At 57.0% G+C, this 461,373-nt stretch carries 294 protein-coding genes, 2 tRNA genes, 1 pseudogene, 1 CRISPR repeat array and 1 riboswitch (2 of these 299 running past the window's edge); of the genes and pseudogenes, 168 read left to right on the top strand and 129 right to left on the bottom strand.

Features of this window, described 5'->3' with window-relative positions:
* The 3 genes from UH5x_RS08350 to csrA form a co-directional block, all read left to right on the top strand.
* Window positions 1-1,492, top strand: the 3' portion of a protein-coding gene (locus tag UH5x_RS08350; RefSeq protein ID WP_047812835.1) for a flagellin N-terminal helical domain-containing protein. It extends 464 nt beyond the left edge of the window; 1,492 of the gene's 1,956 nt are visible here — the last part of the coding sequence; its start codon lies off the left edge, out of view; the stop codon is at window positions 1,490-1,492.
* A 228-nt stretch (window positions 1,493-1,720) separates the two neighbouring features.
* Window positions 1,721-2,185, top strand: a complete 465-nt coding sequence (fliW, locus tag UH5x_RS08345; RefSeq protein WP_047812836.1) for a flagellar assembly protein FliW — start codon at window positions 1,721-1,723, stop codon at window positions 2,183-2,185.
* Window positions 2,186-2,898: 713 nt separating this feature from the next.
* A complete protein-coding gene (gene csrA, locus UH5x_RS08340; protein ID WP_007325270.1) occupies window positions 2,899-3,123 on the top strand; it encodes a carbon storage regulator CsrA in 225 nt (74 codons plus the stop codon).
* Between the two features lie 55 nt (window positions 3,124-3,178).
* On the opposite strand, the gene UH5x_RS08335 is transcribed toward csrA, so the two are convergent.
* The 5 genes from UH5x_RS08335 to UH5x_RS08315 are packed head-to-tail and all read right to left on the bottom strand — an operon-like array spanning window position 3,179 to window position 9,195.
* The gene (locus UH5x_RS08335; protein ID WP_482635387.1) at window positions 3,179-3,685 is read right to left on the bottom strand and encodes a molybdenum cofactor biosynthesis protein MoaE; all 507 of its coding nucleotides are present in this window, start codon (window positions 3,683-3,685) and stop codon (window positions 3,179-3,181) included.
* Window positions 3,686-3,688: 3 nt separating this feature from the next.
* The gene (locus tag UH5x_RS08330; protein WP_047812839.1) at window positions 3,689-3,949 is read right to left on the bottom strand and encodes a MoaD/ThiS family protein; all 261 of its coding nucleotides are present in this window, start codon (window positions 3,947-3,949) and stop codon (window positions 3,689-3,691) included.
* Entirely contained in the window at window positions 3,946-7,161 is a 3,216-nt protein-coding gene (locus UH5x_RS08325; RefSeq protein ID WP_482635386.1) for an FAD-linked oxidase C-terminal domain-containing protein, read from the bottom strand. The genes UH5x_RS08330 and UH5x_RS08325 overlap by 4 nt, the downstream gene beginning before the upstream one ends.
* Before the next feature lie 46 nt (window positions 7,162-7,207).
* Complete coding sequence (locus UH5x_RS08320; protein ID WP_482635385.1) at window positions 7,208-7,843, bottom strand: DUF2238 domain-containing protein; 636 nt, start codon at window positions 7,841-7,843, stop codon at window positions 7,208-7,210.
* A gap of 5 nt (window positions 7,844-7,848) precedes the next feature.
* The gene (locus UH5x_RS08315; protein ID WP_482635384.1) at window positions 7,849-9,195 is read right to left on the bottom strand and encodes a TlpA disulfide reductase family protein; all 1,347 of its coding nucleotides are present in this window, start codon (window positions 9,193-9,195) and stop codon (window positions 7,849-7,851) included.
* Between the two features lie 100 nt (window positions 9,196-9,295).
* Between UH5x_RS08315 and UH5x_RS08310 the strand changes: the two genes are divergently transcribed.
* A complete protein-coding gene (locus UH5x_RS08310; RefSeq protein WP_482635383.1) occupies window positions 9,296-10,138 on the top strand; it encodes an inositol monophosphatase family protein in 843 nt (280 codons plus the stop codon).
* Between the two features lie 546 nt (window positions 10,139-10,684).
* Here the strand turns inward: UH5x_RS08310 and UH5x_RS08305 are convergent.
* Window positions 10,685-11,551, bottom strand: coding sequence for a carbon-nitrogen hydrolase (locus UH5x_RS08305; protein WP_482635382.1), 867 nt, complete (start codon window positions 11,549-11,551; stop codon window positions 10,685-10,687).
* Here UH5x_RS08305 and bioD point away from each other — a divergent pair.
* Window positions 11,550-12,320 carry a dethiobiotin synthase gene (gene bioD / locus UH5x_RS08300; protein WP_047812844.1) on the top strand — a complete coding sequence of 257 codons (771 nt, stop codon included), beginning with the start codon at window positions 11,550-11,552 and terminating at the stop codon, window positions 12,318-12,320. The two genes, UH5x_RS08305 and bioD, sit on opposite strands and share 2 nt — an antisense overlap.
* Window positions 12,321-12,587: 267 nt before the next feature.
* Entirely contained in the window at window positions 12,588-13,643 is a 1,056-nt protein-coding gene (locus UH5x_RS08295; RefSeq protein ID WP_482635381.1) for an adenylate cyclase, read from the top strand.
* 56 nt (window positions 13,644-13,699) lie between these two features.
* Here the strand turns inward: UH5x_RS08295 and UH5x_RS08290 are convergent, their stop codons facing one another.
* Entirely contained in the window at window positions 13,700-14,938 is a 1,239-nt protein-coding gene (locus UH5x_RS08290) for a ribonuclease D (protein WP_482635380.1), read from the bottom strand.
* Between the two features lie 70 nt (window positions 14,939-15,008).
* Here UH5x_RS08290 and UH5x_RS08285 point away from each other — a divergent pair, with 70 nt between their 5' ends.
* Window positions 15,009-15,908, top strand: coding sequence for a (5-formylfuran-3-yl)methyl phosphate synthase (locus UH5x_RS08285; protein WP_482635379.1), 900 nt, complete (start codon window positions 15,009-15,011; stop codon window positions 15,906-15,908).
* A gap of 132 nt (window positions 15,909-16,040) precedes the next feature.
* On the opposite strand, the gene tig is transcribed toward UH5x_RS08285, so the two are convergent.
* The gene (gene tig, locus UH5x_RS08280; RefSeq protein ID WP_047812846.1) at window positions 16,041-17,561 is read right to left on the bottom strand and encodes a trigger factor; all 1,521 of its coding nucleotides are present in this window, start codon (window positions 17,559-17,561) and stop codon (window positions 16,041-16,043) included.
* Window positions 17,562-17,813: 252 nt separating this feature from the next.
* Here tig and UH5x_RS08275 point away from each other — a divergent pair.
* The 8 genes from UH5x_RS08275 to UH5x_RS08240 all read left to right on the top strand — a co-directional run bounded on the left by UH5x_RS08275 (window position 17,814) and on the right by UH5x_RS08240 (window position 25,974).
* Window positions 17,814-17,886 (top strand) — tRNA-Gly (locus UH5x_RS08275).
* A 206-nt stretch (window positions 17,887-18,092) separates the two neighbouring features.
* Window positions 18,093-19,103, top strand: a complete 1,011-nt coding sequence (locus UH5x_RS08270) for a ketoacyl-ACP synthase III (RefSeq protein WP_047812847.1) — start codon at window positions 18,093-18,095, stop codon at window positions 19,101-19,103.
* Window positions 19,104-19,144: 41 nt separating this feature from the next.
* On the top strand, window positions 19,145-19,915 hold the full coding sequence (locus UH5x_RS08265) for a YqgE/AlgH family protein (protein WP_482635378.1): 771 nt from the start codon (window positions 19,145-19,147) through the stop codon (window positions 19,913-19,915).
* Complete coding sequence (locus UH5x_RS08260) at window positions 19,916-20,629, top strand: metallophosphoesterase family protein (protein WP_047812848.1); 714 nt, start codon at window positions 19,916-19,918, stop codon at window positions 20,627-20,629.
* Between the two features lie 183 nt (window positions 20,630-20,812).
* Window positions 20,813-22,906 carry an NAD(+) synthase gene (locus UH5x_RS08255; protein ID WP_482635377.1) on the top strand — a complete coding sequence of 698 codons (2,094 nt, stop codon included), beginning with the start codon at window positions 20,813-20,815 and terminating at the stop codon, window positions 22,904-22,906.
* A 110-nt stretch (window positions 22,907-23,016) separates the two neighbouring features.
* Window positions 23,017-23,361, top strand: coding sequence for a rhodanese-like domain-containing protein (locus UH5x_RS08250; protein WP_047812850.1), 345 nt, complete (start codon window positions 23,017-23,019; stop codon window positions 23,359-23,361).
* Window positions 23,362-23,557: 196 nt separating this feature from the next.
* The gene (locus UH5x_RS08245) at window positions 23,558-24,619 is read left to right on the top strand and encodes a crotonobetainyl-CoA--carnitine CoA-transferase (RefSeq protein WP_482635376.1); all 1,062 of its coding nucleotides are present in this window, start codon (window positions 23,558-23,560) and stop codon (window positions 24,617-24,619) included.
* Between the two features lie 230 nt (window positions 24,620-24,849).
* The gene (locus UH5x_RS08240; RefSeq protein WP_482635375.1) at window positions 24,850-25,974 is read left to right on the top strand and encodes a DUF1570 domain-containing protein; all 1,125 of its coding nucleotides are present in this window, start codon (window positions 24,850-24,852) and stop codon (window positions 25,972-25,974) included.
* Window positions 25,975-26,349: 375 nt separating this feature from the next.
* On the opposite strand, the gene UH5x_RS08235 is transcribed toward UH5x_RS08240, so the two are convergent.
* Complete coding sequence (locus UH5x_RS08235) at window positions 26,350-27,588, bottom strand: DUF1559 domain-containing protein (RefSeq protein ID WP_047813021.1); 1,239 nt, start codon at window positions 27,586-27,588, stop codon at window positions 26,350-26,352.
* Between the two features lie 295 nt (window positions 27,589-27,883).
* Between UH5x_RS08235 and UH5x_RS08230 the strand changes: the two genes are divergently transcribed.
* The 4 genes from UH5x_RS08230 to UH5x_RS08215 all read left to right on the top strand — a co-directional run bounded on the left by UH5x_RS08230 (window position 27,884) and on the right by UH5x_RS08215 (window position 35,824).
* A complete protein-coding gene (locus UH5x_RS08230) occupies window positions 27,884-28,279 on the top strand; it encodes a Dabb family protein (RefSeq protein WP_482635374.1) in 396 nt (131 codons plus the stop codon).
* A gap of 293 nt (window positions 28,280-28,572) precedes the next feature.
* On the top strand, window positions 28,573-29,544 hold the full coding sequence (locus tag UH5x_RS08225; protein WP_047813022.1) for a LysR family transcriptional regulator: 972 nt from the start codon (window positions 28,573-28,575) through the stop codon (window positions 29,542-29,544).
* A gap of 67 nt (window positions 29,545-29,611) precedes the next feature.
* Complete coding sequence (gltB, locus tag UH5x_RS08220; RefSeq protein ID WP_047812852.1) at window positions 29,612-34,177, top strand: glutamate synthase large subunit; 4,566 nt, start codon at window positions 29,612-29,614, stop codon at window positions 34,175-34,177.
* A 144-nt stretch (window positions 34,178-34,321) separates the two neighbouring features.
* On the top strand, window positions 34,322-35,824 hold the full coding sequence (locus UH5x_RS08215; RefSeq protein ID WP_482635373.1) for a glutamate synthase subunit beta: 1,503 nt from the start codon (window positions 34,322-34,324) through the stop codon (window positions 35,822-35,824).
* 455 nt (window positions 35,825-36,279) lie between these two features.
* On the opposite strand, the gene UH5x_RS08210 is transcribed toward UH5x_RS08215, so the two are convergent.
* On the bottom strand, window positions 36,280-36,669 hold the full coding sequence (locus UH5x_RS08210; protein WP_482635372.1) for a hypothetical protein: 390 nt from the start codon (window positions 36,667-36,669) through the stop codon (window positions 36,280-36,282).
* A gap of 316 nt (window positions 36,670-36,985) precedes the next feature.
* Between UH5x_RS08210 and UH5x_RS08205 the strand changes: the two genes are divergently transcribed.
* From UH5x_RS08205 to UH5x_RS08180, 6 genes are all read left to right on the top strand, one after another.
* Window positions 36,986-38,689, top strand: a complete 1,704-nt coding sequence (locus UH5x_RS08205; protein ID WP_482635371.1) for a B12-binding domain-containing radical SAM protein — start codon at window positions 36,986-36,988, stop codon at window positions 38,687-38,689.
* Between the two features lie 343 nt (window positions 38,690-39,032).
* Complete coding sequence (locus UH5x_RS08200; RefSeq protein WP_482635370.1) at window positions 39,033-40,562, top strand: PA14 domain-containing protein; 1,530 nt, start codon at window positions 39,033-39,035, stop codon at window positions 40,560-40,562.
* A gap of 86 nt (window positions 40,563-40,648) precedes the next feature.
* Entirely contained in the window at window positions 40,649-41,350 is a 702-nt protein-coding gene (locus tag UH5x_RS08195) for a 3-keto-disaccharide hydrolase (RefSeq protein WP_482635369.1), read from the top strand.
* A gap of 603 nt (window positions 41,351-41,953) precedes the next feature.
* Window positions 41,954-42,601, top strand: a complete 648-nt coding sequence (locus UH5x_RS08190; protein WP_482635368.1) for a S1 family peptidase — start codon at window positions 41,954-41,956, stop codon at window positions 42,599-42,601.
* Between the two features lie 13 nt (window positions 42,602-42,614).
* Window positions 42,615-43,055, top strand: coding sequence for a hypothetical protein (locus UH5x_RS08185; protein ID WP_482635367.1), 441 nt, complete (start codon window positions 42,615-42,617; stop codon window positions 43,053-43,055).
* A gap of 126 nt (window positions 43,056-43,181) precedes the next feature.
* Window positions 43,182-43,763: a hypothetical protein gene (locus UH5x_RS08180; RefSeq protein ID WP_482635366.1), complete on the top strand. Its 582-nt coding sequence runs from the start codon at window positions 43,182-43,184 to the stop codon at window positions 43,761-43,763.
* A gap of 1,109 nt (window positions 43,764-44,872) precedes the next feature.
* On the opposite strand, the gene UH5x_RS08175 is transcribed toward UH5x_RS08180, so the two are convergent.
* A complete protein-coding gene (locus tag UH5x_RS08175; protein ID WP_482635365.1) occupies window positions 44,873-46,021 on the bottom strand; it encodes an IS91 family transposase in 1,149 nt (382 codons plus the stop codon).
* 14 nt (window positions 46,022-46,035) lie between these two features.
* On the bottom strand, window positions 46,036-47,076 hold the full coding sequence (locus UH5x_RS08170) for a tyrosine-type recombinase/integrase (RefSeq protein ID WP_482635364.1): 1,041 nt from the start codon (window positions 47,074-47,076) through the stop codon (window positions 46,036-46,038).
* Window positions 47,077-47,309: 233 nt separating this feature from the next.
* Between UH5x_RS08170 and UH5x_RS08165 the strand changes: the two genes are divergently transcribed.
* The 13 genes from UH5x_RS08165 (at window position 47,310) to UH5x_RS08105 (ending at window position 57,564) form a co-directional block, all read left to right on the top strand.
* The gene (locus UH5x_RS08165) at window positions 47,310-47,702 is read left to right on the top strand and encodes a hypothetical protein (protein WP_482635363.1); all 393 of its coding nucleotides are present in this window, start codon (window positions 47,310-47,312) and stop codon (window positions 47,700-47,702) included.
* Between the two features lie 118 nt (window positions 47,703-47,820).
* Window positions 47,821-48,213: a hypothetical protein gene (locus UH5x_RS08160; RefSeq protein ID WP_482635362.1), complete on the top strand. Its 393-nt coding sequence runs from the start codon at window positions 47,821-47,823 to the stop codon at window positions 48,211-48,213.
* A 490-nt stretch (window positions 48,214-48,703) separates the two neighbouring features.
* Window positions 48,704-49,198 carry a hypothetical protein gene (locus UH5x_RS08155; protein ID WP_482635361.1) on the top strand — a complete coding sequence of 165 codons (495 nt, stop codon included), beginning with the start codon at window positions 48,704-48,706 and terminating at the stop codon, window positions 49,196-49,198.
* Between the two features lie 140 nt (window positions 49,199-49,338).
* Entirely contained in the window at window positions 49,339-49,923 is a 585-nt protein-coding gene (locus tag UH5x_RS08150; protein ID WP_482635360.1) for a tetratricopeptide repeat protein, read from the top strand.
* Window positions 49,924-50,029: 106 nt separating this feature from the next.
* Complete coding sequence (locus tag UH5x_RS08145) at window positions 50,030-50,683, top strand: hypothetical protein (protein ID WP_150122628.1); 654 nt, start codon at window positions 50,030-50,032, stop codon at window positions 50,681-50,683.
* Between the two features lie 536 nt (window positions 50,684-51,219).
* Window positions 51,220-52,635 (top strand): group II intron reverse transcriptase/maturase, encoded by a 1,416-nt coding sequence (gene ltrA, locus UH5x_RS08140; RefSeq protein ID WP_482635359.1) that lies wholly within the window; start codon window positions 51,220-51,222, stop codon window positions 52,633-52,635.
* An 826-nt stretch (window positions 52,636-53,461) separates the two neighbouring features.
* Window positions 53,462-53,800 (top strand): hypothetical protein, encoded by a 339-nt coding sequence (locus UH5x_RS08135; RefSeq protein WP_482635358.1) that lies wholly within the window; start codon window positions 53,462-53,464, stop codon window positions 53,798-53,800.
* A 683-nt stretch (window positions 53,801-54,483) separates the two neighbouring features.
* Window positions 54,484-54,720, top strand: coding sequence for a hypothetical protein (locus UH5x_RS08130; RefSeq protein WP_482635357.1), 237 nt, complete (start codon window positions 54,484-54,486; stop codon window positions 54,718-54,720).
* A gap of 224 nt (window positions 54,721-54,944) precedes the next feature.
* Window positions 54,945-55,496 carry a hypothetical protein gene (locus tag UH5x_RS08125; RefSeq protein WP_482635356.1) on the top strand — a complete coding sequence of 184 codons (552 nt, stop codon included), beginning with the start codon at window positions 54,945-54,947 and terminating at the stop codon, window positions 55,494-55,496.
* 118 nt (window positions 55,497-55,614) lie between these two features.
* Window positions 55,615-56,010 carry a hypothetical protein gene (locus tag UH5x_RS08120; RefSeq protein ID WP_482635355.1) on the top strand — a complete coding sequence of 132 codons (396 nt, stop codon included), beginning with the start codon at window positions 55,615-55,617 and terminating at the stop codon, window positions 56,008-56,010.
* 94 nt (window positions 56,011-56,104) lie between these two features.
* Entirely contained in the window at window positions 56,105-56,569 is a 465-nt protein-coding gene (locus UH5x_RS08115) for a DUF6896 domain-containing protein (RefSeq protein ID WP_482635354.1), read from the top strand.
* A 93-nt stretch (window positions 56,570-56,662) separates the two neighbouring features.
* Entirely contained in the window at window positions 56,663-57,157 is a 495-nt protein-coding gene (locus tag UH5x_RS08110) for an SMI1/KNR4 family protein (protein WP_482635353.1), read from the top strand.
* A 101-nt stretch (window positions 57,158-57,258) separates the two neighbouring features.
* Window positions 57,259-57,564, top strand: coding sequence for a hypothetical protein (locus UH5x_RS08105; RefSeq protein ID WP_218933915.1), 306 nt, complete (start codon window positions 57,259-57,261; stop codon window positions 57,562-57,564).
* A gap of 1,013 nt (window positions 57,565-58,577) precedes the next feature.
* Here the strand turns inward: UH5x_RS08105 and UH5x_RS08100 are convergent.
* Window positions 58,578-58,829 carry a hypothetical protein gene (locus tag UH5x_RS08100; RefSeq protein WP_482635352.1) on the bottom strand — a complete coding sequence of 84 codons (252 nt, stop codon included), beginning with the start codon at window positions 58,827-58,829 and terminating at the stop codon, window positions 58,578-58,580.
* Between the two features lie 98 nt (window positions 58,830-58,927).
* Between UH5x_RS08100 and UH5x_RS08095 the strand changes: the two genes are divergently transcribed.
* The 8 genes from UH5x_RS08095 (at window position 58,928) to UH5x_RS08060 (ending at window position 67,932) form a co-directional block, all read left to right on the top strand.
* Entirely contained in the window at window positions 58,928-59,272 is a 345-nt protein-coding gene (locus UH5x_RS08095) for a hypothetical protein (RefSeq protein ID WP_482635351.1), read from the top strand.
* 1,219 nt (window positions 59,273-60,491) lie between these two features.
* Complete coding sequence (locus UH5x_RS08090; protein ID WP_482635350.1) at window positions 60,492-61,076, top strand: hypothetical protein; 585 nt, start codon at window positions 60,492-60,494, stop codon at window positions 61,074-61,076.
* A 106-nt stretch (window positions 61,077-61,182) separates the two neighbouring features.
* Window positions 61,183-61,617: an MlaD family protein gene (locus tag UH5x_RS08085; protein ID WP_482635349.1), complete on the top strand. Its 435-nt coding sequence runs from the start codon at window positions 61,183-61,185 to the stop codon at window positions 61,615-61,617.
* A 133-nt stretch (window positions 61,618-61,750) separates the two neighbouring features.
* Window positions 61,751-62,131, top strand: a complete 381-nt coding sequence (locus tag UH5x_RS08080) for a hypothetical protein (RefSeq protein WP_482635348.1) — start codon at window positions 61,751-61,753, stop codon at window positions 62,129-62,131.
* 913 nt (window positions 62,132-63,044) lie between these two features.
* Complete coding sequence (locus UH5x_RS08075; protein WP_482635347.1) at window positions 63,045-64,121, top strand: transposase; 1,077 nt, start codon at window positions 63,045-63,047, stop codon at window positions 64,119-64,121.
* Window positions 64,122-64,781: 660 nt separating this feature from the next.
* The gene (locus UH5x_RS08070; RefSeq protein WP_482635346.1) at window positions 64,782-65,558 is read left to right on the top strand and encodes an SIMPL domain-containing protein; all 777 of its coding nucleotides are present in this window, start codon (window positions 64,782-64,784) and stop codon (window positions 65,556-65,558) included.
* Between the two features lie 756 nt (window positions 65,559-66,314).
* Window positions 66,315-67,073, top strand: coding sequence for an LssY C-terminal domain-containing protein (locus UH5x_RS08065; protein ID WP_482635345.1), 759 nt, complete (start codon window positions 66,315-66,317; stop codon window positions 67,071-67,073).
* A gap of 76 nt (window positions 67,074-67,149) precedes the next feature.
* Window positions 67,150-67,932, top strand: a complete 783-nt coding sequence (locus tag UH5x_RS08060) for a tetratricopeptide repeat protein (protein ID WP_482635344.1) — start codon at window positions 67,150-67,152, stop codon at window positions 67,930-67,932.
* A 566-nt stretch (window positions 67,933-68,498) separates the two neighbouring features.
* Here the strand turns inward: UH5x_RS08060 and fliG are convergent.
* The 4 genes from fliG to UH5x_RS08040 form a co-directional block, all read right to left on the bottom strand.
* A complete protein-coding gene (fliG, locus tag UH5x_RS08055; protein WP_047816909.1) occupies window positions 68,499-69,524 on the bottom strand; it encodes a flagellar motor switch protein FliG in 1,026 nt (341 codons plus the stop codon).
* Window positions 69,525-69,685: 161 nt separating this feature from the next.
* Window positions 69,686-71,332 (bottom strand): Na+/H+ antiporter NhaC family protein, encoded by a 1,647-nt coding sequence (locus UH5x_RS08050; RefSeq protein WP_482635343.1) that lies wholly within the window; start codon window positions 71,330-71,332, stop codon window positions 69,686-69,688.
* Between the two features lie 61 nt (window positions 71,333-71,393).
* The gene (locus UH5x_RS08045) at window positions 71,394-73,745 is read right to left on the bottom strand and encodes an SANT/Myb-like DNA-binding domain-containing protein (protein WP_482635342.1); all 2,352 of its coding nucleotides are present in this window, start codon (window positions 73,743-73,745) and stop codon (window positions 71,394-71,396) included.
* A gap of 58 nt (window positions 73,746-73,803) precedes the next feature.
* Window positions 73,804-74,682: a TIM barrel protein gene (locus tag UH5x_RS08040; RefSeq protein WP_482635341.1), complete on the bottom strand. Its 879-nt coding sequence runs from the start codon at window positions 74,680-74,682 to the stop codon at window positions 73,804-73,806.
* Between the two features lie 375 nt (window positions 74,683-75,057).
* Between UH5x_RS08040 and UH5x_RS08035 the strand changes: the two genes are divergently transcribed.
* A complete protein-coding gene (locus UH5x_RS08035) occupies window positions 75,058-75,333 on the top strand; it encodes a hypothetical protein (RefSeq protein WP_047816906.1) in 276 nt (91 codons plus the stop codon).
* A gap of 74 nt (window positions 75,334-75,407) precedes the next feature.
* Entirely contained in the window at window positions 75,408-76,271 is an 864-nt protein-coding gene (locus tag UH5x_RS08030) for a ParA family protein (RefSeq protein ID WP_047816905.1), read from the top strand.
* A gap of 18 nt (window positions 76,272-76,289) precedes the next feature.
* Here UH5x_RS08030 and UH5x_RS08025 read toward each other — a convergent pair whose 3' ends face one another.
* Both UH5x_RS08025 and UH5x_RS08020 read right to left on the bottom strand, forming a co-directional pair.
* Complete coding sequence (locus UH5x_RS08025; RefSeq protein WP_482635340.1) at window positions 76,290-76,913, bottom strand: DUF6702 family protein; 624 nt, start codon at window positions 76,911-76,913, stop codon at window positions 76,290-76,292.
* Window positions 76,910-79,525 (bottom strand): M1 family metallopeptidase, encoded by a 2,616-nt coding sequence (locus tag UH5x_RS08020; RefSeq protein ID WP_482635339.1) that lies wholly within the window; start codon window positions 79,523-79,525, stop codon window positions 76,910-76,912. The genes UH5x_RS08025 and UH5x_RS08020 overlap by 4 nt, the downstream gene beginning before the upstream one ends.
* A gap of 368 nt (window positions 79,526-79,893) precedes the next feature.
* Here UH5x_RS08020 and UH5x_RS08015 point away from each other — a divergent pair, with 368 nt between their 5' ends.
* Both UH5x_RS08015 and UH5x_RS08010 read left to right on the top strand, forming a co-directional pair.
* A complete protein-coding gene (locus UH5x_RS08015) occupies window positions 79,894-80,076 on the top strand; it encodes a Flp family type IVb pilin (RefSeq protein ID WP_102017663.1) in 183 nt (60 codons plus the stop codon).
* Between the two features lie 15 nt (window positions 80,077-80,091).
* Complete coding sequence (locus UH5x_RS08010; RefSeq protein ID WP_482635338.1) at window positions 80,092-80,625, top strand: hypothetical protein; 534 nt, start codon at window positions 80,092-80,094, stop codon at window positions 80,623-80,625.
* Between the two features lie 94 nt (window positions 80,626-80,719).
* Here the strand turns inward: UH5x_RS08010 and UH5x_RS08005 are convergent, their stop codons facing one another.
* On the bottom strand, window positions 80,720-81,694 hold the full coding sequence (locus UH5x_RS08005; RefSeq protein WP_482635337.1) for a uracil-DNA glycosylase: 975 nt from the start codon (window positions 81,692-81,694) through the stop codon (window positions 80,720-80,722).
* Between the two features lie 90 nt (window positions 81,695-81,784).
* Between UH5x_RS08005 and der the strand changes: the two genes are divergently transcribed.
* The 4 genes from der to UH5x_RS07985 all read left to right on the top strand — a co-directional run bounded on the left by der (window position 81,785) and on the right by UH5x_RS07985 (window position 87,541).
* On the top strand, window positions 81,785-83,149 hold the full coding sequence (gene der, locus UH5x_RS08000; protein ID WP_047816900.1) for a ribosome biogenesis GTPase Der: 1,365 nt from the start codon (window positions 81,785-81,787) through the stop codon (window positions 83,147-83,149).
* A 444-nt stretch (window positions 83,150-83,593) separates the two neighbouring features.
* A complete protein-coding gene (locus tag UH5x_RS07995) occupies window positions 83,594-84,055 on the top strand; it encodes an NINE protein (RefSeq protein ID WP_063838449.1) in 462 nt (153 codons plus the stop codon).
* A gap of 184 nt (window positions 84,056-84,239) precedes the next feature.
* Complete coding sequence (locus UH5x_RS07990) at window positions 84,240-86,339, top strand: acetylxylan esterase (protein WP_482635336.1); 2,100 nt, start codon at window positions 84,240-84,242, stop codon at window positions 86,337-86,339.
* Between the two features lie 83 nt (window positions 86,340-86,422).
* Window positions 86,423-87,541 (top strand): hypothetical protein, encoded by a 1,119-nt coding sequence (locus UH5x_RS07985; protein WP_482635335.1) that lies wholly within the window; start codon window positions 86,423-86,425, stop codon window positions 87,539-87,541.
* On the opposite strand, the gene UH5x_RS07980 is transcribed toward UH5x_RS07985, so the two are convergent.
* Both UH5x_RS07980 and UH5x_RS07975 read right to left on the bottom strand, forming a co-directional pair.
* Complete coding sequence (locus UH5x_RS07980) at window positions 87,530-88,612, bottom strand: DNA glycosylase AlkZ-like family protein (RefSeq protein WP_482635334.1); 1,083 nt, start codon at window positions 88,610-88,612, stop codon at window positions 87,530-87,532. The two genes, UH5x_RS07985 and UH5x_RS07980, sit on opposite strands and share 12 nt — an antisense overlap.
* Before the next feature lie 995 nt (window positions 88,613-89,607).
* The gene (locus UH5x_RS07975; RefSeq protein ID WP_482635333.1) at window positions 89,608-91,017 is read right to left on the bottom strand and encodes a 3-keto-disaccharide hydrolase; all 1,410 of its coding nucleotides are present in this window, start codon (window positions 91,015-91,017) and stop codon (window positions 89,608-89,610) included.
* Between the two features lie 83 nt (window positions 91,018-91,100).
* Here UH5x_RS07975 and uvrA point away from each other — a divergent pair, with 83 nt between their 5' ends.
* Window positions 91,101-94,106 carry an excinuclease ABC subunit UvrA gene (gene uvrA, locus UH5x_RS07970; protein ID WP_482635332.1) on the top strand — a complete coding sequence of 1,002 codons (3,006 nt, stop codon included), beginning with the start codon at window positions 91,101-91,103 and terminating at the stop codon, window positions 94,104-94,106.
* Window positions 94,107-95,382: 1,276 nt separating this feature from the next.
* Here uvrA and hisG read toward each other — a convergent pair.
* The 3 genes from hisG to UH5x_RS07955 form a co-directional block, all read right to left on the bottom strand.
* Window positions 95,383-96,273 (bottom strand): ATP phosphoribosyltransferase, encoded by an 891-nt coding sequence (gene hisG / locus UH5x_RS07965; RefSeq protein ID WP_047817165.1) that lies wholly within the window; start codon window positions 96,271-96,273, stop codon window positions 95,383-95,385.
* 104 nt (window positions 96,274-96,377) lie between these two features.
* The gene (gene hisE / locus UH5x_RS07960; RefSeq protein ID WP_047817166.1) at window positions 96,378-96,740 is read right to left on the bottom strand and encodes a phosphoribosyl-ATP diphosphatase; all 363 of its coding nucleotides are present in this window, start codon (window positions 96,738-96,740) and stop codon (window positions 96,378-96,380) included.
* 146 nt (window positions 96,741-96,886) lie between these two features.
* Entirely contained in the window at window positions 96,887-97,399 is a 513-nt protein-coding gene (locus UH5x_RS07955; protein WP_047817170.1) for a hypothetical protein, read from the bottom strand.
* Window positions 97,400-97,646: 247 nt separating this feature from the next.
* On the opposite strand from UH5x_RS07955, the gene UH5x_RS07950 reads away from it, so the two are divergent.
* From UH5x_RS07950 to UH5x_RS07935, 4 genes are all read left to right on the top strand, one after another.
* A complete protein-coding gene (locus UH5x_RS07950) occupies window positions 97,647-101,483 on the top strand; it encodes a protein kinase domain-containing protein (RefSeq protein WP_482635331.1) in 3,837 nt (1,278 codons plus the stop codon).
* A 143-nt stretch (window positions 101,484-101,626) separates the two neighbouring features.
* Complete coding sequence (locus UH5x_RS07945) at window positions 101,627-102,133, top strand: hypothetical protein (RefSeq protein WP_482635330.1); 507 nt, start codon at window positions 101,627-101,629, stop codon at window positions 102,131-102,133.
* Between the two features lie 960 nt (window positions 102,134-103,093).
* Window positions 103,094-103,753 (top strand): hypothetical protein, encoded by a 660-nt coding sequence (locus UH5x_RS07940; RefSeq protein ID WP_482635329.1) that lies wholly within the window; start codon window positions 103,094-103,096, stop codon window positions 103,751-103,753.
* Between the two features lie 106 nt (window positions 103,754-103,859).
* Window positions 103,860-104,438, top strand: coding sequence for an ECF-type sigma factor (locus tag UH5x_RS07935; protein WP_047815910.1), 579 nt, complete (start codon window positions 103,860-103,862; stop codon window positions 104,436-104,438).
* A gap of 57 nt (window positions 104,439-104,495) precedes the next feature.
* On the opposite strand, the gene UH5x_RS07930 is transcribed toward UH5x_RS07935, so the two are convergent.
* A complete protein-coding gene (locus UH5x_RS07930) occupies window positions 104,496-104,999 on the bottom strand; it encodes a hypothetical protein (protein ID WP_047815911.1) in 504 nt (167 codons plus the stop codon).
* A gap of 376 nt (window positions 105,000-105,375) precedes the next feature.
* Here UH5x_RS07930 and UH5x_RS07925 point away from each other — a divergent pair, with 376 nt between their 5' ends.
* Entirely contained in the window at window positions 105,376-106,413 is a 1,038-nt protein-coding gene (locus UH5x_RS07925; protein ID WP_482635328.1) for an SMP-30/gluconolactonase/LRE family protein, read from the top strand.
* A 144-nt stretch (window positions 106,414-106,557) separates the two neighbouring features.
* Here the strand turns inward: UH5x_RS07925 and UH5x_RS07920 are convergent, their stop codons facing one another.
* The 4 genes from UH5x_RS07920 to dxr all read right to left on the bottom strand — a co-directional run bounded on the left by UH5x_RS07920 (window position 106,558) and on the right by dxr (window position 112,359).
* Window positions 106,558-107,493, bottom strand: coding sequence for an alpha/beta hydrolase (locus UH5x_RS07920; protein WP_047815912.1), 936 nt, complete (start codon window positions 107,491-107,493; stop codon window positions 106,558-106,560).
* Window positions 107,494-107,571: 78 nt separating this feature from the next.
* Complete coding sequence (locus UH5x_RS07915; protein WP_482635327.1) at window positions 107,572-108,474, bottom strand: DMT family transporter; 903 nt, start codon at window positions 108,472-108,474, stop codon at window positions 107,572-107,574.
* 226 nt (window positions 108,475-108,700) lie between these two features.
* The gene (locus UH5x_RS07910) at window positions 108,701-110,953 is read right to left on the bottom strand and encodes a site-2 protease family protein (protein WP_083435048.1); all 2,253 of its coding nucleotides are present in this window, start codon (window positions 110,951-110,953) and stop codon (window positions 108,701-108,703) included.
* A gap of 38 nt (window positions 110,954-110,991) precedes the next feature.
* Window positions 110,992-112,359: a 1-deoxy-D-xylulose-5-phosphate reductoisomerase gene (gene dxr, locus UH5x_RS07905; protein ID WP_482635326.1), complete on the bottom strand. Its 1,368-nt coding sequence runs from the start codon at window positions 112,357-112,359 to the stop codon at window positions 110,992-110,994.
* Window positions 112,360-112,607: 248 nt separating this feature from the next.
* Between dxr and ftsH the strand changes: the two genes are divergently transcribed.
* Window positions 112,608-114,836, top strand: a complete 2,229-nt coding sequence (gene ftsH, locus UH5x_RS07900) for an ATP-dependent zinc metalloprotease FtsH (RefSeq protein WP_482635325.1) — start codon at window positions 112,608-112,610, stop codon at window positions 114,834-114,836.
* A gap of 195 nt (window positions 114,837-115,031) precedes the next feature.
* The gene (locus tag UH5x_RS07895; RefSeq protein WP_482635324.1) at window positions 115,032-115,895 is read left to right on the top strand and encodes a hypothetical protein; all 864 of its coding nucleotides are present in this window, start codon (window positions 115,032-115,034) and stop codon (window positions 115,893-115,895) included.
* Window positions 115,896-119,148: 3,253 nt separating this feature from the next.
* Here UH5x_RS07895 and trpA read toward each other — a convergent pair.
* The 4 genes from trpA to UH5x_RS07875 form a co-directional block, all read right to left on the bottom strand.
* Complete coding sequence (gene trpA, locus UH5x_RS07890) at window positions 119,149-119,985, bottom strand: tryptophan synthase subunit alpha (RefSeq protein WP_047815920.1); 837 nt, start codon at window positions 119,983-119,985, stop codon at window positions 119,149-119,151.
* Window positions 119,986-120,048: 63 nt separating this feature from the next.
* Window positions 120,049-120,522: a hypothetical protein gene (locus tag UH5x_RS07885; protein ID WP_482635323.1), complete on the bottom strand. Its 474-nt coding sequence runs from the start codon at window positions 120,520-120,522 to the stop codon at window positions 120,049-120,051.
* Between the two features lie 114 nt (window positions 120,523-120,636).
* The gene (locus UH5x_RS07880) at window positions 120,637-121,968 is read right to left on the bottom strand and encodes an outer membrane protein assembly factor BamB family protein (protein ID WP_482635322.1); all 1,332 of its coding nucleotides are present in this window, start codon (window positions 121,966-121,968) and stop codon (window positions 120,637-120,639) included.
* Between the two features lie 394 nt (window positions 121,969-122,362).
* On the bottom strand, window positions 122,363-124,042 hold the full coding sequence (locus tag UH5x_RS07875) for a hypothetical protein (RefSeq protein ID WP_482635321.1): 1,680 nt from the start codon (window positions 124,040-124,042) through the stop codon (window positions 122,363-122,365).
* 836 nt (window positions 124,043-124,878) lie between these two features.
* On the opposite strand from UH5x_RS07875, the gene UH5x_RS07870 reads away from it, so the two are divergent.
* On the top strand, window positions 124,879-126,054 hold the full coding sequence (locus UH5x_RS07870; RefSeq protein WP_047815922.1) for a hypothetical protein: 1,176 nt from the start codon (window positions 124,879-124,881) through the stop codon (window positions 126,052-126,054).
* A gap of 5 nt (window positions 126,055-126,059) precedes the next feature.
* On the opposite strand, the gene UH5x_RS07865 is transcribed toward UH5x_RS07870, so the two are convergent.
* The 4 genes from UH5x_RS07865 to UH5x_RS07850 form a co-directional block, all read right to left on the bottom strand.
* Window positions 126,060-127,592 carry a glycosyltransferase family protein gene (locus UH5x_RS07865; RefSeq protein ID WP_482635320.1) on the bottom strand — a complete coding sequence of 511 codons (1,533 nt, stop codon included), beginning with the start codon at window positions 127,590-127,592 and terminating at the stop codon, window positions 126,060-126,062.
* Between the two features lie 370 nt (window positions 127,593-127,962).
* Window positions 127,963-130,002, bottom strand: coding sequence for a methionine--tRNA ligase (metG, locus tag UH5x_RS07860; protein ID WP_482635319.1), 2,040 nt, complete (start codon window positions 130,000-130,002; stop codon window positions 127,963-127,965).
* Window positions 130,003-130,155: 153 nt separating this feature from the next.
* On the bottom strand, window positions 130,156-130,923 hold the full coding sequence (locus UH5x_RS07855; RefSeq protein WP_047815925.1) for a PIG-L family deacetylase: 768 nt from the start codon (window positions 130,921-130,923) through the stop codon (window positions 130,156-130,158).
* Window positions 130,924-131,107: 184 nt separating this feature from the next.
* The gene (locus UH5x_RS07850; protein ID WP_482635318.1) at window positions 131,108-154,246 is read right to left on the bottom strand and encodes a tandem-95 repeat protein; all 23,139 of its coding nucleotides are present in this window, start codon (window positions 154,244-154,246) and stop codon (window positions 131,108-131,110) included.
* Between the two features lie 556 nt (window positions 154,247-154,802).
* Here UH5x_RS07850 and UH5x_RS07845 point away from each other — a divergent pair.
* The 20 genes from UH5x_RS07845 to UH5x_RS07750 all read left to right on the top strand — a co-directional run bounded on the left by UH5x_RS07845 (window position 154,803) and on the right by UH5x_RS07750 (window position 180,467).
* Window positions 154,803-155,282 (top strand): type II secretion system protein GspG, encoded by a 480-nt coding sequence (locus UH5x_RS07845; protein WP_047814274.1) that lies wholly within the window; start codon window positions 154,803-154,805, stop codon window positions 155,280-155,282.
* Between the two features lie 5 nt (window positions 155,283-155,287).
* The gene (locus tag UH5x_RS07840; protein WP_482635317.1) at window positions 155,288-156,019 is read left to right on the top strand and encodes a prepilin-type N-terminal cleavage/methylation domain-containing protein; all 732 of its coding nucleotides are present in this window, start codon (window positions 155,288-155,290) and stop codon (window positions 156,017-156,019) included.
* 74 nt (window positions 156,020-156,093) lie between these two features.
* On the top strand, window positions 156,094-156,534 hold the full coding sequence (locus tag UH5x_RS07835) for a hypothetical protein (protein WP_047814296.1): 441 nt from the start codon (window positions 156,094-156,096) through the stop codon (window positions 156,532-156,534).
* A gap of 64 nt (window positions 156,535-156,598) precedes the next feature.
* Window positions 156,599-157,633, top strand: a complete 1,035-nt coding sequence (locus UH5x_RS07830) for a prepilin-type N-terminal cleavage/methylation domain-containing protein (protein WP_102017560.1) — start codon at window positions 156,599-156,601, stop codon at window positions 157,631-157,633.
* Window positions 157,617-159,467, top strand: coding sequence for a type II secretion system minor pseudopilin (locus tag UH5x_RS07825; protein WP_482635316.1), 1,851 nt, complete (start codon window positions 157,617-157,619; stop codon window positions 159,465-159,467). The genes UH5x_RS07830 and UH5x_RS07825 overlap by 17 nt, the downstream gene beginning before the upstream one ends.
* A 15-nt stretch (window positions 159,468-159,482) precedes the next feature.
* Window positions 159,483-161,099, top strand: a complete 1,617-nt coding sequence (locus UH5x_RS07820) for a hypothetical protein (protein ID WP_482635315.1) — start codon at window positions 159,483-159,485, stop codon at window positions 161,097-161,099.
* On the top strand, window positions 161,096-162,559 hold the full coding sequence (locus UH5x_RS07815) for a hypothetical protein (protein ID WP_482635314.1): 1,464 nt from the start codon (window positions 161,096-161,098) through the stop codon (window positions 162,557-162,559). Before UH5x_RS07820 ends, UH5x_RS07815 begins: the two co-directional genes overlap by 4 nt.
* Window positions 162,560-162,686: 127 nt before the next feature.
* Window positions 162,687-164,240, top strand: a complete 1,554-nt coding sequence (gene nusA / locus UH5x_RS07810) for a transcription termination factor NusA (protein ID WP_482635313.1) — start codon at window positions 162,687-162,689, stop codon at window positions 164,238-164,240.
* A gap of 260 nt (window positions 164,241-164,500) precedes the next feature.
* Entirely contained in the window at window positions 164,501-167,602 is a 3,102-nt protein-coding gene (infB, locus tag UH5x_RS07805) for a translation initiation factor IF-2 (RefSeq protein WP_482635312.1), read from the top strand.
* 154 nt (window positions 167,603-167,756) lie between these two features.
* On the top strand, window positions 167,757-168,170 hold the full coding sequence (rbfA, locus tag UH5x_RS07800) for a 30S ribosome-binding factor RbfA (RefSeq protein ID WP_047814266.1): 414 nt from the start codon (window positions 167,757-167,759) through the stop codon (window positions 168,168-168,170).
* Between the two features lie 13 nt (window positions 168,171-168,183).
* Window positions 168,184-169,461: a hypothetical protein gene (locus UH5x_RS07795; RefSeq protein WP_047814265.1), complete on the top strand. Its 1,278-nt coding sequence runs from the start codon at window positions 168,184-168,186 to the stop codon at window positions 169,459-169,461.
* Between the two features lie 85 nt (window positions 169,462-169,546).
* The gene (locus tag UH5x_RS07790; RefSeq protein ID WP_482635311.1) at window positions 169,547-170,287 is read left to right on the top strand and encodes a YebC/PmpR family DNA-binding transcriptional regulator; all 741 of its coding nucleotides are present in this window, start codon (window positions 169,547-169,549) and stop codon (window positions 170,285-170,287) included.
* A 557-nt stretch (window positions 170,288-170,844) separates the two neighbouring features.
* Window positions 170,845-172,284: an efflux RND transporter periplasmic adaptor subunit gene (locus UH5x_RS07785; RefSeq protein ID WP_390173929.1), complete on the top strand. Its 1,440-nt coding sequence runs from the start codon at window positions 170,845-170,847 to the stop codon at window positions 172,282-172,284.
* Entirely contained in the window at window positions 172,281-175,565 is a 3,285-nt protein-coding gene (locus UH5x_RS07780; RefSeq protein WP_482635310.1) for an efflux RND transporter permease subunit, read from the top strand. The genes UH5x_RS07785 and UH5x_RS07780 overlap by 4 nt, the downstream gene beginning before the upstream one ends.
* Window positions 175,566-175,993: 428 nt before the next feature.
* A complete protein-coding gene (locus UH5x_RS07775) occupies window positions 175,994-176,590 on the top strand; it encodes a response regulator (RefSeq protein WP_482635309.1) in 597 nt (198 codons plus the stop codon).
* A 7-nt stretch (window positions 176,591-176,597) separates the two neighbouring features.
* Window positions 176,598-178,262, top strand: a complete 1,665-nt coding sequence (locus UH5x_RS07770) for an ATP-binding response regulator (protein WP_236696199.1) — start codon at window positions 176,598-176,600, stop codon at window positions 178,260-178,262.
* A gap of 18 nt (window positions 178,263-178,280) precedes the next feature.
* Window positions 178,281-178,676: a response regulator gene (locus UH5x_RS07765; protein ID WP_047814260.1), complete on the top strand. Its 396-nt coding sequence runs from the start codon at window positions 178,281-178,283 to the stop codon at window positions 178,674-178,676.
* A gap of 8 nt (window positions 178,677-178,684) precedes the next feature.
* Complete coding sequence (locus UH5x_RS07760; RefSeq protein WP_083434901.1) at window positions 178,685-179,191, top strand: response regulator; 507 nt, start codon at window positions 178,685-178,687, stop codon at window positions 179,189-179,191.
* A 512-nt stretch (window positions 179,192-179,703) separates the two neighbouring features.
* The gene (locus UH5x_RS07755) at window positions 179,704-180,105 is read left to right on the top strand and encodes a response regulator (RefSeq protein WP_047814259.1); all 402 of its coding nucleotides are present in this window, start codon (window positions 179,704-179,706) and stop codon (window positions 180,103-180,105) included.
* Window positions 180,102-180,467, top strand: coding sequence for a response regulator (locus UH5x_RS07750; protein WP_482635308.1), 366 nt, complete (start codon window positions 180,102-180,104; stop codon window positions 180,465-180,467). Before UH5x_RS07755 ends, UH5x_RS07750 begins: the two co-directional genes overlap by 4 nt.
* A gap of 531 nt (window positions 180,468-180,998) precedes the next feature.
* Here the strand turns inward: UH5x_RS07750 and UH5x_RS07745 are convergent.
* The 3 genes from UH5x_RS07745 to UH5x_RS07735 form a co-directional block, all read right to left on the bottom strand.
* Window positions 180,999-182,570 carry a porin gene (locus tag UH5x_RS07745; RefSeq protein WP_482635307.1) on the bottom strand — a complete coding sequence of 524 codons (1,572 nt, stop codon included), beginning with the start codon at window positions 182,568-182,570 and terminating at the stop codon, window positions 180,999-181,001.
* Window positions 182,571-182,614: 44 nt separating this feature from the next.
* Complete coding sequence (locus UH5x_RS07740) at window positions 182,615-183,100, bottom strand: MarR family winged helix-turn-helix transcriptional regulator (protein ID WP_482635306.1); 486 nt, start codon at window positions 183,098-183,100, stop codon at window positions 182,615-182,617.
* Between the two features lie 79 nt (window positions 183,101-183,179).
* A complete protein-coding gene (locus UH5x_RS07735; RefSeq protein ID WP_482635305.1) occupies window positions 183,180-185,669 on the bottom strand; it encodes an outer membrane protein assembly factor BamB family protein in 2,490 nt (829 codons plus the stop codon).
* Between the two features lie 382 nt (window positions 185,670-186,051).
* Between UH5x_RS07735 and UH5x_RS07730 the strand changes: the two genes are divergently transcribed.
* Window positions 186,052-186,888: an alpha/beta fold hydrolase gene (locus UH5x_RS07730; RefSeq protein WP_482635304.1), complete on the top strand. Its 837-nt coding sequence runs from the start codon at window positions 186,052-186,054 to the stop codon at window positions 186,886-186,888.
* 187 nt (window positions 186,889-187,075) lie between these two features.
* Here the strand turns inward: UH5x_RS07730 and UH5x_RS07725 are convergent, their stop codons facing one another.
* Window positions 187,076-188,194: a DUF1559 domain-containing protein gene (locus UH5x_RS07725; RefSeq protein ID WP_047814291.1), complete on the bottom strand. Its 1,119-nt coding sequence runs from the start codon at window positions 188,192-188,194 to the stop codon at window positions 187,076-187,078.
* A gap of 1,129 nt (window positions 188,195-189,323) precedes the next feature.
* Window positions 189,324-189,929, bottom strand: a complete 606-nt coding sequence (locus UH5x_RS07720; protein ID WP_482635303.1) for a class I SAM-dependent methyltransferase — start codon at window positions 189,927-189,929, stop codon at window positions 189,324-189,326.
* Window positions 189,930-190,017: 88 nt separating this feature from the next.
* Between UH5x_RS07720 and UH5x_RS07715 the strand changes: the two genes are divergently transcribed.
* From UH5x_RS07715 to UH5x_RS07645, 15 genes are all read left to right on the top strand, one after another.
* Window positions 190,018-190,491 carry an Rrf2 family transcriptional regulator gene (locus UH5x_RS07715; RefSeq protein WP_482635302.1) on the top strand — a complete coding sequence of 158 codons (474 nt, stop codon included), beginning with the start codon at window positions 190,018-190,020 and terminating at the stop codon, window positions 190,489-190,491.
* The gene (locus tag UH5x_RS07710) at window positions 190,475-191,170 is read left to right on the top strand and encodes a class I SAM-dependent methyltransferase (protein WP_482635301.1); all 696 of its coding nucleotides are present in this window, start codon (window positions 190,475-190,477) and stop codon (window positions 191,168-191,170) included. The genes UH5x_RS07715 and UH5x_RS07710 overlap by 17 nt, the downstream gene beginning before the upstream one ends.
* A 291-nt stretch (window positions 191,171-191,461) precedes the next feature.
* Window positions 191,462-192,838 carry a hypothetical protein gene (locus tag UH5x_RS07705; protein WP_482635300.1) on the top strand — a complete coding sequence of 459 codons (1,377 nt, stop codon included), beginning with the start codon at window positions 191,462-191,464 and terminating at the stop codon, window positions 192,836-192,838.
* Window positions 192,839-193,825: 987 nt separating this feature from the next.
* The gene (locus UH5x_RS07700; protein WP_482635299.1) at window positions 193,826-194,086 is read left to right on the top strand and encodes an excisionase family DNA-binding protein; all 261 of its coding nucleotides are present in this window, start codon (window positions 193,826-193,828) and stop codon (window positions 194,084-194,086) included.
* 66 nt (window positions 194,087-194,152) lie between these two features.
* A complete protein-coding gene (locus tag UH5x_RS07695; RefSeq protein ID WP_482635298.1) occupies window positions 194,153-195,325 on the top strand; it encodes a tyrosine-type recombinase/integrase in 1,173 nt (390 codons plus the stop codon).
* Window positions 195,326-195,815: 490 nt separating this feature from the next.
* A complete protein-coding gene (locus UH5x_RS07690; RefSeq protein WP_482635297.1) occupies window positions 195,816-198,287 on the top strand; it encodes a recombinase family protein in 2,472 nt (823 codons plus the stop codon).
* A gap of 299 nt (window positions 198,288-198,586) precedes the next feature.
* Window positions 198,587-202,642 (top strand): type II CRISPR RNA-guided endonuclease Cas9, encoded by a 4,056-nt coding sequence (gene cas9 / locus UH5x_RS07685; protein ID WP_482635296.1) that lies wholly within the window; start codon window positions 198,587-198,589, stop codon window positions 202,640-202,642.
* 205 nt (window positions 202,643-202,847) lie between these two features.
* Window positions 202,848-203,759: a type II CRISPR-associated endonuclease Cas1 gene (gene cas1, locus UH5x_RS07680; protein ID WP_482635295.1), complete on the top strand. Its 912-nt coding sequence runs from the start codon at window positions 202,848-202,850 to the stop codon at window positions 203,757-203,759.
* A gap of 29 nt (window positions 203,760-203,788) precedes the next feature.
* Window positions 203,789-204,079 (top strand): CRISPR-associated endonuclease Cas2, encoded by a 291-nt coding sequence (cas2, locus tag UH5x_RS07675; RefSeq protein ID WP_482635294.1) that lies wholly within the window; start codon window positions 203,789-203,791, stop codon window positions 204,077-204,079.
* 50 nt (window positions 204,080-204,129) lie between these two features.
* Window positions 204,130-206,144: direct repeats of the CRISPR family, unit length 36 nt; unit sequence AGTGTACCTGACCTCGGCCTGCGACCAATCCGCAAC.
* Between the two features lie 975 nt (window positions 206,145-207,119).
* Window positions 207,120-207,899, top strand: a complete 780-nt coding sequence (locus UH5x_RS07670) for a hypothetical protein (RefSeq protein ID WP_482635293.1) — start codon at window positions 207,120-207,122, stop codon at window positions 207,897-207,899.
* Complete coding sequence (locus UH5x_RS07665) at window positions 207,896-208,588, top strand: hypothetical protein (RefSeq protein ID WP_482635292.1); 693 nt, start codon at window positions 207,896-207,898, stop codon at window positions 208,586-208,588. The genes UH5x_RS07670 and UH5x_RS07665 overlap by 4 nt, the downstream gene beginning before the upstream one ends.
* Before the next feature lie 1,229 nt (window positions 208,589-209,817).
* Window positions 209,818-210,342, top strand: a complete 525-nt coding sequence (locus UH5x_RS07660) for a hypothetical protein (RefSeq protein ID WP_482635291.1) — start codon at window positions 209,818-209,820, stop codon at window positions 210,340-210,342.
* Between the two features lie 301 nt (window positions 210,343-210,643).
* Window positions 210,644-210,811, top strand: a complete 168-nt coding sequence (locus UH5x_RS07655) for a hypothetical protein (protein WP_482635290.1) — start codon at window positions 210,644-210,646, stop codon at window positions 210,809-210,811.
* A gap of 295 nt (window positions 210,812-211,106) precedes the next feature.
* Window positions 211,107-211,631, top strand: coding sequence for a hypothetical protein (locus tag UH5x_RS07650; protein ID WP_482635289.1), 525 nt, complete (start codon window positions 211,107-211,109; stop codon window positions 211,629-211,631).
* Window positions 211,632-211,761: 130 nt separating this feature from the next.
* Window positions 211,762-211,962 carry a hypothetical protein gene (locus UH5x_RS07645; RefSeq protein ID WP_482635288.1) on the top strand — a complete coding sequence of 67 codons (201 nt, stop codon included), beginning with the start codon at window positions 211,762-211,764 and terminating at the stop codon, window positions 211,960-211,962.
* Between the two features lie 310 nt (window positions 211,963-212,272).
* Here the strand turns inward: UH5x_RS07645 and UH5x_RS07640 are convergent.
* From UH5x_RS07640 to metK, 3 genes are all read right to left on the bottom strand, one after another.
* Window positions 212,273-212,346, bottom strand: a tRNA-Arg gene (locus UH5x_RS07640).
* A 90-nt stretch (window positions 212,347-212,436) separates the two neighbouring features.
* Window positions 212,437-213,291, bottom strand: coding sequence for a metallophosphoesterase family protein (locus UH5x_RS07635; RefSeq protein WP_482635287.1), 855 nt, complete (start codon window positions 213,289-213,291; stop codon window positions 212,437-212,439).
* A gap of 34 nt (window positions 213,292-213,325) precedes the next feature.
* Entirely contained in the window at window positions 213,326-214,513 is a 1,188-nt protein-coding gene (gene metK / locus UH5x_RS07630) for a methionine adenosyltransferase (RefSeq protein ID WP_047814248.1), read from the bottom strand.
* A gap of 141 nt (window positions 214,514-214,654) precedes the next feature.
* Here metK and UH5x_RS07625 point away from each other — a divergent pair, with 141 nt between their 5' ends.
* Window positions 214,655-215,824, top strand: a complete 1,170-nt coding sequence (locus UH5x_RS07625; RefSeq protein ID WP_047814247.1) for a vWA domain-containing protein — start codon at window positions 214,655-214,657, stop codon at window positions 215,822-215,824.
* A gap of 740 nt (window positions 215,825-216,564) precedes the next feature.
* Here UH5x_RS07625 and UH5x_RS07620 read toward each other — a convergent pair.
* Together UH5x_RS07620 and UH5x_RS07615 are read right to left on the bottom strand one after the other, a co-directional pair.
* On the bottom strand, window positions 216,565-217,296 hold the full coding sequence (locus UH5x_RS07620) for a tributyrin esterase (protein ID WP_482635286.1): 732 nt from the start codon (window positions 217,294-217,296) through the stop codon (window positions 216,565-216,567).
* 1 nt (window position 217,297) lies between these two features.
* On the bottom strand, window positions 217,298-218,197 hold the full coding sequence (locus tag UH5x_RS07615; protein ID WP_482635285.1) for a purine-nucleoside phosphorylase: 900 nt from the start codon (window positions 218,195-218,197) through the stop codon (window positions 217,298-217,300).
* Window positions 218,198-218,498: 301 nt separating this feature from the next.
* Between UH5x_RS07615 and fusA the strand changes: the two genes are divergently transcribed.
* Entirely contained in the window at window positions 218,499-220,586 is a 2,088-nt protein-coding gene (gene fusA, locus UH5x_RS07610; protein WP_047814245.1) for an elongation factor G, read from the top strand.
* A 116-nt stretch (window positions 220,587-220,702) separates the two neighbouring features.
* On the opposite strand, the gene UH5x_RS07605 is transcribed toward fusA, so the two are convergent.
* Entirely contained in the window at window positions 220,703-221,137 is a 435-nt protein-coding gene (locus UH5x_RS07605; protein ID WP_482635284.1) for a secondary thiamine-phosphate synthase enzyme YjbQ, read from the bottom strand.
* A 210-nt stretch (window positions 221,138-221,347) separates the two neighbouring features.
* On the opposite strand from UH5x_RS07605, the gene UH5x_RS07600 reads away from it, so the two are divergent.
* The 3 genes from UH5x_RS07600 to hflC all read left to right on the top strand — a co-directional run bounded on the left by UH5x_RS07600 (window position 221,348) and on the right by hflC (window position 225,058).
* Window positions 221,348-222,778: a PhoPQ-activated pathogenicity-related family protein gene (locus tag UH5x_RS07600; protein WP_482635283.1), complete on the top strand. Its 1,431-nt coding sequence runs from the start codon at window positions 221,348-221,350 to the stop codon at window positions 222,776-222,778.
* A 298-nt stretch (window positions 222,779-223,076) separates the two neighbouring features.
* On the top strand, window positions 223,077-224,081 hold the full coding sequence (gene hflK / locus UH5x_RS07595) for an FtsH protease activity modulator HflK (RefSeq protein WP_482635282.1): 1,005 nt from the start codon (window positions 223,077-223,079) through the stop codon (window positions 224,079-224,081).
* Entirely contained in the window at window positions 224,078-225,058 is a 981-nt protein-coding gene (gene hflC / locus UH5x_RS07590) for a protease modulator HflC (protein WP_482635281.1), read from the top strand. The genes hflK and hflC overlap by 4 nt, the downstream gene beginning before the upstream one ends.
* A gap of 337 nt (window positions 225,059-225,395) precedes the next feature.
* Here the strand turns inward: hflC and UH5x_RS07585 are convergent, their stop codons facing one another.
* The 8 genes from UH5x_RS07585 to rpoB all read right to left on the bottom strand — a co-directional run bounded on the left by UH5x_RS07585 (window position 225,396) and on the right by rpoB (window position 243,790).
* A complete protein-coding gene (locus UH5x_RS07585; protein ID WP_482635280.1) occupies window positions 225,396-226,898 on the bottom strand; it encodes a DUF1501 domain-containing protein in 1,503 nt (500 codons plus the stop codon).
* A gap of 17 nt (window positions 226,899-226,915) precedes the next feature.
* Window positions 226,916-229,735, bottom strand: coding sequence for a PSD1 and planctomycete cytochrome C domain-containing protein (locus tag UH5x_RS07580; RefSeq protein ID WP_482635279.1), 2,820 nt, complete (start codon window positions 229,733-229,735; stop codon window positions 226,916-226,918).
* Entirely contained in the window at window positions 229,717-231,321 is a 1,605-nt protein-coding gene (locus UH5x_RS07575) for a sulfatase (RefSeq protein WP_482635278.1), read from the bottom strand. Before UH5x_RS07575 ends, UH5x_RS07580 begins: the two co-directional genes overlap by 19 nt.
* Before the next feature lie 146 nt (window positions 231,322-231,467).
* Window positions 231,468-233,138, bottom strand: a complete 1,671-nt coding sequence (locus UH5x_RS07570) for a LamG-like jellyroll fold domain-containing protein (protein ID WP_482635277.1) — start codon at window positions 233,136-233,138, stop codon at window positions 231,468-231,470.
* Window positions 233,131-233,715: a sigma-70 family RNA polymerase sigma factor gene (locus UH5x_RS07565; RefSeq protein WP_047813049.1), complete on the bottom strand. Its 585-nt coding sequence runs from the start codon at window positions 233,713-233,715 to the stop codon at window positions 233,131-233,133. Before UH5x_RS07565 ends, UH5x_RS07570 begins: the two co-directional genes overlap by 8 nt.
* Window positions 233,716-233,822: 107 nt before the next feature.
* Window positions 233,823-235,265 (bottom strand): sulfatase-like hydrolase/transferase, encoded by a 1,443-nt coding sequence (locus tag UH5x_RS07560; protein WP_482635276.1) that lies wholly within the window; start codon window positions 235,263-235,265, stop codon window positions 233,823-233,825.
* Between the two features lie 284 nt (window positions 235,266-235,549).
* Window positions 235,550-239,839, bottom strand: coding sequence for a DNA-directed RNA polymerase subunit beta' (gene rpoC, locus UH5x_RS07555; protein ID WP_047812935.1), 4,290 nt, complete (start codon window positions 239,837-239,839; stop codon window positions 235,550-235,552).
* 228 nt (window positions 239,840-240,067) lie between these two features.
* A complete protein-coding gene (rpoB, locus tag UH5x_RS07550) occupies window positions 240,068-243,790 on the bottom strand; it encodes a DNA-directed RNA polymerase subunit beta (RefSeq protein ID WP_047813050.1) in 3,723 nt (1,240 codons plus the stop codon).
* A gap of 1,410 nt (window positions 243,791-245,200) precedes the next feature.
* On the opposite strand from rpoB, the gene UH5x_RS07545 reads away from it, so the two are divergent.
* The 3 genes from UH5x_RS07545 (at window position 245,201) to UH5x_RS07535 (ending at window position 249,025) form a co-directional block, all read left to right on the top strand.
* Window positions 245,201-246,742 (top strand): rhamnulokinase, encoded by a 1,542-nt coding sequence (locus UH5x_RS07545; protein WP_482635275.1) that lies wholly within the window; start codon window positions 245,201-245,203, stop codon window positions 246,740-246,742.
* Window positions 246,743-246,749: 7 nt separating this feature from the next.
* Complete coding sequence (locus UH5x_RS07540) at window positions 246,750-247,400, top strand: 5-formyltetrahydrofolate cyclo-ligase (RefSeq protein ID WP_482635274.1); 651 nt, start codon at window positions 246,750-246,752, stop codon at window positions 247,398-247,400.
* Between the two features lie 449 nt (window positions 247,401-247,849).
* Complete coding sequence (locus UH5x_RS07535) at window positions 247,850-249,025, top strand: hypothetical protein (RefSeq protein WP_047812937.1); 1,176 nt, start codon at window positions 247,850-247,852, stop codon at window positions 249,023-249,025.
* 15 nt (window positions 249,026-249,040) lie between these two features.
* On the opposite strand, the gene UH5x_RS07530 is transcribed toward UH5x_RS07535, so the two are convergent.
* The 3 genes from UH5x_RS07530 to UH5x_RS07520 form a co-directional block, all read right to left on the bottom strand.
* The gene (locus tag UH5x_RS07530; protein ID WP_482635273.1) at window positions 249,041-250,057 is read right to left on the bottom strand and encodes a DUF1559 family PulG-like putative transporter; all 1,017 of its coding nucleotides are present in this window, start codon (window positions 250,055-250,057) and stop codon (window positions 249,041-249,043) included.
* Window positions 250,058-250,782: 725 nt separating this feature from the next.
* The gene (purL, locus tag UH5x_RS07525; RefSeq protein ID WP_482635272.1) at window positions 250,783-253,812 is read right to left on the bottom strand and encodes a phosphoribosylformylglycinamidine synthase subunit PurL; all 3,030 of its coding nucleotides are present in this window, start codon (window positions 253,810-253,812) and stop codon (window positions 250,783-250,785) included.
* A gap of 69 nt (window positions 253,813-253,881) precedes the next feature.
* Window positions 253,882-254,727 carry a prephenate dehydrogenase gene (locus UH5x_RS07520; protein ID WP_236696008.1) on the bottom strand — a complete coding sequence of 282 codons (846 nt, stop codon included), beginning with the start codon at window positions 254,725-254,727 and terminating at the stop codon, window positions 253,882-253,884.
* Between the two features lie 606 nt (window positions 254,728-255,333).
* On the opposite strand from UH5x_RS07520, the gene UH5x_RS07515 reads away from it, so the two are divergent.
* The 5 genes from UH5x_RS07515 (at window position 255,334) to UH5x_RS07495 (ending at window position 261,292) form a co-directional block, all read left to right on the top strand.
* Window positions 255,334-257,010 (top strand): sulfatase family protein, encoded by a 1,677-nt coding sequence (locus UH5x_RS07515; RefSeq protein ID WP_482635271.1) that lies wholly within the window; start codon window positions 255,334-255,336, stop codon window positions 257,008-257,010.
* A gap of 19 nt (window positions 257,011-257,029) precedes the next feature.
* On the top strand, window positions 257,030-258,367 hold the full coding sequence (locus UH5x_RS07510; protein ID WP_482635270.1) for an outer membrane protein assembly factor BamB family protein: 1,338 nt from the start codon (window positions 257,030-257,032) through the stop codon (window positions 258,365-258,367).
* Between the two features lie 159 nt (window positions 258,368-258,526).
* On the top strand, window positions 258,527-259,999 hold the full coding sequence (locus tag UH5x_RS07505) for a sulfatase (RefSeq protein WP_482635269.1): 1,473 nt from the start codon (window positions 258,527-258,529) through the stop codon (window positions 259,997-259,999).
* Window positions 260,000-260,298: 299 nt separating this feature from the next.
* Complete coding sequence (locus tag UH5x_RS07500; RefSeq protein ID WP_236696009.1) at window positions 260,299-260,637, top strand: hypothetical protein; 339 nt, start codon at window positions 260,299-260,301, stop codon at window positions 260,635-260,637.
* A 64-nt stretch (window positions 260,638-260,701) separates the two neighbouring features.
* Window positions 260,702-261,292 (top strand): tetratricopeptide repeat protein, encoded by a 591-nt coding sequence (locus UH5x_RS07495; protein WP_236696010.1) that lies wholly within the window; start codon window positions 260,702-260,704, stop codon window positions 261,290-261,292.
* A 525-nt stretch (window positions 261,293-261,817) separates the two neighbouring features.
* Here the strand turns inward: UH5x_RS07495 and UH5x_RS07490 are convergent.
* From UH5x_RS07490 to nirD, 11 genes are all read right to left on the bottom strand, one after another.
* Complete coding sequence (locus tag UH5x_RS07490) at window positions 261,818-263,188, bottom strand: Gfo/Idh/MocA family oxidoreductase (protein ID WP_482635268.1); 1,371 nt, start codon at window positions 263,186-263,188, stop codon at window positions 261,818-261,820.
* A gap of 88 nt (window positions 263,189-263,276) precedes the next feature.
* A complete protein-coding gene (locus UH5x_RS07485) occupies window positions 263,277-263,840 on the bottom strand; it encodes a flavodoxin family protein (RefSeq protein ID WP_047812945.1) in 564 nt (187 codons plus the stop codon).
* Window positions 263,841-264,226: 386 nt separating this feature from the next.
* Window positions 264,227-265,036: a DUF4198 domain-containing protein gene (locus tag UH5x_RS07480; protein ID WP_482635267.1), complete on the bottom strand. Its 810-nt coding sequence runs from the start codon at window positions 265,034-265,036 to the stop codon at window positions 264,227-264,229.
* A 49-nt stretch (window positions 265,037-265,085) separates the two neighbouring features.
* Window positions 265,086-266,351, bottom strand: a complete 1,266-nt coding sequence (locus UH5x_RS07475; RefSeq protein ID WP_482635266.1) for a hypothetical protein — start codon at window positions 266,349-266,351, stop codon at window positions 265,086-265,088.
* Complete coding sequence (locus UH5x_RS07470; RefSeq protein WP_482635265.1) at window positions 266,348-267,940, bottom strand: PQQ-binding-like beta-propeller repeat protein; 1,593 nt, start codon at window positions 267,938-267,940, stop codon at window positions 266,348-266,350. Before UH5x_RS07470 ends, UH5x_RS07475 begins: the two co-directional genes overlap by 4 nt.
* A gap of 1 nt (window position 267,941) precedes the next feature.
* Window positions 267,942-269,021, bottom strand: a complete 1,080-nt coding sequence (locus UH5x_RS07465; protein ID WP_482635264.1) for a DUF1559 family PulG-like putative transporter — start codon at window positions 269,019-269,021, stop codon at window positions 267,942-267,944.
* 418 nt (window positions 269,022-269,439) lie between these two features.
* Window positions 269,440-270,141 carry a hypothetical protein gene (locus UH5x_RS07460; protein WP_482635263.1) on the bottom strand — a complete coding sequence of 234 codons (702 nt, stop codon included), beginning with the start codon at window positions 270,139-270,141 and terminating at the stop codon, window positions 269,440-269,442.
* A gap of 492 nt (window positions 270,142-270,633) precedes the next feature.
* On the bottom strand, window positions 270,634-271,080 hold the full coding sequence (gene tnpA / locus UH5x_RS07455; protein ID WP_482635262.1) for an IS200/IS605 family transposase: 447 nt from the start codon (window positions 271,078-271,080) through the stop codon (window positions 270,634-270,636).
* Window positions 271,081-271,674: 594 nt separating this feature from the next.
* Entirely contained in the window at window positions 271,675-274,449 is a 2,775-nt protein-coding gene (locus UH5x_RS07450; protein ID WP_482635261.1) for a UvrD-helicase domain-containing protein, read from the bottom strand.
* Window positions 274,446-277,358, bottom strand: a complete 2,913-nt coding sequence (locus tag UH5x_RS07445) for a PD-(D/E)XK nuclease family protein (RefSeq protein WP_482635260.1) — start codon at window positions 277,356-277,358, stop codon at window positions 274,446-274,448. The genes UH5x_RS07450 and UH5x_RS07445 overlap by 4 nt, the downstream gene beginning before the upstream one ends.
* 72 nt (window positions 277,359-277,430) lie before the next feature.
* Window positions 277,431-277,751 carry a nitrite reductase small subunit NirD gene (gene nirD / locus UH5x_RS07440; protein ID WP_047812951.1) on the bottom strand — a complete coding sequence of 107 codons (321 nt, stop codon included), beginning with the start codon at window positions 277,749-277,751 and terminating at the stop codon, window positions 277,431-277,433.
* Window positions 277,752-277,930: 179 nt separating this feature from the next.
* On the opposite strand from nirD, the gene UH5x_RS07435 reads away from it, so the two are divergent.
* Window positions 277,931-279,769, top strand: coding sequence for a TIGR03960 family B12-binding radical SAM protein (locus UH5x_RS07435; RefSeq protein ID WP_482635259.1), 1,839 nt, complete (start codon window positions 277,931-277,933; stop codon window positions 279,767-279,769).
* Between the two features lie 184 nt (window positions 279,770-279,953).
* Window positions 279,954-280,577 carry a metallophosphoesterase family protein gene (locus UH5x_RS07430; protein ID WP_482635946.1) on the top strand — a complete coding sequence of 208 codons (624 nt, stop codon included), beginning with the start codon at window positions 279,954-279,956 and terminating at the stop codon, window positions 280,575-280,577.
* A gap of 474 nt (window positions 280,578-281,051) precedes the next feature.
* Here UH5x_RS07430 and UH5x_RS07425 read toward each other — a convergent pair whose 3' ends face one another.
* From UH5x_RS07425 to UH5x_RS07385, 9 genes are all read right to left on the bottom strand, one after another.
* Window positions 281,052-282,185: an IS110 family RNA-guided transposase gene (locus UH5x_RS07425; protein ID WP_482633045.1), complete on the bottom strand. Its 1,134-nt coding sequence runs from the start codon at window positions 282,183-282,185 to the stop codon at window positions 281,052-281,054.
* Window positions 282,186-282,271: 86 nt separating this feature from the next.
* Window positions 282,272-282,544 carry a hypothetical protein gene (locus UH5x_RS07420; protein WP_482635258.1) on the bottom strand — a complete coding sequence of 91 codons (273 nt, stop codon included), beginning with the start codon at window positions 282,542-282,544 and terminating at the stop codon, window positions 282,272-282,274.
* Window positions 282,545-282,581: 37 nt separating this feature from the next.
* Window positions 282,582-282,818: a hypothetical protein gene (locus UH5x_RS07415; protein WP_482635257.1), complete on the bottom strand. Its 237-nt coding sequence runs from the start codon at window positions 282,816-282,818 to the stop codon at window positions 282,582-282,584.
* A gap of 29 nt (window positions 282,819-282,847) precedes the next feature.
* Window positions 282,848-283,810: an SGNH/GDSL hydrolase family protein gene (locus UH5x_RS07410; protein WP_482635256.1), complete on the bottom strand. Its 963-nt coding sequence runs from the start codon at window positions 283,808-283,810 to the stop codon at window positions 282,848-282,850.
* A gap of 48 nt (window positions 283,811-283,858) precedes the next feature.
* Window positions 283,859-284,752, bottom strand: a complete 894-nt coding sequence (locus UH5x_RS07405) for a sugar phosphate isomerase/epimerase family protein (protein WP_482635255.1) — start codon at window positions 284,750-284,752, stop codon at window positions 283,859-283,861.
* 92 nt (window positions 284,753-284,844) lie between these two features.
* Entirely contained in the window at window positions 284,845-285,873 is a 1,029-nt protein-coding gene (locus UH5x_RS07400) for a zinc-binding dehydrogenase (RefSeq protein ID WP_482635254.1), read from the bottom strand.
* A 249-nt stretch (window positions 285,874-286,122) separates the two neighbouring features.
* Complete coding sequence (locus UH5x_RS07395; RefSeq protein WP_482635253.1) at window positions 286,123-286,995, bottom strand: orotidine 5'-phosphate decarboxylase / HUMPS family protein; 873 nt, start codon at window positions 286,993-286,995, stop codon at window positions 286,123-286,125.
* Between the two features lie 455 nt (window positions 286,996-287,450).
* Window positions 287,451-288,839 (bottom strand): sulfatase family protein, encoded by a 1,389-nt coding sequence (locus tag UH5x_RS07390; RefSeq protein ID WP_482635252.1) that lies wholly within the window; start codon window positions 288,837-288,839, stop codon window positions 287,451-287,453.
* Between the two features lie 58 nt (window positions 288,840-288,897).
* Complete coding sequence (locus UH5x_RS07385) at window positions 288,898-289,950, bottom strand: lipid-binding SYLF domain-containing protein (protein WP_236696012.1); 1,053 nt, start codon at window positions 289,948-289,950, stop codon at window positions 288,898-288,900.
* Window positions 289,951-290,356: 406 nt separating this feature from the next.
* On the opposite strand from UH5x_RS07385, the gene UH5x_RS07380 reads away from it, so the two are divergent.
* Both UH5x_RS07380 and UH5x_RS07375 read left to right on the top strand, forming a co-directional pair.
* Window positions 290,357-290,950, top strand: coding sequence for an HdeD family acid-resistance protein (locus UH5x_RS07380; protein ID WP_047812960.1), 594 nt, complete (start codon window positions 290,357-290,359; stop codon window positions 290,948-290,950).
* A 189-nt stretch (window positions 290,951-291,139) separates the two neighbouring features.
* Window positions 291,140-292,288, top strand: a complete 1,149-nt coding sequence (locus UH5x_RS07375; RefSeq protein WP_482635251.1) for an SGNH/GDSL hydrolase family protein — start codon at window positions 291,140-291,142, stop codon at window positions 292,286-292,288.
* Window positions 292,289-292,337: 49 nt separating this feature from the next.
* On the opposite strand, the gene UH5x_RS07370 is transcribed toward UH5x_RS07375, so the two are convergent.
* A complete protein-coding gene (locus UH5x_RS07370) occupies window positions 292,338-293,618 on the bottom strand; it encodes an Lpg1974 family pore-forming outer membrane protein (RefSeq protein WP_482635250.1) in 1,281 nt (426 codons plus the stop codon).
* Between the two features lie 276 nt (window positions 293,619-293,894).
* On the opposite strand from UH5x_RS07370, the gene UH5x_RS07365 reads away from it, so the two are divergent.
* From UH5x_RS07365 to UH5x_RS07330, 8 genes are all read left to right on the top strand, one after another.
* On the top strand, window positions 293,895-313,961 hold the full coding sequence (locus UH5x_RS07365) for a hypothetical protein (RefSeq protein ID WP_482635249.1): 20,067 nt from the start codon (window positions 293,895-293,897) through the stop codon (window positions 313,959-313,961).
* Window positions 313,962-314,293: 332 nt separating this feature from the next.
* Window positions 314,294-315,775: a sulfatase family protein gene (locus tag UH5x_RS07360; protein WP_482635248.1), complete on the top strand. Its 1,482-nt coding sequence runs from the start codon at window positions 314,294-314,296 to the stop codon at window positions 315,773-315,775.
* Between the two features lie 64 nt (window positions 315,776-315,839).
* Window positions 315,840-317,390: a sulfatase family protein gene (locus UH5x_RS07355; RefSeq protein WP_482635247.1), complete on the top strand. Its 1,551-nt coding sequence runs from the start codon at window positions 315,840-315,842 to the stop codon at window positions 317,388-317,390.
* Between the two features lie 92 nt (window positions 317,391-317,482).
* Window positions 317,483-318,856 (top strand): Gfo/Idh/MocA family protein, encoded by a 1,374-nt coding sequence (locus UH5x_RS07350; protein WP_482635246.1) that lies wholly within the window; start codon window positions 317,483-317,485, stop codon window positions 318,854-318,856.
* Window positions 318,857-319,005: 149 nt separating this feature from the next.
* Window positions 319,006-319,941, top strand: a complete 936-nt coding sequence (locus UH5x_RS07345; RefSeq protein ID WP_482635945.1) for a 3-keto-disaccharide hydrolase — start codon at window positions 319,006-319,008, stop codon at window positions 319,939-319,941.
* A 73-nt stretch (window positions 319,942-320,014) separates the two neighbouring features.
* Window positions 320,015-320,734 (top strand): 3-keto-alpha-glucoside-1,2-lyase-like domain-containing protein, encoded by a 720-nt coding sequence (locus UH5x_RS07340; RefSeq protein WP_482635245.1) that lies wholly within the window; start codon window positions 320,015-320,017, stop codon window positions 320,732-320,734.
* Between the two features lie 61 nt (window positions 320,735-320,795).
* Window positions 320,796-322,469: a sulfatase family protein gene (locus UH5x_RS07335; protein WP_482635244.1), complete on the top strand. Its 1,674-nt coding sequence runs from the start codon at window positions 320,796-320,798 to the stop codon at window positions 322,467-322,469.
* A 47-nt stretch (window positions 322,470-322,516) separates the two neighbouring features.
* The gene (locus tag UH5x_RS07330; protein WP_482635243.1) at window positions 322,517-323,941 is read left to right on the top strand and encodes a sulfatase; all 1,425 of its coding nucleotides are present in this window, start codon (window positions 322,517-322,519) and stop codon (window positions 323,939-323,941) included.
* 286 nt (window positions 323,942-324,227) lie between these two features.
* Here UH5x_RS07330 and UH5x_RS07325 read toward each other — a convergent pair whose 3' ends face one another.
* The 6 genes from UH5x_RS07325 to UH5x_RS07300 all read right to left on the bottom strand — a co-directional run bounded on the left by UH5x_RS07325 (window position 324,228) and on the right by UH5x_RS07300 (window position 335,105).
* Window positions 324,228-325,646: a DUF1501 domain-containing protein gene (locus UH5x_RS07325; RefSeq protein ID WP_482635242.1), complete on the bottom strand. Its 1,419-nt coding sequence runs from the start codon at window positions 325,644-325,646 to the stop codon at window positions 324,228-324,230.
* The gene (locus UH5x_RS07320; protein WP_482635241.1) at window positions 325,636-329,757 is read right to left on the bottom strand and encodes a PSD1 and planctomycete cytochrome C domain-containing protein; all 4,122 of its coding nucleotides are present in this window, start codon (window positions 329,755-329,757) and stop codon (window positions 325,636-325,638) included. The genes UH5x_RS07325 and UH5x_RS07320 overlap by 11 nt, the downstream gene beginning before the upstream one ends.
* A gap of 422 nt (window positions 329,758-330,179) precedes the next feature.
* Window positions 330,180-331,463 (bottom strand): glycosyltransferase family 25 protein, encoded by a 1,284-nt coding sequence (locus UH5x_RS07315; RefSeq protein WP_482635240.1) that lies wholly within the window; start codon window positions 331,461-331,463, stop codon window positions 330,180-330,182.
* A 373-nt stretch (window positions 331,464-331,836) separates the two neighbouring features.
* On the bottom strand, window positions 331,837-332,763 hold the full coding sequence (locus UH5x_RS07310) for an alpha/beta hydrolase family protein (protein WP_482635239.1): 927 nt from the start codon (window positions 332,761-332,763) through the stop codon (window positions 331,837-331,839).
* A 100-nt stretch (window positions 332,764-332,863) separates the two neighbouring features.
* Complete coding sequence (locus tag UH5x_RS07305) at window positions 332,864-334,123, bottom strand: NAD(P)/FAD-dependent oxidoreductase (protein ID WP_482635238.1); 1,260 nt, start codon at window positions 334,121-334,123, stop codon at window positions 332,864-332,866.
* 10 nt (window positions 334,124-334,133) lie between these two features.
* Complete coding sequence (locus UH5x_RS07300) at window positions 334,134-335,105, bottom strand: dihydrodipicolinate synthase family protein (protein ID WP_047812974.1); 972 nt, start codon at window positions 335,103-335,105, stop codon at window positions 334,134-334,136.
* A 120-nt stretch (window positions 335,106-335,225) separates the two neighbouring features.
* Between UH5x_RS07300 and UH5x_RS07295 the strand changes: the two genes are divergently transcribed.
* The gene (locus UH5x_RS07295; protein ID WP_047812975.1) at window positions 335,226-335,978 is read left to right on the top strand and encodes an AraC family transcriptional regulator; all 753 of its coding nucleotides are present in this window, start codon (window positions 335,226-335,228) and stop codon (window positions 335,976-335,978) included.
* Window positions 335,979-336,105: 127 nt separating this feature from the next.
* Window positions 336,106-337,665, top strand: coding sequence for a hypothetical protein (locus tag UH5x_RS07290; protein ID WP_047812976.1), 1,560 nt, complete (start codon window positions 336,106-336,108; stop codon window positions 337,663-337,665).
* 135 nt (window positions 337,666-337,800) lie between these two features.
* On the opposite strand, the gene UH5x_RS07285 is transcribed toward UH5x_RS07290, so the two are convergent.
* Entirely contained in the window at window positions 337,801-338,751 is a 951-nt protein-coding gene (locus UH5x_RS07285; RefSeq protein ID WP_482635237.1) for a serine/threonine-protein phosphatase CPPED1, read from the bottom strand.
* A 25-nt stretch (window positions 338,752-338,776) separates the two neighbouring features.
* The gene (locus tag UH5x_RS07280) at window positions 338,777-339,064 is read right to left on the bottom strand and encodes a hypothetical protein (RefSeq protein WP_482635236.1); all 288 of its coding nucleotides are present in this window, start codon (window positions 339,062-339,064) and stop codon (window positions 338,777-338,779) included.
* 204 nt (window positions 339,065-339,268) lie between these two features.
* On the opposite strand from UH5x_RS07280, the gene UH5x_RS07275 reads away from it, so the two are divergent.
* Both UH5x_RS07275 and UH5x_RS07270 read left to right on the top strand, forming a co-directional pair.
* Window positions 339,269-342,022 (top strand): DEAD/DEAH box helicase, encoded by a 2,754-nt coding sequence (locus tag UH5x_RS07275; protein WP_482635235.1) that lies wholly within the window; start codon window positions 339,269-339,271, stop codon window positions 342,020-342,022.
* 638 nt (window positions 342,023-342,660) lie between these two features.
* Entirely contained in the window at window positions 342,661-344,034 is a 1,374-nt protein-coding gene (locus UH5x_RS07270; protein WP_482635234.1) for an IS4 family transposase, read from the top strand.
* Window positions 344,035-344,224: 190 nt separating this feature from the next.
* On the opposite strand, the gene UH5x_RS07265 is transcribed toward UH5x_RS07270, so the two are convergent.
* Complete coding sequence (locus UH5x_RS07265) at window positions 344,225-345,787, bottom strand: glycoside hydrolase family 5 protein (protein WP_482635233.1); 1,563 nt, start codon at window positions 345,785-345,787, stop codon at window positions 344,225-344,227.
* A 234-nt stretch (window positions 345,788-346,021) separates the two neighbouring features.
* Here UH5x_RS07265 and UH5x_RS07260 point away from each other — a divergent pair, with 234 nt between their 5' ends.
* The 4 genes from UH5x_RS07260 (at window position 346,022) to UH5x_RS07245 (ending at window position 353,801) form a co-directional block, all read left to right on the top strand.
* The gene (locus tag UH5x_RS07260) at window positions 346,022-347,398 is read left to right on the top strand and encodes a DUF1501 domain-containing protein (RefSeq protein ID WP_482635232.1); all 1,377 of its coding nucleotides are present in this window, start codon (window positions 346,022-346,024) and stop codon (window positions 347,396-347,398) included.
* 47 nt (window positions 347,399-347,445) lie between these two features.
* Window positions 347,446-349,902 (top strand): DUF1553 domain-containing protein, encoded by a 2,457-nt coding sequence (locus tag UH5x_RS07255; RefSeq protein WP_482635944.1) that lies wholly within the window; start codon window positions 347,446-347,448, stop codon window positions 349,900-349,902.
* 69 nt (window positions 349,903-349,971) lie between these two features.
* Entirely contained in the window at window positions 349,972-352,692 is a 2,721-nt protein-coding gene (locus UH5x_RS07250; RefSeq protein ID WP_482635231.1) for a c-type cytochrome domain-containing protein, read from the top strand.
* 122 nt (window positions 352,693-352,814) lie between these two features.
* Window positions 352,815-353,801 (top strand): PEP-CTERM sorting domain-containing protein, encoded by a 987-nt coding sequence (locus UH5x_RS07245; RefSeq protein WP_482635230.1) that lies wholly within the window; start codon window positions 352,815-352,817, stop codon window positions 353,799-353,801.
* Here the strand turns inward: UH5x_RS07245 and trhA are convergent.
* From trhA to UH5x_RS07220, 5 genes and pseudogenes are all read right to left on the bottom strand, one after another.
* Window positions 353,767-354,264 (bottom strand): annotated as a pseudogene (gene trhA, locus UH5x_RS07240) (PAQR family membrane homeostasis protein TrhA); the annotation flags it as partial. The gene UH5x_RS07245 and the pseudogene trhA sit on opposite strands and share 35 nt — an antisense overlap.
* Window positions 354,265-354,337: 73 nt before the next feature.
* Entirely contained in the window at window positions 354,338-355,321 is a 984-nt protein-coding gene (locus UH5x_RS07235; protein ID WP_482635229.1) for an alpha/beta hydrolase, read from the bottom strand.
* A 7-nt stretch (window positions 355,322-355,328) separates the two neighbouring features.
* Complete coding sequence (locus UH5x_RS07230) at window positions 355,329-355,898, bottom strand: cell division protein FtsH (protein WP_482635228.1); 570 nt, start codon at window positions 355,896-355,898, stop codon at window positions 355,329-355,331.
* Window positions 355,899-356,049: 151 nt separating this feature from the next.
* The gene (locus UH5x_RS07225; RefSeq protein ID WP_083434766.1) at window positions 356,050-356,601 is read right to left on the bottom strand and encodes a hypothetical protein; all 552 of its coding nucleotides are present in this window, start codon (window positions 356,599-356,601) and stop codon (window positions 356,050-356,052) included.
* A 319-nt stretch (window positions 356,602-356,920) separates the two neighbouring features.
* Window positions 356,921-357,253: a hypothetical protein gene (locus tag UH5x_RS07220; RefSeq protein ID WP_482635227.1), complete on the bottom strand. Its 333-nt coding sequence runs from the start codon at window positions 357,251-357,253 to the stop codon at window positions 356,921-356,923.
* Between the two features lie 185 nt (window positions 357,254-357,438).
* On the opposite strand from UH5x_RS07220, the gene UH5x_RS07215 reads away from it, so the two are divergent.
* Window positions 357,439-357,774 carry a DUF952 domain-containing protein gene (locus tag UH5x_RS07215; protein WP_482635226.1) on the top strand — a complete coding sequence of 112 codons (336 nt, stop codon included), beginning with the start codon at window positions 357,439-357,441 and terminating at the stop codon, window positions 357,772-357,774.
* Here the strand turns inward: UH5x_RS07215 and UH5x_RS07210 are convergent.
* From UH5x_RS07210 to UH5x_RS07200, 3 genes are all read right to left on the bottom strand, one after another.
* Window positions 357,720-358,769 (bottom strand): hypothetical protein, encoded by a 1,050-nt coding sequence (locus tag UH5x_RS07210; RefSeq protein WP_482635225.1) that lies wholly within the window; start codon window positions 358,767-358,769, stop codon window positions 357,720-357,722. The two genes, UH5x_RS07215 and UH5x_RS07210, sit on opposite strands and share 55 nt — an antisense overlap.
* Window positions 358,770-358,798: 29 nt before the next feature.
* Window positions 358,799-359,392, bottom strand: coding sequence for a DNA-3-methyladenine glycosylase I (locus UH5x_RS07205; protein ID WP_482635224.1), 594 nt, complete (start codon window positions 359,390-359,392; stop codon window positions 358,799-358,801).
* Window positions 359,393-359,927: 535 nt separating this feature from the next.
* Window positions 359,928-361,169 (bottom strand): cell surface protein, encoded by a 1,242-nt coding sequence (locus tag UH5x_RS07200; protein WP_482635223.1) that lies wholly within the window; start codon window positions 361,167-361,169, stop codon window positions 359,928-359,930.
* 424 nt (window positions 361,170-361,593) lie between these two features.
* Between UH5x_RS07200 and UH5x_RS07195 the strand changes: the two genes are divergently transcribed.
* Both UH5x_RS07195 and UH5x_RS07190 read left to right on the top strand, forming a co-directional pair.
* Entirely contained in the window at window positions 361,594-362,010 is a 417-nt protein-coding gene (locus UH5x_RS07195) for a DUF6384 family protein (RefSeq protein WP_482635222.1), read from the top strand.
* Window positions 362,011-362,088: 78 nt separating this feature from the next.
* Complete coding sequence (locus UH5x_RS07190) at window positions 362,089-363,507, top strand: hypothetical protein (RefSeq protein WP_482635221.1); 1,419 nt, start codon at window positions 362,089-362,091, stop codon at window positions 363,505-363,507.
* Window positions 363,508-364,197: 690 nt separating this feature from the next.
* On the opposite strand, the gene UH5x_RS07185 is transcribed toward UH5x_RS07190, so the two are convergent.
* Window positions 364,198-366,006 (bottom strand): peptidylprolyl isomerase, encoded by a 1,809-nt coding sequence (locus tag UH5x_RS07185; protein WP_482635220.1) that lies wholly within the window; start codon window positions 366,004-366,006, stop codon window positions 364,198-364,200.
* A gap of 160 nt (window positions 366,007-366,166) precedes the next feature.
* Window positions 366,167-368,983: an HAD-IIB family hydrolase gene (locus UH5x_RS07180; RefSeq protein ID WP_482635219.1), complete on the bottom strand. Its 2,817-nt coding sequence runs from the start codon at window positions 368,981-368,983 to the stop codon at window positions 366,167-366,169.
* 79 nt (window positions 368,984-369,062) lie between these two features.
* On the opposite strand from UH5x_RS07180, the gene UH5x_RS07175 reads away from it, so the two are divergent.
* From UH5x_RS07175 to UH5x_RS07165, 3 genes are read left to right on the top strand one after another with little or no spacing between them, the layout of a single operon-like run.
* Window positions 369,063-370,091 (top strand): carbohydrate kinase family protein, encoded by a 1,029-nt coding sequence (locus UH5x_RS07175; RefSeq protein WP_482635218.1) that lies wholly within the window; start codon window positions 369,063-369,065, stop codon window positions 370,089-370,091.
* A 41-nt stretch (window positions 370,092-370,132) separates the two neighbouring features.
* On the top strand, window positions 370,133-372,448 hold the full coding sequence (locus tag UH5x_RS07170; protein ID WP_482635217.1) for an HAD family hydrolase: 2,316 nt from the start codon (window positions 370,133-370,135) through the stop codon (window positions 372,446-372,448).
* A gap of 25 nt (window positions 372,449-372,473) precedes the next feature.
* Window positions 372,474-374,456, top strand: coding sequence for an alpha-amylase family glycosyl hydrolase (locus UH5x_RS07165; protein ID WP_047813545.1), 1,983 nt, complete (start codon window positions 372,474-372,476; stop codon window positions 374,454-374,456).
* On the opposite strand, the gene queA is transcribed toward UH5x_RS07165, so the two are convergent.
* Window positions 374,457-375,566, bottom strand: coding sequence for a tRNA preQ1(34) S-adenosylmethionine ribosyltransferase-isomerase QueA (queA, locus tag UH5x_RS07160; protein ID WP_482635216.1), 1,110 nt, complete (start codon window positions 375,564-375,566; stop codon window positions 374,457-374,459). It abuts the gene before it with no gap.
* 1,076 nt (window positions 375,567-376,642) lie between these two features.
* Between queA and UH5x_RS07155 the strand changes: the two genes are divergently transcribed.
* From UH5x_RS07155 to proS, 6 genes are all read left to right on the top strand, one after another.
* Entirely contained in the window at window positions 376,643-378,103 is a 1,461-nt protein-coding gene (locus tag UH5x_RS07155) for a porin (RefSeq protein WP_047813598.1), read from the top strand.
* 159 nt (window positions 378,104-378,262) lie between these two features.
* Entirely contained in the window at window positions 378,263-379,354 is a 1,092-nt protein-coding gene (gene ychF, locus UH5x_RS07150) for a redox-regulated ATPase YchF (RefSeq protein ID WP_482635215.1), read from the top strand.
* Window positions 379,355-379,442: 88 nt separating this feature from the next.
* Window positions 379,443-380,024 carry a hypothetical protein gene (locus UH5x_RS07145; RefSeq protein WP_047813543.1) on the top strand — a complete coding sequence of 194 codons (582 nt, stop codon included), beginning with the start codon at window positions 379,443-379,445 and terminating at the stop codon, window positions 380,022-380,024.
* Between the two features lie 44 nt (window positions 380,025-380,068).
* Window positions 380,069-380,428: a hypothetical protein gene (locus tag UH5x_RS07140; protein WP_047813542.1), complete on the top strand. Its 360-nt coding sequence runs from the start codon at window positions 380,069-380,071 to the stop codon at window positions 380,426-380,428.
* A 256-nt stretch (window positions 380,429-380,684) separates the two neighbouring features.
* The gene (gene carA / locus UH5x_RS07135) at window positions 380,685-381,851 is read left to right on the top strand and encodes a glutamine-hydrolyzing carbamoyl-phosphate synthase small subunit (protein ID WP_047813541.1); all 1,167 of its coding nucleotides are present in this window, start codon (window positions 380,685-380,687) and stop codon (window positions 381,849-381,851) included.
* A complete protein-coding gene (gene proS / locus UH5x_RS07130; RefSeq protein ID WP_482635214.1) occupies window positions 381,848-383,353 on the top strand; it encodes a proline--tRNA ligase in 1,506 nt (501 codons plus the stop codon). The genes carA and proS overlap by 4 nt, the downstream gene beginning before the upstream one ends.
* Window positions 383,354-383,423: 70 nt before the next feature.
* On the opposite strand, the gene lnt is transcribed toward proS, so the two are convergent.
* The 8 genes from lnt to UH5x_RS07090 form a co-directional block, all read right to left on the bottom strand.
* Entirely contained in the window at window positions 383,424-385,154 is a 1,731-nt protein-coding gene (gene lnt, locus UH5x_RS07125; RefSeq protein ID WP_482635943.1) for an apolipoprotein N-acyltransferase, read from the bottom strand.
* Between the two features lie 169 nt (window positions 385,155-385,323).
* Window positions 385,324-386,553 carry an AAA family ATPase gene (locus tag UH5x_RS07120; RefSeq protein ID WP_047813539.1) on the bottom strand — a complete coding sequence of 410 codons (1,230 nt, stop codon included), beginning with the start codon at window positions 386,551-386,553 and terminating at the stop codon, window positions 385,324-385,326.
* Window positions 386,554-386,648: 95 nt separating this feature from the next.
* The gene (locus UH5x_RS07115; RefSeq protein ID WP_236696104.1) at window positions 386,649-388,412 is read right to left on the bottom strand and encodes a type II and III secretion system protein family protein; all 1,764 of its coding nucleotides are present in this window, start codon (window positions 388,410-388,412) and stop codon (window positions 386,649-386,651) included.
* A gap of 174 nt (window positions 388,413-388,586) precedes the next feature.
* The gene (cpaB, locus tag UH5x_RS07110) at window positions 388,587-389,711 is read right to left on the bottom strand and encodes a Flp pilus assembly protein CpaB (RefSeq protein ID WP_047813596.1); all 1,125 of its coding nucleotides are present in this window, start codon (window positions 389,709-389,711) and stop codon (window positions 388,587-388,589) included.
* A gap of 280 nt (window positions 389,712-389,991) precedes the next feature.
* Window positions 389,992-390,549, bottom strand: a complete 558-nt coding sequence (locus UH5x_RS07105; RefSeq protein ID WP_047813537.1) for an A24 family peptidase — start codon at window positions 390,547-390,549, stop codon at window positions 389,992-389,994.
* A gap of 448 nt (window positions 390,550-390,997) precedes the next feature.
* Window positions 390,998-391,177, bottom strand: a complete 180-nt coding sequence (locus tag UH5x_RS07100) for a Flp family type IVb pilin (RefSeq protein ID WP_007326629.1) — start codon at window positions 391,175-391,177, stop codon at window positions 390,998-391,000.
* Between the two features lie 179 nt (window positions 391,178-391,356).
* A riboswitch (cyclic di-GMP riboswitch) is annotated at window positions 391,357-391,467 on the bottom strand.
* A 293-nt stretch (window positions 391,468-391,760) separates the two neighbouring features.
* Window positions 391,761-392,969, bottom strand: coding sequence for a DinB family protein (locus UH5x_RS07095; RefSeq protein WP_482635213.1), 1,209 nt, complete (start codon window positions 392,967-392,969; stop codon window positions 391,761-391,763).
* A gap of 69 nt (window positions 392,970-393,038) precedes the next feature.
* Complete coding sequence (locus UH5x_RS07090) at window positions 393,039-394,364, bottom strand: hypothetical protein (RefSeq protein ID WP_482635212.1); 1,326 nt, start codon at window positions 394,362-394,364, stop codon at window positions 393,039-393,041.
* A 216-nt stretch (window positions 394,365-394,580) separates the two neighbouring features.
* Here UH5x_RS07090 and lepB point away from each other — a divergent pair, with 216 nt between their 5' ends.
* From lepB to ilvA, 3 genes are read left to right on the top strand one after another with little or no spacing between them, the layout of a single operon-like run.
* On the top strand, window positions 394,581-396,608 hold the full coding sequence (gene lepB / locus UH5x_RS07085) for a signal peptidase I (RefSeq protein WP_482635211.1): 2,028 nt from the start codon (window positions 394,581-394,583) through the stop codon (window positions 396,606-396,608).
* Window positions 396,609-396,629: 21 nt separating this feature from the next.
* Window positions 396,630-397,577, top strand: coding sequence for an LPS export ABC transporter ATP-binding protein (gene lptB, locus UH5x_RS07080; RefSeq protein WP_482635210.1), 948 nt, complete (start codon window positions 396,630-396,632; stop codon window positions 397,575-397,577).
* Window positions 397,578-397,596: 19 nt separating this feature from the next.
* Window positions 397,597-398,844: a threonine ammonia-lyase gene (gene ilvA / locus UH5x_RS07075; RefSeq protein ID WP_482635209.1), complete on the top strand. Its 1,248-nt coding sequence runs from the start codon at window positions 397,597-397,599 to the stop codon at window positions 398,842-398,844.
* 11 nt (window positions 398,845-398,855) lie between these two features.
* On the opposite strand, the gene UH5x_RS07070 is transcribed toward ilvA, so the two are convergent.
* From UH5x_RS07070 to UH5x_RS07050, 5 genes are all read right to left on the bottom strand, one after another.
* Window positions 398,856-400,424 (bottom strand): sulfatase family protein, encoded by a 1,569-nt coding sequence (locus UH5x_RS07070; RefSeq protein ID WP_482635208.1) that lies wholly within the window; start codon window positions 400,422-400,424, stop codon window positions 398,856-398,858.
* A gap of 237 nt (window positions 400,425-400,661) precedes the next feature.
* Window positions 400,662-401,792 (bottom strand): sialidase family protein, encoded by a 1,131-nt coding sequence (locus tag UH5x_RS07065; RefSeq protein WP_482635207.1) that lies wholly within the window; start codon window positions 401,790-401,792, stop codon window positions 400,662-400,664.
* 613 nt (window positions 401,793-402,405) lie between these two features.
* Window positions 402,406-403,539 (bottom strand): IS110 family RNA-guided transposase, encoded by a 1,134-nt coding sequence (locus UH5x_RS07060; protein WP_482633045.1) that lies wholly within the window; start codon window positions 403,537-403,539, stop codon window positions 402,406-402,408.
* Window positions 403,540-404,370: 831 nt separating this feature from the next.
* Window positions 404,371-406,212: a Gfo/Idh/MocA family protein gene (locus tag UH5x_RS07055; RefSeq protein ID WP_047813528.1), complete on the bottom strand. Its 1,842-nt coding sequence runs from the start codon at window positions 406,210-406,212 to the stop codon at window positions 404,371-404,373.
* Between the two features lie 16 nt (window positions 406,213-406,228).
* Complete coding sequence (locus tag UH5x_RS07050; RefSeq protein ID WP_482635206.1) at window positions 406,229-407,179, bottom strand: DoxX family protein; 951 nt, start codon at window positions 407,177-407,179, stop codon at window positions 406,229-406,231.
* 434 nt (window positions 407,180-407,613) lie between these two features.
* Between UH5x_RS07050 and queD the strand changes: the two genes are divergently transcribed.
* Complete coding sequence (gene queD / locus UH5x_RS07045; RefSeq protein WP_047813594.1) at window positions 407,614-408,027, top strand: 6-carboxytetrahydropterin synthase QueD; 414 nt, start codon at window positions 407,614-407,616, stop codon at window positions 408,025-408,027.
* Here queD and rdgB read toward each other — a convergent pair.
* From rdgB to UH5x_RS07030, 3 genes are all read right to left on the bottom strand, one after another.
* Window positions 408,003-408,620: an RdgB/HAM1 family non-canonical purine NTP pyrophosphatase gene (gene rdgB, locus UH5x_RS07040; RefSeq protein WP_482635205.1), complete on the bottom strand. Its 618-nt coding sequence runs from the start codon at window positions 408,618-408,620 to the stop codon at window positions 408,003-408,005. The genes queD and rdgB overlap by 25 nt on opposite strands.
* Before the next feature lie 5 nt (window positions 408,621-408,625).
* Complete coding sequence (locus UH5x_RS07035; protein WP_482635204.1) at window positions 408,626-409,807, bottom strand: hypothetical protein; 1,182 nt, start codon at window positions 409,805-409,807, stop codon at window positions 408,626-408,628.
* A gap of 83 nt (window positions 409,808-409,890) precedes the next feature.
* The gene (locus tag UH5x_RS07030; RefSeq protein ID WP_482635203.1) at window positions 409,891-411,309 is read right to left on the bottom strand and encodes a c-type cytochrome; all 1,419 of its coding nucleotides are present in this window, start codon (window positions 411,307-411,309) and stop codon (window positions 409,891-409,893) included.
* A gap of 518 nt (window positions 411,310-411,827) precedes the next feature.
* Here UH5x_RS07030 and UH5x_RS07025 point away from each other — a divergent pair.
* Entirely contained in the window at window positions 411,828-413,570 is a 1,743-nt protein-coding gene (locus UH5x_RS07025; RefSeq protein WP_173442623.1) for a flagellar basal body P-ring protein FlgI, read from the top strand.
* Here UH5x_RS07025 and UH5x_RS07020 read toward each other — a convergent pair.
* Window positions 413,468-414,178: a hypothetical protein gene (locus UH5x_RS07020; RefSeq protein ID WP_482635202.1), complete on the bottom strand. Its 711-nt coding sequence runs from the start codon at window positions 414,176-414,178 to the stop codon at window positions 413,468-413,470. The two genes, UH5x_RS07025 and UH5x_RS07020, sit on opposite strands and share 103 nt — an antisense overlap.
* A gap of 112 nt (window positions 414,179-414,290) precedes the next feature.
* On the opposite strand from UH5x_RS07020, the gene UH5x_RS07015 reads away from it, so the two are divergent.
* Both UH5x_RS07015 and UH5x_RS07010 read left to right on the top strand, forming a co-directional pair.
* Window positions 414,291-417,410, top strand: a complete 3,120-nt coding sequence (locus tag UH5x_RS07015; RefSeq protein WP_482635201.1) for a hypothetical protein — start codon at window positions 414,291-414,293, stop codon at window positions 417,408-417,410.
* A 263-nt stretch (window positions 417,411-417,673) separates the two neighbouring features.
* Window positions 417,674-417,874 carry a hypothetical protein gene (locus UH5x_RS07010; protein ID WP_482635200.1) on the top strand — a complete coding sequence of 67 codons (201 nt, stop codon included), beginning with the start codon at window positions 417,674-417,676 and terminating at the stop codon, window positions 417,872-417,874.
* 5 nt (window positions 417,875-417,879) lie between these two features.
* Here the strand turns inward: UH5x_RS07010 and UH5x_RS07005 are convergent, their stop codons facing one another.
* Window positions 417,880-421,176 (bottom strand): efflux RND transporter permease subunit, encoded by a 3,297-nt coding sequence (locus UH5x_RS07005; protein WP_482635199.1) that lies wholly within the window; start codon window positions 421,174-421,176, stop codon window positions 417,880-417,882.
* Window positions 421,173-422,768, bottom strand: a complete 1,596-nt coding sequence (locus UH5x_RS07000; protein ID WP_482635942.1) for an HlyD family secretion protein — start codon at window positions 422,766-422,768, stop codon at window positions 421,173-421,175. Before UH5x_RS07000 ends, UH5x_RS07005 begins: the two co-directional genes overlap by 4 nt.
* Before the next feature lie 398 nt (window positions 422,769-423,166).
* On the opposite strand from UH5x_RS07000, the gene UH5x_RS06995 reads away from it, so the two are divergent.
* Window positions 423,167-423,802 carry a TetR/AcrR family transcriptional regulator C-terminal domain-containing protein gene (locus UH5x_RS06995; RefSeq protein ID WP_482635198.1) on the top strand — a complete coding sequence of 212 codons (636 nt, stop codon included), beginning with the start codon at window positions 423,167-423,169 and terminating at the stop codon, window positions 423,800-423,802.
* 1,501 nt (window positions 423,803-425,303) lie between these two features.
* On the opposite strand, the gene UH5x_RS06990 is transcribed toward UH5x_RS06995, so the two are convergent.
* On the bottom strand, window positions 425,304-426,194 hold the full coding sequence (locus UH5x_RS06990) for a hypothetical protein (protein WP_482635197.1): 891 nt from the start codon (window positions 426,192-426,194) through the stop codon (window positions 425,304-425,306).
* Between the two features lie 403 nt (window positions 426,195-426,597).
* On the opposite strand from UH5x_RS06990, the gene UH5x_RS06985 reads away from it, so the two are divergent.
* The 3 genes from UH5x_RS06985 to nth all read left to right on the top strand — a co-directional run bounded on the left by UH5x_RS06985 (window position 426,598) and on the right by nth (window position 428,841).
* The gene (locus tag UH5x_RS06985) at window positions 426,598-427,059 is read left to right on the top strand and encodes a hypothetical protein (RefSeq protein ID WP_236696098.1); all 462 of its coding nucleotides are present in this window, start codon (window positions 426,598-426,600) and stop codon (window positions 427,057-427,059) included.
* A gap of 115 nt (window positions 427,060-427,174) precedes the next feature.
* Window positions 427,175-428,149: a serine O-acetyltransferase gene (locus UH5x_RS06980; protein WP_047813517.1), complete on the top strand. Its 975-nt coding sequence runs from the start codon at window positions 427,175-427,177 to the stop codon at window positions 428,147-428,149.
* A gap of 32 nt (window positions 428,150-428,181) precedes the next feature.
* Complete coding sequence (gene nth, locus UH5x_RS06975; RefSeq protein ID WP_201778932.1) at window positions 428,182-428,841, top strand: endonuclease III; 660 nt, start codon at window positions 428,182-428,184, stop codon at window positions 428,839-428,841.
* A 6-nt stretch (window positions 428,842-428,847) separates the two neighbouring features.
* On the opposite strand, the gene UH5x_RS06970 is transcribed toward nth, so the two are convergent.
* Complete coding sequence (locus UH5x_RS06970) at window positions 428,848-428,997, bottom strand: hypothetical protein (RefSeq protein ID WP_482635196.1); 150 nt, start codon at window positions 428,995-428,997, stop codon at window positions 428,848-428,850.
* A gap of 663 nt (window positions 428,998-429,660) precedes the next feature.
* Between UH5x_RS06970 and UH5x_RS06965 the strand changes: the two genes are divergently transcribed.
* The 4 genes from UH5x_RS06965 (at window position 429,661) to UH5x_RS06950 (ending at window position 435,311) form a co-directional block, all read left to right on the top strand.
* A complete protein-coding gene (locus UH5x_RS06965; protein ID WP_482635195.1) occupies window positions 429,661-430,911 on the top strand; it encodes a hypothetical protein in 1,251 nt (416 codons plus the stop codon).
* A gap of 354 nt (window positions 430,912-431,265) precedes the next feature.
* Window positions 431,266-432,366, top strand: coding sequence for a hypothetical protein (locus UH5x_RS06960; protein WP_482635194.1), 1,101 nt, complete (start codon window positions 431,266-431,268; stop codon window positions 432,364-432,366).
* A gap of 729 nt (window positions 432,367-433,095) precedes the next feature.
* Entirely contained in the window at window positions 433,096-434,373 is a 1,278-nt protein-coding gene (locus UH5x_RS06955; protein WP_482635193.1) for an ArnT family glycosyltransferase, read from the top strand.
* 29 nt (window positions 434,374-434,402) lie between these two features.
* Window positions 434,403-435,311, top strand: a complete 909-nt coding sequence (locus tag UH5x_RS06950) for a DUF1559 family PulG-like putative transporter (protein ID WP_482635192.1) — start codon at window positions 434,403-434,405, stop codon at window positions 435,309-435,311.
* A 133-nt stretch (window positions 435,312-435,444) separates the two neighbouring features.
* On the opposite strand, the gene UH5x_RS06945 is transcribed toward UH5x_RS06950, so the two are convergent.
* From UH5x_RS06945 to UH5x_RS06935, 3 genes are all read right to left on the bottom strand, one after another.
* On the bottom strand, window positions 435,445-436,065 hold the full coding sequence (locus tag UH5x_RS06945; protein WP_482635191.1) for a DUF1589 domain-containing protein: 621 nt from the start codon (window positions 436,063-436,065) through the stop codon (window positions 435,445-435,447).
* Between the two features lie 312 nt (window positions 436,066-436,377).
* Window positions 436,378-437,772, bottom strand: coding sequence for a DUF1552 domain-containing protein (locus UH5x_RS06940; protein WP_482635190.1), 1,395 nt, complete (start codon window positions 437,770-437,772; stop codon window positions 436,378-436,380).
* Between the two features lie 17 nt (window positions 437,773-437,789).
* Window positions 437,790-439,736: a DUF1588 domain-containing protein gene (locus tag UH5x_RS06935; RefSeq protein WP_482635189.1), complete on the bottom strand. Its 1,947-nt coding sequence runs from the start codon at window positions 439,734-439,736 to the stop codon at window positions 437,790-437,792.
* A 219-nt stretch (window positions 439,737-439,955) separates the two neighbouring features.
* On the opposite strand from UH5x_RS06935, the gene UH5x_RS06930 reads away from it, so the two are divergent.
* The 4 genes from UH5x_RS06930 (at window position 439,956) to UH5x_RS06915 (ending at window position 445,235) form a co-directional block, all read left to right on the top strand.
* Entirely contained in the window at window positions 439,956-440,585 is a 630-nt protein-coding gene (locus UH5x_RS06930) for a PH domain-containing protein (protein WP_482635188.1), read from the top strand.
* Window positions 440,582-442,210, top strand: a complete 1,629-nt coding sequence (locus UH5x_RS06925) for a PH domain-containing protein (protein ID WP_482635187.1) — start codon at window positions 440,582-440,584, stop codon at window positions 442,208-442,210. The genes UH5x_RS06930 and UH5x_RS06925 overlap by 4 nt, the downstream gene beginning before the upstream one ends.
* Before the next feature lie 131 nt (window positions 442,211-442,341).
* Complete coding sequence (locus UH5x_RS06920) at window positions 442,342-443,361, top strand: ABC transporter ATP-binding protein (RefSeq protein ID WP_482635186.1); 1,020 nt, start codon at window positions 442,342-442,344, stop codon at window positions 443,359-443,361.
* Complete coding sequence (locus UH5x_RS06915; RefSeq protein WP_482635185.1) at window positions 443,358-445,235, top strand: ATP-binding cassette domain-containing protein; 1,878 nt, start codon at window positions 443,358-443,360, stop codon at window positions 445,233-445,235. The genes UH5x_RS06920 and UH5x_RS06915 overlap by 4 nt, the downstream gene beginning before the upstream one ends.
* Window positions 445,236-446,335: 1,100 nt before the next feature.
* Here the strand turns inward: UH5x_RS06915 and UH5x_RS06910 are convergent.
* Window positions 446,336-447,256 carry a sugar phosphate isomerase/epimerase family protein gene (locus UH5x_RS06910; RefSeq protein ID WP_047813590.1) on the bottom strand — a complete coding sequence of 307 codons (921 nt, stop codon included), beginning with the start codon at window positions 447,254-447,256 and terminating at the stop codon, window positions 446,336-446,338.
* Window positions 447,257-447,466: 210 nt separating this feature from the next.
* Between UH5x_RS06910 and UH5x_RS06905 the strand changes: the two genes are divergently transcribed.
* Entirely contained in the window at window positions 447,467-448,615 is a 1,149-nt protein-coding gene (locus UH5x_RS06905) for an NAD(P)-binding domain-containing protein (RefSeq protein ID WP_482635184.1), read from the top strand.
* Between the two features lie 81 nt (window positions 448,616-448,696).
* On the opposite strand, the gene UH5x_RS06900 is transcribed toward UH5x_RS06905, so the two are convergent.
* Window positions 448,697-450,310 (bottom strand): amidophosphoribosyltransferase, encoded by a 1,614-nt coding sequence (locus UH5x_RS06900; RefSeq protein ID WP_047813502.1) that lies wholly within the window; start codon window positions 450,308-450,310, stop codon window positions 448,697-448,699.
* A 135-nt stretch (window positions 450,311-450,445) separates the two neighbouring features.
* Window positions 450,446-451,948, bottom strand: coding sequence for a sodium/glutamate symporter (locus UH5x_RS06895; protein WP_482635183.1), 1,503 nt, complete (start codon window positions 451,946-451,948; stop codon window positions 450,446-450,448).
* Window positions 451,949-452,208: 260 nt separating this feature from the next.
* Here UH5x_RS06895 and UH5x_RS06890 point away from each other — a divergent pair, with 260 nt between their 5' ends.
* Both UH5x_RS06890 and UH5x_RS06885 read left to right on the top strand, forming a co-directional pair.
* The gene (locus tag UH5x_RS06890; RefSeq protein WP_047813588.1) at window positions 452,209-453,012 is read left to right on the top strand and encodes an MBL fold metallo-hydrolase; all 804 of its coding nucleotides are present in this window, start codon (window positions 452,209-452,211) and stop codon (window positions 453,010-453,012) included.
* Between the two features lie 51 nt (window positions 453,013-453,063).
* A complete protein-coding gene (locus UH5x_RS06885; RefSeq protein ID WP_482635182.1) occupies window positions 453,064-454,611 on the top strand; it encodes a GMC family oxidoreductase in 1,548 nt (515 codons plus the stop codon).
* Window positions 454,612-454,651: 40 nt separating this feature from the next.
* On the opposite strand, the gene UH5x_RS06880 is transcribed toward UH5x_RS06885, so the two are convergent.
* Window positions 454,652-455,218, bottom strand: a complete 567-nt coding sequence (locus tag UH5x_RS06880; RefSeq protein ID WP_047813501.1) for a MaoC family dehydratase — start codon at window positions 455,216-455,218, stop codon at window positions 454,652-454,654.
* 507 nt (window positions 455,219-455,725) lie between these two features.
* Here UH5x_RS06880 and UH5x_RS06875 point away from each other — a divergent pair.
* Together UH5x_RS06875 and UH5x_RS06870 are read left to right on the top strand one after the other, a co-directional pair.
* Complete coding sequence (locus UH5x_RS06875; protein ID WP_482635181.1) at window positions 455,726-456,502, top strand: 3-keto-disaccharide hydrolase; 777 nt, start codon at window positions 455,726-455,728, stop codon at window positions 456,500-456,502.
* A gap of 208 nt (window positions 456,503-456,710) precedes the next feature.
* Window positions 456,711-461,373, top strand: partial view of a bifunctional serine/threonine-protein kinase/formylglycine-generating enzyme family protein gene (locus tag UH5x_RS06870; protein WP_482635180.1) — the 5' portion only. 797 nt of this gene lie beyond the right edge of the window; the window shows 4,663 of its 5,460 coding nt (coding positions 1-4,663); it begins with the start codon at window positions 456,711-456,713; the stop codon falls past the right edge of the window.

Raw genomic sequence — 461,373 nt, 5'->3', positions numbered from 1 at the left:
CGTCAGCGGAACGGTGCGATTCAATGGCAATCAGGCGATTGGATTGACCAAGGTGGGGGATGGGACTCAGGCCGAATTCACTGTCAGCGCTGCGACGGCGATCGGAGTGGGCGAGCCATTCATCGAGGGCGAATCGCTGGACGCGGCGCTGAATGCAGACACCCGGTTGATCGACATGAAACAAGGGGAAGGTGTCCAAGCTGGCGTCTTGACCGTTTCAGATGGCGACCATTTCGTGGAGTTGGACCTTCGACAGGCAGCGACGATTGGCGACGTGGCGGATGTCTTGCGGACCGTTGATTTGGACGGTCGATCCTTGTCTGTCACGCTGGGAGCCGATTCCATCACGGTCCAGTACGCTGACGGATTGCCTGGGACATTGGCAATCAAAGACGCGGCGGGCAGTCGTTTGGCGTCGGATCTGTTGATCTCCAATCCTGACGGATTTCGGGCTCCACCGTTGGTCGGAGATCGCCTGGCACCTCAGGTCACTTTGGCAACCTCGATTTCAGATTTGAACGACGGTGCCGGGTTGGATTTGACCGACGGGTTGGTCATTGATCGTGGCGACCAACGCTACGAAATTGATTTTTCGAATGCCGAAACCGTGGGCGACGTGATCATCGCGATCAATCGGAGCGATGCGGAAGTCAAAGCGGTTCTCAATGAAACGGCGGGCCGGATCGAATTGCATGCACTTCGGTCAGGCGTGGATTACAGCGTTGGCGAAAATGGTGGTTCTGCCGCGACCGAGCTGGGCATTCGCACCGCAGATGAGGACACGTTGGTCAGTGAATTGGCCCGAGAACGCGGCTTGAACTACAACCCCGAAGGCCCCGATTTGGTGATCACTCGCCCGGACGGTGTCGAGCTGGAATTCGAGCTCGAAGACGCCGAGACCGTGGGCGAGATCATCGATCTGATTCGGAACCATCCCGACAATCAAGACACCCAACGAGTTTTGGTGTCGCTGAACGAAGTGGGCAATGGGTTGAGGTTAACGGCGCCTCCGGGAGCCGATCCGATCCGGGTGACACAGCCTGGTTTGAGCGACGCCGGAACGTATCTGGGCTGGATTCCTGAGGACGCCTCGGAAGGCGTTGGGGAATTGGACGGAAGTGTCGCGGTGTTGAACGGCAGCGATTACCAACCGCGTGACGCCGGTGGCGCGATCGACACGCTGTTGCGTCTCGAATCCGCCATCCGCGACGGGGATATCTCCGAAATCGGCCGTTTGCAGGCTCGTTTGGACGATGACCTGGACGCCAGCACGCGGACTCGCGGGCGGGTGGGAGTGTGGCACTCTTCCTTGCAGGACTCCCGAACGGCGGTGGAGAACGAGAATGTTCTCCTGCAGTCGCAGTTGTCCGATGCCATGGACGCGGACCTGGCCTCGGTGATCAGTGAATTGCAGGCCCGTCAGGTGGCGCTGGAAGCTTCCATGCGTTTCGTCGGGCAAACCTCGGGCATCACGGTCCTGAATTACCTTTGATCCCAGCGGCTGTTGGTCCGCTGGATCATTTGTCCGCTGGATCAACAGTGCCACCGTGTCAGGGGATTCCGATTGTGATGGCTGCAGCGAATTTTCGTCCTTTTTCGATTGTTCGGTGGACTGGCGGGATTCGATGGTCGATGAGAAGTAGCGACGGAGAACCCGAAGGAACCGTTTGGGACAGGACCGGTCCCGAACACCCAAAAATTCGACGAGTGGAATCAAGTCATGCGGATCGACAGTCATCGCTTCGGCACGTTGGAACTCAACGCCGACCAGTTGTTTTTGTTCCCGCAGGGTCTGATTGGAATGGAATCGCTTCATCAGTGGGCGTTGATTCCTGACACAGACAACGCGTCGGTGGCCTGGCTGCAAAGTGCGGCCCGCGGTGACCGAGCACTGGCTGTGATCAGTCCACGAGCGTTTTTCCCAGACTATCGAGTCCACATCGGGCGGCGTGATCTGTCGAGCTTGCACCTGACGTCGGGCTCGGAAGTCTATGTGATGACCACCGTCGCCGGGCACGTTGGCAAGTTGACGACGAACCTGCGAGCACCTTTGATGCTGAACCTGGATCGTCGCTTGGGTTGCCAGGTGATCACCAACGACGATCGCCCCATGCGTCAGCCATTGCCGACCGTGGCAGCCGAATCGGCCAAGCCATTGCCCACCTCACAGGTGCGTGCCGCCTGATTCGAGGCGACGAACTCAGACCAAACCAACGGAATGGCGAGCATTGGATGACAATGCTCGCCATTTTTCGTTGGCAAGCGCGGGACGGCAGGCTTTGAGGGGCCGTTGGGAGAAGACGGCCTGGGGAGCGCATTCCGCGCCGCTTTCCTATGCCCGGCCCTCACCCTCGCGTACGCCTGAACGGCGTCGCTCGACCTAGTATATCGCTGTTGCTCTCCCCAAACTTCGTTTCAGGAGAGGTTCTCAAATGCAGAAAACTGCACGACCCCTGCGCGGGCGGGGTTCTCAATGCGTTACTGGCACAGCACTTCAAAATTGCAAGCCCTCAGGGACCGCAGCACCGGGTGGATGGCGCCGCTCTGCAAACCGAGGAAGGTGTTTCGAGCAGCTCCTTCGCGAACCCGATCCAGTCAATCGGTGTCCGGCTTGCAGGATGGAAATTGGTGGGCGTTGCAAACGGGGTACCAAGTCGAATCGGCACGACCGGCACGTGCCGACCTTCTGACCGATGCGTGAACTATTCCATCCGGTGGGTCGATGAGTGGTGTACGCGAGGCGAAGCAACGGGTGTTGTTTCATCAGGTGAACCTCGTCCGAACATTGCGATGGAATGCAACAACTCTCGGCAATGGAATGCCGCCGTGAACACATTGAAATTCCTGACGAATTGATTCGAAAGCTCTCCCACTCCGACAACTTAAGCCGAGGACACCATGCTCGTCCTTTCCCGACACCGCGACGAAAGCATCATGATTGGTGACGATGTGGTCGTAACCATCGTTGATATCCGAGGCGACAAAGTGCGTCTTGGTATCGAAGCTCCCCAAGCGATACCGGTGCACCGCCAAGAGGTCTATGACGCGATTCAGCGAGAAAATCGCCGCGCGTCCCAGACAGGTGCAGGAGCGACAAAAGACGTTCGTCCACCTCGTGACTGAACGCCGTCAGAAGTGATGTTTCGCGAAAGTGTCCGGTGGGCATTCTCGTGAAACATCAATGAGTCCTTGGATCGTCCGTCGTGGGTGACGGATGAATCCAGTGGCACTCGCCAGATTCAAAGTGTTCCTGTTTCCAAATCGGAACGTCTTGTTTCAGCCGGTCCATGATGGCGGCAACCGCATCGAGCGCAGCGACTCGGTGAGCACTGCTGCATCCCACGATCACGCTGGCTTGTCCAATCGGGACAGTCCCCAGGCGATGCCAAATCACAACGCGATGCAAACCGAATTCGTGCACTGCGTTGTTCGCCAATTCATTCAATTGCTTGACTGCCATTTCACGATGGGCCGTGTACGAAAGTTCTTTCGTGATGGTCACGTGATCGCCCTTCTTCGTCTGGCGGCGAGTCACGCCATGGAACCAGAGGATCGCACCCGCGTCGGGGTGCGATAGCCAAGGTTCCTCGCAGGAAGTCGCCTGAACCATTGGTTCCAACGGTCCGTCGGTCAAGCGAATGTTGACGGCACCGAAATTCTCGTCCGTGGATGGGAGGTTCGACATCGATCAACCACCACTGACCGGCGGGATCAACGCGACCTCGGCGTCCGTTTCAATCACATGATCGGGCGAGACGTACCTTTGGTCGACGGCCAATCGAGATCGCTGGACCATCGCTGCCAATTCTGTGTGTTGTTCGGCCAGTTGCGTCATCAGTTCGTTGGCTGTGGGGCGTGGGTGCGTCTGCACCGTGACTCGGTCGGCACCACCGGCCGATTCGCTGGCACCGGCAAAGAGCAACACGTCGATGGAACAGGGGGGAGTCATGCTGGGCTGTCTTCGTTGAGGGGCGTTTTTCCACGCAGATTCAGTGCTGGCAGGCGGCCGTAGGAATGCGCCAGCAACTTCAGGGGGTGGATCGCTTCGTAGTCACCACCATGTTCCATTTGCAACTTGCATGCACTGCATTCGGTCGTCGGGGCACTGGACGTTGCTTTGCGAACGGTGGAAACCATCGGCCAACCGATTCTTAAACTGTTGCGGTAATTCTTTCGCTGCAATCCCCAAGTGCCGGCCATCCCGCTGCATCCCTTGGCGACGATGTCGACTTCCAGTTGAGGAATCAGTTGCATCAGGTTGGCCGCGGAGGTGTCACTGTGCAGAACGCGGCTGTGACAAGGTTGGTGATACAGCATCCGGTGTTGGATGGGTTCAAACTCCAGCGTCAATCGATTTTCTTGATGCAAAGACCAAAGGTAGTGGCACGCTTCGAAGCTGTGCTCGGCAACCAAGTGAGCGTCTTCGGTATCGAGCAGGTTCGGGTACTCGTGCTTCAAGCAGAGTGCGGCGGCGGGTTCGGTTGCGAGCACGGTGTAGCCTTGCCGAACCGCGTCCGCCAACAAGCGAACATTGCGTTTGGCAACTCGGCGGGCACCCTTCAGATCGCCGGCGGTGATGCGGCCCATTCCGCTGAGGCTTTGCCCCGTTGGAACATAGAACCCAATCCGATTGTGTTGCAGGATTTCCGCCAGAGCGCGACCAATCTCAGGATCGTGGTAGTTCGCGAAATGGTCGACAAAGTAAACCACTTTCAATCCGCCGGCGGGTGAGGCTCGGTGCCAACGTCGTCGCACGGCGTACCGGACGAAGGACTCACTGGCCAACAACGGAATTTCCCGAGAGGCGGACAGCCCCAGGGTTCGTTCCGCCAACCAGCGCAGAGAACGTCGCCGCAGCATCCAGTTCGAGAGCCAAGCCACGCGTGAGCCGAGCGCGGCCAGCATGTCAATTCGGCCAATCAGCCAATCCGACAAAGTCAGCCCGTTGGTTGCAACGTACTGGGCTTTGATTTCACCGACCACTTTGGGAATGTTGACCGAGGCGGGGCATTCGACTCGGCAGGAGTGGCAGTTGAAACACAGGTCGGCGACGGCTTTGGCTCGTTCACCCGTGAGTTCCGAAACCGGCAACTGGCCACTCAAAACCCCACGCAACAGATTGGCTTTGGCGCGGGGGGACGCTTCTTCGATGGAGGTGATGCGGAACATCGGGCACTGACGTTCGTCCGAAGCGTCGGCGCGGCATCGCGCGCACCCATTGCAGGCTCGCGTGGTGGTTGTGATCGGTGCTCCGCCCGGCCAATGCTGAAGGACTTCCAGTTGCGGGGCGGGTTGGTGCGGCATCAACGAAGAAACCCATTTGGCGGGCTCGGGTTCCGTCGATGACTCGTCGTCCGCGATTTCGTTTTCTTTCGCTGGCTGGTCGGGATCAACGATCTCTGCCGAAGTCGCCGACGCCTCGTTTTCGCTGGCGGGATCTTCGGATGTCATCGTGAGTGACGAAGGAATCACGCTGCGGCCCGAGGCGACAATTTCAATGGTTTGGTCGAGCGGGCGGAGGTTCTCATCCGGCTTTTGCAGCACTGCACCAAACAGCTTGCCTGGATTGAAACGGTGGTAGGGATCAAACAATCGTTTGACCTGGCCCATCGCTTGCCAGAGTTCACCAGCTTGCTTGGGCATCAAGTAAGAACGACTCAGGCCTGCGGCGTGTTCGACGCCGATCTGTCCGCCGCGGTCCCAAACGACACTGGCGATTTCTTCACTGAGTGGGCGGATTTTTCGGCGGTCTTCGTCTTTTTGCAAATCCAACATCGGTCGCACATGCAATTGACCGTGGCCCGCGTGAGCAAAGATCGTGGCGGTGGTTTGATGGCGTTTGAGAACGTTTTGCACGGCCACCACCATTTCAGGCAGTTGTTCAGGTGGTGAGTGAATGTCCTCCACAAACGGTTGCGGCATTTGTGTGCCACGAACCCGGTATTGTCGTGGAATCACTCTTCGAAACAGCATCCAGTAAAGATCGCGAATCTCATCTCGGATGGTGTCCACGGATTCGAACGCCGCGTCGTGGCCGCTGGAAATGGACTGACGCAAAATGGCGAGTCGGTCGTAGAGGTCGCCCAGCGACTCGCCTTGGATTTCGACCAACATCGCCGCTTCGGCTTCGCGAGGCACCACGTCGGTGAATCGTTTCTCGCCCTCCCGAGCAATTTGCAACAACCGTCGATCCATCACGTCGCACGCGATGGGGCCGTGTTGCAGGGCGGCAACGGCGGCCCGTGTGGCTGAGTCGAGCCGATGGAAAAAGAACAGCACCACCCCGCGATGCGCCGGGATCGCTTCGGTGCGAAGGGTGGCGTCGATCATCACGCCCAGCGTGCCTTGCGAGCCGCTGAAGAATTTTGCCAAATCGACTCGATGATTGGCGTCGTAAAGATCGTCCAGGCGATAACCACCGCTGGCGGGCGACTGGATCACATTGGAATCGAGTTGGGAGTGAAAGCGATTCCGGATCTCAACCAATCCTCGCGAAACGCGGTTCACAAACCCTGCTTCGCCAGCTTGATCCAAGAGCGAGGCGTTGAGATCTTGGGGGGGATCGAGGTTGCCATGCTCGGGCGTTGCTTCGTCATCCTCGATGGGCAATGGGTCGTGTTGCGACAGCTCAACCAGACGACCGTCGGCCGCAATCATACGGAGCGATAGCACGGTGTCCCGTGCCGAACCGCTGCGCAGGTAGTGGCTGCCTGACGCGTTGGTGGCAATCACCCCGCCCATGGTCGTGATCGAACGTGTGGCTGGATCCGGGCCAAACCAACGTCGATGCCCTTTCAGGAACCGGTTGACGCTCGCCAAGGTCGCACCGCTTTGGACGGTGACCTGCATCCCATCATCCGACGGTGAAATCCGCTTCATGTGGGCGGACATGTCCACGACGATCCCTGGTCCGACTGATTCGCCAGAAACGCCGCTGCCGCTGCCCCGTGCGTGAATGGGCAAGTCGTTTTCGCAGGCGTACTGCACCGTCGTGGAGACATCGGCGGCGGACCGGGGCCGCACCACGGCCAGCGGGCGGATTTGATAAATGCTGGCGTCCGAGGCGTACAACTGAGTCGACACGGGATCACACAGGACGTCTCCGGAAACCAATCCGCGGAGGTCATCGTGAAGTCGCTGGCTATCAATGTCTCTTTGCATTGTCCCATTACGACGCCCAGTGACCGGTTCCGTCAAGACGACCGAATCAGCCTCGTCGCAATTCAGCCCCAATCCCGTGGATTCCGACGGCCAGCAGACTGCCCATTCCCGCTAAACAGAGGTCTTTTTGAGCGTCCCAGACATCTCCTTGCTGGCCGTTGTAGGCTTCGGCTTGAGCGGGTGAAAAGAACATGGCGATTTGCCATTCCAGCACTTCGTACGCGGCTCCCACTGCCATCACGATGCAAATTGACAGGAACCATCCCCATCGCCTGGGCAGCGGCGACGGAGAGTGAGCGGTTCCCCACATTTGCTGGAGCCAATCGAAGGCGACCGGGACGCCCAGGCACCCCGACGCAAAATGGACCAGCCGATCGTAGTGGTTGCGTTGCCAGGCAAATTGGTCCGATAGATTCCGCCCAAAAAGTGATTCGCACCAAGCGTCGTAGGGCACGTTGGAATAGGTCCAACGTGCCCCGATGATGTGCAACACGATGAACGAGATCGCGCAGGCAAAGGCGATGGATGACAGCCTCGCATTGCTGGTCGACCAAAGCAGGCCCAGCAACATGGCAACGGTCGGGATGTGTTGCAGCCATTGCTCCGCCGGAAACGGAGCTTTGTAAAGCGAAACAACCATCAGCAGGAATGTCGCCAGGATCGCGAGCTTCTGTCGATCCATCCGTGTCACGGCTGAGGGACGCTGGTTTCCGTGTCGGCGTCGTCTGCTTTCTCGGGTGACGTGACGGCGGTGCCCGTCAGTTCGCTCAGGTACTGCTGAAGTCTTTCCTTTTCATCTTCCGGGGCTGATTCAATCGCACGCGATTGCCACTCCACGGCGGACTCCTTGTCACCCGCAATGGACTTCAAGTGAGCCATGGTGTCGTAGGCTGGCCACATCGCATCGTTGTCTTCGTTCTCTTCGCTCGCCAAGGCCGATTCGAGAGCCGTCATGGTGGTGCTTAAGATTTCTTCGTTGCCCTCCAGTCCTGGTTCCACGGCTTCGTAGACTTCCCACGCCCAGCGGTTGATGGAAACGGCGTCTTCCGGGGCCGCGGCAATTCTCTCGCGAATGATTTCCAGGGCGATGTCACTTTGCTGAGTGGCTAAGGCGGTCGGAAACCAAATGGTTTTCAGGGCGGATTCATAACGCGTGCCCACGAACAGGTCGGCGTGTTCCTTCAAGAGTTTCAACGTGGTTTCGTGGTGCCCGGTGCGGTGAGCCATGATGATTTCGCGAACGGCCAGAGCAATCTTTTGTTCGCGTTCAAATTTCTCTTTTGCCGCTTCGCGATCCCACTCGTTGTCGATGACGGCTTCCAAAGGTTCGTCCATCGACATGGGGTGACCGATCCATTCGACGTGTCCATCGGTGCCGACGATGAACGCGGTCGGAATGCCGTTTTGATTGGCGGCTTTCATGTAGTCTGCATTGACCGATCCGTCTGGATCCGTGGTCAGGCTGTACGCCGATGTCAGCTCGCCAAACGTGATGGGCTTGGTCTCTTCGGTGGCTTCGTCTGCTTCGTCGGATTCCGCCTCGTCTTTGTTGGGAGCTGGTTCTTTGATTCCGAGAATGCTTGGGCTGACCGGACGCTTCAAGAAAGTGGTGACTGTTTCCAGGTCTTCCGTGCTGACGCTGACGACTCGGACACCTTGGTCAGCGTACTTGCTCTGCAATTCGGCCAGGTGAGGCATGCTGTAAAGGCACGGTCCGCACCACGTGGCCCAGAACTCAACCACATACACCTTGCCGGGTTCAAATTTTGACATTGGCGAGGGTGACTCACCCACCCAGTGTTCAATGTCCAGCGATGGGGCGGGCGACCCAATGGTCAACACCTTGGGGGACTCCTGGGCGGTTTCTTTCGGAGGCTGTTTCGCCGGTTTTTCGTCGTCGGGACTCGCTTTGGCCGCGACCAGTTTCTTGGCTTCCACGGGCGGGGGCGTTGTGCGGTCGTCCCCCTTGGCAATCCCGCCGGTACCAATCACAAAGCAACAAACAAACACACGAGCGGTCGAAGAGATTTTCACGACGAAATCCTCGTTGGGCAAATCGGATGAAGAGTCAGTGGGATGACTCCCTCACAATAACAGACTGCCGCCACCTCCAAATGCCGAATGAGACTCAAAAATGTCCGAGAACGACCCGAGGCGGGCTGACCTGCTCGAGACAGCGATCAAGGCTGCGAAAGTCGGCGGTGAGATTCTCCGTCGCTACTTTGAAAATGGCGTGATGATCCGCGACAAGTCCGTGGATGGGGGCAAGGCTTACGACCTGGTCAGCGACGCGGACTTGGAGAGCGAGCAGGCCGTGGCGACGCTGATCCGAGAGGCCTACCCCGATCATGAATTGCTGGGGGAAGAAGATCTCCAGGACGGCGATTCCAGTGCGGAGCATTTGTGGGTGATTGACCCGCTCGACGGAACCAATAACTTCGCCCATCACCTGCCTCATTTCGCTGTTTCGATCGCGTACTACGAGTCCGGCGTTCCGATTGTAGGTGTCGTCTACAATCCGATTCGCAATGATTTGTTCACCACCGTTCAAGGGCAAGGTGCGTTTCGAAACGGTGAGCGAGTGCATGTCAGCGAGTTCTCTTCGCTGAACCAATCCATGATCGGTTGTGGGTTTTACTACGACCGTGGTGACATGATGCGTGCCACCTTGGATGCGATCGCGGAATGTTTCCAAAACGAAATTCATGGCATCCGCCGGTTCGGCGCCGCTTCGTTGGACCTGTGCGAAGTCGGCTGCGGCGGTTTCGATGCATTCTTTGAATACAAGTTGTCCCCGTGGGACTTTGCCGCAGGAGCCCTCTTCATCATTGAAGCGGGAGGCCAGATCACCACCGCGACCGGTGACGCTCTGCCACTGGAAACAACCAGCGTTCTGGCCAGCAACGGGAAGGTCCACTCGGCAATGCTTGAGATCACCACGCGGCATGCTTTGCCGGACAACCAGCAACCAATGTAGCGTTGCGGCGCAAGCCTGGACTGCTGAATGTTTGGGCTTGTGGCGGCCATGCGTTTGCGCAAGTTTTCATCCCGGTAGGGATGTCAGATGGTAGCCGTCGGTAAGCGATAGCGCCACCGATGGACACGCCCCCCACGCCGCCACACTCCATCCCGCCGTGGCCTTTGGCCACGGCGGGATGGAGTGTTTTTCTGGGGCTCGCTTTCCGGGGGGACGCTGCTACGCAGCAACCCCCGGCTACCATCTGAAATCCCTACCGGGATGAAGAAAGACAGACGCCGGAAGAAAAATTGCATTCGCGATCAGAACGCCAAGAGCAAACATTTCGCAGCCCAGCGCAAGCCCAATCCCGCCCAATCGAAAACAAATTTTAGCGGAATGTCGCAAGCCATCCGGTTTTCCGGTGGTGGAGTTTCCTGCGAATCACCGGGCGGCTCGCGCCGCTCCGCTAACAACGCGAAATTCGATTGAGTGGAATTTGTCGTACGCCCTTCCTCTATGTCACTTGTGCTTCCCGCGATGCATCACATTGATTGACTCAATCGCTCAGTCGATCCACCGTTTGGTGAGATCGCCGTAAGCATCGATACGACGATCGCGAAGGAATGGCCAGTGGGTTCGGACGACGTCCATGTCGGCAAGCTGGCAATCCGCGGAAACGATTTGGTCGCTGGAACAATCACCTTGCGAGAGGAGCTCTCCCCGGGGTGACGCGATGAAGGACGAGCCCCAGAATTCGACTCGGCCTTCGATCCCGACACGATTGGGGGCTCCCAGGTAGATGCCGTTGGCGATCGCGTGGGCTCGCATCGCCGTCATCCAGGCATCGCGTTGGCCCTCGCCAAATTCTTCTTTCTCTTCATCGATCCAGCCGATCGCGGTCGGGTAAAGTAGGATCTCGGCGCCCGCCAGAGCAAACAGTCGCGCGGCTTCGGGGAACCACTGGTCCCAGCAGATTCCCACGCCCAGTTTGGCGAAGCGGGTGGGGATGACTTTGAATCCCAGGTCGCCGGGTATGAAATAGAACTTCTCGTAGTACAACGGGTCATCGGGGATGTGCATCTTTCGATACACGCCCGCGACGCTGCCGTCGGCATCGATCACCACGGCACTGTTGTGGTACACGCCCGGTGCGCGACGTTCAAAGAGGGGAGCCACAATCACGACGCCCAGTCGTTCGGCCACGGGTTGCAGGGCAGTGGTCGTTGGCCCCGGAATGGACTCTGCCAAATCAAAGTTGCCGTGGTCTTCGCTTTGACACGGGTAACATGTGGCAAACAACTCTTGCAAGCAGATCACCTGGGCACCCTCTGCGGCAGCCTTCTCAATCCATTCAATCGATGCTTCGATCGACTTGTCTTTCGACCCCGCATCACGCATCTGAATCAACGACAATTTGACCGAAGAACTCATGGCAAGTCTCTACTTTGTTACAGGAACCGGTACCGAGGTTGGCAAAACTTACTGCACCGCGAGGGCGGTGGAACGCATGCGCGAGTGTGGGCAGCGAGTGGGGATCTACAAGCCGGTGGCCAGTGGGTGTGAAGTGCGGGCTGACGGTGAACGGTATAGTGTCGATGCTGAAACACTCTGGCAAGCGGCGGGGCGTCCCAAATCTTTGCAGGCGGTTTGCCCGCAGCTTTTCATGGCTCCGTTGTCGCCACCTCGGGCCGCTGCTGAAGAAGGAACCCAGGTCGATTCGCAGCGATTGCGGGACGGGTTGGCGATTTGGTGCCAAGGTGATTTCGACGTCGTCATGATTGAAGGTGCCGGCGGCCTGTTCAGCCCGATCTGTGACGATTGGTTGAACATCGATTTGGCGATGGAAATGAAGCGTTGGGGGCAGCGAGAGGGGCACTCGCTTCATCTGCTGTTGGTGGCTCCGGATCAGCTTGGTGTGTTGCATCAGGTGATCTCAACTTCGCGGGCGGCCGAATCCGCTGGCTTACCGATCGGGGGCCTGATTTTGAATCGCTTGGACGACACCGCGGATGCTTCGGCCCAAACCAACACGAAAGATTTGTTGCAATGGTGCGGTGTGCCGCTGGTGGCGTCGGTGGAGCAATCCGGTGGTCCTTTGTGCGTCTTTTCCGGTGTCAACGCGAGGGAAGCCGGGGGGGAAACATCCCGTGAAACCGAAGCGAGTGTGGAATTTTTGGCGCAAACGTCGTTTCGGCGTTGACTTTGATTTGCCCCCATTGGTACCCCACTCTCACCGGCTTGGGGATTCCTCACGCCCTCCCACCTGTTACCCATCCAAACTTAGGTTTCGTTGACAAGAAATCGTTTGCGGGAATGATTTCTTCGCGGGTTCCGACCTGCGGAAGCTTTGCACTCGTTGCGACGGTTACTGGGTCAATCGTCTCAGCGTTTTGCTTCTCAACGAAACTTAACTGCGCACCGGAGCGTCGTTTATCGGCGCTCCGGTGCCAGGATACAACTCTTCTTCATGTCATCGATCAAACCATCGGACGACGACCGAGAAGGCAAAGGCGACTCGATCGCTGACTCGCCGCTCCAGGGCGAGGAAGACGAACTGGGCGATGTCGTTGGAACCGACGACGAGGACCAGTTGGTCGAGCGAGCCAGCCTGAAAGAGCGGCTGGCAGTGTTTCTCACGCCCGTCAAACTTGGCATCGGAATCGCCGTGCTGGCGATGATCGTGCTCGGATGGTGGGCCACTCGTCCGATCGAGGTTCCCAAACCACCGCCCAAGCCACCGGAGCCGGAAGAGCTTTTCGCTTTGCAGATCGAGCAGATTCTCGGCGGGGTCTCCACTCAGTTGCACACGCCTTCGTACCCGATTGACGATTCCAGTTTGCTGCTCATCCCGTTCGAGGAATTGGAAGCTGCCGCTGAGCAACGTCGCTCGGACCTGGTGGTGGATCAGAGCAGTCCGGCGTCGGACGATGCGAGCTCATCGGAGTCCGCGCCTCTGCCACCCAGCAATCGGTTCGTTGGGGGAGGAGAGGCAGCCGGCGAACCACTGGTGACCGAACTTCCCAAGCTGGACACGGTCTTGATCGATGAGGGAGTGATCACGGACGAGGGCATGAAGACGATCGCCAAGATTCCGGAGCTTCGGCATTTGCGATTGAGGCTTTCGCCCATCACGGACGAGGGTCTGAAGCCATTGCTTGAATGCGAAACGCTTTGGTTTCTCAATTTGCCGCACAGCAGGTTGACGGAAAAGGGAATTCGATCGTTGGCTGCCCTGCCAAAACTACGCCAGCTTCGGGTGGGATCCACGTTGCTAGGAAACGACTTGGGGCGAGCGCTGTTGGAAGTGGAATCGCTTCGAGGGCTTCATCTGATCGGTGTTCCGCTCGGGGATGAAGGTTTGAAAGTGATTGTTGAGTTGCCGCATTTGGAATCGCTGTACTTGGACGATTCGGCGGTCACCGAGTCGGGGTGGGAGTGGTTGTTTCTAAACCACCCTCAACTGCACGTGCACATCAACCAGCGTCACCACGATCGAGACCCACACCATCACAAGCATGAGTGACGGTGCCGTGGCGGGGGTGTGAATTGCCTGCGGCGTCGGCTCAGGAGTTGGCCGGCTCAGGCGTTGCCCGAATCGGGCTCGCTTTCTTCCCGCTGAGGTGACCCTTCGCACTCGACGAATTCAAGCGGTTGTTGTTCGCTTGTGTCGGCGACTCGGATGGCGAGTTCACCACGAAGAATTTTGCGAAAGGCGGTTCCGACGATGTCACCGCGCCATCCTTTGAGCAGCGATGGGGTGGGCGTTCCACGTCGCGGATCCAGCTCGTAAGAAAGCAGTTCTTTGACATCATCGGAATTGCCAACGATGGCGGGTGCCAACTTTTGTTGTCGACTGATGCAAGCGATCGACGTGGAAAGGAATTGGCTCAACATCGGCGAAGCACTGCGTGAACGGCCGCGATTGCGACGCGGCAGTTGCTCGTCCGGGACTTCCAGGGCAGCGGCAATGGCGTCGCCGATTTCTTCGTATTGGTCGTTGTAACCACGGCGTTCCATCCCGCGAATGTTGCGGATTTTTTTGACGTCGGGTGAGCCACGTTTCGCGAGCTCCACCATCAGATCGTCACGCATCACCCGCCGGGGCAATCGATCTTTGCTGCGGGCGATCTCTTCGCGCCACCGCCAAAGGTGACGGATGATCTCGAGTTGGCGAGGTTTCAGTCCTGAACTGCCGCTGACGCGTTGCCAGTTCTCGCTTTCTTCCGCGTCGATGACTTTCTGTTGAAGTCGATCGGTTTCTTCGTCCAGCCAAGCAACCCGATCCAGGGCTTTGACATCCGCGATCAATTTGGTGTGCATTTGTGCCAGCGTGGTCACGTCGTGCAAGGCGTAGGTCAGCTGGTCTTTTGTCAGCGGACGATGCCGCCAGTTCGTTCGTGTTTCGCCTTTGGGGAGCGTTTGCCCCACCAGTTTCTGAACCAGCGTGGCGAGCGAAGCCGGGTACTCAATGCCGACAAATCCAGCGGCCAACTGGGTGTCAAACAATCCCGCGATCGGACGGCCTGCGAATCGATAGGCAAACCGAATCTCTTCGCGAGCGGCGTGCGCGATCACGACTCGTTTGCCTGGTTCGACTGTGTCGTCGGTCAGGATGTCCCAGAATGGCTTGGTGTCGCCAACGGTGTAGGGGTCGATCACCGCCAGGTGTTTGCCTGCCGCAACCTGGAGCAAGCAGAGCTCGGGGCGATAGCAGTCTTCAGAGACAAATTCGGTGTCAAAGCCGATCACGGGTTCGTCCGCAATGGCCTCGCAAAAGTCACTGAACTGCGAAGGCGTTTCGATGGAGTCGTAGTTCACCGCGGCAGATCCGGTGTCTTGTTGGGTGACATTGATTTCACGTAAGTTGCATCCCTGCAACGCTGATTGGATGAAGACTGTAACTTGCCAGCCGCTTCGGGTCGATCCGATGGAACGGCAACCTGGATCAGAATGCCCCGGAGAAAATCAAATGGAGTCGTTGTCACCCCGCCAGCGATTGGTGTCGGATTGCTGCAAAGACCACCTTCCCGAGGCCGGTGACGCTGAATTGCTGGTCAGTGTGCGGGATTTGGAGGAGGCTCAAGTGGTTGTCTCCCGTGGTGTTCAGATTGTGGACTTCAAAGAACCCTCGCGGGGTGCACTGGCGGCTTGCGACCCCAGCGTTTGGCGAGCCGCCGCCTTGCAATTGGCTGCGTCTCTGGTTGTTACTGGGGGGAGCGTTCAGTTGTCGGCGGCGTTGGGGGAATCCGACACCGGGCGGGAGTTGGCGGGGCAGGTTCCCCGCGAATTCTCTTTTGCGAAAATCGGCCCCAGCGGGTGTCAGACCGCACAAAAACTGGCTTCGGTTTGGGAGGCGATTTGTTTGCCACAATCGGTGGAACTGGTGCCGGTTGCCTACGCCGATCATGTCGCGGCGGAAACGATCTGTCCGGAACAGGTTCTGGAGTTGGTGATCGACTCGGGGCGGCGGCGGATGCTGATTGACACGTTCAGGAAGAATGGACGAACGTTGACCGATCATCTGTCTGTGGAGCAGTTGCGATCGTTGCTGAGAACGGCCGCGAACGCTGGCGTTTGGATGGCGCTCGCAGGGTCGGTTCGACTCCCGGAAAAGCAATCGCTGGTCGTGGAGGGCGTGCGTCCCAACTGCTGGGGCGTTCGCGGCGACGTTTGCGATCATCGAGATCGCCGCGGTCGGTTGGATCCAAAGAAAGTCACCGCCTGGCTGGATTCATGCGGGCAGCCCTGCGTTGCGGGGGCTCGAGAGGATGACCGCGAGAATTCGTGAGTTAGCGACTCCTCCTGTCGGTGGGTTTTTGGCTCGGAAGATCTGCTGCAGCAAGCAGCTCTGCAGCGCAAAAAAAACGCCCGGGCGCTGTTGGCGACCGGGCGTTGATTCGTTCGGGGAACTGACTCAGGATCAGTCCTTGTCTTTTTCCTGCTTGTCTTCGGTTTCGGCACCCTTGGGGGTGTTGTCGTCGTACTTGGCTGCTGGGATCGCTTCGTGATCCTTGGTCGGCAGCACTTCGTGGTCGACAGCGAACTCTTCGTTCTTTTCTTCGGCTTCCTTTTCGACAGGTTCCTCGGCAACCGTTGCCGCTTCGGTGATCATTTCGATGACCTTGCGTTCGACGATTTGGTTGCGAAGAGCATCCATTTGACCGGTTTTTTCCAATCGAGCACGCACGCGACGTGGTGAGGAATCGCTTTGTTCGGCGATCAACTGGATTTCGGTTTCGTATTCTTGAGGCTCGGCGTCGACTTTTTCTTCGTCGGCGATTTGCTCCAGGATGAAGTGTTCACGCAGCGAGGATTCGGTGCCTTGTTGCATGTTTTGCTTGCTGGCGTTGACGAAGCGACGGATCATGTCGTCGTCGAAACCGCTGCGACGGAACTCGAGCACTTTGCGATCGAGTTCTCGCTTCATTTGGCGACGAACCAAGGTCGGTGGCAATTCGAAGTCCGCTGAATCCAGCAGTTTTTCGATGATGCTGCCACGCATCGCTTGTTCGGTGCGGAAGTTGGCTTGTCGTTCGAGCGACGAACGCACGAAATCGCGAAGTTCAGATTCGGACTCGAACTCGCCCAATTCATCCAAGAATTCAGCGGTCAGTTCAGGCAGTTGTTCTTTCAAGACTTCGACGACCGTGAAGGTGGCGTCGATTTCTTTGCCTTGCATTTCTTCGTTGGGGTGACCGTCGCCGAGTTTGACCTTGGTGGTCAGCGAGTCACCTTCTTTGCAGTCCTTCATCAGTTCGCCGAAGTTTTCGCAAACGGCATCGGACAGGCTGAGGCGATTGGCCAAGGTGACGCTTTCTTCGTCCATTTCAGAGATGACTTTGTCGCCGTCTTTGAATTTCGCTGTGATCAGCAAGCGGTCGCCCAATTCGGCGGGCGCGTCGCAGGCTTCCAGGGAAGCGTAGCGAGAGAGAACGCGTTGCAGAGCGGCGTCGACGTCTTCTTCCGAGATCGTTTCGACGGGCTTTTTCAGATCCAGTTTCTTCCAGTCCGGCGTGTCGAATTCGGGACGGACTTCGATGCTGAACTGGTACTTGAATTCACCTTTTTCAGGCAATTCAATCGACTCGTAATCGAAATCGGGTTCGCCGATCGCGGAAAATTCAGCTTCTTCGGTGACTTTGGCCAAGCTGTCCATTAACAGCGAGCCTTTGACGCGATCTTCGATTCGGTCCTTGAATTGCTTTTCAACCAACTTGCGTGGTGCGCGCCCGGCACGGAATCCGGGAACCTGAGCTTCCGGGACGAGTTCGTCGTACGCGTCCTTCATGTAGCGATCCACTTCGCCACGAGGGATGGTGACAATGACCTCCCGCAAACAGGCATGAGGTTTGGTAACCTCCATGTTCAACTGCAGCGGGTCTTTGACGGGAGCAGCCGCGTCTTCGGCGGGCGTGGAATCGGTGTCGAAAGACGTGGACATCCTGATTTTGAACCTTGTGTTAGAAGAATGAATCGATCGAACCGGAGTTGGCTACCGAACATTCAGAAAGCGAAATCGAAAAGGCCGGGGTGATCGGACGCTTCGACCGGGGGGCACCTGCTTCAGGGGCCGTTTCATGCAGCGGCAAAGTGTAGTGTTTTCCGGCGATGATCGACAAGCGGTTAAAAAACCTTTCAAGTCGACTTGCGACAAATCCGATGGTTCTTATACTGTGCCCCACACAACTGAAACGCGGCTGTAGCTCAGTTGGCAGAGCATCACGTTGCCAACGTGATTGTCGTCGGTTCGAATCCGATCAGCCGCTCTTGAAAACCACGCCTGGATCAAAACAGGCGTGGTTTTTTTTTGTCCGTCGGGTGGGTTTTTTTGCCCCGCAAAAGGGCGATTTTTTCATCCCCACCGGGTCGGAGTCTCGTTTGCGAGTTGCCGTTGATGCGGAATCGCTGGTACGCTTCTGCCTTCTTTGAATGATCCACGTCAGTTTTCATTAGCCTCTTCGCCGAGTCGAACGTGCCCCACGCCCAGATTGGTCCCATCTCGGTGCATCTTCCGGAACATGTGGAAGACAATGCGACGCTGAAGGAACAGTTCCCCTCCTGGGATCTCGATTTGATCGCGGAGAAAACGGGGATCCATCAGCGGCACATCGCTCGGCCAGGTGAGACTTCTGCCGACCTCGCGGTTCAGGCCTGCGAGCAATTGTTCGAACGTGAGAATTTGGATCGGTCGACGATTGATTTTGTGCTGCTGTGCACGCAAACCCCCGATTACCCGCTGCCGACCACCGCTTGTTTGTTGCAGGACCGACTGGGACTCCGAACACAGTGCGGCGCGATCGATTTTAACCTTGGTTGCAGCGGTTTCGTTTATGGCACTGCGATGGCCGATGGCCTGATCCGCACCGGCGTCGCCAAAAAAATCTTGCTGGTGACGGCGGAAACGTACAGCAAATACATCGATGCCAATGACCGTAGTCTGCGAACCATTTTTGGGGACGCGGCCGCCGCGACCCTGATCACCGCCGAAGCGGAGCCCTCTTTGTGGGGTTACCAGTTCGGCAGCGACGGAAGTGGTGCCGACATGCTGATCGTTGGCAACGGCGGTGGCCGGCCCGCGGAAGATGCGATTCCGCCTCGACACCGCAAACGCTGGAAAAGTCGCCTGTACATGGATGGCCCCAGCCTGATCAATTTCACGGTGGATGCGATCCCGCGTTTGGTGGATGAAATCCTGGAAGAAAACCATTTGTCCGATGACCAAATCGGCCACTATTTGTTTCACCAGGCCACCTGGAAGATGCTGGATCAACTCCGGAAACGAATGGACATCGCTCCCGAGCGGTTGCCGATCGATCTGGCGGATGTTGGCAACACCGTTTCCTGCACCCTGCCGATTCTGATCGACCGCATGCGACGGCGTGACGAGTTGGGTCAGGGCTCGACCAATGTCTTGGTTGGCTTTGGCGTGGGGTTGTCGTGGGGCGGATGTCTCTGGCGCGACCAGTACCGAGACCAATCCTAAATTTACGCACGCAGTTGCCGGTTCTCGAACCCGGGCTTGAGATGAACACGTCCACGAATTGCACCGGTCGCTTCTTGATCGCGTCGCCGTATTTGCACGATGGCAATTTCTTTCGTTCCGTGGTGCTGATCGTTCGGCACACAGAGGAAGGTGCCTTTGGTGTGGTGATCAATCGCGTGGGGCCACAGAGGTTTGGTGACGTCATTGAAATGAGTGACCCGTCTTGGCAGCCCGGGACCAAGCCGGAAATTGACTTGGCCTCCGCTGCGTCGAGCGACTCCTCCGGCGGTTCTGCCGACAACCCCGTCGAGTTGGACCAGCAGATACACCCGGACCAGATTTATTTGGGGGGACCAGTCAACGGTCCGATGTTGGCTCTGCATAACATCGCCGGCATCGGTGATCCGTGTGGTGTGGATGGAACCGAGGCGGGCGGGAACGATCCGGCTGGATCAACCACTCAACTGCATGATCATCCTGCCGAACCTTGGGGATCCATGTCGATCCAATGGGCGGATGTTCCCGCGTGGGTCACTGCCGATGAGGATCACTTGCGGTTGCTCGCCCGGCGTGACGATGCGAAGTTGCGTTACATCGTTGGCTATTCAGGCTGGGGGCCGATGCAATTGGAAAACGAATTGGAAGAAGGTGGTTGGTTGGTCACGCCAGCCGACACGGAATCCATTTTTGCTCCTTGCGAAGGGATTTGGGAAAAGTTGGTGCATCGTTGCGGTCAAGCCATTTTGAAGGATCTGACGCCCGATGTGTCTTTTCCAAGTGAGCAGCAGGGTTTCGACCCAGGTGTGAATTGAATGGCCCGGTATGTGATCGGCGACATCCACGGATGCGCAAAAGCACTGCGGTCGATGATTCAAGAATTGGCGCCGACAAAAGAGGACGAGCTGATCTTCCTGGGTGACTACGTCGATCGCGGCCCGGACTCTCGCGACGTCGTGGAGCAGTTGATTGATCTGCAGTCCGTTTGCAAGGTGATTCCACTGCGTGGGAATCATGAATGGATGTTGCAAAGCGTGGTGTCACGAGGGATGGACGACTCCATGTGGCTGCGCAGTGGTGGTCGGGCGACGGTGACCAGTTATGGTGGCTCGGTCCGCAAGATCCCAGAGGAGCACATGGCTTTCTTTGAGTCCTTGCTGGCGTGCTATCAAACCGAAAGCGAGATCTTTGTGCATGCGATGTACGACCCCAGTTGTGAGGTCGCAACGCAGGATGATGAGTTGACCTACTGGACTCATTTGCCGCCCAGCCTGCCGGCACCGCATCACAGTGGGAAGCGTGTTTTTGTGGGGCACACTCCTCAGCCCGATGGCGAGGTTCTTCGTCAAAGCCATCTGGTCTGCATGGACACGTATTGTTTTGGCGGCGGCTATTTGTCAGCGATGGATCTCGAAACGGAAACGGTGCTTCAGGTGGACCGCCACGGCCATGTTCGTCGGGTTCCGGTCGAGCGATTTGCGATGTTGCTGAAGGGGTGCGTTCACTGGTTTCGGTCCCGGGATTCGTGAACCTCTGCGTGATTTCCTCCCCCTGGTATAATGTTCGATGAGTGCATGCTGTTTCGGCACGGGGTGTTGTTGAGCACGGTTGATAGCTTGAACAGGCTGTCGGTTGGCTGTCTCTCGCCGGTGCGGATGGCGGCTCTTATTTCTGCTGTTGTTGTGTCCTTGGATTGGTGAGACCCACGCGTTTTGAATGCTTCGAACGAACTGACGTTTCCAACGCAGCGACGGCAGCACGGCTTTTACCGGGTTTCAGCCGTCTCGCCGAAAGTTTTGGTGGCCGATCCTGCAGCAAACGCCGCCGAAACAATTGCCTGCATTGAAGCGACGGAACGAGAATCTGGCTCGGATCTGATTCTGTTTCCGGAGCTCGGGCTGTCTGCCTACACCTGCGGTGATCTGTTTGCGACCCACACCTTGCTGGACGCAAGCCTGGACGCACTGGAATCCATCGTGCTTCACAGTCGCTCTTGCCAGGCCACGGTGATTGTTGGTTTGCCACTTCGAGTGGGCACCAGTGTGATGAACGTTTCCGCGGTGGTCCGAGGGGGGCGTCTCCATGGTTTGGTCCCCAAGACGTTTCTGCCGAACTATCGCGAATTTTATGAGGCGCGGCACTTTCGCGCCGCGTCCAAAACAGATCCACCCACCGTCCGAATCGGTTCGAGCGACGTCCCCTTTGGGACCGACCTGCTGTTTCGAGATGGCGCGGCGACCCTTGCTGTTGAGATCTGCGAAGACCTTTGGGTGCCGGTTCCGCCGAGCAGTCACGCGGCGTTGGCCGGTGCCAATGTGGTGCTGAATTTGTCGGCCAGCAATGAGCTGATTGGCAAGGCCAAGTGGCGTCGTGATTTGGTGGTCAGCCAATCCGGGCGTTTGATGGCAGCGTACGCGTATGCGTCGGCTGGCGGTGGGGAATCGACCAGCGATTTGGTCTTTGGTGGCCACTGTTTGATCGCTGAGAATGGCGCTCTGATCGGTGAGTCTCGCAGGATCGGTGACACCGATGACGAAGACTTGCCCGTGCAAACCGCAGTGACACGCGACGTGGATCTCCAGCGGCTTGACCACGACCGACGCGTGGTTGGTTCGTTCGATGACTTTCAGGCCTCGCTGCCTCGGCCCTATCGAACGATCGAATTGGGTTGCCGTGAACAGGAGCAAACCGAAGCGGCGGCGGAGAGGTTGGAGTCGGGTTCAGCAACCCTTGGTGGTGCTGGCAAGGATCGATTGATGCGCCGCGTCGACCCACATCCATTTGTCCCGGATGATGTGTCCCAACGCGAGGAGCGATGTGCCGAGATTCTCGCGATTCAAACAGCGGGATTGGTCAAACGATTGCGGCAGTTGCCCGCCGATTTGCCGCTGACGATTGGCATTTCCGGTGGGTTGGATAGCACGTTGGCGCTGTTGGTGGCGGTCTCGGCGGTCGATCAATTGAAGCGAGATCGCAAGGTCATTGATGCGATCATCATGCCTGGTTTTGGGACCACGCAGCACACCAACGACAGCGCGAATCAGCTTGTCCAGGGATTGGGAGTGGCGTCCGAAAGCATCGATATCCGGCCGCTCGCATTGCGAACGTTTTTGGACATCGGGCATGCGCCCTTGGGGCTGGCAATTGATTCCTCCACTGAGGTGGAGGCGCTTCAGCAGCGGCTTCAAAAGGTCGATGCCAGCGCCGGGGATTTGAGGTTCGAAAACGTGCAGGCTCGGATCCGCACGATGCTGTTGATGAGTCGCGGGTTCGTGCTCGGTACCGGTGACTTGTCCGAGCAAGCGTTGGGGTGGAGCACTTACAACGGCGATCACATGTCGATGTACAACGTCAATGCATCTGTGCCCAAGACGTTGGTTCGCTACTTGGTGCAATTCGCCGCGGATCACCGCTATCGCAAGGCGCTGCATGAGACGTTGCATCGGATCGCTGACACACCGATTTCGCCGGAGTTGATGCCGCCCACCGAAGAGGGCGAGATTCGCCAAAACACGGAGGCCTCGATCGGCCCCTATGAATTGCACGATTTCTTTCTCTATCACTTTGTGCGAGGTGGTTGCGATGTCGCGAAGATGTGTTTCTTGGCGAAGCAAGCCAAGTTCCGCGAGGCGCATTCGGAGGACGTGATCGAAGCGACTGCCCAGACGTTTGTACGGCGATTCTTTCAGAATCAGTTCAAACGCAATTGTGTTCCCGACGGACCCAAGATTGGTTCAGTCAGTTTGTCGCCACGTGGCGATTGGCGGATGCCAGCGGATGCCTCCAGTGCCGCCTTCCGGGATTGAGTTCCGTCCCACCCATTCGCATCGGCGCGGTGGCGTGCACAATGGGCCCTCGCGGTCTGTTTTGGAGACCGCCTTTCTGACGCGTGCTTTGTTCCCTGGGACCCTGATTGATGTCAAACGATTCCGCCCTTCCCATCGAAATCACGGTGGCCGATTTGGACGCGATGCGTGCTCGCGGCGACAACTTTGTGTTGCTAGATGTCCGTGAAGCGAGCGAGTATGAAACCGCTCGCATCGAGGGTTCCAAGCTGTTGCCGATGAGCGAAATTCAGCAGCGACTGTCTGAACTAGACGAGCATCAGCAGGACCACATCGTCGTGCAGTGTCATCACGGTGGCCGAAGCATGCAGGTGACTCAGTTTTTGCGTTCCAAGGGGTTCGGCAAGGTGCAGAACTTGGCCGGTGGAATTGACCAGTGGTCGTTGCAAATCGACGCTTCCGTGCCCCGCTATTGAGCCGGTGGATTCGGGCTTGGTGGGTGCCGTTGGGGGGATTTGACGTCTTGGCAAGATGCGCAGCCTGAGGGTTCTTTGCATGTCGTTCGGATTGTTTTGGTCCTGACGATCATGCTTCGTCGATAAGCGATGTCAGTCATCCAAAATTCGACGGAGAAAGAAGCTGATGTCTTGGACCCTTTCAAAGAAACGACCAGTGTCTGATTTGTGCCTCGCACCCCGTTTGCAGCTCGGTCGATGGAGTGTTGTCGTCCGTGTCATGGCAGCGTGGGCCATGATCGCTGGGATCGTTTGCGTCGGTTTGAGTCACGCGTCGGCCCAGTCCTGCGGATGCGGTGAACCCGCCTGCGGATTGGAACCCGCTTGTGGCTGCGAAGCCCCGCTGGCGTTTCCTGCTCTTCGGGCTCGGATGGGCGTGTCCTGTGGTTGTGAAACCAAGTGTTCGTCCGCCGTGGAGCCCGTTTGCGGCGCGGAACCGGTGTGCGGTGTCGAGCCGTTCTTCGCCAGCGAACCAAGCTGCGGCTTGGATGTGACCTGCGGATGCGAGACCGCCGGGTGTTCGAGTTGTCGCAAAGCAGACAGCGGAGGATTCCTAGGGCGTCACAAAGTTCAAAAGTGCAATCCGATCTACCAAACGTTGGATCTGGCTGCGTGCAGCGTGGAGCGAGTGTTGGAGGTTGGGGCGAACTTGGTGTGCGGTCCTCACCGCCATCGTGGTTGTGAATCGGGATGCAAAACGTGCAGTCACTGTGAATCTTCCATGGCAGGAATCGGGGCTCACGAGACGCATTCCTATGGGCATCACACCGTGATCGAAGCACCCGTCGTGATCGATTCACATTCGATGCCGCACGCTTCGAATTCGACGGTGACGGAGGTGATGCCCTACGCTCAGCATCAACCCAGCGTGCAAGCGATCCCAACCCCCGCACCCCAACTGCAGAACACCCCTCTGACAGACGGAACTAAAACGACCATCCGTAAATCAGCCAATGGTTTGCCAGCGATTCCTAAGCCTGTGCCAACGCAGTCAGCACCCACCCGAGGGTCCAAGGAACGCGCCGGATCGCTGTTTGATGAAATGCGGAATCCGTTCGAGGACGATTCCGCCCGAGTGAGCCGGCGTCGCGTCAACGTTCGGCAGACCTCCTTCGAAGGTGGCGAGCCTGAATCGGTGCGTCAGATTTCCCGTCCGGTCCGCAAGGCAGCAACGCAACCCTCCGAAGCAGATGACTTTGCTGATTACTTCCGAAAGTAGCCGGCAGGCTGCCGGGATGGACCGAAAACCAAGATCGGCAATCCTGGCTGACTGACTGGCGGAGTCTCTGGCTGGCAGCGTTTCGGGCTGCGAATTACGAGGCGACGGATTCGTTGACATGATTTGGATGGTCTACAATGGTGACGAGCGGCAAGCTCGTCGCCATTTTTTTTGGGTGGACTCGCACGCGAGGTTTCTCGTGGCAAGTTCGCTACCGATCGTCGTCCCCCTTGGATTTGTTTGTTGTGGCAAGACGCACTGTATCAATCTTCTTTGCCACGCTGATTGCTTGGGCCGTGCTGATTGATTGGGGAGGTACCGTCGGTTCGCTCGCGTTCGCGGATATCATCACCTTTGAAGACGGAGCGGACGAGTCAACCAAGAGCGAGCGAACCATCGACGCGGAGATTTTGGTGGAGGCTGCTGATGGTGGGGTCCTGGCTCGATGCGATGCCGGTCGGTTGTGGACGATTCAGCCGGACATGATTGTCAAGCGAACGGAGCAACCTGCCGGGCCGCCGGTCGATCAGGAGACCATGGCTCGGCGGATGCTGAAGGAATTGCCAGCGGGGTTCCAGGTTTACCGAACGGTGAACTACTTGATTCTTCACCAGGGCAACGAAGCCTACGCTCGAGATTGCGGCGTTCTGTTTGAACAACTGCACCGAGGCTTCTTCACTTACTGGAAAAACCAGCACGTTGACCTGGAAGAGCCTCGGTATCCCCTGGTCGCTTTGGTGTTGGCCAACCACGACGAATTCTTGAAGTACGCCGGCCAGGAAATTGGTGACACGGCGAAGAGCGTCATCGGTTACTACCACTTGGAAAGCAACCGGATGACAACGTTTCGGGTGCCTAATATTGAACGCAACATTGCGACCATCATCCATGAGGCGACCCACCAGTTGGCTTACAACTGTGGTCTGCAAACTCGGTTCGCCGACAATCCGATGTGGGTCAGCGAAGGGATGGCGATGTTCTTCGAGTCGCCCGATTTCAGCAACCCTCGGGGATGGCGAGGGATTGGCCGAGTCAACGTGGTCAATCTAGGACGCTTTCGGCGATACCTCCCGTTGCGACCGGAGGATTCTCTGGTGACGCTGTTGTCAGACGATTCGCGTTTCCGTTCCGCATCGACTGCGGAAGACGCCTACGGAGAATCGTGGGCACTGACCTACTTTCTATTGAAGACTCAGCGAAAAGAGTTTGTGGCTTACCTGCAAAAGCTCAGCGAATCCAAGCCGCTCGACGAACGAACGCCACGGGAGCGAATCGAGGACTTTGAGAGTTCCATGGGCATGGCGTTGGACGAACTGGATCGCAAGTTCCTGACTTACATGCGACGCGTTCGTTAGCGTTCTGTGGAAAGAGACGAGTTCGCTGCGTCGAGGTTCCGCGTGAGCCTTCTGTCATCGCGGCACCGGGCGGCTTGCGCCGCGCCGCTAAGCAGGTACGCAAAAATGATTGGGTCTAAATTAGTGAGCCGTTTGGGCGTTAAGCAGGTCGGCAGGAATGACCACGCACAACCATGTGAGCCGTTTGGGCGTTAGCCCCGGTTGCGCGTGAAAACCGTGGCTAACGCCAGCGGCTCACATACCCGATGGCACATGCGTACCTGCTTAGCCCCGGTTGCGCGTGGGAACCGTGGCTAACGCCAAGCGGCTCACATACCCGATGACACATGCCTACCTGCTTAACAGAGGAGGTTCTTCCCGGACGGTTCCTTTTCCTTAGAACTCGCCGTCGATGACTTCGCGAGACGCACGCGTGCCGAGTGATCCCCACAATCCGTAGGGGCTTTCGGATCCTGCGGGTGTGGCGCTGTTGGTTTGCCCTGAGAGGGCCTTGCAGTACACGCAAGCGACACGCGAGTTGCCGGCTTCAATCGAGTCCGTGATGAACTTGACTGCGCCATCGGACATCGCAACATGCACCCCGCCGACGTGATAGCTGCTCGGTGGAGCAATGCCATAGGTGTCGGAGTGACCGACCAGGCACAGTTCCGAGTTGGGGCCAAGGATGGTGTTGAATTGGGACTGAAGCGTGTGAAAGTCGGCCCATCGCAATCCGCGTTGAGAGATCGGGGCATACACGTTCGCGGCGTCGGTCCAGAAATTGGGACGCTCTGGGTCGATGAATCCAAGATCAAAGCAGCGTTTCGGATTGTTCGCGATTTGAAAGAAGCCGCCTTTCGCATTCGTGAATCCGATCGTTCGGTTGTCTCGGTCGTTGAGTCCCGTAGCGATTTCGCCGACTGCGATGGTGTTGCTCAGTCCGTCGGTGAAATCGCGAAACCGCATCGCTTTGCGAGGTACGAAAGCGCCGCGAAGGCCACAGCGGGCTCGTTGAGTCGCCAGCGATTGGTCGTACTCCCAGCGATTCGAACTGGAATTCCAGACCGTCACCCCGTGTTCGGCTTCGTAAAACCCGTCCCCCGAGCAAGCCGCATAATTGGTGCGGCCTAGTCCGGGCAGTCCATAACCTGGATCACTTGGGCATCGGTAGGTGGGGATCTCGGTCGCCCAGGGCGGATACTGGATCGTCCAAGGTCGCGGGCCAAAGGCGGGCCAGATGTCGCCATCGGCTTCCTGCAAGGGGTTGCTCACCATGGACCAGATGGATTGCTGTTCCACAAAGGGCAACAGGCCGACCAAGAAGGTCAATTCCATTCGTGTGAAGCCTGTTCCATCGTTGGCACTGCCGCGGGCCGCGGTGTTGTCGTTTTCGTCCGTGGGGCCGACGCCATGGATGGGCAACTGGTTGAACGCGGCGTGGTAGTTGTGTAGCCCCAATCCAATCTGCTTCATGTTGTTGCCACAACTCATTCGCCGCGCCGCTTCGCGGGCGGATTGGACGGCAGGCAATAGCAAGGCGACCAAGATGCCGATGATCGCGATCACCACCAGCAACTCCACCAGCGTGAATGCGTGCGGCTGGTGTGGGCTGCGAAGCGAACGATTGAGATGCATGACGAATCCACCGTGAAGCGTGGGATGTGATGTCAATGCTTCCTTGCAAGTGCCGAAATGGTTGTACGCACTGCCCAAGTTGGGGGCAAGTAAAAATTTGCAGCCGTCCGGTGGATCCTCGACGACACACCGGTGCCTGAGCGTCTCGCGACGGTTGGCTGCTGTTCCCAGAGCGTTCTGTCTCAGTGCCACTCTGACTCGGGTTGGTCATCTAGTTGACTGTCATCTAGCTGACCGACCTCGAAGACGCGACAATGGGGGTTTCGCCCGTTACCGCCTCCACCGAGAGATTGTCATGCGTTTGTTGTCAGGTTTAGGACTTTGTTTGGCTGTCGCCGCGATCATGCAGTTGTCAGCCACGGGAGCTGAAAAGGAAACGCCCAAAAAACTGCTGCGGCACGTCGTGATGTTTGGGTTCAAAGAAGCCAGCTCGGAAGCAGAAGTGCAGGTCGTCGTGGACGCCTTTCGAAATTTGCCCAACGAAATTCCCGAAATCTCGGGCTTTGAGTTCGGAACGAACAACTCACCCGAAGGTCTCAACGATGGTTTGACGCATTGCTTCCTCGTGACTTTCGAAAGCGAAGCCGACCGTGAAGCTTATCTGCCTCACCCAGCCCACAAGGCCTTCGTGGAAGTCCTCAAGCCACACCTCGAAAAAGTGGTCGTGATCGACTACTGGGCCGATAAGTAGTCCGGGTGATGGCGCTCCGGATTGGTCGCTTCCGACTGGTCGATGAGCGGCCGCCAGCTCGAAATGGCGGATCGAAAGCTGCCCACAGGGCATCCCGCTCTGCTGGGCCTTGTTTCATAAAAAGCCCGGCATTTGCGGTCTCAAACCGCTGCTGGGCTTTTTCGTTGACGCTGGGAAAGCGGCGGCAGCAGCAGAACGCTTGACCAAATTTGCTTCCGTGGCTATCCTCCGTCATCAATCCGGCTGAAAGTGGCCGGGCGCATCATAAGGAAATTTAATACAGCAGGTTGTCGTTGCAGTTTCGTACGCTTGAATTGTTCTGTCGTGTCGCCGATCTCCGCAGTTTTTCGAAAGCTGCGGCTGATTGCGGTTTAACTCAAAGCGCGGTCAGTCAAGCCATCAGCGGGTTGGAAGAATCCGTTGGGGCCAGTCTGATCGATCGCTCCAGTCGGCCGTTGGGTTTGACGGAAGCGGGCGAGATTTACTTGTGTGGCGTCCGCGACGTGATTCGCCAGTACAACGAACTGGAACAACGGGTCCGCTTCCGGGGCGAACGCCTGACCGGCAGCGTGAACGTCGGTGCGATTTACTCTGTCGGGCTGAGCTACATGCCCGAGGCCACCAAGGTCTTCGAGACTCAGCACCCCGACGTCAAAGTCCGAACGGAATTTGGCAGCAGCCAACGCGTCGTGCAGATGGTGCTCGACGGCGGTGTCGAATTTGGGCTGGTCAGTTTCCCTCGGACCACCAAGGCATTGGGAACGATCCCTTGGCAATCTGAACCGATGCGTCTGGTTTGTTCCGCCGACCACCCTTTCGCAAAGCGAACGGAAGTCTCGGCATCGGAACTCAGCGGCATGGAAATGGTTGGGTTCGAACGCGGGTTGGTGCTCCGTCAGGCGATCGACCAATGTCTGAAACGCGCCGGCATCTCGGTGGTCACTCAGATGGAATTTGACAACGCCGACTCAATGGTTCGTGCGATTCAGGCGAACCGTGGGTTGGGGATTGTCCCCGAGGCGGCGGTCCGCCGCGAAACGGCCAACGGAACCCTGCGGGTGGTCGCTTGCCCCGAAATTCAGATGGTCCGTCCGCTCGGAATCATCTTTCGTCGCAGCGGCAAACTCAGCCGTGCTGCGATTGAACTGGGATCGCTTCTCTTGGGCCGGGAAATGGAACCTGAACTGAGAACAAAGTCCGAAGCCGCCAAGGCGGACCGGAAGAAAAACCAAACCAAAGATCGGGCGGTCTCTGTCGTCGCATGAAGCACGACCCAGACTCCAACGCCCTTTGCCTGTCCACACATCCCCTCATCCCCAAGTTGTTTTATTTATGACCAAGCAACCTTTGTATCACCTGCCACCGGCCCAAGGACTGTACAACCCTGAGCACGAAAAGGATGCGTGTGGCGTCGGATTCGTTGCCCATATCAAGGGGGCTCCCAGTCATCAAATCGTGATCGATGCCGACACGATTCTGCAAAACATGGATCACCGCGGAGCATGCGGTTGCGAACCGAACACCGGTGACGGATCGGGGATCATGTGTGGCTTGCCTCATAAGTTTCTGCAAAAGGTTGCCAAGGCTGATCTCGGTGTGGAACTGCCCGAAGAAGGCAAATTCGCCGCCGGATTGATCTTCTTGCCAACCGATGATGCGGAGCGGAAAACCTGCAAGGAAACCATCGCGCGTCTCATCGAAGAGACTGGGCAAAATTTGATCGGTTGGCGGGATGTGCCTCAAGAAACCGATGCCGCTGACGTCGGGCCAACCGCTCGTCAAAGCGAACCTCGCATTGAGCAGTTGTTCGTCGGTGCGGCGGATGGACTTTCCAACGAAGAGTTTGAACGTCAGCTCTACTTGATCCGCAAGCAAGCCAGTCACGAACTGCGCGGCGGCACCAAGATCGAACAAGCGTTGATGTTCTACGTCTGTTCGTTGTCGACCAAGGTCATCATCTACAAGGGGATGCTCACGCCTGCCCAGGTGATGCCGTATTTCCCCGATTTGCGTGACGAGGATTTCGAAACGCACTTGGCGATGGTCCACAGCCGTTTCTCGACGAACACGTTCCCCAGTTGGGACCGTGCTCAGCCCCTGCGATTCATGAGCCACAACGGCGAAATCAACACGCTCCGCGGCAACGCCAACTGGATGCGTGCTCGCGAAGGCACGGCCGCCAGTGAAATTTACGGCGATGAACTGAAGAAGTTGTTCCCCGTTGTCGAGCCTCACTTGAGCGACTCGGGTACCTTCGACAATGTGCTTGAGTTCTTGTTGATGAACGGCCGCACGCTGCAAGAAGCCATCATGATGATGGTGCCCGAAGCTTGGCAAAAGCACGAAACCATGCCCGAAGAAAAGCGTGCTTTCTATGAGTACTTCAGCTGCCTGATGGAGCCTTGGGACGGCCCCGCGTCGATTGCCTTCACCGACGGGAAGTGCATCGGTGCGACGCTGGACCGAAACGGTTTGCGTCCCAGTCGTTACTACATCACGCACGACGATCGCGTGATCATGGCCAGCGAAGTGGGCGTGTTGCCGGTTGACCCCTCGATCGTTCGTGAAAAAGGTCGCCTGCAGCCGGGCAAGATGTTCTTGATTGACTTCGAAGCGGGACGCCTGATCCCCGATGAAGAACTCAAGGCCGACTTCGCTCGCAAAAAGCCTTATGGCAAATGGCTCAAGCAACAACGCATTCGGTTGGCAGACCTGCACCCTGAAGCCGAGGGGCACGGGTTCGACGGCGAGACGTTGCTGCCACGCATGCAAGCGTTTGGCTACACCGCCGAAACGATGAACTTCATGCTCCGTCCGTTGGTGGAGCAACTGCGTGACCCCGTCGGTTCGATGGGCAATGACTCGGCGCTGGCCTGTTTGTCCGACAAACCGCGGATGATCTACGATTACTTCAAGCAATTGTTCGCCCAGGTGACCAACCCCGCGATCGATTCGATTCGCGAAGAAGTCATCATGTCGCTGGAATGCTACATCGGCCCCGAGCAGAACTTGCTGGCAGCGACGCCGGAGCACTGTCACCGGTTGTTGATCGATCATCCGATTCTGACCAACGAAGAAGTCGCGGCTCTCAAGCACGTGGACCACGAGCGTTGGCATAGCCGCGTGATTGACACCACGTTTGATCGCGCCGACGGCAAAGCTGGTCTGACACAGACGCTCGACCGAATTTGTGCCGAAGCTGAAGCCGCTGTCGACGAAGGTTTGCAGATCATCGTCCTGAGCGATCGCAACGTGTCGCACGATCGTGTGCCCGTCAGCATGCTGTTGGCAACCGGTGCGGTTCACCATCACTTGGTCGCCAAGGCCAAGCGAACTCGAGTGGGCATCGCCGTTGAAACCGGTGAAGCTCGCGAGGTGCACCATCACTGCTTGTTGATTGGCTACGGTGCTGATGCGATCAACCCCTACCTGGCGTTCGAAGCCCTGTGGCAAGCCCACCGCGACGGATTGATGTCCTCGACATTGGACGACGACAAAATCGTCGCCGCGTATCGCAAGGCTGTCGCCAAGGGCATGCTGAAAGTCATGGCCAAGATGGGCATCAGCACCCTGCAGAGTTACAAGGGGGCTCAGATTTTCGAAGCCTTGGGCATCCGTGATGAAGTCATCAAACGCTGCTTCGTCGGCACCGCCAGTCGCATTCAAGGGGTGACCTTCGACGTCATCGCAGAAGAAACGCTGCGTCGTCACAAACTGGGCTTCCCGGACAAGAATTCGGATCGTCTGACTCAATTGCCAAACCTAGGTGAATTCCACTGGCGCGCCGAAGGTGAAAAGCACGCTTGGAGTCCTCAGGCAATCAGCACCTTGCAAAATGCCGCTCGCAACAACAACGAAGACGCGTACTGGAAGTTCTCGCACGAAATCAACGAGGACAACCGAACCCGCTGCACGTTGCGTGGTTTGTTGGACTTCAAAGAAGGCGTCGGCGGCCCCGCGTTGCCTCTGGATGAAGTCCAATCCGCTCAGGACATCGTCAAGCGGTTCTGCACCGGTGCGATGAGCCTCGGCAGCATCAGTGCGGAATCGCACGAGACGCTCGCCATCGCGATGAACCGCTTGGGTGGCAAGAGCAACACGGGCGAAGGTGGCGAAGACCCCAAACGCTTCCAACCGCTTCCCAACGGCGACACCAAGCGATCTGCCATCAAGCAAATTGCATCGGGACGCTTTGGTGTCACGATTGAATACTTGACCAACGCGGACGAGTTGCAAATCAAGGTTTCGCAAGGTGCCAAGCCTGGCGAAGGTGGTGAGTTGCCCGGCAAAAAGGTCGACAACTACATCGCCAACATTCGCTACAGCACACCCGGCGTGGGGCTGATCAGTCCTCCGCCTCACCACGACATTTATTCGATCGAGGATTTGGCTCAGCTGATCCATGATTTGAAGAACAGCAACCCATCGGCACGCGTCAGCGTGAAGTTGGTTAGCGAAGTGGGGGTGGGTGTGATTGCATCCGGCGTTGCCAAGGCACACGCCGACCACATCCTGATCTCCGGTGACACCGGCGGAACCGGGGCATCGCCACTGACCAGCATCAAGCACGCTGGATTGCCATGGGAACTCGGGATCGCTGAAACGCACCAGGTCTTGGTGCTCAACGACCTGCGCAGCCGCGTGGTGTTGCAAACCGACGGTGGCTTGAAAACCGGACGTGACGTTGTCATCGCAGCGTTGCTGGGTGCCGAAGAGTTCGGTTTCTCAACCGCACCGTTGATCACGCTCGGTTGCATCATGATGCGGAAGTGTCACTTGAACACTTGCCCCGTTGGCATCGCGACTCAGGACCCTGAGCTCCGCAAAATGTTCTCGGGCAAACCTGAGCACGTGGTGAACTACCTGTTCTTGGTTGCCGAGGAAGCTCGCCGCATCATGGCACGACTCGGTTTCCGCACGATCGATGAAATGGTTGGCCGCAGCGATGTGTTGTCGACCGATGACGCGATCAAACACTGGAAGAGCGATGGGTTGGATCTGACCTCCGTGCTCAGTCCCGCGCAGCGTCCTCACGACAAGGTCGAAGTGATCTGCACGCGTGGCCAAGATCACGGTTTGGAAAAATCGCTCGACATGACCAAGTTGGTCGCCGAAGCGATGCCAGCCATCGAAAACGGCGAATCCGTCCGCATCACGTCGCCGATCATCAATATTAACCGGACCGTCGGAACGATTCTGTCGCACGAGATTGCCAAGCGGCACGGACAAACCGGTTTGCCCGATGACACCATCCACATCGATCTGACTGGTTCAGCAGGGCAAAGCCTCGGTGCTTTCCTTGCTCACGGTGTCACGATTGAACTGGAAGGTGACGCGAACGATTACGTCGGCAAGGGATTGTCGGGCGGACGCATCATGGTCTACCCGCCTCGCGAAAGCACCTTCGACGCGGCCAACGAAATCATCGTTGGCAACGTGTGCTTGTACGGTGCGACCAGCGGCGAAGCGTACTTCAGCGGCCGCGCCGCAGAGCGTTTCTGCGTTCGAAACAGTGGTGCACGCACCGTTGTCGAAGGCGTGGGGGACCACGGGTGCGAATACATGACCGGTGGACGAGTGGTCTGCCTCGGCGAGACCGGACGCAACTTTGCGGCTGGGATGTCGGGCGGCATCGCTTACATCTGGGACCGCAAGGGTGACTTCAATCTTCACTGCAATCTGGCCACCGTTGAGTTGGAAAAGATCGAAGACGAAGCGGAGCTCGCGGATGTCAAAGGCATGATCCAGAAGCACCACGACTACACCAAGAGTGCGTTGGCTGCGGAAGCTTTGGCGGACTTTGACACGTTTGTGTCGCAGTGCGTCAAAGTCATGCCCACGGACTACAAACGCGTGCTGGCCGAAATGGCTGCGGAGAAAGACGCGGTCAGCGTCTGAGAGTGACGGCAAACATCGCTTGATTGAGAAGCGATTGAAAACGATCGGGCGAAGCAATTCGCTTCGCCCGGCACGCGTGGCCATCGCCGCGAAAACCCCATCCCACATCCACCGAACACATCACCCCATTTTGAGGACTCTGCCATGGGCAAGCCCACTGGATTCAAGGAATACGATCGCGAAAAAGTGGCTTGGCGTCTGCCTGTCATCCGGATCAACGATTACGACGAGATCTACACCGAACCCAAGACCGAGCACCTGCAACGTCAGGGCGCTCGCTGCATGGACTGTGGCGTTCCGTTTTGTCAGTCGGCCACTGGTTGCCCGATCGACAACTTGATTCCCGAGTGGAACGACCTGGTCTACAACAATCGCTGGAAAGAAGCGATCGAGCGTCTGCACAAGACCAACAACTTCCCCGAGTTCACCGGCCGCGTTTGCCCGGCGCCTTGTGAGGGCTCGTGCGTCCTGGGAATCACCAACCCGCCTGTGACGATCAAGAACATCGAAAACGCGATTGTCGATCGTGCCTGGGAAGAAGGTTGGATCGTTGCGGAACCGCCCGAAGAACGAACGGGCAAAAAGGTCGCTGTCATCGGCAGTGGTCCCGCCGGTTTGACCGCCGCGGATCAGCTGAACAAAGCCGGCCACTTAGTCACTGTCTTCGAACGAGCCGATCGCATCGGTGGTTTGTTGCAGTACGGCATTCCCAACATGAAGTTGTCGAAGAAAGCGATCCAGCGTCGCGTCGACAAAATGACCGAGGAAGGCGTGACCTTCAAAACCGGCGTGAATGTTGGCAAAGATATCTCGCCCAAGGATTTGCAGAGCGAGTTCGATGCTGTGCTGCTGGCCTGTGGTGCCACCAAGCCACGTGACCTGCCCATCTCGGGGCGCGAAGCCAAGGGCGTGCATTTCGCGATGGACTTCCTGACCTCCAACACCAAGCAACGTGTGCATGGTGACAATCTGGCGGCCGAGTTCATCAGTGCCGAAGGCAAGGATGTGATCGTCATCGGCGGTGGTGACACCGGGACCGACTGCATCGGAACCAGCCTCCGTCACGGTTGCCGCAGCATGGTCAACTTCGAGTTGCTGCCCCAGCCACCCGCCGAGCGTGCCGCCGACAACCCGTGGCCAGAATGGCCTCGTGTCTTCCGTGTCGATTACGGTCACGAAGAAGCTGAAGCGAAGTTCGGCAAGGACCCTCGCGAATATCAGATCCTCAGCAAAGAGTACCTGGTCGACGACGAAGGCAAGCTGAAAGGCATCAAGACCGTCAACGTCGAATGGACGAAGAACGACGAAGGCGGCTGGCAAATGGCCGAAGTCGAAGGCAGCGAGAAAGAGTGGCCAGCCCAACTGATCTTGTTGGCGATGGGCTTCTTGGGACCAGAGCAAACCGTCGCGGAAGCGATCGGACTCCAAACCGATGCTCGCAGCAACTTCCAAGCGGAACATGGCAACTACGCGACGAACATCGACGGCGTCTTCGCCGCAGGTGACTGCCGCCGTGGCCAAAGCTTGGTTGTCTGGGCAATCAACGAAGGGCGTGGCGCCGCCCGTGCCATCGACATCTTCTTGGAAGGTTCCAGCAACCTGCCCGCACCCGGCCAAACGATGGGCACCTCCATGTCCGCCGTCTGAGCCTAGTGGTCCGTCAAAGTTAAAAGTGAGGGTTGATCGTAGTGGACGAGGCCACGAGTCCTTGGATTTGACGCCGGTTCAGGACTCGTGGCCTCGTCCACTACCCTAAAAACAAGTCCTGCCGACCTGCTTAGCAAGTTCCAAACAAGACTCCGTCAAAGCGACCTTCATTCAATGAGGGTCGCTTTTTTCGTGCCTGTCATCAAACGCATCTGTCGCACATCGCCATCACGCTACATCGCCCCGGAAGGGGCCGTCGTGGAGATTTCTGCGTTGTCCACTTTACCACGACTTGGCGAGCAACGCCGTTCAGGCGTCCTTGACGCAGTCCCATCATCACCGCCCCGGATGGGGCCGTCGTGGAGATGCTGCGTCGTTCCTATCTTTTCACTGGGTGTGGTCGACGGGCTTGGCTACCCGTCTTCGAAGCTCATCGTATGGAAACGTGAAGACGCTCAAGTCCACTTCCAAACCGTCCAGAAGTGCACCGTCATCGCGACGATCGACGCGACAATCGAGATCGCAGTCGGAATCTCGTAGTGGTACTGCAAACGTTTGTGATTGCCCCAGTACCAGCGGAAATGAATGAACAGGCTCACGCAGATCAGCAGCACTCCAAACGTGATTGCGGGCGTGCCGTTGTATTCCTTCCAGAACATGGGGGACATTTGCCCTCGGTGGGCAAGGTTGATCGTGGTTGCTCGCTGAACGAGGCAGCATCGCAGTCCGTGGAGACAAACCACTGCTGCGACGCCCACTCCCACGACCCGCCGTGTGATCGGCCCACCGTCGGGGCCGTCTGACAAGCGGTCAGCCAAATCGAGGATCCAATCGTGTTGATACATGGTCGTGGCGTGGTCGTGAGGAAGGCTCGGTGAACGTCCTTCCTTTCCCAGGTTCCATCTCGGGGCGATCGGGGCGCAACAATCGGCGTGCGGAGCTCGATTCCATGACGAGGCTCCGTTCTCGCTTGCCGTGCGAGCGCATTTTGGGTGACGGGATTGCCAGGTTGTGGTCGGCGTCATCCAGCGACGGGGGACGCCTGCGAAGGACCCCTGTGCACCTGGAATCCCGGAAGGATGCTACGGGACCCCCTGGCGGGGTGTGCGCGGTATGATGAGCGCCGGACGACCACTCATTTGGAAACTCAAAGGTGCGAACATGTCACGGATCGCGATCATCAACCCTGCCTTTGAAGTCTCCTATTGGGGGCTGGAGTATTCGCAGCCACTGTTTGGCAAAAAGGCCAACATGCCAGTTGCCAGTCTGCCATTGTTGGCCGCTCTGACACCGCCTGAACATGAAGTCGTCTTGTTCGATGAGAATGTCGAAACGCTGGATTTTGAAGAATTGGAAACCTTCGACATCGTCGCGCTCACGGGCATGAGCGTGCAGCGATTTCGGATGGATTCGATCGTCTCTGAATTGAAGGACCGGGGGTGTTTCGTTGTCATCGGTGGACCCTGGGTGACGGTCGAAGAAGATTACTTCGGCGATCGCGCCGATGTCATTTTCATAGGCGAAGCCGAAGACACTTGGCCTCGGTTCCTGAAGGAATGGCAAGATGACGAGCATCAGCACCGGTACGAGCAAACTGAGAAGACGGAGATGGCGACCGTCCCCACGCCGCGTCACGATCTTCTGAAAAACAAACACTACCTGGTCGGCAGCCTGCAGATTTCGCGGGGCTGTCCGTTTCAGTGCGAGTTCTGCGACATCATTGTCACCTTTGGTCGTCGCCCCCGCATCAAACAGGCGTCGCAAGTGACCGCCGAGCTGGACAGCTTGCTTGGACAGGGGATGCACATCGTTTTCATCGTCGATGACAACCTCATTGGCAACAAGGCTGCGATCAAACCCGTCCTTCGCGAAGTCGCAGCGTGGCAGCAAAAACACGGCTACCCCATCGTGTTCAGCACCGAAGCGTCCTTGGATTTGTGCGAAGACGATGAACTGATGGAGCTGATGGCCGAGGCCAACATTCAGTCCGTGTTCATCGGACTGGAAAGCCCTGACGAGGAGTCACTCAAAGAAACCAAGAAGTACCAAAACGTCCGCAGTCGCGGAGGCACGATGCTGGACAAGGTCCACCGGATCCAGGACTTTGGGTTGGAGGTGTGGTGTGGATTGATCGTTGGTTTTGACAATGACACGTCCGCGATCTTTGCCACTCAGCAAAAGTTTCTGAAGGATTCCCGGATCGCGCATGCCATGGTCGGTCTCCTGCATGCCATCCCAAAAACCCCCTTGCACGCCCGGTTGTTGGAAGAGGGAAGGTTGGACTTGGCCGACGAACATCACTTTGGCACCAACGTCATCCCCAAAGGCATGACACGTGACGAATTGCTGCAGGGGTACTTGGAGACGATGCGAAACGCGTATGAGCCAGACGTCTACTTCGATCGCTTGGATCAGCTGTTCGTGCGAGACCGATTTGAGTTTCGTGCTCTGAACACGGACTACTTCCAGCAGCACCCATGGCAGCGTCGCAAGCAGTTCGCCATCTTCACGGCGGGATTTGTGGCCATGTTCATCCGGTTGATGTGGAAGATCCCCGATGCTGACCTGCGTCGAACCTACCGACGTCAGATCTGGGGGGCGGTCCGGAAGAGGTTCACGTCCCCGGATATCTATTTCTTCTATGTGCTGAAATGCGCGATGCACTACCACCACCACCGAATGACGACGGAGATGATTGACGATCCCTCCAAGTTTGTCTCCAGCTATGGCAAGGCGATGCGTTCCGACCAACCTGCCGCAGAGAAGGCGAGCTGCCATCCCGTTCCAGACCTGCAACCGGCGGGAAACGTTGGCGTCGTTGCGTCGCCCGGTTTGCCGGTGGTCGAGGTCGGTTCATCCAGCTGAGCAACTGCTCGCCTTGAGCGGTGAGGCAGGAATGTTTGGGGTGATTCCCGCGAGCCGTTTGGGAATTGGTGCCGACTCGTTTCGGTCGTCTCCCTGCTCAAGTAGGCCGGATCAAGCCGCTTCGGCGCCGCTCCGGCAGATGAGCCGACCTTTTCAGATGAGTCATTGCCGGATGTGCGTCGCAAAGCCTCCTTCGTCCGGCCTACGGTGGTCGCGCAGTCTTCTGCCGCGGGCGGGGTTCGCAAGACGTAGCGAGCCAGGTATCCACCGAGCATGGTCAACTTGTTCCGGTGGCAGTAGGTTGTGGGTTTTCACGCTTCTGACCTTCTCCTCGACCATGCTCATGCGACTTTCCTGGATCGTTCTATCTGCGTTGGTGACTTTGCCACTGCCCGGACAACTGGTTTCGGCCGATGAGCCGGTGCGACTCGACCCACGATCCCCACGTTGGTCTCCGTTGGTGGATGTCATCGCCAAGGTGGAACCTGCGGTCGTCGGTCTGTTTTTGGAAGGCGAAGAACCAGGGCACTTCAACACGGGCAGTGGAACCATCATCCACTCCTCGGGCTACGTCCTGACCAACGACCATGTCCTGTCGAGCGACGAAGGCTATGTCGTGCTCGGCAAGATGGCGGGACGCTTTGAGGTCGTGGCGAGACTGCCTGAAAAGGACATTGCCATCGTCCGAATCCTTCACGTCAAAGGACGCTTGCCCGTCGTACCTCTCGGACACAGCAATGACGTGCACAACGGCGAGGCGGTCGTCGTCGCGGGCAACCCCGGTGGTCGCGGGATCACAATCACGTCCGGCATCATCAGCTCCAAGAAAACCTACTTGGACATGCCCAACGCCTTGGTCGCGACGAAGTACAACTTGCTCGCACGAGACGATTACTTGCGATTCGACGCAGCCAGCAACCGCGGCAACTCAGGCGGTCCCTTAGTCAACATGGAAGGCAAGATCATCGGGATCGTTTCGCGTGTGAATCCCGACGAGCAGAACGCAAGCTTTGCGATTCCGATCGATCGAGTTCGCAAGTTGATCGGACGGATTGTCGAGCCGGAACTGCGTCACGATCGCTGGGTGGGCATGACGCTCAATCCACTTGCCGAAGCTGCCCTCGTCGCATCCGTCGAAAAGGAGTCCCCCGCCGAAGTCGCCGGAATCCTCGCGGGGGACGTGATCGAGTCCGTCGGTGGTGCTCGAGTCCGCAACGCGGCCCAGTGGACGTTGGCACTGGATCAGGTGCTGAGAGAATCCGAGGAAGTGGAGGTGCTCGCAAGCCGAAATGGTTCCGCGTTGCCGATTTCGATTCAAACGGTTCCTGTACCGCGCCACGAAGGCGTCCCACCGGACGGCCATGAACCAGGTCTCGACTACCGAATGTACTTGGGCAAGTTTAAACAACTGCCTGAGTTCGAAACCATGGAAGTGGCCCGAACGGGAACAGTTGACACTCTGGATTTAGAAACGATTCAAGGGGACCAGCGAGACGACTTCGCGTTGATCATGGATGCGATGATCCATGTTCCCGAGGACGGGCTGTATCGCTTTGAAATCACCTCGGATGATGGCAGCCGAGTCTTTCTGCATGACCAGCTCTTCCTGGACCACGATGGCAATCATCCGCCCATGACCGTCAGTCGCTTGGTTCGAGCCAATGCTGGTCTGCACCCCATTCGAATCGAATATTTCGAGGGAGGAGGAGACCAAACCTTGACGGCAGGATTGACCCGAGTGGATGCCTCCGAAGGTGATTCGTCCGAGGAATTGGACTCTCAGGCGGAAGCAATGCCTCTTGATTTGCAGTTCTATCGCGTGCCTGTCCCTGAGCCAACCGCGGAACCAACATCCGACGCTGCGAGCGAGTAAAATCTTTGCGAGCTGCTCTGTTTGAGCAGCCAAGCGGTTTTTCCTGCCCCTTGTTCCCGTCACACTTTCCCACCCCCGAATTGCCGATGAAAACCTTGCTCTTCGCTTCCGCGATCCTGTCTCTCTCCACCCTTGTTCTCGCACCCCAAACCGCTCGTGCAGAGGATGCCACGGCGAAAGCCGGGGAGTGGGAAACGCTTTTTGATGGCAGCAACTTGGACGCCTGGCGCGAATACAATCGCGATTCGGTGACGACCGGCTGGAAGGTCGACGGCGACGCGTTGACCTGCATTTCACGCAAGGACCAAGGCGACGCCGCCCGTGGTGAAAACATCATCACGAAAGAAAAGTTCGCGGCCTTTGAGTTGGAGCTCGACTTCAAGGTCACCCCTGCTGCGAACAGCGGCGTCATGTTTCATGTCGTCGAAACCAAAAAACCACCCTACTACACCGGCCCCGAAATTCAGATCCAAGACCACAAGGGCGGCCACGATCCACAGAAATGTGGTTGGTTGTATCAACTGTATTCCTCCGACACGGATGCCACGAAACCGGTTGGCGAGTGGAATCATTTGCGAGTGTTGATCACCCCTGAGAAATGCGAGATTGCGGTCAATGGAGTGCTCTACTGTGAGTTCGTCAAAGGCAGTGATGACTGGAACGAACGTGTCGCCAAATCCAAGTTCGGCAAGTGGGAAGGCTTTGGTGAGCCCACTGAAGGTCACATTTGTTTGCAGGATCACAACGACGAAGTTTCGTATCGGAACATCCGCATTCGCCGACTGTAGGCCAACCCACTCCTCGCCACCGGTATCATTGCGGTGCCCTGCGACGATCATCCTGAAAGGACTCACAACCACAGCAGCCGTCGGTAACCGCACGAGTTACCGACGGCTGTTTCTTGCATCTCTCTCCCCCCCTTCCTCTTCCCTCCTCCTACCGCTTCCCCCACCGTACAAACGCGTTCTCCGTGGCCAGGGAGCAATGCAGGACGCGAAAGTCGCCCCAACCTCCATGAAGGACGCGAAAATCGCAGGACCGTCTCGCGATTCACGGGCAGTTCCTTCGTCAGCCCCTTGGGATGCGTGAGTGCGTACCGCCGAAGCCATTTCAGAAACCGTATTCGGTCACTTTTGCTGACATCGTCCGCCGATGCCACGTCCACCTCAAAGCCCGCTGGTGTCGTCAGAACGACTTCCAGGAGTGGCAACATTGCCGCAGCAACACGCAGCAGGTAAGATTTTGAGCACGGGAGTGAGTTGAGTGATATTGGTCAAACACCCCAACTCACTTACCCCGTATCATGCAATTTCCCGAATACGACCCTACTGAGTAGGGTTGAATCTATTGTTATGCCAAGACCTCGATCCTCTTATATAGACAGAATTAGTATGAGCATTTTCACGCAACTGGTTCTGCCTGTCGGACGCATCACGCCGCAGCATGTGCAACTTCTTGGTACCGCATTTTTTGTATCTAAAGATGGAAGACTCGCAACGACTCGTCACGTAATCGGTGATGATGGATCAAACCTCTGTGTACTCTATCCCAAGATTACTGACTTGAATGAGTATCAAGACACCACGGACGCGAGTTGTAAACCAATTCCAGTTTCCGTCGAAGAAATTGACCCGGTTCTTGACATAGCCATTCTGAAGTCGCCGTTAGAACTAAACGCGTTCCCACCTAGTTTGGGATCATTCGACGACGTGAATGTATCAGACGATGTCGGAATCCTTGGATACCCGCACGCACCTGAAGGCAGGATGGTTCTTACGCTTCAGACGACCATTGTCGGAGCCAAAATCTTTTTGAAGAACTCCGCTTCGAAAGCAAAACATGCAATTGTGAACACTCAAGCAAGGCCTGGGCAGTCGGGCTCGCTAGTGTACGCTCCGCAAAAACAGAAGATTGTTGGGATTTTGATCGGTGCATTCGCGAATGGTGCAGGAGGCATAAGCCTCGGTGGTATTGACCCCCGCGAATTGCATCAAACAACTCACTGCCTCTCGGCGGAATACATTAAAGAAATGCTTTAGGGCTGTAATTCTCATGTGCATCATTGTACCTAATACGGATATTGCCGATTGGCTAGCAACGCTGAAGCCTTACCAAAGTAAACACGTAAAAGAGTTGCTAGAAAATTTGGATCCCGAGCACGCCGCAGAAGCATGGATTTCTGCAGATGGCTCGGCTTCAACTGTCGGATTCGGATTAAAACCGGAATCCAGGCCGTTTTTTGATCGCCTCAAGGCTGAGTTGCAAAAGTTTGTTTGTGGCCATCCAGATTACGCTGAAGACCGAAAGAAATTGGGCAGTGAAGCCCCGATCGGAAACGCGATACTCGTAACGATTGTAAGTGGCGCTGTCGCTGTTAAACTCGGTATTCTGACATCCTTGATTGTACCTGCAATTGCACTCCTTCTTTACTCTGTGGGCAAGATGGGTGTAAACGCCTATTGCGCTGACAGTGAAGGCGATGCTAAAGCGTAGGGTGTGGCATAACAAAGCCATGCACACCGAGCACGCGATCGGCTGTTTTCAACACGGAAGCCTTGCTCGCGCGTGCCGGGTGATGGCCGCCGTTCTGCCTACTACTAACACAGAGTGAGGTCCAAAATGTGGCGTCCTGGTTTCGTTGGTCTACTGGTCTTCAGCATGTTCGCAGACATTGCTGCCGAGTTACCCGCTCAGGACCCGACGCCGGAGTCGATCGAGCGGCGACAGTTCAACCAGGTGTTCGTCAAAGTTATCGTGCCCGTCACGAAACACACTCCAAAGCAGAAGGGCCCTGTTGTTGAGTCGTGGGTTGCGGAGCAGCTCAAACAGCTGAAAGTGCCCGAATACTTTGCTGTCACCGACTGGGTGCCTGTTTGTGATGGGCTGCTTGCGGACGATATCGTAGACAATGACGTCTGGGATGGTTGTCTTGACGGCAAACACCGCTATTGCCCTGTTTGCGGAGACATTTCTCAACGGGAAAACGGTCGCGTACTGGTTTGGTTAAATGGCTGGACGCCGGGCGGTGGCGACGTGAATATCACGCTGCCGGATGAACCTGGTAGTCGAGCTGTTGAACCCGTGCAGTTTGGTGCCGGCAAAGAAAGAAAGCCGGTCAGGTATGAAGGGTTCCCGTATGTGGCAGCCATCATATCGCCGCCACCTCACAACCGTGTCACGCTAAATGGCGATGCCGAATAGGCAGAACAAAGCGGTGAACCGGAGCCGCCGATCACGCGAATTTTGAAATCATAGTTTTTTGGCGGCGGCCCGGTTACCGCCTACGTTATCCGAACAAATGATGCCTAACGTTGACCCTGACGCACCATGCCACTGCGAAGAGTGCGGAAGCTCGTTCCCGCAATCAAGGCATACAATGTCGAGCCTGTGTCGCGAGTGTGCATATTGGATCTACGGCAAGACAAGATGCGACCACACAATGCGGGATGGGGTTTGTCATCAATGCGGCTGGGACGGGTCTGTATCGGAGTATGTTCTACAACTCAAGCTTCATGGCGACCCTCACCGCGACCCATCGTTTTCCGCACAAAAACCGACGCCGTCAGTCGCCGACCTCTTTGATCCTGAGCCGGAACAATGGGGCCTTCGAGGCGATCCATTTCTTTGGCGAGAAATGAAGGCGATGCTTTCGTACACACCGCTCCCTGAGACCGGAACGGATTTCGGTGATTTGATAGCCGGTGCTTTCCAGGACCTAGTTGGAATACCGATTACTGATGACCATGACATACACTACGTAGAACGCTATGCTCAAGGCGGTGTGTCCAGTGGCCATGTTTCAACCGAATTCTGGACCAAGCGTGGCCTCACCATCCTGGGGCTGAGGTTTGCCAATGCCCGTGGGCGTCTGCGACTTTCGGACGATGACTGGCCTCAATCCGGCGGATAACCAATAAGGATTTGACTTCGCGTGGATGCGACGGTTGAGTCACTTTCTCTTTCAGCTCTCTTCGTTCGTCGCGGTTCAAAACGCGTCGCCTAGCCGAAGCTCAAGTCCTCTGTTCAAGATGCCCGGTGTTGAACGCCGAGTCGCTCGCCCATTCGTCCTTGAGCTTTGCTTCTGAGCTTAACTCTCCGGTGCAGACTTTGGTTCGCGTCAAGTGCAGTGCTTCGATGCTTGGACACGTGCTCCGACCCTGGTTGTGCTGAATCGGCAGTGAATGGCACTGATTGAGGTTCACTGCCCGGTGGGTTTGACGCGTGAAATTGCCGTCGAGACAGATCGTCCTCCTTCGCCCTCCTGAAGACGTTCGAATTCGACCGGTCATTTCACTTCGCTGGTTCATGCGTTACCCACTGTCGTAGTAAGTCAGCCCGTGCTCGGGGCGGATGCCCTGCGAAGACAACGAGGTGTAGCTGACCTCGATCACTCGCATGACACCGCCACACAGGCGGCATTTCATCGGAACGGTCAACGGTTCCGCTTGCGGCGCGTAGCCGCTGCCCAACCAGAACGTCCAGCCAAGGGCGAGCCAGACCAACCACTTCACCTCCTCGACCTTCACCTTGCTGTTCCCGCTCATCCAACCGTAGTGGCGGATCTTCATGAAGTTCGTCGGCAGAACGTGCTGCAAGAAGTCACCCACGAAGTCGTCGCCGGCAACGGTCTTGTTCTGCATCACGTTCCCTTTGCGACGAATTTTGTACGTCACCGTTTCCGAATTGACATCCGTGATGCGACTGTCGTTGATCGCGACTCGGTGAACGTACGGTGCCAAGTATTTCAGCGTTGGAACTCCGTGCCCAACTGGCTGGATGTCGACGACGAAGTCTTTCGACCAAGCCTCGCGATCGACTTGGGCATAAAGACCTGCGGCACGAAGCTCATCGGCGAGCTTTGCCTTGTAGGTGCTGATCAACGTGCCGTGGTGGAACAAGAAGTTCTTTGGCGTACTCTGCCATGACAAGGCATTGCCATGCTCATCCAGTTTCACTCCGCCGCCAGGAACGACATAGTGAACGTGCGGATGATAGACGGCCGGGTCACGCCCCCAAGTATGAAGCACACCGAAGAACCCAAGTTGGCACCCTTTCAGGCTCTTGGTTGCCGATCCCACATCGCGAATGCTCTGGCTGCTGGCATCGAACAAGCATCGGTAGCCGTCACGTTGGTGAACGCGCAGCACCAAGCCGATCTCCCGGGGCACCGTGAAAGTGACCAAGAAGTGATGAACCGGCATCAGCTTGGCAGACTGCGTTTCGATCCAAGCCTGCGTCTTCTCGTGACCGCAGTTCGGGCAGTGCCGATTGCCACACGAACGTCCGACCCAGTGATCGCTTCCGCAACCGCCGCACTGGTAGTGAACACCACCCAGTGCACCGGTGCGACAACGAGTGATCGCGCCAAGAACTTTGTCTTCGGCGACCGAGATCGAATCGGCGTGTTGCTGTAGGTATGCCGGTGCGAATTGGCGAAGAGCCTCCGCAACCGTGGGCATTTGCGAGAGCGGGTTTACTCGCCGCTGCCAGGTAGACTACCGAACAGCCTTTCGATTTCTTCGCGAGCGTTGGCTTCGGCCGTATCAGTCAGATGCAGATAGACCATCGTGGTCTGCAGCGACGAATGCCCCAAGTACTTTTGAATCACCTTCAGCCCCACGCCCGCTTCGAGCAAGTGCGTCGCATAAGAATGACGCAGCGTATGAATGCTGACCTTCTTGCCAAAGCGGAGATTTTTCGTGATCTGCATCATTGCTCCTTGAACGGCCGTTTCGCTCATCGGATTTTTGGCTTGGCTGATGCCGTCTTTGGCGAGGTCATGCTTTCGTCCATCTGCCGGAAACAGAAAGCTTGGATGTCGATGACTGGCCCAGTAGTTTCGCAGAAGTCGAACGGTCGTCGTCGGCAGCGGCACATACCGGTCCTTGGCTCCCTTGCCACGATGAACATGAACCCAGCCTCGCTGGGCGTCGATGTCACTGACCTGCAGATGCAACGCTTCATTGAGTCGGAGTCCCAGCGAATAGACAGTCCAGAAATAGACGAACATTCGCTGCGTGGTCGCTGAGCCGATCAATTCATGAACCTGCTCGATCGTCAGCACCTCCGGCAAGGTGGTGATATTCTGGAGCTTGAGCATCTTGATGATTTTCCAGTCACGCTTGCAGGTGTGCGTGAAGAAGAACTTGATGCCCGAGAATGCCACGCGGAGTGATCCATAAGCAAAGTTGCGATCGTTTTTCAGGTGCAAGAAGAACTGCCGCACATGCTGCTCGTTCACCTGGTCGGGACTGCAACCGGCGAAATCAGAGAGCTGCCTGACCGCTCGGATGTAGCCATCGTGAGTTCGCTTGGCCTTGCCGGTCAGGTGCAAGTCTTCGGAGAGTCTCAGGCGAAGACTTTCCGGGAAGTGGGCTCCAGGTGCATTTTGCGGACATTTTGAGCTAGAATTGGACATGTTGTGTTCCTTTTCAGGAGGAGTTGCTGAGCTGTTCCCAGCGAACAGCTCCTCCTGAAAGGTTGCTTCCAACAATCCGTCACGCGCCCGTTCCACCACCAAACCGAAACCGCCGCGCTAGCGGCTTACTTGAACCATCGCATGCAACGGAGCGGCGGTGGAGAGGTTTCACAAATGGTGGCCAAACTCCCGCCGCCCGCTGATGCGTACCGTTATCCGACTGAAATCCACGACAACACCTTCGCATGCGTTTCTCGCTACGTCGACTTCTCCTCTTCACCGCCCTTATTGCTTGCGCGATTTGGTTTGTTCGCTCGGCATACCTTGGCTTGACCCAAATTGACACCGCTGAGTCCGTTGACTCTGTTGACTGGCTGCCTGACTCCGCAACAAACGTCTCTTACTACCGTTCCTACATGAACACAGCTTACGAGTTCGACATTGACGAGGCCGGTTTTCGTGACTGGTCTCGCTGGGACGTTGCCGAAATCACAGCCCCCGTTGGACTATCCCGATACTTAGCGTTCTCAACACCACCTCCGCCAGAACCGCTGAACGCAACCGAAGAGGAACAGACCGCGTTTTTGAATGCGTACTACAAACGTAGCGTCAAGATTAGCAAGGGCTTATACTACGAACACACCCAAAGCAACGGCGGTGGTGTTTGGGTTGGATACGACCGTCAAACAGGACGTGCGTACTACCAATCCGCACCTCGGTGACATCTGCAACGCCAGACGGCGGAAAACCATGCCGTACACCGGAGCGGCGTCAGCGCGTTTTCTGATGGTTGGTTTTACTCTCGCCGCCCGGTGACGGCTGACGTTATCCGACTGACCCATGAAATCCAAGCACTGGTTCTTCGCTGCACTTGCGGCAATGATTTTTGCAGGCGTCGTCGTGGCAGTCCGCATTACAACCCCCTACGTCCTCACTGGTTCCTACGAGAACGGAACTCGTGCTTGGGAGCAATGGGAACGCCGTACCCTCACGGGCAAGTTAGAACATTTTCGCACGCGTCGGTATTATCCCACGGGCGAACTTATGTTCTCCAATGAAAACCCGGGCGACGGCAAGAACGAGTTGTATTACCGTCCCGACGGGACGCTTTACAAAGATCGCGAGGATTGGCTGAAGGACCACAAAGACATAATCCTGCACACCGTTGACGATGACGGTGTCGTACGTCCCGACTTTCCATTGCTCGACTGGATTCACTCGCATTTTCCTTAACCCGAATCCGCTAGCGGCCAAACCGGCGGATAACCATCCCGTGCACGTGCGGACTGGCAAGGTCTGATTGATTAGCGGGTGGGAATCCCGCCTGGGTAAGCGTTAGCCGCGCGCCCAGTATCGAGTGTTGCAGGCTTCGTATAAGCACCATGAGCCGAAGTCGAAGTTTGAAGCGTACACAGAAAGGTAGTGAGGATGAAGCGCTCGTAGGTGGCCCTGCGACGTTGAATGGATTTTAGCCCCGAAATTTGGTAACTGTTGGCCCGTCAACAATGAGCTCAGGGCCCAAGGTTTGTGCATCCCTGAAGGCAACATCGCTTGCAGCATCACTTGGCGAGCAGCAAGCGGAGACCCGGGGTCGGCGGCCCATTCGCATTACACATCAAGCCAATCAGGCAACCAGTGAGACCCTGAAGTTCTTGACCGAACCCAAGCCTTCCAACTTGGCCGATCGAGTATGTCGTAGAAGTGGAATAAGCGACGAAGACAAATGACATTCAGGGAGTCGGATGACCGAATAGTACCGCAGAAGCTTGAAGTCCAATCAGGTGGAATGAAGCCGGGTAATGCTGGCGAAGGGAAGGCGGTCAGGCCAACACGCGTCCAAGACGCCGAGTCGCCCACACTCAGTGGCGGGAGTACGGTTCTGGATCGTCTTGAACGCATCACCGAAAGAGCGAAGACGCATCCCGAAGAGGTTTTCAATAACCTCTTTTCGCTGCTCAATTACGAGTTGCTGTGGTATGCGTTTCGCCGACTGAAGCGAGGGAAAGTGCCGGGGGTCGATGGCGTGGCGGTGGAAGATTACGAGGAGGATCTGGAGGGCAACCTTCGTGGCCTACTCGACTTCGTTGACCAAACTGGTTCGGTGGCAGACCGATTCCGGGCACTACCGCTCTTTGGCGATTCGTTTGGCTTCGCTGGTGGAATGCTAACGATTTGGGCGATACACTTACTTTCTGTGGTGCGTAAATGCAGCCGCTGACTGCCAAGTTGATTTTGCACTCGGCCAGTCGTAAGCGAATAACCATGCCGTGAACAGTAGAACGGCTTGCAAAGTTTTACAAATGGAAAGTCAACTGTCCGTTCCCGGTTACGGCAACCGTTCTGCAACGAAGTCGCCGCATGAATGACTTTCAACTCGGAAACCGTTTCTTCGTCGCAAAGGACTACGAGGCTGCAATTTCGCATTTTATTCGCCACGCGAAATCTTTGCCCTGCGATGCAGCGGATGCGTATGCGTCCGTCGCGGAATGCTACCGTCGCTGCAATGTGCTGATAGCGCCGATGGAAACGATGCAGGGATTTACTTTGGTTTCCAAGGGCGACCTGAAGTCCGCCGAATGCTATTACCGCCTCGCGTTACAGGCCGATCCGACCAACATCAAATCTCTCCGCGGATTGGCTGACATCCTCCCCGATAAATCTGATAATCGGCTTGCTCTGCTTGAGCGTGCAGTCGACCTTCAGCCCGGCACGCTTGCGCTAATCGATCTTGGTGACTTTTATCGTACGCACCGCAAGGACTACAATCGTGCTTATGAATTGTATTGCCAGGCTCAAAAGCACGCACCACGCGATGAGACAGCATACCGACGCTTAAATGACATCTGCCGTAGGCTTGAACGGCCTGACGAAGCAAAAGAATGGAGCGAACGTTGGAAACACGCCAGAAACACAAGGCGAAACGTTGGTCCTCACTCGAGGTAAGTGGTGCAGAACAATCGCGTGAACCGGAGTACGCGAGTCGCGGTTTTTGAAGTTAGAAATCTATCGCGCGTGCCCGGTTACGCGTGACGTTCTGCCAATAAAAGCCATGACGCAATTACCACTCATCCCAGACTCAGATGGCGGCATTGTGCTTGAAGGCTTGGACGCGAACGGAGAGTCATACGAGCAGTTTGTATTTCCCACCTCTCAAGAACGAGTGACAATTCGCAACTGCTCATTTGTCAATTGCTGCACAACCATTGGAACTTGCCAAATTGATTTTGGCACACGAATTGAAAACGTCGTCTTCGAGAACTTCGCGTGCGGAGATGCCATTCACATTGATCGCAGTGTACACCTGAGCAATTTGATCATTCGCGGAAAGAAGCCGAGTAAGGTATTCGTGAAACCGACTGGTAACGAGGGGCAGGCAGTCGCCAATCACGGCCCTGATGCAATTGCACTCGACATCTCGGGCTATCAAGGTGATGTTGAGGTACTGGGCCTGCCAGCAACCACTGTGCTTCACAATCCAGAGAGACATATTTGTGTTCATGGCAACTGGAACGAACGGTCAGGTGAATGGAGAGCTGCTGGCGTAGGCCCCTTGAGTTATTTGGGCATTTGCCTGAAGAAGGTCACGCTCGGCGGTCACGAATGTGGCTTCTTTGGATTGCCCAAGCGTCGGAGCAAACTGTACGAAGAAGTGACGACAGAGATCCAAATACTCACCGACGAACTAGGCCTATCCTTCGGCTGACCGACCTAAGGCAGAACAAAGCGATGAACGTGCGGACTGGCAAGGTCTGATTGACTAGCGGGTGGGAATCCCGCCTGGGTAAGCGTTAGCCGCGCGCCCAGTATCGAGTGTTGCAGGCTTCGTATAGGCACCATGAGCTGAAGTCGAAGTTTGAAGCGTACACAGAAAGGTAGTGAGGATGAAGCGATCGTAGGTGGCCCTGCGACGCTGAATGGATGTTAGCCCCGAAATTTTGTACCTGTTGGCCCGTCAACAATGAGCTCAGGGCCCAAGGTTTGTGCATCCCTGAAGGCAACATCGCTTGCAGCGTCACTTGGCGAGCTGCAAGCGGAGACCCGGGGTCGGCGGCCCATTCGCATTACACATCAAGCCAATCAGGCAACCAGTGAGACCCTGAAGTTCTTGACCGAACCCAAGCCTTCCAACTTGGCCGATCGAGTATGTCCTAGAAGTGGAATAAGCGACGAAGACAAATGACATTCAGGGAGTCGGGTGACCGAATAGTACCGCAGAAACTTGAAGCCCAATCAGGTGGAATGAAGCCGGGTAATGCTGGCGAAGGGAAGGCGGTCAGGCCAACACGCGTCCAAGACGCCGAGTCGCCCACACTCAGTGGCGGGAGTACGGTTCTGGATCGTCTTGAACGCATCACCGAAAGAGCGAAGACGCATCCCGAAGAGGTTTTCAATAACCTCTTTTCGCTGCTCAATTACGAGTTGCTGTGGTATGCGTTTCGCCGACTGAAGCGAGGGAAAGTGCCGGGGGTCGATGGCGTGGCGGTGGAAGATTACGAGGAGGATCTGGTGGGCAACCTTCGTGGCCTGCTCGATCGACTTCATCGTGGCAGCTATCGTCCGAACCCAATCTTGCGAAAGAACATCCCGAAAGGGAATGGGAAAACGCGACCTCTGGGGATCGCTTGCGTGGAAGACAAGCTCGTTCAGCGAGCGATGGTGATGGTCCTCGAGCGGATCTACGAAGTCGACTTTTACGACTTCTCGTATGGATTCCGTCCGCAGCGATCATGCCACCAAGCGTTGTCGGCACTCGGTCAAAGCATCGCGACCGAGAAAGTGAACTGGATCAGTGACGCGGACATCGAAGGCTTCTTCGACAACGTGTGTCACGAGAGCCTCTTGGAACTGTTGCAAGTTCGCATCAGCGACCCCAAGCTGCTCGCTCTGATCACGCGGTTTCTCAAAGCAGGTGTGATGATCGAAGGCAAACTGGAAGCAACCGACGAGGGCGTTCCACAAGGTTCGAGCCTCTCTCCGCTGCTTGCGAATGTGTACCTGCATCACGTGTTGGACGTTTGGTTCGAACGTGAAGTGAAGCCACGACTGCAAGGACAAGCGACTCTGATTCGGTATGCGGATGACTTCATCTGCTGTTTTGAATTGGAATCGGATGCGCGGAGATACCAAGCGGTCCTGCCGAAACGACTTGCACGGTATTCGTTGTCAGTCGCCCAGGAGAAGACGAAGTTGCTCCGATTCGGTCGTTTTGCCCAGCGTGATTCCAAACGCTGGGGCGAAGGGCCTCCGGGAACTTTTGACTTCCTGGGATTCACTCATTACTGCGGGCGCAGCCGCGCTGGAAAGTTCAAGTTGAAACGGAAGACGTCGGGGAAGAAGTATCGGCAGAAGGTCGTGGAACTGCGTCGCTGGTTCAAGAGTCAGTTGGACGTTCCGATCGGCGAGATGTGGCAGACCCTTAACGCGAAGCTTCGCGGTCACTACCAGTACTACGGTATCAATGACAATTGGTCGATGCTGATGGCGTACCTCAACAAGGCCCGCGTGCTGGTCAAGCGTCACCTCAGTCGTCGGAGCCAAAGCAGCTACGTGAACTGGACGCACCTGGCCCGTCTGTGCGAGCGACATCCCTTGTCGAATCCGCGGCAGCTCACGGACCTGATCGCGATGTCGCGTGCGTCGATGAGTGCTGTGTGAGAGGTGTTGGTTGGGAGCCGGATGCTAGAAAGTGGCACGTCCGGATCTGAGAGGGGCCGAGGGTCAATGCGGCATGGTTAGAATATTGTGACACCACCACAGGAAACCGGTGGCAAACAGGGAACACAAACCCTAACCTAAACCAAAGAGACCTCGGTCTACTCGCCCGGAGCGTGGCTTGCGGCCGTTTTTCAAATGGAACACTTTACACTCCCCGCCCGGTGATCGCGGACGTTACCCGACTGAAATCTTTCATAGTGAACTGTGCCAATCCGTGACTTTGCCAGCGCTAATTTCGCTATCCATATGCTGTCTGTGGGCACTCTCTTACCTGCTACTTTGTTTTTACACGAAGCATCGAATTTTGTTTGTTGCGATTACTGTGATTGGTCTCGTAGTAACTTGGTTCGTCTGCATGGGGACATTAATTCTGTATTTCGATTTAACCATTGCGTGGGCTACGACGGAAGCGGAGGTTGACGGTGTAGTTGGCGGTGACGGTGCAAAGCTAGTATTTACAGGCCTATTCTTCGGACCTGCGGCTAGCGTGCTGCTTGCGTTCGTGGGAACTGTGGTACACTTCCTACAACGTTTCGGCGTTTTGTTCCGCGTCCAATCAGAAGCTGAGATGCCCTCGCCGATACCGACACACTCGAAACAATTAGACAATCCTTATTGCCCGCCGAGTACTCCGATCCGTGGCGGGTAACCATCGCATGCACCGGAGTCGCGGGTCGGGCGTTTTTTCAATGGATCATCTCTCGCCGCGACCGCGGTGATGCGTAGCGTTCGCCGACGAAGAGCATCATCCACGGAAAGCATCGCAATGACTATCGTTGATCCCACCGTCATTTATCGCGGATTCGACTTCCCGACAGTTGAGCGTCTGGCTGAATACCTCCGCGAGAACGGCGTTGATGCTCGCGTCTCTGTACCGGACCCCCAGTGCGCGCAGGTGATCCCAATGTTCGAGACGCATCACGAAGTACTTGCCACTAACTTTGACACTGAAAACGTTCGCGAACTGATTGAGAAGTGGCAGACGGGTGCCAGAGGCGCAGCGGTGCCACAGTCGTGCGGAACTGAACTGTACTGTTACCACTGCGGTGAATCACTTGCATCTCAACTGCCGGTCTGTCCTGCATGTAACGCTTCCCTCGACTGATGCAATGTTTGCCGGTTGCTGGAACGACGCGTACAATTTTGATGGACGTCAATCGTAGCAATCCGCTGATAAATGCGGCGAACCATGACATGCACGGGAGAACGGCTTGCGTGGTTTTTGAAGTGGAATATCTTTCGTCCGTTCCCCGTGATGTCTACCGTTCCCCGACTGAAGTTCGCAATTTGCTTGCATCAACCGCACTCTTCATTTGCGTTCTCACGACGCCTGCTTTTGCGTACTTGATCCGTCGCCATCTGCTTCGACCGGGTTCTGAGCCCTTGGTCTTCATGCTCGCCTGCATCTTCGCTTACTTCACACTTCTCTTTTCGATTCCGATACGACGTGCCGAAATCGAACAAGCGGCCGCAACTTATGGTGTCGCCGATACATCCCCGCAAGCTGAAACCGCTCGACGTCGCATAAGCAATGACACTGGATTGACCCTCGCACCAATTACCGGATTGGCGATCATTCCATTCTGGTGCGTGATCGTTTACGCTTTTATGGGTACGGTTCACTGGTTAGGTGCCTTGGTTGTCCGCAAACCAAGAAACGGGGAACCATCGGATGCACCCGAGTCGGCGAGTCGGGCGTTTTGACAATGGGAGATCACTCGCGCCGACCGGGTGATCCGCAACGTTATCCGACTGAAACCCTCTCTCCCCCAACAGACTGGAAGAATCATGCCCAAAGCATACGACCGTCGCTACTTTGCGTTTTTTGCATTTTTGTTCTTTCTTGCGTTTCTTGGCTTCCTCGGCACAGCTCATTACCGTCACCTTGCTTGGCTTGCATCACCAGCCTGTTTTGCATCGCTCTTTTTTCTCATTTTCGTTCCGCGTTCGGCGGATCGTATTCCTGATCGCTTTCGTCTCCATGATCAACGCGACATCTACCGTGCGTTAACGGGACGAATTTAAAACTGCGGATCTCCAGGAACAACACCCACTCTCCACCCATGAGCGGGGCGGATCGCGGCAAACTAGGGGGAGTGGCGAGGGCGGGCAAGCGTTCCTTCCCGGCCCCCCCGAAGCGCAGCGTTGTAAGTCTGATAACCATCGCATGCAACGGAGCCGGGCTTGCGCGTTTTCACAAATGGAGCATCAACCTTCCCGGCCCGCTGATGCGTAACGTTACGCCAAGAATGGAAGTTGCAGAAATGTTCAAACCGAACCGATTCTCTTTGTTGTTGCTCTTGTTGCTGCCCACCTTGGCTATCGAAGCCCAAGAAACCAGGGCTGTAGAAACGGCAGAACAAGAGGTCACAATTGTTGTGGACGAGCTTGAAAATGCAATCCAGGGTAAGTCCCATCGCCCACTTGAAGAGATCGTTACCGAGGACGCAACTTTTCAAGGCATGCGTCCTCTGAGGAAAATGCTACGTGATGCCAAACCTATCAAGTTTGCTCCAGATAGCCGACGGTATTGGTTGAAACTGTCAGAGATCGAACCGAACTCGAAACTTAGCCAGTACATTCCCGAAGGGGTGGATGCAGACGAGTCCGTGCTCGTCTTCCGAAACACGGACCAGCGAGACGACCGTCGATTCCGCGTGTTTTACTGGCTCACTAAGACTGAAGGGAAATGGATGGTTGTTTACAATGCAGATGGTTGGGACTCGGCGGATCCTCTCGCCTCTGCTGCCCAGGAGTTGTCCGCCGACATGGTGAAACGAAATGGCGTAACCAAGCCATGAACCGAAGTGGCGGAATCCGTGTTTTTTGAAGTGGCAAATCGATCGCCGCCACTCGGTTATGGCGGGCGTTATTCGATTGACGTGACTCGCATCCAAAACACTTCCAACGGTGTCCTCAATGGAAAGCAAATCATCACTCACGTTGCTCGCGATCGTCATCGCGTTCACGCTGGCCCTGGTTGGTCTCTGCGCAAACTGGGACCGTATTGGCCTCATCGCTCCATTCGGCGACGCGGACCTTGCGCCGTTCATCTTTATCCCACTGCTGTTGGCGTCTCTCTACGCGGCGGCTCGCTGGTTCGGATTTAGGCCGTCTATGCCAACCGTCGCGATTCGGTTTGCCTCATTACTTGCGCTCTCCACCTGCATGCTTGTTGTCACACTACTCCCCGCGGAACCGCCGACCAAACTAATTGTCTCTTCGATGCTGGTTGCAATCACCATCGTTTTGCAAATCACGATCTCACGCGATTGGTTTCCAAGTGCACCTAGAAAACGGGAAAGCGGCGAATAACAATGCGATGCACGACGAGTCGCCGAGCCATGGTTTTCGAAGTGGTTGATCGATCGCGGCGACCGCGTGATCGCCGCCGTTATCCGACTGAACGATGCGTGAATCGCTCGCACGAATGATTTCCGACTTTCGCGACTCGCAGGATCTCGCGCTCGACTACTTACACCGCCACCTTGGCATTCCGGTTCCTAAGTCAAACGTGAACTGGGCTGCAACCGCTCGGCGTGTGATCGAATCCAAACACGAAATCGTGGCGCGGGATCGTGTCATTCTGCGTAAGCACGGCTTCGGGATCGAGGTCACGCATCCGGATTTTCGCATTGACTTCGACTATGGACCACACGGTGAATGCGATTGCTTCGATTCATGGCGATTATCGCTGCACGCACATCAGCGGCGTTCACTTTCTGGGCATGTCAAAATGCAGTCGCAGGTTTCACAATGGATTTCCGACGCGCATGATGATGGCGACCTGATTAGAGTGCACGACGACTATTCGCACTACGTTGACCCGAGCCTGCGGTCGCGGTGGTCATTCCCTATTCCAGGCGGCGGATAACCAAGCGATGATGACGGAGCGGCGGTGGTTACCGTTTTCGCAGTGGTTGATTCACTCGCCGCCGCCCGCATATCGCAATCGTTACCCGACTGAATGATGGTTGAACCGTCACTGACTCCATTCCGTCGCTTTGTTGCTGAACACAGCATCTGGTTCGCGGGTCGCCTACCCGAAACGCCTTCATCGATCTCTGCCGCTGAAGAATCGCTCGGTGTGCGACTCCCCGTCGATGTTGTTTGGCTACTCACAACCCACGGATATTGGCACGCGACTGGTATTTGCTCACTTACCGATACTGTGTCGGACACATTGACCGCTCGCGAGACGCTCGATCTTCCGCAAAATATCGTCGTTCTCTATGACCATCACGATGGCGGCGTGGTGCTTCTCGACACAACGGCTTGCCCTGAAACCAAACAACATTCCGTTTACATCACAGGCTGGGAGTTCGTGCCTGACGACATTGCAGGGGACATCGTGTTCGCTTCGTTTCTTGACTACGTTCAGTATGTTCTCGACAATGAACGTGACTTGATCGACGCCGCTGACGTTCCGTGTCCCGATCACCCCCGACAAGAAGGCGGGTAACCATCGGTTGCAACGGAGGCCGCGAGTTGGCGTTTTTTTTAAGTGGTGAGTCGCTCGCGCGGCCCCGCTGAACCGTGCCGTTATCCGACTGAATTAAACCCATGACTCGGTACTCAGCTGCTCTAACGCTGCTTGCGGTTACCATGTTGCTCGTGACGATTGGATGCGTCTACGCACAACTGCTTTCCGGCTACAGCGGAATAGGCGTTGACGGCGTCACTGTGCGCAATGATCCATCCCTGCGTTCAATGCTCAGCCTGGTTGCCATTGTCACGTGGGTGACGTCGGTTCTGTCTTCGCTATTGGCGATTCGGATATCGACCGGCTTCGGTCGTGCTCTGCCGGCTGGACCGCTGCTCATCTCGCTCGGGCTGCTCACGTTCGCTATACTTGGCGCGATCTTTTGATACCCTCGAATGCCAATCGCCGTCCCAAAATTGCAAGTATCCAACGGATGCACCGGAGCTTTCGACAACGCGTTTTGGCAATGGTTGATGCACACGCGACGGCCGGAAATTCTGGACGTTACCCGACTGAAATCACTTGTTGAACGACACACATCCTAACGAATCGTGAGCTCGAAGGAACCAGTGAAAATGCGATGCACATTGACCGTTGTCTGTCTCCTGCTCCTTTCATCTTGCTGCCTTGGGCAAGGTGCGAACAACACACCGACCAACGAGACTCCTGATATTGCCGAATTGCAAACTCGGCTCGAGAAGCTTGAGCAACGCGTAAAAGAACTTGAATCTGATGGAAACGTCGGTCCGCAATCCGAAGGTCAGGGAAACCTACAGAAGAATTCCGATGTTCATCCCGACTGGACGCATCCAGCCACGAGCCCTGTCGGAAGGCCTACACGTATGCGTTCGATTTACTGGTTTCCGCCCCAGGTATTATGGTCATCTGCTTCTCCCGGTCAAAAACCGCTCCCAGAACCACCGCCTCGTGGCGAAGTACCGGACAACTGGCAAGAAATCAACTATTTTGGTCAGTGGTATTACCTTGTTCCGATGAACAAACCGACAAGCTCTCCTGCCGCCGGAGAACAAGAATAGCGGATAACGATCGCATGCAACGGAGCCGGCGGTCGGGTCGGTTTTGAAATCAACGCGTATTGCGCCGGCCCGCTGATGCGTAGCGTTCTGGCATTGGAAGACTTGCCCTAATTAATGGCTGACAACGTCAATCCGTACGAACCATCAGATGCTCAAGGCGGGACAGTTCCCGCTGTTCGGCGAGGCTCCATTTTCGCGACGTGGGTCGGCTTCTATTTGATCGCTACCACGCTGTTACTGCTGACGATGCCCGCAACCAGTCACTCGCCCGGCGGAAACGGAATCCTGATCGCTTTCCTCGTACTAATGTTCGGAGCATTCCGGATGGCACGTATCGGAGCGAGAACTTCAACCGCCTTCGTCTACGGATGCAGTACGACTCCGCTTTTCCTTTTTCTTTCGATGGGGCGTTTTTCACTTTGGCTAGAGTACCAAGCACCTCCTGTGCCGGTGATCGTCGTGGCGTGGGTTGTCATCTGTTTGCTACTTGGGTTTCTTGCGATGGTCGCCGCGATCATGGCGAACGAAAGTTCAAAGCCGATGGACAATTCGACTGCGTGACACAGTTGCAGTAAAACATTGATTGCCAGACCAAAAGCAGAAGCCAGAACCATGCCGTGCACACGGAGCACGGCTTGCGCGGTTTTACAAATGGAAAGTCGTCTCTCCGTGCCCGGTGACGGCTGCCGTTCCCCGACTGAAATCTCACTCCTTGAACGCCCCGTCCAGACCAATTCGAATTGCTGACCTCTTATTACTGGCAACGATCGCTGCGACAATGATGGGCGTTGTGATTCCCGGCTACCGCTTCGCGTTCAACGCGACCTCATTCGCTTCCGGGCTCGATCTCGGACTGCTCGGCCCCGTTTGCGTATTCGCCACCATTGCTGTTGTCGTTATTCCGGCGTTGCATCTGCTCTTGGGCGTATTGATTCTGAGATCGAACGGATCAATCATCACTCGAATTGTTGGGGCACTCGTTTTGTTTGGTGCTATTCCGTCGGGATTTGCTTCCGCAAGTGTGGCTCGAGCGTGCGATTGGCAGATGGCTGGGTAGATCCATACTCGGTTTCTCTTGCTACTACGCCTTTCATCTCCAAACGCCTATTCCGCCGGCGTGAATGCGGGGAACCATCGGTTGCAACGGAGGCCGCGAGTTGAGTTTATTGACGTGGTAAGTCGCTCGCGCGGCCCCGCTGAACCGTACCGTTACGTGAGTTGAATTGAACACACTTCATAAATCTAGCCAATTGTTCGCTCTCCTGCTGTTTGCCGTTGCGGGTTGCGGCGAATCGTATGACGTCCCGCCAGTCGACCAGCTTGCGGTCGAACTGCGAAATCCTGAATATCGCTGGAAGGGACCATGCAGTCGTGAGGACCGGATACCGGTACTTCACGCAGCCCGCGCTCTCGCGTGCATCGGAGATGATGCTGTGCCAACACTCTTGGACGCCGCGAAGGATCCCGAGGTCGACATCATTTCGGTCCACGATGCTCTGTCTGAGATTGGACTACCCGTCTCCCTTTTCTACGATGACTTAATGGCTCGCGACGTGTCGCAACTCGAACAATGGTGGCATGAGAACATGGAACGGACACGCGGTGCGAGAAACGAACACCGGTCAATAATCGGACTCCCACCCGTTCGTGTACAATAGGCTAACTCGCGGCAAGGTTTGCGGGCGGAAGAAAGAATCACGTAACCATCACATGCAACGGAGTGGCGGCGTCAATTTTTTTGGTGGTGGTGAATCGTTCTCCGCCACCCGCTGATGTGTACCGTTATTCGATTGACCTGATCCACTGGATTCGATTCCACAACCAATGGCCGATAGCAGAACGCCCAGCGACTCACCAAGCAACTCCCTGGCAAATTCAAAGATGCTGTTCGGCTTCACGACGCTCAACCTTGTGGTCGTCCCCCTTGTTCTCATACTTACTTTCCGAATTGCCGGCGGCGGTCACGGCACGATTTTGCCTTTCTTCGCTGCTCTCGCCTACGCTTTAACTGCGTACGCGCTGGCAGCGATTGGTGTTGCGTCAGGGTTTTCGAGATCCACAGATCATCAATCTCGTCCTGGATGGCTATACTTGTTTGTGACATACCTGTTCTCCCCAATCGTTTACGGACTCGCGACGTGGGCGACGTTCAAAGTGCTCGCGAGTTGACAGCGAATAACCATGGGTTGTTACAGAGCCGGGCTTGCGAATGTTTCGGCAATGGAGAATCAGTTCTCCCGGCCTGCAAAACCCTACCGTTCCCCGACTCAATGCCAATGATTGCACTCGGCTACATGGCGAAACGCATCGTGGAGCGTCCCGATTGGTTGGACGTTCCATCGGTTCGCGACGTCTACGCCGTATCCGACTGTATCTCGCCAGACTTCACGGACTACATCACCTTTTGGGCGCACAACGGATTCTGGTTTTTCGACAAGCCTTCACGGATTACGAGTCTGTGTTCGCAGCACGGCATCGCGTTGGATGATCTCACGTTCGTTTACTACGAAGCTCATCCACAACAATTCAAGACTGACGATCACACTTGGCATGGCTTCGGTCCGGATTCGGACGTCAAGACCGATGTTTCGCCGCCAATCAATCCGCGGTTGCTTGGGTTCGACATCGTCTGCTACTCGATGCAAAACGCACCTGAGTGCTCGCCCCTCTCTTGTAACCACGTTGCGGTGGACGTCCGGGTAAACTCGCACTGCCTGATCGACACGCTTGACTACGCTATTGAATGCCTCGAAACTGGTGTCTTTGACAACACCGAACCCGGTCCGATGCGGGTCATTGCGGTTCACGCGCTCGGACCGAAAACGGGCGGGGAACCATCCGATGCAACCGAGTCGCGGTAGCGGGACGTTTCGCAATGGAAGATCAACCGCCGCGACCGGCTGATCGGTACCGTTACCCGACAGGAAGATTGACTCTTCGCTCGCGACTACACCAAAACCCATTCCAATGACCCAACACGCTTCACGTTTTGCATCAATCCTACCCGTCGTGGTTGCTTGCATGGCGGTGTTGGCCGGTTGCTCTTCTCGACATGACGGTGTCACTTTGGTCGTCGCTTTCCCAGACTTCGCTGCAATAGAACCTGGTTCGCCCGTCGAGTTCAACGGTACCAACGTCGGCGTCGTTGGAGACATCACACTCGGTGACGGGGAAATGGTGGTTGAATTACTACTGAATCGCGATGCGAAAATTCCTCACGCAATGGCGCCGGTTGCGAATCACCAACGTTCTGCAAATGCCCAAGGTTCCGCCGTCGTTTTTGCGCCGATCTCAGATGGCGATTTGGCGTTGCTTTACGCGGACGACAGCTCGATGGTAGACTCCACTTACGCCGATGGAGAATACATGGCATTTGGTCGCGTTTACGATCCACAACCGTAGCACGTTATCGCTACTACGGCGGGTAACCATCGCGTGAACCGGAGAACGCGAGCTGAGCGATTTGGCCGTTAGAAACTTTCCCGCGCGTTCCCGGTTACGCGTGCCGTTCGTCGGCAGAGGCACTGATCTACTCATGGCAATTGAATGGCGTCCGACGCTCAAAGCGATCGCGCTTTCCTTCGTCCTGGGCATGGTTCTTGGGATGGCTTTTGGCGTTTCAATTGCGATTGCCTACCTCATTGGTGGCGAACGTGGCACCGCAATATATGATACTCCTTTCGGCATGATCGCTGGGTTCCTCGTTGGCGTTGTCCCGATTGTGGTCGGCGCACGGTATCTTGTTCGTGAGGTTGCGACTCGACCGTACTTGCACTGTCTGGTTTTCGGTATCGCGAATCTCGCAATCTCGCTTGCATTTTCGCTGTTACCCTCGGAAACCCCTGCCAGTTTAACGGACTACCTTTACATGGCTGGCTTGATCCCAGTTGCTTTAATAACTTGCCGCATGATGTAAAATTGCATCTGATACTGATTGCAATTCCAAGAGGAGCGACGAACCAAAAATTGCACGGGAGAACGCGATCCGCTATTTTGGTTACGGAGAATTCCCCGCGCGTTCCCCGTGAATTTAGCCGTTACCCGACTGAAATCGGTACATGACCTATCGGACAATCGACCTGTTGCTTCTTGTCGTCGCTTTTGCGGGTGTGTTTGCCGCACAGCCACTTGCGACAGCACCGGCGATATGCGTCTCGGTCGCGATTTGCACGTTCTGCGCCGCTTTTAGGTCGGCACGTGCAACCAGGACTTCTCCACGCATTGCGACAACCGTCGTCTCGGTTTTAGCCTACTGGCTTCTGGTCCTAATTCGGGGTGTCGTTTACCCGTTGGTTTCAGACGGTGGCCTTGACGGGCTATCGTCATCGACTCGGTTCATTGACCCTCCACTGCTCTTCCTGCTTGTCGTAGGATCGACTATTTTGGTCGCATTGTTCGGGCTAATTGTCGGGCACTATTTCGCAATGTGGCGAGACCACGGCTGGATGCACATATTCGATGAACCCGGCGGGTAACCAACGCGTGAACCGGAGAACGCGAGCTAAGCGACTTGGCCGTTAGAATCTATCCCGCGCGTTCCCGGTTACGCGTGACGTTATTCGACTGAAATGAAGTCAGAACCCAGGTCGTACATGTTCGGAATTCGTGACGACCGTCCGTCGCTCTACGTTGGCGGTATATCAACGGCGGACGGCCTTCGCCTATTCGACAATTTCTCGGCATGTCGCATCAGGCACTGCTACACTGATGGCTTGCAAACGGTTCCACCTGACTTTGGGCGGTGAGACGGGGCCACCCACTTTTTGACTCGCCTATCGCGGTGTCGTGCGTAGGATTGTGGTATCGCTTCCCCTGGTTGGAGACACCTCATGGTTCGCAAACCTCGTTACGAAGTTGCTGACCCCGCAGAAATCCAAGTCTTTCATGCTGTTCAGCGGTGTGTCCGGCGAGCATTCTTGTGCGGCGATGACCCGTTCACGGGGCAATCGTTTGAACATCGGCGGCAGTGGATTCGTGATCGACTGGAGTTCCTCGCAAGTGTCTTTGGAATCGATTGCTTGACCTACACGGTGCTCAGCAATCATTTGCACATCGTGCTGCGTAGTCGTCCGGACGTGGTGGCGGCTTGGACGGACGAAGAAGTTGCTCGTCGTTGGTTGCGTTTGTTTCCCCATCGTCGCAAGCCTGACGGTTCACCGGAGATTCCGTCCAAGCCAGAGATTGACATGATCGTCAATCAACCTGAGGTGCTAGCCGAACGGCGTCAGCGGCTATCCGATGTCAGTTGGTGGATGCGGTGCACGGCGGAGAATATTGCTCGGCGAGCCAACCGTGAAGATGAGTGCACCGGCCGATTCTGGGAGGGCAGATACAAGCTGCAAAATCTTCTTGATGAGGCGAGTTTGCTGGCTTGTGCGGCGTACGTGGACCTCAATCCGATCCGCGCCGCCATCGCTGAAACGCCGGAAACCAGTGATTACACCGGAGCGAAGGATCGGATCGACGACCTGGCGGAGCGGGAAGATCGCACTCGGCCCAACACTCACGACTGGGAACGCAGTCGGCGGCGTCGTAAGAGTGGTTGGATGAGCCCGATTGAGATCAACGAACAGGATGATCCGGTGGGGCCGTGCCTGGAGAGCTCTGGTCGCAGGGCGAGCTCCAAGGGATTCTTAAGCGTTTCAATGGCTCAGTATTTGGAATTGCTCGACTGGACCGGGCGGCAGTTGCGAGACGGGAAGGTGGGAGTGATCCCGGAACACTTGTCTCCGATCTTGAGCCGAATCGGGTTGGATGCGACGGGCTGGTGCGATGTCGTGTGCAAGTTTGGGCGAGTCTTCAAGCGTGCAGCGGGAACCCCTGAGAGCCTCGCGAAAGAGGCAATACGGTGTGGCCAGCATTGGCTTTGCGCCCACCAAAACCCGCTTGGATTGTCATCGGACTGATCCAGCCGTTTTCCAAAGCTGACGATTGCCCCTGAATTCCGTCTGAGTTGACGGCTGCGCGCTGCCGGCCAATACCGAGGTTCTTTCGTGTGCAAGCTCGCAATTCGTTGCTCATGAGCATCCGAGGTGTCCTCCTGTGGCAACAGCGGGTCACTGCCGCTGCTAAAGTTTGTGGGTGGCCCCAGGTTTCGCGATCAATTTCCTGACCTGAGCGTGGTAAGCGGATAACGAAGCCGTGAACGTGCGGACTGGCAAGGTCTGATTGACTAGCGGGTGTGACTCCCGCCTGGGTAACTGCTAGCCACAGGCCCGGTATCGAGTGTTGCAGCGGCTGTATAAGACCGATTGGTCGAAGTCAGTCGTTGAAGCGTACACAGAAAGGTATCAGCTCGCGATCTCGACGCTCTGGCTCGCGACTGCTTCTCAACAGTTGGTACACTGATCGACGACTTTGAACCGGGGATGCGTTGTCCCAACTGCAATGATGTGCTTCCTCGCCTAATTGCCGAGTGGATGACGCATCCGAAATCGTCGAGACGGAGGGGAACCTTCGGTTTCAACGGAGTGGCAGTGGTCGGTGTTTCCGTTTGCTTGCAAGGGCATTCCCGCCACCCGCCGAATCGCTCTGCGAATTAGGCATCACACATTTCTGGATCCCACATGAGATTGCTGACTTTTCTCCTCTGCTGTGTAGGATGCACTCTTCTGGCCGCTGATGAGCAGCGATTCATCACGGTCACTGCGACTGGCGAAGTAAACGTAACACCTGACGAAGTAGTGCTTGAGCTTGCCGTTCGCTCGCGTGAGACGAAGCTTCTGGATGCCAAGCGAAAGAATGACTCCGTATTACTTTCCCTCCTACAACGGCTAAGCGAACATCAAGTTCCCAAGGCCGACATAAAGTTGGATGCCCTAGAAGTTTCACCGTACTACGGAGAGTATGGGGAACGCCAAGAAACCCCGATTGCGTACAACTATTCGCGATCAATCTTGGTTCGGCTGACGGACTTCGACAAAATCGAATCGCTTTTGGCTGACGCGTTCGATGTCGGACTTGCGAATGTATCACGCATGCAATTTCGCGTCAGCAGCCAACGCAAGCACCAGTTTGAAGCGAGGCGATTGGCGGTAGCGCATGCGAAAGAGAAGGCTGAGCACTTAACTGAACTTGCAGGCATGAAACTGGGGTCTGCCCTGCAGATTGAGGAGCACGTCGAGTACAACGAAGCCGCAACTGACTTCTTTGCGATTGCAGATACGCCTCGATCGGTCATCGCGATTGTCACAGCACATCAGGGCCACGAGTATACTTTCGTTGTGCAACGTGATGACGCCAAGGCAGAGTCCCTGGAGCTCAACACCCCTGGTCAAGTTTCCATTTCTGCCGACGTGACCATCAAGTTTGAGATGCTCCCCGTAAAAGACGCGGAACCATGAATGCACGGGCGGACGTCTTGCGGGGTTATTAAAAGGGACAACCAACTCTCCGTCCCCCGAGATGTCTGAGGTTCCCCAACGGAAATTCATGGCTGACGTCGAACCGTATCAACCGCCAAACAACATCGCGACTGGGATCGAACCGTCAGTAGCCACCGCATCTCGCTCCACCGATTTCGCGCCGGTCCTATTTGTTCTGCTTCCGATCCTGCTCGGAGAAGGCTCACGAATTGGTGGTCCGATGGGGTAATCGAACTGAAAATCGATCAGCAATCACGTGACAGCTACCACTTGGCCGGCGTCACTTGGATCGGAAGCGACGGACTTGCCCCGTTCGACATTGATGTAAAATTGAATCCGAAGACCGACAAATGTTTTGCAAACTGCATTTTCCGCTTGGGGCTCCTCGACCAGTTCGGGCTTCCCTCGCTTTGCGAGCCTGGTCGTCCCGTCGAGATCCGGACGCGGGAAAACCGCGATTGGGCAATGGCGCTCGAGTTGACGCCGCCGGAAGAGGCTGAACCATGACATGCACGGGCGAACGGGTTTCCGGTTTTCTCGTCTGCTTGCAAGTCGTTCGTCATCGAGTGGTCTCAGGCGTCCTCCCCGAGACCGTTGGTGGCGATTCGGAATGTGGCTGGCACCTGACGGGCCTTGCCACGGAGTTGGACTTGTGAAGTGGACGGTCAATCGCCCAACGCTGATCACGTGTCACGCGGAACCTCTTTATGCCCATCGCATTGGAAGACATCGAAATTGAACGAAGAATCTGCTCCGGCTCAGTCGTCTCTGTCTCGCCGCCGCCGAGTCATTCACTTGCTCATTGGCCTGGGATTGATTTGGGGCATTTTGGCGTACCTGGTCGCCCCTCTTGTCTGGCAGAGTGTCGCGCGGGTGGATCCTGCGTTGGACGACGTGCCGCGGATCACAGAAACGGGGGATCATCACCCAGGTGATCCGCTGAACGTGGAGTTGATCGGCACCGACCTGCAACTTGAATCGATCATGAATGCTGCGGGCTGGTATGCGGCGTCCGCCTTGGGAATCAAGAGCGACCTCAAGATTGCGGCCGACACGGTTCTCTCCAGGCCCGATGATGCGGCGCCGGTCAGCAGTTTGTACCTCGATGGACGCAAGGAAGATTTTGCTTTTGAGCAACCGGTTGGCGATAGCCCACGGCATCGACATCACGTGCGTTTTTGGAAGAGCAACGAGTTGAGCGACGATGGACGCCCCCAATGGATCGGGTCGGCCGTCTATGACGAGCACGTGGGCCTCAGCCGAACGACGGGGCAAATCACTCACGTCACTGCCGCGGATGTTGATACCGAGCGGGACTACCTGTTCGAGTGCTTGGAGAAAACGGGGCAACTTGAATCGAAGTTCATCGTGCGTGGATTTCATCTGCGCCGCTCCGGGCGAAACGGAGGCGGGGATCCCTGGCAAACGGATGGTGATCTTTACCGCGGGGTGATTCGAGCGACAATGGAACCCGTCGCGACCGCTCAAGATTGAGGAAGGACGGAGGAACCGTCGGGACAGATGTGTGAGGTCGTCCAGTGTTTGATCCCTCTTAAAAAAGAGAACGTCGATGCGTTTTGTTTTGGTGCTAGTCGCCTGTCTGGTTGGCACCGCGGCTTTCGGGCAAGCGGATGCCGCGAAGGAACGATGCAATCAGGGGGTGGAATTCTACAATCAAGGTGAGCTGGACAAGGCGATTGCTGAGTTCACCGCTGCCATTGCTCTGAGTCCCAACAACGCGTTTGCGTTCAAGTGCCGAAGCTTTGTGTTGACCGCTCGGGGAGATCACGACCGAGCCTTGGCGGATCTCAATGAAGCCATTGCCCTCGAGCCGAAGGATGGGGACGCACACTTCAGCAGGGGGAATCTGTGGCGACTCAAGGGCGAGCTCGAGAAGGCCTTGGCAGACTACGACAAAGCAATCGCGATCGATCCCGGAAGTGCGTCGGCCTATGTCAACCGAGGCACGCTGTTAGTGGAACAGGGCGACAACGAGAGAGCCTTGGCGGACTACAACGAAGCGATTTTGATCGCCCCAGAACTTGCAGCAGCGTACAGTGGTCGGGCATGGATCCTGGCGACCTCCCCAATTGGCGCATTCCGGGATGGACCGAAAGCGATCGAGGACGCAAAGAGAGCCAATCAGCTGAGCCACTGGAAGCAGGCAGACCAACTCGACACACTTGCAGCTGCCTACGCCGAGGTGGGGAAGTTTGATGAGGCTGTCAAATATCAAGAGCAGGCAATCCGGCTGTCCACCGATGAAAAGTTGACCAAAGAGTTTCGTTCTCGACTGAGCCTCTACCGAGCTGAGAAGCCTTTTCGATCAGAGGCCCCCAAGCAAACGACCTGAGTTCCGCGTCTGGGCCGTGCGAATTGACTGACGCCATGAGTCAGCCAGCCGTTGCCGTTCCTGCGGTGAGGTCTCTCAAGTTGGCCCGCGTCGGACCGTCTTGTCGAGAGTTGAGAGACCGCCGATTGAAGATGTCGATCCGAACAGGCCAAGCGATCTCGCGAACCATGGTTGGACGATGCTTTTCGCGTTGAGATCCGCGCACAGCACTGCGATCAGAAGGCCAGAAGTGCCCTGCTTTCCTTCGGGAAACTGGCGGTTGCCAATCGCAGCGGGAGGTGTCAGCGCAAGGGAAGGGCCATGGTGAAGCCCTCCCTGCCTCACCATGGCCCTATCATTGCTGGAACGATATGGCACCGATCGTTCCACCCTCCCAATCCATGGTACAAGGAGTATCGGATCGCACCGGTCAAATGCTTCAATCGAATTGGTGAGCTGAACCGGTTTTTTCTGACAGGGCAGCGGTGTCTCGGGGCAATGCAACCGTTTGGGATCAAGTCAAAGCGGTTGGCGGCGATGAAAGGCGTGGTGTTGGGGGAGCCTTTCGTGCGTGAGAGCGTGAGAACTCAGGTCACGTATTCTTCTTCGGCTTCGCCGGTCGGGCGTGAGATTTCGCCCGTGTCTTCGAGGTGGCGGACGATGTCGACGATCTTTTGTTGAACCGATTCGACTTCGCTGATCCGCACGCTGCCCAGGTACCCCATTTCTTCTTGCAGGTTCTCGGCGGCTCGCGAACTCATGTTTCGCAGGACCTTTTGCTGGAGCGTTTCGCTGGCACCCTTGAGTGCCATCGCCCACTGCGCGGTTTCGACATTCTTGAGCAACGCTTGGATATCGCGGTCGCCGAGTTTGGAGATGTCTTCGAAGACAAACATCAGGCGCCGAATGTCTTCTGACAATTCTGGATCCTCGCGCCCCAGGGATTCCATGATTGTCCGCTCGATGGCACGTTCGACCACGTTGAGGATTTCGGCAACGCTTTCCACACCACCGGTGTTGCTGTGTTGCTGGTTGACCATGTTGCTGAGCCGCAGCTCCAGGCCCCGTTCCAGTTCGGAGACCGCCGTGGGGCTGGTTCTTCCGATGGCGGCGATTCGGCGGATCACCTCGAGCTGTTTCACGCTGTCGAGTCCGCCCAACACTTCGGCGGCGTAGGAAGAGGGGACGTGCGAGAGCAGCAGCGCAATCGTTTGGGGGTGTTCCTCTCCAATGAACTGCAGCAACGTTTGCGTGTCGACTTTTTTGACGAAGCCGAAAGGCATCGCCTCGATCGTTTGTTGCAGATTGCCGATCAGTTCGCTGGCATCGCGGCCCAGGGCTTCTTTGATCAGTTCCTTGGCGCGTTCCAAGCCGCCGGGGCTGGCGTAGATGGAGCTCGCTTTGCTGGTCAAGAACTCGGCGATCACCACTTCTTGTTCGTCGCCACCGACCGAGTCAATCTGAGCGATTTTGATGCTGATCGTTTCGATCAATCGCGGCGGCAATTGTCCCAGAACCTTGGCTGCGACCTTCGTGGGCAGGCTCATCAGCAAGATGGCTGCTTTGGTCAGTCCGCGATCGTCGACAGGATTGGTGGTCACAGAGTTTTGCATTTCGATTGGAAACCTGCCACGCAAACTGATTGGTGTGACGAACGACGGGGACTTCACTCCTCTTTCATCGGCAATTCAGGATGGCAGCTCAATCGAAGGAAGCCCTGGATGGCTTCGACTTCATTTTGAATCGGAATAGGTGACAGAACCCGCAAACTCGGCTAGGTGGATGCCGATTGGGGGTGTTTGCCGAGCATTCGAACGATCACCCAAAGCACGGCGGCCGAGATCAGCAAGCTGATCCATGGGGAGACGCCCCAGGATGCGGGCAGGGTTCCGAAGAGAATGCAAGTGACGCCAACGACCAAGGCGTAAGGCATTTGTGTGCGAACGTGAAGCACGTGATTGCAGTCACACGCGCGACTGGACAGCACCGTCGTGTCAGACAACGGGGAGCAATGGTCGCCAAAGATTGCACCAGCGAGAACACTGCTGAAGGTAGCCAAGCAAATGGGTGACATCGCCAATGAGGCGGCCGTGCCGGAGGGGGATCCGCCCGACAAGCCCATGTCAGACGCGGCCAGCAGTGTTTCCGACGCCAGCAGTGACTGTTGAAGATTGATTGACAAGGCGACAGCGAGGGGCGTCAGGATCGCCATCGTCCCCCAGCTGGTTCCGGTTGCGAACGCGATGAATGCCGCGAGCAGAAAAACACAGGTCGGCAACCATTCAACGGGAAGACGTTCGTTCAGGATCGAGGCAAGGTACCCACCGGTGTTCAGTTGGTCTTCGCCGGTCAGCGAAGACAACGCCCACGCCAGCCACAGCACTGCCATGGCAGGCAGCATCTGGAGCATGCCTTTCGCAGATCCCATGATGACCAATTCCCAGGAGACTCCACTGAGAGCGATCGCAAGCGTGCCCGCTGCGATCAAGCCTGCGCCTCCTCCGGCGACCAATGCGAGGTAGGAATTGCCGGAACCGATCACGTGACCGAAGTATTGCCACCGAGACATTTCGGATTCGGCTGGTTCCTGCAGTCCGGTGTAGACGAGCACGCCGCTGATCACGATCAGGCAGATCCCGACGGGCATGACAGCCGCGAAAATGTCGGCCCAGGATCCGGCGGGCGATTGTTTGTGGTGTGACCTGGGCTTTTGGGCGGCTGCGTTTTCTTCGGCCCACATGGGGCCAAAGTCGCGGCCCGAGGTGGCGATGACAAACACAAACCACAATGCCAACAACGGGTAGAAGCGATAGGGAAGGCTCTGCAGAAACACGGAGAACGTCATGTTGGTGGCTTCGATGCCGGCGTCAGCGAGTCCTTCTTGCAAGTAGCTCAGTTCGGTTGCAACCCAAGTGCTCACGAGCGTCAGTCCCGCGACGGGGGCGGCGGTGGAATCAACCAGGTAGGCCAGCTTGGCCCGGGAGATTCCATAGCGATCGGCGGTGGTTCTCATCGTTCCGCCCACCAACAAAGTGTTGGCGTAGTCGTCGAAGAAGATCAGCAGCCCAGTGAACCCGATCAGGGATTGTCCACCGCGACGGGTGGAGACGCGGCGAGTCCAACCGGAGATCATCCGAGCCATGCTGCCGGAGGATTCGAGCACACCAACCATGGCTCCGAGTAACAGCGTGAACGCCAAGACGTGCAGGTGATCCCAGTCACGGACCGATTGGTCAATCGTTTGAATGAAGCGAGAAGCGGTCCCTGTGAGAACGCTGAGCGGGCCGCTGGATTCTTGCGAGGCCAAGGTTGCGGCGCCGACCAGGATGCCGATCGACAACGGCACCAGGACACGACGGGTGATCAACGCCAGGATGATCGCGACGGCGGGCGGCAACAGGGATTCGATGCCGTCAGTCATAGCGGTCTCCGTCGATGGGCTGCGAGGCGTCTGAGCGAAAGGGGTTCGTTGAGGGGGGCGGCTATCGCAACCGCGACAAGCGAACCGGAGCGGACAGACTTTGGGTTGCAGACGCTTTGGACAGGCTGGCGGTCATGTAACGCGGGAGCAAGTCAAGGATCTCAGCGCGTTGATCCGCATACGCTTCCAGTCCTTCGAGCAATTCCAAGGCATGCAATCGGATGGAGGCCGCGTCTCGACCACCGTAGTGGCTGGCAATCTTTGACCATCGAACCCCCAGTTCGGCTCGCGTTTGGTTGACGTCTTCTGCTGCGGGCTGATTGTTTGCTTCTCGCCACTGCATTTCGGCTTTTGAAACCGATGCCAGACGCGAATCGGAAGCGTTGCACATCAACGGCACGCCTTTGTCCCAGCGGCGAAGATGCAGGCACAGTGTTCGTCCCAGCACGCCGGCCGATGCGTCGGATTGCTGCATGCGTTCCAGTTCGGCGCCCGTCGGTAGCGTTTTGACGGATGCCAGCAAGTCTTCCAGTTCCGTCCGGGACTGTTCATCGGTCGTGAAGGCGATCAGTCGTTCCGCGTCGAATCCAAACGAAGAGCACCATTGATTTTGATTGTTCAAAATCAATTGGTCCAACAGTTCATTGGAACGCAACAGCAGATGATTGAGGTGTTCGGTGGTGGAAATGGTCAAGCGACAGGCACGCCAGCTCTCGATCAACTGGCGGACCATTGGTTCGGACCAAGTGAACGGAGTGTCCGTTGCCGATTCGGATGGTTCTGGCGTTGCTGATCCCGTCACCGCGGCGGTCAACGCGGCCAAGTCCTGGGCACGTTGGCATGTCGTTTCAAACGGCTCAGCCAGCCAACTGGCTCGCAAGCTGAGGTGCATCGCAGCGAGGTGTTCAAGCGATCCCGTGCCGGCCAGTTCCGCGATCAGTTCCCACTGGTCGATCAGTCCAGCGGCTTCCGTCAACTGGAAACGTCGTGAGGCTCGTTCGGTCTCGTCCCACAGTTCCTGCGTCGCTTCGCTGATCTGCGCGTCAGTCCAGCGTGGTTCGCGACGTGGGGGAACAACTTCACTCGGGGGCCGTGATTCCACGGGCGACGGTGACTTGATCTCAGGGGAAGTGTCGGTGGTTGAGCTGGAAGCGAGAGCGTCGGAGTCCGGGGCATCCGACACGGGGGACATTTCCATGGAAGCCTCCGATGTTTCAGTGCCGGGGGCTGCTGGATCCGTCTCGACGAGGGCGGCCACATCGACGCTGGCCACGATGTCGGATTCCACCTTGGCCGGTTGGGGATCCGGCAGGGGAACATTGGATTGGGTGGTGGATGATTCGTTTCCGGACTCCGCTGCGAGTTCTGCCACGGCTGGGCCACTGGGAGTCATCGCCACGGAGGTTGGGGCGGGGGCAATTTCCGGGGTGAAGGCTTCATTGTTGAGTTGCGATTCCGCCGCGGGCAACTCAGGCGTCAGGGACGCGGGTGCGTCCGCTTCGACTCTCGCAATCCGATCTGTGGGATTGATGGCGGTGGACGATTGGTTCGCCTGGCGAGCGCCAAGCCAGTAGGCCAAGTAGAACGTCGCAGCAAGGCAAAGCACGGAGAGCCCAATCAGTGTGCGGACCTCCGACATCCAGCGTTTCAAACGTCCTCGATGAGCACGCATCTCTTCGAGAACCTGTTCGCCTTCGTTTCGAGGCGGCAGGTCGTCCAACAGGGATTGTTCGACCGTTTGAACCCAATTGGTCGGCGGCGTTGTCGCTTCGGCAATCTTCTGTGGATCGCTGGCCTCAATGGCCAGGTCAATCAATTGACCACGCGGGGTGGTGGGCAAGGCAGCGGGAGGGTGGGGGATCAGAACATTGTTTGGAAGCGATGAGTCTTGGCCGGTCGTCGCGAAGAACGTTTCTTGCGAAAACGACTTGCAGGAAACACTTTCCAGTTCGAACGGGAGGATCCGCCCCAGTTGGACTTGTTGATGCCGGTCGATCCGATACCGCGGATCCATCACTCGATAGGCGGACGTGATCACACGGGCCAAGTGGCATTCATTGATCGTCGAAGGCTTGCTGACCTGAACCGACGCGAGCGCACCAGCGCTGCGTTTGGTGGCGGTTCGGATGATGTGCAGGCGGCTTTCGTTGGTTCGCAAACCCAAGGTGGCGAAATGCAGGTCATCGAGCAGTTCGGTCGCCGCTTGGGGATTCGGATGGCAATGACGAATTTGGTCAAAGATCGAATCGCCAGAATCGCCTGCCCGTTCGTCACTCGAATCGTCGGACTCGGCGGTTGGCAAACCTGGCCGCGTCAACGCATTCCCCTCCGCCGCATCACGATCCGAATTCGGATTCGCGTCGTCGATCGAAGCGTCGATCGGTCGGTGATTGGGGTGGTTTTTTTCGGACATGTTCGAAAATGCGAACCGAAGTTCAGGTGCCAACGTTCGGTGGCGGGGGTCCAAGAAATCAGACGTTACACAACCTGAATGCTTGGCGAAGGGAGGCGATCGGATCCGGGTTGGTGGGAATGAATTCTTGGGCGAGGTATCCAGTATAGCCGGTCTCTCGAATGGCCTGGATGATAGGTGGATAGTTGATTTCTTGGTTAAAATCCAGCTCTCCGCGGCCCGGATTGCCGGCGGTGTGATAATGCCCCGCAAATTCGTGATAACGGCGGATATGACGGGTCACGTCACCGTGCATGATTTGCACGTGGTAGATGTCAAACAGCAATTTCATGGCTGGCGAATCGACGGCACGGATCAGGTCCACGCACCGATGGATGTCGTCGCCCCAGTATCCCGGGTGCCCTTTCATGGGATGGGAGTCATCGACGCTGTTGAGATGTTCCAGGACGATTTGGATGCCGTGCTGCTCCGCGTAGGGAGTCACCCGCTTCCAACACGCGACACAGTTTCGAAAGGCGGCTTCCTCGGTGATCCCGGGGGTTTTCATTCCAGTGAACGTGATGACCGAGGGCGAACCGTACTCCACTGCCAAATCGATTCCAGTCCGGAGTGCTCGTTCGACGGCTGGGTGATTGGCGGGATCCAGGGGGCCTTTTTGGAAGCCGTGACTGCCGACCAACGAAATGTCGAGTCCCAGTTCCTTGATCGCGGGGTAGTGTTCTGCGCCGACACCTTCCAGAGCGGTGTAGCCGATTTTCTTGGCTTCGGTGGCCAACGTCATCACGGGCATGGGTTTGAAACACCAGCCCATGATCGATTGTTTCAGTCCGGTCACGGTTTCGTTTGGCTGGGTGGATTCGGTGGCAAGTTGTGTTTGAGCGGGCCGATTGGACACGCTGGGCTGCCCGGATACCGGAGGTGGATTTGAGATTGGCATTGGTAGGCCTCTGGGAGGGGGGCGTGGCGACGAAAGGGCGGGGCGTCTGGGGCATCTATCATGATCGCTTCGGAGGGGGGCATTCAACAGGTCGTCCGAGCTGGAACACCTTGCCGCCAGGAATCTGTCCCGAAAACGCCGGTGGACGCCGATGGTCGTGCGAGACCAAGAAGATCTTGGCCGCTTTTTGGGATCCGATTCAAGCGGAATTCATTGCCCGCAAAATTCCCTCAAGTTGCCCAGTCGGCACAGTCGATACTTCTTTCACGCGACGCCCTGGCGTCGAACCCGCTCGGCTTGTTACATCCTGGTCCACGGGTTGCCAATCTTCGCGGCCATGCCAACCGAAAACACTCGTCAATGGAATGACTCTCTGTGACATCCCTCACTGCCCGTCATCAATCGAAATCGGATTCCACCGACCTGAAACAAGCTCGTCGCGAGATGGAACTGGATCGCATGGCGGGATTGGAAACGCCCAAAACTGTTTCGCTTCCGCTGGCTCAAGTGGCTCGATTGTTGATCGAAGCGGGCCAGAGCAACCGAACTTGGCTGATGGATTTCGCAGATGATGTGGTGCGAATCGACTCGGATTTGTATGACGTTCTTTTGGCATACCAAGATCTCAGCAACGATCTGCGGACCGCTTGATCGGTTGCCCGATTTGGATCGGATCCCTCTCAACGCACGCCCTTAACCATTTGTAACTCAGGAGCATTGCCATCATGCGATCAATCGCTGTCATCAATCAAAAAGGTGGTGTGGGCAAAACGACCAGCAGCGTCAATTTGGCCGCCGCTCTCGCTCGATCCGGTCGTCGCGTCTGTGTGATGGATTTGGATCCACAAGCTCACGCGTCATTGCACCTTGGAATCACTGCCATCGATGGAAGTGTTCCCTCGATGTACGAAGTTTTGTGCAGCGATGTTTCGCTTTCTGAAGCACGCCAACAAGTCGGTGAAAACCTGTTTGTGGTCCCGTCCAACCTGGACTTGGCTGCCGCTGAAATGGAGTTGGCGGGTGAAGTCGGTCGCGAAATGATTTTGAGCGACAAACTGGCGGACGATGAGGAAGACTTCGACTACTTGGTCTTGGACTGCCCTCCGAGTCTGGGTGTGCTGACGCTCAACGCGTTGGTCGCGGTCGAGGAAGTCTTCTTGCCACTGCAACCACACTTTTTGGCGTTGCACGGTTTGTCCAAGCTGTTGCGAACAATCGAAGTCGTTTCGCGACGGATGAACAACAAACTGCGGCTCAGCGGAGTGGTGTTGTGCATGTACGACGCGAACACGCGTTTGGCCGCCGAAGTCAGCACTGACATCGATGAGTTCTTCGCTGCTTCCAAGGACGGACGCGAGTTCTTCTCGGGAGCCAAGTTCTTTGACACTCGGATTCGCCGCAACATTCGATTGGCGGAAGCTCCCAGCTTTGGGCAATCGATCTTTGATTACTCCAGCGAAAGCAATGGAGCGATCGATTATCAATCGCTCGCTGAAGAAGTGCTGGCTCAGGAAGCGTCCCACGCTGGCAAGCACTCGAACGCTCAGCGTCGAAGTGCAGTGACGCAAAACGCTCGCATGGCAGCCTAAGCTGGGCGGCCGGAGGAATCAGTCCGGCCATTGTAGTTCTGCGACCGGGTCCCGCGGTGTGATCACGGCGGAGACCGGAACGGGGTGCCCCAGAATCACGAAGGTGTTTTGAAACGCATCGTGCGGACCGTGTCCACTGGGATGAGCAGTGTTTCGGGCCCTGTCGACGAACAAATCACACCGCACGTGGCTGGGCGGTTTGATTTCGGAGGCGTCCCTGGACGCAACTGAGTACTCCGCGAACCACCACACGTGGATGCCTTCTTCTCGGCGTCCCACCCAGCGATACTTCGCGGCATTGGCGACGGTCGGTGCCGGCAGGCACGCGTCGTCATTGGCGAATGTCATGTGGCGGCCGAACGCTAGTTGCTGAGATTTCAACTGGATCGCCGACTTGCCGTCCGCGACGGAGAGAGGATCCACCTCGGAGTTTGAATCGGAGTCCACTTGTTTCGCTCGCAATTTTGTAAGCGTTGACTCCGCTTCTTTCAGCAAACGTTCTTCGTCCCCGAGGGTCAAACGAAACGCAATTTCGATTCGCTCGGTGTCCGGGTTCCATTGAAGTTCACACAGCGTTTCCTGGGTGGGATGCAATAGCATCCCGCCCAGAAGAATCCAGCTGCAAGTGACCAGGGCGATCATTCTTCAGAGGCCTCTGAAGACTTGTCTTCAGGCTTCTTTTCGACCGGTTCCTTGCCTTCAGGCTTCTTGTCGGCCGGTTTCTTGTCCTCGGGCTTTTTACTTTTGGACTCGGCGGACTTGTCTGCATCCGGCTTGGCCGCGGGTTTGTTGGAGTCATCTGCTTTGGGATCGGACTCTTTCTTTTCCTGCTCCGCTTTCTTTTTCTGCTCGGCCTTTTCCTTTTCAGCAGCCTTCCGCATTGGATTGCTGGATTTTCCGGATTGGTAGAGCTTGAAGCGGCTTGGTTCCAACTTTGGTGGCCAGTGGTTGTTGCTGCCATCCGTGTCGGCGATCTCTCGTTTGGGATCGATTTCCAGACGAACGATTTCCTTTTCGGTCAGGAACAACCGTTTCACGGTCTGACTGTTCACACGCCAGATTTCAGGTGGCAGTTGAACGTCCTCGGACGTGTTGTCGGCGTAGTGAATGCGCAATGGAACCGGCATCACCAGTCCACCTTGGTTGGCAAACTGAATGACGTAGAACCGAGTGGTCCGACGAAGCATGGCACGTTGTTCGTCGCTCAGTTTGTCGAGGAACTTTTGGTAGTTCTTGCGATCATTTTCTTCGACTTTGTCTTCGTCGTAGTCCGCCGCGTTGTAGAAGTCTTTCAATCCGGGACGCCAATCGATTCGTCGTCGAAGTGGCAGAGCTTGGTTGCGTTCATCGGTCACGTTGTCTTCGCGAGCGTCCTTCTGCTTGCGTTTGCGTTCGGCGGTTTCGTCTGGATCGCCACTGTCGATCAGATACAGTTCGACGCCTTCGATGGAGACGTCCACGTGATCGGTGCTGTAGAACCAACCTCGCCAAAACCAATCCAGGTCGGTCCCGGAGGCGTCTTCGATCGTGCGGAAAAAGTCACTGGGTGTGGGGCGTTTGAACTTCCAACGTTTCGCGTACTGCGAGAACGCATAGTCAAACCGTTCGCGTCCCAGCACCGTTTCCCGCAGGATGTTCAGTGCGGTGGCAGGCTTGCCATAGGCGTTGGAACCAAATTGCAGGATCTCGTCGCTGCTGGTCATGATCGGCCGTTGGTTGCTGCCTCGCATGTAGGGAACGATCTTTTCGGGCGGGCCACGTCGCGAGGGGTAGTTGTCTTCCCATTCTTGCTCGGTCAGGTATTGCAGGAACGTGTTGAGCCCTTCGTCCATCCACGTCCACTGGCGTTCGTCGCTGTTGACGATCATCGGGAAGAAGTTGTGGCCAACTTCGTGGATGATGACACTGATCAATCCATACTTGGTGGCTTTGCTGTACGTGCCGTCCTTTTCCGGGCGCGGGCCGTTGAAGCAGATCATGGGGTATTCCATTCCGTAGACCGGCCCGTTGACGCTGATCGCGACCTCGTAGGGATACTCAAACGAATAGCGTCCGTAGACTTCCAACGTGTGAGCGATGGATTCAGTGCTGTACTGGCTCCACAGCGGTTCGGCTTCGTTGGGATAGTACGACATGGCCAACACGGTTTGGTCGCCCACTTTGACCGGCATCGCGTCCCAGATGAATTTACGGCTGGCAGCGAAGGCAAAGTCGCGAACATTTTTGGCGGTGAAGTTCCAAGTCGCACGTTCTTTGGACTTCGACTTTTCGTTTTCCTTCGCTTCTTCGGGGGTGATGATGAATTCCGGGTCCTCGCCCTTTTTCATCTTGGCCAAACGAGTCTTCCATTCAGGTTTCAGGACTTCGTTGGTGTTCTTCAGGGTTCCCGTTGATGCGACCACCATGTCGGCGGGAACATCGATCCGAACGTCATAGTCGCCCAGTTCCAAGGTGAATTCACCGGAGCCTAAGAATTGGTGGTGTTGCCAGCCGGTGTAGTCGGTGTAGGCCGCCATCCGAGGGAACCACTGAGCGACTTCGTAGATGTAGTTTTTGTCGTCTTCGAAGAACTCGTAGCCGCCCCGAGCGCGAATCATTTTCGCGTCGACAATGTTGTAGCTGTATTCAATGTTCAGTTGAGTTGATTTGCCCGGTGGAAGTGGTGCGCCCAGGTCCACTCGCATCATCGTGTCGACGATCAGGTAGTCAATCGCATCGCCCTTGGCATCGGTCACGGAGCTGATCTTGTAGCCTCCGTCAAACGCTTGTTGAGCGAGCATGGTTTCGACGAACTTGAAGGTCGCCTGAGAGCTGATTCCGGGGGCCGCTTGACTGGTGATTGCGACGGAATCGTTTTTGAATCGGTTTTGATCCAGTTGCACCCACAGGTAATCCAGCGTGTCGGGGGATTGGTTGTGGTAGGTGATTTCGCAGGTGCCGCTGAGCGATTGATTTTCGTCGTCCAACGCGATGTCGATGGCGTAGTCGGCGCGTTGTTGCCAGTACTGAGGTCCCGGCGCCCCGGATGCCGTGCGGTAAACGTTGGGCGTCGGCAACCAGGGTTCCAGCGGGTGGAACTTGTCCGTCGGGTCACCATGCTTGGGATTGGGCAGCGGTTGTGCGGAGGCAGGGTTGCAAGCGAACGTGGTCAATATCCATGCCAATCCGACGGTCAGGCAGACCATCACGGACGAGAGACCTGAATTCGACATGGGGGCAGCAAGAGATGAAGGCAGGATCGATCGAAATCGCATCACAATGAAGACCTGAGGCGGTGAGTTACCAAACTGGGATCAAACTGGTGTTTCTACAGGATACTTCGTCTGCAATCACGATTTGTCCCCGTGCCAGGTTCAATCTGGTTAGGGAGTTCATTTTCTCTGCAGATTTGTATTGCTGGGATGTCAAGTCCCATGGATTCCTCCTTTGAGGGGCTCCCACGGTGCTTCTGTTCGAGAGAAAACGATTCAAACGTTACAGACCGAATGACCGGCACGAATTCACGGTTCGGCGACAATCCCATTCGATAAGCCCCGCCCATCTGGCAAAGCCGGGCTAGGTTTTCGTCAGAGTAGGAGCGTGATCCTGCCACATTGATTCACAACCGAATGAAACCCGTTCCATGTCCCAGCGACCCTTCTTGCGATCGATCAAGCGATTTCTGCTCGAAGAAGATGGCCCAACTGCCGTTGAGTACGCCGTGATGCTGTCACTGATCATTGTGACTGCCGCAGCCGGCATCAGCGTCTTGGTGGCCGAGACAAGCAATAGCTTGAGCAATTCGTCAGACGCCATTGCCAATTGAATTGGATTTGCTCCCATGAAAGCCAAACGTCCCACCCGTCCACTCCGGCAGCAATTGCTGATTGACAGTGATGTCCAGGTGGCGTTGATTTTGTGCGCCGTTCTCTATGGGACCGCGTGTGTGACGTACTTCGTGGTGATTCAGTTCTTCACTCAGTCGATGATTCACCCGGGTGTCGCGACAGCGGATTTGTTCCTGTCGCTCACTGACGAGGCCATCTATTGGGTTCCTGGATTGTTGGTGCTCGGACCGCTGATGATCTACGACGTCTTGAAGGTCAGCAACCGATTTGCCGGACCGATCTTCAGCATGCGTCGCGAGATGCAAAACTTGATCGACGGCAAAGAAGGACGCAACATTTCCTTCCGCAACGATGACCATTGGTCAGCAATGGCAATGCAGTTCAACACCATCCGTGAGGAAGTGCTGGAGTTGCGAGCCAAGCTGGGGGAAGAAGCCGGAGCCGCGGAAGACGAGGACATCGACGACGAGGACGACAGTTGGATGGAAGCCACGCCGGAAGAGGAAGCAGCCATTCCGGTCAGCTGAATCGGCGTGACTGAATTTCTGTCGACGGACTGCACGTGACGGAATTCGCGAGCAACACCACACGCCCGTCGCCGCGACGACATTGCCGTCGATTTCACGCCAAACCTGCGTCCCGCATCAGCAGCTGAAGGTCAGCCCAGGCCGCCTTCTTGGCCTCTGGATTTCTCAACAAGTAGGCGGGGTGATAGATCACCAGCACCTTGCTTTCGTGGTACTGATGGAACTGTTGTCGAAGTCGACCGACGGACAGTTTGGTCTTCAGCAACGAATGAGCGCTGATTGCACCGAGGCACACGATGTATTCAGGTCGCAAAATCTGAAGCTGTTGCTCATAGTACGAGCGACAATTGTCGAGTTCGGTGGGTTCTGGATTTCTGTTTTCCGGCGGTCGGCATTTGACCGTGTTGAGCAAGTAGATGTCTTCTCGTTGAAGTTTGCAGGCTTGGACCATTTTGTCGAGCAACTGCCCCGCACGCCCAATGAACGGACGCCCGAGTCGATCCTCGTCTGCACCGGGGGCTTCTCCCAGGAACGCAAACCGGGCGGCCGAATTGCCTTCGCCAAAGACCGTTTGAGTTCGGCACTTGGCCAACATATCGCACTTGGTGCAACCCGCGACGACCGACGCCAGATTGGCCAGCTCCGTTTCGCGGTCAGCAATCGGCAGGTTCTTCCCGGGGTAGGGATCGTCAGAGACCGAGAATGACTCGACGGGTTGCAAGCGATGTTGCGGGGCTCGGGGCGGGGTTTTGACATCCGCGGCGATCGTCGATGGATCAGCCGCTGTCGTGCTGCTCCCTGGTCGGGGGGTGGGCTGCGTGCCTTCGGTCGGCGGCCCCGCTTCGGTTGGCGTGACGACCGTCTGTTGCCAGCGTGATTGCCACGATTCGACCGATTCCGCATTCGGTTGGGGGATGAATCGGATGCCGACCCGTTGCAGGTGAGCCAGCAGTTCTCCCGTGGCTTCGTGCGTTTCGCCGGGATCGAGGTCGTTTTCTAGGGAGGTCATGAGCAACCGAGGAAGCGATTTCGCGTCAAAAAAACGGTCATTGCGGGGAAGTTCGAGCAAGGAAGGGATTCTTGAAATGCTCGACGCAGCTTACCATTGGCAGGTTACCACCGATTCGTCGTTCCTTTTACCCTCTGTTCGATTTTTGTCATGCCAGTCCCTCAAGTCGCCATCGTCGGTCGTCCCAATGTCGGCAAGAGCAGTGTGTTCAATTGGCTCGCACGCCGACGTCTCGCAATCGTTGATAACTTCGAAGGCGTGACGCGGGATCGAATGACCACCTTGATCGAGTCTGACGATCAGTTTTTTGAACTGGTCGACACAGGCGGAATGGGGGTCGAAGACGCCGACGATCTGACCAGCGATGTGCGCCGGCAAATTGACATGGCGATCGCCTCGGCGGACGTGATCCTGCTGGTCGTCGACGTTCAAACCGGATTGATGCCGCTGGATGAAGAAGTCGTCGAGCGTCTGCGGGGAGTGGAGCGACCCGTGATCCTGGTTGCCAACAAAGCGGACCAAGAGCACCAAGACATTCACGCCGATGAATTTCGAAAGCTCGGACGCGGGCACCTGATCACCGTCAGCACGACTCAGAATCGACACCGTGATGATCTGATCCAAGTCATCGTGGATCGGCTGCCTGAGAAAGACGAGGACTTGGTTGCTCCGCAGTCCTCCATGAAGGTGGCGATCGTGGGGCGTCGCAACGTTGGCAAGAGCACCTTCGTCAACACACTGGCGGAATCCGATCGGATGATTGTCAGCGAAGTCGCTGGGACAACCCGAGACAGTGTCGACGTGCGATTCGAAGTCGACGGGCAGACGTTCCTGGCCATCGACACACCGGGGCTTCGCAAACGCAAATCGATTCGTACGGACTTGGATTTTTACGGTAGCCACCGGGCACAGCGCAGCGTCCGTCGGGCAGACGTGGTGCTGATGTTCTTTGATGCCTTGGAAAAAGTCAGCAAGGTCGACAAGCAGCTGGTCGGCTACATCATGGAGCACCACAAACCGGTGCTCTTCGTGGTCAACAAGTGGGACAAGGTCGACAAAGAAGTGCCCACGGAACGTTGGGTCAAATACCTGCGTCACCAATTCACCACGTTGTCCTACGCTCCGATCGCCTTCATCACCGGGCAAACTGGACGCAACGTCAAAGCGGTGATGAACCACGCCGCGATGCTTTACAAGCAGGCTCAAAGTCGAGTGTCCACGGGGGAGCTCAACCGGATCCTTCGCGCCGCGATCGACCAGCATCCACCGGCGATGTACCAAGGCCGTCGTCCAAAAATTTTCTACGCCACTCAGGTTTCGACCGAGCCGCCCACGGTGGTGGTGATGTGCACCGACCCCAAAGCCTTCACCCACGATTACCAACGGTATCTGATTGCTTGGATGCGTGACCACCTGCCGTTTGGTGAAGTTCCGATCAAGCTGTACCTGCAACAACGCAGCCGATCCGAAGCCAAAGCGGAACGCGCTGGACAAGGCCGGTCATTCGATTCGTAAATCACACTGCAAAATTGAAACCGTTGCCCCAGCGGTTCTCACACAACGGGTGGAATGCCAGTCGCGATCACTGCTGCTGAAACTGGCTCGCCAGATGCAGCCGGCAAAGGTGCCTAAGCAGGTCGGCAGGAATGATCGGGCATCACCATGTGAGCCGTTTGGGCGTTCGCCCCGGTTGTACGTGGAAACAACCACGCTTGCCACGATATTTCAAATGCCGAAAGACTCCTGCCGACCTGCTTAGAAGGACCAAAGTCCAATGCTGCTCAATCGGCAGCAGGCACAATCCCATGTGCCGTCCACCTCTTCACTGAAATCCCGGGATTGGAAGCGGACGGCACACGGAGTGAGCCTGCTACACTCCTTGATTCAGCGGTCTTGGGCAAAAGCCCCCACCATCGCAGATTCTGTGCGATGCTACGCGTTCCACTGCAGCAAAGTGCCATGTCGACACCCCATCAACCCGCCCAGCCATCCGAGCCACTCGCCCAAGGCTACCTGCCTCCGCCCGAAACCCATTCGATTGTGATCGGGTACATCGTTTGGATCTTCGGTTTCTTTGGTGCACACCGTTTCTACTACGGGAAACAAATCACGGGCACCATTTGGTTCTTCACGCTTGGACTGGCCGGGATCGGTTGGTTGGTCGATTTGTTTTTGATTCCCGGAATGGATCGTCGGGCTCAAATGCGTTTCACCACGGGGCCAGTGGACTACACGATTGCGTGGATCCTGCTGACGTTCCTGGGGCTGTTTGGGATCCATCGCTTCTACCTCGAAAAGTGGTTCACCGGAGTCATTTATCTTCTGACCGGTGGGTTGTTTGGCGTGGGATGGCTGTATGACCTTTGGACGCTGAACGAACAAGTCGACCAGTACAATCGCCAGGCGGCGTACACGAATTGACGGGTGCGGGACGTTGGTGGACCGCGGGTGAACCGTGAAGTGGCGGCACCTTGCGTGGGCAAACCACTGGCGGGAGCAAACCATCTACAATGAGGCGAAGCGATCGCTTGGTTCCCAGAATCGAGCCAACTCGTCGCTCCCCACCTGCCCCACTCCCCACCTCTTTCGCGATTGAGATTCACTCATGCGCCGGCCCGCTTTGGTTGCTCTGTCGACCTTCTGCCTTTTTTTGAACTGCCTCCTTGGCTCAGGCTGCTTCGCGGCGGAGCCTCCCGCAGGGGAATCGTCCGATGGCGATCAATTGGTAGCGGAGTACTTCGAACAACAGACCCAGCAACTGAGTGAGCAATCTCTGGCCGATATTGAAACGCTGGAGGATTGGACGAGCCGTCGCGAAATTTATCGACAGCAGTTGCTGGACATGCTTGGGTTGAACCCGTTGCCGGCTCGGAGTGAACTGCACACCACCGTGACGGGCGAAAATCGCAAGGACGATGTGATCGTTGAAAAACTGCACTTTCAGTCGATGCCGGGTCTGTACGTCACCGCGAATTTGTATCGCCCTGCGGAAGTCGATGAGCCGTTGCCGGCGGTGTTGTACGTGTGTGGCCATGGCCGCGTGGTCGAAGACGGCATCAGCTACGGCAACAAAGTTCACTACCAACACCACGGTGCCTGGTTCGCTCGCAATGGCTATGTGTGTTTGGTCATCGACACGATTCAGCTTGGCGAGATCGAAGGCATTCACCACGGGACCTACCGTGAAAAAATGTGGTGGTGGAACAATCGTGGCTACACACCAGCTGGCGTGGAGGCATGGAACAGCATGCGAGCGGTGGACTTGCTGCAGTCTCGTCCCGAAGTCGATCCGAAGCGGATAGGCGTGACCGGACGCAGTGGTGGCGGGGCTTACTCGTGGTGGTTGGCTGCGATCGACGAACGCATTCAAGCGGCGGTTCCGGTCGCTGGAATCACCACCCTTGAAAACCACGTGGTGGACGGCTGCGTCAGTGGTCATTGCGATTGCATGTACATGGTCAACACGTATCGCTGGGACTTCCCGATGGTTGCGGCCTTGGTGGCGCCTCGACCGTTGTTGATTTCCAACACCGACAGCGACTCCATCTTCCCACTCAACGGCGTGGTCGATCTGCACGCTAAAGTCCGAAAGATCTACGAGCTTTACGGAGCGGAGAAGAACCTCGGATTGCAAATCACGTCGGGGCCGCACCAAGACACTCAGGAACTACGGATTCACGCGTTTCGTTGGCTGAACCGTCATCTTCGTGGCGATGAATCGCTGATCGAGAAGGTGGCGACGAAGCTGTTTGAACCAAAGCAATTGAGGGTGTTCGCTGAACTACCCCGTGACGAACGCGTGACAACGATTCACGAATCCTTCGTTCCGAAAGCATCGATGGAGGACGCACCGAAGACGCCGGCCGAGTTAGCCGCCGCCACCAAGCATTGGAAGGATCAGCTGCGAACCAAGACGTTTGCTGGTTGGCCCGACGTGGCTGCCGCGCCGGAACTGGAGGTAGTCTCAAAAGTTCAACGAGATGAGGCCGAAGTCACTTTTGCCGAATATGCCAGTCAGTCACCGTATCGTTTGCCATTGATTGTCTTGCGTCCAACCGAGGCAGCAGACACTCCGCTGTCAGAGCCATCCGGTGCGGATGTACCCTTGGATGTGATCGTGTTGGACCAATCGGGCTGGGAACGAGCCTCCTCTGGATTGGCGGTGGTGGCACCCGAGCGTTTCGCTGACATTCAACCTGACGCTGCAGCCTGGAAACAAATGACGGCGTCCGGCCGAACGACCGTCTTGGTGGTTCCACGCGGTGTGGGGCCAACAGAGTGGTCACGCGATGAACGTGATCGGACTCACATTCGTCGCCGGTTCATGTTGCTGGGACAAACGGCGGCTGGAATGCAGATTTACGATGTGGTCAGCGCGTTGAAGGCCCTGACCCAGGACGAGAACAAGTTGGCAGTGGCCGGTCCTTGGAACCTGAGTGGAAGCGGCGACGCGGCGTTCATCGCTCTGCATGCTTCGCTGTGGTCGGACTCCATTGCCAAGCTTCAACTGACTGATTTGCCCGCCTCAAATCGCAATTCACCCGATTTGCTCAACGTCAGCCGAATTGTTGACCTGCCACAGATCGTCATGATGGCCACCGGATGTGTTTCCGAGGTCTTGATCAGTGGCAGCACCGAGGCTGAGTGGCGGAAACAAGCGGAATCACAAGCGCTTCTTTCTGACATTGTCTGGGGACAACCTTGAAGATTGGGCGAACTGAGCTGAATGGAGTGATGGCGGATCGTGTAGGCTGAGTCGTATCAGGAGCCAATCCAATGCGAAAATTCATGCTACTTGTTGCTGTCTTCTCAGCATTCTTTCCGCGTCACTTGTCCGCTTGTCTGTGGGACCAGGACACACTCGCGATGGAACGACGAGTGTTCCCGGGGGCTCATGAATTGATGGCTGGGTACTTCGTTCGCCATTCGGACGCTTACTACGAATGGCGAATCGCCGCCCGGAGGGCCAAGCCCACCGATCAATTGCTTCCCACCGATCTGGACGACATCGCGGTTGCCCATGACAAACTGGGCGATCACGACAAGGCGATCGAGACAATCCTCGAAAAGATCGAACGATGGCCGGAACAGGGACGCTACGAATCAGAAGCCAATTTGGGAACGTTCTACATCCATGCCGGGCAACTGGAAGAAGGCCGGGAGCACATTCGGAAGGCCATTGCGATCAACCCGGACGCCCACTTTGGTCGTGAAATCTATCAGCAGCTTCTGGTGGAGTACTTGATTGAGAAGCGGCGTCCTTCCAAGCAATTGCCGATTTCGGAGGAGAGTGATTGGTGGAATGTCGGTTTCACTCCCTTTGTGTTGGACGCTCGGAAACCCGCGAAGGATGACGTTCTGGAGGAGATTCAAGCGACTGCCATAGGGGTGATGGGCATGATGCGTTTTGGCAATCATGATTCACCCGTGTTGCTGGAGGCACTTGGCGATCTGCTGCTTGCAGATGACAGCGATGAAGACTCAAAGCAGTTGGCCACTCGAGCCTATTTGAGAGCATCCATGGAAGTGGATGCTCCAGAGGCCGTCGCGGCTTACCGTCACAAGGCTTTCGTTGCAATTGCGATGCAGAAGGAGGTCGAACTGAATCAGGTGGAGGAGCAACTGCTCAACGAGATCAAACAGGGCGACGAGTTGTTTCACCGCATCGCGGAAGACGAGACGGCATGGATCGCGACCGGATTGGATGTGGATGCGGAGTTTGAGAAGAAGTACCTCGACTCACCGGCACGGAAGTTTCAAGTCGATGGCGACGTTTCCGAAGCGGAGGTTGTTCCAATCTCCTTTGTCGGAAAGCTCGCAGCCACGCTTGCTTTTGAGACGGGGCTGATCGCGATCGCGTTGGTTGCAAAAAAGAACCAACGCCGTCGCAATGCGTCAGCCATGTGAAATTTCTTGGGCGCTTTCATCAAGTCCCAGGAACTCAGCCAGTCGATTCACTTCCGATTCCACGGCTTGCCGGAAGACTCGTTCTTTCGGACGACGATCCGCGTAGCCAAAGTCCACCTTCAAACGGCCCGCGTCCACCGCCGCGTTTGCCCAGCCGACGATTTGATCTCGCCAGAGCACCGGCATGGCGTAGTAACCCAATTTGCGTTTGGGCTTGGGCGTGTAGGCTTCGAATCGATAGGTCCAGTTCCACAAATGTTCGAATCGGGTTCTATCTCGCACGATCGGATCGAACGGGGCGAGGATTCGAACGGTGTCTGCTTTCATGCGTCCACGTCTCCCCAAGTCCAGGGACAGGTATTCCACCTCATCGACGATGTCGACGCGAATTCGACCGGCGTCGATCAAAGCTTGTAAACACTGGCGACGATCCGCGACGCTTTCGATCAAGTATTTGAAATGCGACAGTTCACTCAATAGGAACCGACGAGTGGTTGCGCCCATCGCCTGCAGCGCCGCGAGCATCAGTTGCTGCAAGCGCTCTTCGTTCGACAAGGTTGGTTCCAACTCCTTGGCCGCGTCGTAGATGCGGATGCCGTTGTTTCGGCTCGCGACTCGCAATGCACCCCGGTTGTGCAGAGATTCCATGGTCATCTTTGCGGACCTTGAAAAGCCGCCCCAGTAGTTTTGCACTCGTTCACCACCGACATGCGATTCCAGGTCCTTGGAGTGCATGGGGCCGTGCTGGCGAATCACCTCGAGCGTTTGGCGGTGTTCGTCGGACAATTCCTTTTCCGTCTTGGGATGCACGATTCCCCAAAGATCTTTGGAGAGGAACCCGTAGGCGAACAGGTAGCACTCTTCCAAATCGAGCTCGGGATAACAGCGTTCGAGATCCCCGACGCGGTAGTTCTTCACACGCTGACGCAGGATCAAGTCCTGGGCACGCGCCGGACAGCGAATCGGATCAGCTTGGACGAATCCGAGCCGCTCCATTGCATCGGCCAGCCCACAGGGTGGAAACAAGCTGTCGGTCAGCACTCGTTTGCGAAATTGGTCCAAGGATGGCATGGCTGGTTGGGTGCGAGTGATTCGAAGGTTGGTTGGCCACAGGCTTCGAACCAGCCCTGGCGGGTTCTTGAGTCGTACGATGGACTTCCAAGTCCGTCACGCACAGCGAAGTGACGACCCGCTGCGTCCGTTTCGTCTCCGGCAACCGTGGGCTAGCGCTGGATGGCACTTACTTTAGATCCAACCAAGGGGATTTTGCTAGCGGAACGGCGCAAGCCGTCCGGTAAATCGTGGGTGTTTTCCGGCGCGTCACCGGACGGCTCGCGCCGTTCCGCTACAGAGTAGATGGCATTGGGCTAGCGCTGGGCTGTTGTTCAATCTTTGGGGTTGCAGCGTTTCTGGTGTGCGCAAGTTTCTGCCTCGCATCAACCAGTCACCTCTCCCTCAACTTGAGGTCGTGCAGTTTTTTAGTACCGTGTTGCCAAGCGTTTATGATCACCCTCCCTTGGGACGTTCGAAAAATAAATGGTGGCGGGCGTCTGGGTATCGCCCCGGATGGGGCCGTCATGCTTCGCTCGGGGCGGAAGCCCCGAGAGACCGATGCCGGAAAACAAACGGTCGCCCCGGATGGGGCCGTCGTGGGAGTTGGGGGCGTCCCTCGCTCACGCTTCGGGTTGTGATGGGTGGTTGCTGCAGAAACCCGCCAAAACCCAGCACCAGAAAACTGCACGACGTCTGCAGCGGGAGGGGGCGGAAAGCGAGCGTTCAGCGAGATTTCCGGGGGAGGGCCATCCGCGCCGCTCCCCATGCTCGGCCCTCACCCTCGCGTACGCCTGAACGGCGTCGCTCGACCTCTCCCCAAACTTCGTTTCGGGAGAGGTACGCCATGTGATAACCCGCCAAAATGCAGCACCAAAAAACTGCACGACCTCCTTCGTCGGGGGAGAGGTAACAGGCAAAAAACTGTCCACGAAAACGCTGTGTCAACACCAACCTTTGAACAGCCCAGCGTTCGCCCCGGTTATGCGTGGGAACCGTGGCTAACGCCAAACGGCTCACGTACCCGGTGGCACCTGCGTACCTGCTTCGTTCTCGGTTTGAAGTGGGAACGAGTCGCCGGTTGCGAGTCCTCGGTCGAGAACCCAGACGTTGCGGAACCGGACGGGGTCGGAATGGTCTTGCAGCAACGTTGGCAAGGGAAGAGCTTCTTCGGGCTTGCCAGCTCCGGTGGGACCTGGCAAGGCGACATTGTCTTGGACCTTCACGCCGTTGACCCAGGAGGTCACGTGAGCGGGACGAAGTTTCTTGCCATCCACACCAAACCGTGCCGCGGTGAAGCGAACGTCATAGGTCTGCCAAGTCAGTGGCGGGAACGCCATGTTCAAACGTGGTGGCTTGAAGCGATACAGGGCTCCCAATCCATTGAAGACTCGTTCGGTACCGAATGAATCCAGGACTTGGCACTCGTAGCGGCTTTGCAGATAGATGCCACTGTTGCCTCGTTGTTGGCCTTGTTTGCCGGGCATGTGCGGGATTCGGAATTCCAGGTGCAGGTCAAAGTCGTTGAGCAACCATTTGATGTTGGCACCTTGGGCGAGCAAGCCTTCGTCGGCGATCCGGGCCTTGGAAAATTGGTCGGTGTTCTCGCCGTTGAAAAGCACGAGTGCTTCCTTGGGTGGCTGAGCGCCCATCGTGGGGCTGGTTCGAATCACGCGAGGCAATTCGCCGAGCGAGTCGCCTTCGAAGTTGATCAAACGGCACTTTTCAGGGCCCGCGAACAACGCCCAGGGGCCGCCCGAGAGGACCAACGTTTCTCCGTTGCGGCGTCCGATCAAACGCAGCTGAGTGGCCTCGTTGAAGTTCTCGTCGCCAGGCAGTCCGCCTTCGTAAGCCAGGGCTTCGAACTCACCTGAACCGAGGGCTCGGATTTGGATGCCGAATCGTTGGTTGGTGGTTTCGGTGGATGCATCGGAGTCATCCGTTTTCTTTTCAGTTGCAATCGCGACATCGCCGGCGTATTCGCCGATCAACTTGAAGTCGACGGCGACAGGTCCTTCGGTCGGTGGCAAGGTCCAAACACCTTTCTCCACCCAAGTCGGATCGGGTTTGGGCTCGGCTGGTTTTTCTTCCGCGACTTCTTCTTGAGGTGCTGTTTCGTTGTCGGCCTTTTCATCGGCCATTTTCTCGCTCTTGGGGGCGCCCGCTTTGGGGGCCTCTGAGGCGTCCTGTTTTGGTTTCGAGGCCTTTTCTTCATTGGCGTCGTCAGAAGCCTTTTCGGCCTTCTTTTCGCTCTTGGTCTCGGCTGGTTTTGCGTCGGGTTTGGACGCGTCTGACTTTTCGGTTGCGACCGAGTCCTTTTCTTGTGCCGACACTACCTGGGGCGTCAGCGAAATCGCCAGGCACAGAGCGAGCAAACCCGCGAAAACGCGTGGGGTTGGGGTCGCGAGAAATTTGCGAAATGACATACTCGAACGGGTCTCGTACTTTCGGGGATGGTGGGCGGTCTGGGGGGAGCGGATATTTTAGTTCAATTGTGAGTGGATGCAGCATGGGACCGAGGCAAAGTTCAACATCAAAACCGAAAGTCGCACGCCAGCCGATTTCGGTTCGCGGGTGCCGGGTTCACAATCTGCGTGAGATCGATGTGGACATCCCTCGCGGGGAATTGGTGGTCATTTGCGGGCTTTCCGGCAGTGGGAAGACCTCCCTGGCCTTGGACACGCTGTATGCGGAGGGGCAACGCAGCTACATCGAGAGTTTTTCTGCCTACACGCGGCAATACCTGAACCAGCTGGACAAGCCGGATTGCGACAGCATTTCCGGAATCCCACCTGCGATCGCCGTCACTCGTGCCTCGGTGGTCAAAACCAATCGCAGCACCGTGGCAACGTCGACCGAAATCGCGGAACACCTGCGTCTGCTGTTCGCACGTGCATCCGAATTGGTGTGTTATCAGTGCGGGCAACCGGTTGTGATCGACAGTCCTCAAAGCGTTGCCGCCCAGCTCAGCGACCCAGCCGCGAAAGTTCAGCGGGCGATTGTGGGGTTTGAACTCTGGTTGCCGAACCGGAAAGCTGCCTCAGAGATCTTGCTCGGCCTTCAACAGGAAGGGTTCGTGCGTCTGATCCTCAAAGGCGAAACTTTCCAACTGTCCGATGAGGACCGCAGCAAAATGGCCAAGCGGATTGGATCAAAGGGGGTGTCGGCGACCGTGGTCGTCGATCGGCTGTCATCGTCGTCCGAAATGTCGCGTTGGACCGAGTCGTTGGAAACCGCGATGACCGAAGGCAATGGTCGCGCGGTCGTGTTGTTTCAATCCGATGCGGAGGGTCTGTTCGCAACCTTGCCCACGCAGTCCGTTGACGGCCGTGAGATGCGGCAGCGTGTCGCCAGCGATCGGCATCGTTGCGATCACTGCGACATTGAATATCCCGATCCGGTCGCACGAGCGTTCAACTTCAACCATCCGATGGGAGCATGCGCTGAGTGCGAAGGGTTTGGCGATGTGATCGGGATCGACATGGACCGGATCGTTCCGGACAAGTCGAAGTCGATTCGCGAAGGGGCCATCGCCCCTTGGAATGCTCCTTCGTACCAGCATGAATTGGAGGAGTTGTTGGCGCTCGCGGAGGACTATGACCTGCCCGTTGACGTCCCTTTTTCGAGTTTAAAGAAGAAGCATCTGAAGCTGATTCACGAAGGTGTCCGCGAACGCAAATTTGGTGGTTTGAATGGGTTCTTCGCGTGGTTGGATCGCAAGAAATACAAGATGCACATCCGTGTGTTTGCCTCGCGATACCGTAGCTATCGGACTTGCCCGGCATGTGGTGGTGACCGATTGAAGCCCGAGTCGCTGGCGTACAAAGTCGGCGGGAACAACATTTCAGAAATGTTGGCGATGCGGTGCGATCAGCTGGACCGGTTTCTAGACGAGTGGTTCGGTGAGGACGTGGGAAAGCTCTCAGGGGCGGGTTCCAGTTCAATCGATGAAGTGGTTCGCGAGAAAATGGTCGGCTATCAGACCCAAGCCGAGTTGTTGGTCGCCGATCAGCAGCGTCGCCACACGATCGCCAGCGAACCGGTTCGTCAAATTCGTGATCGGTTGCACTACTTGGATCAAGTCGGTCTGGGGTACCTGCAACTCAATCGCACGCTGCGAACCTTGTCTGGAGGAGAGACCCAGCGAATCGCATTGACACTGGCGTTGGGCAGCACGTTGGTTGGCATGTTGTACGTGCTGGATGAACCGACCGCCGGATTGCATCCGGTCGATGTGGAGCAATTGGTCGACGCGATCACGAAGCTTCGCGATCGTGGCAACACCGTCGTGGTGGTCGAACACAACGACACGCTGATTCAGCTTGCGGATCGTGTGGTTGAGATTGGTCCGGGCGCGGGCGTTGGTGGAGGCTTGGTGACTTTCGAGGGCACGCCGAAGCAGTTGATGAAGACGAAAGACAGTTTGACGGGACGGTATCTCGGCAAGAATCGCAAGCGTTCGATCCAATTGGATTTGACGGATGAGCGATCAGCCACCGGTGCATTGATTCTTTCAGGTGCGAGCGGGCACAATCTCCGAGACATTGACGTGGAGTTTCCGCTGGGGTGCATGACCGTGGTCACCGGGCGATCGGGGAGCGGCAAGAGTTCATTGATCCATGACACCTTGTTCGGTGCCGTGTCCACGCGGTTGGCCGAACGTCGCGGTGAAGTTCCTTCGGCGGACATCGTTGCCGGGACGCTTCCCTTCCGATCGTTGCAGGGCGAGCATGCGATTGATGATTGTTTGTTGGTCGATCAATCGCCGATCAGCCGCAGTCCTCGCAGTTGCCCGGTCACGTTTGCGAAAGCGTTTGATCCGATCCGGCAAGCGTTCGCGGAAACGGTGGATGCCAAGATTCGGAACTTCAAACCGGGGCACTTCAGTTTCAATTCCTCGGCCGGTCAATGTGCGGCGTGCGAGGGAGCGGGCGTGCAAACGGTCGACATGCAGTTCCTGGCCGATGTGTCGATGCGATGCGGTGAATGTCGGGGACGGCGTTACCGCGACGAAGTGTTGCAGGTTCGCTATCGAGATCGCACGATCGCGGATGTGCTGGAGATGACTGTCCGGGAGGCGTCCGAGTTCTTTCGCGAAATGCCGAAGGTGCAGAACAAATTGAAGCGTTTGATCGATGTCGGGCTGGACTATGTCGCCTTGGGGCAGCCCGCGACAACGCTTTCGAGCGGTGAGGCACAACGTTTGAAGTTAGCGGCGTTCCTCGCGGGATCGAGCAAGCGACGGACTTTGTTCTTGATGGACGAGCCCACGACCGGACTGCATTTCGAAGACATCACGCGGTTGCTGAAGTGCTTCGATGCATTGATCGACGAAGGGCATTCGTTGGTCGTGATCGAGCACCATCCCATGTTGATGGCGGCGGCAGATCAAATCATCGAAGTGGGACCCGGTGCGGCGGAGGATGGCGGCCAGATCGTTGCCAGCGGGACTCGCGATGAAGTGGCTTCGGTCAACGACAGTTTGACCGGCCAAATCTTGCGGCGGATGCTTTGACTGCGGTTCGACCAGAGGAGAACGTTTGTCTCAAACGTTTGCGTGGCTGGGTGTGCAACGTCGCGAGGTGTTGGGCGAACGGTGTGACACGCTGCGTCTGGGATGGGACGCGGCTTGGCGTTTGAATGTGGCCAGACGGAACAGTTGGGGACAACTGTTCGACTCGGGTGAGAGTAGAACGTTTGTCTCAAACGTTTGCGTGGCTGGGTGTGCAATGTCGCGAGGTGTTGTGCGAACAGTGTGACACGCTGCGTCTGGGAATCGACGCGGCTTGGCGTTTGAATGTGGCCAGACGGAACAGTTGAGGACAACTGTTCGACTCGGGTGAGAGTAGAACGTTTGTCTCAAACGTTTGCGTGGCTGGGTGTGCAACGTCGCGACGCGTTGAGCGAACGGTGTGACACGCTGCGTCTGGGATGGGACGCGGCTTGGTGTTTGAATGTGGCCTGACGGAACAGTTGGGGACAACTGTTCGACTCGGGTGAGAGTAGAACGTTTGTCTCAAACGTTTGCGTGGCTGGGTGTGCAATGTCGCGAGGTGTTGTGCGAACAGTGTGACACGCTGCGTCTGGGAATCGACGCGGCTTGGCGTTTGAATGTGGCCTGACGGAACAGTTGAGGACAACTGTTCGACTCTGGTGAGAGTAGAACGTTTGTCTCAAACGTTTGCGTGGCTGGGTGTGCAACGTCGCGACGCGTTGAGCGAACGGTGTGACACGCTGCGTCCGGGAATCGACGCGGCTTGGTGTTTGAATGTGGCCAGAGTAGAACAGTTGGGGACAACTGTTCTACTCTGGTGAGAGTAGAACGTTTGTCTCAAACGTTTGCGTGGCTGGGGGCGCAATGTCGCGAGGTGTTGTGCGAACAGTGTGACACGCTGCGTCTTGGATGGGACGCGGCTTGGCGTTTGAATGTGGCCAGACGGAACAGTTGGGGACAACTGTTCTACTCTGGTGAGAGTAGAACGTTTGTCTCAAACGTTTGCGTGGCTGGGCGCGCAATGTCGCGACGCGTTGAGCGAACGGTGTGACACGCTACGTCTGGGAATCGACGCGGCTTGGTGTTTGAGTGTGGCCAGACGGAACAGTTGGGGACAACTGTTCGACTCTGTTGAGAGTAGAACGTTTGTCTCAAACGTTTGCGTGGCTGGGTGTGCAATGTCGCGAGGTGTTGGGCGAACGGTGTGACACGCTGCGTCTGGGATGGGACGCGGCTTGGTGTTTGTGTGTGGCTTGACGGAACCGTTGAAGACAACTGTTCCGCGTTTGCAGTCGACCTACAAGCGACAATTGTTGATCGTCATCTCGAAGATCCCGGACGCGCCGATTTCTTTGAGGCGTTCCATGACTTCGACGACTTCGCCGCGCCGGACCATGACCTGGATCGCACACCAATCTTTGTCTTCGAGCGAATTGATGGTGGGTGAGTTGAAACCCGGGGTGATCTTTTCGGCTTCACCGAGTTGGGATCGCGGGATGTTGTATTCGACCAGCGAATAATCGCGTGCGAGGACGACGCCTTCGAGTCGTGAAACCAGTCGGTTGGCGACTTCTTTGCAGCGGTGTGCTTCGTTTTGGATCAGCACCGTTTCGTAGTGACCGATTTCTTCGAGGATCCGCAGACGATTGGCGGCCAGGGTGCTGCCGGTTTCAACCAAGTCGACGATTGCGTCCGCGACGCCCAAGCGAATCATGGCTTCGACGCTGCCGGACAGGGACACCAGATGTGCTTTGGCGTTTTTGGTGGCCAGGTATTGCTCGGTGACGTGCGGGAAGCTGGTGGCAATTCGTTTGCCATCCAGTTGCGACGCGTCGGTGTAGTCTTCGTCATCGGGCACACAGAAGGCGAGTCGACACCGGCCGACACCAAACGCCATGCGTTGTTCGACGTTTGCCCCGGCTTCTTCCACCAAGTCGCTGCCGGTGATGCCCATGTCGATGGCGCCTTCGGCACACAACGTGGGGATGTCATCGGTGCGCAAAAAGATCAAATCGATTGGTAATCCACTGACTCGAGCGAACAGGCCTCGATTCTGACGGCGGAAGCTCAATCCCGCTTGGTTCAGCAGTCCGGTTGCCAATTCGCTGAGTCGCCCTTTGCTGGGGATCCCCAAACGCAAAAAGCTGTCGGGGTCAGGGCTGCTTCCGAGGGGGGCCGAAGTCGTCATGGGAACCAAAAAAGATCGAGAGCCAAAAAGTCAGACAGGCAAAAAGAGTAATCACTGGACTCGATTCTTGGCAGGTGTCTGTTTGGTTTCGCCCGCATTCGGGCTCACGAATCGGCGTTGCCCGAGTCCTTTTTTGCGGGACGGGAGGCTTTTTCGACCAGGCCGGACGTGCCTTCTCGGCGGGCCAGTTCCGCGGCGACTTCGTCCAGCTCGATTCCTCGCCAGGCCATCAGGACCATCGCGTGATAGATCAGGTCGCCGGCTTCGTAGATCGCATGCTGGCGGCCGGCTTCGTCGGGTTCATCCGCGGCTTCGATCAGCTCCTCGGCTTCTTCTCGGATTTTTCGACCGATCGCCTCGGCACCACCGTTCATCAATTTGGTGGTGTAGGAGCCCTCGGGACGTTCCGCGGCACGAGTCCGCAGCGTGGCCATCAAACGATCCAGGGGAAGCAACGAGTCGGGCATGGAATTTCCATTTCAAGGAAGGAGTGGGCTGCCTTTTGAGAACATACTTCCGTCAAGGAGCGATCGGAACCCACCGGGTGTCAGGCACATTTTCGCGAAATGACCCTGGGGCTTCTCGGAAAAGGTACCTGACACCTTTTTTCGAATTACCAAGGCATGACCGCGTTTTGCACGGGCGCGGTGGAGGATGGAGGGGAGTAGCGACGGTCGACCGCCCGTGCTCGGCTGGTGCTGGATCGTCCAAACCACGAATTTGCCGTCGAGTTGGCTCGAGCGTTGGACCAGTTGCCAAGTGCTTTGGCAGTGCTGCTGCTTCTCGAGAATCCCCCGTGAGTGACCGCACGTGAATTGGCGTGTGAGCGGGCGCCCCAGCCGTTGGCGTGTGAGCGACCTTGGCTGATTGCGACGCCGCCGTTGGCGTACGCGGTGCTGTTTCCGCTGGCGAACCCACCGTTGCGGCCGCTGCCTCGCATGTCGGCTCGGGCGTAACCGCCGTTGGTGGCGTAGGAGCTGGCGTTCAGTCGGGTGTTGCCGCGTCCGCTGGCGGTTGAGATCGCGGTGCCGCCGTTGGAATAGCTGCTCGCGGTGACTTGTGCACTGGCTTCGGCGGTCATCAAGCAGGCCGCTGCGATGGCGATGGCGAAGAGACGAATGGACATGGCTGGGATCCTCAGAGAGAGTTTCAAGAAGTTGTTTTGAAGGACGCTGTTGTCTTCACCGGAACCTTGCGAGAAACCCTCGGCTGGGCCCTCATTCATTTCCACTTTTTTTCTTTGGTTGCTGAAATGCCTGCCAAACAGGAGCCGGCGATCCTTGAGATTCGAGTAAGCTTCGGTCGGGGGGATTGCAACTTGCGAGCGAATTCAAGTCGCAAGGAAGTGACGCTGAAAGAACGAGGGGATCGTTTTGACCAATGACCAGTCATCCAACGCGGAAGACATTTTTCTAGACGCCATCGATCGCCCAGCCGCGGACCGCGATGCGTATCTGCTGGAACGATGTGGCGAAAACCGTGATCTGTTGCAGCAGGTACGGAAACTGATCGCGGCGGATGAGGCCGCCCAGGAAGATGATTTTTTACGCTCGAAGTTCATGCCCGCGTCACCTCGGATCCAGGCGTTCGGGGGCGATCAAGAGGACGCGACGGACGACATCCCGGAAGAGTATGCCTCGGTCAACGAGTCCGCTCGGTTCCGGATTCTGTCCCGTCACGACGAAGGAGGCTTGGGCGAAGTCTTGGTGGCCCACGACCGGCAACTGGATCGAGAGGTTGCGATCAAGCAAATTCGGCCGCGATGGAACGGGCACGAAGAAGCCAACGCCCGCTTTCTTCGCGAAGCCGAGATCACCGGCCGACTGGAACATCCTGGCATCGTTCCGGTCTACGCGATGGGAACGTGGAAGGATGGCCGCCCCTTTTATGCGATGAGGTTCATCGAAGGGCAAACGCTGCGGCAAGTCATCCGTGAACACCGTGATTCGTTGCAGGATGAACCTGCGCCCGCGTCAGCCGGCGACGGTGGCGAACAGGCTCGGTCGTTGCGGACGATCCTGAATCGCTTCGTCGATGTTTGCAACACGATCGAATATGCCCACAGCCGGCGGATCATCCACCGCGATATCAAACCCGCCAACATCATGATCGGCCCCTATGGTGAGACATTGGTGGTGGATTGGGGATTGGCCAAACAGTTGGAGGAAGGGGCGGGGGACGCACTCGTTGACGGCGAGATCGATCGATCGGACGAGTCCGCAGTCCGCAGTGACTCAAGTCACACGCGAGCAGGCGGGGCCGTTGGGACGCCCCAGTACATGAGTCCCGAGCAGGCCGGCGGCGATGTTCAGTTGGTCGGTTGCCAGACGGATGTGTATTTGCTGGGGGCGACCCTGTATCAGATTTTAACGGGATCACCGCCTCACCAGGACGACTCGGTCAGCCAGATCTTGCAACGGGTGCGGCAGGAGGAAGTCACGCCGCCTCGTCGTCGAGACGCGAATGTGCCAGAACCTCTGCAAGCGATTTGTTTGAAGGCAATGGCGAGGAAGACAACGGATCGCTATCCGACTGCCGCGGCGCTTGCGGCAGACGTGGAACGTTGGTTAGGCGATGAATCGGTGTCAGTGTTCAACGATCCGCTGCCGGTTCGGATTGGACGTTGGGGGCGAAAGCATCGGACGCTCGCCACCAGCGGCGCGGTCGCGGCGTTGTTGTTGATGTTTGGTTCGATTGTGGGAGCAGCGTTTTGGAGTTATCAAAGTTCACAACGCCTGAAGGTCGAACGGGAACGCAACCAAAAGGAGTTGCAGCTCACGATCGCAAACGAAAGACGATTGAACGAGATTCACAATTCGGTTGATTCCGATTGGCAAATCGCGGCCAGCGAGATCGAGTTTGGTCGCTACGAGTCAGCGTTGGGAATCCTGCAACGTGCCTCCAAAACGTTGGAGGAAGAACCCGAGTTCAGCCTCGACCGCGAGCGGATTGTTGCCAAAGCGGAACGTATGCAGCGGTTGGTCTCGTTCTATGACTTGGCGGAACAGGCTGAGGAGTTTGGGATCATGAGCCGTGACACGCAGGGAATCATGGCGGCGTCGAATGCGGTGAAGGCTCTTGGCGTTTGGGAGCAACGCGATTGGTGGAACTACCTTCCCAACGAGGATCTTTCGGCGAATCAAAGGGACCAGCTGCTTTGGGACACCTACCAACAGTGGATCATCCTTGATGGGATGTTGGTCAAGACCATTGGCACTCGGTTGTTTGGAGTGATGAAACATTCCGATGGTCAATCCGATTCGGGGGAGCGTTTGTGGAAAGCTTGGATGGCGATGCAAACCAAAGCCGGAATCGCAGAGGCGCAGGCCGCCAAGGTTGTGAGTGAACGAGTGGAGCTGTTTCGGCAATCGGAGGCTGTGCGTTGGTACCGCGGGATCGCGAACTTCCGTTTGGGTGATGGCAAGTGGGTCAAAGGCGAAGAGCTGGGGACGGCTCGCAACGCGGCCGACGCGCAAAAGATCGGCATCATGTGTTTGCTGTCTGCCATGGACCCCTCGTTTCGAGTGGTGTTCAAAAACTACAAGAACCTCGATGCCGTGGAAGGTGGACGCCAGTTGTTTCAACGGTCGGCGTCGCTGCGTCCGAATCACTATTGGACTCAGCTCACCCTTGGCCACCTTCAGTATTTCTCCGCGATCCAACAGCCTGAGCTGGATTGGCAAAGCTATTCATTGGCGATCCAAACCTTTGGCCGCTGCATCGCGATCAATCCAGACAATTGCTTTGGCTACGCCGACCGTGCTGCTCTCTATCGGATGCAGGCGGATCTATTGCAGGAGGACCAGTCCGTCGAGCCGTCGATCCGGGACGAACGGATTGAGGACCTTCTGCTGTGGAGCATGCAGGATGCTGAAAACGCATTCCGGCTCGGCGAGAAACAGCCTTGGGTGGGCTGGGTCTATGGCATGACCCTGTCTGCGATCGATCAAAATCAACTCGCGGTCGACGTGTTGCTAGAAACATGTCGGCAGTCATTGGCTCTGGTTCCGGTGGTGGATTCAGCATTGATCGCGGCAGAAGATTTGCGGGGGCGATCCGATGCGATTCAGTTTGCCGAGGAAATGATGTTGCTGCATCCAGAGCAGCCCGTGTACCGAGTGTTGCTGGCCTCCGTTCATCTGACACGCCAGCAAAATGATGTGGCTGAAGGGGTGTTGAACGAGCTCTTTGAATCGGGACAAGCCGATGGTCTGTCGCCGCCCCTGCTGGCTCACGCATTGGCGGCTCGCGGCATCCTTCATCTTTCCGCCGAGCGATTGAAGCTCGCGTCGGAGGACTTCACGAAAGCCAACCAACTGGATCCCCACCATTTGTGGGCGGCTTACGGAATCGCAGCTTGCAAGGATCTTTCGGGGGCGTACGAGGAAGCACTCGGTCTTTACAAATTGGCGTCGAAGCTCGCGATGCTGAGTGAACATCAGGCGGCCTGTTTGTTGGGCATCGGACGGACACAGGCGTTTCTCGGGAAATATCCCGAGGCTGCCAAATCAGTCCGAGTGGCTTTGGAAACGCAGCCCGGTTGCGAAGTGATTGGCGCGGTACGCCCCTTGTATGATCGGTTGAAAGCATGGGCAAAGACGTCGAAGCCAAAGGAAGAGATGCGGCAGTTGTCGGACTGGATCAAAGAGATCAACCAACTCCCACGAGCGACCAAGGTGCTGATCGCTGACGGTGAGACGCCCGGGCCTTACCGAGCATCGCTGCTCAATGGTGGATTTGAACAAGGCGGATGGAATTACTGGTCCAATGATCGAGGCATCGCGTGGATCAACGATTCAGGGTATCGGTCGCTGGCCAGTGTCACGTCGTCTCAGGCACACACCGGCGAATATTCGATGCGGATTGTCGGTGACCGGCCGCCAGCAGGCGAGACACCGACGATCGGAGGACGAACAAAACAGGTTTTTCCGATCCCCGAAAACTCGCGATGCGTCATTTCGGTTTGGGCGAAAGCGAGAGATTTGAACGAGGGAGCTGTCCGATTGATCGTCGATGGATCACAAATCCCGGTGACGTTGGACGTGGCCGAGGGAACCTACGATTGGCGGAAGTTTGAGACTGAAATCTACTTTGGCCGATCGCCGGATCCGACGCTGACGGGCATCCCGATGGAGGTTCAGATTCTCTCGGCGGGCGAGGGCGAAGCCTGGCTCGATGATCTGGCGGTGACGGTGTTCGACGCAGATTGATCCTCAAAACGCGACGTTTTGGCGTCTTTGGAAAAGTTTTGAATTTCGTGAGGGTATCCGAGAGGGGATCTCGCAAGTGTTGGTGAGGCGGCAAGTCAGCCGCTCCAATCACTTCCTGAAACCTTCTGCTTGCGAGAAAAACCATGTCCAAGATCGTCCACTTCAAAGTCCTGTCCGGTGTCGCTGCTCTCTTGTTCGTCGCGATCGCTTGCCAACCCGCCTCGGCACAGAGTGCTGGATCGTATGTCGATTTTCTCAATGGCGGAGCGAGTGCTGGGGCATCCGCGAACGGCCAGTGGAAGTTTGCCAAATCGAAGAGCAGTTCCAAAAATGGCACCAACTTCGGCCATGGCTTTGGCGTGGGAGCCGGGCCCAAAGGCATCTCTCTGTCGAATTCGATTGGCGTGGGCGGCAACGGAGTCGGTGGGATCGGTCACAACCTGAACATGACCATCGGACGCAACGGAACCCACATCAGCCAAGGTGGTGTGACGTCGCAAGGAAATGGTCGGATCTACACCGGTGGGAACACGGGGATCCGAAACACTGGCACGCAACGCGGGCAGATTGACGGTGGCAGCACGTCGACCGGATTTGGCAGCCGCACCCGAGCCTGGTCGAACAGCCGCACCCGGTATTGGAACCGTTGAGCTGGGGCTGTGCTTCTCCCTTCGCTTCGCTCGAATCTCGCAGGGGGAGGGTGAAGTGAATGATCGGGGTTCACCCAGTGAGCCGAAGGGCGTTCGCCCCGGTTGACACGCGCAACCGGGGCTAACGCCCTTCGGCTCACATGCGGATTTGGCAGCCGCACCCGAGCTTGGTCGAACAGCCGCACCCGGTATTGGAACCGTTGAGCTGGAGTTGTGCTTCTCCCCTCGCTTGGCTCGAATCTCGCAGGGGGAGGGAGAAGTGAATGATCGGGGTTCACCCAGTGAGCCGAAGGGCGTTCGCCCCGGTTAACACGCGCAACCGGGGCTAACGCTGGGCTGTCAATCTTTGGGGTTGCAGCGTTTCTGGTGTACGCAAGATTTTGCCTCGTATCAACAAGTCACCTCTCCCTCAGCTTTGCTGGGGGAGAGGTCGAACAGGCCGATGGAGGCCCTGTTCGGGTGAGGGGGCGATTCACAGCAAACCGGCTTTTTGGCCTCGTTTCACACATCGCGTGCCCCCTCACCCGGATCTCGCTGAACGCTCGCTCCGACCTCTCCCCCAACTTCGTCAGGGGAGAGGTAACAGCCAAGAAACTGTCCACGAAAACGCTGTGTCAATACCAACCTTTTGACAACCGAGGCTAACGCCCTTCGGCTCATATAACTCAAGACGCTTGTTTGCCGGCTGAACTCGCGGGCAGCAACCAACGACTCCCACTTTTTCGACACTCTAAGCAGGTACGCAGGAATGATTGGGTTTCACCTTGTGAGCCGTTTGGGCGTTAGCCCCGGTTTTGCGTGGGAACCGTGGCTAACGCCAAACGGCTCACATACCCGATGACACCTGCGTACCTGCTTAATAATCAATGTTCGTCGGAGGATCCGACGCTCTTTCCTCAGCGACCTCAGATGAGGTCCGACCTAAAATTCATCTCCATCACCAACTATCTAGGTGCTCTCATGAAACGTCTCCTACTTGCCTTCGCTCTTTGTCTTGGGTTATCCGTTTTCGCTTTGCAAGCCTCGCGTGCCGATCAGCCAGCGATTGGAACTCCGCCCGCAAAAATCGATGTCGCTGCTTCCCTTCATCCAGAGTGGAAGGTTCAGTTTGCTCCTGTCCCTGAGTTGTTGCGGGTGCACTGTCCGATGATCGCACCCGGCCACGGTTTGGTCGTCGAACAAGTCGTCGAATCCAAAGACGCTCCCTTTCGGCTCCAGCGAGGTGATGTGCTGATGTCTGTCGATGGGAGGCCTGTGTTGGAACGCGAAGGTGCACCGAAGCTGGCTCGAATGACTGTGTTGGTGATGCGGCGCGGCCAGATGACTCCTGTCAGCAGAGCCGCCCATTCGCAATTCGCTGTACCTGTTCCGCGAATGAGTCAGTGGGCATTTCCCGGGCGAACAGGGGTGGCGGTGTCCTCGTCCGCCTTTTCTGGCAGCAACGAAAGCGTGTCGGTCAGTCAAAATGGCGATCAAGTTTCGCTGGATTTGGATCTTCCGGATTTGCATCCGGCCCGGCTTCGCTATCAAGGGACACGCGACCAGATCGAAGACGAAGTTCGCAGCAGCAACCTTGCTCCCGCTGTTCGACGCCGCGTCTTGGAAGCGATCGGGCGATAGCCTTGCGGCTTCGCAAAGCGAGTATGCTTTGGCTGTCGTGGGATTGCACCTCCCGACCTCGCTTTCCGTTGTTTCCGTTCTCGTCTGATCGTTGGAGTTTTGTCTCGTGGGCCAACCTGAAAGCGAAGTCTCGATGCTGTTGCAGCAGGTGAAGAACGGCGACGAGGAAGCACGCGAAAAGTTGTTCGTGACGTTGCAGTCCGAACTCAGAGACATGGCCGGTGCCTTGATGCGAGGCGAGCGTCCGGATCACACGTTGCAGGCAACGGCACTGGTCAACGAGGCTTGCGTGCGATTGCTGGACACGGAAGCACTGAAGAACGTTTCCGATCGCCGGTACATGTTCGGGATGGCCAATCGAGCGATGCGGCAGATCTTGATCGATCATGCTCGCCGTCGACGGACCAACAAGCGAGGCGGAGACTACCAGCGAGCTTCGCTGGATGTGGTGCTGGATAACTTCGAAGCCAACAACCGTTGCCAATACGAAGACCTGGAATCAGCGTTGGAAGGATTGGAAGCGACGTCCCCCCGTCAACGCGAAGTCGTCGAGTTGCGGTTCTTTTCCGGACTGACGAACGAAGAGGTCGCCAAGGTGCTGGAAATCAGCGTCGCGACCGTGGAGCGGGATTGGCGATTGGCGCGTGCGAAGCTGTTCGAGCAACTTCGCAATGACGACGAGTAGACTCGGCGGTGGTCCGGCGAAACATCTCGGTGTTCGGCAACTCAGCGATTGAACCGATCAGCGATTGAACAATTCTGCCGGGGTGATCAAGGCTTGCTCGATTTCAGGTTGTTCGGTGTCGGGTGTCTCTTCGCGGCCGTGGCTGCGAGGCGGACGTCCCGAACGCTGCCAAAGTTCGATTTGCTTGCCCTTGGCTTCCCCCAAGCTGTCGCTCATCTCGGACGCACTCTGTTGCGCGTTGGCGAGCAGTCGGGAAACGGAACCCAATCGCGGGTCGGCTCGATTGGACGAAATGTTGGCGATGGATTCCAGTTGCGATTGAGCCAGAGCGAGTTGAGTCTCAAGTTCGATCACTCGGGATTCAGCGTTCTCGACTTCGGTCAACGTTTCTTCATCAAATTCCACGCCTGCGAAGGATCGGATTCCCGCCTCTTGCAAGATTTCGCGAACGGTCGTGGGCGTGAGGAACAATGCCAGCATTGCCAGGACCAAGATCAGTTCTCGGATGGCGGCAAATCCGTCGCGCACGGACGCAAAAGTCGAAGGGGTGGGCTCGTCCATGGAAAATCCTTTTCCAATCGATGAAATGGGACAAGCTCTTCTTTCGTGTTTTCCGGTCGTCCGAGTCTAGATCGGTTCGCCGTTTTTGAGCTGGAGGAAGACGTCTCTTCTTTCATCGATTGGCTGTTGGTAGCACCAAAATGGGTAGAATCAACGGCTTTCTCACCCCGACCGTTGGCTGCTGCCATGTCGAACTGGAAACGATTGTCCGTGTTGCCGCTGATGGTCGCGAGTTGCGAGAGGACGTTGAATCGATCGTGGAGTCTGGACGAGGAAGCTTTGGTTTTGTGAAGCCCTGAGCCGTTGCAATTGGATTGGGCTATCCTTGGCAACTTCGAAATGAGTCTTGGGAATTGAAATCAGGAAGGAAGCGAAATTGAAAGAGCGCCTTGGAAATTGGGATCGGTCGGCAAAGTTGGCCTTGGCGGTGGGCTTGGTTTTGGGAGCGGGGAGCATCGCGGTCGGCCAGGAGAACAACACGGCATCGTTTCAGTCCGATTCCATCTTTGCGGGTGAGCTGAGGTTGGTTCAGGAACACGGAGCGGGGGAAGGCCCGGCGTGGCATCCTGAAAAGGGGCTGTTCACCAGCGGCGAGGGAAACATCCATCTGCGAAGCCCCAGCGGTGAATTGTCTGTGTCTCAGACGGACGCCGGTTCGAATGGTTTGATGTTCGATCGAGAGGGCCGGTTGATCGTCTGCGAAGCCGTGCGGAGGCGGATCGTACGATGGGAACTGGACGGCAGCCAAACCGTGCTGGCAGATGGTTTCGAAGGGATGAAGTTCAATCAGCCGAACGATTTGTCGATGGATTCCAGTGGCCGGATCTATTTCACCGACCCGCAGTATGGCAATCGCTCGGCGATGGAATTGGTAGACGATGCGGGCAAGCAAGTCGAAGGCGTCTATCGGATTGATCCCGACGGAACGGTTGCTCGCATCATCGCCCACGAAGTGGACCGACCCAATGGATTGGTGGTCACGGCGGACGATCGGTTTCTGTTTGTGGCCGACAACAACAATGCGTTGGGCGGGGCCAGGAAACTATGGCGTTTTGACTTGAAGGCGGATGGAAGCATCGACCTGAGCAGTCAGACTCGGATCCATGATTGGGGCACGACCCGTGGACCGGATGGAATGAAGCTGGATGAACAGGGGCGTTTGTTCGTGGCTGCGGGACTCAACCAACCGCATTTGCCACAGGAGACCGCGGAGCAGCCCACGGCAGGCATCTATGTGTTCTCACCGGAAGGCAAGTTGCTCGAGTACCTGCGGATTCCGCGAGATGAGACGACCAACTGTGCTTTTGGCGGGAGCGATTTGAAAACGCTCTATGTGACCGCGGGCGGAACGCTTTGGAGTGTTCCGACCCACGTTGCCGGCGCTCCGGTTTTCCCGCCCCGTCCGGCCAACTGATTTTTTTTCGGCCACGAACGAAGTGGCCCGGGATGGATCTGCCATTGAAAAAGCCCCACGTTTCGCAGGGTGCGAAACATTGGGCCTGATGTTGGACGCGGGAGCAGAGATTTGGTGCGAGATCCGTGTTGGATCAATCCTCGCTCAGCGCTCGATCCATTCGTTTTCGCTGTCGCTGACCGGCACGTTGGCTTGGATGAATTTGACGATGTCCGAAGCCGCCGAGGGGACCTCACTGATCAAGGCCGGGCCGCTCAGGCTGGTGCTCTCCATTTTGACTTCCAGTCCACCGATCTTCAAGCGTTTGCGAAGAGCGGTGATTCGGCCGCCAAGTCGTTCCGCTTCCTCCGCTTCGGGGCTGTCTTTGCCAGCGACGATCATCGTTGGCAGAAGCCCGACGTTGCGATCACGCAAGGTGGAGTCGATTGTCAATCCGTTGAAGTTCTTGATGGGGGAAACGTAGACGAGTGCCTTGACGTCTTGGCCCTGCTTCAAACGGCCGACGCTGGGAAAACCCCAGTCGCGAACGGCCCAGTGAGCAGCCATGATTGCGCCTTCTTGGACACCGACGACAGTCAATGCATTGAGGTTCAGGCGGCCCTCGTTGTTCTCGCCTTTCAGGAACTGCTTGGCTTCTTCCAGGTCATACTGAATGATCGCCTGAATGTCGCGTTTGCCCATGGTATTGACATTGAAGTCCTTTTTGTCGCCACGAGGTGTTGTGTACTGCCGACTGTTCCCGTGGCCGCGGTACTCCACCAACAACACGGCCAACCCGGCCGAACGCATGGACAGGCAGAGTTTTTGATAGGGCGAGCCTTGGCCTTTCCATTCATGGATCAACAACACGGGAATGGCATTCTTGCCTTCCGTCGACGGGAAGTAGAACGCGGTCAACTCGATGTTGTCTTTGGTGTTGAGTTTGACCGGACGCGGTTTGAGGGCCGGGTCGTCGTCCTTCTTTTTTCGCTGAGCGGAAGCGGGAACGGCCAGCACCGCCGAAATCAAAATGGCGGAGCATCCGATCAGTAGCTTGCGAGTCGATGACGAAGCTTGTGACTGAAAAGCATTTGCGAACATGGGGATGCAGGACTTGGGTGGGAGTCAACGAGGATGAGACGAGACCTTCATTTTAACCCAAGCCCAACGTGACTGCACTCATCCAATTGGCAATCGTTTTCGACGCGACATCCCTGTGTGTGCGAGCACCAGGAAGGCGATCGCGGTGGCACCGACGTAAAAACCAACGCCCAACGTCTGATAATCGCCAAACAAAATGGCGCCGAGAATCATCCCGTAGACAGGTTCGAGGTTGTTGGCGAAGTTGATCGTGAACACGGAAAGGCGTTTGAGAAGCGACACGTATTCGCTGTAGGCGTAAACCGTGCACACCACCGCCAGGACCAGCAGCCAGGCAAAATCGCTTGGGGAAGGCAGCAGGTCGAGCCCTTGGCCTTCGCTGAGATAAAGTGCGGAGATTGGCAGGCATGCCGCGCAGAAAACGCAGGCCCCCACCATTTCGTACAGCGAGATGACGCGGTGGGGAGTCGTGACGGCAAAGCGGCCGTTCAGGATGGAGAACACCGCCGCGGCCAGCGCAGCGGTGATCGCGATCAGAAATCCGCCGGCGTATTGAAGTTCGCTTTGGAAGATGACGGCGACAGCTGCGATCACCCCCATGCCAAAGATCAAATCCATGCGGCGGAGTTTCCGGCCGCGGATCATCAGTGGCTCCAGCAACGCGGTCCACAACGAGACCGTCGCAATGCCCACCATGCACACCGAAACGTTCGCCACTTTCACCGCGAAAAAGAACAGCACCCAGTGGGCACCGATCAAGCATCCGGTGGCCAGCATCGCGAACGCTCGCCGGGTGGGAACCCGCCACGACCGTCGGACCATCCAGGCCAGCACGACCGATGCAATCGCACTGCGAAACAGCACGATTTCCACGGCCGGCAGTCGAATCAATTCGCCCATGGCGCCCGTGAAGCCCCAGACGAAGACCAGAAAGTGCAACTTCAGGTAGTCGCGAGGTTCACCCAAGTCGTCGTTCAACACATCCCTTTCACATCAGCGACGGAGATCAAAACAAGAAGATTCCACCGGAGATCGGGCTGTTGGTTTACAGAGTCGTTTCGGCGTTCGCGTCGGTTGTACGTGGGAGCGACAACACTTACCAAAACAGTCCACCTGCCGAAAGACTCCTGCCGACCTGCTCAACGCCCAAACGGCTCACAGGAAGAATCGAAAGTCGACGGAATCAACAGTTCGAGATGCTGCGGATTTACAGCAGGTTCAGGATGTCATTGGTGAAGACAAAGATCATCAGCGCCAGCAACGCCAGCACGCCGACAAACGTCAGTCGCATTTCCATCGCTTCGTCGACCTTCTTCCCGCGAATCAGCTCGGCGGTCAGGAAGACCATGTGGCCACCGTCGAGCGCCGGGATTGGCAAGAAGTTCAGGATCGCCAGGTTCATGCTCAGCATTGTCAGGAACATCAGCTGCGCGGACAAACCCTTCTCGGCTTGGTGGCTGGCCATCTGAGCGATTCGAATGGGCCCGCCAACAAATTTGGCTTTCACTTTGCCGCGAACCAACATGCCCAGGAAGCGTCCGACGTCGGCCATCCGGCGTTTGCCTTCGCGAATACCGAGCGCGAGTGCCATGCCCAGCGAATCCGCTTTTTGAATGGATTCCACGGGAGCGAAGTTCAATCCGCGTTCGTACCAGAATCGTTCGGACTGGCGAACGGTCAGAGTTTGCTCGACCACGGTGCCGTTGGGCGGACGCACTGCAGTGACAATGATCTTGGTTCCCAGCGGCAGCAGTTGAACGGTTTCCATCAAATTGCCAAGCGGCATCGATGGTCCGATTTCCCAGCCCTCGGTCAAGGCTTGCATGGCGGTTTCGGACAGCTCGTCCTCGATTGATTCGCGATCCGTGGCGTTGGCGAACTGAACACGAATTTCGCGAAGTTCGTCGCCCGCTAGGATGGTTTCGGTCGAGTTCGCCGTTGTCGCTTCTGCCGCTGGCGACGTGGCATCCCCGCTGGCGAGAATTTCCGATGCGACGGCGGTCGGTTCGTAGGCGAAACCGAGCGAATCAACCGACATCATTTCGCCGAACGCAGACACGGGGGTCATCGTTTGTTCCACGCGTTGCGGTGTCAGCGTCAGTTCGACTTCCTCGCTGGCATTGGCTTCACCGCGTTGCACGGTGATCTTCACGGGTTCGTCGTACTGGACGTCAGCGAGGAGCAATTGATAGGCATCCACGTCGGTGTCGTCGCCGACCGAGACGATTTGATCGCCGACCTGCATGCCGGCTTTTTCAGCCGGTCCGTTTTGCATCAGAGCTTTGATCGGTCCAATTTTGAACTGGATGCCAAAGTCCTTTGCCTGTTGAGGCGGCAAGGTCAGGGAGTGTTCGGTTTCGTCGGTGCGAACCAACCTCAGTTCGATGGGTTGCGACGGCGCGGTGTGAATGCGAGTCAACAAGGGAGTGATCGGCATGATCGCTTCGGGATCGAGCTTTTCCGCATCGAAGCCAATCACTTTGGCTCCCGCGTCGGCATCGGTCACCACGTCGGCGGCGACCGAGTTGGGCATCGCCGGCAGTTCCGGGTACAGCGTGTCGCCAGTGGCACTTTGGATGCCGATCATGCGTCGGTCGGGTTCGATCGGGCTGGCCTGAGTCACCAGCTGATATTCACGCGTGTCTTCGCCGTATTGCAAGCGAACGGGAACCGGGGTCTCAGACGATTCCATGCCGGCTTCCATGATCTTCAACTGCATTTCGCTGAACGGCAGTTGCGAATCATCTTCCAGCGAACCCACGGAAACAACGCGTCCACCAGGCTGGATGCCAGCCTGCCAAGCGGGACCGCCGGGGGTCACGCCGCCAACCACGGCGGGCGTGTAGCCAACCCCGTTGAAAAACGCGAATGCGGCGAACAGCACGCCGGTGATCACATTCATGACCACGCCGGCGCTGATGATGATCATTCGTTGCCAAACGGGTTTGGCCGGGTAGCTGCGAGGATCGAGTTTCTCTTCCGCGTCGGAGGCTTCTCCGCTTTGGCGAATGCGTTGGGCTTCTTCTTCGGCTTTGCGTGGGTCGTCGTCTTGGCCGAGCATCTTCACATACCCACCCAGTGGCAGAATGCCGATTCCGTATTCGGTTTCGCCGTAGGTGAATTTGCCCAGTGTGCGCGGGAACTTGATCGGGCCGATCGAGATGGGGACGTCAAAGCCGACGTAGAACTTCTCGCACTTCACGCCAAATGTCTTGGCGGCGAGAAAGTGTCCGAGTTCGTGGACAAAGATGACCAAGCCGATTCCGAGGGCGACTTGGATCCACAGCCAAGTGGAGAGCAACCAAGCGAGGATGCCGCCGGTGTCTTCGGTGGCCGCCAACAAGGAGGGCAAGAGGGACCAATCAACAGGCAACGACATGAATTCGACGGGGGTGAAAGAGAGTTGAACGGGGGATGCCAGCCCGGCAAACCCACGTTGAAGATATGGTTGGTCGGGCAAACCGGTTCAGTGAACGAGATTGCCCGAGGCGTTTTGATTCAAATTTGAGCCAATTCCCGGGCTCGATCGCGTGCCCAAACGTCTAATTTTAGCAGCCGCTGGAGCGTCGGCGAAGATTCGTGATTGTGATCCAGCAGAGTTCGGCGGCAAATTTCGGGGATGTCAGTAAAACGAATTTGCCGCTTTAGGAACAGGTCGACTGCGGTTTCGTTGGCTGCGTTGACCACAGCACCCGCCGTTCCACCGACGCGAGCGACTTCGAAGCCGAGGGCCAAAGCCGGAAAACGCTCCGGATCGGCGGGGCACAGCGTCATGTCCCAGCTCTGCGACCGGTCCAGGGCAGGTGCGGGACACGGCAACCGACGTGGGTAGGTCAGGGCGTATTGAATCGGCATCCGCATGTCTGGCGGGCTGACCTGGGCGATCAGGCTGCCGTCTTCGAATTCGACCAGCGAGTGGATCAGCGATTGGGGATGGACAACAACTTCGATTTTGTCCGCGGGAACGTTGAACAACCATTTGGCTTCGATGACTTCGAGAGCCTTGTTCATCATGGAGGCGGAATCGATGGTGATTTTTGCCCCCATTTTCCAGGTTGGATGAGCGAGGGCTTGGTCAATCGTGGCCTCCCGCATCTGCGCGGTTGTCCAGTCACGAAAAGGGCCGCCGCTGGCTGTCAAAATCAGGCGTCGGACACCCGGCCAAGAGGGGGTCGCCGATGAGTTGAGCGATTGGGCTTGGTCGGAGGCCGCGGATCCGGGAATGGAATTTGGGGACGAAGCCAGCATGGTGGAGTGACTTTGACGCGCTCTTGATTCCGCCAAACACTGAAAAATGGCGGAATGCTCGCTATCGATGGGCAGCAACTCGGCTCCATTGTCCGCTGCCGCTTGCGTCACGACTGGGCCCGCGACCACCAAGGTTTCCTTGTTGGCCAAGGCGACTCGTTTGCCTGCGTGAACGGCGGCGAGAGTGGATTCCAGGCCAGCTCGTCCCACGATGGCGGCAACCACCACATCGACGTCTTTTGCCGTTGCTGCTCGAACCAAGGCATCTGGGCCAACGTCCAATAAACAGCGTTCTGTCAGACGTGAATCGGGTTGCGCGGCCGCTGTTTTGAGTGCCTGGGCGGCTTGTGGTTCATTTTCAGCATTGGAAACGACCACGCTGTGCGGTGCCGTCTGACAACCGTCGGCCAATTGGATCAGGGATTCGATTTGGGAGTGGCCGGACACGCTGGAGACTTCCCAGGCCAATTCAGGATCGCATCGATTCAGGTTTTCAATCACATCCAACGTGGCAACACCGATGCTTCCGGTCGCACCCAGAACGGCGACACGACTGACCGGGCGGTTGTTCGACCGGAAATCAGGCACCGGGTCCTCGGAGGGGGATTCGGCCGGCACGGTCGGTTCTGATTGGGAGGAGGGGGATGGGGGCAATGTCACAGGAATGATTGTCCAGGGTGTCGGGGCCCGTATCATGGGGGAACGGACCAGCCAGAACAATCCGAATAAGCCATCCAGACGCGTTGCAGAGCCAGATTTTCGGCCTGCAGCGGAGGTGGTGCCTTGGAGAAGTCAGCTGGCAGTAGAAATAGTGGGGCTGTGGCTGAAACAGCCGTCTTCAACGAAACAATGACAATTGGAACGCAATGAGCAACGAACCCAAGTCGAAACGCGGTGGATCGTCCGAGAATCGAGGCGGAGGAAATGTTTGGTTGGTTTTGCTGGCCGTGACCGGCGCAGTCGTGCTGAGTGCGTTCCTTTTCAGTGACAATCGCCGACGTTTGGCCTACCCGCATTTGAAAGAATTGCTGGCGAAGTCAGCGGAGCGGCAGCAGGCGATGGAGTCCCAGCAAGCGATCGCTCCTTCGGATCCGCTCACCGACCCGGCAGAAGGGCTACTGGCCGATCCATCGGATTCGACCGCTGTCGGGGATCCAACGGAGGAATCCGTTGAAGATTCCACCTCGGCAACCGTCGCGAGTTTGATCAACGAAGACCCGGCCAACGAGCCTCCCATCTCAAAAATCGTTGTCCCCAGCAGCACCAAAGAAGACGTGCTGCACGAATTCAGCCGCCTCAGCGACATTCGGGTGGCCGACGATCGCATCACAGGAAAAGTCTATTTCAAGGCGTTCACGCGAAATCATTCCAGCGAGAAAGAACCGGCCGAGGAAGTCCAGTTCCTAACCATTCGGGGGTATCCCAACGACATGATCGCAGCGGAGCTGGAAACCTTGCTGGAGCAATCTGGTGTCGATTGGGACAACGATCGCCCCAGCCGTTTTCTGGAGAACCATTGGCCTGAGTTGCTGATGATCGGTGTGTTGGTGGCACTCGGGATCGTGATGCTCAAACGCATGGGGGGCGTCGGTTCGCCGATGTCATTCTCGCGCAGTCGCGGCAAGCTGTACAGCGAAGACGATCTGCCAACCACGTTTGAAGATGTGGCAGGAATTGAAGAGGCCGTCGACGAAGTCCGTGAGGTCGTGGACTTCCTCAAAAACAGCGAGAAGTATCAGAGCTTGGGCGGCCGGATTCCCAAAGGTGTCTTGCTTGTCGGACCTCCTGGAACTGGAAAAACGTTGCTGGCCAAGGCGATTGCGGGCGAAGCGGGAGTGCCGTTCTTCAGCCTGTCTGGAAGTGACTTTGTCGAGATGTTCGTTGGTGTGGGTGCGGCCCGCGTTCGTGACATGTTCACCCAAGCCGTCAATCGTGCCCCGTGCATCATCTTCATCGACGAACTCGACGCGCTCGGCAAGAGCCGCAGCGGCAACGCCGTCGGTGGGCATGATGAACGGGAGCAAACGTTGAACGCGTTGCTCGTTGAGATGGACGGTTTCGATTCCAACTCGGGCGTCATCGTCATCGCCGCCACCAACCGTCCGGAGACCTTGGACCCGGCGTTGTTGCGTCCAGGTCGGTTTGACCGACATGTGTTGGTGGACCGTCCCGATGTGGCGGGTCGCGAAGAAATTCTGGCAGTGCATGTCAAAAACGTGAAGCTCGACGAGACCGTTGAACTGAGAAGCATCGCGTCGATCACCAGCGGTTTTGTGGGCGCCGATCTGGCCAACCTGGTCAACGAAGCCGCTTTGTTGGCCGCTCGAAACGGCAAACCCGCCGTGGCAATGGAGGAGTTCAACGAAGCCGTCGAACGTGTCACGGCAGGCTTGGAAAAGAAAAAACGGGTGATGAACGAAGACGAAAAAATCCGCGTCGCCTATCACGAATCGGGCCACGCGCTCGTCGCCGCGGCACTCCCCAACACGGATCCCGTGCACAAAGTCAGCATCATCCCGCGCGGATTGGCCGCGCTGGGGTACATGATGCAGCGTCCGGAATCCGAGCGTTTCCTGATGACCAAGAGCGAGCTTGAAAGCCAGATGAAAGTCATGCTGGCGGGCACGTTGGCGGAGGAAATGATTTTTCAGGACATCAGCACCGGTGCTCAGAACGACCTGGAACGCTGCACCGAAACGGCTCGCAGCATGGTGATGGACTACGGCATGAGCCGGCTTGGCCGAATCAATCTTCGTCGCAACACGCGCAGCCCGTTCCTGGCGGGTTCGGGTGGCGGCGACTACCAGGTCATGCACAGCGATGAGATGGCCAAGATGATCGACAAAGAGGTTTCCCGGATTGTCGAAGACACATTGGCCCAGACTCGAGAGATTCTGGAACAACGTCGTGATGTCTTGGAGGCGGTCACGCAGCGGTTGTTGGAAGTCGAGGCGATCGACAACGAAGAATTGACGCGTTTGATCCAGGAGCACAGTCGCGGACCTTGGTTGGTGCCTGGAACCGTCACGGAGAAACCAAAAGCAAAAATTGTCCCACGCAAAGATTCGGATTCCTCGCAGTCCAATCACTCCTGATTGCGGGTGATTCTCGCCTCCTAAGAGGACCTGGGGGACGCCGCAAAAAGTGTGTTCGATTGGAATTCCGGTCTTTCGAAAAACTTCGCAGTTTTGTTAAAGCCCGATGCGGCAAGCGACGACATGCGTCCGCCTTGCCGTTTTTTCATAGGCAGATGACACGCAATCGGGCGTTCCAAGATGCGATTCAATTGGATGGCGAAGAATACTATCGGGCGGACCTGGGCCGGCCTTTCGGCAGTCACCGCGCTCGGTCTGTTGACTGGTTGCCAGCAAACCAACGGGACCACTGGCGCTCCGATCAGCATGCTTCAGCCCGGTCAGGCTGCGGTTCAGAATCCAACGTTGCCGTCCCTTGGTCCATTTGGTGCCTCGGCTCGTGTCCCGCCGCCAGCGACGGGATCGTACGGTCAAGTCAGCGGAAGCCCGGCAGGGGCGTCCAACTACGCTCCGACGGGGAACTACAACTCCACGTCCGGCAATGTGATCCCGATGAGTCACAACTCCAGCGACACGGTCGGATCCGGAATCGCTCAGGCAGGCGGTGCGATGCCGGGCACGATGTCGCCCATGGCGCAAAATGCGAATCAACAATGGGTGGAAACCAACGCGGTTCAACCCCAGTCAATGATGCCAGCCGCAGCGGATTCTTCCGGTGGCGTTCGCAGCGGCGGGATGCAAGTGATCGACCTGACGGGAGCCCCACCGCCACCGGGCTATGTCCCCCAAGCAACCAACGGCTACTCCAATTCGGCTCCGTATCCATCCGCAAACACGATGGGAACGAACAGCGTCGCCGCTCAAGTGAACGTTGGCACGTCTTCGTTGCCTGGCCAATTGCCGGTCAGCCAGTTGGTGCCCTCGACTTCACCTGCCGTCCAAGCCTTGCAGTGGAACACCGCGTCCGCGCCCGTCCAAGCACCTCAGGATTCATTCCAGGGCAACTTTGGGATGCAGAACAACGGCATGAACGCTGCCTCATCCGGACAAGCCGCTGCCAATCAGCCGAGTTTTTCCACGGCGGATCGGCCCGTTCAGTGGCGTGCCCCAAGTCGTTGAAGTGGATCGGTTCCGCGAAGCAGTTAGGCAGGAATCACTGGGTTTGATCCTGTGAGCCGTTTTGGCGTTCGCCCCGGTTGTGTGTGGGAACCGGGGCGAACGCCAAAAGGCTCACCTACCCGAAAACACCTGCGTACCTGCTGAACGATGTCGTGCAGTTTTGCAGTGCCGTCTTGCGAGCCCCGCCCGCGCGGGACGTTCGAAAAATAAATGGTGGCTGGCGTCTGGGTTTCGCCCCGGATGGGGCCGTCGTCCTTAGCTCGGGGCGGAAGCCCCGAGAGACCTCGAATGGCCAACGGCCTTTTTCAACATAGCCAGGGGCATCGCCCCTGGAGCAGGAAAGCACGGCCCCATTTTGGCCAACGGCCAAATTCAATTCAAAACGTGTGGGTTGATGTTGGCCGTTGGCCAACCGATTTCCCTCCATCTCGATCCCTGGGGCGATGCCCCAGGCTACGATGACGAAGGCCGTTGGCCAACAATACCGATTGCAAAAGCGCAACTTCAAAACTCGCTTGCCACTCCCCTGTTCAACGCCGCCGCGCCCGCAAGTCGGCCGCGCGTAGGCCAGGTCCCACCTGGCGCTCGTTCTGTGTCAAACAACACCACCCTCGCGATGAAAGGTGCTCTGGACGCTCCTCGTGGTAGCTGGATTCGCCAGAATTCAGATGTGACGATTGGTGCGTCTCCCACTTCTCAATGCCCCTGTCGCATCAACGACCTCCAACAACCTTGCGACGGACGCATTGCCACTCGTAGGCCAGGTCCCACCTGGCACTGGATCTGTGTCAAGCAACACCACCCTCGCGATGAAAGGTGCTCTGGACGCTCCTCGTGGTAGCTGGATTCGCCAGAATTCAGATGTGACGATTGGTGCGTCTCCCACTTCTCAATGCCCCCCGTCGCATCAACGACCTCCAACAACCTTGCGACGGACGCATTGCCGCTCGTAGGCCAGGTCCCACCTGGCACTGGTTCTTTGGCGACGCTCGAAAAACAAATGGTGGCTGGCATCTCGGTTTCGCCCCGGATGGGGCCGTCGTGCTTAGCTCGGGGCGGAAGCCCCGAGAGACCGATGCCGAAAAACAAACGGTCGCCCCGGATGGGGCCGTCGTGGAAGTTGGGGGCGTCCCTCGCTCAAGCGTCGGATTGTGATGGGCACTCCTGCCCGTCGTAGTTTTGGATGTCGGCCAAGAGCGGCCAACCCACCACAAACTCGACGAGTCCAAACGAAACGGGTAGGAAAGCGAGCGTCAAGCAAAAGAACCAGTTCACCCTCCTGGCAGGAGGGTCGAGCGAAGCGAGGGGAGGTCGAACGCAAACACCCCCGTCCATTGAAAACGACACCGTGAGCATTGCAACCAGCCGTCTCACCCCGCCTCAGCCAAGTCCCCGTCCTTCACCAACCGGTCCAACGGACTGACCACCTTCGACTCATGCGGATTTCGCACGTGGGTGTAAATCTCCGTCGTCTTCACATCGCTGTGCCCCAGCAACTGCTTCGATCTTCGCCCAACGTTGCTTCTGCTCAGCACTCGCAGGCTTCGAATACATCCCCATCCAAACTCAGCTCCCGCACGTCAACCGTGCCATCCAATTTGTGTCCTCCAACCTGCCACCTCAGCAAGTCGCTCACCCGTCGTTCTGCAACCCAAATGGCTTAGGCTTCCAGCCTGAGAATCCTCCCTCCCAACCCGCTGCACAAGCGACGCGTGAACAACAAGTCACAATGTTAGCGGTGTGGCGCAAGCCGCCCGGTGAGGAACCGGAGGGCTTGCGCCCTTCCGCTACGTCACTTGTTGTTCACGTGGTTCTAAGCAAGGCCTCACAGCATCTCCCCCTCCTGCCGATCGGGCATAAGCAAATCGGCAGGAAGGATCGGGCAAAACCATGTGAGCCGTTTGGGCGTTAGCCCCGGTTGCACCTGGGAACAGTGGCGTTTGCCATCACAGTCCAAATGCCAAAAGACTCCCGCCGACCTGCATGGAACTCTTCCAAATCGCTCAACCGCAACCTAAATCAGGGCCAGCCACCAAAGCTGCCTCACGTGCGTGAACAGGCTAGTGGTCTGTCAAAGTTAAAAGTCAGGGTTGTTCGTAGTGGACGAGGCGACGAGTCCTTGGTTTTGACGCCAGTTCAGGACTCGTCGCCTCGTCCACTACCCTAAAAACAGGGCGAGAAAACGGGACGGGCGAGAAAACGGGACGGGGGTCATTGTTGGGATGATACGTCTACTTATGACCCCCGTCCCCTTTTCTTCGTCTACTTATGACCCCCGTCCCCTTTTCTTCGTCGTCCCCTTTTCTTCGTCGTCCCCTTTTCTTCGTCGTCCCCTTTTCTTCGTCGCCGCCGCCGACTGTCGTCGCTCCGCGACTGGGGCCCGTGTTTTGGCACGGATGATCCTTGGGTTGAAACCCAAGGCTGTTCAAGTGCCGTCGCTCCGCGACTCAGAGGCGTGGGTGCGAGACGGCCAAGCCCTCTTGCTAAGAATTGCTCTGGCGGGAAGACGGGCGTCCCACGAGGACGTCCGTTGGGTTTCTCCCACCAAACCTCTTTGTCAACGCGGCACGGCAGGCGAGAAAAGGGGAGGAGCGGAAGGGGGCGATTCGAGGCTGGATCCATCTGGATCGTCAGGCGGATCATCGCGAGAATGCCGACGACACGGCTGGGGTTTCGGAGTCGCAAAGCGACGTCAGGCACCAGCCTTGGACGCAAGTCCCAGGAATCGATGCCTCCGCCGCTCGGTAGTCGCGAAGCGATGGCAGGTGTTGGTCCGGGCGGTGGAACGCCTGCCGTCGCTTTGCGACTGGTGTCTCGGCTCCTCTCGCTGCCCTCGGGCTTGCGTCCGTGCCTTTCGGCTGTCATCGCTTCGCGATTCATGCTGCTCTCCGGGGCAAAGGTTGGTGGATGGCACCATCCGAATTCTCGAGGCAGAAGCCCGCTAAAACGCAGCACCAGAAAGCTGCACAACCGTCGCAGCGGGAGGGGGCGGAAAGCGAGCGTTCAGCGAGATTTCCGGGGGAAGGCAATCCGCGCCGTTTCCCATGCTCGGCCCTCACCCTCGCGTACGCCTGAACGGGGTCGCTCTCCCCAAACTTCGTTGCGGGAGAGGTGGATCGTGCGGCAACCAGCTACAAAGCGGCCGTGATCAACCGGATGACCTTCCCAGGGGGGCGAAGCCAGGCGGCACGCCCGCTAACAGGGCAAGTTGCATCGGGACCGTGTCAGAAAACGTCGCGTCGATCGCAAACGTTTACGCAGCGTCGATCGCGGATCGCAGGGAACGGCAGAACTCGCCCGCTTCCTCAGCGGCTGCTTGGACAGGATCGGTTCCCGATTCGTTTGCCTTGGCCACCGCAGCGGCCACTCGCCGGACAATCGCGGAGCCAACAATCAAGCCATCAGAAACAGGTGCCAACTGGGCTGCGGTTTCAGGTCCGCTGATTCCGAACCCGATGCAGATCGGCAGTTCGGTTTGTTCACGGAGCCAGCCCACATTGTCAACCAAATCGGCCGGCAACGCGGTTCGTTCACCTGTGATTCCAGTGACGGAAACGTAGTACAGGAAACCGCTGGACAGTTCCGCGATGCGGCATTGGCGGTCTCTTGTCGTGGTGGGTGTGACGAGCTGGATCAGGTCGAAACCTTTCTCCTGGCAAACCTTGCTGAACTCGTCTGCTTCTTCGACCAACAAATCAGGCACGATCGCGCCGCAGTAACCCGCTTGCATGGCTTGCTCGACGTACTTGGCCATTCCGATTCGGTAGATGATCGAATAGCTGACCATCGTCACGCGTGGCATCGCGGCAACATCGGCGTTGTCCGTCAAATGCTGGCCGAGATCCCAGACATGTTGCAGCTTGAACCCCGCGTCGAGTGCACGTTGGTAGGAGGCCTGGATCACCGGTCCGTCGGCGATGGGATCGCTGTAGGGGACTCCGATTTCGCAGAGATCGGCACCGGCGCGGCGAGCTGCTGCGATGACGGCTTCTGTTGTGTCAATGTTCGGGTCGCCGGTCGTCAAAAACGGCATCAAGGCTTTGCGGTTCTGACCACGAAGCGATTCAAACAGGTTTTGCAGAGGCGTCATGGATGTCGGATCAACGTCGAAATGGGCGGACGAAACAGGTCTCAGTGAATTCTGCCGCCAAGCCTAGATTCCCGCGTGCGGATCGGCAACCAAGCCGCCACCAAAGACGGGGCGTGTCGGGACGGGATGGTACCGGGGCCAAGGCACCTCGGGCGGCGCTTCTGGCTCGGAGTGAACGCCCCCGGTGATGGGATCCAAGTCCATCGGCAGGGCTCCCTCCATCACCCCCGATCCGACTTGACCGGAGGCACCCTGGTGGGGTGTCCCGGTGCGGTCGCACATGACCCCATGCCCGTCGGTGGGGACAATCACGGCACCATCTTCGATCAGGCTCTGTGTGTGCTGAGCGGCGGTGTGAGGCCGTCCGCGACGCCAATCGCCGAGCAATCCGCCATGATCGTCCGGGTCGTGGGTCCGCTCGCTGGGGACGCCGAGAGCCACACATCCGCTTGTGCAAGCCAGCAGTCCAACCAGCAAGCATCGCGTCAGCGAGCGGGCGGTCCAAAGGCGACGGTCATGGCAATGCGAATGTGGCATAGCTCTTGGATCGGTCGGCAGAATCGTTTTCTTTAGAAAAAATTGCCTGACCGGAAAAGTCGTCCGATGGTGCAGACCAGCGCTCAAGGGAAAAACGCCGCTGTCTTTGCGAGTTCAACGCAGGCCAACCGAGATCAAGTATTCTTGTCGTTGATCTCCATGGCCCACCCCGGTCCGAATCAGCAGTCGGTCGTCGACGGGGACCGGTGTGGCGAAGAGAGAGTCGCCGGTTTTGTTTTCTGCCTTCAGTTCGAATCGATCCTGGCTGGCTTGGAAGGCGAAGACGGTGCCGTCTTCGGCCGCAACGTAGATGCGGCCATCGACCAACAACGGCGAGGCGCTGATGCCACCGCCGAACAAACGTGTCCGCCACATTTGTTTGCCGTCCATGGTCCGCCAGCAGTAGGCAACGCCGGTGTCCGCGACGCCGAACAAGTAGTTGGGGATCGTCAGCAGCGATTGTTCGTAGCACTGGACGTTGTTTTCCCACTGCACACTGTTGGAGCTGCCATCGCCTAGGATGCACCAGGTGCCAGCTCTGGGATTTCCGCCGCTGGTGATGACGCGGCGGTCGTCCCAAACAACGGTGCCACAGATCGCCTCGGTCGCCGTGTCCACGCCCCAGAGTTCTTTGCCTGTGACGGGATCGTAGGCATTGATCATGTCGGCTCCTGAGATCAGCACCATCGGCTGGCCTCCAATCGTCGCCGCGATTGGCGTGGCAAAGTTCAAATTGGACGGCCGAGCAACTCGCCAAACGTCGCGGCCGGTTTGAGTGTCCAAGGCCGCGAGACAGCTTTCAGGCCCGTCGTACTCTGCTGCGACGACCAGCAGGCCATCCACCAAAATCGGGCTGGCTCCATACCCAAATTGGAATTGCGAAGGCCGAAACGCCGCGACTTTCCTCTGCCAGTTTTGTTTGCCTTCCAAATTCAACGAGGTCACGACGATCGCGTCATCGGTGTGGAAGGAAACGTAAATGTTCTGACCGTCCGAGGCGGGGCTGGGGGAGGCAAACGAATTGTTCGAGTGGATTCGCTCGGGCAGCGTCCCGCGGTGAATGATCCAGTTGTCGACCATCCGTCCATCGGAACGACTGCATTTGATCAGACGCTGGGTTTCATCTTCGGCCACCGCCGTGGTCAGGAAAATATGGTCCCCGACAACGATGGGAGACGAATGCCCGCGACCCGGAATCGCCGTTTTCCAAACAACGTTTTCGCTTCGTTCCAAATCCCAGCGAAGGGGAGCTTCCGCGTCAGCCGGTGCGTGATTGTTGCCTTCCGGGCCTCGCCACTGCAGCCAATCCGCGGCGGCGCAGGTCGAAACCGGCCCCATCGCCCCGCCTGCCAACTGGACCAACCCAGCCCACAACAGCCATGCCAATGGGACGAGCATGCGGTGGAGCGGACGCTGGGGGCACAACATGGGGGCAGATCGATTCATCTTTCAAATCCATTGTCAGAGAAGAGTGCGAGAAGAGACGGTGCAGGCTGATAAATCGCACGTGTTGGAATCGCCGAAGGCGTGCCGCCATTGGAACACCAAAGAAAAAAGGCTCAAGATCCGTTCGGCAGAGTTGAGAACCATTCGGCTCTGTGGGACCCCGATGCGTCAGTTTTGAAGTGCAAGGGAAGTCGATTTGAGGGGCTCATCTGCCGGAGCAGCGTCGAAGCGGCTCGATCCGGCCTACCTCGCAAAGCCATCACTCATCCAATCGATGTCCCTCCGAAAGGAGGGAGGTGGAGAGCACTGAGGGGATGAAATTCCATGCTCACCGAGATCGGTGAGCATCTTTTTACCTATCTCGCGATGGAACCATCCTGCTGACAGCGGGGTGTCAGTTTGCTCCTGGCAGATCGCCCGCTGGCAGTCCTGCATCGGGTGCGTCGCCAGCAGGCATGCCGCCAGGAAGGTCACCCGGAAGACCAGGGGCTTGATTGCCTGGCAAGCCGAACGTCGGCAAACCACCAGGGCGACGGTCATCTTGGCCAGCGTCTTCGTCACCGTCCAAGAGTTCAACACCAGCCAGTTTGGCCAGGGCGACACGTTGTTCTTCCAGTGATTCCATCCACTTCTTCTTGTCGTCCAACAAGTCATCGTTGATGGCCTCCGCGACGGGACGAACGTCGTCGACCCAGGAGGTCAAGACTTTTTGGTCTTCCTCTGATGCGGCGGAGATCAGGCCTGAAGGGGTGTCGGGAATTTCAGCCAGAGGTGAACCAACCGCTCCACGGAGCAATTGTTGCAGCACCGAAGTGATTCGACGTCGGGAAAGTGAAACTTCAGGGGGCTGAGGTTTTGCGGCAGGCATGCGTCCCATCATTCCCATGCCGCCCATGCCCATGCCGCCCATCATGTCGTCCATCCCCATGCCGTCCATCCCCATCCCCATGTCCATGCCATCCATCATGCCGTCCATTTCCATGCCGCCCATCATGGCATCATCCATTCCCATGCCACCCATCCCCATTCCGCCTGCCATGCCACCACCGGCGCGGCTCTTGTCCTTCTTTTTCTTTTTGTCTTCTTTGACACCCAGGAAGGTATCGGGGCTCGGGGGTTGCTTGACGGCCATCGCGCTGGTTCGGTCGAGAGCTTTCAGGCGTTTCAGTTCGGATTCAACTGTGTCGAATGCACGACGTGACCAGCTCTTCAGCACACCCTGAGTATCAACGACTTGCCCTTCCAGCTGAGTGTTCATGTCACCCAGTTGCGAAGCCGAATACAACGCGATCAAGTCAGGTTGCTCTTCGTTGGTGCTGATTGAAATCAACTGCTTGCCAAGCGTGGTGTCTTCCGGCGCGCTGACGTAGTGCAGGATATCGACCGCGAAACGTTGCAGGTAAGCATGTGCCTTGGGGTCACGGTCTGCGGGCGCGGGTGCGTCCAGCAAGTCGGTCATCAATTGGGTCAGTTTGGCTTTGTTGTCCGCCGACATGGTTGGAAAGCCGTACATGGCGACTCGGTGAAGCGACTGCAGGGCAGCCGCTCGAACGCCATCGACTTCTTCTTCGTTTTCGTAGAGTCCCACCAGTGTGTCGAACAGCGCTGGGTAGGCGGCTGCCAAAGGCTTGGGTGGCCGGCCGGTGGCTCCGTCATACGGAGCACTGTCGAGCCGCCCCAAAACCAAAACCGCGTTGATACGGGCGGCGGGGATGTAATTGCCTTTGGCGACCTTCGTCATCCCGTTGTAGATGTTCTTCAGGAGATCCGTCTTGCCGGGGTTGTTGATTCGTTGGGCGCCCGAGAGCGATTTCTCGAGCGACGCCAACATCGGTCCCATCTCGTTTAGTTTGTCTTTGCTGACCATGGTGTAGGGAACGATGTGTTCGATGTAGATCATCGCGTTTCGCTTCACATCCGCCGTCAGTTGCTCCGGTTTGCGAGAAGAGGCCAGCGTTTTCGCTGCGCGTTCGTACCCTGAGATCTTTTCAGGCGTCACTGCGGCGGCGGGCAGATTGATCACCTCGTATTGCTGAGCGGAGGCGATTCCGCTGAGCAGCCAACACAACACCATGACCAGACATAGGATCCAAATCCGTTTGGCGCGTTGATGGTTGGAAGCCTGGCCCCCGTTCGCTGAATCCATCTGCGGCGAGTCAATTTGCGCAGCGGCAGCAATTGGGCCAGATGACTTGGACGGGGACGAGGTCGTAGTGGCGTGTCGCAAAGGAACACCTTCGGAGAGAAGAGCACGGCCGAATAGGATCGAAACGCGAACGTTTCGCGGACTTCCATTATTCACCGACTGACCGTCTCCCGTCAACGAAAATCCCGAATGACAGCGCATTTGCAGCCCTGGCGAAGGCATTGGGACGTCTTGCCAGCCCGCTCGCCGCTGCGGCTTGTTGATTTTGTAGTGGGTTGCCCACTCTTGGCCGACATCCACAACACTGACGGGCAAGAGTGCCCATGCTCCATGCGTTGAAACGACTTTGACGACTCAATCGACAAGCCGGCTTCCGGCGGGCGTTTCGGGCGGTGAGCCTGCATCGCAGAAAGCGTGAGGGCATAAAAAAAGGCGAGGCCGGCTCCGAAGAACCGACCACGCCTCGCACGGGGGGACGCTTAATATTTGGGTAAATCATGGTGCAGGGTGCGTCCCTCTGACACAGGTAACCATAGTCCCGTTCCTGCGAATTTCGAGCAATTCGGTCGAGGAATCTGGGGTTCTGCCGCAGTCCCTTGGGAAGCGTGATCGTCTGTGCCAATCGAAACGATTCTGCCGATTGGAGCCCTCGGGGGGGCAAGGGATGCGGGCTGCCCAGAGCAAAACTTTTCCAGGCCCAGCGGGATCGATTGGAGTGCCGGTCAAAATGTGCCGATTGTTCCGGTTGGAGGGGGGCCTCCGTCATGGATCATCGTTTCGCCCACGACACCGTCGTTCAGGCCGCGATCCATGTCCATTTCAATCCTTTGGGAACGGAAGTGACGGAAGAAGCCATGCAGAGCAACACCAACCGTTGGGTCGGCCTTTTCGCACTGCGAACTGTGGAGCCGGTGGGAAATCAGGAGCCGGTGGCGCGTCGTTGGCAATTTGCCTTCGTCGCTGGCGTCGCAGTTTGGACGAGTGTTTGGGGGGCGGGCACAGCCGATGCGCAGCGTCCGGTCGTTCCCGGAACCGGGACTGAACTCGTTGGCGTCGCCGATGACTTCGAAGACGAGTCGTGGCAATATGTGCCAAACAATCCCAAGAGCACCGAGGACATTGATGAAAATCAACGTTCGCCCATGGGAAAGAGCACCAACGGACGCTGGTACGAAGGCATCAAACGGGGCCATCCCGATGTGGTCCAGCGAGTGGCCACGCCAACCGGCGGCTTGTCCGGCAGCCAAGGCGCTCTGCTGATGCGGAGCAAGTTCACGGGGATTCCCGGGAACGCCAGTGGCACGATGCACCAGGATGACTTCATCGCGAATGTTCAGTATCGACTGAAGCGTCGCATCGATGTGTCCGAGGTTCCCAGTGTCACGACGCGAGTGTTCTTGCCACCAGTGGCCGAGTGGGAACAACGCAGCGGACCTCACTTTGGATTTCGCTTGGCCCTCGAAACGACGGCGATGATTGAAAAAGAAATTGGGCTGTTCAAGCTCAAACGCAAAGAGATGGGCAACGAGATCTACTGGCCGGGTTTGTTCATCGAATTCGAAAGCAAGGCTGACAGCCGAAGTCGCAGCGACGACTACGCTTACTTGCGAGTTCGTAGCAACCAACGTGGCGCCGACTTTCGTGGTCCGCAGATCACCACCACGGGTTGGTGGACGTTGGGCATGAGCGTCACACCGGATGGCATGGTGCATTACTATGCATCGCCCGGCGTGGATGACCTGACCGAGGAAGACTACATCACCAGTCAGTTCCCCTACGGTTACGAAGCGGAACGAATGCGAACGTTCTTCTACAACATCTGCAGTGCGGATGACGGACGTCGTTGGAGCACTTCGTTCATCGTCGATGATCCGAAGGTCTTCTTGGTTCGCCCCAAGGGCAAACAGATGGCAGGTCGATCCAGCAACCCACGTCGCTGAGTCGTTCAGGCCAGTTGCTCGACGCGGCACGGATAGAACGGCCGCGAATGTTCCACCAAATCCAACATGGTTTTGGTGTTCAGAGAATCGGAGGCAGTGGGGATTTCGTTGCGAATCGCTTTTCGGTAAACGCTGAGCAATTGCTGCCTTTGGTTTTCCGGCCCGTATTTTGTCGCCACAACGTTTCGGTTGTGAGCGATCGTTGCGGGATCGCTTGCTGTTCTCAACGCGTCGCACAACGTGGCGTTTCGTTGCCGGATTTCTTTCGCGAACCCGGAATCGGTGGCAAAGCGGTGGATCACCTCGGTCTGCAACTCCGGCGTCAATCTCGCGAAATCGATCCAGTCGCAATCGCGAGAGACGGCGGCGCCGCCTGGGGATCGGACTCCCTTCCACGCGTTGACTTTGGCGGCCGCGAATTGGCGTTCTGCTTCCGCGAGCCAAGACGCAGAGCTGGGAATCATGACGACGTCATAGAGCTGATCCAGCTGCATGCCTTGGTCCATGAAATCGCGGGTCACGCCGGGAAGGTTTCTCGCAACGACAGGGCGTGAGGCGAGCCAGGGTTCGAGAAAGACCATCCCAAATCCTTCCGCCACGCTGGACGAAACGACGACGCTAGCGGCTGATAGATTGTCCACGAATTGGATGCCTTCCTGATGAGCGGCATCGAAGACGACGTTGTCCACACTTTGCTTGGCAATTGCTCGCCAGCGTTCGTAGGATCTTCTTTCCATCGGGGTGTCGGGGGCAAGCGTCATCGCGCCCACGGTTGGGCGACCGGCCATCTGGCACAGCAGCAAGAATTCGCCCAGGTTCTTGCGGCGGATTCCACGAACGGGATAGAGCATCCAGCGGAAATCAGTGGGCAACTGGAACGCTTTCGCGACACGCTGCGCTGCGGTTTCGAAATCAGGCAGCTCATCGCTTGGGAGGCGAACGCTGTTGGGCAGCACATCGATGCGGGAGTTCGAAATTCCAAACTTCGACAACGTTTCCGCATCGCCGGTGGTCAAGGTCGCGTAGGACAGTCGTTCGCCACACGGGTACAGGATTTTGTCGAGGTCTTGAACGTGATCGCAATCGTGGGCCGTTTTGAGATGCGCCCAGTTTTGTGGCCGTTGGTCTTCTGCAAAGTCATGGATTTGCATCACGCACGCATAACCAAGATTCGCCAAACGCTGGATCACCAGTGGAGCGGCCGCGTTTTTGCCGAGGCTGTGATTGTGCCAGTGGATGACCGTCTGCTCGCGAGTCCAGCCCGCGCGTTGGCATTGCTCGTCCAACTCGCGAGCCGTTTGTTCGGCTTGTTGTGAAACGCTCCGCGAACAATCACGCAGCGAGTCGTATTCCAGGGCCGGGAGCGTCCACAGGGAACCCGAGGAGCGGGTTGCTGCGTGCAGGCCTGACTGACGCGGGCCGCTGACCAGAGCAACCTCGTCAATGTCATTGGATTGATGCAGGCAGTGAACATGATTGTCGACCACCTGGGTCACACCGCCCCGTTCGAAGTGGCAATGCACAATGAGAATTTTCATCGCGGAAACTTTCACTGGCTGTCAGTCTCGAAGGGGCAAGGCGTTTCAGTGACTGAGGTGGTTGTGGCATTGCTTCACGCTCCCCTCGCTTCGCTCGACCTTACCTGGGGACGTTCGAATAATAATTGGTGGCTGGCGTCTGGGGTTCGCCCCGGATGGGGCCGTCATGCTTCTCTCGGGGCGGAAGCCCCGAGAGACCGATGCCGGAAAACAAACGGTCGCCCCGGATGGGGCCGTTGTGGGAGTTGGGGGAGTCCCTCGCTCACGCTTCGGGTTGTGATGGGTGGTCTTGGCCGACTCGGACGGGCAAGAGTGCCCATCCTACTTGTGCGTTCTTTTTCACTGGCTGGAAGCCTATGCCACACTTCGATCAGTGCACGCGTTGGCCGGGCAGTGCACCGTCGTCGATGCTGAGGACGAAGACTTCTTCGCCGCCGGGACCGGCTGCGGTGACCATGCCTTCGCTCAAACCAAACCGCATCTTTCGAGGTTTGAGGTTGGCGACCATCACGACCAGGCGTCCGACCAACTTTTCGGGGTCGTAAGCGGCTTTGATGCCGGCGAAGACCTGGCGAGTTTCGTCGCCGCCCAAACCGAGTGTGAGTTTCAGAAGTTTGTTGGCTTCCGGCACGTGTTCGGCCGACAGAACACGAGCGACCCGCAGGTCGACCTTCATGAACTCATCGATGGTGATTTCATCGGCGAGCGGTTCATCCTTGAGTGGTTGATCGCTGTCGTTGAACGGGTTGGCGGCGACGACTTCATTTTCTTGAGCCGCTTCGTCTTTGCTTTCTTCCATCATTGCTTCGAGATCCTCGAGTTTGACACGGTCCATCATACGTTGAAATTTGTTGACGCCACGGTCAGTCAGTGGCGTTTGACTTTGTTCCCACGACGTGATCGGTTCCCCGAGCAAGTCGCCACATTTTTTTGCCAGTTCGGGAAGGACTGGGGCCAAGTAAACGGCCAGTTGCCGGAACAGATTCAGTGCGACCGTGCAAACGTCTCGCAGTTCGTCTTGTCGCTCGGCATCTTTGTTCATTTCCCATGGCTTGGCGTGTTCGACAAACGGGTTGGCCGCGTCGGCCAATTCCATGATCAAACGCATTGCTTTGGAATACTCGCTGTCTTCGTAAGCCGACGCGATCTCGTCGCCCTTGGCGGCGGCGGTTTGGAACAGCCCTCCGTCATCGGGATACGACGGTGACAATCCGGTTCGGCTGGCAAACTTGCCAACGCGACTGGCCAAGTTGACCACTTTGCCGACCAAGTCGGAGTTGACCTTCTCGACGAACTCGTCGACTCCCAAGTCCAAGTCTTCGACTCGCGACGACAACTTGGTGGCGTAGAAGTAACGCAGCGCGGAGGGATCGATGTGTTTCAAGAAGGTTTCGGCTTTGACGAAGGTGCCATCACTCTTCGACATCTTTTTGCCGTTCACATTGAGGAAGCCATGGATGTGAACTTTGGTTGGCAGGGAGAACCCGGCCGTCTTCAACATCCCTGGCCAAAACAGCGTGTGGAAGTAGGTGATGTCCTTGCCGATGAAGTGGTGGACTTCGCAGTCGTCGCTCTGCCACCAATCGGCCAGGTTTTCATCGTTGGCATTGCACCACTGTTGCGTGCTGGCGATGTAGCCGATTGGCGCGTCGAACCAGACATACCAGTAGTTGCCGGGAGCGTCGGGGATTTCGAATCCAAAGTACGGGGCGGGGCGACTGATGTCCCAGTCGCGAAGTTCTTCCGCCAGGAAGTGTCCCTTCAGGTAGTTGGCCGTTTCCGATTGCAGGGCACCGGAGTTGGAAACCCATTCGGAGAGAAACCCGTGCAGCTTTTCCAATTCGACGAACAGGTGTTCGGCTTCTTTGAGGATCGGCGTGGCACCGCTGAGCGTGCTGACCGGGTCGATCAATTCAGTGGGGCTGTAGGTGTGCCCGCAATTGCAATTGTCGCCGGCTTGGTCCGGCGTGCCACATTTCGGGCACGTTCCACGCACGAATCGGTCGGCCAGAAAGGTCTCGGCTTCTGGATCGTAGAGTTGCTCGACGCTTCGCTGGACCACCAAGCCCGCGTCCCGGAGAGATTGCCAGATTTGATGGCAAATCGTTCGGTTTTCTTCGCTGTTGGTGCTGCCGTAGTGGTCGAATTCGATTCCAAAACCCGCGAAATCACGCTGGTGAGCTTCGCTGGTTTCTTCGATCAATTCAATCTCGGACCGGCCTTCGCTGCGGGCCCGAATCATGATCGCGGTGCCGTGCGTGTCGTCGGCGCAGATGTACAAGCAACGATTGCCACGCAGTTTCTGAAACCGGACCCAAATGTCGGTTTGCAGGTATTCCACCAGGTGGCCGATGTGAATCGGGCCGTTGGCGTAGGGCAAGGCAGCGGTAACGAGCAGACGACGCGTCATGAAAGCAGTTGTCGGTGAGTGGATCGAGGGCTTCAGCGATACCCACGACCCATTTTTGCGACGTGGGGTTCACCATCCAAGGTCGCGATTGTGACAAACCACCGCTCGATCGAACAGGACCAGCCACTGAAGACGACTGCGACGCGCTTGGCGTCAGAGGTTCATGACCGTTTTGACCAGGTCGCTGATGGAATACGGGTGAGCCGATGCAAACGCCTCTCCGGCCCAACAACCGGCTTGCGAACCGGTCACCAACGCGGCGGCACGCACTCGGTCGGTAATTTTCGGTTTGTGGGCAAACTGACTTTCGTAAGCCGTGATCGAGGCGAGTTTTTGTTCCAAGCAATCGCCAATGTCAACGATCAGGTGATGGGACTCACCGGGCATCACATCGGATTCAAATGCCAATCGAAAATAGAGTTGGCGAGCAACCGCGTGGACGGGAACCCCGTCAAAGTGTTCGTCCCAACGACACAGACGACTGTAAAACACCGCTGCATCGGTGATCTGCATTGCTTGCCAATGGTCCGGGGAAGCCATGGGCGTTTTTTGCCCGAACCCGATCACGATCCGGGGACGAAATCGACGGAACTGGCGGGCCAACGCGATCCGCGGGACAAAACCGTCCATCAGAATTCGGTTGGGAAGGTTCAGCTGGACTCGCGCGTGAACGCCCAGGCACTCGGCGGCTCGGACCGATTCTGCCATCCGGGTATCGACGTCGGGGCAATGGGGCGTCGGTTCGCCATCGGTCAAATCGATGATGCCGACGCGATAACCCTGGCGGACCATCTTGGCCAGCGTGCCACCACAGGCTGATTCAACATCGTCCGGGTGAGCCCCCACCGCAATCACGTCCAGTGACTGCGTCGGGTCGTCGGGGAGAAGGAGATCGCTCGGTTCTGGAATGGCTTCATTCATGGAACCAGCTTAGCAATGAGCGGGAGAGATGTGTCAGGTGCCGATTGCGCGAAGCATCGTTGGGACCGTTCCGGCGGAAGGTGCCTGAGACTTCTCTCCCAGCGGTTCCTTGAACCTGCGGGCATCGTCGAGACAGGTCCCAACGATGCCCGATTCTCTTCCGTTCGTTCGCGGGCGGTTTGTCCTAGAACAATTCTCGCATCGCGGCATCCAACTGCGATTCCATCGAATCGGAATCATCGCCATCGCGTTTGGATTGCTCGTCGGCGATCAAGTCGATCACGTCCACCTCGGTCTGACTCGAGGTCAATCCAGTGACCTTCGACGATCCCGATTCAACCGATTCGGCTGCAATCGAGGTCGAAGCACCCAGGCCGGCGGAACGGTAGTCGTCCACCAACAAGTCAGCGGCCTCACCGGCGGGTTCGCCGAATCCAGCCTGGCTTTGAGCGTTGATCTCGTTGATCACCCGCAAGGCATCCAACGAGGAGATGAAGCCGTCACCACTCTGGTCGTAGTAGAACTGCTCCTCCACGCCGTTGTTGGTCCCAATGCCGTAGTCCGCATCGGTGACCGGGATGTTCTCACCACTGGAGCTGCCGCTGACTTCATTCAGTCGGTTGATGACCAGCAGTGCGTCGAGCGCGGTGACTTCGCCGTTGCGGTTGACATCGGAGAAGTTGACTGGGTTTTGCAATCGACTCTCAACCGTGTTGAGGTTCATGCGAGTCGGTGCACTGCGGTTTCCGTTGATGTCGGCGACTGTGAAGATCAAGAAGTCCGGGCCGGTGTAACCAGCCTCTGGCGTGTACATGATCTTGCCATCGATGACTTCCGCGATGCCATTGGTTGGCTGGGTCGTGATCAGAATCGAAGCCAAGTCCAAATCAAACGCGGTGTTGAAGCTATCGGAAATGTCGATCGCACCAGTTCGGCCCACGGACGTTCCCGCTGACAAGTCATCCGCGGTCGGACGGCCTTGAAGTTCGACGGTGGCTTGAGCACTGGCTTGGCCCAGGTCGTCCGCGATCGTGTAGGTGAACGTGTCGACGCCGGCGAAATCAGGACCAGGCAGATACGTCAGCACCCCGTTGTCATCCGACAGCGTGCCGAACTCAGGCTCGACGACCACTGTCAGCGAGGTTCGGTCCAGGATGCCATCCACGTCGAAATCGTTGAACAACGGATCTCGCATCTGATCCAAAACCGTCGTGCCAACCGATTCGATGAACACACGGTCATTGATCGCGATCGGAGCGTCGTTGCGACCTTGGATGGTCAAAGTGACATTCGCGGTCACAACACTGGTCACGCCACTGTCGTCTTGCAGTCCGTACTGGAACGTGTCGGTTGCTGTTTCACCGGGACGCAGCGACTGAATGGCAGCCGAGTTCATCGGTGTGTAGGAAATTTCGCCGGTCGTTTGATTGACTTCGACGGTGGCACCCAACTCGGTGGAGGTTTGCAATTCCACGAAGCTGAGGATGTCACTCAAGTCAGGGTCGCTGTCGTTGGCCAACAAGTCTTCGATGGTGAAGAACAGCACCGCGTCTTCGGTGGTCGTGAACGAGTCATCCACGGCGACCGGAAGGTCGGGCTGGTCGGTGATCGTGATTGGCAGCGAGACCGATTGGGAACTGCCAGCAAAGACACCGTTGTCAAAGTCTTGCAGCGTGACGGTGACGTCGGTGCTGCCTGCGGCATCCGGTGCCACTGTGAAGGTCAGCACGCCGTTTTCGTCAATCGCAGGTTGGACCGAGAACAGATCTTGGTCTTCGGATGGAACCTGAACGAGGAACGCCACCGTTTGATCGCCTTCGTTGCCTGGTCCCGTCGAAATGTCGGTGGCCCAAGGCTGCGAATACATTCCACTGTCTTCCAAAACGGTCACAGCGGGGCCAGCCGTGAAGGTTGGCAAGTCATTCACGTTGGCCACGGTCAGAGTGAACTGAACCGGAGCACTCTCCTGAATGTCGCCATTGGCCGGGTCATTGGGGCCACTGTCGACGGCCACCAACTCGTAGGTTGCTGAGCCACTGTTTTCGTCCGAAGTCATGAACTGCAGCGAGCCATCGGCCAGGATTTGCAACCCGGTTGGGTTTCCAGGCGATGTCGTCAGCAGGTCGGTGTCACCACTGACGTACGAGAATCGATACTCCGTGATCGTTTGGGGACCCGCGGTTCCGGTTCCGTCGAATTCATCACTGGCGCGACCGCCAGTTCCAGTTCCGGGAGGTCCAACTAAAACGTTCCCGAGCCAATCGGGAAGTGTGACGGTGCCAGCACTTTCCTCCACGACGATTGGTGCGAGTGGGGAAATGATGGGGGCATCGTTGACGGGGGCCACGACCAGCGAAATCGTTGCCGGCGTGGTTCTCGATAGATCACCGTCGCTGACTTCGTAAACGAATTGGTCTGTGCCAACAAAGTTTAACGGAGGTGTGTAGATGTACGACGTGGCACCGGCACCGTTTGGCGACGGAGTCAGTGTTCCACCCGACATGGTTTGCAACGGAACGTTGACGGCAGACAAGACCTGCGAATCATTTTCGTCCGGCAGTCCATCCACTGGTGAGTCAGGACCAGCGATGAAGTTGCCGAGCAACGAACCGTTGATCGCACCATCGATCGGAATCGCCAGTGTGCTGTCTTCGCGAGTCACGATCGTGATCGTGTCACCCGTGCCATTGGCAGGGATCGGAGCGTCGTTGACGGCCAAGACGCTGATCGTGATTCGATGAGCCAACGACTCATTCAAGTCGCCGCGCCCGAAGTTCGGGCCCTGGCCATTGTCTTGACCATAGACATCGAACACGAAGTCGCCAAACACGCCCGGTGCGGCTTGGAACGTCAGGTGGCCGGCTGGCACGATTGTTGGAAGTGTCGTGAAGGCTTGGGCCGCTTGAGTGCTCGTCACATTGACCGGTTCGATTCGGTTGAACGTGACCGCTTGGGCCGCGGTCAAGCTGAACTCGTCATTGGCCGTTGGTGTCGGCCCGCCGAAGACATTGAACGCAAAGTCATTGCGAACAAACATGTTGGCGTCTTCGCTGACATTGATCACGGTTTGTGCAATGTCAAACACAGGACGGTCGTTGACCGGGTTGAGCACAAACTGAATGCGTCCCGTTCGAGTCAACGGCGTGGGGTCGAGAATCTGATCCCGGATGTTGAAGTTGGTGCCGTCATCGATCACTTGGTAGGTGAACGAGTCGGGCAGGTTGTTCAATGAGTTCACGTTGATCGGAGGTGTGTACTCCAGCGAAGCGGGAGTTGCCCCGTCGGCTGGGACGTAAGTCACCGAACCGCCCAGGGTGGTTGGTAGCGTGGTGAACGGAACCAACTCAACCGATTGTCCTCCACCCAAGGTGCCATCGGATTCGTTGGCTGGACCAGGTGTGTAGATGTCCAAAAGTCCAGGGCGTGAGCCCGGGACGCCCGTTCGCAGTGGAATGGAATAGGCCGTTCCCGTTGACCCGTCGTTGGCCGTGTTGTCTTCCTTCATCGTGACGATCAAGGTGCCATCGGACGTGATTTCGTAGGCATCGTCGATGGAACCGGTCTGAGGTGTCGGGGCAAGGTTCGACAATCGCGGTTCGTCGTTGACTGGGCGAACGTTGACCGTGACGGTCATTTCCGTTGACTTTGCCGTGAATGGATCGGTGTCCGACACGCGGTCCGTCGCAATCATCACGAAGACGCCCGTTCCAACCGCATCGGGAGAGGGGTAGACGGTCAGCGTGCCATCGTCTGAGACTTCTGGGGTGAAGCCCGGACGGAACAGATCGGTCACGCTTTGGCTGACGTATTCTTTGAAGGTGAAGAAGACGTCCTGACGATCAAATTCGTCCAGGGCCGTGGTTTCAGCTGGATCTCGACGTGTTGCCCAGTCCGTGAGGCTGGTCCCGCGATTGTCATCGCGTTCTCGAATGTCGACCGTTTCGCGGAATTCGACGCGAGGTGCATCGTTGACTTGAATCGTACGGATCGTCACGCGGCGTGATTCCGAGCGATTGTTGGATCCAACACCACCAACGGTCGTGTAATCCGATTGCTGGAATCCAGCGGCCGGCGGGGTCATTTGACCGTTGATGTAGTCGGAACCTGGAACGGTTGTTTCGCCGAAGTCTTCGACGATGTAGTTGAAGCGTTCGAAATCGACGAACGGGTCTTCTTGGTTGTAGTCGACACTTGGCAAGTACTGGCCGCCGGTGAACGCACCGGACGCATCGAAGCGGAAGGTCACTGTGCCCGTTGCCAATGGAATCGCGACGTCATTCAAATTGTCTCGGTTGACGACGGTTGGTGTGCCGTTGGAATTCGTGACGGTGAACTGAACAACCCGGAGGTCTTGTTCGTCTTCGTCAAACTCGTTCGAGGTCACCACGCCATCGGCGAAGTCTGCCGTTTGGGCGTCGCTTGAGGTGCCTTCCAAGAACGTTTCTGGCGTGAGGTTGAGGACCGCAACGCTGTTGGTCGGTTGACCCGTGATTGGGAAGTACTCTTCCACTTCGTTGACGGTCAGTTCCCGGTCGTAAGCAATCGGTTGATCGTTGACAGGCGTGATGTTGACCGTCAGCGTTCGCGTGATGCTGCGAGGGGAATCTTGCATCGAACCCGAAAGGTAGGATTGCCCGTCGTCGGTCATCGTCACGGCAAACACGGCGTAGCCATACGCATCCGCATTGGGTTGCAGTTGCAGCACACCAAATCGATCCAGGAATGGATCGCTGGCAAACATGCCCGCAGGGGAGGAGATCACGCTGACGCTGTAGTGCAGTTCTTGAACCGAGCGTTCGTCCAACGCGGTGGCGCGTCCCGGATGGATCGCTTGAGGCAAACCGTGCACCAACGGGTTGTTGCTGCCGATGACTTGCCCACCGTAGATGTCATAGAACACCGTGTTGAAGGCACCCCCGGCGTCGTTGATGTCTTCGGCGAATGTGACGGTGTTGAAGGCAGGGAACTCAGGCACATCGTTGACAGCGCGGACGGTCAACGTCATGTCGCGAGGCTGCGAACGGTTGTTCGAACCGACTCCGCCCACGGTGGTGTAGTCGATGGATCCGGTGGCATCCGGATCTGGTCGGTCGCTGCCAGGAATCGATGTCGGACCGAAGTCCTCGATGACATACTGGAAGACTTCCGTTGGTTCGAATGGCAGTTGATCGTTGACGTCGACGTTTGGCAGGTATTCGCCTTCGATGAACTCGCCAGTGGATGAGGAGAACTCGAACGAAATCGTGCCGCTGAACAACTCGATTGGTGTGCCGTTGACATAGTTGCCAGCATTGACGATTTGCGGGGTGCCATCGGCGAGTGTGACTGTGAACTCGACGACGCGGAGACCTTGTTCGTCTTCATCAAACTCCTCGAAAGTCACCGTGTCGTTTGAGAAATCACTGGCTTTTGCCAAGGTTGGGTTGTCCGTTGTTCCGCCCAGGAAGTCGCCTGGCAGCAACGGCAGTCGAGCAACCGCACCGGTTGGAAGGTCATTCGGTGACGAGAATTCTTCGACCTCCGTGACTTCCAGATCTCGGTCAATACTGACAGGAGCATCGTTGACCGGCGTGATGTTGATGGTCAACGTTCGAGTGATGCTGCGAGGTGCGCTGATCAGCGCTCCGGTGCCATCGTCGTAGTCGGCTCCGTCGTCTGTTGCAGTCACTTCGAAGACCGCCCAGCCGTAAGCATCCGCACGTGGGGTCAGCGTCAAGACACCGAAGTCGTCCATGGTCGGCAACGTTTCGAACATCCCCGCAGGCGAGGAACTCGCCAGGGATGTGAACGTGTAGGTCAACGACTGAGTGGGAGCGAATCCTAGTTCGTCACCACGCTCGTCGAATGCCGTGTCACGACTGACGAAGATGGCTTGATCACGCATCGGATCAGCTGGGTCATAATTGGCGACCAAGCCACCTGCGTAAACGTCATAGAAGACGGTGTTGAAGGCATCGCCCGTGTCGTTGATGTCTTCGACGAAGGTCACCGTGTTGAACGGGAGGAACTCAGGGACGTCGTTCGTGGCACGGGTGGTGAGCGTCATCGTCTGCGGTGCCGAGCGATTGTTCAGCCCGACAGGAGGCGTGGCACCGTCGTTGGTGTAGTCGACTTGGTCGGCTGCACCGCTGTTGATGTACTGCGATCCTGGGATCGAGGTGGTTCCGTAGTCTTCCACGACGTAAGTGAACTGTTCGTTGGCCGCGAACGGTGATTCTTCGTTGTAGTCAACGTTGGGGTAGTAAATGCCGCTGGTGTAAGCACCACCGCTCGAGATGTCATCGAAGTTGAACGTGATGCGTCCCGTGGCCAGAGTCAGTTCGGCGCCGTTGTTGTTTTCGGCATCGACGACGACGGTGGATCCATCGGCCAGCGTGACCGTGAACTCGACGACTCGCAGGCTTTGTTCTTCTTCGTCGAATTCATCGACCGCGTCGATGTCATCGGTGAAGTCGCTTTGCTCAGCGAGTTCTGGGTTCTCGGCGGTGTTGCCGAGGAATTGGTCTGGAGTCAGGTCAATCGAGGCGACTTCACCGGTGGGGGCATCGGTTCCGTTGGCAAACTCTTCGGCTTCTTCCACTTCCAGAGCCCGGTCCACAGTGACGGGGGCATCGTTGACCGGCGTGATGTGCACGGTCAGGGTTCGGGTGATGCTGCGGAAGTCGTCGACAAGGCCTCCGGTGCCCGAACTGTAAGACTTTCCATCGTCGGTCATGGTGACCGTGTAGACGGCGTATCCGTAGGCATCGGCACGTGGCGTCAGCGTCAGGACACCGTACTCGTCGAGCACGGGTGCTGACTCAAACATTCCGGCTGGTTCGTACAGCGTGCTGTAGCTGTACGTCAGCGACTGAGTTACGAGGGCTCCGCTGTCGTTGCCACGCTCGTCTTCGGCGGTTGGCCGACTGACGAAGATGGCTGGATCCAAGTTATGAACGCTCGGATCCGCCGATGCGATGACGGCCTTGTCATAGATGTTGTAGAAGACGGTGTTGAAGGCATCGCCCGCGTCGTTGATATCTTCGGCGAAGATCACCGTGTCGAAGACGGGGAACTCAGGAACGTCGTTCTTCGCTCGGGTTGTGAGCGTCATCGTCTGCGGTGCCGAGCGATTGTTCAGCCCGACAGGAGGCGTGGCACCATCGTTGGTGTAATCGACTTGGTCGGCTGCACCGCTGTTGATGTACTGCGATCCTGGGATCGAAGTGGTTCCGTAGTCTTCCACGACGTAAGTGAACTGTTCGTTCGCCGCGAACGGTGATTCTTCGTTGTAGTCAACGTTGGGGTAGTAAATGCCGCTGGTGTAAGCACCACCGCTCGAGATGTCATCGAAGTTGAACGTGATGCGACCAGTGGCCAGTGTCAGTTCGGCGCCGTTGTTGTTTTCGGCATCGACGACGACGGTGGATCCATCGGCCAGCGTGACCGTGAACTCGACGACTCGCAGGCTTTGTTCTTCTTCATCGAATTCATCGACCGCGTCGATGTCATCGGTGAAGTCACTTTGCTCGGCCAGTTCCGCGTTCTCGGTGGTGTTACCGAGGAATTGGTCTGGAGTCAGGTCAATCGAGGCGACGTCACCGGTGGGGGCATCGGTTCCGTTGGCAAACTCTTCGGCTTCAGTGACTTCGAGCGCCCGATCCACGGTGACGGGTGCGTCGTTGACCGGCGTGATGTGCACGGTCAGGGTTCGGGTGACGCTGCGGAAGTCATCGACCAAGGTTCCAGTGCCTGGGTCGTACGACTTTCCATCGTCGGTCAAGGTGATTTCGAAGACAGCGTATCCGTAGGCATCGGCTCGAGGTGTCAGCGTCAGGACGCCGTACTCATCGAGGACCGGTTCGGCTTCGAACATTCCGGCTGGTTCGTACAGCGTGTTGTAGCTGAAGCTCAGCGTTTGAGTCGCCAGGGCACCGCTGTCGTTGCCACGCTCGTCTTCGGCGGTTGCCCGACTGACGAAGATGGCTGGATCCAAGTTGTGAACGGATGGGTCCGACGACGCGATGACGGCTTCACCATAGATGTCATAGAAGACCGTGTTGAAGGCATCGCCGGTGTCGTTGATGTCTTCGGCAAAGGTCACCGTGTCGAACACGGGGAACTCAGGGACGTCGTTCTTGGCACGGGTGGTGAGCGTCATCGTCTGCGGTGCCGAGCGATTGTTCAGCCCGACAGGAGGCGTGGCACCGTCGTTGGTGTAATCGACTTGGTCGGCTGCACCGCTGTTGATGTACTGCGATCCTGGGATCGAGGTGGTTCCGTAGTCTTCCACGACGTAAGTGAACTGTTCGTTGGCCGCGAACGGTGATTCTTCGTTGTAGTCAACGTTGGGGTAGTAAATGCCGCTGGTGTAAGCACCACCGCTCAAGATGTCATCGAAGTTGAACGTGATGCGACCAGTGGCCAGTGTCAGTTCGGCGCCGTTGTTGTTTTCGGCATCGACGACGACGGTGGATCCATCGGCCAGCGTGACCGTGAACTCGACGACTCGCAGGCTTTGTTCTTCTTCATCGAATTCATCGACCGCGTCGATGTCATCGGTGAAGTCACTTTGCTCGGCCAGTTCCGGGTTTTCCGGGATGGTGCCAAGGAATTGGGCTGGATCCAAGTCAATTGAAGCGACTTGCCCGGTGGGGGCATCGGTTCCATTGGCGAATTCTTCGGCTTCGGTGACTTCGAGTGCCCGATCCACAGTGACAGGGGCATCGTTGACCGGTGTGATGTGCACGGTCAGGGTTCGGGTGATGCTGCGGAAGTCATCGACCAAGGTTCCAGTGCCTGGATCGTATGACTTTCCATCGTCGGTCATGGTGACCGTGTAGACGGCGTAACCATAGGCATCGGCACGTGGTGTCAGCGTCAGGACGCCGTACTCATCGAGGACCGGAGCTGATTCGAACATTCCGGCTGGTTCGTACAGCGTGTTGTAGCTGAAGCTCAGCGACTGAGTCGCGAGGGCACCGTTGTCGTTGCCGCGTTCGTCTTCGGCGGTTGCCTGACTGACGAAGATGGCTGGATCCAAGTCATGGACGCTCGGGTCCGCTGACGCGATGACGGATTCACCATAGATGTCATAGAAGACGGTGTTGAAGGCATCGCCGGTGTCGTTGATGTCTTCGGCGAAGGTCACCGTGTCGAAGGTGGGGAACTCAGGGGCATCGTTGACCGCATGAGTGGTCATCGTCACGGTCGCCGCGGCACTGGTCAGGCTTCCGTGGCCCACGCTATTGGCAGATTCACTAGGGAAGTTCGTTGCCCCTGGGACAGGAATTTCCGAGAAGTCTTCCACGAAGTAAGTGAACAGGTCGGTCGCATCCGTGGGGGCGAATGGATCTTCTTCGTTGTAGTCATCGTTGGGTTCGTAAGTCCCACTCACGAACTCGCCGCTGTCCGCCAAGAAGCTGCCTGGGTTCGCGGCATCCGGAACCAACGAGAACGTCAGTGTCAGCGTGCCTCGCGTCGTGGCCAAGGTTTGAACCGGTGCCAACCCTGTGACCGCGTCGTAGGTCAAAAGACGAGCGTCGATCGAAGCAACGGCAGCTGCCGGCACGCCAATTTGGATCACTCGGAGGTCTTGGGCATCTTCGTTGAACAAGGCCGGGAAGTCAGCTGGTGGAGTGACTTCCAGAGCCGATCCGGCGGCACCGAGACGGAGCAAGTCGTCTTTGGTGAAGTTTTTCAGGCCGTTGCCATCGCTTTTCGCGACCGGGTTGGGATCACCCGACCCGTCAACGAACTCTTCATATTCCAGCAACTCGAGAGACAGACTGTCAGCTTGCGGTGCGTCATTGACCGGTTTGATCAGCAAGCGGACGGTCGCGGTGTGCGTCAAGAAGTCGTCGATTTCAACCATCGATCCCGGGGCCGCTTCGGTTCCCAAGTCGAATGTGATGCCTCCATCGGTCACCGTGTAGGTGAAGGAGTCTTCGCCGTAAGTGTTGAGCGCTGGCGTGTAGACGATGTTTCCATCGACATCGAGAGCAACGGTTCCGCCCAGAGCACTGGTGGCGCTCACGTCGGTGACGGTCAGTCCGCTGTCGTTGGTGTTGTCGTTTTCATCGTCCGCTGAGTCACGAGCTTCTTTGTCATTGGCGATCAGGAACGCGGATGGGATGACCAGCGTCGTGTCTTCGGTTGGGACAGGGACGGCCGAAACAGGGTTGGCAGGGTCGGGGCCGACAAAGAACGCGTTCCAGGCCGCATTGTTTTCGCTGATCAAGTCTTCCGCAGCGACAGGGGCGTCGTTCTTGGGTTTGACATCGATTTCAGCGGTCGCTTGGGCGGTCAGTTTTGCACCGACGGAGGTGATGTCGTCGGCTGGATCAACCAGATCCGCACCTGGATTCACCAGCACGCCATCGTCTTCGATGGTGAATTGGAATTCGTCACGCAGCAGCGAGTTGCCACTCGCGTTGTCTTGGTTCAGGTCGGTGTCGGCGAGATAGAGAATGGTTTCCAGGAAACCGGTTCCCGCTTCCCAAGTTGGCGTGATGCGACCGCGAGGGGTCTTGAAGCCATCAGCTGGAATCGCCGTGTTTGAGTCAATGTCGGTGACAATGCCACCAACAGTGGTTTGCAACGAGATGACGTTGAAGGTTTGGATCGACTCATCCCAAGGCGCCGGCTGAGTCGAGCCATCGGGGAGTGTCAAAGTGAACTCCCGGTTGCCATCACCGAATGCACTGGCTTTCAGTTGATCGGCGGTGAAGGTGCGCTCCGTGTCTTCGAGCGCGAGCAACGTCAAATTCTCAACCGACGGCACATCGTTGACGGGGTCGACGTTGATCGTCACCGTGGCGAGCCCGATCGGGTCGCCGTTGACGTCGAGGACTGGATTGTCCACCAACGTGGGTTGATCAGCCAAGCGATAGGTGAACGTGTCGATACCGGCAAAGTCGGCTTTCGGGACGTATTGGAAGTGACCCGTCAGTGGATCAATCGAGAAGTTCTCGGCATGAGCTGGTCCGTCGACCAACACAACGGTCGTGGGAGCAAACGGGGTGAGCAAGTCGTCTGCGGCAACGGTGGGCCCAAAGAAGACGGACGACAATCCCATTTCTGCTGTCAACAACGACTGATCTTCCAGGATGTCGTAGCGATCATCTTGCGGGGTCGGGATCGGAGCCGGGATGATCTCAACTTGGTAGTCCTCGACTTCCCCACCGACGGCCAGTCCGTCTGAGGCCAAGCCACCTTCGGGTGAGATCCGGAAACGCGCCCAGGACATTCCGCTGGATGCGGTCGTCGGCGTCACGATGTTCAGAATGTTATCGCCGGCTGACAACGGGATGCTGCGGAATATTTGTTCCCCGCCGTCCTCGGATGAATCTCGTGGGTCAAACAGTTGGTTTTGATCCCAGTCGATCCAAGCGTCCAAGAAGCCACCGTTGGGAGCGTTGACCAAAATCGATGCGCCATTGGTGTTGTTCGGGTTGAGATACCCCAGAACTCCGATCGAGACGCTGCTGGGATCTGCCAATGAATCCACAAACACCGTTTGAGCGGTGGTTTGATTTTCGAGTGTCACAATGCTTCCAGCAAAGGTTGCCGAAAGGTTGGTGGCATAGCCCGCCAGGGCTTGGTCGACGCGAGCGGCCAAGCGTGCCGCGATATCATTCACGGTGTCGGCAGCATCGAAGCGTACCGCGATGGTTCCCGAGGTCGAAGCTTGCTGCCCAACTGCTGCTGGATCACTGAGCAAGAACTCAAATGTCTTGGCGCCCGCGGCTGTGCCGAGGTCGATCACGACCTGGTCACCGCTTGCTGGAATGGACTGGACATCGATCGTGACCGGGTTGGCGGGCGATGCTGCGATGACCAATGAGGCAGGATCAGAAGGTGTGACCGTGATCTCACGTTCCGTGTTGGGGGTACCGATTCCAACACCATCTTCGTCATCGAAATTGGTCAACGACAGCGATGGTTGGGTCGCGGGAACGGTTGTCGTTCCCGCGGCGTATTCCACATCGAAAGCCAAGCCGAAGTCTTCAAAGACCTCGGCGATTGCATCGTGCACATCGGAAGTGAATGCATTGAGTTGGTCCAGCACTTCACCGGGATCGGTCAAGGCGGTGTCATCAAAGATGACCGGCAAGTTTCCTGGCTCGGCTGAGCGGCCGACCGTCACAAATTCAAAGGTCACTGGGCCACGAGGGCTGCCAATGTCGATGGTCAAGGTGTCGCCCAGGACGGGCATTTGCACCGCTTCCATGAGGCTGACGCCAGCGGTCGTGATGGGGGCCTGGAAAGCACCGGTCCCAAGGGTGATGAGGACGGGAAGTCGATCGTCATCGGAAGCCGTCGGTGAGCCGGCAATCGCTGCGTTGCGTTCGGCATCAATGATCTGACCCAAACGGATTTGGCCGCCATCAATGATTGCATGACGAGCACCATTGGAATCCAGGATGGTCCCAAAGCCGTCGATGGCATCGCCATAGTCCAAGTTCACCGTTGGCAAAATGATCGTGAATTTCGTCGAGCCGTCTTGCTGGTTCGGACGCAACAAGTTGCCTGCACGGTCGGCGATTCGTTGGTTGTCCAAGGAAATTTCATAGACGCCATTGGGTTGCCAAAGAGTCGTCAATGGAGTCAAACGCAATTCGCCGGTCGAGCCATTGAAGCCGAGTTGATAGTCAACCCCTTCGACCAGTTCGATGTTGTTGCGGCGAACAAGGATCGCGTCTCGATCGACCGTCGCTGGGTCGATTCCGGTTCCTTCGAACGGTGAGTTCTCATCGCGACCGTCGCCGATCAGGATCGAGAAGACATCCAGAATTGGATCATCAAGCGAGACAACCGTGGGGTTAGGGTCTTGGTCCAAACCAGCATTGTCGTCGTCGATTGGCTTGAGGAGCACAGCGTAGGGAGCGTCCGTGTCTGCCCGGTCGATCGCACCTTGGTCGATGAACGGGTCCGCTCCGCTGCCACCGCCGGATTGACCGGAGTCCACTCGGAGCTGCCCAAACACATCCCGCTGGGGCGCGTCGATGTTCGAACGGGCGATTCCAAGTTCCGTTTTGAACGTGACAAAGTCCAAACGGTCGGCCAATGTTTCTTGTGAGTTGTCGATGGCCGCCGAGCCCGCAGCCAGGTAGTAGTTTCGCGAAGAGCGATCAATGAACAGTGGCGCATTGGTTCCCGCCAACTCGGGGTTGGTTCCAGTGGTGCCGTTGCTTGCATTGCCTTGGAAGTAGTTTTTGCGAACCACGGTGTTGGTTGCATTGAAGCCTTCGAGGTCAATGGCGGTGCCGAATTCAGACAGGATGTTGTTGATGATGGTGGGGGCGGCTTGCCCAATCACATCGATGCCGGTTCCGTCGCCGAATCCAACCAGCGTGTTGTTGATGATCCGACCGAACGGAACCGAACGCCCTGCTTCGGTGGTCGTCTCGCCAGCGAATCGGATGGCTGATTCACCGGAGATCACATTGTTTTGAATGACCACGCCGGGGACCAAGCGAGGCGAGTTCAGCTGCGGGAAATTGATCAGTGAGCCCTGGTGAGGAACTCCTGTTTCTTCCGCCGTGCCCGGTTGAACGTCAATGCCGACATCTTCTGAGTCGGAAATGAAGTTCGAGTCGATGATGAACATCCCTTGTTGTCGCTCGCGATTCTGATCCGCCAGCAATCCGGTTGTTCCGCCAAACATGGTCACACCATCTTCCGACAAAATGTGGCGGTCGTTGGTGTCGAACGGTTCGAAGGTAAAACCAAAGTCCGGCAGGATATTGGCGTCTGCAAGCGTCGCGTACTCATCCACCCGTCGGATTTCGACTTGATAGGGGCCCGAAAGAATCTCGGGGTTGCGATTCGGATCCGGATTGCTGAATCGAGCATCGCTCAACAGTTCAAAGGTGCCGGAGTCCGGATTGATTGCTCGCGTCGTGCCTTGTAAAGCACCTTCGACAGCAGGGACTTGATCAGGAACCGTGACCATTTCACCCCGCTCGGCGTACCCAACGATGATGTCATCGATGTAGAAGCCTTCGAAGAAGTTGTTCAGGGTTGCGTTGGAACGCGAGTCGGAGGAAATCTCACCAAACGCAGGCGGAATTCCATCGCCAGCGATTCGACCGGAGGTGCTGAAGTCGAATCGTAGTTGCAAACCAACTTCTCCCGCGAACGAAGACAAGTCGATGCGAGCTTGTCGCCATGCGCCGGTGTTGTCGAACAACTCCTGGACGATCTGGTCTTCTTGGCTTCGGGGTGTCGTGCTGTTCAGACCTGCGTCGGAGAGATGCGAGATGAATCCGGGGAGTTCTGCTGTCGGGGTCCGTGACGGATCAGCCACACTCAGGGCTGAGTTGTTGGTTGCGACCAACTCCCATTCTCCCGTCGACGGTCGCAGCACGAAGACTCGCGCCGCGTCACGGAATGGATCTTGACCGTTCGCAGTCGTCTCACCCGGGTGGTTTTCTGTTTCGAGGAAGTAGTTGACATAGAGAGTCGGGCGGTCTTCCGCCACCGATCCATCCAGGTCGAATGAGTTGGAAACCAATTGGCCTTGGGCACCGCCTGCCAATGCATAGGTGTTGACGACGGCTGGGTTGGAAGTCAGGTCGCGATGCAGTTTCTCGGAAAGCCCGAATTGGGCATTTTCCTGGCCATCGTAGGTGATGTATCCCTGGGTCGTGTTGACGAAATCGTCGGGCGCAATCCACTCTTCGAGTCCGAAGTAGAAACTCGCACCACCGCTGGCTTGGGAGAACTTCCGATCCCCACCGACGGCTCCGGCTTCGCCATACGTCTGCTCAATCTCGTCTGGAGTCCGCGATCCATCGGGTGCTTCGTTGATCCCGTGTCCCACATCATCGGCGCGCCGAGTGGTGGGGTGCCAGAGGTTCAGATCCAAGGGGCTGAACGCGAGGCCGACCGGGGTGTCACCGTTGGCAGGAGCAATGTCGCTGAAGACAACGGAATCTGTGCCACCCGCGAAGATGTTTTGCAAGACGCCATTGAAGTCAAACGCGTACAAGCGACCACCGGTCGTGGTTGCGAACAGCATGTCAGCATACGCACCGTTCTCGACCGACTGAGGACCGAGTGCGAGTGCGCTGAAGTCGGCTCCGATGACGGTGTTCAGAAGGGTGGCGTCCCCCGAGTTCTTGTCGATGGCAATGATTTCACCAGCATTGGTGACGCCGTACATCTGAGTGGGTTCGACTGGATCGTCGAAGCTAATCCCAGTGACGCGACCCGCCAATGCAGTCCCGGTACCGGCGGTGTAGTTCACTGCGCCAACGTTATTCGCTGCTGTGCCGTCGTTCCCATCTTCGTTGTTGTTTGCGTTTCCACTATAGATGGCCGCGGTCACAATCTGTCGAGCGTCAGCATCGTTGTTGATTGCATTCACGATCGCGGCCGCAGTTGGCCCTCCCGTTCCGTTGGCATCGGTGCCGATGATCAAAGTAATGGTGCGTCCTGCCACACTGACGTTGCCGATTCCGGCTTGGTTGCCATTGTTGGGACGGCTGATGCTGACCGTGAAATCTCCGTCCACACCAGGCTGATTGGATTGAATCCGAATGTTGGTCCGGGCGACGTTGTTTCCGTTGGTGAACACCTGGAAATTCGCGGTCGCATAGGTCGCTCCTGGCAGATTGATGTTGCCCATGACGCCGTACTTGACGTTTGCGCCTGTGTTGGGACCGGACGCAGCGGCGGCAACCGGGGAAGCGTCCCCGTCCGAAGTGGCTCGATAGAGCTTCGACGAAGCGTCTGATTCTCGAACCACATAGTAGAGGTCGTAGCTTGGATCGCTGGTGATGTTGCCGGTGCGTTCAAATGTCAACGCATCGACTTCATCCGAGTTGGTGAATTCTTCCAGACGCGGGTCGTTCAACTCCGAACGATTGCCCGGGGCGGTCAAATTTGCATTGAGATTCCGAGCGTTGATCGCCGGTGTTGCACCGGGAATGTTGTCTTGGCTGACGACCGTCAGCGCGCCGGTGGCGGGATCGATCTCGACCAATTGGCCGACGGAGTCATCGACGTTGGACTGTCGCTGGTACCCGAACATCCGGCCATCGCTGCGGATGGTGATGTCTTGGATGTCATTGTTATTGGCAGACCAGTTGTTCGGTGACACCGGCCGTGTGTAGGTCCCACCGTTATAGGCGTCCGCGATGTAGAGTTGATCGTCCGCATTGGGCAGCGGGCGGTCAGTGGCAACGTACAGCGGCACGTTCTCAAGCGTGAATGCTGGCAAGTGGGATTCGACATCCGCTGCCGTGTCGATGTTGAAGATCGACGTTTGTGGTTGGATGTTGATGCCATTTGGCAAAAATGGATCCAGTGGGATCGTGTTGTACCCGGAAAATCCAATGCGATCTTCCACCACGCGATCAACGGAATTGATCGGTTCCAGACGAACGTAACGGTTGTCCGCGTTGCCTTCGGGGACAAAAATCTCACCCGACTCGGATTGGACCGCGCTATCCGCGACTCCGTCTCCATCGTCGTCCTGCAGGAAGTGACCGAGGTTGTCGTATTGTCCCATCAAGGCACTTGGTGTGACGCCGTTGCCCATGATCGCGATGTAGTACTCGCCACCAGTGGTCAAATGGACGGGGCCGATGTAGCCGTCCTTGGTGCCGAGCGATCCACGCGACAGATCGTCAATGTCTGGGTCCGAGTCAATCGTGTCCGGCTGGTCGTCAGCGATGTTGGAGTCTCGACCGACGAAAATCAGCTGACCATTGCCGTCATAGACAGCGAGCGTCGTATCACCACGGTTCGCCTTGTCGGCGTAGTCCATGTCAAAGACGACCGCCACTGTGCCGGCAGAGTCGTTGACGCCGCTGATCACTTGGATGCCAGTCTGAGTCGCGTCAAAGCGATACCAGTCGACGTCCAGGTCGCGATTGGTCACGCCTTGCTCGGTCCCCAGGTCGCCGGAGATCGAGATCGCTGCCATGTCGCTTTGCAACAGGCTTTGCAAAGGTTGAGCCTCTGCGAAGGTGTTGTTTGCCGCTGCCTGGACTTCGCCCGCTTCACCGAGGATGTGACTGCGTGCTGGCAATCCACTCACGTCGATGGCTGTGGTGGCGTACCGCATGTCGGCGTACTGAATCGTACTGCCAGGATACTCATCGACTTGTTGCAGTCGGATTTGCATTTGGTACTGGCCACTGCTGACACCATCCAGAGATGTCGGCGTTGATCCGAGCGAACGGATCCGGACGAAGTACCGGCCAACCGTGTCCGGGGTTCCTGGCAACACAAAGTGCATGCCGGCGTCTCGGAAGTTCTCCGAGTTGAAATCACCACCCAGCAGCGGGTTCTGTTCCAGTGGCAGTGCATTCAGCGTGCCGGGCAGATTGGTGTCAGTGGAACGCAGGGAACGAGCGATGACCGTTCCATTCGCATTCAAAACTTCGATGACTGTGTCGAGAGAAGTGTCGGTCCGGTCGATATCCAGCCAAACCGGCGTGCCCGCCGTTCCCTCGAAACTGTAGACGTCCAGGTCGCTGGGTGAGTCAGGGCTGATGAACCCTTGGACTTCAAAACCGAGGCGCCGATTCTCGTCTCCGCTTTTCTGATCCGGGGCCAACGTGCCCACGAACTGGGCGACACCAGGGAAGGCATTTTCATCCTTGCCTGCCGTCAGGGGAGTCTCGCGTTCGCGAACGACGGCGACATTTCGATCGTTGCTGAATTCATCGAACTCAAAACCACGCCAATCACCCTTTTGCCCACCTGTCTGACCATCGTTGCCGGTGTCGTACAAGAACGCGCCAGTCGGTGTGAAGCCAGCACCCACCGAATCGTCTTGCAGGCTGGTCAAGATGACGGGGAAGCCAGGTGAACCGGAAACGGTCACGGTGCCCCCGATTCGGTCAATGATTTCGGCAGGTGTGCCGGTGGCGGTGAAGCCAGCGTTGTTGCCTGACAACTTGACAACCAACGAATCGCTGCCGCTGCTTCGCAGCGTCAGCCCACTGTTGGAATGATGGTTGCCCACCGTGATTTCGTTTTGCAGGACATGAACGATGTCCGTGTCGTCCCAGATCGACTCGGTTGTCAGGACTTCGCCTCGCACCAACATTCCGTTGATGCCGTTGTTTTCGAACTGGTTCAGTCGAACCAAGGGACCGACGTTGTCGTCGAATTCCGCGAACACGTCCAGGTTTCCGGTACTCCGCCCGTAGTCAGGTTGGTTGGAGAACTGCAGTGAGTTGGCATTGATGTTGATTGCGGGGCCGGCGTTATCGACGATCTCGTTGCCAATGATGATGGGCTGAGCACCGCGAACGTAGATCGTGGCAGCGTCGTTGGCGCCGCGTCCGTTTCGGACACCCGTCGCGTTGCCATCTGCGTTGTCACTGATCAGCGAGTTGGTGATTCGGACCTCAGCCTGATGAATTTCAATCACGTTGAAATTGGCGGATCCACCTTCGATGGACGAGTCGCCACCACCGTACGAAATGATGGCATTGTCGATGCTGCCAGAACTGGTGTAGCCAAAGTAGAAACCGCCCCAGTCACCAGCCTGCCCTGCTGAGTTGGGCGTGTTCGTCGTGTCATAGACACCGCTCCCGCCATATCGATCGTCATTGATGGACGTGAAAATGACAGGGCGATTCTGGGTGCCTTCGGCGATGAGGGCGGAGCCTCCCGCCTCGGCTTCGATTCGTGATCCGGAGGATTTGATCACGATGCCTGGATCGACCAGCAAACGCCCGGAATCGCGAGCGGTCAATTCGCCGGTGACTTTGTCGAGATAACGCCCACCCACGTTGCCAGCGATCACCAGATTTTCGGTCAACACGTGCGCGATATCCGTGTCATTGAAGCGGCCTGGTGTGGTCAGCTTCGTGACGACTTCGCCATCCTGTGTTTCAATTCGAATGAACAGGCCATTGATCGTATTGCCGGACAGGTAGTTGCCGACGATTTCAGGGCCGATGCGGCCATTTGATTCATCGAAACTATCAGGGCTGGCGGAGACCGCCGCACTGTTGCTGTCGGTGATTTGGTTGAACGCAATGGACGGCCGAGCGTCGATGATGTGAATCGGGCTGAAAGAAGCCTCCGCAGAATCGACGAATACCTTGCCCCCACCATGACGAATGTCTGAGTGCGAGATGTAGTTCAGGAACATCCCCGAGGATTCCAAATCGGAATCATCACGCAGAACGATGCCGCCAAAGTCACCTGCTGCCGGTGGATTGGCTGCCGAAGAACCCGTTGAATTGCCACCAAATGTGCTGTCGAAATAGGATCGCAACCAGACCGGTGTGTCGGGGGTTCCCAGGACTTGCAAGGCAGAGGCAGATCGATCGATGTCAATCGACGAAGAGCCAACATCAAGATTGGCTTTGCGCATTTTGATCAACGCACCCGCGTCGATCATCGCAGTGACGCCCTGTGGGACACGGAAGTCGGCCCCGTCCCGCAGTGCTGCGCCGCTGGTCGCCGTCCCAATCAGATAGGGCTTGATATCCGCGGTGGTCGACGGGTCGCCATCGGCGTCATTTCCGATGATCCGAACCAGGTTGGGCGTGTTCAGAAGCGTGTCCGATCCCGACAGGTCCAGACGATCGATCCCGGTCAATTCAACGGTTCGGCCGACCACGGTCGCAACGCCAGGAAGGACGGAGTTGATCGCGTTTGCAGCTGCAGAGGCCGCATCCTCTGGTGATCCACCGGGGGCCAGGGTGATTCCACCGGGGCCGAAGTCAAAGCTTTCGGTCACGGGTGTGCCACCAATCGTTTGAATGACCTCAAACGTATCGGTGGCGTCCAGCGCATCGAGTCCCACCGTCGGGAACACAAGTCGTTCTCCAGCCCGCTGGAGCGCTTGGCCGATGTTGTCGAATGCGTCTCCGAGAGTGCCCGAGCCATCCAGTGCTGCCGCGTTCGGGTCATTCAACCGATCGACGAACACAGTGGTGTCGGCATCGCTGGCTTGGAAGTAAAAGGAGAACACGCCACCCGGCGTTCCATCACGATCACCATCGATCGGAGTGCCGTCCACATCTCGAAGAACCGATGCCGATTCCCCGTGGAATTTCAATTCCAGTTCATACAAGCCGTCCGTTGTTCCACCAAAACCAGAGTCAGGGACCAGCGGGTTGTATTCTTCGTTGTCGGTGCTGCTGACTCCGATCAGGTAGGTTCCTGCATCCAGTTCCACGTTGAGGAACGAGTCGTTGCCAAAGTAGCGGTCATTGCGAGCAACGATTTCAAGCGTTCCATCGTCATTGACTGCGAACAATGTCAGGACCGTGCTCAGGCCGCTTGGAGTCGACAATCGTTCGGCGAAGGTTTCCGCAGTGAATTTGCCTGTCTCGCCAACAGCAAACTTGTAAAGATCGATGTCGGTTGCATTGGGAGCGGAAACCCGCTGCAGGTGAACGATATCATGATCACCCGGCAGCACGTCGTTTGGCACGGCAGCGCCTTGAACGGATGGGATGTCATATGAGTGGTTCAGGCCCAAGGAGTGACCAATCTCGTGCATCATGGTTTCTGTGAAACCATCGCCAAAGAATCGGTTGGATTGGTTGTAGATGGAGCCGTTCAAAATCGCAAAGGTGTTGTTGGCAAGGCCTGCAACCCCGTCGTTTGGACCGAGTCCTGGGGAGACTGCCCGGAAGTCTCCCTTTCCAATCATCAGTTGATCTGCACCAGGTGTGGTCTCAGATGTTTCGACGAACTCAAACCCTGAAAGACTGGCGTAAATATCAAAGAGAGTGCGGACAATCTCTTTTTCTTTTTCGGTGATCAGGTTGATGTAGTCTTGTCCGTTGGTATCCGCTCCCAGCGTGCTGGGGAAGTAATAGCGAACAATGCTGATTGCCGAAGGAAGCTCCAAGCCGACTCCTTCGTTGTTTCCGACATGTGGTTCTCGCTGAATCTCACGGTGCCCTGGTTCATCTTCGCTGCCAACTCGTTGAGCAAGCGGAACAGATTGGACTTGGATCTGCGAGGAAATTCGGACCCCTGATGCATCCAGTGTCACGGGGCTCGCTGGTGTTCCAGTCAGATCGCTGGCTGTCAGGAGAGTCGAGTTGTCATCGTCGCTGGTGAGTGCTGAGCTTGGGACAACAGGTGATCCACCCACTGGTGTTCCAGCTTCCCCGATGTCCAGGCGGTAGTTGCCCTCTGGGATGGGAGAGGAAAACAGGAGCGTGACCGTTCCGGCCGCAACGTCGTACGTTGCCAGATTGGGTTGCAAGGGTGCAAGCTGGTCGTCCGAATTGTCCGCGGTAGCGCGAGTATCGATGAGGCGATAGAACGCGGGGTTTTCTGCGTCACCCACGTCCAACAGTTGTCCGTCGAAGTGCACGACAACCGTGTCCGATTGTTGTGTGAGAACGCCCTTCGGGTTGGCTTGGGTGGCGTTGGTTCGAACGATTGGTTGAGGGACGACCGCAACGACCTGAGATCCGCGGTTGAGGCGAAAGGTTGTTTCGAAGTTGTTGCCGCCGTCAAACGGCACTCCGGCGAGGCTTTGCAGTGGCGAGTTGCCTTCTCCGACCAAGACAATTTTGTAGAGGTCATCAGGGAAGCCAACCGATGGATCGAACGCGTTGTGAGCTGCGCTGCTGGCTGGACGCAAGACGATCTGCTGCAGGTTGCTGGCTTCGATGCTTCCCGATTCCAGCAGCCCAACGTATCCCAATTCGACTTGGACATCGTCGTCGATTGGGTTTCCGTTGATGTCCAGGTTGGCTGGATTGGGGCCAAAGATCCCGTCTTCCCCGGCGCGAAGCAATTTGACTGTGTCAGCGTTGATGGTGGCTTCGTCGAGGTCAGCACCGCCGTTGAAGAACAGGTTGAATTCATTGGGGGCTGATTCCAACGTGTCGCCATTCTGAAGCAACCCGGAATCATCAGGTCGAATGGCAAGCAAGGTTGGGCCGACCAAAACGCGGGCGGAGTTTCCAACCGACATGCGATAGGCTTGCGAATCCGTTCCTGAGAACGCCGAGACTTCAATGGCATAAGACCCTTCTGCCAATTGAACTTTGGCACGGAACTCTGCTTCGCCCAAGGTGTTGTCATTTGACAACGAAATTTCATTGCCGTTTCCGTCGAGCAATCGGAACTGCAAGTCTTGTTGACGCTGACGGTCAACGCTCACTGGGTTGGCACCCCCTTGCTCGCCTTCCAGGTAGGATGTTCCCACCGGTGTCACGATCAAATCAATTTCGGTTGGGTTGTTCAGCGTGAATGCAAACACATCCACGTCGGAGTTGGGACTGTCAATCGACACATCGGTGATCGTCTGGGCAGCGAGGTCGAGCACACCCAAATCGACCGCACTGGCGAGAGAGTCGTTTGGCTCCATCGCGTCGCCGTACAACATGTTGATGTTGAAAATGTCGTCTTCTTGTGGGCCGTAGTAGTTCGCGCTGATGAATGGTTCCATCAGTTTGGTGCCATTGGTTGGCATCACGTGGGCCAATCCCAGGCCGTGGCCGATCTCGTGAGCGAGAATGTTTGTCAATTCGATGTTGAGATCGAAGGCAGAGTTGGCTGTGTCCGAGTAGTAGCTGTCGGAGGTGTCGATGATCATGTCACCATCGAGCCCATTGGATCCAAAGCCATACGGTGGATAGTTCGCGGCGAGAACGTTGTAGTTCCCATCGATCGCGGCGCCAGCAATCCGCAAATCGGCCCGCACGTCAGCTTCGCCGATGCTCGCCGCCCCGGCCCATGGCGATTGATCGTCGTCGTCTTCGTAAACAAAATTCAGGCCGGTTCCCTGTGACCAAACGTCATACACGTTGGCAAAGATATTGAACCACGGCTTCTCGGTGATTTCGTTGGTCGCTCCGCTTCCGTAGACGCCGTCAAGGAACGCGACCAGTTCACTGTTGCCGGTCGTGTTCCCCGTGTTGGGGTCCAGCATCGGCGTTCCATCGGGAACGATGCTCCAGGTCAGCGTGATAGGGTCGCCTAGGTTGGGTGCCCCGTTTGGATTCAGTGCCGAGGTGCGCCAACGCAATGGGTCCGTTGGATTGAAAAGAATGGGTTGGAGCTGGGGCCCAAATTGGAACGTGGGAAGCTTGGTCCCGGATGTGATCCGGGTGTGGTCATCGTCGTGTTCCGATTCCCACTGCTCCATCGCCTCAAGCGAGGTGCCGGGAGCGAACACGGGATGAGCGACCAAACCCAACTCCGCAGCCAGTAGTTCTCTTTTTTCCAGGGTTTCGTGGTTCAGACGGCGGTCGGCGGTCTGCCATTTGCTTCGGCGTTCGCTGCGGGCACGGCGAGATTTCGAGAGTGGTTGGCCTTTCAATCTTCGTCCCGATTGAGAGGAAGCGTCTGAAACTGCGTTGCCCAACATGGTCTGAAAGCGGCGAAGCGTCATGTGAAACTCAAAGAATGAAGGGATCCAGCCACGGTCACCGTGACAGCGAAGCGAATCGAAATATCAAATGAAAAGTCGAAAAATGTCGTTCAATGCGGGCTAGGACGCACCCGTTCCGCCGTCGGTGGAGGCGCAATGGGGGCTAGCCGGACGTATGAAGATAATTGGATTGTCAACTCGGCGGCGAGAAACTGGTCAGAAAATCTGTCAATTCGTCGCTACAACCGTTGCAATTCAAACGGACGAATGCCCCGAATGGACTCGCGAGGCCAGCTAAATAGAGTTCACCGTCCAATCTCGATCCATCGCGGCCTGTCTCGGAGCCTCGTTCGATGCTCGGATTGGCGGGATGCCGACGCAGCGGATTTCACCTCGGCCGATGCGGATTGAAGCTCGAAGATCAATCTACGAAACTTCGGGGCTGGCTTGGGGTTCATTTCTAGGTACGCTTGAAAGCACGCCCTGCCCGCGGATGGTGAACCAGCCAGCCGAACAACGGCACCAGCGAGGGGGCGTCCTTCCGATTCCTTCCCACCTTTGCAGAATGTTTTGATTCATGACGCTCACTGATCGCCATTGTGTGGCTCGTCGACCTCATCGCCAACGCGTGACTCTGGCTCGCCCGCTCGCCCGCCGTTCGGCTTCCGCTGCTCGTGCCGGTTTCACCTTGTTGGAATTGCTGTTGGTGCTTTCGATCTTGGTTGTGATCGGCGGGATCGTGCTGGTGAACATCACCGGTGCCCAAGCCGAAGCGAATGTGAACGCGACGATGACCCAGCTCAACTCGCTGAAAAGCAACATCCAGATGTATCAAATCCGGATGAACTCGCTGCCGGAAACGTTGGAACAACTGCGCGATGGCCCCAGCGACTCGGCCAAAAAGGCCAAGTGGGTTGCTCCGATCATCACTGAAATCCCAATGGATGCATGGGGCAACGCTTTGACTTACAGCGTGAATGGAAACACGTTTGAGATCCGCAGCGGCGGAATCGACGGTCAAGTCAACACGGATGATGACATCATTGTGTCAGGCTGATTGCCATGACGCACTCGTCTCACGCTGCTCTCCGTTCACGCTCTGCGGTCTCTTCCCACGCTGCCTTCACTCTGTTGGAACTGTTGTTGGCGATGGCTGTGTTCGCGGCCATTGCCGCCGTGGTCATCCCAACCGCCGGCGCGTTGCTGTCAGATCGTAGGTTGGTTCGCGGAACAGATCAGCTGGCCGCTGAAATGACGCGTTTGCGAGTGCGTGCGATGCGAGACGGACGCGTGATGGTTTTGCGTCCGGCCGAGGCGAACTTTGTGGATGCGGAAGGGGCCAACCAATCCAATGCTTGGATCGTTTCGCCGTTGAATTCAGCCGCCGACGGAATCCAAGCGGCAGACCAATTGGGATCGCAGTCGTCATTGCTGTCGGGAGCCTCTCAGACACTGGACGCCACCGCGGTCGCACCCGTGCAAGCGGACGCACGAGTGATTCAAATGCCCGAAGGGGTCACGATCACGGCTGTGCTGACTTCCCCGGTCGGTGGGCAAAGCAGCACGGAAGCGGCGACGTTGTTGATCAACGCTGCCGAATCGACCACCGCCATCGTGCCGGGCACCAATGGCGAAGAGGTCCTGACCGCTTCTTCGGATTTCCCACCCATCTACTTCTATCCCACCGGTCAAACGAGCAACGCGAGAATCACGCTGAGTCACATCGAAGTTGGCTCGGGAGCGGTTCTGCTGCGTGGTTTGACTGGCGACACCAGTGTTGAGGTGTCACCGTGAGTGATCGAGTCCCTGTTCGTTCATCGCTCTTCCGTTCGGTCAATCCGCTCCGCCGCGGATTCTCGTTGCTGGAGATGATGTTGTCGCTGGCGATTTTGGGGGTCTCGCTCGGGATTCTCGCTCAGATCGCCGGGACTGGAACCGATGCGGCGCGTGAAGCCCGTGACCTCAGCCAAGCTCGGCTGATCGCATCAAGCAAAATGTCGGAGCTCCTGGTTTCGGCTTCGACCGGGGTGTCACCCGCTGCCACCCCCGCGATGCCGGTGGAGTCGATGGACACCGACGCGTCGACCATCTTTCAGGTGCAGATTGATGTGGTCCCGGCTCCCATGGAAGGCATGTTGGCGGTGCGCGTGAGTGTGGAAGCATTGGATCCCGATGGTGGGCCATCGCTGGCAACTTATTCGCTGACCCGCTGGATGATTGACCCCTTGTTGGGACTGAAAGAATTGGCGGAAGAAGAAGCCGCGTTGCGAGAGGAGGCGGCCAGTGCCGAATCAACTTCCATTGAATAGCCAGATTGCTTGTCGATCGCGTCGTTGGAGACGCCGTTGTTTGGACGCGGGACATTCGCCGTGGATCACGCAGCGGGCTGGGTTCACTTTGCTGGAAATGCTGTTGACGCTGGCGCTGAGCGTGGTGTTGATGGGCCTGATCAGCGGTGCGATCAACTTTTACGCTCGCGAAATGGACAATGCAGAACAGCAGTTCCGCGAAGCTCAGCTGGCCTCCGCGTTGTTGCAACTCATCGAAGACGATTTGCGGATGACCTTGGTCACGCGTCCCGTTTCCACCGAAGCGTTGTCGGAGGTGTTGGCTGCGGCCGCGGCTCCGCTGGAGAGTCTTGGGCTCACTTCGACTGACGAAGAATCGGACGATTCGCTGCCCCCCAGCGATCCTGACACGCTCAATGATGATCCCGCGTTGATGACCGACAGCAGCTTGGTGACCGGCGTGGTTTTGCAGTCACCGGGTTTGATCGGCAACGAGACTCAGTTGCAAATCGATGTCAGTCGTTTGCCCAGTTTGGAACAGGCGGCAATTGATCCTGATTTGGCGATCACGTCGGGCGTTGACCTGTTGGATCGCCCCAGTGATATCAAAACCATCAGTTACTTCGTGCAGATGGCTGGCTCGTTCGGCATCCAAGATGCAATGCAGCAGTTGGCCGCTGCGGATGAAAACGCAGCGACCCAGCCGGCTTCCACCGGTGGCGGTTTGGTGCGTCGGCAATTGGATCGTGCAATCAGTGTGCAAGCCTTGTCGACCGGCGGTTCCTCTCGATTGGATCAAACCGGTGAAGTGATTGCACCCGAAGTCGTTGCGATCGGATTCGAGTACTACGACGGGGTGAACTGGTTGCCGCAGTACAACACCGATGAAACCGGTTACTTGCCGCTGGCCATTCGCGTTCGTTTGCAACTGGCACCGACAGCGATGCCCGGCGCAGCGTCCCCTGATTCGATCAGCACCGGTTCTCTCGATCTCACGGAAGGACGTCTGTTCACGCATGTGATTCGTCTTCCGATGTCATTCCCCGAAGACGGTGAAGCCTTGCTCGCAGAGCAGGAAGCCGCCAGCACTGCGGAGACACCCGATGTCGTCGCTGAATGAGTCATCGCTGAAAATGCCAGCTCCGAAAATATCGTTGCGAAAGAGTTCAGAGCTTTGGGAATGTTCGGGCCTAAGGTCCGCTGCAAAGCCCGGCGGTCTCCGAAATGCCTCTTCCAGAAAGTCCCGCCGAGGCTTCTTTCTGGTTCTGGTCTTGATCGTGATCGCGGTTGCCACCATGGCGGTGTATTCGTTCACCGATTTGATGATCGCAGCGGACGAGACCGCTTACTTGACTGGCGATTTGGTCCAAGCCCGAACGACGGTCGATTCGGGCATCGAAGCGGTCCGTTTGACCTTGGCTCAGTCTGCTTCGCTGAGGGAGGACGCGGGCGGCGTGTTCAACAATCCCAACATGTTTCAAGGTGTTCCGATCACCGATGGAACGCAAGGCAACCCAACCAGCAACTTCACGGTGTTGGCTCCTGGGTTGACTGAGATGGGAACGCTCGGTGGCATTCGCTATGGATTGCAAAACGAATCGGCTCGATTGAACGTCAATGCGTTGGTGGTTCTGGAAGAGAACTCTGATGCGATCAACATGCTGACTGGTTTGTCGGGCGGCAGTGTCGACGCGGGCGGCATTCTGGGGGACACAGCTGGAACGGACGAGTCCGATCTGTCGACCGAGAACATCGCCGTGACCTTGTTGATGACTTTGCCTGGCATGGACGTGTCAATTGCCGATGCCATCTTGGACTGGATCGACGAAGACACAGAGCCTCGAGAAAATGGGTGCGAGGACGAGTACTACACCTCGCTGGCAACGCCATACGCGGCAGCGAATGGACCCGTGCAAACCGTCGAGGAATTGTTGCTGGTTCGTGGCGTCACGCCGCAGTTGCTGTTTGGCGCTGACAGCAATCGCAATGGCGTTTTGGATTCCGACGAACAGCAACGCTATGCCGCCAGCATCGAGACCCCCGGTGTGCTGGGTTGGGCCAGTTACTTGACAGTTCATGGTGCCGAAGCAAACAAGACGATGGACGGGGACTTCCGAGTCAACATCAACGGCGACGATCTCGAAGTGCTTTACGACGAGCTGATGACCGCGATTGGCGACGAAGTTTTTGCGTCCTTCATCGTGGCCTATCGCATGGCTGGGAAGTCATCGCTCGTGGATTCGGTGGCCAGCGGCGCGAGTGCGGAAGCGTTGGCGGCGCAGGGAATCGAGGCGCAGGACGCGGCCGATGCGGGGGCGGAGTCGGAAGGGACCGTGTTGCCTTGGTCGGTGGAAGCTTTGGCTGAGTTTGATTTGACTGCAGGGGCGGAAGTGGAATTCAATCAAGTTCTGGATTTGATCGATGCCAAGGTCACGCTTCAGAAAGACGACGAAACGTTCACTTACACCTCCCCGTTGATCGGGGAGCCCACCTTGCTGGCTGAGTTCCTGCCGTTTTTGATGGATCAGTTGACGACCCAAGAGGGCGACGTTTTGCCCGGGCGAATCAATCTGAACGAGTGCCCGGCGGAGTTGCTGATGGGGGTTCCGTTGGTCGATGTCGACACGATGACCACGATTCTGGAAGCGCGATCTCAGGACAGTGGCGGGGGAACTTCTGATCGCAATCACGAAACTTGGCCGCTCACCGAGGGTTTAGTCACCGTGGATCAAATGCGAGCGCTGTTGCCTCTGGTCACCGCTCGCGGAGATGTCTTTCGGGCCCAAGTCATCGGCTTCGATTCTGCGAGCGGGTTGGCCGCACGGGGCGAGGCCATCATTGACGCATCCACGCCAAATCCTCGAGTGGTTCACTACCGGGACCTCACGCATCTGGGACGCGGGTTTGATCTGTCGGTCCTGGGCGGAAACATCGTGGTTCCGAACAACAACTGAGTAAACTATTGCACCATGACTAAAAAAGTAGCCGTCGATTGGGACGAACAACAGATTCGCATTGTGGTCGGAGAGGTCTCCGGCAAACAGACGCGAATCACAGATGCCGCGATTTTGCCGATTCAAACCGCCGGCGTGGGAGCCACGCTGCGCAAATGGATCCAGGAGAACGGGCTGGAAAAATCGGAGTGCTTGGTCGCGGTGGGACGCGATTCGGCCGAGCTTCGGCAGATGGAATTTCCCCCGGTTCCCGACGAAGAGTTGCCGGACATGATCCGGTTCCAAGCCGTCCGGACATTTGCGTCCGCCGGTGACAGTGCGACGGTCGATTTCTTGCCGACCAGTCGCACCGAAAAAGGTGTCCGCGCGATCGTCTCAGCGACCGGAGCGAACAAACTCGATCCGATTCGCAAAGCCATCCACGAAGCTGGGATGACGGTTGGCCGAATCGCTTTGCGGCCAATCGCTGCGGCGGCGCTGTATCAAATCGTGCTGCGAGATTCGAAAAGCGATTCGACTCGATCCACCTTGGCGTTGATCGATTTGGTAGGCGACGAAGCTGAAATTGTGCTGTTTCGCGGACGCGATGTGTCGTTTGTGCGATCGGTTCGTCTGCCTTCCCAGTCGCCCGCGCGAGTCAACGCGTTGGCTGGAGAGCTTCGCCGCAGCATGATCGCCTGCGGTGCATCAGGATCCCCTTGTGACATCGCAATTTGGGGAACTGTCGATCGCCATCGAGAAGAGCTCGATCAGCTCGCCGAACGTTTGGATCAGGGGCAGGACGCGCCGTCTGAAAAGCGGTTGATCAATCCGCTGCAGATTGTCGATTGTGAACCATCCGTGGAGCCTTCTGTGGGGGAAACGGTCGGTCGATTGGCGCCCCTGGTTGGGTTGTTGGTTGCCGATGAATTGCACAGTGATCGTCTGATCGATTTTGCCAACCCACGGCAGTTCATCCCGCCCTCCACCAACCGTGGCAAAATGGCGGCGATGATTGGCATTCCCGCTGCTCTGGTGTTGGCGGTGGGATGGTTGTTGTGGAGTCAGCTCAGCACTCGCGACGCCGCGATCGCCGAATTGGAAGCCGCCAACGCTTTGGTGCGAGAACAGGTCAAGACAGCCGATGTGAGTGTGCAGCGTACAGAACGGGTCGACCAGTTCCTCGACTCCGATGTGAATTGGTTGGAAGAGCTGGTTCGTTTGGCGGAAGCTTTGCCGCCGGCGGAGGAGTTGATCGTCAAGAGTGTTTCGGCAACCGCAAGCGATCGCCAAGGTGGCGGCCGCTTGGTTGTTTCTGGGATGGTGACATCGCCCGATGTGATTGACGACATGGAGTCTTCGTTGCGGGATGAAACGCATCGTGTTGTGGGCGACGGTGCCAGCCAGGTGGATACCGAAGACGCGTATCGCTGGCAGATTCGCGAAACGGTGACGCTTGGTGGCGAAAGTGTTCGCGCGGATCGCTACCAGCGAATTGCGACGTTGGTGGAGCAACAAACCGCTGACGCGGAAGCCAGTTCCGACAGCGAACCCGAGCCAAAGCCCGATGACATTCCGCCTGATCAAGAAACGGAAGAGGCTTCCAAATCGGCCAGCCTTTCCGCCACCGCCGAACCGGAGGTGCAATCATGACTCAACGTGAACGCTTTTTAGCGATGGCCATTGGTGGCCTCTTTGTCGTCATTGCATTCCAATGGGGATTCAATCGATACCGTGATGCGGTCAAGTTTCGTGACAATCGCTTGGCTGCCTTGCAAAACGAAGCCAACACACTGAACGAAAAAGCCTTGGCCGGTGCTTACGCAGACCGCCAGATGGGCGAGTACATGGTGCGATCGTTGCCGAGCAATCCAGAACGCGCTCAAAGCACCTACCAATCGTGGTTGCTGGGCGCGGTCCGGGAAGCCGGGCTGATGGACGCAGGGGTCGACCCGGTCAGCGACGCGCCCGTGGGAGATTTGTATTACCGTTACGGTTTTCGTGTGTCTGGCAAGACATCGCTGGATGGATTGGTTGGATTGCTGCACGACTTCTATGCCCGTGATTACTTGCACCGGATTCGAGAACTGAGTTTCGGTCCGTCGCGAACGGGAGAACTGAACGTCGCGATGACCATCGATGTGATCTCGCTGAATAGTGCCCCGATCGATGCGAAAATCTCGGAAGGCGATTCATGGCGAGTGGCTCAGTCGTTGGACGAGACCCGTGACTCGATTCTGAACCGCAACTTCTTTCAGCCACCCAATCTGCCGCCGGTCTACGCGGGCGATGGAACCTTGGTCGCGGTCAAAGGTCAGCAAACGGATGTTCGACTGAAGGTGGAAGATCCGGAAGGCACATCCATCACCTATGAGTTGGACGGTGAATTGCCAGAGTGGGCGAGTTTCAAAGCCGAATCAGGAACCTTCACGTTCAAGCCGCCTGCTGATCCAGAAGAACCCGGTGACGCTGACGGTGGTCCTGGCGAATCGAAGGCCGATCCATTGAAGGTCGTCGTGCGAATGACGGACACCGGGTACCCGCGACGCCAGGTCGAAAAGACGTTGCTGGTCAAGTTGGAAGACGCTCCGCTGCCCAAGGCACCCGAGCCAATGCCGGCCAAGTTTGATGACGCGACGCAAACCTATCTGACGGCTTTGGTGCAAGGCCGTGACGACTGGACCGCTTGGATGAACGTTCGCACGCGGGGTGAAACGTTGAAGTTGCAGGTGGGTGATTCGTTCGAAATCGGATCGATGAAAGGCAGCGTCAAATCGGTTTCGGCCCGTGTCGTGCTGCTGGAGATTGGCGGCAAGGAATACGAGTTGCGGCCTTCGGGGAAATTGTCCGAAGCGGTGGCATTGGAGGCTCCCGAGCAACCAGACGCTTCACCGGACAACGCGTCCTCTGTCGGCGCTGAGGAAGATTCCAAGGCTGGTGAATCCGGTGAGGGGGAAGTGAAAGAAGAGGTGACGGAGTCGACGGAGCCTGCTGCGGAACCGGAGGCAAGCGGGGAGCCTTCGCCAGCGGTTGAGCAAGCTGAATCGTCGTCTGAACAAACTGAAGAAGCCGACTCCACAGCGACGCCAACCCCACAATCGCAGCCGGAGTGACCCCAGTTCGGATTGACAATCCAAAGACCGAGCGATAGTCTCGGTGCATCACCAGGGAAATCGTTCGCCCGGGCCGATTCGGTCCGGGCTGTTTTTTTATCTTTTCGTCACAAGACTTCTCATCGCCATGAATCCGCAAGACATTTTGCGATACGTCGATTCGCTGCATCGCGATAAAAACATCGACCCCGAACTTCTGTTCCAGGCGATTGAGTCGGCGCTTCAGAGCGCTGCGAAGAAACAATACGGTGAAGAATCCGACGTGATCGTTTCGATCAGTCGCGACAACGGTGCCATCGCCGCGACGTTGGCAGGTGAGCCTCTCGGTGACGATCAAATCGGCCGAATTGGTGCTCAGACTGCCAAGCAAGTCATCATTCAAAAGGTCCGCGAAGCAGAACGCGATGCGTTGATGCTGGAGTACCGTGACCAGATCGGTGAGATCGTCAGCGGAATGATCGGTCGTGCCGATGGTGGTGTGGCCACCGTCAATTTGGGAAATGTCGAAGCCATTCTCCCACGCAGTGAACAGATTCCTGGCGAAAGCCTGCACGCCAACGAACGCGTTCGTGCGATTGTTTTCGAGGTCCGTCCCTCGGGTGGCAACCGTGTTCGCGTCGTGCTGTCTCGAACTCGGCCGCAGTTTGTGCAGCGTTTGTTTGAGCAGGAAATTCCGGAGTTGAGTGATGGCGTGATTGCGATCAAGTCCATCTCTCGCGAGCCTGGTTACCGCAGCAAGGTTGCCGTCAGCAGCGAAGATCAGCAGATCGATCCGATCAGTGTCTGCGTCGGTTATCGCGGCAGTCGCATCAAAGCGGTTCGTGAAGAATTGGCCGGTGAGCACATTGACGTGGTCCGCTACGACAGCGACCCGGAGGTGCTGATTCCCAACGCCTTGCAGCCCGCGGAAGTCGATCAAGTTCTGTTGTGCGACATGATTGGTCGCGCAATCGTATTGGTTCAAGAAGATCAACTTTCGCTTGCCATCGGTCGTCGTGGACAGAATGTCCGCCTGGCCAGCAAGCTCTGCGGTTGGGACATCGAAATCATGACCAACGGCGAGCTCGAAGAGCAGATCGAACGTGCGGTGGGTGGTTTCAGTCAGATTCCAGGGATCACCGAAGAGATTGCTCAAGCGTTGGTCGAGCAAGGTTATTTGTCATACGATGACTTGTCCGTGATTGAGCCCGACCTGTTCATGGAAATGAGCGGTTTGAGCGAAGCGGATGTCGACCGGATCGTCGAGACGGCGGAAGCCAACGCGGAAGAGGCTGAAAAAGCCGCCGCGGAAGAGCGTCGTGTTCGAAGAGACCAAGAGCGGACCGAAAAGAAAGCTCCTGCACCAGCAGCCAGCGAAGCTCCGGCGGAAGAACCGCCGGCGGAACCAGTATCCGAGGACAACGCCGACACAGAAAACACTGAATCAGAGAGTTCCGAAGCCGCGGAAGGTGAACAGCCTGCCGCCGAGGAGGAAGCTGATTCTCCGGAGGCTAGCTCCGATGGAGAGGCCCCCACTGAAGAAAGCCCCGCTGAAGAAGCAGTCGAAGAAGCTTCTGGGGAGCTCGCGGATGAATCCAGCGAGTCCGAAACACAAGAGATTGAGACCGAATCCGAGGAATCGGAACCCGTCGCCGAGACGATTGAATCGTCCGAGGCAGAAAGTAACAAACAGGAAGGTTGAGTGAGCCGTTTTCAAAAACGGCCTGCGTACGCTATCCTAACGTGGGACCGAAGCAAAGTTGGTCTTTGCAGTCGTCCTTGGGACAATTTGAACGCTATGAAATTCCCCGTTGTTTTCAGCAAGTTTGGTGCTATCTCACTGACTCGCCGTAGCAGCGATGGAGGTCTTTTTATGCGATTTTGATGAATGAAACCACGAAGCCGCACCCGCAAGGAATTGCGAGCGGACTTCCCTATCGAATTTGACAGGATCCCGACCCAGTGCCAGTACGCATTTACGCGCTCGCCAAAGAACTGAATCTCGACAGCAAAGAACTCGTTGATGTGGTTAAAAAAGCCGGCATCACGGGCAAAGGTTCCGCGCTGGCCAGCCTCTCGGATGAAGAGGCCCAGCAAGTACGAGGTCATCTCGCCGGTTCCGCAGCGAAATCTGAATCGAAACCTAAAGTTGCGCCCCCCCAGAAGGACACGCCCACGGCTCCCGTCGCACCCGTTCGAGATTTGAGCGGAACGACCGGTCGAAAGCCATCGTCCATCAGTGTGGGTCGCCCTTCCAAACCTGCGGAGGCTAGCGAAAGTCCCGCTCCTGTGGCGCCCGTTCGCGACGGCGGCCGTCCGGTTGGCAAACCCGCGCCGATCGTTCGCACGCCCAAGTTGGCGGCCGCACCGGAAGCGACGACTCCCGAGCCACCAGCTCCTGAGAACTCGCCCAAACCTGAGATTCGACTGCCGAAAACCGGCGGTGTCGGAACCGGGATGGCTTCGCCGAGTGGACGTGGGATCGGGATGGGGGCCAAGTCAGACGGGCCTTCAACCAAACCCGCTTCGGCACCCACAGCGAAACCGGCGGCCAAGTCGGACGCGGGTGAGCGAAAGGCTCCCGAACAACCCAAACGCGAAGCTGCTGCTGCCGCGTCGGACGACGATGGGTCGTCTAACAAGGGTGGTGGATTGGCCAGTCGCATCGCGGGACGGATGGGCAACAACTCGTCCGGTCGTGTGGTTCCGAACACTCCTGGATCGCCTCTCTCGGCCGTTCGACGGGACCCCGTCGCGGCTGGTGGCAAGATGCGATCGCTGGACCGTTCTCGAAATCGTCCCGAAGATGCTGGTAAACCAGTGGAGGCCGGGAAATCCAAGAAACGTGAACCACGGATCAAGGTGAATCTGGCTCAATTGCCAAGTGCACCTGCCAAACCCACCGCTCCGGTGGGAGGCTCCGGCCCGGCAGCTCAGAAACCCGATATCAAGCTGACTCGCGACGTCATCGAAGGCCACAAGCAGGGCATGAAGGCTCCGCTTGCTCGCCTCGAGCAGGACGAAGCGGACAAAAAGCGTGTGAAGAAGGCTGGCGAAGGTACCGTCGGAGTTGTCGGCCGCGGGAAACGCGTCGCCGAAGAAGACGAAAAGCCAAAGAAAAAGGGATTGGCCGGCATGGCCAGTGCCCGTGCCGAACGTCAGCGTGGCGGCGGAGGCCGGCGGATCATCGGTTCCGATGGCGGCGATCGCCATCACTACCGACGTTCGCGTCCTCGGATCCGTCGCAAGGGTGTCAACACCGCTGCACCTCGGAAAGAGAAGGTCCAGATCGAGTTGCCGTGTACCGTTCGCAATTTCTGCGAAGGATCCGGGTTGAGTGTCGCCGACGTGATGCGAACCCTGATGGGCATGGGAATGATGGTCAACATCAATGCCGACATCGATTTCGAAACCGCCGAGTTGTTGGCCACGGAACACGATCTCGACATTGAGTTGAAGGCCGCTGAATCGCTCGAGCAAGAGTTGATCACGGAAATCGAAGAGATCGAAGACAAGCCGGAAACTCTGATCGCTCGTCCTCCAGTGGTGACTTTCCTTGGTCACGTCGATCACGGAAAAACCAGTCTGCTGGATCACTTGGTCGGCATCAATGTCGTCAAAGGCGAGGCAGGTGGGATCACCCAACACATCCGTGCCTACAAGATTGACAACAACGGTCACCCGGTGACCTTTGTGGACACACCTGGTCACGAAGCGTTCACCGAAATGCGTGCTCGTGGTGCCAACGTCACTGACATCGCTGTTTTGGTGGTGGCTGCCGACGACGGAATCATGCCGCAAACCGAAGAAGCGATCAGTCATGCGAAAGCGGCTGAGGTGCCGATCGTGGTTGCACTGAATAAGATTGACCTCGAAGGTGTCGATGCCAATCGCGTCATGACTCAACTGACCGAACACCAACTCACCCCGAGTGAATGGGGCGGCGATGTCGAAATCGTTCGCACCAGTGCCACACAAGGCATCGGGATGGAAGAGTTGTTGGAAACGTTGTTGACCATCGCTGAACTGAACGAGTACTCCGCTAACCCGGATCGTTCGGCCTTGGGTGTGTGCTTGGAATCAGAACAGCAGGGCGACCGCGGTGTGGTTGCAAAGATGATCGTCCAAAACGGAACACTCCGCGTCGGCGACATTCTGGTTTGCGGTCCGGCACACGGTCGGGTCCGAGCCATGCAAGACACGTTGACCGGCAAGCCGATTCTCGAGGCTGGTCCCAGCACTCCCGTGAGCTTGATGGGATTGGACACGCCGCCCGGTGCGGGCGACCGTTTCCACGTTCTCAAGGACATCTCGCAGGCACGCGAAATCGCGAGTGCTCGAGAAGGGGAATCCAGTCGACAGAGTTTGTCTGGAATCACCACCAAGGTCAGCTTCGACTCGTTCCAGGAAATGCTGGAAGGTGGCAAACTTGGCACCTCCGCTGACACCGTGAAGCTGAATTTGATCATCCGAGCAGACGCTCGCGGATCACTGGAAGCAATCGACAAAGAGCTGAGCAAATTCGATCACCCCGAAGTTCAGATTCGAGTTTTGCAACGCAGTGTTGGTGGCATCACCTTGGCCGACGCGACGCTCGCCAGTGCTTCGGACGCAGTGATCTTGGGCTTCAACGTCATCCCGGATGAAAAGGCTCGATCGCTGGCCGACGAACGCGGTGTTGAGATTCGTCGTTACGACGTGATTTACAAGTTGACCGATGACATTCGCGCTTTGATTGAAGGACGCTTGAAACCAGAAGAACGCGTGGTCGAACTCGGCCGTGCCCTGGTCAAGCAAGTCTTCTCAATCAGCCGAATTGGAACGATTGCAGGGTGCTATGTCGCACAAGGTTCGATTCAGCGGAATTGCCGCATTCGAGTCAACCGAGACGGACGTACCATTGGCGATTATCAACTCGACACGCTTCGTCGGATCAAGGAAGACGTCAAGGAAGTTCCCCGCGGCATGGAATGCGGTATTCGTCTTCAAGGCTTCAACGACATCAAGCAGGACGATGTTTTGGAAGCTTACAAGATCGAAGAAGTCGCTCGAAAACTCGATTGAGTGTTCGAGTCGGAAACTGGCAGCACATGGCATCGATGTGCTGCTGGGTTCCAGCATGGAACGAATTCAGTCCCCTGATCGGAGCGGGCACCATGGCCAGCTCGGTTTTTTCTTTTGATGCGATTGCACGCTCCTCCTTGTTGAAGTTTGTCTTTTGTCCAGTCGACGTATGCTCAAAGCTGCCGAAGCGATCCGCGAAGTGGTCGCCAATGCGATCGTGACCGAGGTCCGCGATCCTCGCGTTCGTGATGTCACGGTGATCGGAGTGGAGGTTTCACCAGACATGCGTGAAGCCAAGGTCAAGGTCAGCGTGATGGGGGATGAAACGCAGAAGAACCTGTCATTGCGAGGGCTGCAGAATTCCGCTGGATTCCTGCAAAGCAAAATCGCGAATCGGATGGACACCCGCTACACGCCCAAGTTGCGGTTCGAAGTCGACCGAGGTCAAGAACACGCGATGACGGTCAGTGAGATTCTTGCTCGGATTCAGCAAGAAAAGGAAGGCGCGATGGATGATCGTGACCAAAATGATTCTGGCGAAGACGCCACTCCCCACTCAAACGATTGATTACCGCATTTAGATGTCAGCCACCAACCGCGCGAAACTGATCACGAAGCTGCAAGCGGCTTTGAAAAAACACTACGACGTGGCCCCCGCCACCCCGTCGCGTCCGCTTCTTGAACACGCTTTGTACGCCTGCCTGCTTGAAGATTGCTCCGCTGACTTGGCAGACGAAGGTCTTGCGAAGTTGGAACAGGACTATTTTGATTGGAACGAAGTTCGAGTCACCACCGTGACCGAGCTGGCAGGAGTTCTGTCCAGTCTTCCAGATTCGGCCAAAGCCGCTCAACGTTTGAAGTCGATTCTGCAATCGATCTTCGAAGAGTTCTACAGCTTTGATCTTGATCACCTGAAAAAAGAGAATCTCGGCAAAGCCGTGGCCAAATTCGAAGGCATGTCTTCGATGACGCCATTTGTGCTCAGCTACATCATCCAGCACGGCTTGGGCGGGCATTCGATCCCGATCGATTACTCCGCCATGGTGGTGATGTTGGTGACGGGAATTGCCAGCCAAGCGGAAGCTGCCGATGGGCGTGTCCCAGGGCTCGAACGCGCTGTGCCGAAAAGCAAGGGAGTGGAGTTCGCTGCCCTGCTTCATCAACCAGCCGTTGACTTGTTGATGGACCCCAAGGACAAAACCGCTCGCACCTTCCTTGAGTCAATTGCCAAAGGCAGTTCAGCTGAACTGGATGAGTGGTTGAGCACCAAGGAAGCGGCCATCAAACGCGTGAAGGCTCGCAAAAAAGAAGAACGAGCTGCGGCCAAGCAAGAAGCAGAGGCGGAAGCAGCAGAAGTCGCCGAAGCCAAGTCGGCCGTCTTGGTCAAACGCAGCGCCAAAAAAGGTAGCCGCGTGACCAAGCCCACGATGCCGCAAAAATCAGCGGCGGAACAGGCGGCTGAGTCTCAAGCACGTTTGGCTGCCGAAGCGAAAAAAGCGGAAGCCAAGGCGGCTGCGGGCTCCAAGTCCACCAAGAAAAAGGCTGCTGCTGAGAAGGCCGACGCGGCCAAGAAGTCGACCAAAACCTCGGCTTCCAAAACGGCTTCGAAGTCGACTGGGACGTCGAAGTCCGCGTCCAAGAAGTCCACCAAGGCACCTGCGGCTAAGAAGGCACCTGCCAAGAAGTCGGGCAGCAATGCCAAGGCCAGCAGCGAGAAAGAGTCGGCTCCCAAGAAGTCGGCGAAGAAATCCTCGAGCACGGCCCCGAAATCCACTTCAGCCGAATCCGCCGATTCCGCTGGCACGGCTGCTGGAAAGAAAGCCACCAATCGAAAATTGACAAAGCGGAAACCCCGCTGATCGCACCGCGGATCGGTCCGAATCCGGTGGACTCGATCGCATTCCATTGAGCAACGATTGAATCCAAAACGGAAGGACAATTCTCATGGCAGGTCACAGTAAATGGGCAAACATCCAGCATCGCAAAGGGCGTGTTGACGCCCAGCGGGGCAAGATGTGGAGCAAGCTCAGCAAGGCAATCATCGTCTCGGCCAAGATGGGGGGCGGGGATCCAGGGACAAACATTCGATTGCGAAAAGCAATCGATGACGCCAAAGCGGTGTCCATGCCGAAGGACAACATCGAACGCGCCATCAAGCGTGGTACCGGTGAGCTGGACGGTGATGCGGTCGAAGAAATTCTCTACGAGGGTTACGGACCGGGTGGAGTCGCGGTGATGTGCTTGGCATTGACCGACAACCGCAATCGGACGGCTCCCGAGTTGCGGACCCTGTTTGGAAAGTACGGCGGTGAACTCGGCAAAACCGGTTGCGTTTCGTACTTGTTCGAACGCAAAGGCATCTTCGTTTTCGGTGAGGAGGCGGACGAGGAAAAGGTCACCGAACTGGCGCTGGAAAACGGTGCGGACGACGTGGAAGTTGACGACGATGGCAAGATCCAAGTGACCTGCAGTCCTGAAGCGTTCAGTGATTTAGAAGTCGCTTTCGATGAAGCGGGCATGGAAACCGAAGTCAGTGAAGTGACTCAAGTCGCGTCGACCAACGTGGACCTCGATGAAAGCTCGTCCGGCAAGGTCCTGGCATTGCTGGAAATGCTCGACGATCACGACGACATCCAAACGGTCAGCACCAACGCCAATTTCCCGGAAGAATCGGTTTCGGAGTAAACGGCCAAGATCCGCCGTCGCGTTGATTCGCGACCCGCGGCCGAATTCCCAGGCCACCTGAGATCATTGCCGGATGTGCGTCGCAATGCCTCCTTCATTCGGCCTACTGAGGGCGGGCCGGCGAAGTAGGCCGGATCAAGCCGCTTCGTCGCCGCTCCGGCAGATGATCGAAGCAGGCCGGCCGGAGGGAGCCAGAATTTGGCTCCGATTATTCTTTTTGGCGGAACATCCCGCGTCGCTCGGGTTTTAATGGACGCATGGCGATGCGCTTCGTTGTTCGCGGAATGCGTTGTAGGTTGAGCGTTCTGTTTTGCACGCTCAAATGCGGCTCCCTGACTCGTTGTGAGCCTGTTTCGCTCGCAGGAGCAAGTTCGGTTGGGGCGATCGGCTCTGGCGAATCGCCCGGCATCCATGGACTTCCCGTTCTTTCCACGAATTTCGTGACGCCCGTGCCCGACATTCCAACTCCGGCCGTTGTGCCATCGTCCAGCGACGATTCAAAACGCTCGGACCAGTCAACATCGCCCGTTCGAGTGGCCGTCAATCTTGCGGTCTCGATGATTGTCTTGGGAGGAGCCCTGTACGGCTACACCCTGTTGGGTGAACGCAAACGCCCGCAGCGGAGCAAGCCGCCTAAATCGCCGGTCACGATCGTTGCCACGGAAGAGGTCCGATTTCATAGCGGGCCGGTTGTGATCGATGTCCATGGAGTGGTGGTTCCGCTGAGAGAACTGCGTTTGGCATCGGAAGTGGCTGGCCGAGTGGTGGAGCTTTCCGAGAACGTGCGGGCGGGACGGAGCGTGACCGCGGGGGAAGTGCTGATTCAAGTGGACGCGACCGAATACGAGTTGGAAGTCAAGCGGTTGCAGGCTTTGTCGCAGCAAGAGGCCGCGGAAGAAAACTCGGTGGAGGTGAGCATCGACAACACGTACCAGCTTCAAGAGTTGGCGAAGAAGCAACTCGAACTCGCTCGACAAGAACGCGAGCGAATCAACGCTTTGGTCACGCAGCGAGCGGCGTCTGCCTCCGAAGTGGACGCTGCACGACGTGCGGAACTGGCTGCGGATGCGGCGCTGGTCGAACTTGGGAATCGACGCCGCGAACTGGTCGCACAGTTGGAATTGTTGACGGAGAAACGGACGCTCACCAATGTCTTGCTGGAACGTGCCCGGTTGGATCTTTCACGTTGTGTCATACGATCACCCATCGATGGAAGAGTCGTTTCGTCGGAGGTGGAAGAGCAGTCGTTTCTTCCGACGGGAACACCCTTCATCACCATCGAGGACACCTCGGCCGTCGAGGTTCGCGCAAGCTTGACGGCCGATCAAATGTTTTGGATCTGGAACAGTCAGGCTGGCCTTCCAACATTGGATGTGAATGATCCTGTCGCGGCAGAGCAAGTGGTGTCCACCGTGGCGGATTTGAACTCGGCTGTTTCGGCGACCGTCTCCAGTGAGTTCGGAAACGAGACCCATCAATGGTCCGCCATTTTTGAGCGGCTCGATGGAGCTGGAATTGACCTGAACACGCGGACCTATCCGTGTCTGTTCCGCGTCGACTCCCCACGGTCTTCGTTGGCGGGAAGCACCAGTCGGCAGTTGACTCGCGGGATGTTTGTCGACGTTTCGATTCAAACTCAACCGAATCGAATTCTCATGCGTGTCATTGAATCAGCGGTGCGTCCGGGCAATCGACTTTGGCTGAATGCTCAGGGCAAACTTCGCATCGTTCCGATCACCGTCGTCAGTCGGGTGGACGGCGACGTGGTGATCCAGATTCAACCGGAACTGGACCACCTTTGTTCGCTGGCGTCGACCAGCATCATCGTTTCGCCGATCAGCGATCCCGTCGACGGCATGCCGGTTGGCAACCAATCGCCCGCGGAGTCCAACGGGCTTGGTGAGGCACAAGATTCTGGCAAACCAGCATCTTTGAAAGCGAACAATGCAATGGTGATGCCCCGTGAAACGACCTCTCAATTGCAGGTTGCCGGATGAAATCGCTGATTGCATGGTCGGTCAAAAACTGGCAGGCCATGAATGTCATCATGGTAGGCGTGCTGTTGTTGGGCGTGTTCAGCTTGAGCCAGCTTCGTCGTGATTTTTGGCCGGACTTTGAGCTGTACGTGCTCTCGGTTTCCGTCGAATACCCCGGTGCCAGTCCGGATGAAATCGAAGAGGGGATCCTGGAGAAAATTGAGGAGTCCATTCGCACCGTCGATGGTGTCGAGGAGATGACTTCGTTGGCTCGCGAGGGAATGGGCACGGTCACGTTGGAATTGGATCCGGATGCAAATCAAGCGGATGCCCAGCGAGTTCTGACCGAGGTCACCACGCTGATCGGTCAAATCCCTAGTTTTCCCGAGTTGGCGGAAAAGCCCGACATTCGGATGAACACCAATTTCGTGACGGCGATTCGAGTCGCCGTCATGGGGCCCACGGTTGCGGAACTTTCGAATCTGGTGGACCGCCAGTCTTCCGGTTCGCTGCTCGGTGTCGATGACTCGAACGGCGGCTTTCGGTATGACGAGGAAGAGGCCAAGGCGGAAGCCGCGTTGGCTCTCCGACGTGTAGCAGAACAAATTCGCGAGGAGATTTTGGCGTTGCCGTCGGTTTCCGTTGCCGATTTGGTGGGCACACCAGACTATCAGATCGACATCGAGATTCCCGAAGACACACTCCGCAAGTACAACCTCTCGTTGCAAAGCGTCGCGGAAATCGTGCGGGCCAACAACGTGGAACTTCCTGGTGGCACGCTTCGCGGGCGATCCCAAGAAGTGCTTCTTCGTGGCAGCGACAAAAGTACGGTGGGGGCTGGCATCGAAGAAATCCCACTGGTCAGCCAACCCGGTGGTGCGGTGCTGACCGTTGGCGATCTCGGCCGAGTTCGCGATGAGTTTTCAGTCGAAGGCAGTATCAATGAGGTCAATGGGCACCCTGCAATTCTGGTCTCGATTGAAACGACCAGCGCGGATGACCTGATTGAAGTTGCCGAAGAGGTTCGTCAGTTCGTCGAAGAAGGCAGCGATGCGCTGCCCAGCGGGTACTCGTTGATGGCGATCCGTGATCGATCCACCAGTGTGAAGAACCGCCTCGATCTGCTCAGCAAGAACGCCTGGATGGGGTTGGTCCTGGTCTTCATCGTGCTCGCCTTGTTCTTGGAAATGAGGTTGGCGTGGTGGGTGATGCTGGGGATTCCCATTTCGTTGTTGGGTGCATGCATTTACATGCACTTTGGAGGTCATACCCTGAACATGACCTCGATGTTTGCGTTCTTGATCGCATTGGGAATCGTGGTCGATGACGCCATCGTGGTGGGCGAGAACATTTATGTTCATCGCGAAATGGGCAAAAGTTACCGCCAAGCCGCCATCGACGGTGCTTACGAGGTGATGCCATCCGTCATCACCGCGATTCTGACCACCGTGATTGCCTTCGCTCCGATCATGTACATGGAAGGACGGATCAAACGGCTGACGGTCGTGTTGCCGATGTGTGTTGGGGCAATGTTGATCATCTCGATGTTTGAAAGTTTGACCATTCTACCGTCGCACCTGTCTCACAAACGCAGCCGGTTCTTGGATGCGATGACATACGTGTTGTTCCCGTTGCGCCCGCTCGGCTGGTTGCTCGAAAAAGCCAACGCTGGGATGTCGGCATTGCTGACACGCTGCATTGATCGACTCTACACGCCCATCCTTCGTTGGTCGTTGAGGAACCCTGCCATTGTTCTATCAACGCTCGCTGCGATGTTGATTCTTTCAGTGGGGGTGGTTCGGTCAGGGATGGTGCCGTTCTTGCTGCTTCCCAAAATCGACTTTGGCTTCATCACGGTGCAAGTGACCTATCCAGACGGCACCCCGGTGGACATCACCAACGCGGCAACCAAACGTCTGGAAGATGCGATCTGGAAAGTCAATCAGCGATCAATTGACGAAAAGATGACGGGGGATCCGGGCGGATTTGTTCAGGCGGTTCAGCGAACGGTGGGGTCGTCCGGCGATGAAGTCGGCAGCAGCGTCGCCGGTCACGTTGGAGGCCTGTTCATTCAGCTCAATGACATTGGTGAGCGAACCGTTTCAAGCGATGACATTGTTCGCATGTGGCGGGAGGAATCCGGGCGGTTCCCGGGGGCCGAAGCGGTGGCGTTCGGAGCCACTCCACGAGGTCCCGCGTCGTTGCCAATCGAAATGCGTTTGATGGCGACGGGTGAAAACCTGGCGATGTTGGATGAAGCCATTGAGCGGTGCAAAATCAAGCTGGGCGAGTACCCGTATGTCTCGGACATTGCGACGGACACGCGGCAAGGCAAATGGGAATACCGCATCAAAGTTCGCGACGACGCCAAGGCCATGGGAGTTTCATTGGCGGACGTCGCAGGCACGGTGTGCGCGTCGTACTACGGCGAAGAAGTGATGCGGCTGCAGCGGGGACGGCATGAAGTCCCCCTGCGAGTGCGCTACCCTCGCGAGGATCGCAACACGTTGGTCAGCTTCAACGACATTCGCGTGCGTGGCACGGATCGGATGGAGCGGCCACTCAATGAAATCGTGGAAGTGGATGTCCAGCGTGGCTACTCCGAAATCAGTCGAGTCAACCAGATGCGAAGCATTTCGGTGGTGGCGGATGTCGATGAGACCCGCGGCAACGCATTCAATGTTGTGTCGGACCTCAAAGCCAACTTCGTCCCCGAATTTCGAAAGGAGTTCCCGGGAGTGCAACTGCAGTGGGGCGGTCAGCAGGAGCAGACGGACGAGACGGTCAACAGTTTGTTTGTGGGGTTCTTCTTCGTCTTGGGGGCGATGTTCCTGTTGCTGACCATTCAGTTCAATTCGAGCTGGCAAGCGATTTTGATCCTGTCGATCATCCCGTTCGGATTCATCGGCGCCATCTTCGGTCACATTGTGATGGACATCGATCTGACGCTCTTCAGCATCTTTGGCATCGTGGCGTTGGCCGGAGTGGTGGTGAACGATTCCATCGTGTTGGTGGACTTCATCAATCGCCGGGTCGCCGATGGATTGCCGCTTCACGACGCAATCATTGATGGCGGTCGGCGTCGATTCCGAGCTGTGTTGCTGACTTCGGTCACCACCTGCGCCGGAATGATGCCGATTCTGTTGGAACGATCCAAGGAAGCGCAAGTGGTCTCGCCGATGGCGACCAGCCTGACGTTTGGACTCGCGCTCAGCACCCTCGTCGTGCTGATTCTCGCGCCCGTGATGTACCTGGTGATCGCGAAAATCTCTCCACCCCCTTCTCAAGCCTCGTCTGGCTGAAGTCGGTTGCGCCCGCCTGTTCTCGAATGATCCAACTCCCAACTTCGCTGGCACGACAACCGTCACGAAGAGTGGTTGCCGCTCGCGTGAAGGCGACGGTGACGTTGGAAATCTTGGGAAGCTGCGGGCAACCGAAATTGAGGACGCTGAAGCCAAGTCGACTGCTTCGCTGTTTCGACTCAAAACACTCAATTTGCGTGCCCTGCTATCGGATTTCAATGCCGATCGGATGAATGAGTGTCTTCGAGAGATCGAATGACTTTGCCTGCACCAAAACCATGTGGGTCAGCGAGTAAATGAGAAAATCGCACGTGATAAATGAGCACCTCCCATTATTCGGGAAAACTCGGAGCTAGGTTTCAGTCGTGAAGCTGATGCCAGTCGGTCGTGTCTGAGAAGGGCGACCACCGTCGATCGATCGGTTCGAAATGACTTTCGACCATCTTGAATGGTTTGCGGTTGAATCGAAGTTCGTTTCGAAGACTGGTTTGTCAGCGCTCGGTGCACAGTTGGATGCAATCAAAATCCTCATGGAGACACGCTCGATGCTCAAGACTCATCTCCCAGAAAGAACAAGACGTCGCGCCGCTGTGGGTGGTCGACTGATGCGGTATTGCAACACGGTTGCCCATGCTCCGCGGATGCCTCGTGTTTTGTGTGTGGATGACGACCCCGATATCCAAGCAGCGATGGAGATCATGTTTCGTCCCTATCGGGTGGAAATGGAGCACGCGCACTATGGCATGGAAGGCATTGTCAAAGTGACACAGTGGAAGCCTGCTTTGATCGTGATGGATCTGGCCATGCCCAACGGAAGCGGAGAGGATTTGCTGGCAGTGTTGAAATTCAATCCGATGCTACGAGACATTCCAGTCATCGTCCTGACTGGTGTTCGAGATGCCGACGCTCAACGCAGAATGCTGCTGCAGGGCGCCTCGTCCTTCCTCCAAAAACCGCTCGATTTCAGGCAGATATTGGATGAAGCGTCTCGTTTCATCGATCTCGACCTACGAGAAAGAGAGTAGGAATCCAGTGTTATCACACCAACCCATTCGCATTCTGCTCTTAGAGGATAACTCGATTGACGCGGAAGCCGTTTCGCGGCAGCTTCGCAAGGCGAGTCCTCACTTCAAGTTCACCTGGGCTGAAACACTCGCCAAAGCGAAGACCGAATTGGGGGAAAATGAGTACGACCTGATCATCGCTGATCTCTCGGTTCCGGATTCGTCAGGGACCCAGACGATTTCAATCTTGAGGGAACAGTGCAGTCAAACGCCCGTCATCGCGTTGACGGGACTCGACGACGAAAAGGTGGAACAAGCGGCGATCAAGGCAGGCGCGCAAGACTACATCGTCAAAGGAGAATTGCATGGGCAGGCACTTGCGAGAACCATTTTGCATGCGATTCATCGTCAAGTGGCAGAGAATCAGACTCGGAAATTGGTGAATGAACTCAGAGTCAGCCAGCAGGATCTCAAGGAACAGAAGCAACTGCTGCTAGAAAAGAACAAAAAGCTTGAGAAGTTGTATTCAACGTCTCAGGAAATCGTTGACAACGTCTCGCACGACTTGCGAACACCGTTGACGGTGATCAAAGACTACGTCGCCATCATTCACGATGGACTGGTGGGCGAGATCAACCCAGAACAAACGCAGATGCTCGGGAAAATTCTTGGCCGAGCAGATGATCTCAACGGAATGGTCGATGACCTGCTCGACAAAAGTAAGTTGGAAGCCGGGTTGCTGCAGCTCTCCCGCAGGGCACAGAGTCTCGACTCCATCGTGCAACGCGTCCAGATGCTGGTCGCCAACCGTGCTGCCAGCAAGCAGGTCACGCTCCGATTGATCTCAGAGGACGGGGATATCTCTGTTTACTGCGATGCCGAAAAAATGACTCGGGTGATCACGAACCTCGCAACCAACGCCATCAAATTTGTTCCACAGGGTGGCAACGTCACGTTGCGAACGAAACGATCGACCAATGGCGAGGATGCGGTGGTGGAAGTCGCGGACAATGGACCAGGCATTGAAGCAAGCGAGCTGACGAAAATCTTTGGACGCTTTGAACAAGCCTCTCATCATGGCGCGAAGCAAGCCAGCGGTGTGGGACTCGGGTTGAACATCGCTCAAAAACTGGTGGCTCTGAATTTCGGTCGAATCGATGTGGCTTCCGAAATCGGCAATGGAACCGTGTTTCGGCTGTCGATCCCACTTCCAAACCCTGCCTGCATCGCGGGAAGGATGGCCGAAAGTCGGGCGTCGAAACTGGGACCGGTGAGTTTGATCTCGCTGTGTCTTCCTGAGGCCAAGGACCAACGTCAGTGCGATGACTTCGAGCGATTCATGTGCGGATCGTTCCGCGCCGAAGATCTGCTTTTTCGAAAATCGGACAACCGGTGGTTGCTCTTGTTTTCTGGGAACCGAAGCGATCTGACTTTGTGGTTGCAGCGAACCGAGAGTGACTTTGAGCAAATGAATCGAAATCGTCCTTTTGGGGCGCTACCTGGCTTCACCGCCTCGTTTTTCGATGACGACGGACGCGACGACATTGAGACAGTGAAGAAGCTGTTGCAGCAAGAATGGGATAGGGAGGAAGAGTTCAAGGACGTTGCCGATGAGCCAACGTTCGGAGGCGAGGAGTTGCCTTTGGGAACTCCCTGCGACCTGGTGGCCACGAACGCATCACTAACGGAATGACCGAGGGAATCGAAAGAGATGTCAGTAGTATTGATAGTGGACGATGAACCCGATATTCGCGACTCCGTCAAACGATGGTTGCAGTTTGCGGGGCTGAGGACGCACTTGGCTGTTGACGGCATGGAGTGCCTTCAGCTTGTCAATGATGTGCGTCCTGATTTGATTGTCATGGACGTTCTGATGCCTCGCATGGACGGTCTCACTGCGATCCGTGAATTGCGAGGAGGATCAGAATTGTCAACGACTCCCATCCTGGTCTTGTCGGCCAGTTTGGCGGATGAAAACGAGGCCTACATTGCCGGCGCCAATCGGGTGCTTGCCAAGCCTTATCAGGGGCGACAGTTGATCAACACCGTGAAGGAACTGTTGTCGGACGAACAAAATGTGAGCGATGACCTTGTCTCCAACTCTTAGGATTTAGGATGGACGTCCTGACGAAACGAGATGCCTTTGAGTATCTGTTTGAACTTGCTGGGGAAAGCTGCGGGAACTCGGGGGAAGATCTTAGTTACCTCGATGTTGAGCGTCGCGAGCGAGTGGTGCTTTCGATTGACGATGAAGAAGATATCACCCATGGAATCGCACTGCGGTTGGCGGGCAGTGGCTACGATGTGCGGTCAGCCAAGCATGGGATGGATGGATACCGTATGGCGTTCAGCCTGCACCCAACCGCAATTCTGCTGGATTACAACATGCCGTTCGTCAACGGCGAACAGGTTTTTTTAGGGCTCCGAGAAAACCCCTTGGTTGCGACGATCCCTGTGATTTTGATCTCCGGGAAGGTGGATGATCGGACCGAGGCGAGATTGCTGAAGATGGGTGCGTTTGCGGTTCTTCATAAACCGATCGAGTTCGAACGATTGGTTCTGCTGCTGGATGAAATCAGCGGTGGCGATCCGCGACCGTCCGCGACGAACCGAAAGAATTGAGCATGTCGTGGGGGGCCTCTCAGGCGAAGAAATTGCTCCAATGTTTCGGTTTTCAGCCGAGACGCTCGGGATTGAGGGGTATATATCCTTGGCTGAATCTTTGAAAAGAGGCAGGTCAAAACGGTGTGAGGTATGTCGTGAAACGTTCATGGCAGCTCATGCACCATCGCTGGGAAGGGCATGAGCCAGCGTCAACTGATTGGCCATTCTTTGGAATGGCTTCTGAACGTGTGATTTGTCAATCGATGACAAAAGACTGTTCTGCTTGGAGCCGGAAGGGCAATTCTGGTGCAGATCGTCGGGAAGTCGGTTTGCGGGTCTCGTGTTCACGTTCTGAGTCGAAACTCTACACGCATTCAGTTGGCAAAGCGGAAGGTTGATGCAATCAGTCTCTTCTTGGAAGAGTCTGCTGACGCGGAAGAGAGGGGGGTGCTTGCACCGCCATTCAATGCGTCAGCGCCGGCGATTCGTTTGGCCGTCATTGTCAGCAACTGATGCACGTGGGGTGACTGATGCAAGAATCAACGGTCTTGGTCGTCGAAGACGACGATGCAATTCGGTATGGAATCGAATTGAGATTGCGAGCGATGGGGTACGCCGTCCATTCTGCGAGCGATGGCAAAGATGCAATCGAGAAGGCTGAAAGGATTCTTCCCAGTCTGATTTGCATGGATGTTCGGATGCCATTGGTCGATGGGATCACTGCGCTTCAGTGGCTCAAATCTCATCCAATCCTCCGGGACACGCCGGTGATCATTCTGTCTGCCTGCCCCACGGACCAATCGGCGGCGATGTCGGCTGGCGCTCGTTACTTCCTGGCAAAACCATTCGCTTCCGAGATGTTCGAAGCAGCTGTCAAGCAAGTGTTGAACCCCAAATCGAAAAGCCAGCTCGAGGGAGCATGCACCGGATGAAAATTCTTGTGATCGAAGATGATGCGGACTACTCGGACATCCTGATGACGTCGCTGGCCAGTTGGGGCCATTCTCCCGTGGCTGCCTTCAATTGGTTTTCTGTGATGCGCACCTTGGAATCGGATTCATTCGATTTGATCGTCACGGACATTGAGACACCCACCGGGAACGCGCTGAATGCGTTTGATTTTCTCAACCGAGAAGAGAAGGTTCGGTCGATTCCAAAAATAGTGATCACCGGACGAGAAGGGCTGGAAACCCAGAACGCGTGCTTGGCGATTGGGGCCGTGTACATCCACAAGTCCACCAGCAGCATCGCCGATCTGAAGGCAGAGCTCGATTCGCTTTCCCTGACTTCCTAACCAGGTCGGCAGAAGTCTTTCGGCATTTGGGCTGTTGCGGTAAGCGTTGTTGCTCCCACGTCCAACCGGGGCGAACGCTGGACCGCGAAATGTTTGGTGTTGGCGTTCTGATAGCGAACGCAACTTTTCTTCCGGCCTTTGTCTGTCTTCATCCCGGTAGGGATTTCAGTAGAAATAGGCCGGATCAAGCCGCCTCGGCGCCGCTCCGGCAGATCATCGAAACCGGCCAGGCAGGAGTGTTTCGGGATTTGAACCGTTTGGCGGATCGCCGTGACTGCAGCGTACCCCCGGGAAACGAGCCCCTAAAAAACTCTCCCTCCCGCCGTGGCCGATGGCCACGGCGGGAAGGAGATTGGCGACGTGGGGGCATGTCCGTCGGTGACGCTATCGCTTGCCGACGGCTACCATCTGATATCCCTAACGGGATGTGAATTCGCGCAACCCTAGTGCGTTAAACACCAAACATTTCGCGGTCCAGGCGAACGCCCAAACGGCTCACGAGATTATGCCCGGTCATTCCTGCCGACCTGCCTAAAAAAAGGTCCACAACTGCGACCGAAACAAGGTGCCGCTTTCTCCAGCGACGTAACCCGTTCGCGATTGTTGTGCAGGCGAGTCATCAATGGATGTCACGTCGAACGTGAATCGTGCGGATCGCTGGTTGAATAGGTGCCAGTTGAATCCTGCCGAAACTTCGTTGCCGCTGCCGTACTCTCCGTTCACCTGAGATGCGCGTGCAAACAGTTCGAGCGTTTGTGGAATCACGAATGCGCCGCCTTGAACGAAGAATCCATGGTCGAACAACGAGGGCAGCATGGTGCCGTTGTCGCCTTCGATGTTGCGGAGCCATCGCAGGAAGACTTCGCTGCTGAAGCTGAAGCCCCGCCGCTTGACTCCGAAGTGCGCTGAGTACAGCCAGATGTCAAAGGCGTTGACGGTCACTCCGGGGGCAATTGCATTGGGTTCGATCAGCCGAGTTCCGTCGCTCAGGCGAATGACGGTTTGTTCGGCCGCGGGATCGGCATTGCTGCTGCTTGAATTTCCGGTTTGAGTCAGCCCCTGCCCCAAGCGAATCGCCAGAGACGGGTGGTTTTCGATGTCCGAGAAACCGCGTCCGAACTCTTCCAACGGTTCCCACCAAGAGAGGGCGGAATACGCGAGTTGCGTGTCGAGCTCGGATGCTTGCAGCGAAAGTGTGTTGAAGCCGTTTCCAACCAGCACGTGGTATGAGACGTCGTCGGTCAGTTTGCCTTTGGCCCACATGCCCGCTGTGATGGATGGGCGGAAGAAAGTCGTTGCCATGGTACGGTCGGCGCCCAACGTGTACCGAGAGGTTTCCGTCCATTCCCAGGTTCCTGGCAGTTTGCCAAGTCCCAAGTGGATCGAAAGCCGATCGGACATCCGAAACGAAATCCAACCCAACAGCAACTGAATGGGATTGGACGTGACTGTGCTGTAGTCAATGTTGGAATAGAAACGCAGGTCTTCGTCGAATGCATACCCCGAAAATACCAACCGGCCTCGGTTGATGTTGAAGTCGTTCCGGTTGTTGATCTCACGCACGTTCCCCGCGGAATCAACAGACGTCGCCTCGTCGCGAGCAAACCCCGTGTAGCGAAACTGGTTGTGCAACCCAGCGGTCAGCTCAAACGGTGATGCCTCAGGGTCGCGCGGACGCCAAGTCCAACCGGAGTCGTAAACACCATCGTGCGTGGACGGATCCAGTTGGGAAGGAGGCTGGTACCGCGGTTCTTCCCATGTCGGCAGCGTCAAAGGCGCTCGATTCAATGACTCTGCTTGCAGGGCAGCGACGAGCGTTTCCAATTCGCGAATTCGCGACATGGCGTCGGACAATTCGCTCTGGCCGGCGCCCTCCGCGATTGGCTCGACAGACAATTGGGTGGAGGCTGACCCGGTGACCAGGTCGTCGGTTTCAGCTCCCGCGATGGGAGCGGCTCCCGGCCCGATGACCGTCAGTGCGAGCACTGAAAACCAGTGGATGGCGGAGTGGTGCCAACGGATACCCATCGAAATGACTTGCCCCAACAAGAAGACGTTGTCTGGGTCATCGTCTTTTCTGCTTGGAAGGGTTACATCAATCACAGAAGATTTGCGGAATTGATCCCGTGATCGACCCAGGCGATCCGTCAGCCTTCGATCACGCTGACACACATCTTCATCAAGATCTTTTGAAGCGTCGTCAGTTCTTTGGCTGTCAGCACCGACATCACATTCTTTTCCATCTTGCGAACATCTGGCTTGATCTTCTTCGTGAGTCGTTTGCCTTTTGCGGTCAACTCAATGATGACCCGAGATCGGTTGGTGGCGTCCACTTCACGCCGGATCAACTCGGCTTCCTGCATCTTGCGCATCAACCGCGAGAGATTGGAGGCGTCGATCCCGAGGTAGGTTGCGATCTCCGAGGGCGAGTTCAAACCTTTGTCCAATTTGAGAAGCAGGTTCGCTTCCATTCCGCAGAGCCCGTGGGGAGCGACCGCTTCGGCCATCGCGGATGACAAACCGCGGGAGGCGATGTGCAATCCACACGCAATTCGCTCTTGATCGCTGACCTCCATGGCGTCGCAACTTGTCAGCATCAAGGCTGGTTTGCCACCGATTTTGGGATTCGTCACTCTTGCCAACCTCCTGAACCTGTCAAAGAAAACCATGGACGATGACAAGTGTTTTGCAGGGCGAACACAAAGTCAATGGCTATTGACCAAGCAGGTGCTGCCACATTCGGACGGATTGGGTTCGCCAGCTCACCCAGTCGCTGCCCGTGCCGATTCCCTCGGACGTGACCTCGTGGTCACCGTCCGCCAAGATCTTGGCAATGATTTGTGCTTGATCGCCCATGTTCCAGTTCTCCGACGGGTTCCGGAACTCATGTCGACTCCATTGCACCAAGATTTGGCAACGGTCGTTGGGCAGTTTGGAAAGCTGTGACACCATTGGGTGCAACATTTCAAAGGCAAACGGGGAATGGCATCCAATCACGCCAATCTGGTCGCTCACCGGGAGAGTCGCCATCAACGCGAGCGTCGCGCCGAACCCGCCACTCAGGCTGGCTCGGTCGTCTCGGTTCGCGGAGATTCGGTACTCGCGGTCGATCTTCGGGAGCAATTCCTTGGCGAAGAACTCCGGATAGCCGGATGCTCCTTGCATCGGGTAGAAGCGTTTGTCGATGAACACGACGACGACGGGGCGAATGGCTTTTGAGTGAATCAACTGATCCACAATCGACGCCTGATTGCCGCTGTCCACGGCGGATTTGCCGTCATGCACAAACACGACCGGGTAGTTTTTCTCTGGGGCACCCTGTTCCGTTTCGGCGTACCCAGGTGGCAAGTAGATCGAAAGTCCAACGCTCTCTTTCAGCTCGGCACTGTCCAACTGAGTTTCGACGATCGTTCCCAGCAATTCAGAGTTCGATTCATCCACATCGACCTCCAAGTCGTCGGTGAGGCTGCCCTTGTCAAACCAAGAAAGCTCCAGCGACGAATTCGGCTTTCGGAAAATCGGTTCCATTTCGCCGGCGACCAAGCCGCTGGTGAATTGGCGGTCCGAGGTTGGGTCAATCAACGGTTGGTAGTCCGCAAAGAAGACGTACGAAAGTCGCGTTGCCTCGGGAACTTGAACCCCAAAGTAAAACAGGTCGGTACCCGCAATTCGCTGCATGGCTCGTTCTTGGCGAACACCAAACAACTCGCTCGCCACGGCAACGTCGTTGTATTTCCCTTGAAGAATGAAGTGAACGAAATCATCTTCGACCAGGGGCAGAGACTTCCCGTGCAAGTACTGATCGATCAAGGATTGTTTGTTGTCAGAGGCCTGCACGCTCTGGATGAACGCGGCGAAATCGGGGCCAAGTTTGGATTCCTCGGTGGCTGCCATTTCAGTTTGCTGACCGGGTAGGAGATCAATTCTCGCGATCGCACCGAGACTTCGCAGGTAGATGGAACGACCGGCGATCGAGGGCAGGGCCCACATCAATCCTTCCGAATCGGTGTCACCAGTCTTGAACACCTGGGTTTGAGCGGCTTCGTGAAAGCCGTCTTCCGTGACATCGCCAACATGCAACGATCCGTCCAAGGTCGCGACCACCAAGCGTCCGGCAACCGTCGCGAGGAAACCATTGCTCGGTGACCGGGTTCTCCAGACCTGATCGCCGGTCTCAGGATCCACGGCGACCAGGAAACGTGACGAGTACGAACACAGCAGCCCACCCGACATCACCGGCACGCAGTACGTGTTGCGAATGGTGCGTCCCGACCAACGCTCCGTTGCTCCGTCGGCATGTAGATTCAAACCTGTTGAGCCGTCACGGCTGTCGTTCAGAAACAGCCCGCCGCCTGGCAGCGGAACTGGCACGACTGCCGCCACCGGTTCACCCGAGGCACCACCGTGAGGCCGGGACCAAATGAGTTCTCCAGTGGCCGGGCGAATCGCAAACAACGTTGTGTTGCAGGCGACGAGAACGGTGGTTTCGCCCGCTAGTTCCATCGTCACGGCTGACTGAAAGGCGGCTTGGTCCTGTCCCGCTTTCCACACCACTTCGCCCGTCCTCGTATCGAATCCCATCACGGCACCCTCGGGCGATCCGACCGGGATGATCAGCACGTCGTCGTGAACGATGGGGGAAGTTCCAAATCCATAAAAGTTTGGCTCGACAGAATACTCCGTTTTCAAATCATGCTGCCAGACGATGCTCCCGTCCGTCAGGTCATAGGCAGCCAGAATGCCAAACGGCGAGAGATGATACGCCTGAGTGTCATCGGCAGCGGGTGTCGACACGGGACCGTCGAACGATCCGTTCGCTCCCTTCATCACTTTCCCGGTCGGCGTTTTCCAAAGCGTTTCACCTGTCACGGCCGACATGGCGACCACGTATTCTTGGTCAGCGACCACGTCCGCCATTGCTGAGACCAGACGGTCGCCCGACTTCACGACCCCCGAATACCCGCTGCCGATGGGGTGCTTCCAAACCACTTTCAGTTTCAACGGTCCCTCGGCCAGTTCTTGGTCACCGGAGGCCGCAGAACCGTCATACTGTGGTCCTCGGATCGAGGGCCAATCCTGCGCGACGCCCGGAGTTGCCAGCAACCCGAACGCGAGGAGAGCCAAGCAGCAGCAATGAGTGCGGAGTCGATCGGGGGTCATGGAATCTGCCAGTGCATCGGGCGGAGAAGGCTTGAACGCCAACGACCAGTTCCGGAATCCGGCCCAACGGTTGACATGACCAGTGTTGATGGTTCGGCAAGCGATGTCAATGCATTTTTAGTCCTCGCTGGTCCTCTGAGATCCCAGTGAGAAAATGCCCGCCCTCGGCACGTGTGCAGTGACGGTGCCCGTCCAATCCGCTGTTCGTTGCGTGAGAAGGACGCCCGACTTTTGATGGTGTATCTTCATGGGGATGGAATGGGGGGCAACGGCACCTCAGTGCGTCGGGCTCCAGTTCCTTGTCTCCGCAATCCATCCGTCTCCTTGCTCCTTTGCTTTCTCGCGATCAACCATGCTCCACTTCAATCGCTCCCGGCTCCTTCTTCGCTTCTGCTTTGCGATCTTTGTTAGCTCGACGGTTCCCGTGTTCCTGGTAGCCGATGCACCCGTCTCCTCTGGCCAAACGCAGTCTGCCGAGACGGTTTCGAACACACCGGCTGGCCAACTCGAAACGCATCTTGGTACCAAACCTTCCAGCGGGGACTTTCACGGGTTCACTCAACAAGAGTTTGAGCTGGATGGGGTGGCTTGCAAATTGGTCAGCCCCACCACGCCTGCTCCCATGGCACCATGGATTTGGCGAGCTCGTTTCTGGGGGCACGAACCTCAGTTGGATGTCGCGTTGCTGAACCAGGGTTGGCATGTCTGCTTCTGCGACATCGCCGATCTGTTTGGGAACGAAACGGCCGTCCAACGCTGGGATCAGTTTTATGATCTGAGCCAGCAGATTGGTTTGCACCCCCAACCGCTGTTGGAAGGGATGAGTCGCGGCGGGCTGATCGTGATGCGTTGGGCATCCGCTCATCCAAACCAGGTCTGCGGCATCTATGTCGACAACGCGGTGATGGACGTCCGCTCTTGGCCGGGCGGCAAAGGATCGGGCGTCGGGGCTCCCCGAGCGTGGAAGACATGCCTGGATGCGTATCAGATGACGGAAGAACAAACGGAGACGATCGACGACGGACCGCTGCATCGTTTGGATGGAATTGCCAAAGCCGGCGTGCCCATTTTCGCCATGATCAACGAAGCTGACAACGTCGTTCCGCCCAGTGAGAACAGCGACGTGTTGGTCAAACGTTACCGTGAACTCGGCGGCACGATCCAGGAAATGCGTCGTCCCGGACTGGGGCATCACCCGCACTCGTTGAAGGACCCAGCTCCGCTCGTGAAGTTCGCGGTCGAAGCCATCGCAAAGCAGTGAAGTTCATGACCGGACAGCCTCGAACTCGGTTCTGCTTCGTCAACGATTCTTCTGACCCAATGTGAAGTTCGTTTTCTTCTGGTCTGTCTTTCAATGTGGATCCATGATTTCCTGCGACCCGATCCGAATGGCACCGATGGTGTTGGTCGCGTCGCCACGACCATTCGTGCGGGCGTGCCAACGATCCTCAATACTCGCCTGGAAGCTGTCGGTCATCTCGCAACAACAGGTTCAAAAACACACCCTGGTCGACGGTGTCGGAGAGCGTTCTCGACGAGCCGTCGCACAGCCCAATGTGCACGGAACTGGAGTGAAAGCTAAACGGCTGGCTCTTGTTGGTGTGATTGATGGATCGATAGGTTCCACAAGTATCGATCGTGGCCTCCCACGCTGAGGTCTTGGTGCAGTCGGTTGCCATGTCGGGGACATTGGGGTTGGCAGAGGTTGATTTACCACGGTTTGAATTGGAAGTGTCCGCCAGCAAGTTGTCTGCCAGGTAGGCTCGCATTTTGACGCCGTCGCCGCCCCCTGCCCAAGTGATGCTGGGGCCACCGGTCACGGCTGCTAACTTGCCTTGCACGAACAGTTCTTGCGAACCAATGCACTCGTAGTACATCAGCGTATGAGAAAGCCCGTCGAGGATGCTTGCCCCTCGCCCGCCTTTGTTGTTCGGATCGCGATTGCGAGATCCAGATGCCGGTGTCATTGCCGTGCTGAATTGCATCTGTGGTTCCCCGTCGCGATAGTAGAGCGGGTGGCCTTCCGGGCGAAGCGCTGGAATCCGCGGGGTGGTGTAGTCGGCGACGCCCATGGACAGTCCGTCGCTGTCAAGAATTGTCCCGGATCCGGTCCGGCTGGGGCATTGAAAGACGGACAGCTGCGTCGCGGCGGCTTCGATCAATTGGTCCTTGTTGCTCCAGTCCGTTGACAGGCTGCCGTTGTAGCCCCACTTGTACTCGGCCGCCGATGGATCGTCGAAATTGGGGTGCTTGGCCGAGTTGAATGTGTCGGCAAGATCTCGTTGCTCGACGAACGGCAAGATTCGCCACAGCGACCCGGTTCGAGAGTACGGGTAGTGCTTGAACGTGTGTTCAAACATGGTCATGCCGAGCACAATCTGCTTGACGTTGTTTTTGCACTGAGTCCGACGTGCCGCTTCCCGAGCAGCCTGCACAGCGGGCAAAAGCAGGCCCACCAAAACGCCGATGATGGCGATCACCACCAGCAGCTCAACCAAAGTGAACCCCGGTTTTTTCCGCTTCGAGAGGCTCGAAAGGGGCGCCAAATGAATGGGCGAATCAGTCATCTTCAATACCATTGCTTCGTACGGGAGGCTCTGAGAAATCTTCGCCACGCAAAAGGTGGCTGGATGTCTGGCTGGCTGTACAAAGTTAGCTGGCTTGACGTAGACGCTACTGAGAGTCAATCGCAATAGCTCGGCAGAGTTTAGCTTTGAAGGATGAAGGCGTCAACTTGCAGCGCTGGTTTCGAGCGACGAGTTTCCAGATTGCGTGCTGTCTCAGCTCCACGGGCTCATGCCCGTGGCAACAACATGTCGTCCCTTGGGGACTGATTCGGATCGTCGTGCCAAGCACGAACCCACGAACCCAACAGCCACAACGTGGCGACAGGCTGTAGCCATCGGCGCCAGCCGATGGAAACCTCGAACGCCACAGCCACGAAGTGGCGACAGGTTGTAGCCATCGGCGTCAGCCGATGGAAACCGGCAAAGAATGAATCCATCGAGTCCTGAAGGGACGGCAGGTCGCCCGCATGATCCAAGCACCTGTCACCCCTTCGGGGTTTTCTGGTTGCGTGCTGTCTCAGCTCCACGGGCTCATGCCCGTGGCGACAACCTGTCGTCCCGTTGGGACTGGAACGGATCGTCGTGCTGAGCAAAAAACCTCGAACGCCACAGCCACGAAGTGGCGACACGATGTAGCCATCGGCGTCAGCCGATGGAAACCGGCAAAGAACGAATCCATCGAGTCCTGAAGGGACGGCAGGTCGCCCGCATGATCCAAGCACCTGCCACCCCTTCGGGATTTTCTGGTTGCATGCTCTCTCAGCTCCACGGGCTCATGCCCGTGGCGACAACCTGTCGTCCCGTTGGGACTGGAACGGATCGTCGTGCTGAGCAAAAACGCTCGAACGCCACAGCCACGAAGTGGCGACAGGTTGTTGCCATCGGCGTCAGCCGATGGAAACCGGCAAAGAACGAATCCATCGAGTCCTGAAGGGACGGCAGGTCGCCCGCATGATCCAAGCACCTGCCACCCCTTCGGGATTTTCTGGTTGCGTGCTGTCTCAGCTCCACGGGCTCATGCCCGTGGCGACAACCTGTCGTCCCGTTGGGACTGGAACGGATCGTCGTGCTGAGCAAAAACGCTCGAACGCCACAGCCACGAAGTGGCGACAGGTTGTAGCCATCGGCGTCAGCCGATGGAAACTTTCTTGCCGATGTACTGGATCACGGAAGCCAGGCCTGTGTGAAATTTGCCTTCGAGCACTTCACGTTCGGTTTCCTGCAACAGAATGGTTTCCAGTCCAACCAGTTCTCTCTCGACCTTGCCGCAGGTCAGCAGCAGGTCCGGATCACCGGGCCCGCCGGTGCCGCGACCACGTTGGTTCTCTGAATACGCTTCCAGAATCAGGATGCCGCCGGGCTTCATTGTTTGCGTTAACAACGGGTATAGCTGCGCTCGAATCAAGCTCGGCAGATGCGCGTAGATCGAGACAACGCCGCCATAAACGTTTTGCTCTGGTGCAAAGTCTTGCAAGTCCGCGACTTCGGTCGTGATGACCACGTTTCTGTCGGCAGCCAACTTGGCGGCTTTGGCAAGCCCCACGCTGGAATTATCGACCGCGTGAACCCGCAAGCCCTTGGAGGCCAGGTGCACGGCGTTGCGGCCCTCGCCTTCGGCTATCGAAAGCACCGGATCCAACAACCGCTCTGCGTGCTGTTTGAGAAACGAGTTTGCTTCCGTGCCGTAAGCAAATTCCGGTGCGGAATAGCGAGCGTTCCAGTCAGGTGGTGACAACGTGTTGCTCCTCGAGTGAGTGGCTGAGCCGCCGCGGCTTTCCAAGCCGAACTTGACGGATCCGCATTCATGTAATACTGTAAGTTGCATGAAACGAGATGGCAAGCTATCCGGCGTCCTGCACATTTTGTTGCACATGGCGGAGCTGGACGAACCGGTGACTTCGGACGATTTGTCGAAGATCATGGACACGAATCCTGTGGTGGTGCGTCGCCTGATGGCGGGGCTTCGCGAGCAGCAGTACGTGCAAAGCGTCAAGGGCCACGGAGGTGGTTGGACTTTAGCGTGCGAGCTGGTCGATCTCACCTTGCTGGACATCTACGAGGCGGTGGGCAGCCCGGGGTTGCTGGCGATGGGCAATCGCACGGAAGCTCCGGGATGTTTGGTGGAGCAATCCGTGAACGCCGCACTGGGCAAGACGTTTGACGAAGCCGAGCAACTGCTGCACCGGCGGTTGGGGGAAGTCACGCTCGCCTCGCTGAGCGCCGATTGCCACCAACGTCTCGAAGCGAAAGGCATTTCCCTCAAAGCCAAACGGAACAGACATGGGCTCCAAAGCTGATTTTCTCGAAGCGGCATTTCACGCCCCGGAAGCGGTCGCGAAATACGTGGATTCGCCACCGATCGCCGTTCCGGGGTTCGCGGACATGCAGCGGATGGCAGCGTTGTTGCTGGCCGAGCAGGTGCAGAGCCATAGCCGTCTCTTGATCGTTGGAGCCGGCGGTGGACTCGAGTTGAAAGTGTTCGCCGAAGCGGAACCGAGCTGGGAATTTGATGGCGTGGACCCATCCCCGGCAATGCTGCAACTTGCCGAGCAAACGCTGGGGCCGCTTGCCTCGCGAGTCAGGCTACACGAGGGCAAGGTCGATGCTGCGCCGGAGGGTCCGTTTGACGCGGCCACGTGCATTTTGACCATGCATTTTGCAGACCTGGAAGAGCGAAAACAGATGTTGACCGCCATTCGTCAGCGGCTCAAGCCACAAGCACCGTTCATCGTGGTGCACCTGAGTTTTCCGCAATCCGAGGGTGCACGCGAGCGGTGGCTTTCCCGGTACGCAGCCTACATGGTTCGCCCCACCGTTGATGCCGAAAAGGCATCGCAGATCCGAAAGGCAGTGGAGGCCAATCTCACCATTCTCGACCCCCAGCGAGACGAAGCGTTGTTGCAAGAGGCGGGGTTCACGAACGTTGAGCTGTTTTACGCCGGGTTCGCTTTCCGAGGCTGGGTGTCTTACGCATAAAAGCACGTCCGCAGGAGACCGGTTTTTTGTAGTGGACGACGCAAGGAGTCCCCGTCACCTCGTCCACTACTTAAAAACAGTGTGTGCGTCAAAGGACCAACGGCGTTCTCGTGAAAACATGGGGGCCGTATTTCAGTCGAACCAGTTGACTGGCAAACTGGCAAATCACCGGTGCACGCGGATACGTTTTGAAAACTGGCGCTGCCTTGTGGTCTGGGCTTTCGGTACTCTGGGGAACGATCGGCGTCCTGTCTTGTTCGGTCAATCCCCTGAAACCCCGAGTCCTGCATCGTGTTCTTTCAACCGAAAGCGAACCTGCCCGTTTCCGCGAAGTCACGGATTGAATTTTGCTTGCAGCAGATCGCTGAATGTGTTGGCTGGGAACGCTTCTCACTCCCTGTGGTGAGTCGCAAAGCGATCTTCGACCTCTATGAAGTCGAACGGAATCCGCAACACGTGATCGCGTTTGTCGGAAAACACCTCGGGCATGATGTCAATGGAATCCAGGTTCGCAATGCCCTCCCGCAAGCTCAGAGTGCAGGCGGTGGCTGTTGCGGTGGTGGGTCTTGCGATGGTCCCAGCGGACTGGCTGGTCGCTATGAACCGTCGGACCGCAGCGTCATGCTGGATCAGACGATCGACAGCGATCCGGCGATGGGGCTTGCCACGCTGATCAATGCCGTCGTCTGCGATTTGCTTTCGCAAAACAACTTTGCCGGAGCTCATTTGCCTGAACAAGTCGACCTTGCCGTCGTCGGGACGGGACTGGGCATGATTCGCAACGGCATCAGTCTGGTTGCCAAGCACCCCGTTCACTGGGATTCGACGCAGTGGGACGTTTTCCCGCGACCTTTTCTCGACGGCCAATCACTTGCCTATGCCAACGCAATCGCAGCCTGGGCGCGTGACGACGCGGCTTCCGAGTGGATGAACGATTTACCTAGCGACGTCAAAAGACCGACGCGGAAATCGTTTAAGTTCCTGCGGAAGACAAACGATTCCTTCTTTCAACCACGAACAAAACAGTTTCTGTTGACGCAGTCCCAAAGCGAATGGTGGAAACTGGCAACCGATTCATCGACGTCGAATCAGGTGATCGCGATTCGACACTTGAATTCGGATGGCGAGCTAGACACTCAGCAAGAGGCCTTGTTGAGAGACAAACTGGGGTCGGCAAACGTTGCGATCACCTTGAATGCGATCTCAGCGATTGAACGGATGGCGTCCCAGCAACCAGCGATTGCCAGCGAGTCCATGGTTCGTGAACTTCGTTCTCTGACGGATCATCGCAACGACGAAGTCTGTGCAAAAAGCATGTGCGTTCTGGCAAAGCTAGGCGGGCTGGATGAAGCGACGGTGGAGACGGCAGCAACGATGCTGGAAGCCCACCCAAAGCACCTCACTTTCGCCGGCCTGTATGCTTTGTGCATGCAGGATTCTGTTCCGGAGGAGGTCGTGCCGGCGCTGGACCGATGTTTCGTTCGCGTGTTGCGAGCGTGTGACTATGAGCTCATCGATTTGATCGCCACAGCGTACCGGCGCTGGCTTGATGATCCTCAATCGCACATGGAGGAATTGTTCCAGAACAGCCCCGAGCATCTGCCCATTGCAATGGAAACGCTGCAGAAGGTCTCTGAACCCCGCATGCCACTGCGTCGAGGAGCGTGACGAATCATTCGCTCTTCGCAACTGCGTGGGAGCAGCACTGAGGCTCTGGCGGAGAGCCAACTCATAGAGTGCTGAAGTGGCGATCGGTCGCTCGCGAAGTTCAAACACCTGTCACCCCGTTCGGGGTTTCCTGCTTGCCTGTTGTCTCGGCTCCACGGGCTCATGCCCGTGGCGACAACCTATCGTCCCGTTGGGACTGGTACGGATGGTCGTGCCGAGCAAAATCACACGAACGCAACAGCCACGAAGTGGCGACAGGATGTAGCCATCGGCGTCAGCCGATGGGAACCTGGAACGCAATAGCCACAAAGTGGCGACAGGTTGTAGCCATCGGCGTCAGCCGATGGAAACCGAATGAAAAATACCCCCGACAGGATTCGACCAGGGCCGAATTTCTCGGGGAAAAGTAGGCTCTGCGGCAAAGTCGGGACAGAAAGCGGGACAGGTTGAAAAGCCTCCTCGAGCTTTGACCTGGCTCCTTCATCGGCGGCATGCCCGCCCATCAATTGCCGGCACGCACCCTGGCGTGATTTCATTTGCCGCATCACGCGGCGACTCCTTCCGGCGTGTCTCCAACGACAGCGACATACGGGAACATCGGAGAGTTCGGCGGTGCAATAACGATCGACCTCGCTTCGCAACCGACCATCGGATCTAGCGTGGGCGCTGCTCGCTTGGATTGATTGCGTCGTTCTCAATCACGCCACTTATTCTGCAGATCAGGTTTTGATCCGTCGCCTTCGCGTCTTCTGACGCGAGGCCGCACCGAGCCACTCTGGCTGCGGTGAGGGCGTGCACCGAATCGACTGCAAACTTTCCTCGCTCAGCCGCCGTTTTGTTCCCTGGTGCAACAAATCGGGAATAGCCGTTTGCCAAATTCAGTTTGTACTTGACGCATTTACCAGGGTGAACGTCGGGCAGTTGGTCAACGTGGCCACTCGATTTTCACCTGATGCGTCGCCTCAACTGCAAGTTTTTGGCGAGCACATGAGTGATTCTCCGAATCGAAAGATCTCCGTCCCCAAACGATTGGACGCCCGTTCAACGCGGATTGAACTGCGGCGTCCGAAAACCGACCGATCAAGCGAACCCCTCGCGTTCACGTACCAGCAAGCAGCGGACGCGTTGCAGGTCAGCGTGTCGACGATCAAGCGTCGCGTCGAATCAGGAGATCTCCATGTCGTGATGATCGGCACGCTCCCCCGGATCCCCAGAGCCTCGATTCAGCAACTGCTGGGCGAAGCGTAGCCGTCGGCTGCCTGCTCCCGGAATGGATCCAATTCCTAAACCAATCAACTTCTTAGAAAGGCCATCATGCCAAACCCCATTGCGTACAAAAAGTACGACAAGACAGCGTACCTGTTCCGTTTCAAGCGACCTGATACAGGCAAGCGAACCACCTTGCGTCTGGGTGTCGTTTCGAAGTCCGTTGCAAATGACTTCGGTCAAAGGATTGACGAGATTCTGGAATGCAACAAGTACCAAACCGATTTGAGCCCGAAGCTCTATAGCTGGCTCTCGAAGCTGGAAGACGAAACCTACGAGTTGCTCGTGAAGGCCGGGCTCCTGGCTGCCCGTCAGGAATCGACCCTGCCGCGATTGAAAGTCTTCCTTGATGACTATCGAGAACTCAAGAAGGGCGGTGGCGGACGAAGCGGCGGCTGGAAGCCTGGCACCTCGAACAACCGCAAGCAAAGCGCGGATGACTTGGTCCGGTACTTCGGCGAAGACAAGGCTCTCCACGAAATCAGTGCTGGTGACGCGGAGGACTGGTTCCAGTGGATGCAGAAGCCAGCTCCCAAGGGACGTGGACTATCCGCGGCCACCGCATCGAAGAAGCTCAAGGACGCTCGCCAGTTTTTCCGTTACGCGGTCAAGAAAAAACTGATCGACGAAAATCCATTCGAAGATCTTCGAATTCCAACCCAGGACAATCCTGATCGGCTGGTCGAAGTGACTCGCGAGACGGTGCAGAAACTGATTGATGCGTTCGACGATCCTGAGTTCAAGCTGGTCCTTGCGTTGGCCCGGTTTGCTGGGCTGCGTGTGCCCTCGGAGGTTTCTTGCCTCACCTGGGATGACATCGATTTTGATGAACAGACGATGCGTGTCTTTGCTTCCAAGACGGAGCACCACTCACGTGGTGGCCACAGAATCTGCCCGCTTCTTCCTGAGCTCGTTCCTTACCTCGAGGCCGTACGGCCAGCCGACGCAAAGCAGGATGACTTCGTGTTCAGACATCTACGAGGTCCGAAGTTGAATTTGCGGACACCTCTGCTTCGCAAGATTGAGTCGCTGAAGATGGAGCCATGGCCAAAGCTCTTCCAGAATCTACGAGCGAACGCACTGACCGACTTGGCTGAGGAGCACCCGATCCACAAGGTTTGTCGTTGGCTCGGCAACACGGTCGAAGTAGCGATGCGACACTACGTGATCATCAAGAAGCGAGAATATGACGGGCCCCGCCAGGACAGGAAGAATCGCTAATTGATCAACTGATACCCATTCCAATTTCCCTCGTTTCAAACAAGGAAAACAGGATGATAAAGCCCAGCAAAAGTGGGGCCGAAAGCGGGACACGTTGAAAGACCTCCTCCTTCGTCCACTTGGTTTGCTCATCACAAGCAACCCAACCCAAAGTCGCTCACTCGGTTGGTGGTCGAGTTCGAGACACGCCACGTCTCGGGGGAGTTCGACTCTTCAGACGCCCCGCCGACGCTCGGATCCGAACTGACGCAAACATTTAGTTCAGCACAGCCCGTTCGCCACTGCGGATTTGATGCGTGTCACCCCCTCGTGCCTAAAACGCTCGATCCGAGGTGATCGCTCCCATCCGCAGCGAACGGGCCGCTGAATCCAACGCCCGAGTTGAAGAGCTTCGAGGTTCTTCTTTAGCTCCCAAACCGTTTTCAAACTTCGCCACTGACCGAGTGCAGTTCGATATTGCCGGTCCCCTTTTCTTCAAAGAGAACAAATCATGACGAACCAAAACCAGAACCCAAAATCCATCTCCAAGACTCCGCCTGTCGCCGGCCTGCCCAGCGACGACGCGCTCCGGGAACTCGCCAAAACCTACCTGAACAAACAATACCAGCACTTCCCCGAATACCATTCACTCGGACTCCTGCTGGACCGCACCGAAGCATCCCACGAGGAGATGGCGAAGCAGTTCAGTAAATCCTACCGCTCGGGCAGCGTGCATTCATTTACGCCGACTTCGCAGGTTCCCAAAAACATGACGGTGGCTGCGTGCTACGTGCGTTACAGCGATGCCAACTCGAACACTCGCTCGCTCGACCAACAACTCGTCAACGTACTCAAAACAGCCAGACACCTCGATGCCTTCATCCCCTGGGAACACGTCTTTGCTGATGCCGCAATCTCCGCGACGACGACTGCTCGTCCCGGATATCAATTGCTGCGGAACATGGTTGAATCGACGGAAACCATTCCCGTGGTCATCTTCGTCGACCAACTTGATCGACTGCATCGCGATCTAGTAGAAGCAAATCAATTCAAGAGGATCCTCGAGTCGCGGCATCGCCGACTGGTGACAGCGGACGGCTACGACTCCACAAACGAGTTTGCAAAAATTGCCCACACATTTTCGTCGCTGCAGGGCGAGATGTACATCGACCAACTCAAAGTGAAAGTCGATCGCGGCATGACCGACGCGTTCAAAAACGGCAAACACCTGGCATCGCCACCGACGGGATACAAACTCGTCGAACGCAAGGACGCAGAGGGCAACGTCATCATCAACTCCAAAAGCAAGGTGGAGAGAAAAGTTGTCATCGACGACGAAGCCGCTGAGGTAGTACGAAGGATCTTCAAGATGTACGCCGAAGAGAAGCTCAGCCCGGCGAAGATCGCGAAGGTACTCGACGGCGAGTCCGCGCTCGGACGCTCCACCTGGGGGCCATCCAGCGTGACGCAAATGCTCAAGAATGAGAAATACATTGGACGTTGGACCTGGAAGAACACCACGCGTGTCCAAGATCCTGTCACAGGAAAAAAGCGTGCTGTACCCGTTCCAGAAAACGAGCGAATGGTAGTCGAATTCCCAGAGCGTCGAATCGTCCCGCAAGAACTCTGGGACGCAGCAGTTTCCCGAATGGCGGAGGTATCTCGAGACACCAATCCGCCCAAAGGCCAACGAAAAACATCGCGGCAAGAAGCCTATCCAACGATGCTCTTCGATCTTTGGTGCGAGAAGTGCGATGCTCCGTTGCGGCGTTTTCGGTCCGACGGGACCTATGTCCAAATGAACTGCCCTCATGGGAAGGATGGCTTGCGGGGCTGCGACCTCAAGTCATCCAAATCTCTCCGCATCATCGAAGAGTGCCTACTGACGCCAATCAAGCAACAACTCTTTGCCGACGGCTATGCCGAGCGACTTTGTAGCGAAGCCAACAAGTTCCTGGCGGAAGAAGCATCCAAACCACCTGTCGATACGAAGCAAATCGAGCGGAAGGTCGCGTCCCTTACGGCGAAGTTGCAACGAAACGGACAGCGTCTCTCTAGCCTCGCTGCGGGTGTGGCAGCCGACAGCCTGTTCGAGAGCATTCAGATTGATCAAAACGCTCTGACTGATCTGAAGGCAAAACTCGAACTCACGGCGAAAGCGAACTTCCGCCCCAAGCCGCTCGACGTCGAAACGATCCAAGAGTTTCTCACAAACTTGCGTGAACTGCTGCACGACGACATCGTCAAAGCTCATGGCGTCCTTTCGAAGATGGTCGGTCAGGTACGCGTATCACTCGGTGAGAAACAAGGGCGAACTCACACGTGGCGAGCGAAGCTCAATCTAAACTCAATCCCGGCGCTGGTCGAAATTGGAAAGCAAAGGGATTGTCCAACCACACACTCACTGGAGTTCCTCCAAGTGTGTAGTTGGACAATGGACGACCAGCTTCCGGTGACGATTGTCGACTTCCCCAATTACCAGCGAATTGCGGCAGATGCGATCAAAATGCATGATGCGGGGTCGCCGGTCAATCGCATCGCCGTGGCTCTGAATAGCGATCCATCGACCGTCAAGAAAGCGATCGAGTGGGCGGCAAACAACGACACGGGCTTCATTCCACCCGCCGACTTCAGCGTCCGTCGGAAGCTTGCGAACAACAAAACGGCAAAGATCGGCCCCGAAGTCGTGGGACTGCGAAACCAAGGCCTCACCTTCGAAGAGATCGCCAAGAGACTCGGCACAACCGGTGGCACCGCCTCACGAGCCTACAAGCAATACCACGCCAAGGCGAACCTTGCCGCTGTTGAAAATGGTGAGCGGCTCGACACTGGCAAAAACAAACGCAAGATCCCCGAGGAGAAGATCAACCAGATCCGCGACCTTCTCACCGAAGGCAAGCTCAGCAAACGAGCCATCGCCCGCGAGGTTGGGGTGTCAGCATGGACGGTTCGGCATGAAGCAGAACGATCGACGGGCAAATGAGAGCGTTCTCGGCAACTCGCACCACAAGTTTGGCAAGCTTCCGACATAAACACCAACTGCTCCGCCCAACCCCCAAAAAAAGCCAGGACATGACTAGCATGTGCTGGCTTTGGTCGCCCGAAGGCGGTGCCTGCGAATTTTCAACAAGTGAATTTCTTGTTGCGAAAAAGTTACAGGCCGAGGTCAGGTACACTGCAATAAAGTATATGGTCCATCTGGGGCAGATGCAACCGCCCGACCACACTCAGACCGTGCTAGAATGGTGATTTTCTGAGCATTCGCATGAGTGAGAGACGCAAATGGGACGGGGAGTAACGATCGGACTGGACATTGGCTCCAACTCTGTTGGCAGTGCATGGGTTGACGAAGACTCGAAAACTATCGAAGTCGGATGCAGCGTGTTTCCGGCTGGCGTGGACGACACCGGCGACGGCCGGGGAGCTCCCAAGAACCAAGCACGTCGTGACAAGCGTTCCGCACGCCGCAACATTTCCCGGCGGTCCAGTCGGAAGCGGAAGCTACGGCGGTTTCTCATTAGTGGCGGTCTGCTGCCACGTGAGCGTGCTGCTGCGGAAGTTCTGTTGCAGCAAGATCCATGGGAACTTCGCAGGCTGGCAATCTCAAAAGCCTTGACTCCGCACCAGTTCGGAAGGGTACTGCTGCACTTGGCTCAACGTCGTGGCGCTGCAGGATTGCGACCGGTCACGGATGACGCAGAAGACAGGAAGGGTCCTGATAGCGATGGTCCAATCAAAGATGCAATCGATGAAACTCGCAGAAAGATGCTCGAGCGAGGCTGCCATACGTTCGGCCAATTGATCGCGGACATTGCCGATGAGGAATCGCAAGCAGTCCTCGGTCCTGATGGAAGCCCGAAGAAGGATGATGCTGGGAACGTTGTGACCTATCGACAAAAGGTACGTAACTCCAGCGAAGTGTTCCTTTTTCACGCCGACCGTGAAATGATTCGCGACGAGTTTCGATTGCTGTGGGAGAAACAAAAAGCGTTTGGCGGGGAACTCGCCGAACTACTGACGGATGAATTACGTCTCGCTTTGGACAATCCAGAGCGTGATCAGACGTGGCGTCACAAAGGCCTGATGTTCCAACAGCGAAACACCTACTGGGATGTCGGCACTTTGGGACGTTGCGATTTAGAGCCTTCGGATCGTGTGGTTCCGGTCGCGGACTACTATGCATCGCGATTTCGAGTGATTGAGTACGTCAACAACATTCGCATCCGGCGACCCAGCAGCGACTCGTTCGACCCGCTAACGGCTGACGAACACGAAGCAGTCGTTGCTAAACTCAGACAACAGAAGATGGCCACGATCAAAACGATCCGGTCGGCCTTGAAAATCGACACCGCAAACTTGAAGAAAACCGAGTTCAGGGTCTCCGACTTTCAATTGAATCTGGAACGCGACGAACAACGCCCCCCCAATACAGATTGGTTCGCTCGAGAAATCATCGCCCCGTTGCATGAGCACGGTGACGAAGCGATTTTGAAGCAACCTGCAAAGCTCGATAGGCTCAACAAAGCGATCCTGCGTTTCGACCCCGCGGAAGCTACGGACGCCGACCGACTACGTCAAAAACTGAGTCATTTCAATCTCAGTGAATCGACCATCGAAGCATTAATCACCGGATGGCGGACGCGGCCCAAACTGGAAAACCGCAGCAAGCTTTCACGCCGGGCGATCCGCAACTTGTTGCCGTATATGGAATCCCCAACAAGCAATGGGCATTGGCGAACTCAAATCGAAGCTCGACGTGCGTTTGCTGACGACAGGTCCGCGGTAGACCTGAACACTGGCAAAGCACCCACGGATGAACAACGCACGCGATACAAACTCGGTGGAGGACGCTTGAATGCTGCGGCACGACACTTTTTAAAGAAGCATCCCGAAGAATATTTACCACTGCCACCGGTTTTGAGTAATCCGGTCGTTCGCAAAGCCATCTATGAAGTGCGTCGGCACATCATTGCCTATCTGAAACGTCATGACGGTCGCATTCCTGACCGGATCGTGATTGAATTCGCACGTGAGGCGACCAAACCGGCGATGGTCAACGACCGCATTCTTTTTCGCAACCGTAACCGGGACAAGATTCGTCGAGACATCCGCGAACAAATCATTCGTCCGGCTTGGGGAGCCAAATACGAGTCGTTGACCACAAATCAACTAAAAGCCGCTGAAACTCGCGTGCTGCTGTGTCTACAACAACGCGGCGTGTGTGCCTACTCGCTTGATAAAGTCATCGATGACATTAGTTCGACATGCGGTTATTCCGGTCGAGCGATTACGCCTCGTCAAGCCGCCTTGGGCACCGGATTGGAGGTCGACCACATCATTCCGTACAGTCGATGTGGCGACAATTCCATGAACAACCGCGTGCTTTGTTTCATCGATAGCAATCGAGACAAAGGCAACCGGACGCTCCGTGAGTGGTGGGGAGACGATTTCGAAGAGCGGATCAAACCGATGCGATTCTTTGCCGAAGCCAGTCCACCTCGGGGTGAGTATTTCGAGCCACGCGACTACTCTAAGAAGTGGAAGAATTTGTCAGCCGAAAGCGTTCCAAAGGAGTGGAAAGGCAGCCAGTTGTCGGATACAGCTTATGCGGCGCGAGAAGTACAGGATTACCTGGAAGCCGCTTTGTGGCCCAACGCCCCCTCGCATCTTGACGGAGGCACGCGGCGAATCTTCGTCACGCGTGGCGGACACACCGCCAAACTCCGACGTGACTGGCAACTGTACCGGCAGGCAGCCCCTGATGAGTTGCCGCCAACGCCCCAAGAACAGTCTCAGCGGGAAGCAAAGAATCGCGGCGATCATCGCGAACACGCACTCGACGCGGTGGTGATCGCATTAACCAGCGAATCACGATTGCAGCAACTTGCCAAAGACGTCAACCATCACAACCAAGCATGGACCGATGCCCGTCGCACTGGCGAACGACCGAAAACACTCCGACGCCAACCATTGGCTCCGCCGTGGGGCAATGTCAGATCGTTTCGGCACCAGGTTCTATCGTTGATCTACCCGGACCATGCCGGCAACAAGCAGTCAACCGAAACGCAGACACCGTTGGTCGTCTCGCACCGTGCGGTTGGTCGCAAGCTGTCCGGCCAACTCCATGAGGAAAGTCTGTTCGGCCCCGTCCCGACGCAAGCCGACACGTTCATTGCGAAAAAGTCGATCGCAGAGCTGAAACCGAATCACCTGCGTTTGCAAGTAATTGAAAAGCCCAAAGATGCGATCGACCGACTAGCCAAACGCTACCAGGAGAAGGCCCCGAAGCTGTCTGAAAAAGACGCCAAGTCGAAAGCCAAGAAAGTGGTCGAAGGAAAGGGATACAAACCCTTGATGGTCGATCCACCGCCCGAAAAAAGTGGACTCATTCGCGATCTGGGTTTGCGACGAATTCTTCGCCAACAGATTGAGGAGCGGGCTGAACGGCTTGCTCTCAGTCGCGGGGCGGACGACTTCACAACGGGAGACCTAAAGAAGATGCTTGCCGCACCATTTGGCCCATTCTGCCAAGAATCCGGTGTCCCGATCAAATCGTTTCGTTTGTTGCGGACAATGAAGGGCCCCGTCACGTTACCGCGTAGTGAGTTCAATTACGAAACAATGTCGTGGGAAACTATCGACAATCCATCAGGTTCGAGAGCACACGTCAGCGGCAACAATCATCACCTGGAAATTCGGCAAGACCTACGCGGCAGATGGACAGGCAAGGTCGTTTCGATGCATGACGCCGCCGTCCGAGCGAAGAAGTTTAGAGTCGATCCGGTCGACCATTCTAGTGATGACGAGCGAGGGACTTTTGTAATGTCATTGTCGATCGGCGAAATCATTTACATGCGTGATAAAGAGACGAACGAGCCTGGATACTTCGTGGTTGCGAAATTGGATGGTCGACGATCCAGTGAGAAAGCTGAGTTTTGCGCGCACTGGGATGCGCGGCGTGCGGTTGGCGAAAAAGATGATGAAGGCAAGTTGATCGACAGCAGCAAACGGAAAACGGTTCCGATTTCGCCAGCCCAAATGCAACAACTTGCGCCGCCAGGATTTGATACCCCGGTCAAGGTTGTGGTTTCGCCATTGGGTGAAGCAAGACCGGTGGAGCCGCACACATTTCAAACACCAAGCTTTAGTGAGTTAGACCCCAAGGTCGTCGCGATCGCTCGCGAAGCTCTGAACGCTCGCAAAACAAGAGAGACAGATCGCAAGAAAGGCCATCGTCGACATGGGTCTTGGTCGTGGATGCGTGCGAGACTCAAGAAAGCTGGTAAAGAGCACTTGGCGTCAGAGCTTTCAGCAGCGATGCGAATACTTAATTCGTAAACGGTCGCACTTCTTTTTCGGTCGCGCTTTCCCACTGATCTTCGTGGCCCTCGTTCGCCTCACATACGACGATTCGTGAAAATCCGCGGCCAAAGATTCCCTCAGAATTACATCCTCGATTACCAAACCGGCGATCGTCAAATTACCATTGAGAGTTGAAAGCCCCATGGATGGCATGTTTCGCCCAGTAACATGAGGTGTCAACGTGCTAAAACGCACAATCGAAATCAGTTCCCAACCCACGCACCTGTCAATGCGTTTAGGACAACTGACTCTGACCCGCAACGGACACCCCGTCAGTAGCGTTCCCTGTGAAGACTTGGGTACAGTCGTCGTCGACCATCCACAGACGACTTACACGCACGCGGCCTTACGCGAGATCGTCAATCACGGCGGCACGCTGATTGTTTGCGGCGAAGACCACCAACCAGCCGGCATGTTGGTTCCAATGGCCACGCATTGCCAAATCGTGCAGCGAATGCAAGAGCAAATCGAGGCCTCGCTGCCGACCCAGAAAAGAGTTTGGCAGCAACTGATCCGCGCCAAAATCAAAGCCTCAGCCTGCGTTCTTGACAGCACAGAGATCACCAAACCCGTTGCCAAACAACTGCGGGCACTCGTGCCTAAAGTTCGCTCGGGCGATGTCACAAATGTTGAAGCCCGAGCGGCAAAGCTGTTTTGGCGTCACTGGTTGCCGCCAGAGATTTCGTTTCGCCGTGATCAAAACGGCAATGAATTCAACGGGCTTCTGAACTATGGCTACGCGATCATCCGTGCCTTGTTGTCGCGTGCGATTGTCGCGGCTGGCTATTCACCCGCGATCGGCATCCACCACCACCATCGCAGCAACCCGTTTTGCCTGGCGGACGACCTGATCGAACCGCTGCGGCCCATTGTCGACGGCTGTGTTCGTCACTTACATCGACAAGGGCACGATGAAGTTACCCGAGAAACCAAAGCAGCATTGCTGGGCTTGCTCACCTGTACGACGGAGTTCGATGGCGAGGCTGGACCGCTCAACGTGGTCGTGCATCGCTATATCACCCGCTTCGGCGATTGCCTGCGAGGTGAGGCAACCGAGATGGACTATCCCAAGCAGATTATCTCATGGAACTGAGCGCGTACCGAAGCATGTGGACTATTGTGATGTTTGACCTTCCCGTCGATACACCCAAGTTACGAAAGGCGTACGCGCACTTTCGCAAGCAATTGCTGGCCGACGGTTTCTTCAAATTACAGTACAGTGTCTACGCCCGGCCATCACCAAGCAAAGAGACCGCCCAAGTCCACATCGCCAGAATCGAACGCTGGCTTCCCAACGCCGGCGAAATTCGCATTTTGGAAATGACAGACAAGCAATACGAGACAATGAAGATATTCTGGGGCCAAAAACGCCAGACACCTCCAAAATCACCTGAGCAACTTGAGTTTTTTTAATCCCAAACGTCCCGCTAAACGTCTTGCTCGAAAGGTCTTACAAGAGAGGTAGTGTACCTGACCTCGGCCTGCGACCAATCCGCAACAGGTTTGGGCGGTCGACGGCGACGCGTGGAAGTGTACCTGACCTCGGCCTGCGACCAATCCGCAACACGTTGATAGTCACGTCTTCGCCGGCCATAAGTGTACCTGACCTCGGCCTGCGACCAATCCGCAACGCGAGGGGACTCGGCCGGTCCAGTTGATCCAGTGTACCTGACCTCGGCCTGCGACCAATCCGCAACACGCAAGCGAGGCCAGTCCGTTTCGCCGAGAGTGTACCTGACCTCGGCCTGCGACCAATCCGCAACGTGCCTCACGGGTTGACGACAGCCGGTCTCAGTGTACCTGACCTCGGCCTGCGACCAATCCGCAACAAGTGGAAGCAAGAGGCGGTCCAGCGATCCAGTGTACCTGACCTCGGCCTGCGACCAATCCGCAACGTGTTGGCTTGCGATCGCTGAGATGGCCTCAGTGTACCTGACCTCGGCCTGCGACCAATCCGCAACCAAGGTGGGTCGGGACAACGCCTCCGACGAAGTGTACCTGACCTCGGCCTGCGACCAATCCGCAACACCAATCATTGTCTGAATCCAGAATGTTGCAGTGTACCTGACCTCGGCCTGCGACCAATCCGCAACTATCCCGTCGCTGTTTGTGCGTGCAGCAAAAGTGTACCTGACCTCGGCCTGCGACCAATCCGCAACGTCCCCTCGGTGCCAACACTGTCTACAAAAAGTGTACCTGACCTCGGCCTGCGACCAATCCGCAACGAGTATGGCGTGACACCCGTAGTCGTCACCAGTGTACCTGACCTCGGCCTGCGACCAATCCGCAACACGACGTGTTGAAGACCGAGCCGGCGTTGCAGTGTACCTGACCTCGGCCTGCGACCAATCCGCAACTCTTGGCTCGCGCCGTACAAATCACCCCATAGTGTACCTGACCTCGGCCTGCGACCAATCCGCAACGGGATGAGCAGTCTCGCCTTCTCGGCGTTTAGTGTACCTGACCTCGGCCTGCGACCAATCCGCAACCGATATACTTTGGGTTGATGAGGCTCAACTAGTGTACCTGACCTCGGCCTGCGACCAATCCGCAACACCCCGAACTATTCAGCAATGACCCAGAAGAGTGTACCTGACCTCGGCCTGCGACCAATCCGCAACATATTGACGAGCCAACTACCAAGCGGCTCGAGTGTACCTGACCTCGGCCTGCGACCAATCCGCAACAGACGGTTGCTTCGTTGGACAGTTTGATCGAGTGTACCTGACCTCGGCCTGCGACCAATCCGCAACGTGCGTGCTCGTTGGCCGACGGTGCCGGGTAGTGTACCTGACCTCGGCCTGCGACCAATCCGCAACGCGAGGAGCTTGCCAAACTGCCGCCCGATGAGTGTACCTGACCTCGGCCTGCGACCAATCCGCAACAGCAGTCGACCAACGAGCTTGGCGAAATCAAGTGTACCTGACCTCGGCCTGCGACCAATCCGCAACTCGCCATCGTTGGTGACAACAATATGATTCAGTGTACCTGACCTCGGCCTGCGACCAATCCGCAACTACCACTGCCGGAAGCTGCTTGATGGGTGGAGTGTACCTGACCTCGGCCTGCGACCAATCCGCAACACGACAGTCGCGTTCTGTGCTTCTGGGACAGTGTACCTGACCTCGGCCTGCGACCAATCCGCAACGACTGGGCCGCCGAACCACGCAGAGCCGCGAGTGTACCTGACCTCGGCCTGCGACCAATCCGCAACGACACCTATCGTGGTGGATCCACCAATAAAAGTGTACCTGACCTCGGCCTGCGACCAATCCGCAACAGCACAACGTGGCGATCGCAACCGATGGCCAGTGTACCTGACCTCGGCCTGCGACCAATCCGCAACGTATCCGTCAAGTACACCTTGCCTTCGTAGAGTGTACCTGACCTCGGCCTGCGACCAATCCGCAACTCGCGTGATCGGTCAAGCGGATCGGATGAGAGTGTACCTGACCTCGGCCTGCGACCAATCCACAACTGGATTGATTGTCGTTCGTTCATCGGTCGTAGCCAGTCGCATTCTGATGAATTCGATGGTGAGGGCCTCCGCCAACTTCAAGCCCTGGCGGGTATCGAACGCAAATGACACCTGCAAGCAAAGCCGGCAACGAACTTGAAACTTGATGTCTTGAGGACGCACGATGCTGCCCGTTTGTCGCACGGCCCCACAAAAGCGATCGTAGTCGTGGATTCCGTTTACGGCCTGGGGAGACGCGATATGGACTGTCTGAGCAAAATTGACAACTCAGAGTTGGCCATGTACCATCCCACCTTTCACAGCCCCCTAGCGAGCCATTTGCACATACCCTTAAAGGGTGCCACTTTTCCATTCTACAGAGCAGATTCATGCGCCGCGAAACCCTCAATCGACGTTCACCAAAAACTAGCCTACGCGTCGAGACGCTCGAACGCAGACAGCTTCTGGCCGGCGATTTGGCTGGCGGAGTCATGGAAGCCGCTCCGATGTACGCGGTCACGGAATCAGCTTGTGTAAGCCTCATGAGCTTCGAATCGTCAAGTTCTCCGCTCGTTGCGAGTTCCACGCCGGATGCTCAAGAATCGATTCAGGAGCTTTGGGTGCGACCGAATCTGCAATTTGGATCTCGGGGCGACTGGCTTACCACGATCAACGGAAAGGCTGATTTCACGTTCGCCATTCCCTCAGGCGTCGAATCCATTGCCAAGGTTACCGTCGTCGGTATTGCCTCGTCGAATGGGACTACGACATTCGATGTGGATCGCTCGCTCGCCTCAGCTGGGGAGCGGATCAACCAAGATTCAGAGAGATTTCGGAATCTTGGACCCGTCGAACTACGACGCAACCGGGTAGTGGAATTCGACTTGACCTCAATAATACCGCAATCGACGGAGGCTGGTTCAGACTACGTTGCAATTGAGTTTGAAGCCGACAATCAGTGGGCGGTGAAGGTCATCGGTCTACGAGTTTCCTACATTGGCAGCGCCGGCATCGCTGGGCCTCAAGGCCCCGCCGGTGCTGATGGTGCAATTGGGCCGCAGGGAGTTGCTGGCCCAATCGGACCTCAAGGTGACCGAGGCATCGCTGGACCTCAGGGTCCCGCCGGTGCTGATGGTGCAACTGGGCCACAGGGAGTTGCTGGGCCCGTCGGGCCTCAAGGTGACCAAGGCGTCGCTGGACCTCAGGGACCCACTGGTGCCGATGGTGCAACTGGGCCGCAGGGAATCGCTGGCCCAATCGGACCTCAGGGTGACCAAGGCATCGCTGGGACTCAGGGACCTGCCGGTGCCGATGGAGCAATTGGACCGCAGGGAGTTGCTGGCCCAATCGGACCTCAAGGTGACCGAGGCATCGCTGGACCTCAGGGTCCCGCCGGTGCTGATGGTGCAACTGGGCCACAGGGAGTTGCTGGGCCCGTCGGGCCTCAAGGTGACCAAGGCGTCGCTGGACCTCAGGGACCCACTGGTGCCGATGGTGCAACTGGGCCGCAGGGAATCGCTGGCCCAATCGGACCTCAGGGTGACCAAGGCATCGCTGGGACTCAGGGACCTGCCGGTGCCGATGGTGCAATTGGACCGCAGGGAGTTGCTGGCCCAATCGGACCTCAAGGTGACCAAGGCGTCGCTGGACCTCAGGGACTCACCGGTGCTGATGGTGCAATTGGACCGCAAGGACCTGCAGGAGTCGACGGTGTCGCTGGCCCCGTCGGGCCGCAAGGACCAGCCGGTGACCCTCAAACCTCGATCGATGGCTTGAGTGGCGGTACTGTAGATGGAGATGTCGTAGTCGACGGATCCCTCGATGTCGCGGGCTCTGTGACCTTCAACGGCAACTCGCTCGACGCTGCACTCGCAGATTTAGTATCTCACAGCCAGCTCTCATCCCTGGAGGTTATGATTGACGCACTGTCGGCCGAATTGAACAGTTTGCGGGTCCATGAAAGTCAAGGCAATGTTTGCGGCGCGGGGACTGCCGGTGTCATACGATACTCACCCGATTCCGCAAACTTCGAGGGATGCGACGGAACCGAGTGGAAGCCGCTTTCGACGCAAAACCAAACTCAAAAGCTATCCATTAGTGTTCAGGGCAATCTTGTCTCTTTCACTGACGCAATGGGCGATGTGCATCAGCTTGATGTTTCGCAGGCTACTGTTCCTGGGCAGTTCCTTGTTGATCAAGATGGTTTCATCGCTTTTGAAAATGGCTATGGACTCAACGATTCCAAGTTCTTCTTTAACTTGACTGGTGCCAATTCGATTTCTGCTACTCTCCTTCACAACGAGGACGACATCCCTCGAGCAGGTCTGTACTTTGCGACTGACAGCGGGAACAATTACTCTCAAGTTTGGGGTAATACGTCGACTCCAACCTTCGTGCTCAGCCGCGAGGGATTCGCCGGTAACTTCCTGCAGGGCTTCGTGGGGTATGAGATCTTGCTGGCGTAGTCCCGCTCGTTCTTTATCCGAAAAAGCCTTCGTCTGAAGGCCGTGTAGACGTGGTCTTCCCAGAGTTTTCGGATGCAGTCGAAAACTGGCAAGCCAGAATGCACGAACAATTGCCTTGAGCCAAAGCTACATCGGGACGTCTCAGTACGTGACGTTTCGATAAGACCCAAATACGCTTGTTGCCAGTGAGTGAACGTGAGAACCGCCAAGAGCGATGAGATTGCCTGATCACTGTCCCGGCAGCGACGACACATTCATTGAATGGCCCTTGGTCAAAGGACCGGTTCCTCAACCGAAATTGCCCATGCCTAAATAAGTTGTCTTTTTGCGCTACGCATACCCGATGCTGTCGGACCGTACCGGCCGCGTTATCGTCGCTTCACGCGAGAAGGACGCCTTAGGCATGGCCCCACCGAGGCGATTAATGATTGAGGTATCGTAAAGCTAGACGCTTTTCGTTCTCCACAGAAAACAGCTTCATTTGCTCTTCACGTAGAGTAGCCATAGCCTCACAGCTTATAAGGGCGAAACAGCACGAACCTCGTGCTCAATGGGTTCTAAATTCCCGCCCAAAACGAGCTACGTATAGGTGCCGGCAGTTAGTTCCCTGGCTCTCCGGCGTGGTGAACTTTGTGTCAGCCACTGTCGCTTTCGGCTGGTGCGGCATCTCTTCTCAGATGTGACGCAGTTGCTCCGCTCGCTTGCGAAAAAGCAGGGGACACGGCACTTCTTTTTCTTGCGATCGACGACTCTCGTTGATTTCGCAGACAGCTTGATTCACAAGGAGGAATCGATGTCAAACCGATCGCGGCGCAACCGCCGATTCGGTTCTCAGAACCAGAACGGTGCGTTGCCGCATCGTCCAAATTCACTGCCGCTTTGGTGGCGATGGTATCAGGAGAAAAACGCCATTCTCAAAATCAGCCGTCGTGAACTGCGCCGGCAGAGGACTCAGCTCAAGGGCAAAACTGCTCGGACCGTTGATCGACAACATGGGGTGCGACGATGACTGTGCCGGAGCCCCCGGATGACGCCAAGGTCGTTGGCTCGGAGTCGGGCGATCAAGCCGCTACTCCAATGACACCATCGGCTGCTTCCTCAGCCGGTCAACTTGAGGATTTGATTGACCTGATCGCCCGACTCGCCGCACAACGGCGTCTGCGGGAAGCCAGGCAATCCCTCACCAAAGAATTCACAAACAAACAACCAGAAAACGAACTGGAGAAACCATGACTCACTGTTTTTATTCGCCTCTGTTGAATGAACTGATCTGCGACAAGGGACCGTCTGCGTCGGTCTTGCAAGACATCGCAGCCGCCGAACAACTTCACACGCTGGCGGTAAAGCTGGACGGAATATGCGATCGGGTCTCGGGCCAAGTCGACGCGGCAGACAAAGCGATCGGGGCGGCCGACAGCGTGATCCGCCGAGCCCACCAGCTCGGACTGTATCACCACCAATTGGTGATTGGGCCGGTTGCGATCAGTCGGCTATACGGGCCGGACGGTCCACCTGAGTGCGTCGAGCTGACGCAGGCTGCTGTGACAACTGACCTCGGGTGCGCTGCAGTTGTCTGGTGCTCGGACGACTACGAAGAGTGGCTAGATTCGGATGAGCTTTACGACGCGGTCTCGAAGCGATGCGTGCCGCTATGTGATTGCGGGCCCGCGGTGCGGGTGAGGCTCGCCAGGGAGATTCCAGGTCTGCTTCGCTCATTACTGTGGGGTGTTGAGAAAAGCCGCATTCTAACGTAGTGGGCAACGCACGCTTCACCTTGGCAATCCCGATCTAGAGATCACTGCAGACCCGCGATGCGGGACGCGGCACGAAGCGAAATCCTCTCACGTGATGTCCCGTGGACTTGATGTTTCGGTCGTTGCTCGCTTAAGCGAGTTGATTCGGAGCATTTGTGGGCCTGGTGATCGTCCAGGGTTGTCTTTCTCCGAGGACCGCCCTCAATCGGGGCGGTCCGTTTATCTCGACTCGACGAAAATGCCAAACGGTTTGCGGAGCGAAACCGAACTATTCCCATCTACCTGCTTAGGAAGGTTCTCCATGACAATCAAACAATCGCTCTTCAGTTCGGATGAACTCTTCATCCTCATCGCTCGGCTTGCCGCGAAACGCAGGCTCGGTGATCAGCAAGCGAAGTACATCGAGGGGCGGAACGCTGGCTCCGAGAAACATCCTCAATGCGAAACCGATCCCGACGCCGGTAAGTAAGAGTTATCGCGATGGCACGAAGTGCACCTCGACCGTTCCGGAACTGCGACGCATGCGTCTCCGTTTAAGCGGTGACCACCCGCTTCGCTGGTGAACCAGCATTCATGGCAGCGAATGATTATCGTATTCGCCTTGTTTGCATGTTTGGCAGTACGCGGCTTTTGGTGATGCCGCCCTTTGCGAAGGTTGATTCAATCGGATGCGGAAGACTACGAAGGCCTCGAAGCGGAGCGGGCAACCAGGCGATGATGATCGGACGAAGCGAGTCAAAGCTCGAAAGCAGCTTCGCGCTTGGTTGACTCGATTCGGGAAGGACGAGATCAAGCTCCAGACTGAGGAGGATGTTGAGCAACAGGCAAGACATCTCGTCTCGCTAGTTCGCGAAACGCACTCGCGAAGCAGTTCGGCTGCTCACCGGCGGTTCAAAGAAATCGCAGCCGCCGTCGATGATCAGATTGGCCTGATCGACCAAAGCGAAAAGCACATGAAGATGCTCTATGAAAGACTGATTCGTGCGGCGGAACTCGAAGTCGACTTTGAGTGTCCTTGGGCTCACCTGCTGATGGAACTAGAGCGCAAGCCCAGACAACTGCCTGTTGCCAAGGCGCTTTGGGATGCCAACAAGGACCTGTCAGCAGAATGGACAATCCCGCTCGGTGACTTCGTTTACAAGGTTTGGGGGTGCGATTTCATAAAGACCTCAACGATTCGCTCGATCATCAGCAAGCTTGCGAAGTTTATTAACGAGCGAGGAGTTGGCCTGAAAATTGAGGTGCATGACAGTGAGGGCGTGCACCGAATCGATTGCGAACTTACCTAGCTTAGCCGCCGTTTGCCAAATTCAGTTTGTGCTCGACACATCTACCAGTGTGAACGTCGGGCAGATGGTCGAGCTGCCAACTCGATTTTCACTTGATGCGTCGCCTCAACTGCACGTTTTTGGCGAGCACATGAGTGATTCTCCGAATCGAACGATCTCCGTCCCCAAACGATTGGACGCCCGTTCAACGCGGATTGAACTGTGGCGTCCGAAAAGCGACCGATCAAGCGACCCCCTCGCGTTCACGTACCAGCAAGCAGCTGAGGCGTTGCAGGTCAGCGTGTCGACGAACGAGCGTGTCGACGAACGAGCGTCGCGTCAACGACGGTGATCTGAAGGTCGTGATGATCGGCAACCTCCCCCGGCTCGGCAACACGGTCGAGGTAGCGATGCGACACGACGTTGCCATCAAGAAGCGAAAATATGACGGGCCCCGCCAGGACAGAAAGAATCGCTCATTGATCAACTGACACCCATTCCAATTACCCTCGTTTCAAGCAAGGAAAACAAGATGATGAAGCCCAGCAAAGTCGGGACAGAAAGCGGGACACTCAGTGCCATTCAGAGGCATTCACAGAGGTTCACGCGAAGTGACAAAGTGCGGAAAACACCGTGTTTTCCGCATCCTATGATGTATCTGATACCCCCGACAGGATTTGAACCTGTGACCTGCGCGTTAGGAATGCGCTGCTCTATCCAGCTGAGCTACGAGGGCGAGTGGGTGACAATTTGCTGCTTGAGTCTACGTTGCTGACCGCGGGGCTGGAAGATCGTTTGGAAACCAACAGGACGCTGGTGCCCGTTGTCATGGGAAGCAAATGGTGGGACGTGAGAGTTCAATGATATCCTCTTCGATCGAGAGCATCGACTCGATTTCCAGACTGCCGTAGCGTGAAAAACCGGTGTGGACGACGAGGTTGTCCGTCATCTGGGCCACTCCGTCGTGGTGCGTATGACCACACAGGACAACGTGCTTGCGCTTGGGGGCTTGTTCGGCCGCGGTTCGAAGAACTCGGCCGAGTTGCCCGCAGACGAAGAAGGGGGCCCAGTTGTCGTCGGTCGTTTGGCCTTCGTACCAACACGCTTCGCGGAATGGCGGCACGTGCGTGGCGATCAAGACTTGCGTGATCTCATCGGGCAGATTGCGGAGCTTTTCATCGATCCGGTCCGCGACGGCTCTGCCCTCGGCGTTCAGCAAGGACTGCCAACCATCCGGGTTGCTGGTGCGAAAGTCTTCGATCAGTTGGAAGTCGTTCAGACGCACAATGGAGCCTGCGTAATCGCCCTCCGTCGCATCGCCCCAGCCATCGTCACCGATCAAAACCGTGGATGCGTTGAGCGTCACGGCAGGGTGATCGGTGAGGTAGGTCAGCTGTGGAACGTCACGGCACAGAGCGATCAGGTCACGTCGCGTGGACGCGATCGATTTGCCGTAGAAATCGTGGTTGCCGAGCACGAACTGAATCGGCCGATCCAGAGTTTCGGCCAGGCATCGCAATTGGTAGGCAACATCGTCTCCCTCGGACAAATCGCCCGTGATCAGAATCGCGTCGGGATCCAGGTCCAGCAGCTTTGCAGTCCACGACTGCCAAACATCCAGTTTGGCATGGTCAAAGTGTGGGTCGGTGATCCACGCGATTCGGCGAAGAGGCTGATTCAAGGAGACGTTGCAACGACTTGGGAAAGACGAAACCTCAGGCGGTGGCGGTGGCACCAGCGGCTTCGGCCAAGGCTTCCGCTTTGTCAGTCTTTTCCCAAGTGAAGCCATCGCCTTCGCGACCGAAGTGGCCACCGGCAGTGGTTTCAACGAACACGGGACGACGCAGTTGCAAGTGATCGATGATGCCACCGGGAGTCAACGGGAAGTGCTCTCGGATCAGTTCGCAAAGTTTGGCGTCGTCGATCGTGCCGGTGCCTTCGGTGTCCACGTGAACGCTGACAGGTTCGGTCACTCCGATCGCGTAAGCCAGTTGAACTTCGCAGCGTTCAGCAAGGCCTGCGGCGACAATGTTCTTGGCAACGTAGCGAGCCATGTAGGCAGCACTGCGGTCGACCTTGGTCGAGTCCTTGCCACTGAAGGCACCACCACCGTGACGGCCCCAGCCGCCGTAGGTGTCGACGATGATCTTGCGACCGGTCAAACCGCAGTCGCCGTGAGGTCCACCGATGATGAATTTGCCGGTTGGGTTGATGTGGTACTTGATGTCGCCCTTGTCCAGCTCGGCAGGGATGGATGGTTTGACGACGTTTTCGATCACGAACTTTTCGATTTCATCGTGCGAAACGTCGGGGCCGTGTTGAGCGCTGACGACGACAGCTTCGATGCGAACCGGGCGATTGCCTTCGTACTCGACCGTGACTTGGCTTTTGTTGTCAGGACGCAACCAGTCGACTTCTTTATTGAAGCGAGCTTCGGTGATGCGGTTGATGATGCGGTGCGACAACGCGATCGGCAGGGGCATCAATTCAGGCGTGTCTTTGCAGGCGTAGCCGAACATCAGGCCTTGGTCGCCCGCACCGATGTCTTTGCCCGAGGCTTCGTCGGAGTTCACGCCTTGCGCGATGTCGGGGCTTTGGGCGTCCAAGCGGATTTGCACTTCGCAGGTTTTGCCATCGATTCCGATGTCGGGATCGTCGTAGCCAACGGCGACGATGGTGTCGCGAACAATTTTTTCGTAGTCGACGTCAGCTTTGGAAGAGATTTCACCGGCGATGACGGCCAACCCGGTGGTGACCAGCGTTTCGCAAGCGACACGGCTGTTGGGATCTTGGGCCAACAGTGCATCCAAGATGCTGTCGGAAATTCGGTCCGCCAGCTTGTCGGGGTGGCCCATGCTGACCGATTCACTGGTGAAAAGAAAACGGCCTGATTCGTTACTCACTACACTGATCTCCGGGAAAACAGACGAAAATGATCGCCGTTGGAAATTGGTTTCCTCCCGCGACGTGCCCCATAGCGTAAAGTCTGGTCACGACGGCGCAAAGCGGCACAAATAACGGAAAAGAATCGCTCCTGAGCTGCCATGGCTTCCTCACGTCCTCACGAACCGAACACGAACGCCGGGGATTCCGACGGACCAGGATCCAATCGTCCGCGCGGCAGTCGTGTCCCGGGCAACCTGCCTGCCGTCGAGACACCGTGGCAGCGGCCGACCGTCTCGACTTGGCCGCTGGTTGGTTCCTGTTTGGTTCACCTGATTTTGATTGGCTCGATTTTTGGCTGGGTGCAATCTCGATCGGCGGGGACGATCGACCAGCCGACGACCAGTGTCGGTGTGGCGATGGCCTACCGGATGCCGGACCGAACGCTTTATGTCACCGAAGATTCAGCGGAAGAGTCTGACGCCGCGACCGCAAACCCCTCGGATCGACCAGTCGACGAACGATCCAAGTCCGTCGATTCGACCGATGCGGAGCAGTCTCAGTCGAGTGCTTCGCCCGCGTCGGCACCGCCTGCGGGCTTTGTGCCGCCCGTGGATTTGGACGGTTTGTTTGCCGAGATGACGCGTCGCGGTGTGGCAGCGGGCGAGTCCGAGGGGACCGGCGTCGAAGGCGTGCTGCAGTTTGGCGACGGCAAGACCGCGGATCAGTTGGGCACCGGTGAATTGGTTCCCGGTACGACACGCGCAGGCGAAGGGGCTGGTCAAACGACCACCTCCGTGTTTGGTGTTTCGGGATCCGGCAGCGCGTTTGTGTATGTGTTCGACCACAGCGAGAGCATGTCCGCTTCCGGTGGAAAGCCTTTGCGAGCGGCCAAGCAAGAATTGATTCGAAGTTTGCAAACGTTGAGTGAGCGTCAGCAGTTTCAGGTCATCTTTTACAATGATCGCCCCAAGGCGTTTTCACCCGATGGGCAGTCCAGCGGTTTGGTTTTGGGTGAAGAAGGCAATCGCAAACTGGCCGAGGCGTTTGTCCAGCGGACGGTGGCGATCGGCGGCACCGAGCACCAGTTGGCATTGCGGATGGCGTTGCGATTGGCGCCGGACGCGATCTTTTTTTTGACCGATGCGTCAATTCAAACGATGAACGCGGAACAGATGGCGGACATCCGCCGGAGAGCGGAGCAAGCCGGCACGGTGATCCATGCGATCCAGTTCGGCTCGGGCCCGGAGCCCGCGAATTCGTTCATGAAAGAAATCGCACGTCAGAATCGCGGCGGGTATCGCTACTTGGATGTGATCTCAGGCGGCTGAGGGAATCGTTTTCCAATCCGCTTCCGAGGTCGTGCAGCAGAGTAGAACAGTTGTCCTCAACTGTTCCGTCGGGCAGCCTTCCATCGCCAAACCTCATCGCACCCAAGTCCCCTTTCAAACGTTCGCGTCACACTGCTCGACGAAACCAACCCGTCACGCAAACATCTTGGGACAAATGTTCTACTCTGAAAGGACATTCAGGCCCCCTGTTCGCGCAGAGGTCGTGCCGTTTACTGAGACCGCGTTTTGGCGGGTTTCTGCATTGGAACACCTCTCCTGAAACGAAGTTTGGGGGGGAGCGACGCCGTTCAGGCGTACGCGAGGGAGGAGGCTGAGCAGGGGAAACGGCGCGGATGGCCCTCCCCCGGAAATCTAGCTGAACGCTCGTTTTCCGACCCCTCCCAACTTCGTCGGGCGGGGTTCTTAAGCAACGCGTGAACAACAAGCGACGATGTTAGCGGTGTGGCGCAAGTCGCTCGGTGAGGAACCGGAGGGCTCGCGCCCTTCCGCTACGTCACTTGTTGTTCATGTGGTGCTAAGGCGCTACTGGCACGATGCTTAAAAGCTGCACGACCTCTGCGCGGGCGGGGTTATTAAGGCGTTGTGAGGGGCTTGGAATGTGGCTGGCACCTTGTGCCATTATCAACAGGCTGGTTTGCAGGAGACCGAAGTCTGGCGACTCCGGCTACGGTTTGATGGGGGGCGAAATCGGGCTAACCAGAGTGAGAGCGGGGCCGCTTCTAGCGCCAGTTCGGGCGGATTTCACCGGCACCTGCTTCTTCGGCGTCCAGGCGTGCTTGGGGAATGATGCGTCGAAACTCGGAGGCTGAGCCGCGAATCGAGGCCCCCATCAGCAGCAATCCCAGGCGGACCTCCTCACGCTTTCTCAGGGGAGCCTCGATCACACCGGGGGCCAAGGATTCCGCCTCGCCACGCAGGAAAACGGTCACGTTGTTCAGTCCATCGCCCAGTCGTTTGCCCGCGTCTCCCCCGACCACAATCGTGCCGCCCAGGGCTCCGGCACCGGTGTCATCGCCGACGCTTCCACGAACAAAGATGCTGCCGCCACGCATTGCCGCACCGACGCGGTCGCCTGCCGAGCCGTAGACGGCCAGGGTTCCGCCGGTCATCGCCGATCCCAATCCGCAGCCCGCATTGCCAGTGATCAGGACCACACCGCGTCTCATTCCGTCGCCTGCGCCGTGGCCGACGTTGCCGTCCAGGCGAACGTCCGCATCGCGACAAAACGCGAACGCGTAGTCACCGAGGTCGCCAGCGGCCTGGAAACGCAGCGGCGTTTCGCAACGCATCATGGCAGAGTGCTGGCCATGCAGGCCGGTCAACTCGACCAGTGGCGCGGGAGCCTCTGGGTCGGTTTGACAGGGAATCGATTGCATGGCCGATCGCAATTCGGCATCGGACAGGTGGGAAATGTCCCAAGAATGATCGGGCTGATGGGGTTCCTTCGTCACGTCACGCTCCATGGGTGGCAATCGCTCGGACGATTTGTTGTAACCGGTTGGCGGCCCGCTCGCACACCTCCAAGACATCCGCGTGATCCGCGGTCACCGGGGCGTCAGGCAGCGCGAGGTTGGTGACGACTGAAATTCCCAGTGTACGAACGCCCGCCGAGGAGGCACACAGGATCTCTGGGACGGTGCTCATGCCGACCAAGTCCGCTCCCAGGCCCCGCATCATCCGGCACTCGGCCCGCGTTTCGTAGTTCGGCCCGCTGACGGCCAGGTACATCCCGCGGCGAAGTCGGAACCCGTGTTTGCGAGCGGTTTGGTGAGCGATTTGATCCAGTTGTGGATCGCAGGTGCTCAGGTGTCGGCGGAACCAACCCGCCGCGGAGGCTTGTTCGGGCGCCGGGCATTCGGCCGCCTGAAACAGGGTCGGCGGTGCTCCCAGTTTGCCATCCAACCAACTGCTGTGTTCGTCGAGCAGGACGAGATCGCCGACTGAAAAACCGGGATTCAGCCCGCCTGCCGCACAGCTGACGACCAGTTCGCTGATTCCGATGCCCGCCATCAGAGCGACGGGCCGAGTGACGTCTGGCAGCGAGTGTCCCTCGTAAACGTGCAGTCGGCCGGCCATCGCGATGATTGGCCGCGACGCCAAGTGCCCCACAATGAATTCGCCTCGATGCCCGGCAGCAGTGGACGCGGCCAGCCCTGGAATCTCGCCGTAGGGGATGACAGTGGGGGATTCGATCGCATCGGCGAGTCCCCCCAATCCGCTGCCCAGCACGACTCCCAGGGGCGGTTTGGGAGATTCAGTCAGAACCGGGAATTTCGCTCGCAGAGCCGCCAGCGATTCGGAGAAATCGGGAGGCGAGTGGGGGACGGCGGAATGGTTGAAGTTGGCGGGCAAAATCGTTTCAAAAATCCAATGTCAGGGAAGATCCGTACGCAAAGACGAGCAAAGATTGCGCCTGATTCGTTTTGGGGTTCCCGATCGGGGCCACCTTTGCGATATTTCCGTTCGATTTCTTGGCGAGATTCGAAACGGATGTCCGGGCGATTCCCGGTATTGCCAGTCTACACCCCCCAACAATTTTTGACGATTCGTCGGCCACCCTCCAAATCCACCCGGAATTTCTGCGACATCCATGTCAGTGGTGTCGACGGGCGTGCTTGGAACCGCCGCATTGGTCGCGCTTAGGTGAAGTATTATGAATTTGGAGAAAATCAGAAACATTGGTATCAGTGCCCACATTGACTCGGGCAAGACCACTCTGAGCGAACGGATCCTGTTTTACAGCGGTCGGATTCACAAGATCGAAGATGTTCGTGGTGGTGGTGACGGCGCGACGATGGATCACATGGAACTGGAAAAAGAACGTGGGATCACGATCACCAGTGCCGCGACCAGCGTGACGCACAAGGGTTATCACATCAACTTGATCGACACGCCCGGCCACGTTGACTTCACCGTCGAAGTGGAACGTTCGCTGCGTGTTCTCGATGGTGCGGTGTTGGTTCTTTGCAGTGTCGGTGGTGTGCAAAGCCAGTCGATCACCGTTGACCGTCAAATGAAGCGATACCAAATTCCTCGCTTGGCGTTCATCAACAAGATGGACCGCACCGGTGCCAACCCCCGACGCGTGGTTGAGCAACTGCGCGAGAAACTTGGTGCCGATGCCTTCCTGGCTCAGATTCCAATCGGTGCGGAAGAAAACTTCCGTGGCGTCGTCGACCTGATCGAAATGGTGGCCTACACGTTCGAAGGCGACCAAGGCGAAAAGGTTGTCACTGGCGAAATCCCAGCGGACTTGAAAGACGAAGCGGAAGAGTCACGCGTCGCGATGTTGGATTCGTTGTCCAACTACAGCGATGAAGTGATGGAATTGTTGCTCAGTGAAGAAGAAGTGCCCAAGGACATGATCTACAAGGTCATGCGTCAGGCCGTCCTGAACGGTGCGACCCCGGTCTACATGGGCAGTGCGTACAAGAACAAAGGTGTTCAGCCCTTGCTCGACGCCGTCACCGAGTACTTGCCCAGCCCGCTGGATCGTGAAATTTACGGTCGCGACCCTTCCGACGAAGACAAGAAGATCGAATTGGCTCCCGATCCGGAAAAGCCTTTCGTCGGAATGGCCTTCAAGATCGCCGAAGATCCGTTTGGTCAGTTGACCTTCATGCGTATCTACCAAGGCACGATCAAGAAGGGCGAGGCCTACACGAACCAACGTTCCACCAAGAAAGAACGGTTCAGCCGGATCGTGCGAATGCACAGTGAAAAACGAGAGGAAATTGACGAAGCCAGCGCCGGCGACATCATCGCCGTGATGGGCATCGACTGTGCCTCCGGGGACACTTATTGCAGCGAGCGCGATTACGCGACGTTGGAATCGATGTTCGTGCCAGAGCCCGTTATCAAGATCGCCGTCAACCCACTCAACCGTGGCGATGGCGACAAGATGAGCAAGGCGTTGCAACGCTTCCGCAAGGAAGACCCAACGTTCAGCGTTTACACCGATGAAGAAACCAACGAGATCTTGATCTCGGGCATGGGTGAGTTGCACCTGGAAATCTACATCGAACGCATTCGTCGTGAATACGGCGTCGAAATCGAAGTCGGTGCTCCCAAGGTTTCTTACCGCGAAAGCCCGACCAAAGAAGTCGACTTCAACTACAAGCACAAGAAGCAAACCGGTGGTTCAGGTCAGTACGCTCACATCGTTGGCAAGCTGATCCCGATCGAATCGGAAAGCGAAGACAGCTTCGAGTTCGAAGAAAAGGTCGTTGGTGGACGGATTCCAAAGCAGTACATCCCGGCTGTTGAAAAAGGCTTCCGCGATATCCTGGGGAAAGGCCCAATCGCTGAGTATCCCGTCGTGGGAACCCGCATCGAGCTGCTCGACGGTAGCTACCACGATGTTGACTCCAGCGAAAAAGCCTTTTACACGGCTGCTCAAGGTTGCTTCCGCGAGTACTTCAAGCAAGCTGCTCCGAAGTTGCTCGAGCCGATCATGAGCGTGGAAATCGAAGTGCCAGAAGACTTCCAAGGAACCGTGACTGGTGACGTGATTCGTCGTCGTGGTCTGATGACCAGCAACGATACCAACGAAGGCATGACCGTCATCCGTGCAGAAGTTCCTTTGGCAGAAACCTTTGGTTACGCCACTGACCTTCGCAGCATGACTCAAGGTCAAGGAACGTTCACGATGGAATTGGCGGCCTACCGTCAGACCCCGTCGAACATCCAAGAAGAGATCATTGCGGAACGCAAGAAAGAAGAATTGGCCGGCGCTCGCTAAGCCACCCTGCCAGTTCAAATGAACCGAAAACCACGCAACTCACGTTGCGTGGTTTTTTTGTGCGCGAGATCAGTCGCTGCCTTTTGCGTTCCCGATCGGGAGTGGCGACCAAACGGTTACTCACCGATGATTTTGACGAGGATTCGCTTTCGACGTCGCCCATCAAACTCGTAGTAGAAGATGTGCTCCCAAGGCCCGAGGTGAAGCTCGCCTTCGGTGATTGCCACGACAACCTCGCGTCCCATGATCTGGCGCTTGTGGTGTGCGTCGGCGTTGTCTTCGCCCGTTCGATTGTGCAGGTACCCGCCCGAGGCCGGATCCGTGCCGGCGTTGAATGGAACCAGTTCCTCAAGCCAACGTTCATAGTCAGCGTGCAATCCGGATTCATTGTCGTTGATGAAGACGCTGGCGGTGATGTGCATGGCGTTGACCAACACCATGCCTTCTTGGATGCCGCTCTCTCGAACCAGTTGGTCGACTTCCCGGTGGATCGAAACAATTCCGCGACGGTTGGGGATTTCCATCCACAGTTCTTTGGTCAATGACTTCAACGTTGGACTCCGGGCATCGTTCGAGGGGCAAAGGTTTCTGAGGAAGGCGAACTCAAGTCGCGACACGACGTTCGCGAAATGGTTGCGGGTTCCGAATGACATTCATGTTTCACCGATGATTTTATGAGATGATGGTCCGGAACGCGATTCGTTGCTTTCGCGTGGACGTGTCTTTGCAACCAACTTCACCATGCAGCGCCAGCCATCGCGATGGCCGGTTCGCATGGAATCCTTGAACTGTTTGAGTCTCGCCCCGTGTTTGGAAAAAGATGGACGTCCGGTTTATTGCTGTTGCTGGGGACCTTTTCGGTGACCGTTTCGAATCTTCGCGCGGAGGACCTTCGGCCGTTGGAAACAGATGTCTCCAGCGCCGAAGCAACCCAGCGTTTGGCTGAGATGGTGTTGAGTCGAGACGAGCATTTTCGCTGGGAGATCCGTGATCGTGGGAACTTCGGTGGGTGCGACTACGTCGTGGTGCATCTGGTCTCCCAAGCGTGGCAAGGAGTTCCTTGGCAACACGAACTGTACATTTTGAATCCGCCGGAGGTGGATCCGAATGAATCCAACGCGTTGATGCTGATCAGCGGTGGGTCTTGGAAATCCGAGTGGGGATCAGATGGTCCGATGGAAGTCAAAGTGCCTCGCGAGGCGGTTGTGCTGGCGAGTTTGGCGATGGAGGTGAAGACACCGGTTGCGATCCTGAAACAGGTTCCCTTTCAACCGATGTTTGATGGGCTGAAGGAAGACGCTTTGATTTCGCTCACCTTTCAAAAGTTTTTCGAAACGAAAGATCCCGAGTGGCCGTTGTTGCCGGTGATGGCGCGTTCCGCTTCGGCTGCCATGGACGCGGTCGTCGGAGCAACCAAGGAGGAATGGGGTTTATCGCTGGATGGATTCACGGTGACCGGAGCGAGCAAACGTGGATGGACGACTTACTTGGTGGGTGCGACGGACCCGCGCGTCAAGGCGATCGCCCCGATGGTCATCGACATGTTGAATCTGAATGTGCAAATGAAACACCAGATCGAAGCTTGGGGAGCCTACTCGCCTCAGATCAAGGACTACACGCAGCGTGGTCTTCAGGAAATGATGTCCACGCCAAGCGGGAAAACGTTGATGCAACTGGTGGATCCCTATGAGCACCGGGCGGCCTTGGAGATGCCGAAGCTCGTGTTGCTGGGAAGCAATGATCCCTATTGGCCTGCCGATTCAGCGCAGCATTACTTCGACGATCTGCCCGGTTCCAAGTGGCTGCTGAACATTCCGAACAATGGGCACGGGTTGAATGACATCTCAAGAATGGTGGGGGGCGTTTCGGCGCTGCATCGATCGGTCTGCCAAGACAACGTCATGCCGGATTGGAAGACGCGTTCGGAATCGACGCCTGAGGGGGTGAAAATCATTGCGACGAGTGATCAAACCCCGACCAAGGTGATGGTTTGGACCACAACCTCGCCCACACGTGACCTCCGATCCTCGCATTGGAAGTCGACGCCCTTGAAGGTGGATGAGAATGGGATCTGGAGTGCGCAAGTCAATTCGCCAAGCTCCGGGGCCGAGGCAGCCTTCATGGAGGCACAGTACGAAACGGGCGGCACCTTCCCGCTGTCATTGACCTCGCAGATTTACGTGGTGGAGTGAGTCTTCGCTTGTCACGCAGTTAAGCACCACGTGAACAACAAGTGACGTAGCGGAAGGGCGCGAGCCCTCCGGTTCCTCACCGGGCGGCTTGCGCCACACCGCTAACATCGTCACGTGTTGTTCACGCGTTGCTAAAAGTCACCGGTGAAAGTCAACGGTTCTTCAGCCCGCGACCCTAGCAAGTCCAATCGGGCTGCATTAGAGTGAGCGGTCCGACTTCTCCCTGGTCATCTTTCGATGGCCTGCTGTTTCCCGAAGTGATTCAGCGACCAATCCTTTGACTGGATCGAACAGCCAGATGAGCTTTGAACGCGGCAACCGGCGAGAATTTGATTGGCAGAATATTGATTGGGGGAGGATGGAAGATTTCCGTCCGCTCCTTTTCTGGGGCGTTCCGGCGATGTTATTGGCCCTGTTGGCCTACACCTCCGTTTACACCGTTCAAGCGGAATCGCAAGGTGTTGTCTTGCGGTTCGGCAAGTACATCAAAACGGTGGATCCCGGGTTGCGATACAAGCTTCCTTTTGGTGTGGATCAGGTTTCCATCCTGCCAGTCAAACGTCAACTGAAACAGGAGTTTGGCTTCGGCACCGAGGGTGCGTTGGACACGCTGCAGTATTCCAATGAGCAATCAGAAGAACGGAGCATGGTCACCGGTGACCTGAATGCAGCGACCGTGGAATGGATCATTCAGTACCGAATTCGCGATCCGCAGTTGTATCTGTTTCAGGTTCGCAACCCAGGCGACACGCTCCGGGCAATTTCGGAATCGGTCATGCGAACTGTGGTCGGCGATCGCACCGTCGACGAGGTGATCACGGTGGGGCGGCAAGAGATTGAAGCGGAAGCACTCGTTCAACTGCAAGACGTGGTGAACATGTACCAGCTTGGTTTGAGCATCGATCAAGTTCAGTTGAAGAACGTCAACCCGCCGGTCACGGTTCAGCCCTCGTTCAACGAAGTCAACCAGGCTCAGCAGGAACGGGAGAAGATGATCAATGTCGCCAACGGCGAATACAACAAAGTCGTGCCTCGCGCCAGCGGGGAAGCCGAGCAGAAGATTCAAGCAGCCGAGGGATACGCCCTCAAACGCGTCAACGAAGCCGAGGGCGACGTGTCGCGTTTCAATGCGGTCATGACCGAGTACCTGAAGGCCCCCGAGGTGACCAAGCGACGTATCTATATCGAAACGATGCGGGCGGTGGTGCCCAAGCTTGGCAAGAAGATCATCCTTGACGAAGAAGCCAGTCAAATTTTGCCGCTGCTGCAATTGTCCACCGACACACAACGAGGCCAACGATGAAACGTGCCTTCCTTCCCCTCGCCTTCCTGCTGCTATTCCTGGCTGCCTTTCTCGGTTTAAGCAGCGCGTACACCGTGTCGGAAACCGAACAGATCATCATCACTCAGTTCGGCAAACCCGTGGGGGACCCGATCAGCGAAGCAGGCCTCCACTTCAAAACACCCTTCATCCAAGAAGTCACTCGCATCGAGAAGCGAATCCTGGAGTGGGATGGTCGCCCCAATGAGATGCCAACCAAGGACAAGACTTACATCGTTGTCGACACGTTCGGGCGATGGCGAATCAGCGACGCGAAACAGTTCTTTCTGCGGTTGCGAGACGAACGCAGCGCCCAGTCTCGCTTGGATGACATCCTCGGTAGCGAAACTCGCAACGCCATTGCCAAGCACGAGCTGATCGAAGTCATTCGCACCACCAAGGATCGCGAGCCGGACGTCGACGCGACGTTGATCGACGCACCCGGCAACATCGGCATGCTCTATCCCATCACCCTGGGGCGTGCAGTGATTGAACGCGAAATCTTTGAGAAGGCCGCGAGCAAGCTCAATGATTTTGGAATTGAGTTGCTGGACGTTCGGTTCAAACGAATCAACTACAACGAAAGTGTCCGCAGGCGTATTTTCGAACGCATGATCAGTGAACGACAGCAGATCGCAGAACGTTTTCGCAGCGAAGGCGCTGGTGAGGCAGCGAAAATCATGGGGCGGAGCGAGCGTGACCTGCTGCGCATCGAATCCGAAGCTTACAAAACGGTCCAGCAAATTCACGGCGTTGCGGACGCCAAGGCGACCGAGATCTACGCCAGTGCTTACAACCAAAGCGACGAATCCGTTGACTTCTATGAATTCATCATGACGATGGAGTCGTACCAAGAAATGCTGGATCAAGACAGCACGCTGATTCTCACCACGGGCAGCGACATCTTTCGGTTTCTTAAGAATGTCAATCGGCCTAACAACGCCCCGGCGGCGAGGTAAGCAGGTCGGCAGGAGTCTTTCGGCGTTTGAAATGTCTTGGCAAGTGTGGTTGCTTCCACGTACAACCGGGGCTAACGCCCAAACGGCTTGCATGGTGATGCCCGATCATTCCTGCCGACCTGCCTAGGAACGCAATCCATCACCATCGATCATCGCCATTTGCCTGATCAGGCACGACCGTGAGAAGATCGGCGGTGGTGCATGAACTGGGACCGCGGCGCGCAAAAGTTGGTGGCCAAGCACGCAGGGCGTCGCCGTGGTCGACGACCTCGCGGGGATCGGTTCCGAGCTAGGGTCTCGCAATGGAATGCCATCCGGCGGAGTCGATGGGCGGCTGTCAGGCCATCACATCGTGAATGACGCTGCCGTGAACGTTGGTCAATCGCCGTTCCAACCCGTTGTGATAGAACGTCAATCGTTCGTGATCCAGTCCCATCAAGTGCAACAGGCTGGCGTTGAAGTCATAGACGGAGGTTGGGTTCACGGCCGCTTTGAATCCGAACTCATCGCTTTCGCCATAGCTGAAACCTTTTTTGACACCTGCACCGGTGAGGAAGCAGGTGAAAGCATCTGGATTGTGATCGCGTCCCGTTCCGTTGGATTGCAGAAACGGCATCCGGCCGAATTCCGTCGCCCAGACGACCAGGGTGTTCTCAAGCAAACCGCGTTGCTTCATATCGGCGATCAAGGCAGCGGTCGGTTGATCCATGATCTCGGCCTGCATCGCGTGCGTCTTGCCGATGTCGGAGTGTGAGTCCCAGTTCGTGATCCCGTTGCCACCCGCGGGATCGCTGCCATTGAACAGTTGAACCACTCGAACGCCCTTCTCGATCAAGCGACGAGCCAGAATGCAGTTCTTGGCATATTCCCCTCGCACCGGACTGCCACCTTCGACACCGTAGGCCTTCAACGTGGCTGCTGTTTCGCCGGAAAGATCCATCACATCAGGAACGGAGGTCTGCATCTTTCCCGCCAATTCGTAGCTCGCGATTCGTCCGGCTAAGTTGGCATCGCCGGGGTAGAGTTCGAGATGCTTCGCGTTGAGTCGTTGCAGCAGGTCAACCGTTGCATGATCCGCATCCGGTGAGAGCCTGCTGGGGCGATGCAAGTTGTTGGGCGGGTTCTTGGCGTTGAAGTCGGTGCCCTGGAAGGCAGCCGGCAAGAATCCGTTGCCAAAGTTGTTCTTGCCGCTCCGGGCCAAACCGCGCGGATCGTTGATGGCGACGAAGGCGGGCAATTCTTGGTTCTCCGTTCCAAGGGCGTAAGTCACCCAGGATCCAAACGACGGGAACCCTTCCATCGTGAACCCCGTGTTCAAGAAGTTCTCGCCCTGTGGGTGGGCACTCGTGTCTGTGTTGAGCGAGTGCAAGAAGCAGAAGTCATCGACCTGTTCCGCCAAATGGGGCAACAAGTCCGAGACCATCTTTCCGGTTTCACCCCGCGGTTTGAAATCCCAAAACGGTTTCGCAATGTTGCCTGTGGGGCCTTCGAAGGTGACCGCGGGGATGCCCGGTGGTTTTTGTCCGTGCAGCTTGGTGAGCGCTGGTTTGTAGTCAAACGTGTCGACGTGACTGACCGCACCAGGGCAAAAAATCACCAGCACCTGTTTGGCGGGCGCATCGAAATGGGCCGGTCGCGGCAAATAGGGTTTGTCGGGATCGATCGATGGGCGAATGGGAGTCTTGCCCCCGGCGGTGCCGACGTCCGATGCAAGCAGTCCATCGGATTGCAGCAAACTTGCCAGGCCAAGCCCAGCGGTCGACAGCCCGGCAGTGCCGAGGAAGCTACGGCGATCCAACAAGCGGCGACCGTGAGCGGAGAGGTTCTCTGGATTTGTCATGATGTTTCGGTCCCGTGCTATGGAAGGAAGGCGAGTTCGTTGGAGTTGATCAGCGCTCGGCACACCAATGCCAATTCGCCATCGCGTGCCATGTTGCGACATGCGGATCGCTCGAATTCGGTGGACGAACGACCGAGCAACAGTTCGAAGCAACGGTCGATGGCGAGGTCGAGATCGTCATTCGATTCGAGCAAGGCTCGTTCCGCGATCCGGTCCGATTGCTCGAGCACGAAGTCGCTGTTCATCAAGTTCAACGCCTGCAGTGGCGTGGTCGAAACCGGGCGTTTCGCTCGAACTTGACCGCAGTCAGGAAAATCAAAGGCAGTGAAGATCTGATCGTCCACTCGCCGCATTCGTTCTTGGTACAGCATCCGCCGCCATGTCTCTGACCCATGGTTGTTGACGACTTCCCACTGAGCGTAAGTCGCTTTTTCGTTGTGGATGCGATAGCTGCGACCGCCAATTCGCAGGTCAATCGAACCAGACGCCATCAAGATGGAATCGCGAATGACTTCGGCTTCCATTCGGCGAGGAGGGAATCGCCAAAGCAAGGCGGAGCCCGCGTCCTGTTGGAGTCCCTGTTCGTTTGGAAGGCTCGATTGACGGAACGCACTGGACATCACCAGCATCCGCAGCAATGGTTTCACCGACCACGCTGGCGTTTCACCATCGGCGGGCGAAATGAATTCGTCGGCGAGCCAGTCCAGCAGTTCAGGATGGGTCGGAGGGGCTCCCGCTCGCCCAAAGTCGCTGGTCGTCGGAACGATTCCTGATCCAAAGACGTGGTGCCAAACTCGGTTGACCATCACGCGAGCCGTCAGCGGGTTGTCCGGCGAGGTCAGCCACTTCGCGAATTCGCGGCGCCGTTTGGGACCGGAAGCAGTTGAGTCGAGACCCAAGTCGCCGGCGAAGATTTCTGGTGCGGCAGGCATCACTTCATCGTGGGGGCTCTCTGGACTGCCACGCAGCAACACGCGGGTCTCAACGGGTTCCACAAATCGCCCCACGAAACTTGGCTGGGGGCCTTCTTCGGACAGCTGATCGATCAGTCCTTGGATGTTGGCAATGATTTGCTTCCGCTCTGGATTCTTCTTCAGCAGTTTTTCACCGACCGCCCAGGTGCCGGTCCATGGTTGCCACGTTCCATCCTCCTGCATGATGTCCATGTCGAACTGATACTTCGGGAGAAACGGCTTTTTGTTGAGGTAGTCCGTGTCGTAAAAGTATTCTCGGTTGTTGCTCAAGCGAAGTCGGTTGATCGTTTGCGATCCTTGGAAGTCAAATTGAACCCAGGGACGTTCTTCGTCCTTCGCGTCGAGTTTCGTCCGCCATGCCATGGTCCCAAATTCGCCATCGTTGATTCGCTCAATTGGATTGCGGCCGTCGGTGCCCTCCTCTGGGAATCCGGTGACCCGCGTTCCTTCGCGCGCATCGGCGAGGTTGCGGTTCAAACCGTGAGGCCCGAGGACCTCCAGTTCATCCAGTCCCAAGTTGGGCGTTTTGAATCGGATTCGAACGGCGGTGGTGGTCGTGGCTGGGAAATGAAGCTCTCGGTAGGCACCCCAGTCTTCTTCCCAGCCACCGTCGTCACGAAGTTTTTCGCGTTGAGTTTGAATTTGTTGCCACAATTCTTTGCCCCTTTTCCGAAGTGGGTGATCTTCGGAAAACTCAGGGTGGCGACTTCCAAACTCAACATCTTGGAAGACGGCTGTCATCGAGTAGTAGTCTTGAATCGTCACCGGATCAAATTTGTGATTGTGGCAGCGGGCGCATCCCACGGTGACACCCATGACCGACGCCCCAACGGTTTGCATGATTTCATCCATCCGATCCGCGCGAGCCTGCCGAATCGCAGTGGGCTCGCGTCCGACGGTTGCCGCCGGAACGTGTGGTCCAGCGACGAGGTACCCGGTCGCTTCCCCGGCACCCATGGAATCACCCGCAATCTGTTCTTGGACAAATTGATCGTACGGTTTGTCTTCGTTGAATGACCGAACCACATAGTCTCGGTAGACCCAAGCGTTCTTGCGATACAAGTTGGCTTCGGAACCGTTGGTCTCGGACCAGCGAATGACATCGAGCCAGTGTTGAGCCCAGCGTTCACCGAAGTGGGGCGATTGCAGCAAGCGATCCACTGCCTGCTCGTAGGCCACGTCACCCTGCGCAGAAAATTCGCGAACGAAGATTTCGGATTCTTCTGGCGTCGGTGGCAGACCTGTCAGAACAATCGCGAGTCGCCGAATCAACCAACGTGGCTCGGCCGGATCGGAATAGTCGAGACCCTCTTCGGCCAAACGAGATCGCAAGAAAGCATCGACCGGTTGCTGCGTCTCTGTTTTGGCTCGGTCGTTCGTTTCCGGGATCACGGGGATCTCGGGACGCACCACAGGTTGGAATGCCCAGTGATCGGATTCCAGTTTCAAAACCGCGTCCATCTGTCCGGGCCAAACGGCACCTTCCGAGATCCAACGCGAGATCAGTTCGATTTCTTCGGCGGCCAATTGGTCGTCGTCCGGCGGCATCGCCATGTCTTCATCGAGATGCTGAATCACATTCATCACGTAGCTTTTTTCAGGGTGACCGGGCACCAAGGCCGGCAAGCCTGAGTCGCCACCACGAAGCATGTGCGGACGAGAATCGAGACGCAGTCCGGATTCTTGTTCGTCTTCACCGTGGCAGTAAATGCATCGGTCCTCCAGAATCGGAGCGATGTCGTTTTCGTAGTCCACCTTTTCGGCGACACCAACGTTGACCATGCACGCCGCCAGAATCAAGAGACTCAGTGGGGCCGCCAATCGTTCTGATTGCATTGGATTTCTCACTTTGCTGCCTCCCATCCGGCATGCCATTGGGCTAAGAGTTGTTTTGTCAATTCCGGTTCTTTGTCGGCGATGTTGTTGGTCTCTTGTGGATCGCGTGAATGATCGAAGAGTTCGACAGCGATCGGGGGTGCCCCAGGATCACGATGGTCTTGCCAGACGACCAAACGATATTGATCGGTGCGCATCGTGTAGCCCATCAAATGCTGTTCAAAGAGTTCGCGGTCCCACTTGGAGCCTTGTTGCTCGATGATGCGGTTTTCGACTTGTTGAATCAGCGGGCCAAACCAGGTTTCTCGCATGCCTTGCGAGAGCGGGTTGGCTGCCCATTCGCGAAGCGCCGGGTTCGGATACTGACTGAATGCAGCCTTCTTCCAGGCTTGGTTGGGATCGTTCATCAGCGGTTGAAAGCTGGTGCCCTCCGTGTGAGCCGGCACCGGGATTCCAGCCAGGTCGCAAAGCGTGGGGTAGATGTCGACCAGTTCCACCAGGGCGTCTGTTTGGGCACCCCGAGCTTGCATGTCCGGAGCCCAGATCATCAGTGGAACGCGGGTCGCAATTTCATAGTTCGTCGCTTTGCCCCAGACACCCATGTCGCCCAAGTGCCATCCATGGTCGCCCCAGACAACAATCACGGTGTTGTCGCGAACGCCGGCCTCGTCCAAGGCGGCAATCAGTTTGCCGATTTGTGCGTCGACGTAGCTCACCGAAGCCAGGTACGCGTGCTTGAGCGTGCGAGAAAGCTCGGGAGACAAGGGGCCGACTTTGGGAATGCCCGCTCGCGTTCGAAGCTCAAAGGACGCGTGCAGGCCCATCGCGGCACCGTTCTTGGGGGCGTTGGTCTCTTCGGCCATTGGAATGTCATTGGCGTCATACATGTCCCAGTATTTGCTGGGGGCACACCAGTTCAGGTGAGGCAATTTGTAACCCATCGCCAGGAAAAATGGTTTTTCGTCTTCCTGGACCATCTCTTTCAAGGTCGCGATCGCCAGTTCAGTGTTGTAGCCATCGACGTAGCCGGAGTCGGCAATGTCGGCTTTCTCGTAGGCCGGCCCCGCAGCCAATCCGCGGCGTGCAGCTTCGCCATACTTTGCCAACATGCTTTTCATGTTGTCCGCCTTCATCTTGTTGTTTTCAGGCAGCGCGTATGGCCCTCTCGGCTTTTGGATTCCGGCGACCCGTTTCACCGATTCACGGTTCCATGACCGACCGTCATCCGTGTCGCCTTGGTGGAAAATCTTGCCACAGTAAGCCGCATCGTAGCCATTCGCGATGAAGTGCTCGGGCAAGGTCAGGATGTTGGGTTGCAATTCGCGGAGTGAGACGTAGTTGTGATAGAGCCCGGTGGTGTCGGGACGCGCTCCTGTCATCAAGCTCGCTCGCGACGGACGGCAAATTGCCTGTTGGCAGTAGGCTCGGTTGAACAGCAACCCGTCCGACGCCAATTGATCCAAGTGAGGCGACTTCGCAATCGGTGATCCATAGCACCCCAGTTCGGGACGCAAGTCATCGATTGCAATGAACAAAACGTTGGGTTTCTCGGCTGCCAACCCAGTGGATTGCAGAATCAGGCCAAGAGACAGTGTGAGTAACAAACGAAACATGCTTCTCGGTGGGGCGATGGGGAGAAAGGATGGAGGCAGTGGGGGCGAAGGGGGGCGAGAAAGGTTGGGGCACGTCGGCTGGCATAGGCTTCCAGACGGTGATTGTTCAAACACAGGCTGGAAGCCGGTGCCACTTTCTCTTCCGCTCAATAACCAAGCGGTTTGCCGGATTCGTACAGCGACTGGATTTCGGATGCGTCCAAGGCTGCGTCGTAAATCGTCAGTTCATCGATCGTTCCGTCCAAGTTGCGGACTGCGAACCAAGGCGTTTCGCGAAACGGTTGGCCCCAGTTTCCAATTTCGGCAGGACCGATTCGCAGCGAGTCCATCTGAAACTTGGGTTGAATGCGTTCGTCGCTGATTGGTTGACCATCGACATATTGCTGCACTCGCTTGGACGCAGGGTCATACACTGCGACCAAATGAAACCACTGCCCGCTCTTGGAGATGTCCCAGAATGGTTCGGTGAAGTACACATGATGCAGGCCAGCGTCTTTGACGACGCGTTGATCACGATCGTTGAAGAAGCTGACGCTCTGTGAATCATCAACCATCACAGAAAACATCAGCCGTCCGTCGTCGCGAATCTGCCAGTGGGGTTCACCGTTCTCGTAGCCGTCGCCCATGAACAACGCGCTGTAGCGTTGGTTGAGGTTGTCGATTTTCGCCCAACAAGCGAACGTGAATGCCTGGAAGTCACCATCGATTCGAGTGCGCACGCGGGATCCAGGTCGCTTGAAGTTCAGGCCTCGCGAAGCGGTTCCAAACCGTCCGGATACCAGGTCGACGGGGCCGACCAACAATCCATCTCGGGAGTCGCCGGTGTCGGCTCCGTTTCGAATCGTGCGTTGATCGAGTTCGGAGGTGGCGTAGTGGGCGATCAGCCGTTTGTCAGTTTGAATCGAACGCATCGACTCACGCCATTCTTCGTAGCGTTGCAGGGTTGCCGAACGGTCTCGTTGATACAAATCGGTCGCCGTGATCATGTGGTTGGTCTCTTCGCTGGAAGGCGATCCATGGAGAGTCCCTTTGTCGCCCGTGTGAAGATGCTGGCCGTCCAGCTTGCCGCCTCGCAACATGACTTCCCCATCGACCACTTCAACGCGAGCTGTGTCCGCGGTGACATCCATGGTGAATTCGGTGCCCAGATCAACAACTTCGGACTCAGCCGCCTTGACCAGGAACCCACGCGCCGCGGGTGGAACCGTCGCTCTCAACCGACCTTGAAGCACGCGAACCGACCAATCCGATTCAATGTCCAAATTCGCGGGGCCTTCCACGATCAAGGTGGCGCCGCAGAAGAAATCGATCTCCGCGATTCCACTCTCAAATCGAAGGCGACCATTGGGCAAAACATCGCCGACTTTTGCCGGCAGGGAATCCGAAGGCCATTGAAGATCGACGGCACGCCGCAGCGTCGCGTGCCCCGCGATCTGCGATTCGGTGGCATCGGATTCGAAGTTCGCAATTTCAGTGATGGCAGGGGACGACAGGTGTTGCTTGCCCAACCAGTACGCCAGTCCACCGACCAGGATCAAAGCGGTCGCGGCAATCATCAGCGAACGAAACGCGAACACACTGGGCCAACGGTAGAGCGGTAACGTGATCTGCGGATCCGCATCGCGGGTTGAGTCGACGAGATTCGTAGTCGGGGACGCAGCGATCTCGTGAAGGGACTCGCTCAGATTGACCGCCTTCAAATACGCTTGTCGCGCTTCTTCACTCCCCTCAAGCAAGTCTTGCAGTTGGTCGAAGTCCTCCGCCGAGATCGTTTGGTCGATTGCTTGGTAGATCAGTTTTTGAATCGCATCATCCATGGCGAAGTTCCTGTTGCAGTTGTTTTTCGACGCATTGCTGGAGCGACGCACGCAAGACATTGAGTTGGTGATAGAGGCGTCGAGCCTTCTGTCCAGATTGTTTCGCAATGGAGGAGACCGATTGGCCAGGTGAGTGAACGCTCAGCACCAATTGACGCTGAGATTCGCCGAGCTTTGCCAGGCAGCCTTCCATCGCGCGTCGTTCCTCTTCCAGTCGATCCAATTGTGGAAGGGCCGATGCTGCCAAAACATCCACCACCGAGTCGCGAAACACCAATCGGTCGCGACCCTGGTCTCGTTGCCAACTGAGGGTTTTGTAGCGAGCGATCACGCATGCCCAGCGAGCAAACTCGTCGGCTTGCCCAGAGTTCTGGGCTGCGAAGTCGTCAAACTTTCGCCAGCATTCGAGCGCTGTTTCCTGCACCACGTCTTCCACGCCGTCACGGCTTGGAAGCAGTGATCGCACGAACCGCCGAATCGACAAATCATGACGAGTCAGCAAGGCAACGAATTCGTTGTAGCGTTGCTCGCGTTCGTTCGAATCGTCGATGCTGCTAGGCCGGTCGCTCGCCGCCATATCATGTTCCTCCACAAGGTCATTCCATGAGGACGCGGATTTACAAAGAAATTTGCAAACAACGGTGCCGATTTTCGCCGACGACGACCTACCCGGCGTCTTTCGCCCTACTTCAAGGTTTTCGCTGGTGGCATCTCAGATTGCATCGTGTCCCACATTGCCAATAAATCCTGCAAACGACTCGGGTGCGTTTCGGACAAGTTGTTGGACTCGCTGAGGTCCGCTTCAAGATTGAAGAGCTCGATGGGTTGGTTTGAGCGAGCCTGGACAAATTTCCATTTGCCGTGGCGAAGTGCGCGACCGCCGCGAGGCATTCTCCACCAAATCGTGCGATCGCTCTTGAAGGTGTCTCTGCCGATCCACGGCAAAACATTTGTGCCATCCGTTTCGAGCTGGGAGGATTCGCCGATAGCCAACGGCAGGAACGAAGCGGCGATATCGAGGCTCAGGATCGGAGCGTTTTCTTCCGCTCCCGCGGGGATCGTTCCAGGCATGCTCCACACCATTGGGATCCGCACACCGCCTTCGTAAAGACTGCCTTTGCCCCCTCGAAGCGGTGCGTTGCTGCTGGTCAATTCCGCGGTTGGGCCACCGTTGTCGCTGAAGAAGACCACCAGCGTTTCCTGGCGGAGGTTGAGGTGATCGAGTGTCTCCAGGATTCGGCCAACACCGCGATCCAGTGCGATCAACATGCCGGCAAAGATTCGTCGCTGGGGATCTTGGATGTGTCGCATCGACTCATGGTCTTCCAGGGTCGCTTGCATGGGAGAATGCACTGCGTTGTAAGAGACCACGGTTGCAAAGGGGGACGAAGCGGATTGAGAGATGATTTCGACGGCTTCGTTGGTGATCGTGTCGGTCAGGTACTTCCAATCGTCGATCGGTTCGCTGCCATCGAGCACTGGATTGCCGGCGTCATACGCGGGTTCGTTGATTCGAGCGTAGTTTCCGCGAATCGTATCGCCGTTTGTTTGAAACTGTCCTACGGCAAGCGACGTGTCGCGAAGCATCGTCCGGACATTTTCAAAGGGAGGCCCTGGCACATAGTAGTGACCTTCGTGCAAGAAGCCGAAGAAGCGGTCAAAGCCTTTCGATGTTGGGACTTGGGGTGGACGGGTGCCAAGGTGCCATTTGCCGATCAACGAAGTTCGATAGCCTGCCGCCTGGAGCTGCTGAACAAAGGTGGATTGTTCAGGTGGCAAACCCGCGTTGGGGTGACTGTTGCGAGCGCCGGTTGGGTTGAGGTCGTACCCGAAACGCGATTGATAGCGTCCTGAGAGGAAACCAGCACGCGAAGGACTGCAGTACGACGACGTCACATACCCGCTCGTGCAACGAACGCCCGATCGCGCCAACGCGTCGATCGCAGGTGTGGGGATTTCATCGTCGCCCATCATTCCAGTTTCACCATAGCCCAGGTCGTCGGCGATGATCACGACCAGATTGGGTGGGGAGGCCTTCGCAGGGTTTTGCATCCACGACAAGAAGCTTGCCAGAATCACACCGGCTGCAACTCGACCGACAATGGAGTTTGGGGGCAACGGTAGCATGAAGAGGCTGGGTCAGAGGGCTGGGTGGGGGAGTTTTAGTTTATCAGGGCCACAGGGCCACAGGGCCACAGGGCCACAGGGCCACAGGGACACAGGGACTCAGGGACTCAGGGACTCAGGACTCAGGACTCAGGACTCAGGACTCAGGACTCAGGACTCAGGACTCAGGACTCAGGACTCAGGACTCAGGACTCAGGACTCAGGACTCAGGACTGGTCGGCGCATGAAAAAACCGGGCGTCTGGGGGACGCCCGGTTCGTGTGTTTAGCAATTCGAAGCTGCGATCACTCGCCTTCGTTGGTGCTCGACGTGGTCGAGGCGGTTTCGCCGTCGCCGCCCAGCAGTGGGAACGATTCTTCGAGTGCCGAGACAGGTGCCTGCGACAGTTCTTCGAGTGCTTCGCGGCGGTAGTTGACTTCCGACTCTTGGAAGATTCGGAAACCGGTACCGGCGGGAATCAAGTGTCCCAGGATGACGTTCTCTTTCAGACCGACCAACTTGTCGACCTTGCCCGCCAAGGCGGCTTCGGTGAGCACCTTGGTGGTTTCTTGGAACGACGCTGCTGAGATGAACGAGTTCGACTGCACAGCCGCCTTGGTGATCCCGAGCAACTGGGTGCTGGCCGTTGCGCTCTTGCAACGTTTGCCCTTGGCAGGCGTGCCGCCCATCGCTTCGACTTCGGCGTTGGTTTGCTCGAACGCTTCCTTGGGCACGATGGTGCCTTCGGTGTAGTCCGTGTCGCCTGGGTTGGCAATCTTGATGCACTTCTGCAAGTCCTGGTTGGCTTTGCGGAAGTGGAATCGGTCCATCACGCTACCTGGCAACAGGTTCGTGTCCCCGGCGTTCTCGATCTTCACCTTGCGAAGCATGCGGGCGATGATGATTTCGCCGTGCTTGTCGTTGATTTCCACACGCTGGCTGCGATAGACCTGTTGGATTTCGTGCAGCAGGTATTGCTGAACGGCTTCTTCCCCGGTCACACGCAGGATGTCGTGAGGAACCAAGGCCCCGTCGACCAGTGCTTGACCGGCCTTCACGATATCGCCTGTGTGCACCAAGAAGTGCTTCCCGTGAGGCACCAAGTGCTCACGTTCGATGCCGGATTCGCTGCGGACGATGATCGTTCGCTTGCCCCGTTTGCGTTCGCTGAGGATTTCGACTTCGCCGTCGACTTCCGCGATCACAGCCGGATCCTTTGGCTTGCGAGCTTCGAAGATCTCGGTCACACGAGGCAGACCACCGGTGATGTCCGAGACGCCGCCCGTTTCACGAGGCATTTCGGCCAGGACCTTCCCGGGAATGACTTCGTCGCCTTCTTTGACGGAGATCGTTGCCCGTTCAGGCAAGTACTGAGCGTGAAGTGGGCGACCGGATTCATCTTCGATGACCAACTGAGGGTGCAAATCACCCTTGTGATCGATGATCGTCATCCGGGTGTTACCGCTGGCTTCCCGATCCAGTCGCATCGTTTCGCCTTCGACCACATCCTCGAAGCGAATCTTACCGGTCACTTCCGACAAAATCGGAATCGAGTACGGGTTCCATTCGCAGAGAACTTGGCCGGCGGTGACCTTGTCACCTTCTTTGACCATCAGCATGGCACCGGTTGGGATGTCATACGATTCGACTTCTCGGCCGCGATCGTCGACCAGCATGATCTGGCCGTTCCGCGTCAGAACGATGTCGCGACCTTCGGCGTTCGTCACGGCTTTCATTCGTGTCAGGCGAACTTCACCATCACGATTCGTTTTGATGTCCGACTCTTCGACCTGCTTGCTCACCGAACCACCGATGTGGAACGTCCGCATGGTCAGCTGTGTACCTGGCTCACCGATGGACTGAGCGGCGATGATGCCGACGGCCATGCCTTCTTCGACCATGGATCCGGTCGACATGTCCATTCCGTAGCAGCAGCGGCAAACACCCAGCGGTGCGTCGCAAGACATGGGTGTGCGGACCTGGATCTTTTCCAGTCCCATCGCTTCGATGTTGCGAGCGATTTCGGGCGTGATCATTTGATCCGCTTCCACGATCACTTCATCGGTGACCGGGTTGACGATCGATTTCAAGCTGACACGACCATTGATTGATTCTGCCAGCGAGACTTCGACCTTCTCACCACGGTAAACGACACCCTTGGTGATGCCCTGTGTGGTGCCGCAGTCATGCATGGTGACCACAACGTTTTGGGCCACGTCGGCGAGTTTCCGCGTGAGGTAACCGGAGTCAGCTGTTTTCAACGCCGTGTCGGCCAGACCCTTGCGGGCACCGTGCGTGGACGAGAAGTACTCGAGCACGGACAAGCCTTCACGGAAGTTTGCCTTGATGGGCGTTTCGATGATTTCACCGGTTGGCTTGGCCATCAGACCACGCATACCAGCGAGCTGACGAATCTGCTCGATACCGCCCCGTGCACCCGAGTGCGACATCAAGAACACAGGGTTGATGTACCAACCGCCTGGGCGAATGTCGTTTTCCATCGCCGTCATCATGTCTGCCGTGATGGCTTCCCGAGCGTGGGTCCAAGCATCAAGAACCTGGTTGTAACGTTCTTTGCCGGTCATCAAACCACGGTCATAAGCTTTCTTGTGCTTCATGACCTCTTTTTCAGCTTCCTTGATGAACTGCAATTTGGTGTCGGGGGTCACCAAGTCATCGGTCGCGAACGACAGACCACTGCGGGTGGATTCCCGGAAACCGGTTTGCATCATGTCATCGAGCAAGTGAATCGTCGCTTTTCGACCGAGACGTTGATAGCAGTCACTGATCGATTTCGCCAAGTCACCGCTACGCATGGCACGGTTGTAGAAATCCATCCCCACCGGCAGCATTTCGTTGAAGCGAACGCGGCCGGGAGTGGTGTCGATGACGGCGCCGTATTCGCCGGTTTCGTCATCGGTTTTCAATTTTTGGTACTTCGGCAAACGCAATTTGATTCGCGTGTGCAATTTCACGACGCCTTGAGCCAACGCGTAGTCGACTTCTTCGTAGGTGCTGAACGTCATGCCCTCGCCCTTTTGATCGGGCATTTCAACGGTCATGAAGTAGCAACCCATGACGATGTCCTGCGAAGGACTCATGATGGGCTTCCCGTTCGAAGGAGCGAACACGTTGTTGGTGCTCATCATCAACGTGTGGGCTTCGACTTGCGCTTCGATCGAAAGCGGCAAGTGAACGGCCATTTGGTCACCGTCGAAGTCAGCGTTGAAGCCTTTGCAAACCAGCGGGTGCAGGTGGATGGCGTTGCCTTCGACCAGGGTTGGTTCGAAGGCTTGGATACCCATCCGGTGCAGCGTGGGAGCTCGGTTGAGCAACACGGGGTGGTTCGTGATGACTTGCTCGAGGATATCCCAAACCTCTTCGTCTTTTCGTTCGAGCATCTTCTTGGCCGACTTGATCGTGTCAGCGTGGCCGAGCTCTTTGAGGCGACGAATGATGAAGGGTTGGTACAGTTCGAGCGCGATCTTCTTGGGCAAACCGCATTGGTGCAGCTTCAAGCGAGGACCGACCACGATGACCGAACGAGCGGAGTAATCGACTCGTTTGCCCAGCAGGTTTTCACGGAAACGACCTTGTTTCCCCTTGATCATGTCGGTCAAGGATTTCAGCGGTCGGTTGGACGACCCCAGGACGGGACGCTTGCAGCGGTTGTTGTCAAACAACGCATCGACCGATTGTTGCAGCATTCGCTTTTCGTTGCGAATGATGACTTCGGGCGCGTTCAGATCGACCAGTTTTCGCAACCGGTTGTTGCGGTTGATGATCCGACGATACAGGTCATTGAGGTCCGACGTTGCAAAGTTGCCGCTGTCCAGCAGCACCAAGGGACGCAAGTCGGGAGGAATGACAGGAATGACGTCGAGCACCATCCACTCGGGGCGGTTGTCGCTGTCACGGATCGACTCCACGATCTTCAGGCGGTTGATCAGGTCCTTCTTCTTTTGCTTGCTGCCGGTTTCAGCCAAATCAACTCGCAGTTGATCGGACAGCGTGACCAGGTCCAGCTTGTTCAGCAGGTCGCGAACCGCTTCGGCGCCCATGTCGGCTTGGAAGCTGCCGGTGCCGTATTGTTGACGGGCGGCACGGTACTCTTCTTCCGTGAGGAGCTGCAGGATTTCCAGGTCGGTGTCCTTGGGATCCGTGACCACGTAATCCTGGAAGTAGATGACCTTTTCCAGCGAGCTGGTTTTCATCGCGAGCAGGTTGCCCAATCGCGACGGCATGGCTTTGAAGAACCAAATGTGAACGACGGGAGCGGCCAGTTCGATGTGCCCCATGCGTTTCCGACGCACGCGGCTGTGAGTGACCTTCACGCCGCAACGGTCGCAGATCATTCCTTTGTACTTCATCCCACGGTATTTGCCGCAGGCACATTCCCAGTCCTTTTCAGGGCCAAAGATGCGTTCGCAGAACAGACCGTCTTTTTCGGGACGGTAGGTTCGGTAGTTGATCGTTTCGGGTTTTTTAACCTCACCGAACGACCAGGCCTTGATGTCTTGTGGTCGTGCCAACGAGATACGGACGGAGGCGTAATCGTTGATGCGATCGTAGTTGCTGGTTTCGCCAATGGACATTCTGAGAAGCTCCTAGCTATTAGCAGTTCGCTGCTAGCTCTTTTGCTGGTGCAATGGATGTTGGGAAGAAGGTCGGAAGACGGGGGTGAGTCATTCTTCTGACGCTTGAGTTCGAAAACCGGGCGAGTTCGAGAAACAGCCGTGTCTCGGGTTCGCCCGTTCAGGCCAGCGTGATGCTGGCCCGAACAACCAAAGCCACTGGCTCAAGGCCAGTGGCAAATGGCTTCCTTAGATCGGTCGTTTCTCGAGTTGCATGTTCAGGGCCAAGCCGCGGATTTCGTTGGTCAACACGTCGAAGCTGGCTGGTGTGCCTGCCTCCAGGGTGTTTTCTCCCTTGACCATCGATTCGTAGATCTTGGTTCGACCTTCCACATCATCGGATTTCACCGTCAGCAGTTCTTGCAGGATGTAAGCGGCACCGTATGCCTCCAACGCCCAAACTTCCATCTCGCCGAAGCGTTGGCCGCCGAAGCGAGCCTTGCCGCCGAGTGGTTGCTGAGTGATCAACGAGTAAGGTCCGGTGCTGCGTGCGTGGACTTTGTCGTCAACCAAGTGGTGAAGCTTCAACATGTAGATGTAGCCAACCGTGGTTTCTTGCTCCATCGCCTCACCCGTTCGACCATCGGTCAAACGAATCTTTCCGTGAGCAGGCAAACCGGCTTCGGCCAAGCAGTCGTTGATTTCCGATTCGCTGGCACCGTCAAAAATCGGTGTGAGTGCTTGGAAGCCAAGCTTGGCTCCCGCCCAACCCAAGTGCGTTTCCAAAATCTGACCCACGTTCATCCGACTGGGAACTCCCAGCGGGTTGAGCATGATTTGAATCGGTGTTCCATCTGGCAAGAACGGCATGTCTTCAATCGGAAGGATCTTCGCGATCACACCCTTGTTCCCGTGCCGACCCGCCATCTTGTCACCGACGCTGATTGTTCGCTTGGTCGCGATGTAAATCTTGACCATCTGCAGCACGCCCGAGCGAAGTTCATCGCCTCGCTTCATGCTGTTCAATCGGCGATCGCGTTCGTCGATGGCTTGTTCGACGTTTTGCCATTGAGTTTGGTGGACCTTCTCAGCAGCCTTGCGTTTTTCTTCGTCTTCGATTTGTTCGAGGACGAGTTCCAAGCGGAAGCTGGTGGCTCGCTCGGCAACGAACTTCGGATCTTGTCCGTCGGCCAGGGGAGTGCCAGTCGAATCCTTCAGTTTGGTTTCGGCGGCTTCTTCCAGGTCGCGAATCAACGACTCAAACGTGCTGGCAATTTCTTCGTTGCCTTCCGTTTCGTGTTGTTTCAGTTCGCGTTCGAACTCCTTCCGCTCGTCTTCGCCCAGGCTCATTCGGCGGCTGAATTTATGCGTGTCGATCACGATGCCTTCGATGCCCGATGGCACTTCCAGCGAATCGTTCTTCACGTCTTCTCCAGCACGGCCGAAGATGGCGTGCAGAAGTTTTTCTTCTGGGGTCAGCTCGGTCTTGCTCTTTGGTGAAACCTTGCCGACCAAGATGTCGCCAGGCTTCACGTAAGTACCGACCTGAACGATTCCGGTGTCGTCCAAGTTCCGAAGAGCTTTTTCGGAGACGTTCGGGATGTCTCGGGTGAATTCTTCGCGACCCAATTTGGTTTCGCGAATTTCAACGTCGAAATCTTCGATGTGGATCGAGGTGTACGTGTCGTTCCGCACCAGCTCTTCGCTGATGATGATCGCATCCTCGTAGTTGAATCCGTCGAACGACATGAAGCCGACCAGAACGTTTCGTCCGAGTGCCAATTCACCTTTTTGAGTGGCGGCCCCGTCAGCGATGATCTGGCCCTTTTCGACCTTGTCACCCACCATGACGAGTGGCTTTTGGTTTTGGCAGGTTCGTTCGTTGAGCCCTTGGTACTTCTTCATCGCGTAGTGATCGCTGCCGATTTCGATGCGAGTCGCATCGCAGTAGGTCACTTTGCCGGCGCGTCGAGCACGCACAACCATGGCACTGTTCTTCGCGACTTCTCGCTCCATTCCGGTCCCGACAATCGGTGGTTCGGTGACCAGCAAAGGAACGGCTTGCCGCTGCATGTTGGATCCCATCAAAGCACGGTTGGCATCATCGTGCTCGAGGAAAGGAATCAAACCAGCCGAGACACCCACCATCTGAGCAGGAGCCACGTCCATGAAGGAAACCTGTTCCGGCATCACGATCTCGAAGTCGCTACGGAAGCGAGCGATCATGTTGGGGCCAGGAACCAGGGCACCGTCTTTGACTTCGGTGTCGGCAGGTGCGACGTACGACTCGCCTTCTTCGTCGGCACGCAACCAAACGACTTCGTCGCTGACTTTGCCGTCAACCACTTTGCGATAAGGCGTGCAGAGGAATCCGTAATCGTCAACGCCGGCGTAGATGGCCAGCGAGCTGATCAGGCCGATGTTCGTGCCTTCGGGCGTTTCAATCGGACAGATTCGCCCGTAGTGAGAAATGTGAACGTCACGGACTTCAAAGCCAGCCCGTTTGCGGTTCAGACCACCAGGGCCGAGAGCTGACAAGCGGCGTTCGTGTGCCAGTTGCGACAGTGGGTTCGTCTGGTCAACGACCTGCGAGAGTTCGCCACGACCGAAGAAGAAATCGATCGCTGCGGAAACGCTCTTGGGATTGATCAACGAACGCGGTGTCATGTCTTGAGCGTCTTTGACACTCATGCGTTCTTGAACCGTGCGACGCAGTTTCAAGAAACCCTTGCGGAGCTCTTCGCTGGCCAGTTCGTCGATCGTACGCAAACGACGGTTGCCCAGGTGGTCAATGTCGTCGATCTCGGCACCGCTGTCCGCATCGAACAAGTCGATCAGGTAGCGGATCGCGGCGATCATGTCGTCCGGACGCAAGGTCATGACGGTCTCTTCGACGCCCAAATCGAGTTTGCGATTGAGGCGGAAACGACCGACTTTGCCCAACCGATAACGATTGTCGTCGTAGAACTTCTCTTGGAAGAGCGTGCGTGCTTTTTCCAATTGAGGCGGGTTGCCTGGGCGCAAACGCTGGTAGATCCGCAGCAACGCTTCTTCGTGGCTGGCCGTGTTGTCGTCGGCCAGGGTGTTGAAGATCAACGGAACCTTCGGCAGGTCCATCGCTTCGACGGAGGTCACGCCCGCGTTGCAGATCGTTTCCGACAATTCGGTGGTGATCTTGTAGCCGGCTTCCACGATGATTTCGCCAGCACGCTCGTGGCCGCTGGGGTAAACGACATCGTCGACGGCGATCTTGTTTTCGATCTTGGGCGCGTCCTTGCCACCGTTCACCTTGATGGTGCCGGTTTCGTAGAACGCCGACAGCAGATCCGCATCGGTGCTGTACTTCGGATCCATCGCACGCAGCAACATGGTGGCGGCAAACTTGCCGCTTTGGTCAATGCGGACGGTCAACGCGTCTTTCTTGGTGACGTTGACTTCGATCCAAGATCCACGTTCGGGGATCACGCGGCACGATGGCAATTTGCGATCGGTCGTCGTGTCTTGTTCCAGCACGAAGTCGACACCGGGGCTGCGGTGCAGCTGCGAAACGACGACACGCTCGGCACCGTTGATGATGAATTCACCACCGCCCAGCATGATCGGCAGGTCGCCCAGGTAGACTTCCTCTTCGATGGGTTCTTCGCGGTTCAGACGCAACCAAATTCGCAGCGGTCGACCATAGGTCAAACGCAGCTGACGGCATTCCTGAATCGTGTAACGAGGTTTCCCCAGCTCGTAATACAGGTACTCCAGCGTCGTGTTCCCGTCGTAACTGGCGATCGGGAAGATTTCCCTCAAGACGGACTCCAGCCCGTGATCTTTGCGAGCGTTGCTGGCCGCATCTTCTTGCAAAAATGCCGCGTAGGACACTGTTTGCAGGGCGGTCAGGTCGGGCAAATCGAACTGGCCCAAGCCGGTGCCGAATTTGCGAATCGAGGTGGGTTCGAGGCGACGCTGAGTCGTAGTTGCCATCGTGAGTGGGAGCTCCTTCGCGGGGAAGAACAAAAGCACCAACACAGCCCGGAATCCGCCCACACATTGTTTGGAGCTTGATTCTTCGAAACTGCATCGATGAGATGACGAAATTGGTTCGAGAGAACTCCGAGGGTGCAACGCCGTTCGCTAGAAAGTTCCGCCTTCTTTTGCCAATCAAAAATTCGATGGAATCGAAGTTTCAATCGCGGCACTCGCTCCAAAACGCACTCTGAGAACGAAATTCAAATCGTGAAACCCATTGCCAACAAACGAATCCGTTCGAGGGAATTGGCTTCGCGAATCACAATCGCGAGTAGAATGGAGGGAACGTAACTCTTATCTCACAAAGGACTTCGTGAGGTAAAAGTCATTGCCGAAAACAGAAAGACAGAACGAATACAGACGCGTCACGCAACACCGGGCCGAAGATCACTTTCGAAACTTTAACGATTGATCTTGCATCCGCAAAGGGCAACCAAACGAATTTTGGTCTGGTTTATGCTCAGAGCGGACTTGGCGGCAGAAAAGAGGGGCGAGCGTCCGCGGCCGGGCACGTCCTGTACCCGGCCCGTGAAGCCGTCGTGAACAATCGATCCAAAACCTGATTTGCACGAAAATGTCGCGAAAAACAAAGGTTCTGGGGCAATTCATCAACGATGTCAGCCCGTGGCCGCAAGCTGACCGCGTCCGGCTCCACGCTAGGCGAACTCGCGGAGGTCTGGATAAGCCTACGTGCATTGGTGGGCCGGTCAACATCTGATTCTTCAATTTTGACCGCCTCCCCAGCCTGAATGCTGGAAAGAATGAAGTGTGCTCGCGATGACGACACTTGGCTAACCGGCGTTGCTAGTTCGGGTTAAGTCACCCAGGCTGCCGAGACTGCGTTGCTAGCAAAAGCTACCGGGGGCCAAAAAAAGTCTTCGTGAAGTGTCGATCGACTTCTCGCCCGCCTTTCCCAGTCACGCTAGGTTGTCTGTCGGGCGGGGCCCGCAGCAGCGTCCCGCCCGCCACGAGGTCGTGCGGCTTTTGAATCCCATTTTCGAGTGGGTTTCCGCACGGTGCACCTCCCTCAAAACGAAGTTTGCGAGGAGTTTCGTGGAGGTCGAGCGACGGCGTTCGGGCGAACGCGAGGGGAGGGGCTCGAAACAATGGAAAGCGGCGCGTGATGCCCTCCCCCAGAAATCTCGCTGAACGCTCGTTTTCCGGCCCCTCCCGTTGCCAACGGGCGGGGTTCGCAAGAAGTTACGAGCAAGGTATTTAAAAGCCGCACGACCTCCCAGGTGGTGGGGCGGCGATGCAGGGTTGCCTGATTGGGCCCTTTTCCGCCCGACCGGCGCGGTTGCAGTAGTCCCTTGCCCGCGTCAAAACTTCCGCACTCTCTCATTCGATTTTCTGTTTGGAGCCAAGATGTCATCCCCCGAAGCATCCTCTCGCGAAGTTCAGTTTGCTGGGCCCGTTCATCTCGCGGTTGATCTGGGGGCGTCCAGTGGACGTGTGATCGCCGGCGGGATGGAGGAGGGGCGGTTGGAGTTGGTCGAGACGGGACGGTTCGTCAATCGGCCTGTGAAGGTCCAGGACGCGATGCTTTGGAATCACCTGCAGTTGTGGCAGGACATCCAGGATGGCTTGCGGGATGCCGCAGGGCGGGCTCAATCGGATTGGGCACAGGCCACCATCGCGTCGGTGGGTGTCGACACTTGGGGGGTGAGCTTCGGGTTTGTGGATCCTCGCGATCAGATTGCTGGCCCAGTTTGGCACTACCGCGACGCCCGGCACCGCGGGATGGTTGAAAAGATCTGCGAGATCGTTCCGAGGGAAACGATCTTTCAGGAAACCGGCATGCAGTTCATGGACATTAATTCCCTGTGCCAACTGATTGCGGCGAAGCAAAACGGGGATTCCGTGTTTGAGACCGCGGAATCGTTCCTGATGATGGGAGACTTGTTTCACTGGTTGCTGTCCGGGGAACGGTCGATCGAAGCCAGCAACGCATCGACGACCCAGTTGCTGAATCCTGCCACGCAAACTTGGTCCACCAAGTTGTTGGACGGCTTTGGTTTGCCTCGCAGTTGGTTTGCGGAGCCCACCCCTGCTGGGACGACGATCGGCACCGTCCAGTCCAGCGTCGCGATGGAAACCGGGCTGCACGACGTACCAGTGATCCTGCCCGCCACCCATGACACGGCGTCGGCGGTGTTGGCAGTTCCTGCGGATGGTTTCGCTCCGGCTTCGCCGGATTGGTGTTACATCAGTTCGGGGACTTGGTCGTTGATGGGAGTCGAGATCCCGCAGCCGAACGTTTCGCCTTTGTGCGCCGAGTTGAACTTCACCAATGAGGGCGGGGTGCGAGGAAGCACGCGATTGCTGCAGAACATCGGTGGGTTGTGGATCTATCAGCAGATTCGTGCGGCGCTCGATCGCCAGGGCAACGCACCGTCATGGGCGGAGATGACCCAGGCCGCTGCCGGTGCGGAGCCGTTTGAGTTGTTGGTCAATCCGGATGATCCTGCACTGGTCGCTCCTGACAACATGATTGACGCGATTTGCGGGTTGGCCGGTCGGACGGGGCAGCGGGTTCCGACGAACAATGGGGTTCTGTTCCGAGGTGCCTTGGAAGGGCTCGCGCTTCGATACCGAATGTGTTTGCAACACTTGGAGTCACTGACTCAGTCGCACATCCAGACCATTCATATCGTCGGTGGCGGTTCGCTCAATGCGTTGCTGTGCCAGATGACCGCCGATGCTTGTGGACGCCGGGTGGTTGCTGGTCCAGTCGAGGCCACGGCGATTGGGAACATTTTGATGCAGATGATTGGAAGTGGCTCGCTGCATTCGATCGATGAAGCTCGCCAGTTGGTGCGTCATAGTTTCCCGACGCAAACCTACGAGCCTCAGCAAACGGATCGCTGGGATGAGCCCGCTGCGAAGTTCGCGACTTTCTTCGAATGAGAAGCCGATGTCCGCTTTCGATCCGATGAGCGAGGAGCAAGAAAAGCTCGCTGGTCTCAAGCAAGCGATCCGAATTGCGGCCCTCGCGGCTCGTCGAGAGCAGGCCGACAAGGACGGTTGCAGTCATGCGATTACCGACGCCGTGATGCAGTTGCCTGCGTATCAATCGGCGAAGTGTGTGATGTGGTACATCGATGTGCGAGCAGAAGTTCGAACTCGGCACGCTTTGCCCGCGGCCATCGAAAGCGGCAAGCAGGTCATCGTTCCGTACTGTGTCGAGGGCGAGTTGGAGCTGTTTCATCTGGAGTCGATGGAAGAACTTTCCGAAGGAGCGTACAGGATTTTGGAGCCTCGCGAGGAACTGCGCGGCGTGGAATCGAAGCGAGTTGCCGTGAAGGATCTGGATTTGGTCTTGGTTCCTGGAGTTGGCTTTGACCGGCGTGGTGGCCGGATCGGGCACGGCAAAGGCTACTACGACAAACTGCTCGGGAATGTCCGGTCGGATTCGCGTTTGGTTGCGTTGGCGTTCGAGTGCCAGTTGTTCGACACGATCCCAGTGCAGCCTCATGACGTTTACATGGACATGGTTGTCACGGAGAAGCAGCTTTACCAAGGAGTGGGCCGCTCACTGCGAGGCTCCGAGATTCGTTCGCGGTGAGCAGCGAGGGAGACGCCCCTCCCCTCGCTTCGCTCGACCCTCCCAGGGGGAGGGTGAAGTCGTCGTTGATTGAATCGGCGTTCCAGGGGGGAGAGGCAAGCATCAGAGTAGAACAGTTGTCCTCAACTGTTCCGTCGGGCAGCCTTCCACCGCCGGGCCACATCGCAACCAAGTTCACTTCCAGTCGTTCCGGTCACGCAGTTCCAGGGCGTCAACCAACCACGCAAGCGTTTGAGGGCAAATGTTCTGCTCGGCCGTGACGTTCCGAACCCCGCCTCGGAAGAAGCTGTGCCGTATCGCAAGCCGGTTGTTCCGGATGTGCGGTTTGCGGTGTTGCGATGGTCTGTGGATGGGACGGCAATTTCCAAGACCTGGTTGGACGATAAGCCAACGACACAGCCGACTCGGGGTGGCTGGCTTCTTCCGCTTATCGAATGGGATTCCCTTCCATGCCGTTTCTCTCCGGTAGCCTTTCCTTTGAACGTTTTCGCGTCAACCAATTTGAAGACGGCCCCTTCGGGCAGGAACACATCGAACGGATGGCGGAAAACGTGGCCGGGCGAACGGAAACTGCCAACGAAGAAAACGTGCACCTGGGTTTTTTGGGCGGCGATCACCTTTTCGATCAAGATTTTGATTTGGCGAAAAACATCATCGACGATGCCGTTCACTTCGGCGTTCGCGTGGATACCAACCAGGTTCCCTCGGTGATCAAGAAAGCTTGGTTGTCGATGGAGCTCGCGGCATTGAGCCGCGAAAATCCGGGCGGGAAACCGACTAAGTCGCAACGCAAAGAAGCCAAGGAAGCGGTCGAGCAACGCTGCGAGAACGAAGCGGCGACGGGCAAGTACCGCAAGTTCCAGCAGCACGCATTGTTGTGGGATTGCAGCCGCGATTTGCTGTATTACGGCGGAACCGCAGGCACCGGCAGCGGTCACTGCATCGATCTGCTCGAGCGTGTGTTCGGGATCGAGTGTGGTCACATCGGTGCCGGCGTCGTCGCTCAGGATTGGGCGCGTGACAACGATCGCTATGCAGAGATGGACGATGTGATGCCGGCCAGTTTCGTTGCCGGCGAAGGGTTCAGCGGCGTCGCTTGGGCCAATGAACATTCTCAGTCACCGGACTTCCTCGGCAACGAATTCTTGCTGTGGTTGTGGTGGATGTTGGAAACGGAAACCGACACGATCGAGACGTTTGACGGAACAGAAGTCACGTTGATGTTGGCCAAAACGCTGTCCTTGGAATGCCCGCTGGGCGACTCCGGTAAAGAATCGATTTCGGCTGAGTGCCCGACGAAGTTGCCCGAGGCGATGCGAGCGATCCAGAGTGGAAAGTTGCCTCGCAAGACAGGCATGACGCTGATTCGCGAAGGCCAGCAGTTCGACTTAACTTTGCAAGCCGAAACGTTTGGGATCAGCGGCGCTCGAATTCATTTGGACGAAGACGACAACGACTTCGGACCGGAAGACCGAATCGAAGCCGTGCGAACGCTCAGCGACACGATCGACGGGTTGTTCCACACGTTCTGTGATCGTCGAACCAGTGAAGCTTGGTCGACCGATCTTGGTGGGATTCGGGGCTGGTTGGCACCAACCCAAGCGGCCAGGAAATCAGCCGCCTGATCGGGGGCAGGTTGATCAGAAGGTGTCGGCTTGGATGACTTCGTAATTGGCTCGGGTCACCAACGCGTGGTAGACCTCCAGGTCAATGAACTGCGAAAGCATCCGGACCGAACCGTCGCTCAGGATGAACTGGGCACCGGCAGCGTGATAGCTGCTGAAGTCTTCAAAGTGGCCGACGTCGCTGTTGGGCGTGTGGTCAGCAGCGCCCACGATCCGAGACGCGGCGGCGTTGGCCTCGGGGATCAGCCCTTGCCAAATCGAGCCGCCCAGGCGACTGTTGCGTTCGCCGACCATCACGGTCTGGCTCAGCCCATCCAAGACGTCGCGAAAACGGTGGCGGCTGTTGCCGTAGAACAGCCCGTCGCCGTGGTACATGTCTTCGTGGATATCAAACGTGCCGAACACGCCGGCGTAGTTGCTCTTGGCGATTTGGAAGAGAAACTCATCCCCATCGTCCACGTTGTGCCCGCTCTCGTGTTCATCGTCGTGGTCGTCATCATCGTGATCGTCGTCCAGCGAGCTTGAGTGAGCATGCTCGTGACCATCGCCGTCGCCGTGCGCTTCGGCGATAAAGAACAGAGTTTCGAGCGGGTCGCTCGGGCACATGTAGCTGGGGATCGACGATTCGCGAGCTTGTTGGTTCTCGTCTTCTTCGATCGCCATCCCAAAGCGAATGGTTTCGTAGACGTTGCTGGCTTCGATTTGCGGGGTGATCGCGGCGGCCCAGCCCCAGCCGGGTTCATGGTGATCGGTGTCATCCGCCAACCAGCCACTGGGCAATTGATTGAAGATGCCGTGGTAGTTGTGCAGGGCGATGCCCATTTGGTGCAAGTTGTTTTGGCACGACATCCGGCGGGCGGCCTCGCGGGCGGCCTGGACGGCGGGAAGCAGCAGGCCAACGAGGACGCCAATGATGGCGATGACAACCAGCAATTCAACGAGTGTGAATGCGTTTCGGAGCGAGGATCCGGCAGTCAAGCGACGGCTTGGGGTCGCGTGCACGCGTGCAGCGGGGGCGGAGAAGTTCGGCATGGAATGAGACCTGAAAATGAGAGCGCAGTGGCTCTCGATAGAAGACAGTGAGTTTGCGTTACAGTGAAACTGGTTTTCACCGCAACCCAGAACGGCAGTTTTCAGGTCAAAGAAGGCGGGCCGCGTGTGTACGGAAGCCAGCAATCTGCCGAGTCTTCCAAGGTGGTTGATTCGATCCGGTGATTGGCTGTGCACCGAACTGTTTCGCGGTGGACAGAGACCGCGATCGGGCTTTCAGCCATCGTGCGAGCGTTGCATAACGCACAAAGGTCACTGCATTGATGAGCGTGCTGGTGATCCGAGACGATCTCTGCGGACGGCAGGCTCGTCTCCCAAACCAGCAATTCTTCCGAGCAACCTGGCGGCAGCGGTGCGTGCTGCACTGCGTCTGCAGAGCTCGAATGCGAGCAACATTCAGTGACATTCTCAGGCGAATGCGTGTGGGAGCATTCGTCGTGCACGCCGACGTGGGAATGGGTGGAATCGCACGTCGCCACATGATGGTGGGCGGCCGGCAAAAGCCAGCCACCGACCACATAAGCGATCAAAGCGATTCGACGGACCCAGAGTTCCACGCGGTTCCAAATGGTTGAAGTTGTTCGTCTTTGTTGGCGATTTTTTCGCCGAACGGATGCATTCTGTAGCAATTACAGAGTAAACCAGCTCGCGGTTCAATGCGAATTTCGCAAGCTTCTTGCGAAGTTTGCGAAGGATTCGACTTCCGTTCACCAGTCCAGGGGTGCTTGCCAGGCTGATTTTGCGCTCGCAATGTCGGTTTCCAGCACCACGGTGCTCCCGTCTCGGACGGTGAATTGGTCGGTTTCGGTGACTTCGCCTAGTTGGGTCAGGCTGATCCCAGAGTCCGCGAAAATCTTGGCGAGTGCCTCGGCTGATTCGGGTGCACATTCGATCAGGAATCGCGTGTTGGATTCACTGAACAGCACTTCCGCGGCCGACAATGCCGCGGCGGTTTGCACGCCGTCGTTGGAGGGTTGTTCACGAGGGACAGCCGCCAGATCGAGCTCCATTCCCAATCCGCCGGCCAGAGCCATTTCGACCGCGGCGACCGCCAGGCCACCTTCGCAGAGGTCGTGGCAGGAGCGAACCAGTCGAGCCTGGATCGCTTGGTGGACCGTGGCGAAAGTCTTCTTGGACAAGTTGGCGTCGACTTCTGGCACGGCACCGCCGGGTTCGTTTTCGACCAATCCGTAGTGCGAGCCACCGAGTTCACGATGCGTGTCTCCGACCAGGAAAATCACGTTGCCGGCTTCCTTCGCGTCCATCGTGACTGATTTGCTGACGTCATCGATCTGGCCCATCGCACTGATCAGCAGGCTGGGCGGAATCGCGATGGTTTGCTTTTCGTTGTTGTCATCGAAGAAGCTGAACTCGTTGTTCAGGCTGTCCTTGCCGCTGACAAACGGCGTGCCCAGCGTGACCGCGAGATCTTGGCAAGCGATCGCGGCTCGGACGAGCGACCCCAGCGTTTCGGCTCGATCGGTGTATCCCCAGCAGAAGTTGTCCAGGATCGCGATCTTGGAAGGATCGGCACCGACCGCAACCGCGTTCCGCATGGCTTCGTCGATCGCCGAAGCGGCCATGTGATACGTGTCGAAGTCGCCGTAGTGAGGGTTCATGCCGCAACTGATCACCAGCCCACGACGGCTGGTCAGTTTGGGACGCACAACGGCAGCGTCGCCGGGGCCATCGCATTGTGGGCCGACCAAAGGTTTGACGACGCTGCCCGCTTGGACTTCGTGATCGTATTGGCGGATCACCCAGTGCTTGCTGGCGACGTTGTAGCTGCCCAGGATCTTGAGCAGCGTCTCGGAGTTGGCTGCGGCGTCGCGATCACCGATCGACAATGGTTTGGCTTTTGGTGGTTCGTAGATTGCATCGCGAATCACGGGCGGACGTCCGTCGTGCAAGAACGACATGGCGACGTCGCCGACCGTTTGGCCGTGGAAGTTCAATTGCAGTCGGCCGGTGGGAACAAAGCGACCGATCGCGGCGGCTTCCACGCCTTCGCTTTCGCAAAGTTCTCGCAGTTCGTCCCAGCGTTCTTGCGGAACGGCCAAGACCATGCGTTCTTGAGCTTCGGAAATCCAGATCTCGGTGTAAGTCAGACCGTCGTATTTGAGCGGGGCTTTGTCGAGCCAAACTTCGGCACCGAGTTCTTCACCCATCTCGCCAACGGCACTGCTGAAGCCACCCGCACCGCAATCCGTGACCGCGTTGTACAAGCCGCGATCGCGAGCCTGCATCAGCACGTCGAGGACCATTTTTTCGGTGATTGCGTTACCGATTTGAACGGCACCGCCGGACAGCGATTCGGATTCGCTGGTCAGTTCCGCACTGCTGAACGTCGCCCCGTGGATTCCGTCTCGTCCGGTGCGTCCGCCGACCGCGACGATCAAGTCATTGGGTTTGACTTCCTTGTCTTCCATGCCAACGGGAATGATGCCGACGTTGCCGCAGTAAACCAGCGGGTTACCGAGATAACGCTCGTCGAAGTAGACCGCGCCGTTGACCGTGGGGATTCCCATTCGGTTGCCGTAATCTCGAACGCCGGACACAACGCCTTGAATGACGCGGCGTGGATGCAGCACGCCAGGTGGCAATTCTTCGGGCGAAACGTCTGGCGGAGCGAAGCAGAACACGTCGGTGTTGCAGATCGGTTTGGCTCCCATGCCCGTGCCCATTGGGTCACGGATGACGCCACCGATTCCGGTGTTGGCTCCGCCGTAAGGTTCGAGCGCCGACGGGTGATTGTGTGTTTCGACTTTGAAGCACACGTGGTCTTGTTCGTCGAAGGTCACGATGCCCGCGTTGTCTTTGAACACGCTGACGCACCAATCGTCGTCGCCCAGCGAGCGACGAATGGTTTGGGTCGCTTCAAAGATCGTTTCTTTGAGCATGTTGTTGTATTGGCGTTCGTCACCGCCGGGCGTTCCGTCAGCACCGGGGCCCTTGTAGTGGATCCGGCCGGCCAGCGTTTTGTGGCTGCAGTGTTCTGACCAAGTTTGAGCGACGGATTCGAGTTCGATGTCGGTTGGGTCGCGTCCCAGTTCGACGAAGTGATCGCGAATGGTTTGCATCTCGACCAGCGTCAGGTAGAGCTGGCCTTCCTTGGAAAGCTTTTCCAGTCCGGCGTCGTCCAGTTCTCGAATTGGCACGTGCACCAATTCAAATTCGCCAGCCGAACCGACATCCAATCGGTCCATCATCAACGGCCCGATCACAAACGCTTCGATGGAATCGTTTGACAGGGCGCGGCGGCAGATCGTTTCCAGTTGAGCTTCGTCGGTGCCGGCGATCCAGAATTTGCGGAACGTCTTGACTGTGCTGCCTTCGACACCGCTGTCGGCGAGCGCGCCCTGGGTGCTGGCCGCGACCGGGTCCATCACACCGGGCTTGGGCATCACATGCACCAGGTGCGGTTCGGATTCGATGCCGCGTTCTGCCAGCAATTCCATCAACGATTCGGGAGCTTCGGACAAGTCCGCTTCGACCTGCGAAGCGTCTTTGCCGGGGTGCCCGACGACGACCGATTCCGTGATGGAATCGGCCAGCAACGTCGATGCAATTTCGTTGGCGGAAGCTTGGTCGATGTCAGCTTGGATCAAGTATCCCCGTGCGGCCGCGATCAGCAGGTCGTCGCCCAATCCAAGTTCATGGATTTCACGAGCCGTTTGTTCGCCGAGTCGATCGATCTGACCGGGAGCAGGATGAATGTCGATTTGCCAAAGCGGCATGATGCGAAATCGGGGAATGAGGATGGAGTCGGGAAAAGGTCAAGCAACCTGGGCCGCGGGCGGTCGTGGCTAGGTTTGAGCGGACTGTCGAATTTGTTTGGCGGTGTCGAGCCAGGTTCGCAGGGCAGCGTCGTCGCCCTGGTGCACGATGGTTTGCAGGGTGTCCAAGTCCGACCGGGATTGTTCGATAGCACTCAGGATCGCGTCGCGGTTTTCGGAAACGATGGCGGTCCAAAGGTCCGCATCCCCCGCCGCCACGCGAGTGGTGTCGAGCCAGCCATTGCCAACCAAGGCGAGCATTTCGCGAGTGATTTGGCGTGCGGCGAGCGACGACAGCAAGTGTGGCAAATGAGACGTCAATGCCAAGGTGGCATCGTGCTGTTCGGCCGGCATCGTGACAATTCGTCCGCCAGTGGCTCGCCAAAATTCGGTCGCGGCGGTGATGTGTTGCGGCAGTTCTTCGCCGCTGGGCGTGATCACGATGGGTTTGTCGTCGAAAAGGTCCGCTCGGGCGTGCTCCGCGCCGCTCTTTTCGCTTCCCGCGATCGGGTGAGCCGGAACGAACTGCTTGGCCGACGCGGTCCCCGCCAATTCGCGGACCAGTCCCCCTTTGGTGCTGCCGACGTCGGTCAGGGTCAGCTCCGGGAATTGTCCTGCCAGTGCCTGGGCCAGCGATGCGATTCGGTTGACCGGCGTCGCGATGACCGCCAAATCACAGCCTTCCGCGGCGGCGGCGGGGGTCTCGAAGACCTCGTCAACAATGGACCGATCCAACGCAAATTCCCGCGTTTCAGGCGAACGAGCGCACGCAGTCAGGCGAACCGACGGCCAGCGTCTGCGAATCGCAAACGCCACACTTCCACCCAACAACCCCAAACCGATGATCGCAACTGATCGGCAGGAGGGCTCGGGCATGGGGCTGGATTCGATGGAGGCCAAAGGGCATTTGCTGTGGATCACTCGCCATTCGTAGCGAAAGTCGTCAAGACTTTCGGCGAGTCTGGGGGGAGGCCGAAACTCTTGACGAGTTTCGCTACCCGAGACTGGAGATGCTGCTGAATGCGAGAGAGCAGAAGAATACCGCACAACCCCCGCGGTTCCCATCGGTGGTAATCTGACGTTTTTGGAGGACACGCCACGACCGGAGTTGGTCTGATCGGACGCCCTCAGATGATGGCTCGCCATTCGTCGCGAACGTCGTCAAAACTTTCGCTGATTCAGGTTGGAGGACGAAACTCTTGACGAGTTTCGCTACCCCCTCCGTTCGTAGCGAAAGTCGTCAAGACTTTTGGCGATTCAGGGGGGAGAACGAAACTCTTGACGAGTTTCGCTACGAGTGGCTGAGCCGGCTCGGCGACGGGGACGGTTTTTCGGCCGATTGGGGCTCATTTTCGTGGGAAGTTCAACGATCGCGCGGGATGTTGGCTAGGATAATTCCTCGCGACGCGTGGGGACCTTGATTGCCACCCGTCTCGATCCCCACCCCAATATCCCACCTGATCTCTTCCGTCGGAGAATGCCATGTCGAATCGGCAATGTTCCCGTTTTCTACCTGTCGCTTTGTTGCTGTTCGTTGCCTCACCGGCACTGGCTGATGCAAAGCCATCTGAACCAACGAAGTCACGGCCACACGTCGTGATGGCGTTTGCGGACGACTGGGGCTGCTACGCGAGTGCCTATGCGAAGCATTTTCCAGGCACCGCCAGCGAAGTGATCTCGACTCCCAAGTTCGATTCGATCGCTCGCGACGGGGTGTTGTTCACCAACGCGTTTGTGAGCGCACCGTCGTGCACGCCCTGCCGAAGTTCGTTGATGTCTGGGCAACCGTTTTGGCGATGTGACAAGGCATCGATCTTGCTTGGCGCGGTCTGGGATTTTTCGTTGCCCGCTTACCCGTTGTTGTTGGAAGAATCCGGGTACCGGATCGGTCACACTTACAAAGTCTGGAGTCCCGGGCGTCCCGGCAACGCGCCGTACGGTGGAACACGCACAGCGTCCAACAAAGCCGGATCGAAGTTCAACGGGTTTTCGCAGTTCGTGATGAAGGCCGAGGATCGTGACGCAGCGAAAGCGAAACTGTTCGATGAAGTTCGCCAGAACATTCGCAACTTCCTCGACGCTGACAACGACGGACAACTCGATGGCGATTCACCGATTTGCTATTGGTTTGGACCCACCAACACTCACCGAAAATGGATCGCCAAGAGTGGGCATGAACTCTGGGGCATCAACCCCGATGACTTGAAAGGCAAACTGCCCGCCTACCTGCCCGATGTGCCCGAAATTCGTGAAGACTTTGCGGACTACCTGGGCGAGGCGATGGCGTTTGATGCCGCACTGGTGGTGTTGGACGAAGAACTGCAGCGGCTGGGCATTGCCGACGACACGTTGTTGGTTGTCAGCGGTGACCACGGGGTTCCCGGCGTGTCGCGTGGGAAGTGCAATTTGTACGACTTTGGGACGCACGTGCCGCTTGCGGTTCGTTGGCCAAACGGGGTGGGACATTCCAACCGTGTGGTGACCGATTTTGTTTCGCTTCCCGAATTGGCAACGACGTTCTTGGAAGTGGCCAGCGTCGAAGCTCCTGCGAGCATGATCGCTCGTCCCATCACCCCGCTTCTGACCAGCGACAAATCGGGCAGGATCGATCCGTCGCGGGACGCGGTCTTCACCGGTCGAGAACGCCATGTCGCAACGGCTCGCGAAGGCGCGAAGCCTTATCCGCAGCGAGCCATCCAGTCGGATGATTGGTTGTACATCGTCAATTTCGAACCGGAGCGTACGCCGATGGGTGACGGTCCCGAGTTGGATGCCGACGCCAGTGAATTCCCATCGGAGGAAGAATTGCGTGAGATCACCTTTGCCGCGTATCCGGACCTCGACGCGAGTCCGACCAAGGCCTTCGTTGCGCTGAACCGCGAAAAGTATCCCGAAGCGTTTGATTTCATGGTGGGACGCCGTCCGCGGATCGAAATGTATGACCTGAAGTCCGATCCGGATTGTTTGAACAACCTGGCGGGGCACTCCGACCATGCGGAAACGGAGAAGCAGCTCCATGACCGATTGATTGGCGAGCTGAAGCGGACCGGCGACCCGCGGATGAGCGAACCGGTGATTTTCGAGCACGGTATGTTTGTGGAACCAGTTGGCCCTGGTAAGAAAAAGAAGCAACCGGCCGCGCCGAAGCCCAAGAAATGAACTCGCAGGAGAAGTCCCGATGAAACGATCGATCTCACGCCAATCCATCCACCTGAGTTGGACCTTCGGGTTGGCGGTCGTGTTCCTCGGTTTCTCTGCTTGCAGGAAGTCCACGCCGGTCGAGGAGGTTTCGATCAGCGACAGCGGAGTGGCTTTGCAAATTCGCGAGACGCCCGCGGTTGATTTGCCTTGGCCGCAGTGGCGTGGCCCAACGATGGACGGGCGAGCCGATGACGCGGCGCCGCCCACAACTTGGGATGAGTCGACCAACATCGCTTGGCAAGCCAACGTTCCCGGCCGCGGTCACAGCAGCCCGATCGTCGTCGGCGACCAAGTTGTTCTGGGGACGGCGGACGACGCGAAGCAACAACAGATGCTGGTTTCGTTTGACTTGGAAACGGGGGAGGAAAAGTGGCGACGTGTGATCCATGAAGGCAACTTCCCGTCCGCGAGAGAAGTTCACAACAAAGCCACCAACGCCAACGGCACGCCCGCCTCGGACGGCGAACTCATCGTCACCGCGTTCCTGAATCAAGAACGCATCTTCGTCACAGCGGTCGACCTGAACGGCGAAGTGGTTTGGCAGACCGATGTGGGGGCCTTTGGATCGAAGTTCGGCTACGCTCCCTCCCCCGTGTTGTATCAATCCTTTGTGATCATCGCCGCGGACAACTTTGGTGGCGGTTACCTGGTGGCGTTGGATCTGGAATCGGGCGAGATCGCTTGGCGCCGGTCTCGAGGGGACGCCAGCAGCTATTCCAGTCCGATGATTGCCAACGTTGGCGGGATGGATCAGTTGTTGATCACTGGAGGCGACCGAGTTGCCAGCTACGACCCGGCGACCGGCGAGCCTCGCTGGGAAACGCCCGGGATCGCCGAAGCCACCTGCGGCACGATCGTGACGGCGGGCGATCGGATCTTTGCATCGGGCGGTTACCCCGACAAACAAACGGCGTGCTTTTCTGCGGAGGGCGAAGAGATTTGGTCGGACCGCACGGCTCTTTATGAACCTTCGGTGGTGACCAACGGCACCAGTCTGTTCGGAGTCACCGACAATGGAGTCGCGATGTGTTGGTCCAACGACGATGGAAGTGTTCAGTGGAAGGAACGCTTGGGCGGCAATTTCAGTGGATCGCCGGTGTTGGCGGGGGGCAATGTGTATGTGTCGGACCTGTCAGGCAACCACTATGTTTTCGCCGCCACGGGGGACGACTACCAACTGATTTCAAAGAATCGTCTCGGATCGGATTGTTACGCCAGCCCCGCGGTCTTGGCGGATTCGTTGCTGCTGCGAATTGGCTTCGGTGAAGGTGGCTCGCGAAAAGAACGCTTGGTTAAAATCACGGAAGGTCTTTGAGTTTCGAAGCAGGGAGGGGGCAGCAATCTCAGGTCCCTCGCTCACGCGTCGGGTTGTGATTTTGTTGTAGGTTGGCCACTCTTGGCCGACATCCACCACTCTGACGGCCAAGAGTGGCCATCCTACCTTGCTTTGCACGCTGATTTTTGAGTCAAGTTCATGAACACGATCTCTCGCCTGCGATGGGCTCTGCCTGTGTTTCTGTTTGCCATCGTGTTGTCACCCGCCTGCTTTGCGGAAACGCCAAGCAAGCAACATCCAAACGTCTTGTTCATTTACTTGGACGACTACGGTTGGCGTGACGCCAGCTTCATGGGATCCGATTTCTACGAAACGCCGAACTTGGATGCGTTGGCGGAGCAAAGCATGGTGTTCACGAATGCTTATTCGTGTGCCGCGAACTGTGCCCCGGCACGGGCCAGTTTATTGTCAGGTCAATATTCGCCGCGTCACGAGATCTACAACGTCGGAACCGAGCGTCGGGGCCACCCGAAGCACGGAACGTTGCAGCACATTCCTGGCACGGACGTGCTCTCAACGGACATTCAAACGTGGGCTCATCAAGTTCATGAGGCTGAGTATCGAACCGGCATCATTGGCAAGTGGCATCTGAGTGACGACCCGCTGCCCTATGGCTTTGACGTCAATGTCGCCGGCACGCACAGCGGCAGTCCACCCAAGGGATACTTCCCGCCGCATCCCAAGGCGCCGGGATTGCAAGACGCAACCGATGAAGAGTACCTGACGGATCGACTCACGGACGAAGCCATCCGGTTCATCGAAGACAATCAGAAACGTTCTTGGTTCTTGTACCTGTCTCACTTTGCCGTTCACACGCCTTTGCAAGCCAAGCCGGATCTCGTCGCCAAGTACAAGGCGAAGCAGCCCGGCACGTTGCACGATCACGCGGTGATGGCGGCCATGATCGAGAGCGTCGATGAGGGAGTCGGGCGGTTGGTCGACACGCTGCGGGAACTTGGGTTGGAAGAGAGCACTGCGATCGTCTTCACCAGTGACAACGGTGGTTTCGGACCTGCGACCTCGATGAAACCGCTGCGTGGTTACAAGGGAACCTACTACGAAGGTGGAATTCGCGAACCGTTCTTCGTGACTTGGCCGGGCGTCGTGGAGCCAGGAACGAAGTGCGACGTTCCGATCATCGCTGCCGATTTGTACCCCACCTTTGTTGAGATGACGGGAGCCAAACGTCCGGCGGACCAGCCACTCGATGGCCTGAGTTTGATGCCGTTGTTGAAGCAAGACGGAAGCCTCGCTGAACGCGATCTGTTTTGGCATTTCCCTGCGTACCTGCAAAGCTACGCAGTCACCGACGGTCAACGAGACCTGCTGTACCGAAGCCGCCCGTGCGGGATCATTCGAGACGGTCGTTGGAAGCTTCATGAGTACTTCGAGGACGGTGGGTTGGAGTTGTACGATCTGGTGGCGGACCCAGGTGAGTCCAACAACTTGGCAACCACCAATCCGATCAAGACCCAAGCACTGCATAGCAAACTGGTGGCGTGGCGAAAGCAAATGGGGGCTCCTGTGCCGACAGAGCCCAACCCGAATCACGATCCGGCCAGCGAAGCGAAGGCGATGGAGAAAGCGGAACGCAAGGCAGCCAAGCGTTAAGCAGGTGTCATCGGGTATGTGAGCCGTTGGCGTTAGCCACGGTTTTCACGCGCAACCGGGCTAACGCCCAAACGGCTCACATGGTTGTGCCCGATCATTCCAGCCGACCTGCTTAGCGGTCCAGGCGAACGCCTCCACGGCTCATGTGATTCTGTCCGATCGATCGGCAATTTTTTTCGATGGTGGTCGCGAAAGCGATCTCGACATTCCAACTCATGGTTCTTCCTTGCCCTCCAAACGATTTCGCGTTCCCGGCCTCGTTGCCGAAGCGCACCAGCGTGTTTGGACGGGTGTGCTTGATGACCGCTGTTTGGTTGGTCGCTTGGTTGCAATTCCTGCCACCGGCGTTTCCTCCTGTTTCCGTTGCCAAATCGGATTCGCTTTCCGCCGCCGTCTCGACGCTTGAGAATGTCTCGGTCGAACGTCCCATTGCGGTGGACTCGGAGCGCAGCGCCGCTTCGCTTGCTCAGGCGTTCAAGGACGCCCGCGAATGGTCGGGGTCCTTGGACTCAAGCGTGCCGGATCGTTGCGGACAAGCAGCTCGTTTGCTGTTTGCCTGTGCGCTGGAATCGCGAGCGTGGGCAAGCGTTGGGACAGGGGATTCTCTCGTGAACTTGCATGTGAGATTGCAGATCTAAGACGCCTTCGGGTTGGTCTTCTATCTGATTTTCTTTTGCAATGTTCTTCCTGAGAGTTTTGTCGATGTCTGTACGCACATCCCATTCTGCTTCTTCCATCCCTGCCTTTTCGCCACCGTCTTCCCCGCCAAATCGAACGCCTGAATTGCCGGCGGCACTGCGGTCCGTTTCCAATCTTTTGTCCCAGCGTGACTATGAAGGTGTGGTCCGTCGCTTGCATTCCGCAGGAAGAACGCCCGCGATTCGAAACACGTTGGGCGTCTGCCTTCTGCGATCAGGGCGGAAGGAAGAAGCCTTGTCGGTTTTTCGGCAATTCGTCCTGTCTTCCGACGGCGTGCTGGAGCGGTCGGAAGTTTCCAGTGCTTGCAAACGCAACTTCGCGACCGCGTTGCTTGTCAACGGGTTGGTGGGTGGCGCGTTGGATGCGCTCAACCAGTCTGGCGAACCGGATCATCCACGTGCGATTGAGTTGCGAACCTGTCTTCGAGACTGGGAACGCTCGCTATCGTGGTGGCGATGGCTGGATTGGAAAATCAATCGCATCGTGGCCAAGGACTGCCAAGTTCCAATGAATTTCGAGCCCGGTGAGTTCGAGTTCGAAGTGTCTTTGAGCGACGATGCACGTGCGGTCGCAGAAGGGCGTTCTAGCTTCTAGCTTCTAGCTTCTAGCTTCTAGCTTCTAGCTTCTAGCTTCTAGCTTCTAGCTTCTAGCTTCTAGCTTCTAGCTGATAGCTTCTAGCTGATAGCTGATAGCTGATAGCTGATAGCTGATAGCTGATAGCTGATAGCTGATAGCTGAGAAGCAGGTCGGCAGGAGTGATCAAGCACAACCATGAGAGCCGTTTGGGCGTTCGCCCCGGTTGTGCGTGAAAACCGTGGCTAACGCCAGCGGCTCACATACCCGATGACACCTGCTTAGCTGCTTAGCTGCTTAGCTGATGGCTGATGGCTGATGGCTGGTTGCTGATGGCTGGTTGCTGGTTGCTGGTTGCTGGTTGCTGGTTGCTGGTTGCTGGTTGCTGGTTGCTGGTTGCTGGTTGCTGGTTGCTAGTTGCTAGTCGCTAGTCGCTAGTCGCTAGTCGCTAGTCGCTAGTCGCAAAAAAAATGCCGGGCCGCTTGAGGGCGGTCCGGCATTGGGATCGGTTCCGTCGCCCGACTGATCGGGCCATCAGGCAATCGATCACATGTCGATTTCGTATCCCTTGCGGCTTTCACGCGAGAGGAACGAGTTGGCTTCGTCGTCGCCGACGATTTCACGCTTGGTTGGGTCCCAGTTCAATTCACGACCGAGGCGGATGGAGATGTTGGCCAAGTGACAGGTTTCGAGCATTCGGTTGTGGGTCCAAACGTCGGAGATCGGTTGTTTCCGAGTTCGCATGGCTTGCACGAAGTTGTCTGTGTGATTGGCTGCAACGGGGCCGCCGTAAACTTGTTCAATGGCGCCTTCAGGAAGCGGGTTGGATTCCAGGTCTTCGACGGGCTTGCCAACGATCTTGCCACGGTTGACGAAGAAGCGGCCCTTGGTGCCTTCGAACAGGATCCCGTTGTCTCCTTCGCTGGTGACGACCATGGGAATGTCGCCAGGCATGTTGGCGAGGATCTCAAACTTGGTCGGCGAATTGTACTGGTCGCTGACCGTCGGGTAGCCATCCTTGTATTCGACCGGCAGTGAGTAGCTGACGGGGGTAATCTTGTTGGGGCCGGATTGATCGGCGCCCAACGCCCAGGTGGCGATGTCGACGTGGTGAGCTCCCCAGTCGTTCATCTGGCCACCGGAATACTCGTACCAGTTCCGCCAAGCGTAGTGGCAATTGGTGTAGAGCGGCACGCCGCCGCCGTATCCCTTTCGCATTTGTGGCAGGGCGCGGTAGGGGACCTTGGGAGTGGGGCCGAGCCACATGTCCCAGTCGAGGCCCTTGGGGACTTCGATGGCAGGAATCTCTGGTGAGCCGGTTGCCCCGCCGATGCCGCAGGTGACTTTTTGGATCTCGCCGATCCGGCCGTCGCGGATCATGGCGATGGCTTGAAGGAAGCGTTTTCCGTTTTCTGTCCGCTGCATCGTTCCGACTTGGAAGACACGTCCGGTTTGCTTGACGATCTTTTCGATCAACTTGCCTTCGTCGATGGTCAGCGTCAGCGGTTTTTCGCAGTACACGTCTTTGCCTGCGAGCATCGCTTCGACGGAGATCTTGGTGTGCCAGTGATCGGGGGCGGCGATCATGACCGCGTCGATGTCTTTTCGTTCGAGGACCTTGCGGTAGTCGGCGTAGCCCTCGGGAGCCTTGCCCTGTTGTTCTTTGGCCTTGGCAACGTTGTCACCCAAGACGTTTGCATCCACGTCCGCCATGGCGGCGAAGTCAGCGTACTTGAACGACTTGTTGGTGATCGTCCAGCCTTGGTTGCGAAGGCCGATGGTCGCGAACACGGGGCGTTCGTTGGGCGACTCTTGCGCGTTCCCGAGGCTGCTCGTGCCCGCAAAGTAGCCCGCTGCGGTGGCAGCGCCAGTGGTTTGCAGGAAGTGACGCCGATTGAGTTTTTGACGGGCTGACATTGGAAACCTCGTGGGAAAGTGCGACAAAATCGTCGAAGGGGGAACTGAAAAAGTTAGTCGGAAAGGACTTCGATTGGGGGCGAAAACGTTATTTGCCCAAATCTTTGAAACGTTCGTACGTTTGATTCAGTGGGTGAGCTTCTTTTTGACCGTCAATCATGCTGGCGGTCCATTCGGACAATCGTCTGCCCAAACGGCGGCAAGCTTCTTGGACTCGTTCTTCGTCGGGGCCGCCGGCGGAGATCGCGCCATAGTGGGCAGAAAACTTGATTCCGGTGTAGTCAGTCAAACCGAACACAAGGAATCCGTAGTTGATCAGAATGGACATCAGTGCCATGCAGGTCCATTCTTGACCCCCTCCCCAGGCACCGGCTGATGTAAACACGCAGCCGATCTTTCCATCGCGTTTGCCCCAGTTTTCGATCGGTTGCTCGTCCCACCAACGTTTCATTTGCCAGCTGACCGAGCCGTAGTTCGTTGGTGAGCCCAGCGCAAGGCCGTCGCACCAATCCAGGTCCGTGTGGTCGGCGTCGTCAATGTTCCTGAGCCGGACATCGGCTTCATCCAGTTGCCGAGCGCCCTCTGCGACCAGCTCCGCCATCCGCTGCGTATTTTGAGTGTTCGAATGATAGAGAATCAGGACTTTGGGCATTGGCGATTGCAAACAAGGTTTTGACTGGTGAGAGCGACCAGCCTTGAGAGAGGTCAGTCACCCTTGCATCATCGAGCAATTTGGGCGGTGATCTCGATCTCGCTCGCAGCGAGGTCTGGTTTCGCGTTGCAGCAGTCTAACGCAAGGTGATTTCGCCTAGTAGTCCTGGCGTTGCTGCCTGGGCAGGCGTTGAAACGCATGGGATTGGGGCGAGTCGGGACCCTGGGCCGGTCCGGTTCGCCGGTGAGAGCGGTCGCCCCGGACAATGGTGCCCGTCTCACCTGCCATCAGGAATCGCGTCTCAGCGGCCGAGAGATCTGTCCCGGTCGCTGAGTGAAGTCTTTGATGTGGGCCGTGCTGCCGCCCATCCAGTTTAGCGAGCAAGCTCAGCGACTCGGTGCTGCCACCGGTTGGTTGGGCACATGGAGCATGATGGTCGTGGCGTAGCTGGTGAAGTCGAACTCCTCGGTCTTCTCGTCCATCGCGTTGTGGTGGGCTGCGATCAAGTGGCGTGTCGCCTTCTTGGGAACGAAGGTGGCCATGCCAGACGCATCGGTCGTGAACTCATGGTTGGGGTCCATTTCACCCTGCAGGGTTTCTCCTTCGGGGATGAAACTGACGATGGCGTCTTGGAGTGGTTTGCCGTGATGCAAGACGGTGACCGTGATCGCTTGGCCCACGCGAACTTCGCTGAGCGGGCAAGTGTCGAGAACCATTTCGAATGGCAGTCCGACCGCCGTTTCATGTGCATGACCGCCGACCTTGGGTGCGTCCAATGAATCGCTGGCAAGCACATAGCTTTTCGCGGTTCGGATGCTGCGGATCGATTTGCCATGGTTCATGACTCGATCGAGCGTTTGAACGAACTGATGCACGCCGGGTTGTTTCAGTGTGATGGGCGTCGTCCAGTAGCCTTGCTTCTCGGCCGACGCGGAGGTGATGAGGTTGGGCTTCAAATCAGAACGTGTCCCATCCGGTCGAATTTGATCCAGCGAAGTCCAGTCCAGTGTCAGTAAACCCGCCAGTTTGAAATCACGATGTTGATTGCCGTGGTTCCCAAGACGCAGGTCGACATGCACGACCTCGCCGGTTCGAACAATCGGTGAGTTGGTTTGGATCCACGTGTCGTGGGCGGACGCCAGTGCGGGAAGAAAGAGAGCCAATGCGAAGGTCAGGTTTCGATAAGTTGTGTTCATGAATTGGTTGCAAGGGGAAAGAGGATGTTGGGTTGTCGAAAGGACGGTTTCAATGACTTGAAGAGGAAGTTGAAAGCAGCGTCTGGGGAGATTCGTATCGCGCCGTGAGCCAGGCGGGACCGATCTCGCGAAGCGTTGCCGTGAAGGTCTGGTCGTTCGCGAATCGGTGCCAGATTTGCTTCGCCAGTTCGTCGTGCAGCGCGTCCGGTGACTCCGCAAAGGTTTGCGTCGTGACCAGGAAGCTCAGCGGTGAATCGAACAGCCTCGATTGCAGATTCAGCTTGCGAAGCGATGGGGCGTTCGGATCTGCCACCTTGCGTGCTTCAAATTCAGAGGCAAAGTGGCTGGTTCCACGGATGGGAGCTTGAATCTCGAATTCGTTGTCGAAGCACAAACACGCCACCAGCGGCCGGGTGGCTTTGGCAATTCGCTCGCGATGTGATTCGCTGACCGGATCGTCGCCGGCTTCCCACTCCGCATGTTGGGCGGCAAAGTTGGCTTTGGTCAGCAGGTTGTAAGCTTCGATTTGATGTTCCATCACCATCAAGGCGGTGATGTCACTGGTCGCGACCAAGTACTGCTGCTGGTCCACTCTTGGCGGAAGCGAAGGTTGGTTTTCGCCACCAGCATTTTCGATGATCTCGGGACGGCGTTTTCCTTCGAGGATGAATCCGCCCAGGTGGTGTTGGTCACCATGAGTGCCAGTGACGTACCATCCACCCCAGCGTTCTGCGAGTGGGCTGCGTTGGTTGGTCAGGTGGCTGCCGGCGCGGATCACCGGAACGCCCTTCGCATTGGGGTACACCGAGCGAACTTGGAAACCAGGAATGCCTCCGGTTCGCGAACCACCGTGGCAACTCAAGCATCGATTGGCTTGCCGTTGCAATCTTGGTGGCTGATCGAAGGCAAGTTCCATGGTGTAAAACACGGTTCCTAAATCGGGGTCTGCCGCCGCGATTTCAATCTCGCCGCCTTGGACATAGCCGACGAAGATCTCGTCATTGAAATAGATCGCCCGAGGTGTCTCCGGCGAAATATGTGGTTTCTGCAGACTGGTCTTTGAAAACACGAGCGTTTGCGATGAGACAGGAACGTTCAGTTGTTCCAGCAAGGATCGCAACCGAGACAGTTCGTCCTCGCCTGAGAGTTCTCGTTGGCCCGATTCCAAGTCGGCTTTCAGTTTGGCGACGCCATTGCGAGTCGCTTTTGAATCGCTGTACTGAATCGGCGCCGCTTCCCAGTTGACCGCTTGGGCTGGCAACGAAGTGCCGAATGGAAGCAGGACCCAAACCATGCACGCACGGAAACAGCTCATGGCGAGGCCTCCTCGTTGGTCGGGGATTCTTCGCCCGTTGCGATGCAGTGCAGTTCGCTGCCGGTGCGAATCAGGATCGCGTCGTGAGTGAACGCAACTCCGTATTGAACCGGGTCGGCGAATTGGTTTTCACCACGCTGGCGTGCGGCCTCAATCGCATCGTCGCTCATCGGTTTCCGGGCCTCGGAATCTTTCGGCTTTGGTTCGCCTTCGGCATTCTCGGTGGATGCTGCTTCAGCGCTGGTGGATTCGGTTGGCCGAGAGCCGCCATCTTGCCCCGAGCCAGGTCGGCCGCCTTTCCCCGATCGCGGACCCGCGAATTGTCCCGAGCTCGTCGCGGGGATGGAATCGATGTCCCACAACTCATTTTCCGCGAGGACGTTGAATTCAGGTCCGGCGGCGATCACCGTCGTCTCACCGCCTTTCCCGAACAGGTAGATGCGATCGCCGATTCCAACGGGAGTCACCCAACATTGCTCGCCGGCTCGTTTGCGATAAACCAGATCGCCTGATTCCAAGTCGAAGCAGTACAGAACCCCAGCGGTGGTGATCCAGTACGCCAGTCCTTGGTGTGCGATGGGCGAAGCGAAGGTGGTTGTCGCCTTCGTTGTTTTCCAAGCGACCTCGGGTTGGAACTGAGAACCATCGCCATCAATCCGCAGGCAAAGATTGGATTCGCGAGCTTCGACCGCGCGAGCGTCTTGCATTCCGTTGGATGCACCGACCAACACCATGTTTTCGAGCATGGCGGGTGGCGTGTTGGAAGTGTTCGCGCCGATGTCTTCGAATGTCCAGAGTTGTTCGCCGGTTTCGGGGGAGTACCCGTCAACGGACCCGTCGCTGCTGCAAACGATTTGTGCTTTGCCACCGATTTGGAGAATGGTTGGGGAGGCGTAGCTTTTGCGACTGAAGCGTTCGGTCTTCCAAGCGGTTTCGCCAGTGGCTTTGTTGACCGCCATCAAATACGAGTCTCCCTCGTGATCAATCAAAACAAACGCGTTGGGGCCGTGTTGTGCCAGAGAGCTTGCCAACCCGATGTCGGATTGGAAGACGCCGGTTTCGTCGGCCAAGGATCGTTCCCAGAGAGGCTCGCCGGAGTGGCGATCGATCCCAACCAAGTTGCCTGTTTCGAAGAAAGCGACCACGTGGTTCTGGTCGACGACCGGGGTGGGTGCCGACCGACTTTGGAAGTAGTTGGATCGCACTGGTGTGGCAGACTCGATTTCGCGAGTCCACTTCACTTGCCCATCGGCCAGTGCAATCGCCATCACCACGCACGTTTCTTTCATGTCACCTTGGATGCTGGTGACATAGGCGGTGTCGCCCCAAACCACGGGGCTGGATTGACCTTTGCCGACGATGGATTGTTTCCAACGAACGTTTTCCCCGGGCGACCAGTTCAACGGAAGCTTCTCAGCCTCCAATGATTCGCTGCTTCCCTGACCCAAAAACGCGGGCCAGACGGCTTGTGCCGAGGCGGATGTCAGTGGAGTGCAGAGCGGTGTGCACAGTGCCCAAGCCAATGTCGCCATTGCGATCGTCTGATTGAGAGACCGCTTGGGACAGTTTGTGTATGGTTGCAATTTCATCTCAAAATGCCTCCAAGACTTCGCGGCCGTTGCGGGTGCCGAGGGCACGCCACGTTTCCAGGTCCACACTTTCGGTGACGAAGCCAACGCTGCCGTCGCAACGAGCGACGTGGACACCTCCGGGGTGGTTGCTCCGTGTTCCAAAAACGCCCCAGCCACAACTGCCCATGTCGGGGATCAGGCTTTGTGGTGGGTGATAGTGCGAGTAGCCGGTCCAATACTCTCGGCCGTTGATCCAACCCGCGCCACGATGGCCAGCCCATCCGCGGTGCAGTCCGCTGCCACGAACGTAGGCTTCCATTTCGTTGGGATCTTGCGGAAGAAAGAATCCTGCAAACCCTGGTGTGGTGGGTGGCATCGAACGGCTGATGAAGGCACAGGTCACATTCATCATCACTCGCTTTCGCAGGTGCGGTTCAGTGGGTTCCGCCGGATCTTGTTCTGACATGCCGAGCAAGTGCTCCGCGAAAGCCGCGGTGTTGCTCAGGCCGTCCGTGATCGCTTCAAAGCCGACCTTGGAATTGATCCAAAGGATTCCATCGGTGGTGGTGCGAGAGTCATACAGCGTTCCGACGCCCGTGCCAAAATTCATGCCGTAGTTGGTGGCGGAGTAAGCCTGGGTTGGACCACTCCCAGATAGCGTGGTGACATAGTAGGTCCGATCATGGTCTTCGCTGGGACAGGTCAGCGTCGGCATCACGGTTTTCGCGGCGATGTCGTGTGGGGTGACAAGTTGGCCTGGGCAGCAACCCACATGCAGCGGTTGGTCAAAGTGAATCAGGTCCAGCATGTTGCCCTGTTCATAGAAGGGAGCCATCTGGGCGAAGACTGAAAAGTTGCCGGATGTTCCGGACCCGGTCGTGTAGTTGGACGGGAGCTTCCGGTGCGTGCTTTCATAGTTGTGCATGGCCAGCGTGATCTGCTTCAGATTGTTGCTGCACTGCATGCGTCGAGCGGCCTCGCGAGCAGCTTGGACCGCGGGAAGCAGCAGTCCAACCAGGACGCCGATGATCGCGATCACAACCAGCAGTTCCACCAAGGTGAAACCGCGTTGCGGAGAATTGTGTCGATAGATGTTCATGGGAGGTGAATGGTTTGGTGTTGAGAGAAACGTTGTTGGGTGTTTGGATCGGTGTCGGCATGCAGGTTCAGCCCGCAGAGTGCGCGCACCTTCTCCGGGGAAGCGAACCGAGCTGTTTTGAGCTCAGGTCGTTCGAGAGTTGAGTGGCGGTTAAAAGCCGATTCGAATCGGTGCAATCCGACGTTGGGTCACTGATCCTCGGCAGTGCGAGGACGCTCCCGCGTCAGCGACGAAGACCACACTGGTGTGAGGAGCGAGCCTTCAACCACCAACGCGGCAGCGGTGATTTCTGCGTCCGCACCTTCACTCCATGAGCGACGATGCCGTGAGCGCAGCAATGAACCGGATTGCAATGCGTGAAGAAGTCACCCGCTCACGAATCTTCCTTGCGGAATTCAGGAGCGAGCGAGACCGCAGGCTAGGGAACCGGCGGCTCGGGGCAGAGGCTCATTGCGTCCGCGTGATCGTCTTGAAGACTCAAGCGAAATAGCAACGGCGGGGGAGAGACGTTCCACTGAAACGCTTGGAAGTCAACGATGACGCTGGAGAACAGGCTCCAAACCATCTCGATGCCATGGCATTTGGCGGCGTCTTGCAGGCGAACCCAGCGGACGGGTTTGTCATCGCTGGCATCGTCACAACAGGAAGCCTTGCCAGTCTTTGCCTGCGAGCAAGTGGACGCATCCGCGGATTGGCCCGTCGCGGTCTGGCACGTCAAGGAACGCTGACGCATCATCGCGGCGAATCCGGGGGGCGGCCCAGGAGAATCGGGGCCACAGCAGCTTCCCGTAACGCAGGTCGACGGTGCTTGCGGGGAAGTTCGGTCTGCGATCTCGCCGAGCGTCAGGTCAACGCGAGCGACCAGGAAAGCTGGCGGGGTGACGTTGTTTTCGGCGGCCCATTGCAGTTTTTCTAAATCGCTGTGACAGCAGCACTTGTCCCAGCAGTAGTCGGCGGAGGAACAGCCGCACGGGCAGGATTCGCAAGGGAATCGGCCAACCTTTTCGGGCTGAGGAGCGGTGAGGGGCAGTCCGATCATGCCACACCCCAGCACCAACAGCAGCGTCAGGCTGACGCCGCGTCGTAGCAGGGAAGATCGAAACGGTCGAAAGAAAAACAAAACGGGCTCAATGCCTGACTGCGCGCCAAATCTGGCTCGCTCCTCACGCTGAGAATGGTAAACAAGCCCAGCCTTGAGGACAATCACCAACGTCCAGAATCCAAGGCGGCGACCTGCCGCATGGACGTACACGAAGACGTCGCGCCACGCATGATTTTGCGACGATCGAGATGGTTGATTCACGACGGCCCCGTCCGGGGCGGCATGGTGATTTCGGTTTTTGGTCTGGTTGTCTGGTTGTCTGGTTGTCTGGTTGTCTGGTTGTCGGTTGTCGGTTGTCGGTTGTCGGTTGTCGGTTGTCGGTTGTCGGTTGTCGGTTGTCGGTCCTCGGGGCTTCCACCCCGAGCTAACGACGACGGCCCCTCCGGGGCGATTTCGTGCATGGCTCCGGAGGAGTCCGCGTTGGTAGATCGGGGTGTGAACCCCGAGAACATTGCCGGCCACCATGAACATCGCCCCGGATGGGGCCGACGTTGGTTGACCAAGCCCGGTTCATTCGAACACGTAACGTGGATCGAACTCGATGCCATGTTTGCGCAATATCGCCAAGAACTCCTCTTGGAAGGTCAACTTCTTGTGATGTTCCTTTTGGTTTGCGATGTAGGCCATGACGGAATCCACAGACGATTCGCTGACGGAGAACGCTCCGTATTTCGTCTGCCACTGGAACATTTTCAGTTTCGGGAAATGCTCGTGCACCCAAACGCTTGAGTTGGATTTCAGATCACGCACGCAATCAGCAATTGTTTGTGTCGGATGCATGCCGACCAACAAATGGATGTGATCTGCGATCCCGCCGGCCGCCAGAAGGACATGTTTTCGCTTGCGAAGAATGCCACCGATGTAAGCGTAAAGGTCTTCCTGGAACTCGTCGGCAATCAATGGTTTTCGATCCTTGGTGCTCCAGATCAGATGGACACGCAAATTGGTGTACGCCATGGTTAGTCACCTCAGATGAATGTTGGAAAGAACATTCAAGTGTAGCGATACGCCGGCCCCGTCCGGGGCGTTGGATGTTGGGTTTGGTTCACGTTTCACGTTCCTCGTTTCTCGGGGCTTCCACCCCGAGCTAACGACGACGGCCCCTCCGGGGCGGATTCGTGGATGACTCCGGAGGAGTCCGCGTTGGTAGCTCGGGGCAGAAGCCCCGAGAATCGTTGATGGCCACCATGAACATCGCCCCGGATGGGGCCGACGTTGATGCGATGAGGGGCACGATCGGGCCACGAATTTCGAACGAAAACCCACATCGTTCGCCGGCCCCGTCCGGGGCGTTGGATGTTGGGTTTGGTTCACGTTTCACGTTCCTCGGTCCTCGGGGCTTCCACCCCGAGCTAACGACGGCGGCCCCTCCGGGGCGATTTCGTGCATGACTCCGGAGGAGTCCTCGTTGGTAGCTCGGGGCGGAAGCCCCGAGAACGTTGATGGCCACCATGAACATCGCCCCGGATGGGGCCGACGTTGGTTTGCATGATGCAACGCCCTCATTCGGGACGTTTGAATTTCATGTTCCGATGACGCTATTGCCTTCGATCACGCGAATGACAACCGGCGGCTTGGCACGTCTTCCTTTTCATTTGTAGATGGTTCCACCGGTTCAATCTTCGAATCGCCAAACCAATTCGCGTCGCCGCTCTCGAACAACACCTCGCCTTCGGCGGTTGGGTCCGCCTCGCACTTCCAAGCGTGGTACAGCAGCGACGCGGCGGTTTTGTTGTTGAAATCCTGTTTGCCTGCCGGTGGGATCACCAAGTACAAACCTTGGCGAGCTCGTGTCATGGCGACGTACAGCAAGCACATCGCCTCGGTCAATCGAGCGGCAACGGAACCGCCAAACACAGCTTGCCAACGCTTGGGAAGGAAGTGCCACTGGGCTTCCCCGACGGACCGACTGAGTCCGCGAGCTGGCTGGCCAATTTCAGGGATGTCGGCCAAGCATTGCGGTGATTGGCCCAACAACGCTTTGTGGATCTCAGGCAAGAAGACCGCGTCGAATTCCAGCCCTTTGGATTGGTGAACGGTCATCACACGAACGACCGCGGCACGTGGGCGCTGGACACGTTTCTCATGAACCAGTTCGACGAAATCTCGCAGGCGACTGTCGGCGGTGTGTTGGTACAGCGTTGCCAGCTCGATCAGTTGTTCTAACCGCACGTTCTCACGACTGTCGCAGTGTGGCATCAACGCTTTCGCTAGGAACAAAATGGTTTTCGCGAGCCCCAGGTCTTCGATTTGAGCGCGAAGTTGATCGGCGGCTTCACCTTTGTCATCGCTGTCCGAAAGTGGCAAGACAAACTGCAGGGGGCTGTTGGCGATGTGCAATCGCCAGCGGCCGTCACCGGGATGTTCGGACATCATCAACGCCGACAAAATCCATCGCACCGCGACGGAATCGACCAACGGGTTGCCGCCCTCGGCACTGACGTCGACATCGAGGTGTTCCAAACGGTTGATCAGGCCGCCGACGGTGCTGTTGGTGCGAGTCAACACGCCAATCGTCAGGTGCGGGGACCGGTGATGTAATTCGGCAATTTGTTTCGCAACGTCGTCCAGCAACCCTTTCTGAATGTCAGCGGCAGATGGTTTGCTCTTCGTTTTTTCATCCGCATCCGCTGGCAGTTTCAGGTTCAGTTCCGTGGTCCGAAATTGAACGAAACCGGGCAGCTCCTTCGCTGCTGTGTGCTTGGGGAATCGCTTGGCGAACCGCTTCAGCGACTTGGCTTCGTAGTAAGCTTTGTCAGCGGGATTGGGTGGGTCGGTGCCCTCTGCCATCGGGTGACGAGGCAAATGCTGGAACGCATTGGTGACCGCGTCGAGCACCACGCTGCTGCTGCGATAGCTTTCGTCTTGTTGCTTGGCGATGATACCCGGAATCTGTTTGTCGACGGCATCGAAGATCTCCGCCACGCCCCCTCGCCAACCGTAGATGGCTTGCTTGGTATCGCCGACACAGAAAAATGACTTGGAGCGTTTGGGATCGAGGACGTTGGACGCGGAATCCGCCGAATCACTCGTGACCGATTGAGCCAGCAAACGAAGGACTTGCCACTGCACCGGGGAGGTGTCTTGGAACTCGTCCAGCAGCAGGTGATCGATCGAGGCATCGAGTCGGTCTTGCAGCGTGTGATTGTCGAGCTGCGTGAACACGCCGGCCAAGCGGACGGCGATGTCATCAAACGCCAGGGCCCGTTGGGCTTGCTTGACCAATTGAATCAACGTGTCGTAGTGATCGACCAAGGTGCCGGTGGCTTGGTTTTGAGCCCGCAGCAACGATAGGGACTCGTGCCGGGCGACTTCATAGATCAAGTCGAACTCGGGATCCAAACCGGGCGGGAACTTGCTGCGTCCAAATTTGACTTCTTCCCCATGCAAACGTGCCTTGGCGATGTTCTTGGTCAGCGTGGCCTCAACCAGCGGACCAAATTCGCGAATTTCGAGGCTGTCGGCTGCGGATTCGAGGGCTTTGACAAGCGACTTTTGCGGCACTTTGGCGGATCGGAGCATCCCCGCTGTGCGGGTGATGTCGGCCGACTCAGGCAGCTCGGGGACTTTCAATTGGTCCCAACGTTCGACGTCGGCTTGGCGAGCCAAGTGATAGGTGTTCTCCACCACATCGATCAATTCGCGAGCGATATTGCGTTTGACATCGCCGCGGCTGAGCATGGAGATCAGCGTTTCGGTTTCGGCGGGCTGCAGGGACTCGATCAAGTTTCCAATCGCGACTTGGCGCAACCAGATCTCCTCGACCTCGTCCGTCAAACGCCAGCCGGGCGGCAGATCCAATTCAAACGGCAGTGCCCGGGCGAGTTGCGAGAACAGACTGTCCAGCGTGCAAATGCGCAGCCGGTGAATGTTGCGCAGCAAGCGATGGAAGAGTTGACCGCAGACGTGACGCGGCAAGCCTTCAATGCCGACTTGTTGCCGTAATTCCGCGATCGCTTTTTCGCTCGGATCGATCGCGGCTTTGCCAAGCGTGATCAGCACCCGTTCCAGGATTTCGCCCGCTGCTTTGCGAGTGAATGTGGTTGCGAGAATCGTTTCCGGTGGCGCACCGGTCAGCAGAATCTTCAGCAACCGAGCGGTGAGTTGGTAGGTCTTGCCCGTGCCGGCGGAGGCACGCACCAGCGTCGGCTCGAAGGCTTCTCGCAGCGTCGCCGGTGACTCAACAACGTAGTCCAGCTCATCGGGAAGCCATTCGTCCTCGGGGAGGCGGTCGTCCTCGTGCAGCAGGTCTGCTTCGGAAGGTTGGACGTCTTCGTCGAAGAACGGGTTGTCGTCAAACAGCGGGTGTTCGGATGGGGGGCTCATTCGAAGGCCTCCGTCTCGTCGTCCATGGGAATGAACACGCTTTCGTTCATCAGCATTTCGTAATCGTCGTATTCGACGCCATTGGGATTCGGATCGAAGTGGCACGCACGAATTTCGCGAACGCAGTGGTGAATCAATTCGTCTGCCGCAGCAAATTGGGACGGCGTGAACTCGGCGAGATTGATTTGCGTTTCGGTGTCCTTTTCGGCGACGTTGAAGTATCCCAGTTCCACATCCACCGGGTCGGCATCGATCCCCAGATCGGGAATGAAGCGACGATACAGCGGCAACTGCAGATCCACCCACTGGGTGGAGCCATCGGGCAATTTCTTCAAGTGCTTCTTTTCCGGTTTATGACCGTGTGTTTTGTAGTCCAGGATCGCCCAGCGTCCGGTTTCAGGATGAAAGTCGATGCGGTCAAAGCGTCCCCGAAGGCCCGTGAATTCTCCATCGAGAACGATGCCGGTTGGCTTCTTCGGTTTGCCGGTGATCGGATGAATTTCTTTTTCATCGACGGCGTCTTCCACCGCGTGAATTTGCCATCCGGCGGCGGCTCGTTCGGCTTGTCGAAGGGCGACCGTTTTCAGTCGCCGCTGGGCTTGGCGAACTTGTAGCTTCACGGTCGTGGACGTGTTGTCGCCGAAGTGTTTGGCCGCGTATCGGTGCAGTTCCTCAATCAAGGCCTCTTCGATGCGTTTCGGATCCGTTTCGTTTTTGTAGTCGCTGTCGCCGAACTCTTCGAGCGCACCGTGAACCAAGTCGCCAAACTGGTTGGCGGCCAGTTCCAAGGGCGAATCGTCCAGCGGTCGCAGTCTCAAAACATGTCGCAGGTAAAACCGGTAGGGGCAGGCGAGGTAGGCGGAGAATGCAGTGACACTGAGTGTGTGGATCGTCCGTCCCGGTTCGGGCGGCGGAGGCGCGAAGTACGCTTTGGAATCAACGCTGACCACAGGCGGAGGCTGGATCGGTTGAATCTCGACCTTGGGACGCGGGATGGTCAGCAGATCGCAAACACGTTTCGCCGCTTCTTCGGGAGTCGCCGCGGCGAGCAGGCGTGATGGCGGTGTGGGGGATCCGTCGGCGGAGTGCGAGCCGACCAGGAAGCGAACCGTTTCGCGAGAGGTCAGCAATTGCTGCATCGCATGCACGTCCCGAGCGTAGCGGCGATCGTTGGCGGATTGATGCAGCGTCGATCGCAGTGACTGAGGCAAGAACGGGTCACCCGATTGAGCTTCGGGAACAAACGGATGGTTCAAGCCGCAAACGATGAGAGCAGGCGAATCATCGAGGGCAAGGTCCAACCAACCCAGCAACTCGATTTCGGTGGGCGAAGGATCATCGACCCAGCGCACTTCGCTCATCCGCGAGGACAGCATCTCGACTGCGACGGCACCGTCCACCGGCTCGTCGAGCGACGGGCTGAGGTCGCCGAACCGGTGAAGCAACCGGAAGACAGCGTGAATGGCTTGCTGTGTTCGTGAAAGGGAGGCATCGGGTTCGGTGTCGTCGTTCTCTTTCGAACCTTCGTCATCCACAGGCACGAGCGAAGGAGCGACATCACCATACAGCTCGATCAAAATCGCCTGCAGCGTTTCGCTCCATTGCCGAATCGGTTGTTGCTGCGAGTCTTCGATCAAGGGCGACAACCACTGATCCAACACATCGCGAATTTGATTGGCGGTTAGGGACTGTTGGACTTCTTCGGGCAGCGGTTCATCGACGGACCGAGGGAACGCGGACGAGAGCAGCTGATCCAGCTCTCGCAACCACTTTTCCGAGTTGGGATGGTCGGGGCACCGCTCGCTGACGTAACGAGCCACGTCGGCGTGACGCACGAGCGCCGCCAACGATCGCCAGGTGCGTCGTTGCAGGTACGTCACGACCAAGTGCATCAAACGCCCGACGGCGGTTTGTCCGACTCGGTGGCCCAAGTGTCGGTGCGTGGCAACGCCTAGCAAATCGCAGCGGTTCTCGATCGGTTCGACTTGTGATTCATCGGTGACGCCAATCGTGATTTGATCGACGCGGTACTTCTGGCCAAACTCGGCCAGCGTTTCCATCACGGCGGCGGTTTGATCCGAGATCTCTCCCGCGGGAATCAGTTGACCGTCTTGCAGAGGCAAGCAGTGCGATTGCCAACGATTTGAGATCAGGTTTCCAAACGAATCGAAACGTTTCGCCAGACTTTCGGGAGCCGCCACCAAAGCCGTGATCGCGGCGGACTTCTTGGACGATTCGACTTGGTGCAGCATCGAAACCAGCAGTTTGGAAATGTCGGTGGTTCCGATCAACACCATCGGCCGCGTCGCGCGACAAGCGTTCTGACGAATCGCATCGAGTTGAGCTTCGTTGGGATCGGCCTTTCCCGCGGCTGCCAACTCTGCCAAGTAGGCTTTCATCAAGTCGACAAAGAATTGCCAACGACGACGCTCACCGGCCGAGTCGCACATCTCAAGGACATCAGCGTAGGTCAATCCTTCGGCAGCGATGGAATTGTGCAACCGCCGCATCGTGCCGCCCAGTTCCAGCCAAGCGTCGGCGGCATCGGGCGCCGGCGGGCTGGAGATCAAGACGCTCAAGTCGTCTTGGTTGGCGGCCGCCAGGACCCGGGCCCAAGCCAGGGTCTGTTCGAAATCGAGCGCTGCGGTGTCGGATTCGTACAGGCGAGATGGCAGGTCGCCGACCGTCAGCATTCGCGGGGAACGCAGGGTTTGCTCCGCCGCGTTGGCCTCTGCAAGCAGAAGTTCCTTCATGCGATCAATCGCGCGGCGGGACGGGAACACCAAATCCAAGTGCGACAAATCCCAGTCGCCTTTGGTTTGGGATTTTGGCCCGTTGGTTTCTTTCAGCCACTGCAGACTCGAGATCAGCAGTGGTTGGTTCCATCCCAGAAAGATTGTTTGCGTCATTCGGTTCAGATTGGGGATTCGCGGTGGGGGGCGAGCGGGGAACGCAGAGTCGAATGCGGCGGAAACGCGGTGCTATTCCGCGTCCGGCTTTTCTCGCACCCAAACCTCGTCGTTCTCAATTTTGATGTCGAAGCAATCGACTTTGGTTCGCGGGTTGTCTTCCCAGGTGCCGTCCTTGATGCAGAATCGCCACGCGTGCCAAGGGCAAGTCACGGTGTTTTCTTCGACGTGACCTTCGGCCAGCGACGCACCCATGTGGGGGCACAGATCGTCGATCGCGTACCATTCGTCGCCTTTGCGGAAAACCGCGACCATTCGGCCGTCGACGGGGACCGCTTTGCCGACGTTGTCTTCAAAATCGGAAACCTTCCCAACGCTTTCGTATTCGCTCATGTCTTGATTCTCTGTTTGGTGTGGACTTCGTTCTCGCCGCTCAGCGTTCTGATCCCCCGTTTTATCGCACCCCAGCCGATTCCCCAATGAGGCTGAGGATGACTCGGGCGGCCAGATTCGCTTTAATAAACATCTGGTCGTCGCTTGACCACTCGATCCGTCTTTGGTGCCATTTTTTTATGATTCATCACGAACTCCGACGAAAACTCGAATCACGCGTTTTGCCGCACGTGCAAACGCCGGCTCAGTACGTCGGTGGGGAACGCAATATCGTTGTCAAAGACCATCGCAAACTTCGCGGGAAAATCGCCGTTGGGTTCCCCGATGCGTACACGATCGGGATGAGCCACCACGGGTTGCAAGTGCTCTATTCGATGATCAATCGGCGGGACGATTGGTGTGCGGAGCGAGTCTTCATGCCTTGGCCGGACATGGAAGCGAAACTGCGTGAGCATCACTTGCCGCTGTACACGCTGGAAACGTTCACGCCGCTGAACGAGTTTGACGTGATCGGGTTGTCGCTGCAGTACGAAATCAGTTCGCCGAATGTGTTGACGATGGTCGACCTGGGCGGCCTGCCGCTGGACGCGGTTGATCGAACGATGGCGGATCCGTTGTTGGTCGCGGGAGGGCCGTGTTGTCAGAATCCCGAACCGATGGCCGACGTCTTCGATGTGATGGTGACTGGCGATGGTGAACCGGCACTGCCTGAAATCTGTGACTTGTGGATCAGTCTTCGCGAAGAGGTTCGCTTGCCCGATGGAACGTATGCGACCGGCGAAGAGGGCCGGAAACAACGCGAAGAAGCCTTGGCCCGCGTCGCCCAACAATTGCCGTACGCTTATGTGCCCCGGTTCTACGAGCCCCAGTATTCGGACAACAACCGAATTGGATCGATTGTCCGAACGCGAGACGACGTGCCAGAAACGATCGCACCCAGCGTGATCAGTGACTTGGATGGCATGCCGTTGCCAACCGAGCCCATTGTTCCATATGTCAACTGCGTGCACGACCGAATCGCGATCGAGATCATGCGTGGTTGCCCGCACCTGTGCCGGTTCTGTCAGAGCACGGTCATCAAACGCCCGCTGCGAATTCGGGAGGTCGACACGATCGTCGACGCCGCGCTGGAGAGCTACCGCAGCACAGGCTTCAACGAGATCAGCATTCTGTCGCTCTCCAGCAGTGACTACCCGCACTTTGCGGAGCTTGTGAAGCGGCTGCATGAAGTCTTTGTGCCGCTGGATGTGAACATCAGTGTGCCGAGTTTGCGAGTCAACGACCAACTGCGAACGCTGCCGGAATTGCTGGGAAGCACCCGGCGGAAATCGCTGACGTTGGCACCCGAAGTGGCTCGGGATGACATGCGGCAGCAGATTCGCAAGAAGATCAAGAACAGCGATTTGATCGAGGGATGCCGGGCGGCATTCCAGAACGGTTTCGAAAGCGTGAAGCTGTACTTCATGTGCGGTTTGCCGGGGGAACGTCCGGTCGATTTGGACGGCATCGTGGACTTGGCGGAAACGATTTCCACGGTCGGCAAAGAGGTCAACGGTCGGTACGCCCGAGTCACGGCCAGCGTCTCAAATTTCGTCCCGAAATCGCACACACCGTATCAATGGAACGGGATGCAGTCTCGCGAATACTTCCAGTGGGCACACAGCTACCTTTGGAAACGCCGCAAAATTCGCAGCGTGAACATCAAGTGTCACGACATCGAAACAAGCTTGTTGGAAGGCGTGATCAGCCGCGGCGACCGGCGAACCGGAAAGGCCATTCGGCTGGCTTGGGAACGCGGGGCTCGCATGGATGGCTGGACCGAACACCTGGATGCCGATCGTTGGTGGCAATCGATCCAGGACGCTGGCATTGATATCGATCAACAGGTGCATCAGAAGTACGAGATGATGGACAAGCTTCCCTGGGATCACGTCAACGTGAAGTTCGGGCGTGCTTACCTCGAAAAAGAACAGTCTCGTGCCACCATTCAGTTGACGGACATGGCCAACGCGACGTAGCAACGTTCGATCAATGCGTGTCGGGTTGTCGTAGTGGACGAAGCGATGAGTCCTGCCAAAGGATTCGTGGCCTCGCCCATTACGACAGCAATTGGCCGTGTCCAGGCAAGTCACAACCCGCAATGCTGCGGGGTGTGGCGTTGACCTGTCTCTTTCTTCCAGTATTTCCCAGCAAGACCAACCGATGACCATCCGCGTGCTTTGTTTCAGTGACCTGCATCGTGACCAGGATGCCGCCAAGCGACTGGTGGAACTTGCCGATCAAGCGGACTTGGTGTTGGGTGCCGGTGACTTTGCCAACCGGCACGAAGGTTTGTCTGATACGCTCGCTCTCCTGCAATCAATCACACAACCCACGGTGCTGGTTCCCGGCAACGGGGAGACGGTCGAAGAGCTGCGCGAGGCAACCGTGAATTGGAAGTCCGCGATGGTGCTGCACGGAGAAGGATGTGAGATCGAACTGCAGGCGGGTTCCGTCCCGGTGTGGGGCGTGGGCGGGGGCATCCCCGTGACTCCGTTTGGTGACTGGAGTTACGACTTCGATGAAGAACAAGCCACGGAGATGCTGGCGGGGTGTCCCGAGGGAGCGATCTTGATCACGCATTCACCAGCCCTGGACACCGTTGATCACGACACTGCGGGACGTGTCCGCGGAAGCCAAGCCATTCGCGACGCGATCCTGGCGAAGAAGCCACGGTTCGCTGTTTGTGGTCACATTCACAGCGATTGGGAACGCCAGGTGACGTTGGGATCGACGCCGATCTTGAACGCCGGGCCACGCGGGGTTTTCGTCGACGTCCCCAAGTAGCACGTTGGTTTCAAGCGTTTGCGGGCGCGTGGCCGGATGTCGTCGCTCCGCGACTGGGGGCGTGTTGGGAGCGTTGATGACCTTGGGTTGAAACCCAAGGCTGACGGCTTCCGTCGCTGCTATGTAGGTTTTTTCGTCAAGGGTGAATTTTGGATCTCGCTGGGAGATTCCGATCTGCATCGCAAGCTGCTATTCGATCGTGACAGGATTGCCGTCAGATCAGTAAACGAGTTCGCTTCGCAAAGCGGGTGATTCAAGTGAGAGCCGGATCATTCTCCGCGACGGGGAGGACCCAGCGACGATTCGATCGCGACTCTCGAAGGACTCTTGGCCAATGCGGGAATCTCTTCAAAAGACTTCAAGCATCAACCCTGTGACGAAAATTCCTCTCCTAGCAGGTGACGGTTCGGTTGTTGGATGTGGTTCAACTTCAATTGCGGATTCAGTGGCATCGCACGGTGGTCGTTCTCTCTTCTAGGCAGCTTGCATCCTCGAAGCCTCTTGAAGATCAACTGGGCCGCTCCGCCCGAGTAATTCGCTCGACACACCGCACTCCAAGGCACGATGCCACATCACCACCCCGAGCTTCCGCATCATCGCCACGAGTGCTTTCTTGGTTCGTTTGCTTTGGCCCTGTTTGATGCGATGGTAGTCCTTCGCCGCTGACTCACTCCGCGAGATCGATACCCAGGCCGCTTGACAGAGCAATTTGCGAAGTCTGGCAGGCCCCTGACGCGTGATTCGGCCTTTGCGATTGTCACTCTCTCCACTTTCATGACTCGAAGGAACCAGCCCCAAATACGCACCAACTTGCCGGCGATTGCTGAACCGCGTCAGGTCACCCATCTCGGTCAGGAACGTCATCGCCGTCAACAGCCCAACACCAGGAATCTCACGCAGCCTTTTATGAGCAGCGGCGTAACGCGATTCGCCCGATAGTTTTCGCAACGCGCTGTCGAGCTTGGTCTGTTCCTGACGGAAGGCTTCGTAACGATCCGCTAGTCGCTCGAACGTCGCGGCGACGACCGAGTCCATCTGAGCGATCACGTCTTCTCGCAGCCAGCGAACGAATCGCTTGGTCCAGTGGGTTTGATACCACGACGGCTTGGTGATGCCGCGTCGCTTCAGCCCCGAGAGGATTTTCAGTTTGACGCGAGTCAGCTCGTCGCCGACGTCGATCCGAGCCCGGACGAGCTCCCGGTCATCACGAAGTCGCTGGGGTGGCGTCCAGACGACCGGCAGCGAATTACCGGCTAAAACGTGACCACGGACTTGTTCCAATAGCATTTGAGCGTCCTTGGCATCCGTCTTGAGCTTGGCGGACTTCGGGGTGGTGGGCAACAGTGATGGCGAAAGGACGTAGCATTCGATGCCCGCTTCGTGCAGTTCGTCGGAGAGCCCGAACCCGAGCCCGGAGGCTTCGTATGCAAAGACAATTCGCTGGCACCGCTCTTTGTCAGCGAGCCGTTTGATCCGCGCGATCATGTTTCGGCGTCCCGATGGATTGTTTTCGTGGGCAAGTTGCTGGGGCACTTGCGTGCCGACGGCGTAGCGAAGGAGCATGCTGCGGTCGTGAAGGTCGCAGCCAATCATGATAGACTTGGACATGGATTTGGTACCTCGTTGTGGATTGTTTCAAAAGCTATTAAACGTCCCAACGAGTGTGCCAAATCTTTTCCACTCTGACTTGCCCCCTACATAGTTTCTCCGCGACTGGTTTGTGGGGTGGTGTCGATCATCCAACCGCGGAGCGGTGACAGTTGATAGGCTCGGGTTTCAACCCGAGTTTGATGTGGCGGCACCGAACCGGACAAGCCGCGGAGCGGCGACAGGTGTTTGTGTCGCGTGGCTGGATGTCGTCGCTCCGCGACTGGGGGCGTGTTGGGAGCGTTGATGACCTTGGGTTGAAACCCAAGGCTGACGGCTTCCGTCGCTCCGCGACTGGTTTGTGGGGTGGTGTCGATCATCCAACCGCGGAGCGGTGACAGTTGATAGGCTCGGGTTTCAACCCGAGTTCGATGTGGCGGCACCGAACCGGACAAGCCGCGGAGCGGCGACAGGTGTTTGTGTCGCGTGGCCGGGGTCCGTCGCTCCGCGACTGGTTTGTGGGGTGGTGTCGATCATCCAACCGCGGAGCGGTGACAGTTGATAGGCTCGGGTTTCAACCCGAGTTCGATGTGGCGGCACTGAACCGGACAAGCCGCGGAGCGGTGACAGGTGTTTGCGATTCGGGGCGTCCATCGTCGCTCCGCGGCTTTGTGTGCAAGGTTTCATTGCCGGAGAAGCTGGAAAAGCATGCCTTGTTGTTTCTTGGCAAGTGCTTCCGTTTCACCGAGTGGTTGGGGCGGGTAGGTCTTTTCTCGCGTGTAGCCGATGTGGTTCATCCAGGCTTTCCAGCGAAGGTTGCGGATCGCATCGATCGATGCGAACACGGGATCCGCTTTCGCTTCCGCCAGCGTCGTGGTTGTGTCGGGGGACCCCAATGCCGATGCGATGGTTTGCGCCATCAACCAATGCCCTTCCTCGTTGGGGTGCACCTTGTCTTTTGAAAAGGGTTGGTCGCGTTCTTTCCTGGCGGCTCGCATCGCGGTGTGCAAGTCGATGACGGTGACGTCGGGGATGTCCAGTTCCATTTCCCAGCGTGCGTAGGCGCTGAGCACGGTGTCGTAATTGAATGAGTCGCCGGTGGGAGCGTAGTCGTAGATGGGTGGTGTGACGAGATAGATCTTTTTCACGCCGGCCTGCTGGGCTTGGTCGATCATCTTGCGGATGCCGTTCTGGAATGCCGCAAATCGATCGTCGGAAAGCGGTTGGTAGATCCCGTCGTTCATTCCATAGCACGCGATCAAAACGTCTGGCTTGACTTTGGTCAGCAAACGCTCGAATCGTTCGAACAAGCAAGGCCGGGGAAACTTGCCACCTGCGTGCCCGTTTTCACTCAGTCCCGAGACGGTTTCGCTGGACAAGCCCAGAGGGTAAATGTCGAAGCTGCGACCAGGCGACTGCGTGTGCAGTTGATACGACAAAAAGGAAACGTAGTGGCCGGCTTGTGTGATGCTGTCACCCACCACCGCAATTCGTGAGGTGGCCAGCAAATCGATGTCGGATTCGTCCGCAAAGATTGGCTTGGAAGGGAAGCTGATCAGGAGCAAGCAAGCCGTGATGGCGGCGGTGAACCGGGGGAGTTGTTTGCGTTTGCTTGGAGCTGAAGTGACTGACCGACGGCTGGACATGAGCGGCGTTCTTTCGGGGTGGGAAAATGAATGAAATGAAGTGTGGATTCAGTTGGATCCATTCCAGTGCTCGGCAATTTTGCCTCGCAAGAAATCAGCGCTGCGGCGAAGTTGGTCGATGCCATCCACCCCGTCTTCGATGCTGATCCAGGAATCAAATCCTTTTGATTTCAATTCGCGGAAGATGGCATCATAGTCATTCAGGCCTTTGCCGATTTCGCCATGCCGAAGTCGTTGGGCGTAGCCGACCGATCCACCTTCTTCGGCACGCAAGTCCTCGAGCGTGCCTTCGATCAGGAAGCGATCGCTGGCGTGCATGGTGACGACGCGGTGAGACACTCGACGAAGCAATTCCAGTGGATCGTCACCGGCCAAGAACGCGTTGCTGGGATCGTAGTTGACGCCGAAGTTCGGATGCTCGATGGCATTCACCAGGTCACAAAACACGTCCATCGATTGAGCGAACTCAGGGTACTCCCAAAAGTCATCCTTGTAGTGATTCTCGAGTATCAGTGTGATTCCACGATCGGCGGCATAGGGGAGGCACTGGGTGATGCAGCCGGCCGCCAAGCGGATGCCTTCGTCGGTCGACAGTTCCGGACGTCGTTGTCCGCTGAGCACTCGGCAGTAGCTGCCACCCAGCGTCTCCGTCATTTCGATCCAACGCATTTGCTGTTGAATCTGAGCGTCGCGGAAGGCTTGATCGGGGTGAGTGAAATCGGGCGAGCAACACAGCATGGGAATGACCATCCCGAGGTCTTCGACTTGTTGGCGAAGCGAGGGCCAGTTGCTTTGGTTTTCCAGTTCAAGAAACCCGGCGTAGAACTCCAGGCCTTGCACATCCAGTGTCGACGCAAGCTCAAACCACTCGGCCAGCTTCATCGAACCGTCTTTGCACAACGCGGTCATGTAGGCTTTGGGAAACGCGGCCAGTTGAGGCATGGTAGAGACTGCTGTTTGTTGGAGGAAAGTGGCATCGGCTTCCAGCCTGTGGAGGTGTTCTTCAAAACGCTGGAAGTCTATGCCACGGGGGATCAGATGGGTTGAAGGACTGATTTGACGACTTCGCCGCGGTGCATTTTTTCGAAGGCGGTTTGCCACTGGTCGATGGGCCAGATCCCGCCGATGATCGGTTGAACGTTCAGTTGTCCGCTGGCGAGCAGTGCCAAGACGCGTTCCCAGATGGGCCAGTTGTGGCTGAAGCTTCCTTGCAAGGTCACATTCTTTTGAACCAGTGGATCCAGGTTGTAGCCGAGCGGTTGCGGGCCCCAGCCGACTTTGCTGATCCATCCCGCTGGTCGCACAACTTGCATGGCGATCTCCAGCGTGGCACTGGATCCGGCCGCATCGATCACGCCGTCGCATCCCAGTCCATCACGTTCGTTGGCCCATCCGGATGGATCACCGACAATGCCTTGGCAACCGTAATGTTCCACCGCGATGTTGAGTCGGTGGCAATCGGATTCCAGCCCGACCAAAGCCACCTCGGCACCGCACAGTCGGGCCATGGCGGCGCATAGGATGCCGATCGTGCCGGGCCCCATCACGACAACTCGATCGCCCGGTTCAATGCGTGCGTTGCGAACGACTGCGTTGTAAGCGACGCAGCACGGTTCGGTCAGACAAGCGTGTTCGAACGCGAGTGAGTCGGGGACACGATGCAGAATGCGGGAAGGAACGCGAACATAGCGAGTCATTGCCCCGTCAACGCCGTAGCCGAACCCCTTTCGTGTGGGGTCCAAGTTGTAGAGGCCACGCCGTGACATCGGGTTGTTGGAATCGATGATCGCGGCCGTTTCGCTGACCACGCGATCACCCTCTTTCCAGCCCTCCACGTCGTTTCCGATCTCCGCGACGTGGCCACCAAATTCATGGCCGAGTACGACGGGGTAGTTCACCGGCCAAGAATGATGGGCGGTCCACTGATGAAGATCGCTGCCGCAGACGCCGACGTGGGAGACTTCCAGCAAGACATCTTGCGATCCGATCTCAGGACGATCGACTTCGCGAATTTCAACGGAGTTCGGTTCGGGAGCGTAGTTCACTACCGCGGCGGATTGCATGGGTTTGCCTGTTGATTGTCGAAGTGAAAAAGAGTCGGAACGTCTGATGATCCGAGAGCAGTCGCGAGGAGTTCGGGGCAACTCCGTCCCTCGCTCACGCTGCGGGTTATGACAGAGAGCTTGTTGGCGCTGTGAAGCAGGAATGATTGGGGTTCACCCTGTGAGCCGTTTGGGCGTTGACCCCGGTTGCGAGTGAAAACCGTGGCTAACGCCAACGGCTCACATACCCGATGACACCTGCGTACCTGCTTAGACGACGTCTTGGGCGTGCACGGCTTCGCAGATCATTCGCAGGGAGGATTCCAGGTCACCATCGGCGGTGCGAAAGGCGTCGGCGTCGATGGTCAGAGGCGCGCCCAGGACCACCAAAGGGGCGCCGTACTTGGGGCACTCGATGGCTTGTTCGATCGACAAACCTCCGACGGCTTGGACGGGAACCTTCACCGCCTGAACCACTTCACGCAATTGATCCAGCGGGCTGGGCATTCGGTCGCCGCGAGCCGCGATGCCTCGTCGTTCGTCGTACCCAATGTGGTGGATGACAAAACCGCACCCCAGGTCTTCCAGTCGTTTGGCACCGGCGACCATGTCTTCGCTGACCATGTTGTCGCCCATGACTTGGCAACCGAAGTCGGCTCCCGCTTGGACGACGCAGCGGATGGTTTCTTCGTGAGCCCGAGCCATGACAACGACGTGGGTGGCGCCGGCATTCGCCATCATCTCGGCTTCCAAGTACCCGCCGTCCATCGTTTTAAGATCGGCGACGATCGGCGTTTTCGGGAACGCGGCACGAAGTTCTCGGACGCCGTGCAAGCCTTCTGCCAAGATCAACGGGGTTCCCGCCTCCAGCCAATCCACCCCCGCACGCATTGCCAGTTCGGCAGTTTCAAGGGCTTCATCAATGTTGGTCAGGTCCAACGAAATCTGAACGATCGGACGCATCGGGCGGCCTCTGTAGGTGGGAAGGAAGGCGGGGTTCAGGCGGGAGGCCCGAATTGTATCGCATTCCAAACGTCCAGGAGTGTTGCTAAGCAGGTAGGCAGGAATGATCGGGCAGAACCATGTGAGCGTTCGCTTGGGCTGCGAAACGTTTGGTGTTGACGCTCCGATCGCGGATGCCACTTTTCTTCCAGCTCCTGCCTTTCTTCATCCCGGGAGGGATGTCAGATGGTAGCCGGGGGTCGCTGCGTAGCAGCGTACCCCCGGAAAACGAGCGTCCCCCAAAATACTCTCCATCCCGCCGTGGCCGATGGCCACGGCGGGATGGAGAGTGGCGACGCGGGCTACAGTCCGTCGGTGACGCGATCGCTTACCGACGGCTACCATCTGACATCCCTACCGGGATGAAAACGTGTGCAAACGAATGCGTTTCATGACACCAAACATTTCGCAGCCCAGCGTTCGCCCAGCTTGCACGTGGGAACAGTGGCGTCTGCCAAAAGAGTTCAAATGCCGAAAGACTCTTGCCGACCTGTTTCATCCCAAGCTTTCATGCTGCAGGCGATGCTCGTCTTTCGAGCATTTGGTTCCGATGCGGCCGCATGTTTGCCAGCCGGATCGTGCAAGTCCGCACAACGCTACCGCGAAATTTGCTGGGCGATCGGTTGGCCGGTGGCATCCAGCAGTGGTGGTTCGTCGACTCCCGCCATCGCCTCGGTGATGCGTTGATGAAGCTCTTTCATTGCGGCTCGATCTTGCTCGGTGGCATGATCCAGATCGATCGCGATCTCTTCGAGCGGGCGATCTGTTAACCGAAACAGACGGCCATCGCGAAAGACCTTGTGGGTTCGGTTGAGTGCGAACACTTCGCGAGTGAACTGCGATTTGTCTTCGCCGGGACGAGGGTCGTACCAAAAGAACAGGGATTCCTTTTCCTGTCCCTGTTTGCCAAACAATTCCTGGGCGAAGCTGATTCCGTCCATCGTTGGGTCTTCTGCCGCTTTGCCGCCCGCCAACTCAATCAGCGTGGGATAGAAATCCGATGCATCGATCAGCTTGTCACTCACGGCCGGTTGGATGTGGCCTGGCCAGGACACGATCAACGGTACGTGGATGCCGGTTTGCTTGGTCAGCCCCTTGCCACCTCGGATGGACCGTCCATCGGAAAGCTTGGAAACCACTTTCAGGTGCGTTCCGTTGTCGCCGTAAAAAATGACGATTGTGTTGTCTCTTAAACCATTGGCCTGCAGCCCTTGGATCAAGTTCCCAACCGCAACGTCCATGTACTCGACCATGTCCTTGAAGTACTTCAGTTGCTCCACGACTGGTTGGGATGGATCCCAGTCGTCGCTGATTGGCGTGGGGACAAACGGCCAGTGAGGCAGAGCCATGGGGTAATAGACAAACGCCGGTTCGTTGCGATCTTGCTTGAGGAAGTCGATTGTCTTTTCCACCCAGACATCCTCGCCAAATTGGCCAGGGTAGGTTTTCAGTTCACCGCCCTGCCCTGCTTCGCCCTCCAGCATCGTTGGGTTGGCGTAACGCGATCCTTTGTCTTCCGTGTGCAAGGCGTGGTACAGAGCGTATTGGTCAAAGCCTGCGTCTTGGGGATGCATTCCGGTTCCGCGCCGGTCTTCTGCGCCGGGGTATCCGGGTGGGTCGTAGGATTGCAATTGCCACTTGCCAAAGATTGCCGTGGCGTAACCCTCCTCCTTCATTCGGTGACCAAACGTCTTCAAGTTAGGATCGAGGATTCCAAATGTCTTCCAGTTGCGATGGTTGTACTTGCCCGACATCAATTGAACTCGAGTCGGGGTGCACAGCGGTTGCGAATACGCGTGCGTGAACCGGACGCCACCGCTGGCCAAATGATCCAGGGCAGGCGTGTCATAGGAGACTCCTCCGTAGCAACCCAATCCCTCGATGCCGATGTCGTCGGCCATGATCAGCACGATGTTGGGCCGTGAATCGTCGGCGGACGAAACGGTCAGCGGAAGGCAACCAAGCAAGATCAGGAGAAAACGCATTCGACAATTCGTTCAGGCGTGCAGAGTTGGGGGAGGAGCAGGACAGGTCCAAGGACGATCAACGATTGCTCGGCGGAGGCGGCAGCTGGATCGTTTGAGCGTTGGGGGTCAGCGCGTGCTGGTAGTACTTGAGCAGGCTGTAGACGGATTGGAATTCCGGACGTGCCGACAAGGATGCGTATTGCGGGTCGTTTGCCACTTGGTCATAGCGTGCAACTGCCGCTGCCAGCGCCTGCGGATCCGGGGCTTGGTTGGGATTGGCTGACAGCGGCAGTGCCAGGTGCGCTGTCCATTGGGGATCCAGCAGTTTGAACAGCTCAGGAGCGATTTGCAGCAACTGGTCCTGCAGCACGGCGGGACGATCGCTTCGGTATTGTTGAGCGAACTGCGATTGTGGTTCCGGAGGCGTGACCTGGGCTTGTTGACCAGCGTAACGGGCAACGGCCTGCGTCAATTGGGCTGCCGAGGTGGGGATGACCACCGGTTGGCCTGGGGCTGGGCTTTGGTAGTACATGCCGGTTGCGACTTGATCGACCCGCACGACGGTTCCGTCGATCGAGACGCCCGCGAACAGGCCGCGGCTTCGAGAGTAGGTGTAGATTTCCGCTTGCAGTTGGCCGTCGGTTGCCACGGCGGCTTGACGTCCGACCGGGCCCGCTGCCGCTGATGCGTCACCGCCCAGCGTGAGTTTGCCTGACAAGATCCCTTGCACACTGCGCGCCGTTTTGAAGACCAGGATGATGTCCGAGGCTTGCACGCCGACTTGCCAACCGACGTTGCCGCCCGTCAAGGTGATGAAAACCGGGGCATGCCACGTGCCATCGGGATCACGGATAAAGAGCAATCCTTTTCCATGTCGCGCCCCAACGATGAAGCTGCCTTTGATCACGTTGGGGACGATGGCGACCCCGTGACAATCTTGCAACATCTGAGCCGGGATTTGGCTCAGCGGCGTGGACATGGTTTCATTCAAGACCGCGGTCGCTGATTGGACCGTTTGTTCTTCGACAACCTGGGCCGAGACGGGCTGCGTCCATCCCAGCAGGATGATTGCGGTCGTCATCGCAATGCGCCGAGCGAAGCGAAATTGCGGTTGGTGAGAGAGCTCCATCGTGCACATTCCTTGGGGTGAAAGCGTTCTCATTCGCAAACGCTGGTTCGGGTGACGGTTGGGGCCGCCGTGGTCGATGAAGGCATCGCAGTGGCAGCGTCAAAATCCCCTGCCATTGTGGGGCCCAAGGGGCGTGGAGGCTACTCCATCTGCCCTCCCCTGCCCTGCGATTCGGAAAGAATGTGAAGCGTTGGCAATCGATCGAAGTTTGATTGGCGACGACGACACCTTGTAGAGAAATTGCTTCCCAGGTTTTCGAAACGGTGCTTGGGTCGGTTGGATAGACGCTCACAAAGTGCGAAGATGCGGTTCGAAGCCGCCAGGAAACGCCGGATGCATCCACTTTGGCAAGGTCAGCTTGCTCCTGTGCATTGGCGAACAATGTTCACGACAAAGGAAATGAAAGATGTCTGATTCGGAACCGAAGGATGCCATGCGGAACGTGCTTGTTGACGTGGCGTCACTCTGGTGGTTGCCGCTGATCCGAGGTTTGTTGTTATTGATTCTCGGGATTTACGCCTTGTTTCAACCTGGGATGACCTTGGCGACGTTCGCGCAGGTCGTTGGGTTCTTCTTGGCCTTCGATGGGGTCATGGCCATCATAGCGGGAGTGATCGGCGACACCCCGTCGCGAGTGGGGACGATCGTCCGAGGCGTGATCGAGGTTTTGGCGGGGATGTTCGTGTTTGCAAACCCAATGTTGGTCGCTGGATTGACCGCGACGATTGTGATCAGTGTCATCGGTGCGATGGTGATTGTCTCGGGCGTGGTCGAGATTGCGGCTGCGATCCAAGATCGGCGGCACATTCAAGGCGAAGGTTGGTTGATCTTGGCCGGGATTCTTTCTGTGTTGATCGGCATTGCTTTGTTGGTCGCGCCGATGGGATTTGGGCTGACGTTGGTGCGAATTTTGGGCGCGTTGGCGATAGTGTCCAGCATTGCGATGATCGCGTTCGCCTTCCGATTGAAATCGTTGGGAAGCCGGATCTCTCAGGGCTAGACGCCCTGTGCGATGAAGGGAACACGCTTGCTGAGACGATCCACCCTGCCCTGCCCCACACAGGGCTGGCCGGGGCGACTATGTTGGTCAGCCGCTTCTTTCTCGTAAAGAAGCTGGATTGATTCTCAAGAGGATCGGTCTCCCTCCCCTGCCCCTCCCCGCCCTGCCCCGATTGAAATGTGGTTTCAAATGAAGACTCGTTGGTTCATCCTCGTCGCTGTGCTGCCTTGGTTTGTCATTCCAGTCAAGGCTCAAGAAAAGGTCGTCGACTCGATCGGCAATCTGGATCCGGAGATGGCGACCGGTCGAACTGTCGAAGACGGCGTCGCGTGGTATGACGTTGCGGAACAGAATATCGAAGGACGAATCCTGCCCGATCAAGAGCGGACGCGATGGTTCGATCGCTTCCCAAGCTCCGCCAATGGTTCGGTGACTTCAAACGTTTGGAACCTGAGTCGTCATTCAGCGGGCATGATGGTTCGCTTCAAAACGGATTCCACCGCCCTTCATGCTCACTACAAATTGTTGAGCAGCAATGTGGCGATGCCGCACATGCCTGCGACCGGAGTCAGCGGGGTGGACTTTTATGCTCGCGACGGGGAAGGCAATTGGCGTTGGGTGCAGGTCACGCGGCCGACATCGCAAGAGGTCAAGGCAAAGGTCATCGATTCATTGGCACCGGGGATGCGGGAGTACGCCGCGTACCTTCCGCTTTACAACGGGATCGAGTCTTTGAAGATTGGTGTTTCACCGGACAGCAAGTTCGAGCAATTGCCGCCCCGCGAAAAGCCGATTGTGTTTTACGGGACCAGCATCACGCACGGGGCCTGTGCGAGTCGTCCGGGAATGGTGCACACCGGGATCCTGGGACGCCGTTTTGATCGTCCAGTCGTGAACCTCGGGTTCTCTGGCAATGGAAAGATGGACGCGGAGGTGGGCGACTACTTGGTTCAGATTGACGCCGCGGTCTACGTCATCGATTGCTTGCCCAACATGAATGCGGCCATGGTGTCAGAAAAATGTGCTCCGTTGGTCAAGCAAATTCGCAAAGTGAAACCCAACACACCGATCGTTCTGGTGGAGGATCGCCGGAACACGAACAGTTGGATCTTGCCCGCACGTGATGCTCATCACACCGCGAATCACCAGGCGTTGCAGGCCGCGTACAAGTCGCTGTTGGCCGACGGCGTGACTGGGGTGCACTACATCGCCGGCGATGAGCTGTATGGAACCGATGGCGAGGGCGCAACCGATGGCTCTCACGCCAGCGACCTGGGGTTCATGCGGCAGGCGGATGTGTTTGATCCCGTGCTTCGCAAAGCAATGGGTGGGGAGTGAGTTTCGGAGCGGTTCCGGCTCCCAGTCCGTTGTCTACCCAATCCGTTGTCTACCAAACCAATTGGGATCCCACGGTCAAACCGAGGAACCCAAGGTTGTCGTCCATCGGTGAGTCTCCGTTGAGGCCGCCGTCGGGGCCGGTGAACACGCCCGTTGGGTTGGGGCCGCCGACTCCGTTGTAGTGCATGGCTTCCATGGCAACGGTCATCGAGAAGTGATCCGTCATCAAGATCCGAAGCCCCAGTTGCATCTCGGCGTTGGCCACCAGAGAATCGGCGGAGTCATCGCCGGGCCGCAAGTCGATGTCGCCGATGGTTTGGCGAATGTTGCCCAAAGGTGTGAGGCTGTCCGTGGCGGAAAACTTGCGAGCCCCGTAGAGCATCGATCCGCGTAGATTCGCGAAGAGTTGCAAGTTTTCGACCGGTAAAACATGGTTGATTTGCAGTGCCATCGTTGGTCCCATCCCTCGGAATTGGGAGTGGCCCTGGATGGTGCCTTCATCGGTGGAAGCGAAGTAGCCTTGTGCGACCTTGGCGTACCGAATGCCAGCGTAGAAGTCGACGGGATTGGCGATCCGGCGTTGGAGTTCCCAGTCAATCACATCGGTTCGCACGGTGCTTTGAAATTCGCCTTCGTTGATGAACGCGAGTCCGGTCAGGATGTCACCATTTTCGATGAAGTAGCCTGCAGTGCCTTCGTTTCCAGTTGGAATCAGTCCGTTGGCATCGTTGGCAGTCAAACCATCGGAGTGGCGGAACTCCCAAAATCGAACTCGCCAACCGAGTGTGTTGTCTTCCGCTTCGCGACCGAATTGGATCCGCGGACTGTGCTCGATTTGCCAGGGGAACCCGATGTGTGAGAACCCGTCATCAGTTTGCACGATGATCGCGGTGCTGTTGCTTTGAGTGGGTTGGACGAGAACGCTTTCGAAGGTAGCAAACAGGCGTCCTTCTTCGGGTTTGGGCTGAAGTCCTTCGCTGGCTCGTTGCTGAGTCAGCCGCCCTTCGAATCGGTCGGATTCGAGTTCTTGGATCCGCATTTGCATTTCTGCGAATCGGGAATCCAGATCGATGGGTTGAATCTCGCTGAAACCAACCGGTGCTGCTTCGCTTTGGAAATCGTTTGTACCGGAACCCTGGAAGTCAGACAGGGTCAGCACCGGATCGTCGTCTGCACGGAGGGGACTTGTCCATCCAAACGCAATCAAAGTCAGGCACAGTTGCGAGCAGACCAAAGCCCATTTCAAGTTGCGAAAGTCACGCGGTGGTTCGAGGCGGTGCACGTCAAGGTCGCTTTCGTTGGGAGCGAGCGGTGAACGTTTCGAGGTCACGAAGTCGTTCGATGAAGGTATGTCATGTTGTCGTAAGGTCTTCTCTTAGCAGGGGTTGGTATCGCAGCGAAAGGGTGAAATCAATTTGACAAAAAATCTCGTGAAACGCGCGAAACTGGGTGGAAGCCGACTAACGCTGCCACTAAATCTGACCCTGTCAAAAAACCGTTGAGAAAGAGCGGTTTTGATTCAAGTCAAAGGATTGGCTTGATCATCCCCAGTGCATGGTTCCACTGCATCGCTTTGGGGGGAGCCAAATGGATTTGGAGAGCAACCTTGAATATCGAACACCTTCTGAAACAACTCCGTCAACGATCCAACCGAGCTTCGAAGAGGGGGCGAGACGACAGCGAACGCAAGGTCCGTACTCGACGTGCTCTGAATCGACGGCGTCGGGCTCGTTTGGAATCCTTGGAAGACCGCCGTTTGCTCGCCAGTGATGTTTCTCTGTCCGGGAACACGTTGCTCGCGGTGGGAGATGACGATGTGCACAATCAGTATCATCTTCAGTTGGTCGATTTTCACGGAACCGAATCATTTCAGATCAGTAGCAACACGTTCATCAGTGAGGACGATCCTGCTCTGTACGACATGAGCGTCGACGAGAAAAAAGTCGTCGTGGGGACCGGTTCGATTTCGGGCGTGGAAATCCGTGGCGGGGCAAAAGACAACGTGTTCACCGTCGGTGATCTTTCGGGGTATCTGATCCAGCTTGATGGAGAAGCGGGGACGGATGGATATGTCTTGAAAGATTTATTTGGAACTGTCGCGGTGAATGACACCGGTGGTGCCATTGATTTGACACATTTGACATCGCCATGGACGACCAGTTTGTCTGGCGGGACCGCGACGGTTGAAGTCGATGGCGGCGCGAGCACGGCGACGATTCCAAACGCCAATGCGTACACGATGACGCCGAATTCACTTTCCTGGTCAAGTGCGTTGACGGCCATCAACGAGGGCTTGGAGGAACTGGCAAGCCTGGGTGACGAACTCGTCACCCACGATCGTTTGCTAGAGAATCAAAGTGTGTTGAATCAAAAGTCGGTGGGCAGTTTCTTGCCGATCGGCGAGATCTTTCGCGAAAAGATCGCGAATCCGGTGGCCAGCTATTTCTCGTCCGGAGGTTCACCGGAAATCAATGTTTGGGGATTGCTGGAGGAACTGCAGTCGGTGAAGGCAAGTAGCCAGTTGGGAGACGCCTTGCTGAATTGGGAGATTGACGCGGAGATCATTGGGAAGTCTGAGCGAGAGACCTTGGCACTGGAAATCACTGCTGAATTGGTGCACTCGAGTGTTGACTTGTCGTTGCCGGATTCTTTGCTGAATATGGACGGGACCCTCGAGAATAGTCTCGGTGTTGACGAGCTAAAAGCCAACCTGACAACTGGATTCACGTGGGATTTGTCGATCGGCTGGGATGTCTCATCCGTCCCATACTTTTTCGTTGACTTCACCGATGATGTCCGGGTCACGGCAACCATTGGTGACATTGACGCCGACTTCAAGCTCAACGCGGGGTTGTTGGGATTGGAAGTTGGGAAGCATGGCCCAGCGTCGGCGTCGAGTTCGTTGCAATTTGATTTCGAAACGACGCTCCCGCTGAGCGAATTGTCTTCGCTGGATGGGAAGAACGGAGGGGCCAGCGATGGAGTTGTCCGGACCATTGAATTGCAAAGTTCCGATCGAATGGAATTGCTGTCCGATGATGCGAACCCATCGGCTCAATTGGACGTCGATCTGTATGCCGTGGCGACGGGGATCAGCGGGATTTCCGAGAGCGAAGCGGTTCACATTCAGTGGAGTGACGATCTTTACAGCGAAGCCGATCCAGTTTTGTCGGAAGACTTGACGACTTCGGAGTTTGATCCGTTCTTCCAATCCGATGCGACCACTCTGCTGCAGATGGCCGAACAGTTTTCGATCTTCTTGGAAACTCTATCGGCAAAAACACTCGACTCGAACGTCGTGCCGCTGACCGAGAGTCTCACGGTGGCGGACTTGGTCGATGTGTCAGGCGTCTACGAGAATTTGGTTGTTGAACCCACTCGACTTCCGCAGCACACATCGGCGACTTCGATTTTAGCGGTCAACGGTGGGGACCCGCTCGGAACCAGTGGAGACGGCGATTCCGACCTCGTTCTGCAACTTCGAAATGGCGACAAGTATCATATCGATTTGGACTTTGGGAATCCGACGACGCTGGGGGCGGTGGTTCAGTTAATCGTTCATGCCGTCAACGATTCAAGCAAGTTGGTCGTGGTCCAAGATCCGAAGCGAGGACTGACGCTTGCCGACCTCACGTCAGGAGATAACAAGTTTGAGTTCTCTGCTGAAACGGATTCCGAGGGTGAAGACTATGCGGCGGTCGGGAACCTCGGTTTGGACGCGGTTGCGGTCGAGCGAGACGTCACCGGGGACGCGAGCGATGAGTGGGTGATCGACGTTGCTCCGGTCAACGGTCCCGCTTTTACATCGATTCAATCGTTTGCGAAACTTGCGAATGATCTGACCGCGGGCGTTGTGACTGGACTCACGTACGATGCGGATGCGAGCGGTGGCCCGACGCTTTCTTTTGAAGTCGTGATCGATCAATCGATTGCGGATCAAAATGGAAACGCCATGTCGTTGATCGACCTGGGAGAACTGAAACAGATCGATCTGTCAGCGGGAACGATTGACGTCTCGAATGCTCGAGTCCAAATGCAGTTCCCTTTTGATTTGCTTTTGACGGAAGTCGGAAGCGACGTGGAACGGACAACTCCGTTGGCGGAACTCAACGGCGGAAGAGGCGTGTCGGTCAGCCAGGACATCGATGGTTTTCTTGCCGATTTAGACATTCGTGTTGGCGACGGAACAACGTTTTCGGTCGACTTGGATCTGGGACTTGGGATTCGTTCCCTTTCTGACTTTGGGATCGTTGACGGCAGCGGGAGTGACCTGAGTGTGATCCTGAACGATGGCAGCCATTTTGAAGTGGATCTGGCTGAAACGGTGGATTCCACCGGGAATGTTGCGGGGACGTTGGCAGAGTTGTTCGAGCTGATCAACGCATCCGCATTGGACGCTGGCGTGACGAGCGAGCAGTTCACAGCAACGATTGATGCTGCTCGGTCAAGCCTGCGATTGCTGGACAAGACAACCGGCGCATCGTCCTTTGCAGTGAGTGGGCGGGTCGCAGATGCCTTGGTCTTCGGAACATCCGTTTCGATCGAAGTGGACGGCAAGGATGCCATCCTGTTTGAAAATACGGTGGGGACACTCGGTGACTTGGTGAGCAGGATCACCGACGCGGCAGAGACCGCGGGATTAACACTGCCCGATCCCGACAACGCCAGCGCCAGTTGGGACTTCGACGTTCGATTGGTCGGTGCTGGAATTGAAATCGTGGATCAAACCACGATCGGAAGTGAGATCACGGGAAACGCCGAAACGAACACGACCGAAGATCAGCTTCACGCGACAGGCACGTTCACCGGTAAAACGCTTTCGTTCCGAACAGTCACGATCACGGGTGGGGCGGGCGAGGGGCAAACACGCACGATCCAGGCCAACACCAATGATGTGCTGACACTGACCGAAAAATGGGACGTCCAGCCGGATGCGACGTCGATCTTTCAAGTCAACAACGGGTTGTTCGTCAACGCGGCGAGTCGATCGGCCGCGGCGTTTGGCCTTGGTCTGACCAATGACCAACGCGTTGATGGTTCCGAGCGGACGGTCGGTGGGGCTCCGCTGCATGGGGATACGTCCAGCCGACGATTGCAGTTGATGCAAGTATCCGAGCCGCACCTGCAGATTTCCATGGATCTCGACGAAGGCACGCAGGGTGCGGGCACAGGGATCTACGGTCCCTTGGAAGTGGCGGTTTCCGCGGTGTCTGTGAATGCAGCCAGCTTTCAAACGGAATTGACTCTTCGTGGGAAGACATTGGACCGTTTGAACTCGGGATTGGAAGATCCGTATTCGATGCTGCTTCAGGATGGCAACATCGTTTCGACCTCCGCCTTTGATCTTTCTATGCAAGTCGGATCGGACCCGAGGGTGGCCATTGACGGTGCCACGGGAACCACCTCGTTCGATGTGTCTGTCGCCAACATTTTCGACGTCCAGTCGGGCGACGAAGTGTTGATTCCGACGATGAGCAGCGACGATGATGTTCGTGCCCTGCTGCAATCGTTGGCATCCGTCACCATGGACGACTTCTTGAGCACTCTCGAATCCGTGAGCGACTATCTCTTTGAGTTGCAGACGCAGTCCAAGCTGGGGAAGTCGCTGCCAGGTTTGCCCAAGTCGGTGGGCTCGATGTTGGGGTTTGGTGAGAACTTTGAGAAAAGACTGGACGAGATCCGCGACTTGCCCATCGCGACGTTGCAGCAACTTCATGCCGCGCTGAATGACACCACGCAGAAAACGACGAACACACTCGCAGGAGCGATGGCAACTTCCTTGAGTTTTGAGAAGGCGACGTCGCAGTTCCTGTTTGATTTGCACTACTTGCTGGAGCAGATCAATCCTTCGCTCCCGTTGACTCTGAATCTGACTTCGTTGGGTGACGATCTGAATGCGGCTGGCGATAACCTGCAGGCCTTGGGGCTGCGGCAGGTCGCTGCAATTGTTGACTCGTCGGGAACCAGTCTGTTGGATGTGGTCGCGGATGGTGAGATGCATGTTGTTGTCGGCATGGATTTGACGAATCCGGATGCTCCAGCCACCAAGTTGGTTTCGGATCCCGATGCTGATGAGGGAACTCGAGCTGAGTTCCATGTCAAAGCGTCATCGGCCGAGTCCATGAACTTCCCCGCCGTGCTGGGAAGCATGGCGGTCGGAGTCTTTGGTGGTCAATTTGTGTTGAATCGGGACGGTGTTGTCGGCACGTCTGATTCCGCGACCTATGAAGTGAAGTTGAAAAGCGATGTCGACGCAGCGACGGCGTTGGAGGGGGCTGCTCTCCCTGTCACCACGAAGATTGATGTCGCAGGAGAAGCCAAGGGGAGTTTTGGACTCGTGCTTCCGGAATCTGTGATCCCGCAAGACGCTCCTACTCATTTGACTCCCAACATCACGGTCGAGGTCACCAATCTAAACGACATCGCAGCGGCCAATCCGAGCCGAAGTTCGACCCTGACGACGAACATGTCCGGGAATCCAGGCGAATGGGCGACGTTTGAAACGCTGACCCAGAACTTTTCGCTGACCGATTCCATGGAAGGTTTCAAACTCGGGGTTCAGCGTTTGTTTCGTGGATTGGACGATGTGTTTGACACCGCGTTGTTGGGGCAAGACCTCCCGCTGGTCGGCAAACAACTGGCGGAGGCGGCGAACTTTCTGGATCAAATCGGTGAGTCGGTCTATGCCAACCTGGATCTGCTTCCAAAATCTGGCATCACAATGGACTCCGTTCATGTGGCATTGTTTGATGCGTTTGGACCGGGTGGGTTTGGATGGCTGCAAGACAGTACCCTGCGCTCCAATCCAGACACGTTTGTCAACATCGACGATGTGGGAGTGACTCGCGAAACGATTGTGACCGCCAGTGGCCGCGAATTGGTGACCGGTGTTGAGTATCGAATGGATTTGGAGATGACTCCGGAGAGTCTGCAGTTCCCAATCGATTTGGATTTGTTGTTGCCTGGTTTGGGGCTGACGACCGAAGCCCTCGCGGATGTGAAGTTTGGCTTCAAAATGCCGCTGATCGTCGGCGTGAGTGTTCTGGATGGTGTCTACCTCGACGTCGCCTCTGACAACGAGGTGGAAATCAGTTTGGACATTTCCTTGCCCAGTCACGTGGCGAGTTTGTCCGGTGAAGCCTCGCTGTCATTCTTCAACACCGATTCGACCCAGCCCAAAATTTCGAGAGACCAAGGCAGTTGGATCTTTGACGGATTCAAGGTCGGGCAAATCATCGAAGTCGAAGGCAGTGACAACCCGGCAAACAACGACGGTCGGTTCGTGATCACTGCGATCGATGCGTTGGGTACCGAACTGACGCTGGCCGCCACCGATGAAGCTCTTGCCGCTTCCAGCCTGACAGATGATCGCGTCGTTCCCGAGGGCCCCACGACGGATATCCAGGTGCAGGTTTCGACGGTTTCGATGACTGGCGGAAACGCCGTCGATTTCAATGCTAGCCAACAGACCATCGCGCGTGGTGCCGGTAGCTGGTTGGAGGACGGTTTTCGAGTGGGTGACACGATCACTGTCGACAATGCCGGATCGAATGATGGATCGTGGATCATTTCGGCGATCGATGCCGTGGGTCGAACGTTGACATTGGAAGGAGGCCCGACCACCAATGCGAGTGGAGTCGCTGGCGTTCGGATCCGTTCCAATCAACAACATGGTTTCGATGCGGAGATGGGTGTGCTTCCCTATCGCGTTTGGGATGCGACGCCTGACCAGTCGGAGTTCACCGGGACGTTTGTCTTTGATTTGCATGGTCCTAACGAGAGCGGGAGCCAGACACGTTTGTCGGTCAACGATCTGGATTCGCAACCTGAATTTCCCGTCGCACCACGAAACGGATTCACGGCGGCTCCGCTGTCAGGTCTTCTCACACTGACGGAGGGCACTGGAGTTGGGCAAGAGATTGTTCTCAACGATATTTCGCTTCAACTGGAAACCAATTTGCCTCGCACGGCAGCGTTCCCACCATTCCGAGCTCAGTTAGACGTGACCAATTGGGACTGGGACCTGAGCGATTCGTTGTTGACCAAGGGGACTCCAGACGAGATCGCGTTCAACGACGTTCAGTTTGAATTGGTCGGTTTTGTGCGTGATTTTTTAGGCCCGTCTTTGACGCGTTTTCGGGCCGCATTGGAGCCCATGGACGGAGTCATCGATTTCCTGACCAGTGAAGCGATGCCGATTTTGTCCGCCTTGTTTGGACGGACGTCTTATGCGTCGGCCCCCGGCATTTTTGGTGGTCGCAGTGAGGCAGGCGATTTTGCGGGGGCCGCCGATGTGATTCGAAAGTTGGTGGACGGTGGCACACCGTCACACACGGGATTCACAAACTACTTGGACCTGATTGGTTTTGCTGATTCGAAGAGAACGCTGACCGCGATCAGTGAATTGACGGGCCAGCACTGGATCGACATGGGGCGTTTTGAAGTGGTCGTCGCGGAGGCGATGAACCGGAACGCCACCGTCGAGACCATTTACGACGAGTCCAACAACGCAGAACGATTGAAAGGTGACTTCGGAGACGCTCCGTTGCGATTGAGCGGAAGCCCCGAGCTCGCCTTCTCCATGAGTGAAAAGTCGATCGAGCGTCGAAACCTTGTGTTGACTGGTCAGACTGTTAGTTGGGGGTACTCTGCGGTCACTGGATCAACACTGACTAGCAGCGTGCCTTGGTCGACCTATGACGTAGAAGAAGGATTCACTCTCACGATCCAAAATCTGACCGGGGCCAATGCCGTCTTCAACGGCAGTTACACGGTAGGGCTTGTCTCCGGGACGACGGCTCAGATTTCGCGAGATGGATTCAATCTGGTCGGGACATCGATCTCCGTTCCACGATTGGTGATCAACGCGTCGACGTGGATCCGTGATGGATTTCAAGCTGGACAAACCATTCGAATCGATGGTGGCACCAACGTTGGAACGTACACTGTCTCTTCGGTTTCCGAGACTGAGTTGACCGTGAGTTCGTCATTCGTGGCGGAAGAGACGGTCCCATCGTCAGCAAACCCCAATGTTCGTGTGCAGAACGCGGTGGGAGACTACTCCGGATCCATCAAGGGCCAGATCAACGCGGTCCTCAACGATCCGCTTGCGTCTGCTAAGCAGGCTGCGGCCAGCTTCCTGATGACGCAGACGTTACCAGGTCGCGGAATTGGATACGGTTTTGACTTGCTGGGCGGAGTGACCCGAGAAGTCTTTTCTCCGATCGACAGTGCCCTGAAGGGATTCGACCCCATTGAGTTGCCCATTTTGAATCAGGCATTCGGGGTGCTCATCGGTGACACCACGTTTGACGGCAAGTCGGCGGCGGAAAGCAATCTGCTGCACTACAGCACGCCCGAATTGCAGTTCACGCTCTATCAAGACTTCCCGTTGGACAAGAAAACGTTCTTCTGTGAAGTGCCGTTTGGTTCTGCGTTTGCCAGTTCAGGAATCTGTGACGTGGTGAGCAGCGGATCTCCCACTCCATTTGTATCGGTCTCTTTCGAAGCACGCATGGACTATGGCGTTGCGGTCGACACTACCGGCCTCGAACTCTACCGAGACTCGGGGAACCCGGATGCGATCATCGAAGGATTTTACTTCGACGATACTGACGGCGTCGATCTGAATCCATCTCTCATTGGTGGCAATGAAAGCGGGCCTGTTGGGACCAGTTATGGACTGACCGATGTTCCGCAATCTCGGATTCTTGGCGGAATTGGCGTGGGAGTGTTCCGTAAATTTGGAACCGGACTCGGGAATCTCAAAGTCGGTGTGGAGTTGTCATTTCATACCGGACAAGATCTCAACTTTCACGATCCCAATGGGGATGGACGAATTCGAGCCAGCGAATTCGATGTCTTGACCGAATCCGCCGTGGATGAAAACGGTCTGCTGGCATTTGCGAATTCTGAGAATGCGTTTGACAAGAGTGTGCGAATCGAAGTTCGCGGCGATGCGTTTTTGAAGATCAAAGCTCTGTTCATCACGATCATTGACGTTCGTGTGAACATCTTCACGATCGGATTCAATATCCCTCTGGAGAGCAAGTCGTTTGCGTCGCCTAATTTGGCGACCCTGTCGGGTGGAACCTTGCGGCTGCACGTGGGCGAATCCGATGCGGCGACGCGTGGGTATCGAACTGGCAATGTGAACGAAGCAATTTATGTCGGTTACAACCCACGGACCAATGAGATTGTCGTCTCGGGATTTGGTTCGCAATCCGAACGATTCCATGCGTCCAGCGTCTCTCTGATTGAAGCCTCCGCTGGCACGGGAAATGACCTGCTTTTCGTTCGTCCCGAAGTGACTCGTCAGGTGTCCTTCGATGGTGGAGAAGGCGACGATGTGATGTTCGGCGGCAGTGGTCCGGATGAGCTGGTCGGTGGATTGGGAAATGATTCCATCGATGGACGTCTCGGCGATGATTCGATCTGGGGTGATCTGAAAGTTGGCGCCACTGGAGGTTTGGATTGGTTGTTTGGTGGTGACGGAAGAGACACGATCTATGGCGGTCCCGGGATCGATGTCATTCGTGGTTGGCGTGACGACGATGATTTGCATGGCGGCGATGGCGATGACTTGATCGACGGCGGACAGGGCAATGACACACTGCACGGCGACGATGGAATCGATTTTCTGTTGGGGAACATTGGGCACGACACGATTGTTGGTGGTGCCAAAGATGACCGACTGGAAGGCGGGCCCGGAAGAGATGCCCTGTATGGTGAGGCTGGGGAAGACGTCTTGTTCGGTGGGCTGGGCAATGACTCCTTGGATGGCGGAGCGGACATCGATTCGTTGTATGGCCAGCATCACAATGACTCACTGCAAGGTGGCGCTGCCGACGACTTGTTGGACGGTGGACTTGGCAGCGACCAAGTGTACGGTGGTGATGGCGACGACCTCGTGTACTCACGCGATGGAAACGACCACCTCGATGGGCAGGAAGGCGATGATACCTTCAAGGTCTACTTCGCTCGTGGGAAAGTGAACTCGCTGCTTTCCATTCTCGACACAGGCATGTCGGGTGTGGATGTGTTTGACGCCATTGGGACAATCGATCCCGACCAGTTCTTGTTGCGGGCGAGCGTTAGCGGGACGAACGCGTTTGTGGCTGTTCTGACGGATCCTGGTCATTCCTCGGATGAGGCTGCGTACAACCCATCGGTCCAAAGAGTCAACTATCTAGGTGTCGAACGGATCCTCGTTCAGGGCGGCATGGGCGACGATCAATTCGCAGTCGATGACACGGCGGCGGAAGTCACGATCGACGGTGGCGATGGTGACGATGCCTTCCAAGTCGGGCAATTGTTCCGTTCGCAACGCACCGAAGTGGACGCGAATGTCTCAGTGGATGACGTTTTCGCGACAATCGAAACGACGCGTGGTTTCTTGTCCAACGGAATCAGCCAGCCGATGACCATCAGCGGTGGTTTGGGCGACGATCACTTCGTCGTTTTTCATAACCAAGCGGTTTTGACGTTGAACGGGAACGAAGGCGACGATGGATTCGAAGTTCGCGCGTTTGCGTTGGTCGGATCGCGAGAACCCGAGCGTGCTCGCACAGACATCACAGGCGGTGCAGGTGCCGACTTGGTTCAGTATGCCGTCAACGCTCCGGTCAACATCGACGGTGGCGATGGATTCGACACGCTGACAGTCATCGGCACTGAATTCGGTGACGACTTTGTGATCACGGAAGACGGTGTCTACGGCGCGGGGCTGACGATCGACTTCACGAACATTGAATCGTTGCGTGTCGACGCGGCGGAAGGCAACGATCGCTTTTACGTTAAAAGCACCAGCGAGAAGTTCTTGACAGAACTGTTTGGTGGTTTGGGCGATGACACCTTCAACTTGTCCGGCGACACACCTCCGGTCGTCAGCAACGACCTGAAGGGCCACAGCGGCATCGTCACCAACAACATGTCATACAGCAGTGACCTTCGCTATGAAGATCTGAAGCTGCATGGCGTGTCGTCCAACGTGGCGGATAACGAAGAGCCCTTTGTTGTCATTCGAACATCCAATGGCTCCACGATCGTTGGTGAAACGGGGGCGGTGGATGCAAGCGTGGTCGACTTCTACGAGGTCGTGCTCACGCAGACTCCCATGAGCGGTTTCGATGTTTTGGTCCAGGCCCTCGCTCCGCTTCCAAGCACCGCGGGACGCGAACTGGGTGCATTGGCGTTTCGTCTGAGCAGTGTGGCGCCAGGATCAGAGAAAAAGGCGGACGGATCCGCTGTCACGTTGACGTTCACGTCTGAGAACTGGTTCATCCCACAAAGGGTCGACATTCTTGCGGATGATGAAGTTCAGTTGGATACGGGGCGATTGTTCACTCGTGATGAGTTGTCAGAGTCCGACACGTTCTCCTATGACGACGCTGCTTTCGAAGGAAAACAGTCCGCCGTGATCAACCACATCGTGTCGTCGACCGCAACGACCATCGTGGGGACTCCACTGGTGCTCAGCGATTCACCGACGATCACGATTGAGACCAGTTTACCGTCCCACGAATTCGTTGGGGAAACCATCACGGTCACTTTATCGGATGGGCTGACCACTCAGACACGTCGAATCACCGATGCTCGATTGGTCGGCGGAAAGATGCAGTTGACTGTCGATCGCTCTTGGTTGGCCGGAGCTCATTTGCCGGACACGTCCAGCAACTATTCAATCGTCTTGGCTGAATCGACTGAAGCTGGGCATCCGGTCGACATTCGCAATACCACCTTCACGGTCAACGATCCCAGTGATCCGACGAACCCGTTGATCGAAGAGCCAAAGGATTTTCTTGGCCGCCAGATCACGATCATTGATGGATCCGGGGTGGGACAAAGCCGGTTCATCACCGGTGCCGATCAAGTTGTCACGTTTGCATCCAGTGCAGTCGAGATTGATCGGTCGAATCCGAAAACGTTTGCATTGCAATTGAGCACCGGTGGGGAATCGGTGACGCCAACGACCGGCGGTATGTTGAATCTGCGTTTCGTTGCTGATTTGGATTACAACAGTGAAACCATCGAAGTGACTCTGGATGGCTCGCAGTTGGACGTCTTGTTCGACGACTATTCCGGTCGCCAATACAGTTTCGTACAAGCCTCGATTCCTCTCACTCAGTCGCAATTGCAGGCTGCACTGACGGACGGACGTTTGGAACTCGGACTGAATCCGTCGGATTCAGTCAACAACCTGGATGACTACTACGAATTCAAATCCAGTGTCTCATTCGATTTGCAATTCCACATCGATGTTGTGAATAGCAACTTGGTGCCTGGGATAGGCGACGATGTCCGATTTACTCTGGATCGTGGATGGAGTCTGACGAACCCGCCGGCGTTGGACAGTCGCTATCAAATCGCCGTCGACGATTCGTTGGTCGGACGAGTTTCAGGTTTCGATGAGTCGCCGGTTGGCTTGCCGGCCGATCCATCCTTCCCCGCCGAGTTGGACACGCGAACGACGTTCGTTGACAGCGATGCCGATTTCACTGCGGTTGAGTTTGGTGCCGAAGGTCTTCGCGGCGCGACCATTGAAATTGTGGGCGGCCCTGGGGCTGGTCAACGCCGATTGATCTTGGATGCGATCGACGCGAAGACCTTGATTTTGAATGGCGATTGGCGGACGGATCCTGTTGCGGGAGAGAGCGTGTATCGGATCGCTCGATTCGATGGTTTGGCCGTTTCGAGCGTCAGTGTGGAAGTCAACGACAACGACGAAGCTGGCATCGTGGTCGACGAAACGCATGGCCTGGATCTCTCCGAGTCCACCGATGGCATTTTAGGTGAGGACACCGTGACCGCTGTGATCGAAGGCGGTGACGGAGATCAACTCGGCGAGCGTGATGTGCTGCGTTTGAAGTTGACTCGTCAGCCCAGTTTCGATGTGACGATGCGGTTGGTCTACGACGATGTTCAACTGAGTTTGCAAACCACCGACGGTCATTCCATCGCTTCCAACTCCTTGGTTTTCACCCCTGGCAATTGGGACGTCGTTCAAGAGGTGATGATCATTGGATTGGTGGATCAAATCCGCGAAGGGTTCCATGTCAGCCAGATCGGTTTGGAACTGGGTTCCAAGGATGAGGATCAAGAACTCAGCAAAGTGGACCAGTTCAATATTCCCGACACCGCCGCAGTGGAATGGGTCGGTCTGAGTGAACGTCCCACAGGAGTCACCAGCGTTGAGTACAAAGGTCAAAATCTCCAACTGAAAGACGACGCCGTTCCTGCGGGAACCGAGTCCAAACCCGTCTATGCAATTGTCAGCAACAAGATTGTCTTCTTCGCGGGAGAAGAAGTCATCAAAGTTTCTGGCAGTGATTTGGCGATCTCTTACAACTACGTGGATCCTGGATTTGGCGACGCCTTCACTCACCCAGTTCTGGTGCGTATCAGCGATGCGGACGCGCCGACCGTTTTGGTTCGAGAAACTGGTGGTTCGACTGATGTGGTGGAGGGAGCAACTCCATTCATGGTGCTTGAACTGGATGGAGATGCGATTCCAACCAGTGACGTTGTGGGCGAGACGGTCACTGTGAGTGATGGGACGGGCGTGGGGCAAACTGCCACGATCATCGCGAACGAAGGCAATCAGATCACCTTGGACACCGTCTGGGAAACCGTTCCAGATGAAACGAGCGAGCTGACTTTGATCGTGTCCGGGAACGCTGAACAGCGAATGGTTACCAGCAATGGAACGCTCACCTGGGGTGAGGATCGCTATGAGTTGGTGCTGACATCGCCGCCGGTGGATGACGTTGCTGCGGGGCGTCGCGTTGTGGAAGTTGTTGTCACGCCGGAAGTTACCAAGACGACCCGTACCGGAGGTGTTCGGACGGATGCTCGTCAGGTCGAAATTTTCAATCTAGACGGATTGGATGCCTCACGAGTCCGAGTCGATCCTGACAATGCCAACAACCTGATTGTCGCCTTTGACGAAACAAACTGGGACGTTCCGGTTCGGATTGGCGTCCGAGTCATCGACGATCTGTTGGTCGAAGGTGGTGATACCAAGGTGTTCGCTCCGGGACCGAACACGCTGACCGGAATTCTGGGGCCTGTGATTGTCAATGGATCGGGGGGAGATGGTTCGTTGGCTGGTTTGGGCAACCCTGAGATTTTGCCTCAAGAAACTAACGTGAAGCCGGCCACCGGCGAAGTTGAATCGATTGTCGGAACGACGGTGACATTCAAGACTTTGACTAGCGAACAGTTGTTCTCTGCCGGACTGGCTTCGGATTTGAGCAACGTTCAGTCGCTGGTGGGACAAACGTTTGAAGTTGTCGCGACCAAAGCAACCGATAATTGGTCGAAGGATTTTCCTTTGGCAACCGAAGGCAGTCCCCGTGATCCAGTCGTCGGACAATTCCGATTGATCACCGAAGCGACCGTGCAGGACGGCCAGGTGGTGGTGACGCTCAATGAGCGGTTTGGCCTTGGTGGAGACTTGGATTCACTGGAAGCGGGTGCTGATACTTCCAGCGTGGATTTACGTCTTTCGCGGCAAGAACAATTGCGGCTTGGGATTGCGAACGTCGGCGATCTGTACGGACGGACCATCGAATTGAATGATGCGGATGGTCAAATGCTATCGTCCGCTGTGATCATATCGGCGGTGGCTGATCCCGATGGCTTGATCACGATTGATGTGGAGGCGGATTGGACATCGATCGCGGCCGATGCCACGTCATTCTTCATTCAGTCAGACGATCTGGTCAAAAAGTTTGCGATCACTTCGGAGAGTTTGAACTTCTTCGTCAACGAACAGACCTCCGTTGACTACATGTTCGTGCACGACGAAGACAGTCCTGCGGACAGCACCGGGCATCTGACGGCGGACCGTTTGTGGGGACTCAACATGGGGCCCGATGTCACCGTGGGCGGACGCCTTCAACCCGGCGGGGTTCAGTACGGGAATCTCGAGGTGCTGCAGATCGACTTGGGACGCGGCAACAATGACTTTTACGTGTCGGGCACGCACAAACGCGCCGATGATCCGACGACCGCAGAGGATGAAACATTCCAGACCTGGACCATCATCAACGGTGGGGACGATGTCTACTGGCCGGACCATGGCCTCGTAGACGATTGGTCCTGTAGCGGTGGAGATGTCGACCACGTGCCGGGAACTGGCCGCGAAGGCGATCGGTTCTGTATCGATGTGAATGCAGAGAGCGTCACCGACGTGGTGACGGGATCGGTCTCTTCGGCCAGCAATGCAGTGGAGACGGCGCTTGCCAGTTTGGTGGATACTTCAGCCCCGTTTGGCGTGGACGATGGGCTGGTCGGAATGGAATTGACGATGACCAGCGGAGATGGAATAGACCACTCCTACACCATCATTCGAAACACGGAAGACACCATCTCTCTGCGAGGAGACTGGATTGATCTTCCTAACGCGGAAGACACTTACACGATCACGGATCTGGCCGACGGTCCGATCGCGATCAACGCTCAAGGTGGTCACGACCGTGTTGATGCGTCGGCTTCGACGCTTGGAGTCGTGGCGTTTGGTGGGCTCGGACGTGACACCTTGATTGGCGGTTCGGGAGACGACATTTTGTTCGGTGACCGCGGGCGGGTGGACTATTCCACGGCAGCGGATGGGGATGGGCAATCCACCATCGTGACTCGTTTGGGGCACGCACCCCAGCCAGTTTCAGGTCATGCAACTGGTGGGTTTGATGAGTCGGGGAATCTTGTCGATGGGAATGCGTTGTTCCCCGTGGCTGATGGATTCGACATTGGGCTGGTTGGTTTGATGGTCGACATCAACAACGGCACCGGGTTCCTGCAGACCCCGCGATTGATCACCGTGAACGACGAAAACACGCTGTCGATTTCTCCTGATTTCACCGAGACGCTTGATGCGACCAGCGAGTATCGAATTTCGACCTATCCCGAGGATCAGACCGATGGGATCGTTCGCGGTCCAACTCGCTTGATCACCGTGGATGACCTCGAAGGCGATGTAGACACGATCAGCGGTGGTGCTGGAGCGGACCAGATCTTTGGTGGTGCCGGCGACGACGATGTCTTCGGGGAAGCCGGTGATGATGTCATTTTGGGTGACACGGGTGTGATTAAAAGAGCTCCGCTTGATGCGAATGCGACCGGGACGGTGATTGCCAGTGCCCTTGATTTGGTGCAGACGAAATCACCTGATGCTGGTGGCAAAGATCTGATCTCAGGCGGGGATGACAACGACATCATCTTTGGTGGCTTCGAGTCGGACTACATCAATTACGATCGAGCCGAAGTCGCTGGTGTTGGGGAATCGGGCAACGACATCATCGTGGGCGATGGTGGCACGGCTGATTTTGATGTCGCTTCGGGGGCTGCGATTCTGATTGAGGTCTCCACCAACGAGCCAACCTTTGGCAGCGATGACTGGATCACCGCAGGTGCGGGCGAAAAGATTTTGTTTGGCGGTGCGGGCGACGATCAGTTGCTAGCCGGTAGCGACAACTTGCCCGACATCATCATCGGAGACGAAGGAACCGCGACGTTCGATGCCGGTACTGGTCTTCGGGTTCGCATCGCGACGCAGACTGCTGACATCGGCGGGAACGATACGATCACCGCTGGAGACGCACTGAATATCCTGTTGGGTGGCAGTGGTGACGATCTCATCACAGGCGGTGATTCGCAGGACGTGATCTTTGGTGACAACGGGGAGATCCAGTTCGATGCCAGCGGCATTCGCCAGCGAATGATCACCACCGATCCGACCTTTGGGGGTGTGGACACGATTTTGGGACAAGGTGGCAATGACATTGTGATCGGCGGTGCCGATGGAGATGTGATCTCGGGTGGCTCCGAGCACGATGTGATTTTGGGTGACCACGGTGAAGTCGATTTCACCCGCCCCGCCGATCGCAACGTGATCAGTCGCTTCATCGAGTTTGCTGATGGCGGTGGGAACGACACGATTGACGGAGACGATGGCGACGATTTCATCTGGGGCGGACAAGCCGACGATGTCATTCGTGGTGGTGCCGGGCAGGATGATTTGGTCGGCGGCCACAACGTTCCCTTCGGCAGCGACGGTGACGACACCATCGAAGGTGGTGATGACGAGGATGCTTTGCTCGGTGACAACGGCATCATCACTCGCGAGTTGATCGGGACCGAACTCGGTACCTGGACGACATACCTGGCTCCCTTTGACCACGTTGTGGTGCGTGAGCTGCAACCGTTTGACGATCTCGATTTGGTTGGTGGCAACGACATTCTGTCAGGCGACGCTGGAATCGATGTGATTCTTGGGCAACGCGGCAATGACTTGATTGAGGGCGGAACCGGCGACGACGAATTGATCGGCGGTTTGGGGGGTGACAACATCCGCGGTGATGACGGACACGACTTCATTCTCGCGGATGCCGGACAAATTCTGCGAGATTCGAACGAGGACGGTTCGCCACAATTGAACTCGGATGGCGTCTGGCATCGCGACATCCTCACCGAGCGAATTGCTCGGGTGATCGACATCATTCCGCTCGGGCCAACCGGTCTGATCGACGCACCAGCCGATTTGATCGACCGGTTGTTGGATGCCGACCAAGTGGTCTTGGCCAGCATGCACCTGCCGTCTGGGCAATTGCACACGAACTCGGAAGGCATCAGCCAAACGGTTGCGTTGCTGCTTGATCTCGTCGACGCGGACGACGACACGGTGGACGGCGGTGATGGCAACGACATTGTTCTCGGGCAACTTGGCAACGATAATCTTCGTGGTGGGCTCGGCGACGACCTGTTGATCGGTGATCACGGCATCAACGTCGCTCCTTATGAGACCGATCTGCCTCAGATGATTGACGCGACGCGTCTGATTGCGGCCGTGTCGGGCTACGATTCGCTATCAGGGATCGAGCTGGATTTGCCAGGCTTGGGGCATTTGATGGTTCCTGACTTTGTGGCCGAACCCGGTGCTTTGGTGGCGGAGCGACCTCGCTGGGACCGCGTGACGGACATCAACGCTGTGTTTTCCAACTGGGCAAACGACGACCGAATCTCGACGATGGACAACTTGCGTTTGTCTGCCTCGGTGATGCTGACACCCGATTTTCTCGGTCACACCGATGTTTTGAGTGGAGAGGATGCAATTACCGGCGAAGGCGGCGACGATTGGATTGTGGGCGACCAATGGATCGTCAACAGCGACCTGCAGTCCGGAATCGCACCGGTTGATGAAGCCATCGAACGCGTCCGGGCAACCATCGCGGGCATCATGCATGCACTGGAGTCAGCCTCCTTGGATCGTGGTGTGGTTCAACATTCGATCAACGCTCAGCCGGTGGTTGAACGTGATGTCTCCATTGCGAGCGATTCGCTTCAAGGTGGCGACGGTGCGGACACCATCATTGGTGACAATGTGGTGGTGGAACTGCCTTCGACGCAAACCATTCCTGGTTCCGGAACGGTTGCCGAGAACGCGGCGGAGTTGTTGCGGCGACTGGATGTTTATCGAACCCTCTCGGACGATGCGATTCAATTGGTCTCTCGCGGTCACCTCGACTTGATTGATCAATTGCTCGACGATGCAGAAGCCGCGCGGCCGACGTTGCCTGTGATCGCTGGCAACGACATTCAGTACGTTCAGCACTACCAATTGAAATTCGGCGACGACAGTCTCTTGGGAGATGCGGGAAGCGACACGATGGTTGGTGGCGATGCACTGATGATCGCTCCTTACGTCACCGGCGAAGAGGGCGACTTTCCCGATTCGCAAGGTGCCGTTGGGCTGGACCCTGACTCACTGCGTGCTCTTGAGCAGAACCTGTTCGAACAGCTTCGGTTGCAGCAAGTCGACCTTGACGAACGTCACCAGTCGCGGCTGATCAACGTCGCTGAGGAGCTCGTTCGGCGGCCATCGCTGGATCGGATCGCTTACGTGCCGACCTTGGACCGTTCGATCGACAACGACACCATCGAAGGTGGTGAAGGCAACGATTTCATCGGTGGCGATTTTGGCGTTTTGGTGTCACCTCTGCTCCGCGACACGCCGGCGGATGACGATGCACTGCGTGATTTGGACCAGCACGTTGAAGCCATGTTGGATCAAATCGCCAATCTGGATCGACTGGATCATGCGACCAGCTTTGATCGCAGCGTTGGACGTGAGGCTCAAGCCGCCTCGACAACCGATGCGATGGCTCCCGAATCGCGTCACGTTCAAATTGGCGGCCAATGGATCTTGGGGCAAGACACGCTCCAAGGCGATGGTGGCAGCGACGTCATTCTGGGAGATCATGCCTCGATGGTTGCTGCGATCACGGTTGACGATCCCGCTGCTTTCACCTCCCTGAGACGTTCGAATTACCATCTGGAATTCATCGACGACTCGATGCGTACTTTCCTAGAATCTTCCAGCCTGGATGGAGTGACCGTCTCACTGCAGGGCGATCACATTCGCGGAGGTGATGACAATGACATGTTGATGGGGGCGGTCGGGGCCGACGACATCGATGGTGAGCAAGGCGACGACACGATCCTGGGTGGCAACGGTTTCGACACGCTTGCCGATGGTCTGGGGAACAACTGGATCCGCAATGATGGTGGCAACTATCCGAAGTTGGATCCGCAGGAAGAGTTGGGTGCGTTCCGCTTCGACAACATGACTTCCGTGAACAAGCAGCTCTTCCTCGATGCGGCTGCGGGAGCGATCGCCCCGGTGGGTTGGCAGATTGATTCTGGTGGAAACGAAAATGATCCGGGCAATGGCGATCCGGATGATCCGGCAGTACCGACCGAGCGGGACGTCGATTTCGATGGGGACTTCATCGCTGTCACTGGACAACCCATCAGCTACTCGGCAACATTCGAGTCGCTGCCCGATGGTGCAATCGTCAGCTATTTGTGGGAGGTCAAGGATTCTTCCGGAGAATTGGTGCAGACCGGTGCGGGGCAGTCCGTTGTGTTCACCTTGCACGTCGCCGACGACTACACCGTGGAAGTGGATACGGTGGACACCAAAAACGGTGCGGGCACGATGACTCATACGTTGAAAGTGCTGAACCACCGACGGAAGTCCGACGACGACGCACCGGGACAGTTCATCTTGATATTTGGTGGGACGGAAGGCGACAACGACATCCGTTTGAAAGACGTTCGTCTGGAACCAAATTCGGTTGAGGTTCGAACGCGAACTGGACGCAGCTCTTGGACCCGCGAGATCTTCTCTGACATCAGCCGAGTTGAAGTCTATGGTGGCGATGGGAATGACGATGTCTCTGCCGATCGTACTCTCACCATTCCGGTGCGGTTGTATGGCGGAGCCGGTGACGACGAGCTTCGTGGTGGTGCCGGCAACGACTTCCTCGATGGTGGAGCCGGTGATGATCGACTGAATGGCCAGTCAGGCAACGACGCCATTGTCGGCGGCTATGGTGCTGATCGAATCGACGGAGGCTTTGATGACGATCTTCTGATCGCCGATGCCATCGACGAAATCTCTGCGGATCGATTGCTCAGGGATTGGTCCAATTCGTCGCTGACTCCTGCCGACCGAATGGCGAACTTGGTCACCGATTTGTTAGATGCAAAGATTGCCGACGGTGCAGTGGACGATTCCGATGGGGATCGCGGGACCGATTGGGTCTTTGGGCAGTCCATCGACACGACTCACGCACGTCGTGGTGACGAGGATCTGCAGACAATCTATTGATGCGAAACGGTTTTCGAAAGTGAAGAGAAATGCCGTTTGAAATGTATAGAGGCTCAGTGGTGATGGGGGTGCGGGAGTCTCCCCTGAACCGACTGGGATCTATACGTTTGGATTGATTGAAAACTCGTTTTCACGCGTTGAGAACCGGCGCGAGAATCTCGGGATCGGTGTAGACTGGTGAGCCGTTGAAGGCTCGATGGTTGACGCATAGGACCACTGAAGGGCGTTGTGGACGCCGCAGGGGGCTTCATGTCGACTCGAGTCACCTTCGTTGATATTCGCGTTTTCTTGCGAAAGCGAACGTTTACCCGCCTCTCTCCCGCTGGATTCTCGTGCACCGATTCCTTGTTGCTCTGATCGCTTGTTGCATCACCTCGTCCGTGCTGGCTCAGTCCCCTCCGAACATCGTTCTGATCATCGCAGATGACATGAACTGGGACGATTGTGGAGCCTATGGTCATCCAGCGATTCGCACTCCCAATATCGACGGCCTGGCAGCGGAAGGCATGCGTTTCGAACACGCTTACCTGACCACGAATTCATGCAGCCCATCCCGTGCGAGCATCATCACGGGCAAGTACCCCCATAACACGGGCGCGGAACAGTTGCACTGGCCGTTGCCGGAATCAAGCGACACATTCGTGGGGCGTTTGCAGTCAGCGGGCTACTACACCGCCGCGGCTGGCAAGTGGCACATGGGTGACGCTGTTCGCGATCACTTTGATCGAGTCTACGAGGCCTCGACGGCCGGTTTTGTGCTCCCCAGTGGAAAGGACGGCCAACCTGCGAAGATGATCGCGGCGCAGCCCAGTGGTTGCGAAGATTGGGAGCGAGCCTGTGAGGAACGTCCCAAGGATCAACCGTTTTTCCTGTGGTTGGCAGCGTTGGACCCGCACCGCGAATACAACGACGGTGCACTGGATCCACCTCACACGCATGACGACATCATCGTTCCGCCACACCTTCCAGACGTTCCTGATGTCCGCGAAGACCTGCGTCTTTACTATGACGAGATTGGGCGTCTCGATTCCTACGTCGGCAAGGTGATGCGAAAACTGGCCGAACAGGGCGTCGCTGACAACACGGTCGTTCTCTTCATCAGCGACAATGGCCGTCCGTTTCCTCGTGACAAGACATCGCTCTACGACGGTGGAATCCGAACCCCTTGGATCGTTCGCTATCCCGACCAAGTCCAGGCGGGCCAGACGACCCAGGCTTTGGTCAGCGCGGTCGACATCGGCGCCACTTTCTTGGATTTGGCTGGCGTGGAAGGCAGCGAAACATTCTCCCCTTCGAGTCAAAGCTTTGTTCCGGTTTTGAAGGACAGCACGCGATCGCATCGCGAATTCGCTTTCGCGGAAGATCACTGGCACGACTACGAGGACCATGCTCGCGCCGTGGCGACCCAGCAATACAAGTTGATTCGCAATGACTACGTCGACCTTCCTCCAACACCATCCGCGGACGCGGGACGGGGCCTGACTTGGCAAGCCATGCTGCGTCTGCATGAAGCCGGAAAGCTCACCGCCGCACAGGAAGCTTGTTTCAATTCCCCGCGGGCGAAGTGGGAACTCTACGACTTGCAACGTGATTCGGGCGAGTTGCACAATCGGTTTGACGACCCTGCCTATCAATCCGTTCGTCAGCGATTGCAGTCAGCACTCGTGGAGTGGACCAATCGAACCGGTGACTACCTGCCCAGTCGCCGTACACCCGATGAGTTTGACCGCGTGACGGGTGAGCCAGACCATTCCGTTCGGGTTCGTCCGCGTCCATCGAAGAAGCAAATGTTCGGAACGAATGGGGCCTACTGAGCCACGCTGATCGACGAACGTTTGCCTCTCTCCAGCCACATCCCCCTGAAAATTTGATTCTCCAATGAAATCCATTCTTTCGATTCTTTTGATCTGCGTTATCGGTGTCGTTGACGCTGCTTTTGCGAAGGCGGATGAACGACCCAATGTGCTTTGGATCACCATCGAAGATTGGTCCGCGGATTTGTCTTGTTATGGAACGAAAGGGATCCACACCCCGAACGTTGACAGGCTGGCCTCCGAAGGAATCCGGTACGAGCGTGCTTTCACGACTTCGCCGGTTTGTTCGACCTCGCGGTCCGCGATGATGACGGGGTTTCATCAGAACTACATTGGTGCCAACCAGCACCGTGAATATGACAAGCAACCGTTGCCGCACGGTGTTCGGCCCATCCCGCATCTGTTTGCCGATGCGGGGTACTTCACCGCGTTGATGAGCTCCAAAACGGACTGCAATTTCGTTCCCAATCGGAAGGACGAGTTGTTCGAGGGCACCGATTGGAAACAAAGAGCTGACGGACAACCCTTCTTCGCTCGGATCACGTTTGGTGGCACTCACCGCCAATGGAAACGCGACCCGCAACGGCCGATCGCGATGGAAGATGTCGAGTTGCCGCCTTACTACCCCGACACCCCCTTTGTCAGACGGGATTGGGCCAATGGACTGGAACAAATGCAATTGGTTGACCGCGAGGTCGGCGAGATACTGAAACGACTCAGCGAGGAAGGCCTCGCAGACAACACGATTGTGTTTTTCATCGGAGACCATGGTCGATGTCATATTCGCGGCAAGCAGTTTCTCTACGACGGTGGGATTCGTATTCCCATGATCATGCGTTGGCCTGGCAAAGTCACCCCGGGTGAAGTCAGCGAAGACTTGGTGATGTCGATCGACATTTGCGCCACCATCTTGGAAGCCGCCGGGATCGATGCCCCTGTGCCTCTGCATGGCAAGAATCTGTTGAGTGAAGAGGTTCGGAATCGCCAGTATGTCTTTGCCGCCCGCGATAAAATGGATGAAACGCACGACGCCATGCGAGCGATCCGTTCCGCCGATTTCAAGCTGATTCAGAACTTGATGCCTGAGCGAGCCTACTGCCAATACAACCAGTACAAGGAAGGGGCTTACCCGGTGCTAGCTGAAATGAACGTCATGCACATGCGTGGCCAACTCACACCCGAACAAGCGGCTTTCTTCGCTCCGTCAAAACCAGAGTTGGAACTGTACGATCTTCGAACGGATCCGCACGAGGTCCACAACGTCGCCGACGATCCTAAGTACGTCGACGTTCGAGAGGAAATGCTTCGGGAACTCAATCAATGGCGTCGTGAAGTGATTCAAGACAAAGGGGTGAGCGACGAGTTTCGTGCGCTGGACGTCTATCCGGAAACGCTGCCTGCGGCTTCAGTGGATGAGTGGGGTCACGCGAATGCGGACAAGTACGACTACGAGAAATTCGGATGGCCAAGTTGGTATCCGACTCGAACCTTGGAGCAGTGGGAATCGGCTCGCAAGGCCTGGGAACCCTGGGTTTTTCGTGATGTGAATTCGAAGATGCAACGACCGGGTGTGACCATCCGTGAACGAGAGCGAAATCAGGCGAAACGGAAGTGACTCTCACGCGGCGCGAGTCATTTGTTGGCTCGCTCGTTCGATGAGTGACGCATTTTATACCCACATTCTCAGCCCTCCACGATTGATTGTTCATGAGCTTTCCCCCAGCCTCGAAGTCTCGTCGAGATCTTTTGAAGACCGCCGGAGTTGTCTCCGTGGCAACGCTGACTCCGTGGGCCTTGCCGGTTCGGCAATCGCTTGCCAAGTCACCGAACGAACGCAAACGGTTTGCGTTGATCGGCGTCGGCGGAAACGGGACACGGACTTCGCCCGTTGGAAAAGAATTCGCGGACTTGGTCGCGCTGTGTGATGTCGACGAAGATCATCTGAAGCATGGCAACGAATTGCTATGTGATGGCAAAGCCGAATTGTTTCGTGACTACCGCGAAGTGCTTTCTCGTGATGACATCGACTTGGTTCAAATCTCAACGCCCGATCACTGGCACGCGAAAATTCTGATTGAGGCGATGTTGGCGGGCAAAGATGCGTACTGTGAAAAACCGCTGACGTTGACGATCGACGAAGGCAAGTTGGTCCGGAAGGTTCAACAGCAAACCGGACGTGTCGTTCAAGTCGGAACGCAGCAACGCAGCAGTTTCGACAAGTTCAATCGTGCTCTGGCAATCATCGCGGAAGGTCGACTCGGCAAACTCAAACGCTTGGTTGTTGGAATCGACGCCGGTGGATGGAGCCCCGAGATTCCCGTCGCCGACGTGCCCAAAGGATTGGACTGGGACCGATGGCTGGGGCCCGGTCCTGAAATGGAATATCGCTATGCGAAGGACGCCAAACGAGCGGACAAGAACTACACCAATGGGCACACGCATTTCCGTTGGTGGTACGAACATTCCGGAGGCAAATTGACCGACTGGGGAGCCCACCACGTTGACATCGCGATGCTGGGGATCGCCGCGGCGGGGCAGAACAACGACCCCGTTTCGGTCGACGGGACCGCGAAGCATGACGTGGATTTTCGCGACGGAGTGCCGCTGCAAAACAATCGCTACAACACCGCACGAGCGTTTGATCTTCGCGTCGCTTTTGCGGATGGCGATGTCGAGATGAACATTCGCCACGACGTCGACAATGGGATTTTGTTTGAAGGCGAACGAGGCCGGATCTTTGTCAATCGTGGCAAGCTGGTTGGCAAACCCGTTGAAGACTTGGAATCGAACCCGCTCGCCGAAGATGCGATTTCGAAGATTTATCGCGGGATGCCCATGGAAGGCAATGACCGCCCTGCACACTGGGCGAACTTCATGCATGCGATTGACAATCGAGTGCTGCCGATTTCCGACGTGCATTCCCACATGAAGATGCTCAACGTGTGTCACTTGGCCGGCATCTGTTGTCGGTTGGGACGCAAAGTCGAGTGGGATCAAGCGACAGAGAGTGTCGTTGGCGATGAACAGGCCGCTGCGATGATGAAGCGACCCTATCGGTTTGGTTATGAAATCGACATGTGAGGCGTTCGCCTTGTCCACATGATTCCCCTCCCTGTGAAGTCGTCTCACTCATTTGTTTCACGTGTTCGATGTCAATGACAACTCGCCCCCAAGTGTCCGTCTGTCTCTTTGCTCTCTTTTTGCTGGTGCTTGGCCCTGTGTGCGGTGCAATGGCCGCGGACACGACCGCAAACGCGAAGCCGAAGATTCAGCCATATCCCGACGCAGTGGTCTGGACGACCACTGCGAAAGCGCAAGCCGAATTCGATGGATTTGAGTTTGTCGGCGAATTCGTTCGAGATGATCAAGCGATGCAGGTCACGCCGTCTGAGGGCCGGTTCTACGTTTCAGTGTTCGAAGGTGGATTTCCCGGCCCCGGTTGGGATGGCAAGCCTGTCATGCATGAGTGGTTGGATCGCGAAGGAATCGAGTCGCGTGTTGCGGGCTGGCAAAAGATTGATCGCAGTGCATCGGTTGTCGGAAAGAAGCCGCTGGCTGACGCGATCGTGTTGTTCGATGGCACGAACACAAACGCTTGGCAGAACGGCAAGATCGAGGATGGCGTTCTCAAAGCGGGAGCAAGAACCAAAGCAACGTTTCAGGATTTTCGACTGTACCTTGAATTTCAGATCCCGCTGAAACCCGAACCACCGATCAGTCACCCGCATCGCGGCAACAGTGGCGTTTTCGCGGTCGGGGCCTATGAAGTGCAGATCTCTGACAACTTTGGATTGGATCCCAGTCCCGAGGCATGGCAGGACATGGTCATGTTGAAACCCGTCAACACGTGGTGCGGCAGCATCTACGGAATTCGCGAAGCCGATTGGAATGTTTGCTTGCCACCGCTGGCTTGGCAGAGCATGGAAATCGACTTCACCGCGGCTCGATTCGAGGACGGAAAGAAGATCCAGTCCGCAGTGATCTCGGTGACCCAGAATGGTGTCCTGATTCACGACCGGGTGGAACTGCCCGAGGGAACGGGCGGCGGGCCAGCTGGTCCAAGACCCGAAGTGAGCGAAGGCCCGATCTACCTTCAGAACCATGGCAATCCCAACCGGTTTCGCAACATCTGGATCGTTCCAGGCTCGTCCACGGCACATCAGTGAATGAGGCGATATCCCGTCCTTGTCATTCGTTTCCTTCCTTTGACCTTCCTTCTCGTTTTCCAAACCCCAAACTATGTTTCGACCCATCCTTTGCGTCGCGTTTGTGACGACTTCCTTGTTGACACATTCAACGCTCGTCGCCGACGAAGCATCCTCGGGATTGCCCGAAACCAAAGTTTTGTTTGAGGATGACTTCGAAGGTCGTTCGACGCTGGGCGAAGGCTATCGGACCGGGCGAGGAATGGAGGCCGGATGGAGCATCCGCGATGGTGTCTTGTTCGGCAAACAAATTCGGGACGACCATGGCTCCACCATGCGAAAGCAGATGGAGTTTGGCGATCTTCATGTGTCGTTTGACTTCCGGTTCAATGGCGGAAGCCGCTTCAACTTTGTGATCGACGACAACAATGACAAATCCGTGCACGCGGGTCACGTCGCGCGTGCATCGCTGTCACCCAAGCGGATTTCGATCAGCGACGACAAACTTGGCTCGATGAACCTGGAAGTTCGCGAGAAACGAAAGGCGAAATCGCTGCCGGCGGAACAGCAGAAAGAATTGGAGGACCTGTTGGCTCGCACGCAAGCCTCCGCCGCCATCCAAGCCAAGCCGGGCACCTGGCATCACTTGGAACTGACCATCCATGGGACCGTGATGACTGTTCACCTCGATGGCAAAGAGGTGGTCTCGTTGGATTCTCCCGGTTTCGCTCATCCGACCAAGACTCAGTTCGGAATGACCGTGAATGGAAGCAGCATCGATTTTGACAACCTGAAGGTTTTCGCAACTGAATGAACTTGGTTTGTTTCCCGCTCTTTCTCCCCTGCCCTGCTCTTCCCTGCATAAACCCCAACTCATGCGAATCCACTCTTTGAAAAGACTTGCACCAATCTTGCTGTTTTTCGGGGCGATGTGTGCTACCTGCCTTCCTGCTGCGGACTCTCGACCGAACTTTTTATTCGTTCTGACGGACGACCAGTCCTACGGGATGATGGGCTGCGACGGAAACGAGTTGACTCGGACGCCGAACATCGACCAGTTGGCTCGCGAAGGCGTGTTCTTTGATCGAGCCTATGTGACCAGCGCGATTTGCACTCCGAGTCGGATTTCGATTTTTCTCAGTCAGTACGAACGCAAGCACGGCGTGAATTTCAATTCAGGAACCAGTGTCGCGCCGGAGGCTTGGGCGAAGTCCTATCCTGTGATCATGCGAGAGAACGGGTACTACACCGGCTATGTCGGAAAGAACCACGCGCCGATTGGGAAAGGCGGTTACAACAGCGGTTTGATGGAAGAGTCGTTTGACTACTTCTACGCCGGACACGGGCACATCCGTTTTTATCCCAAGGATGTCCATGAGATCTTTGAGGGGGCGGCCTACGACACGCAAGTCGAAATCGTCAACGAAGGTGCTCAGGATTTCATGTCGTATGAACATCGCTTGGACGGTGCGGTGCGATTCCTTGACGAACGTCCGGCGGACAAGCCGTTTTGCTTGAGCATCTGTTTGAACCTTCCGCACAGTGCGGGAACGGGCACCATGCAACAGCGAGAAGGCGATGATGAGATCTACAAGTCGCTCTACCGTGACATCGAGATTCCTTTGCCGGAGCACTACGTTGCGAAGGACGAGATTGAGACGCCGCGTTTGCCAGCGGATGTGTTGCGAGCGAGCGAACGGCAGGCCAGCTACAACTTTGTCGACACGCCTGAGGCGTTGAAAGAACGCACGATTCGGCAAATGCAATCCCTGACCGGAATCGATCGTTTGATCGGGAACTTACGGACGAAGCTCGAGACCGAAGGCGTGGACGACAACACGATCATCATCTTCTGTTCCGACCACGGATTGTTCATGGGGCAACACGGTCTTGGTGGGAAAGCGTTGTGCTACGAGCAAACGACTCATGTGCCGCTGATCGTTTTCGATCCGGAACTGCCGACGGTGCTGAGAGGAGCTCGTTGCAACGAGTTGGTTCAGACGATCGACATCGCCGCGACGATGCTGGATTTGGCTGAGATTGAAAAGCCCGAAACATTTCAAGGTCTATCGTTGCGGCCACTGTTGAGTGGCGACGGCGGCGCGATTCGGGATTATGTTTTCACCGAAAACTTGTGGGTGACCCATTTCGGCAACCCACGCATTGAGGCGGTGCAGGACAAGCGGTGGAAATACATCCGGTACTACCGCAACGATTGTGTTCCCGCCTCGGTCAAGATTCAGGTGGCCAAAGATCTGGGTATCAAGTCGTCCACCATGCTGTATGGCATTCACGACAATGAAATCGCGCTGTATCGGAATTATGCAGAAGCTTCCTTGCGTGGCGAAGAACCGATTCACGAAGAGTTGTTTGATTTGGAAAACGATCCCGACGAATTGAATAGTCTGATCGACGATCCTGCCGCGAAGACGCAGTTGGAAGAGCTTCGCGGCGTTTGGAAACAACAACTCACGGACGCTCGCGGCGAAGGGTTTCCTGCTGTGCTTCGCTACACCGTCGATAGTGAAGAAAACTACAAGTCGAAGTGATGGATTCCGTTGTTGATTCAATTCCCACTCATCCAGTCAGTGCTCTCATGTTGAAACGAAGTCGTCTTTTATTTTTGCTTTTGGCGGTCCTGCTCGGCCTTTCTGCGTCAGGTGTCTATGCACAAGAGCGTCCGAACATTGTTCTGATCGTGGCGGATGACCTGGGCTTCAGCGACGTTGGTTTCAATGGATGCAAAGAGATCCCCACGCCGCGTTTAGACGAACTGGCGGCATCTGGAGTGGTCTTCACCAACGGTTATGCGTCGCACCCGTACTGCAGTCCCAGCCGCGCTGGGTTGTTGACGGGCCGCCATCAGCAACGTTTTGGACACGAGTCCAATCCAGAACCGGAGACGCAGTGGCACGGGGAAGACACCCCGGGGATGCCACTGACGGAAAGAACTTTGGCGGATGCTCTGAAGGAGGCAGGTTACGTCACCGGTGCGGTGGGAAAGTGGCACCTTGGTGATGCAAGGCCGTTCTGGCCCAATCGTCGTGGGTTTGATGAATGGTTTGGCTTCAGTGGAGGCGGATTCAGCTATTGGGGCGACTTGGGCAAAAAGGATCCTTCTCTGGGTGTGCACCGCGGGGACGAACCGGTGGACCCCAAAACGTTGACCCATTTGACCGACGACTTTTCAACCGAAGCGGTCAAGTTCATCCAGCGTCACGAGACCGAACCGTTCTTTTTGTATCTGGCTTACAACGCACCACATGCACCTGACCACGCGACGCGAGCGCACCTGCAGAAGACTGCACACATCGAATACGGAGGTCGGGCTGTTTACGGGGCGATGGTCGCGGGGATGGACGAAGGCATCGGTCGAGTCGTCGACCAAATTCGCGAATCGGGGTTGGACGAAGACACGTTGGTCATCTTCTACAGCGACAACGGTGGTCGTCGCGAGCATGCGGTGAATTTTCCATACCGAGGTCACAAGGGCATGCTGTTTGAAGGCGGTATTCGGGTGCCGTTCTTGGTTTCTTGGCCGGGAACGGTTCGACGCGGTGTGAAAGAACACTCACCGATCACTGCGCTCGATTTGTTTCCCACCGCACTTGCAGCCGCGGGAATGGACCCGACTCGAAATGAAAAACTCGATGGCCAAAACCTGTTGCCTGCGTTGACCGATGCAGACAAACGTTTGCCGGAACGCTCTTTGTTCTGGCGATATTCGATGGGCAACGATTCATATGGTTATGCGGTTCGCGATGGGAATTGGAAGCTGGTCGACAGTCGTTACAAAGAACGGAAATTGCTGTTCAATCTCGCGAATGATCCTTGGGAGCGGAACGATTTGGCGGATCAGCATCCCGAGCAGGTGGCTCGTTTGTCGGGAATGATCCAGGCCTGGGATGCCGACAACGTGGCGCCAAAGTGGAGCGACGCTCATGGTGCGAACGTCCGGAAAGAAGAAGACGCACGAAGCGAGGCCGTTGAGAAAGCCTCGCGGGGCGAGCGTTCTCGATAGGTTCTTGACCTGAACTCGATGATCATGCCGGTGCCAGTGAAAGCGTTGTTCCTCGGCGAGGACTCCGAAGCAGGTCGGCAGGAGTCTTTCCGCATTTGGACTGTTTCGGAAAGCGTTGTTGCTCCCACGTACAACCGGGGCGTACGCCCAAACGGCTCACATGATTGCGCCCGATCATTCCTGCCGACCTGCTTGCATTTGGGGCGGAAGCATGGGGCGTGACACCGACCTCTGACTGAGTCATTGTTGAGCAATTGGCAACCTTTTTGTCCCAAGCGGTTGCGGCTCAAGCAAGGATGTCGTGAAGCACGTTCCCGTGAACATCGGTGAGTCGAAAATCGCGACCACCGCTTCGGAAGGTCAACTGTTCGTGGTCGATGCCAAGCTGATGCAGAACAGTTGCCCAGAGGTCATAAAACGTGCACGGGTTTTCGACGGCATGGTATCCCAGTTCGTCCGTTGCGCCGTAGACAGTTCCGCCTTTCACGCCGCCTCCTGCCAACCACATGCTGAAGCCGAATGGATTGTGGTCACGGCCAGCGGATCCTTGCGAGAAGGGCGTTCTGCCGAATTCCCCGGTGAACACGACCAAGGTTTCATCGAGTAATCCGCGAGCGTCTAGGTCTTGGAGCAATCCGGCGATCGGACGATCGACCTCATGTGCCATGGCGCGATGTCCTGTTTCGAGGTTGCCGTGTTGATCCCAAGGATGTGAGGAGGCGGGCGCAACCGTCGCCGGCGAAAGGCACGACAGTTCGACAAAGCGGACGCCTTTTTCAACCAACTTGCGAGCCAGCAGGGCTTGTTTCCCATAGGCTGCGGTCATCGGGTCAGGATCATCGATGCCATACAGCTTGTGCGTCGCGGCAGTTTCATCGGAGAGGTCGCAGACCTCAGGAACAGAAGTCTGCATGCGAAACGCGGTCTCATAGTTTTTGATCGCGGCATCGACCTGTTGGTTACGTGATTGAGCTGCGAAGGATTGATCGATTTGGGCGACGAAGTCAAGCTGTCGCCGCTGCATGTCGGCTGCCTGAGCCGGTTGGATGTGAGGGATCGGCTCTTGGCGGTCGGATTGCAGGATGGATGCTTGGTGTTGGGCGGGCAAGTAGCCGCTGCTGAACACGCCGGCCCCGCCCAGAGGCGGAAGGCCTCCGTCGCTTTGCAAGACTACGAAACCGGGCAGGTTTTCGTTGGCGGATCCAAGACCGTAACTGATCCAAGCACCTGCGCTGGGGTGACCTAGAAACGGGAATCCGGTGTGAGCAACATAGTTTCCTTGTGAATGTTCGTTCACTGTGGTTGTCGCGGAACGAACCACCGCCAAGTGATCGGCACACTTTCCGATTTCGGGGAACAGGTCGCTGACTTCCAGTCCGCTCTCGCCGTACCGATTGAACGCGAAGGGGCTGCCAAAGATGGAACCATTGTTGTTGAACTGAGTCTTTTCGACTTTGCCGGGCATCGCTTGGCCATGCCGTTTTTTCAGCTCCGGTTTGGGGTCAAAGGAATCCACATGCGAGACTCCACCCGACATGTAGCACAGGATGACCTTGGTCGCTTTCGGTTGGATCGAAAGGTTTGCCGGAGCCGCATGAAGGCGGTGTTGCAAACTCGACAGCGCCAGCATGCCAAACCCACTGCTGCAGGATTTCAACCAGTGACGACGAGAGGCGAGATAGTGCGGGGAAGGCTCAGCGGACATAGAGGAACTCCTTCATGTTGATCAGTGAATGCGTGAAATCGATCCAGTGCTGTTGCGGTTCCGGGAACGCAGGGCTCGTGTCTCGTTGCCGCTGAAGTTCCGCCTGTTTTGCTTCGAGCGTGAGCAGGCGATCTCGCGTTGCCGGGGACAGAGAGTCAACGATGGCCTGACGCGAAACGATGTGTGTCGCGTTTTGGGCCAGGGATTTAACTTGCTCGGATGACAGTTCCTGATCGTAAAGTCTCGCGGAAAACAGGCGTCCCTTCAGCATTCGACCTTTCGAGAGGCCGGTGCCGTGGCGCATGCCGAAGATCACGTGTGAGCGATCGGCTGGAAAAGATTGCACCGTCGTTTGATAAGCCTTTCCGTAGGCCTGACCATTGCGATAGCAAGTGATCTTTCCGTCGTTGCCGTACGTGATCACCAGATGGACTGGTTCGGTGTTGGCGACGTCTTCGGCGGTGCCCTGGAAACTCTGTGTCCGTTTGCTGTAGTCGCTTCCGCTCATCCAGCGTTGTGGTTCCCGTTCAGCGAACACGATGGCATCGAACAGCAGACCATCCGTCGTTTGCACCGAGATCACACCGCCACCGATTTGTTGGAGGTCATCCAATTGCACGACGACTTCCAGCGATTTGGCGGACAAGGTCACGGGCAAGGGATCCGAGGTCGCCCAGCCATTGCCATCGACAATCAATGCCCCATCCTGGATCGCTGCCGAGCCATGCAGCGTCAGGTCCTTCGCGGTGGAGTCGGATTCGGACAGTCGTTGAAAGTCCCACTCCTTCAAAGGACTTGGACGGGAAGACGAATCAGGAGCTGTCGTGGATGGTTGCTGCAAATCAGCGTCATGAATTTCGCTCTTCGCTGCGATCAAATGCTGGCGAGCGGGAAGAAGGATCGTATCGATCTCTCGAGTGGCCTCCGCAATTTCTTGGTCGAGCCGCGAGATTTTTTGGCGGAGATCGTTGTAGTTCACTTCGCTTTGATGCAAGAACTGCTCGGCCGCTGCGACTTGCGCCGGAGTCGGTTCTCGTCCGAAATGCTGTTTCCAACTGGCCCGGATTTTGGCGGGAGTGTCTGTCAGCGACGGATCCGCTAATAGGCTCTCAGCGGAAGACTTCGCCGTTCCCACCACAAACGGGCTGTTCAGCATCATCAAAGCTTGAGCCGGAACGTTGGTCACATCGCGACGTCCTTTGCAGGAAAAGGGAACCGGGGCATCGAAGCTGGCCAGGAACGGATCCATGTTGTTGCGGATCACACGGACGTAGACCGACCGGCGATCGCTGTTCCCCGCGACGGAACCTTGCGGCGGAGTTGTCTGCAAACGCCCCGATACAAACAGCAATGAATCCCGAATGGCTTCGGCATCCAATCGAGTGGTTGTTCGGTAGGAGAGCAACCGATTTTTTGGGTCAAGCTGCTCAGCCGTTTCGGTTGGCTGGGACTGCTGTCTCCATGTCATGGAGGTCACCATTTGGCGGATCATCGTTTTGAGTGACCAACCGTTTTGGCGGAACTGAGTGGCGAGGTAGTCCAACAGTTCTGGGTGCGTTGGTTGGTCACCCAAGCGTCCAAAGTTGTCCGTCGTTGCCACGATGCCGCGGCCAAACAGATGGTGCCACAATCGGTTGACCAGCACGCGAGTTGTGAGCGGGTTTTCATCCGCGATCAGGTCTTCCGCGAATTGGCTGCGGCCGCTGAGTTGCGTTTGACAGGGGGACGGATCAAACGCTTCCAGGAATCGTCTGGGAATGGGAGCACCCGGCTGTTTGTGATCGCCGCGAAGATACAAGGCTTGGTCCTGCCCCTTCCACTCAGCAACCGTTGGGATCCGCGTCGCGACAGGAATTTCGGCTTCCAATTGACGGTAGCGTTCGATCAGCGGTTTGGCCTTGGGAAGCTGATCCAGCGCGTTGGGCAGCAGGTTGTGTTGCAAACACGCGTCCAATAGCAACGCTTGGGAATCGCTGAGCGTTTCGCTTTGCCAGGCTTCGATCGCTTGCTCGATGACGTCTCGGTAGAGCGTGGCGAGGTCCTCCATCGACTGGAGCTGGCGGGTTCGAGCCGCTTGAAAAACAGGTGACTGAGATTCCTGGTAGTCGGCCGGTGGACTTTGCCCCGGTGAGGTGACAATCGCTTGACGAATCCCAAACCAAGATCGGTCGCTGTTCTTGACCAGCAAGGGAGCGTCACGGGCGGTGGCCAATTCAATGTGTGCGTCATCGCCTTGCCAGTAACTGAGATTGAACTCCTGCCAATGCCATTGTTTCGCCTTGGGACCCGCCAGATTGTTGACTGGGTAAACGGTTCCATTGCGAGGATAGTTTTGGACCACATAGCGATTGGATGCCTGGCCATCGCCCGCGATTTGCAACCATAGACGCTGTTCCTCGCCCACGCGGAAGTCGGTGGATGTCAGCACACCGGGAAGCTTGTCGCTGAGAAGGTGTGAGAAGAGACCCGCAGGATAGATCGCTCGAAGGGCTGCGTTGGGATCGTTGACCGAGACTGAAAACTCGCCTGCCGGTGTGGGGGTCGGTTGACGATCGGCGCTCGCGCGATCGACAAGTCCATCGCCATAGGCAAACCATTCGTTGGCCGGTTGTTCGTTTGCCAAGTTCCAATTGTGAGGGAAGCTTTGTTCAGCAAATCGACGCTGTTCTTCTAGCAATGCGTCGTGCTCCTGAACCCGGCGTTGCCACGCGTCCTCGAATGACGAACCCGCTTTGATTTCCCTCTGCAGGGAAGTCCACAGCGCAACCAAAGCACCGGGACCTTCTGTCTGCGTCGGATTCGCGATCGAGTCCTGCAGTCGAGCGACGAGTTGGTCAGCGGCGGGCCGCCAGTCAGCAGTGATCGCGTCGCGAATCGAAGGTTTCAGGTTGGCGAGTGAGTCACGGTGAATGTTCAATCGTTGAGGCAGATCGATGGCAGCCCGGGCAGGCCGCGTGGATCCAACGATTCCCGCAAGGGCGTAGTAGTCGGCTTGGCTGACCGCATCGAATTTGTGGTTGTGGCAGCGTGCGCACGAAACCGTCAGCCCGAACACCGCTTTGCTGACGACATCGATCGCGTCGTCCGTGAATCGCACCCGCTCGTCCAAGGCATCGGTGGGCGCGAATCCATGAAAAACCATCCGCCAGTGGGCCGTTCCGATGATCGACTCATTGATCCCGAGTTCGGGATTGATTCTCGGTTGCGCGAGTTGGTCCCCGGCGATGTGTTCTCGGATCAGTTGGTCGTAGGGCACGTCAGCATTGATCGCGCGGATCAAGTAGTCGCGGTACAGATCCGCTCCAACGATAGGCGGATCGCCTTCGCTTCCATGTGACTGAGCGTATCGAAACCAGTCCATCCAGTGGCGAGCCCAACGTTCGCCAAAATGGGGAGAGTCGAGCAGTCGATCGACAAGTTGTTCGTATGCGTTGGGGGTATCATCGTTCACGAAGGCATCGATTTGGGCCGGAGTCGGCGGCAATCCAATCAACGCGAAATGCAGCCTCCGGATCAGTGTCACCCGGTCAGCTTGCGGGGAAGGACTCAAACCGGTGGCGTGCATCTTGCGATACACAAATTGGTCGATCGGTTGGTTGGACCAACCTTGCTCTAGATCAGGAATGGGAACCTCGCGGATGGGTTGGAAACTCCACCACTTGGCTCGCTTGTTTCGAATGGCGTCCCAAGACGTGGACTTGGCCAGCGCTTCCGGGGATGGCGGAGCGTCTCGTGGATCCGGTGCTCCCATGGTGATCCATTGTTCGAAGTCAGCGAGAATCGCAGGGCTCAACTTCTCGCCCCCTTCGGGCATTTCGAGTCCTTCGATTTCATGTCCCATCACTTGCAGCAAGAGACTGTTGCTGGGGGAGTCCGCGATCGCTTTTCCTGACTGACCGCCAGTTCGCAGCGGTTCGTTCCAGTCCAAGGCAAACTCACCTTCCTGAGCCGAATCGCTGTTGTGACATTCATAGCAGTGTTCCACCAACACCGGTCGGATCTTTGATTCGAAAAACTCCACTTGAGCGTCCGAAAGTCCTTCGTCGGCATCGGCTGCCACGACGCTCGCGGCGATCAAGAAGCTCAATGCATACCAGCGGAGTGAATTCATTTGAATTGCCTGGAGGAGGGACACCGCGAAGGGGCCGACGCCGCTGTTGGGTGTCGCTGACTCCGCGATGAAGGCAACGAGGCGTCGTCACGACCTCGCGGGTGCTGTGGGGGCACATGGGTGGGAGGCATTGGGTTTCAATGGCCTTGGAGGAGGGATTGTACCCCGTGGGTCGGCGGTAAGCCACCAAACGGATTGCCAGGCAACTCAGTCTTGCAATTGAGGGCAGATGGAAGGGAGTTCACCCGACTTGGTGGTGGATTGGTTGACGATCGACAATCGTTCCGTGAAGTGGAACGGGACCAGCGATGTCTTCGCCGGTTAAACAGGAGTCATTGGGCATTGGAGCTGTTTTGACGAACGTCACTGTTCCCACATGCAACCGGAGCGATTGCCCAACCAGATCACATGGTTCTTCTCGATCATTCCTGTCCACCTGCTTCGACCTGCCGGCAAAGTTCGATGGCAAATTGTTTTGCGGTCGCGATATCGGATGCGCTGAAGTCGGCCGCAACCATCTCCGTCAACTGGTGGACCAATTGATCGGGGCGTTTGAAATCGTCACCGTTGACACGATGGCAATTCACCTCTTGCTGAAGGTGCCCCATGGCGGAAATCGCTCGACGATGGTGAACGGCATCCAGCCCGACCGGTGGTCTCGGACTTTCAGTGTTGACCACGATCAAAATCGCTTGCGGCCACGCGGATCGAATCTCGCGATGCATCAAAGCGAGTTTCGGTTGTGTCGCACCAATTGGCATCTTTGAATTGGCTGACTTCAAACGCCGGTCAGCCCACATTTTCAAGTGGCAAATACGGAACGCTTCATCAGCGACAAGATGCTGAACCGGATCAACGACCAAGTGGTTGCAAACGGTATCGAGCCCCGGCGCACAATAGGAATCCAGTGCTTGGTCGATTGATCCCGGTGGCGGTGCGTTTCCGAAAGAGATGCCCATGCGATGCAGGATGGCTGCGACGATCAGTCGGTGCTTCCGGTCCATTCCAACCACCACCACGACGGGACGATCGATCTGCAGGTCGTAGAACGATCGCGCATCGGGAAAGAAGTTGGCTTCGACGTGCTTTCGTTTGATGTTGCTGTAGCCCGCTTCCTGACCGATGAGCCAGCGATCGGGACAATACAGCCCCGCGTCAAGCGTTGCGTGCATCTCACCGAAACGATGGTCAATGTGGTGTTTCTCGCCCCATGAGTCTCGGTCATGCAAATGAGCGACCACCCTTTGCATGGCGGTGGCACCGCGTAACGCATACGCGTGGCTCCGATGCACATTGAACGGCCTGTAGACATGCTCGGTGATTGGGATCGGTAGACCTCGCTCTCTTTGGATGTGTTGCCCGCCCAGGTAAACCCATTGCCAATCACTCGGAAGTTCCATCGCGAACCGTTGGAAGAGTCCACTGAATTCGGGATGGCAAAACGCGTCGTCTTCCATCACGAGCAATGATTGGACTTGATCGTTGATGGCTTGCTCGATCACGAACTGATGGGAGCGAAAACAACCCCAGGCGGCATCCCCCGCAACCCACCAGGGTGGAGCAGGGATTCGTGAGCCATCCCATGCCGAGAACCGCATTGGTTTGGGAAACGGCCAGTCGGCCGGCAAAGCTTGATAGAAACGGTGCAGTCGCTTGGAGTCGCGATCGAGATTGATCACGACAGCACGCTCGATTTCTATCGTCATCTACTCGCCCTCGTTCGCTTTCGGAAACCATGGATTCAATCGTGATGGACGCGGGTGAGCACTGAATCACTGCTCGATGATCGATTTTATCGCGATTCCATTGCGTGTGGGGACCGAGGGGGGGGAGATCGACTGACGCCGCCGGAACGGGGTGAGCTTGCTTGGTAGGCCGACGCGCCGCCCACGGATGGGATGTGAATTGCTCGCTGAGGAGTCGGGGACCCTTCTTTCAGTCGCGACACATCGTTTCGCCTCATCCGTTTGATGCACCCGTTTGATGAGTCTGGACCAGGAACTGACCAATGTTTTGGCGAACGCGCCTGATCGCTTGGATGATCCAAAAATCCCGTGCATCTTCCTCGAGAGAATGGTTTTACTTCGACGTCTTGCTTGTCCGCTCGGACAGAACTTGATTCATCCAATCCCAAGCTGCTGAGCGGTACCGGTTGGGGCGATTCAGCCAGCGATCGTTGTGTCCAGCCTTGGCGAATTCATTCGGGAATGGGCCAAGTGCTTGGGTCGTGTTGACTGACAGGTAGGTGAAGTTTTGTGCGTTCGGGAGGACGTCAAGGACAAATTCCTGGGTGGCATACGAACCATTTTGGCAAACCAGATACGGACGATCCCTCACGCGTTTGAGTCGCTGGCTCGCTTCGGATCGATATCTTGCGAGAGGACTGCCCCAGTCGGTCCCTTTCCACGCACGCACACCGTCAAAGTGGTCATGGGTAACAAACGCCGTCCAAAGATTCGCGATTTCATCGTCATGCAATCCGATGTAGTTCACCGCGATGGCACCACGGGAAAAACCGCAGAGAAACACACGGTCAGGATCCGCCGAAAATTGACGCATGATCCGAGGAACGTTGATCTTCGCATATTCAACCGTCGCCTCCTCGTCGCCCCACCAGGTGATCTGATTGCGTTGACGATCGTGACGAATGAATGGCAGCGTCACCCAAATGAATTGACCGGCGGACAGCCCAAACCCCAACCCCGCATCGGCCACTTCGCCGGTTGATCCCGATGCCGGATAGTGATTGCCGGTGTATTCGAAAATGATCGGCAATGATTCGCCGTCGGCGGTCCATTCGTTTGGAAGGTAGATCGAGTGATGGACGTCCGTTCCAGCGTATTCAATTGGCGTGACGGAAACCCGTTTCCCCGGTTGAGGATCACCGTTTGTGAGCGTCGGAGTTCGCAGAATCCGATTCGAATCGATCGGCAGTGGCGACTCAGCCGTTGTCGAAGTCGCGAGTCGAAGCAATAGCAAGCAGCAGGCGAACAGTCGAAGGCTCATCGGGAAGCAGTCTTGGACGTGACAGGGAACCGGGCGAGAAAACGAGTCCCTGTAGTTTAGCCGCCCTTCGTCAGTTGAACGCAATTCACTCGGCCGTCGGTCAAAACCTGCTCGGTGAATAGGGAGCTGGGTTCAAGTGTGGTTCTTGTCCGGTGATCATCTCGGCAATCAAGCGACCCGTTGCCGGCGCCAGACTGAGCCCCAGCATGTTGTGTCCCGTTGCCAGCAAACCATTTTTGAGTTCTGGAAGCGAACCAATGATCGGCAAACTGTCCCAGGTCATCGGTCGCCAACCAAACCACTGCGATTGAGCCGGTCCATCAACGGAGGCGACCAAGTAGGGGCGTGCCGAATCGCGAAGTTGCTGGATTCGGTGCTCGGGAATCGTCGTGTCGTAGCCAGCGAATTCCATCATTGACCCAAGGCGGAGCCCTTCGTCGAATGGCGAAACACCGACTTTGTGTTCGGGGAACAAAATGGCATGATTGGGCGAGTGATCGGGCTTCGAAAGCGTGACCGAGTAGCCCTTCCCTGGTTGGACCGGGACGGAGCATTGCAGCTCCGTTTCCCACTTGGTGCTCCACGCTCCCATCGCGAAAACGAAGTGGTTGCTGTTGAAGTCGCCTTGGTTGGTTTCGATGGCAACGATCCGGCCGGCTTCTTTGCGGATTGATTTCAACTCGCAGTTTTCGACGAACCGAACGCCGCGTTCCTTCAGGTTCGCCGCCCACTGAGAGTTCAATTTATCGGGACGAACCGAGGTGTCGTGCGGATACAAGAACGCACCCGCCAATCCTTCTTTCAAGCCGGAATCAAATTTAGGCAGGTTGTTTCCGTCGATGCGAGTCGCTGGGATGCCGAACTCTTCGGACACCAGACGATCAGTTTTCGCGAACGACTCCATGCCGCGTTCGGATTGCAGAACGTACAGCAGGCCCTGTTCCTTCCATTCGCAATCCAGCTTCAGCCGATCCATCAGCAAGTGGTATTCGCTCATCGAGGCTTCCAGGATTGCCTGCAGCGGTTTGCCCGCCGCCAGCATCTGCTGGTGCGTGCAGCGTTTAGCGAATTGGAGCATCCATTTCCACAACGCCGGATTGATTTGGGGTTTGACTCGAAACGGAGATCGTGGGTTGAACACCGATCGCAAGGCGACGGAGAAGGCCCCCGGTTCCGTCAGCGGCAGCGCATGGCTGGGGCAGATGTACCCGCAGTTTGCAAACGAGCATTCGCCCGCGATGGAGCCGCGATCGATGACGGTGACATCGAGCCCCGCCTCCGCTAAATAGTGAGCGCACGCGATTCCGACAACACCCGCCCCAACGAGGGTGACGGATTCGGGCGATGAGTTGACGTTCATGATCGAGTTCTCATGAACAGGTGTAGGATTTACCCGACCAGTTCTTCCACCAAGTTTGGAAGAGTGCCAGTTGCTTCTCCGCAAATCGGGCTTGGCTGGGGGCAAGCGAGTCTGATGCGTTCAGTTGGAATTCGTAGTCCGCGTCGCCCAACAGGAACAACAGGTACTTGTAGTAAAGAACCAAGTCAGGGCCTTCGTCGAACGTCGAGAGGACAGTCAGTGCGTTTGACAACTCACGGGCGTATTGATCGGCCTCGCAATCGCCTTTCGCGGCTGCTTCGCACAATTCAACGTACTTCAGGACCTCAACAGGAAGGCAGTTGCCAATGCCTGTGATCGCACCAGTGGCACCGCACTTCACGAACCCGTGATAGACCTGGGTGTCGACTCCCGCCATCAACAACACATCGTCACTCGTGTGAGTGATGTGTTCGCCCGCGTAGGACAATGATGCGGCACCGCCGAACTCTTTGAATCCGACCAAGTTCGGGAAGTCAGCTCGCAAGTCGAAGAACAGGTCCGCTTTGGTTTCGAAACCGTAGTAGGGGCTGTTGTAAATCACTGCGGGAGTATTCGGCGCCGCGGACAGAATTGCAGCGAAGTGATTTCGTTGGGCGGCTGGCGAGGTGGCTCGCGAAAGCACACGCGGAATCACCATCAAACCTGCCGCACCGACTTCCGCCGCATGGCTGGCATGAGCCGCAGCCAACGACGTGTTTTGGGCGCCGGTTCCGACCACCACGGGAACACCCGCCTCGGTCAGTTCGCGAACACCTTGTTGGCGTTGTTCATCCGTCAGCAGTGGCCAATCGCCCATCGACCCGCAATACACAACGCCCCTCATCCCCGCGGACATCATTTCCTTGCCTTTGCGAACCAGCCCGGCAAAGTTAATCTTGCGATCGGCGTCACAGGGTGTCATCAGGGCGGGAATGCAACCCTGAAAGATAGAAGCGTCGATGGCGGGTTGGCTGGTGCTCATGGCAAGGTGACTCTGCAATCGCAATGGGAAGGTGGAAGTTCGGTCACAGGATAAATGTTGGCGGCGTGGTTGTCTTGTCCGAGGCTCGACAAGCAACTTGAAAATGCGCACAATTGAATCATGTCGTCCAACCCCTTGCCTGACCAGCTGTTCGAACTGCTCGCTGAACCCTTCACGGCGGAGCGTTTGTTTGATGGTTTGCACGACACGGTGTACTTCATCAAGAACGCTGACGGGCATTACGTCGTCGTCAACGAGACACTGGTGCAGCGTTGCGGTTTGAAGCAAAAGTCACAGTTGATCGGTCGCACTTCGGAGCAGATCTTGCGGGCACCGTTCGGGGCCAACTTCACGGCGCAAGACAAAGCCGTCTTGCAATCCGGCAAACCACTCGAAGCCCAATTGGAATTGCACCTGTATGCGTCACGAGACGTGGGGTGGTGCCTGACGAACAAGTATCCGTTGCGTGGACGCGATGGGGACTCGGTCGGGGTGGTCGGAATCTCTCGCGACCTGGGCCGGCCGAACAAATCCAGCGACGACTATCAAAGCGTTGCCAAAGCGTTGGCGCACGCGGAACGCAATCGCGACAAACCGACCAGTGTCACTGAGATGGCCGAAGTCGCCAACCTTTCACGCTTCCAACTGGACCGTCGGATGCGAATCGCGTTTGGCCTCAATACCGGCCAGTGGTTGCTGAAGCAACGCATCGATTTCGCATGTCATCATCTCGAGACCACTCAGCAACCGATCGTGCAAATCGCACAAGAAGCTGGCTACGCCGATCAAAGCGCCTTCACTCGGCAATTTCGACGGGCGACGGGGCTCTCACCCAGCCAGTATCGCAAAGCCAAGCAAGACAACGAACTCTGATGGCTTGCCCGCCGATGGGCGGGGGCAAAAGCGATGCATCGGTTGGTGGCAACCTCTACAATGAGACGGAGGGCCAACGGCAATCAGGCGGGCCAACGGATTTCATGCCTCGAAAGGAACGGTTGTGATGAACCCAGCAAAACGAAATGAGATGACGCGTGTGAATGTTCCAGTGCGACGTCGCCAGTTCATGGAGGTTCTCGGTGGTGCGTCCGCTGCTCTGGCGTTGAGCGACGTGGCGATGATGCATGGCTTGCCGCGGGTCAGCGCGGCGGAAGCCAAACTGGATCACAACACGGTTCGGTTCAGCGATGACATCGAGCCTCTGGTGCGGTTGCTCGAGGACACTCCGCGCGAACGCGTCGTCCAAGCGTTCGCGGACAAGATCCGCAGTGGGACCGGCTACCGCGAGGTGCTGACGGCGTTGTTGTTGGCAGGGATCCGAAACGTTCAGCCTCGACCTTCTGTTGGGCACAAGTTCCACGCCGTGTTGGTCGTCAACTCGGCGCACTTGGCCAGTCTCGGTTCCCCGGATGAAGATCGCTGGTTGCCAATCTTCTGGGCGTTGGATTACTTCAAGTCCGCGCAGTCCAGGGATGTCAACGAGGGCGACTGGACGATGTCGGCCGTCAACGAATCCGCCGTGCCGCCGCCACATCAGGCCAAGCGTGCCTTCGAAGAAGCGATGCGGAACTGGGATGTGGAAGCTGCCGACGCCGCGATCACGGGCTACGTTCGATCCGCGGGAGCCAATGAAGTCTTCGAGTCGATGGCCTACTTTGGTTGTCGTGACTTCCGCAGCATCGGGCACAAAGCGATCTACGTCGCCAATGGTTTTCGGACGTTGCAGTGCATTGGGTGGCGGTATGCCGAACCGGTGCTCCGATCGCTGACCTACGCCTTGCTCAATCACTCCGGCGAACCCAACCCATCGACGAGTGACTTGGCCGCGGATCGTGCGGTTCGAGTGACGGAACAACTGGTCCTCGAAATGGATCCACGGTGGAATGAGGGAAAGGTGGATCATCAAGCTGCGATCGAGCACCTGCAAACGCTTCGCCAAGCGACACCCGAGGATGCGGTGCGAGAAACGGCGAAGCTGATTCGATCCGGTGTGCATCCTCAATCGATCAGCGACGCGTTGTTCTTGTCGGCAGGCGAAATGGTGATGCAACAACCCGCGATTGTGGCGTTGCACTCGGCCACATCAACCAATGCGTTGCAGTACGCCTACCGAACCGCCGCCAAGGATCAAAACCGAATGCGATTGCTGCTCCAGAACGCGGCGTTCATCCCGCATTTTCGGCAAGCGATGGATTCTCGGGGCAAGGTGAGTGATTCACAGATCAACGAACTCTCGGCGGATTCATCCAGCGACGATGCCGTGAGCGTCGACCAGATCTTTGACTCGGTCGGTCAAGATCGTTCGCGTGCCTCCGCGGCGACTTACCAGTACCTCGAATCGGACGGCAAGGCGGAGGATCTGATCCATGCTGCCCGGCAGTTGACGTTCCTGAAAGGCAACGACTCGCACGACTACAAATACAGTTCCGCAGCGCTCGAAGACTACTACGCGATCTCACCGGAACTGCGAAACCGCTACTTCGCCGCAGCGACCTATTTGCTACCTGGGAAAAACGACCGAAACAATTCGCTGGTCACGCGTGTCCGAGAAGCGTTGGCGTGAGGCGGTTGTTTGCGAGTGGCTTTGGGTTGGTGTCAGCCAATTCTCGATTCATCATTCACGACGGCTCCCGCACACAACCGGCGCCAATGCCCAAACGGCTCACATGATTCTTCCCGATCCTTCCTGCCTACCTGCTTAGGGGATGGCGACGGCATCAGGTACGGTTTCCAGCGAATGGTAGGCGTGTTGTATCTGCGTTTCTTGAACACGAACGATCCGTAGACCGGAAGGATCCTTTCCCAGCGGTCGGCCGACGGGACCGGTGGTGATCATTTCCATCTCGCCGGCTTGCCCGTACGCGTTGCGGTGGTAGTGTCCGGCGAAGATGGCTCGCACGTTGGCGGCTTTCAATTGCGCAAGCAACGGCGTGCGTCGCACCAAGGGAATGTTGAAGTACTGGTCTGGCTCGTCTTCTTGTTCCAAGAACAGCGGGTGATGCAGGAACACGAAAATGTGTTTGGCTTCCTTCACTCTTGGGTGCTGGAGTTGCTGCTCCAACCAGCTCTGCTGTTGTTGCAGTCGCTCGGGAGCTCCGCTGGGATCTTTTAGCAAGCTTGAATTGAGCACGACGTTGAAAACGCCACCGACCCAAAATGAAAAGTAGTCGTCGCCAAAATGCTGGTTGTAGCGAGCAATGGACTCTGCCGTGGGACGATTTCCGATGTCATGGTTTCCGCAGACGCAAACCAGTGGGATCTCGGGATCGATCTTCGAAAAGTCTTGCTGGTACTGGCTGACCTGAGCCTCGTAGCGGGCTTGGTCGGGGGTGGCATTGGTGAGGTCGCCGCAAACGATCACGAATCTCGGCTGAAGGCGATTGATGTGTTCGACCGCTTGGTCAACGAGCACCTTTTCTTTGTCCAGCCCTTTGTTGCCGGTGAACATGCCGTACTGAGGATCGGCAAGCTGCATGAAAAAGAAGGGCTTGTCCCACGTTTGTTCGGTTTGCGGGTCAAACGCTTTGAAAGTCCGCTCGCTGGCCTGTTGAAAACGATTCGTATCGATTTCTGCTGGTTCATCTGCCGACAGAAACGGCGTTCCAAGCAAACAGAAAATGATCGGAAAGATTTTGGTGGATTGATTCATCAGACTTCTGATGGTGAAGGGAATGCTATGACGGAAGACCATTCTGATCTGTTCGCACCACGTCGCTTTCGAGGTCGGCGCTGGGAGACGAAGAATTTTGGTCTTTGGCTTCTCTCTCAACCTGTACAAAAGAGGCCACGAACGAGACGAAGAGGAGCATGAAGCAAATGTCGGACGGAAAATCGCGGAGCAGCCTCCTGTCCTCATCGACGTGCAGAACGTGTGCTTGTAGCAAAGAATACAGGTAGAACAAACCGATCAAGAGAATCGCCTTGGTGGCCGTTCGGAACAGCAGCTTGATCAAGTATTGCATGATTCGTATTTCGGAATGTTTTGTGCCGTCCGGTAAGGCCATGGAGTTGTGCAGATTACCAGTTCACTTGTCATGGGACCACTTGGCTACCGTCCGTCTCCACGACCAACGTAACCTGCCCACCTGCTCAAGCATCCCGGATCCGCTCTAATGCGTGTCTGGATCGGTTCGAAATCTTGGCTTGGAAAGCAGGAGCGTTGACACATGGTGACGGAAACCAAAACAGCAGGCAAACGAAAGACGAAGACGACGAAGACGGAGCGTCGCCCGAATGTTTTTCACCAGCGATTGGGGACGTTGACGTATCACCAAGCGGTCAATCTGTTGGGAGAGGAAGGCTCGCAGTTGATTCGAACTGGCGGGCAAAGCTTTGAGATCCAATCCGACCGAGACGTTTATCTTGGTGGAGATTTGTTTCGAGTTCGAGTCGAAGATGCCCCGATCGAGGGCGGCTTTGCGATCGCGACGATCACGCTGAATTCGGACCGCAAGAAACAGCTCCAATTGAATTGCGATCAATGCGAGGTTCCTTGCGAACACCTGGGGGCCGCGCTGGATTATTTGCTCGATGCGAAATCCGTTTTGGGGTTGGCGATGCCGCCGGATGAATCCGTGCCGCTCGAGAATTTGACCGCCAAGGAACTTCGAGAGCGAGCGATCGCGGAGCGAACCAAGCGTGCCCAAGAAGAACGCATGCGAGTTCGATCGATGAAGACAGAAACGCCCTGGACGGATTATGTTGTCACCAGTGAACGTTCCGGACGCACTTACCGAGTTGCGATGCGTGGATTTGACGATGGCGAATCGTATTGCACTTGCCCCGACTTTCGCACGAATCGGCTGGGGACGTGCAAACACATTTTGCATGTCCAGAAGAAACTCAAGAATCGTTTTTCCGCTGCGAAGCTTCGTCAGCCCTACCAACGCAAACAGATCTCTCTGGCCGTCCATTATGGATCGTTCGACGGCGGCACCCCGAAAGGGTTGATGTTTCATCTGCCGGCCAAGGTGGATGAATCCGTCGTCGAAATTGTCGGCGACGGGGCAACGAAACCGATGCTCGCGGCCGACCTGGTGATGAACCGCTTGAACGCGATCGAAACGGCTGGGCATGACGTCAAAATCTACCCGGATGCGGAAGCGTTTCTGCAACGCGAATTGATGCAGAAACACATTCGGCATGAATGCGACCGGATCCGCGCATCCATCAGTGATCACCCGTTGCGAACGAAGTTGCTGAACGCTGAGTTGTTGCCGTATCAGCTTGATGGGATCGCGTTCGCCGCTGGAGCGGGAAGAGCGATTCTTGCCGACGACATGGGATTGGGCAAAACGATCCAAGGCATTGGCGTCGCGGAATTGCTCGCCAACCTTTCCGATATTTCTCGCGTGCTGGTCGTTTGCCCGGCTTCGCTGAAAAGCCAATGGAGAGACGAAATCACTCGGTTCAGCGGACGTTCTTCGCAGATCATTCTGGGGAAGGGCGACGAACGGATCGAGCAATACCAAGGGGATGCGTTCTTCACGATCTGCAACTACGAACAAGTCCTGCGCGATCTGACGGCCGTCGAAAACGTGCCCTGGGATTTGATCATTCTGGATGAAGGCCAACGGATCAAGAATTGGGAATCCAAAACGAGCAACGTGATTCGGCAATTGGAGAGTCCGTTTCGGTTGGTTTTGTCCGGCACGCCACTTGAGAATCGTCTGGGTGAGTTGTTCACGGTCACGCGTTTCATCGACGATGATTTGCTGGGGCCTGCGTATCAATTTTTCAACCAGCATCATGTGGTGGATGATCGAGGCAAAACGCTTGGTTATCGACAACTCGATGTGCTGCGTGAAAAGATGCGGCCCGTGTTGCTTCGCCGGACACGTGCGGAGGTGGCCAAGCAACTTCCCGATCGGACCGACGAGATCATTCGTTGTGAAGCGACCGCGGAACAGAAGGAAGCTCACGATGCGAACATGAAAATCGTCGCTCAAATTGCGGCGAAGAAGTTCATGACCGAAATGGATCGGTTGCGAATGCAGAAGTGCTTGTTGATGGCACGGATGGCTTGCGACAGCACCTACCTGCTGGATCAAGAGGCGGATGAATACAGCAGCAAACTGGATCGATTGGCGGAATTGCTGGAGGGGTTGATTGCGGACCCGACTCGCAAGATCGTGTTGTTCAGTGAATGGCGACGAATGCTCAACCGCATCGAGAACCGTCTCGACGAGATCGGGTGCGACTACGTTCGGCTGGACGGCCAAGTGCCTCAAAAGAAGCGAGCTGCACTGGTTTCACGGTTCCAGAATGATCCGGACTGCCGGGTGATCAACATGACCAACGCTGGTTCCACGGGGCTGAACCTGCAGGCCGCCAACACCGTGATCAACGTGGATTTGCCATGGAATCCTGCGGTCCTGGAACAACGCATTGCTCGCGCCTATCGGATGGGGCAGGAGAACCCCGTTCATGTTTACAAGTTGGTCACGACCAGTGAGCCGACACCGACGATCGAAGAAGGTTTGCTGACAACACTGGCGTCCAAGCAAGATCTCGCGGATGCGTCGCTCAACTTTGACAGTGACGCGTCCGAAGTTTCCATGCAAAGCGGGATGGAGGATCTCAAGCGGCGGTTGGAAGTCATTTTGCCTCCGCCGATTGCGGCGCCGGTCGACGAAAGTCAGCAGCGACGAGTTGAGGCCGAAGCCGAGAAGCTCGCTGCCGAGCGAACCGAAAAGGTTTCTGCTGCAAGCGGGCAGTTGGTGACCGCCGCGCTTTCATTGGCGGGTGAGTTGATGGGAAGCGGGGCGTCACCGTCCAGCGAGACCGTCGACAAGCTGACCGAGCGATTGACACAGTGCGTGGATCGTGACGAATCCGGCCGGCCTCAGTTGCGGATCAGCTTGGAGAACGATGAGTCATTGCGTTCCTTGGCGACAACGCTTGCCAAGCTGCTCGGATGAGCCCGGGACGAGGTGGACGGTTGATTCATTGGAACGCCCTGCGGGGTTGGGACGGTGATTTTGGTAACCCGAAGCGTCAGCGAGGCCCACACGGCATTCCCAACGCCGGCCCCATCCGGGGCGAGAATCGTCGCCGAATGCTCCTTCGGTCCGTGCCCCGTCATCGCCTCAGCCGCCCAGATTTTTCAGTTTGCAATTTACAATTTCACTTTTTCAATCGTCCCCCTTCTCATGGTTCACCACCTGTCGCCGCTCCGCGGCTTGTTGAGCGAGGGGGTGACGCCCGAGACCGCGGGTTGAAAACCCGAGGCTGACAACTGCCACCGCTCCGCGGTTGTTCGATCCCCCGAACACACCCAGTCGCGGAGCGACGGAAGCCGGAAGCCTTGGGTTTTCAACCCAAGGTCATACGCCAACGACACAAGTCGCCAAGTCGCGGAGCGACGACAGTTGTTTGCCGCCCCGTCGCCGCGCGATCCCCAACGCCGGCCCCGTCCGGGGCGTTGTTTTGTTTTTCGTGACGGGTCTCGGGGCTTCCGCCGAATGGCACTTACTTTAGATTGAGTCTTCAGTTGCGATAATCTTGGCACAGTTTTTGCGCATTCAGGCTTCCTTTCTCAAAAAGGAGCCATTTTGGCATGAACGATTCCGAGCGAAGCATGCAAGCCGACCAGCAGTTTGACCGCTCCTTCGAACTGCTGCATCAGCTTGTCAACTTCGAGGATGCGAACGAGCTTTTTGCCCAGCGAGCTCACACTGTCTACACCGCCTGCGTTGTCCTTTGGATGCTCGTCTACCAGCGTCTCAAGCCCGATGCCTCACTCGAAAACGCGGTGAAACACCTGATCGAAACTAGGCCGAGCTATCTTCCCGAGAACAAACGACTCGACGAAAACACGATCTCGACCGCATCGGGTGCCTACAGCCGAGCGAGATCTCGACTGCCTCTGGATGTCGTTCGTTGGTTTGCCGAGGAAGTCAGCTCCGGCATCATTTCGGCCACCGAGCCTACATTCAACCAACAACGCGTGTTCCTGATTGACGGAACCACGATGGCTCTTGCACCGGAAAAAGAACTCCAACAAGCGTTTCCACCGGCAAGCAACCAACTCGGCGAAGGTATCTGGCCATGCGCGTTGTTAACCGTCTTTCATGAACTCGCCAGCGGCGCTGCAATGCTTCCGCAAGTCGGACCGATGTACGGGCCCGAGGCAGTCTCCGAGACGCAACTTGCTCGCCAAGGTTTTGAGCAGCTTCCCGAGCACTCGATCATTATGTCCGATGCGGGCTTTGGGATCTTTGGAGTCGCGTATGAAGCCATCAATGCAGGGCACGACATTTTGCTGCGAATGAAGAAGGCTAACTTTCATTCGCTGCAGAAGAATGCCGAGCTGATTGAGCAATCCGAACATCACAAAAGTTACCGACACACGTGGATACCCACGAAGAAGAATCGCCAGACCCAACCGGAGTTGCCCGCGGATTGCCAGTGCGATGTTTTTCTGCACGAGGTCAAGGTTACCGACTCGCTGACGCTTTATCTGGTCAGCACGCTGGCCGACGAAGCTTTCACGTTGGCCGCATTATTTGAGCGTCGCTACGATGTAGAAATTGACATTTGCAACTTCAAGGTGGTGATGGATGCCGAGAATATCCGTGCCAAGAGTGTCGACACATTCATGAAAGAACTCTACACGTCAGTCGTGGCTTACAACCTGACCAGTCAGCTTCGTATCGAAGCGGCCGCCATGGAGGAAGTTCCGCCGCGTCGAATGAGTTTCAAGCGAACGTGGACCACCTTTCAGACTTTTTTGTTGCGACACATGCACACCGAGCCTAGCCAGTGGCGCGAGGCCTACCGAACCGCCCTGGCGATCGCCCGCAAAGACAAGTTGCCAATTCGAGGCAAACGCAGATACCGACGCGAGGCGTACCGCAAACGGCCCAAAGACGCGCAATACGAAAAGCGAAAGAAACCACCGTCAAAACTGAAAGACTCGGATCTAAAGTAAGTGCCATTCGGCTTCCGCCCCGAGCTAAGGAAGTCGGCCCCATCCGGGGCGAAGAATGTCGCCGCGCGATCCTCCGGGGCCCGTTCCCGCGTGATGGGCTTTCTAGCCGAGCGTTTTCCAAGCCCGTCGAGATGGACACCCGACCCGGATCGGGTTTCCAAAAGACAACGCCCAACGCATACGCTTGGAGCTACTTCCCGAGAATGGCGTCGCGGAGGGTTGGTCGCCATTCGTCTTTTTGAGGATCGTAGATTCCGAACCCGGAGTAGAACTCCCAGTAGGCGATTCCGATTCGCCGCTCGATCGCTTCATCGGCGACGAAACGAGTCCATTGGTTTCGCGAATCGATGTCGGCTTCTTGGTAGGCACCGAATTCACCGAGATAGATCGGGATTTCGTTTTCAACGCTCCATCGCAAGGCTCGATCGAGATCGTTGCGAACGGCCTTTTGTTGCTCAGGGGTTCCGGTCCAGGTGGTGCCCTTCCATTGCTTGGATTCATCGCCCAACCAACTGGCACCTTGGTGCGTGAATTGAAACGGCGAGTAGTAATGGAAGGTCGCGACCAAGTTGGCACGATCTTCGGGGAGCTTGAGGAACTGCAACGCTTCAATGGAATTGAAGTTGGCTGGTCCAACCACGATCGTTCGCTGGGGGTGTTGCTCACGGATGATCGGCAACGAATCCGCCATCAGGCGATTCCATCGGCCCGCGTCCAAGTTTTCGTGAGGCTCGTTGAGGACTTCGAATACCAGGTCATCCGGTGCGCCTGCAAATTCGTCCGCGATTTGACGCCACAATGCGAGGAATCGATCGTGATGTTGTTCAGGGTCGGCGTACAAGCCCTCGTAGTGATGAATGTTGATCATCACTTTCAGATCCCGGCGAAGTGCTTCGTCGACCACCCAGCGAACACGCTGCATGAACTGGGGATCGATCGTGTACGGCGAAGTGTTCGAAGCGTGTGTCGACCAGCGAACTGGTACACGAACGGAATCGAATCCAGCCTGTTGAATCTGATCCAAGTGTTTGGCTTCCAAGCGTGGTCCCCAGTCGCCTTCACGGGGAGCTTCCAAGGTGTTGCCAATGTTGACCCCACGACCGAAGAAGGGCGTTTGGGCTCGGAAGAATTCAGTTGTTTTGAGTTGTTCCAGCAAACGAGACTCGCTGACTGCGCGAATGCGTTGGATCACGATCGAGCTTTCCTGATCAGGTTTCTCGATCATGACCGACACCGACTGAATTTTTGCCGCGTCAAACACCACGTCGGTTTGACCATGCCAGCTACCAAACGCGACTCGAATTACTCCCGACGAGTTTGCGGGCACCGTTGCCGCTGCGGCACTGCTGCCGTCGCGACCTTGGGATCCCGGGTTGCGAGTCGACATCACAACCTTGACCGGTTGGTCCCCTGGGTTGAAGACATCGGCTTCCAATGCATCAAAGGTGTTCAAACGAAGTGGTGTGTTGGTGACATTGAACTGCACGTTTGGGTACCCGTTGCTGGGCGGAACCGTCAACTGCATCGCCCCATTGGGAGAACGTTCGATCTGGGCATTTTGAGAGGTGATGTGGATGTTTGTCTGTGGATTCTCGCCAAACAAAATCATTTCGCCGTCCGTGGCCATTTCATCGTCGGAGGATTGTGCGGTGAGATTGGTCGAGCTGGACCCGATCAACCCTGCTGCGAAAAGAACCATGACCGGGAGCCATTGGGGCAGACGAAAACCAACACCAGGTGTGCGAACGGACATTTCTAACTCGAGGGGAGATCGTGGGGATGAGTGCCGAGGTTCTGATACCTCTGCCAGCAATCATATCCCATCCGAAGGCAAAACGAAGATGCACCAATCGCAGCCCAAATGGAGCGTCGTGTTCAGCTACAATGGCTGAGTTCGTCGGAGGACGACCCCCGCCCCATCTGATCCGCCCACTGATCGTCCCCACCATCGATCATCGGCTCCCGATCCAGCCCTGGAACCGCAGCCATGTTGAATCTGACTTCGCGAGCCAAGACGCACACTTGCAACGGGACGACCCGTCGCGATTTTTTACAGGTCGGGACGCTTGGTGCGTTGGGGTTTGGCCTGCCGCAATTGCTGGCCGCGGAAGCAGCCGGGGCGGCTGGCAAGAACACCGATCGAAAATCTTGCATCATGATTTTCAATTTGGGTGCCCCCAGTCAAATGGACACCTTTGACCCCAAGCCGAACGCACCCGCGGAAGTCCGCGGTCCGTTTCAAACCATCGCGACTCGCGGGGAGTTTGAGCTGACGGAGATTCTCCCCAAGCACGCCGAGATCGCGGACAAGTTCTCGATTGTTCGCTCGTGTTACCACACGGCCGCCGCGGTTCACGATGCAGGATGGCAGATGCTGCAAACCGGTCGTCAATTCACGGGCGGTGTGAACTACCCACATGCTGGCGCGGTGGTGGAGTACCTGCAGGGACGCCGAACGGACTTGCCCGCTCATGTGGTGTTGCCAGAAACGATGGGTCGCGGCGGTGGGAACCTGCCCAACGGACAAGCCGGCGGTTTCCTCGGCAAGGCCTACGATCCGTTTGCGTTGATGGCGGACCCGAGCACGCCGAACTTCAAGGTTCCTGATTTGTTGCCACCGGCGTCGCTTCCCGACGTTCGCATTGATCGACGCCGACGCATGCGGGATTCCATCGAGAGCCACATGGCCCGATTCGAAGCCACTGAATCGGCGAAGTTGTTCGATGCCAACTTCGAAGCTGCCTACCGGATGATGAACAGCCCGGAAGCTCGGATGGCGTTCGACCTTTCCAAAGAACCCACCGCGGTTCGTGAACGCTATGGCATGAATCGCTTCGGCCAATGTTGTTTGCTCGCGCGTCGTTTGATCGAAGCCGGGGTGCGGTTCGTCACCATCAACACATTCTTGACCGTCTTCAACGAAGTCACCTGGGACATTCACGGCAGCAAGCCGTTCACGACCATCGAAGGCATGAAGAACATCGTGGCACCGATGTACGACCAAGCCTACTCGGCGTTGATCACGGATCTGCACGACCGCGGGTTGCTGGAAGACACGATGGTTTGCGGACTGGCCGAATTCGGACGCACGCCCAAAGTCAATCCGGCGGGCGGTCGAGACCACTGGCCGCAGTGTTTCTCGTGCACCTTTGCCGGCGGTGGGGTGGTCGGCGGACGAGCGGTCGGCAAATCCGATCCCGTCGGAGGCGTGCCCGCAGACCGTCCGACGAATCCAGGTGAGATCATCGCGACGATTTTCAAAGCCATGGATTTGGACCTGCACGCGGAGTTGCCGGGGCCCGGTGGCCGCCCGTTCCCTCTGGTCGACTTTGGCGTCCGTGAAATCAAGGAGTTGTTCGCGTGAGAAATTCAATCTTCAAGCCGATTCTTTGGTCAGTCGCGTTCTTGGCAGTGAGTTCCGGCATCGTCTCCCATGCCATTGCTGAAACGGCTGAGTCATCGATCGTGTGGTTGCCTCCGCAAATCAATCTGTCACACGCGGGTGATCTCCAGCGTGTCTCGCTGGCGGAGTCGAACGATGGCAATGCGGGAGCAGTGATCGATGACGTCGTCGTTGAGTCGTCGGATCCAAACATCGTGCAAGTGATTGGGCAAACATTGCACGCGGTTTCCGATGGGACGGTGCAGGTGACAGCCACCACGAAGACCGGTGAAACCACCTCGATCGAGGTGAACGTCAGCGGCACCGGCAAGCCCCATCCGTGGAGCTTTCGCAACGATGTCCAGAGCGTGCTCGCGAAACAGGGTTGCAACATGGGCGCGTGCCATGGTGCTTTGGCTGGCAAAGGAGGTTTTGTCTTATCGCTGCGAGGGTACGACAGCGACGCCGATTTTCGTTCGATCACTCGGCAGGCCCGCGGGCGTCGAATCGAAATGGCGGATCCGGGCCGCAGTTTGCTGCTCGCGAAACCGACCGGTGCATTGCCACACAAAGGCGGTCTGCGTTTGGACACGGATTCGCGAGACTACGAGATTCTGGCTCAATGGATCGCAAGTGGGGCTGCGGCTCCCGCAGACGAAGATGCGTTGATCGAGCGGATCACGGTGACACCGGAAAATGCGAAGCTGGGTCTCGGCGATCGCTCGCAGGTCTTGGTGACCGCTCACTACAGCAATGGTGGTTCACGCGACGTGACGCATTGGGCACAGTTCACGGCCACGGACGAAGCCGTTGCGGGAGTCGACGAAAACGGTCGCGTTCAAATCAACGGCAGTGGTGAAGCCGCGGTGTTGGTTTGGTATGCCAGCAAAGTTGCTCTGGCTCGGATGACGGTCCCGTATCCGAATCAAGTCGAAACGCGTGTGTACGCGTCCGCACCGCGTCGCAATTTCATTGATGAACTGAACCTGCAGCAGCTTCAAACCTTGCAATTGCCGCCTTCGGATCGGTGTGACGATGCAAGCTTTCTTCGACGCGCGACACTGGACACGATTGGACGCCTGCCCACTCAGTCCGAACGCACTCACTACTTCTCTTTGCCGGAGCACCAGCGTCGTGACGCCCTGATCGATCAGCTCTTGGCTGCCGAGTCGTTCACGGACTATTGGTCGTACAAGTGGTCCGATGTGTTGGTCATCAACGGCAACAAACTGCGTCCCGTCGCGGTCAAGTCCTACTACGACTGGCTTCACGAGAGCGTCCGCACCAACAAGCCCTGGGACGTGCTGGTTCGAGAAATCTTGACTTCCACCGGCAGCAGTGCCACCAACGGAGCCACCAACTTTTTCGCGGTCAACCAAACGCCCGAGGAGATGACCGAAAGTGCGTGCCAGTCGTTCCTCGGACTCTCCATTGGATGTGCGAAGTGCCACAACCATCCACTTGAAAAATGGACCAACGACCAGTACTACGCGATGGCGAATCTGTTCTCGCGAGTGCGAGCAAAGGGCTGGGGCGGCGACTCTCGCAATGGCGATGGGCTGCGGCAATTGTACGTCTCAACCTCGGGGGAATTGGTTCAACCCAACCTCGGCAAGGCTCAACCGCCGGCCCCGCTGGATTCGGAGCCGATGGCATTTGATGACCCTCGCGACCGAAGGGAAGTTTTGGCGGAGTGGTTGACGGAACCGTCCAACCCATACTTCGCTCGCTCGATCACCAATCGCATTTGGGCCAACTACTTTGGGCGAGGTTTGGTCGAGCAGGTCGACGATCTCAGGCTCAGCAATCCGGCCAGCAACGAAACACTGCTGGACGCCGCCTCACAGCATTTGATCGATGCCCGGTTTGATCTCAAGACGTTGATGAGGACGATTCTGCAGAGCGAAACCTATCAACGCAGCAGTTTAAGCGTTGCGGGAAATCGGGAGGATCCAATGTATCTCAGCCACTATGCACCGCGACGTTTGATGGCGGAAGTCTTGCTGGATTCGATGGACCAAGTCCTGGGAACGTCGACCTCGTTCACCGAGATCGCTTTCGCAGGAGCCGACAAGCAGAAGACGGAGTTTTACCAGGCGGGAACGCGAGCGATTGAGCTCTATGATTCAGCCGTGGACTCGTACTTCCTGAAGACGTTTGGCCGCAACCCTCGCGAAATTGTTTGCGAGTGCGAGCGGGATGCCGAGCCGTCGATGGTTCAGGTGTTGCATCTCTCCAATGGCGAAACCCTGAATCCAAAGTTGAACGATCCAGCGAGTCTGCCAAGTCTCGCCGCGACCGAAAGCTGGGGCCGTGACGAATACCTGGACACGCTTTTCCGACGGGCTTTGTCGCGAGTGCCAACCGCGGCGGAACGTCGATCTTTGGTGTCCGTCATGGAGGAATACGGTGACGACCAAATCACTGCGATGCGAGACGTCGCCTGGAGCGTGTTGACCAGCGTTGAGTTCACTTACAACCACTGAGGCAATTTGATGATGCGAATATTCTGCCTCCCATTGGTGTTGGCCTTTTGCTGCTGTCCGGGAAGATCCTTGGCGGTTGATTTCGCCGAAGACGTGGCTCCGATCTTGCAAACGTATTGCGTCGGCTGTCACGCCGAGGATGACGCGCAAGGCGGATTGGCAATGGACACGCATGCCTCGTTGATGAACGGCGGTGAATCAGGGTTGGCACTCACGCCTGGGGTGGCCTCCAGCAGCCGGATGTTTCTGATGGCGTCGGGTAAGCTGGAACCGGTCATGCCGCCCGATGACATGGAAGGTCCGAGCGAAGAGGAATTGGCGATTCTTGCCGAGTGGATTGAAAACGGCGCCGAGGGGCCTGAGGGCGAGATGCCAATTCGGCGTGCTTTGAAGACGCCGAAGATTGCAACTGCCAGTCATGTTGCTCTTCCAGTGACAGCGATCGCGCAGTCCGCGGACGGAGCATGGCAAGCGACGGCACGTTTCGGTTCGATCACCTTGGTCCATCAAGTCAGTGGTGAATGGAAGCAGATCACGAACGAGCTTGGGAAAATCAATTCACTCTCATTCAACCAGGATGGCTCGCAGCTCCTGGCTGCCTCGGGGCTGACAGGCGGGTACGGACAAGCCACCTTGTTCAACGTGGCCGATGGAACAGTGAAGCACGAACTCATGGGGCACGACGATGTGCTTTATGCCGCCAAGTTTTCGCCCGATGGAAAGCGAATTGCTACCGCGGGCTATGACAGGAAAATCCTGATTTGGGATGCGATCTCCGGCGAGATGACTCGGGAATTGGTCGGTCACAACGGGGCGATCTTTGATCTCGCGTTTTCTCCTGATGGCGGGCTGTTGATCTCGGCGTGTGCGGACGAAACAGCCAAGGTGTGGCATGTCGAATCAGGCGAGCGTCTGGACACGCTCAGCCAGCCTGAAGGCGAAGTCAACTGCGTGCTGTTTTCCAAGGACGGCCGGTGGATGTTGGCGGGCAGTGCCGACAATCGACTGCGTGTTTGGCAATTGATTTCCAAGGATGGACCCGCGATCAACCCGATTGTGCAAACTCGATTTGTTGATGAATCGCCGATCGCTCGAATGGCGTTGACTCCGGATGGGCATGGCTTGGTGATTCTCAGCGAAGCCGGCAATGCGAAAGTGCTTCGCACGGACGATTGGTCCGTGGTGGGGGCAATGAAACCACTGGGCGAGACTCCCAGCGACTTGGTCGTCTCCGCCGACGGAGCGAATGCGAGCATTTCGTTGATGGATGGACGGGTGGTGGAACGCCGGTTGCCTGGCATGGGGCACCAGGGCGTCGAATCGAAAGGGACATCGTTGGATCCGGTTTATCTGGATTTAGGACCGCTGGTCACGTTGGAGGAGTCTGGATTGTCATTCAAAGATGGAATCGCGAGTGTTCCGCGTGGCGTCCAAGTGACAGGGACGCTGGCAGCAGAAGGGCAAGCAGATTGCTATCGGTTTTCTGCTCGCCGTGGTGAGGCTTGGGTGATCGAAGCGGATGCCACCTCCGGGGACTTGGATCCAAAAATCATGGTGCTGGACGAAGCGGGGCAACCGTTGTCGCGAGCCAGGCTGCAGGCCGTTCGAGACACGTACTTCACTTTCCGCGGCAAGAACAGCAACCAAGTCAATGACTTTCGGTTGTTCGGATGGCAGGAGATCGGTTTGAACCAATACCTGTACTCCAACGGCGAAGTCACCCGGACCTGGCGACATCCGCGTGGCCCTGACTCAGGATTCGATGTCTATCCCGGTTCTGGGAATCGTCTGACCTACTTTGGCACGACGCATACAACGCATGCTCTGGGGGAACCCGCTTACGTTGTCCGAGAATTGGGAGTCCAGGAAGAACCGGAACCCAACGGTCTGCCTGTGTTCGAAGTCTTTTATGAAAACGACGATGACCCAAGCCGGATCGCAGGGAAGTCGAGTCGCCTGCAATTTGTCGCCCCGCGTGATGGGGAGTTCACGGTTTGTGTCTGCGACACCCGCGGCCATTTTGCAGAGGACTTTCAGTACCGATTGCGAATCCGACCGTCGGCTCCCTCTTACGTCGCGTCGATTGGGAGCATGAACCCCAAGCTTCTTCCCGGGGCTGGCCGAAAGATCGATTTGAAGATTCAACGCATCGACGGGTTTGATGGACCTGTCTCATTCGAAATCGGTGACCTGCCTTCAGGGTGGCATTCCAATTTTCCCGTCGTCATTGAGCCCAATCAGTTTTCTGCCGAAGGATTGATTTTTGTGCCCGAAGGGCTCGAGGCACCGTCGGAGCCCGTTGATCTGCAGGTCAACGCCTCCGCCGACATTCTGAATCGTCGCGTTGAGAGGAAGGCAGGCACGATCCAAGGTTTGACCATGGGCTCGCCGCCGAGCGTGATTCCGATGATCCAACCCATCGGTCGAGATGTCCCAGGCAACGAAGACTGGACGCTGGTGATTCCGCGAGGCACCACGGTCTCGGCACGCATCGTCCTGCGACGTGGCGAGGATGCGAAAGGCAACGTGAACAAGGGGGAGGTTCGGTTTGGGAAAGAGGGCAGCGGTCACAATGCGGCCCACGGCGTGTACGTCGACAACATCGGCTTGAGCGGATTGCTTGTGCTTCCGAATGAAAACGAACGAGAGTTCTTTATCACCGCGGATCCCGTTGCTACGCTGGGAAAACGTTCGTTTTTCTTGCTGTCTGAACAGGAAGGTGGGGTCGCCAGTTTCCCAATCACGGTCGAAATTCGCGACGTCTCTGCACTCAGCGCGTTCCAGGATTGAACTTTTCGGCGTCCACCTGCATCCAAACGCCAGCAGCCATTCGGGGAATTGATTCTCGGTCTCCCACGAAATACATAGGAGCAGCGTTGAGTTTGCAAAACCGATCCCTGGGTGACCAAGAAATGTCCATTCTCCATCGAATCGGAATCTGTGTCGCTTTCTCGCTGAGTTGCTGTTCGGCAATGCAACCGCTGGAAGCCGCCACTTTCGCGAACTTTTCAGCGGCTCGGCACAACCGATTTCTGGGTGACGATTCGCTCAATCCAAATTTCTGGTTGGACCATTCGTTGCTCACCGGCGTCGCAGTGAGTCGAGCGGTGTTGATTTCACCGCAGCACTATGTGACCTCGACTCATGCCAAGACGTTCAGTCCAACTTTTGTGAGCGCCACAGGGGAACGGCATACTTACGCAACCGAATCGTCGACCGTTTTGCAAACGACGCTGCAGAATGATCTCCATTTTTCCGACGGAACAATTCTGGCGGCAGGAACGATTCACAACAGCGATTTGATGCTGGTCAAATTGACCGCTCCAGTGCCCGTTGAGCATGGCATCACGCCGATGGCGGTTCTGGGGGGCGGCTACTTCGATATGCTCGGCCGAACGATGATCCTGCAGGGCAAAGGCTCGCAGTTTGGAGCCGATACGATTGACTCCACTCAAACAGTAAAACTCAACACCGGTGCAATCACCGAGTCGGTGATTTATCGATGGGATGATCCATTGGGTGGGGGCGGTCTGGATGAACTCACCTTGGTTGGCGGTGACTCGGGCGAAGGCTCGTTCGTTGAACATGGTGGGCAGTACGTGTTCACCGGAACCAACATGGGAATCGCGACGGATTCGGAAACGATGGAGAAGTTTAGCTTCAATGACTTTGTTTCGCCCTACGTGGATTTGATTGCAGCAGAAGTCTCCGCCGATGGCTATTCGATCACCGTCGTCGCGGTGCCGGAGCCATCCATGACTTGGGCGATGCTTACAGCGCTGGGCTTTGGATGGGTGCAACGACGTACCAGGCGATCCCGATCGCGTGGACAAGTGACGCAAGCAGTACCATCAGGTGCCACACCGCATGCAAGTACGGGGCTCTTCGATCGTTCATGAGGAAGATGGTGCCCACACTGTAAAGCACTCCGCCAATGAACATGGCATAGGCAAGTTCAACGGGCACATTTGCGATCAACGGGATGGCGGGCAACCATCCCAGCAACAAGTACGACACCACACTGATCGAATGCAGCCGATGCATTCGCACCGCCTTGTTGAAGAACCCAGCCAGAGCCGCCACCCACATCGCGGTGAGCAAGGGAACACGCCAACCGCTTGGTGAATACGCATAGGCGATCGGCGTGTATGTTCCGATGATCATCAGGTAGATCGCGGCTTGGTCACAGGCACGGAAACGGTCCACCCAAGGACGCTTCAAAAACACGTGCGACAACGTCGAGCAAACAAACGTTGTGACAACCGAAGCGGCGTAGACGCCGCAGGCAATCGCCAGGCCAGGATCGCCTGCCGATGACCTCACGAGCCAAGCCCCAACACCACACCAGAGAACCGCCGACAATCCGTGAGTCCACGCGTTCGCCCATTCTTGCTCGGGCTGAATCGGTGGTGCATCCAAGGTGTGGTTCAACGTTTTAGTTTCCTGTTAGAAGGTTTTCGTCACGCAGCCAGCGCAGACAGAGTTCGGGCCAAAGGTCGTCGGCTCGACCGTCCATTCGTCCGCCGAAACCGTGCCCGCTTCCGGTGAACACGTGCAGTGCCGACGGCACCCCCGCGTTGTGCAGTTGGGTGAACATGGTCACGCAGTTCATGACTGTCAGACGATCATTTTCTCCATGGACCAAGAACATCGGAGGTGAGTTCTCGTTGATCTCAAATCCGTCCAGTTCCGTGGGGGAATCCTCTTTGACCAACCAAGCGGGATAGATCAGGCAAGCGAAATCGGGAAGCTGGATCTTTTGGTCATGCTCATCGATGGCTTCGTACTGACGTTCTGTGATCGTCGCTGCGCGGCATGCCGCTTGACCACCGGCTGAAAATCCCATCACACCAACCTGATCGGGGGCGTTGCCCGTGACCTTGCCTGCCCGAATCAGGGCGATTGAACGTTGGATGTCTTGGACGGGCGGCTTCCATTTGGGATCCATCGAACGAGTTGGCACGCGGTACTTCAAAACCACACTGGTCACACCGCCGGCGACCAGTTGCTCAGCGATTTCGGTGCCTTCCAAGTCCCAAGCCAGAATCGAGAACCCACCCCCTGGGCAGATGACCATCACAGTCTTGGAAGGATCGCCATTCTCATCTTTCGCCGGAAAGACGTGCATTTCAGGAGTGGACACATTTCCCAGGCGAATCAACCGTCGACCACCGACTTGATTGTCGGTTGGTTTGGTGAAGTCACTTTCTGGTTCGGTGGGCGCGTCCCATTTCGGTGCTGCGGAGGGCCAAACGGGAACCACATCGGCGGGCTCCGCGCCGAAACAGGTGGTGGCCATCAGCAGGGCGGTCAGGGCGACGCTCCAAAGTCTGTTTTGATTGATCAAGCGATTGGTTTTCATGGCAGGCAAATCCGTGGGGAGAACACTTTCGGAGAACAGGTCGACATCGTAACTCATGCGTTGTTCACGCGCGGCTCCACCAGAAACGGACCAGATCCGCGACCTGTTCGCCTTCGATTTCATCACCCAGCATCAGTTCGTCAGCCAGCGCCGCGATCGCCGACCAGCAGGGATCCGCGGCGACGATTTTTCGCAACCGATTGACCGCTTCCCGCAACAATTGAACTTGCTGTGCCGCCTGTGGCTTGATCGCCGCTGCACACAGCTGGGCTTGTCGCCAATCACTGGCCCATGTTCGGACGTCCAGTAAATCCTCGTCCCCACTTTGGTACACAAATTCCGCAACTGGTCCGGCAAGAATCGTCAACAATTCACGTTGCCTTTGCCAGCTGTCGCTCGGGTCAACCCGCCCCCAGTTGACGATGCAATCACCAAAACGGTGCGGCATCCCGTCGTCCTCGTCATCGAACATGGACGCTTGCGACAGGGTCACGCGGTCGATCTGTGCTCCCAAAGCGCAGCCCACGATCGCGTGACCCGCCTCGTGGTAGGCGGTCAACAACTCGTCTTCGTCGTCTGCCCAAGTCCAGTCCATCAACCATTCATCGTGCTGGTGTTTCGTTGCGACGGTCATCGTAGCGATGACGATTGATTTGCACGACCTGCCCGAGATCGATTGCAGTCGCGAAGGGAGCGGCGCACGAAAAAACCGCCGCGAGTGAGCAACACTTGCGGCGGTTCATGTGGATTGATCGAAAAGCTCGGAGGCCAAGCTTCCAACCGAACTAGTTCAGCATTTGCTTGACTTCGGACATCACAGCTGCGACGTCGACCTTGTCAGCGTCGAATTCGTGACGAGCAACAACTTGTGAGTCGTTGGCGATCACGATCGTGACTTGAGCGTCGGACAGTTTGTAGTTGGCTGGACCGTTCTTGTCCTTGGCAACGACGATTGGCACGTTCTTGGCGGCCATTTTCTTGCCTTCGCCTTTGAGGCTATCAGCTTTGTCGCCGAACAGCGTGACGAAACCCTTCAGTTGTGAATCACCGTTGGCAGCCACAGCGGAATCGATCTCTTTGACCAACTTCGCGACAGGCTCACCGGTTTGGCGTGCGAAAACCATGACCATGGGGCGTGAGCCGTACTTGCAGCGATAGCAAAGAGCTTCGCCGGCTTCGACACCATCATCTTCAGCGCCAGCGACTTTGGTCACGTAGAACGCGCCGATTGGGTCGCCCTGGCAGAGTCCTTTGTCGGCGGTGGCAGGGTCTGCGGCGAACGCAGCGGGAATTGCCATTGCACAGGCCAAGGCGGCAGTCAAAAACAAACGCGACATCAAGCTTCTCCGTTTGAAGCGAGGATACTTTGCGAGGCCAGGCAGAAATGCCCGAGATTCCTCGCGAGGGGAACAAGTACAGTGTGTGGGAAATGACGATTGGACCAATTGGTCCGCCATTGCTGGCACCCGACCCGCGAGAAAAATTTGCGACTTGGGTGACCACGTCCAATTATTCTATCCTCCATCCGATGCGGCTAGTGAGGATCGCTCCGATTGTATCGTGTTGTTCCCCAACAATGGGCTCAATCTGATGGCAAGGTTTCCCCCAAACGCACAATTGCATTGAAAGTTACAGCGTGTACCTGCTCCTTCCCTGTTAGGAATTTCCAATGAATTTCGCTCGTTTCTTTGCCGCTGCTGCGGTTGCCGTTTGTATCTCGTCCGCTTCGACCGCCAGCGCTTGTGGCCTGCTCGGCTGTGGCAGCGATTGTTGCGAACCAGCTCCCGTGTGCTGCGAAGCCCCTGCACCGGTTTGCTGCGAACCAGCTCCCGTGTGCTGCCCACCCGCACCTGTGAAGGTTTCGTGGTGCGTCAAGAATCCTTTGACCTGCTGCCCTGTTGAAGTCAGCGCCTGCGTTCCTGCTTGCTGCGAAAACGTGATCCCAGAATTGGTTTGCTGCAAAAAAGGTTTCTTGGGCCGCAAAGTCATGACTTTCAGCTTCCCTTGCTGTGACACTTGCGTGGACGTCGTCTTCACGCCCCTGGGCCGCGTCATCGTTCGCGACTGATTGGGAACGGCGGGCCGGATTGCCGACCCGCCACAATTGATCCACGTCCTTGAGACGACTACAAAGCCGACTGAATTTTCAGCCGGCTTTCTTTCTGCGCAGTGCCATGTCCAGCAACCAACTGTCCAACGACCCGCCATCCATCGTTTGCAAAATCGCAACCCAGCAGCAATGGGAGCAGATGCAAACCACCGGAGTGCTTCCGCCGGCACCGATTGATGTCAGCGATGGCTTCATCCACTTGTCGAGTGAACAACAGGTTCCCGGAACGTTGGCGGCTCATTTCGCCGGCCAAAGCGGTCTGGTCGTTCTGCACATCCGAGTGGCTGACATCGAGGACAACCTACGCTGGGAAGAGTCTCGCGGAGGCGAACTGTTCCCGCACCTCTACGCCGAGTTGCCGGTTTCGGCAGTGGAGCGAGCCGAATCGGTGCTTGTCTGATTCGGAAACGAAATTGCAGACGATTTTTCGCCGCCACGAGCGTGTTGCAATGTCCAGCCCCAATAACGAAGCCATCGCAAACCGACCCACGCTGAGGCGATGAACATGAGGCCGCAAAACAGAGAAGCGAGCGTCAGCCCCACGCCAGAATCCCATGTGAACCGGAACGGTAGCACTGCAGGTTCCAGCCAAGTTGCCCAAGCGGCGATGGTGATACCAATCAGGAGTAGGTTTGCCACAACAATCATGCTCATTCGCATGCGGCGGATGGGGGCCAAACGGACTTCTTTCGAGTCGACCCTCGGGATCATTCCAAACGTCAAGGTCGAGAGAGCTGTCCCTGCGGTTGCGCCCATCGCAACGGCTATCCAAAACTCAATCGGGTCGGTCAGTTCTTCGAAGAGTGATCGGCAGACGACAAAGACCAAGGCGGCAACGGCCATCAGCTCCAGCGATTCCGCAATGGATGCCCTTCTGGCAGGCAGAACCGCCTTCATTTTTGGACGCAGTGTCCGTGAGGAGTACCACTGAATCGCACTTGCGATCACCCCGATCGACAAACCGTAGCCAAACATCAGCGGAGCAAGGTCGTCCCAAATCTCCCCGGAATCTTGGGCGTTTCCGTTGATGACTGAGACGCCCCTGCACAGCAAGTTGAGATTGGCCCGACTTGCCGCCACGACAAGAACAGCTCGAGTCAAGTAACGCTGCATCATCAACAACGGCAAGAACGTGATCAACGCAAAGGCGGACGCGATTGGCATCGAGAAGACGCCGATGAAGCAGAACAAGATGACATTGAAGGAGTCAGGATTCGGAATGAGTTGTTCCAAGATAGCCAAGTAGGCGAGCCCGAGAACGATGCAGCTCGCTAGCCAAAGCAAAAGTCCACCCAAGCCAGCAGCGAAGCTTTTCTTGTCCACGGCACGCCAGGTTTGGAACCAACCTTGCTTCGTCGGAAGCTGAGCGGATGAAGGGTCAGGGGGCAGGTCCATGCTGGTCTCCTTCCGCGGGATCGGGCGGATCAGATCGATCGAATCAATGCATGTCGATGGCAGCCAACCAAATGATCGTTGACCATGCCGGTCGCCTGCATCAGAGCATAACAGGTCGTGGGGCCGACGAATTTCCAACCGGCCTTCTTGAGCACGCGGCTCATCTTGGTTGACTCGTCGGTGATCGCCGGGACTTGATCAAGTCTTCGATAAACCCGTCGCTTCTCAGGGGCGAATTGCCAAAGCAACTTGGCAAGCGACTCGCCCTTGTCCAACATGGCGGTTGTCGTTCGAGCGTTCTGAATCGTGGATTCAAACTTGGCTCGGTTTCGGATGATCCGAGCGTCGGTCATCAGTCGCTCGACATCGGATGGGGTGAACTTCGCAAGCCGATGAGGGGCAAAGTCGGCAAAGCATTCGCGGAACGCTTCGCGGCGTTTCAAAATCGTGATCCAAGACAGGCCGCACTGAAAACCTTCCAAGCAGATCTTTTCAAACAGACGGAGATCGTCCCGGACGGGCACGCCCCACTCTTCGTCGTGGTAGCGGATGTAGTCCGGGTCGGTACCGCACCAGCCACAGCGAGCATTGCCTTCTTCGTCGGTGAGGAGATCCTGTAACACGACGTTCGACCGTTGCTCAATGGAAGCGAAACGATGAGTGGAGTTGGGACGTTGTCCCAGGAGGTGTTGAAGAAAGCATTTGGCAACGAGCAGGTCGGCAGAAGTCTCTCGGAATTTAAGCTGTTGGGGGAAGCGTTGTTGCTCCCACGTACAACCGGGGCAACGCTGGACTGCGAAATGTTTGGTGTTGCGAAGCCTATCGGTTTGCGCAAGCCTTCATCCCGGCAGGGATGCAAGATGGTAGCCGGGGGTTGCTGCGTAGCAGCGTACCCCCGGAAAACGAGCCCCAAAAAATACTCACCATCCCGCGGTGGCCAATGGCCACCGCGGGATGGTGAGTGGCGAGGCGGGATTTACATGTCCGTCGGTGGCGCTATCGCTTACCGACGGCTACCATCTTGCATCCCTACCGGGATGAAAACTTGTGCAAGCGACAAATCTCTCCAAGCCCAAACATTTCGCAGCCCAGGCTAACGCCCAAGCGGCTCACATGGTTGTGCTGCTCAATCCTGCCGAACTGCTCAGCGAAACGGACCTACACCAACGAGTCGCCGCGAGCGTAACGTCCGAGGGTTTGCTGGTATTTCTTCTTGCCTTCTTCGACGCTTTGGCGAATCGCTTTGGTGCTTTCTTCGCTTTCTTTGCGGAGTTCCGCGATCATCTGCAGCGACTCGATTTGGAAACCGCTGATCGCGTCGACCAGCTTCTGCACCGACTCGGGATCAATCGTGCTTCCGTAGCCAGCCTTCAAAGCGGCCCGTTCCAATTCGCGACCCAAACCAGCGATGTCTTCCAGTCCCTTGTTCACGCCTTCTTTCATGGCCTCGGTGGCCTGGGTGACTTCGTGCAAACCATGTTGGCTGGTGTAGACCGTGCCGAGGATCGTGAAGACGTGTTCGTTGGTGGTGAAGAACGTCACGGCGCGACGGAACACGCGTTCCTTCACATCGTGAGTTTGTTTCAGTTTGGTGATCAGCGTTTCACCGACGTCGTAGCCGACCTCGAGGTTCTCAGCGATGTCCTTGAGCAACTGGTACGTCTTGTCTTCTTCCTCGAATTTGTGACGGGCTTCGTCACGACGCAGTTCCAGTTGACTTTTGCCGCCCTGGTCTTCTCCCGCGTAGTTGTCGAGCGCCTCCTGTGCGGTGGCCAGCCCATCCTTGGCGGCTTCTAGGATCGGAGCGTGGGTGTCCAGTAATTCACGAGCGAGAACTTCGGCTTCCTTGAGCGCGAAGCGGAAGTCGATGTAGGCGTCCATGATCTGTTCTTCGATGTGCAACGCGTCCTTCGTGTCTTTCGCGACCTCGCCGTAGACTTCCGCGATTTTTTCGAATCGATCGCTGGGGGTTCCGCGACGGAGTTTCATCCACCAGTTCGAGACCTTTTCAGTTCCGCTGATCTTTCCATCGTCCAATTGCGAGATCAGTCGCTTGCTGTCCTCGCGAACCGAATCGAACATTTGAGTGATGTCCATGTAGCGGTTGCCGATTTGGACCGATTCGATGTTGTCACGCACGAGTGCGTTGAACGAACTCATGTGTTTGATCACATCTGCGATCGCCAGCACCTTGGCTTCGTCCAAATGCCGAACGCCCTCGAGCAAGCTGAGCAATTCTTGCGGGGCCGTGTTTTCAGCGGCGCCAAACTTCTTCAGCGTATCGAGGGCACTGTCCAGGTACTGCCGCATGGACTGAGTGTCACGCTGCGTTGCCGGAGCGGCCGGCGTGGTTTGTTGGGCGGACTCTGCCGGAGCGGAGGCTTTGGCTTGCTGGCTCATGACCAAGAACTCGTGCGTAAAAATAGAAACGTGAATAGGAAACTCATTCTCGGGGGGACGCATCCAAGGCAGGATGTTTCGCCGCAAGATTGTACCATTGCCCAGCTTGGCGGATTTTTGCCACCCATCAGGGTGCATCAAATTGATCGCGTCGGTTGGACTTCTCGGGAAACGACCCTGACCCACCAGCGTGGAGCATGACGAGGCGGGGAAGTCGTTTCGAGGACTCTGGTTAGACTACGTTGCACTGCAACCAGGGGCAATCATACGAAAGCGGGACAGACCACTCCCGCGATGCCGCGAAGGGGCGATACAATCCATTTCTCGGCGTCACGAACATCTTGCCTGATTTGCAGCGCCTCGAAGGTCGCGATGACTGGCCTTCTTCATTCAACGCCCACCACTCTTCTCCATTCTCGTCGTCATGGCCAACGCTCAAGCACAAGCGACCGCACCGTCCACCATGGAACAGCTGCGCGAGCGGCGCGCGGCAACCAAACTGCCTGGCGAAGACCTGACGATCGCGGAAACCTTGCGGGTCATGGACGTGGCTCGCGAATTGCGGGACCGGCGTTCGACCGCCGAAGACATGTTTCGTTCTGACGACGTCCGGATTCAACTGCGTGTAAAATTGATGCGAACCGCAGCGTTGTCTGGCGATGATGTCAGTGCGGCGGAGATTGACGCTGCGATTGATCAATACCTGTCCAATCTGCACACCTACGAAGCACCCCAGGCCGGATTCAAAAAGTTTGTCGCCTATTGCTGGATATGGCGGACTCGGATCGCCATGGCAGCAACGACCGCGGCGGCGGCAGGGGCTTGGTACTTTTTTTCCTGAGCCCAGCTCGGTTTTGTCTCGGTCTCGTTGTCGCTTCGCGTTCCCCTCGCACGTTCCTTTCTCCCCCCTCGTTTCGCCATGCCGCTGACCGGCCCCACCGTCCATCAACAACTGCTGACGGCTTACAACCAAGCCGCCACAAAGCTGGAGCAACTCCGTTCCCAATTGGGAGACTTTCAGTCGACCCAGGACACGTTGCAAAATCAAAGGGACGAGACGCTGCGCAGTTTGGCCCAGCACTACTTGCCGGAGTTGACCACCGAAGCGATTCAGGACACCTGGTCCGAGGTACGCCCCTCGATGGCCGAAATTTTGTTGCGAAAACAAGACCATGCACGGCGATTGCACGAGGACCTGGAGGCCGACACACATGGACGAGAAACGCAGGAAGCCGGACTGGCTCAGCTGAACGAATCGATTGAGGCGGCGGAAGCGAAGCAAGAAGAACTGATCACCGCCGTCGAGCAAACGCTCCGAGCGAACCCCGGTTTTGTGACTCTGTCGGACCGCGCTGCGATGGCTGAAGCCGCGCTGGAACGTGCCGAAGCCAACTTGGACGAGATCAGTCAAGATGCCGCGAGAAAGCTGCCGGCGTACGATGAGTGCAATCTGTTCAGCTACTTGAAGGACCGGAAATTTGGAACGTCCGAGTACACCCACCGCGGGTTCACGCGGCGGATGGACCGCTGGGTTGCCAAGCTGACCAAGTATCACGAATCCAAGCGAAACTACGACTACCTGACGACCACTCCCGAGACGATGCGGACGATCATCGCGGAAGATCGGGAGGCGCTCGAAACCGTGATGGAAGAGCTGGCCAAATACCGAGACGATGCCGCTGCGCAACACGGATTGGATCAACACCTTCGCGAGGTGCGTGCGCTCCATCGCCAACGCGATGCGACGCTGAAGGATCTCGATGAGTGGACGCAGCGTTGTGAACAAACACAGGCCAAGCTGACCGAGCTCGAGACGCCGCAGTGTTCTTATTACCGAGAAGCGATCGATCTGTTCCGTGACATGCTGGCTCGGACCGACACGCATGAACTGCGGCAGCAAGCTCGGCGGACTCCCGAGATCACCGACGATCAAATCGTTGCGTCGCTACGTGGGATCGAAACCCGGATGGACGAGACGGAGTTGTCGAGCAATCGGCATCAGGATGAGATGGTGGAGCAGCAACAAATCCATCAAGCGATTGGCCGATTGATTCAGCGATTTCGAGCGTCGGGATACGAGCAAGCTCGTTGCCAGTTTTCGGACATGCTGGACGTGTTGACGCCGCTCGATCGAGCCCGCACGGCGCACGATGTGGACGACCTCTGGAATTCCATCCGGCGGATGCAAAGCTGGGGACCAACCGCGATGGACCGGGTCACGGGCGTCGCGACGCATCCCATGACGCAGGTTTTGGTCAATGCGATGGCGCACGCTGCCGCTGGTGCGATGAGCGAACACGCTCGCCGCGCCGGTCGTCGCACCCGGCGCCGCCGCTGATCGCTCTCGAATCAGGTGGTCTGAGTTTGGTCTCGCGTCGCTTCACGCTTCCCTCGTCACTGAGGTCGTGCAGTTTTTTAGTACCGTGTTGCCAAGCGTTTATGATCACCCTCCCTTGGGACGTTCGAAAAATTAATGGTGGCGGGCGTCTGGGTATCGCCCCGGATGGGGCCGTCATGCTTCGCTCGGGACGGAAGCCCCGAGAGACCGATGCCGGAAAACAAACGGTCGCCCCGGATGGGGCCGTCGTGGGAGTTGGGGGCGTCCCTCGCTCACGCTTCGGGTTGTGATGGGTGGTTGCTGCAGGAACCCGCCAAAACCCAGCACCAGAAAACTGCACGACCTCCGCAGCGGGAGGCGTCGGAAAGCGAGCTTTCCGGGGGAGGGAAATTCACGCCGCCTCCCATGCCCGTCCCTCACCCTCGCGTACGCCTGAACGGCGTCGCTCGACCTCTCCACCAACTTCGTTTCGGGAGAGGGTTCCGGCCGTAGCGAAAGTCGTCAAGACTTTCGGTTTTCCCGCTATCAACAAAACTCTTGACGAGTTTCGCTACCCTGAACTCAAGCTGTAACAGACCACTCGTTGGCAAAACAAGAAAAAAGCCACGCTTGGATGATGGGCATCCAGGCGTGGCCGATGTTGTTGTCTGAACGGTCTTGCTCAGAGAAATCGTTGAGTGTTCCGGGCGATCAGCGAGTGCCGTTGCTCTCGGCCGCCACGCGTGGGATTTCTTTGGCAGCGACGAAGAAGTTGTCGATCTCCGCGGTTTGCTTGAGTTGGTCGTACTTCATGCCCATCGCCACGTTCATTTTCTTTTCGATCAGAACGCTGCGGAGTTCTTCTTGGACCGCACTGAAGTCCGAAACAACGGGCTCGGTGAATCCTTGGCAACGCAGGATGATGTACTTGTCACCCGTCGCGATGATTCCGCTGAGGTCACCGGGCTTCATTTGGAAGACCTCTTTCTCAACCGAGGGCTGGCCACCGTGCTTGCGAATCGGCGGGACCTTCCCGAAGTTGCTGGAGGACACCGGTTCGATGCTGTACTGGTTTGCGAGCTGACCGAAGAATTGGTCTGTCGGGTTGTCGCGAGCCATCTCCCAGACCTTTTGAGCGCTGCGTTGGTCGGACAACACGCACGCCAGAACTTCGGCACGAGGTCCGTAGTGCGACTCGAAGCCTTGTTGCAGGTCTTCTTGGGTCAGGTTCGTTTCGTCTTCGACCAACTTCTTGAGTGCGACGCTCGGCCAGACGACGTCTTCGATGTAAACCTCACGGGTGCCGGGGCCACCTTCGAGGACGGCAGCGAACCAGCCTTCGATGTCCGCGGATCCGTTTGCGTTCATGTAGCCAAAGCTGATCGCGGCTCGTTCGATCTCGCGTTTCAAGTCCTCATTGCTGATCTTCTTGCCCGATTTCGCGAGGGCTTGAGTCAGCAACTTGCGATTGATTTCGCCTTCCAAGACGCTTTCGCCATGACGCTTGATGCACTCGGCTGCCACGTTGGCGATCGAAACTTGTTGTCCATTGATGATTGCGGCGACGCCGGGGTACTTTGCCGATGCTTCGGCGTCCCCCAAGACTTTGACGACTTGAGCTTGTTCCTGAAGTTGGGCGAACAGTTGGCTGGCGGCTGTTTTCATCTTTTCGTCGCGGATTCGGTCGTTGATCTGTTCTTTGATCGCGGGCAAGGCTTGCGGCGCCGGTTGACTGGCTGGCATCCGGCGAACGGCTTGCAAGAACATCCAGTGGTCGCCGACTGGCAACACATCGGAGACTTCCGCCACATCCAAAGCGAAGGCAGCATCTTCAATGGCTTGGTCACCCATGTAGCGGCGGATCGGTGGAATCAATCCACCGACGCTGGCACTGGTGGGGTCTTCGCTGAATTCTTTGGCTAGCCGAGCGAAGCTGCTTGGTTCGGCGACGGCTTGAGCATGCAGTTGGGTGGCTTGCGATTTGTCTTGCACCATCACCATCCGGCATTTGATCGCTTCGCCATATTGGGAAACAAAGGCACGGTTGAATTCGTCTTGGGAAACGACCACTTCGTCGGCCACCAGCTTTCGCAGTGCCAGCATGGGCCAAATGATTTCGCGACTGTATTGATCTGGTGTGATGTCGCGTTCTTCTTGCAGCAACTGCAGGTAGCTTTCGACATTCAGGCCAAACTTCTTGGCGACCCGAAAGATTTCGGTGCGAACCTCTTCATTGGTGACGCCCAGTCCACGGCGGTTGCATTCCTGCATGATCAAGTGCCGGTTGATCAAGTTGTCCAAAACATCGGTCCCGTACCGCTCCACGCTGGCGGAGGCCAACGCATCACGTGAAATCGGGTCGGCATTGACCACGGCGACGACCGAGTTTTCCGCCGCTTCGACTCGCATGGTCGAAACGCCGCCCAGGATCGCCACGATGGCAGCGGTGAGCACAATGGCTCGACGAATGAACGTGCGGGAGGACGTTGGGGGCAACGCCAAGTGTGATTGAATGGTCATCTTCGGACATTCCTTTATCCGGGTGATTTTGGTCCTGAAGTCGCGACTTTAGGAAAATCGCATTTTTGCCTCAAGTTCAATCAAACCATGCAGCGACAGAAACGACGCCAAAGCAGAGACATGGTTGGTAAAAAGGGCGGTTTCGGCAGGTCGGCGAAGGTTAGGTGTTCGATTCTTCGCTTTCGAACAAGCAGATGCGAGCGTGGTTGGGGAGCAATCCCTCGGTCAACGGCTCTCCGAATGCTTCCATTGAGTCGGCGAGCAACCGCCATGACCCAGGCGACCCTTCCATCGGTTTGGTCGGCAACGGTTGGACGGTCGCTGGTTCGTTCGTGTCGTCTTCTTCCTGCAGAGGTGACAGGCGGACCATGACCTGCAACGCCTCGTCCGGGGATTGGTAGCTGAGCGAGTACAGGTTGACCTCGCGGTTGACTTCGACATGAAAGTTGTCCGGTGACAAGAGCCCGGTTTCAACGAAGCGTTTGCGGATCGAGATCAGTGTCTTGTACCAGTTTCGCATCGTCTCGCTGCCCGACTCCACGCTGCCGATCACGGAGGACCGCATCGCTGCTTCGTCGGTGGGGAGCACCCCGTCGCTCCAATCGTGCTGGGGGTAATCGCGTTTGCGACCTCGAACCACCGCCCGTTGCAATCGCGGGTCGCCAAAGTCAACAAAGAACTGAAATGGGTTGGGGGAGGCGAATTCTTCTCCCATGAAGAGCATCGGAATCGATGGCATCAGGATCGCCAGCGTCACTGCGGCGGCCTGCGTCTCCGGCGAGGTCAGTTGATGCAAACGCATGCCGGTGGGATGGTTGCCGATGAAGTCGTGGTTTTGGATGCAGACGATGGACGACCGAGTGTCGATGCGTGGCAGCATTTCGTCGGTGTCCAAGGTGGTGGCCGACTCGCGGCCTCGGTCACCTCGAACGTCACCGGCGAACACGAATCCCCGACGCAGCGTTTTTTCCAAGTCGCTGCCTGGCGAGTAGGTTCGATGGGTGAGTTGTTCGCCCGGCCGAACGGTCGCGAACATGCTGTGGACGTAGTCATCGCTCCACTGCGCATCGAATCCGGTGCCGCCTTCGCTGAGTGGTTTGACCATTGCGGCATCGTAGACGTTGGTTTCGGCGATCAGCCAGACGCGACGGCCGACTTGGTCGGACCAGCGTCGAATCTCCTCGCTCATCTGAGTCGTGATGTGTTTCTCCGAGTCGTCTTTCATGCAGTGAATGGCGTCCACCCGCAGACCATCCAAGTTGTATTCTTGGAGCCACATGATCGCGTTGTCGATCACAAATCGACGAACAAGGTCGCCTCGTTTGGGGTCATCGAAATTCGGAGCTGCTCCCCAGACCGTGTTGTGTTTGCGAGACGTGTAAGGTCCAAACTCAGACCAGTAGTTGCCTTCGGGACCAAAGTGGTTGTAAACAACATCGATCATCATCAGCAGCCCGCGGGTGTGCGCCGCGTCGATCAGTTGTCGGAACTCATCGGGAGTTCCGAACGCCGTCATCGGAGCGTACCAATGTGTCCCGTCGTACCCCCAGTTCCAACGACCAGCGCACGCGGCAATCGGCATCAATTCAATCGCTGTGATTCCCAGGTCGACCAATTCGTCCAAGCGTTCGATGGCGGAGAGATAGGTCCCTTTCTCGGTGAACGTGCCCAGGTGCATCTCGTAGATGATCAGTTCATCCAATTCGTCGGCAGCTGAATCGGCTGTTGGTTGAAAAGGAAACTGAGTGGCAACAATCGCGGAGGGGCCATGGACACCTTCGGGTTGGAAGCGGGACGCCGGATCAGGAAGCGGATGCAAGAGCATGTCGGGGGTCAGTTCGGTTGCGCCATCATCGAACGCCGCGCCGTGTTCTTCGCGAACGAATCGGAATTGGTACCGGGTGCCATCGGTGACCCCGTCGACGATGGCATGATGAAAGCCTCGGTCTTGGCGTTGCATTCGGAACAGTTGGTTCGGAAGCACTTCCAGGACCACCCGTTTTTGCTTGGGAGCCCACAAAGTGAACTCGGCTCGGTTGGCTCCGATCAGTCGGGCTCCCCAGGGGATCGATTCGGGCAGCACGTCGGGGTTGGGTTCCGCCGGAACGTTTTTGGCAGGCGAATCAAAAAGCCCAAACCAACGTGCGCCTTCCAAGACGCCTGACGTGCTGGTTCCACGAGCCAACTTCAATCGATCCACCCAGCCCGAGGCGTGATGCGTGTCGGCGATCTGGCGAGCGATCTGGCGGTCGGCGTTGCCAACCACAACAGCTCGATAGCCAGCGATCAGGGCCGCAGTGTCGTTGCCCGAGTCGCCGCAGAACACGATCTGCTCTGGTTGCAGATCATTTTGTTCGCACCACCACTGCAACGCGAAGGCCTTGGAGGCTCCGTGAGGCAAGACGTCGACCAAGCCATCGTTGTTGAACGGGTCGATGCTGCTGACGATGCTGCAGGGGAGTTCATGCAATTTGAGATACGCTTCGACCGCGTGGTGGCAAGCGTCCAGTTGGTCAGCCGGGACGTAGTAGCTCCATTTGTGTCGGCCTTGTTTGAACGATTCCTGCAAGGTGAAGTCGTCCAGTTCGGCGATCGCTTGCCGATGTTTCTCAATCTCAATGTTGCCGAGGACTTCGTCGAGGAGCTCTTCGTAGGCGGATTGGAGAACGTAATTGCCCTCCCTGTCTCGGCGGTAGATGCTGACACCAACGTCACACAAAATCCAATCTGGATTTGGCAAATCGAATTCACCGATGGCGTTTCGCACGGAATCGAAATGTCGCCCGGTGACGAAAACCAGGGGGATTTCGGTAGTTTGCAGCAACTCACGAATTTGTCCCATCGACACTAAGGCGGCATCGTCCCCTTCGAGAGGCAGGAAAGTCCCATCCAAATCCGTTGCCAAGACCTTCGGTGGCAAGGACGTCATGGAAACGGTTCGTGCAGGGCTGGGGTTGGATGCGATCGTGGAATTCATCGTGTAAGATTAAGCGGTGTCGCGTGAGGATAATGTTTCGATTTTCAGTCAGTTTGCTTCCCCAGGATTACAACGCACGATGACCGATTCGTCGATTGCCCGCAGTCAAGATCCTCCGGCAGGCGTGGCAATCATCGTGGGTGAAGTGCTTTGGGATTGTTTCCCTGATCGCCAAGTTCTCGGCGGTGCTCCGCTGAATGTGGCTTGGAATTTGGCAGGCTTCGGACTGCAGCCTTTGTTCGTCAGCGCGGTGGGGGATGACGATCTCGGCACTGAAATTCTGCGCCGGATGCGTTTGTGGGGATTGTCCACCGACGGCGTCGCTGTTTTGCCGGGCGTTTCCACTGGCACCGTCGCGGTGACGCTTCTGAATGGCGAGCCACAATACGAAATCGTTCGCGGTGTGGCCTACGACCAGATCCCCGTGCCCAACGAATCCGTGTTGGAATCGGTAAAACAACGAATTCGCGAAGCCACCCAGCAAGGTCTGCCTTCGTTGCTGTATCACGGGACATTGGCTTATCGAAGTCCAAGCAATCGTGAAACCATTCACTGCCTCCGCGATCACTTTGCGGACGACGAAGCCACTCAGCTTGACGTGTTCTTTGACATCAATGTTCGGAAGCCACACTACGACGTGGCTTGGTTGGATGAACTGATGCCTGGAGCGGGGTTGGTCAAATTGAACGAGGACGAAATGAGCGACCTGGCTGGTCGCAAATTATCCAGCTCATCCGACCGGCGAGCAGCGGCACGCGAATTGCTTGATAAGTACAGCAATCTCAAATGTCTCCTGGTGACGCTCGGCGCGGACGGCGCGGAGTGTCATTTGAGCGAATCCAGCCAATCCAGTGGCGGCGGTGATGCAAAACCGATCACCGTGGCCGCTCCGGAACCAGACCCTCTGATCGACCCGGTCGGTGCCGGGGACGCGTTTGCGTCGGTGGTGATCGCCGGGCATTTGAGAAATCTTCCGGTGGAGCCAACCCTGAAACGTGCAACTCGGTTTGCATCTCAGGTGTGTGGGCTGCCGGGAGCGACCAGCGACGAGACCAGTTTTTATCGGATTGATTTCACCGAGGATCCCCATCGCGTTCCGGATGATTGAACGCAACCTGCGGGCCCGGCCCTTCTATCGACAGGAATGCTATGAGTATGCCCGCCAGCGGGACACTTCGCGTCACTTTGCTTAGTTTGCACGGACTGATCCGTGCTCGAGATCCCGAGCTTGGTCGAGACGCGGACACGGGAGGACAGATCAAATACGTTCTCGAATTAGCGGAAGAGCTTTCGCGTCGAGAAGAAATTGAATCCGTGGAATTGGTCACGCGGCAAATCTTCGACGAGCGGGTCGGTCCGGACTACGCCCAGGTCGAAGAGGTCATCAATTCAAAAGCGAAAATCGTTCGCGTGCCGTTTGGCCCCAAACGATATCTCCGCAAAGAAGGTCTCTGGCCTTATTTGGAGACCTTCATTGATCAGATGTTGGGGCACTACCGGCGAGTTGGTTTGCCTGATTTGATCCACGGGCACTACGCCGACGCGGGTTACGCGGGCGGCCAACTGGCTCGTCTTCTTCACGTTCCCTATGTCTTCACGGGGCACTCCCTGGGACGAGTCAAACGCCAGCGTCTGATCGCGGCATCGCAAGAGTCCAAGGCTCCCAAGCCGCCTCGGGATTTGGACCGGAAGTTCAAATTCACCGTCCGCGAAGAAGCGGAAGAGTTCGCACTTGAGACCGCGTCGCTGGTGATCACCAGCACTGGTCAAGAAGTGGAGGAACAGTACGCGATTTACGATCACTACCAACCCGGTCGGATGGAAGTCATCCCGCCGGGCGTTGATCTCAAGCAGTTCTACCCCGTCGACGAGACGGAGCCGCTGCCACGGATCCACGACCAGCTCACACCCTTTTTGAAGGACGCCGAAAAGCCGATGGTGGTCGCCATGGCTCGTCCGGACGAACGCAAAAACATTGAGATGTTGGTTCGAGTGTTCGGTGAGAATCCCAAGTTTCGCGAAATGGCGAATTTGGTTCTCGTCCTGGGGTCCCGAGACGACCTTCGCGAGATGCCCTCTGGCCAGCGTCGAGTTCTCACCAACGTGTTGCATCTGATTGATGTTTACAATTTGTACGGTCACGTTGCGTATCCGAAGTCGCATCGTCCCAGTGATGTCCCGGACTTGTATCGACTGACCGCCCGCCGCAAGGGGATTTTCGTCAACCCAGCGTTGACGGAACCGTTTGGTTTGACACTGTTGGAGGCCGCTGCCAGTGGCGTTCCGATCGTTGCCACCAATGACGGTGGCCCCAGTGATATCATCGCCAACTGCCAAAACGGATTGCTGATCGACCCGCTTTCAGCAGAGGAAATTGATCATGCGTTGATGCGAGGTTTGACCGAACCAGAGCAGTGGCAGACTTGGTCGGAAAACGGCATCGAGGGGTCGCGAACGCACTACAGTTGGAGCAACCACGTTGACCGTTACCTGCGAGACGTGACTGAGATCATCGAGCAGTCCGCCACCCCCGCGTTGGCACAATCGGCAGGCCGAACGACGCGTCGACTGCCTGAGTTCGACCGCATCATCATGACGGACCTCGACAACACGTTGACCGGCGACGACGACGCGTTGGCCGACTTTGTTGATCTGTTGAACACGGCAGGTCGGGACATTGGGTTCGGGATCGACACCGGCCGATCTCTCGACGAAGCGATGGCGTTGATCACCAAGCTCAACTTGCCGCGTCCAGATGTTTTGTCGGCCGCGGTGGGGACGGAACTTTATTACGGCCAAGACCTCACTCCCGACCTTTCATGGCGAAAGCAGATCAAGCACCACTGGCAGCCCAAGCTGGTTCATGAAGTGCTGGACGATGTGCCGGGATTGTTTCTGCAGCCGGAAAAGGACCAAACCGAGTTCAAAATCAGTTATCGGATCGACCCAGAAGCATCGCCGGCGGTCGCGCAAATCCGCAAAATGCTTCGTTCGGCGGGACTTCGTGTGAAAGTCGTGTTGTCGCTGGGATCGTTTTTAGACATCATCCCGCTCCGCGGCGGCAGCGAACTGTCGTTGCGACACCTTGCTTATCGCTGGGGTTTTGAACCGGAGCGATTGCTGGTCGCGGGTGACTGCGGCAATGACGAAGGCATGCTGAAGGGCGGCACATTGGGCGTCGTCGTGGGGAATTACAGTCCCGAGCTCGACAAGCTGCGTCGATTGCCACGGATTTACTTCGCCGAGGGGCATCACGCTCGCGGGATCATGGAAGGAATCGAGTACTACGATTTCTTGAACCATATCCGGATTCCGAACGATCGGATCGAGCACGAGCCTGGGAAGCACCGGACCAGCGAAACGGCAGGCGACGAATCGAACGAACAACATGACGAACCATCCGCAGGCGAAATGAATGACGACCCTCATCAACGTCAATCTTCCGAAACCGCCACTGCCTCCTGATTCAGCCCCCGCTCCAGCAGACACCATGAACGCAATGCACACCAATGCGCTGATGCACGCGGTTCGCAATGGCGTGAAGGATTCGCGGGCGCAAAGCGCGCTGAATCGTTTGCTGCCACGATTGGAATCGTTTTGGGAGGTCGAAAACGTCTCTCAAAGAGAAGCCGACGAAATTCAATTGCGAATCGTTCAGCACTGGGATGACCTGTTCGGTCACTTGGTGCACTTGTATGGCGATCAATGGGATTTCTTTTATCACCTCGAACAGATCCTGCTCACGATCATTCGTGGCTGGCGGATGCGCCCGGAGCCGTTGAAAAACGACGATGAAAATCGGATCAATAATCCGGAGTGGTACCAGTCGGAGAAGTTGGTTGGCGGGGCGTTGTATGTGGACTTGTTCAGCGAGAACCTCGGTGAATTGCGGAAGCAGATCCCCTACTTTCAAGATCTCGGGCTGACCTATTTGCACCTGATGCCGCTGTTCGCAGTGCGTCCGGGCAACAATGACGGCGGCTACGCGATCAGCAATTATCGCAGCGTCGATCCTCGTGTCGGAACGATCGATGATTTGCGTTTGCTGGCCGAAGATCTTCGTGAAGCGGGGATCTTGTTGGTGCTGGATTTCGTGTTCAATCACACCGCGGATGATCACTACTGGGCACAGCAGGCTCAGTCAGGAAACGAAGAGTATCAAAAGTACTACTTCATCTTTCCTGATCGCAGTGTGCCGGATCAGTACGAGCGGACGCTGCGTGAAATCTTTCCCACCGTCCGTCGCGGGAACTTCACCTGGCATGATGGCATGCAGCAGTGGGTTTGGACCACGTTCAACAGCTTTCAGTGGGATTTGAATTATCGAAACCCGGAAGTCTTTCGAGCGATGTTGTCGGAGATGTTGTTCATCGCCAACACGGGAGTTGACTTGTTGCGTCTGGACGCGGTTGCGTTCATCTGGAAGCAAATGGGAACGAATTGCGAGAATCTTCCCGAAGCCCATACGTTGATTCGAGCGTTCAATTCCTGCGTTCGAATCGCAGCCCCGGGACTGGTGTTCAAAAGTGAAGCCATCGTTCACCCCGATGACGTCGTCCGGTACATCAGTCACAAAGAATGCCAGACTTCCTACAATCCAACGCTGATGGCGCTGATGTGGGAGTCGCTCGCGACGCGCGATACGAAGCTGTTGCGACGTTCGCTTGCGCGGCGTCACAAGTTGCCCGAGCGGACCACGTGGGTGAACTACCTGCGCTGCCATGACGACATTGGTTGGACTTTTGACGATGCGGACGCTGCGGCGGTTGGCATTGAAGCCTTTGGGCATCGCCAGTTTCTGAATGCGTTTTACACCGGCCAATTCGAAGGCTCCTTCGCGCGCGGGGTCCCGTTTCAGCACAATCCTGACAACGGTGACATGCGGATCAGCGGCACGCTGGCTTCGCTCGCGGGGTTGGAACAAGCGATCGAAGCCGATCGAGATGATTGGAAGGAACTAGCGATCCGCCGAATCCTGTTGCTCAACGCGATGATGCTCAGTGTCGGCGGGATTCCGCTGGTTTACTTGGGCGAAGAGTGGGGCGCGCTGAACGACTACGATTTCGTCAAGGATCCTGCGAAGGCCGGGGACACCCGATGGGTTCACCGGCCGAAGATGCAGTGGAAGTTCTTGGACGAACTGGGAGACGACGGCTCGATCCGAGGCCGTATTTATCGATCGATTCGAAAGCTGATTGCGATTCGCAAGATGACACCCGCGTTTGGTGGGTTGGACATGGAGTTGTTGATTCTCGAATCGCCTCACCTGCTCGGTTACGTCCGCCAACACGAAGGCAATCGGGTGATTGTGGTCGCGAACTTCTGTGAGCATCCGCAGCAGATCGACAGCAATCGACTTCGGACGGCAGGGATGGGGCGTTTCTTTGAAGACCTGTACTCCGGTCAAACGATCACAACGTCCCATCCACTGGAACTGGGGCCGTACGAGTTCATGTGGCTGCATCGCGTTTGATCAGACGATCAGCATCGCGTCGCCGTAGCTGAAGAAGCGGTATTCGTTTTCAATCGCCTCTTGATACGCACGGCGAATCAGGTCGTGGCCTGCAAAGGCGCTGACCAGCACCAGCAGCGAACTTTTGGGTTGATGAAAGTTGGTGATCAGCGCATCCACGACGCCGAAGCGATACGGTGGCTTGATGAAGATGTCCGTCGCTCCGGTCCAGGTTTCTGCGACGCCGCGACCGTCGGATTCGTTTCGGTTGGCAACGCAGCTTTCCAGGACACGGACGCTGGTCGTTCCGATGGCCACACAACGCCCTCCACCGCTTCGGCGGTCGTTGATCTGCGAGACGGCGTCGCTTTCGATGCGGCCCCATTCTTCGTGCATGCGGTGTTCGTCGATGTCATTGACTTCGATCGGACGAAAGGTGCCGATGCCGACATGCAGGGTGACTTCCGCCATGGCGGTTTGCCCCTTGGCAATTTCAGTCAGCAAAGACTTCGTGAAGTGCAGACCCGCGGTGGGGGCGGCGACGCTGGCGGCGTCTTCGGGTTTGCTGCTGGCAAACACCGTTTGATAATTGGTGACATCCGCATCCACCATGTGCCCATCTCGAATGTACGGTGGGATTGGAACGCGGCCGTAGCGGTCCAGCCATTTTCCGGGCTCGATTGCCTGCGGCGGTCCCTCGAAAAAATCGTTGGGGACAGGTTGGACCAGCAGGTGTCCCTGGTCGTCACGCCCGATCACCATCAGTTCTCCACCGGCACGAGCATCGCGGTCATCCAAGGTGATCGTTTCGCCAGTCTGCAGCGTGCCACGCGTCTTCGTCAGCAGTTCCCACACACCGGTCGCTCGATCGGACCGCAGGAACAGTCCCTGCCATCGGCCACCGGTTTTCGTACGGCGTCCAAACAAGCGTGCCGGGACGACTCGCGAATTGTTCATCACCATCACGTCTTCGGCTCGGAGCAGCTGCGGGAGGTCTCGAACGTGATGGTGTTCGATCTCGCCAGACGCCCGATCGATCACCATCAGCCGAGCGTCGACGCGGTTGGGCAGTGGTTCCTGTGCGATGCGTTCGCGAGGCAATTCGTAGTCGTAGAGATCCAAGGATGGCATGCGGAAGGACGCGTCCGAGCAGAGAAAATGGGTTGGAAGAATTGAGCGACCAGCATAAGGGCGCTGGGCAATTGCCGCGAGCACGGCTATCGAGTGCCCGCTTTCCGTCAAGATGGTAACCCGACGCGTGAGCGAGGGACCCAGAGGCTCGTTGCAATGGCACGCGATCCCTCGCTGACGCTTCGGGGTGGGATTCCATCAGCAGGCCGTCACGCGTCGGGTTTCTATTTCGGCGGGCTTGGAAGCTCATCGTACGGGGACTCGGAATGGGGGGCGTTCGGCGATGGGGCGGCGATCAACTGTCGTCGCTCCGCGAGTAGGGAGTTGTGTGTCGTGGGCGGATGCCCTTGGGGTGAAAACCCAAGGCTTTCAACTTTGGTCGCCCTGCGACTGGCGGTGTGTGTTTGGGGATCGAACAACCGCGGAGCAGTGGCAGTTGTCAGCCTCGGGTTTTCAACTCGAGGTCTCAGGCGTCACGCCCTGCCTCGACCAGCCGCGGAGCGGCGGCAGTTGGAGAGCGGTGAGGTGGGGGATCGATTGGAAAGGTGAAATTGCAAATTGAAAAATGCCGCAGGCGATGTGGGGCCGCGTACCGGGAAATCATTCGGCGGCAATCTTCGCCCCGGAAGGGGCCGGCTTGCTTAGCTCGGGGCGGAAGCCCCGAGACCGATCACGAAAAACAAAAGGACGCCCCGGAAGGGGCCGGCGTGGGGCATGTCGCGTGGGTCTCGCTGACGCGTCGGGTTTCCAGGATGCTGACTCAGTGGTGTTGCCGGGGACTGAATCGGAAACGGGGCGGTGCACGCTGGATCCGACGCGACTCTCCCGGCGGGAGGGTGGTCTGGTTGGGGTGACTTTGCGGGCACCCGAAGGGCTGGTTGTGATGACTGGCTCTGAATTGCCGATCAAAGGGATTGGATCGGCAGGTGTCATTCGGGGTGGCGCCGGTCTGCGCGTGTTGGCAGAGGGTTGAGGTGACACACAAAATGACTCGCGAGCTTTCATCGAGGCCGTGTGCTGCTCCGAGAGTGCTGGCGGTTGCGTGCTGGGCAATCCTGGTGGGATGGATCGCCCCAATGGCGAATGTCTGGGGCCAAGACGCTTCAGGGCTGGACCTTTCGGCGCAAGACACTGCCAGCGTGTTGTCGGAACTGCAATCGCAACTGGACGCCCAGCAGGCCAGAATCGAAGAGCTTCAAAGCCGTCTCGAGATCGCGGAAGCTCCCTTCGGTTTGTTGGCGGACGAAGACGACGGTGGTTGCACGCCGGGCATGATCGAGCGGGTTGCATTGGCCGCTGAACAGCCGCTGCAGACAACATGCGATGGAACCGAGGCCAAGGCGTTTCGAACGCTGGACTACTACGCCGATTACGATCGCGGTTTTGTCATTCGCCCGTTCGACCAAAAGAAGCATCCGTTCGATGTGACATTCAACGGTTGGGCTCAATTTCGCCATCATTCATTTGTCACGCAGAGCGATTCTTGGACGGACAACGCCGGAGTCACACGTTCCAAGGGGGACCGCAACGCATTCGATATTGAACGCGCTCGGCTGGCAATTCGTGGTCATGTGATCGACCCAAGGTTGTCGTACTTCGTGCAAGTCGACGGCGACACCGACGGTGGTCACATGCTGGACTTTTTCGATTACTTCTGGGCGTGGCAGGCGACCGACCGTTTTCAAATTCAGATGGGCAAACGGAAGGTGACCGCGAGCCGCCAATGGTTGCTTGGTGCACGGCACACGCGGTTCGCGGATCGACCGATGGCGAATGATTTTTTTCGTCCCGATCGGACCGTTGGACTCTTCGGCATTGGGGAATTTGCTCAGCATGGCCATTATCAAGTCATGGTCGGGAACGGGTATCGGACGGCCAACCTGCCAAATTCGGCGACCGACAATCGCTTCACATTCGCGGCGACCAGCTACGTGGATCCGGCGGGCGATTTTGGATCGCAAATCGTTGACTTTCAAAACACTTCTGCGGCACTTTGGCGACTCGGGCATTCGGCGGTGTATTCACCGCTGGCCGCCCAACCGTCTGGAGGTTCTTATGACGAAGCCAATTTTGTTCGGCTCTCGGACGGAACTCGGTTGACTCAAACCGGAGCGGTCACGCCGGGCGTGTCCATTTCGGAGTTTGACGTTTGGTTGTACGGGGTGGACTTCGCTTGGAAGCGTCGTGGATGGAGTTTGACGAGTGAAGTGTTCTTACGCTGGGTCACGGACTTGCAGGGCGACGGAGCGATTTCGAATGACGAGCTCTTCCAGCATGGGTACTACGTCGAAGGCGGCAAGTTCCTGGTCGCCAAGAAGCTGGATCTGAACCTGCGTTATTCGCGAGTCGACGGTGATTATGGTGCGGCCAACGAGTACGCCGTGGGCATGAACTGGTACCCGTTGTCCAAGTCAAGTTTGAAGGTCACCTTCGACGTGACACAGCTTGACGGCAGCCCGCTGCAGAACACGGCCAGCGACATTCTGGTCGGTGACAACGGAACGTTGTTCCGAACGCAGTTTCAGGCGGAGTTCTGACGTGGGGGAACGACGCTGGGGGAAAACGCTGGAATCCGCCTCAACGCGTCGTCTCGACGAATCGGCTTTGAATCGCCATAACAGTGGCCGTCGCGAGAACTGCCGGATCATGGCGGTCCCTCCCTCCCCTTCCTTTCCCTCAATCTTTCAGGCAACTCGATGGAAGCCGGAATCGTCGGCTTGCCCAATGTCGGCAAAAGCACCCTTTTCAACGCTCTGACGTCCAGCGTCGCGGCTCAAAGTGCCAACTATCCGTTTTGCACGATTGAGCCGAACGAGGGGATCGTGAGTGTTCCCGATTCGCGTTTGAATCGGATCACCAATTTTATCAAACCTCAAAAGGTCATTCCGTCCGCGTTGAAGCTGGTCGATATCGCTGGCATCGTCAAAGGTGCGGCCGAAGGCGAAGGTCTGGGCAACAAGTTTCTCAGCCATATTCGTCAAGTCGATGCGATCATGCAGGTCGTGCGTTGCTTTGAAGATCCCGATGTGATTCACGTCAGTGGTCAAGTCAATCCCATTGCGGACATCGACACGATCGAAACCGAGTTGGTTTTGGCCGATATGCAAACGCTCGAAAACGCGTTGGGCAAGGCCCAGCGGACGGCACGCAGCGGTGACAAAGAAGCCAAGCTTCGAGTGGCCGTGATCGAGAAGTGCAACGCTCACCTGGAAACCGAGCAACCGCTGCGAACGTTGGAATTGGCGGAAGCCGAACAAGCCGCGATCAGCAGCTATGGCTTGATGACCGCGAAACCGATTCTGTACATCGCCAACGTCGACGAAAACGACCTCCAGGGCGAACACGAGTTGGTGGACAAGGTCCGTGAGCATGCGGCCAAGACGGGAGCCTCGGTGGCCTGCGTTTGCGCCAAATTGGAATCCGAGATCGCGGAACTCGACGAAGAAGACCGCGCCGAGATGTTGGCGGACGTGGGCTTGGAAGAGCCATCGCTGAACATCATCGCACGGGAAGCCTATCGCACGCTGGGGCTGCAAAGCTTCTTCACCGCCGGCGAAACGGAAGTCCGAGCTTGGCCGGTCCGGATTGGATCAACCGCGCCGCAAGCGGCGGGCGTGATCCACAGCGATTTCGAACGTGGGTTCATCCGGGCTGAGATTTACCAGTTGCCCGAGTTGGAAGAATACAAGACTGAGAAAGACATTCGCCAAGCCGGTAAACTTCGTGTGGAAGGCAAAACGTACGTGATGCAAGACGGTGACATCTGTCACTTCTTGTTCAACGTTTGATCGTCTTGGCAGCAGCGAATGGTCGCTTCTTCCATTCGTTCGCCGACTTTCCGACGCTCCCACCGCCATCCCTCCTACTGACGGTTCTATGAACAAAATGTTGATTCCTATTCTTTTCGCAATCGGCACGGCGTTGTTTTGGGGTTGTTATGGCCCCACGATCGGCAATGCCCAGGCCCCACGGGTCAACGGCGTTCCGCTTTGGTCGCCGTTCAAACCTTACGTGTTCATCGGCATCGCTTACTTGGTCATCGCGATCTTGGGCGGTTTGGCCATGATGGGCGTCAAAGGAGACTCGTTCAGTTTCTCTGGCGAGCACTTCGCGACGGTCAAATGGGGGTTCTTGGCCGGTTGCCTGGGGGCCTTTGGAGCGTTGTGTTTGACCACCGCGATGATGACCAGCAAAGGCAACGCGTTGTTGGTGATGCCAATTGTGTTTGGCGGAGCGGTGTCGGTGTCGGCATTGGTTTCGGTTCTTCGCTTGGGTGACCACGTGCAGGTCAGCCCTGTGCTGTGGGTCGGAATGACGTTGACCGTGGTGGGAGTGGTGGTCGTGGCGATGAACACACCTCACGGGCATGCACCCACCAAACCGGCGACTGAATCAAGCGAACCGGCGGAGTCGCATGCCGCGGCGCCGATCGAATCCGACGACACGCAAGCGTCCTAGTTCTCGCCTTGGGAACGAGTTTTCGCCATGGAAAGTAGATCGCGATGACCCCACCCAGTGATCCACTCACGGTTGTTCGAGCCATCGATGCCGAGCTGACTCACGTTTGGATGATCCGCACGTTTCTCAAGCACGCCGATGAGGCGGAAGAGGACGAGGATCTGAGAGAGGTGGTTCGCGATTTGTACGACTTCATTTTGGCGGTCGGCCCGGTAACGGACGAAACCGACCCGGCTGCCTACATGAAAATGGCGAAGAAAAAGCTCCGACGTCTGCGCGGCGCCACGGAGCTTTACGAGGCAATCCAGCCTGAGGTCAGCGGGCACACCAATTTTGCGATGGCGGCGAAGTCCCTGCGATTGGCTGTCGACCGGATCATCGCCTTGGTTCAACCCCCGCAGTAGCTGGCTGTCTTTTCCCAGGCTCTCGCTGAGTTTTTCAAGCTCTCGCGGGGTGATTGGGGGCGTCCGATCCTGCTCAGCTTGATCGGGATCCATCGAATCCGTGCCGTCCCAGCAGCCTGCGGAGAAACCACGCGAAATCAGCTGGAAAACGGGGCGAACGCACGCTCGGGGGACTGGAAGAAAATCGATTCGACAGCGATAACAGGGCACGACGTCGAAGGTCTCCAATTTTTTCCGCGACTCCCATTGTGCATTGATGAGCTCTCCCGCCAAAGCTGCCAAACTCGCTCTTGAAGACGGCACCGTCTACACCGGAACCAGCCTCGGGGCAGAGGGGGAAACGACTGGCGAAGTCGTGTTCAACACCTCGATGACGGGATACCAAGAAATTCTGACCGATCCCAGCTATCGCGGTCAGCTGGTGACGATGACCTATCCTGAAATGGGCAACTACGGAATCAACTCCGTCGACCTCGAAAATCGCGGCACATCGCTGGCCGGATTCATCATCCGCAACGAGAGCCGTATGCACAGCAATTACCGCTCGGAGGGTTCGCTCAGCGACTACCTGAAGGCACAGGGCGTCGTTGGGTTGGCCGGCATCGACACGCGAGCCTTGGTGCGCCGCATCCGCAGTGAAGGTGCGATGCGAGGGGTGTTGTCGACGACTGATCTTGACGATGCGTCGTTGGTCGCCAAAGCCAAAGCTTCTCCTGGATTGGTCGGTCGTGACTTGGTCCAAGAAGTCATGCCAACTCAATTGGAAAAATGGACCAACGAACTGGACGACTGGACCGTTCGTGAAATTCGGGAAGCTGCCAAAGACAAATCCATCGACGATGAAAGCCGACCACACGTCGTCTGCATGGACTTCGGCATGAAGTGGAACATCCCCCGTCACCTGCGTTCGCGTGGCAATCGGGTCACCATCGTTCCCGGGAACATGCCCGCTGACGAGATCCTGAAGCTGAATCCGGATGGCGTCTTTTTGTCCAACGGACCTGGCGACCCGGAGCCGTTGACCTATGCACACAAGGCGATCGGCGAACTGCTCGGACAAGTGCCCGTGTTTGGGATTTGCCTCGGACATCAGTTGCTGTCGGTGGCTTGTGGCGCCAAAACATTCAAGTTGAAGTTCGGTCATCGCGGTGCCAACCAACCCGTCCTCGACTTGGAGACGGGCAAGGTTGAAATCACCAGCCAGAATCATGGCTTTGCAGTCGATGACCAAGGCTTGCCGGATTGCTTGGAGGTCACTCACCGCAACCTGAACGACGACACCATCGCTGGTGTTCGCCACAAAGACACCGGTGCCTTTGCAGTGCAGTACCACCCAGAAGCCGCGGCCGGTCCTCACGACAGCCACTACTTGTTCTCGCGTTTCCAAGAACAACTGAACGAGAAGTGCGGGGTGAACGCATGAACAAAGCCCCCCGGACAGCCATCAGCCCGACTCGTGAAGAAAACTATCCCGAGTGGTATCAACAAGTCATTCGGGCAGCGGATCTCGCTGAAAACTCGCCGGTTCGCGGCTGCATGGTGATCAAACCATGGGGGTATCAGCTTTGGGAGAACGTGCAACGTGCTTTGGACGACATGTTCAAAGCGACGGGCCACCAAAACGCCTATTTCCCGTTGTTCATTCCAATGAGCTTCCTCGAAAAGGAAGCGGAGCACGTCGAGGGGTTTGCCAAGGAATGTGCGGTGGTCACGCACCACCGACTCGAACCGGATCCCAATGGCGGTTTGCGGCCGGCCGGCAAGTTGGAGGAGCCCTTGATCGTTCGCCCCACCAGTGAAACGATCATCGGTGCGACGTACGCCAAATGGGTTCAGAGCTATCGTGATTTGCCGATCCTGATCAACCAATGGGCCAATGTGGTTCGGTGGGAGATGCGGACGCGAATGTTCTTGCGGACTGCCGAGTTTCTATGGCAAGAAGGCCACACGGTCCACGCGACTTCGGAAGAAGCGGTGGAAGAAACCGAGAAGATGGTCGAGGTCTACCGTGACTTCGCTGAGAACTGGATGGCGATGCCGGTGATCGTTGGCAGCAAGACTCCGTTGGAACGTTTTCCTGGTGCGGTTGAGACGCTTTCGATTGAATCGATGATGCAAGATCGCAAGGCGTTGCAGGCGGGGACCAGTCACTTCTTGGGGCAGAATTTCTCGAAGGCCCAGGAGATCAAATTCCAAAGTGAATCCGGTGAAATCGAATTTGCTTGGACGACGTCTTGGGGAGTCAGCACCCGTTTGCTCGGCGCTCTGATCATGACGCACAGCGATGACGATGGGTTGGTTTTGCCACCTCGTCTGGCGCCGATTCACGTCGTGATCCAGCCCATTTACAAGGATGATTCTCGCGCCGAGGTGATGGCCTACGTGCAGTCACTTCGCGAGGAATTGGTGGCACAAACTTACGCCGGCGCTCCCGTCCGTGTGACGATCGACGATCGTGACATTCGTGGCGGTGAGAAGAAGTGGTACCACGTCAAACGCGGCGTTCCCATTCGATTGGAAGTGGGGCCCAAGGACATCGCGGCAGGGACTGTTTTCTGTGGCATTCGGAATCAGCCCAAAAGCGTCGGCATCGAACGCTCTGCCTTGGTTGCCACCATCAGCGAAAAGCTGGCCACATTGCAGCAAGAACTCTTCGATGCAGCGTTGAAATTGCGAGAAGACAACACCGTCGAACTCAGTTCCGAAGCCGAGTTCCGCGAATTCTTTGCCGACAATGGCGAGACCGCGATCTCGGGCGGATTCGCTTGGTGTCACTTCGCCGATGAGGACTCCTTGCAGCCCTTGTTGAAGGAGCTGAAGGTGACGATCCGATGCGTCCCGCGTGTCGACAACGATGTCCAAGGCACCTGTTTCTTGACCGGCAAACCCGCCGCTCAACGAGCTGTCTTCGCAAAGGCTTATTGAGTCTTTGACGTGGACGGTGCTTGGTAGGACGCCAATTGTGTGGCATCCGTGGAAGCGGAGCCGGCGAAGCTCACGTCGTTGAAGGTTGGCCGCGAAGCGTATGGCGTTTTCGTCGACGAGTTACAAATTCGAACGCGAGCACTGCCAGCCCACAGGCAGTCGCCGCGCCCATCAGCCCGGCTGGCCAGGCTCCGATTTGAACGTACAGGCTGACTCGCCGATCGCGTCGTGGCTGGGCTTCGATCACACCGCTTTGTCCTTTGGGCAATCGCTCGACGACTCGGCCTGCCGAATCGATCCAGGCCGTGGGGCCGCCATTGGCTGCGGACAAAATGGGGCGTCGGCAGCCCACCGCCACCAGCTGGGCACAACGCAGATGGTGATCGACCACAGCGGAATCGCGAAACCAAACATCGTTGGTCAGCGTCAGCAAGGCATCGGGCAGTTTTGGGTTGGCACGTGAATTCAGCTGGTGCATGTGGTTGGTCGGGATTCGCTCGACGGCGGTTTCGATGCAGAGGTTTGGCATCAATGAGATTCCATCCAGATCAAAGCGTTCTGGTTGCGTGCCTCGATCCAGCCCCAACCCTGGCGGCACCTGGTCGCGAATCCAGGGCAGACTGTGCACCAAGGGGATGGTTTCGCCGAAGAGCACCAGGTGGTTCTTGGCGTATTGTCCGGCCATCTTGCCCGCGGGGTCGATCCACACGACGCCACTGTATTGGCTGGGGTGTTTCGCGTACTGGACCAACCCACAGCCGCCGATGATCGCTGGTGCGACATCGCTGGGGATGTTGGAACTGGCGGCCATTGCCAGTTGAAGATTGGTCGCTCGGTCCAGGAAACCGGCCTGATTGTTTTCAACTGCGAAACGAAGTTGGTCAGGGACCAAGGGTGGGAGTGAGGGATCCTGCATGAATTCGGGGACCGCCAAATCCGGGCCCGTCGTCATCCAGGGCATGCCACCTGAAAACATGGACTCCGGCCACACAACCGCCGCCACCTCGGACTTTGAGTTTGCCACCGCATCCAAAGCCATTTCAGCGTAGGTGGCAAAGATCTCTCGCTCACGCTCGATGTCTTGCTCGTAGACGGTCAGTTGATTGCCACCCAGCAAGGCAATCGTTTTGCCGATCGGTTCCGTGGCGATCTGCATGGTGATCGCGCCGTAAGCGATGGTCGCAATCAGCAGACCGCTGGCGATTGCGAGGGAGGACCAGGGCGTATCGGAAGAAGCGGGATGGCGAACCACCCATCGATTCATCGCGTCGAGCATCGCCACGTTGAGGCAGACGATCACAAAGCTGACCGCGTAGGTGCCACCTAGATCCGCGATTTGAATCAGGATTGGCATGTCGGCCAATGCATGTCCTAGCATCAGCACTGAGATTCCAGTGAACAGGTGGTTTCGAATCCACTCCAATCCGACCCAGATCACCGCGGCGACCAAGCAGAATGGGATGCGGTTCCGCCAAGGCCTGCTCGTTTGAATTTGGTGAGTTGCTCGCCAGCGGCGCAGCAGGGCGACAAACAGCACCGGATAGATCGCAAGGTAAGCCGAAAGTGCCATCCAGGGCAGGAACATCAGCGGGTGAGCGTGGCGGAGTCCTTGCAGACTGACCAACCAGTACACGAGCGAAGCCAGGTACAGGGATCGCTTCCAGGGCGAGCGGGGGTCGACCTCTGCAATCGCCAGAAGTGGAACCAGAGCCACAAAGATCAACGGGCCCATGGCGATTGGCGGGCCAGACATCCAGAGGACGGTCGCGAAGGCGAAGGACGCCGCCAAGAGCCACCGCATCGAAGCGGGGGCGGCGGGAGGTTGCTCGGCAAGGTCCGATGCGCGGGCATCGGACGCAGAATTGGATTCGCTCAACGGAGGGGCTCACGTTCGCGGGCAGGTTGTAGGCCCCGTGAAATACCAGCCCGACCGCGGGCCGGCAACCCGTTTCAGTCTTTCGCAGATCGAATCAGGCCTTGGCGGCCCCGGGCCAGAACCGTTTCCAGCGACTTTCGTTGCCCGCGTGACCTTCCGGACCGCCTTCCTCGTCGGGGGTGGGGCCGGCGTCTTGGTGTGTCAATCGATGGGCAACGTCCCGGAAAGCCTGGGTCAAGGCTGCCTTCGGGGCTTGCGTGATCAACGGCACACCGTTGTTGCGGACTTCGACCATCGTTCGATAGTCATTTGGAAGAAGCGCGAAGATTTCTCGGCCGAGCGTTTCCTTGGCCTTTTTCAAACTGATCTGTCCCGCGTCCAAACCGGCTCGGTTGACAATGATTTCGACTCGGTCGGCCAGACCTTCTGTTTCGTCAAAGCTCATCATCAAACGCACCACATTGCGAAGACACGGCAAGTCCAATTGAGTGACCAGCAGCACCTTCGACGCCGTTTCGATCGCGATCATGTCCAGCGCGTTGTAGGTTTTCGACAGGTCCACGATCAAGTGAGTGAACGATGCTTTCAACAGCCCAATCACCTTGCGGAGGCTTTCCGCGTCGATTGCCTCGAGATCATGCAATTCGACCGGGCGTGGCAGCAAGTACAAGCCGCTGGAGTGTTTCGTCAATGACTTCTTGAGCAGTTGGATGTCCAGTCGCCCAATGTTCTGAACGACATCGGCCAGCGTGTAGTCTGGAATGGCATCCAAGAAAACATCGGCATCGCCCAGTGCCAAATCCAAATCCAACAGAGCGACGCTGTTGCGGCTTTCTTCGGCCAACACGCAACCGAGGTTCACCGCGGTGCTGGTCGTGCCAACGCCACCGGTGGCACCGGCGATTGCGATGACTTCGCACGAACGACTGCGAGCGTCGCCACCGCCAAACTTGGTCTGGCTGATTCGGCCGAGTGCCGATGAGAGCTCTTCTTCGACCAACGGCAACGTCAGGAATTCACGTGCCCCTGCCCGAATGGCCTGCAGAATCAGTTGTCCATCGCTGACAGCGCTGGTTGCCAACAGCGCTGTGTCTGGCGTTTCGCGAGTGATCCGCTCAATCAGTTTGATCGCCGCGGTGGAATCCGTGTCCAGGGAGATGACTCCCACGTCCGGAGTCGTTTGGTCAACGATGTCCGGGAAGAATTCGTAGCGAGAGCAGTCTGCTTCCAACCAAACGGTGTCCATGCCCAACAGCATGGCTTTGAGTGTTTCGCGGGACGAGTCGTTTGGATCGACCAAGGCCAATCGTAGGACGTTACTCATAGCTGACTACTTCGAAAGACGGAGAAGATTTTCATGGGGAAAGCCCGACGTTCCGTCGGACAACATGTTGGGGCAACTGGTTTTCACTCAAACGATCATCGGTATTCCGGTTGGCTGACGATCACTCCATCAGCGATCTTCGTTGGTTCTGGACCGGGAACGATCGCTCCCGGAGGAAGCAACTCACCCGCCCCAAAGCGATTGTTCGCGGGGCGTTGAGGGGCTCGTGCCATTTGCGGTGGGTAGTACCCAGCCGGGTTGGGCGTGGATCGTGGTGGAGTGCTTCGTGAGGCTTGTGGTGACGGCAACATTGGGTCAACGATCTGACCTTCTTGGTAGCCTTGGCTGGGGACACCATTCATGGGGGACTGATACATGGGCGGCTGATGGAGCATCGGGCCGGATTCAATCTGTCCACCACGGAAGCCGCTGGTGATGCCAGGTTGCAAGTTTGTGTTGTCGCAATCGTTGGCCTTCAGATTGGGCACTTCGATATGACCCAAGGCGTAGAACTCTTTGTCATCCGGCGAGTGCGTGTTCATGCCCGGGCCACCGCGAGGCACTTCGTGAGGGTCCATTGCCTCAACCAATTCGGGCGTCACCATGATCAGCAGTTCGATCTCGTTGCGACGCTCTTGCATTTGACGGAACAGCGATCCGACGTAGGGCAGGCTTCCGAAGAACGGGGTGCGGCTGACGGTGGACTCGGTGCGGCTTTGCAGCAAACCCGCCAAGGCGAACGTTTGACCAGCTTGCATTTCGACAGCGGTTTCGACGTACCGAGTCGTGAACGCGGTCACGTTGGTACCGTCAAGCGTGATGGCTCGTGAGGAGTCCGGTTCACTGACTTCGGGACGAACTTCCAAGCGAATGCGTCCAGGGCCGACGACGAAGGGCAGGAAGTCGATGCTTGTCCCGTAATCTTCGTAGGAGACTTGGACCTGGCCATTTTGACCGGGAATGATGGTCGGGATTCGTCCACCCACGGTGAACCGAGCAGGACGACCGTGCGTGGCAACGACGGTGGGTTCAGCGAGGAGCTTGACCATCCGTTGTTCCTCCAGGGCTTTGATCATTGCTTCGAAGTCCCCGTTGACATTGAACCGCAGGTTGGTGTCCCCAACAGGGACGGGGCCGAACGTTCCATTGTCGCCTTCCACCAACCCGGCGGAGACATCCAGGATTCCACTGGGACCATTGAGCAACACGAAGTTGTCACTCAAGATGGCGAGGTCAACGCCCAACTGCCGAAGCTTCGTGCGGCTGATTTCCATGATCTTGGTGTGCAACAGAACCTGTTGGATCCCAACGACTTGGATGTTGTTGATCACAGTCGTGTAGAACTGTTCGGTGATCGCAACGGCTTTGTCCACATCATCGACGCTGGTCACGTATCCCGAGATGATGGAAGACTCACCGATGGGCGTCACTCGAAGGGATGCCAGCGGCAGTTGCGAATTCAGGATGCCTTCGACTTCTCGAGCGTCCGCGACGACCGTGACATCGATGGTGTAAAGTTTGTCCTCGGTGTCCCAGAGATTGATCTGGGTGGTACCGGGCGTCTTGCCGAACACCTGGATTTGGTTTTCGGAGACGGGCGTGGCTCCCAGGACTTCCTCGTTGTGAACTTGGAAGCGAGGGATGCGTTCGCCGAGCGACAGAATGCGGCTGCTCTTGACGATCAGATCCATCCGTTCGACGGATTGGTTGATCTGATGGTCACCAGCGGCGGACGCGAGCGTCGTGGCTGACTGCGCCATCACCGGCTGGGAAACCGCGATCATCGCGAACCCGAACACGGCCGTGATCAAACAACGGACCGAACGGTCGCGACGGGTAAGAAAAGTGCACACTCGCATCTGAGGCATCCTTGCCGGGGCGGGTCGAGTTATTCATTCATCTCCGCGAGAATTCGTCCATGAACTCTCGGCGATCAGCTCGTCGCGGGGAAGCGACGGGCTGGGTGGCAGTCCGCTGGGTGGCGGGCTTGCCTAAGCGTCAGTGGTGAATCTTGTTCCGTTGGTCCCTGAGCTTCAGCGGCTCGTGGGGCCAAACTCTTTGGTCGGCGGGGCATCTGCTTCGGAGCGATCCGAAGGTCCGCTGTTGTAGAACGGGCTTTGTGACCCATTCAGATAGCTGTAATCGGTTGGTGCACTGGGTTCATCCAGTTCGTTCTCGCTAGGGAGGGGATAATCTGCCCCCGGGCGAGTTCGCAGGTCGGTGGTCGTCTCTTCCAAGTCGTCACGCCCCGATTCGGCGAGCACCTTGGGCACACTGGATCCTTCTTCAATCCAGTATTCCGTCAGCACGCCACCGGACATCTTCAACATCTTGAATCCCCGTTTCTTTTCTTTCTTGGGGGCTCGAATGGAAGGTGTCACAATCGGTGTCTCCACACGGTTGCTCTCTTCTTCGCGTTGTGCCTGAGCGATTTGATAATCCGACAGCCAACGCAAGAAGTCTTGTCCGGCGCCGCCACCCGATGCTCCGTCTTGGGTTTCGTTGATATCGCTGGGGTTGCCCAGTGTCAGACGAATTTTGCCCAGTTCGCTGGCATAGGTCCACGCCGGTGTGTCTTTCTTATGAATCAGCAGCGAGATCGAACGAGCTGGTTTGGATTCGACTTCTGGATCGACTTCGCGTTCGGTTCGGCCGTCGACGGCGAACACTCGAACGCCCGTCAAAACGGTCTTGGCTGTGGTCTCGGGGATCAACTCGCTCTTGATGAAATACGCCATCACGTCGACCCGGTCGCCAGGGCGAACCAGGGTGGCAACGCTACTTTCGGGATCCGCACGCATCGACACCACGCTGAATCCAACTGGAATCGTTTGGGAGGAACCATTGGCATCCGCCATCAGTTTGACTGGCATCACCGGTTCGCCCTCGTAGAAACGTTGGCGAGCGAATTTTCCTTCGACGTCTTCGAGGTTTCCGCTGGCGCCCGTTGGGACGCGGTCGGCGGGCCATTGTTCGAGTCGGATTTTGTCCGCCGTGATTTCCTCTGCGATATCAATGGTCTTGGAAGTCACGAAGATCTCAACCGTCGCTACCGAACTTTGACCCGTTGACTGAGCTTGCATCCACTGGCTCACACCGATTGCGGCGATCGTGCCGCAGACGCAGGCCAGGATGAGGAAGACTGATTTGTTTCGCATGGCAATCGGGTGGGTAACCAGAGGTGACGGACTGCTCGCGTTGAATTCGGCCGAAAATTCGATCGCCCGCAATGAAAGCGTCACTCACGGTATCGGGTGTGAGTGTTCAGGAGCTAAACACACTTGGGGCAACCGAGTCTCTTTGCGCAACCGGCACAGATTGACAAAGGACCGTTTGGCTTCGGATTTCCAACGTCTGGGAGAAATTGCCCGGCATTTGGGGCTTAAATGACGACAGGCCGCATGGGGGATCCATGCGGCCCTCGACTTTCAATCTGAATCAGACCAACTGGCCAGATGCGGCGAAGTAGATGATGGTCCCGATGGCCATGGGGATGCCGTAGGGCAACAGGTACATCGTTGGTTTTCGCTCGCGAGCAATCGCGGCAAGCTGTTCCGGTTTGCGGATCGTTCGCCACTCATTCATGATTTTCCAGAACTGAGCGTAGTGTTTCACCCAGGCTCCGCTCTTCCAAATCATGAACGCAGCCATGATGCCGCCGACGATTGCAGTCGCCGCAAAGGCTTGCAGTGTGATCGTGGTACCGCACCAGGCACCGATGCCTGCCAGCAGTTTCACGTCGCCGGCTCCCATGCCGCCTACGTTGCGAAGTGGCAACAGCAACATCATGCCGACGAAGGTGCCAAGCAAACTGTAACCCAAGCCCGGCATGCCGCCTTGGATGAAACAGTGTGCCCAACCGCAGATGATGAACGGGAAAGTCAACCAGTTTGGGACTTTCAAAATCATGCCGTCGATGACAGCCGCAACAATGAGGACGACCGTCACGAACCAAATGGTCCAGTTTTCGGTGATGCCTTGAAGGAGAGTGTCCATGGTGATTTCCCCGTGTTTCTTCGGCCGAAACGTTCGTGCAACGAGTCGTCCGTTAGTGGTTTCAAAGTGGATGGTGTGTGTGGATGGCGGTGAACGTGGTGGTGAATTCCGGTCGTTATCGAATGGATCAGCGAGGACCGATCATCCAGCTCAACATTGCGAACAGCAACGTCACGCCACAGCAGGCCAATTGCCAAACGTGGGCGGCAGCGTCTGCAGGAATCAGTGGGTAGTTCATTCGCTCAATGCCCAGGGGCAAATTTGAAAGGTGTGGAATGAGTGGCAGCCAAGACTTCCATTGAACTTGCAATGTCGGACCGTCTCATCTGAGTCCGCAAGGTCTTCGCAACAGGGCTCCCCCGAAGGGCGATTCCGAAAGGCGACGAGACGAATCTCGTCGCCGTTCGGGATGTCGCCAAATTGACGGGACAGGCCCGCCAGTTCAGGCTCAGTTGGCAGCGATTGCAGCGCCAGCTTCGCCGAACTTTGCGTTGGCGTTGGAACCGATGGTGGTCACAGCACCGATGCAAACGACGATGATCAGAGCCAACAAGACGGCGTACTCAACAGCCGTTGGTCCGTCTTCTTCTTTCAGGAAAGCAACTACGTTCTCAGCAAACTTTTTCATATCTAACTCCAGACAAAAACGGGGGCCACGATTATGTCTCGTTAACCCGGCGACAAGGTGTTAGTCGATCCAATGTGAACCGACCCAGGTGACAACAGCCTTCGTCAATGGAAATCAAACTGACAAGCCTCGGTTCAAACCCATGCGTGTTTCATAACGAAACAGCGATGAGTTCTTTCCACGGCAACTCGGCTTTCCTGAAGCCAAGCCAAATCGCAGTTTGCGATTGGCCGACTCACGGACCCGTGGTTTTGCGTGCCGCCCTCTCGGACGGTTTGCCTTTGTCAGGGAACTTCGGCTGACCCTGTCGAACACCCCAAGGCAACACACCTCTGACTGTTCGACGTGGCAGTGAATTGCATTCAAGGCAACTCACTTTCTCACTACCGAACACTACGACAGAAAACGGACGTGTCAAAAAAGATTGGTTGGCCAGACCTTAACGGCCGGGCAAGATGCCGGGTCGCTCCGGTTGTAGCGATTAGGGGATCGGTCGCGATTGAGAAACCGGTTCTTCGCGTCCAGATCCTCTAGAAGACCAGCCCCCGCGGTGCGGTTGATGCCAACCCCAGCGGTGGCGGATTCAGTTCTTGGATGGCCAACCAGGCAATTGGAACTTCTTCTGCGTGTTGGCGGTGTGCTCGCTGTAGTGCCGCTCCATTTGCTTGAGCAACGCGCCCATGCTTGGCCAGCGACTGCCGGCGACTTTGTCGTCGGTGCCATAGCCATCCAGCAAATACGCAAACCGTCGGCTGAAGTCGCTGACTCGTTGCATCTGGCGAGCTTCCTCGGCGCCCGACCAATTTGGATTGGCGAATCGGTAATCCGGCGGCATTTGAGCCGGATTCAGATCCATGACCGGGATCGCGACGTCGGCTGCGTGATACATCTGCGAGAAGAACTGCAACTGTCGCCCCATCATGTGTTCCACGTTCCAGCGTGGGGTGTGCGTTCCGTTGGCGGGTTGGAAGTTCATTTGCTCTGCCGTCAAAGCGGCGAAGACGGCTTGGGACTCGGAGCATGACTCTTCCATCGCAACGAACATTTTGTCCATCGCCTCAGGCATCACCCAAGGTTGAGTGGAGACGTTCCACCAAACCGCTGGAGACTTCGCCTTGGATTCGGACGACTGCGATGAGATGGCGACCGTGTTGTGGTTTTGCGTTCGGACCTTGGCTGAGTCAGGAGCGGTTGCTGAAACTGAAATCCAGTTTCGAACCGTGGTTGGCAACGACTTGCCGTCTTCTGCCGCGAATCGCTGCAAGTTGGATCCGATGACCGCGTCAATGTGTTCGATGGATTCCAGCGTCTGAACGTCGCAGTCGGGCCCTGCCACAAGCAGATGGACCCCATCCAATTGAAGGTGGACCGCTTTCGTGCCGAGCGAATTCACTCGGATGTCATTCGGTGTCTCGAAAACGTCGCCCGTTCCGGTGTCGCTGATTGCAGCCGATTGCCAGGTCGGTTTGGCTTGGTTGGCTGGGCGGCGGAGAAGGTAGGAGCCTGCCTGACCCAATGAAACGGTTGCGTCCGTTTCCGGGATCGCAATGGTGCCTGAAACACGGTCTGGCGTTGATCCTTCAGGCGAGGCGGGGGCGTTTTGAACCGCGACGCTCAGTCCCCAGTGCGACTCGACCGTCACGGTCCCCCCAGGCCACAAACGCACCGCGACCGGGTCTCCTTCGGCTGCATCCACGGATGCAGGGAAACAAGCGGCAGGAACAAACGCGAGCAAAAAACTAGCGAAAACGAGCTTCGTCGTGGTTCCTATGCAGAAACAAATCGAATTCATCGCGATGGCCTATCTGGTTGCCGCGCGTTCGAAGTCGGCGCGGACGATTCGTGGAACGTTCGTGAAGGGCTATCGTAGCACGATCCCTTGAACTCGTTTCCACTCTGTGATCGCCAACGAAACGTCGAGTTGCCGGGCGAGTTGATCGCCGCGAAGTTTTTCGAGTTCCAAGCGAATCAGGTCATCGGAGCCAACTGGTTGTTGGTCCAATTCGATCGCAGCCTGCGTTTCTTCTAGTCGTTCCTGGGCCCACTGCAATTGGCGGTCGATCAATCCAAGGCGTGCGTTGGCAAGCCGAACGTCCAGGACCGCCTGCAACGTTTCATTGCGAACCACTTCTGCCAACGATTCTTGAAGAAGCGAGCACTGTTGACGGCGGCAGTTCAAATCGCTGGCGTTGGAATCGGAGGACAGGCACGAGAACAGACTTTTGCCGGTGGCCGATGCGATGGCCAAACCAGCGCCGGGACTGAGAGCCCCGATCAGCTGCCTGGCCGAGGACAAATTGCAGGTTCGCATGCCCGCACACAATTGCTTGACCGCCTTCAAGTCGTTGCGATTGGCCAAGGCGGTGCCAACGCTGGTGCCAGCATCAACCGATCCGGCGGAGGCTGCTGGTTGCAAGTCATCAACTGTCACGGCCACGGCGACTTCGGATTCAGGCCGGCCGGTACGACGAGCGAGTTCTTGTCGGAGCTTTTGGGTCGCGAAGGACTGCTGGATTTCCATGTCTTGCCAAACCAGCTTGGCTTGTTGAAGTTGCAAAACATTGCCGTCGGGGACTCCCAATCGATCGGCTTCGTTGGCTAAATCGATCAAGCGGTTTTGGACCTCGATCCCTTGCTGAGCGATTCGCTTGCCAAGCTGGGCGGCCACCAAGCGATCGTAGGCCTTGGCTGCATCGGCGGCGTCATCGGCGCGTCGGCCCAGGGCGATCTCGGCGAGAACAGACCGGATCAGCCGCAATTGGCAGACCGCGGCTTCATCTTCACAATCCACTCCGCAGGCCACCGACCGAGATTCTTGGTCGATCATGTTGGCTTCGGGAGAATGCTGGTGCGCCCATTGCATCACTTGTTGACGCGTGTAGCTGACGAACGATCCCGTTTCGATCGGCGTCGCCATGGCATCCAGAACAACGGTGCTTTCTGGCAGCGGGCTGTCCAAGTGAAGAGCGTCCGAGTCCGTCGATGCCAGCGTCGTTTCGGCCAAGGGAAGCGTTTCGCTCGCCGGTCGCGGATCGCCGGTGGTGGGCATTGCCCAATCGATGACGCTCACGTGGGGTGATTGAGCGGACAGGACCGCCATGGTCGCCACACCAAGGATCAACGGTAAAATCCAGCGGTGGGCCGGGGACCGAGCGGCTGGAATCGCAAGTTTCACGGCAGAAAGCATCCCTGGAATGAACAGAGGCCCCCTCCCGTCCGTGGAAGAGTATTGCAGTGTCCTCTATCAGACGGGATCGGTCAGAGTTTGCATTGGAATCAGCAGACATCGTCCCGACTGCATTGGCGGGATTGCACCGGTTTGGACGAAAAAAACCGATGGTCCGGTCGAGCCGATCTTTCGCTAGACTGCGTCATTCGCAAAATTCCCCGTTTTTCCAGCAACATGAATTCATCGACCGAATCGAAGTCCACCAACGACGGTTCCGTGTCGGAGGCTCAGTCAGCCTTCGACGCCATGACGATTCCTCAACAGCGTGCCGCTGTGTTCCGGTTGCAGGCCGGACGCGAAACGGTGGAAGCCTTCGCGGTTGCCTTCATCTTGGCACTGTTGTTCCGTGCGTTCATCGCGGAAGCCTTCGTGATCCCAACCGGATCAATGGCTCCCGCTCTGATGGGGGCTCACAAAGATGTGTTCTGCGACGAATGTGGGCAGCAGTTCCCAATCGGGGCGAGTTTGGAAAACCGCACGCCCGCGCTTCAGAAAGTCGTGGTGGGCGGGATCTGCCCGAATTGTCGGCACGTGAACGCATTGGATTTGGCCAATGATGCGAATGAGCAAACCTTCAGCGGCGACCGGATTCTGGTCAGTAAATTCGCGTACACGTTGAAAGAGCCCAAGCGATGGGACGTGATCGTCTTCAAGGTTCCGGTGAACCCCAAGCAAAACTACATCAAACGCTTGGTCGGTTTGCCTGAAGAGACGGTGTCGATTCAGTATGGGGATGTTTACGCAAAATCGAACTCCGAAACCGATTCCTCCCAATTCGGCGAGATCCAGCGAAAGCCCCCCGAAAAGCTGCTGGCGATGAGTCACCTTGTTTATGACAGCCAGCATCAACCCAAGGCTCTGTTGGAGGCCGGCTACCCCTCCAGGTTGCAACCATGGTCCCCCGGGATCGATACGGTTCCCACGGATTCTTGGAAGGTGACTGAGACCGCGGAAGGAATGACCGCGACGGTCGAGGCTGCGGAGGGTGAAACGAAGTGGCTTCGCTATTACCACCATTTCCCGGATGAGCAACAGTGGCGAGCCGCGATCAATGGCGAGTCCTTGGCGGACGTGGATCCACAAACCGGAAGGTTGATCACGGATTTCTACGCCTATGACTCGTATCTGAACGTTGCATCGGATCGAGTCTACGATGTCAAACCTTCCCCGGTCGGCGTCTCGCGTCTCAAACGCATGCTGGGGCAAACCCGCACTGCAGGTGTGTTTCGAAGCAGCTATGAGTCCGGCGGCGACTTGGCTCAGTTCCGAGGAACGGTTCAGTACGGTGGTTCCTACCACGGTTCAGGAGGCGTTCACTGGGTCGGCGATCTGATTGTTTCCCAGACCATCGAGACTTCCGCTGATGCTCAGCAACTCCGCTTTGAAATTGTCGAGGCTGGAGTGCGGCATGTTTGTGAAATCGATCTGCAAACTGGCGAAGCCAAGCTCACCCTCGACGATGGTCAGGAACATGCGTTTGACGGTGACAGCAATCTGCATCCGATCGCAGAAACCGCAGTTCGGGCCGGTCAGCAACATGACTTCCGATTCAGCAACGCGGATGATGAACTGAGGTTGTGGATCGACGGTGGTTTGGTGGCGTTCCAATCGCCGACCACGTTCGATTTCAATTCCATTGTCCCACGCGAAGAAAACCAGCCACGATTTGACGGTCCGGGGAATCCATTGGATGCTGCCCCGATTGCGGTTGCTGTGACCGGCGGCTCGGCCACGTTGAGCCAGTGGACCATCCACCGTGACAAGTATTACATCGCGGTCGACACCAGTGACGATGGCATGCTTGACTATGACATGGGAGCCTTGCGTCGCTTCGTCGGTGCCGGGGCTCGACCGGACGAAATTGTCCGCGACATTCAACTGCTGATGGGCGAGCCAACGATCTGGGCTGATTTCCCCGGTTGGCAAAGTCGCCGCGCGGTTTCCTTCCGGATGGAAGAAGACCAATTCTTCCCGATGGGCGACAACAGTCCCGAGAGTTTGGACGCACGTTGCTGGGCCGGTAAGAAAACACGACTCGGAAATTACGCCAGTCCCGACAAAGACGCCTACAAATTCGCGGACGTTTCGTATGTTCCGCGAGACCTGTTGGTTGGCAAGGCATTGCTGGTGTTTTGGCCGCACCCGTGGAAGTCGCCGTTGCCGTTTTGGCCCAACCTGGACCGGATGCAACGAATCAAGTGATTCACTGAAAGGAATCGAATCATGAGTGACGAATTTACCCCCACATCCTTTCCCACCGAATCACCGCTGGGATCCCATGCGGAACGCCAGTCGAGCGAGCCTGTTCTCGAAGCGGTCGGTTTGCAGAAAACCTATGGTCGACGTCGCGTCGTCGATGGAGTGAACCTGCACGTCGGTGAAGCCGAGATTGTGGGTTTGCTGGGGCCCAATGGCGCCGGGAAATCGACTAGCTTTCGAATGATCTGTGGGCTTGTCCAGCCCGACCAGGGCCGCGTGTACTTGGGTGGCCAAGACGTGACCGATTGGCCGATGTTCCGGCGTGCTCGCGACGGCCAAATGGGGTACTTGCCTCAGGAACCCAGTGTTTTCAAGAAGCTGACCGTGGAGCAAAACATCTCGGCGTTGTTCGAGTTGCTGGGCGTGGACCGCAAGCAACGCAAAGAACGCACCAATGAATTGCTCGAAGAGTTCAACATCACGCACATTCGAAAGAGTCGAGCGGCCGGACTCTCCGGCGGTGAACGTCGCCGACTGGAGATCGCTCGTTGCTTGGTTTCCAATCCACGAATCGTGATGCTCGATGAGCCTTTCGCTGGGATTGATCCGGTCACCGTGCAATCGATTCAAGGTGTGATTCAGCAGCTTCGTGATTCCGGGATCAGCGTGTTGATCACCGACCATGCGGCCCGTGAGATTTTGACCACCGTGGATCGCTGCTATGTGATCTACCAAGGCCAAGTCTTGATCGATGGCACGCCAGATGAAGTCAAACGGCACCCCAAGGTCCGCGAGGAATATTTGGGTGACCTCGACGCGGCCGCCGGTGGTCCAACAGGTCCGCCTGCCGAAAATCAGTTTCGAATTGACCCTGCTCATTCTCAACCCACTCCCCCAGCTCCGTCCTCGGCTCAGTCTGCCGCCGCACCGACACGCCGCCAAGTGCCTCGGCGTCGCGTGACGGACGTCTGACAACCACCTGATTAGCACCATGTCTCCTATGATCGCCGCCGACAAAATCCAGGCGGCTCGCCAGCGAATCGCTGGCGTGGTTCGCCACACACCTCTGATGCGAAATGCCCGTCTCTCGGCGCTCTATGACGCTGAGATTCTGCTCAAACGCGAGGACTTGCAAGAAGTCCGCAGCTACAAAATTCGTGGGGCGTACAACCGGATGTCGCAGCTCAGCGACGAGCAACGGGCCGCTGGGGTGGTTTGTGCCAGCGCCGGCAACCACGCGCAAGGTTTCGCGTACGCCTGTCGTTCGATGGAGATTCAAGGCCGAGTCTTCATGCCTGCGGTGACGCCCAAGCAGAAGGTCGAGAAGGTCAAACTGTTCGGTCAAGAGCATGTGGAGATCATTCTCATCGGGGACACGTTTGACGATGCGGCCGCAGAGGCCCACCGCGCCGCTGAGAAAGGGCTGACATACATTCCGCCCTTTGATGATCCCGCCATCATCGAAGGCCAAGGCACGGTCGGTGCCGAAATTTTGGAAGATCATCCTGAGCCAATTGACATCGTGCTGGTCGCAGTCGGTGGCGGCGGTTTGATCTCCGGTTTGGGAAGCATCTTCAAGCAACTCTCACCCCAAACCAAGATCATCGGAGTGGAGCCAACGGGCGCACCGGCGATGCATGACAGTCTTCGCGAAGGCAAGGTCGTCACGCTCGACAAGATTGATAGCTTCGTCGACGGTGCTGCGGTCCGGCGGGTCGGCGATCTAAACTTTCAAATTGCTCAGCACGTCATTGACGAAATGGTCCTCGTTCCCGAGGGCAAAGTCTGCAGCGTGATGTTGCAGCTTTACAACGACGAGGGCCTGGTCGTCGAGCCCGCGGGGGCTCTTTCGATTGCGGCGCTCGAACAGTTGGCCGACGAGATTCGGGGCAAGACCGTCGTGTGTGTGGTTGGTGGCAGCAACAACGACATCACTCGCACCGAAGAGATTCGCGACCGAGCGATGTTGTACGAAGGGCTGCAGCACTACTTCATCATCAAGTTCCCGCAGCGTGCCGGAGCTTTGCGTGAGTTCCTCAACAATGTGCTCGGGCCAACCGATGACATCACGCACTTCGAATACACCCGAAAGCACAACCGCGAAACTGGACCGGCCTTGGTCGGATTGCAAGTCGCCCACCGCGATGACTACCAAGGATTGCTGGACCGCCTGACGGCCAGCAACATCGAATACCAAGTCGTCAACGAGCAACGCATGCTGTTCGAACTGTTGGTGTAGGCCGTCCGTTTCTACTCGACGATCGACTTCAGCAACGCCTGCATCTCTTTTCGTTTCGCGGCTTCTTGTTCGTAAAGGTTCACTGTTTCCATCGGGTCTTGCTTTAGATTGTAAAGCTGGCCCGGGGAGTCGGTTTCAGCTTCCTTCTTTGCATACGGTTGAAGCACGCGATCGTTGTAGTTGTTGCCGCCAGAGCCCGCGTGGTCCAAGTACTTCCAGTCGCCGACCCGCAGTTGAAACTCACCGCGAAAACTTTGGGTGATCATGTGAGGTCGGATGGACTCGCCCTCGGGCACTTGCCCCAGCATTTCCGGCAGCATGTTGAAACTGTCCAGGGCAACGTTCTCGGGCAGATCAACGTCCGCAACGGCTGCCAGTGTTTTGAAAATGTCGGTCGTGTTGATCAGTTGGTCCGAAACGCGACCGGGTGCGATGTGTCCGGACCACTTCATCATCATGGGGACGCGGTGGCCGCCTTCCCAGCCGTCGCGTTTCATTCCGCGCCAACCGCCGGCGGCATCATGTTGGTGATCCTCACGCATCCAAACGGTGTGCATCGTTTCCGGTCCGTTGTCGGAGTTGAAGATCACCAGTGTGTTGTCGTCCACTCCCAGTTCCTTCAAGTGATCGAGCAGATCACCAGTGAGCGAATCGAGTTCGCAAACAAAGTCGCCGCGAGCGCCGGCTTGCGTGGATCCCGAGTGTTGGTTGGCAGGGAGCACCGGGGCGTGAGCAATTTGGGTGGAGACCACTGCGAAGAACGGTTGGTCAGGTGACTCTTGAACGTGGCGGTCGAGAAACTCTCGTGTCTTGTCGAAAAACAGAATGTCGGCGTCGACAAACTTGTAGCCGGGGGCTTTCCAGCCTTCGTCGTTGTCCCATCGCCACTTGCCGCCAGGGTTAGGAAGCGTATCGCTTTTGTGACGTTGGTTGGCTGGCACGGGGACCATGCCATTTTCGATGTACAGGTACAGCGGGTCGGTGGTGGGGCAATTGGGAGTCACGAATGACTCATCGAAGCCTTGGTTGTTGGGGCCGTCGATCAGCGGCGTGCTTCGCTCGTAGTCAATTTTCGTGACATCTTTGAAACCACCTCGCAGTTGTTTGCCGTCGCTGCCGTACCAAGTCAGCCCGAGGTGCCACTTGCCAAAGATGGCGGTTTTGTAGCCGGCCTGCTGAAGCATCTCTGCGATCGTCAAATCATCGGGCCGCAAGTAGCTCGGCCCGCTGGCTCCTTCGAACGCAGTCGTTCGGCGTCCCGTCCGGAAGACGCATTGACCGCTCATCAACCCATAGCGAGACGGTGAGCAGATGGTCGAAGGGCTGTGCGCGTCTGTGAAGCGAACGCCCTGAGAAGCCAGTTGATCCAAGTGGGGCGTTTCGTAGGCGCAGTTTTCGTTGTAGGAGGACAGGTCCCCGTAGCCGAGGTCATCGGCATAGATGATCAAGACATTGGGTGGCTGGTCCGCTGTGCCGGTTGGGCTGGTCAGCACGGAGCTCAGGCAGACCAACACCGCTGAGAGAATTGTGATGCGGGTTCGCGCGACGGCGAGGACGCACAGGCGACGTGTTGAAGGCATGTTTCAAATTCTCGAGTAGCTTGTCGTGAGGCTGGATTGATCAGCAGAGCGAACGCCGGTCGGACAGCGTCGTTCCTTGCTCAATCCTAGCGACCACCGATGGAACCCCGAAGCAGCCCGTTGTCGGAGTGTCCAAAAAAACGGCGGCCTGAGGCCGCCATGTCGCAAATCGTTTTTGAAATCCAGTGGGTTACGCCACACCTAGCTTCGTGGGCTCGCTGTGACAGGCCCGCTGAACTACTTGCCAGACGCGTTGCTGATCAGTTGACGCAATTTCACAGAGTCCGTGACGGCTTTTCCCGCCGCGACATCTTCCTCTCGAAAACTGGCCAGGAGAATGTGCCGGTCTTTGGTGCGGTTGTAGTCGTAGGTGATGTGGATCACACCGTCCGGACCTTGTTGCCCGTCGGGGTAAGAGACCCCCGCTCGCTCGTCGAGCATCAGTCCACCCCCCCAGGTTTTGCCGTCATCGGTGGACACGAAGGCCATCAGGTGCGAGCGACCGGTTCTTCTTTCGATGGGGCCGTGTTTGACCAGCAGGAGATTTCCTGAAGCGAGTCTTCGGATGAAAAAGCGTGCGCTGGGGTGCGAGATCTTCGATGGGGTCAGTTCAGGCCAGGTCTTTCCTCGGTCGGTGGAGACGCTTTCGCCGATCCCATACTTTGTGCGGGCAAGCAACCAAATTGATCCGTCATTTCGTTCCACCAACATGTGTTCATCGAAGGCACGAGCGTCCTGGGGGACATTGCAACCGCCGCGTCGCGACCACGTTTTCCCCTGGTCATCCGAAACGATCATGCGTGCGCTTTCGTCGGTCTCACGCCACGTCGACGCGGGCAGCGCCCATTCGCCGGTTGAGAGAACCAGCGGTTTGCACATCATGATCCCATCGGTGACTCGCTTGGCTTTTCCGTGGATCGGTTGCTCCACATTCGGATCTTCGATTTTCAAGAACCAAACTCCTGCGACGGTCCCCAAGTGTCCCACCGCCTGTGCCCAGACGAGCCTCAGTTTTCCGTCCGGAGCGACCCAGAGTTCGGGATCGTAGGCGCGAACCGGACCGTCTTCGTCTGGATCGACGACGAGCACTTCCTTCCAAGTCTCCCCGCCATCGCCGCTGGTGCTGAGGACGACGTAATTGTTTGCGTCCTCGCTTGGTGTTTTGCCGGCATACCAAGTCGCCCAAAGTCTGCCTTTGTTGGAAACGGCGAGACTGGAGATTCCAGCGAAGGCCCGGTTGCTCACCTCCTGGACTGCTTGAGGGGGACCGATGTATTGCGGCGGATCCAAGAACGCGGGGGCTTCTGCTCTGAGAATGCCAAGCGTTGAGAGAGCGAAGAAAACCGTCAGGGGGATGATTCGGTTCATGAGGTGGGGCATCGGGTGAGGGGATGGGGAGGGACTTCGCGTCCAGTTTATCTTCTCGGCTTTCGGTTTGCTGTGTTTGACGAGGAGTTTTGGCGAGCTGAGTGAACGGCCTTGGAAGGTCATTGCACGGGAATGCGAGCCGGGGGATCGCGCGGCGAGGGGGCGGCAAACAACTGTCGTCGCTCCGCGACTTGGGGGCTTGTGTCGTTGGCGTATGACCTTGGGTTGAAAACCCAAGGCTTCCGGCTTCCGTCGCTGCTATGTAGGTTTTTTCGTCAAGGGTGAATTTTGGATCTCGCTGGGAGATTCCGATCTGCATCGCAAGCTGCTATTCGATCGTGACAGGATTGCCGTCAGATCAGTAAACGAGTTCGCTTCGCAAAGCGGGTGATTCAAGTGAGAGCCGGATCATTCTCCGCGACGGGGAGGACCCAGCGACGATTCGATCGCGACTCTCGAAGGACTCTTGGCCAATGCGGGAATCTCTTCAAAAGACTTCAAGCATCAACCCTGTGACGAAAATTCCTCTCCTAGCAGGTGACGGTTCGGTTGTTGGATGTGGTTCAACTTCAATTGCGGATTCAGTGGCATCGCACGGTGGTCGTTCTCTCTTCTAGGCAGCTTGCATCCTCGAAGCCTCTTGAAGATCAACTGGGCCGCTCCGCCCGAGTAGTTCGCTCGACACACCGCACTCCAAGGCACGATGCCACATCACCACCCCGAGCTTCCGCATCATCGCCACGAGTGCTTTCTTGGTTCGTTTGCTTTGGCCCTGTTTGATGCGATGGTAGTCCTTCGCCGCTGACTCACTCCGCGAGATCGATACCCAAGCCGCTTGACAGAGCAATTTGCGAAGTCTGGCAGGCCCCTGACGCGTGATTCGGCCTTTGCGATTGTCACTCTCTCCACTTTCATGACTCGAAGGAACCAGCCCCAAATACGCACCAACTTGCCGGCGATTGCTGAACCGCGTCAGGTCACCCATCTCGGTCAGGAACGTCATCGCCGTCAACAGCCCAACACCAGGGATCTCACGCAGCCTTTTGTGAGCAGCGGCGTAACGCGATTCGCCCGATAGTTTTCGCAACGCGCTGTCGAGCTTGGTCTGTTCCTGACGGAACGCTTCGTAACGATCCGCTAGTCGCTCGAACGTCGCGGCGACGACCGAGTCCATCTGAGCGATCACGTCTTCTCGCAGCCAGCGAACGAATCGCTTGGTCCAGTGGGTTTGATACCACGACGGCTTGGTGATGCCGCGTCGCTTCAGCCCCGAGAGGATTTTCAGTTTGACGCGAGTCAGCTCGTCGCCGACGTCGATCCGAGCCCGGACGAGCTCCCGGTCATCACGAAGTCGCTGGGGTGGCGTCCAGACGACCGGCAGCGAATTACCGGCTAAGACGTGACCACGGACTTGTTCCAATAGCATTTGAGCGTCCTTGGCATCCGTCTTGAGCTTGGCGGACTTCGGGGTGGTGGGCAACAGTGATGGCGAAAGGACGTAGCATTCGATGCCCGCTTCGTGCAGTTCGTCGGAGAGCCCGAACCCGAGCCCGGAGGCTTCGTATGCAAAGACAATCCGCTGGCACCGCTCTTTGTCAGCGAGCCGTTTGATCCGCGCGATCATGTTTCGGCGTCCCGATGGATTGTTTTCGTGGGCAAGTTGCTGGGGCACTTGCGTGCCGACGGCGTAGCGAAGGAGCATGCTGCGGTCGTGAAGGTCGCAGCCAATCATGATAGACTTGGACATGGATTTGGTACCTCGTTGTGGATTGTTTCAAAAGCTATTAAACGTCCCAACGAGTGTGCCAAATCTTTTCCACTCTGACTTGCCCCCTCCATAGTTTCTCCGCGACTGGGTGTGTTCGGGGGATCGAATAACCGCGGAGCGGTGGCAGTTGTCAGCCTCGGGTTTTCAACCCGAGGTTTGGTTTTCGGCCGCAATTTTCGCCCCGGACGGGGCCGACTTGCATAGCTCGGGGCGGAAGCCCCGAGACCGATCACGAAAAACAAGAGACCGCCCCGGATGGGGCCGGCGTAGGGCATGCCGCGTGGGCCTCGCTGGCACGTCGGGTTTCTATTTCGGCGGCCTTGGAAGGTCATTGCACGGGAATGCGAGTCGGGGGATCGCGCGCGAGGGGGCGGCAAACAACTGTCGTCGCTCCGCGACTTGGGGGCTTGTGTCGTTGGCGTATGACCTTGGGTTGAAAACCAAAGGCTTCCGGCTTTCGTCGCTCCGCGACTGGGTGTGTTCGGGGGATCCAATAACCGCGGAGCGGTGGCAGTTGTCAGCCTCGGGTTTTCAACCCGAGGTTTGGTTTTCGGCCGCAATTTTCGCCCCGGATGGGGCCGGCTTGCTTAGCTCGGGGCGGAAGCCCCGAGACCGATCACGAAAAACAAAAGACCGCCCCGGATGGGGCCGGCGTAGGGCATGCCGCGTGGGCCTCGCTGGCGCGTCGGGTTTCCATATCGACGGCCTTGGAAGGCCATCGTACGGGGGGCTTTGTGTGTCGAGTTTCCATGAAAAAACACGGCGACCGAATGGCCGCCGTGTTGTTCGTCATTGGGAATTTGCTGGGAGCTATGCCACAGGTTTCTTCATGAATTCGGTTTCCGTCGCGATGTCGCTGTCGTCCGGGGTCGCATCGTTGTCGATGTCGAACCACTCTTCCTTGAACTGCAGGTAACCGCTTTCGCCCTTGGCTGAACGTTTCAGAGCGACATTGGTTCCCAGAGCGATGACCGCGTCGCCCATCGCGACTTCGGGGTAGCAGCGAGGTTTGTTTTCCCCGTCTGGGTTGCGGATGCAGTAGGCCCAGTGCTCAATCTCTTCGCGGTAGCCACGGCTGACTGGGCCGGACGAAGCGGCTTGGGCAACCGGTGCAGCAAAGTCGCCGCTGGCCGAGGTGTCCAAGGCGAATCCGGCGTCCTTCTTGACGACGCCGGCTTTGCTGCTGGTGTCGCTGTTGCGGTACAAGTAAACGTCGGTTTCCTTGTCCAGGATCAACGTTCCCTTGGTGCCCATGACGACTTCGCCCCAGCCACCGAAGCCGTTGCCGTTGATCGACGAGTAGGTCACGACGACCTTCTTGTTTGGATCGGTATCGTATCCGGCGACCGGACCGTTTCCGGGGCTGTCGGGGTTGGGGTAACGCTCGACACGGTCGTAGTAACCGACGTCGAAGGTGCTGCTGTATTCTGGTCCAGGGAACTCGAACATGCAGTAGACGTGGTCACCGACTTCCCGATCCACCGGCATGATGTGGCGTCCGCCAACTGCGTGGACGCTCAGTGGGTGGACCTTCTTCTTGTCATCACGCAACGAGCTGAGGAAGATGCTGACGGCGTCGAGCTGGTGACTTCCCAGTTCGGCCATCAGGCCAGCCCCGGTGCGATTGAACAACCGCCAGCGGTGAAGTTCTTCCATCGCACTGAAGGTTTGATCGCCGACCGAGAAGCCTTCGTAGCCGAATTCCTTGGGGTCAACGTTCTTGTCAGCGTCCCAAGCCGTCCACTGATCAATTTCCATCTGCAGACGAATCATTTCGTCAGGGTCAGTCGTTTCCGCCAGCTTTTTCTTGCGGTACTCGATGTCCTTCGCGATCTTGTCAAAGTTTTTGCCGTTGACCATCTCGCCGCCAGGGATTGGCATCGACCAGCTGTCGGCACCGGGGACGTTGCTACGGTGCCACTGAGCACGAATGTGGTGCAGTTGTCCGAGCAAGCCCCAGCGGATCAGGTTGATCGCGTCTTGGTACTTCACGTTGTAGTGACGTTGGTGACCGGTCGCCAAGTGCAGCGGGTTGCCGTTCTTGTCTTCCATGCTGCCAGCCATTCGCGACATGACCTTGCACTGAGCCACATTGTGGGCCATCAGTTTTTCGGTCAGCACGTGCAGGCCACGTTCCATGGCTTGAGCGGCAACGGGAGCGTGCAGCCAAAGTGGCAAGGCAATGATCACCGCTTCGATATCGGGGTCATCGAGGCAGGCCATGATGCCGCCGTTGGATCCGTCGTAAACCTTGACGTTCTTGCGAGCTTCCGCTTCGTCTTTGTAACCAGCGACGCTGATCAAGCCTGGACGACGTTTCAAAGCCGATGAAGAAGACCAGTCACCGTGGAACGCACGAAACTGGCTGAATGGACGAATGTCGCAGATCGCTTTGACGTCCACGTACTCGGGGTTGCAACCTCCAATCAAGACGTTGCCTTCGTCACCGGTTCCGATGACCGCGACGCGGACCGGGTCGGTGACTTTGCCATAGCCGAAGTAAGCGGCTCCCAGGCCAGCACCACTGACGGCACCGGCGGCGACGATGCCACGCAGGAAGTCACGACGATTGACATCGTAGTAACTGCCGACGGCGGAATAGTAATTGTGTGAGCCGACTTCTTTTTGATCGGCGTTGAGCTTGTCTACCATTTGCTAAGACTCCCGGTCACGCAGTTGCGGCGTCATCGCCGTTGAATTTTCGAATAATGAGATGCAGAAAGAAATCGAGGCCGGCGAAACGGCCAGCGCCGGTGGCGGCAAGCACCAAACAGGCCAGACCTTCAATCAGCTGATAATTGCTCGACCCTGGCCCGGTCACGGGTGGATACTGGCTTAGAAAGACTGAACCGAGAAAACACGCGGCGGCTAACGCGGCCACGGGGGTGAACAACCCGAGCAACAGACACCAACCAACGATCATGTCGAAGTACGGCACCATCGTATCGATCACACTGGTGTCCATCATTTGCAAACGCGGACGCGTCAGTTTGTACGCACTATGGGTGAGCAGTTGTTCCGGCGAGGCGACCTTGTTTTGTGCAGTTTCGTAGTTTTCCCAAATTGCATCGATCTGATCGAAGACCGGGGCGATCTTTTGGGACAACTCTTTTCGAACGCTCTCGCGTTGACCACTCAGGGAGCTGACCCCCGATGCGACCGAATTCCCATCGAGTTCTGCGACTCGATCCAGCCCCAATTGAAACTCCTGAACTTCATTGGCGTTGAGTTGCAGCACGATTTCGTACTGATCAACCGCTTTTTTGTAGTTGTTCTGAGCCTCAGCGGCCTGTTTTTCATCGAACCCGTAGTGGCCCGAGATTTGGTCGCGGTAGTAAGCCCAGTTGACTTTGGTTTGGTCAACGTCCAATCGCATGGTGCCGTCGTAATCCCACACCATTTGGCGGAAATGACCGGCGAATGGGCCTCGGGCGTTGGCAAAAAATGGTTTCGCAGACCAGTTTCCAGCTTGATACTTGTCGACACCTTCTGTGATGAAGTGCCAGCCGATGGTGAGACGAAGGAGGGTCAGCATGACCACCGCGATCGTTCCGAGCAGCCGGGGTGAGATTCCCCATCCGACAGCCAAACGCAAAGGGGAAAGCAAATACTTGGCCACCGAGAATGGGCTCCGTCAAAGGCAGGGAGAATAAAGGCACCGGGTCGACAACGCCGCCACCAAACGCATGCCAAATTCGGCACATTCAAGGCACGTTCAATTCACACCAAGGCACCTCCAGTGAAGGGGGAACGCCCATTATGGCAGCCGGGTGACCATTCGCCAACCGATGTGTATACAGATTCAACTGAATCCTGCGGTTCAACGAAGCCGTTTTCTCGGATGCACCGGATTGTGGGGGTCGACAAAGTCCTTTGGATCAGAAGACTTTTGGCTGTCTTGTTCGTTGAACCGCCGCCAATGGGTTGCTGCCTGCCTACGTTTCCCTGCCCACTGCTCACTTTTCGTACGGGTTGCTCGTCCGCTCTGCGTTTCTCGTTTCCCCCCTCTGTCCCGATTTCTCGTTAGGAACCCTGCCTGTGTCCATTCGAATCATGCGCCGCTTCACATTTTGTGCCGGGCACCGATTGGTGGGGCACGAGGGCAAATGCCAGAGCCTGCACGGCCACAATTACGTGCTGGAGGTCTACGTGACGGGCAAGAAGCAAGACGCGGTGGGGCGGATCCTGGACTTCAAGCAGCTGAAGGCTCGCTGCAAGGATTGGATCGACGAAAACTGGGACCACACATTCGTGTTGTGGGAGAAAGACCAGAACGGGTTGGATGCGATCCGCAGTTCGGAACCGCACCGAATTTACGAACTGGACAGCAATCCAACGGCCGAAAACATGGCCAAGCATTTCCTCGAAAAGGTCTGCCCGGAAATCTTGGGTGACTCCGGCGCGACCGCTTACAAGGTTCGCTTGTGGGAGAGCGAAGAAACCTACGCTGAAGCGGAGTTGGACTGAACCAGTTGCAGCAACTTGGGGATGAAGACCCGCAGGGCTCGCGACCGATGGCTGAGAGCCCGCTTCACGGTCAGGTTCAGTTCCCCGAACGTTTTGTGGTACTCGGGAATCACAAACAGTGGGTCGTAGCCAAATCCCGCGCCGCCGCTGCGTTCAGTTGCAATGCGTCCGCGGCAGATGCCAGACTCGGCCAAGCGAACGTTGCCCGCAGGATCGGACAAGCACAGGTGGCAATTGAACTGAGCGCCACGACGATCCAGCGGCACCTCGGCCAGTTCACGCAGTAGTTTTTCGTTGTTGGCTTCATCGTCGCCGTGCGTTCCGGCGTAGCGAGCGGAGTGCACACCCGGTTCACCCTTGAGTGCATCGACTGTCAGTCCGCTGTCTTCAGCCAGCACCCATCGTCCCAAGTGCTTGGCTTGCTCAGTCGCTTTCTTGGCAGCGTTCTGTGCAAACGTGTCGCCATCTTCCACCACGTCGATCGCGTTGTCGATTTCCGACAGTGCGGTCAGGGCGATGGTCTCTTCCGGCAGCATCATCCGAAGCTCGACGAGCTTCTTCGCATTGCCTGTTCCAAGGACGAGATCAAACATAGGGCTCAGCGTCCAACCGCGGCGCTGTAGAAGCTGCGTTTGCTGGCTTTGGGGACCGCAATGGGGGTTGGCTGAACATCAAAGGGGATGTTTTCGATGTGCTTCGCGGCGAGCCCGTCGCTGGTCTTGCTTTTGACCTGATTGGCGATGTTGGGGTCGACGTTGAACGCTCGGTAAGTGGACATGAGCGCTTTGATTTCGGGAGCGTATTCAAAGCCGCCGTTTGGCAATTCATGACCCAGCGTATCGAAGCTGCCAATGGTCACAATCGAACGAGTTCGGTCGTGGTATTGATAAGCCTCTTGTCCGTCGTTTCGCAGTGCAATCACCATTTTGTTGGCATCGATTGCCATCCGGTCCAAGCGGTTGATATTGGGCAGGAAGTTCTTTTCTTTCTTGCCATCGACGATTGTTTTGAAGCCTTCGAAGGTCCGAACCACGACGGTGAATTTCCCGTCGCACTCGAGCAAGCTGAATTGCTTGTCTTCGTTCAATTTGCGGACGAAGGAATCCACTTCCGGCGAGTGCGAGAAGTCGTCGGGGAGCAACGGGTTGCGAGTCAGGAAAGCGCTGCCCATCTCCCCGCGATTTTTGTCGCCGCTGCGGTTCACAAATTGACGGTGCAAGGCTTTGACCGCCGTGACCGGGTTGCGAAAGTCCGATTCAGCAGCCATCTCTTTCTCGTCACCGAAAACGGGAAGCTTGGCGGACTTGATGCGTTTCAGATCATCGGCGATTTGCGGGTGTTCTGCGTGGTCGTATTCACCCACCAGAACCGCGTGAGCATCGTACTGAATGCTGTTGGCGTAACGCATTCGACGTTGGTGGGTACGCGTCGAACCACCAGCGACTTGGATAGTGGAGGTTGGTGTTTCGACTTCGCCAGAGAAGTCAAACTTTTCCTCGTAGACATAAGACGGCAAACTCAATTCCTGGCGGATTTCCAGTGCCAAACGCTCGGCGCGTTCTTTCGAACCAGCACCCACAAACGTGTGAGCCAGAATCAGCCAAGGCCCGTCTTCCTCTGTCAGTTCATAGGTCTTGGTTGTGTCGACTTCGACTTTGGTCCCGCGTTTGAACATCCGCAAAAACGGAGAGGTTTGAGCGGCGGCGGGTGTCGGCGACACGAAGCCGGAGGCGACGACGGCGAGGATTGCGATCAATCCGAGGCGAAGCGAACTGTTCATCGGAACCAAATCCTGAATCGAAACGATACGAGCGAGTTGTTTGACTCGTCATTAGCAGATTCGATGGATTGGCGGCAAGAGAATCAAAGCGTTTTGAGATATTCCAGCACGGCACGCTTTTCTTGTTCGTTGAGCTCGTCGGGATAGTCATGTCCAGCCGCGCTTTTGCCGAAGCGACTGGTGTCAAAGTAACTGCGTCGAATCAGCACGTCGGGTTGTGACAACGGCACCTTGTCAGCCAATTCGATCTGAAAACCCATTCGTTCAGGATCGATCGCCTCCGCGGCACGCTTCCATAAAACAGGGCGTTCTTGGGGATGCAGCACGTGCCAGAGGGTCGGCACGCTGCCGTTGTGGAAGTACGGTGGGCTGGCCCAAACACCGTCCAGTGGTGGGGCGACGTATCCTTCGGGATTGACCCGTGTCTCCTGCGACTCACCCTGTTTCAGTTGTGCGAACCATGAATCGGCGTACCGCTGACGCCCTTCGCTGGTCAAAGCCTGGAACCGAACAGGATCGGTGCCAAGTTCATCGATCGGAACCATCTCGTTGGGGTAAGTGCCGCCGTCCGGGCCGTACGTTCCGTGGCATCTCGCACAGGTTTGCTCGAACAGATGACGCCCTCTCTCGGCGAGGGGCTGGTCGATTGGGCCGTCGTACTGGGGCGCTCGGAGTGACGACAGAAACGCGAAAACGTTTCGGAAATCGTCTTCGTGTTCGCGATAAAACTCCGGTCCGTTTTCAGGGACCAGCGTGAATTGCATCAAACCTCGATGTCCCTTCTGAGCGAAGCCATCGATGTACAGGTACGGCCGTTTGTAAAAATGCCACCAGGGAGGAGCGTCCATGTCGTGATGAACGAACGTCTGCGGTGCGCGCTGGACGACGTTCAATTCCGAATCACGGTAGTTCATCAATCCCATGCCAAAGACCACGGCGTTGGTGGTGCCATTGGTGGTTCCAAGTGGAATGACCAAGGATCCCAACTCCATTCGCCCCAGCGGTTTGCCGAGACGAAACTTGGTGCTCCGGACTTCTTCGGTGAGCGTCTGCAACGCGTAGCGATTGTTCGGTGCGCCGGGCGTTGGGACCCCGTACACCGAGCCGCCATGGCAGGACAGACAATTCATCGTCCAGTCGCCCTTTTCGCTCACCACGTACTGCATCGGCGGTCCCACCGAGTCCTCTTGCTGCGGGGAAACGAAGGCCGCGGTACCGTCTTTGCCCACCAGCAGTTCAGGTCGCTCGGACAATCCATAGCGATGGTAAATCAATCGCAGGCGGTCTTCGGGCGACGCGTTCTCGGCCTTCGCGCGAGCCTCCTCTGGCCAGCTTCGCCAGATGTCATCAATCACAGTCTGAGAGAAATCGCTGGGCAGCAATGCTTTTTTTGTCAGCACTTCCCAGCCCAGTTCAGCGGCCCGGTTGTTCGACGACTGTTCCACTTCGGTGGCAGCGGACTTGGTTGCCGCGGACGGCCCATTCGCGAATTCGGTGGCCATGGCGTCTGGACCCCATATCTGGCCGAGTGAAGTCAGGCAGAACGTGATCAGGAGGCCCCCACGAATTTTCGCGAGCAAACAGCCTTCATTCGGAAAACAACAACGAATCATTGACGCAGATCACCGGAGGAATGAATGCGGAGTGGATTTCAAACGGTTCAGCAACGCAGGCGAAACCGTGTGCGTGCTCGCCGGCCCGCTCGTTTCTTGACCGCCTAGCGGCTTGTTGATTGACTCGATTTCACAACCCGACGCGTGAGCGAGGGATCCACAGGCTCGTTGCAATCGCACACGATCCCTCGTTCACGCTTCGGGTCAGAATTGAATCAACAGGCCGCGGGGCCATAGCAGTTTAACACTGCGTCCAGGGGCGAAGGCGGAGCAACCCGCCAATCGGTCCAAACAGATGGGACAGATTGTGTTGGGTGGGCGTCTGCTCTTGTGTCACGTTCCTCCGATTGACTACTTCCTGGAGTAATCGTGGCCAATCAACTTACGACGAACGCATTCGTACGCTCATGAACGCAACTACCGCTCTCCATCGCTGCCGATTCGGGTTGGTGTGGATCACGTTGTCTTTGACCGCCGCTGGCGGGTGCACTTCGTTTTGGAAACTTGGCAAGCAGGATGAGCCCGACAACCCTCAGTTGGCCAAATTGCTGAGGGTCCCTGAACCGCCGGATTTGGTCCGAGAAGCGGCCATCCCTCACGGCATGCAGAGCGTCCCGGTCACGGGAGTTGCAATCGTCAATGCGTTGCCCGATACAGGCGGTCCCGCACTGCCTTCGGGTTTCCGCGACATGCTGCTCGAGGAAATGAAACGCAAAGAGATTCCGAATCCAAACGAGTTCTTGGAACGCAACGACACAGCGTTGGTCCAAGTTCGTGGCAGCATTCCTCCTGGTGCGCGCCGAGGCGATGTGTTGGATTTGCAGGTTTTGACCCCACCCAAAACCGAAGCGACGGACTTGCACGGCGGTTGGTTGCTTGACACCCGCATGCGGCACCAAAAGGTGCTCGACAGTTCGGTTCGAAGCAGTGAAGTGTTGGCGGTCGCGACCGGGCCCATTCTGACACGTGCCGATCATGAAGGCGAAAAAGACGAAGCCCTGCAAGTGCAAGGTTCGATCTTGTCCGGCGGAGTCGTGCAGAACGATCGCAAGATCGGGTTGGTGCTTCGTCCCGATTTTCAACACGTCAAAATGTCCGCGGCAATTGCCCAGGCCATCAACAAACGATTTTACTTTTTCGACGGCTCAACTCGGCGTGGGATTGCGGAACCGATCGAAGACGACTTCATTCAATTGGATGTTCACCCGCGCTATCGAAACAACGTGGCCCGTTTGATGGCCGTGGTTCGTGCCATTGGTGTGGCGCCGGAGTCTTCCAACACGCAGGTTCGCCTGACCAAACTGGGCGAGCGGATGAAGCAGCCTTCCAAAGCCGCGGACGCTGCGTTGCAGTTGGAAGGATTGGGGGAACCCGCGATTCCAACTTTGTTGGAAGCGGTCCAGTCATCCAATCCCGAGTTGCGGTTCTATGCCGCCGAAGCTCTGGCCTACTTGGATCGGGACGAAGCCATCGATCCTTTGATCGCCGCCATTCGAGCGGAGCCCGCCTTCCGTGCTCCTGCTTTGAAGGCACTGGAAGACATGGAACATCACAACGTGGTCGAAGGTCTGCAGCGATTGATGGACTCACCCAGCTTGGAAACCCGCTACGGAGCATTCTGCAAGCTCAGGAATCGCGAAGATGGAAAACAGAAGCTGGCGGGACAAAACTTGCGTGGCACCTACCGGCTGTACCAAGTCCCGTCTTCAGTGAAGCCTTCCGTGGTGGTTTCGCTGCGTCGCAAACCAGAAATCGTGTTGTTCGGCGATGTTCAACCACTGCAAATTGAATCGTTCTTCTTAGGCCCATCGGGCATCATGATTCGGTCTGTGCCTGAAACGGGGCAACTTCGCATCAGCCGCTTCCAAGCTGGCAAGGACGATGCCTTTGCCGAAGTCAACAACTCGCTCGCTGCAGTCCTCGAAGGCCTGACCGAAGTGGGCGGTGGCTATGGCGACGCGGTGTCGTTGTTGAGAATGGCGAAAACGAAAGGCATCTTGCCTGACCAATTGGCGTTCGATCCACTGCCGAAGAACTTGCGGACCTACTACCGCAACGAAGGCTCGGGCGGGTCCGAGTCGGACGAAGACAGCAAAGGATTCGCAACGGATTCCGAGAGTGAGTCCGAGGGCGATTCCAGCGGCGTCTGATCGTCGTTCGACATCTTCTTTTGCTTTCGCATTTTACGTGCTCGTCCGACCATTCGCACGATTGGGAAGACGCAGAATGCGACGATCAAGAGCACCACGTTCAGCAGGACTCCTTGGACAAGCGTCGTGCAGACCGCGGAAAGGAATCCGAATTCGGATTCGGTTTCGAATTGGCGGACACCGGCGACAATCATGACCGCCAGCATGCCTGAAAACATGTCGACGATCATGCCGGCAGGAAGGATCACCGAGGCCACCAATCGCAACACATAGACGGTGCGCAAGGTGGCCGCGATTTGTCGCGAATGACGCCAAGATTGAGAACGTGTGACCAAGTCGGCCCAGACATAGCCGACGATGAAGATCACAATTCCGGTCACCATCCCCCAGAATTGCCCCTGAGTGACCGTGAACCCGATCACGAAACTGGGGATCGCTGCAATGCTGCAGACCAGCGTCCAACGCAGGATCGTGCGAGGGATCGTCGGGAAAGTGTCTTCGTCCGGCGGAATTTCCAACAGCAATGCTCGGTCTTCGTCGTCTCCCTCTGTCGGAGGCCCCGTTGCATAGGGGTTCGGCAAAACGGCGTTGTCATCGTCGGAATTCATGCAATCAGCATAACCAGTTCGGTTGCTGCACACGGAAGGGATCGCTGATTCTCCCCTCCACCATCAACCGATTCATTCGTCTCGGTCAAAGGTCGCGGATAGAATGGAAACCATGTTCCATTCCCATCGCATCGCTGGCATGACTGTGCAACCAACATCCACTCCACCTCGATTTGGGGCATTCTTCTCCCTCGTGGTCATCGCGGCGTCGGTCGTTGCTCCGACGGGGCTCGCTGTCGGGCAAGGTTTCGGTGGTACCGCGAGTTCTGGCAGCCAGTACCCGCCCCAAAACTACTACACCGGGCTCAAAATCTATCGTGACGGCGATATGAAGAACGCGGTGAACGCGTTCGAGTCCGCGCTCCGAAGTTCGCGAACGGACGTCAACGGCAAGTGGATCGATGCGATTCCTATGCATGCAATGTTGGCGGAGTGTTACTGGCATCTGGGCCACTTGCCGCTTTGTCGCACGCACTTGGACGCCGGCATGCAGATCACCGTTCGCAATCGCGGATGGTTGGGCGCGATTGATTGGTCGAGTCTGAATCAAGGCAACGCGATCAAAGCCGGGGCGACAAATTTGTGGCCCGAAGCCAATGCGGTTCGGCTCGCTCCGATCCCAGATGGATTGATGCTTCAAAGCGGCGAGGTGATGACTGAACAACGTCTCCAACAAGGCGGGCGAATTGAAAGCCAGAATCTCAAGCGAGTCGATGCGATTGAGATCATGCGATCGATCGCACTGATGATGTATCGACGACGCGTCGTGATGGGGGAACTGTCCGCACAAGAACCGCTGGCATCCGAGTTGATGGAATCGACCAAGTATCCCGCCGGGTTGAATTCACCCGGTGGCCGTTCGTTGATCGGCGCGATGCGAGGCGTGGGGCAAATTGCCGTGGGCGAAGATTCAACGGTGGTCGATCGCGTTGGCAAATACGCCACCCTGGGTGGCTCGGTGCATCCGCTCACACCGCTGATGTTTCTGGCCGGGATGACGGTCGGTGTCGCGGGGGACGCAAACGGAAAGTTGGAACCCAATGTGGCCGCTGGTTTGGTCGCGACCAGCCAACGAGCCGTCAATTCCGCGGCGGCCTTGGAACAGTACGAATTCATCGGGGAAGCCCTGCAGTTGGCTGTTGGTGCGGCAGGCCCCCAGCAATACGGGACGGTGGAGCAGACCTCTTTGTTGGCTGGACGCACGCTGATTCGCGAATCGCGATTGGCGTCGCTGCATTGCTACCTGGTTGCAGCGGACGCCGCGATCAGTGCGGGGCGAGTCGACGCCGCCACGGAAGCGATTACGCTGGCCATCGAAATCGCTTCCCGTCGAGATGTGGACTTCCCTCGCTTGGAAGCGTACGGAGCCTATGTCGCGGCACGCATTGCTGCGTCTCGCGGTGAATCACTCGGTGGCCCCGACGGAAAGCTCTCCAACGCGATGGGATCGCTGAACGAGTTCATCAACAATCGACGCGACCGCAATCGGCCGGTGATCTCCATGCCCTCGCACTATCAATTGAGTTTGGTGCAAGCGTTGATGGGCCGATCGATCGGCAACCAATCCACCAAGAATTTGCTGGCCTACTTCACGTCGCCTGTCTCAATGCCGACATGGCGGCGCGATCCGGTGGATGCGATTGCTTTGATCGGACTTGATTCGACGCCCTTGCACCGTGGCCGCTTGGAACTGGCGGTGGCCGAAAACAACGGCATCGATGTGCTCAAGTCCACTGACCGAATTCATGCGGCTCGCTTGGCCTCGGCGCTGCCACTTCGAGGCCGTTTGATGGACGTTCGATCTCTGGTCACGGACCCTGCGGACTCGTTTTGGCCGGCGGCCAAGGAATTGGTCGTGCAGCCTCCACCGATGCTTGCCGACCTACGGCAGAAAGTCCAAGTCTCTCTTCGCGAAGGCCTGGAAGACACCGCACCACGCGACGCAGCGTTGGCAAATCTTCAGGAGTCGGTGGTCACTCAGATTGCACTCCAGCGTTTGAGGATCCCCGCCGTTTGCCCTCCGCCAATCGCAACGGAAGACGCTGGTGCTCTGCCTCCGGGAACGGGATTGTTGACCTTTGTAGTGGATGGTCCTCGTTTGGTCGCGACCCTTACAAGAGACGGCACCACGACAGGCTGGATCTCGCCTGCCGGGCGGCGTATTCCCATGATGATTTCGAAGTTGTTGGCCGAGATCGGTGCCAACCGAAGTCGAGGCAAGCGGCTCCCTGATGACGAATCATGGCGTGACACAGCCGCTGCGCTGAAGGAAATGTTGTTTCCCTCGAAGTCGGCTTGGAATGAATCGGGGCTGGAAAAGTTGGTGATCGTTCCTGATGGGCCGTTGTGGTACCTGCCGTTTGAACTGTTGCCAGCCAGCGATGGGCCGGATGTCACAGCCGAAGACAATGCCGCGGAAGGCTTGGAGGATGCGGCGGATGACGATCCCGCGGCACCAGCTCAACTTTGGGCGGACGCGATAAAGATCAGCTACGCCCCGACGCCAGGCTTGGCCCTTCGGGATGTCGGATCCGCGAGTGATGGCAACCGAGTTGCGGTGATGGCGGGAACGTTCTTCGCACCTCGGCAAAAGGAGCTCAACGATCAAATGATCGACGAGATGCTGGCGGCGGCAGAGGATCCACTGCAATGGACGCTTGGATCCGCGCCACCAACCGATCGAGTCGGTTTGGGCGTGGCGCACTTGGTGGTCGCTTCGCCGCTGACTCCCAACGTGGTGGCACCCATGGCAACCACAACCATCCCCGTCAGCACCTCGACGCCACGTTCGGACGCCAGCGGCCCATGGGATCGATTGTCCGGATGGGTTCGATTGCCCGCCAGTGGCCCGCGGACAGTGGCGTTGCCTGGCTATCGAACCGCCGCCGGGGCTGCGAAGCTTGGGGATGGTTCCGAGGTTTTCTTTCCGCTCGCTGCCCTTCGCTGCAGCGGAGTCAAGGAGATCACGCTCAGTCGCTGGGTCACCGGTGGCCAGTCCGCAGCCACCGTGATCGGTGAACTGATCAACGAAGCGCCTCACACATCACTGGCATCCGCCACGCGTCGAGGCGTTTCGCTGCTGCGGCAAGCGGAGCTTTCCGTCGCTGGAGAACCGCTGCTCGGAAAGGCGGATGAGGAATCCAAGAACATCAACGGGAACCAACCGCTGTTCTGGGCCACCTACATGACCTCGGATTCGCTCCGTTTGCCTGCCCCCAAGAGCGAAGAGTGAGGGCGGTCAGCGGAAACGCCGCCTTGCAGTGCAGCCTGCTATGATTGCAAACCACGATTCGTGCTTTGCCATCTCAAGCTGCCATGATCAATCCGTATCAATCACCTGAATCAGCGCCAGCGAACCTGACGCACAATTGCCCGGTTTGCGAGGGGCCGGTTGGCTTTTGGCGGTTCGCGTTCCCGCTAGGGCATTGCCAGCATTGCGGGAACTACCTCGCCATTCGCCATTGGGGCAGAGAGTCATGGAGATGGACGGTTGTCTTGATCGTTAGCATTGTCATTCCGATTTGGCTGCGGGCAAACAAGTACATTGATTTCACACCGCCGATTGGCACGATGATGCTGATTTGGTTCGTGGTGTTGGTTGTGCATGGCAAGTTTGCCGGCCGGTTGGTCCCCGCCTACTGTTGGGGATTTTTTGCCACTCCGGACGACGACCGAATCAAAACGGACGATCACTGATAGCGTCAGGAAGGCCGCCATCGCCTTCCGAAGGAATACAACACCGGCACGACGATCAGGGTCAGCAACGTTGCAAAGCTGAGTCCTGAGACGAGTAACCATGCCATGCCTTCCCAGAGCGGTCCGCCATCAAGAGCGAGTGGAACCAGGCCGCCAACCGTCGTCGCCGTCGTGAGGAAGATCGCGGTGAGTCGCTGTTGGCCAGCTGAAACAATTGCGTTGTGAAATGTCTCGGTTGAATCGCCTTCGTCGGGACCCCCCGCGTTCTGTTCTGCGACCGACATGTCTGCAAACTCAACGAACAGAATGGCTGCGTTGAGCACGATCCCAAACAGTGCCAGCACACCCAGTTGGGGCATGAATCCGAAGGCACTGTTGGTGAGCCAGAGACCCAACAACGCACCCGCGAGAGCCAGCGGCAACGTCGCGATGATGATCGATGTTCGGAAGAGGCTGTTGAATTGCACGATCAACAAAATGATGATCGCGACAAAGGACATGCCGAACGATTTCAGCATCTTGATCTGAGCCTTCTGGGATTCTTCCAGTGCTCCGCCGACTTCGACTTTGAATCCGTCGGGCAGTTCGGCTTGGAGAGCATTCATTTCAGGTGAGTTGAACACGCTCATTGTGATGTCATTTCCGGAAGCACCAAATTTGACTTGCGAGCGAACTTCGATCGTCCGGTTGCCATCGCGACGGTCGATCAACGCGGGACGCCACTTGGGCACAATGCTCGCAATGGACGCGAGAGGCAGTTTGCCTTGGCTGGTTTCCACGTGTGCGTTCTCGATTGCTGCGAGCGAGCGACTCTCGGGTTCCAGTCGGAAATACACGGGAACTTGGTGTTCGCCTTCGCGGTAATATGTCAGCAAACGACCGGAGAAATAGGTGTCCAGCGTGGTGGCGACTTCCGCGTTGCTGACGCGAGCCAAGTTGGCTCGGTCGGATTCCACGTCCACGTACAATTCTTGACTGCTGACGCCCCACGAATCGCTGAGTGAAATCGTGTCGGGATCCGCGTCGACCATGTTTTTTATGCGTTCGGCAGCGTTTCGAAGCGTTTTCATGTTTGCGAAACCGTTGCCGACGACTCGCAAGACGACGGGATCGGCGGGTGGTCCCAGGAACAATTCGATCGGCACCACTCGGGCACCGACAATGGGTTGCAGCCCCAGTTCCTCGTCCCCGTGCGTGATGACCCGCCGCAATTCTTCGGCGAAGTCGTGTGTCAGTTTTCCGTCGGTGGTTTGGATCAGGATCTCAGCAAAGTTGGGCTTCAACGCTTCGGGTTCCCATGACAGATACCACCGGGCGCCACCGCCGCCGACCATCGTTCGCATGTTCAGCAGACGCTCACGCTGGTTGCCTTCTTCATCGGTGAAGGAACTGCAGCGGCGAATCATGTCTTCGACTTGACGGGCGACTTCATTGGTCTGCTCGATCGAGGACGATTCAGGCAGCCAGACTTCGACGGCGAATTGGTTTCGCTGCGTCAGCGGAAAGAACTCGGCCGAAATCGGAAGCTGCGTGGTTGCGATCAAGGCACCAAATGCGGCGACGATGGTCACGAAACGATGCCGAAGTGCCCAACGCAACGAGGAACCATACAGGCGAAAGAAGAATCCGTTCGCGTCCAAGGTTTGATCGGAGCCCTCGGTCGTGCGGGACCGTCCGAATCGACTGGCTAGTTTCGTTGAGCCCAGTTTGGCCATCAACCAAGGCAGTGGTGCGGTGGGTTTGCTGGGGTCCTTGGGCGGACGGATGAACCAGGCCGCCAGGATCACACAAAACGTCATCGCCAGCACCCAGCTCACCGCCAGCATCACGGACAGTGTCGTCGGCAAGCTGTAGATGAATTCACGGTTGACTCCGTCCATCGCGATCAGCATCGGCACGAACGCAGCGATGGTTGTCAGGGTTCCGTTCAGCATCGATTTGCCGAGCGTTTGAGCGCCGTGAACGGCGGCCTCTTTCGGTGGCATTCCCGAGATCTGATTCGTTCTGGCTTGGTCGCAAATCTGCACGGCATTGTCGACCAGCAGACCCAATGAAATGATCATCGACGCCAGCGACATTTGTTCCAATTGGACGCCAAACAAGGTCACGATCGCCAGCGAGGTGAGCACCACAAAGGGAATGTTGGCGGCCATCACCGCCGCGGTTCGGAAACCGACGACGAGGTAGACCACGACGACCACGATCACGATGGCCGAGATGATGTTCATCACGACTTCGTGAAGTCGCTCGTTCACACTGTCGGATTGGTCGGAGATGATCGGGACGGCCAGGTCCGGTGGCAGTTCGCCGCTGTTGCGAAGGTCAACAATCCGCGTTTTGGCGCTGCTGCAAATGTCGACAATGTTGGCTCCGGATTTCATTTGCACCGCGACCACATTGGCCGTGGCTTCCATGTTGGTATCGCCATACCGGCAAATTCGCGTGGGCGGGTCCACGTAACCTCGGCGGACGCGAAGTCCCATGTCTTCCAAGTGGATTGGGTTGACTCCGCCGCGCGATGGCACCCCACTGACGACCAACCGGTTGATTTCCGCGAGCCCGTTGACTTCCCCGGCAGGCTTGACGAAGAATCGCCCGTCACCCGCGTCGATCCGGCCTCCCGGTTCAACGATGTTTTGAGCCTTTGCCAAGGCCGCGATCTGATCGATCGTCAATTCCAATTGCGACCAATTGCGTTCGTCGGTCTCGACGTAGATGGCTTCCTCGCGGACGCCATGACGTTCCACCTTGGCAACGCCAGGCAACAGTCGCAGGGCGTCGCGAATTCGTTCGGAGTAGATGTCCAGTTCGCGATCCGAGTAGGCGAATCGAGGGTCGACCGTCTCGCTGCCGTCCGTGGGTTGTTGGTGCACGGCAAACAAGATGACGCTGGTGTCCGCGAATTCATCGTTCACGACCGGGACCACCGCAGGATCCGGCATCGGCACGTTGGCGACCCTCGCTCGCACTCGATCCCATGCGTCGTCGATCTTGGCGCCCGGCAACCATTCTTCGAGTTCGACAAAGATCACTGTCTGTTCGCTACTGGACGTCGACCGGATCAGACGGACTTCTTCCATTCCGTCGATCACTTCTTCGAGCGGATCGGTGACCAGTTCTTCCATCTTTTCGGCGGAAGCGCCCGGCCAACGTGCCGAGACAACACAGATTTTCAGTGTGAATTCGGGGTCTTCGCGACGGGGCATCGTCAAGGCGGCGAGGATGCCCCAGCAGACGAACATCAATACGAACGTGATCACGACGGTTGGCCGCGCCACGGCAAATGCGGGCAGACGATTCATTGCACAACCGCCGATGCTTGTTGAGTGGGAACGATTCGAACGCGATCGCCGTCGTCGAGGTAGTGGGTGCCACGGACAATGACTTGGACACCGTCAGTCAGGGAGTCTGGTTGAACTGCTTCCACACACAGGATCAAGGTATCTTCGTCCATCGAGTCCTCGTCAGTGACGTTCACAAGAACCCGTTTTGCCGTTGGCTGTGTCTGCGAATCGTCCACGACATGGACAAAGGTCTCGCCGTTTTCTTGACGAACAGCTTTCATCGGGACGTAGAAGCCAATGTTGGAACTGTCGGGGATTAAGGCGACTCGCACGGTGTCACCAGCGCGAAGCATCCATCGGGTTTGCTCCAGCAGCACGCGAGCGGTTTCCCAACCCGACAAATCGTCAGGGCTGAGCTTGGAACCATCGAGGGCTCGCAATTGACCGGTGATCAGGTCCTCGTTGAGATCGACGGACGAGGGATCGGCGAACTCAATGGCAACGAAATTCCATGTTCCCAGGAACGGGATCACATCACTGACCAGGTTCACTTTCAATCGCTGCACCTTCAATTCACGATTTTGTGTGTCCGAGAGTTGATTCCAAGAACGGTTGGTGACCTTCCAAACAAACGCTTCCTCGCCAATCCGGTGGATGCAACGTTGCTCGACCAGCAATCGTTGATCGCCCGTGACGATTGGGCCGATGTTCAGGGGATAGATGTCTTTGGTTTTTAACTTGGCGTCCGAGGAGTCTTTCGCGCCCAGGCTGCTTTCCTGTTGATTGCGAACGTGCAACGCGACGGTGAAGGTTCGCGTGTTCGCATCGGCGATTGAGTCGACGGTGTAAACCATTCCGGTGACGCGGTGTTGGATTCCATCACGGCCGGTCACGGTCACACCGAGTGTGTCGCCACGTTGGTAGCGCCGAGAATTTGCGGCGGTGACTTCAAACTCCACCAACATCGGATCGACCATTTGCACCGTCACGATCGGATCGCCTTCTTTGACATAGGTTCCTGGTACCGCGTGAATCTCGGTGACTTGTCCGGGAAAAGAGCTGTACAGCGTCGTGTTCCGCAGGCTTCGTTCGGCCTCGGCCAATCGCTGGTTGGCCTGTTGCACTTGCGCGTCCAGGGCCAATTGCTCCGCGTTGGCCTGAGCCAGTTCGGCCGTGGCGCTGTCGACTTGAAGCTGAGCGGTCGACGCGCGGGTCCGAGTTGTATCCAGTTCGGATCCTGACATGGCATTGGAACGGGATAGTCTCTGGGCTCGATCCAGTTCTCTTTGAGCCAGTTCCAACTCGGCTTCCGCGGTGCGGATTCGGCTGGGTAAACGTCGTTCGATCGAGATCAAGTTCGCTTCTCGTCGACGTTGAGCAACGGCCAGATCGGCCCGGGCTGCATCGCCCGCGATTTGAAACTGTTCGTCATTCAGACGAGCGAGCGGAATGCCAACGCGGCCGTTGCCGATGCCGGTGACCATTTCGTTGGGCTCGATCACCTGCACCACCCGACCGGCTTGTTCAAATGCGATTCGTTCGGCTTTCCAAGGCGCGACCGATGCGGTGGTGTGGTGCTGGTACGACGGGCTGCTCTGCCGCAGGGTCATCACGGTGACGGGCTTGGGTGGTTTCTCCACTTGATCAGTGTCGGTCGCCGATTCGCTGGAGCATCCAATCGTCGCGAGCAGCAAACAAGCCGCGCAAGAGGCGGCGAAAAACCCCAACGGTTGAAATCGAATAGGCACAGTGTTTCGTTTCGTTAGATGGACGCGATGAGATGTCAACGAGAGAAGGGAACCCTGCGATGCGTTCCCACAACGTGGAAGAACTCCAATCACAGGGGGCGGCGTTGGGAAAAGACGAGCCGATTCGATGGCCGGTGAGCGGATCACTCCACATTGGTGGCGAGATTGCCCCTGGCGTTCAGGTCGCCTAGCTGCCATAAGTAAACCTATCGGTGTACTCTACAACACCCCTTTCAAAAGTAAACCATCCGGAGCAAGTTTTGCCAATCCGTCCCACCAAGTCCGCAGACGCCGCCCCACGCCGGCTGACTGATCGCAAACGAGTTGCGATTGTGCAGGCTGCGGCAACGGAGTTTCAAACTCGCGGCTATTTTTCGACCAGCATGAACGTGATCGCGGCGACCGCGAACGTGAGCAAGCGGACGCTCTACAATCATTTCGACAGCAAAGAGGCTCTCTTCGACGCGATCATCGAGGAGTTGGCACAGCAGGCTGAGTTGCTACCTGAGTGCTCGTTCGATCCATCTCGCGACCTGCGAGAACAGTTGACTGAACTGGCGGAGGCTGAGGTTCAGCTCATGACGTCGAAATCCGTTGTCGCGTTGGCGCGTGCCGGCATCTCGCGAGTCTTGGCCGAGCCCGAGGTGGGAAAGAAGATCGATCACCGTCGCTTTCACAAGCGTGTGGAACGCTGGCTCGACGATGCGCTCGCGGCGGGGGCTCTGAATCACACCAACACCGAATTCGCGGGCAAGCAGTTCGTCGGAATGCTGATGGCGTTCGCGTTTTGGCCAACGATCGTCAACGGCGAGTCGCCACCCAGCAAAAAGAAGCGGGCCTGCATCATCGAGTCGACCGTCGAAATGTTCTTGAAGTGTTACCGGGTTCCTGATTGAAGCTCAGAGTAGAACCGTTGTCCCCAACTGTTCCGTCGGGCAGCCCTCAATCGCGAAGCCACGTCGCAACCAAACCCACTTCAACCGCTGACGTCACGCGGCGCAACAACTCGGCATCTTCCACGCCGGCCCCATCCGGGGCGACCGTTTGATTTTCACACTCGTTCTCGGGGCTTCCACCCCGAGCTAAGAACGGCGGCCCCGTCCGGGGCGATGTCGGTGAACTTCGAACGCGTAGAAATTCAGTGCACTAGAGTAGAACAGTTGTCCTCAACTGTTCCGTCGGGCGGCCCTCAAATGCCAAGCCTCATCGCGACCCAGTCCATTTCCAACCGCTGACGTCACGCGGCACAACGATGCGGCATCCTCCACGCCGGCCCCGTCCGGGGCGACCGTTTGTTTTTCACACTCGTACTCGGGGCTTCCACCCCGAGCTAAGAACGCCGGCCCCGTCCGGGGCGATGTCGGTGAGTCTCGTACGCGTAGAAATGCATTGCACCAGAGTAGAACAGTTGTCCCCAACTGTTCCGTCGGGCAGCCCTCAAATGCCAAGCCTCATCGCGACCCAGTCCAATTCCATCCGCTGGCGTCACGCGGCGCAACAACTCGGCATCTTCCACGCCGGCCCCTCCGGGGCGACCGTTTGTTTTTCACACTCGTTCTCGGGGCTTCCGCCCCGAGCTAAGAACGTCGGCCCCTCCGGGGCGATGTCGGTGAACTTCGAACGCGTAGAAATTCAGTGCACCAGAGTAGAACAGTTGTCCTCAACTGTTCCGTCGGGCGGCCCTCAAATGCCAAGCCTCATCGCGACCCTGTCCAATTCCAACCGCTGGCGTCACGCGGCACAACAACGCGGCATCTTCCACGCCGGCCCCATCCGGGGCGACCGTTTGATTTTCACACTCGTTCTCGGGGCTTCCACCCCGAGCTAAGAACGCCGGCCCCTCCGGAGCGATGTCGGTGAACTTCGAACGCGTAGAAATGCAGTGCACCAGAGTAGAACAGTTGTCCCCAACTGTTCCGTCGGGCAGCCCTCAAATGCCAAGCCTCATCGCGACCCAGTCCAATTCCATCCGCTGGCGTCACGCGGCACAACAACGCGGCATCTTCCACGCCGGCCCCATCCGGGGCGACCGTTTGATTTTTCACACTCGTTCTCGGGGCTTCCACCCCGAGCTAAGAACGCCGGGCCCTCCGGAGCGATGTCGGTGAACTTCGAACGCGTAGAAATTCAGTGCACCAGAGTAGAACAGTTGTCCTCAACTGTTCCGTCGGGCGGCCCTCAAATGCCAAGCCTCATCGCGACCCTGTCCAATTCCAACCGCTGGCGTCACGCGGCACAACAACTCGGCATCTTCCACGCCGGCCCCATCCGGGGCGACCGTTTGATTTTCACACTCGTTCTCGGGGCTTCCGCCCCGAGCTAAGAACGTCGGCCCCTCCGGGGCGATGTCGGTGAGTCTCGACGACGTCTCGATTCTTCCAGCGTCGATGACTGCTTTCACGCTCCGGTATGCGACGTCATCGGCGGTGGAGCGTAGGGATTGTTGCTGGCTGGTGTGTCGGACGCTTGCGATGGGTTGGTGTCCATTGGCACGCAGATCGGTTCGTACTCGCTGCCTCGAGCGATTTCGCAGATCGCTTCGACCATTGCATCTCGTTGACGGCAGCGCTCAGCCGAGTTCATTTCCGCAAAACGAAAGTCGCGGTAGACCACGGGGATTTCTTCCGGACCGTTTTCGGTGCGAACGTAGATCATCGCGGCGTGCAGTTGGGCCCAACCTCCGGCCGGAGTGAACGACTGAGGGATCGCCCCCAAGATCGAACTGGGGGGAAAGTGATATCGATTGCGATCGCCTTCCATCCACACGCCGTTGTGGTCGATGCGTACCCAAGCGAGGTCAGATGCGGTTTCCAGGCGCAGAAGCTTCCATCTTTCTTGAGGGACGATTTCGCAGAATCGGGCTCCCTCGTCGCTGGGAGAGACCACCGGGTTTTGGCGTCCTTGGATGACACGGCGAAGTCGGCGGGCCAACAGCAGGTGGAACGGGTACTCTTCGTAGCGCGAGACAATCGTTAGCTGCAGGAGGCCGATGAGACCGCCGACTGCGATGGCCGCAACGAACCAAAGGATTCCGACCACGTCGACTTGCTGGGTGAAGAACACAAACCGGACGGTCAGCAGAACGCACAGGCAGGCAATGAAACTGAGCGAACCATGAAACGCGGTGATGCCGAGTAGCGTGACCACTTGCCGGAACCAGTTCAGCACCCGGCCAGGGCGTTCTTCCGCGAGATCCGTTCCGAACGCTTGGATCGACGCGAAGTGGTTCGAAACCAATTCATTGCCGGAGAATTCGGTTGGCGGTGCGTCGGGCGCCTCGGTCTTCATTTTCCTCGCCTGCTGGAGCTGGTTCGCGTCCGGAGGATGCGTCGGTCGTCGCCAAAATGAAAGCCGCGACCATGCTCCGGACCTCTCAGCCTAACGCGGACCCACGGTTTTTGCACGCTGATTCAAGTTGGAAATCGCTTAAACCGGGGCGTTTGCGGTGGGCTTGGCATCGGGGCCCGCGAACCTTGTCAGGAACGGCTTGGTCTGAAACTGCAAAGGAAGCCCCAATTGTTAGTTTAGGTAAACCTTGCCGCCCACCCCTTCCGACTTCTGGCGCGGTTGGTGCGATTGTGTGCATCGAATCGGTGTCAACGGCCGAAACGAAAGGTGAAAGAAAGACTCGTATCACGTGTCGAGACCTTTGTGCTCGGCACCCAATTCATATTGGATGGAAGGGTTCGGAATGAATCGTTGGCTCTTACTCGGATCGATGGCCGGAATGCTGATGATCAGCACCGGATGCCTCCACCACAACACACGTGGCGGATGTTCGACTGGCAACTGCGGCGTCGCCTCAAGCGATTGCGGTTGTGGTGACTCCTCGTGTGGCAACGGTGCCTGCAGCAATGGCTCGTGCGGTCGCAATGGCAGTGGCGGATTGCTGGGCAAAACTCGCGGCCGGCTGATGGGTTGCAAAACCGGTTGCCGGACGGGCTGTGAAGCCGGTCCTCTCGGTTGGCAACAAGGCGGATTGGACTACAGTTCGCACATGAACCCAGGCGTGCTGGGTCACGGAGCGGCGGCTCAAATGCAAGGCCAGCCATTCACAGCAGGTGCGCCGTCTGCCCAGGTCGCGTACCCTTACTACACGCACCGCGGTCCTCGCGACTTCCTGCTGGACAACCCGCCCAGCATCGGTCCCTGATCGTCCTGGAAGTTGGAGGAAACGAAATCGAGGACGCTCAGGCCATTGTGCCTGAGTCTCTCGAGTCGGTTCCGCCGGTGAAGAGTGTTTCGCAGTCGCCCGAGGGAGTATAGGCGTGGCATCCGATTTTCGGCTGAAAGAGCAGTTACCTGAGCTGACCGAGCAAATCGTCAGCACCTACACCTCCGATGATTCGATCAATCATCTGGGGCACTGCCCCTTGCCTAGCTACACCGCCGTCGTTGACATCCTGCTCGATTTCAAGGACATCTTGTACCCGGGGTACAAGCGGCACACGAATCTGCACGCCGGCAACATCCGCTATCACGTTGGCGGTTTGATTGATTCCTTGCACGATCAACTGACAACCCAGATCGCTCGCGCTTTGCGGCACGAGCACCGGGTGCTTCAGAATCACAAGGATTGTGAGACGGACATTGACTTCGAAGCCAAAGGCCAAGCCATGGCGATCGAGATGCTCAAACGCATCGTCAAGCTTCGGCATGTGCTCGCCACGGATGTGCAAGCCGCACATGACGGCGATCCAGCCTGCCAGACAACCGATGAAGTTGTCTTTTGCTACCCCGGTTTTGAAGCGATCACGGTTTACCGAATCGCTCATGAACTGGTGCAGCTCAACGTGCCCTTCATTCCTCGAATGATGACGGAATGGGCGCACAAAGAAACGGGCATCGACATTCACCCTGGTGCCACGATCGGTGATTACTTCTTCATCGATCACGGAACCGGCGTGGTGATTGGTGAGACGTGCCACATCGGAAAGCACGTCAAGCTGTATCAAGGTGTGACGCTAGGAGCATTGAGCTTCCCAACGGATGCCGATGGACAATTGATCCGTGGTCAGAAACGACACCCAACGATCGAAGATGATGTGGTGGTGTATGCCAACGCCACGATCCTCGGTGGTCGCACGGTGATCGGTCGCGAATCGGTGATTGGGTCCAGCGTTTGGATCACTCGCAGCGTTTCGCCCGGCACTACCGTGGTGCTTGAAAAGCCGCAATTGAAAGTCCGCGGATCCGACGAACCCGCCGATGAGTTGCGTCCCGAAGTGAACTACCAAATCTGATCACTGGGTATTCCCAGACGATTCGGTATAGTGTGGCGATGTTGAAAAAAGAACGTGCCGCCATCGTCCTGGAGCGTCTCAACACGCTCTACCCGGACCCGCCAATTCCTCTGGACCACACCGACGAGTTCACCTTGTTGGTCGCCGTTCTGCTGAGCGCTCAGTGCACCGACAAAAAGGTGAATGAGATCACGCCAGAGTTGTTCTCGGTCGCGGGAACCCCTGCGGCGATGCGTGAGCTTGGCGAAGAGGGAATCCTCGAGATCATCCGGCCGTTGGGATTGTCCAAGCAAAAAGCCAAGGCTCTGGCCAAGTTGTCCGGGATGCTGATCGATCTGCACGAAGGTCAGGTCCCCAGCACATTTGAAGAGCTGGAAGCCTTGCCTGGCGTCGGGCACAAAACGGCCAGCGTTGTGATGTCCCAAGCGTTTGGTTTTCCTGCGTTTCCGGTCGACACGCACATCCATCGTTTGGCCCAACGATGGGGCTTGTCCAGCGGCAAAAGCGTTGTGCAAACCGAGCGAGACCTGAAGAGCTTGTTCCCGGAGTCATCTTGGAACAAGCTGCATCTGCAGATCATTTTCTACGGTCGCGAATTCTGCACCGCCCGAGGCTGTGATGGACGTGTTTGTGATCTCTGTCGGGAACTCTATCCCAACCGACGCAAGCCAGTGACCTGGATCAAACCCTGATCTTTCTCACTCGTCCGCGTAGCTGAATTCGCCCGAATTCAGATGTTGCAGTTGCGTCGCGTCCGCATTCTTGGCGAATCCGGCGACGGTGAAATGTTTGCGGACTAAACCGGCGCCAACCGTGCAAGATTGCTTCTCATTCGAACCAGCGGTCATCTCGTTCAGAAAGCACCGGGATGATTGCCGATTCGCGTGCTTGCACCGAAACGCTTTCGGGGTGTGTTGCTTGGCGGAAGGTGAGAGGCCCGGAGGGCCGGCAGATCCTCTGCCGGGGTCGTCAGGCCCCGGTGCATGGATTGGACAATGCACCAAGCCCTGAAGGGGCGGCAGAGTTGAGTGTTCTCTGTCACCCCTTCGGGGTTTTAATTCCGGGGGTGGAGAGCTTTTCCGGGGCCTGACGGCCCCGGCAATGGCTGTGTCGGCCCATCCGGGCCTGCTTGCTAGCCGGTGCGTGGCTGGATTCGCCAGAATTCAGATGATCCAGTTGGGATGCGTCTGGATTCTTGGCGAATTCGGCTACGGCGAGTGTCGGCCCATTCGGGGTTGCTAGGTGGTTTCTCCAAGACTCCGATGCGGATTCGCCCCGGATGGGGCCTCAGCGCTAGTTTGGGGCGGCGGCCTCGGGGCCGTCGAAGGAACTGAAAGTGTCGCCCAGGAGGGGGACGGCGTGGAGGATGAAACACGACGACGCGAGCGTCGTCGTGTCTCGCCAGCCTTCAATCTCAACTGGATCTCTAAAATGATTGGGTTGCATCTTGCTCCCCCCTCTTTAGGGTGTTGTGGTTGTGTCAACGTCCGTGCGGGTTCGAGAAGGGGGCCATGATGACCGCTGTGAACTTTTTGTTTCTGGCTCGTGCGGCAAATGCACCGGTATTCGAAAGCGGGGATTCGTCGTTCTGGACCAACAATCACGCGAATACTGGAACGGAGCATCGAGTGGTTCGTCCATGCACCGGGGGGACCCAATTGCGACTCTTGATGCTCGCATTTCTTTGCCTTCCTGCCACCATCTCCTCGGCTCAGTCGTCCAACGCGGATGACCAGTTGCCAAGTGCTGACGAACTGCGTCGCACGCAAATGGTGCCTCGCACTTACTTCTATGGCAAAGAGTTTCGATACACGATCAAAACGGAAATTGACGTCGGAGAAGGCGGCGCGAACTTTTACTCGGGACATTTCGATACCGCCTCCAATGGTGTCCGAACGCTCGCCATTGGCAAACCGAGTCCGCTACGTTCTTACGTTCCGGTTCGCCTGATGCATTTCCAGGAGAACCCCGGGGAACCGCACATTGATGATGATCCGTTGCTCACTTATTTCGAGGGTACGAACGGACGAATCAGCCATGTTTTCGACCGAAAACTACTCCACGACTTTGAAGGTAAGACGAGGGTGACTTCGTTTGGCAACGAGTCGGTTGGACATGGGTTGCCAGCCTTTCAGCTTGATCCATTTGCCGGGCTTCTAGTGAATGATCGGAGTGCGATCATCGGGATTGAACCACCTGATGATATTGAGTTCGTTGCGATGGGGGACAAGCTTCGAACCGAATGGTTCGAACACAAAGCGGATCCGAAAGCGATCCGCATGTCGAGGACTGACCCAGAGGATCCATCTTACGCGGTATTCACTTCGCATCCAGAGCACCTTCCTCTGGAGTTGATGGCATGGTCGCCAGACCATCCACGGCAAGTTGACATCTCCGAACTGATGACATTTGAGGGGTTTCGATACCCTCGTAAGGCGACTTATCAATATGTCGTGAAGGATGGGACGTGTGAGTTCTCGTGCTCAATCGAATTGCTTGACATCCGAAATATCGACGTCGACAACTTTGAGTGGATTCCTCCCTGGCCGGCCGGTACGGAGTGGATGCGAGAGAAAGACAGCAAACGCTTTCATGTTCCCTATTCGGATGCGCAATTGGCAAAGATTCAGCAGCATGGCTTGGCCAATGCTCGCGCGGATGCGCCTTCGCCGGAGTCACCCAAGTTCTTCTATCTCAATGTCGGGTTGGTGGTTCTGGTCCTGGGGTTGGTCGCCTACCGATTCTGGCCACGATCCAATTAGAAGGGTAATTCAACCATGCGCACCCAACCATTGATTCCTCGCAACGCCCAAGTCCAGGGTGGCTTGGTGACTTGGGTGTCGTACGCCAGCCGACGTAGGCCAGGTTCTACCTGGCGAGGTGACTGGACGAAGCCATGCGAACTCGAGAACGCAGGTCAAACCGCCTCGCTTTGTTCCAAAGCATCGGCGAGGGAGCCAGGTGAAACCCGGCCTACGTGGTTCTGCCCCCAAACTGCTCAACAGAACTTCTGCGGAAACTTGGGTGCAAATTCGCCCGGGACGAGGCCGTCATCGCAAGCTCGACGCAGGAGTCCCGAGACGCTCCCGTACGCCAGACGCCTCCGAGCGAGTCTGATGCTATTGACTCTTCTTTGCCTTTCACCGGCTCGCTCGCAGGCTCAGTCGTCCAACGCAGTTGACCGGCTATTGAGTGCTGACGAACTGCGTCGCGTGAAGGGGGAGCCTCGCACTTATTTCTACGGCAAAGAGTTTCGGTACACGATCGAAACTGAAAGCCGCACCGAGCACGGTGGCGCGACGTTTTTCTCAGGGCACTTGGACATCGCTGCCAATGGCGTGCGGACGCTCGCCATTGGCAAGCCAAGTCCAGATCGCTCCTACATTCCGGTTCGTTTGATGCACTATCAGAAGAACCAGGGCGAACCTCACATCGATGACGATCCGTTGCTGACCTATTTTGAGGGCACCAACGGACGGGCCAGCCAAAGTTTTCTTCGGAAGTTGCTATTCGACTTTGAAGGCAGGAAAGCAGTAACCTCGCATGGCAACCAATCAGTTGGGTACAAGCTCCCCGCTTTTGTATACGACCCACTCGTCAGCCTTCTGGTCAACGATCGCTCCGCAATCATCGGGGGTGAACCACCTGAAGAATTCGAGTTCGTTCCAATGGGCGACAAACTTCAAACCGAATGGTTCGAACACAAGGCGGATCCAAAAGCAATTCGGATGTCATCCACCGATCCGGATGATCCGTTCTATTCGGTGTGCACCTCAGAACCCGAGTATTTGCCTCTGGAGGTGCTAGGAAGGCCTCGTGATGGTCCACTGCAAATCGATGTTTCGGAACTGATGACGTTCGATGGTTTTCGATATCCCAAGAAGGCAACCTATCGAGAGGTCACACCGGATGGGACATTCGGATACATCTGCTCGATCGAAATGCTCGACATTAGTGAGATCGACGTTGACAACTTTGAGTGGATTCCGCCCTGGCCGACTGGTACTGAGTGGGCGCGTATTAAAGATGGGAAACGCTTTCATGTTCCCTATTCGGATATGCAACTGGCAATGATTCAGCAGCATGCTTTGGCCAATGCTCGCGCCAATTCGCCACAGTCAACAACGTCGTGGTTTCTCTTTCTCAACCTAGGACTAATGAGTCTTATCATTGGCATGGCCGTTTACCGATTTTGGCCACGATCGGAGACATTTTGATGGCGGTTTTGGAAAATAGATTCCTTGCTAGGTGTTTCTTGCTGTTGGTTGACGTGGAGACGAATTCCGGGATTGCGGACTTCGCACTTCGCGTCCGACTCAACGACAACGTTCGACGGAGAGGGTTTGTCTTTCAGCAAATTCCTTTAGAAATCAAATTGGAGACTGAAACGGTGACGGCAGCCTTGAAGGTAGGAGCGGACTTTGTGGAATAGGACGCCGCTTTGTTGGATGTCGTGGTCTGCCACGATAGCGTTCGTGAGCGACAACCAGGTGAAAATCCTGGTGGCTTTGATAGCGGTCCAGTCAACGTTATTGGGGTGGCACGCCTGTCGGTCTTCCCCAGTCAGTGACGAATATGGGCATTTCTATGCGGGAGTTCAGTACTGGTTGCACGGGGATTTGCACTCATTCAACGTCAATCCACCTTTGGTTCGCGCTCTCGGAACTCTGCCAGCCTTCTTGTGTTGGGGAGAACTGGAGCATTTTGAGCCGTCCTTTGACATGACCGACAGCTTGAAGTCAGGCGCATTGAGCGGCGCATCTGTCCGGAGTGAGTTTCCCTATGGACGTGAGCTGTATGCGTCTTCTCCCAGACAATTTCAGCAACACCTCCTTTGGGGACGACTTCTTGTCGGTCTGTTCACGGTTGCTGCAACGGTGGCGCTGTTCTTTTTGGGACGGTCTTTTTACGGGGGGAGATCACATGAGTCGAGCCGAAGCAATCCAATGCCATACGGACCCGCCATCGGACTGGTTGCGGCAGGTTTCTGGGTGTTCCAGCCCCAGGTCCTGGCTCATGGCTCGCTGATTACCAATGACATTGCGGTGGCGTCAGCGATGCTGGTGAGTAGTTTGTGCTTCTGTCGTTGGATCAGATCGCTCCGGTGGCAAGATGCAGCGTTGGGCGGTGTGACTTTTGGTCTGGCTCTATCTTGTAAATTCACTGCATTGTTGTTGTGCCCGATCTATCTCGCGTTTGTGATTTGGAGATGTTGGAATGCTCGGCAACCTCGCATCGTAGGTCAGGCGTCTTTCGCCGTGGTGCTCGCTCTGCTAACCATCGCAGTGCCCTATGGCTTTGATGGAATCGGAAAGCCGCTTGGAGAATTGAAGTTCTCTGAAGATGCCTTGTATGGCCAATCCAATGGTGAAATCGCACCCCGATTTGCGAACACATGGTTCGAACGAATTCCTTGTCCTGTGCCTGAGCAGTATCTCAACGGCATGGATCGCCAACAAAGTGACTTTCGTGAAGGAATCACTAGCTACGCGTCAGGGATGAACACGACACACGGATGGTGGTGGTTTTACTTGTATTCCATGTTGGTGAAATTGCCAACGGGAACTCTGGTTGCGATCACCGCCAGTCTTCTCTACCTGGTCGGCCGGACGCTCGATCGTCAACATCGGTGGTTCGTTTCGTTGGATCAGGTTGTTATCGCCTGCATCGCTTTCGCAATGATTGAGATCACCGCCTACAAAAGTGGGTTCGCACAGCAGCACCGATACATTCTGCCATTGTATCCCTTCCTGTTTCTGTTGATGGTGGCACCGCTGGCACGTTGTCATGATTCAAACACAGGTCGCAGCGTCAACGCTGGGATCCTGCTGGGACTCATGGCGACAAGCGTTGCATCCATTTGCATCGCACCACACTGGCTCGGCGCCTTCAATGTGGTTTCGGGTGGGACCGACAGGGGGCACTTGCATCTATTCAATGACGCCACCGATTGGGGCCAGGACAATGATTTGGTCGCTCATTGGGTCGCGACCCATCCACAGCATCGCCCACTGAAGTTGATATCCAGCACAGGGCTCGGCATGGGGATTCGAGAAGCCTATCCTGAATTTGCAGCGTTGGCCCGGTACAATGACGATGATCAACCGTGGCTGATCGTCAGTCAATCAGATCTTTCTCGCAATCCAAGTCTTCTGAACTCTCTCCCAGCGGAGCCCATTGAATCCATCGGCGCAAGCCACCTTCTTTTCCGAATCGACCACTGATCCGTTCCGCCAATCCGATAGGACTTGCCATGAACCAATCTTATTTCGAACCGGGACGCATCACGAACGTTCGCCGCGGCTTTACCTTGATCGAACTGTTGATCGTGTTTGCGATCATAGGGTTGCTGGTGTCGTTGTTCACGGGGGCGGTTCAGAACGCACGTGAGTCAGCCCGACGGACTCAGTGCATGAATCAACAACGACAACTCGCGCTCGGCATTCAAATGCACGCTGCCAAGCATGAGTACCTTCCCAGCAATGGCGGTGATGATGGCAAGTGCACTGTCGTGTCAGCGTCGGGCAAACCGATTCGGATTGGAACTTATACCTTTGCGGTTGACCATCAGTTTTGGTGGGGAGTCGGCCAACCGGGAGCCTCACCGCCGCAGCAAACGGGGTGCTGGGCCTATGCGATCCTGCCATCGCTGGAACAAGGCGAAGCGTACCAGAACGTTCAGGTCGAATCCGCTGGGCCGCTGTTCCGTTGCCCCAGTCGCTCGCGAGGAGAACCACTGGTCCCGCGAGATGATTCGTATGGCAGGTATTCCGCGGGCGGTCGGGCGTGGGCCAAGACAGATTACGCTGGCAACCGCCGCGTGATGTTGAACTTCCCTGACGCTCAGCGACTCAGTGCGATTGCGGACGGATTGAGCAACACGTTGGGGACGGGGGAGAAAGCGTTTGACCCGACCGTTCAAACGGAAACGAGTTGGTATTACGACGAACCGATCTTCAGTGGCGGTAGCAACGGAACCGTTCGAAGTGGTTTGTTGATCGAACGAGATGGCCCCGGCGCGCGTTACATGGACAACTGGGGATCGGCTCATCCAGGCGGCGCGCTGTTTTCTCGATTGGATGGATCGACGGAATTTCTCACGTCCAGTGTCGATGGCGAGTTGTTCCGCAGTCTGATCGATCCCAAAGACGGAGCCCCCTGATTCGAGATTGGTCGACGTAGGCCAGGTTCCACCTGGCTGGGTGACTGGACGGAGCCTCGCGAACTCTCGGATGAATGACTAGTCGCCTCGCTTTGTTCCAAAGCATTGGCTTGGTTGCCAGGTGAGACCTGGCCTACGTGGATGCATGTGGCTGGATTTGCCGGAATTCAGATGTTTCAGTTGGCCCATCCGGGCCTGTTGCGTGGCGGTTTTCTGTCGACGTAGGCCAGGTTCCACCTGGCTGGGTGATCGGACGGGGCCTCACGAACTCGCGGATGAATGACAAATCGCCTCGCTTTGTTCCAAAGCATCGGCTTGGTTGCCAGGTGAGACCTGGCCTACGGAAGTGTATGTGGCTGGATTCGGCTGTTTCTGTTGGAACGCGTCCGCATTCTTGGCGACTGCGGCGACGGTGAGTCGACGTAGGCCAGGTTCCACCTGGCTGGGTGACCGGACGGAGCCTCGCGAACTCGCGGATGGATGACAAATCGTCTCGCTTTGTTCCAAAGCATCGGCTTGGTTGCCAGGTGAGACCTGGCCTACGTGAATGCATGTGGCTGGATTCAGATGTTTCAGTTGGAACGCGTCCGCATTCTTGGCGACTGCGGCGACGGTGAGTCGACGTAGGCCAGGTTCCACCTGGCTGGGTGATCGGACGGGGCCTCGCGAACTCGCGGATGAATGACAAATCGCCTCGCTTTGTTCCAAAGCATCGGCTTGGTTGCCAGGTGAGACCTGGCCTACGCGAATGCATGTAGCTGCATTTGCCAGAATTCAGATGTTCCGGTTGGAACGCGTCCGAATTCTTGGCGAATCCGGCTACGGTGAGTCGACGTAGGCCAGGTTCCACCTGGCTGGGTGATCGGACGGAGCCTCACGAACTCGCGGATGAATGGCAAATCGCCTCGCTTTGTTCCAAAGCATCGGCTTGGTTGCCAGGTGAGACCTGGCCTACGTGAATGCATGTGGCTGGATTCAGATGTTTCAGTTGGAACGCGTCCGAATTCTTGGCGAATCCGGCGACGGTGCTTGGTGGCTTGCGAAAGACGTCTTGCCAAGTGCCCAATCAGGCGTCTGCCAGTTCGGTCAGTTCGTGTTCGCTGTCGCCGAATCGTTCGAGGTCCAATCCGTAGCGTTTGGCCATCGACAGATACAAGTTGCAGACGGGGACTTGGCCTTTGGCAGCGATGTGACGACCGGGCTGGATCGTGCCGCCGCCGCGACCGGCCAGCAACAATGGCAAGTTGTCTGGGTCGTGACGATTGCCGTCGGAGAAGCTGCTGCCGAACAGGATCATGCTGTTGTCGAGCAGCGTCGAATCGCCTTCCTGGATTGCTTTCATTTTTCGCAGCATGCGGCCGAATTGCTCCGTGTGCCAACGGTTGATGAGTTGGTACTGAGCGATCTTTTCCTCTTTGTTCTCGTGGTGCGAAAGCTCATGGTGCCCGCCATTGACTCCGTCGAGGAAGCTGAACGAACGGCCTGACACGTCGTTGGCGAACATGAACGACGCGACGCGAGTCGAATCGGTTTGGAAAGCGAGTACCATCATGTCCAGCATCAGATCGATGTGCTCGCGGAAGTCACCCGGCGTTCCCGTTTCGGGAATCTCCAACGCGTGACCGTCGGCGATGCGATCTCGTTCAGCTTCGTAACGTTCGCGATGACTTTGGTCACGCGTGGCAAATTCAATTCGCTTTTCCACCTCGCGGACGGAGTCGAGGTACTCGTCCATCTTGAACTGGTCGTCACGGCTGAGTTTGCCACGAACACGATGGGCGTCTTCCAAAACGTAGTCCAGCAGGTTCTGGTAGGAACGAGCCTCGGGGGTGCTCGTCTTCATTCGCTTGCCAAGCAAACGCTCGTAGACGACTCGCGGGTTGATGGCCTTCGCGACGGGGCGAGTCGGTGACTGCCACGAAATGTGCGAGCCATACAAACGGGTGTAGCCAACGTTGCTGTCGATACCGCTGATCACCGGGTCGATGCCCAGTTCCAACGATGGCAGCGGCGTTTGGTCGCCCACTTTGGCAGCGATCAATTGGTCGATGGAAACACCACCGCTGCTGATGTCTTTTCCGGTCGTTTTGGCGACTGGCATTCCGGTCAGGTAATTGGCCGTTTTGGCGTAGTGCCCATCGCCGCCGTGCGAGTGTTTTTTGTCGAGCCCTGACAACACCAGGAAGTCATCTTTCAAGTCCGCCAGCGGTTCCAGTGACGGTGACAACTCGTAGTCGGCTCCTTCGGTTTCAGGCACCCAGTCCTTTTCCCAAACACCGTTGGGGAAGTACAGAAATGCAGTGCGAAGCGGCGGTTGCGGTTCGTCACCGGTCCCGCTGGATGAACTCGAATCTTGGGGCCGAGGACCAGCCATGGTTTTTGCCATGGATGCCATCCAAGGCAATCCCAGCACGGCTCCGCTGCCACGCAAAAAGCGACGACGAGGAATAGGCGTTTGCATGATCAACCTAAAAGGGCTCAAGGGGTGGCGGGTTTGAAATAACGGTTTCGGAATGGGTAGCTGGTCACAATCGTCTCCAGTACCACGGTGGCGCGTTGATCGTTTTCGTCGAGTGCTTCCAAGCATTCATCGACCACACAATTGTCAAACTTGTTGAGCGAGCGGCCGAGAGCGAAACCATACAGCTTTTTGACGAAGTGCTTCTTGAATTCTCCGCTTCGTCGCAGCAGCAACTGTTTCAGTTCTTCGGGGCCGGAAAAGGTTTCTCCCGATGGCAGTTTCCCACTGGAGTCGATGGCGAGACCGTCTTGCTCGGTCCGCCAACGCCCGATTGCATCGAAGTTTTCCAACCCAAAACCAATCGGATCCATGCGGTTGTGACACGCCGCGCATTGAGGGTTCTTGCGGTGGATTTCCAGTTGTTCTCGAAGCGTCGCGGCGTGGTCCGCTTCTGCTTCTTCCAGTGCTGGCACGCCTGGTGGCGGAGGTGGCACGCGCCCGCCCAACACCTCTTCCAGAACCCAGCGACCACGCAGCACGGGGCTGGTCCGGTGACCGTAGGACGATCGGGTCAGCACAGCGGCAAGCGTGATCACGCCGCCTCGCCGACGATCGGTCAGTGGGATGCGTTGCCAGGTCTCTGAGTCATCGGTCTGCTTCAGCTCTGGATCGGAAACATCCAGTCCGTAGTAGGACGCGAGGGTTGCATTGGCATGAATGGAGTCTGCGTCAATCAATTCCATCAGCGGCCGATCATCACGAAACACATTCCAGACCGTTCGCACGGCTTCTTCTCGCATCGCGGCGGCCAAGCGTTCGTCGAAGTCCGGGAACATGTTCACGTCGGGTTTGGATTCGCCTTCGAATTGCGAAAGCCCCAACCATTGCAAACCAAAGTTTTCGCCCAGGGCTCGCGAGCGTCCATCGGCGAGCATCCGGTGCATCTGAGTGAGGATCTGTTCGTCCGTTGCCAGTTCATTGGCGTCCGCAGCCTTCATCAATGTTTCATCGGGGACAGACGACCACAAGAACAAAGCCAACCGCGTGGCCAGTTGATGTGGTGTCAAAGGCTGCACACCACCGGCTTCGGATTCCGTTTCCACGACAAACAGGAAGTTCGGTGATACGAGGATGGCTTTGAAAGCATCCGCCGTGGCTTCGCGAATCGAGAGCCCAGATTGCTGGGAGGCATTCATCAGCGTCGTCAATCGATCGACCTCCGAAGTCTCGACGGGCCGTCGCCATGCTCGCCGGGCGAACTGCTCCATTGCTTCCCGAGCGTCACCTTCGTTCGAAACGGTGTTCAGCAGACGGCTGGCCAGCGAAGTGTCGCCGCCCGATTGCATGGCGTCTTGAATGACTTGGTTGGAAACGGCGAGGTACTGTTCGATGTGCAAAGCCGATGTGAAGAGCGCATCGCCGGCTGTGTCAAACCCTTCGCCGCCCGAACCATCCGAAGGAACCTCCAACGACTCATCGACTGGCATTCCGACCAAGTCACGGATTGCGTTGAGATATTCGGTTCGCGTCAAACGACGGCTCATCACGACGCCGCGGTACCAAGCCTGAGTTTCTTCGTTGGCCAACTTGGCACACTCGTTGTCATCCGGTCGCGAATCGAACCAGCGATGAACAAGTGCCTTTTGCTGGTCGTTGAGTTGCGGGCTGCCTTCGGGGGGCATCTCGTTCAGCCGAACTCGCTTGGCGACTTCTTCCCAAACCGTCGCGTTCTTCTGCAGATCTTTTGCTGCACCGAATTGATCCATGTCAAAACCTTCCGAGTCTGCGCCCCGATGGCACTCGGAACAGGCCTGATCCAAAATCGGATAGATTGCCTCTTGGTAGTGTTTTCGCCATTTGGCGAACGGATCATCGTCCGAGAACGAGAGCGTTGGCACCGAGACGACCGCGAGAAAAACGGCGCAGCACAGTGGAGTACGGAGAAGCGAGATCGCTGGGAACATCAAAGGATGCTCGAACGGCTTGAGGTGGGGAATTGCGCAGGCAAAGTGGAATTGTCCGCAGGTGGGAGCTTCAGTCTACCCAATTTGGTCCCATCCTCCAACTTGAATCAAGCCGGAACCCGCGATAAACCGCTGAACGTTCGCTTCGACTGCAGGCCACGAAATCAATGCCTCGCATCGCTTTGAATGTGTCGCACCCCCCCGAAAGTGAATAGATTGATGAACACCGAGCCCGCACCGAATGAGAATGAAGAGGCGATCGGGGAGGTCGAACCTGTGCTGATTCCAACCGCGGATCATCAGCCTGCCAGCGAACCCGAGTTGCGATCAGGCGATGAACGGGGGTTTCAATCGTTGCCCATCGAGGCATTGCGTTTGGATCGATTCGTGGGAGGCATTTTCATTGCGATTGTTGTGGTGGTTTGTCTCATCGGGATGGTTTTTCCTTTGTTCGTCGCCGAGGCAACGCTGGAAGTTTTGGGATGGGCTGCGGCTGGTTGTCTGCTGCTTTTCGGTGCGGTCGTCTACGGCGGTTGGTTCTATCCCCAAGCGGCTCACCGTTGTGCATCTTGGCGGATCAGTGAACATGGTTTGGAAATTCGCCGAGGCGTTTGGTGGCGACATCGAATTGTGATTCCACATTCGCGAATGCAGCACAGCGACATCGAGCAGGGGCCTCTGCAGAGGATGTATTCGTTGGCGACGCTGGTCATTCACACTGCGGGGACCAAGGACTCGTCGATTCAGCTTGAGAATTTGAACTTCGAAACCGCCGAACAATTGCGAGATGCCTTGACGAGTGGTCGCGGGGAAATGAGTGTCACGTCTGAACGATCGGTGACGGCATGAACTCGGAACCGAAACCGCTGCATCCGATTTCGATCGTCTTCCAAGCCTTTGCGGTTTTGAAACGCACGATCCTTCCAGTCGTCCTGGTGGCTTGGAACGCCGCCCGATCGAGTTGGCTGGGGGGCTGGGGCGCGTTTGTTTTTTTTGCGGTGATGGTCGCAGGGTTCGCGATGATCGGATTGGTTCGCTATTGGTTTTATCGCTACCAACTGGCGGACGGTGAATTGATCGTGACGTCCGGCGTGATCTTCAAGTCCCGGCGAAACGTTCCTGTCGCGCGAATTCAGAATGTGGACTTGGTTCAGAATTTGTTCCACCGGATGCTGGGGGTTGCAGAAGTTCGCGTCGAAACGGCTAGCGGCACGGAACCCGAAGCGATCCTCAAAGTGCTCTCGCTGGGGGAAGTCGAATCGCTGCGTGAGCAAATTGAATCGGCTCGGCAGCAGGAGCCTTCCCTCGGGGCGACTCGCAACCCTGTGGCGGCAGGATCGGAATCCATGGAGGCCACACGGGGTGAGACGCCATCGTTCGTGGATGCTGCCCCGGTTTCGGCGACCACGACGTTGCTGGACATTCCTTTGAAGTGGTTGGTGTTAGCGGGTTTGGCCAGCAATCGCGGTTTTGTGATGGTCGGGATTGTCATTGGGATTCTTTCGCAACTCCTTGGCCGTGGCGATGAGTTGGCTCGCCGGATCACAAAGAGTCTGATTTCAACGGGTGATCTGAGTGTCCGAAGCTCGCAGTCCAGTTGGTGGGAATCATGGCTGGTTTGGATCGGGGCACTGGTGCTCGTGTTGGTGGTGATTCGTTTGCTCGGGATCGCCTGGTACGTGCTGCGGTTTTACGGGTACCGGTTGGAACTGCGTGACGAAAACCTGCAGCTTTCCTGTGGCTTGCTCACTCGCGTGTCGGCCACGGTTCCGCGACGCCGCATTCAATGGATCAGCATTCATCGCTCACCGATGCAGCGGTGGATGAAGCTGGCGTCGATTCGAATCGAAACCGCTGGTGGGGCTGGCAAACAAAACGAGGACGCCGCGACGACGGTCACGCGTCGTTGGTTCGTTCCGATCATTCCCGAGTCACGTTTGGAAGAATTGGTCGAACATCTTCGGCCGGGTCTGGATTGGTCGGAATCGGCGTTGCCTTGGCAGTCTCTGGACAATCGGGCGCGCAAGCGGATGCGACGAAAGGCTGTGATGCGAGCCCAGGGCATCGGTCTCCTCGTCGCTGGAGCGGCTTTCCTGGTATCGGATTCTCCGTATTCCTTGGCTCTGGGATTGCTGGCTGCATTGGTTTTGATCCCATGCAACATTTGGGCCTCGCATCGCTGGCATCACCACTTTGGATTCGCGGAATTGCCTTCGGGCGAGGGGGTCGTCATTCGCGAGGGATTTTGGAACCGAAAGGTCAGTTGCACCTTCTACGACCGGATTCAATCGGTGAGCTGTTCGGAGAGTCCCTTTGATCGTCGTTGGAACATGCAGACGTTGCGAATTGACACCGCCGCGGCGGGCCCCGCCGATCACACCTATCGGCTGCCGATGCTGTCCCGACCTGTTGCCAGCGAGCTGTTTGATCGCTTGGCCAGCAAAACGTCGGGAATCGAGATGGTTTGGGATTGAATCGAGGATTTGAAATCGATTGTTGAAAGCGTGTCCGATCAGGGTGGGTGCCGCCTCGCGGGATTCCAAACTGTCCTTACAATGGACGCTTTTTACGACCGAAATCGCTCGTCTTCCTGCAAGTCCAACCCATGTCGATCATCGAAGTCCGCGATTTGACAAAGAACTACCGCGTTTATCAAAAACGCGAGGGGATCGGCGGCAGCATTCGTGGCTTGTTTCACCGTGAATTCCGCGAGGTCAACGCTGTCCGTGGGATCGATTTGCAAGTCGAGCAAGGGGAGTTTGTTGCCTTTCTTGGTCCCAATGGAGCCGGCAAAACGACAACGCTGAAATTGTTGAGCGGGGTCATTCAACCGACTTCCGGCACGGCCAGCGTGATGGGGTATGTCCCCTGGGAACGCAAGGATGGGTACCGTCGCCGGTTCGCTCTGGTGATGGGGCAAAAGAATCAGCTTTGGTGGGATTTGCCGGCCCGCGAATCGTATCTCTTGCATCAACACATTTATGGAATCCCCGAAGGCGAATTTAAAACTCGCTTGGACGAGATCAGCGATTTGCTGGACGTGACCCGTCTGCTCGATCAACCCGTGCGTGAACTCTCGCTGGGGGAACGGATGAAGATGGAGTTGATCGCGGCGTTGCTGCACAGCCCCGAGGTGTTGTTCCTGGACGAGCCGACGATAGGTCTGGACGTGATCGCTCAGCACAACATTCAGCAGTTCCTTCGTTACTACCAAGAAAAACGCAAGATCACGATCCTTCTGACCAGCCACTACATGAAGGACGTCGCCGCACTTTGCCGGCGTGTGGTCGTGATCGCTCAGGGCACCATTCAGTACGACGGTTCGCTGTCGGGCATTGTCGACAAATTCAGTGGCTACAAATTGGTCACGTTGCAGTTTGCCGCATCGGAGAACCTGACGCGGCCCGAGCGACTCGGCGATGTCGTGGATGAAAATTGGCCGAAGTTGACGTACCGTGTGCCACGCGCCGACGTGCCCCGATTGTTGGCTGAAACCTTGCGTGACCACGTGATCGAGGACGTGGTCGTGGAAGACCCACCTCTCGAAGACGTGATCGCTGACCTGTTCCGTGAGTCCATGACCGAATCCACCAACGACGTATCCGAAAGCACCGCGACAGTATGATTTCACTGGATGATTTGACCATCGGTTTTCGCGGGCCAGCTTTGCTGGACGGGGTCTCGGCACGCATCGAACGCGGGCAACGCATCGGGTTGCTCGGTCGCAATGGAGCGGGCAAAACAACGTTGCTCAAAATGTTGTCAGGCGATGTCACACCGGACAACGGCCAAGTGATCTTGGATCCGAATGTGCGTTTGGCACGGCTGACTCAGGATGTGCCCCAGAACGTGAGCGGCACGGTCCGCGATATCATCACGCTTCCCGCCGCGGAGTTCTCCAAGATGGGGACCACCGCTGGCTTGGGAACTGCCCTCGGGCCCACCGATCATGGGACCTGGGAAGAGTGGGAGATCGAGCAAAAGATCGAGGAGACGCTCACCCGAATGAACCTCGACCCGGAGACGGAGTTCGAGAGTCTTTCCAGTGGGATGCGACGTCGTGTGTTGTTGGCCCGGGCCATCGCCAGCGAACCGGACATGTTGCTCCTCGACGAGCCAACGAACCACCTGGACATTCAGTCGATCTTGTGGCTGGAGGATTTCCTGAGTCGTTGGTCGGGCACGTTGATGTTCATCACTCACGATCGCTCGTTTCTGCAGTCGCTCGCGAATCGGATTTGGGAAATCGACCGCGGTCGACTCTTCGATTGGACCTGCGACTACCAAACGTTTCTCAAACGCAAGGCCGCGGCATTGGATGCCGAGGAAAAGCAGAACGCGTTGTTTGACAAGCGGCTGGCGGAGGAAGAGGTCTGGATTCGACAGGGCATCAAGGCGCGGCGGACACGGAATGAAGGCCGTGTGCGAGCCCTCAAGACGATGCGCAACGAAGCCAACCAACGACGCAGTCTCGAGGGCAAGGCCAAGCTGAATCTGCAAGTCGCTGAACGTGGTGGGGCCTTGATCACAAAACTCGACAACGTTTCGTTCGCCTACCCGGGAACCGACCGCGTCATCATTCGCGATTTCACGTCGCTGATCATGCGTGGTGACAAGATCGGAATCATTGGTCCCAACGGAGCCGGGAAGTCCACGTTGCTGAAGTTGATTTTGGGCAAACTGCAACCAACCTCCGGGACGGTTCGACTGGGAACCAATCTCAAGATCGCTTACTTCGATCAATTGCGTGACACATTGGATCCAGAACTCACGGTCCAAGAAAACGTTGGCGAAGGAAGCGACAAGATCCAGGTCGGCAATGCCACCAAGCACATCATGGGGTACTTGCAGGACTACTTGTTCACTCCCGAACGAGCCCGAACGCAGGTCAAGTTTCTCTCCGGCGGTGAACGCAACCGTGCCTTGTTGGCCAAGCTGATGACCCAGCCTGCCAACGTCATCGTGCTGGACGAACCGACGAATGACTTGGATGCCGAGACGTTGGAACTGCTCGAAGAGCAACTGGTTGGCTTTGATGGCACGTTGTTGATGGTCAGTCACGACCGGACGTTCTTGAACAATGTGGTGACCAGCACATTGGTGTTCGATGACGACTCGGATCCTGGGATCGTCAACGAATACGTGGGTGGCTACGACGAATGGGAGGCGGTCGCCAAGCGGAGACGCGCTGAACAGGGGACAACCAAAACGAGTGGCAAGAAGGCCACGTCGAAGCCCCCGGCCAGCAACAGTGTTGCTGCGGATCCCTCTGTGAAAGCAGTCAAGCTTTCCTACAACGAACAACGCGAGTTGAAGCTGTTGCCAGGGAAGATTGAAAAGCTCGAAATGGAAATCGCGGCCATCCACGAAGCGATGGCCGCGCCAGAATTCTACCAATCCGGTGGTGACACCATCACCGTCAAGAGCGATGAACTGAAGGCCAAGGAAGCGGAGCTCGCCGAGTCTTACAAACGCTGGGAAGCTCTCGAAGCTCACTGAGTTCCTGCGATTCCTCCGAGCGGGGCAGTATCAGAGTAGAACAGTTGTCCCCAACTGTTCCGTCGGGCAGCGCTCAACCGCCGGGCCTCATCGCGACCGAGTCCAGTTCCAAGCGTTCGTTTCAGGCGGCTCCACAACGCGGCATTGCCCACGACGGCCCCATCCGGGGCGACCTTTTGTTTTTCGCGATTGTTCTCGGGGCTTCCGCCCCGAGCTACGAACGACGGCCCCTCCGGGGCGATGTGGCGTGATCGCGAAATGAGACGGGGCAATTGCAATTTGCATTGTTGAATTTGCACGCGGAAATGGCGGCCGTCAGAGTAGAACAGTTGTCTCCAACTGTTCCGTCGGGCAGCGCTCAACCGCCGGGCCACATCGCGACCGAGTCCAGTTCCAAGCGTTCGTTTCAGGCGGCTCCACAACGCGGCATTGCCCACGACGGCCCCATCCGGGGCGACCTTTTGTTTTTCGCGATTGTTCTCGGGGCTTCCGCCCCGAGCTACGAACGACGGCCCCTCCGGGGCGATGTGGCGTGATCGCGAAATGAGACGGGGCGATTGCAATTTGCATTGTTTAATTTGCACGCGGAAATGACGGCCGTCAGAGTAGAACAGTTGTCCCCAACTGTTCCGTCGGGCACGCTCAACCGCCGGGCCACATCGCAACCGAGTCCACTTCCAAGTGTTCGCTTCAAGCGGCTCCACAACGCGGCACCTCCCACGACGGCCCCATCCGGGGCGACCTTTTGTTTTTCGCGATTGTTCTCGGGGCTTCCGCCCCGAGCTACGAACGACGGCCCCTCCGGGGCGATGTGGCGTGATCGCGAAATGAGACGGGGCGATTGCAATTTGCATTGTTGAATTTGCACGCGGAAATGACGGCCGTCAGAGTAGAACAGTTGTCCCCAACTGTTCCGTCGGGCAGCGTTCAACCGCCGGGCCTCATCGCAACCGAGTCCAGTTCCAAGCGTTCGTTTCAGGCGGCTCCACAACGCGGCATGGCCCACGACGGCCCCATCCGGGGCGACCTTTTGTTTTTCGCGATTGGTCTCGGGGTTTCCGCCCCGAGCTACGAACGACGGCCCCATCCGGGGCGACGCGTTACATCCGTGGCAGGAACATCCGCAGGTAGTCATGGCTTTGTTTGAGGGCGCGGATGCGGTTCTCGATCGAGCCTTCGTAAGCCCGGTCTTCGACTTCCACGCAAACCGGTCCGCTGTATCCCGTGTCAGTCAGGATCGAAAAGAACTGGCCCCAGTCGACTTGCCCGAGTCCGGGCAATTTGGGGGTGTGCCATTCGTTTGGGTTGGCAAACACGCCGACCTGATCCAGCATCACTTGATCCACACGAACGTCTTTCGCGTGAATGTGCACCAATCGATCTGCAAACGCACGCATCGGTGTCAGGTAATCCATGTGCATGAACACCGGATGGGACGGGTCGTAGTTCAGTCCAAAGTGTTCGCTCGGAAACGTTTCGAACATCCGCCGCCAGATCGCGGGGCTGGTCGCCAGGTTCTTTCCGCCCGGCCATTCGTCGTCCGTGAAAAGCATGGGGCAGTTTTCGATGCCGATTCGAACATCGGCTTTCTCTGCGGCCTCGATGATCGGGCCCCACACGGTTTCGAAGCGAGGCCAGTTGTCGTCAACGGTTTTGTTCCAGTCGCGTCCCACAAACGTGGTGACTCGGCCGATGCCAAGCTTGGAAGACGCATTGATCAATTGAATCAGGTGTTCCGATGCCAGCTTGGATTCGGCCTCGTCCGGTGAAAGTGGATTGGGGTAGTAGCCGAGGGAGCTGATCGCGACGTCGTATCGTTGGCACAGCGATTGAATCTGGTCGATGCGTTCATCGGACAGGTCCGTGACATCGATGTGAGTCGTGCCGGCGTAGCGACGTTCGGCTTTCCCCGGCGGCCAGCACATGACTTCCACGCATTCATAGCCACACTGGCCAGCGACGGCAAAGACTTCTTCCAGGTTGTACTCTGGCAAGATGGCACTGACAAAACCTAGTTGCATCATGAAATTTGCTCTCGCAGGTGGCTGACGGTTGAAACAAGCGGGAATCCGAAAAATGATTCGAACCAACCCGAATTTTGCTAGACTATAGCGTGTTTGTAGGTCGCTGGATCAGTCGCAATTCAGTCGGTTGCCACCTCGCAAAGATGGCTGAGTTCGCGGATCCGATCCACTTGATCCCATTTCAATCGTTCCACCACAGACTGACTCGTGAAACCAACTGAATCCAGCCTCGCCGTGTCTCATGAGCCCAATCGCGTTTGCGACGTGGTGGTGGTCGGTGGCGGGCCCATTGGGATTGAAACAGCAATTGAACTGCGACGAAATGGCATCGACGCGATCGTGTTCGAAGCCGGTCCACTCGGGCATACCATTTCATGGTGGGCCCCCCAAACGCGATGGTTCAGCAGCAACGATCGAATCTCAATCGCGGGGGTGCCGTTGAACACGGTCGATCAATCCAAAGCGAGTCGCGAAGAGTACCTCAATTATTTGCGTTGCGTTGTGGACCAGTTTTGCGTTCCCGTGGAAACGTTTTCAAAGGTCGACAACATCAAAGCTTGTCCGGACCAGCCTCGTCGTTGGCAGGTGCAAGTCGGTTCGAAGTGCATCGAAGCGTCGGCGGTTGTCTTGGCAATTGGTGGAACGGATCATCCCAATCGACTGAACGTTCCCGGTGAAGACCTGCCGCATGTCGACGGTTACCTGCGTGAGGCTCACCATTACCACGGTCGTCGAGTTTTGATCGTGGGTGGTCGTAACAGCGCGGTCGAAGCCGCGATTCGCCTGCACCGAGTTGGTGCGAAGGTCACGTTGAGTTATCACCGAGACGAATTGCCATCGACCAGCATCAAGTACTGGCTGCGTCCTGAGATCGATGGGCTGATTCGCAGCAAAGCAGTCGAGGCGTTGTTCCAAAGTCGCGTGACTGCGATCACGCCGGAACGAGTTGACTTGGAGCAAACGCTACCGGATGGTCGCCATCACACCTTGCACATGCATTTCGATGACGTGTTGACGTTGATTGGCTACGACCAGGACAAAACGCTGTTCAAGCAACTCGGCATTCCGATGGAAGACCCGGGCCAAAAGCCTGTGTACGACGAAGCCACGATGGAAACCAAGCTGCCTGGGATTTACCTCGCGGGAACGGCAGTGGGTGGAACTCAAAGCAGCAAGTACCAAGTGTTCTTGGAGAACTGCCACGTGCACGCAACGAAAATCACCCAGCATCTGCTGGAAAACGGAATGGGACGGTCGTTGTCCGATGAAGACGGGCAATCCACCCTGGGAATCAAGCCTGGCGGTACTCCCGCAGAAGCACTCACGCGTCAGATCGAGATGAATCCCGAGAGCTGATCACTCTCGAGAAAACTCATGCACTTTCGGGACGCTTGGTGTTCCGGGGCAGTTCAGAAACCGTTCGGCAATCGACCTCGCTCATTCACCCGCAACGGCCGCTGCGAGTTGCTCGTAGGTGCGTTGGTTGTTGATTCGACTCCCACGATTATCGCAAGCGATTTGGTACAGGTGCTGGCCGATCGGAGTCGGGTACTTGCCCGTCACGCAGGCCTGGCAGAGGTGATCTTCGGGCAAGTCGATCGCCCGGGCGATGGCCGAAACGGGCAGGTACCGCAGCGAGTCCGCGCCAAGATCATCTGCCATCCGTTGCTGGGACTCTTCGTCCAACTCGCCGGTTAGCGAAAAGTACTTGGGCGCGATCAATTGATCGATGGTGCTCATGTCGATGCCATAGAAACACGGCGCAACGATCGGTGGGCAGGCCACCCGAACGTGAATTTCCTTGGCACCGCCAACATCACGAATTCGGTCGAGCAAGGCATTCATGGTCGTGCTTCGAACAATCGAATCTTCCACCAGGATGACACGTTTGCCCTGCAGGACTTCCCGCAGTGGCGTGTATTTGGCGGCCGCTTTGGCCTTTCGAGCTCGTCCGCCTTCGATGAACGTGCGTCCCGCGTATCGGTTGCGGATCAAACCTTCGCGGCAGGGAATTGACAGCTCATACGCCATCGAATCCGCGGCGGCTTTGCTGGTGTCGGGAACCGGGACGATGATCGTGTCGGGGTCGTCCAATGGGACACGACCGAACTCTCGCTCAGCATCCGCCAGTTCACGACCCAGGTTCGTGCGGGAAAGGTAGACGCTGCGATCGTCCAGCGTGCTGGCAACGTTGGCGAAATAAATCCACTCGAAGAAGCAATGCTTGGGAGCTTCCGGTTCAGCGAACCGCTCCATCCGAAAACCTTCCTCGGGATCGATCAGAATCGCATGGCCAGGTGGCAACGAATGAATTTGGTCCGGTTCAAACCCAAGGTTCAACAACGCCACACTCTCGCTGGCACAGGCAAACAATGGGCCCTCGTGGATGTAGCACATGGGTTTGATACCCAGCGGGTCGCGAGCGACCAACATTTCGCCTTCCGCGGTCAGCAATGCCATCGAGTAGGCACCGTCGAAACCAGCCGTGACTTGCCTCAAAACATCGATCCAGTCGAGTCGTTCCTGCGACTGCGACAGCAGTCGAGCGATCTCGTGAAGAAAGATTTCTGTGTCGGTGTCGAGCGCCAAGTGGTGGTCACCATCGGCGAGCAAGCGTTGTTTCAGCAGCGTGTAATTGGCCAATTGGCCGTTGAAGCAGAAACTGAACCATTTGCGTTTGTGGATGTGACGACGCTCGAACGGTTGAGCGTAATTCCGGTCGTCGGCCCCGCAGGTGGCGTAGCGAACGTGCCCGATTGCGGCTCGCCCGGCCAATGACTTCATCAGCGATTCGGCCTTGGCACGGTGATTCAGACGGAAGACTTCCGTCACCGTTCCAACGTCTCGTCGCGTTTTCAGGAGCGCAGGACGGTCGGGGTCAAAGGTCGTCATCCCAGCGGCAAGTTGCCCTCGATTTTGAATGTCGAGCAACATGCGGGGCAACAGACGCGAAATTTGTCGCGGCCCGTCGTCCGTGCACACGGGGCTGCGCCCGCGACCAGAGAGATGGTAAATCGCGGCAACGCCGCATTCGTGATTCAATTCAGCCATGAAATCTGCAATGAGGTGATCGCTGGGGCGAGGAAGCTACAGTCTACCGATGCCAGGCAATAACGCAATTCGCTGAACTACCTGGTTTGCCAAACCCACCGCCATTCGGGCGGGGAAAAGGACGGTTTCGAAGGGTCAATGGGATCGTCTCGATCGAACCCCCAGCACGATCAACACCATCAGCAAAGTCGCCAGCAACAGGGCTGGCCAAGCAATCGAAACTCGTGAAAGCACGACCAAAGGCATCGCAACGGTGATCATGCCACCCCCAATGAACGGTGCTGACAGGGGAGCCGCCAACGCGTAATCCTCTGCCGCCCCCGACTTCAGTTCCGGGTCGACGACCCGTAGCAATACAAACCCCGTCGCCGTGGTGCCAGTTGACATCCCAAAATTGATCAAACCCAGCGGGAACCATTTTTCAGGCGGCAAAATCCTGCGAGATAAAAACAGCAGACAAAATGTGGACCAGATCGATCCGGCCAACAGGAGAATGGCCAAAGGCACCCACAAAGACGCCACCGCCGCCAAATTCAGGGTCGCGACCGCGGCAACGACCAGCAAATCCATCGAGGTTCCCGAAAGTCGATGGATGGTTTGCTCGTCGATCAAGTGGACCTGGCCAATCGCTCGCAGCAGCATTCGCACGATTGCGCCACCGAAAAGCGTGTAAATGAACAGCGGGAACGATCCAACAATGCTGGCCAGCGTCAATCGCGATTGCAGTTGGGATTCACCGGCGTCGGGGGATCCAGCATCATCGGACGTTTGGCTGGGCCCCACCGCAGCCACTTCAACGGATTCGGCGCTGGCGTTTGTTCCCATGGCTTCCGCGACCCAGCCCACGCCGCCTTGCATGGCGACGCCGATGCCCATCGCGAGCGCCAACCAGATCGCTTGCAACAACAACGGATCGAGCACGCTTCCGTCCATGCGTGCGCTGCCGAGGGAGGCCGCATTGAAATTTCGTTCCGGTTTCGGTGCTGATTTCGTTGGGGTCGGTTCAGGCTGATCGGACGCCGGATCCTCAGCGGATTGAGTGACCTGAATCCAGTTCCGCCGAAGCGCCAGCTGAATCCAGAGAATGCCGGAGACCAGGCCGTAAACCAATCCACCGGTTGCCATCATGACGCCCAGGTCAAAGCCTTCTTCCCAGCCGATCGAAGCGTGCTTGAAAACGTCTCCCATCGCCGCGGCGGTTCCGTGCCCGCCAGCAAACCCGGTTTCGATCAACATTCCGGCCGAGGAAGGCAATTCGAACTGCGGTCCGATCCACCACCACGTGACCCAGAGCCCAACCACGGTTTGGCCCAGCACGATGATCCAAACCATCAGACCCTGCTGCATGACGTCTCGGACCAAATGCTGGCTCGACGAAGAACGATCTTGTTTGCTTTTGCCCAACAACATGGCCGCGAAAACGACGGCGATCAAAGTCGACGGCCATGGACCGAGGGCGGACACAATCGGTTCCAGCGTGTCGCGTCCGTTCCAGCGAAACCACTGAACCACCGCCAGCCCCAGGAATCCTGCGATCAACGAAGCAGGGATCAACCCCTTTCGAAACCATGCGACTTGTTGACGCAACCCAACGCCAAGCAGCAACAGGGCACAAACAAAAACGATGGCGTGAAGCATGGTCCTCGATCCGGAAGTTTCGGGATCGGCGGTCACCGATGCCACGAGCATTTTTGGGCGCTGCTGGCCTTCCAGCGTGGATGTCGCTGAAGGAGTGCCCCCAGTGTCGCTGGTCACAGGAGCCACGCAAGGTGACGCGAACCGGCAGGGGCTGCGAGATGGGCAGTGACAAAGTTCCAAAAGGAGCCTACAACATTCGCTCCGGAGTCCGCCTCGGCGACTGCTTTTCTCCGTCAGCCTCCGTCTTTTCGCAACCCAATATGCTCGCAAGAAAACCACTGTTTCCCGGCGTGATCGAGTTGAACTTTCAAGCTGGTGAAGTGCTTGGGTGCAACGTCTATTTGATCCACGATTCGAATGAGTGGATCCTGATTGACATTGGGTATGAAGAGACCGTCGATGACTTCATCGAAATCATTCGCGGTTTGGACTTTCCACTTTCACGCTGCAAGACCCTGGTCGCCACCCACGCCGATGTGGACCACATTCAGGGGTTGGCCAAAGCCAAGCAGATTTTGAAGACCACGATTTCGGCTCATCCCAACGCGGTGGAACCACTGACGACGGGCGACACGCTGAAAACCTTGGCGGTCATCGAAGCACAGAATTTGAACATGGCGATGCCTCCCGTTGAGATCGAAAACCAGATCAATGACGGAGACATCATCACGGTGGGCAAAAAACAAATTGAAGTCTGGCACACGCCCGGGCACACCGACAGCCAACTCGCGTTCCGCATCGGCGACGTGCTGTTGTCGGGTGACAACCTCTATCGTGACGGCTGCATCGGTGCGATCGACGCCCACCACGGCAGCGACATTCGATCGTTCGTCCAATCGCTCACCCGCATCCGCGAAAGTGATGTGAAGTGGTTGGCCCCGAGTCACGGTCCGATCTTCGCCAAAGACAATGCGATGCTGGATCGAGTCATCGAACGAGTCCGTGGCTACCTGCACATGGCTGACTTTGGAACACTCGCAGAAGATTGGCCGTTGATGAATGAGTGGGACGAAGAAGTCGAGCAAGGCATTTTGCCCGATGGATGGCAAGCTCCTACGGAGTGATCGTTTCGTGTCCATCGACGTTCGATTCGGCGATCGTGAATCCAACTCAACGTGAACTCTTCCCAACGCACTGTGTCGATTGCCGATTCAATCCCAACGGAGGTTGATCGTCCCGACGAATTCTCAAATGGAATGGTGATTCTGGGAGGTGGTTTGTGCGGCCTGCTCTTAGCTCATGAATTGGCGTCCTTGCTCGGGACCCGATTTGGCGCGGCCGCACCTCGCATTTGGGTCATTGAATCTCCTGGTGGCGAAGTTCCCGCGCGAGACCAACAGCGGCCTGTTCGCTGGCTGAGGTTGTTGGGTGGCGAAGCGGACTACCAATTCCGAACGCAACCTGCCGAAGCGTTGGCGGGGAGATCCATTCCTTGGCCACGCGGGAGAGGCTTGGGTGGCAGCGGGCGAATCAATTCGATGATTTGGTTCCCGCCGACCGCTGCCGATCTCCGATCGTTGGCAACGTCGCTTGTGCCAAAGCCGCAGTCGAATGACGACCGGTTGAGCGGCGACTCGCCGACCGATGCCGAACAGCAACTTCAGCGAGCGTTTGATCGAGCCCAGGAAATCATTCGTCCCGAGCAAACCCGGTGGCTCAGCCCCACGAGCGAAGCGTTTTTGAAGGCAGTGTCAGGTCGCGTGAGTGGAAACTTCGCTGCCTACGATCGACTCAATCGAAATGGGCGGCGATGGACGGCCGTGGACGCGATCGCGGATTTGTGTCAGAGCAACGCGGTGGCGGCCAAACGGATCCGCGTCGTTCGTGCGGAAGTGTCTTCTTTGGAAGTCAAGGACCGCGTGGTAACCGGTATCCAATGGTCGGATGGTCAAACGAGTCGGATTGCGAACGATGCGGAAGTTGTATCGTCACTGGGGGCGATTGCCTCGCCCACCTTGCTACATCGCAGCGGACTGACCAACCCACAGATCGGTGAGAATTTGCATGACCATCTGATCATGCCGGTTGTCCATTCACATGATGGCCAAGCGTTTTCAGATTCAACGCCTGACATGACCGCTTTGGCTCAGTGGCAACATGCAGGCGGGAGTTCGATTGCCTGCAACGTCGCTGAGTGCGGTGGTCTGGACGAAACGCATTGCTGGCAGTTGCATGTGACTCCCACCGATTACCTCCGGTTCCCGAATGACACTCGGCGCCCCGCGATGACCATCGGGGTCAACCTGACGCGTCCTCTTTCGCGCGGCCGAATCGATTGGACGTCGGATGAAACGCTCATTGACGCGGGCTACTGGAACGACGATCGCGACCGACTTGGATTGCTCGAAGGAGTCCGGTGGGTACGGGAGTTGGTGAAGCAATCCGGATTCGATCGGCAGTTGCGATCCGAAATGATTCCGGGTGCCAAGCGACAAACCGATGATGCGATCACCGCCGCAATGGCTCGCTATTCACAAACGCTGTATCACCCTGCCGGCACGTGTGCGTTGGGGAGCGTCGTGGATTCCAACTTTCGCGTTGCTGGCATCGCGAATTTGCGCGTCGTCGACGCGTCTTTGCTGCCCGAACCAACCACGGGCAACCCAACCGCGACACTGGCGATGTTGGCTTGCTACGCCGCGAAGCAGTTGGTCCGCGAATGAGCGTGTCTTCGTTCCAGGAGCGAGACCAAGTCCGCTTGCCTCAACGAGGCTGGCGGCGATAGCGTTTGTTGGAAGCCACCAAGGTGACGAATTTGCCTTGTTGCAACGTCCGGCCATCGTCGCTGACCAGCTGGCGATGCCAAGTGATTTTCGCGGCGCGACGACCGTGGGCCTCGGTTGATTCCACCGACGTGACCACGCGAACTCGTTCATCAAAGAAGACCGGGTTGTCAAAACTCCAGTTGTCCACGGACACCAACGCCAAGGTGGCTGCTCGCGGGAACTCGGTCGACAGCCCCGCCAAGATGCTCAGCCCCAGCAAGCCGTGGGCGACCGGTCGACCAAACGGGGACTTGGGAAAGTCGCTGTCGACGCCACTTTCATCGCCGTGCAACGGGTCGAAGTCGCCCGTCAAATGGGAGAAGGTACGAACATCGTTTGCAGAGATGACCCGCCATGGACTCAACCATTGCTGGCCAACTTGCAGGTCCTCGCAGTACAGCGTGTCGGTTGGCTCTGGAACACCCTTGGTGATGACAACAGGTTCTGGACGAGTCGCGTTTTCGGACGCAATGATCGCGTCATGTGTCGGTATCGAATCGGACATTCACGTCACTCCTTGTAAAAACACCTCATCGTGAACCGCTCGGGTCGAAAAACCCGTGGTTGACTGTGCTATCGCAGCAGCCGATGAAGATCGTTCCGGCCTCGCAACCGTGCGAGTCGAACCCATGGTTCGCCTGCTCGGCACTTTGGCCGAAAGAAATCGCGGAAGCAATTCCGTGTTCAGGCATTCGCATAGAATATGCCAATCCCAGGCAAAGACAATCTGGCTGAGGCGATTACGTAAGCTGTGCAGGCTTCATTTGCCCCGCGAAATCCATTCGATGACACGTGTTTTCGGTGGGTTTGAAACGAATTGGCGACCGCGATCCCTGTTTCCATCCAGTCTGCGTTTCATGGAACCCTGTTTTGAGCTGCCGAAGGGGGCCGCCGCGGAAGTTTTCGGTTGTCAGATTGCCCCAATGGTTGGCGTCGGCGATTCGTTCAACCATACTCTGCGTGGATCAAATCTGATCGATGCTTGCAATTCCCTCCTAAGGATCCCACCTCGATGACAAAACTGTTCACTGCAACCACTTCGAAGACTTCTTGGTCAACGACGCTCGCCCTTGGTTTGGCCGTCGTCTTTTCAAACGTGCTTGTCGTTTCTGCTGATTCCCCCGTGAAGCTGCCTGCCGAGAGCGGCATGACCTCGATTTTCAATGGCAAGGACCTCGCAGGTTGGAGCGGTGATGAGCGATTGTGGTCCGTGCGTGATGGTGTCATTCATGGCGAAACCACCGAGGAAAACAAAGCCAATGGAAACACGTTCCTGATCTGGGAAGACGGAAGCACGAAGAACTTCGAAGTCCGGCTTTCGTTCCGTTGCAATGCGGACAACAACTCGGGCATTCAGTACCGGTCCAAGCACATCACCAACAAATCGGCTCGCAACGAGTGGGTCGTGCGTGGTTACCAGCACGAACTTCGCAACGAAATGAAGTTCCCCAACATCGCCGGTTTCATCTACGACGAAGGTGGCCGTCGTGGACGCATTTGCATGGTTGGTGAGAAAGCGGTCTGGAAGGACGGCAAGAAACAGGTCTTGGAAAACTTCATGGACGAAGCTGAGTTCCAAAAGTTGTTCAAGTTGGATGACTGGAACGAAGTCGTCATCATCGGGAATGGCAACCACATCCAGCACTTCTTGAATGGGAAATTGATTCTCGACTTCACGGATGAGCAACCTGAACTTGCGTTGTTGGATGGGAAGTTGGCTTTGCAACTCCACGCCGGCAAATCGATGTGGGCGGAATTCAAAGACATCCGATTCAAATCGTTGGATTGAAAACGAACTCACGACGGATGCCGCCAATTCCATGTGACAACGAATGAGATCGTCGCGAGTTTCGATTTGGAACTCGGCGATTCGGTGGCAGACAATTTCGTTTGAAGACACAACTTCGTCGATGGATATGGGGTAAGGTGGACACTTGTGGAAGTCGTTGGCGACGTCCTCCACAGGTTTGTTCCGTCCCTTTTAAGAGGATGAAGGTTTGGCTTCCGATTCGGACCTTCCGGGGGAAACTCCGTCGAGTAAAACTCAACCGGGCTACATCAATCGCCTGTCCGAGACATCGCAAGTGGATGCGACCATCGCGTCTGGACGGGCGGTTCCAAGCATCGAAACCCCGGACTGGATTGGACGCTATCGCGTCATCCGTCGGATCGGGAGCGGAGGCTTTGGTTCGGTGTTTCAAGCCAAAGATGAGTCACTCAACCGTGACGTCGCGATCAAGATTCCACTTCGGTCGCTGCAAGATGTCAGCGATGAATTTCAGTGGACGTCGGAAGCCCGGATGGTCGCCAAACTGGACCATCCCAACATCGTTCCTGTTTATGACGTGGGCCACTCGGACCAGTTTCCCTTCTTCGTCGTATCGCGATTCATTGAGGGCGTGGATCTTCGCGAACGTTTGCTGGCGTCCAAACCTTCGCTGGACGAAGGGCTGGGGTGGATTCGCTCGATCGCCGAAGCACTGCATCACGCGCACTCCAACGGCTTGGTTCACCGAGACGTCAAACCAAGCAATCTTCTGATCGACACCCAAGACCGAGCTTGGTTGACTGATTTTGGATTGGCGATGAGTGACGATGCTCCTCGCCCGAGCCGGGCGGGATTGCTGATCGGAACCTATTCCTACATGAGCCCCGAACAAGCTCGTGGTGAAGGCCACTTGGTCGACGGTCGAGCAGATATCTTTGCCTTGGGGATCGTGTTGTACGAGCTCTTGGTGGGACGGCGTCCCTTCAGCGGTGGCTCCAGCCAACAGTTGCTGCAAGACATTGTCCGGGCCGAACCGAAGCCGCTGCGGCAATTTGATCCGAATTTGCCGATGGAGCTGGAACGCATCTGTTTGAAGGCGTTGGCCCAGCGAGTTTCGGATCGCTACCCCACTGCCGCTGCCATGGCAGCGGACCTTGGTTCTTACCAAACCGAAGAGTCCACGGTCGATTACAGCGGGGATTTATCGGCAACCTTTGTTCCCGCTGCCAATGCGTTGTCTTCGCCGGGCGAGTTGGCAAACTTGCTTCGCCCCGACGCCGAGCCACGTGTGATTCCGAAAGGATTGCGGGCCTTTGACCAGCATGATCGCAGTTTCTTTTTGCAGTTGGTTCCGGGGGCACGAGACGCTCACGGGATTCCTGAAGTGCTGCGTCAGCTGAAGATCCGGATTGACGCTCGAGACAGCGACGAGGCTTTTCGTGTGGCGCTGATTTACGGGCCGTCGGGTTCCGGGAAGTCATCGTTGATGCAGGCGGGCTTGGTGCCGTTGTTGGATGCATCCGTGGAAGTCGTTTCGTTGGAAGCGAACGCGACGCACACGGAATCCTGCCTGTTGGCGGCACTGCAAAAACTGGACTCGAACATTGCTGCGGAGTCCACGCTGATCGGCGCGATGGCATCGATTCGAAAAAATGGTGTTGGTGGGGGGAAAAAGGTCCTGGTCATTGTGGACCAATTTGAGCAATGGCTGCACATTCACTCGAGGATGCAAGACGAAGTCTTGGTTGACGCGATTCGCCAGTGCGACGGCAAGAACCTGCAATGCTTGTTGTTGATTCGGGACGACTTCTGGATGCCTGCGACTCAGTTCTTTCACGAGCTGGATTTGCGATTGGTTCAAGACGTGAACTGCATCGCGGTGGACCGCTTTGATCGCAGGCACGCTCACTATGTTCTGACGCAGTTCGGTCGGGCCTATGGATGCTTGCCGGAAGACCTGGGGCAGATCACGGCTGAACAGACCAAGTTCATCTCGCGGATCATCGAGGCTGTTCAAGAAAACGGCAGAGTGATATCGATTCATTTGGCTGTGTTGGCGCAAATGTTGAAGAGTCGCACGTGGGATCTGAAGACGCTGGCCGAGTTCGGTGGCGCCGAAGGGGTCGACATCGTTTACCTTCAATCAACCTTTGAAGACTCCAATGCTTCGCCGCACCACCGAAGGCTGCGCGACCCTGCCAAAGCCGTGTTGGCCGAGTTGCTGCCCGAGCGAGGGACCAAAATCAAAGGGCAGATGAAAGACCTGGATCGTCTGCAAGAAGTGGCCGGTCTGGATGACGCGACCTTCGGCGAACTGATTGAAGCGCTCGATGGAGAACTTCGCTTGATCACGCCCACGGCAGCGTTGATTGGTGTGGAATCCGATGTGTCCCAACGCAGCTATCAGTTGACGCACGACTTTTTGGTGGAGCCCATTCGGGATTGGTTGACTCAAAGTGATCGCCAGACTGCTCGTGGGCGAGCCCGACTGCGTTTGAATGAGTTGACGGAGTATTGGAAACCGAAACGCGAAAATCGGTTTTTGCCAAGTGGTTTGGAATACCTCCGTTTTCTCGCTTTGACCGCATCGGCACAACGCACGGAAGATCAGGCCAAGCTGATGGCCGCCTCAACTCGTTTTCACGGAACACGTTGGGCCATCGCTGCAGTTCTGCTGGTTCTCGCGGGCCTCGCTGTCGCCACCGTCAACCAGAACATTGCCAATCATCTGGCCAAGCAAGAAACGGAGTCGATGGTTTCTCGGTTGCTCGCCGCCGATGTGGCAATGGTGCCTCAGGTGATCGAAACCATGCAGTCAATTCGAGAGGAGGCGGAACCTCGATTGCAATTTGTGGTGGCGGATTCAACCAAGTCGCCTCGAGAGGTCCTGGCGGCCAGGTTGGCTTTGGTGGATCAGGATCCCAGTCAGATTGAACCTCTGGTTGATGCCATTCCGCAATCGAGTCATGACACCCTGGGCGTGATCGCGGAACGTCTCGCCCTGCAATCGGAACTTGCAACGCAAATGCTTTGGTCCCGGTTTGGATCCGACACTCTGGATGAAGACCGGCGACTTCGGTTTGGTTGGGTGCTCGCACAACTTGATCCAGCGAATCCTGATTGGAAACATCATGCTTCCCATCTAGTGCAAGCCATCGTGAACCAGAATCCAACACGAGTCGGTGAGTTGACACCGGGCTTCACACGGATCGCCGAACACATCCTCGAACCCGCTGTTGAGTACTTCGCACCCACATCAGAAGCGAATCAATTTGATTTAGGCAGCGACGTGCGATTGAACGCTGCGTTTCTGATCTCGCATTGTCTGACGCCTGCCGACCCTCTCCTGAAGGACTTGTTGATCGCGGCGGAGAAGGACCAGTTTGAGTTGCTGCTATCGGTTGCGAAAACGGATCCCCGGTCGATCTCGCAATTCCTCAACGAAGAATTGGGTGAGCGAGCGCTGCCCACTTGGACGGACACCGCAGACCTCGAGCGGTTTCTGGAAATCAACGTTGAGTTGAAAAACGAAATCAGAGGAATGCAAGGTTTGGTCGGAGAGGCGTTCGCAATGGTTCAGTGTTGTCCCTTGGACGACTTTGAATCGCTTGCACGATCGATGCAGCCGTTTGGGTTCCGTCCCGAGTGTGTTCGCGTCTATGCGAAAGGCTTGGATTCGTGTGTCGCGGCTGTTTTCGAAAGGGACGGGCTGGATTGGCGGTTCACCGTTGACGTTGATCGCGAATCCGTCGACGAGATTCAACAAGCGATGCGCGACGATGGGTTTTATCCCTGTGACGTGACGGCGGTTCCGGACGATGTTGTTGATGCGGAATCGGATCCGATGCAAATGTTGCAGAAATACGGCGTGCTCTGGACGGAACGACCTCATGGTGTCATTGATTCCAGGATTTACCTGGGACTATCGGATTCGGAGCATCAATCGAAAGGCTGGGAGCCGCTTCTTCACGGCGGGTTCGTTCCCAAATCGAATTTGAAACGCCGCCATCCCAGTGGGAGCGATCGCTACAGTTCGGTGCGTCATCGGTTGGTTTCACCTCCGATGACGGAGGACGCTTGGAACGAGAGCCCCTACAGCTTTCAGACGCGGGTGACGTTGGGGAAATATCAAACGGACATCCGTATGAACCCTCCAGGCGAGTTCGACGAAGACACGGTGAGCTATTCCGCGATTTGGTGGAACGGTGGCGCGTACGAATCAAAAACATTGGAACGGCTTCCCGCCGAGGACCATTGGCGAGCGTCAAAGGGATTGGCCGCGGAAGGCTATCGCTTGGCCAGTCTGTCTCTGGTGGAAGACGACGAAAGCGTTGCGGCATCGGTTTGGATCCGTCCCGTTGTGACGGATGAACAAAAGGACCATGTTGCGAGTCGGCAAGCGAATGCCATCATCGCATTGACCCGTCTGGGATCTGCGGAGCACCTCTGGGAATCCTTGAAAGACGCCCCTGACCCTCGTTTGCGATCGTTTCTGATGGATCGGCTGGCGTCGCTCAGTGTCCCCTCCTCCATTTTGCTGGAGCAGTTGCGGGTGGAGGACAATGAATCTCGTCGGTTTGCATTGCTCGCTTCGCTGGCGCGATATCGTCCTGAGCAGTTGCCCGCGGATGATCTTCGGGAGCTAGAAACACTGGTGAGCGATTGGGGGACGAACCATCCTCAGGCTTCCATTCATTCGATCTGTCGGTATTTGGCGAATCGTTGGAAGTGGGAAGAGGTCGTGGAGGCGATTGATCAATCCGATCGCCCTTCATCGTCGGCTGACCATGTGTCGGAAGCGGCCACCGTTTCAGGCTCGGATGAATTGGCTCCCGTTTGGGACCGAAACGGGCAAGGGCAAACGATGGTGACCATTCAGGGACCAGTGGATT

The organism is Rhodopirellula sp. UH5 (assembly GCF_056839225.1).
This window is presented reverse-complemented; position numbering and strand designations above follow the sequence as displayed.

Bases quoted from the DNA above. Each gene is read 5' to 3' on its own strand.
- fliW (WP_047812836.1), top strand. From the start codon at position 1,721: ATGCGGATCGACAGTCATCGCTTCGGCACGTTGGAACTCAACGCCGAC.
- csrA (WP_007325270.1), top strand. From the start codon at position 2,899: ATGCTCGTCCTTTCCCGACACCGCGACGAAAGCATCATGATTGGTGAC.
- UH5x_RS08335 (WP_482635387.1), bottom strand. From the start codon at position 3,685: ATGTCGAACCTCCCATCCACGGACGAGAATTTCGGTGCCGTCAACATT.
- UH5x_RS08330 (WP_047812839.1), bottom strand. From the start codon at position 3,949: ATGACTCCCCCCTGTTCCATCGACGTGTTGCTCTTTGCCGGTGCCAGC.
- UH5x_RS08325 (WP_482635386.1), bottom strand. From the start codon at position 7,161: ATGCAAAGAGACATTGATAGCCAGCGACTTCACGATGACCTCCGCGGA.
- UH5x_RS08320 (WP_482635385.1), bottom strand. From the start codon at position 7,843: ATGGATCGACAGAAGCTCGCGATCCTGGCGACATTCCTGCTGATGGTT.
- UH5x_RS08310 (WP_482635383.1), top strand. From the start codon at position 9,296: ATGTCCGAGAACGACCCGAGGCGGGCTGACCTGCTCGAGACAGCGATC.
- bioD (WP_047812844.1), top strand. From the start codon at position 11,550: ATGGCAAGTCTCTACTTTGTTACAGGAACCGGTACCGAGGTTGGCAAA.
- UH5x_RS08305 (WP_482635382.1), bottom strand. From the start codon at position 11,551: ATGAGTTCTTCGGTCAAATTGTCGTTGATTCAGATGCGTGATGCGGGG.
- UH5x_RS08295 (WP_482635381.1), top strand. From the start codon at position 12,588: ATGTCATCGATCAAACCATCGGACGACGACCGAGAAGGCAAAGGCGAC.
- UH5x_RS08285 (WP_482635379.1), top strand. From the start codon at position 15,009: ATGAAGACTGTAACTTGCCAGCCGCTTCGGGTCGATCCGATGGAACGG.
- tig (WP_047812846.1), bottom strand. From the start codon at position 17,561: ATGTCCACGTCTTTCGACACCGATTCCACGCCCGCCGAAGACGCGGCT.
- UH5x_RS08265 (WP_482635378.1), top strand. From the start codon at position 19,145: ATGAACACGTCCACGAATTGCACCGGTCGCTTCTTGATCGCGTCGCCG.
- UH5x_RS08260 (WP_047812848.1), top strand. From the start codon at position 19,916: ATGGCCCGGTATGTGATCGGCGACATCCACGGATGCGCAAAAGCACTG.
- UH5x_RS08250 (WP_047812850.1), top strand. From the start codon at position 23,017: ATGTCAAACGATTCCGCCCTTCCCATCGAAATCACGGTGGCCGATTTG.
- UH5x_RS08235 (WP_047813021.1), bottom strand. From the start codon at position 27,588: ATGCATCTCAATCGTTCGCTTCGCAGCCCACACCAGCCGCACGCATTC.
- UH5x_RS08230 (WP_482635374.1), top strand. From the start codon at position 27,884: ATGCGTTTGTTGTCAGGTTTAGGACTTTGTTTGGCTGTCGCCGCGATC.
- gltB (WP_047812852.1), top strand. From the start codon at position 29,612: ATGACCAAGCAACCTTTGTATCACCTGCCACCGGCCCAAGGACTGTAC.
- UH5x_RS08215 (WP_482635373.1), top strand. From the start codon at position 34,322: ATGGGCAAGCCCACTGGATTCAAGGAATACGATCGCGAAAAAGTGGCT.
- UH5x_RS08210 (WP_482635372.1), bottom strand. From the start codon at position 36,669: ATGTATCAACACGATTGGATCCTCGATTTGGCTGACCGCTTGTCAGAC.
- UH5x_RS08205 (WP_482635371.1), top strand. From the start codon at position 36,986: ATGTCACGGATCGCGATCATCAACCCTGCCTTTGAAGTCTCCTATTGG.
- UH5x_RS08200 (WP_482635370.1), top strand. From the start codon at position 39,033: ATGCGACTTTCCTGGATCGTTCTATCTGCGTTGGTGACTTTGCCACTG.
- UH5x_RS08195 (WP_482635369.1), top strand. From the start codon at position 40,649: ATGAAAACCTTGCTCTTCGCTTCCGCGATCCTGTCTCTCTCCACCCTT.
- UH5x_RS08190 (WP_482635368.1), top strand. From the start codon at position 41,954: ATGAGCATTTTCACGCAACTGGTTCTGCCTGTCGGACGCATCACGCCG.
- UH5x_RS08185 (WP_482635367.1), top strand. From the start codon at position 42,615: ATGTGCATCATTGTACCTAATACGGATATTGCCGATTGGCTAGCAACG.
- UH5x_RS08180 (WP_482635366.1), top strand. From the start codon at position 43,182: ATGTGGCGTCCTGGTTTCGTTGGTCTACTGGTCTTCAGCATGTTCGCA.
- UH5x_RS08175 (WP_482635365.1), bottom strand. From the start codon at position 46,021: ATGCCCACGGTTGCGGAGGCTCTTCGCCAATTCGCACCGGCATACCTA.
- UH5x_RS08160 (WP_482635362.1), top strand. From the start codon at position 47,821: ATGAAATCCAAGCACTGGTTCTTCGCTGCACTTGCGGCAATGATTTTT.
- UH5x_RS08155 (WP_482635361.1), top strand. From the start codon at position 48,704: ATGACATTCAGGGAGTCGGATGACCGAATAGTACCGCAGAAGCTTGAA.
- UH5x_RS08150 (WP_482635360.1), top strand. From the start codon at position 49,339: ATGAATGACTTTCAACTCGGAAACCGTTTCTTCGTCGCAAAGGACTAC.
- UH5x_RS08145 (WP_150122628.1), top strand. From the start codon at position 50,030: ATGACGCAATTACCACTCATCCCAGACTCAGATGGCGGCATTGTGCTT.
- ltrA (WP_482635359.1), top strand. From the start codon at position 51,220: ATGAAGCCGGGTAATGCTGGCGAAGGGAAGGCGGTCAGGCCAACACGC.
- UH5x_RS08135 (WP_482635358.1), top strand. From the start codon at position 53,462: ATGACTATCGTTGATCCCACCGTCATTTATCGCGGATTCGACTTCCCG.
- UH5x_RS08130 (WP_482635357.1), top strand. From the start codon at position 54,484: ATGCCCAAAGCATACGACCGTCGCTACTTTGCGTTTTTTGCATTTTTG.
- UH5x_RS08125 (WP_482635356.1), top strand. From the start codon at position 54,945: ATGGAAGTTGCAGAAATGTTCAAACCGAACCGATTCTCTTTGTTGTTG.
- UH5x_RS08120 (WP_482635355.1), top strand. From the start codon at position 55,615: ATGGAAAGCAAATCATCACTCACGTTGCTCGCGATCGTCATCGCGTTC.
- UH5x_RS08115 (WP_482635354.1), top strand. From the start codon at position 56,105: ATGCGTGAATCGCTCGCACGAATGATTTCCGACTTTCGCGACTCGCAG.
- UH5x_RS08110 (WP_482635353.1), top strand. From the start codon at position 56,663: ATGATGGTTGAACCGTCACTGACTCCATTCCGTCGCTTTGTTGCTGAA.
- UH5x_RS08105 (WP_218933915.1), top strand. From the start codon at position 57,259: ATGACTCGGTACTCAGCTGCTCTAACGCTGCTTGCGGTTACCATGTTG.
- UH5x_RS08100 (WP_482635352.1), bottom strand. From the start codon at position 58,829: ATGGTTCTGGCTTCTGCTTTTGGTCTGGCAATCAATGTTTTACTGCAA.
- UH5x_RS08090 (WP_482635350.1), top strand. From the start codon at position 60,492: ATGATTGCACTCGGCTACATGGCGAAACGCATCGTGGAGCGTCCCGAT.
- UH5x_RS08085 (WP_482635349.1), top strand. From the start codon at position 61,183: ATGACCCAACACGCTTCACGTTTTGCATCAATCCTACCCGTCGTGGTT.
- UH5x_RS08080 (WP_482635348.1), top strand. From the start codon at position 61,751: ATGGCAATTGAATGGCGTCCGACGCTCAAAGCGATCGCGCTTTCCTTC.
- UH5x_RS08075 (WP_482635347.1), top strand. From the start codon at position 63,045: ATGGTTCGCAAACCTCGTTACGAAGTTGCTGACCCCGCAGAAATCCAA.
- UH5x_RS08070 (WP_482635346.1), top strand. From the start codon at position 64,782: ATGAGATTGCTGACTTTTCTCCTCTGCTGTGTAGGATGCACTCTTCTG.
- UH5x_RS08060 (WP_482635344.1), top strand. From the start codon at position 67,150: ATGCGTTTTGTTTTGGTGCTAGTCGCCTGTCTGGTTGGCACCGCGGCT.
- fliG (WP_047816909.1), bottom strand. From the start codon at position 69,524: ATGCAAAACTCTGTGACCACCAATCCTGTCGACGATCGCGGACTGACC.
- UH5x_RS08050 (WP_482635343.1), bottom strand. From the start codon at position 71,332: ATGACTGACGGCATCGAATCCCTGTTGCCGCCCGCCGTCGCGATCATC.
- UH5x_RS08045 (WP_482635342.1), bottom strand. From the start codon at position 73,745: ATGTCCGAAAAAAACCACCCCAATCACCGACCGATCGACGCTTCGATC.
- UH5x_RS08040 (WP_482635341.1), bottom strand. From the start codon at position 74,682: ATGCCAATCTCAAATCCACCTCCGGTATCCGGGCAGCCCAGCGTGTCC.
- UH5x_RS08030 (WP_047816905.1), top strand. From the start codon at position 75,408: ATGCGATCAATCGCTGTCATCAATCAAAAAGGTGGTGTGGGCAAAACG.
- UH5x_RS08025 (WP_482635340.1), bottom strand. From the start codon at position 76,913: ATGATCGCCCTGGTCACTTGCAGCTGGATTCTTCTGGGCGGGATGCTA.
- UH5x_RS08020 (WP_482635339.1), bottom strand. From the start codon at position 79,525: ATGCGATTTCGATCGATCCTGCCTTCATCTCTTGCTGCCCCCATGTCG.
- UH5x_RS08015 (WP_102017663.1), top strand. From the start codon at position 79,894: ATGTCCCAGCGACCCTTCTTGCGATCGATCAAGCGATTTCTGCTCGAA.
- UH5x_RS08010 (WP_482635338.1), top strand. From the start codon at position 80,092: ATGAAAGCCAAACGTCCCACCCGTCCACTCCGGCAGCAATTGCTGATT.
- der (WP_047816900.1), top strand. From the start codon at position 81,785: ATGCCAGTCCCTCAAGTCGCCATCGTCGGTCGTCCCAATGTCGGCAAG.
- UH5x_RS07995 (WP_063838449.1), top strand. From the start codon at position 83,594: ATGTCGACACCCCATCAACCCGCCCAGCCATCCGAGCCACTCGCCCAA.
- UH5x_RS07990 (WP_482635336.1), top strand. From the start codon at position 84,240: ATGCGCCGGCCCGCTTTGGTTGCTCTGTCGACCTTCTGCCTTTTTTTG.
- UH5x_RS07985 (WP_482635335.1), top strand. From the start codon at position 86,423: ATGCTACTTGTTGCTGTCTTCTCAGCATTCTTTCCGCGTCACTTGTCC.
- UH5x_RS07980 (WP_482635334.1), bottom strand. From the start codon at position 88,612: ATGCCATCCTTGGACCAATTTCGCAAACGAGTGCTGACCGACAGCTTG.
- UH5x_RS07975 (WP_482635333.1), bottom strand. From the start codon at position 91,017: ATGTCATTTCGCAAATTTCTCGCGACCCCAACCCCACGCGTTTTCGCG.
- uvrA (WP_482635332.1), top strand. From the start codon at position 91,101: ATGGGACCGAGGCAAAGTTCAACATCAAAACCGAAAGTCGCACGCCAG.
- hisG (WP_047817165.1), bottom strand. From the start codon at position 96,273: ATGACGACTTCGGCCCCCCTCGGAAGCAGCCCTGACCCCGACAGCTTT.
- hisE (WP_047817166.1), bottom strand. From the start codon at position 96,740: ATGCCCGACTCGTTGCTTCCCCTGGATCGTTTGATGGCCACGCTGCGG.
- UH5x_RS07955 (WP_047817170.1), bottom strand. From the start codon at position 97,399: ATGTCCATTCGTCTCTTCGCCATCGCCATCGCAGCGGCCTGCTTGATG.
- UH5x_RS07945 (WP_482635330.1), top strand. From the start codon at position 101,627: ATGTCCAAGATCGTCCACTTCAAAGTCCTGTCCGGTGTCGCTGCTCTC.
- UH5x_RS07940 (WP_482635329.1), top strand. From the start codon at position 103,094: ATGAAACGTCTCCTACTTGCCTTCGCTCTTTGTCTTGGGTTATCCGTT.
- UH5x_RS07930 (WP_047815911.1), bottom strand. From the start codon at position 104,999: ATGGACGAGCCCACCCCTTCGACTTTTGCGTCCGTGCGCGACGGATTT.
- UH5x_RS07920 (WP_047815912.1), bottom strand. From the start codon at position 107,493: ATGTTCGCAAATGCTTTTCAGTCACAAGCTTCGTCATCGACTCGCAAG.
- ftsH (WP_482635325.1), top strand. From the start codon at position 112,608: ATGAGCAACGAACCCAAGTCGAAACGCGGTGGATCGTCCGAGAATCGA.
- UH5x_RS07895 (WP_482635324.1), top strand. From the start codon at position 115,032: ATGGCGAAGAATACTATCGGGCGGACCTGGGCCGGCCTTTCGGCAGTC.
- trpA (WP_047815920.1), bottom strand. From the start codon at position 119,985: ATGACGCCTCTGCAAAACCTGTTTGAATCGCTTCGTGGTCAGAACCGC.
- UH5x_RS07885 (WP_482635323.1), bottom strand. From the start codon at position 120,522: ATGCCACATTCGCATTGCCATGACCGTCGCCTTTGGACCGCCCGCTCG.
- UH5x_RS07880 (WP_482635322.1), bottom strand. From the start codon at position 121,968: ATGAATCGATCTGCCCCCATGTTGTGCCCCCAGCGTCCGCTCCACCGC.
- UH5x_RS07875 (WP_482635321.1), bottom strand. From the start codon at position 124,042: ATGGTGTTGTGTTGGCTGCTCAGCGGAATCGCCTCCGCTCAGCAATAC.
- UH5x_RS07870 (WP_047815922.1), top strand. From the start codon at position 124,879: ATGGATCATCGTTTCGCCCACGACACCGTCGTTCAGGCCGCGATCCAT.
- UH5x_RS07865 (WP_482635320.1), bottom strand. From the start codon at position 127,592: ATGAAAATTCTCATTGTGCATTGCCACTTCGAACGGGGCGGTGTGACC.
- metG (WP_482635319.1), bottom strand. From the start codon at position 130,002: ATGACGCGTCGTCTGCTCGTTACCGCTGCCTTGCCCTACGCCAACGGC.
- UH5x_RS07855 (WP_047815925.1), bottom strand. From the start codon at position 130,923: ATGAATGAAGCCATTCCAGAACCGAGCGATCTCCTTCTCCCCGACGAC.
- UH5x_RS07850 (WP_482635318.1), bottom strand. From the start codon at position 154,246: ATGACGCTTCGCCGCTTTCAGACCATGTTGGGCAACGCAGTTTCAGAC.
- UH5x_RS07845 (WP_047814274.1), top strand. From the start codon at position 154,803: ATGACGCTCACTGATCGCCATTGTGTGGCTCGTCGACCTCATCGCCAA.
- UH5x_RS07840 (WP_482635317.1), top strand. From the start codon at position 155,288: ATGACGCACTCGTCTCACGCTGCTCTCCGTTCACGCTCTGCGGTCTCT.
- UH5x_RS07835 (WP_047814296.1), top strand. From the start codon at position 156,094: ATGATGTTGTCGCTGGCGATTTTGGGGGTCTCGCTCGGGATTCTCGCT.
- UH5x_RS07825 (WP_482635316.1), top strand. From the start codon at position 157,617: ATGTCGTCGCTGAATGAGTCATCGCTGAAAATGCCAGCTCCGAAAATA.
- UH5x_RS07820 (WP_482635315.1), top strand. From the start codon at position 159,483: ATGACTAAAAAAGTAGCCGTCGATTGGGACGAACAACAGATTCGCATT.
- UH5x_RS07815 (WP_482635314.1), top strand. From the start codon at position 161,096: ATGACTCAACGTGAACGCTTTTTAGCGATGGCCATTGGTGGCCTCTTT.
- nusA (WP_482635313.1), top strand. From the start codon at position 162,687: ATGAATCCGCAAGACATTTTGCGATACGTCGATTCGCTGCATCGCGAT.
- UH5x_RS07795 (WP_047814265.1), top strand. From the start codon at position 168,184: ATGTCAGCCACCAACCGCGCGAAACTGATCACGAAGCTGCAAGCGGCT.
- UH5x_RS07790 (WP_482635311.1), top strand. From the start codon at position 169,547: ATGGCAGGTCACAGTAAATGGGCAAACATCCAGCATCGCAAAGGGCGT.
- UH5x_RS07785 (WP_390173929.1), top strand. From the start codon at position 170,845: ATGATTGTCTTGGGAGGAGCCCTGTACGGCTACACCCTGTTGGGTGAA.
- UH5x_RS07780 (WP_482635310.1), top strand. From the start codon at position 172,281: ATGAAATCGCTGATTGCATGGTCGGTCAAAAACTGGCAGGCCATGAAT.
- UH5x_RS07775 (WP_482635309.1), top strand. From the start codon at position 175,994: ATGACTTTCGACCATCTTGAATGGTTTGCGGTTGAATCGAAGTTCGTT.
- UH5x_RS07765 (WP_047814260.1), top strand. From the start codon at position 178,281: ATGTCAGTAGTATTGATAGTGGACGATGAACCCGATATTCGCGACTCC.
- UH5x_RS07760 (WP_083434901.1), top strand. From the start codon at position 178,685: ATGGACGTCCTGACGAAACGAGATGCCTTTGAGTATCTGTTTGAACTT.
- UH5x_RS07755 (WP_047814259.1), top strand. From the start codon at position 179,704: ATGCAAGAATCAACGGTCTTGGTCGTCGAAGACGACGATGCAATTCGG.
- UH5x_RS07750 (WP_482635308.1), top strand. From the start codon at position 180,102: ATGAAAATTCTTGTGATCGAAGATGATGCGGACTACTCGGACATCCTG.
- UH5x_RS07725 (WP_047814291.1), bottom strand. From the start codon at position 188,194: ATGACTGATTCGCCCATTCATTTGGCGCCCCTTTCGAGCCTCTCGAAG.
- UH5x_RS07715 (WP_482635302.1), top strand. From the start codon at position 190,018: ATGAAACGAGATGGCAAGCTATCCGGCGTCCTGCACATTTTGTTGCAC.
- UH5x_RS07710 (WP_482635301.1), top strand. From the start codon at position 190,475: ATGGGCTCCAAAGCTGATTTTCTCGAAGCGGCATTTCACGCCCCGGAA.
- UH5x_RS07700 (WP_482635299.1), top strand. From the start codon at position 193,826: ATGAGTGATTCTCCGAATCGAAAGATCTCCGTCCCCAAACGATTGGAC.
- UH5x_RS07695 (WP_482635298.1), top strand. From the start codon at position 194,153: ATGCCAAACCCCATTGCGTACAAAAAGTACGACAAGACAGCGTACCTG.
- UH5x_RS07690 (WP_482635297.1), top strand. From the start codon at position 195,816: ATGACGAACCAAAACCAGAACCCAAAATCCATCTCCAAGACTCCGCCT.
- cas9 (WP_482635296.1), top strand. From the start codon at position 198,587: ATGGGACGGGGAGTAACGATCGGACTGGACATTGGCTCCAACTCTGTT.
- cas2 (WP_482635294.1), top strand. From the start codon at position 203,789: ATGTTTGACCTTCCCGTCGATACACCCAAGTTACGAAAGGCGTACGCG.
- UH5x_RS07660 (WP_482635291.1), top strand. From the start codon at position 209,818: ATGACTCACTGTTTTTATTCGCCTCTGTTGAATGAACTGATCTGCGAC.
- UH5x_RS07655 (WP_482635290.1), top strand. From the start codon at position 210,644: ATGACAATCAAACAATCGCTCTTCAGTTCGGATGAACTCTTCATCCTC.
- UH5x_RS07645 (WP_482635288.1), top strand. From the start codon at position 211,762: ATGAGTGATTCTCCGAATCGAACGATCTCCGTCCCCAAACGATTGGAC.
- UH5x_RS07625 (WP_047814247.1), top strand. From the start codon at position 214,655: ATGGCTTCCTCACGTCCTCACGAACCGAACACGAACGCCGGGGATTCC.
- fusA (WP_047814245.1), top strand. From the start codon at position 218,499: ATGAATTTGGAGAAAATCAGAAACATTGGTATCAGTGCCCACATTGAC.
- UH5x_RS07600 (WP_482635283.1), top strand. From the start codon at position 221,348: ATGGCCGGTTCGCATGGAATCCTTGAACTGTTTGAGTCTCGCCCCGTG.
- hflK (WP_482635282.1), top strand. From the start codon at position 223,077: ATGAGCTTTGAACGCGGCAACCGGCGAGAATTTGATTGGCAGAATATT.
- hflC (WP_482635281.1), top strand. From the start codon at position 224,078: ATGAAACGTGCCTTCCTTCCCCTCGCCTTCCTGCTGCTATTCCTGGCT.
- UH5x_RS07585 (WP_482635280.1), bottom strand. From the start codon at position 226,898: ATGACAAATCCAGAGAACCTCTCCGCTCACGGTCGCCGCTTGTTGGAT.
- UH5x_RS07580 (WP_482635279.1), bottom strand. From the start codon at position 229,735: ATGGGAGGCAGCAAAGTGAGAAATCCAATGCAATCAGAACGATTGGCG.
- UH5x_RS07575 (WP_482635278.1), bottom strand. From the start codon at position 231,321: ATGTTTCGTTTGTTACTCACACTGTCTCTTGGCCTGATTCTGCAATCC.
- UH5x_RS07570 (WP_482635277.1), bottom strand. From the start codon at position 233,138: ATGGATGATGCGATTCAAAAACTGATCTACCAAGCAATCGACCAAACG.
- UH5x_RS07565 (WP_047813049.1), bottom strand. From the start codon at position 233,715: ATGGCGGCGAGCGACCGGCCTAGCAGCATCGACGATTCGAACGAACGC.
- UH5x_RS07560 (WP_482635276.1), bottom strand. From the start codon at position 235,265: ATGCTACCGTTGCCCCCAAACTCCATTGTCGGTCGAGTTGCAGCCGGT.
- rpoC (WP_047812935.1), bottom strand. From the start codon at position 239,839: ATGTCCATTGGCGAAACCAGCAACTACGATCGCATCAACGATTACGCC.
- rpoB (WP_047813050.1), bottom strand. From the start codon at position 243,790: ATGGCAACTACGACTCAGCGTCGCCTCGAACCCACCTCGATTCGCAAA.
- UH5x_RS07545 (WP_482635275.1), top strand. From the start codon at position 245,201: ATGTCATCCCCCGAAGCATCCTCTCGCGAAGTTCAGTTTGCTGGGCCC.
- UH5x_RS07540 (WP_482635274.1), top strand. From the start codon at position 246,750: ATGTCCGCTTTCGATCCGATGAGCGAGGAGCAAGAAAAGCTCGCTGGT.
- UH5x_RS07535 (WP_047812937.1), top strand. From the start codon at position 247,850: ATGCCGTTTCTCTCCGGTAGCCTTTCCTTTGAACGTTTTCGCGTCAAC.
- UH5x_RS07530 (WP_482635273.1), bottom strand. From the start codon at position 250,057: ATGCCGAACTTCTCCGCCCCCGCTGCACGCGTGCACGCGACCCCAAGC.
- purL (WP_482635272.1), bottom strand. From the start codon at position 253,812: ATGCCGCTTTGGCAAATCGACATTCATCCTGCTCCCGGTCAGATCGAT.
- UH5x_RS07520 (WP_236696008.1), bottom strand. From the start codon at position 254,727: ATGCCCGAGCCCTCCTGCCGATCAGTTGCGATCATCGGTTTGGGGTTG.
- UH5x_RS07515 (WP_482635271.1), top strand. From the start codon at position 255,334: ATGTCGAATCGGCAATGTTCCCGTTTTCTACCTGTCGCTTTGTTGCTG.
- UH5x_RS07510 (WP_482635270.1), top strand. From the start codon at position 257,030: ATGAAACGATCGATCTCACGCCAATCCATCCACCTGAGTTGGACCTTC.
- UH5x_RS07505 (WP_482635269.1), top strand. From the start codon at position 258,527: ATGAACACGATCTCTCGCCTGCGATGGGCTCTGCCTGTGTTTCTGTTT.
- UH5x_RS07500 (WP_236696009.1), top strand. From the start codon at position 260,299: ATGACCGCTGTTTGGTTGGTCGCTTGGTTGCAATTCCTGCCACCGGCG.
- UH5x_RS07495 (WP_236696010.1), top strand. From the start codon at position 260,702: ATGTCTGTACGCACATCCCATTCTGCTTCTTCCATCCCTGCCTTTTCG.
- UH5x_RS07490 (WP_482635268.1), bottom strand. From the start codon at position 263,188: ATGTCAGCCCGTCAAAAACTCAATCGGCGTCACTTCCTGCAAACCACT.
- UH5x_RS07485 (WP_047812945.1), bottom strand. From the start codon at position 263,840: ATGCCCAAAGTCCTGATTCTCTATCATTCGAACACTCAAAATACGCAG.
- UH5x_RS07480 (WP_482635267.1), bottom strand. From the start codon at position 265,036: ATGAACACAACTTATCGAAACCTGACCTTCGCATTGGCTCTCTTTCTT.
- UH5x_RS07475 (WP_482635266.1), bottom strand. From the start codon at position 266,351: ATGAGCTGTTTCCGTGCGTGCATGGTTTGGGTCCTGCTTCCATTCGGC.
- UH5x_RS07470 (WP_482635265.1), bottom strand. From the start codon at position 267,940: ATGAAATTGCAACCATACACAAACTGTCCCAAGCGGTCTCTCAATCAG.
- UH5x_RS07465 (WP_482635264.1), bottom strand. From the start codon at position 269,021: ATGAACATCTATCGACACAATTCTCCGCAACGCGGTTTCACCTTGGTG.
- tnpA (WP_482635262.1), bottom strand. From the start codon at position 271,080: ATGGCGTACACCAATTTGCGTGTCCATCTGATCTGGAGCACCAAGGAT.
- UH5x_RS07450 (WP_482635261.1), bottom strand. From the start codon at position 274,449: ATGAGCCCCCCATCCGAACACCCGCTGTTTGACGACAACCCGTTCTTC.
- UH5x_RS07445 (WP_482635260.1), bottom strand. From the start codon at position 277,358: ATGACGCAAACAATCTTTCTGGGATGGAACCAACCACTGCTGATCTCG.
- nirD (WP_047812951.1), bottom strand. From the start codon at position 277,751: ATGAGCGAATACGAAAGCGTTGGGAAGGTTTCCGATTTTGAAGACAAC.
- UH5x_RS07435 (WP_482635259.1), top strand. From the start codon at position 277,931: ATGATTCATCACGAACTCCGACGAAAACTCGAATCACGCGTTTTGCCG.
- UH5x_RS07430 (WP_482635946.1), top strand. From the start codon at position 279,954: ATGACCATCCGCGTGCTTTGTTTCAGTGACCTGCATCGTGACCAGGAT.
- UH5x_RS07425 (WP_482633045.1), bottom strand. From the start codon at position 282,185: ATGTCCAAGTCTATCATGATTGGCTGCGACCTTCACGACCGCAGCATG.
- UH5x_RS07420 (WP_482635258.1), bottom strand. From the start codon at position 282,544: ATGATCGACACCACCCCACAAACCAGTCGCGGAGCGACGGAAGCCGTC.
- UH5x_RS07415 (WP_482635257.1), bottom strand. From the start codon at position 282,818: ATGGACGCCCCGAATCGCAAACACCTGTCACCGCTCCGCGGCTTGTCC.
- UH5x_RS07410 (WP_482635256.1), bottom strand. From the start codon at position 283,810: ATGTCCAGCCGTCGGTCAGTCACTTCAGCTCCAAGCAAACGCAAACAA.
- UH5x_RS07405 (WP_482635255.1), bottom strand. From the start codon at position 284,752: ATGCCTCAACTGGCCGCGTTTCCCAAAGCCTACATGACCGCGTTGTGC.
- UH5x_RS07400 (WP_482635254.1), bottom strand. From the start codon at position 285,873: ATGCAATCCGCCGCGGTAGTGAACTACGCTCCCGAACCGAACTCCGTT.
- UH5x_RS07390 (WP_482635252.1), bottom strand. From the start codon at position 288,839: ATGCGTTTTCTCCTGATCTTGCTTGGTTGCCTTCCGCTGACCGTTTCG.
- UH5x_RS07385 (WP_236696012.1), bottom strand. From the start codon at position 289,950: ATGGAGCTCTCTCACCAACCGCAATTTCGCTTCGCTCGGCGCATTGCG.
- UH5x_RS07380 (WP_047812960.1), top strand. From the start codon at position 290,357: ATGTCTGATTCGGAACCGAAGGATGCCATGCGGAACGTGCTTGTTGAC.
- UH5x_RS07375 (WP_482635251.1), top strand. From the start codon at position 291,140: ATGAAGACTCGTTGGTTCATCCTCGTCGCTGTGCTGCCTTGGTTTGTC.
- UH5x_RS07355 (WP_482635247.1), top strand. From the start codon at position 315,840: ATGAAATCCATTCTTTCGATTCTTTTGATCTGCGTTATCGGTGTCGTT.
- UH5x_RS07350 (WP_482635246.1), top strand. From the start codon at position 317,483: ATGAGCTTTCCCCCAGCCTCGAAGTCTCGTCGAGATCTTTTGAAGACC.
- UH5x_RS07345 (WP_482635945.1), top strand. From the start codon at position 319,006: ATGGCCGCGGACACGACCGCAAACGCGAAGCCGAAGATTCAGCCATAT.
- UH5x_RS07340 (WP_482635245.1), top strand. From the start codon at position 320,015: ATGTTTCGACCCATCCTTTGCGTCGCGTTTGTGACGACTTCCTTGTTG.
- UH5x_RS07335 (WP_482635244.1), top strand. From the start codon at position 320,796: ATGCGAATCCACTCTTTGAAAAGACTTGCACCAATCTTGCTGTTTTTC.
- UH5x_RS07330 (WP_482635243.1), top strand. From the start codon at position 322,517: ATGTTGAAACGAAGTCGTCTTTTATTTTTGCTTTTGGCGGTCCTGCTC.
- UH5x_RS07325 (WP_482635242.1), bottom strand. From the start codon at position 325,646: ATGTCCGCTGAGCCTTCCCCGCACTATCTCGCCTCTCGTCGTCACTGG.
- UH5x_RS07320 (WP_482635241.1), bottom strand. From the start codon at position 329,757: ATGAATTCACTCCGCTGGTATGCATTGAGCTTCTTGATCGCCGCGAGC.
- UH5x_RS07315 (WP_482635240.1), bottom strand. From the start codon at position 331,463: ATGACGATAGAAATCGAGCGTGCTGTCGTGATCAATCTCGATCGCGAC.
- UH5x_RS07310 (WP_482635239.1), bottom strand. From the start codon at position 332,763: ATGAGCCTTCGACTGTTCGCCTGCTGCTTGCTATTGCTTCGACTCGCG.
- UH5x_RS07305 (WP_482635238.1), bottom strand. From the start codon at position 334,123: ATGAACGTCAACTCATCGCCCGAATCCGTCACCCTCGTTGGGGCGGGT.
- UH5x_RS07300 (WP_047812974.1), bottom strand. From the start codon at position 335,105: ATGAGCACCAGCCAACCCGCCATCGACGCTTCTATCTTTCAGGGTTGC.
- UH5x_RS07295 (WP_047812975.1), top strand. From the start codon at position 335,226: ATGTCGTCCAACCCCTTGCCTGACCAGCTGTTCGAACTGCTCGCTGAA.
- UH5x_RS07290 (WP_047812976.1), top strand. From the start codon at position 336,106: ATGAACCCAGCAAAACGAAATGAGATGACGCGTGTGAATGTTCCAGTG.
- UH5x_RS07285 (WP_482635237.1), bottom strand. From the start codon at position 338,751: ATGAATCAATCCACCAAAATCTTTCCGATCATTTTCTGTTTGCTTGGA.
- UH5x_RS07280 (WP_482635236.1), bottom strand. From the start codon at position 339,064: ATGCAATACTTGATCAAGCTGCTGTTCCGAACGGCCACCAAGGCGATT.
- UH5x_RS07275 (WP_482635235.1), top strand. From the start codon at position 339,269: ATGGTGACGGAAACCAAAACAGCAGGCAAACGAAAGACGAAGACGACG.
- UH5x_RS07270 (WP_482635234.1), top strand. From the start codon at position 342,661: ATGAACGATTCCGAGCGAAGCATGCAAGCCGACCAGCAGTTTGACCGC.
- UH5x_RS07265 (WP_482635233.1), bottom strand. From the start codon at position 345,787: ATGTCCGTTCGCACACCTGGTGTTGGTTTTCGTCTGCCCCAATGGCTC.
- UH5x_RS07260 (WP_482635232.1), top strand. From the start codon at position 346,022: ATGTTGAATCTGACTTCGCGAGCCAAGACGCACACTTGCAACGGGACG.
- UH5x_RS07245 (WP_482635230.1), top strand. From the start codon at position 352,815: ATGTCCATTCTCCATCGAATCGGAATCTGTGTCGCTTTCTCGCTGAGT.
- UH5x_RS07235 (WP_482635229.1), bottom strand. From the start codon at position 355,321: ATGAGTTACGATGTCGACCTGTTCTCCGAAAGTGTTCTCCCCACGGAT.
- UH5x_RS07230 (WP_482635228.1), bottom strand. From the start codon at position 355,898: ATGACCGTCGCAACGAAACACCAGCACGATGAATGGTTGATGGACTGG.
- UH5x_RS07225 (WP_083434766.1), bottom strand. From the start codon at position 356,601: ATGTCGCGTTTGTTTTTGACTGCCGCCTTGGCCTGTGCAATGGCAATT.
- UH5x_RS07220 (WP_482635227.1), bottom strand. From the start codon at position 357,253: ATGACTTTGCGGCCCAAGAAACCTTTTTTGCAGCAAACCAATTCTGGG.
- UH5x_RS07215 (WP_482635226.1), top strand. From the start codon at position 357,439: ATGTCCAGCAACCAACTGTCCAACGACCCGCCATCCATCGTTTGCAAA.
- UH5x_RS07210 (WP_482635225.1), bottom strand. From the start codon at position 358,769: ATGGACCTGCCCCCTGACCCTTCATCCGCTCAGCTTCCGACGAAGCAA.
- UH5x_RS07200 (WP_482635223.1), bottom strand. From the start codon at position 361,169: ATGAGCCAGCAAGCCAAAGCCTCCGCTCCGGCAGAGTCCGCCCAACAA.
- UH5x_RS07195 (WP_482635222.1), top strand. From the start codon at position 361,594: ATGGCCAACGCTCAAGCACAAGCGACCGCACCGTCCACCATGGAACAG.
- UH5x_RS07190 (WP_482635221.1), top strand. From the start codon at position 362,089: ATGCCGCTGACCGGCCCCACCGTCCATCAACAACTGCTGACGGCTTAC.
- UH5x_RS07185 (WP_482635220.1), bottom strand. From the start codon at position 366,006: ATGACCATTCAATCACACTTGGCGTTGCCCCCAACGTCCTCCCGCACG.
- UH5x_RS07180 (WP_482635219.1), bottom strand. From the start codon at position 368,983: ATGAATTCCACGATCGCATCCAACCCCAGCCCTGCACGAACCGTTTCC.
- UH5x_RS07175 (WP_482635218.1), top strand. From the start codon at position 369,063: ATGACCGATTCGTCGATTGCCCGCAGTCAAGATCCTCCGGCAGGCGTG.
- UH5x_RS07170 (WP_482635217.1), top strand. From the start codon at position 370,133: ATGAGTATGCCCGCCAGCGGGACACTTCGCGTCACTTTGCTTAGTTTG.
- UH5x_RS07165 (WP_047813545.1), top strand. From the start codon at position 372,474: ATGAACGCAATGCACACCAATGCGCTGATGCACGCGGTTCGCAATGGC.
- queA (WP_482635216.1), bottom strand. From the start codon at position 375,566: ATGCCATCCTTGGATCTCTACGACTACGAATTGCCTCGCGAACGCATC.
- UH5x_RS07155 (WP_047813598.1), top strand. From the start codon at position 376,643: ATGGCGAATGTCTGGGGCCAAGACGCTTCAGGGCTGGACCTTTCGGCG.
- ychF (WP_482635215.1), top strand. From the start codon at position 378,263: ATGGAAGCCGGAATCGTCGGCTTGCCCAATGTCGGCAAAAGCACCCTT.
- UH5x_RS07145 (WP_047813543.1), top strand. From the start codon at position 379,443: ATGAACAAAATGTTGATTCCTATTCTTTTCGCAATCGGCACGGCGTTG.
- UH5x_RS07140 (WP_047813542.1), top strand. From the start codon at position 380,069: ATGACCCCACCCAGTGATCCACTCACGGTTGTTCGAGCCATCGATGCC.
- carA (WP_047813541.1), top strand. From the start codon at position 380,685: ATGAGCTCTCCCGCCAAAGCTGCCAAACTCGCTCTTGAAGACGGCACC.
- proS (WP_482635214.1), top strand. From the start codon at position 381,848: ATGAACAAAGCCCCCCGGACAGCCATCAGCCCGACTCGTGAAGAAAAC.
- lnt (WP_482635943.1), bottom strand. From the start codon at position 385,154: ATGCGGTGGCTCTTGGCGGCGTCCTTCGCCTTCGCGACCGTCCTCTGG.
- UH5x_RS07120 (WP_047813539.1), bottom strand. From the start codon at position 386,553: ATGAGTAACGTCCTACGATTGGCCTTGGTCGATCCAAACGACTCGTCC.
- UH5x_RS07115 (WP_236696104.1), bottom strand. From the start codon at position 388,412: ATGCGAGTGTGCACTTTTCTTACCCGTCGCGACCGTTCGGTCCGTTGT.
- cpaB (WP_047813596.1), bottom strand. From the start codon at position 389,711: ATGCGAAACAAATCAGTCTTCCTCATCCTGGCCTGCGTCTGCGGCACG.
- UH5x_RS07105 (WP_047813537.1), bottom strand. From the start codon at position 390,549: ATGGACACTCTCCTTCAAGGCATCACCGAAAACTGGACCATTTGGTTC.
- UH5x_RS07100 (WP_007326629.1), bottom strand. From the start codon at position 391,177: ATGAAAAAGTTTGCTGAGAACGTAGTTGCTTTCCTGAAAGAAGAAGAC.
- UH5x_RS07095 (WP_482635213.1), bottom strand. From the start codon at position 392,969: ATGAATTCGATTTGTTTCTGCATAGGAACCACGACGAAGCTCGTTTTC.
- UH5x_RS07090 (WP_482635212.1), bottom strand. From the start codon at position 394,364: ATGCTTTCTGCCGTGAAACTTGCGATTCCAGCCGCTCGGTCCCCGGCC.
- lepB (WP_482635211.1), top strand. From the start codon at position 394,581: ATGAATTCATCGACCGAATCGAAGTCCACCAACGACGGTTCCGTGTCG.
- lptB (WP_482635210.1), top strand. From the start codon at position 396,630: ATGAGTGACGAATTTACCCCCACATCCTTTCCCACCGAATCACCGCTG.
- ilvA (WP_482635209.1), top strand. From the start codon at position 397,597: ATGTCTCCTATGATCGCCGCCGACAAAATCCAGGCGGCTCGCCAGCGA.
- UH5x_RS07070 (WP_482635208.1), bottom strand. From the start codon at position 400,424: ATGCCTTCAACACGTCGCCTGTGCGTCCTCGCCGTCGCGCGAACCCGC.
- UH5x_RS07065 (WP_482635207.1), bottom strand. From the start codon at position 401,792: ATGAACCGAATCATCCCCCTGACGGTTTTCTTCGCTCTCTCAACGCTT.
- UH5x_RS07060 (WP_482633045.1), bottom strand. From the start codon at position 403,539: ATGTCCAAGTCTATCATGATTGGCTGCGACCTTCACGACCGCAGCATG.
- UH5x_RS07055 (WP_047813528.1), bottom strand. From the start codon at position 406,212: ATGGTAGACAAGCTCAACGCCGATCAAAAAGAAGTCGGCTCACACAAT.
- queD (WP_047813594.1), top strand. From the start codon at position 407,614: ATGCGCCGCTTCACATTTTGTGCCGGGCACCGATTGGTGGGGCACGAG.
- rdgB (WP_482635205.1), bottom strand. From the start codon at position 408,620: ATGTTTGATCTCGTCCTTGGAACAGGCAATGCGAAGAAGCTCGTCGAG.
- UH5x_RS07035 (WP_482635204.1), bottom strand. From the start codon at position 409,807: ATGAACAGTTCGCTTCGCCTCGGATTGATCGCAATCCTCGCCGTCGTC.
- UH5x_RS07030 (WP_482635203.1), bottom strand. From the start codon at position 411,309: ATGGCCACCGAATTCGCGAATGGGCCGTCCGCGGCAACCAAGTCCGCT.
- UH5x_RS07025 (WP_173442623.1), top strand. From the start codon at position 411,828: ATGAACGCAACTACCGCTCTCCATCGCTGCCGATTCGGGTTGGTGTGG.
- UH5x_RS07020 (WP_482635202.1), bottom strand. From the start codon at position 414,178: ATGAATTCCGACGATGACAACGCCGTTTTGCCGAACCCCTATGCAACG.
- UH5x_RS07015 (WP_482635201.1), top strand. From the start codon at position 414,291: ATGTTCCATTCCCATCGCATCGCTGGCATGACTGTGCAACCAACATCC.
- UH5x_RS07005 (WP_482635199.1), bottom strand. From the start codon at position 421,176: ATGAATCGTCTGCCCGCATTTGCCGTGGCGCGGCCAACCGTCGTGATC.
- UH5x_RS07000 (WP_482635942.1), bottom strand. From the start codon at position 422,768: ATGACCCTGCGGCAGAGCAGCCCGTCGTACCAGCACCACACCACCGCA.
- UH5x_RS06990 (WP_482635197.1), bottom strand. From the start codon at position 426,194: ATGAAGACCGAGGCGCCCGACGCACCGCCAACCGAATTCTCCGGCAAT.
- UH5x_RS06985 (WP_236696098.1), top strand. From the start codon at position 426,598: ATGAATCGTTGGCTCTTACTCGGATCGATGGCCGGAATGCTGATGATC.
- UH5x_RS06970 (WP_482635196.1), bottom strand. From the start codon at position 428,997: ATGACCGCTGGTTCGAATGAGAAGCAATCTTGCACGGTTGGCGCCGGT.
- UH5x_RS06965 (WP_482635195.1), top strand. From the start codon at position 429,661: ATGATGACCGCTGTGAACTTTTTGTTTCTGGCTCGTGCGGCAAATGCA.
- UH5x_RS06960 (WP_482635194.1), top strand. From the start codon at position 431,266: ATGCTATTGACTCTTCTTTGCCTTTCACCGGCTCGCTCGCAGGCTCAG.
- UH5x_RS06955 (WP_482635193.1), top strand. From the start codon at position 433,096: ATGCCATACGGACCCGCCATCGGACTGGTTGCGGCAGGTTTCTGGGTG.
- UH5x_RS06950 (WP_482635192.1), top strand. From the start codon at position 434,403: ATGAACCAATCTTATTTCGAACCGGGACGCATCACGAACGTTCGCCGC.
- UH5x_RS06945 (WP_482635191.1), bottom strand. From the start codon at position 436,065: ATGCATTCGCGTAGGCCAGGTCTCACCTGGCAACCAAGCCGATGCTTT.
- UH5x_RS06940 (WP_482635190.1), bottom strand. From the start codon at position 437,772: ATGCAAACGCCTATTCCTCGTCGTCGCTTTTTGCGTGGCAGCGGAGCC.
- UH5x_RS06935 (WP_482635189.1), bottom strand. From the start codon at position 439,736: ATGTTCCCAGCGATCTCGCTTCTCCGTACTCCACTGTGCTGCGCCGTT.
- UH5x_RS06930 (WP_482635188.1), top strand. From the start codon at position 439,956: ATGAACACCGAGCCCGCACCGAATGAGAATGAAGAGGCGATCGGGGAG.
- UH5x_RS06925 (WP_482635187.1), top strand. From the start codon at position 440,582: ATGAACTCGGAACCGAAACCGCTGCATCCGATTTCGATCGTCTTCCAA.
- UH5x_RS06920 (WP_482635186.1), top strand. From the start codon at position 442,342: ATGTCGATCATCGAAGTCCGCGATTTGACAAAGAACTACCGCGTTTAT.
- UH5x_RS06915 (WP_482635185.1), top strand. From the start codon at position 443,358: ATGATTTCACTGGATGATTTGACCATCGGTTTTCGCGGGCCAGCTTTG.
- UH5x_RS06910 (WP_047813590.1), bottom strand. From the start codon at position 447,256: ATGCAACTAGGTTTTGTCAGTGCCATCTTGCCAGAGTACAACCTGGAA.
- UH5x_RS06900 (WP_047813502.1), bottom strand. From the start codon at position 450,310: ATGGCTGAATTGAATCACGAATGCGGCGTTGCCGCGATTTACCATCTC.
- UH5x_RS06895 (WP_482635183.1), bottom strand. From the start codon at position 451,948: ATGCTTCACGCCATCGTTTTTGTTTGTGCCCTGTTGCTGCTTGGCGTT.
- UH5x_RS06890 (WP_047813588.1), top strand. From the start codon at position 452,209: ATGCTCGCAAGAAAACCACTGTTTCCCGGCGTGATCGAGTTGAACTTT.
- UH5x_RS06880 (WP_047813501.1), bottom strand. From the start codon at position 455,218: ATGTCCGATTCGATACCGACACATGACGCGATCATTGCGTCCGAAAAC.
- UH5x_RS06875 (WP_482635181.1), top strand. From the start codon at position 455,726: ATGACAAAACTGTTCACTGCAACCACTTCGAAGACTTCTTGGTCAACG.